Below are 357,544 nucleotides of genomic sequence, written 5' to 3'. Positions count from 1 at the left end.
CCCAGCGAACGCCTTCACCACCGACCGGGGCCGGCAGCTGCACCAGCGCGAGCCCGGTCGGTTCCGTCGCGACCGGCTCACCGCCGTCCGCGACGCGTACGCCGGGATGCTCGCGCGGCTCGGCTGAGGCGCTCACCCGTCGGCTACCTCGGCTCATCCTCGTAGTTGCGAGGGTCGGTGAAGGTTCCCGGCGGCATCATCTGCGCCGGAGGCAGGTCGCCCAGTTCCACAGGGGTCAACCGGCCGACGAGGTATCCCATCGATCGTGCCACGCCCTGGAGCTTTCGTTCCCGGGCAGCCGAGGCGGGGACGCCGGGAGGCCCCACCAGATCCATCTCGTGCACGAAGTAGACGCTCCCGTCACTGGACTGCGTCGATATGACCAGGAGTCCGCCGGACGGGTTGGCGATCACCAGCCAGCTCGGCGACAGCCAGGGATCCCGGTGTACCCGCTGCGCGTGCACCAGGTCGAACGGCGGGTACTCCGGATGTACCCCGAACAGGGGTCGCTCCGGCAACAGACTGAACGGCACGCCGGGGATGTGATGCTCCACCTCCGGCTGCGCTCCGTTGTTCCGGCGCAGCCAGTCGCGGTAGCTCGGCGGCAGCCGGACCCCGAGCGCAGCTTCCAGCGCCCGGAGCTGTCCCTCATCCAGTTGTCCGTACGGTCGCAGCCGGGCCGGCTTCCACAGCCGCCCGCTCGGCGGCTCCAGCACCTCGTCCTCGTCCACCCGACGGACGGTGACCTTCCACTCGTCCGCACTGGCCATGTCGAGATCCGCGAAGCGCCAGGTCTCCTCGCCCACCGGGAAGGTCTCACCCAGGCTTACCTCATGGTGCGAGGAGTCCTCGCTCCAGTGGGCCATCGTGATGATCTCGGCCCGCACCGGCGGCCCTGCGTCGACCCAGCGCACCGCGACGCGGGCCGACCCGACGTCCATCGTCGCGTTGTTCTGGACGGTGGCAAAATGAGTAAACGAGCGCACCAGCTCTCCCGGCTCCTTCAGGGACGATCAGGCGTCAGGCATGTCATACGGCGCCGGCCACGCGCGCTTGCTCAAAGCTGCCCGTTCTCGTAGTTGCGAGGGTCCGTGAACGTCCCGGGCGGGTGGATCTCCACGGGGGGAAGGTGGTCCAGTTCCATCGGGGTCAACCGGCCGATGAACTCGTACATCGACCACGCCACCGCCCGCAGCTTCCGCTCTCGGGCGGCTGCGGCGGCCGGGTCAGGTGGTCCGACCAGGTCGAGCTCACTCACGAAATAGACGCTCTCGTTGCCCAACTCCGCCGAGACAACCAGCAGGCCACTGGCCGTACTCGCGATAACCAGCCAGGCTCGCGACAGCCAGGGGTCGCGGTGTCGACGCTGGGCGTGCACCAGGTCGAACGGGGGGTACTCGGGGTGGACGCCGAACAGCGGACCCGTCGGAAACAGGACGATCGGCATCCCCGGGATGTGGTGCATCACCTCGGGTTGCGCACCATTGTTGCGGCTGAGCCAGTCGCGGTAGCCGCGCGGCAGCTGGGCCCCCAGCGCGACCTCCAAGGACTGGAGCTGGGTCTCGTCGAGCTGGCCGTAGGGGCGTAGCCGAGCCCGCTTCCACAGCCGCCCGGTCGGCGGCTCCATCACCTCGCCCTCGTCCACCCGACGGACGGTGACCTTCCAGTCGTGGGCGCTGGACATGTCGAGGTCAGCGAAGCGCCACACTTCCTCGCCCACCGGGAAGGTCTCACCGAGCGTAACCTCGTAGGCGAAGCTCTCGTCGCGCTGGAATGGCATGACGATGATTTCGGCACGCACCGGCGGCCCGACATCGACCCAGCGCACCCCAAAGCGGGCCGGCCCGACAGGCGTCGTCGTGTTGTTGCGGACGGCGGCCACATGAGTAAACGAGCGCACCAGCTCTCTCCCGGTTCCCTCAGGCACGATCAGGTGTCCAACATGTCGTACAACGTCGGCTCGGCGGGAAGCACCAAGCCGAGCACGTCGCGGGCGATTCGTTCGGCCTCCGCACGGTCGACAGGTGCCGGCGTCGCCTGCCCCGGCACCACGCCGCCGACCGTCCAGTGCAGCGAGCGTTCCGGGCCGCCGACCTCGTACACCATCAGGCCAGCCACGCTACCGTCCCCGGCGAGCAACGCAAAGTAGTTGATCACGTACCTTTCGTCATCGAGGCGGGTGCGACCAAGGGTGCGCGGTGGCGAGGTGGGCTTAGCCAGCGGGCCGGCCTGATCGATCAGCGGAGAGTGGGGGCTGGGAACGGCCAGCGGGCGTTCGACGATCTGCTCGGCGGACGATCGGGGCGACGGCATGAGTGGCTGGACGTTCGCTACGGGGCCGCCGTACGCCGAAGGCTGCGGCGGAGCGGCAGTCGGTGACTGCTCCAGGTGCGCGCACCAAGGCACCATCAGGTCCAGCATTGCCCGCACCGACATTGGCGACGGATGCTCCTTGTTCCAGGGGTTACGTAGCTGCACCTGGCCGTCCCGCACCGCGAGAATCTCGTAGACGTGCTCATCCTCAAGCCCATAGGGCAAGGTGGTCCGCCCGGGGTACCTATCCAACGACCACGTCGCGATGGTGATCGGGCTGCCGGCGGCGAGCAGGGCCGTCAGGTGTCGCTCGACCGCCGCCTCCCGTCCCGGCGCGGCATCGAGGAGCGTCTGCCGGGCCGGCAGGCCGGTGAGTTGGGTGAGCAGCTCGGCCTGCATCAGGGTGGTGCTGCCGACGTTCAGCCGCGCGTACCCCATGGGGGCGGCACGGTGCGGGTCGTCCTTGCTCTCCCACCCGCGCCACTCGCGCTGCCACTGCTCGTGCCGCTCCCTGGTCCAGGTTCGGTCGACCGCAGCGAGCGCCTTCTCCAGCACCGCCGCCCACCCGACGCCGACCTCCGACTGGTCGGCATACGCGGCCCACGAACTGCCGGCGTGCACCGGGACGTCAGGGCGCACGTTGATCCGGATGCGCCGCCCGGTCGCCGCCGCACCGTTGCCACGCAACGCAGTTTCGTGCAGTAGGACGTCCACCGTGCCGTCCGGTCTCGGCTGGAACAGCTGGGGAATGCTCTGCGGTCGATGCCCGGCGAGCGCCGCCATCGTGGCCAACATCCCGCAGTCACCCAATATGCCCTGCTGCACCTGCGTCCGTCCCGGCGGGCCGTCGAAGAGCGGTGCCGGCTGGCCCGTTGCCGGGAACAGCGAGCGACCGTACTCGATCGGATACTCGGAATCTGGGTCCGGCAGCGTCACCCGGTCGGCGGCCACGACTACCTCGCCGGGGGTAACCGTCGGGAGGACCTCGACCTCGGCGTCCGGCTCGGACGGCATCATCGCCCGCAGCGCCTCGGTCAGCGCCGTCGGCACCAGCCCCATCCGCCGCGCGTCCGACTGGTAGTGGAAGCTGTGCGTGGCGAGCACCGCCATGGCGGCGGGATTCGACCCGTACTCGACGTTGAAGGCCGCATAGGTCCGCGATCGGTCCTCGGTCAGCAACGCGTGCCGGCCAGCGGGGGTGGTCAGGTCGTACGCGGGTACGGACCTCTCCAGGTCGAACTCAGGGGCGCCTTCGAGGGTGTACGGACGCAGGTCGAAGCGGCCGGTCAGGTCGACGTAGATGCCCTCGGCGGCGATCCGGTCGGCCAGTTGTGGGTCGAGTCTGCGGACCTGGTCCAGCAGGCTCGGCGGCAGGCCGATGAGCTGCCCGGCGAGGGCGGGCATTCGGGGCAGGGAGGACTGGCTCTGCTCCCCGTGCACGGCCAGCTCGCGCAGCTTCGCGGCCAGCTCGGCTGCGGGCGGTGGTTGGAAGTCGGGAGCGAGCCGGCCTCGGTAGTCGATGGCACGGAACCGCTCGACCATCGTCTGGTTGGGGTTGAATGCCAGGGCGCCGGCAACCGCCTCCGGTGTGATCACCGGCAGACTCAGCTGCATCACGTGGGTCCACACGTCGGCAGGCAGGACGGCGAGGCGGGCGGCAGCGTCGGGCGTACCCCAGCGGAGGCCCAGCCGGTCGACAAGGATGTCGATCTCGGCTCGCAGGGCGAGCCGGGCGGTGGGGTCGGCCTGTGCGTACCAGGCGGCCATCAGGCGCAGCTCGGCTATCCGACCCCGGTCCCGGACCGACAGGCCGCCCGGGTCGATCGGTACCTCGGTGGCGCCCTGGTCGAAGAGCCCGGACTGAGCCTCACCGGTCTCGTGCCGGGCCAGGAGTTCGGCGGCCTCGTGTGCCACGGCACGGTCGACCGCAGCGTCCGAGGCACGGTCGGAGACGGTGAGGGTGAAGGTGCCGTCCAGGTTGCGGATGGTCTGGGCCACCACGCCGCTGGCGAGCGCGGCGGCAGTGACCCGGACGCGCAGTGGCTCCAGGCCGGGCGCGCGTACCTCGAACACGTCGGGGCCGACCGCCACGACCTGGTCCGCGCCGACCGGCTCCGCCAGGGTGGGCAGCACCGTCCGGGCCCGGTCCATCACGGCCGGGGCGTCGGCGGCAGGGCGGCCCTGGCCGTGAAACTCCGAGCCGGGCAAGGCAGCAACTGTGCTGCGGGCCGGCTCGACGTGGGCGTACCAGGGGCTCATCAGGTCGAGGAAGGCGCGCAGTGGCATCGGCGCCGGGTGGCGGGAGTTCCACGGGTTGCGTAGCTGCACCTCGCCGTTCGCCACCGACACGATCTCGTACGCGTGCCCCGCGACCAGTCCGTACGGTGGCTTGCCGCCCGGCTGGGCAGCGTACGCGTCGGCCGGCCGGCTGCCGGTGATCAAAGGGCTGCCGGCGGCCAACAGGGCTGCCAGTCGCGCTTCGGCGTCGGCCTCCCGGCCCGGGGTCGGGTTGAGTTCGCTTACGCCGGTCGGTAGGCCGGTGAGCTGGCTGAGCAGCTCCGCCTGGGCCAGGCGGCTGCTGCCGTTGTCGAGCCGGGCGTAGCCGAGCGGGGCGGCCTGCGTGGCGTCCACGCCCGGCCGGGCCGTCCACTGCTGCTGCCACTGGTCGTGGCGCTGCTGGGTCCAGGTGCGGTCGATCGCCGCGATCGCCTTCTCCAGCAGCGACGCCCAGGACGCCCCGACGGTGGACTGGTCGGCGTACGCGCTGTGGCCGTTCGAGTTCGGGTGCAACGGCACGTCAGGGAAGACCGTCACCCGCAGCTGCCGACCGGTCGGCGTGATCACGCGATCTGGTCCGCTGGTCTCGTGCAGCACCACGTCGACCGAGCCGTCCGGGTTCGGGTGGAACATCTGCGCGATGGTGTCCGGCAGTTGACCGGCGACCGAGCCGATCACGGCGACCATTCCGCAGTCACCGAGTGCGCCCTGTTGGACGTCTTCCCGCTTCGGTGGCCCGTCGAACAGTGGTGGCGGTTGCCCGGTACGGGCGTCCAACGCCGGCCCGTAGACCGGACCCGGTTGGTTCGTCGACTCCGGTGGCAGGCTCACCCGGTCGGCCGCAACCCGGACCTCTCCGGACGGCTGCTGCGTCGCGGAGTTCTCCACGATCCCGGCGGTGGTGGTCGGTGCCGGGGTGATGCTGCGCAGTGCCTCGGTCAGGACGTCCGGCACCAGCCCCATCCACCTGGCGGTGCCCTGGTAGTGGAAGTCGTGTCCGGCGAGCAGCGCCGCCGCCTGGTCACCACGGAGTCCGCGCAGCGCGGCCCGGGCCCGCTGCCGGTCCTCGTGCAGTTGGGCGCGCCGCCCGGCTTCGGTGGTCAGGTCGAACGCCGGGCGTGCGGCGCCGAGGTCGACGGCGGGCACGCTCGGCACCATGTACGGGCGCAGGTCGTAGCGGCCGGTGAGGTCTACGTAGATGCCCTCGGTGGCGAGCCGGTCGGCGAGTTGCGGATCCACCGCGCGGATCCGGCCGAGCTGTGCCTGTGGGATGCCGACGATCTGCCCGGCGAACGCCGACATCCGTGGCATGCCGGATTGTGCGTGTTCGGCCTCGGTCGCCAGTTCCCGAAGCCGGGCATCCAGGTCAGCCTGGGGCGGCACCTGGAAGTCCGGCGCCAGCCGGGCCCGGTAGTCGAACATCCGGATTCGCTCGACATCGGTGAGGGTGGCGGCACCCGCCAGCACCCTGGAGACCGCGTCGGGCGTGATCGACGGCACGCTGAGCTGCATCAGGTGCGCCAGCACGTCACGTGGGATGAGTGCCCACCGCGACCGGACGTCCGGGTCACCGACACGTAGGCCGAGGTGGCCGGCGAGGGCGTCGATCTCGGCGCGCACGGCCGGTCGGGCGGCCGGGTCGGCGGCGGCGTACGTGGCGGCGAGCAGCCGGATCTCCGCCATCCGCCCCTGGTCGTGTGCGGTAAGTCCAGCCGGATCGATCGGGCCCTGCACGTTGCCCGGATCCAGCGGGCCGACAAGCGCCCGACCGGACTCGTGCAGCGCCGTCAGCTCGGCCACCTCGTGCGCGAGCGCCCGGGCCACCACCGGGTCGGCGGCCCGGTCGGACACGGTGACGGTGAAGGCGCCGTCCGGGTCGCGGTGCGACCGGGCCACCAGGCCGTCGCTCAACGGGCCACTTGTCAGCCGTACGGTCAACGGGTGTTGCCCGGCGGCACGGATCTCGAAGAGATCCGGTCCGACCGCTACCACCGCGTCCACCTGGGCGTACTGCGCCACCTGTGGCAACGCGGACCGGGCAAGATCCAGCACCGCCGTCGGGTCGGCCACCGGTCTGCCCAGACCGTGGAAGGTGGAGCCCGGAACGGCACCGGCAGTTATCGAGTCAGCCGTCGATACGCTGGCGTCATGGCCACGCCCGCCCACCTCTACGCCGCTATCCTCGCCGACCCCGACGACCTCGACCTGCGGCGACGCTACGCCGACGCCATCGCGGCCACCGACCCCGAGCGCGCCGAGCTGATCCGTCTCTACCTGGCCAAGGCTTACGGCACGCGGGAATCGATGTTCCTGCACCGGCGCATCCGCCCCCGGCTCGCCGAGCCGGTCACCCACCTGCTCAAGGCGTGGCAGTTGCGCAACGGCCTGGTCGAGTCGGTCACCATGGCCGCCCGCACCTTCGTCGACCACGGCGAGGAGGTCTGGGCGAGCCATCCCGTCCGCCACCTGGTCCTGGTCGAGGCCGCCGGACTCATGACGGAGGTCGCCCAGGTCGCCTGCCTCAACCGCCTGGTCGCCCTCGACCTGCGGGGAAACCCGATCGGCGACGAAGGGCTCACCGCGCTCGTCGACTCCCCGCACCTGGGCCGGCTGCGCTGGCTGGGCCTGGCCCGCTGCGGCATCGGCCCGGCCGGAGCCGAGGCCCTTGCCGCCACCCACAACCTGCCCGCGCTGCGTTACGTCGACATGCGACGCAACCTCGTTGAGGTCACCGCTCAAGGCTACGGGGAGCACATCGACGGATCGCCCGTCTGGGTCGAGATGCCCCCGCTGGGGCAGGAACTGATCGAGCGGTACGGCCCGCTGCCGTGGCTCGACATCCAGTGGGGCTGGGCGCTGCTCGGCGTCGTCCCCTGGGACCAGGTCTGACGGCGAGTCCAACGGTGCAGAGCTGCCGTCCTCGGGCGACGGGGTGGGCGAGACGCCGCGGTTGGCCTCGGCGATCCGTTGGGCATGGAAGCGGATGCTCGGTGGAATGCCCCGCGAGTCGTCCGGTAGTGCTACGGCCTGAAGCCTGACCGCCTCCCCCACGCTTTCGTCGACCTCGGCCAGGAGAGCGCCGGCCACAGCGGCACCGCCGAGGACTCTGAGATGGCCATTGCCGTCTCGCAGGCCCAGCACGTCGGGAACGGGATTGTCCACATCGAGGGAAGGACCCTCAAGCGCTGCCAGCTCCACCTCGGACAACAGAGTGTGCACGCCGCCGGGAAGTCGGGGCTCCTGCCCGATCGAGAGCACCACCCGGTCGTAGACCTGCTCGGTGCCGTCGCTGAACCTGACGACGAACGCTCCGTCGACGGTGTGCCGGATACCGACGACGCTGCGCAGCGACATGTCCGACACGCGGGCCCGGGCCGCCTCTGAGTACGCACCGAGGCCGGGCAGGTTGTTGCGTCGGTTGTCGCCGCCGCTGAAGCTGAGGTCCAGTTGCGCTCGGGCGTCCGCCACGGGATCACCCGTCACCCGATCGGCCGGTAGCGGCCTGGCCTGGGCCGACCAGTCGATACGCCCCGCCGTGGAGGCCGCAGCCTGCTCGATGTCCCACGCGCCGGACGGCCCCGCGCCGTAGACCAGCACCCGGTCGCCCGGCTGGTAGGTGTCGGCCAGGTTCTGCCCACCGAAGTCGACAGCCGGTGCGGCCGGGCGGGGGTCGGTGAACGAGCCATCCGGGGCGAGGCCGAGCCGGGCGGCGACCTCCTCGGGCAGCGTCCGTGGATCGACCGGAACGCCTGCCCGATCCTGGACCTGCCCGGTCAGGATGTCGACGGCGTGGCCGGAGGCCGGGTCGACGACCAGCGGATCCGTCGGCCGACCACCCAGATCGGTGAGTAGCGGCAGGTCCGAGGCACCCGTACCGGTGCCACCGAGGACGGCCCGTACGGTCGGGGGGAGTCCGTCCGGGTCGACGACCGCACCGGCGGGGTCGTGGAACACCGGCGTCTCCCCGGACCGGTCCACGCGGTAGCCGGTGGTCGGATCGACGTACTGACCGTCGGTGTTGGTCGGTGCGCTCGGCACTCGGGAGGGACCGGGACCTGTCGCGATGTCGAGCGACGCGGTGAAGACCTCCCGCCCGCCGATGGTCACCCGGAAGTTCGCGCCGGCGGGCCAGCCGGTGCCGTCAGCTGGGCGGGGCGTGACCGAGGTGGCCAGCCCCTGGTAGGTGGGCATGCCGCTGAGCGCCCGGGCCGCGCCCACCGCGTCGGCGAATACGTCGGAGGGGGTGAACTGGGTGCCCGCTTCGGCGAGGTCGGACGGTTGGAACGGCAGCCCGGGAAGTTCCAGCTCCGAGGGGACCTGCCCCATCAGCAGCGTCTGTCGCTCCGCCCACGGATCGTGCCCCTGCGAGACGCAGAGCACCGGCGGGAGGCCGGTGCCGGGGTCGGCGGGGGCTCCCAAGGTGACGAAGTCGGCGACGGCGGCCCACCCTCCGCCGATCACCAGCCGACCGAAGACGTGATCGGGTGCCGCGTCCAGCGCGGCGTCCACCCTGGCGGTAAGCGCGAGGTCGGCCTCGTTGCGTAGGGCGGTGGCCTGCTGGGCCCAGGCCCGGGCTTCGGCGCGGACTGCCGACTGCGTGGCCCGCAGCTCCGCGACGAGCTGTTGCCCGTCACTCTGCGCGAGACCGATCAGGCTGTCGATCTCCGGGGCATGGGTGCCGAGGTGGTCCCGGATCAGATCCAGACGTGCCTGGGCGGCCTTGGACCCGACCGCCGGCACGTTGTCACCGTGTCCGTGCACGGGGTGGACTGGCTCCTGCTCCAGCAGTCCGGAGGAGACGAGCAGACTCAACGCCTCGGCTCGCAGTTGACCGGCTCGGGCCGGATCGGACGTGGCGGCGCTGTCGGTGAGCACCACCCGCAGTTCGGCGAGGCGGCCCACGTCCCGTGCGGTGAGGGTCCGGGTTCCGCTGCCCTCCGGACGAGCGCCCTCGGCGAGCGCCGTGGTGGCGTCGATGCGCAGCCCCGCGGACCGATCCTGAGCGACGGTGTCCACCTCGGCCAGAGTCGCGGCGACCGCGCGCCGGACGTGGTCCGGGTGCGCCCCGGTCGACACCTGCACCACCGCACCGTCGGGGTGGTACTGAACGGTGGCGACGGGGACGAGCGGCACATCGGGTACCGGGGTGGCCAGTTCGATGCGTACCCGGTAAGGGCCGTCGAGCGTGTCCAGGGTGACAGTGCCGGTGGCCGGGTCGACGTGAGCGCGGACGGGCAGTGCCCCGCCGTCCACCGCAGCCTGGATGGCCTCACCGGTCCGCACGGGATCGGCGTCGAGCAGCGCGCCGCCGAAGGTCGTGCCGACGGCGGCCCGCCGGAGATCAGGTCCGCCGTCGTCGGTCGTGGAGCCGGCATCCCGTCCCGGAGGGTCACCGGGGCCGGTGGGGTCGATGGCCCCGGTCGGTTCGTCCGACGGCGTCGAGCCGTCGACCCAGGTCAGGCCGTCGGATTCACCTCGGGCCACACCTGCCGGCCCTTGATCCTGCCCTCGCGTCGCGCCTGCGCGTACTCCTCCATCACCCGACGCGGCGGCAGGCTGGTGTGTGCTGTGACCACTCCCGACCGGTCGATGATGTAGCTCCCCTGGCCCACGTGCGTCCCCGAGGCCCGCTCCTGCTCCGAGAGTCTCTCCCGGGCCAGCCAGCCGAACTCGAACTCCCGAAGCACTATCGGATTCCCGGTCCGCAGCAGTCGGCTGATCAGTGTCAGCGCCTCGTCCTCGGTCAACTCGCCCCTCTCCGTCAGGCACCATCATCGCCCAGAGGGCGTGGGTTTCCCGCACATCGGCGGCCGGCATCTCCGCCGACGTCGTCCCGGTCTGCGGATCCCACCACACCGGCGCGTCGGCACCCGCCGGAAAGACGATCACGAAGGCGTGCGAGCCGTCGACCTCGGGTTGACCGGTCTCGTCGAGGACCATGTTCCCGGCCGCGTCGAGGAACAGCCAGTCGGCCACCACCAGCGCCGACGCCCCCGGGCCGGCGTCCGCGACCTGCCGGTAAAGGTCGGCGTACTGGGTGGCCACCGCGTCGGTGCGGGCGGACAGCTCCGTCGGCAGGTTGCCGGTACCGCCGAGCCACTGCCCGCCGAGCCAGGCTTCGGCACGCTCCAGCCCACCCCGCTCGCCGGTGACGCGGTCGATCGAGCCGTCGTCGAACCGGTCCGCCCAGCGCGGTACGGACACCTGCGGGTCGCCGTGGAAGCTGGCAAGTGCCGCCAGAGCCGAGTCGAGGCAGTTGTTGGCGCGGCCGGGCTGCTCCGGGCCGCCGTCGTTGACGAGCTGCCCGTACGGGTGGGTCGACGGATCCGCGAAGACCGCGTACCCCTGCGGGGTGGCAAGGCTTGCCGCGAGATCGTCCTGGAAGCGGGGGTCCTCCAGTGGTGCCAGCTCACCCGGGCCGAACCGTCGGCTCTCCGGCAACGACGGGACGGGGGTGGCGGTCACCGCGCCGTCCGTCGATACGCTGCCGTCATGGCCACGCCCGCCGACCTCTACGCCGCCATCCTCGCCGACCCCGACGACCTCGGCCTGCGGCGACGCTACGCCGACGCCATCGAGGCCACCGACCCCGAGCACGCCGAGCTGATCCGCCTCGACCTCGACGGTGGGAGTACCCCACGACGTCTGCTGCTCCGGCGGAAGGTCGGACCGCGGCTCGCCCGTCCGGTCGAGCAGCTGGTCGACGACTGGCGGCTGCGCCGCGGTTTCGTCGAATCGTTCACCATGCGCGCCGACGCCTTCCTCGACCACGGGACCGAGGTCTGGCGTGCCGTTCCCGTCCGGCACCTGGTGCTGACCGACGTCGGCGGACACACCGCCGACATCGCCGCGTCGCCCCTGCTGGGCCACCTGGTCGGACTGGACCTGGGCGGAAACCCCATCGGTGACGTCGGCGTGCGGCACCTCGCTGGTTCCGGTTGTCTGGGCCGGTTGCGCTGGCTCGGTCTGTCCCGTTGCGACATCGGTGCCGACGGGGCCGAGGCGCTGGCCGCCAGCCGCAACCTCCCCCGCCTGCGCTACGTCCAGTTCGACCGCAACCGGGTCGAGATCCTGCCGTACGGCATCGGCCAGGACATCGACGGCCGACCGATCGCTGTCGAGGTGCCCGCTCTCGGGCAGCGTCTCCTGGACCGGTACGGACCGCTGCCCTGGCTCGACGTCCACTGGGCCTGGGAGGGCCCCCCGAGATACCACGACGTCTGAGGTGTCCGGCCCGGACGGGGTACGGGGTACGGTCGGGCCGTCACCTGGTGCGGCCGGCGGCGCCGGTCGGTTGGCCTCGGCGATCCGTTGAGCATGGAACCGGATGCTGGGCGCGATACCCCGGGAGTCGTCAGGTAGCGCGCTGGCCTGGGCTGCCAGGAGGGCACGTACCTCCGACGGGGTGGACGTCTCGGCGACCACACCCGGGGCGACACTGGCCGCACCGAGGACGCGGAGCCGCCCCGAGGCGTCCTGAAGGCCCAGCACGTCGGTTTCCGCGTCCGGAACGGCCACCGGTCCGTCCAACGGTTCCAGACCGAGCCCGGAGACCAGGTTGGCGACACCCCCGGGGAACTCGGCCGCCTGGCCGATCGAGAGCACAACCCGGTCGTACGTCTGTCGACTGCCGTCGGTGAACTCCACCAGGAAGCCACCCTCGACGGTGTGCCGGAGGCTGACGATCTCCCGCAGCGAGCGTTCGACCTGGCCCTGCACCGTGTCGGAGTAGGCACCGACATCGGGAAGCGTGTTCCGCCGGTTGTAGCCGCCGCCGAAGCTGTGCCGCAGGCGCGCCTCGGCGTCCTGGTCCGGGTCACCGGTGAGCTGGTCGGGCGGCGGGTTCATCTCGCGGGCCGACCAGTCGACGCTCGCGGCGGGCGACGCCACGGCCTGCTCGATGTCCCACGCACCGGATGCGCCGGCGCCGAAGACGAGCACCCGGTCGCCGGGGCGGTAGGCGTCGGCGAGGTTCTGCCCACCGAAGTCGACGGGCGGCGCGGACGGCCGGGGGTCACGGAAGGAGCCGTCCGGATCGAAGCCCAGCCGGGCTCCCACCTCGACCGGCACGGCACCGACGTCGACAGGCGTGCCGGCGGGGTCGAGAACCTGGCCGGTCGTGACGTCCACGGCGTACCCGGACGTCGGGTCGACCACAAGCGGATCGGTGGGTCGCCCGGCCAGATCCGCGAGCAGCGGCAGATCACCCCGGCTGGTGCCGGGGCCGCCGAGCACCGCTCGTACGGCCGGCGGCACGCTCTCCGGTGCGATCGGGTTGCCGTCCGGGTCCTGGAACCGGGTTACGGTGCCGGAGCGGTCGACCCGGTAGCCGGTGGTCGGGTCGACGTAGGCGCCGGTGGTGTCGGCCGGGACGCTCGGCACCCGCGACGGTCCCGGCCCGCTGGCGATGTCGACGGAGGTGGTGTAGAAGTCCCGACCGTTGACTGTCACTCGGAAGTTGGCGCCGTCGGGCCAGCCCGTGGCATCGGCCGGTCGGGGAGTGATCGAGGTCGCCGTGCCCTGATAGGTCGGCATGCCGGAGAGCGCCCGCGCCGCGCCCACCGCGTCGGCGAAGACGTCGGAGGGGGTGAACTGGGTGCCCTCCTCGGCCAGGTCGCCCGGTTGGAACGGCAGGCCGGGGATCTCCAGCTCCGACGGGACCTGCCCCATCAGCAGCGCCTGGCGTTCCGCCCACGGGTCGTGTCCCTGCGAGACGCAGAGCACCGGCGGCAGGCCGTGGCCGGCGTCCGGCGCGGCTCCCATGGTGACGAAGTCGGCGGTCGCGGCCCAGCCGCCACCGATGACGAGTCGGTCGAAGACGTGGTCCGGCGCCACGCCCAGGGTCGCGTCCACCCTGGCGGTCAGCGCGAGATCGGCCTGGTCACGCAGTTCCGTGGCCTGCTGTGCCCAGGCGCGGGCCTCAGCGCGGACAGCCGACTGGGCCGCGCGGATGTCTGCCACGAGCTGCTGGCCGTCGCTCTGCGCGAGCCCGATCAGGCTTTCCACCTCGGCGGCGAGGGGGCCCAGGTGATCGTGGATCAGGTCGAGACGGGCGCGGGCCGCTTCGGGCCCGACCACCGGCGTGTTGCTGCCGAGCCCGTGCACGATGTGCGCCGGCTCCTGTTCCAGGAGACCGGAGGCGACGAGCAGGCTGAGTGCTTCGGCGCGTAGTTGGCCGGCGATCCCCGGATCGGTGGCGGTGGAACTGTCGGCGAGCACCACCCGCAGCTCGGCCAGGTGGCCGATGTCACGCGCGGTCAACACGCGGGTGCCGTCGCCCTCCGGCCGGGCACCCTCGGCGAGGGCGGTGGTGGCGTCGAATCGCAGCCCCTCGGCCCGCTGCTGGGCGACGGTGTCCACTTCGGCGAGCGCCGCCGCGACCGCCCGCCGGACGTGGTCCGGGTGGGCGCTCGTCGACACCTGTACGACGGCCCCGTCGGGGGTGTGGTGGATGGTGGCCACCGGCACGACCGAGGCGCCCGCCGGCGCCGGGATCAACTCGACGCGTACCGGGTAGGGGCCGTCGATGGTGGTCAGGGTGACCGTGGCGGTGGCCGGGTCGGCGCTCGCCCCGTCGGGTAGTGGCCCTGCGGTCAGCGCCGCCTCGACGGCGATCGAGGTACGCCCGGGGTCGGCGTCGAGCAGCGCGCCGCCGAATGTCGTACCGGCTGCCGCCTGCCGCAGGTCGGGGCCGTCGGGGTCGGTCGAGGGCCCGGAGTCGCCCGGCGGCGGGCCGTCGCCGCCTGAGGGCCCGGCCGTGCCGACCGGCGGCGTCAGGCCGTCGGTTCCTCCGTCGGCCAGACCTGCCGACCCATCATCCGGCCCTCCCGGCGGGCCTGCGTGTACTCCGTGATCAGCAGCGGTACCGGCAGACTCATCTGCGCTGTGATCACTCCCGTCTGGTCGATGATGTAGCTCCCGTGGCCCAGTTGCCTGCCCTCCGCCCGTTCCTGCGGTGACAGCTGCTCCTTCGCCAGCCAGCCGAACTCGAACGGGTGCAGCTCCACCTCGTTCGCCGTGCCCAGCAGGCGTCTGATCAGCGTCAGCGCCTCGTCCTCCGTCATCCGACACCCTTTCCGCAGTGGTCTCCATCGACCACAGCGCATACGTCTGCGACAGGTACGCGGCTGGGGGCTGCGGCCACGTCGTCCCTCGTTGCGGATCCCACCAGACCGGTCCGTCGGCACCCTCGGGATACACCACGACGAAAGCGTGCGAGTCCTGAACCTGTACGTGCCCATTGTCGAGGACGAGTTCACCGGTGCGGGGATCCGTCCTGACCCATTCGGCCACAACGAGGGCAGCCGAACCCGGACCGGCCTCCGCGACACGCTGATGAAGCTGCGCGTACTGCTCGGCGACGGCCGCCGCGTGCTCGGCCGGTGTCGTGGGCAGCCCCTCCGACCCACCGGACCAGTCGACTCCGAGCCACTCCTCGGCTCGGTCGAGCCCACTCGCCTCGCCGGTAACAGTCTCGATCGAGCCGTCCGGACGGACGTCCGGCCAGCGGGGGAAGGACACCCTGGGGTCACCGAAGAAGCTGGACAGCGCCGAGAGCGAGGAGTCCAGACAGTTGTTGGCGCGCCCCGGCTGGTCCGGTCCACCGTCGTTGACCAGCTGCCCGTACGGATGGGTGGCGGGGTCGGCGAACAGCAGATACCCGTCCGGTGTACGCAGGCTCTGCTCGACGTCCCACTGGTGTCCCGGGTCCTCCAGCGGTGCCAGCTCGCCCGGCCCGAGCCGGCGGGTCTGCGCCAGCCCGTGGTCCGTGTCGAGCGGCACCGACGAGACAGGCCCGCCGGGAAGCTCGGTGGTCAGACCGCCGAGCGGCAGATCTCCGTCAGCTCGTCCTCCGTCGGCAACGGCACCGTCGTGAAGTGCGCCACCTGGCGCTCGGCCGTCGCCCGGTCGACCTGCTGAATCTCGTGGCGCTCCGGATTCGCCCACAGGATCGCCGCCGCCACGTCCGGACGGAACGTCCACGCCTGCTTCGGTCGGTCCCAGATCACCGCCTGGGTCGGCCCGGTGCTGTCCGCCTCCGCGATCAGGTTCACCGGCGGGCCGTCCGGATCCTCCGGTCTCCGGAGGAGGAAGTAGCCGAACGTCAGCGCTGCCATGCACGCCCCCCATCAGGTCAGGGTCCAGACCCGGCAGGTCGGACATGGCCAATCCTCGCGCGGCGAGCACGTCGGCGAACGTCAGGCCCTGCTGCCCGAGCCAGTCGAGGTACGACTCCCGGATGCTCGCTTGCCGCGGCGAAGCCATCCACTTCGCGAAGCTGGTGTCCTTGGGCGTGTCGAACCGGGCGCTGTCCATGCCCCCCGGCATGCTCGCCGCGATGCCGTTGGACTTGTTGACCGCCAGGATGTCGAGGAACGCGTGTACGCGGGCGGCCGGCGACTGCGCCGGGTCGCGCATCACCTCGTACTGGTCGTGGGTCTGCTTGCCGACGTGGTAGCTGGTGTCGGTCGGGAACTGCAGCTCGAAGGTACGCCCCGACGGTGCCGTCAGCGTGCAGTTCAGACCGAAGAACCGGTTCCCGGGGTGCCAGAAGTTCTTCAGGTCGGTGACCTGGTAGCCCTGGGCCTCCAACGAGGCGAGAAGAGCGTCCACCGCCGGCCCGTACGCCTCGGACTCCGGTCCCCGCACCGAGAACCGCACCACGTCGTTGACGGTGTCCAGCGCGGAGCCGACGTCGTACCCGAGGGGTTCCAGCTCGGTGCGGTACTTGCGGGCCAGGGACTCGGCACCCTTGACCCGGTGCTGCTCGCCGAGGGTGCTGAGCGCGTCGGCGCCGGTCAGTCCGAGCTGCGCGTTCACCTCGGCGTTGACGCTCTGCAGGTCGGCCAGGATCTGGTCGGCCTCCGCCGCCGCCTCGGTCAGGACGTCGAGCAGGGTGGCCCGGTCGGTGTCCGGCAGTCCGTCCAGGTAGGGACTCCCGACAGGGTCGCTGTCCGGTGCGGCGTCAGCGTCGCTCAGTCCGTCGGATCCGGGGCCGGCCAGACCTGCCGGCCGGTGATCCGGCCCTCCCGGCGGGCCGCCGCGTACCGTTTCATGATCAACGGTGGTGGCAGGCTGGGATGTACGGTCACCACTCCCGTCTGGTCGATGATGAAGACCCCCTGGCCCAGTTGCCGGCCCTGCGTCCGCTGCTGCGGGGAGAGCGTCTCCTGGGCTGCCCAGCCGAACTCGAACGGGAACACCGCCACCGGGTTGTCCGTCCCCAGCAGCCTGGTCATCAGTTGCCGGGCTTCCTCCCTGCTCATCGGCATGGGCGGGCTGCACCTCCATCGACCACAGGTTGTGCGTCAGTCCAACATAGTCGCCGGGCAGCGGATCGGTGGTGGTGCTGCCGAACTGCGGATCCCACCACACCGGCCCGTCCGCGCCTTCCGGAAAGACGAGCAGGAAGACGTGCTCACCGGCGGGCTGCGTGTTGCCCTCGGCGTCGAGCAGCGGGTCCCCGGTGTTCTCGTCGAACTGGATCCAGTCGACGGCGATGACCGCTGCCGCGCCCGGGCCCGCGTCGAGAACCCGCTGGTACAGCTGCTCATACTGGTCGGCGAGTGCGGCCGAACGCTCGGCGGGCGTACCCGGTAGAGCGTCGTTGTCGCCGGTCCACTCGCCGCCGATCCAAGCCTCGATCCGGCCGAAGCCGTTCAGCTCGCCGAGCGTCGTGTCGACCGTCCCGTCGTCGAGCCGGTCCGGCCAACGGGGGTGCGAGACCTGCGGGCCGCCGTAGAAGCTGGCCAGCGCCGCGAGGATGGTGTCGACACAGTTGTTGGCCCGGCCAGGCTGATCCGGCCCACCGTCGTTGATCAGCTGACCGTACGGATGAGTCGAGGGGTCGGCGTGGACCTCGTACCCCTCCGGGGTTCGCAGGCTGTCCTCGACATCGTCCTGGTACTGCGGATCCTCAAGTGGCGCCAACTGCTCCGGCCCGAACTGGCGCGTGTCCGGCATCGGCCAGCCCTGCATGTCCGGCCAGACGGCCGGCTCGGGATTCCCCTCTACCTCCGGATCCGGCGCGCCCTCAAGGCCCGGGTCGGGAACGTCCTCAGGATTCGGGCTGTCCGGCGTCACACCCGAGTCAGGCGGGACGGTCGGCGTCCCGTCGGAACTGTTCGGATCGGCCGGCGGTCCCTCTGGGTTGTTCGGGCCGGCGGGTGTCCCGTCGGGACTTGTCGGACCGCCCGGCGTACGGTCCGGGTTGTTCGGGTCGGCGGCTGCGCCGGGTCGGCCGATCGGGGAATCGTTCTGGTCCCGGCCTCCCGCCGGCACGTCGGCGGTCGAGGCCGGCGGGACCGGAGCCGGCGTGCTGGCCTCGGGCTGCGCCTGGCTGACCGGATCACCCTCGGCATCCAGCACGATCGCCCAGACATCCCCCACCTGGTCGGCGTAGAGCGGGTCACCATCGGAGATGCTCCTACGCTGGCCGTCCACCCAGATGACAGTGCCGTCGTGGTTCACCGCATTCCACGTGTGCGCCCGACCACTACCGTCCGGAGAACTTCCGATGATGATTGCCGCAGCACCGGGCCCAGCCGCTCGGAGAGCTTCAGCGACCGTGTCCAAGGCGATAGCACCGCTACCCTGATGGCCGAAGCTGGACCGCAACGCCTGCTCCTGCCGGGCCGTGCTGCCCCGCTCCACTTCGGCTGACGGGACCGTAGGTGCCGCTACCTCGGGACGGCCGTACCAGGCCGACAGGACGGAGAGCCCAACATCGGCGCAGTTCGTGTTGCGTCCCGGGACGGTCGGCCCACCATCGTTTAGCCGCCCGACCCATGAGCCGTCACGCGGATCCGGATGAACCGCTGGTCGTCCTGTGGCCGGGTCCCGAGGTATGGCCGCATCGAGCGCATCCTGGTCGGCTTGGTCCGGCGGCACCAGACCCTCCGGCTGCCCGTACGGTCGGCCGTCGCTCAGCGGGGGCCCATTGCCCACCACACCGGGTACGGGCGGCTGGTAGACAGTGACGTCACGATCCGGGTCGGTAATCGGGTCGATGTTGAAATCTGGCAGGACATGCGCGCACGATCGGCAAGGCGGCCGGTATCGCCCAAGCTCATACGTGACGCCGCCAGACCGAGCAGTGGCGATCTGATGCGTCACAATTTTGGCGCCTTGCAAAGAGTCCAGAGCGTACTGCTCGAAGTTGCCCGGCTCCCCAGCGTTTCGCCATTGCTGTTCAAGTAGGTAGAGCTGGTCGGAGAGTAGGGCAACTTCGGCGCATTTGCCATGTCCGCCGCCCTTACGCGTACCAAGCTTCGCCGCAGCACGGTCAAGCGCCGCCTGCACGAGCGGATGCACTGCCGGTTGGGTGGACGGATTGGTGCTCTTGTCGGCGGTCATGCTGGTGTGGGTCGTGATGCTGCCGTCAGGCATCAGCAGCGCACCGGCCATGCCGGGCTGCTTGCCCTTGGATATCGTGCCTGCCTTCACCTCTCGTCGGACAGTCTCGGCAAGCGTCCGTGACGCCTCGATCAGCGCACGCTCGGCTTCGGGACCGTTCGGATCACCGTCGACCGAGGTCGGAGCCAGCTGCCAGCTGTGGGTACCGCGGCCGGTCGGCCCCTCGGAACGTTTGAGGGTCTGCGGGTCGACCGGGCCGGTCGCGGTCGCGGGGCCGGGGTTTGTCGGCCCGCTCTGCAGGGTGCCGCTGCTGGTCGGCACCGGGATCACCACCGGACCGTCGGTGCTCTGCTGCGCCTGGTCGGTCCGCTCAGGGTTAGGGTCCGCAGCCGTGTCCGTGCCGGCGGGGGGAGTGACCTCGACAGGGGGCGTCGTCGACTCGATGCCCGCCGTCTGTGTCGGCACCGTCGGAGCGGACGGCTCGGCTGGCACCGGCGTCGTGTCCGGCCGAGTGCTGGACGGAGTCGGTTGGGCCGGGGTCTGCTGGGCCGGTGTTGTCGGCTGCTGGGTGGGCCCGACCTGCTGGGTGGGTCCGGCCGGCTGAGCCGGGTTGGTCGTGTTCGGACCAGCGGCTGGTGCGAGGGAGATCGAGCCGGCCGTGTTGGCCGCTGTCGGATTGACCGCCGGTCCGACCGGTGTGCCGCGGCCGGGCGTCGGTTGCGTGGCGGTGTTGCCGGAGGGCTGCTGCGTGCCCGTGGTCGGTGTACTGCTCGTGGTCGGCGTCGAGGCGCTTGGAGTGTTCGCCACCTGCGGGCCGGTCGTGACAGGTGTGCCGCTGGTGGGCGCAGGGTTCGTCGTGGCGGTCGGGCCCGTGGACGCGGGGGTGCCGGGAGGTGTCCCTACCGTCGGAGCGGCGGGCGCCGCCGTTACCGGGGCTGTGGCAGGCGTACCGGGCAGCACGGCAGGTGGTGCGTCCGCGTTGACGGAAGGACTTGCCGCGTCGACCGGCCCGGCGTCGGTGACGGCAGGCACCGGGCTGTCGGTCACCGTTGCACCGGACCGGGTAGAGCCGTCGCTGGGCGGCGTGGCGGTCACGTCCGACGGTGCGCCCGTGACCAGCCCACCGTCGGCCCGAACCGTCGCTGCGCTCGTCGTCCGGTCGCTGACGCTGGTGTCGGTGCCGAGGTCCGTGCTGGTCCGGTCGGTGCCAGATTCGGTGACCGACGCACTTCGGCCTTCCGGGCCGCCTGTTCGGTCGTTTGTGGGGGTGCCGCCATCGCCGACGACCGGGGTGCCGTCCGGCGTCGTGGCCGCCACGTCGCCGGGCGCTCCCACCGGGATCCCGGTGGAGTCGTCGACCCGCGACGGGTCGCCGACCGGCGCCGTGTCCCCGGTCGGCGCACCGCCATCCACCGCGAGTGCACCGGAGACATCGTTCGTCGGCGCCGCCGAACCGTCCGCCGACGGAGGCGCGAGGCTGATCGAGCCCGCTCCGCTGTCGGGGACCGTGCCGGTGCCGTTCTGGCTCGCGCCGCCGCCTGTGTCGGTCGTCCCGGCACCGGAGGTAACGCCCGCGCCGTTGGAAGTCCCGGCACTGTCCGAGCCGGAGCCGCCGACGCTCGTCCCGGAGTTACTCCCGGTGGGGACCGAACCGCCGTCCGATGCCGATCCCGTGCCGCCACCGGTCGCGCCGGCACCCGACGTGGAGCCACCGCCAGTCGAGCCGGCACCGGCGCCGTTGGCACCTCCGCCGAGGTCACCCAGGCCACCGACGCCGTTTGCGTCTCCGGCACCGGCGCCGGGATCTGCCCCGCCGACAGGGCCGGCATTCGGCGCGACGCCGAGCCCCATCCCGCCGAGGAGCGCGTTCGTGCCGCGCGCCATCAGGTTGCCGGTGGCACCACCGGCGAGGGTCGCACCGGTACGGCCGGCACCGCTGGCGAAACCGCCCAGGAACGCATCCGCACCGGGCATGGCCCACTGCCCGTTGATCGTGCCGTTGGCGAGCACGCTGGCGGCCGGCGAGACGACGGCGTTCTGGGCACCGGAGGCGAGACTCGTACTGCTCCAGCGGACCAGGCCACTGCCCCGGAAGGAAAGCTGTGACGGACTGAAGGAGAACGGCATCCGGGGTGCCACCCGCCGACCAGCCCAGCTCATGCCGGTGCCGAGCACCGCGCCATAGGCGCCGCCCACACCGGCGGTGAGGGTGCGGTTGCCGTCCCACTGACGCCGCTCGCCGCTGTGCATCTGGTACGCCTGAGCACCCACATCGATGATCAGCTCTTCGCCGATCTCCTCCACCAACTCGCGGCCGAGTCGGTTGAGGCCCTGCCGGAAGCCCTGGCTGGTGACCGCCTGGCCGATCCGGGTGCCGGCCAGACGCAGAGCGGCCCGCATTCCCGCCCGGGTCAGCAGTTGTCGACCCATCTGAGCGATCAACCGCCGGAAGGCGATCGTCACTGCCTGTCGACCGCCAGCCAGGATGCCCGGGATGGCACCCGCCGACACCCCACCCAGCCAGGCCATCAGCAGCGCGACGAAAACCGCGATGACGGTGATGATGACCGCGATCAGCACTGTCAGCTTCGCGTACTCGATCTCCAGAGCCGCCTGGTCGCAGCCGGCGGCGTACGCGGCCGAAATCTCCTGAATCAGCGGCAGACCGGTGTTCGGGTCCACCCCGATCTGGTTCCACAGCCCGCCGAACGCCTCGCCGGCACCGCCGCCCCAGCTCTGCAGGATCTTCATGACCGCCGGATCGGCCTGGCCGAGCGTCTCGCTTACCGTGTCGGCCAACGCCTGCCACGCGTCGGCCAACTCCCGCATCCGGTCCTCGTCGCCGCTGGGCCACGCCTCACCGGCACTCACCCAGCAAATGGCGTCCCAGACCCACGCGTACTCGCCCAGCGAGTTCCTGGGATTGGGTACCGCCACCCCGATAGCCCCTCTGTCCGATGTCGACCCGTAGCGGGTGAGCTGCTACTTGTCGTCGCCGCCGAACAGCGTCTTGACCATGTCGTCGGTGTCGACGGTGCCCTCGACCGCCCCCTTGACGGTGGGCCCCAGCACCTCGACCAGTGGCACGAGATCCGCGGCGAGGTCGAGGACCCGCTGCGCCGGCTGATCGTCGCCGCCGAGATAGTTCTTGTTGAACTCGTTGCCCGGCTCGTCGTCACCCCAGGGCCGGTCGCCGTTCAGCGTCCCGATCGTCGCGGCGAGGTTCTGCCAGGTCATGGCGAGCCGAGCGCCGGCCGCACCGAGCTCGTTGGCGCCCTCCAGGGCAGCGTCAGGCTTGACGAATGTTTCGCGCAGCTCGCTCATCGTCTCTCCTCCCCGGGCAGTTCGCTGTCCAGCTGACGGAAGATGCCGTCGAGATCGTGGTCGATGTAGGCCTGGAACTGACTGTCCGGTACGAACGGTCGAACCAGCTTCTCGACCTCCGCCATGGCCTGTTCGGTCGCCCGCCGGATCGTCTCGGTGACGGTGGCGGAGAGCTCCTTGGAGTTGGGCCGACGGTAGATCCGCGGGTCGAACTCGACCTTCGTCACCTGACCACGGGGACCGACAGTCACGGTGACCAGGCCGTCTTCGGAGGTGACAGTGGCCTTCACCGTCTTGAGCTGCTGCTGCAGGTCACCGACGCCGGAGCGCATCCGCTCGAACTGCGCCATCAGCTCGTCGGCACGGGCGCGAAGCGCCTGTACGTCCATGGCGTGTTCCTCCCCGCGCAGGTCTGATCCGCCGCCCACGCCCGGGCGTGACAGCTCGACCATACTGAATGGGCACGACATCGGCGTGCCCGGTCTGGCGGCCACCCGCGGCTAGGATGCAGCGGGACCGGTTGACGGGAGGCGTGCAGACATGTTCCGGGACCGTCCTGTGACGACGTTCGCGCTGGTGGGGACACTCCTGGCCACTGCGTTGACGATTCCCGTCGCGAGCCAGGCGGCTGCCGCACCGGCGATTTGCGATAATCCGAGCGATCCGGGAGAGGTCAACACCGAGACGCCCTGGCATCAGCGGTGGCTCGCCCCGCAGCGAGTGTGGCCGTTCAGCACCGGCGCGGGAGTGCGGGTGGCGGTCGTCGACTCCGGCACCGACAGCAGCCACCCCCAGCTGACCGGTCGGGTGACAAGCGGCTTCGACGCCCTGCGCGGCGCGCCCGGGGGCGACGTGGACTGCGTGTCCCACGGCACCGCCGTGGCCAGCATCATCGCCGCCGGCCGACAGGACGGGGTGGGGTTCCACGGCCTGGCACCGGACGTCACGATCATGCCGATCCGGGTCAGTGAACGCAACGCCAACGATGGCCCGGGCGCCGGCGGTGACACCGTCACCGGGGCCGTCTTCGCGGAGGCGATCAGGCACGCGGTCGACGACGGCGCCGATGTGATCAACTTGTCGGTGACGCTCTACCAGCCGGACCGGGACGTCGAGCAGGCCGTCCGCTACGCGCTGGAGAAGGACGTCGTGGTGGTGGCCGCCGCCGGCAACAAGCATCAGGACGGTGCCCGCCCCGATCCGTTGCCCTACCCCGCGGCCTACGACGGCGTGATCGGCGTGGGCGCCATCGACCAGTACGGTGCCCGGATCCGGCAGTCGCAGATCGGGCCGTACGTGGACATCAGTGCCCCGGGCGGTGCGGTGGTGGCCGCTACCCGGCTGTTCGGACACGGAGCCTACGACGGCACCAGTTTCGCCGCCCCGATGGTGAGTGCGACAGCCGCACTTGTCCGCGCGGCGGAGCCCAACCTGTCGGCCCGGGAGGTCACCCGACGAATACTGGCCACCGCCGATCCGGCCCGGGGCGACGCCGCGCGCGGCTACGGCAGCGGGGTGGTGAACCCGTACCGGGCGGTCACCGAACGGCTGACCACCGGGGCACCGGTGGCCCAACCTCCGCTGCCCGACGTGCCGTACGACGCAGCGGCGCAGGCGCGCGCGGAGCGCTGGGCGCTGTTCGGTCGGCTGGCCCTCTGGATCGGCATCGGGCTTGCCGCGATGGCGGTCGGAGTCGCGGTGCTGGCCACGTTGCTGCCACGCGGTCGCCGCACACGGTGGCAGCCCACCCGCCCGCCGGCGCCACCGCCGACCGATCCCGAGATCGACGAACCCGAGGAGATCTTCTTCCGGGTACCGAACTCGATGCCGCGCGGGTGACAGCGGCGTAGGCGGAACCCGTCGGACGGTGACCGCTGCTTGCGGCACAGACGACGATGGCCCGGCGCGGGCCGGGCCATCGGTGCTGCGGGTCTACGTTTCAGCCGCCGAACTTCGCGCGGTTCGCCGCCTCGCGGGCCTGCATCTTCCCGGCCGACTCGCGCAGCGCCTTCTCGATCCGACCAAGCAGGTCACGAAGGTCGTTGGCGGCCGACTCCCACTCAGTCTGCCGCTGGAAGTACGCCTCTTTGGCGTCACCATCCCAGGTGGCCAGCAGCGGTGCGATGCCGGACTTGAGCCCGTCCAGTTCTCCAGTCATGTTCCGGACCGCACCGTTGCAGCTGTCGGCCGCGGCGTTCAGCCCGGCGAAGTTGTACCGAATCTCCGTCATGAGTCTTCTCCCCCGTCAGAGCTTCAGCGCCGCGGTGATCTGGCCGGCGGTGGCACCCGCGCCATCCATGTCGGCCCGGATCTCCTCGTCACTGACGTCGTAGTCCTTACCGGCAGACCCGACCGCCTCGGCGATCGCCCGCAGCGCGACGTTGAGTCGGGCCATGTCCTGGTCGAACCGCTCACGCACCTGCTGGAAGGAACCGGCACCAGCGCCCTTCCACTGGTCGTACAGCGGCGCGAGCTGGTCCATCAGCGAGTTGAGGTTGCCGGTGAGCCGATCGGCGACGGCATCGACGTCACCTTCGGTCTTCAGCATCAAGCCGGTGTCGGTGTTCATCGACATGGCGGAAGTCACCCCCGTCCTCAATTGATCGCCCCGATTCAGCGAGGCGCCCTGTCAGTCGGTGCTCGCGCACCATCGTCGTACGAACGGTAACGGGTCGTGTCCAGCCCGCGCTAGACCGCTACCCGTCCCGCATTTCCATTGTGGCTGGTCAGGTCACTCCGGGTCGAGCGCGAGTTTCGCCGTCGTCGGATCGAGTACCGGGCCCGCAGGCAGCCGAACCACCAGGCTGGCGGGCAGCCGAACCGGTTGCACACCCGGGTAACCGAGGATTGCGGGTACGCCCTCGGAGGCCAGCGGATAACGGTGGCCAAGGTCGGTGACCAGGTTGAGGGTGCCCGTCTCCTGGTCGGGGGAGGAGACCGCGGCGACCAGGACGCCGTAGCCCGGCTCGATGACGACCCGATCGGCAAGCGGGATGCCGTCACCTGTCTGCTCACCGGTGCGTACCGGTTCACGCACCGGTTGGACCTGGGCGTCGAGCAGCAGCGTCGGCTCGTCCGCGCCCGGTTGGTAGGCCGCGCAGATCGCCGGCTGGTCGCCGGTCAGCCGGGCGATCTCCGGCCGCTGCTCCGGCGCACGATGGCGTCCCTGGGCCGGCGGCGCCGCCTTCGGCGCGGCGGCAGCGGCACCGGCGGCCAGTTCGATCGGGTAGGGCCTCGCCTCTCCCGGGTACGCCAACTGCGTCTCCCCGTCGGCCATCACCACGTCCGCCTGGAGCGGGGTGAGCGGCACCAGCCTCGACCGTTCGGCGAGGTAGTACTGACGGCTGCCGCCCTGGCTCTCCACCACGAAAACCTGACCGACGCGGGCGTCCGGCAACGCGGTCGAAGGTGTCCCCCGGTCGACCACCCGCCGGGGCGCGATCGGCTCTCCGGCGGGCAGCGCGTTGAGCCACGCCCCACCGACCTCCACCACCGGCTCGGCGCTCATGGTGAGGCCCTCCAGCACGATCTTCTCGCTGCGGATCTCGTACCGATGGTCGTGCCAGACCAGGTGCAACCGTTCCGTCTTGCGGTCGCGGACCAGCAGCGCGCTGTCACCCGGCTCACGCCCGCCACCGGGTGCCCGGCCGACGGTGAGCACGGTGGTGGCGACGATGCCGCCGGCCGCGTTCCGGGCCGGCTGGGTGCAGAGCGTCCAAGGCCCGTCCAGGATTCGACCGGCCGGGGGCAGCGCGTCCGGGGCGAACGGAATGCCGATCCGTGGCCCACGCGGGGTGCCGACAAGCGAATTCCGGGAGACCGAGATGGTTGGTGCCGCCGTTTCCATGGCCAGCAGGGCGGAGGCGTAGTTGAGCACCGGGTGCAGCCGACCCTCCCGGTACAGGTAGCGGGTGCCGGTCTCCTTCTCGAGGATGACCGCACCGCCCTCCTTCCACTTGGTCGCGCCGCCGGGACGCAACAGGCCGTAGACCCCCACCGCGGCCAGACAGAGCACGCCCACCATGACGCTGGCGAAGCCGGCGCCACCCAGCCGGCGGAACGGCGCAGCCTCTGGATCGGGCTCGCGCGCCACAAGCGCGGAAGTCATCCGCTGGACGAAGAACTGGTATGACTGGACCTGGTCCCGCCGCGACGGCATGGCACCCCTCCCCTGGCGTACGCCGGCACGGTCACGAACTCCGGACCGCGGTGCCTACCATAGGCACGGCGTCGAGCCGCCCGGTGCCCGCATCCGGCGTCGGCCGGCGGGACCGACGACGGCAGCCCGAGGAGTCCTTCGATGATCAGTCGCGACGAGGCCCTGGCCATCGCCCGCGAATGGGCCAGCGCGGGCAAGCCGGGGCCCGCTCCCGAAGTGGACCTGTACGAGTTCGACCTCGGCTACGTCGTCTGGCGCGTGCTGCCGGAAACAGCCGTCGTCGACGGTGTACCTGTGCCGCCACCGTCGACGGGATATCCCCTAGCGGTCATCGACCGCGAAACCGGTGGCGTTTCCCAGTGGACCGCATTGTCCGCACCCACGGCGGCCGAGGAGTACGCGCTCTATCGCGCAGCCGAGGGACGCTTCCCTCCTGATGTGCGATACGTATTGGACCGGGCAGGCTGGTTTCCCGGCCGAGACGTGACTTCCGCAGTGAACCACTGGATGGTCCGCTTCGCCGACGAACTAGCCGGTCTGGAGTGTCCATCAGTCGTCCGGGCAGCACTGATCGAGTTCGGCGGCCTGGAACTGCCGCAGATCGATATACCCGGTGCGCCAGACGGCTTCACCAGCTATTTCTTTCCTACCTTGGGCGGCATCGTCACGGACAAAGCGCGTGCATTCGCCGAGGAGTTCGACAACCCGGTCTACCCGATCGGCAACAACGAGGACGGGCCGTCCGAACTGGTCGCCGACGCGCAGGGGCGGGTGTTCATGCTGCACTGGGCCGACGACTTCTTCGTCGGTCCGGACATCGACTCCGCCATCGTCAACCTGATCAGAGGTAACGAGATGTCCGAGGCCAGCGACCGCGACTGGTGAACGGCCCCACCCCCGGCAGCCGCCCGTGGCCGCCTTTCGCTGAGAGGGCCGTCCCAGGAGTCCTTCGATGATCAGCCGCGACGAGGCCCTGGCGATCGCCAGCGAATGGGCCGACGAGCGCCGGACCACATTCGACGTGACCCTGTTCGAATTCGACCTCGGTTACGTCGCCTGTCTGGTCGAACCGGTCGCCGCCGCGACCAATGGTCCGCACCTGCCGCCCCCGTCCACCGGGTATCCCCGAGCCGTCATCGACCGAGAGAGCGGCGAGGTTTCCCAGTGGCCCTCGCTGCCGTGGCAGACCATCGCCGAGCGGTACGCGCAGCGCCGGGCCGCCGAGGGGCGATTTCCGCCCGACGTGCGGTACGTGCTGGAGCAAGCCGGCTGGTTCCCTGGTCGTGATGCCACCGCGGCAGTCGATCATTGGATGGTCCGCTTCGCCGACGAACTGGCCGGGCTCGAATGCTCACCCGTCGCACGCGCCGCACTTGTGGAATTCGGCGGCCTACGGCTGCCTCAGTTCGGTCGGAGCGGCCGTCCGGGCGGCGGCTTCACGAGCTTCATCCACCCCACTCGTGGTGGGGTGGTCACGGACGCGGCCCGGGACTTCGCCGAGGAGTTCGACAACGCGGTGTACCCGCTCGGCAACAACGAGGACGGGCCGTCCGAGTTGGTCGTTGACGCGCAGGGGCGGGTGTTCATGCTGCACTGGGCCGACGACTTCTTCGTCGGTCCGGACATCGACTCCGCCATCGTCAACCTGATCAGAGGTAACGAGATGTCCGAGGCCAGCGACCGCGACTGGTGAGGCAGCCCCCTCAGCCGTTGATGGCGCGCATGAAGGCGTACAGGCCGAGCACGCTGCACGCCACAGGCACCACGGCCAACTGAAGCAGGATGTCGAACATGTCGCCGAGCCGGGCCAGTCGGGGAGACGGGGCGCGCCGGCTGTAGGCGAGCCCGGCTGCGGCCGACAACCCGGCCGCGACCAGGGCAACCGGCAACACGGCCAGCACCCGGGCACCGGTCGACGCGTCGGCCGCACCGACCAGGGGCAGCAGACCCAGGCCCACCAGACCGACGGCGAGCATCGGTACCCGGTGCCGGACCGTTGAGACCAGTCGGGCGCGCAGCAGATAGCCGAGCGAGATGATGCCGGCGAGCAGCAGCGCGGAGAGCGTGCCGGTCGCGGTGAGGACGATCAGGCCGGCGATGGTGACGACGAACGCCCCGAAGATCATGCCGGTGAAGACCTCGTCGGCTCGGGCGGTGGCCTGGTAGATCACTTCCCGCTTCGGCTGCGGTTCGTCGCGTAGCAGGTCCGCGGCGGTACGCGGCAACGCCGGCATCGGCATCTTTCCGAGCCGTACGGAGAGCAGCGGCATCGCCGGCAGCAGCAGCACCACGGCACCGACCACTATCGCACTGCCCTGTGCGGCGTCCATGGAGCCGAGGGCGATCAACCCGCCGACCATGCCCCAGAAACCGACGAAGACCGCCGCCACGAAGACCCTCGTCGCATCGCCCACGCCGAGCAGCCCGAGCAGCCCGGACAGCAGCAGCACCGCCGAGCCGAGCAGGACGTGCGGGGCGCCCAGCGCCCAGACCGACTCGCCCGTGCCGATCACCAGCACGCCGCCGACGAAGGCGTAGGGCAGACCCGCAGCGGCGACGACCGCGCCGGCGAGTGAGTCGGCCATCGCCCGGGACAGCACGATCCCGCAGACCAGCAACAGACCGGCCGCGCCGAGGGCCACCGCGCCGCCGAGCCAGCCGGGCTGATCGGATGTCACGATCACGACAAGGCCGAGCAGCAGCAGCACGCCGGCCACGATCAGGCCGGTCAGCCGGGTCGCGAACGGGCTCCAGGCCACCCCGCGTCGCCGGGCACCGTCGGCGACGGCCTCCATCAGGTCGTCGTACGCCAGTTCCGGCCATTCGGTACGTCGCGGCACCAGGTGCAGCGTCTCACCGTCGCGGACGTTCTGCGCGGCGAGCGTACGGGTCAGATCGATAGCGCTGCCGTCGCTGCGCCGCAACATCCAGCCACCGTGGCTGGTGCCGTCCGACGGTTCCTCGTCGGCCTGCCGCAGCACGGCGGGTAGCAGCCCGACGAGCGGCAGGTGCTCGGGCAGGGCGAGGTCCAACCGTCGGTTGGGAGCGACGACGGCGATGCGCGCGAGTCCGGTTCCGGCCTGGGTGACCACTGACGACCCCTCGGTACGAGGAGCGGGCCGGCGGGCCCGCGGCTGTCCTGACGGGCAAAGGCTACCTACCATGTGCCGGTGGCGCGGGGGGCGGTTCACCGCGGCGCACCAGACCCAGGAGAGACGACGGAGGTCTGTCACGTGAGCACGGTGGTCGTCAAGCGACCCGCCCGCCAGCCGGAGCCGGAGTATCCCTCCGGCGAAGTGCTGCTGGACGCGCCGCCCGAGGTGCCCGCACCGAGCGGTAAGGCGTGGGGGCAGATGCTGATGCTGCTGCCGATGCTCGCCGGCTCGTTCGCGATGGCCCTGATGTTCGCCGGTCGGGGCGGGTCGACCCTCGGCTACGTCACGGGTGGCCTCTTCGGACTCTCGGCCATCGGGATGCTCGGGTCCCAGCTGGCCAACAACTCGGGCGGGCCGGGCAAGCAGGAGATGTTGCAGAAGCGCCGCGAGTACATGACGCATCTGTCCCGTCAGCGGCGCCGCGTACTCAAGACGATCCGTAAGCAGCGGGAGGCGGCGTTCTACCGGCACCCGGACCCGGACGTCCTCTGGTCTCTCCCGCTCGGTCCCCGGCTGTGGGAGCGCCGGCGCGGCGATGTGGATTTCGCCACCGTACGCATCGGCCTCGGGCCGCAGGAGCTGGCGACTCCACTGGTGCCGCCACCGGCCACGTCGCTGGAGAAGCTGGAGCCGATGTGCGCGCTCGCGCTGCGCCGGTTCCTCACCACCTACGGTGAGGTGCCGGACCTGCCGGTGACCATGGCCCTGAACGGATTCGCCCGGGTGCATCTGCGCGGCGACACCGACGCCGCCCGGGGCATGGTCCGATCGGTGCTCGCCCAAGCGACAGCGTTCCACGCGCCCGACGACATGCTCGTCGCGATCTGCGCGGCGCCGGACCGGCGGGCCGACTGGGAGTGGACGAAGTGGCTGCCGCACGCCCTGCACCCGTCGCGCACCGACGCGCTCGGCCAGTTGCGTCTGGTGGCACCCTCGGTCACCGGCCTGGAGGCGATGCTCGACGACGTGCTGGCCAGTCGGCCCCGGTTCAACGCCAGTGGCGGTACGCCCCAGGTCGCCGGTCCGCACGTGCTTGTGGTGATCGACGGCGGCGACACCGCCGGTTCGGACCACCTGATGACCGAGGGCGGGGTCGAGGGCGTCACCCTGCTCGACCTGTCCACTCCAGCGCCGCGCCTGCTGGATCGGGCGCGCCTGGTGCTTGAGGTGACGGCGGAACGTCGGCTGCACAGCATCACCGTGGATGGTCAGGCCGAGATCGGCCGCGCCGACGACTGCCGGGTGGCCGAGCTTGAGGCGTTGGCCATGCAGCTGGCCCCGCTGCGGCTTTCCGCCGCCTCCCGGGGCAGCGGTGACACTCCGCTGACCACCGAGCTGGGCCTGGCCGAGTTGCTCGACATCGGCGATCCGTACGAGTTCGACGTGGACCGGGCCTGGCAGCCACGCCCCAACCGCGACAAGTTGCGGGTGCCGATCGGGGTGGGTGCCGACGGCGGGCCGGTGGAGCTGGACCTCAAGGAGTCGGCGCAGGACGGGATGGGTCCGCACGGGCTGCTCATCGGCGCTACCGGCTCCGGCAAGTCCGAGCTGCTGCGCACCCTGGTCCTGGCGTTGGCGGCCACACACTCCTCGGAGAGCCTCAACTTCGTGCTCGTCGACTTCAAGGGTGGTGCCACCTTCACGCGGCTGGACGGCCTGCCGCACACCAGCGCGGTGATCACCAACCTGGCCGACGAACTGCCCCTGGTCGACCGGATGACCGATTCCATAAACGGCGAGCTGGTCCGTCGGCAGGAACTGCTTCGCGCGGCCGGCAACTACGCCTCCCAGCGTGACTACGAGAAGGCGCGGGCGGCGGGCGCACCGCTGTCTCCGCTGCCGAGCCTGCTCATCATCTGTGACGAGTTCTCCGAGCTGCTGACCGCGAAGCCCGACTTCATCGACATGTTCGTGCAGATCGGCCGGGTCGGCCGCTCCCTCGGCGTGCACCTGCTGCTGGCGAGCCAGCGATTGGAGGAGGGCCGGCTGCGGGGACTCGACACCCACCTGTCGTACCGGATCGGTCTGCGGACCTTCTCCGCGATGGAGTCCCGAGTGGTGCTGGGGGCCACCGACGCGTACGAGCTGCCCCGGTCACCTGGCCACGGGTACCTGCGGTTCGGCACCGAGCCGCTGATCCGGTTCAAGGCCGCGTACGTCTCCGGCGTCTATCGGAGCAAGACCGCGGCGGCGGTGGCGGCCGGCGACGGCGAGGACCGGGTCCGCGAGTACACCACCAGCTACGTCGCGCCGCCGGTGAGCCGTGCGCCGAAGGAGGAGATCGCACCGGAGCCGACCGACGGGGTGGGCGAGAGTGTGCTCGACATCCTGGTCGGCCGACTCGCCGGCCGGGGCAAGCCCGCGCATCAGGTGTGGCTTCCCCCGCTGGCCGAGCCGCCGACGTTGGATCAGCTGCTGCCACCGATGACCGCCGATCCCGCCCGGGGCATCACCGTCGCGCACGCCGGCCTGCTCGGCGAGTTGCAGGTCGCGGTCGGCATCGTCGACAAGCCTTTCGACCAGCGACGCGACGTGCTCTGGTTCGACCTGGCCGGGTCGGCCGGCCACGCGGTGATCGTCGGCGGCCCGCAGAGTGGCAAGAGCACGCTGCTCCGGACTGTCGTCACCGCCCTGGCGCTGACCCACACCCCGCGCGAGGCCCAGGTCTACTGCCTCGACCTGGGCAGCAGTGCGCTGTCGTCGCTGCGCGACCTGCCCCACGTCGGGTCGGTGGCGACCCGCCTGGACGCCGGCCTGGTCCGGCGTACCGTCGCCGAACTGCAACTGCTGATGGGCGAGCGGGAGCGGCGGTTCGCCGAGCGTGGCGTGGACTCGATGGCCGAGTACCGGCGGGCCCGGCGGCACGGTCAGCACGACGACGACCCGTTCGGCGACGTATTCCTGATCATCGACGGCTGGGCCACCTTGCGGGCGGAGTTCGAGGACCTGGAACCGACGATCAACGACATCGCCAACCGTGGGCTGTCCTTCGGCATCCATCTGATCGTGACCGCGAGTCGCTGGATGGACCTGCGGCCGGCGGTCCGGGACGTCTTCGGCACCCGGCTGGAGTTGCGGCTGGCCGATGCCAGTGACTCCAACCTGGACCGGCGGGCGGCGATGAACGTCCCGGAGAAGTCACCGGGTCGGGGAATCACCCCGGACGGGCAGCAGTTCCTCGCAGCGCTACCGCGAGCGGACGGCGCGCAGGAGGCGGAGAGCCTGTCCGAGGGGGCGCGGAAGCTGGTCACCGAGCTGGCCGCCGCCTGGCAGGGGCCGGGAGCGCCGCCGATCCGGCTGCTGCCGCCGGTGGTGCCGTACGGCAGTCTGCCGAGCACCGGCCGGCCCGGGATCCCCATCGGTATCGCCGAGGTGGATCTCCAACCGGTGCAGGTGGACTTCGCCGCCGACCCGCACTTCATGCTGTTCGGCGACGGTGAGTCGGGTAAGAGCACCTTCCTGCGTGCGCTGGCGCAGACAATCGTGGACCGCAACGAACTGACCGAGGCGCGGCTGGTTCTCGTCGATTACCGGCGTAGCCTGCTCGGGGACATCGACACGCCGCACCTGATCGGGTACGGCTCGACCGCGCAGGTCACCGAGGGCATCATCTCCGAGGTGGCCGCGGTGATGCGTGACCGGCTGCCACCGCCGGACATCAACGCCGAACGGTTGCGGGCCCGCGACTGGTGGAAGGGTCCCGACCTGTATGTCCTTGTCGACGACTACGACCTGGTGGCGGGTGCCGGCAGCAACCCGCTGACGCCGCTGCTGGAGTTCCTGCCCCAGGCTCGGGACATCGGCCTGCACGTGGTCATCGCCAGGCGTACCGGTGGTGCCAGCCGGGCGCTCTACGAGCCGGTGCTGATGCGGCTTCGGGAGATCAGCACGCCGGGCATCGTGATGTCCGGCAACCGGGACGAGGGGGTGCTGCTCGGCACCGTCCGGCCGGGACCGCTGCCACCGGGCCGGGGTTGGCTGGTGTCCCGGCGGGGCGGTACCCGGTTGGTGCAGTTGGTGCACCTTCCGCCGCGCTCCTGAGCCCGGTACGGGGTTGCCCGATCAGGCTACTGTCGGCCAGAGTGGACTTACGGTGCGCGGCTGCAAAACCCCCCGACATGTCGGAGGAGGAAGCAGCCGCGCCGGCATCGTGTGAGCGAACGGGGGAGGGAACATGGGCGACGAGTGGCTCGTCGACGAACAGATCGACGTCGACATCCAGCAGCTGAAGGATTTCGCGCTGGCCATCCAGAAGGAAATGGAGCAGAACTTCCAGCCCAGTTTTGACAATGGCCTCCGGCCCATGCTGACCGTGCAAGCGCCGTTCGGCGGCGGCGGGATGAAAGAGGCCGCGTTCTTCCGAGGGCGGCACGACGAGAGCCGGATGGCCGTTTCCCAGCTGATGGGCGATGTGATGAAGGGTCTCGTCGCCCTCAGCACGGCCGCCATGTCGATCTCGGCGGAGTACCTCACCGGGGACGCGCTTGCCGAGGCCACCAACGCTGACGTTTACAACGCATTCTCCGCGGTGGACGGCCAGGAGACGCTCAGCGGTCTCTGGCAGCAGGGCGAGGGGGATCCCACGGGCAGCATCCCCGAGGAGGCCGTCAACCCGACGCCCCTGTCGCCCTACGAGGGCATGGACTCCTGCCCCACCGGCGACCAGCGCGAGGAAGCCCCGCAGTGGGCTGAGCGAGAGGTCGTCGGGGAGGGGTCCGGTGCATACGTGATTCAGGGCGATTCGGAGCAGATGCACGGTGATCACCTCGCGCTGGACCAGACGAGCATGCGGTGATGGTCGGCTCGGGCGCGGAAGCTGAGGAGCGGGGATGAGCGACTACTACGGCTGGCAGCCGCCCAGCTACCACATGTACTCCGGAGTGTCGGATGACTATGCGGCCGAGCGGGCTGCCCAGTCCACGCCGTACGAGCCCACGGTCTGGGGCGACGTCACCATCGAGCAGATGTGGGAGTACGTCCGCAAGGAGAGCGACGAGCGCACCACGGCGCTGGCCGACATGTGGCGGCGGGCGGCCAGCCTGCTACAGACCACCCGGGACAATCTCCAACGCCACGCCGAGGCTCTCAACGCAAAGTGGAGTTCACCGGCCGCCCGGGTCTTCATGTCCCGGGTGGGCGCGACGCTGCACTCGCTCGACGAGTGGAGGGACGTGGCCAGCAACAACGCCACCGGCCTCGACCAACTCGCCAGCAAGATCGGGACTGCTCAGCAGAGCATGAAGGAGCTCTGGCAGGAGTACCAGGCAGAGCAACGACGGCAGCAGAGAATTTACGACGAGGACAAGGCCGAAATCACCCTTGGCGACATACTCGGCGACAAACACAAGTCGCACGAGGAGGTTCAGCAGGAGTTCCACCAGCGCGCCAGGGACATCGCCAAGCCGCTGGCCGATCTTTACATCGACGTCTACATCTCCAACATCTCCCGGGGTGGGAAGTTCAAGGGCCCGACGGACGCGGTCATCAACAACCCGGGGATGCCCGGCGGGCCGGGAGCGCGACCGGCGGCACCCGGTACGCCCGGGCCGGCGCCGAATCGTCCCGGCATGCCCAACCGCCCCGATCTGCCAGCTCGGCCCGGCGGGGGCGACGCGCCGACCGGGGCGACGCCACCACCGCCACCCAATCTTCCGGAGGGCGTCGGTCTGGCCGGCGGCGCGGCAGCGCCGGTCGCCCCACCGCCGACCGCGCCGCCGGTGACCACCGCACCCACCGCCCCGGTGACGCCCGGCCCGGTGGTGCCGCCGGTGGCCCCGCCTGGGCCGCGACCGGGCAACCCCGGCCTGTCCGCACCGAATTCAGCGCGACCGAACGCACCACGGACCACCCTGCCGGGTGCGGGCGGTCCCGGCGCGCCCGGTGGTCGTGGGCCGGGCCCCAACCGGCCCACCCTGCCCGGTGCCGGCGGTCCGGGCAGCGGGTCCGGGGCACCGGGAGGTGGCCGGCGGGGTACCGCGCCGAACCGCCCGACCCTGCCCGGCAACACCGGCAGCGGCGCCCCCGGCGGTGGCCGGGGCCGGCCGGGTCTGGGCAGCCGTCCAGGTGCTGCGACCACCCCGCCGCCGTCGAGCCCACGTCTGCCCGGCTCCACCGCCCGCCCCGGTCAGCGCGGTGCCGCCCCCGGGCGTCCCGCCGCACCGCCGCCGAGCCTCGGCGGTCAGCGCGGTGCCGCGCCGGGCACGCCGCCCAAGGCCGGTTCCCCGCTGAGCGGCAAGCCCACGCCCGGCAAACCGGCGGCGGGCAAGCCGGTGACCGGCGGGAGCACCGCCGGCGCCCGGCCCGATCTGAGCGGACGCGCCGGGGCGGGCACCGGCCGACCCGCGCCGACCACCGGGCCGGCTCCCTCGCTGGGTGGCCGACGCGGTGGGCCGACCACCCCGGCTCCGCGTAAGGGTGCGCCGCGCGACGGCGACCAGGAGACCTGGGAGTACGGCGACGGCGACGACGAGCTCTGGGTCACCGAATCGTCAGCCGTGGGTGTCGTGGAGGCTCCGACGGAGCACCGGCCCCGGGAGCAGGGCAAGGCCCTCGGTCAGGGCTGACGCGGTACGGGTCGGTCACCCGGTCATGGGTGGCCGGCCCGTACCATGCAGTGACCGTCCAACCTGGCCGTCCCGGCTATGGCCCGACAGAGGAAGGTAGACGGGCATGCGTGTCCTCGCCCGACCGGCAGCCATCTTGGCGATCGCCGCCGCGAGTGTTCTGGCGACCGTGGGGCTGCCTGCGGCACCCGCCCTGGCCGATTCCACCAGGGACAAATTGTGGCACCTGAAGGCTCTGGAGATACCTGAGGTGCACAAGATCACTCAGGGTGAGGGTGTCGTGGTGGCGGTGATCGACACCGGGGTGGACGCGAAGCACCAGGACCTCAAGGACAACGTCCTGCCCGGGGTCGACTTCTACGACGACGATGCCAAGGGCCGGGTCGACCGAGTGGGCCACGGCACCGCCGTCGCTTCGTTGATCGCCGGTCACGGACACGGGCCGGGCAAGCGCGACGGCGTGCTCGGCATCGCCCCGAAGGCCAAGGTCCTCCCGGTGACCATCAAGAGCGAGCGGAGCCCGCTGATCCAGCCGACCGCCATCGCCGCGGGGATCAACTGGGCCGTCGACCACGGGGCCGACATCATAAACGTCTCGCTGTCCAGCAGCTTCAACGACGAGCTGAACCGGGCCGTGGAACGGGCCTACCAGCGAAACGTGGTAGTCGTCGCGTCCGTCGGCAATCGTAAGGATTCGATAATTGGCAACCCGGCCTCACACCGGAGCGCCATGGCTGTCAACGGCACCGCCCGCAACGGCAGGATCAGCAAGGAGGCCGCCCTGCCGGCCGAACAGGTCGACATCGCCGCGCCGGGCGAGGAGATCACTCATGCCATCCCCGGCAACAGCTACGAAACCGGGCTCGGCAGCAGCCTCAGCACGGCCCTCGTCTCCGGCGCGCTGGCGTTGGTGAGGGCCGAGTATCCGGACCTGAACGGCTACGAGATGTTCCAGCGCGTGTTGGAGACCACTCGTGATGAGGGCGAGCCGGGCCACGACCTGCACTACGGGTGGGGCGCACTCGACATCCGGCAGGCCTTGACAGGTGAACCGGATGGCCGGGGCACCCGCTCCAACGCCACTGCGCCGGGCGCCGGTGGTGTGCCGCAGCGGGTCGACCCTCGCGAACGCGAGGACGGCATCCTGGTCTTCGTGTGGGCGGTGATCATCGCCGTGCTCCTGCTCATCGTCGGCGGGATCGTGGGCACCGTCATGCTGCTGCGGGGCCGTGCACGCAAACGCCAGGCGGAGTCGACCGACGAGGATCTACCGGACGAGATGTCGGCAGTTCCCGGATCTGGCGCGTCGGCGGCAGGAGGCCCGACGACGTCGGCCGGCAGCACCGGTCAGCCCGCAGACAGAACCGACGACGCGGTCTGGCAACGCCCGCCCGGCTGAGCCGACCGTCCCGAGGAGGCATCCATGTCGTCAGCCGCGCCAGCCGGCCAGTCGCCCAACCTCGGCCCGGCCCCGGGTACGTCTCCCAGCGAGCCCACGCCGACGCCACGCCGCCGCCCTGTCGTCGTCACCATCGCCGCCCTGCTGATGGTCCCCTCGATCGTCGTCTGGCTGATCGCCGGGATCGCCTTCTTCCGGGCGATGCTGCGGGCCGAAGGCGACGGGCTGGGCAAGTTCCTGGTGGTGGGCATCGGTGCGGGCATACTGGCGATCGCGTTGCTGGTGGTGCTGCTCGCCTCCCTCGGGATCCTCATGGCCTGGACCGGCGACAACCCGGCGGGGCTGAGCGTGCCGGCCGGGTTCACCTTCGGGCTCTTCGTCGTCGTCATCGTCACGCTGCTGGCGCAGGGCAAGCTCAGTTACCACCCGACGATGGTCACGCCGCTGGTCGTGGGTGGCCTCGCCGGTGTCTCGCTCGGTCTGATCAAGAGCCCGCCAGCGCGGGCCTGGTTCGCCGGCCGGAATCGCTGAACCGACCGACGACGCGCGGCGTGATGACCACCGGGGCGGCCTCGGGAGTTCTGTGACCAGGGCCGCTGCCGCTCGCCGTCACCCGGCTGGTTCAGGCCGGGGACCAGCGGCGGCCGGCTGCGTCGAAGCGGGCCAGCAGTTCGTCGCGCCCGTCGGCGTGCAGGCAGTGCAGCTCGGTCCCGTCAGGTACGACAAGCGACTCCATCCGTGGCTGCCCGCGCCCCCACTCCTCGGGTGTCGCCTCGCCGGGAGGCCAGCGCAGCACAGCCACCCACTCGTCGGACTCCTCGAAGGGTGAGCCCTCGCCGAGCAGCCCCAACCGTCGGTACAGCCGGGTCGGTGTGTCGCGTCCCGGTCCGTGCCAGGCGTGCACCAGCCCGGCTGCCCGGTCGTACCCGTCGTCCAGGTAGGACGTCAGATAGCGGTGCGGGATGACAAGCTGCAGGAGCAGCGGCGCGGTGGGGTCGGGCCCGTCGTCGGCGGATTCCGGTGCCGGACGGGGCACCGGTACGCCCACCGTCGACGGGTCGGCGTACCTGGCCGTGTCGCGGCGCAGCTGCTCCTGCTCGGCCGCCTCGTTGATCACGTGTCGCAGCTCGCCGAGCCAGTCCCGCAACGTCAGCAGCGCCTCGCCGGGAAGCGCCGCCGCCAGCGGCGTCTCCGGGTTGAGCAAGAGCTGCCAGGAGAGGTCCGGCCAGTGGTCGGTGAGCTGAAGACTGCTGACCACCACCAGGTCACGATCGCCGAGCGCCTGTCGCAGGCGGGCTTCCGAGCTGAACACGGGCAGGCTGGCCCGGCCCTGTTCGTCGGGAAAGGTCCACCACGGAAACTCCGGATCGGACAGGTCACGCGTCGCCGAACCCGCCGGATCCACCGGCAGCACCAGCTGGGCCCGGAGCAGGGCGGACATCAGGGCGTTCGGGTCCTGCCGCCGGACCGCCTCGCGGAGCGGCCGCTCGGCCTCCACCACGGGCGCGGTCAGGGCGCGAAGCTCGTCGGCAGTCAATCGGATGCCGATCGGCAGGCCGGCGTTGATCGCCAACAGCCATTCGTCGTCGGGCCACTCGACGGCGATGTCGACAAGACCCGACACCTGGTAACTCACCGATCGGCCGGGCATCCCGGCGGCGATGGCCGTCGGTGAGGTGTACCCGAGCACGTGGGTCACGCCCTCGTGCTGGGCGGTCGGCCACGCCATCGTCTCCCGTCCGGCCGCCGCAGCCGGTGACACGGGCAGCAGCAGCGGACCGGCGACCAGCTCGGTGAGGAATCCTTCCCGGTCGTCGGCCTCGACGGCGGCCAGCAGCGCCTGCTCGGCGGCCGTGGTCGGCTGCCAGCCGGTCACCAGGTGCCGTCCGCGCGTACCCGGGCCGGTCGACGACCCAGCACCAGCGTGGTGAGTGCCTCGTCGAGATCGGCGCCGAGGAACCAGTCACCTGTGTGGTCCAGCACGAACACCCGGCCATGCTCGTCGAGAGCCAGAATGCCGGTGCCGTCGCCCTCCTCGCCCAGCGGGCTCAGCGGCGCGCCGATCGCCTCGGCCAGCTCGGCGAGGGTCTCCACCGAGTGCCGTACCAGGAACGGATCGAGGTGGAAGTCGCTCGGTACGACCTGTTCGCCCTCGCCCTGCGGGCTCACCCGCAGCCCACCGAACTCGGCGTACGCCTCGATCGCCCGGGCGGTGACGGTGTGCTGACGACCGCCGGGCGTGGCGTGCGCGGCGATCCGCAGTCCCCACTCACGGCCCCGGCCCTCGTCGACGCGGTCGGGCGACCACCCGGCGGCGGTGAGGGTCTGCGCCACCAGGGGCGGAAAGCGTTCGCTCATGCCAGCGCCTCCACACCGAACCAGTCGAGCAGGGCGGCGCAGGAGCGGCAGGGCGGCTGAACCTCGCCGTGGCGCGGGTCACCCTCCTCGCGTACCCGGGTCACCCGGATCTTCGCCCCCCAGAGCAGGGCACGGGACCGGGCGGCGTCCAGCGGCGGCCCCCCGGCCTCGGCGGCGTAGAGCCGGTCGGAGATCAGCACCGCCTCGGCGCACCAGCCGGCGTAGCGCTCCCGCTGCTCGGCGGGGAGCCCGTGCAGGAAGCGCCGCACCACCGGATGCAGGTCGGGCGCCAGATCGCCACGTACCGAGGTGTGCGTGTGGACGGTGCCGTCGGTCAGCAGGGCACCGGCCGCCAGCGGCAGCATCCGTGGCTGCGCCATCCGTCCTCCCGCACGTCGAAAGGGGACCATCGGCGAGGGTTTCGCCCGCCCCGCACGCGAGCCTAACCGTCGTCGTCGGTCCGACGGGTGGTGCGTCGGGGTACCACTGGCATCGAGGGGCTCACACCACCTCGACCGCCTGGGATATCGTCGGTCCAGCCCTCTCTTCGCCGTCCAGAGCCGGAGCCATGACGCGCACCCTTCTCGTCTCCCCGGATCAGCCCGGCGCCTACCCGTCCATCGGGGAGGCGCTGGCGGTGGCCAGCGACGACACGGTCGTCTCGGTCAGCCCCGGCACCTACCACGAGGCCCTTTTCGTCAACGACCGTGGTGTCAGCGTGGTCGCGGCGCAGGGCCCGGGCACGGTCACCATCGACGCCTCCTCCGGGACGTACCCGACGGTGTCCTGCAACTCGGGTCGGCTGGAGTTGCGCGACCTGACCCTCAAGGCGGGTGACGCCCCGGTCGTGGTGGCGGACCGGGCGAAGCTCACCATGACCGGCTGCGAGCTGAGCGCCGGCTTCGGCGCGGCGATCCAGGTGGCCGGCCGCTCGGAGTTCACGCTGAGCCGCTGCCGGGTGACCGGCGGGCGCTACGGCCTGGTGGTGGAGGACTCCGACGGCAGCGTCGAGGGCTGCGAGTTCACCGACCTCAGCGAGGACGGCATCATCGTTCGGATCGGCGCGGCCCCGACCATCCGCACCAGCACGGTGACCCGCTGCGGCAACCGTGGCATCTACGTCTACCAGTACGGTCGGCCCGTCATCGAGACCTGCGACATCTCCCAGACCGGGCAGGCCGGCGTGGCGGTGGTCCACCAGAGCGCTCCGGTGCTGCGTCGCTGCCGGATCCGTGACACCCGCGGCCCGGCGGTCTCCTTCGCCCGTGGCTGCCGAGGCACCGTCGAGGAGTGCACCACGGAGAACACCGGCCAGCCCGCGATCGAGATCGCCGAGGGGGCCGAGCCGACAGTCGTCGAGGGCGCCGTCAACCGGAAGGCCGCCTTCGGCGCCGACGCCGCCCGTGCCACCACCGGTCAGGACGCTGCCCGGGTGGAGAAGCTGCTGGCCGAGCTGGCGGCGATGGTCGGCCTGGAGTCGGTGAAGGAGGAGGTCCGCGCCCTCATCGACGAGATCCAGGTCAACGAGTGGCGACGCAGCGCCGGGCTGCCCGTCGGCGCGGTCAGCCACCACCTGATCTTCGCGGGTGCCCCCGGTACCGGTAAGACCACTGTGGCGCGCATCTACGGTGACCTGCTGGCGGCGCTTGGCGCACTACCCGGTGGGGCTTTCCGCGAGGTCTCCCGACGTGACCTGGTCGGCCAGTACATCGGCCATACCGCCGAGAAGACCGCTGCGGCGTTCGAGCTGGCGCGGGGCGGCGTGCTCTTCATCGACGAGGCGTACACGCTGTCCCGGTCGTCGGGCACCGGCGGCGACTTCGGCCAGGAGGCCATCGACACGCTTGTCAAGTTGATGGAGGACCACCGCGACGAGATCGCGGTGATCGCGGCCGGTTACACCGGCGAGATGCTGCAGTTCCTCGATGCCAACCCCGGTCTGGCCTCCCGCTTCGCCAAGACTGTGGAGTTCGGTAACTACTCCCCGGAGCAGTTGGTCGTCATCGTGGAGCGGATGGCCGGCGGCGACGAGTACCTGCTCGCCGACGGCGTCTCCGAGGTGCTCCGCGAGCACTTCGGTGCCATCGAGCGGGACCAGAACTTCGGCAACGCCCGCGAGGCACGCAAGCTCTTCGAGGGCGTCCGCAAGGCGCAGGCGCAGCGGTTGCGGCAGTCCGGCCAACGCCCGAGCCTCGACGAGTTGCGGACCGTGGCCGTGGCCGACGTCCGCGCCGCGATCGGGCGATGACGATGCCGCGCCGGTCAGGGAGGGACGTGCGGTGACGCATCCGGGTGCGGCCCAGCCGGGCGAGCCGGGTTGGCAGCATCACCCGGGGGCGGCGGCACCGCCGCCGCAGCAGCGCGGGGCGCAGCCCCAGCAGCAGGGTGCGACACCGGCGCCGACCCTCGGCGGGGCCGGCCCGGGCCACACCTGGGCGACACAGCGCGGGCAGGGGCGGGCAACCGTCGGCACCGCGTACACCAGTCAGGCCGCCGCGGCGTCCGCCACCGTCGCCGCGCCCGCCGCCCGGGTGCCGCAGAGCCGCGTCGTACCGCAGGCCACGGCCGCACCGGCAGGACAGCCCGTCGCCGAGGTCGCGGCTGCCGACGCTGTTCCGGTAGTACGCCCACACCGGCGGCAGCCCCGCGTCGGTGGGATCCACCTGGCCCAGCTTCTGGCCTGGCAGGCCGGCGCGGCGGCGGTGCTGGCGGCCAGCCCGCACGGCATGCCGCTGACCGTCGCCGTGGCCGCCGTCATTGTGCTGCTGCTCTCCCCCACTGTGGTGCGCCACCGGGGCCGGTGGCTGCACCAGTGGCTGGCCGTGTGGTGGTCGTACCGGGGGCGGAGCCGACAGCTGGTCGATGCCGGGTCCGACGGCCCCTGGCAGCTGCTGAGCCACCTGGAGCGCACCGTCGAGTTGGATCAGGTCGAGATCGACGACCAGCCGGCCGTGCTGCTGACCCACCGGGGCGGGCTCAGCGCCGTGCTGGAGGTCGATCCGACCGAGGGCGCGCTGCTCATGGGCGCGCCGCAGGCCCTGCCGTCGCCTGTGGCGTTGCTGCCGGCCGCCGACCCGAAGACACCAGTGGTGACGGTCCAGGTGCTGATCCAGGTGACCCCGGCTCCACGCGCCCGCGCGGCGGCGGTCGACCGGGCGTACCGCGAACTGACGAACGGTGGTGTCCCGGCCAGCCGGCAGGCGTGGGTGGTGCTCCACGCTCCGCGTACCCCTGATTTCCACGCCGACCGCGACCTGCGGCCGGCACTCACCGCGGCGATCCGCCGGACCCGGCGGCAGCTCCGGCAGGAACGGGCGACGGCCCGCCTGCTCAATCGCGACGAGGTGCTCGCCGCGGTCGCCCAGCTGACCCATCTCACGGGCGGCGTGGTGGGCACGGACCGGCCGCTGGCCCGGGAAGGCTGGCGCAACGTGTCGGTGCAGGGTGTCCCGCAGAGCTGTCATCGACTGCTCGCCTGGCCCAGTCGGGCCTGGGAGCTGGACCCGCTGCTGCGCGGGCTGCCGGCTGCGGCCGGTGTGGTGTCCATTTCGGTGGCTCGGGAGAGTGGTCGACCGGGTGACGACGACGCCCTGGTGGAGGTGGCGTTCCGGCTCATCGGTGCCGACCCGGCCGCGTTGGCCGCCGCTGATCGGGCCCTCGACCAGGCGATCCGCGAACACGGTGGCCGCCTGCAGAGACTCGACGGTGAGCACGCCCACGGCGTGGCCGCCACCCTGCCGTTGGGAGGCTTCCTGCGGTGAACAGCGTCTCCTTTCCCGGTAGCCGGATGGGGCTGCACGTGGCAGACGGTGCCGCGGTCGCCGGTCTACGACTTGTCGCCGGTGGCGGCGGGCTGGTCGTCGGCCGCAACCGTCAGCAGGAGCCGGTGGGGTTGCGGGTGTTCCGGGCCGAGCCGACCCGGCTGATGCTGACCGGCGGCGTACGCGCGGCTGAACTGCTCGCCTTCCGGTCCCTGGCGTTGGGCGCCCGGCTGTTCATTCAGACCGCCCGGGAGCAGGAGTGGGACGCCTTCCTGAGGCGCTGCGTGATCGGTCGGGAGATTGTCTCGTTCCTGCCGCCAGGTGTCGCTCCGCCGGTGCCGGCCACGCCTACCGAACCGCAGCTCGTGGTGATCGATACCGGCCCGGTGACCGGGCCGGACACCAATCTCAGTGCACCCTGGCGGGCCACCCTGGTGGTCCGCGACGATCTGGCCGGGTGGGATGTCGAGGTCCTGGTACGCAGCGACATCGTGGTGCTCCAGCGGCTCACCGAGGCCGAGGCGGCCACCGCCGCGAACGCCCTCGGGCTGGCCAGCGTGCAGAGCTGGTTCACCCAGCTGCACCCGGAGATGGTCGGTCTGATCACCAAGGGCCGGGTGCAGTGGGTGATGCTCAGCATGACCGGCACCGAGCGTCAGCTGATCGGCCCGGTCGCCCGGGGCGGCTGAGCGAGGACCGGCATCACGGTCTTTCCCGCATTGGTACACCCGGCGGCTCCCCCCTGGACACCGGTGCCGCTTATCCTCCGACGGTCTACTCCCTTCGGAGGCCGCATACATGCAGCGCACAAGAAGTACACGACTACTCACAATCCCGGGCGTACTGGTCACCGCCACCACGCTCATCCTCTCCAGTGGCACCACCGCCTTCGCGGACCCGGCGACGACGCCGTTCATCAGTGAGATCCACTACGACAACGTCGGCACGGACACCGGTGAGGCGATCGAGATCGAGGCCCCGGTCGGCTTCGACCTGACCGGCTGGCAGATCGTCCTCCACAACGGTGCCAACGGCTCGGCGTACGGCACCAGGACGTTGAGTGGTGCGGTGCCGGCCGCCGGCGTGGTCGTCGAGTCGTACCCGACCGACGGCATTCAGAACGGGGCACCCGACGGCGTCGCGCTCGTCGCCCCCGGCGGCGAGGTCGCCGAGTTCCTGACCTACGAGGGCACCTTCACCGCCGTGGGCGGGGCGGTGAACGGTCGGACCGGCGTCGACATCGGTGTGCAGGAGACGGCGTCCACCCCGGCGGGCCACTCGCTCCAGAAGATCGAGGGCAGCTGGCAGGCGGCGGCCCCGAACACCTTCGGGGTACGCAACACCGCGTCGGACCCGGACCCGGACCCTGATCCGACCGGCTGCACCGTCACCGTCGACCACACCATCGCCGAGGTGCAGGGCGGTGGTGCCGCCACGCCTGTCGCCGGTAGCCGGGTGACAGTGGAGGGCATCGTCACCGCCGACCACCGCACCGGTGGTTACAACGGGGTGTACGTGCAGACGGCCGGCAGTGGTGCGGAGCGCTCGGTGGCCGCCGGAACCGCCTCGGACGGCATCTTCGTGTACCTCACCACGAACACCGCCAACCATCCGGCTGTCGCGATCGGCGACCGGGTACGGGTCAGCGGTACGGCCAGCGAGTTCAACGGTCTCACCCAGCTGACCATCGCGGCCCGGACCGACGTCCAGGTCTGCGCCCAGGGCGCACCGCTGCCGGCACCGGTCCCGGTCGAGTTCCCGCTGGACGAGGCGGCTCGCGAGTCGGTCGAGTCGATGCTCGTGGCACCGGTCGGCGCGTACGCCGTCGCCGAGGTGTACAACACCAACAGGTACGGCGAGGTGGCGCTCGCCGCCGGTGACCAGCCGGCCCGGACGCCCACCGACGTGGCCCGGCCGGGCTCGGCCACCGCGCAGGCGCTGGCTGCCGAGAACAAGCTGCGTCGCCTGCTGGTGGATGACGGCCGGACGACGAACCTGGCCACCGCCGGGTTGCTGCCGCCGTACGTCTCGCCGACCAGCCCGCTGCGGGTCGGCGACTCGGTGGAGGCGTTCGGCCCGTCGGTGCTCTCGTACGGCTTCAACGAGTGGCGCCTGCAGCCGACCCGCCCGGTCGACGCGGACACCCCACCGGCCGACCGGACCACGTTCAAGACCACGAACCCGCGTACCGCCGGCCCCGTCGACGTCGGTGGCGACCTGCGGGTGGCCAGCTTCAACGTGCTCAACTACTTCGTTCACTTCGGTGGCGACGCCCGGGGTGCCGCCGACGAGGCGGCGCTGGCCAAGCAGGAGGCGAAGATCGTCTCGGCGATCAGTGCGCTGAACGCCGACGTGGTGGCGCTGGAGGAGATCGAGAACTCGGTCCGGTTCGACACCGAGGACCCGCAGCAGGCACTCAAGCGTCTGGTCGCCGCCCTGAACAGCAAGGACGGCGCGGGCACCTGGGACTACGTCCGTACTCCGGCCGACCTGCCCGGCGCGGCCGAGCAGGACGTCATCACCACGGCGATCATCTTCAAGCCGGCCAAGGCGCAGTCGAAGGGCCCGTCGCGGTCGGTGAACGACGAGACGGTGTGGTTCAACGCCCGCGAGCCCATCGCGCAGACGTTCACCGCCGGCTCGGTGGACTTCATCGTGGTGGCCAACCACTTCAAGTCCAAGAGCGGTGCCGGCACCGGCGACAACGCCGACGCCGGGGACGGCCAGGGCGGGTGGAACGGCGACCGGGTCCGGCAGGCCACCGCGCTGGCCAACTTCGTGGACCAGGTCAAGGCGGCCAGCGGCACCGACAACGTGCTTCTGCTGGGTGACTTCAACGCGTACACCCAGGAGGACCCGATGCAGGTCCTCTACGGCAGGGACTACCGCAACCTCAACGACACCGGGAAGACCAGTTACGTCTTCAACGGCGAGTCCGGCTCGCTCGACCACGCGCTCGCCTCGCCGTCGCTGGCGTCGCGGGTCACCGGGGTCGACGTGTGGCAGATCAACGCGGTCGAGTCGTACGCCTTCCAGTACGACGGCCTGGCCGCGTTCTTCGCGCCGGATCCGTACCGGGCCAGCGACCACAACCCGCTGGTGGTGGGCATCGACACCGGGTCCGCATCCGGTCCGGTGGACCTCCAACTGCTGAGCATCAACGACTTCCACGGCCGGCTGGAGTCACCGGCCACCGTGGGTGGTCAGCCGGTCGGCGGTGCTGCCCAGCTCGCCGGGCTTGTGGGTCAACTGCGGGCGGAGAACCCGAACACCGCGTTCGTCTCCGCCGGTGACAACATCGGCGCCTCCACCTTCATCTCGGCGATCGACGATGACAACCCGACGATCGACGCGTTGAACCAGATGGGTCTGACCACCTCGGCGGTGGGCAACCACGAGTTCGACAAGGGCATGGCGGACCTGACCGGCCGGGTGACCGAGCGAGCCGACTTCCCGCACCTGGGCGCGAACGTGTATCGGGGTAACGAGCGGGCACTGCCGGCGTACTCGGTGCACAACATCGGCGGCGTCCAGGTCGGCTTCGTCGGCGTGGTCACCGAGCAGACCGGCTCGCTTGTCAACCCGGACGGCATCGCCGGGATCACCTTCCGGGAGCCGGTCACCGAGGCCGACGCCGTGGCACGCCAGCTCAAGGACGGCGACCCGGCCAACGGCGAGGCCGATCTGGTGGTGCTGCTGGCGCACGAGGGTGCCGCGACGGAGAACATCGACTCACCCGAGGCGTTGGCGAACGACCCCGTCTTCGGCAAGTTCACCCGGGCCGACGCCAGCATCGACGTCATCTTCAGCGGGCACACCCACCAGCCGTACGCCTTCGAGGTGCCGATTCCCGGCACCGACAAGCTGCGGCCGATCGTCCAGGCCGAGGACTACGGCAAGCGCCTGGGCAAGGTCACGCTCACCTTCGACCCGGAGTCGGGGTCGGTGACCTCCGCCGACGCGTCCCTGGTGGATGTCGTCGGCGCTCCCCAGGACCCGGCGGTGGCGGAGATCGTGGCCGCGGCGAAGGTCCGGGCGCAGGAGTTGGGCCAGCGCAAGCTCGGTGAGATCACCGCCGACATCCGGCGGGCGTACACCGACGGCAACGAGGATCGGGGTAAGGAGTCGGCGCTTGGCAACTTCATCGCCGACGTGCAGCTCGCCGGCACCCGTGACGCCGGTCGGGGCGGGGCGCAGATCGCGTTCATGAACCCGGGTGGTCTGCGGGCCGACCTGCTGTACGGGGACGACGGCACGGTGACCTACGCCGAGGCCTTCGCCGTCCAGCCGTTCGCCAACGACGTGGTCACCAAGACCTACACCGGCGCGGAGATCAAGCAGGTGCTGGAGCAGCAGTGGCAGCCGGCGGGCGCGTCCCGCCCGGTGCTGTGGCTCGGCGTGTCGGAGGGCTTCAGCTACACCTACGACCCGCAGGCCGCCCAGGGCTCACGGATCACCTCGATGCGGTTGAACGGCACGCCTGTCGATCCGACGGGTAGCTACCGGGTCACGGTGAACTCGTTCCTCGCCGCCGGTGGGGACAACTTCACGGCGCTCGGTGGCGGCACCAACCCGGTGACCACCGGCGACAACGACCTCACCATGCTGGTGAGCTACTTCGCCGCCAACTCGCCGGTCACGGCGGACACCGAGCCGCGTTCGTCGATCGGTCAGGGCGGGCCGGAGTGCACCACCACGATCACCGGCAAGCACTCCCGGCCGCTGCTCGTGACCACCGGCCTGACCTGCGTGGACAACGCCACGATCGCCGGTCCGGTGTCGATCGCCGCAGGGGCGTCCCTGCGGGTGACCGGCGGCACCATCAACGGCCCGGTCTCCGCCACCCGGCCGGTGCTGTTCGAGTTGTCGGGTACGAAGGTCTCCGGTCCGGTCACGGTGGCCGGCGCCACCGGCGACCTGAAGATCAGCAAGGCTCGGATCAACGGGCCGGTGACGCTTGTCGCCAACCTCGGTGGGGTGCGGGTCGACGAGGTCACCGTCAGCGGCCCGGTGAGTGTGACAGGCAACTCCGGCAGCCAGCCGGTGGTCGTCGCCGCGAACACCGTCAGCGGGCCACTGGCCTGCTCGGGCAACACGCCGGCCCCGGTGAACGAGGGTCGGTCGAACACGGTGCGGGGCCCGGCGTCGGGTCAGTGCGCGCGCCTGTGACAGGCAGTTGACAACGCCGGTCCGCGGTCGGAGCAGTCCGACCGCGGACCGGCCACCTGCCGATCCAGCCGTCCCACCCGACTGGGCGATAGATACCCCCAGGGGTATAGTCGGAGACGGGTACCCGATCGGGAGGGCATCTCCGCACCGCGACCGGGTAAGCCATCCGCTGGAGACGAGCTATCGAGGAGCTGGGCATGACAGTGCAGGTGTCGGTCATCACGACGTCGTCCCTCGGCGACCGCAGCTACCTGGTCTCCGACGGCCGGGTGGCGGTCGTGGTGGACCCGCAGCGGGACGTCGACCGGGTGCTGTACCTCGCCGGTGCGGCCGGTGTGCGGATCACCCACGTGGCCGAGACGCACCTGCACAACGACTACGTCTCCGGCGGACTGGAGCTGGCCCGGCTGACCGGAGCGCGTCACCTGGTCGCCGCCGACGACGAGGTCGATTTCGACCGCGTACCGGTCCGCGACGGCGACGTCATCGAGGTGTCGGAGGCGCTGCGGCTGCGGGCCGCGGCCACCCCGGGCCACACCTTCCACCACCTGTCGTACGTGGTCGACGAGGCTGTCGAGGGTGGCTGGACGCCGGTGGGGGTCTGCACCGGAGGGTCGCTGCTGTTCGGCACCACCGGCCGCACCGACCTCCTCGGTGCGGAGCACGCGCACGAGCTTGCCCGCCGGCAGCACACCTCGGCGAAGCGGCTCGCGGACCTGCTGCCCGACGGGGCACAGGTGTGGCCGACCCACGGTTTCGGCAGCTTCTGCTCGGCCAGCCAGGCCGACGCCCCGGACTCGACGATCGGCCGGGAGAAGCAGGTCAACCCGGTGTTCCGGTTGGCAGCTACCGAGTTCGTCACCGAGACCCTGGCCGGCCTGGACGCCTACCCGGCGTACTACGCGCACATGGGGGTGGCCAACACCGCCGGCCCGGCGCCGGTGGACCTCACCCCGGTGGCGCGCGCCGACGCCCGGCAACTGCGGGACCGCATCGCCGCCGGGGAGTGGGTGGTCGACCTGCGGCATCGCAAGGCGTACGCCGTCTCCCACCTGGCCGGCACGGTGAGCCTCGGTCTCGACGGACCGATGGCGACCTGGCTCGGCTGGCTGATCGACTGGGGCACCCCGGTCACGCTGCTGGCCGAGACGCCCGAGCAGGTCGCCGACGCCCAGCGCGAGCTGGTCCGGATCGGCATCGACAGGCCCGCCGCCCAGGCGACAGGCGCTCCCCGGCAGTGGGCGGACGAACCCACCGAGCTGCGGGAGCTGCTCGTCGCGGACTTCCCGGCGCTGGCCGCCGCGCAGGCCGGGAACCCGCCGGCCGGGCTGCCCGCACCGCAGGTGGTCCTCGACGTGCGGCTGGGCAACGAGTGGCGGAACGGCCATGTCGACGGTGCGGTGCACGTGCCGCTGCCCGAGCTGCCCGGCCAGCTGGGCGACATCCCGGCCGGCACGGTCTGGGTGCACTGCGGGTCCGGCTACCGGGCCGCCCTCGCCGCTTCCCTGCTGGCCAAGGCCGGGCGCGACGTGGTGCTCGTCAACGACCTCTTCGACCACGCCGACCCGGCCGGCGTACGCCTGAACCGCACCGCCTGACCGCACGTCGGCGGGGGTCACCCCGGCGGCCGTGAGCAGCCGGCCGGCCTCGGGGTCGTCGGTCAGCAGCCACCGGTACGGGACCAGGTTGCGGGCGAGGAAGTCCCGTACCGTGAACGACTCGGCCGACCAGCGGTGCCCGACCACCCGGATCTCGCTGGCTCCGGCGGCCGGGCTGGCCGCCCACGCCTCCAGCAGCGAGTCGACCACCGGGTAGAGCTTCTCCTCCGGCGGGTGCCAGGGTTTGAGCAGGTAGTGATCGAGGTCGACCAGATTGATCGCGTCGATCGCCGCACCGGTGTCCGCGTACGCGGTCAGCAGCACCCGGCGGGCGGCGGGCGATCAGGACGGGCCACCGAGGGCTGCCGGGACGGCCCGGAAGACGACAGCCACGCTGAACGACACCCCGTCGACCTGGTACGCGTAGCAGCCCGGGCCGCTGACCGTCGTGGTGGCCGGCAGGTCGCTGTCCGGTTGGCTCAGCACGGCGTAATGCCCGTCGTCGCGTGGTTCACCGGTGTAGGAGAACTTCACGGTCGCGCTGCCCGGCGCACCGATCCGGGCCGCCCGTACCAGCACCGGCCCGGTGTAGCCGGAGCCGATCCACCGGACCTTCTTCGTGTACGTGCCGTCCTGTTCCCGGTCCTCGTCACGCAGTTGCAGGGCACCGTCGACGAAGTAGTCGGCCACCGGGTACAACGGGCCGGGGCCGAGCACCCGGGACGCCTGGTCGGTGTCGGGCCAGGGCCGGGGCTCGGTGACCGGGCAGGCGTCGCCGGGCCCTGCGCTGGGCAGCCGGAGCGGCGGTGCCGTCCAACCCGCGGACGGGGCCGGTGGTACCGGCGAGACCGAGGCGCCGGCCGGCGGCGACACCGGGGCGGCGTCCGGCGACGCGCCGTCACAGGCCGCCACGCTCGACGCGAGCAGCACGACGGCGCTCATCCGGGCCCACCGCATCATCTCCGCAGTATCAACCGCCTTCGTCGTTCGCGCAGCCCCGGTACGGCCCGACGCTGCGGTTGTCCGGTTGCCGCCTCCGGTCACCGGCCCAGAAGATCGACTACCCGCGTCGCGCCCGCTCCAGCAGTGCCCGGCGCTCGGCCTCACCGTGCACCCGGTCCGCCGCGGCACGGAACAGCGCCGCCGCACGGTCGCGGTCGCCGTGTCGGGCGACGAGATCCGCCTCGACCGCCAGGGTCAACGGATAGCTGTCCAGCCCACCACCGGCGCGGGCCTCGGCGAGCAGGGCGAGCCCGGCCGTCGGCCCGTACGCGTACCCGTGCGCGACGGCCCGGTTCAGTGCGACCACCGGGGTCGGCTGCACCTGGGCGAGCTGGTCGTAGCAGTCGGCGATCCGTCGCCAGTCGGTCCGCTCGGGACTGGGCGCGGTGGCGTGGCATGCCGCGATCCGGGCCTGCCACGCGTACGGGCCGGACTGGGTCAGCCCACCGAGCAGGCGGTCGGCCTCGGCGATGGCCACGTGGTCCCAGCGGGACCGGTCCTGTCGATCGAGCGGAACCAGGTTGCCGTCGGTGTCCCGTCGGGCGGCCCGGCGGGAGTGCTGCAACAGGCACAGCGCCAGCAACGCCTTCGCCTCCGGCTGCTCCGGCATGAGTCGGACCAGCAGCCGGGCCAACCGGATAGCCTCCTCGGCGAAGGCCGGTTCGCCGTCCGCGTCGTATCCCTGGGTGAACAGCAGGTACAACACGCCCAGCACCCCGGGCAGCCGCTCGGTCAGAGCGTCGCCACGGGGTACCCGGTAGGGGATGCCCGCCTCGGCGATCCTCGCTTTGGCCCGGGTCAGCCGCCGGGTCATGGTGGACTCGCTGACCAGAAAAGCCCGGGCGATGTCGGCGGTCGGCACCGCGCAGATCGTCCGGAGCGTCAACGCGATCCGCGCCTGCGGCGCGAGCGCCGGGTGGCAGCAGGTGAAGATGAGCCGCAGCCGGTCGTCCACCACCTCCTCGTCCGGTACCGGATCCTCGGTGGCGGCGGTCAGCGCCAGCACCGCCAGGTCACGCAGCTTGCGCCGCTCGACCGACGCCCGACGCACCACGTCGAGCAGCCGGTTACGGGCGACCGCCATCAACCAGCCCGCCGGGTTGGTCGGCACCCCGTCGACCGGCCAGCGGTCCAGCGCCCGGGCCAGCGCCTCCTGTGTGCAGTCCTCGGCCAGCGTCCAGTCACCGGTGATCCGGATCAGGGCAGCCACGATCCGCGGGTACGCCTCGACGGCGGTGGCCGCGACGGCTTGCGCCGCCGCGGCCCGTCCGACCGCCGTGCCCCCGTTCTCAGCATGTCGCCGCGCCGCAGCGCCGGCTTCGCCCAGCGCCGGCGACACCACGTTCTCGGCGGCCGGATCCGTCACTGCTCGAGTTCGGCGAACGGACGAAGTTCGATCCGCCCGGCCCACGCCATCGGATGCGCCCGGGCGGCCTCGATGGCCTCGTCGAGATCGACGCACTCCAGCAGGTCGAAGCCGACGATCATCTCCTTGACCTCGGCGAACGGCCCGTCGGAGACCAGCAACTGGCCGTTGCGGACCCGTACCGTGGTGGCGGCCGACGCCGGTGCCAGCTGGGCACCCTGGAGGCGGCGGCCGGACGCGTCGTTCTCCGCCACCCACACCTCGACGTCGGGGTGGTTGCTCGGCTCCGGGTCCGGCTCGGTGTCGGTGCAGACAAGCATCAGGTACTTCACGTCAGTGCCTTTCCGTTGATTCGTCAGGATCTGTGGTTCCACCGACATGACGAACGGCGGACCCGGCATCCGGACAACCGAAGGGTGTCATCTTTCGCGCGGATCCGCGGTCGGGCAGGTCCGCCGGAGCGGTGGCAGGAACGGCCGCCGCACCTTTCATCTGCTGGGTCGACGCGCACGGCGGGCCAGCGTGTCGCCGTGCGCGATCAGGATCAGCAGTCCGGTGATGCGCCGCGAGCACTAACCTCGGGGCGATGCAGCACACCCCCGACGGACGGGCCACCCTCACCACTGCCGAACGCGCGATCGATGCCCGCTTCCGCGCACGGCTGACCCGGCTGCCGCGGCACGGGCCGGCCGGTTGGCTCACCGAATTCGTGGTCTTCGGGCTCAAGCAGGCATGGGCGTGTGTGTTCGGCGCCGCCATGCTGGCGATCCTCTGCGCGGCGCACCTCTGGTACCCGGACGACGCCGCGCTCGCTCGCAACGATGCCCTCACCGTCGCCGCCGTCGCCATTCAGATCGCCATGGTGGCCGGGCGTCTGGAGACCCTGCGCGAACTACGGGTGATCGTCCTGTTCCACCTCGTCGGCACGGTGATGGAACTGTTCAAGACCCACATCGGCTCGTGGACCTACGAGCCCGACGGAGTGCTCCGCCTCGGCGGGGTGCCGCTGTTCAGTGGCTTCATGTACGCGGCGGTCGGCTCCTACCTGGTCCGGGTGAACCGGCTCTTCGACCTGCGCTTCACGCGGTATCCACGGCGCCTGTTGACGGCCCTGGTGGCGACTGCGATCTATCTCAACTTCTTCACCAACCACTACCTGCCGGACGTGCGGTGGCCGCTCATCGCGGTTGTCGCGCTCGTGTTCGGCCGCTGCGTCATGCATTTCCGCATATTCCGGGCGCGGTGGCGGATGCCGCTGCTGCTGGCCTTCGTCCTCGTCGCCTTCTTCATCTGGCTCGCGGAGAACATAGCCACCTGGTCGAACGCGTGGCTCTACCCGAGCCAGGTGGACGGTTGGCATCCGGTCTCGCTGACGAAGCTGGCGTCGTGGTTCCTCTTGATGATCATTTCGGTGGTGCTCGTCACCTGGATCTCACCGCCACAGCCGCCCGATGACGACCGGCAGCCGCCCCGTGGCACCGATGCGACGGTCCCCGGCACGGTGCCGGTCGGCCAGCGGGAGCGGCGCCAACCAGCGCTCGACCAGCTCAGCCCTGGCGGCTCTTCCACTGCGGGTTGAGCCGGTTCACCACGACCACCCGGCCGCGTCGGCGCACCACTGTCGAACCCGGCTTCCGCTTCAGCGATCGGAGCGAACTACGTACCTTCATGTCCGTTACTCCTCGACTCGGGCCGTACGTCGTACGCAGGAGAGAACGTGGACCGCCGGGGCGGGATTCCCCGCCCGGGTCACCGGCCGGCCGGAGCCGTCGGTTCGACCGCCAGCAGGGCGGCGAGTTGCCGCAGCACCTGGGGTCGGGCCCGGTAGTAGACCCAGGTTCCGCGTCGTTCGGAGTCGACCAGACCCGCCTCGCGCAGCGTCCGCAGGTGGTGCGAGATCGTCGGCCCGGTCAGGTCGAAGGCTGGAGTCAGGTCACAGACACACACCTCACCGCCCTCGGCGGAGGCGATCATCGACATCAACTGCAGCCGAACGGGATCGCCGAGCGCCTTGAACGCGGGCGCCAGCGCGGCGGCCGCCTCACCGGGCACCCGCTGCTGGGCCAGAGGTGGGCAGCACGGCGCGGCGGTGAAGTCGAGGGAAAGTGGTGCCGCCTGCTTCGACATGCCCCTAGGTTGACATCTGTCTAAGCAGCGTGCAACTCTCTGTTTCGAAGAGAATCGAGACAGCCCCGGTACGCCGCGCTGTTTCGACAACCATCAAATGCAAGGAGTATGTGATGAGCGACCTGGACCAGCTACCCGTCGCCGTCATCGGTGCCGGGCCGGTCGGCCTAGCCGCCGCCGCCCACCTGCACGAGCGTGCGCTCCCGTACACCGTCCTGGAGGCGGGCGACGGTGCCGGCGCCGCCGTACGGCAGTGGGCCCACGTGCGCGTCTTCTCACCCTGGCGGTACAACATCGATCCGGCCGCCCGCCGCCTGCTCGACGAGGCCGGCTGGGTGGCACCCGACCCGGACGCCCTGCCGACCGGCGCCGAACTGGTTGAACACTATCTACAGCCCCTCGCGGACCTGCCGCAGCTCAAGCCACAGCTGCGCTACGGCGCCCGGGTCGCGGCGATCAGCCGACTCGGCTACGACAGGCTGCGCACGACCGGTCGGGAATCCGCCCCCTTCCTGCTCCGCCTCACCGACGGCCGGGAGATCCTCGCCCGAGCCGTCATCGACGCCTCCGGTACCTGGGACACCCCGAACGTGCTCGGCGCCTCCGGCCTGCCCGCGCAGGGCGAAACCGACGCCGCCGCCCACCTGGAGCACGCGCTGCCCGACGTCCTCGGCACCGACCGGGTCCGTTTCGCCGGTCGGCACACTCTGGTCGTCGGCGCCGGGCACTCCGCCGCCAACACCCTGCTCTCGCTCGCCGAACTCGCCGCCACCGCACCCGGCACCGAGGTCACCTGGGCCATCCGCGCGCTGTCGCCGACGCGTACCTACGGCGGCGGCGACGCGGACGCGCTACCCGCTCGCGGCGCGCTCGGCTCCCGGCTGCGCACGCACGTCGACGCCGGCCGCATCCGCCTGCTGACCGGTTTCTCCGTCCACGCGATCACCCCCGCCGACGGCCGGGTCGCGGTGATCGTCCGAGGCGGTGACGGCAGCCAGGAGCAGGTCACTGTTGATCGGATCGTCGCTGCCACCGGCTTCCGGCCGGACCACACGATCGCCGCCGAGCTGCGCCTGGATCTCGATCCGATCATGGGTGCCACCCGCGCTCTCGCTCCGCTGATCGACCCCAACGAGCACTCCTGCGGCACCGTTCCGCCGCACGGCGTCGATGAGCTCGCCCACCCGGAAACCGGCTACTACGCCGTCGGCATGAAGAGCTACGGGCGCGCGCCCACCTTCCTCATGGCCACCGGCTACGAACAGACCCGATCCGTGGTCGCCGCCCTCGCCGGCGACTGGCAGGCCGCCCGCGACGTACAGCTCGAACTGCCCGAGACGGGGGTCTGCAACAGCAACCCGGTCGACTCGGTCACCGGTGACGACTGCTGCGGCCCAGCCCCCGCCGCCACCGGCAAGGGCCTCGCCACTGGCATCAGCGGCGGTCTGCTCAGCGCACCGCTGCACCTGGTCGGCACCGACGCGCCGGCTACCGACCGGACCGGCGGCTGTTGCGGCGGCTGACGGCGGCCGACGAGCCGAGCGCCGCACGGACGATGTGCAGGGCCTGCTCCGCTGAGGGAAGGCCGGACTCGCTCACCACCCGGCCGTCCACGATGATTGCCGCGTACCCGGTACCCCGGACCAGGTCGCGCAGCAGGGCCCGCCAGGGCCGCCGGTGCCGGCGACCGTCGCGCACGATCGCCGGCAGCAGGAACAGCGTGTTACGTGGGTCGACGATCTCCACCGCGACCTCGGCGGGCAGACCGGCGCGTACCACCTGGTAGACCTCGCCCAACGGGCGCTTGTCGGCCCGTTGCCGAGCCAGCGCGGGATCCTCGTGCCGGCCCTCGACGCAGATGCCGAGCGCGCCGGTGCAGCAGCCGGAGCCGGCCCCGGCGGCGTCCCACGGTCGGATCAGCAGGACCCGGTGCCGGGCCATCAGCGACGATCGTCGGTGGCGCCGGCACCGGCTGCCGGCTCGGCGCCGACGGGCTGCTGCGACGTGTCGCCCGGCTCGGATTCGCTGGCACCGCTGCTGTCCGGTCCCGGCCCGGAGTCCGCTGCTGACTCGACGGACTGGCCACTGGCCCTACGCAGCGCGAGCACCGCCTCCACGATCAGCCAGAGCGCGAGGACGAAGATGATGGCGTCCAGCGGTGCCAGCACCCACTCGTCGGCCGCCACGAACTCGCGCAGCTGCACGATCAGCGCCCAGGTCGTCATCACCAGCAGGAAGACCAGCGGCACGACGACCGCGACCGGGTTACGCCGACGGCGCAGCACCCAGACCGCGATGACAGCCAGGGCGAGGCCGGCGGTGAGCTGGTTGGTGGTGCCGAAGAGTCGCCACAGCACCCCGAAGGTGTAGCCGGCGTCCCCGCCACCCGGCAGCAGGGCGAGCGTCAGCGGTGCGGCGATCGCCAGCAGCCCGGCCAGGGTCAGGTGACGGGACAGCCGCCGCCAGCCGACCAGCTCGGCGATCTCCTGCACGATGTAGCGCTGCAACCGGACGCCGGTGTCCATGGTGGTGGCCGCGAACGAGATCACCACCACCGCCGCGAAGACGGTTGCGAGCTGGAACTCGATGCCGAGGTTCGTGGCGAAGCTGGCGATGCCGTTGACGAAGTTGCGGGTGGCGCCGCCGGACGCCTCGGCGTAGCTGGCGTACAGCCCCTCCCACTCGGCGCGCGTGGCGGCCACCCCGGCGGTGACCGCGATGATCGACCCGAGGGCGAGGCTGCCCTCGCCGATCGCTCCGGCGTAGCCGACATACCGGGCGTCGGTCTCCTTGTCGAGCTGTTTGGAGGTGGTGCCGGAGGCCACCAGTGAGTGGAACCCGGAGATCGCCCCGCAGGCGACGGTGATGAACAGGAACGGGAAGATGCTCGGTGAGCCGGCCGGTACGTCGTTGAACATCGGTGCCACGATCCGGTCCATCCCGACCAGCACCCCGGCGAAGATGACAGCGATGGCGATGAACAGCTGGTGCGAGTTGATGTAGTCACGCGGCTGCAACAGCAACCACACCGGCAGTCGCGAGGCGATGAACGCGTAGACGAAGAGGATGATCACCCACAGGTCGCGGGTCCGTTCGAAGCCCAGCGCGTCGGCCAACCCGGTGATCTCGATCGGGTAGAGGTTGCCCACCCAGATCAGGAAGTAGAGCGCAGCCACGCCGATGAGCGACGGCACCAGCGCCGCGCTGCGGGTGCGGTAGATGTACTGACCGATCGCGATGGCGAGCGGAATCTCCACGAAGATCGGGATGACCGCGCCCGGGTACGCCACGAGCAGGTTGCCGATCACCACGGCGAAGACCGCGTTCACGAGCGTGAGCAGGAAGAAGATGATCAGCAGGAAGAGCGTCCGGGCCCGTTTGCTGATCACGTCCGCGGCGAGGGTGCCGATGTTGCGCGCCCGGTGCCGCACCGAGACCGCGAGCGCCCCGAAGTCGTGTACGCCGGCCGCGAAGATGGTGCCGAACACCACCCACGCCAATGCCGGTCCCCACCCCCAGAAAACCGCGATCGCCGGGCCGACGATCGGGGCTGCTCCGGCGATCGAGGTGAAGTGGTGGCCGAAGAGCACATGTTTGTTGGTGGGGACGAAGTCGACTCCGTCGGAGAACCGGTGCGCCGGGGTGATGTAGGCGGGGTCCAACCCGTACACCCGGTCGGCGAGGTAACGCGAGTAGTACCGGTAGCCGAGGGCGAACATCGCCATGACCGCGATGACGACGACGATGGCGGGCATACGGCTGCCTCCTTGCGGCCCACCTGGGCGGGCGCTCGCGTGCAGATCCCGAAACCTGCCGGTAATGTAACGGGGATCACATTCCAAGGTCAACCGAACGGCTCGGATCACATGGACGTGGGTACGGATGTTCGCCGCGCGATCCAGGCTGCCACCGTCGGCGAGTTGGCCTGGCTCGACCGGGACGGCCGGCCTCAGGCCCGGCCGGTAACTCCGCTGCTGCTCGGCGACCGACCCGCTGTCGCGTTCCCGTACGCCGAGGTCGGTCTGGCGCGCGGGCTGGCCACCGCTCCGGTCGCGGCACTTGTCGTCTCCGACGACCGGCTCGCCGGGCGTGGCTGGCGGCCGGTCGCGGTGGCCGGGCAGCCCCGGCTGACCGAGGATCGCGACGGCGCGCTGTTCACGGAGCGGTTGCTGGATCAGGAACTGCGCAAGTACCCACCGGCACGGGCGCTCATCGACTCACCACTGCTACGCCGGGAGCACTGGTGGTATCTGCCCCGCCTGATCGTGGCGCTTGAGGTCGTTTCGGCGACCGAAGTCGGTGCCCGCGTCGGCGGTGCCGGCGAGGTGCTGGCGGTCGTCCGAGACGATCAGCATCTGTACGTGGACTCGGTGACACGGCGCGACCACGAGGGGGCCGAGCCGGTCCGGGTGCGGAGCCTCACCGGACGGCTGCCGGCCAACGGGCCCGCGGTGCTGCTGGGGCACGACTTCTCCGCCCCTGACCTCGAACGGTGGACCCCGTGGACGACCCGGGGCGAGCTGACCGACGGGGTCCTGGCCGTGACGGCGGCACCTGGCCGTACCGCCCTCGCGCCGCCGCTCGGGTTGTGGCGACGGCTGACCCGTCAGCGACGGCTCGCCCGGGCCTGCCAGGACGCGCTCAGCCAGAACATGTAGTCGTTGTCGACCGCGACGGGGTGGGTGCGCTGATGATCATGGCACCAGCGGGACGGCGGCGGCGCCGACGATGGCGCGGTGACCGTCATTCTGTACGTACCCGATCACCATGGCGCGGCGCCTATCGAGATCCACCGGAACCGCAAGCTCGACCTGGCCGAGATCCCCGTCGATCCTCCCCGACGCGAAGGCGCGGACCACGGCGTCCTGGCGCAGCCGCCGCCCGGCGTTCTCCCCTCGGGGGACGTCGTTCTCCAGACCGCGCTCCACGACCGCCATGTTGATCGTTCCGAGCGCCGGCACCCGCTCGACCTGGTATTCCACCGCGAGCCGGCGCGTCTCGTCGCCGTCCGTTTCGGCCACCGACAGGGTCAGTGGTGTGATCGCCGCCGTTGCCAGAGCGGACTCGATCGCCGCGGACGCCTGCCCGCGGTCGGAGCCGACGAAGTCGGTCGTACCGTTGACGATCATTTGCGGGGTGTACAGGCCGCCGGACCCGAAGGCCCGGGCGTAGTCCTCCTGGCGCCGGGTGTGCGCCCCGTCGGCGTACGGGTCGGCCCATCCGAGGTGATCCCAGTAGTCGACGTGGAAGCCCAGCGCGTACACGGGTCGGCCCCGTTCCCGAGCGCTCTGGTCGATCTCGGACAGCACCTCCTCGGCGGGAGGACAACTGTTGCATCCCTGGGAGGTGAACATCTCCACGACGGCGAAGCCGCCGTCGGTCCGGTCGCTGCTCGATCTGCTGGGCGAGGTGTCCGTCACGGCCAATCCTCCTCGGCGGTCCGGCTGACGGTGACCGCCTTCCCGTTACGTCCGCGACCACGCCCGGCCGGTCGAGACAGAGCGGCAGGCGATCTCCTGATCATGCTTCGCCGGTGACAACCGGTTGGCGACCCGCTGCGATCCTCGCGCCGCCTGCACCGTAAGTCCGTATCCGCACCTCAATCGGCACGGGCCAGGCACCCGCCCCGACCCCTTCCGGAAAAGATTCACATGGGTGGATACGATGAGTACCATCGCGGTTGGGAGCCGCCAAGCCGTGGCAGACAGCGCAGTCACCTGCCTGCCTTTCTTGAGATCGTCATGTCGATCGACGCATTCCTCCCGGGATTGGGCACCCCGCGAGTGACACCGGCGTCGGCGGATCAACTGGAGCAGCAATGAAACTCGCACGAACAGCACGGCGCCTGGGACTCGGCGCGGCCTCCGTGCTCGTCGCCGCGTTCACCATGGTCGTGGTCAATCAGCCTGGCCCGGCCTCGGCCCACGGGTCGGTCACGAACCCGCCGTCGCGCAACTACGGCTGCTGGGAGCGCTGGGGCGGCGACCACCTCAACCCCGCCATGGCCCAGAGCGACCCGATGTGCTGGCAGGCCTTCCAGGCCAATCCGAACACCATGTGGAACTGGAACGGCCTGTTCCGCGAGAACGTCGGCGGCAACCACCAGGCCGTCATTCCGGACGGGCAGCTGTGCAGCGGCGGCCGCACCCAGGGCGGGCTGTATGCCTCGCTCGACACGGTCGGCGCCTGGACCGCCAAGCCGATGCCCAACAACTTCACCCTGACGCTCACCGACGGTGCCCGGCACGGTGCCGACTACATGCTCATCTACATCACCAAGCAGGGCTTCGACCCGACCACGCAGCCCCTCACCTGGAACAGCCTGGAGCTGGTGCTCCGCACCGGCGCGTACCCCACCACCGGGCTCTACGAGGCTCAGGTCAACGCGGGCAACCGCACCGGGCGACACGTCGTCTACACGATCTGGCAGGCATCCCACCTGGACCAGCCGTACTACATCTGCAGCGACGTGACTTTCGGCGGGGGCAGCAACCCGCCGCCGACCACGCCGCCGCCCACCACCCCGCCGCCCACCACCCCGCCGCCCACCACGCCCCCGCCCACCACGCCCCCGCCGACCACCCCGCCGCCGGCCGGTAACGGTGCCTGCACCGCCACCTACCGCAAGACCAGCGAGTGGCCCGGTGGCTTCGGCGGCGAGGTCACCGTCCGCGCCGGCAACACCGCCATCTCCGGTTGGACGGTGAGCTGGACCTGGCCCAACGGCCAGAGCATCACCAACTCCTGGAACGCGACGGTCACGTCCAGCGGGTCCTCGGTCACCGCCTCGAACGTCGGCCACAACGGCTCCCTGAGCGCCAACAGCAGCGCCACCTTCGGATTCAACGGCTCCTGGAACGGCACCAACGGCACACCGACACTCTCCTGCACCTCCCGGTAACAGCCGTCAAGCGGGGGGTGGCGCGCCTACCAGCGCCACCCCCGGCACTTCGCCCTCGGTACCCGTCCCGGTTGGTCTGTTCCGCCGGACGGGGGACCTGCCGCTTCCTTCCCCAATCCGTCCTCGCCGGGAACATCAGCCACGTACCGTCGAGGCAGGCCGGCCGTCCCACGACGCTTGATGGGCGGGGACGGAGGACCAGTCGACCCTGCCGTCGCGGACGACTGCGCGCCGCGACACGAGGACGAGGCATGACATCGGAACCTGATGTGCGGCATCAGCGGTGAGGTGAGGTTCGACGGCACCACGCCGGACGTCGACGCGGTGCTCCGGATGACCGAAGCGATGCGGTCCCGGGGCCCGGACGGCGAGGGCCTGTGGAGCGATGGCTGGGTGACCCTCGGGCACCGCCGACTGACAGTCATCGACCTGTCCGACGCGGGCGGCCAGCCCATGGTGCGAGAGGATCTCGGCCTCGCGCTGGTCTTCAACGGCTGCGTCTACAACTACCCGCAGTTGCGCGAGGAACTGCTCGACGCCGGGCACACCTTCCACTCCACAAGCGACACCGAGGTGATCCTGGTGGCGTACGCCCAGTGGGGTGAGGACTTCGTCGACCACCTGGTCGGCATGTTCGCCGTGGGCCTGGTCGACCGCATCCGACGTCGGCTCGTGCTGGCCCGGGACCGACTCGGCGTCAAGCCCCTCTACCTCGCCGAGACGCCGGGCCGGCTGCGGTTCGCCTCGACGCTTCCGGCGCTGCTCAAGGCGGGCGACGTGGACACCAGCGTCGACCCGGTGGCGCTGCACCACTACCTGTCGTGGCACTCGATAGTGCCCGCACCCCGCACCATCCTGCGCGGTGTCCGGAAGCTACCGCCGGCGACCGTGCGGGTCGTCGAGGCCGACGGGCACAGCCGGGAACGGGTCTACTGGCGGCCCGGCTACGCCCGGCATCCCGACCACGCCGGCTGGGACGACCGGGACTGGCGGGCCGCGATCGGTGACGCCCTGCGTACCGCCGTACGACGACGGCTCGTCGCCGATGTGCCGGTAGGTGTGCTGCTCTCCGGCGGGCTGGACTCAAGTCTGATCGTGGCACTGCTCGCCGAGGCCGGGCAGCAGCACCTGCGTACCTTCAGCATCGGCTTCGACAGCCGGCACGGCGAGGCCGGCGACGAGTTCCACTACTCGGACCTGGTCGCCCGTGCGTACGACACCGACCATCTCCGCATCCAGCTCTCCAACGACGACCTGGTGCCCGCCGTCCGCAAGACGATCGAGGCCATGACCGAGCCGATGGGCAGCCATGACGTGGTCGCCTTCCACCTGCTCTCCGAGCAGGTCGCGGCACATGTCAAGGTGGCGCAGTCCGGGCAGGGCGCCGACGAGGTGTTCGCCGGGTACGGCTATCACCAGCCCCTGACCCAGGTGCCCCGTGCCGACGCCGCGCGGACCTTCACCGCCGCCTTCTTCGACCGGGACCACGCCGAGCTGATCCGGGTGGTGAGTCCGGCGTACGCCGTCGACGTCGATGCCAGCCGGGATCTGGTCCTCGCGGAGCTGAACGCGCCGGGTGCGGACACCGCCCTCGACGCGGTGCTGCGCCTGGACACCCACCTGATGCTCCCGGACGATCCGGTCAAGCGGGTGGACAGCATGAGCATGGCCTGGGGGCTTGAGGTCCGTACCCCCTTCCTCGACCAGGATCTGGTCGCCCTCGCGGCGGCCTGCCCGCCGCAGCACAAGGTCGCCAATGGCGGCAAGGGTGTGCTCAAGGAGGTCGCCCGCGAGGTACTCCCCGCCGAGGTGATCGACCGGCCGAAGGGCTACTTTCCAGTGCCCGCGCTGCGCCACGTCGACGGCCCGGTTCGCGACCTCGTCGAGGCGGCGCTGCGGACGCCGGCCGCCCGGGAGCGCGGACTGTTCCGGCAGGCGTACGTGGAAGAGCTGCTCGCCGACCCGGAACAGGCGCAGGCCACCGCGGGCAGCAACAAGTTGTGGCAGCTGGGCCTGCTCGAACTCTGGCTCCAGACCCACGACATCCGCTGAGGTGCTGGCCGCCGGCTCAGCCTGCGGTGGTCTCGGCGGCGAGGTGGTCGAGGACCGCGCGCACGTCGCCACCGGTGCGCGCGATGACCCGCCGCTGCCGGGTCGCACCGGTGCCGTCTCGGCGCAGCCGGGCCAACTGCTGCTGGACGTACGGCAGGTCCCCGTGCCGGATCAGCGCAGAGGTCACCGTGGTGAACAACTCCTCCACGAGGTCCCACGCCGGACGCGCACCGCCACTGCGCAGATCGATCAGCCGGCCGTCCAGCCCCTCGTGAGCAGCTCGCCAGTGGGCCGCCGCGAGCAGACAACTACGCAGGCGGGGTGCCGGAACGCCGGCACGCACCTGGTCGACCAGAGTGGCGACCAGGGCTCGCACCAGGGCCGCGACCAGCACCGTGTCGTCCACCCCCGGGCAGACGTCCCCGACCCGGACCTCAACCGTGGGATAGCTGGCGGACGGTCGGGCATACCAGTAGACCATCGCCGCGTCGAGCATGATGCCCGCGTCGACAAGTTCAGCCACCGTCGCGGCGTAGTCGCTGAACGAGGCGAAGTACGGGGTGGGCCCGATGCTCGGCCAGCGCTCCAGCTGCATGGAACGCCAGCTCGCGTGGCCGGTGTCGACCCCGTCGTGCAGCGGCGAGTTGGCGGTGAGCGCCTGCACCACCGGCAACCACGGCCGCAGGTGGTTGCAGACCTGCACCGCCAGTTCCCGGTCCGGCAGGCCAACGTGCACGTGGCAGCCGCATACGGCCGGATCGTGCGCGACCGGACCGAACCGGCGGGACATGGCGTGGTAGCGAGGTTCGTCCGGCACCGTCCGGTGCGACTCGTTGACCGGAGTGGCGCCCACCGCGACCAGCCGCGCTCCCACCGACCGCGCTGCTTCCGCGGCGGCACGCCGCAGCGTGGTCAGGTGCGTCCGCAGATCGGTCAGGTCGGCACAGACGGGGGTGACCATCTCCACCATGCTGTGCCGGAACTCCTGCCGGCTCTGCGCGCGGGCCGTCCCGTGCAGCGCTGTCAGCACCCGGTCAGCGACCGGCAGGCTCTCTCCCGTTTCCGGGTCCAGCAGCAGGAACTCCTCTTCCACCCCGATGGTCAGCCGCGTTGGCGCGGCCACCGCACTCACGGACGGCGCGGTGGACGGGTGGTTCGTCATCGTCGGCGTCCCCTCCTGCCGGCGACGGTCACCGCCGCCACGTTGCGGGACTTCCCGGCAGTGGCTCCGGCAAACGGCACCCACTGACTGACCGGGCGGGCCCGGAAGTACCGGGCCCGCCCGTTCCAGCTCCAGCCGGTCCGATCGCGAGGTGTGCCATCGCTCATCCGCTTCGGCGAGCGCCCTCAATCGCGAACGTCGGGCATTTCGAGCCGGATCTGTGTCGTGTCGTCAGCGTTGCAGGGTGAGTACTCCCGGGCGGTAGGGCAGCAGGCCGTAGTCGCCACCGGAGTTGGGGGAGCGTCCCTGGTAGAGCAGTTGCAGGTTGCAGGGGTCCACGGTCATGGTCTGGTCGGCGTTGGACCGGATCAACTCGCCGTGGCTGATGTCGTTGGTCCAGGTCGCGCCGCTGTTGGCCTTACCCGCGAACGGGTTGCTCTCGCTGGCCGCCTGCGGGGTCCACGACCCGCCCAGGCTGGTCGCGGTGAACGACCGGAAGTAACGACCCTGCGAACCGATCGCCTCGACCAGCATCAGGTACCGCTGCTGACCCTGAAGCTTGTACACCTGCACACCCTCGAACAGGTTGTTCGTGGTGTCAGTCATGATCGTCGTGTAGTTCGACCCGAAGCTGCCCGGGAAGTTCCCGATCGGCATGCTCGCCCGGTAGATCCGACCGTTGTCACCAGCGAAGAACAGGTACATGTTCTGGTCATCACCGATCAACGCCTGATCGATCGGACCAGTACCCGAATTCGAGATCGACCCCGTGAACAACGTCTGATGCGCCGACCAGCTGTTCACATTCGCCGGGTTCGTCGACGTCCGGTACGAGAACGCCGGACCACCCCACTGGTACGCCAACACCCACACGTTACGCGGAGCGAAGTAGAACAACGACGGCGCGACAGCCGAGAACGGCATCTGGTTCTGACTGGCCGAACCCATCTGGTTCCAGTTCGAGAACAACCCGAAGTTCATCGAACCCCACGACGTACCCGTGTCATGCGTGGTCGCGTAAACCAGATGCTGACCGTTGTACGGCGCGTGCGTGAAGTCCTTCAACGACACCCAACCGGACCTCGGCTGCGCCAACGCGCCCGTCGACGACCACCGGTACGACGACGGCAGATTGCAGGTGCCCGACGGCGGCGGCGTGGTAGGCGGCGGGTTCGTGCCGCCGTCGACGCGAACCAGCTGCCACTGCTGGTTGGCACCGTTCCAGTCGTCGTACTGCACGATGTTGCCGCCGTCGGCGGTCGAGGCGCCCTGCACCTCCATCACCTTGTTGCTGTTCCGGTTGATCAACCGGACGTAGCCGCCGTCGGAGTCGGCCAGCCGGAACTGCTGGTTCGTCCCGTTGTGGTCGGTCCACTGCACGATGCTGGCACCGTTGGCGGTGGAGAAGTTGTAGACGTCCAGCACCTTGTTGGACAGCCGCGACTTCAGCCGGTAGTAGCCGCCGCCAGAGTCCACGAACTGCCACTGCTGCTGGTTACCGTTGTTCCGCGACCACTGGGTGATCCGCGCACCGTCGTTCGTGGCCAGGTTGTACACGTCCAGGGCCTTGCCGCTGTTGCGGTTGACGAGCACATACCACGCGTTCGTGTCGACAGTCGCCGCAGCGGCGGGTGACGACACCGCCACCGCTGCGGCACTACCGGCCACCACCGCCGTCACACCGGCAGCGGCGACCCGCAGCAACCACCTACGCTGCCGCGTGGGCGGCGCAGGAGATGGAGACCTACCAAAGGCAGACATGTTCCTCCTTCAATGACCGAGAGCCGACCGGCGCACCCGAGGGTGGGCGCGCCATCAAGCGTCCGTGTCGCCTGGTGTTAGCGCTAACATGGATGTCCGCATGTCCCCGCACACGCCTGGTCCACCGGCCCGACGAAGCAGGCTTGCCCGGTAAGCCGTAGGCATCGCCGTCCTTGACCATCGACTGTGGGCGATAACATGCCGTTCGTCAAGTCGAAACTTTCCGGAATCATGGGCCCGCGACGTACCCGAATTATCAGACACGTGCCTGGTCGTCGCGTTCATCCGACCACCCTCAGCAACCACCCAGCGCACCCAGCGCTGCGAACCCTGTGGCGGCGCGCTGGACGGCAGATGATGGCGCTAACATCGATGGTTGCACATGACCGGCGCCGCGTTGCGGCTCGCCGAGCCGGCCGAGCCTGACCGTCGGCGAACCGTGCTGGGGCTGGCGGCACCCGCCGGGCACGTTCTACGAAGCCCGGCCCAGCACCTTCCCCAGCAGACCCGACAGCTGACGCTGCTCCTGATCGGTAAGCAGCCCGATCCGCTCGGACGGGAACTCGAAGGCCCGCCGGACGGCACGTTGCACGTCACGCCCCGCCGGCGTCACCGACACGCGCTTTATCCGCCTGTCGTCCGGGTCGGACACCCGGGCCACCAGGCCGCGGGCTTCCAGCCGGGTAACGAGCTGGGTGACGTTCGAGGCGTCGCACAGCAGCTCAACGGCGAGTTCTCCCATCGAACGGCTGCCTCCGGAGAGATGTTCGAGCAGACACGCCTGTGCGGCGCTGAGCCCGGCGACCTGCGCCGCCCGGTCGTAGGCCGCGTCGTAGGCGAATACGAGATCCCACACCTGCCGGGCAAGGGTGTCCGCCACCTCGGTCATGGCCCGAGATTAGTTGACTCGCTCAGATAACGCTGCTTTAGTGGAGTCGATGAACTTTAGCCACTCAACCAAAGGGAGCGACCGGACGTGACGAATCGGAGTTCGACGGGGGCCGACCCGACCCGCGTGCTGGTGACCGGGGTCCGTGGAAAGACCGGGCTGGCGCTGGCCAGACTGCTGGTCGAGCGGCCGAGCATCGACGTGCTCGGCGGCAGTAGCAACCCGGACTCGGTCGACATCGGCGGCGTACGGCCGATCGCCTTCTCGTGGGACGACCCAGCCGGATGGTCGGCGGCGACCGACGGCGTGGACGCGATGTACATCGTCCGACCGGATCGCGCGGACGCGCCGGACCTCATCGGCGCACTACTCACCGAGACGCCCTCCCGGACCCGGATCGTCCTGTTGTCCGAGCAGGACGCCGACTACATGGGAGCCGACGGATGGGCGCCGCGCGCTGAGCGCGCGGTACGCGACAGCGGGCACGCCTGGACGATCCTGCGGCCCAGCTGGTTCATGCAGGTGTTCACCGACCCGCGCTTCTACCGCGATCAGATCGCCCAGGGGGAGCTGCCGTTCTCCAGCGGTGGCGCGAGGCTGGCCTGGATCGACGCCCGGGACATCGCTGCGGTCGCCGAGCGGGCGTTGCTGGACGAGGGGCACGCCGGCCAGGTGTACGAGCTGACCGGCCCGGAGGCGCTCTCCCTGCCGCAGACCGTCGAGCTGCTCTCCGCCGCGGCAGGGCACACCGTGACCCTCCGGGAAATGACGATCGACGAGGTCGTCGACGGGACCACCGGCTTCGAACGGGAGCTCTTCGCGCTTACCTTCGAGCGCGTACGGGCGGGCAGTTTCGCGGCGGTCACCGACTCCGTCGAGCGGGTGACCGGACGGCCGGCACGGACACTGCGGGCCTTCCTGTCCGACGCCGAGTCGCCGTTCGGGCGGGCGGGCTGACGTCGACAGAGCCTTGGGTCGGCACCTGGCTGAGCCGTACCCGAAGTTCTCGGCGGCAAACGTCGAGCGGCGAAGCTCCGCCTACCGTCACGGTCACGGGCAGAGACCGTCATCGGTTCGTCGTGTTGTCCGCCTTGGCCGACGGGTAGGGCAGTCGTAGCAGACGAGTCCCCTGAAGGAGTCAGCCATGAGCCATCCCTGGTTCTTCCCCCACGACCTGCCGCCGCTGTTCTACGCCGAGCCCACCAACGAAGACACCCGACTGGCCTGTCAGCTGCTCACGACGATGCAGCAGGATCCGCGACTGCGTCACGAACGCATCTGCATCGAGGTGCAGAACCGGGTGGTGGTGCTCGACGGCACGGTGAGCACGGCCGAGGTGAGCGCCGAGGCGCACGCCCTCGCCTGGCGCACACCGGGCGTGCACGACGTCAGCAGCCGGCTCCGCCACCTGGGCGGATGAACCTGAATCGCAGCGACGTGGCCGGATGGGCTCCCGTTCTTTTGCGGATCCCGTGTCCGGGTATGTCGTCACGATGGTGCTGAACAATCCGGCCGACCTGGCACGCCTGCTCGTGGTCGCGGCGATCATCTATCCGGCACTGGTGGTGATCCTGCGGGTTTCCGGCAAGCGGACGTTGTCCAAGCTGAACGCCTTCGACTTCGTGGTCACGGTCGCGCTGGGCTCGACGCTCGCGACGATCCTGCTGTCGCGGGACGTATCGCTGGTGGAGGGAATCCTCGCCCTGATCCTGCTGGTGGCCTTGCAGTACGCAGTCGCACTGCTCGCCGTACGCTGGCCACCGTCGCAGAAGGTGCTCAAGGCCCGGCCCACCATGCTGCTCCGGGACGGGCAGCTACGAACTGAGACGTTGCGGTCCACCCGGGTGGCGGAGAGCGAGATCCGCCAGGCCGCCCGCAGCCAGGGCGCGGGCGACCTCCACGACCTTGCCGCCGTCATCTTGGAGACGGACGGCAGCCTGAGCATCATCACCCGCGGGCAGCTCGGTGACGGCAGCACCCTCGTCGACGTACGCGACGAGGGACGGTAGCCGGCCGGTCACCCTGGTTGCGCCGCACAGCCGGCGTCAGCCCTCGATCGGCGGGCGGTCCATGTTGAGGTGGAAGGCGCGCTCCTCGGCCTCCTGGCGGGCCGCGATGAAGTCGCGCTGCCAGTCTTCGGCACCGTCCGGGATGCGGGCCACCACGTGCTCGCCGTGCACCCGCCCGTCCGCGTCGGTCAGGGTGACCCCGACGACTGTGTGCCCACGTCCCGGTATGGCGTAGTGGCGCACCGCCCAGCGGGCGGACGCCTGCGCGGCATGGCGTCGGCGTCGGGCACCGCCGGTCAGGACCACGGACACCAGTAGGACGGCGGCCAGCACGACGATGGAGATGGCCAGGAACGCGATGATCCGCACCCGCCCGAGGCTACCTCGCCAGGTGCAGGCGCTGCCGCTTACAACAGGTCATCAGCCCATCCCGGGCGGACCCGCTTCAGCTCCGGCCCGGAAGAACCTTCCGGGCCGGAGCCGAAGCTGTGCCTGACGCCGTGGATCAGACGATGTTGATGTCGCTGCACCACATGTAGGTCTGGTCCATGTGCGACGCCTTCCAGATCACGAAGAGAACGTGCTGGCCGCTACGCCCGGACGGAATCGAGACGTTGAACGAGATGTTCTGCGTCGGCGCGTAGCGCCCGGTCTGCAGGATCTGGTCGATGTTGCCCCAACCGACGCGCTGTGAGTTCGGATTGAACCCTTGCCGGGTGACGTAGACCCGGAAGAAGTCAGCGCCGTGGCTGGCCTGGTCGTAGAACCGGAGCGTGAAGTTGCGGCTGACGTTCGTCGCCTTCCAGGCCCCCGGCTGGTTCACGGTGTCGTTCCTGGAGAGGGCGTTGCTGCAGAGCTGTCCGTCGGGCGTACGGGCCTGGAACTGACCACCGAGGCCGTCGCGCAGCTGGCTCATCCAGTTCCACATCGTGTCGGGGTTGGCCTGGAACGCCCGGTAGCACATCGGGTCCTGCGTCTGCATCGCCGGATCCATGTGCCGGTGGCCCCAGTTCTGCCAACACTGGTAGGCGCGGGTCGCCGGGTTGATCACGGTGCCGTGGGCCTGGGCGGCACCCGTCCAGGGCAGCATCGCCGCCACCACGGCGAGGGACAGGACCAGTACCCGGACGGCTGGCCGGGATCGCCGGCCGGACTGGTGGGGATGGTGTGAACGCACGGTACGTCCTCCATTTCTGAGGCGCTCACCGGGACGGGTTTGGGAGCGCTTCCAGCGAGTATCACACCATTCGGACAAGATATCAATGATCGTCTATTGATATCCGTTGTTCAGATTCGCCGGAGTCACCATCTTGATCAGCACGTCACGCCGCCCCTCGAATGTCCAGGAACGGCGGTATTCATTGATCGACAATTGGCGTGACCGCCGGAACGGTTCATGCCCAGGCGACGGCCGGGACGCCGGTCAGCGGGCCAGGACCTGATCGGGGCTGCGCTGGGTCGCGTCGCGAACCTCGCCGACGAGCTTCTCCACCACGTCCTCCAGGGCGGCCAGACCGAGGAGTTGGCCTGTCGAGTCGACGATCGTGGCGAGGTGGGCGCCGCGGTGCTGCATGACGGTCAGGGCGTCGCGCAGCGGCCGTGCCGCGTCCAGGGTGGCGAGCGGACGGATCAGTGCCGGGTCGAGCGGCTCGTGGTGCTGTTCCGCTGGCAGTCCCAGGATGTCCTTCACATGGACGTACCCGGTGAGCTCGCCCTGCGGGTCGGTGAGCGGAAACCGGGAGAATCCGGTTGCCGCGCACTGACGTTCGAGCTCTGCCACCGTGGTGTCCTGCGGCAGGGTGACAAGTGATGCCAGCGGAAGCGCCACGGTGGCGGCGGCCTGGTCGTTGAAGGCCAACGCACCGGTCAGCAGATCGTGCTCGTGCTGGTCGATGAGCCCTTCCTGCCGGGACTGGGCGATGAAACCGCTGATCTCCTCATTTGTGAAGCTGGAGGCGACCTCGTCTCTCGGGGTGACCCGGAGCAGCCGCAGCACCGCGTTGGCGATCCGGTTGAGCAACCAGATCAGCGGGCGGAGAACGGTGACGATGCCGTAGAGCACCGGTCCCAGGACCAGCGCGGAGCGTTCCGGACCGGCGAGGGCGATGTTCTTGGGCACCATCTCACCGAGCACCATGTGCAGAAACACGACGACGGCCAGGGCGATGGTGAACGCGATGGGGTGCAGCAGCGCCTCGGGCACGCCAGCGGCGGCGAAGGGCCGCTCCAGCAGGTGCGCCACAGCGGGTTCACCTATCGCACCGAGACCGAGCGAGCAGACGGTGATACCGAGTTGCGCGCCGGCCATCATCAGCGAGACGTTCTCCATCGCTCGCAGCGTCACGCGGGCGACGGACGAGCCGGCCGCCGCGCGGGGCTCGATCTGCGTACGGCGGGCGGAGATCAGGGCGAACTCCGCCCCGACGAAGAAGGCGTTGCCGGCCAGCAGCACCACGGCCAGCAGGATCGCGGTGACGTCACTCATGACCGGGTTTCCTCGCTGAGCTGGTGGTCGGCGTGGAGGCGCAGGGTGAGTCGGTCGACCCGGCGGCCGTCGAGCCGGATGACCGCGAGTTCCGCCTGGGCAGAGGTGGGCAGGCCATCGGCATCGGGATGGTTCCGGTCGGCGACGGACACCGTGATGGTGTCGCCGACCTGCGGGAAGCGGCCGAGACGCTCGGTTACCAACCCGCTGAGGGTGTCGGTGTCCCGCGCCTCCGGAAGGTCGAGGCCGATCAGTCGGGACGCCTCGTCAGGGCGCAGCAGACCGGAGAGCGTCCAGGTGCCGTCAGCGGCCCGGTGGTGGCGGCGGTGGGGTCCGTCCTGCTCGTCCGTGATCTCACCGACGATCTCCTCGACGAGATCCTCCAGGGTGACCACGCCAGCGGTTCCGCCGTACTCGTCGACGACGGCCGCCACCTGCAACCCGTGCCCGCGTAGTACCGCCAGCAGCGGGTCGAGCGGCACGGTCTCGGGCACCTCGGGAAGGTCCACCATGATCGCCCGGACCGGACGGGTGGTCCGCTCGGCGGTAGGCACCGCCAGGGCGTGCTTGAAGTGCACCACGCCGACGACGTCGTCCACGCCGGCACCGGTGACCGGGAATCGGGCGTGGCCGCTTTCTGCGGCGAGGGTCAACACCGTTCCGGCGGGCGCGTCGGCGGGGACGAACTGGACCCGATTACGCGGGGTCATGACGTCGGCCGCGGTGCGCCCGCCGAAGTCGATCGAGCGCGCCACGAGTTCCGCCGTACGTGCGTCGAGCGTGCCCTCCCGGCCGGACCGAGTGACAAGCGAGGCGAGTTCCTGCGGAGAACGCGCCGAGGCCAGTTCCTCGGTGGGCTCGATGCCCATCAGGCGCAGAATCCGATTCGCCGTGCCGTTGAGAAAGCGGATCAGCGGCCCGGCGGCGGTGGTGAAGCCACGCTGTGCTCCCGCCACGGCGCGTCCGACGCGCAACGGCTCGGCGATCGCCCAGTTCTTCGGTACGAGCTCACCGAAGACCATCTGGAAGCCGGTCGCCAGCGCCAGCGCCAGGATCACCGACAGGGCGGCGACCGCCGAGTCGGACAGTCCGGTCATTCCGAGCGGGCCACGCAGCAGCGTGGCCAGCGACGGTTCGGCCAGGAAGCCGACCACCAGGCTGGTGACGGTGATGCCCAACTGAGCCCCGGACAGTTGGGTGGACAAGGTCCGCAGTCCCTTGAGCAGTCCAGCGGCCTTGCGGTCGCCAGCCTGCGCCCCGCGCTCGACCGTTGCCCGGTCGACCGTGACGAAGGCGAACTCGGCGGCCACGAACAGCGCGTTCGCCGCGATCAGCAGGACCGCGACGGCCAGCAGCAGCCACTCCGTCACCGGCGGACCCTCTCTCGATCCTCGGGCTGCTCAGTACTGGGAGGTTCACCGTCGCTGGACATGCCGGCCAGCGTAGGCAGGCATGCTGGGACGTTGCTGTGTGCCCGCGCCGTGCCGATCTGACCACCGCGATTGACAGGAGTGCCGGGCTCGATCCCGGTGGCGCGGAGTGCCGTCGCGGGCCGGTCGGGTCGAGTGCCGAGGCGCGGGCCGCAGCCCCCTGCGGGGCCGTGACCAGGAGCAGCCGATCCCGTAACACCGCCGCAACACCCTTGACACCCAAAGGTGAGCCCGGCCACACTACGCGCATGCTAATTCGATTTAGCTGACCAGCACCGCAAATGCCCCACCGCGCCGGACCGGCGGCAGTCGGCCGCGCCCGCGGCAACCCGGCCGGAGGTGACGTCGAAAGCCATTCGGTGGCCAATGTCCGAAAAGACCGTAGATCCCCACGAGGCCGCAGAGACCATAGAGGAGTAGTCCCAGATGAGGAAAGCGACCGGACGACGCCGGCTCAGCCGCGCGATCTCGTTACTCGCGATCATGTCACTCGGCGCGGGCGCCAGCGCCACCATCTCCGCACCGGCCGCCAGCGCGGGCAAGCGCCCGATTGCGGAAGGCGCGACCGTCAAGCCGGATCGCGGTTCACCGACCGGATACACGGTCACGTTCGTCTACCGCAACCCCAACGCGACCCAGGTCCGCCTCGCCGGAGACCTGACTCTGCTCGACGTCGCGACAGGTAACACCCGGTACCAGCCGGAGGAGTGGCAGCCGGGGCGCTACCACGCCGGAGGTACCGAGTTCCTCCGGGACATGACAAAGGACTCGAAGGGGAACTGGTCGGTCTCGCTGCCGCTGCACGCCGGGGGGATCAGCTACTGGTACCGGGTCTGGGACCCGACGCAGGGCTGGGAGAACAAGCGGATCTGGGATCCCGCCTCGACGAACCCTCGCCCCCCGGGCGAATCGTCGTTCCGGGTACGGAACAACGATGTCCTCGATGCGGTGTACGTGCCGTACGCCAAGAAGCAGAACGACCCGGTGTTGAAGGGGCGAGCGGAGTACGAACTCCCGATCGCGGACCGCAAGAAGCGGGGCACCGTCAACTACATCCCCTACACCACGATTCTCGGTGACAGCGGCCACTACCTCGGTGTCTACCTGCCGGCCAACTACAACCCGAAGCGGGCCGAGCCGTACAAGGTGGCGTACCTCGCCCACGGCATCTTCGGTGACGAGACCGACTTCATGGTCCCGGCGAACGTCCCCAACATCCTGGACAACATGACGGCCAAGGGCGAGATCGAGCCCACCGTGGTGGTCACCATGGGGAACCACTTCACCGGCACCAGTCTCGGCTTCGGTTCCTACAACCAGACGAACGCCGCCAACAACCTGGTCCAGACGATCCTTCCGCTCATCGAGGAGAAGTACAACGTCTCGACCGAGCGGGAAGGTCGCGCCTACGCCGGGTTCTCCTACGGCGGCATGACGGGCGCCCACGTCATCAGGGGCTACCCGACCACGTTCGCCTACTACGGTCACTTCTCCGGTAACCCGTCCCTGTCCGCTCAGGACTACGACAACGTCGCCGCCGCAGTCGGGGACGACGGCCTCTTCGTGTTCCTCGGCAACGGTGTCTTCGAAGGCAACCTCAACGCCCAGAACGCCATCGCGGACAACTTCCGGGCTCGGGGCTACGCCGCCAGGACGACCCAGGTCCCCGGCGCGCACGACGGCATGACGGCGAGCCAGCTGTTCACGATCTTCGCCCGCGACCACCTCTGGTCGGAGGTCGACACCGTGGGCACGGCGCGGACAGTGGTCAAGGCGAAGGCCACGCCGGCGTCGATCGCCAGTGGTGGCACCTTCAAGCTGCACGTCGACGTGCGGGCACAGACCCGGCACAAGAAGGCGCCGAAGGTGACGGGCGACATCACCGTCACCTTCGGTGGCGCCACCCAGGTGGTGCCGCTGGCCGGCGGCAAGGCCGTGGTGAAGCTGCCGACCACCGGGTTGTCGGCAGGTGTGTACCCGGTCCACGTCGCCTACTCCGGTGACCGGAACTACGCGCCCGCCGCTGGGGTCCACCAGCAGCTACGGGTCCGGTAACACGCGAGATGGTGGGCCGGCGACCTCCGTCGTCGGCCCACCACGGGTGACCCGCGTCGGGACGGATCGACTCAGGGGCGTAGCCACCACGGGCTGGTGTACGCCACTCCGAAGTCGTTGCACGGATGACCGGCCGGGCCGGGGGTGCCGTTGGTCAGGGACGGGTCGGAGATCCGGAGCACCACCCAGTCGCCGTCGGCGACGTTGAGCGGCACCGTGAAGTCGGTGACCCGACCGTTCACCGTGTCGATGACGTCGACGACTGTCGGCACTGACGTTCCGGGGCGCAGGACCTGGATCCGCAGCGGCTTGCCGTCCCAGACCGGACCACGGTCGAGGTCCAGCAGGAACCGTACGTCGCCGGAGGTCACGTTCAGCACGCCGCCCATGCGTACGCCGTTGGCCGTCGCGTCCACCCGTAGCCCTGAGACACGGGTGGCGAAGGAGCGACGAGCCGCCATCGCCTCGAACACCGCCGCCCGGGTGTTCTCGGTGACCCACAGCCCGCTGCGGCCCTTGCCCTCGTGGAAGCCCCAGGTGGTGCCGTGCTCGTCGGTGACGCCGGTGAGGCCCGGCCGCCAGCCGGCGTTGAGGCAGGCCACCAACGGCGAGGTCAGCCCGGACGACAAGCCCTCGAACAGGTAGTCGTCGGTGCGGTTGAACATCTCCAACCCGACCAGTTGGTTACGGGCCGAGGCGCTGAACGAGAAGTTGTTGAACCGGCCCATCTCCCGGCCGGGATGGTTGAAGCTGGCCAGACCGCCGGGCCGCCCGGTGAGCCAGTTGTACAGGCTCCCGGGGCTGCCGGCGCGCAGCAGGTCGGCGAAGTCGGAGGTGTTCCACACGTTGATGTGCCCCTGCAACGGGTGCGACCACTCGAACCCACGGATCGCGGTGAACTGACCCGGATCGTTCGCGGCATTGGCGAGGTCGCCGGTGGTCCGCCACTCGGACGAGCTGAGCCCCTCGATGGCGAAGAGCGTGGCGTGGTCGGTGAGCGCGGCGACGTCCAGACCTGCCTCACGCATCGAGGCGAACGCGGCCTCGGGGCTGCCGTCACCATCCGAGGCGACCGTGTGGTTGTGCATGTCGGCGTGGACCAGCATCGTGCCCTGGCTGACCAGGGAGGTCCGGGCGGCACCGGCGGTCGCGGTCGGGGCGCTGGCCGTCGTGGTGTGGGACGCTCGGGCCGAGGTCGGCAGCGCGGCCAGCATCAACGCGCCGCCGGCGCCGGCCAGCAGCCCCCGTCGGCCCAGTGTCGGCGCGACGTTTACCTGACCGTACGGCACCTCGTCGTCGGATCGGTGGTCGTGGTGACAGTGGTGGGGGTGATGTCCACTCATAGTCAAACATGAACATGTCTCTACCTGGCGATGCCACAAAGCTGGGTCATCGGTCAGGCGAACACCTGCCGTACAGCGATACCCCGGCTGACCGGGAGCGGCTGGCTCGCTACCGGGACGAAGTCGCCCCGAGCATCGTCGGACGGTGACTGATCTGGTTCGAGATGGCACACCTGGCAGCGCGGGGGCAGCGTGCGGGCAGTCTGGCAGCCGGGAGCCCGGCACCGGCTGGTGCCGGACCCCCGATCAAGCGGTGGACGGGACCTGATCAGGTCGCGGTGCAGGTCACCGTCGGAGCCGTGTTGCTGCCGTTCCAGTTGCCGAGGAAGCCGAAGGTGGCGCTGGCGCCCGCGGCGAGGGAGCCGTTGAAGGAGACGTTCGTGGCCGTCACCGCCGAGCCACTGGCGTTGATCGTCGCGTTCCACGACTGGGTGATCGTCTGACCGTTGGCGAAGGTCCAGGTCACCCGCCAGCCCCTGATCGCGGCGGAGCCGGCGGTGACCCGTACCTCACCCTGGAAGCCGCCCTGCCACTGGCCGACCACGCTGTATGTCGCCGTACAGCCGCCAGTGCTCGGCGGCGGGGTCGTCGGGTTCGGCGGCGGCGTGGTCGGGTTCGGCGGCGGGGTGGTGGGCGGTGGGGTGGTCGGCGGCGGCCAGCCCGGGCCGCCGGGCGGCCAGCCGACCAGGCCGCCCCGGTACTGCCCGGCGACGACGGTCATCAGTCGGGTGGCACCCGCGATGCTGCCGCCGGTGGTGGCCATCCCGCCGATGGTCGTGCCGGTTAGGCTGCCACCCAGGTAGACCTCGTAGGTCTGCCCGTGCTGGATCCGGTTGGAGGAGAAGACCACCTCCCGGAAGTTCTTCGGGGCGCGGTAGGAGGCGAGCACCTGGCCGCCGGAGACCAGGTGGAGCAGGGTGCCGGCCGGCTGGCTGCTGGACAGTTGCGGGGCGACCCAACCCTGGCCCGAGGTCGGTGGCAGGCTCAGCACCGCCATCGAGGTCGATCCCGCCCCGAGCACGGTGCCGCCGTTGAAGTAGACAGGCCCGTTCGAGTCGAGCGCGCCCTCGCCGGGGCTGCCGGTGCTCGGCCCGCTGACCACGACCGTGCCGGCAGCGAAGGTCACCGAGCCGTTGGAGTCGATGCCGTCGATGCTGGAGTTGACGAGGGTGGTCCCGCCGGTGAACCGGACGAACGCGTTGGGTGCCACGTCGAAGTCGCCGTACCCGTCCTCGACGGCGTTTATCGCGTCATCGCGGGCGGTGACGTTGACGGTGCCGCCGCTGATGGTGACCTGCCGGCTCTCGATCGCCTCGAAGGAGTTGGTCACGGTGACGGTGCCGCCGGAGATGGCCACGGTGTTCTCACCCTTGATGGCGTCGTCACCCGCGTTCACCCGTACGGTGCCATTCGTGATGGCCAGCCGGCCCCGGTCGGCCTCGGTGTCGTCGGACTTGATGCCGTCGCCGCCGGCGGTGACGTCGAGGCTTCCTCCGGTGATGTCGAGGAAGTCCTTGCCCCGGACACCATCGTCGACCGCGTTCACGGTGATCGTGCCGGACTCGATGACCAGGCCGTCCTTGCTGGTGATGCCGTCGTACGCGTTGCCCTGCACGGTCAACCCGCCGGTTCCGTTGATCCGCAGGTCGGCCTTGCTGAACAGGGCGGCGTTCGGCTCGTCGGTGCTCGGGTCCGGGTAGACGTATCTGGTCGCGTCGGAGAGCCGGCTGGTGGTGCCGGCGGCCAGCGTGATCACGACCTGATCGGCGTCGGAGACCTGCAACGGCGCGTTGCTGGAGTTCGTGATGGTGGCGCCGTTGAGGATCAGATTCACGTCACCCGAGGCGGCTGTGTCGACGTTGAGGTAGCCGTCGTTGAGGGTGCCGCTGATCTCGTAGGTACCCGGAGCGGTGATCGTCACGGCTCGCCCGGCGACTGTGACGTCGGCGCTGGGGCTGGTGGCACTGGCACCGGTGAGAGTGATGGGGACTGTCGCCTGCGCGGTGGCCGGTGCGCCCAGCGGGCCGGCGATCAGTGCGACCGCGAGCCCGACGGGGAGAATGGCTCTCAGCGGGATGCGTTTCATGGCTCTGTCCTGACTTGGATCGATGGGACGGGATCCACGCGTTCGCCACTATAGATGAATGTCGATGGCATTCGGGTCGATCGCCCACACTGTGGCCATGGCTCCGGTAACGACCGCAAACGCCAGCGGCCGATGACCCAGAAGAATGGCCATCGGCTCGATGACGTCGGGCCGCAACCCCGAGGCGTCTACTGATCCAGGTGCGACAGCGTGATCAGCGGTTTCGCTTCGCGGCCCGCTTGCGGGGCGGCGTCAGCAGATCGGCGATCGCCGCGATGGCGGACGGCACCAGGCGGTAGTACGCCCACACGCCACGCTTGTCCCGCTCCAGCAGGCCGGCCTCGGTCAGGATCCGAAGGTGATGACTCACGGTCGGCTGAGAAAGCCCGAGCGGTGCCGTGAGGTCACTCACGGACGCCTCCCCGTCCGGAGACGACTGGATCAGACTGAGCAGTCGCAGCCGGGCCGGGTCGGCGAACGCCTTCAGCACGCCCGCGAGGCGCTCGGCATCGGCAGGCTTGATCGGTTCGCCGGCCAGAGGCGAAATGGCGGGCGTCTTGGTCTCCACAGTTCCCACATCCTGCATCGTTGCAGCATCAACACGGATCGGCGGTGAAACGAGGGCTGTATCACCGTGAGTTGTGCAGGAATCCTCCCCCTGGCCAGGTCGGAGGCGATGATCCGCGCGGCGGAGGGTACGCGGACGGACCGCGACCGGAGCCGGGCTCACACCGTGACGACGACCTTGGCGCGGGCATGCTCGGTCTCCACGTACCGGATCGCCTCGGGCACCTCGCTCAGCCGGTAGGTCCGGTCGATCACCGGCGTCAGCCGGCCGGACTCGGCCAGTTCCCGCAGTGTGGCCAGGTGCCCACGACCCGCCGTCGCCGACGGCGCGAGGATGCGGTGTCTGACGAAACGCGCCACGACCGGTCCCCGGACCAGCAGGCTCATCGGCCCGAAGAGACTGCCCCCGGTGAACACCCCTCCTCCGGAGAGCACGAGTGACCCGTCCGGAGTGAGGATCCGCCGGAGGCTGGTCAACGAACGGTTGCCGACCAGGTCGAGCACCACCTGGTAGCGGCGACCGGCACTTACCGCGTCGGTGCGGGTGAAGTCCTCCCTGGTGTAGTCGACGACGTGATCCGCGCCGAGTGACCTGACCAGGTCGACGTTGCGGGTCCGGCACACCGCTGTCACCTGCGCGCCGTACGCCTTGGCCAACTGCACGGCGAAGGTGCCCACCCCGCCGGACGCCCCGTTGATCAGGACGTGCTGACCGGCCTGGAGTCCGGCGGCGTCACACAGGCAGACCAGGGCGGTGGTGGCGGCCAGTGGGATCGCCGCCGCCTGCTCGAAGCTCAGGTTCGCCGGTTTCACCTCGACCAGGTTCTCGGCCACGGACAGGTACTCGGCGAACGCGCCACCGGCCGGGCCGGCCTCGCCGTACACCTCGTCGCCCGGCCGGAACCGGGTCACCGCGCGGCCGACCGCCTCGACCCGGCCGGCGAAGTCCTGCCCCCGGACCATCGCGGTGGGCCGGCGGAGCCCGAACGACAGCCGGGCCAGGTACGGGTCGCCGCGCATGGCGTGCCAGTCGTACGCGTTGACCGAGCTCGCCAGCACCCGGACCAGCACCTCGTCGTCGCCAGGTGTGGGGGTGTCGATCTCACTCAACCGCAGTACGTCGGGGGAGCCGTACCGGTGCTGCACGATCGCCTTCATCAGAATCTCCTCGCCGTCACGTGTCTGATGCTCTGCGACAGAGCCTGTCGGCACGGACCGGGCGACGCGTCGCCGTGGCGGCGGCACCGCCGCTACTCCCCGCGCGGCAGCGGGACGACATGTCTACTCCGCCGGGAGTACGCCGGGACGCCTCCCTCGGGGCTGCCGCTGTCGACTCCGATCCGCCTACAGTGCGGGCATGAGCGGGTCGAGCCCTGTTACCGGACCGGCATCGCCCGGCGGGTCGGTGCCGTCGCGGCGCGGGCCCGGCCTGGCGGTGCTCACCGCGCTGGTGCAGCCGGCCGGAACCGCGATCGTCGCCGGTTGGCAGCACGCAAGCGTGGGAATCATCGGGTACGCGCTGCTCGTGTTCAGTGGGCTGGCGTTGGCCGACCGGTACCGGTCGCCGAGGCGGAACTTCCTGATCGTGGTCGCCGCGACCCTGGCGTACCACCTGCTGGACCGGCCGTTCGGGGTGACGTTGCTGGCGCCGATGATCGGCGCGGCGGCGGTCCTGACCGCCGGGCACCGGTGGCTGGTGGCAGCGGTGACCGCCGGGTCGTCCGCCATCTGGGTGCTGGGCAGCGGTGCCACCCTGCGCCAGGCACTTGCGGCGTTGGCGCTGATCGCCGGTGCCAGCCTGGTCACCGAGTTCGGCATCCTGGTCGCCGCCAGGGTGCACGACGGCATCGCGGAGCAGCGTCGGCTGTCCGAGGAACGGCAGCGCCGCCGGGCCAGCGAGCAGCGGTTGCTGATCGCCGCCGAGCTGCATGACGTGCTCGGTCATCACCTGTCGCTGATCAACGTGCGGGCCGGTGTCGGTCTGCACCTGATGGACCGCGACCCGGAGCAGGCGCGGGCAGCGCTCGACGCGATCGCGCAGTCCAGCGCGGAGGCGCTGCGCGAGGTTCAGACGGTGCTCAACACGCTCTACCCGACCGGCGAGGCCGCCCCGCGCGCCCCCCCGCCGGGGCTGGACCGACTCGCCGAGCTGACCGAGGCCGCCGCACTGCCGACCCGGACCGTGATCGACGGTACCGCCCGGCCGCTGCCGGCCGCCGTGGACCGGGCCGCGTACCGGATCGTGCAGGAGGCGTTGACGAACGTCCGCCGGCACGCCGGGACGGGTGCCGCCGCCACCGTCACCATCGGGTACCGGCCGGCGGCGTTGGTGGTCGAGGTCCACGACGACGGTGGCGGTGTGCGGCATTCGGGGCCGGCTCCCGCGGGGAACGGCATCACGGGGATGCGGGAGCGGGCTGCCGCGTTGGGCGGCGCGCTGACCGCCGGCCCGGTGCCTGACGGCAGTGGCGGCTGGCGGGTTCGCGCCACCCTGCCGCTGGGGAGCGACCAGACGCGGGAGGCGACATCGTGATCCGGGTACTGCTCGTCGACGATCAGGTGCTGGTCCGGGCCGGCTTCCGCGCGCTGCTGGACGCGGAACCGGACATCACGGTGGTCGGCGAGGCCGGCGACGGCGCGCAGGCGGTCCGGCTGGCTCGACAGACCGTTCCGGACGTGATCCTGATGGACATCCGGATGCCCGGCATGGACGGGTTGGCCGCCACCCGGCAGATCGCCGCCGACCCGGAACTGTCCGGGGTGCGGATCGTCGTGCTCACCACGTTCGAGTTGGACGAGTACGTCGGTGCCGCCTTGCGTGCCGGTGCCGCCGGGTTCCTGGTGAAGAACACCCAGCCGGCCGAGCTGATCCAGGGAGTACGGGTGGTGGCCGCCGGGGACGGGCTGCTGTCGCCGAGTGTGACCCGGCGGGTGATCGAGCAGTTCGCCGCCGGTACCGCAACACCGGCCGCACCTCGGCGGTTGGCCGAGCTGACCGAACGGGAACGGGAGGTGGTGGCCCTGGTCGGCACCGGACTGTCAAACGACGAGATCGCCGCGCGCCTGGTGGTCAGTCCGGCCACGGCCAAGACGCACGTGTCCCGGGCGATGGTCAAGCTCCGGGCTCGGGACCGCGCCCAGCTTGTGGTGTTCGCGTACGAGGCGGGACTGGTCCGCCCCGGCTGGCTGCCCTGAGTTCGAAACCTCGATCATCAGACCGACACCCGACACTGTGGAGCGTTGTGGGCCCTCCCCCGTTCATCGAGGATTTCTCGCATGAGCATCGGCCGTCGCCCCACATCGCTGCGCGACACGGGCTCGCGCCCCGGCGACGAGTCGGCGAGTCGGGAGGAGAGCGCCGACTCCGACGCTGCCGCCCCTCGCGTACCCGGGCTGTCCGACCGTCTGACCCGGCGCTTCGTCGAGACCTGGCAGGGCTGGATCGACGCCCGGGCCATGGCCACGCTGCCCGGCCTCGACCGCGCCCTCCGGTTCGTCGCCGTGCTGCTGTTCGCCCATCGCGCCAGCTACCTGCTGCCCGCCGCGTCGAGCCTGGGATCCACAGGCGCCACCCACTACCGCAGTCCGGTGCTCAACCTGACGATGGTGACGGTGGTGGTGGCTTGGAACGCCATCCTGGCGGTCGCGGTCTGGCGACGCGGCTGGTTCACCATCCGGCACGTCGTCATCGACATCGTCGTGACCTGTGTGCTGCTGTTCGTGGCGAACGCCAACCTACGCGACGGCTTCGAGCTGAGCGCCGCCAACTGGATGGCGAAGTTCGCGCTCGGCACCGCGGCGCTGGCCGGTGCGGTGTTGAGCGTGTCCCGGCTGTTCCTCGCGTTGGCGGTACTTGTGCTGTCGGCCGTCGCCGCGATCGCGCTGCGCACCGGAGGGCTGCCACCGCTGGAGTCCGGGTTCCTCAACCACGTCAACTCCAGCCTGTGGTTCGCCCTGCTGCTGCATTTCATGCGCCGCTATCTCGCCGCCCAGGCGGACGCGGTGGACGCGGCGACCTCCCGGCGGATCGCCGCCGAGACCGCGGCCGCTGCCGGCCAGGCCCGGTTCGCCGAACGGCTCCGGCAGTTCCGCCACCTGCATGACACGGTGCTGGCCACCCTCACCGCGATCTCCCGTGGCGGCCTCGACCATCGCACCGAGGCGGTGCGGGCCCGGTGTGGCCGCGACGCCGACTACGTGCGGCGGCTGATCGCCGAGGAACGTCCGGAGCAGACCACCTCGCTCGGCACCCGGCTGACCGAGACGGCGGAGGCGGCGGACGCGCTCGGCCTGCGGGTGCACCTGCTCATCGGCGAGGTGCCGGACGAGATTCCCGACCGGGTCCTGGACGGGATCGGCGACGCGACCCGGGAGGCCCTGAACAACGTGGCGCGGCACGCCGGGACCGAGCGGGCCTGGGTGTCCACGGACTGGACCGACCGGACGCTCACCGTACGGATCGTCGACCGGGGGCTGGGATTCACCCCCGACCGGGCCACCTCCGGTTCCGGGCTGCGCCGATCGATCAAGCAGCGGATGCGCGAGGCCGGTGGCTCGGCTCAGGTCTTCTCCGATCCCGGCGAGGGCACCTGCGTCGAGCTGGTGTGGCACGACCAGTGACCGGCTACCGGATCAGGTCGTCCTCCCGGGCACGGTTGGCCAGGTCGAGCTTCGTGTAGGTGGGTCGGCCCGCTTCGCCGTACTTGGCCTTCACCCGGTCCAGGTAACGCCGGGCGGTGGCCGGCTGGATGCCGACCCGCCGCGCCGCGGCGGTGAGTGTCATGCCGGAGGCGTACGCCACCAGCACGGCCTGTTCCTGCGGTGACAGTTTCGGCCGGTCCGGCCGGGAATCGTGCGACCAGGCGTACGCCAGCTCCGGCGAATGGGCGACCCGGCCGTGCGCGACGTCGCGGACCGCCGCGGCGAGGGTGGCCAGGTCGTTGTCCTTCGTCAGGTAGCCGAGCGCGCCCGCCCGCAGCACGTCGACGCCGTGGGTCACGTACGGGACCGCGCTCACGACAAGCACCTGCCGGTTGCGGACGGCCAGCCGGCGCACGTTGTCGGCCGGCTCGGTGCGGTCCGCGAGCAGCAGGTCCAGCACGACCACGTCGGACGGAGCCGGTTCGGACGCGAGGAACTCGTCGACGGTACCGGCGGTGCAGACCAGCCGCAGGTCGGGGGCCTCGGCCAGCCACGCCCTGATGCCGTCCAGCAGCATCCGGTCGTCGTCGATCACGGAAACCGAGATCTCGGGACGCACGTGCGTCACCGTCTCCCGGTGCGACTGTCCTGTCAAGACGTCAATTTTGCCCTCTGGAAGCGCGCAGACACTCTGAGCAACCCTCTGCGCGTGGTCGGGGCGTCTCACGGGAGTGGCCCGTTGCCCGGCCGCGACACGCGAAAGGAGGGCCCACATGCTCAAGTGGGAGAAGCCCAGCATCCGTAAGGCCGACTTCGCGGCGCAGCTCGGCTGCGCCTGCGCCTGTGGGGCGTTGGCCGGAGCGGGCTCCGGGCACGCCAACTAACAACAGCCGACACCAGTGGCGAGGGCCACGGCTGCCGTGGCCCTCGCTCGGAACGCGGAAGGGGGATCTTGTCATGCAGCTGTCGGGGATGTGGTCAGCGCTGGTCGTCCCGGACGACCTTGTCTACTTTCAGTGCCGGGACCGCTATCTCGTGGAGAACCCCGGCATCGCCGCATGGGCGGTCGTCGGCGACGGAGAAATGGACGTGCTCCGAGCGCTCGCGTCCGGCTCAGCGCCCCCGGCCGACCCGGCCGCCACCGAGCGGGCACTGGCCACGCTGGTCCTCAACTGGCTTGTCTATCTCCCGGGGCAGCAACCCCGGGTGCGGTCGGCCGAGCCAGCGCTGCGGATGGTCTATTACGCGATCACCGACGGGTGCAACCTGCGGTGTCCGTACTGCTACGCCTCATCCACCCGCAAGCTGCCGGGCGAGCTTGAGCCAGCCGAGTCGCTCGACCTGGTCGACCAGATCGCCGACATGGGCGCTGAGCTGCTCATCCTGACCGGCGGCGAGCCGATGTTGCGGCGGGACTTCTTCGCCGTGGCCGACCACGCCCGGTCGCGAGGGCTGCGGGTCAACTGCATCACCAACGGCACCCGCATCCCGGACGAGAAGACCGCCCGCCGGATGGCCGACACCTTTCGCAAGATCACGGTGAGCCTGGACGGCGGTGTCGCCGAGGTCCACGAGCGGACCCGGGGCAAGGGCACCTTCGCCCGTACCGCGAACGCCCTCGCGCTGCTCAACGCCGCAGGGGTCAGACCCGACATCAACCACGTCGTGTCGCCGGAGAACATCCACGCCCTGGACCAGCTCATGGCGTTCCTGGACGGCATCGAGTTCGGCAACGTGCGGCTGATGAACCACACAGGCATCGGCCGCGGTGCCGAGGACGGGGTGCACTTCGCCTGGGAGCACCACCGCGAGGTGCAACGGTTCACCTGGACCAACCCGGTGGCGCAGAAGATCCTCACCGAGGGCCCCAAGGCGGTGAAGCCGTGTTCGATCCGGGGCAACTGTGGGCTCGGCGGCACCGAGATATACATCAACTCGCTTGGCGACGTGTACCCGTGCAAGCTGGTCACCGGCCCGCTGCACAAGGCCGGCAACGTACGTGCACAGCGTCTGGCCGACATCTTCGACACCCCGGCGCTGGCGCAGCTACGTGCCGGCACCGTGTTCGAGGGTGACAACCTCGCTGACTGCCGGCGTTGCTACATCCGGGCCGCTTGCGGCGGTGGTTGTCGCGCGTACCACGCTGCGGAATCCGGGTCGATCACCCGCAACAGCCGGCACCACTGCCGGATCCTCCGACACTCGATGATCACCAATATCTGGCGCTCGAACGGCTTCTCCGGCACCGACCTGCTGGAGAACGAGGCAAGCATGACGGTTCCCCGGCTGATCCGGGACGACACGGTGCACCCGGTGTACGACGACTGGCGTACCGACAACGACCCTGCCGACGTGGTCCACCGCCGGACCCTGCCGGTGCTCACCAAGCAGACGGGGGCGGCGTCATGCTCAGCGTGAATCCGGACGTGGTCTGGGTGGACAACGACGACGAGGTGCGGCTCTACCACCCCGGCACCGGGGAGTTCCAGACCTTGAACGCGACAGCGGCGCGGATCTGGCGCAAGATCGCCATCCGGGCCACGATCGACGACGTGGTGCGTGACCTGGCCGTCGAGTTCGAGGCGCAGGACGACCAGGACCGACGGCTGATCGACCGCGACGTCCGGCAGTTCGTCGCCGAGTTGAGCGAACTGGGCATGCTCGACGGCGGCCTGACCGCGGAGCCGGGCCGATGACGGCGGCTGTCGCCGGGTTCGCCGACCTGATCGCACACACCGTCTCCGCTGGCCGGCCGGCTCGCATCCCGGTGACCGGGTCGAGCATGTGGCCGGCCATCCAGCCCGGCTCCGTGGTGACTGTCGAACCGGCCGCCTGGTCCCGGATCCGGCCCGGCGACGTGGTCGCGTACCGGCATGAGGACACGGTGATCGTGCACCGGGTGATCGAGATGCGCGGCGACCAGCTGATCACGGCTGGCGACAACAAGCCGCTGTTCGACCCACCGGTGGCCGCGACGGCGCTGCTCGGCCGGGTCACCGGCATCCCCGATCCGGTGCCACCGGCCGTGCCCGCACCGGCAGCCGCCGCCGAGGCGACCGTGTGGGTGGTCGGCGACCGGGCCCCGACCGCGCCACCGGGCGTACGCCTGCGCCAGGTCGCGCCGACCGAACTCGCCGCCGCGTTGCGCTCGGTCACCGGCACGGTCGCCGGGTTGTCCGCCGCCGCCGTACGACCGCTCTCCGCCCTCCGTACCGTCCCGTCCGGCCAGCTGACCGTGGTGATCGGAATCCGGTTCGGCCATGCTGGCGTCAGCCGCACCGGGTACGACCCCGGCGGCCTGCCACTGCTCCCGCCCGAAGCGGTCCACCTGCACGTACGCGCCGGCAACCCGTTGTCCGAGGTGGGCCCGGAGGACGCGGTCCGGGCCGTCGCCGAGACGCTCGGCCAGCGCGAGGGGGCGGTCCGGTGAACGAGGACGCAGTTACCGCGACCGCCCTGACCAAGACCTACCCGGGCGCTTCGGCGCCGGCCGTCGATCAGATGACCTTCAGCGTGCCGGCCGGGCAGTCCATCGGGCTGCTCGGCCCGAACGGTGCCGGCAAGACCACCCTGCTGAAGCTCATCTGCGGTGTCTCACCGCCCACCTCCGGTCAACTGCTCGTGCACGGCATCGCCCCCGGTGGCGTGGCCAAGCGGGACCTCGCAGTGGTCCACCAGTCCGGCCCGTTCGACATGATGCTCACAGTGCGGGACAACCTGCGGATCGCCGCCGCGTTCCGGGGGCTGAGCTGGCGCCGGATACGCTCCCGCGCCGACGCGTTGCTCGACGAGTTCGATCTCGCCGGTAAGAGCGACGACCTGGTCTTCACGCTCTCCGGTGGCCAGCGACGCCGGCTCCAGGTGGTACGCGCGCTGCTGCGGGTGCCGAAGCTGCTGCTGTTGGACGAGCCATCCGCCGGGCTCGACGTCGAGGGCCGGCGCCGGGTCTGGGACATGCTCGACGAGTTGCGCCGGACGCATGGCCTGACGTTGGTGTGGACCAGCCACCAGATGGACGAGTTGGAGCGCAACTGCGAGCGGATCCTGGTCGTGCAGCACGGCAGGATCCTGCGCGACGGCACCTCTGAGCAGCTCAAGGACGAAGCGGGTCAGGTCACGGCCGAGCTGCGTACCGGCTCCCCGGACGACTGGGCGGCGGTGGCCGAGTGCGCCCGGCTCGCCGGACTGACGCCCGAGTACCGCGGCGAGATGTTCGTGCTCACCGGGGACGACCTGCGCCGTCGGCTGCCCACGCTCATCGCCGCGCTCACCGAGCGCCAGGTGGCCATCGAGAGCGTGGCGTTGACCAGTTCCTCGCTTGAGGACGCGTTCCTGGCCCTGACCCGCGCGGAGGTGTCGACCCGATGACCACGACCACTGGGCCGGGCGCGCCCACCTGGCACGGCACCGGGCTGACCGCGACCCTGCGCCGCGAGTTCCTGCTGCTCACCCGCAACCGCACGAACCTCCTGCTGGCGATCGTGCCGACGGCTGTCTACATCACGCTCTTCGCCACCTCCCTGACCGACCTGATCGGTACCGTCACCTACCGGGGACAGCAGATCGGCTACGCCGACTTCGCCGTCCCGGCGCTGATGTTCTCCTCCCTGCTCGCCGCCGCCACCACCTCCGGCACCGCCCTTTTTCAGGAGCGGATGAGCGGCATGTCGCTGGAACTGTGGTCCTATCCGCTGACCCGCGGCCAGTACGTGCTCGGCAAACTGGTCGCCGGGTCGGCGCTTGTGCTCGCGCAGACGCTGTCCGCGCTCGCGGTGACGGCGCTGCTGTTCCAGGGACGCTGGGCGGCCGACAGGTGGGCGGCACTGCTGTGCGGGGCGCTTGTCGCGGCGTGCGCCTTCAACGGGATGTACCTGCTGCTGGCCACCCTGGTGCAGGACTTCCAGCGGTTCACCGTTCTGATCAACGTGCTCGCGCCGGTGCTGCTGTTCGCCAGTCCGTCGTTCTACCCGATCGATGCGATGGGTACGCCCCAACGCTGGCTGGCCGCGATCAATCCGGTGACGTACGGGGTGACCGCGCTACGCGAGGCTCTGCTGCACGGGTTCTCGTCCGCGCTGCCGTATCTGCTCCTGCTCGCGGTGGCCGCCCTGGTCTCGATCGCCCTCGTCGGCAGGTCGCTGGCCCGGCAGGCCCGCGGTCTCTGACCGGGAGTCGTCGTGGACATTCTCGACGGGCCGGTGCTCCTGCACCGGCCCGTCGAGTGACGTGGTTCGACGACGCTCAGCTACCCGCGCAGCTGACTGTGGCGCCGCTGCCGTTCCCGGTGCCCTGGAATCCGAAACTTGTGGCCTGCCCGGCGGCCAGTCGCCCGTTGTAGCTCTGGTTCGCGACGGTGATGGTGCCGCTGGTGCCGCTGTTCACCCCGTTCCACATCGAGCTGACCGATGCTCCGCTCGGCAGGTTGAGGGTCACCCGCCAGCCGGTGAGTGCCGTGCCTCCCGCCGTGACGTTGACACTCGCGACGAAGCCACCGTTCCACTGGTCCTGCACCGAGTAGGCCGCCGTGCAGGTGGGAGTCCCACTGCCGGGCGGCGTCGTGGGCGGAGTGCTGGGAGGCGTGGTGGGCGGTGGGGTGGTGGGCGGTGGGGTGGTGGGCGGTGGGGTGGTGGGCGGCGGGTCGCCACCGAGCGTCAGGTTCTTCTGCTGGACGCTCCACTGACTGCGGCACAGGCCACAGTCGGGACCGACGAAGGTGGCTCCGGCGGTGGTGTCGCCCTTCAGGCGCCACTTGAGGTAGAGCACCGCCACGCGACCGAACTCGCCACCGTTGGGCTGGTCGTAGGTGCCGCCGTGCCCGACGTTCAGGTTGCCCATGAACGCGGGCAGCCCGGCCGGCAACTTGCCCCAGTCGTCGACGGCGTTGGGGTACGCGATGTCGCTGGGACCGCCGATGAAGTAGGCGATCGGCTTGGTCAGTCTCCTGAGCTGGTAATCGTCGGCATCATTCAACAAACCACTGCTGAAGATGCCGGTCGTGGTGACGCGTGGGTCATTGGAGACGGCGTAGGCCTCCAGCCCTCCGCAGGAGAACCCCGCGACGGCGATCCTGGTCGTGTCGAGCTTGCCGTAGTATTTACTGCCCTGTCGGGCGTTCTCCGCGACCGCCCAGTCGATGGACTGGGTGAGCATCTGGGAGTTGGTCGAGCCGGATCCGTTCGGTGCCCCGTTGGCGATGGCGAGGAAGCCGTGGGAGGCGATCTCGCGAAGGAAGTTGCCCTGCGACAGGCCGTTGGCCGAGCAACCGCCGTTGCCCCAGACGAGGATGGGAAGACGCTCGGCGGGGAGTGTCTGCGGCCGGAAGATGGTGTGGTTGGCCAGGCTGGCCGAGGTCTCGTAGTCGGCCGGGTAAGGGCCGGAACCACCGATCGCGGCTCCGGCCGGGCTCGCGCCGAGCGCCACGATCGCGGCGGTGACCGGGACGACGGCGGCCACCAGGCCCGCGCAGACCTTCGATCTCCTACTCATGCACCCTCCAACGGATGTCGGGACGGAACTCCCCTCGGTGGCGGTGGTGGCTGTTCACTCACGCCCGACGGCGGTGGTCAGCGCTGGCCACGGCTCAGGTCGGTGCGGGCGCGTGGACCGCCCGGCCGCGGTCCCAACAGACGATCCAGGGGAGCTGTATGCAGTTACTATCACTCCCGTAACGAAAAGTGTCAATGTATTGGCAGCCCCACGGACCTCGCCCACGGTCAGTCCACGACGGTTGGCCCGGCGTGCTTCCCGCCTGTCGGCTCCGGCCGCGCGGGATCGTCAGAAGCCTGGAAGTGAGTGATCCACGACGCGGCGTCCGGCCAGTACGGCGTCGCCACCTGGATCAGACGCGACTGCGCGAGCGCACCGAGCGTAGAGTGGATCTCCAGGAAGGTGTCTCTGGCCTGCTGCCGAGGCCAGGGCTGCGGCAGCAGATGGTGGGGCAGATCCGGGTCGATGTCCGGGAACTTGCGCCAGGAGTCCATGGCGGAGGTTCGCGCGACGAGCGCGTTGGCCGCGTCCACCTCGCCGGCACGGGCGGCCACCCGCAGTTCCGCGTACTGCTCGACGAAGGCCGAGTAGGCCGAGGCGAGAGCGGTCAGGTCGTACGCGGACGCCGGGCCGTGCGGCCCCGGCTCCTCGTCGAAGCGGACGTGCATGACCGACCACCGCGCACCCTCGACCTGGTGCAGCAGCTCACTCAGCGCCTCCCGCACCGGGGTGGCGTCGGATCCCGGCCGGATCCACACGCTGTCGTACAGGCCCGCGAACTTGAGGGCGCTCAACGACCTGCGTACCGCATGACGGGAGGCGTGCCCGGAGCCTGGGATGGAGAAGGAGGCCATCACCCATTCGCCGGTCCACTCCGGCGGATGGGCACCGAAGTTCAGGAAGTACTGCATCCGGGAGCGGTGCTTGGCGATCGCCTGGGCGGTGAGGTGGTAGACGGGTGGCCGCCCGTTGCCTCGCGTCGCGATCAGTCCGCGCTTGACCAGCCGGGACAACGCGGCGCGAGCACTGGACTCGCTGACCCCGAACTCGCGCAGGATCGCGATGACAGCCGTCGACGGCAGGTCGGCGTCCGACGAGTCGAGGTACTCGCCGAGCAGGGTCGTCAACAGATGTTGCGGACTGGAACCGATCTGGGCCCGGGGAATTCGGACATCGTCGGCGGGTTCCTGAGCACTCACCTCATCAGACTGCATCACCACCTGGGGTCGTCGGACGACGCCTTCGGGCAGGTCGCGCCGAACGGGACGGTGCCGAGTGCCGACGGACCGGAACGGCTACGCGCCCTGGCCCTGGTTCTGCATCAGTCCGCCGTCCATGAAGTACGTCGACCCGGTGACGTAGTCGGCGTCGTCGCTGGCCAGGAAGACGGCGAGCTTGGCGATCTCCTCCGGGTGGGCGGCCCGCTTCCACGGGATCGACTGCACCTGCTCCTCCAGGAACTTCGGGTCGTCGATCGCCTGCTGGTTGAACGGGGTGAGCACCATGCCGGGGCCGATGTTGTTCACGTTCATGTGCATCGGCGCGACCTCCAGGGCGATGCTCTTGGCCAACTCGAGCATGCCGCCCTTGCTGGCGTCATAGTCGGCGCCACCGGCCCGGGCCACCTCCTGGTGGATCGAGGTGATGTTGATTATCTTGCCGTGTCCGCCCTGGTCGCGGCGGTGCCGGATGAACCGCCGACAGCAGAAGAACATCCCGTACAGGTTGGTCCGGATCGACCGGTCCCAGGTCTCGGTGTCCAGGTCGGCAACCGGGATGCCGGAGGCGTCCACGCCCGCGTCGTTCATCAGGATGTCCAGCCTGTCGAACTCCGCCAGAGCCTCGTCGAACATCGCCTCGACCTGATGCTCGACGCTGATGTCGCCCTGCACCACGACGGCCCGCCGACCAGCCTTCTCGATCTCGGCCTTCGTGTGGTTCGCGCCCGCGTGATCGTGCAGGTAGTGCACCACGACGTCGGCGCCCTCGCGGCCGAACTCGATCGCGGTGGCCTGGCCGATTCCCGAGTCCGAGCCGGTGATCAAGGCGGTCCTGCCCGCCAGTCGTCCGGTCATCGGGGCTCCCTTCATCGCTGCCGCGTCGCCGCTTACCCGCCTACCCCGGTCCTAACCGAACGGGATCGGACCGCGTAAGCGGGGGCACGCAGTCGGGCGGGCGGGCACCCGCCCCAGCCTCCGGCCGCAGTCTCGCCCTACCGTCCGACCCCGGCCTCCACCTGGTCGATGACCCAGGCGGCGTTGATGAGGCCGATGTGGGACAGCGCCTGGGGGAAGTTCCCGATCTGGCTGCCGTCTCGGCGGTCGATCTCCTCCGACAGCAGGCCGAGATCGTTCGCCCGGGCGGTCACGCTGTCGAAGATCCGCCGGGCCGCATCGATCTGCCCGGCCAGGGCCAGCGCCGACGCCAACCAGTACGAGCAGGCGATGAAGGCGCCCTCGTCCCCCGCTCCCGTCCAGCGCTGCACGAGGCCGTCCCGGGTCAGGTCGCGTTCGATGGCTCGCACGGTGCCGAGGACCCGCTCGTCGTCGCCGGGCAGGAACCCGAGAATCGGCATGCCGAGCACGCTGGCATCCAGATGGTCGGAGCCGAACGCGCCGGTGAACGCCCCGCTCGACGTGTGCCAACCCTCGGTGAGGATCGCCGCGCGTACCTCGTCCCTGGCCTTCGACCATCGCGGGACCGCTGCCTCGGCGTCGATCGCCCCGGCCAGCTTGACGGCCCGGTCCAGGGCCACCCAGCACATCATCTTCGAGGTCAGGTAGTGCCGCTCGCCCTCGCGTCCTTCCCAGATGCCCGCATCCGGCTGCCGCCACGTGTCGGCCGCCCGGTCGGCAAGTGACCGAAGCAGCGCTGCGGCAGCGGGCGACAGGTCCGCCATCTGATCCCGCAACACCCACGCGCATTCCAGCACCTCGCCGAGGACGTCGAGCTGCTTCTGCTGCCAGGCGTCGTTACCGACCCGCACCGGCCGGCTGCCGCGGTGGCCCGCCAGCTGCTCCAGGGTGTGCTCGGTCAGGTCACGCTCACCGGCTGCGCCGAACATGATCGGCACGTGGTCGGCCCCGCTCACCGACCCCACCGACGCGGCCATCCAGTCGAAGAACCTGCGCGCCTCGTCGGGACAGGCGGCGACCCACAGCGCCTTGAGGGTGAAGCTGCCGTCACGCAACCAGGCGAACCGGTAGTCCCAGTTCGCCGCGCCGCCGACCTCCTCCGGCAGCGAGGTGGTGGCCGCAGCGACCACCGCGCCGGTCGGCTGGTACGTCAGCGCCTGCAACACCAGGGCGCTACGCCGCACCTGCTCCCGGTAGGGCCCCTGATAGCCCTGGTGGATGTCATCCCACGACCGCCAGGCAGCGATGGTGTCGCGGAGTGCGACATGCCCGTCCAGCGGCACGATCTGCTGGTCAGTGGCGCGGCGGTGGTGCAGCGCGAGCATCGCGCTGTCGCCCTCGGCGAGGGTGAATCGTCCGGTCACCAGTGAACCGTCGATGGCCAGGTCACGATCGCTTGTCAGCACCAGCCGGTCGCTGCCGCCGGATACCTCGATCCCCAGTGGCGTCTCGGCGATCGAGGGGGTTGTCAGCCCGTACTCCGGCCGCGCCGCGAACTCGATCGTCACTTCCACCGTGCCGGCCACGGTCTCGATCTGGCGCAACAGGACGTGCGGGGACGTGTAGCCGATCCCGTGACCGCGTTCGCCGGTGCCGAGCGCGAGGGCGTCCGTCAGGCGCAGCACGCCGTCCGGGGTGTGAAACTCCGTACGGAGCACCATCGTGCCGTCGAGGTACTGACGGACTGTCGTGTACGGCCCGAGCGGCCGAATCGACCAGTGGCCACCTGTGGCACCGAGCAGCCTCGCGAACACACTCGGCGCATCGAATCTGGGCGGGCACCACCAGTCCACGGACCCGTCAAGGGAGACCAGTGCGGCACCCTGACAGTCACCGAGCAGCGCGTAGTCGCTGATCACAGCCACGGCTCGCGGGTACCCGCGGTGGTGACCGCTACGCTCTCGCGGCGTAACGCGGCTCAACCCGGGCAATGATCAGTGAGCCATTTTCATCGTGAGTAGCGGGCGTCTTCGGCGGCTTGGAGCACGAGGATGGCCTGGACGATCGGGGTGGCTCGGCGGGGGCAGCAGCGGAGCTTCGTCAGGATTTTCCAGGTCTTGAGGGTGGCCACGGCGCGTTCGCCGAGGGCTCGGATCTTGGCGTGGTGCCGGTTCACGGACTTCTGCCGGCGGGACAGGCGGGTGCGGCGGCGTTTGAACGGGGTCCAGATGGTGCCGCGGGCGCCTTGATAGCCCTTGTCCGCGAAGGTCAGCACGTTCGCGCTGGTCAGCGCGTCGATCAGGCCGTGGGTGCGGCCGGCGGTCAGGTCGTGCACCGAGCCGGGCAGCGCGGCCGAGGCCCAGACCAGCCGCCCGGCCGCATCGGCGAGGACCTGCACGTTCACGCCGTGGCGCTTGTGCTTGCCCGAGTAGTAGGGCCGCTGGTCGGCGACTCGGTCGATCGGGATCAGCGTGCCGTCGAGGATCGCGTACGCCAACCGGGCAGCCCGGCGCATGACCGCGGTGAGGTCGTCGGCGCAGCCGGCGAGCAGGTCGACGGCCTCGCGCAGGTAGCGCCACACGGTGGTCACCGACACGGCGAAGCCGGCCGCGAGGCGGGTGAGGGTGTCACCGTTGCGCAGGTGGGCCAGGGCCATCAACGCCTGCTGCTGCGCGGGCAGCCTCCGCCAACGACCGCCAAGCACGCGGCGCCGGTCGCGGATCAGCTCGGTCAGGCGGGTCAGGCTGCGCGTGGACAGCGGGATGCTGGCAGGATAGGTCAGCAACGAAGCTCCCGTACTGGGCGGTCGTTCTTGGTCGACTGCTGTCCTACCGGGAGCTTCGTCCTATCTGGAGCAACGACACGCCGCTGCGTACCTGCTCAGGCCCCTCTGATCACGATGAAAATGGCTCAGTGACGCTGCTCCAGGCGCTCACCCGCGGTCGACGTGGACCGGCGCGCCGAAGCGGGGCCTACCGCGAACGGGTGGCGAAGCGCCCGCATCGCTTCCTCGCTTCCGTCGACACTCGTGCCCGAACCCCTGGGCTCGTCGGGGGTGGGTGCGGCGAGAAACAACGCCGAACCGTCATTGCCGTTCGATGCCATGCGAATCCTTCTGAGGAGAAGCGCCTGTGCGGCGCGGGAATGAACCGCTGGGCACCGTCGTGAATTCCGACGTCCGTTACCAGCCCGGCTGCGGTTTCCCAATCGCGGACGACTGCCCGCTGACACCGACAGTACCCGCCCTGCGGTCCGTCCCGCTCGCACCGGAGCCAAAACGATATCCGGCCGCCCGGCACAGGGACCGCTCTGCGGTGCCCCGGTCAGCGGCGATCGAGTGCCGACTGGAGGCGTTGGATGAGCGTCTTGCGGCCCTTCCCGGCCCGCTCCTCGCGTAGCGCCGCCCTGAGCTGACCGGTGTCGAGGTCGCGGACGTGGCGGGCCGCCTCGGCGACCGGCAGATCCGTGAGCGACACGGCCGCTGCGGCGTTCCGGCGTGCGCGCTTGGCCGGGCCGGTGTTGGCGACGTACTGTCTGCCGGATTTCGACGCCCTCCGCTTCTTGGCGTCGGTAGCTTGCCGCTGCTCCGCGGAAAGCTGCTTCCATGCCTGGTCCGGCAGGTATCGGTCGGTTTCGCCGTCGTGTCGCGCCCGGGTGGTGCCCTGCCTGGTCCGCCACTTCTGGTCGCCCCACTGCTGCAGGGACTTCTGGCGGTCGTCCTTCGGGCCCTGGTAGCCGCCGCCGCGCTTCTGGTACTCCTTGGTGAGCAGCTGCGACTTCCGGGCCGACCACTGACCCGGTCGACCACCCCGGTCGGATGACTTGATCTCTTCCTTGAGCTGTTCCCGCAGCTCGGGCTTCGTGTACCGCGCCATGTCCAGGGGTTACCCGCGGTCACGCCCGCTACTCACCGGCACCGGGCGGGCTCGGCGGCCGGCTACCAGCACGTCCGAACGGAACTGCCGCCCCGCCACGGCAGGGCACTGGTACAGATCAATGTTCTCCACTACGATCGGCCATCGATACGTCACAATGGGTTGCTCATCCGCCTGTTTCGCGGGTGATTCGGTCTGCTCTGGGGGTCGACCAATGCCAGACGTCGCCGGGGTCGCGCGGTCGTACCCGTTCAGCCCGCCTGATCGGCTCAACCTCGACCCCCTCTACGCCGAGCTGCGGCGTGTCGAGCCGCTCACCCGGGTACGGCTGCCGTTCGGCGAGGAGGCGTGGCTGGCCACCCGGTACGCCGACGTCCGGACCGTCCTGGGTGACGCGAGGTTCAGTCGGGCCGCCAGCGTCGGCCGGGACGAGCCGCGGCTCACCCCGAGGCAGATCGAGGGCGGCATCCTGTCCATGGACCCGCCGGAGCACACCCGGCTGCGGCGGCTGGTCGCCAAGGCGTTCACCGCCCGCCGGGTCGAGCAGCTCCGGCCGCGCACCCGGCAGATCGCCGACGAGCTGATCGACGCCATGGTGGCGGCCGGGCCTCCGGCCGACCTGGTCGAGCACTTCGCCACCCCGCTGCCGATCCAGGTGATATGCGAGCTGCTCGGGGTGCCCTTCGCCGACCGACACCTGTTCCACGTCTGGTCGGAGGCGATCGTCTCGACCACTTCGCTGTCACCCGAGCAGATCCAGAAGTACCTCGACAATCTGTACGGGTACATCGGCGAACTCGTCCAGCAGCGGCGCCGGGAGCCCACCGACGACCTGATCTGCGCGATGGTGCAGGCGCGCGACGAGCACCGGGACCGGTTCACCGAGCAGGAGGTCGTGCAGCTCGCCGCCGGGCTGCTCGCCGCCGGCCACGAAACCACAGTCACCCAGTTGCCCAACTTCGCGTACGTCCTGCTCACCCACCCGGACCAGTTGGCCTGGCTACGGGCCGAGCCGGCCCGGGTGCCGACCGCGATCGAGGAACTGATGCGGTACGTCCCGCTCGGGGTCGCGTCCGCGTTCGCCAGGTACGCCACCGAGGACATCGAGGTCGGTGGGGTGCTGGTGCGGGCCGGTGAACCAGTGATCGGCTCGCTCTCCTCGGCGAACCGGGACGAGAGCGTCTTCGCCGACCCCGATCGACTCGATCTCGGCCGCGAGACCAATCCGCACATCGGCTTCGGTCACGGTGTGCACCACTGCCTGGGTGCCCAGCTCGCCCGGATGGAGCTGCAGGTCGGGATCGGCACCCTGATCACCCGGTTGCCCGAGCTGCGGATCGCCGTACCCGAGCCGGAGCTCACCTGGAAGAGCGGGATGATCGTCCGAGGTCTGGCCCGGATGCCGGTGGCCTGGTGAGCACCGGCTGGCGCGTCGAGGTCGACGCCCGGCGCTGCATCGGCTCCGGGGGATGCGTCGGCATGGCACCGGGCCACTTCCGGATGGAGTCGGGCCTGGCCATTCCGATCGGGGCGGTCGTCGAGCCGACCGACGCGGTGATCGACGCCGCGGAGTCGTGCCCGGTCGAAGCGATCACCGTACGCGGCGACGACGACACCCTGATCGCCCCGGCCTGACGCGACAGCGTCGAACTCGTTACCGGTCGGCCGCCAGCAGCCTCGACAGTCCACAGATCTCGCCGGGTGAGGAGCTGGCCCGGGTCCGGGCTGATCTGCCACCTGGCCAGGCACGCCCGACCTCTGGGCCGAACGCCGCCCGAAAAAGTACCGGACGTTGCCTGAAACTACCGGTTGAAAACCCTCGATACTTCTGCCAGCCTAAAGTCATCGATCGATGTGATCGCTAACATGACGACCGAGTCCTGGGAGGCGCCTCACGCGACCATCAGGCCGTACCACCTGACAGGTGACACATCCAGCACCTTGAGCCCAACACCGCCACCACCACCCCGAGGGCGACCGGGCCAATCCCTTACCTGCTGATCAGGTGACCAGAGCCAACTCACCTCCGGGCGGACGCCCGCCATGGGCGCTGGCCGGGTCGGCGACTCGACATCGAGGGTCGCCACCATCCGAGCGCGGCCTCCCACCTGAATCAGCGACCGAGATACTCACACCGCCCAAGTGAAGGATCAGCATGATCTCCCGAACCCGTCCCAGGCGTCGACTTCGAACACTCTCTGCCTCCGGAACCGCAGCGATAGTTGCGGTCCTCGTCGTGTCGCTGCTGCCCAGTCTCGCGCAGGCGGCCGAAACCACCCTCGCTGCCGCCGCGAACCAGTCCGGCCGGTACTTCGGTGCTGCGGTGGCGGCCAACAAGCTCTCCGATTCCACCTACGTCGGCATCCTGAACCGCGAGTTCAACTCGGTCACGGCCGAGAACGAGATGAAGATCGACGCGCTCGAGCCGCAGCAGGGGCGGTTCACCTACACGAACGCGGACCGGATCGTCAACCACGCGCTGTCCCGGGGCTGGAAGGTCCGGGGTCACACCCTGGCCTGGCACTCGCAGCAGCCGGAGTGGATGCGGAACATGTCGGGCACCGCGTTGCGCAACGCGATGCTCAACCACGTCACCCAGGTCGCCACCTACTACCGCGGCAAGATCGACTCGTGGGACGTGGTGAACGAGGCCTTCGACGACGGCAACAGCGGCGCGCGGCGGGACTCGAACCTGCAGCGCACCGGTAACGACTGGATCGAGGCCGCGTTCCGGGCCGCCCGCGCCGCCGACCCGGGCGCCAAGCTCTGCTACAACGACTACAACACCGACAACTGGACCTGGGCCAAGACCCAGGCCGTCTACCGGATGGTGCAGGACTTCAAGCAGCGCGGCGTGCCGATCGACTGCGTCGGCTTCCAGTCGCACTTCAACGCCCAGTCGGCGTACAACAGCAACTACCGCACCACGCTGTCCAGCTTCGCCGCTCTCGGGGTGGACGTGCAGATCACCGAGCTGGACATCGAGGGCTCCGGCACCACGCAGGCCAACACCTACCGCAACGTGGTCAACGACTGCCTCGCCGTGCCCCGCTGCAACGGCATCACCGTGTGGGGCATCCGGGACAGCGACTCGTGGCGCTCGTACGGCACCCCGCTGCTGTTCGACAACAACGGCAACAAGAAGCAGGCGTACACGGCCACCCTCGACGCGCTGAACAGCGCCGGCCCGGGGCCGACGCCGACGCCGACCACGCCGGGGCCCACCCCCACCACGCCGGGGCCCACCCCCACCGCTCCGCCCGGCTCGGCGAGTGAGATCGTCGGTACCCAGTCCAACCGCTGCATCGACGTACCGAACGCCTCCCGTGACAACGGCGTCCGGGTCCAGCTCTACGACTGCAACAAGCAGACAAACCAGGCCTGGACCTACACCGCGAACAAGCAGCTACAGGTGTACGGCAACATGTGTCTGGACGCCGCCGGTTCCGGCAACGGCGCCGCCGTCCAGATCTACAGCTGCCACAGCCAGACCAACCAGCAGTGGAACGTCAACTCCAACGGCACCATCAGTGGCGTCCAGTCCGGACGGTGCCTGGACGTGTGGAGCACCAGCAACGGCGCTCAGGTCCAGCTCTACGACTGCCACGGACAGACCAACCAGCAGTTCCGGCTCGTCTCCCTCGGCGGGTCCAACCCGACTCCGACTCCGACGCCGACGGCCACTCCGACGCCCACGCCCACCGGTGGTACGTGCAACCTGCCGTCGTCGTACCGGTGGTCGTCCACCGGAGCGTTGGCGCAGCCGAGGTCCGGTTGGGTGTCGTTGAAGGACTTCACGCACGCGCCGTACAACGGTCAGCACCTGGTTTACGCCACCACGCACGACACCGGCACGACCTGGGGTTCGATGAACTTCGGTCTGTTCTCCAACTGGAACCAGATGGGTTCGGCAAGCCAGAACCAGATGCCGTTCGCCGCTGTCGCGCCGTCACTGTTCTACTTCGCCCCCCGCAACCTGTGGGTGCTCGCCTACCAGTGGGGCGGCCCGGCGTTCTCGTACCGGACCTCGACGGACCCGACGAATGTGAACAGTTGGTCCGCGCACCAGACGCTGTTCACCGGAAGCATCTCCAACTCCAACACCGGCCCCATCGATCAGGCGTTGATCGGTGATGACCAGAACATGTACCTGTTCTTCGCTGGTGACAACGGTCGGATCTACCGGGCGAGCATGCCGATCGGGAACTTCCCGGGCAGCTTCGGGTCGAACTACACGACGATCATGACTGACACCACGAACAACCTGTTCGAGGGTGTGCAGGTGTACAAGCTTCAGGGTCAGCAGCGGTACCTGATGCTGGTCGAGGCGATCGGTTCGCAGGGTCGTTACTTCCGGTCGTTCACCGCGACCAGCCTGGGCGGGTCGTGGACCCCGCAGGCGGCCAGCGAGAGCAACCCGTTCGCGGGTAAGGCCAACAGCGGCGCGACCTGGACCAACGACATCAGCCACGGCGAGTTGATCCGGTCCAACGCCGACCAGACGATGACCGTGGACCCCTGCAACCTGCAACTGCTCTACCAGGGACGCTCCCCCAACTCCGGTGGCGACTACGGCCTGCTGCCCTACCGCCCGGGAGTACTCACCCTGCAACGCTGACGGCGTTCAGGTCCGGCGCGGGCACAGCCGGAGCGGGCGGGCTCGGCACCAACCGAGCCCGCCCACCCCTCACCCACCCCACCACCAGGAGGTACCGACAGTGCGACCACCCGTACACCACCCCCCGCCGTCCGGGGTAACCCCCGCTGGCCGAGTCTCCCCCGCGTTCGGGGAAGGCTGTTCAAACTCGCCACGGCCGGGATCGCAGCCGCCGTCGGGATGTTCACCATGACGGTGACGGCCGGGTCGGCGTCGGCCGCCGACAACCCGTACCAGCGCGGTCCGGACCCCACCCGGACCAGCGTCACGGCCGTGAACGGCCCCTTCGCCAACACCTCGGTGAGCGTCCCGACCGGGTACGGCTTCAACGGCGGCAGGATCTACTACCCGACCGACACCAGCCAGGGCACCTTCGGGGCCATCGCCATCTCGCCGGGTTACACCGCGTTGTTCTCCGCGGAACTGGCCTGGATGGGCCCGTGGCTGGCATCGCACGGCTTCGTCGTGATCGGTATCGAGACGAACAGCCGTAACGACTTCGACACGGCCCGAGGCACCCAGTTGCTCGCCGCGCTGGACTACCTGACCCAGCAGAGCCCGGTACGCGACCGGGTCGACTCCAGCCGCTTGGCCGTCTCCGGTCACTCCATGGGCGGCGGTGGTGCGCTGAGCGCCGCCATGCGACGCGCGTCGTTGAAGGCAGTTGTCGGCATCACGCCGTACTCGCCGTCGTCGAACCTGGCCAACGACCGGGTACCCACGATGATCATCTCTGGGCAGGCGGACACGGTGGTGACCCCGTCCTACGCCCTCGGCCTGTACAACAGCATCCCGGCCACGACAGAGAGCGTCTACCTCGAGGTAGCCGGCGGGGACCACGGCTTCATGGTCGGGCGGTCCAACCCGGTGCTGGTCCGGACCATGCTGCCGTTCCTGAAGATGTTCATCGACAACGACACCCGGTACAGCCAGTTCCTCTGCCCGCTGCTGGACAACAGCGGCGTGGTCACCTACCGCAGCACGTGCCCGTTGCTGCCGACGGACCCGACCACTCCGCCGACCGGCACGCCGACACCGACGCCCACCACGCCGGCGCCGACCACGCCGCCGCCGACCACGCCACCCGGATCCGCAAGCGAAATCAGAGGCACCCAGTCCAACCGGTGCATCGACGTACCCAACGCCTCCCGCAACAACGGCACCCGGGTCCAGCTCTACGACTGCAACAGGCAAACCAACCAGGCCTGGACCTACACCGCGAACAGACAACTACAGGTGTACGGCAACATGTGCCTCGACGCCGCCGGCTCCGGCAACGGCGCCGCCGTCCAGATCTACAGCTGCCACAACCAGACCAACCAGCAATGGAACATCAACTCCAACGGCACCATCAGCGGCGTCCAGTCCGGACGGTGCCTCGACGTGTGGAGCACCAGCAACGGCGCCCAGATCCAGCTCTACGACTGCCACGGACAGACCAACCAGCAATTCCGACTCACACCCCTCGCATAACGCACTAGACCGGAAAACGGGCGGGCTCGACACCACCGAGCCCGCCCGCACCGTCCTGCCCGGCGTCGACGGACAACGGGCGGCCGGACGTCCCCGGTGGGCGGCGAACCGGCTACCGGCAGGTGCGTGCGGCGCTCGTTGGGCAGGCCCTCCATTGCGCTGAACATTAGGCACCTGATTGACGGTCGTCAGCAAAATGTATAGCGTTTCCATCAACCACCATCGATGGAGGCGCCATGAGACGAACCAGGGCAGCACTGGCTGGCGTGGCCAGCTTTCTGCTCCTCACAGTGGGTTTTGTCGCCCTATCTCCGCCTGCGTCCGCCGCGTCGTTGGTCGAGGTGACCAACTTCGGCAACAACCCGGGCGGCATGCGGATGCACATCTACGTACCGGACAACCGGCCGGCCAATCCGGCGATCGTGGTCGCCATGCACGGCTGCGGCGGATCAGGTCCGGGCTTCTACTCGGGCAGCGAGTTCGCCTCGCTGTCGAACCAGTACGGGTTCATCGTGATCTACCCGAGCGCGATGCAGGAGGCCGGATTCGGCAGGTGCTTCGACACCTGGTCGGACGCCTCCAAGCGCCGTGGTGGTGGCAGCGACCCAGTCTCCATCGAGTCGATGGTGAACTACGCCCGTACGCAGCACGGCGGTGACATCAACCGGGTCTACGCCACCGGCAGTTCGTCCGGCGGCATGATGACCCAGCACATGCTCGCGGTCTACCCCGATCTGTTCAAGGCGGGTGCGTCCTTCATGGGCGTGCCGTTCAACTGCTTCGCCAACGCGGCCGCCTACCCACCCGGCGGTTCGTGCACGAACGGCTCGATGAACCGGACCCCGCAGCAGTGGGGCGACCTGGTCCGGGCCGCGTACCCCGGCTACACCGGCCCTCGCCCGCCGATCCAGCTGTGGCACGGCACCAACGACACCCTCGTGCCCTACTCCCTGCTGCAGGAGTCGGTCGAGCAGTGGACGAACGTGCACGGGCTGAGCCAGACCCCGACGTCCACCGACACCCCGCAGCCCAACTGGAACCGCCGCCGCTTCGGCACCCAGGTCGAGGCTTACGCCATCCAGGGCGCCGGCCACAGCCTGCCGTCGAGCGGTATGGCGCGGGTCGCCATCCAGTTCTTCGGCTTGGATGGGTCGACCCCGCCCACCACCACCCCGCCGACCGGCACGCCCACCCCCACGCCCACCACGCCACCGCCGACCACGCCGCCGCCGACCACGCCACCCGGATCCGCAAGCGAAATCAGAGGCACCCAGTCCAACCGGTGCATCGACGTACCCAACGCCTCCCGCAACAACGGCACCCGGGTCCAGCTCTACGACTGCAACAGGCAAACCAACCAGGCCTGGACCTACACCGCGAACAGACAACTACAGGTGTACGGCAACATGTGCCTCGACGCCGCCGGCTCCGGCAACGGCGCCGCCGTCCAGATCTACAGCTGCCACGGACAGACCAACCAGCAATGGAACATCAACTCCAACGGCACCATCAGCGGCGTCCAGTCCGGACGGTGCCTCGACGTGTGGAGCACCAGCAACGGCGCCCAGATCCAGCTCTACGACTGCCACGGACAGACCAACCAGCAATTCCGACTCACACCCCTCGCATAACGCACTAGACCGGAAAACGGGCGGGCTCGACACCACCGAGCCCGCCCGCACCGTCCTGCCCGGCGTCGACGGACAGCGGACGGCCGGGGCACCGGATCTGCAGACCGGACGGCCCCGGCGCAAGGCCGAGTGACAAAGCCGTCACCCATTGCGAGATCGCCTTCACAACTTGCACACTGAGGCTGGATTAAGTCCTGGAAGTTGCGCGCTCGACAACTTCGGAGGCAAGTCACAGGGAGGGGTCCACGATGGGGGCACCGAAGGCAGCGGCACCCGGCAAACCCGTGAGTGTGCCCGCCTGGAAGGCGTTGCCGAGCTTCTTCCGCGACGCGCACCAGTCCCTGGTGGACGCTGGTGAGGCAGCCGGTGGCGAGGTCGTACGGCTCGGGCTCGGGGTTTCCAGCCCGTACCTGGTGACCCATCCCGATCACGTACGGCAGGTGTTGCAGGACCGGGCTGCCAACTACCCCCGGGGCGATGACACAGCGCTCTGGCGCTCGGTCCGCAAACTCGTCGGCGACGGGATCCTCGCCGAAGGCGACACCTGGCTGGCCTCCCGCAAGACCCTGGCCCCGCTGTTCCGGCGGGGCCGCATCGACGCGCTCGTCGACACCATGGCGACGGCCATCGACGAGGCGACCGATCGGCTGGACACGGCCGCGGCAGCGGGCAGCGTCGTCGACATCGGCACGGAACTGTCCCGCCTCGTCTGCGCCGCCATCATGCGGGTGTTCTTCGACTCCCGGGTCTCGGTCGACGACGCGCTGCGCATCATGGCGGCGCAGGAGGACATCGTCACCTCCATGGCACCACGTCTGCTGGCCCCCTTCGCGCCGTGGTGGATTCCGATGCCCGGCGACCGCCGCTTCCACCGCTCCGTGCAGACGATCGACGGCATCCTGCTGCCGGTCCTCCGCGCCGCGGTGCGTCAGCCCGGTGACGGGGACGACGTGTTGTCGACTCTGGCGCGCGCGCAACGCGACGGCCAGCCGCTCACCGAACGGCAGATGCGCGACGACCTGGTGTCGATGGTGGCCGTCACCACGGAGACGAGCTATGTCGTGTTGACGTGGCTCTGGCCGGTCCTCGCCAACCACACCGACGTCGCAGATCGGCTCTACGCAGAGATCGATGAGGTTGTCGGGGCCGGGCCGGTGCGAGCGGAGCACCTGCGTCAGCTCACCTACACCCAGATGGTGCTCAACGAACTCCTACGTCTGTATCCTGCGGGCTGGATCGTCCCTCGGCGCGCACTGGCCCCCGACGTGCTCGGAGGAGTACGGATAGACCGGGGCGCGACGGTCATCCTCTCCCCGTACGCCACTCAGCGGATGAAGGCGTTCTGGGGTCCGACCGCCGAGTCCTTCGACCCGGAGCGCTTCGCCCCGGGCCGCGCTGCGGCGGAGTCCGGCCACCGTCAGGCGTACTACCCGTTCGGGCTCGGCATGCACAGATGTCTCGGCGAACATCTGTTCAACGTGGAGGCGCTGTTGATTGTGGCGACCTTGATCAGTAGGTTCCGCTTCACACTCACCGACCCCACTGTGCCCGCGCCGCGGGTCGCCGCGTCACTGCGCCCACGGCGTCGAGTCGAGCTGACCCCGTCCCGTCGCGACCACTCCGTTGCCGGTAGGAGCCACTGATGCACCCAGACACCCTGGCCGCCACGCTTGAGCAGACTGCGGAACAGGGACGGATCTGTGCTGTGGCGGCGAGAGGGCAGCGCGACCTGCAGGACCGGGTGGCCGCCTATCCCGCGCTGTTTCCCGACCCGCCCGTCGATGCGACGATGCTGAGCGCCCTGGCCCTGTCGACAGCGTTCATCGCCCCCTGGTGCAGCGCCGCCGAACTTCGCACCGCGAACCGCACCTCGCTGTGGGTGACTGCTGAGGATTGGCGAATCGACTCGGAGATCGACTCTCTGGAGGAAGCGGCAGCCACTGTCACCACCTGCCTCGCGGTGGCGGCGGGCGCCACACCAGCCGACGACGACCAGCTTGGGCAGTTCCTGGCGGACATCCGCGACGACCTGGCAGCTACGCCCCTCTACCCACGGCTGGGCCACCTGTGGCGCGACGAGTTGCGTCGCATGCTCGACGCCGAGCTACAGGAGTGGCAGTGGAGAGCAGCCCGGAGCACGAGCCACGCCGACCTGCCGTCCGTCAGTGACTATCTGGCCAACGCCGCCGGTTACGGCGCCACCTGGGTCAACATCTCCCATTGGATCGCCACCGGCGCGGTGGAGACCGAGGAGCACCTGGCCACACTGGCCACGGCCAGCTACGAGGTGGAGAAGGTGCTGCGGCTGGTCAACGACCTGGCCAGCTACAGCCGCGACGTCAAGGCCGGCGATCTGAACATCCTGATGTTGGGCGTCGACGAGAGCGAGGTACGTCAGCAGGCAGTCGACCTTGCCGACAGGTGCCAGAAGCTGCTCGACCCGCTGGCTGAGGTCAGCCCGCAACAGGTGATGTACCTGCGGCGTGTGCTCGGTTTCACGGCAGGCTTCTATCACGGCACTGACTTCTGGGGACCCCGGTGACAACTGTCGACGCACAGCGACGACCGCAGCCGTTCGGCCACGGTTCCCGGCACCCCGACAACGCGTCAGCAGGCCGCTGACCTCCCGATCCGAATGCGTTTACCTGGCTGGCGGTGCGGGCTCACAGCACTGGACTCGTAACACGCGATCCCTTGTGGACGTAACCCTTAGTCACGGTCTTGAGTCAATAGTCAGATAACTGCTAGCGTGCGTCGGTCTGCCTACACCGGCGGCTTGGTCGGCATGCCTCTGCCGACAAGTTCCTCTGCTCGGCATCGGACGGTTCAATGCGGTCTCGCAGCGCCAATCTGCGCACCAAGGTCATCGCGCTCCTCGCCTCGCTCGTCGCTCTCTGGGCATTCGCCGCCTGGGTCACCCTCCGAGACGGCGTGAACCTCCTTGGCGTCCAGGCGATCGACAGCCAGATCGTCTCACCCAGCGAGCCGCTGCTGCTGGACCTCCAAGTCGAGCGACGCCTGGCTGTCGAATACCTCGGCGGCCCCAGTGCCGACCGGAAGAACGCACTCGACGCCGCCCGTCAGGCTGTCGACGAGAACGCCACGGCCTTCAAATCGACGGCACGCAGCTGGCTGGCCCGTCTGGCGGCAGGTAGCGAGGCCGAACAACGAGTCGACGACGCAATTGCCGAACTTGATCAACTGGCCGCCGCCCGGACATCAATTGACGCCCGTTCGATCGACCGGTCAAGCACCATCAAGACCTACAGCACGCTCGTCGAGTCGCTGTTCGCGATCTACGATGTCGTCGGCACGCTCGACGACACCGAGATTCAGCAGGACACCCGGAACCTGATCGAGCTGTACCGTCTCCGCGAGATCATTTCGCAGGAGGACGCCCTGCTCACCGGGGCGCTCGCCACCACGCGGATCACCGCCGGGGAACAGTTCCGGTTCACCGAGCTCGTCATTTCGCAACGCTTCGTCGCGGACCGCACCCAGCTCAACGATTCCGACCAGGCCGCCTTCAACCAGGTCGTCAACGGTGAGGCGTTCCGGAGCCTGCGTCAGCTCGAGGATCGCGTGATCAATGCCAGCGGATCGACCCGTCCGGCCGTCACCCTCGAAGAGTGGAACGAAGTCACCGACGCCGCGCTGGCCCATCTCCAGGAGATGGTTCTCGGCAGCGGCGACAATCTGGTGCAGCGTGCCGTACCTGTCGCGGTCGGGGTGATCGTCCGGCTGGTCCTGGCCGCCGGCCTGGGCCTGCTCGCGGTCATCGCGTCGATCATCGTCTCCATCACCACCGCCCGCGCACTCGTGGCGCAACTACAGCGGCTCCGTGACGCGGCCCACCAACTCGCCGACGAACGGCTTCCCGCAGTGGTCGAGCGCCTCCAGCGCGGCGAGAAGGTGGACGTCGCCGCCGAGGCGCCACCTCTCGACTTCGGCTCCGACGAAATCGGGCAGGTCGGCCAGGCGTTCAACGCCGTCCAGGAGACGGCGGTCCGTACCGCCGTCGAGCAGGCGGAGCTACGCCGCAACGTACGCGACGTGTTCCTGAACCTGGCCCGGCGCACCCAGGCCCTCGTCCACCGCCAGGTGACCCTCCTCGATGAGATGGAGCGCCGGCAGGAGGACGCCGACGAGCTCGAAGACCTCTTCCGCGTCGACCACCTCGCCACCCGTATGCGGCGCAACGCCGAGAACCTCATTGTTCTCTCCGGCGCGACACCCGGCCGAGGCTGGCGCCGCAACGTGCCGATGGTGGACGTTGCCCGCGCCGCGGTGCAGGAGGTGGAGGACTACACACGGGTCAAGGTGATGCCATTCGGGTCCGTCGCACTCGCCGGCCGGGCCGCCGGTGACATCATCCACCTGCTCGCCGAACTGATCGAGAACGCCCTGACCTTCTCGCCGAAGAGCACCCCTGTCGAGGTACGCGGGCAACTCGTGGCCAACGGCTTCGCCATCGAGATCGAGGACAGAGGTCTCGGCCTGGCCGAGGACGATATCGCCGCCGCCAACGCGGACCTGGCCACCGCCGCCGAGTTCAACCTCGCCGATGCCAAGAAACTGGGACTGTTCGTGGTCAGCCGCCTGGCCGCCAAGCATCACATCGCCGTGCGGTTGAAGCCGTCACCGTACGGTGGAACGACGGCCGTCGTACTCATTCCCAAGGACCTGGTCACGACCGCCGACCCGATCGGCGCCACGCCCGCACCCACTGCGGGCGGGTCCAGGGAGACGGTTGCCGCCGGCGACACCCAGCGCGTCACCACCGCGCGGCAGTCCTCCGTCGCCGTGGCCGAGCCCGCCCCGGTGCATGGCGAGACCATGGAACTGCCGGCGGTGCGTCCGCTGCGCGCCGCCGCTGACGCCGCCGCCACCGTCACCGACGGACCGGCCAAGAGCGCGCCCAGTGCCCGGCAGCGGCCCGGACCTGCCGCCGAACACACCGAGCACACTGAGCACGGGCTGCCCATGAGAGTCCGCCAGGCCAACATCGCGCGACAACTGCGGGACTCGTCCCCCGGCCAGACACAGGCACCGGACGACGACGAGGCGGGGCGATCCCCCGACGACATTCGCAGGATGATGGCCTCCTACCAATCCGGCACCCGCCGCGGGCGCGATGACGCCGCACGTCTCGTCGATGTCGACGATGAAGGGCAGCCCAACGCCGCCGACAACACGTCCGCGGCCGAAAACGACCGGTAAGAAAGAGGAACGGGCAAGTGCAGCAGAATTCCACGGGCGATCTGGCCTGGCTGCTCGACGACCTGGTCGGGCGTGTGAAGCAGGCTGAGCATGCCATCGTGCTCTCCGCTGACGGGCTGCTCATGGCTTCCTCCGCCCAACTCAGCCGAGACGACGCGGAACATCTGGCCGCTATGGCGTCGGGCATCCAGAGCCTCGCGAAGGGCGCCAGCAAGCGGTTCGGTGGTGGGCCTGTTCAACAGACCATCATCGAGATGAAGTCGTCGTTCCTTTTCGTCACCGCAGCCGGAAGCAACGCATGCCTGGCCGTCCTCGCGGCAGAAGACACCGACGTCGGACTTGTCGCTTACGAAATGGCGATGGTCGTTGCGCGAGCCGGTAAGTTCCTCGCCTCACCGACCCGGCCGAGCCAGCACACCAACAACTAGGGGCCGCCATGACGATGCCCGACGAAGAACCGGTCTGGTTAGACGACGCCGCCGGGCCGGTGGTCCGGCCATACGCTGTTACCGGCGGGCGGGCCAAACCAGCCAACAGCTTCAATGTGGTCGCTCTGATCCTGTCGACCCGATCGGCCCCGCCGTCCGAGGTGGGGATAGCACCGGAGCAGGCCAAGATCATTCACCTCTGCCAACGTCCGCTTGCACTGGCAGAAGTGGCCGCGCATCTCAGCCTGCCTCTCGGCACCGTCCGAGTGCTCCTGGACGGACTGATCGCTCAGGGATTCGTCCAGGTCAACGACCCTCGCCAAGCCGCCACCCTTCCCGACGACAGCGTATTTGAGGCGCTCATCAATGGACTACGTCAACTCTGAGCGGACGGGCCATGCGACCCTTCCCACCGCCATCAAAATACTCATCGCGGGTGGCTTCGGCGTAGGCAAGACCACCCTCGTGGGATCCGTCAGCGAGACCAAGCCCCTCCGGACCGAAGAGGTCCTCTCCGAGCAGGGCGTGGGTGTCGACGACATCTCCGGCGTCGAGGCCAAGTCGACAACGACCGTGGCGATGGACTTCGGCCGGATCACCATCAGCGAGGAACTGGTTCTCTATCTGTTCGGTACCCCGGGCCAGGACCGCTTCTGGTTCGTCTGGGACGAACTCACTATCGGCGCCCTGGGTGCCGTGGTCCTGGCGGACACCCGGCGGCTTGCCGACTGCTTTCCATCCGTCGACTACTTCGAGCGCGCGCGGCTGCCGTTCATCGTGGCCGTCAACTGCTTCGAGAATGCCCGCCGATACAGCCTCGACGAAGTGCGGCTGGCCCTGGACCTCGACCCCGATGTGCCCGTGATGTTGTGCGACGCGCGGCAGCGGCAGTCGTCCAAGGACGTCCTCGTAGCGCTGATCGAGCACGTGAAGAGGCAAGGGCTGGCCCGCAGACCTGAGCCGGTCGGGCATTGAGCGGCATACCCCTGCCGACAGCCGGGCGGCACGTTACCGCGAAGGCCCGGATGTCCGATAGTGACGAGTACCGGCAGGATTGGCACGGGACGCCTCCACAGGTGGCACGGAATATCAACATCTCCCACGCCACGCGAGGCAGACTTTGACCGACGGGCGACGCCGAGGCTCGAGCGAGAATTCGCCGAGACGGGGGTCGACGGGGTCTCGCAGGCGCCGGATCAATGTGGCTGCAATCGCACGCCGGCGCGTGGCCCGTCACAAACGGTCCCCGCCCCGGGGCGCACCACCTGGGACGGGGACCGTGACAACGAGCGCCACCGACAAGCACACCAGGTCAGCCGCGGTGCTGCCCCTTCGGGGAATGCAGGGCGATGCCGCGACCGTCAGCAGCGCGTGGCCCGCGCTGCTGGGCTCCGCTGATGTCGGAGATCGATTTGCTTGATCCGAATCTGTCTCCGTGGCATCGGCGGTCGGCTGCGAAACCGCATGAGCGGCTCCCTTTGCCGCCGTCCGGCGATGTGACGCCTACCCTGGCGCGGGTCGCCCGTCCGTCGCTGTGGGCACCCTTCGAGAAGACCTCGTCTGACCGCGAACGCGTCCGCGCTCCGCGCTCCGCCAGTGGGCAGCGATGCGGCCCTGGGACAGGGGCGCCGGTACGGGTCCACCCGTACCGGCCAGTCGCGCCCCGTGCCTGCGCTTCGCCATCTTGCTCAGCACCCCGCGCAGTACCGGGGGTGTCCGACGCACTAGCATTGCTGCGGTCTGCGGCGGCTGAAACGAGGCGAGATGCGTTGGCTCCGGCAGTTGCTGGGTAGCAAGCGGGTCCAGCTCGATCCGGGACGGCAGCAGGCACTGCTGCGGGATGTCCGGCACCGGTACGGCGTCAACTCGCCGGTCCGGTTTCCGGAACAGGTCGAGGCGATCACCCGGCTGCTGAACGACGACGACGGCCTGGCGGTGGCGGCCCGAATAATGAGCGAGGCCGCCGACGAGGCTCACGCGGACCTGCACGCCCAAGCCCACGACGTGTACCGACACACGGGCCGGCGACTCCTGGTGCACCGCCGGAACTACCGGCCGCTGTGGAAGGAAGCCGGACCGGCACTGCGGTGGCCCCTGTTCGCGCTGCCGAGCGGCCTGCACCCGTACGTGCAGGTGACCGCCGCAGTCGCAGTGGTCGGCAGCCGCGCGCCCCGCCTCGGTAAGGTGACCGACCCGGACCTGCTTTTGGCCCACGTGTTCGAGGTGCTCGACCTCACCATCAATGGCTGGGAGTACGGCCAGGTACGGGTGGACACCGACGCCGCGGCCCTGGCCGATCGACTGATCTCGACCGCCGGGCAGGTTCTCGCGGCCATCGACGACCCGCCCCGGCTGCCGCCTCCGGTCCGCGAGGTGATGCGCCGCAACAACACCCTCGCCGTCCACGATCCAACCGGCCCGCACGTGGTCGGCGGAATCAACCCGGGCGCACGGATGCGGGAGAGCCTGCTGGTCTGACGCTTCGGCGTCGGAGCACAGCGGGCCATCGCTGAGCCTCTTGCGCGTCCGACCAACTCGGACCCAACCATTTGATCCGGAGATAAACGGACATCTGCTTGAATACGCGGAGCTGCCGGACTAGCACGGATGAGGTTTTCGGCACCTTGCCGGGTCGCTTTACTGATATTCACGGGCACCAGTCCGGAATGATTCAACGCCGCTGATGCGGGGTAAGGATCCACGCGCGCCGGTCGGCCCAAGCGACTGGTCGGTGCGACAACCGGGTATTGGTATGAGTTTGGACATTACGGCCGCGTTGCGCCGATGGTTATCGATCCTGATATGAAAGGTCCGGACGTACGGCCGCGGTAGGGGGACCGCAGCGGAGGAGGCAACAGCATGGCGCAGGCCACCCGGCGATCCAGCGCATCGCCGATCGGGCTACGGGTTCTCGTCACTCTCGGCCCGGAGGTGCTGCGTAAGGGGCTGGAGGCGCTCCTCGGCGAACTGCACGCGGTCACCGGTGTCCGGGCGGCGTCGACGGTGGGTGAGGCGATGGTGCTGCTCCGGCGGTACCGACCCGACCTGCTGATCCTGATTGTCGAGGATGATGCCCCGGTCGACCGGTTGGTGACCGCCGCCCGAGGCATCGGCGTTCCGACCCTGGCAGTGCTGAGCCGGGCCGGTGACGCACTCCGCGATCGGACGGTACCGCTGGCGGCCGACGGCTTCATCCTGGCCGGGGAACTCGATCGGCGCTCGCTGAATGACGCCCTGGCCGAGCTGTGGCGAGGTGAGATGCCGATGCCGCTCGCTCTCGGCCGGGTCGCGCTCTCGGCGTTACGCGAGGACCAGCGCCCCGCCGAAACTCCAGCGCTGACCCCCCGGGAAGGCGAGACGCTGAAGCTGCTGGCCCGAGGGCTGAGCAACCGTCAGATAGCCGCGTCGATGGGGATCACCGAGCACGGGGCGAAGCGGCATGTCTGCCGAATTCTGGCGAAGTTGAACTGCACCAACCGAACGGAGGCGGTTACCGCGGCCTATCATCTGGGTCTGCTGCCCGCCAGGCATTGACTCACCGCACGCCGCTCTCCTCCGGGATGCTTTTCTCCCTCGCCGTCCAGCCGGGTAGCGGTGCCGTCAGCTTCAGCCGCATCTCGTCGTATTCGGCATCGGGGTCTGAACCGAGCACGATGGCGCCGCCGGCACCGACCTGAAGGATTCCCCGGTGCAGCACCGCGGTCCGGATGACGATGTTGAGATCCACCCCGCCGGTCAGGCCAAAGAATCCCAGCGCTCCGGAGTAGACACCCCGCGCCCGATCCTCGATCTCACCGAGCAGCCGCATGGTTCGCGGCTTCGGCGCTCCGGTCATCGAGCCGCCGGGAAAACATGCCTGGACGATCCGGGTCGGCGCAACCGAGCGGCGGCTGCGGCCGCGCACCGTGGAGACCAGCTGATGCACCGTCGCGTACGACTCCACCACCATGAACGAGGGCACATGGACACTGCCGATCTCGCAGACCTGCCCGAGGTCGTTCCGGAGCAGGTCGACGATCATCAGATTCTCCGCCCGGGTCTTCGGCGAGTCGCGCAGTTCGACCCGCAGGGCGTGGTCCTGCTCGGGGTCGGCGGCCCGAGGGGCGGTTCCCTTGATCGGCTTGGCCTCGACCACTCCGGTCCGGTCGATCTTCAAGAAGCGTTCCGGCGAGGAGCAGAGGATCTGCGTCTCCCCGAGGCGGAGATAGGCGGCGTACGGCGCGGGGTTGTGACGGCGCTGCCGCAGGTAGAGCTCGATACCGCACCCGTCGTACGGGGCCCGGAGTTCGTTGGTCAGGCAGATCTCGTAGCTCTCCCCGGCTCGCAGCAGTTCCAGGCAGGTTCGGATGTTCGCCAGGTAGCTCTCGCGGCCCCGGGACAGCCAGCGCTCCGCGTCGTACGTCCTTTCCGGACCCGTTCGTCCACCGGTCGGTCGGGCCGACTCCGGCCCCTCAGGCCGGCTGGCCCGGCTACTGCTGTCGACGACCGCGTGGCCGACGGGTCCGGTGCGCAGCAGGGCGACGGTGCTGTCCAGCCAGCCGTCCGCAGCCGCGATCTGGGCGTCGGTGGCGCGGCAGAGTGCCAGCAGCCACGTCTCACCGGTCTGGTGGTCCAGGGCCACCATCCGGGTCGCGGCCATCCAGACCGCGTCCGGGGTCTCGGCGACGTGTCGGTTCGGTGCGCCGCAGTCGGCCTTCACCTCGTAACCGAAGTAGCCGACGTAGCCGCTCGGCAGGTCGAACGGAAACTCCCCGCTGTCCGCGAGCCGGCGCTCGTCGAGACGCCGCTGCAACACCGTGAAGATGTCCCCCGACTCGACGCCGATCCGGCGGCCGGTCGGGTCCAGCACCTCGACCGTGCCGCTGGCGCTGACGTACCGGAGCACCTCCCCGTCCGGTCCGCCCGGGTACCCCAGAAACGAGAACCGGGACAGGCCGGGTACAACCCGGCTGCTGTCCAGCCAGAAGGCGTACGGCCGATCGCCGACGACCCGCTGGAATATCCACTCGGGGTCGACCGTTTCGACCTGCTCTGGCGACGCGGTCGGCAGGGTGGCAGCGCCGGGCATCCGTCGGTGGCGCAGCAGCCAACCGCCGGCCTGACCTTCAGTGTCGCTCGATGTCGGGCCTTGGTCGGCGGCGTCACCGACCGCCCGCGAACCGTTTGTCGTCTCTCTGCCCACCAGCCGGCGGAAGTTCAGCAGCAGCCGGCTACCGTGTTCGGTGCTCACCGACTCCGGATGAAACTGCACCCCGAACCAGGGGTGGAAGCGGTGCCGCAGCCCCATCACCACCCCGTCCTCGGCCCAGGCGTCCGCGACCAGGTCGGCCGGTAGGGGTTCGGTAACGCAGAGCGAGTGGTAGCGGACCGCCACGAAATTCTGCGGCAGGCCGGTGAAGAGCCCGCCGTCATGCCGTATCCGGCTCAGGTGGCCGTGCCGCGGTCGAGGCGCCGGCCCGACGGCGGCTCCGCAGAGGTGGCCCAGGGCCTGGTGGCCGAGGCATACGCCGAGCACCGGTCGACCGCTGTGGCGGATGACGTCGAGACAGCGGCCGATGTCCCCGGGCACCTGTGGCCGGCCCGGACCGGGCGAGATGATCACCGCGTCGAACTGCCGCGCGAATTCCGCAGTCAACCGCGGGCTGTCGTTCCGCAGCACCTGCGGCTCGACGCCGTAGGTCTGGGCGATCAGCTGATACAGGTTGAAGGTGTACGAGTCATAGTTGTCGATCAGCAGGGTGTGCACGTCACGCCACCCCTGCCCGCCCGGCGGTGTTCGCTTCCCATCCGTCGGTGTCGGGTCCGGCGCCGGCCCGCTCCCGCGCGGCTTCTCGGGCGTTGCCCTGCTCCCGGGGGTTGCCCTGCTCCCGCAGGGCGAAGCGGCGGAGTTTCCCCGTCGGCGTCCGGGGCAGGGCGGCGAGGCGGGTGACACCCCGGGGAACCTTGAACGGCGCCACCCGGCCATCCAGCCAGCGAGCGAGGTCGGCCACGGTGGGGGCGGCGGCGCCGGGCACCGGCACGACGAAGGCGTGCAGCCGGGTGGCGCCGGTCTCGTCCGGTCGAGCGGCCACCGCGGCCTCGGCGACCGTCGGGTGTTCCTCGATAAGGTGCTCCACCGGCTGCGGTGCCAGCGTGATCCCGCCGACCATCTCCAGGTCGTCCACCCGGCCGTGCAGGGTGTACGTTCCGTCGTGGTGCCGTACCGCCAGATCCCGGGTCCGCAGCCAGCCGTCCACCACGGTGCGGGCGGTCTCCTCCGGACGGTGCAGGTACTCGGTCATGATCGTCTTCCCGGCGACCCAGAGTTCCCCCTCGACCTCGTCGGGTACCGCCACCCCGTCGCTGTCGAGCAGCCGGAGGATATAGCCCGGGACCGGGCGTCCGACCGTCCCGATCCGGCTCTCCTCCACTGTGTTCGCGCAGAAGGCGTGCCCGGCCTCGGTGGAGCCGACCTGGTCGAGCAGCGGAACGCCGAGCAGTTCCTCGGCCCGTGCCGCAAGCTCCGGTCGCAGCACCTCACCCGCGGAGACCGCAGCTCGGAGACGGCTGAAGGCGGATCGGTCACCGGCCGCTACCAGCTGGGCGTACGACGTGGGTACCCCGTAGAGCAGGGTGACCTGGTGCTCGGTAGCGAGGTCCGCGACCGCCGTAGGGGTCGGTCGCTCCGGCAGCAACACCGCCGACGATCCGGAGAAGAGTGGGAAGACGAAGGCGTTACCGAAGCCGTAGGCGAAGTGCAGCTTGGAGATCGAGAGGGTCACGTCGTCGGCGCTGCTGCGGAGCACGCCGAGCCCGACATGCCGGTAGTACGCCTCCGGGTCGGCGTGCCGATGAACAGCTCCCTTCGGGACACCAGTGGTACCGGAGGTGTACTGCACGTACAGGGGATCGGTTCCGGCCACCTCGACCGCCGGGAGGCGACTCGCCCGGCCGGCCCGGTGGAGCAGTTGGGCCGGGGAGAGCGTACGGACGGCGAACCGGTCCGCCAGCGCCTCGGGGCAGAGCACGAGACCCGGAGCGCAGTCGGTGACGAGCGCCGTGTGTTCCGGCGCGGCCAGCGTCGGGTTGACAGGTACGGCGATAGCCCCGGCCCGGGCCACAGCCAGGAACGAGACCACCCAGGCGGCGCCGTCGGGCAGTGCCAGGAGCACCCGGTCGCCCGGACCGACCCCTTCGGCCGCCAGTACCCGCGCGGCCCGGCCGGCCAGATCGTGGATCGCTCCGTGTGACCAGGTCCGGCCCGGTTCGTGGACGGCCGGGCGCTGCGCCCAGCCGTGTTCCGCGCAGCGCCGTTCCAGGGTGGCCGCGAGATTCATGGCGAAAGCCCTTCTACTGCTGGCATGCACGGAAGTGCCGGGAATTCCGGCGGGCGCGAAGGCGCCGAGGAAAAATGAATTCGATCTCGACCGTAGGTTGCCCCGGCGGTGGCCGGCAAGTGTCTGATACGACACCTCGGGCAGCTCAGATAATTTTTATCCGTCACCGGATGTGGGCTCTCGAAGAATGTGATATTCGCTGGCGACGCTCCTGTTAGGAGCGGTGTCGGGCACGGTGGCGAGGCAGGCGACGCCCGGAAGTTAGGTGATCCTAGGTACCCGTTCGGGCACCTCGCGGGGTAGCAGACAGGTGTTTCCGTGCCCCTTGTCGAGTTGAATGGACACGAATACCGTGGCACCGTGAGCCGGGTGTCGCACAGATACCGCGAGGTCAATTTCAGCGAATACGCAATCGAGCTGCACGGTGTGCATTACGACGCACGGGAGATCGAAGCTTCGGTGCGTGAGTGTGTTGCCGCCGCCGGCAACGTTTGCGCCCTCCAGCCCGAGTACGGCGGGGAGCTGACGCTGATCCTGGAAACCGCTGACGCCGGCGGTCCGGAGCTGGCACGCCAGGTCATGGGCGCCGTGGTGGACCGCCATGGACTGGCGCCGGGCACCGTCTGCCTGGTCCCCGATGGGGAGTTGGACGATTCAGGCTGGCCGGACGGCACGAGCGGCGGCGCCGACCCGTGGCGGCACGAGGTGCTGCGGCGGCTCCGGGCCGGTGAGCTCACTGTGGAGTACCGACACGAGGCCCGATCCGGGGGCGACCGTTCCGCTTCGCGCATCACCGGCGAGCCGCCGGCAGCCGCCGCGACGGAGGTCGGTCCTGGCCTGACCGCCGAGGTGATGCGCAGCGACGTGGCTCGTGTGCTGGGGGTGGAACCGACCGACATCGACCCGGACGTCGACCTGGTCGAGCTCGGCCTCGACTCGCTGCGCACGATGCAGCTGGTGAACCAGTGGCGGCGGAGCGGCACTGATCTGACCTTCACGGAGTTGGCCGAGAAGCCGGTGCTCAACCGGTGGTGGCAACTGCTCACGGCCGCCGAGGCCGGAGCCGGAACCGGAGCGACCGAGCCAGCGGACGGTGACCAGATCGACGAGACCGAGCCGTTCCCGTTGACCCCGGTGCAGCACGCCTACTGGATCGGCCGCCGGGACGACCAGGTCCTGGGCGGGGTCGGCTGCCACTTCTACGTCGAGTTCGACGGCGGCGGAACCGCCGGTACCGCACCGGTCGACCCGGATCGGCTGGCGGAAGCGGTCCGTGCCCTGCTGCGCCGGCACGACCTGCTGCGGGCCCGGTTCCTCGATGACGGCACCCAACAGATCCAGCCCGAACCGGCCTGGCTCGGTCTGGTGGTGCACGACCTGCGTACCGCCGGTGCGGCCGAGGTCGACGCGGAGCTGGCCGCGGAGCGGGACCGGCTGGCGCACCGGCGGCTGGCGGTCGAGCTGGGCGAGGTGTTCGACCTGCGCATCAGCCTGCTGCCCGGCGGACGCCACCGGCTGCATCTGAACTTCGATCTGCTCGTCGCCGATGTCCTGAGTATCCAGATCATCCTGGCGGACCTGACCCGCCTCTACCTGAAGGGCGCGCAGGCGGACCTGCCGCCGCTGCCGTACGGCTTCCCGACGTACCTGGCGCAACAGGAGAGTCGTCGTCGGCAGGCCCGAGGGCGGGACCGGGAGTACTGGCGGGAGCGGCTGCCCGACCTGCCGGACGGTCCGCAGCTACCGCTCGCCGTCGAGCCGGCGCTCGTCGAGACGACCCGGTTCCAGCGTCGCGACCACCTGCTGGATAGGGCCGCGCGGGGACGGCTGGAGCAGTTGGCCCGGCAGCACGGAGTCACTTTGCCGATGGTGCTCGCCACCGCCTACGCCGAGGTGCTCGGGGCCTGGAGCGCCGAGCAGCGGTTCCTCCTCAATCTGCCGCTCTTCGACCGGGAGGTCGTCGACCCCCATGTGGCGTGGATCGTCGCCGACTTCACCAATCTGCTCCCGATAGCTGTCGACCTCCGCGTGGCCAGCTCGTTCCGGCAGCGGGTGCGCGGGCTGCAGGAGCAGCTCCGAGCCGGGATCGGGCACAGCGCGTACACCGGGGTCGAGGTACTCCGGGACCTCACCCGCACCCGGTCGGACGACCGCTTGCCGGCGCCGGTGGTCTTCACCAGCGCGATCGGTATGGGCGATCTGGTGGGCGAGGAGGTCCAGCAGACCTTCGGCCGGCTCGGATGGATGCTGTCCCAGACTCCGCAGGCCTGGCTCGACCACCAGGTGACCGAGCGCGACGGTGGCCTGTCCCTGGTGTGGGACGCCGTGGCGGAGCTCTTCCCACCCGGCGTACTTGACGACATGTTCGCCGGCTACCTGCGGCTGCTGGACTGGCTGGCCCGGGGCGAGTGGGACGAACCGTCCCCCGCGCTCCTCCCGGCGGCGCAGTCCGCCGTGCGCGACACGGCGAACGCCACCGGGGGGAGGGAGCCCGACCGCCCGATCCACGCCGACTTCTTCGACCGGGCGGCGGCCGATCCGGGCCGGACCGCGCTGATCGCGGCGGATCACGTGGTCAGCTACGGCGACCTGGCCGACCGCGCGCTGCGGATCGCCGCTGCCCTGCGGGACCGGGGCATCGGGCGAGGCGACGTGGTGGGGGTGACCCTGCCGAAGAGTCCGGAGCAGATCGCGGCGGTGTTCGGGGTGCTGGCCGCCGGGGCGGCGTACCTGCCGGCCGGACCGGAGCAGCCGCCGGCCCGCCGGGCACGGATGCTACGGCGAGCTGCGGTACGGGTGGTGCTCACCGATGGCGACGTCGCCGGCTGGCCGGACGAGGTCGAGCCGGTGCCGGTCGCGACGACGGCGGCCCGGGAGCCCCTCGCCGGTTGCGTCCCGGTGCCGGTGACCGACCCGGCGTATGTGATCTTCACCTCCGGCTCGACCGGGGAGCCCAAGGGGGTGGAGATCGCCCACAGCGCGGCGCGAAACACCATCGACGATGTCAACGAGCGGTTCGGCGTGGATCGGAACGACCGGGTGCTCGCCGTCTCGGCACTCGACTTCGACCTGTCGGTGTACGACATCTTCGGACTGCTCTCGGTCGGCGGGGCGCTGGTGCTGGTGGAGGAGGATGAGCGGCGGGACGCGTACCGCTGGGTCGAGCTCTGCCGCACCCACCGGGTGACCGTCTGGAACACCGTCCCCGCGCTGCTGGACATGCTGCTGCTCGCCGCCAGCGCCCCCGACCGGCCGGCTCGGACGTTGCCGGAGCTACGCCTGGTGCTCGTCTCGGGCGACTGGATCGGCCTCGACCTGCCGGGACGCGCCGTCACCGTGACCGGTGGCTGCCGGTTCGTCGCCCTCGGCGGTGCCACCGAGGCGGCGATCTGGTCGAACCAGATCGAGGTGGCCGAGGTGCCGGCCCACTGGCCGAGCGTTCCCTACGGCCGTCCGCTGCGGAACCAGCGGTACCGGGTCGTCGATGAGCAGGGTCGGGACCGCCCCGACTGGGTTCCCGGTGAGCTGTGGATCGGTGGCCTGGGGGTCGCCACCGGCTACCGGGGTGACCCGGAGGCGACCGAGCGCTCCTTCGTGACCGTCGCTGGCACCCGCTGGTACCGCACCGGTGACCTGGGCCGGTACTGGCCCGACGGCACCCTGGAGTTCCTCGGCCGAACCGACCACCAGGTGAAGATTCGTGGCCACCGGATCGAGCTGGGCGAGGTGGAGGCCGCGCTGCTGGCCCACCCGGCGGTCGCAACCGCCGTGGTGCTGGCGGTCGGCCAGCCGACCCGCCTGGCCGCGACGATCGTCCCACGGCCGGAGGCGTCGGATTGCGGCACGGGCGAGGACGAGCTGCTCGCCTTCCTCCGCGAACGGCTCCCCGCCCACTCGGTCCCGGCCAGCGTCACCAGCGTCGCCGAACTGCCGCTGACCAGCAATGGAAAGGTGGACCGCCGGGCTCTCGCGGGCCGGGTCGGGGAGTCCGCCGTACCGGTACCGGCGGAGCCGCCGCGGGGCGGAATCGAGAAGGCGGTGGCCGGGGTCTGGGCGGAACTGCTCGGTACGGCCGCCGTGGGCCGGTGGGACAACTTCTTCTCACTCGGTGGGGACAGCCTGCTCGCCACCCGGATGATCTCCAGGTTGAACGCTGCGGGCTTCACCGGCGCCGAACTCGGCCGGCTCTTCCACACCGCCGAGTTGGCCAGCTTCGCCGCCGACCTTCGGCACGGCGACCCGGAGCGGCCGACGCCGACGTTGCGGCCCGATCCGGAGCACCGGTACGACCCTTTCCCCCCGACCGACGTGCAGCGGGCCTACTGGATCGGTCGGACGGACACCTTCGCGTTGGGTGGTGTCGGCTGCCACTTCTACACCGAGTACGACGGCGCAGGGATCGACCTGGAGCGGCTCACCGACGCCTGGAACCGGGTCATCGAGCGGCACGACATGCTCCGGGCGGTCTTCCTGCCCAGCGGCGAGCAGCGGGTTCTCTCCAGCGTGCCGCGATTCGAGATCCCGGTCGTCGAGGTCGGGCCCGACGACGCCGAGGAGGTGCTCGCACGGCAGCGTGACGCGATATCGCACCAGGTCCTCGACGTCGGCCGCTGGCCGCTGTTCGACGTCCGGGCGGTGCGCTACGGCGACCGGACCCGGCTCGCGGTGAGCATCGACAGCATCCTCATCGACGCCCTCAGCGCGATGATCCTGATGCGCGAGGTGGACACCTGTTACCGCCGGCCCGACGCGGAACTGCCCCCGGTAGGCGTCTCGTTCCGGGACTATCTGCTCAGCGCGGGACCGGACGAGACCAGCCGGGCCGAGTCCGAATCGTACTGGTCGCGCCGGGTCGACGACCTGCCCGACGGGCCGGCCCTGCCGCTGACCCGGGACCCCGCCACCGTCCAGCGACCCCGCTTCCTCCGGCGGGAGCAGCAACTGCCGGCGCCGCAGTGGCGCCGGCTGAAGGAGCTGGCGCAGCGGTACGGGCTTACCGGCTCGACCCTCCTGGCCACCGCCTTCGCCGAGGTGCTCGGCGCCTGGAGCGCCCGGAAAGACCTCACCGTCAATGTGACTCTCTTCGACCGTCGGGACGTGCACCCGGACATCGATGCCGTCCTTGGTGACTTCACCTCGTTGCTGCTCGTTGGTTACCAGCCCGAACCGGGCGAGAGCTGGCTCGACGCCGCCCGCCGGATGCAGCGGAGGATGGGCGAGGATCTGGCGCACAGCGACGTCTCGGCGGTGTGGGTGATGCGGGAGCTGGCCCGGCGCCGGGGCGCCCTCGACGTCAGCATGCCGGTGGTCTTCACCAGCACGCTCGGGGTCACCGACGATGTCGTGGTCGAGCCCTCCTTCGCGGAACGGGTCTGGGGGATCTCGCAGACGCCGCAGGTCTGGCTGGACCACCAGGTGGTGGAGCGGGCCGGCGGTCTGCTGCTGGTCTGGGACGCCGTCGAGGAGCTGTTCCCGGTGGGCGTACTGGACGCGATGTTCTCGGCGTACATGCGGCTGCTGGACTGGCTCGCCGAGGGGGGCTGGGAGGAGCCGGTGCCGGCGCTGCTTCCCCCCGAGCAGCGGATCGTCCGGGCCGACGTGAACGCAACAGCTGGACCGACACCCGACGGACTGTTGCACACCGGGTTCTTCCGGCGGGCCGCCGAGACCCCGGAACGGGTTGCGGTGCTCGGCCCTGGCGGTGAGCTCACCTACGGTGAGTTGGCCGGCCAGGCGCTGCGGGTGGCCGGTGCGCTGCTCGGGCGCGGCATCCGCCCCGGTGACCTGGTCGGGATCACGCTGCCCAAGGGACCGGAGCAGGTGGTCGCGGTCCTCGGAGTGCTGGCCGCCGGAGCAGCGTACGTGCCCTGCGGGGTGGAGCAGCCGCCACTGCGCCGGGATCGGATGTTCGCCAACGCCGGTGTGCGCCTGGTCCTCACCGACACCGCTCCCCGGGACTGGCCGGAGACGGTACGGGCGGTGCCGCTCACCGATGCGGTCCGGGCCACCGCGGCGGCCGAGCCGGTACCGCTGGACCCGGGCTCCCTGGCATATGTGATCTTCACCTCCGGCTCGACCGGCGAGCCGAAGGGTGTCGAGCTCACCCACTCCGCAGCCGGTAACACCGTCAACGACGTCAATGAGCGGTTCGGGGTACGGGAGACGGATCGGGTCCTCGCCGTCTCGGCGCTCGACTTCGACCTGTCGGTCTACGACATATTCGGGCCGCTCGCCGCCGGTGGTGCCGTGGTGCTCCCTGCCGAACACGAGCGGCGGGAACCCCAGGCGTGGCTGCGACTGTGCCGCGAACACCAGGTGACCCTGTGGAACAGCGTCCCGGCGTTGCTGGACATGCTGCTGGTGGCGCTGTCCGGCGACGCACCGGCCCCCGGGCTGCGGCTGGTCCTGGTCTCCGGCGACTGGGTGGGGGTGGACCTGCCGGACCGGGTGGCGGCGGCGTTCGACAGCTGCCGGTTCGTGGCGCTCGGCGGCGCCACCGAGGCCGCCATCTGGTCCAACGCCGTCGAGGTGACCGAGGTGCCGGAGTCATGGACCGCCGTCCCGTACGGCCTGCCGCTGCGGAACCAGCGATACCGGGTGGTGGACCACCGGGGCCGGGACTGCCCCGACTGGGTCGCCGGAGAGCTGTGGATCGGGGGCGTCGGAGTGGCCGCCGGGTACCGCAACGACCCGGAGCGCACCCGGGAGCGGTTCGTCGACTACGCCGGGGAGCGCTGGTACCGCACCGGGGATCTGGGTCGCTACTGGCCCGACGGCACGCTTGAGTTCCTCGGTCGGACCGACCAGCAGGTGAAAGTCCGTGGGCACCGGATCGAGCTGGGCGAGGTGACCGCGGCGCTGGCCGCCTACCCCGCACTGAGCGCGGCCACCGCCGTCGCGGTCGGCCGGCCGCCCCGGCTGGTCGCCTTCGGCGTACCCGAAGCCGGCTGCGGCGACGAGGACCTTGCCGGACTGGAGGAGTTCGTCGCCGCACGGCTGCCGAGCTACGCGGTGCCGGGCGTCTGCCTCCTCCTGGACGAACTGCCGCTGACGGCGAACGGCAAGGTCGACCGGTCCGCCCTGGAGAAGCTGGCCGAGGAGGACGGTGCCCCGGTCGATCCCGGCGAGCCGCCTCGGGGCCCGGTCGAGGAGGCGGTCGCGGCGATCTGGGCCCGGCTGCTGGACCTGCCCGGCGTGGGCCGGGAGGAGAACTTCATCGCCCTCGGCGGGGACAGCCAACTCGCCGCGCGGCTCGCCACGGCGCTGCGGGAGCGGTTCGGGGTGGACATCTCGTTGCGGCAGATCTTCGCCGCTCCCACCGTTGCCGGGACGGCACGGCTGATCGACGGTTTTGAGGAAGGCGCGCTATGACCCGCTCGATGACCACGACGCCCGCCGAGTTGGTCGCCGACCTGCGCGATCTCGGCATGCAGCTCTGGGCGGACGACGGCCAGCTCCGGTTCCGGGCGCCCAAGGGGGTGCTCACCCCGGAGCGTCGGGAACTGCTCACCGCCAACCGGGAGGCGGTGCTGGCGTTTCTGGACGCGGAGACCATCACCGTGACGTCCGATCCGGAGCACCAACACGATCCGTTTCCGCTCACCGACGTGCAGTTGGCGTACCTGCTCGGCCGACGGGACGCCTTCGACTACGGCGACGTGCCCTGCCAGGTCTACGCGGAGATCGAATATCCGTCGCTGGATTCAGCGCGGCTGGAGGAGGCGTGGAACCTGCTGGTACGCCGACACGGCATGCTGCGCGCCGGCTTCGACCTCGACGGGCACCAGCAGGTACGGCCGGAGGTGCCCAGGTACCGGATCGCGCTGACCGACCTGCGGGGGGCCGCTGCGGAGGAGGTGCGCTCCGCCCTGCGCGCCACCCGGGACGAGTTGGACCACCGGGCGTACGACCCGCAGCAGTGGCCACTTTTCGAGCTGCGACTGACCCGCACCGACGAGGGGACCATCCTGCACGTCTCGGTGGACTTCCTGATCGCCGACTACCTGAGCATCCAGGTGCTCCTCGACGAGCTGCACCAGGCGTACGACGGAGCGGAGCTGCCGGAGCTGGAGATCACTTTCCGGGACTACCTGCTCGCCGAGCGCGGCAACCGGGAGGGGAGCCGGTACGAGCGTGACCGGGCCTACTGGTTGGACCGCCTGCCCCAGCTACCGGGGGCACCGGAGCTGCCGGTCCGCCAGGACGGCGACGCCGATCACGCCCGCCGCCCGGAGCAGCGGACACCACGGCGCGGCCAGCCGGGCCGGTTCCGGCGGCTGGCCACCACCGTTCCCGCGCAGCGCTGGACGGCGCTCCAGCGGGCGGCCCGGGAGCAGCGGCTCACGCCCTCGACCGCGGTCCTCGCGGCGGTGGCCGAGGTGATCGGCCGGTGGAGCAGCAATCCCCGGTTCTGTCTCAACCTGACCCTGCTCAACCGGGAACCGGTGCATCCGCAGATCGGGCGGTTGGTCGGTGACTTCACCACGGTCAGCCTCCTGGCGGTGGAGACCATGCCGGAGCTCGACTTCGCCGAGCGGGCCCGTGCGGTGCAGGACCGGCTCTGGGCGGACATGGATCACCGTCAGTTCAGCGGCGTGTCGGTGATGCGGGAGCTGGCCCGCGAACGCGGCCGGTCGGCGGCGCTGATGCCTGTCGTCTTCACCAGCACCCTCGGGCTGGGCGAGGAGTCCGAGCCGGAGCCCGCCGCCGGATTGGGCGGCACGGTCGGCTACGGCCGCAGCCAGACACCCCAGGTCTGGATCGACGCACAGGCCCTTGTCGAGCGGGGTGCGCTGATCGTCCGCTGGGACGTCCGGGAGGGGATCTTCCCCGATGGCCTGGTCGACGACATGTTCGGCGAGCTTTCCGCGCTGCTGCACCGGCTCGCCACCGAACCGGACGCCTGGCAGCTGCCGTCCCCGATCGACCTGCCGTCCGCGCAGCACCGGGCCCGGGTCGCCGCCAACGACACCGCCGGACCACTACCCGACGGGCTGCTGACCGACGACGTGGTCGCGGCCGCCCTGCGGTACCCGGACCGGGTCGCCGTGACCGGGCCCGGCGGCGACATGACCTACCGGGAGCTACTGGGCCGGGCATCGGGAGTGGCCGCCGCGCTTCGGTCCGACGGCTGCCAGCCGGGGGAGATCGTGGCCTTGGCGATGGAGAAGGGCTGGGAGCAGGTGGTGGGGGTGCTCGGCGTGCTGCTCGCCGGCGCCGCCTATCTGCCGTTGGATGCCGCCCAGCCGCCGGCCCGACGGGACCGGATCCTCGCTGACGCCGGAGTTCGCCGGGTGCTGGGTCAGTCCTGGTCGCCGAAGGCACCGCCTGCGGGCACCCTCTTCGTCGACACCCTGGCCGTCCCCGATGACACCAGCCCGGCTGACGTCCCGAATCCCGGCCGCCACCCGGACGACCTGGCCTACGTGATCTACACCTCGGGTTCCACCGGCGCGCCGAAGGGCGTGATGATCTCGCACCGTGCGGCGTTGAACACGATCCAGGATGTCAACCGCCGCTTCGAGGTGACCGCCGACGACCGGGTGCTCGCCCTCGCCGGGCTCGGCTTCGACCTTTCGGTGTACGACCTGTTCGGGCTCCTCGGCCTCGGCGGACAGCTGGTGCTGCCGGCGGCCGACCGCCGAGGCGACCCGGCACACTGGGCGGAGCTGCTCGCCGCACACCGGGTGACCGTCTGGAACTCGGTGCCCGCGCAGTTGCAGCTACTCGCCGACTACCTGGCTGTGGAGCCCCGGGCGGATCTCGACGCGTTGCGGCTCGCCCTGCTCAGCGGGGACTGGATTCCGGTCGGCCTCCCCGACCGGGTCCGGGAGCTGCTACCCGGACTGCGCCTGGTCAGCCTGGGCGGCGCGACCGAGGCGGCGATCTGGTCGATCTTCCATCCGATCGGCGAGGTGGATCCGGACTGGCCGAGCATCCCGTACGGCCGGCCGCTGACCAACCAGAGCTTCCATGTCCTGGACCGTTGGCAGCGGCCCAGCCCCGACCACGTACCGGGCGAGCTGCACATCGGCGGGGCCGGGCTGGCCCTGGGCTACCTCGGCGACCCGGAGCGGACCGCCGAGCGGTTCGTCGACCATCCGCAGCACGGCCGGCTCTACCGTACCGGGGATGTCGGTGCCTACCACCCCGACGGGACGCTGGAGTTCCTCGGTCGAGCGGACCGCCAGGTCAAGATCCGGGGGCACCGGATCGAGTTGGCTGAGGTGGAGGCGGCGCTGGCCACCGCTGACGGGGTCGCGGCGGCGCACGTGCTGGTGGACGGTGCGGATGCGATGCGTCGACGGCTCGTCGCCTTCGTGCAGACCGCAGCCGGAGTCGTGGACCGTCCCGACGACGAACGGCACCGCCTGCTCGCCGCCGCCGCCACCGCCGGTGAGGCGACCACAGCCACTGTGGACGCGGCCGAGCTGGCCGAATTCATGCGGCGGCTGGACCGGGCCGGTCTGCTCGGCATGCTGCGTGCGCTCACGGAGCAGGGCCTCTTCCGCTCGCCGGAGGAGACGCATGACACGGCGGAGATTCTCGACCGTTCCGAGACCGCTCCCCGGCATCACCGGCTGGTCCGGCGCTGGCTCAACGCGCTGGTCCGGGCCGGGTTGCTGACCGAGCAGGACGGCCGGTACGCCGCTTGCCGTCGGATCGGCGCGGACGATCTGATGGACGCCTGGGCGGCCGTGGACGAGCTGCAACGGGAGGACCAGTACCCGGCGAAGCTGATCGACTACTTCCGTACCAGCACCGAGTCGCTGCCGCGACTGCTGCGCGACGAGCTGGACCCACTGCCGCTGCTCTTCCCCGAAGGACGGCTGGACATCTCCTACGCCGCCTACCGGGACAACGTGATCAGCCGATACGTGAACCACGCGGTCGTGGGTCTGCTCCGCGAGCTGGCCGACCGGCCGGAGACGCTGCGGGTGCTCGAGGTCGGCGCGGGCGTCGGCGGCACCAGCACCGTGCTGATCCCAGCCCTCGCCGACGCCGATGTGGACTACCACTTCACCGACGTGTCCCAGTTCTTCCTCACCGAGGCGCAGCAGCGCTTCGGTGACCGGGCGTCGTACGGGCTGCTGGACATCAACATCGACCCGAGGGCGCAGGGTTATCTGCCGAACAGCTTCGACGTCGTGCTCTGCGCAAACGTTCTGCACAACTCGCGGGATGCGGCGCTGGTCCTGGGTCGGCTCCGTGAGCTGCTCGCTCCCGGTGGCTGGTTGGTCTTCATCGAGACCACCCGGGAGAACGTGCAGATCATGACGTCGATGGAGTTCATGATGCCGGAGAAGGATCCGGCCAAGTGGGACTACGACGACCTGCGGCGCGGCCGGGACCAGACCTTCCTGGATGTGGCGCAGTGGCGGGGACTGCTCACCGACGCCGGCGCGGACGTACTGCTCGACCTGCCCGGTGCTGGCGACGTGACCGAACCGCTCGGCCAGCACGTCTTCGCCGCCCGGTTCAAGGCGGACCGGGCTGACGTTCGCCCGGTCGACCTGCTGCGCCACTGCGCCCAGCGGGTACCCGAATACATGCTCCCGGCCCAGGTGCAGGTCGTCGACGCACTGCCGCTGACCGGCAACGGCAAGGTCGACCAGGCGGCGCTGGCCGGCTGGATCGTCCGGGAGGGCGACACCGCCCAGCCGGTGGACGCCGCCCCTGCCGACGAGTTGGAACAGCGGATCGCCGCCGTCTGGGCGGACCTGCTCCAGGTGCCCCGGGTCGGCCGGGAGCAGGACTTCTATCAACTGGGCGGTGACTCATTGCTGACCGCGCGGCTGGCCGGCCGGCTCCGGGAGGAGGTCCCCGAGGCGGAAGGAGTTCCTTACGACACCCTGCTCCGGGTGGTCCTCAACCGGCCCACGGTGGCCGCGCTCGCCGAGCACCTGCGGGCCGGGCAACATCCGGTCGACGATCCGAGCACCCCGGCGGAACGGCGCTCTCCCCTGCTGCCGCTGGTCGACGGCGCCGGCGACGCGATGCGGGTACTGGTGCACGACGGGGTCGGAACACTTGCCGCGTACCGGAGCCTGGTGCCCATGCTGCACGGCGCCGGCCCGGTGGTCGGCCTGGCGGTGACCGGCGACGACAAGTATCAGGGCGAGGACCCGGTCGGGTTGATCGAGCGCCGGGCCAGCGACTACACCCGCCGGCTGCTCGAAACCGGCGCCGTCCGGTTCCACGTCGTCGGCTACTGCATGGGCGGCCTGCTCGCCCTGGAGATCGCTCGGCAGCTCACCGAGTCCGGCGCCACGGTGGCCAGCCTCACCATCATCAGCAGCTACAGCCTGCCGCACACGATCGAAGACGAGTTGGTGCTGGAGTACGTCTTCGCCCGACTGCTCGACCTGGACACCGAGGCGTTGGGCTACCCGGATGACGAGGCGACCGCCCGCGCCTTCCAGGAGGTTCTGGCGCGTACGCCCGGTCGGGTGCCGAGCGGGGCGCTGGACGGGCTGATCGATCACCCGGCATTGACCGGGGCCGCGGCGAAATTCGCGGCGCTGCGCCAGACGCCTCAGCCGAGCCGGCTGGCCGCCGTGGAGAAGCTGGTGGCCGGTCAGTCCGCGGACGCGGCCGGCCCGGTGGAGCTGGGCGGTCTCTACGACCTCTACCGGCACAGCATGCGCGCGGTGACCCGGCACGAGGCCACGCCGTACGCCGGGGATATCACGTTCCTGCGGGAGCGGGACGAGACCGGATTCCTGCCCTGGCTGCGGCGGGACATGACCGACTACTGGCGGGAGGTCTGCCTGGGCGACCTCTCCGTGGTGGATGTCCCCGGCGACCACTTCTCCTGCCTGCGGCCACCGCACGTTCGGCGGGTCGCCGACGTACTGGCCGAGGTGCACCGGGGGGCGCGGTGACGATCCCGGTGGTCGGGGTGCTCGGCTGCTACGGGGCGGTCGGGTCGGCGGTGGTCGAGCTGCTGGCGTCGGCGGACGTCCGGCTGCGGCTCGGCGGCCGGCGCCCCGGGCCGCTGGCCGAGGTCGCCCGGGCAGCCGGCGTACCTCGGGAGGCCACCGCACTCGTGGACGCCGCCGACAGGTACCGCCTCGCCGAGTTCGCCGCCGGGTGTGCCGTCGTCGTCGACTGCACCGGTCCGGCGTACCGGGCGGAGGCCAGCGTGGTGCGGGCGACAGTGGCCGCTGGGGCCGACTACGTCGGGGCGGCCGGCGAGCACCGGTACGCCGACCTGCCTGCCGACCGCCGGGTCGTGGTCGGCGCGGGAATGACGCCAGGGTTGACCTTCGTGCTGCCCCGGGCGCTTGCCGCTGCGGGGTTCGACCGGCTCGACCGGCTGACCGCGCACACCGGCGGGCGGGACCGGTTCACTCCCGGCGCCGCACGCGACTACGTGGCCGGGATGGTCGAGGGGCCCGGTCGGTCGCTGGCCGCGTGGCTCGGCGGTCGCCGGGTGCCGGGCGCCTTGACCCCACTGGACCGGGTCGAGCTGCCGTACTTCCCGGGACGGGTCACCGCACATCCGTTCCTCAGCACCGAGGCCGAGCGGCTGGCGGCCACGATCGGGCTCGCCGAGGTGCGTTGGTACCACGTCTTCGACGGGGAGCAGGCGCTGCGGGCACTGAGCACCGTGGATCCCGCAGCGATGGAGCCGGCGGCTGACCGGCTGGTGCGGGCGGCCGAACTGGAGACCTTCGGCAGGTCGACATACCAGCTCATCGTCCTGCAACTCGACGGTGCCGCGCAGGGCCGCCCGGTGACCCGGACCCTGGTGCTGCGGGCGACGGACAGCTACCGGTTGACCGCGGAGGCGGCGGTGCTCGCCGCCCGGGCGGTGCTCGCCGGTCAGGTGCCACCGGGTTCGCACCACGCGGGCGAGGTGCTGGATCCGGTCCGGGTGATGGAGCGGTTGGCGGTCGCGCCGAGCGTCCGCCAGCTGGAGTTGGTCGAACAGCCGGCGGCGGTCGAGGAGGGTGCGCTGTGACCGGGAACGTGGTGGTCTGCGGGACCGGCTTCGGCCGGGTGTATCTGCGCGCCCTGGAACGGGCCGAGCCGTCGCTGCGGTTGGCCGGTGTGCTGGCCCGTGGCAGCACCCGCTCGGTGGCCTGCGCCCAGCGGGCCGGAGTACCGCTCTACACCGATGTGGACGATCTCCCCTCGGAGATCGACCTCGCGGTGGTCGCGGTCTACGCCGGGGTGAACGGCGGTGCCGGCACCGAACTCGCACAGCGGCTGATGGGGCGCGGCATCCATGTCCTCCAGGAAGGGCCGCTGCATCAGGACGAGCTGACCGGCGCACTGCGTACCGCCCGGCGGGCCGGGGTGATGTACCAGGTCAGTACCCACTACGTGGCGGTGGAGCCGGTCCGGCGGTTCATCGCCGTGACCCGGGCGCTCGCCGCCCAGCAGCCGTTGCTCCATCTGGACGCGACCTGTGGGCTCCAGGTCTTCTATCACCTGTTCGACATCCTCCGGCTGACGCTGGGCGGGCTTCGTCCGTGGTCGTTCGCGGAGACCGTGCCGTCAGCCGGCGGCTTCGCCACCCTGGTCGGGGAGGTGCACGGGGTGCCGGTGACGCTCCGGGTGCAGAACCAGTTGCACCTGACGGACCCGGACAACCACGCCCACCTGCTGCACCGGATCACTGTCGGTGCCTCGGGCGGGAGCCTGACCCTCGTGAACACCCACGGCCCGCTCATCTGGAGCCCTCGTCCGCACTTTCCGGAACAGGGCAAGGCCGGTAGCCGGCTGGACGAGAGTCCGGGTGACCACCTGGACTACCCCAGTGCCAGCCCACTGGGACCGGCCGAGGCGCCCAGCTACCGGAGCATCGTGGGTGAGCTGTGGCCGGCGGCTGCCGGCCGGGCGTTGGCCGGGTTGCACCGCGCGGCCCGGGAGGGCGCCGACCCCCTCACCGCCGGGCAGTCCCAACTCGCCGTCGCCGGAGTCTGGCGGGACGCGAGCCGCCGTCTCGGCCCACCGGAGTCGCTCGACGGGCCGGCACCCCGACCGCTGTCCGTGCAGGAGGTCGAAGTCCCGTGATGATCACGAGCGGCCAACGCTGGCTGCGCCGACTCACCACTGCGGACGCACCCGGCGGGCGACCGCGGGTACGACTGGTGGCGCTTCCGCATGCCGGCGGGGCCGCGAGCTTTTACCATAGATGGGCACGGCTGCTGCCGAGGGATGTGGAGCTCATGGCGGTCCAATACCCGGGCCGGCAGGATCGCGCCGACGAGCCGTGCGCGGTGACCATGCCGGAGCTGGCCGACCCGATCGCGGCTGCCCTTGCGTCGATGGCCGGGCCGACAATGGCCGTCTTCGGCCACAGCATGGGGGCGGCGGTCGCGGTGGAGGTCACGCGCCGGTTGGAGGAGCGAATCGGGCGGCCCCTGCTGCGGCTCTTCGTGTCCGGCCGCCCCGCTCCCCACCGGCAACGTCCGACCGCCGTCCACGAGGGCGGCGACGAGGCGCTCCTGGCGGACCTGCGCCGGCTTGGCGGGACCGACGAGTCGCTGCTCGCCGAGCCGGGGCTGCGGGAGATGGTGCTGCCGAGTCTGCGCGCCGACTACCGGCTGATCGAGCGGTACCGGCCCTCCCCGGCGGCTCCGCTGCGGACCGCGATCACCGCGCTCTGCGGCGACCGGGATCCGGAGGTGAGCCCCGACGAGGCGGCTGCCTGGCGGGAGCAGACAAGCGGTGACTTCCGCTCGCAGGTGCTCGACGGTGATCACTTCTACGTCACGGCTCGGCCGGTCGCGGCGGTCCGGGCGGTCCTGGCGGACGTACGGCCGCAGTTTCCGCTGGCGGCGGCGTGGCCGTCGACGCCGTGACCGACCAGATCAAACGGGTTTTAGGTTTCACCGCTGTCTTTCGGTGAAATAGATGAGGAAACACGATAGAAGGGATGAATCATGACAACGATCAGCCAGAACCTGGAGAAGGAACTGTTCGCCCTGGAGCAGGAGGGATGGCAGGCGATCTCGGCGGCGAACGGCGACTTCTATCGCCAGCTGGTCACCGCGCAGACCCTCGTGGTGGAGCACGACGGAGTCTCGACTGGTGACGACCTGGTCGCGGAGATCGATGGGAACACCTCCCCGTTCACCGGTTTCACCCTCGACGAGCAGCGGATCGTGCCGGTGAGTGACGACACGGCCGTGATCACCTACCGGGCGATCGCCGAGGTGAGCGGCCGGGGCACGTTCCGGCTCTACATGTCCAGCCTCTGGCAGCGCCAGGCGGACGGCTGGAAGCTGCTGTTCCACCAGCAGACGCCGATGTCCAACCAGGAGAGCTGAGACCGACAAGGGTGCCGGCCCCCGCGCTGGTCGGTGGCCCCCGGAGAGGACGAAGCGGTGACACAACCCGGCATCGAGGTCGAACATCTCCGCAAGGAGTTCGGCGACAAGGTTGCCGTGGCGGACATCTCCTTCACGGTGGCCAGCGGAACCCTGCTCGGCCTGCTCGGCTCGAACGGAGCCGGCAAGACCACCATCATCAACTGCCTCACCACCCTGGTACGGCCGGACGGCGGCCGGGCCGCCGTCGCCGGCCACGACGTCGTGACACAGCCCCAGCAGGTCCGGGCGTCGATCGCCCTGACCGGCCAGTTCGCCGCCCTCGACGAGGTGCTGACCGGGCGGGAGAACCTCGTTCTGTTCGGTCGCCTGCTCCGGCTGGGCCGCACCAGGGCCCGGCAGCGAGCTGGTGAGCTTCTCGACCGGTTTCGCCTCACCGAGGCAGCCGACAAGCCGGTCAAGAGCTACTCCGGTGGGATGCGCCGCCGCCTCGACCTGGCCGCCAGTCTGGTGGTCGAGCGGCCGGTGCTCTTCCTCGACGAGCCCACCACCGGGCTCGACCCGCGCAGCCGGGAGGAGCTGTGGCAGCTCATCCGCCAGCTCCGCGACGGCGGCAGCACAGTCCTGCTGACCAGTCAGTACCTCGAAGAGGTCGACCGCCTGGCCGATCGGGTGGTGGTGCTGGACAGCGGACGGGTGATCGCCGAGGGAACCACCGACGAACTGAAGGAGCGGGTCGGCGGCCAGGTGTGCGAGATCGAGGTACCCGCCGCCCGCAAGGAGGCCGCCGCCGCCGCGCTCCGTTCCGGGATGGGCGAGGTCGCCGAGCGGGACGGCGCGCTCGTCGTGCCGGCGCCTCGTGCCCGGATACTCGCCGACGTGGTCCGGCTGCTGGAGGAGGCGGGTATCGAGGCCGAGAACGTCGCCCTGCGCAAACCCACTATGGACGAGGTCTTCTTCGCCTTCACCTCTGACGGGACACAGCGGCCGAGCACGGAGAGGTCCCAGGTATGACGGCGGCGACGGGTACCGAGCGTGGCATCGGCAACCTGGTCATCCAGGGCTCCGCACTCGCCGGCCGGAACCTGCGGCAGCGGGCAAACGTCGAGATGCTCGTCATGTTCGGGGTGTTCCCGGTGATCTTCGTCTTCGGGTTCCTGCTGCTCTTCGGTCGGCTCTTCTCCGAGCGCGGGCTGGACTACGCCCAGTTCCTGCCGCCAGCAATCGTGGCGCAGTGGATGTTCACGGTGGCGAACACGTCGGGGGCCGCCTCCGCCGCCGATCGGGCCTCGGGAATGCTCACCCGCTGCCTGTCGATGCCGGTCAACCGGGCGGCGGTGGTGGTCGGACGGCTCGCCTCGGACGCGATCTGGGCGGTGCTCGCGGTGGTGGTCATCAGTGCCACCGGGTACGTCGCGGGGTTCCGGTTCCACGGTGGCGCCCTGGCCGTACTCGGCTTCGCGCTGCTCGCGGTGGCGTTCGCGTTGACCTTGACAGCGGCGACGACCGCGGTCGGCCTCTCCTCGACCGATCCGGAGGCGGTGGCGGCGACGCTGAACCTGCCGTACCTGGCCCTGATCATGCTCTCCACCGCGTTCGTGCCGGCCGACGCCTTCCCCGGTTGGCTGGAGCCGGTGATCCGGTTCTCCCCGGTTTCGGTGGTCATCGAGGCCCTGCGGTCGCTCGCCTCGGCGACGCCGTCCTGGGGGCAGGTCTGGCCGGCGGTCGCCTGGCTGGCCGGGTTGCTGGTGATCTTCTCGTGGGCCGCCACGCGAGCATTCAGGAGAGCTCGATGAGTGTCGGGTACGAAGCGTCGGTCCTGGCCGGTCGGAACCTCCGCCGGTTCCTGCGCAGCCCACGGCTGCTCGGCGACGCCGTCGCCTTCCCGCTGGTCCTGCTGGTGTTGCTGCTGGTGATGTTCGGCGAGGTGGTCGGTGGGGTGACCGACGAGCCGTACGTAGCCCGGCTGGCCCCGGGGATCGTGTTGTTCAGCGTCGCCTACAGCTGCGTGGGTACGGCCGTCGGATTCCAGGCCGATGTGCACGGCGGGTTCCAGGGACGACTGCGAACCATGCCGATCGCCCGGATGTCCCCACTGCTCGGCCGGATAGCCAGCGACGTGGTCAAGTTCGTGCTTGTCACTGTGGTGACTGTGGCGGTGGGCTACCTCGTCGGGTTCCGGTTCGAGCAGGGCGTCCCGGCGGCGATCGGTTTCCTGTTGGTGGTGCTGCTGTTCGCGCTGATCTTTCTCTGGTTGGCCCTGGTGGTCGCCCTGACCGCCCGTAGCGCCGAGACGGCGGCCAGCTCCCTGAACGCGCCGGTCACGTTGCTCTTGCTGGTCTCCACCTGTCTGGTGCCGCTGTCGGCGTTTCCAGGGTGGGCCCAGCCGGTGATCCGGGCCAACCCGTTGAGCTGCGCGCACGCCGCGCTGGTCGGCCTCTCCTCAGGAGGGCCCGTCCTGGTGCCGGTGCTGCAGACCCTGGCCTGGGTACTCGGTGCCACGCTGCTGCTGGGTCCGTTGGCGCTGCGGCTCAGCCGGCGATGACCACCGACCGGGCTGAACCACCCGCGCGAACGGGTGGCTCGGCGCCGGCGGTCTCACGAGCGGAGCAGCTCGATCAGCTCGTACCGCAGCTCGCCGTCCGGGTACTCGCCGACGGCACACCGGCGGGTCACCGGCTGCCAGCCGTGTCCGGCGGCGATCCGGCCGAGCATCGCCGGATCGCCCAGGCCAGCGAAGCCGAGCAGGACCCGCCCGCCGGGTGCCAGGTGCCGCCCGACGGTACCCAGAAACGCCGCGTGGGCCGCGTACCCCGGGTCGAAGAAGGCCCGGTCCAGCAGGTCGTCCGACGACTCCCCCGGGGCGGTACCGACGAAGTTGGAGTTCCAGAAGATGAGGTCGAAGCGTTCGTCCCCGGTCAGCGGCTCGAACATGTCGCCGCACCGCGCGGTCACCCGGTCGGCGACGCCGTGTCGCTCGGCATTGCGCCGGGTGTTCTCCACGGCAACGGCACTGATGTCGAGCGCGGTGACCGTCGCGCAGCCGCGCTGCGCGGCGATGACGGAGAGATAGCCGGTACCGCAGCCCATCTCACAGAACGATCCGCCGACGGGGTAGGCGAGCCACTCGGCGTACAGGGCCGCCGACGGGGTCAGGTGTGGCGCGTAGACCCCGGGAAGGAGATCCCATTGCTGCCCCAGCAGCTGGAAGGTTCGGGGCTCGACGATGTCCTGATGCCGGTCCCGCAAGCGCAGAACCAGGTCTCGATTCCGGGAATCCACAGATCTGCCCCCTTCTCTGTACCGGGAGCATAAACACAGGAGGACGGTACGTTGCGAGTCGAACGGCGAGTACCCAGGCAACAGGCGGAGAATCCGTACCCGATCGGAACCGACCCGCTACGACGGTTCCAGGACTGGCGCGCGGAGTGGATCGCCCGACGCCCCGCCGACCCGGCAGCCGCGGTGCTGGCCACGGTCGGCCCGGATGGCCGCCCCACCGCGCGGTACATCGACCTGGCCTACGTCGACACCGGTTTCGTCTTCTTCACCGGATACCGCAGCCGCAAGGCGACCGATCTCGCCGTCTCCCCGTACGCCGAACTCTGTTTCGGCTGGTTGGAGACATCCCGGCAGGTCCGGGTCAACGGCCCGGTGGCGCGGCTGGACCCGCTGGCCAGCGACGAATACTACAGCCGGCTCCCCCGGCCGGTGCAGCTCCTGGCCTGGTCGACCGACCAGCGCTCGGTGCTCGAGGAGCCGCTGACCGAGCGGATCGCGGCCACCGAGCGGCGCTTCGCGGGACAGGAGATTCCCCGGCCTACGCAGTGGGGTGGGCTACGGCTGCTACCGGAGCTGATGGAATTCTGGCAGGGCGACCCCGCCGGTGCGCCGGAGCGGCTGCGGTACCGGCGCACCGAAGACGGCTGGACCGGCGAACGGATCGCGCCGTGACCAGGTCGGTGGTCGAGCCGGAGGCGCTACAACAGCCGGAGTGGCCGGAACCGGCCCTGGTGGCAGGGGTCCGGGAGATACTTGCCAGCCGGACCGGCCTGGTCTCCGAAGCGGAGTGCGCCGTGCTCACCGGACTGCTCGACCGGGCAGCCCGGGGTGAGGCGATGGTGTTGCAGGCCGGCGACTGCGCGGAGCGGTTCACCGAGGCCGCCCCGGCGCCGATAGCCGCCCGGCTGACCCAGCTGACCGGCCTCGCCGCGCGGCTGCACCGGGGCTCCGGGCTGCCGGTGGTACCGGTAGGGCGGATCGCCGGTCAGTACGCGAAGCCGCGTTCGTCGGCGTGGGAACGGCTGCCCGACGGTACGGTGCTCCCCGCGTACCGGGGGGACCTGGTGAACCGACCGGAGGCGGACCTCGTTGCCCGCACCCCGGATCCGAACCGGATGCTGACCGGGTACGACTGCGCCGCCCTCGTCCTGCGTCAGCTCCGGCGACAATCCCGGCCCGGCCTGGAGTGGCCCGGGCCAGGCGGCGCCGCGCGCCAGCTGTCCGCTCCGATCTTCACCTCGCACGAGGCACTGCTGCGCGACTACGAAACCGCACTGGAACGGCCCGGAACGGCCGGTCGGTACGCCTCCTCCGGGCATCTGCTGTGGATCGGTGACCGGACCAGGGCATCGCACGGCTGGCACGTGCGCTGGGCGGCGGCGCTGAGCAACCCGATCGGAGTCAAGATCGGACCATCCATCACCGCCACCGAGGCGGTCCGGCTGAGCCGGGTGCTCAACCCGCAGGGCCGGCCCGGCAAGGTGTCGTTCATCGTCCGGCTCGGTTCGCAGCGAATCCGGCGCATCCTGCCGGAGCTGGCGCTCGCGATCCGCCGGCACGGGACGCCCGTGGTGTGGCTGTGCGACCCGATGCACGGCAACACGTACCGGCTGCGTTCCGGCGCGAAGACCCGGCCGGTGGAGGCGATCCACGACGAGGCGACCGCCTTCGTCCAGACCCTCGCCGCCCACCGGCTGCACCCGGCCGGGCTGCACCTGGAGGTGACTCCGGAAGACGTGACCGAGTGCGTCGCCGCCCCGGCGGACACGCCGGTCTCCCCGGCGCGGATCGCGCAGCCCCGGTACACCAGCGCCTGTGACCCGCGGCTCAACCGGGAACAAGCGGACGAACTCGTGGCCCATTTCGCGGGCCTGACCCGACGGAGGTGAACCAGCTATGAGCAGACGACAGCAGGGCGGCACGGACGTCAAGACGTTCGGTGGCTTTCCGGCCGAGGCGTTCCGCTTCTATCAGGGCCTGGAGAAGCACAACACCCGCGACCACTGGCACCGGCACAAGGAAACGTACGACTCGTGCGTCCGCGAGCCGATGGAGGCGCTCGCCGCCGAGCTCGGGGAGAAGTACGGAGCGGTGAAGGTGTGGCGACCGCAGCGGGACGTCCGGTTCGCGAAGGACAAGTCGCCGTACAAGACGTACCAGGGGTTGACCGCCGGCTCGGCCGACAGCGTCGGCTACTACCTTCAGCTCGACGCCGAAGGGCTGCGCCTGGGCGGCGGCTACCACGGCCTCTCCTCCGAACAGGTCGAGCGCTACCGCTCGGCGGTCGACGACGCTCGCTCCGGTGCCGCGTTACAGCGGATCGTCGACGAACTCACCGCCGACGGCTGGCAGCTGATCGGGGAACGGCTCAAGACCAGACCGCGCGGCTGCCCGGCGGATCATCCCCGGGTGGAGCTGCTGCGGTACCGATCGCTGGCCGCCGACCAGGTGCACCGGGTGCCGGACGGGATCGACGGCGCGGCGACGGTACGCCTCGTCCGGGACGGCTGGGACGCGCTCGCTCCGCTTGTCGACTGGCTGAACCGGCACGTCTCCACCACCGGAGGGAGCTGAACATGCTGGCAGGGTGTGTGCCTTGGCCTCCGGATCTCGCCCGACGGTACACCGAGCGGGGCTACTGGCGCCCCGAGCCGCTCGACGCGCGGATCCGGGCCCTGGCCAGGGCCGACGCCGACCGGATCGCCCTGGTCGAGCCGGATCGCCGGATGACCTATGGGGAACTGGACCGGCGTGCCGACCGGCTGGCCGCGGGCCTGCGTAGGGTCGGCCTGTCCGCTGGGGACCGGGTCGTGATCCAGCTTCCCAACGTGATCGAGTTCGTGACGCTGTGCCACGCCCTGTTCCGGCTGGGCGCACTTCCGGTTTTCGCGCTGCCCGCCCATCGGAAGAGCGAACTCGCCCACCTCTGCGCCATGAGCGAGGCGACCGCACTGGTGATCCCGGACAAGTACCTCGGCTTCGACCACCGCGAACTGGCCCGACAGGTTACCGGGCCGGAGCACATATTTGTGGTGGGTGATCCGGCAGAGTTCGTGGCCCTCGACGCGATCGACGCGGAGCCCGAGCCGCTGCCCGCCCCGGACCCGGCGGAGGTGGCGCTTTTCCTGCTCTCCGGCGGAACGACCGGGCTGCCGAAGCTGATTCCCCGCACTCACCAGGATTACGGCTACAACCTACGGATCAGCGCCGAGAACGCCGGCCTGACCGCTGCCGACAGCTATCTGGCGGTGCTGCCGGTCGGGCACAACTATGCGCTGGCCTGCCCGGGTGTTCTCGGTACCCTGCACGTCGGCGGTCGGGTGGTGCTCGCTCCGACGCCGAGCATCGAGGATGCTTTCCCCCTGATCGAGCGGGAGCGGGTGACGGTGACCGCACTGGTCCCGCCGTTGGCCCTGCTGTGGATGGAGATGGCCGGGATCGCCGGGTCGGATCTGTCCAGCCTGCGGCTGGTCCAGGTAGGCGGCGCGAAGTTCGGTGCCGACGCCGCCCGCCGGTTCGGCCCGGCCCTCGGTTGCGCGGTGCAGCAGTCGTTCGGGATGGCCGAAGGGCTGCTCTGCCAGACCGCCCGAGACGATCCGCCAGAGACCGTGGCCACCACCCAGGGTCGGCCGCTCTCCCCCGACGACGAGATCCTGGTGGTCGACGCCAGCGGCGCTCCGGTGTCTGACGGTGAGGTAGGAGAGTTGCTCACCCGAGGGCCGTACACCCTGCGCGGCTACTACCGGGCGGAAGGGCACAATGCCACAGCCTTCACCCCGGACGGGTTCTTCCGCACGGGCGACCTGGTCCGGCTGCTGCCCGGCGGGCACCTGGTGGTGGAGGGTCGAGTGAAGGACCAGATCAACCGGGGTGGGGACAAGGTGGCCGCCGACGAGTTGGAGGACCATCTGTCAGCCCACCCGGCCGTGCGGGAGTGCGCAGTGGTCGCCATGCCGGACCCGCTGATCGGCGAGCGGACCTGCGCCTTCGTGGTGCCACGACCACGGGGTACCACGCCGCCGCGGCTGGCCGAGATGGTGGCGTTCCTGCGGGATCGTGGGCTGGCGGCGTACAAGCTGCCGGACCGGTTGGAACTCGTCGAGTCGTTTCCGCGTACCGCGGTGGGCAAGGTGGACAAGGGTCGGCTGCGGGAACGGATCCGCGAACTCACCGCCGCCGAGCGCGGCTCCACCAGCATGGAGCGCGGCCGATGATCGTGGTAGGCGCCGGTCCGACCGGTCTCACGGCCGCCCTGGCGCTGCGGTCGGCGGGCCTGCCGGCCACGGTGCTGGAGGCGGAGCCGGTGGACCGTATCCGACCGGGCAGCCGGGCTCTGTTCCTGCACGGTCGAACGTTGCGGCTACTCGCCGGGCTCAGCCCGGAACTCGCCGAGGAGATAGCCCACCGGGCCGTGGTCTGGCCGACCCGCGAGACGTACTACCGAGGACGATTGGTCTACTCCCGCAGCTATCCGTCGCACCCACGCGGGCTGCCTCCCTTCGCCAGCCTGCGCCAGGTGGAGACGGAACGCCTGCTCCTGGCGGCCTGTGCACGGGCCGGGGTCCGGTTCGAGTGGGGCACCGCGGTCACCACGGTCACGACCGGGCCGGAGGCGGTCACGCTGGAGACCGGAGACGGTCGGCGCTGGAGCAGCGGGTACGTCGTCGCCGCCGACGGTGCCCGCTCGGCCGTCCGCCGGTCGCTCGGGGTGGAGCTGCACGGTCCCCGGCCGAGCGGCTTCCACGTCGTCGTGGACCTGGCCGAGGATCCGAAGCGGCCGATGCCACCGCGCCGGACCTTTCACTACGAACATCCGGCCGTGGACGGGCGTACCGTGCTCCAGGTTCCCTTCGCCGGCGGCTGGCAGGTCGACCTCCAGTGCCGCGACACCGACGCCCCGGAGACCTTCGACAGTGTCGAGGCCGCGCGGCGCTGGCTGCCGGAGGTGCTACCGGAGCGGTACCGCGATCGGATCCTGTGGGTCGCCCGATACCACTTCCACCAGGTGGTGGCGGACCGGCTCACCGACGAGCACCATCGGGTGCTGCTCGCGGGGGAGGCGGCGCACCTGTTCCCGCCGTTCGGTGCGCGCGGGATGAACAGCGGGATGGCCGACGCCGTCGCCGCGGCGCAGGCGATCGCGGCGGCGGGCGCCGATCCGACGGCGGTGCCCAGGTACGCCGCACGGCGGCACGCGGCGGCACGCTACAACCGGGACGCCGCCGGGACCGCGCTACGCCACCTGCGGCCAGGGCGGGTGATGCGAATCCGGCAGCGTTGCTGCGCCACGCTGGCGCCGGTGGTCCCGGCGCTCGGCCGGTGGCTGGAGACCGCGCCCTACGGACCCCGTCAGGGCCCGTCCATCGAGAGCAAGTACTGACCGCGCGGCGTCGGCTACTGCGTCCGGGCACGGCCAGCTGGATGTGACGCCGCATTGCGAGCGATTCGCGGCAGATCCGCGTGCTATCCGGCACGTGTGGAAAGGTCTTCACCGCTGATCACGGTGCAGCCGAACATCTCGCCGAGGACGTCCCGCTGGTGCTCAGTCAGCGGATTCGCGAACACCACCACCCGAACCTGCCTCGCCCGGCACGCGTCGGCGACTTCGCGGGCCTTGCCCGCGCTCACCAACGTCCGCCGCGAGAACAGGGCAGCCATCTTGTCCGCGCCGCCGTGCGAGACACCTCGCCGCTGAACGAGCCGGCCCACGACCCGCGCACCGTACGCCTCCACCACAGCGGCCAAGAGGTCCAGTTTGGTGTCCATCTCGGTGTCCTTCGCCGAGAACAGGCCCACGAGTAACACCTCGGCCCCCGGCAGCACTCGCCGGCCACTGGTCATTCCGGCCATGCCCTTGATCTGAAGTCGGGTTGAGGTTCTACCGTCATCCTCAAATTGTTCACTACCGAGGTAGATCACGTGATCACACAACAGTTGTCCGACGCCGAACTCGCCGGCCAGCCCGCCGCCTACTGGACCGGGAGTCGCCTACGAGTCGCTCATCGCCTTCACCCGCGCCCGACATGTCGAACACGGCTTCACTCAGCCTCAGTTCTGGCTGCTGCGCAACCTCTCCAAGAATGACCTTCTACCGGATGGCGGCGGGCTGACCGTACCTGAACTCCAGCAAGCAATGAGCTCGTACCTCAGGGCCGAAGACGACCTGGACGCTGAAGCGCGGGCTCTGCTGGAGCGCGGGTGGCTGACCCGCGACGAAGATGGACGACTGCGGATCACCGAGGCAGGCGAAGAGGCTCGCGTCAGAATTAAGCGACACGCTCCGGCGATCCGAGCCCAAATCCACAAGGGCATCGATGATGCCGACTACGTCACGACCCTCAAAGTACTCCGGCAGCTGATCCGGAACACCGGTGGCTCGATATAGAGAAGCAGGCTGATGCGAATCCAATTCGACTGAGCCGCCTCGCATCCTGTGACGCGACGACGCGAAATCGTCGGCCGGAGGCACGTATCGACCGCCCGGTCCAGGCGCAGGACCTGCGCATCAGCGGTCCCGGCCCGCCAGTTCGAGCACGGGTACCCGGGAGACGCGGAACGCGGGCCACGCTGCAGCGACGACGCCGGCTGCGACCGCGACGACGAGCGTCGCTGCGAGGCGGGACCACGGTACGACGACGGATGGGATCTCCGTGCCACCGGTGACGTCGATCAGCGCCCAGCCGAAGCCGACTGCGACGGCGATGCCGATCGATGCTGCCACGAACGACAGGAGTGCCACCTCGAGCCGCACGATTCGACGCAGCTCTCGGCGAGTCGCGCCGACCGCTCGCAGCAGCCCGAGCTCTCCAGAGCGTTCATTGATCGCGAGCGCCGTGGTGTTGGCGACTCCGAGGAGCGCGATGAAGCTCGCGAGGAGGAGCATCCCGTCGATGAAGTTCCGGAACGCGGCGATTTCGCTCCCGCTGTTGGCGACGTGTTCTGCCCGGGTCTCGAAGAACGACCCGGGCGTGGCTCGGACCAGCGCCCTCACGTCTTCCTCGGCGTCCGCGACCGCACCGTCGGCGAGGTCGACGAACAACAGAGCGTCGAGCAGACGACCGACCGAGGCGTCGAGTGTCGCACGGTCGACGAAGTACAAGGGGGCTTCGAAACCGCCGGTACTCCTCGCGACCACGGCAACGATCGGCGCCTCGAGTGTCGAGCGTTCGAACTCGATCGCGAGGGTGCCGCCGAGCAGCGTGGGGTCGTCGCCGACCACGGCCACGCCCCCATAGCTCAGGTCGGCGAGGTCGCCGGCGATCGGGTCGAGGTCGAACGTGGTAGGCAGTGCCGTCGGGTCGATGCCCCCGATCGCCTCGGCTTTGCCTGCGACGATCCCTTCGGCGATCGACAGCGCGGCGACTTCGTCGACGTCGGGCAGCGCCGCGATCCGGCCGCGCAGGGTGGGGTCGATCGTCGGGAAGTCGGCGGTCGCCGACGTGACCACCAGGTCCGCCTGCAGTCCTTCACGAACGTCCGTCCCGACCGCGCTCGTCAGTGAGCTCGCGAAGATCGCGAACATCGTCACCATCGCGGTGCCGAGCATGAGCGCGAGCGCCGTGGACGCCGATCGGCGGGGGCTCGCAGACAGGTTGCCCGCCGCGATCGAGCCGCACACGCCGGCGGCGCGACGGGCCACCTGAGCGCTCCCACGCGCTGCGGCGGTCACGATCGCCGGGCCGCACAGCACGAGCGCCGGGACGATGGCAACGACCAGCACGGCCCACGTCGCGCTCGACCGCACCACAGCCACAGCTCCTCCAGCGATCGCTACCGCGGCGAGCACGAGCCCGCTCGCAGTTCGCGCCGGGCTCACGACCCGGGGTTCCGCCGCGCTCTCGCGCAGCGCCTCGATCGGCGGTGTCGCCGCCGCGCGGCGAGCCGGGATCCATGCCGCTAGGACCGTTGCGCTGACACCGATTGCCGCGGCGACCGCGATCGAGGTCGTGCTCACGATCGACGGCCCGGTGAGCAACGTGATCCCGGCGAGTCCGACGAGCCACCGCAGCGCGCCCACTCCCGCGACCCCGCACACGAGGCCGGCGAGCGTGGCGATCGTCCCGACGAGCGCCGCCTCGATCACCACTCCGCCGAGCAGTTGGCGTCGTTCCGCGCCGATCGCACGCAGCAGCCCCGACTCCCGCCGGCGGCGGGCGACGGTGAGCGCGAACGTGTTGAAGATGATCGTCACACCGATCAACACCGCGACCACGGCGAAGGCCAGGAGAAACACGGTCAGGAACTGCAGCGGTGACGTCGCGGCGTCCTGCATCGTCCGGATGTGGTCGGGCCCGTCGATGACCTCGGCATCAGTCAGCGCCGACAATCGGCCGAGCACCTCGGCGCGGTCAGCGCCCTCCGCGACGCCGACGAGCACCTCCGTCGGCGCCGCAGTGTCGAGCCAGGCGGACACCGCTTTGTCGGGCAACAGCACCGTTCGCTGCAGCGGTGCCGCGTCCGCCGACGCGAACGTCGCGACACCGGTGACGGTCGCGTCGTACATCCCCGTCGTGGTCAGGACCTGTACGACGTCACCCGGAGCCAAGCCTGCGTCACCGGCGAGCGATCGGTCGATCACGATCTCGCCGACCTCGGTCGGTGGTCGCCCGCTCGCGAGCCGGAACGGATTCAGCGCCGGATCGGCGACCCAGTTGCGACCGACGTCGCTCGCCGTGCCGGTTCCGACTGACGATCCGTCAACGACCAGCTTCGCGAAGCCGACCCATTGCGAGGCGGCCCCGTCGACGCCATCGACCGTAGCCACGCGCTCGGTGATGTCGGGATCCAGTGATCGCCGAACCGACCTTTCCGGATCTCCCGGCCCTCCGCCGGGCTCGCCGAGGACGACGCCCTGCACCACGGCGTCCGTCCCGGCCAACGCTTCGGCGATGTCATCGGCCGCTCGGCCACGCATCGAGTCGGACAGCACCAGCGTCGCGGCGAGGAACGCCACCGACAGCATGATCGCCGTGCCCGTCAGCATGAACCGACCCCGACTCGCGAGCACGCTTCGAGCCGCACTGCGCATCATCTGGCTCATCGCCCCAGGCCCTTCATCACGTCGATCACCGAGTCGGCCGACGGGTGATCCACCACGTCGTGCACTCGGCCGTCGACGACGAACACGACGTGGTCCGCCCAGGCAGCGGCGTTGGGATCGTGCGTGACCATCACGATCGACTGGTGATGCAGATCGACTGCTGATCGCAGGAATCCGAGGATCTCCTGTCCGGACCGGGTGTCGAGGTTGCCGGTGGGCTCGTCGGCGAAAACCACCTGCGGTCGGGCGACCAGCGCCCGGGCGACGGCGACTCGCTGTTGCTGGCCACCCGAGAGCTCCGTCGGCCGATGATGCATGCGATCGCCGAGGCGCAGCAGCGACACGACCTGATCGAGCGCTGCGACACTCGGCCGGCGCCCCGACAACGTCATCGGCAGGCAGATGTTCTCCTCGGCCGTGAGCGTCGCCACGAGATTGAATGCCTGGAACACGAACCCGATCCGTTCTCGGCGCAGCCTGGTCAACTCGCGGTCGTTGAGGGTCGACAGATCGGTGTTGCCGACGAATGCACGGCCCGACGTCAGTTGATCCAGCCCGGCGGCGCAGTGCATCATCGTCGACTTTCCCGAACCCGACGGGCCCATCACAGCCGTGAACTTCCCCGCCGGGAACGCGATGGTGACGTCGTCGAGCGCGACGACGGCCGACCGGCCGGAGCCGTATCGCTTGACGGCGCCGACGAGCATGGCCGCCGCGTCATCAGCGTCGGCTGACAGCGCGCTCCCGGACTGCCGATCGACGACCGTGGTACCTGGACGTGAGGACACGAGACCTCCAATGAGTGGTTGATCAGGATTTGTCAGGGATTCCGGTGAATGGCTGGTCAGCGTTCACCCGGTGCTCCATGAAATCGGTGGTACTTCACCGCTCTGTCGCCGTTGCCCCGGCCTGGATCGGTGTGCACACCGGCCCGGCGGCACCAGCAGATGTCACATGAAGCGGGGTTGCCTCACCGCTCGATGTCCAGATCGGGCGAGCGATCTGGAGCGGAAGCGGGCGCATGCTGTCCCTGTGCACTTTCATACCGAGCGAACCTGAGACGACTGTTAAAGCGGCACCTCAGGCCGGGTAGCCGAGCCAGGTGCCCAGCGCACCCACCAGGAGGTCCTGCCCGGTAGGCACACGCACCGCACGTCACTGGTTCTAACCGTCGTCTCAGGTTCGCTCGGTATCACGGTAGGCATCGCCGGGCGACGCGGATCTCGGCTCGTCGGCATGGCCGAACGCGCCGCGCTCTACGGCGGCACGGTCAGCGCCGGCCCCGCACCGGACGGCGGCTGGACCGCCCACGCCCCCCTGAAAGGCAGCCATATTCGTGATCACTGTGCTCGTGGTGGAGACCCAGCCGCTGCAGCGCTTCGCGTTTCGCATGCTGCTGGAGAGCACCCCCGACACCGAGATCGTCGGCGAGGCCGAGAACAGCGCCGAGGCCGTTCGACGGACTACCGAGCTGCATCCCGATGTGGTCCTGATGAACATCCACATGCCGGACGTCAACGGGATCGAGGCCACCCGGCGCATCGTCGCCGCCGGCGGACGTTCGCGAATCCTGGTGCTGACGTTCGACGTGGACCGGTACGCGCTCGCCGCGCTGCGGGCCGGGGCGAGCGGTTTCCTGCTCAAGGACACCCGCCCGGAGGAGCTGCTCGCCGGCATCCGGGCCGTGGCCGCCGGGGACACGGTGATCGCGCCGGCGCTGACTCGGCGGCTGCTCGACGCGTTCGCCGACCAACTCGACGATGACCTCTGCGGGCCCGCGCGGCAGGATCCCCGGCTGGACTCCCTGACCGACCGCGAACACGAGATCTTCGTCGCCATCGGCCACGGCCTCACCAACGGCGAGATCGCGCAACGGTTCACGCTGTCGGAGTCGACGGTGAAGACCCACGTCGGACGGGTCCTCGCCAAGATCGGCGCACGGGACCGGATCCAGGCCGTCACCCTCGCCTACGACCTGAGACTCACCCGGCCGATTTAGCGCTTCATCTCGCGCGTCCGTCGGGAGCGCGGCCGTAGTTCCCAGCCGCGCCGCTCCGGGCCGATCCGCTCCGCGTGATCGACAGCTCCGCTGCCGGATCAGCCTGCAGCCGCCCACGTCACCGTCCGTCCGACCGCCACGACGCCGTACGGGTGTTAGTTCAGTGCGGACGTGTGTGAGCTCAGAGCTGTTTTTCGGCTCGTTGACATCAGTGACCTCACACACGTTCGACGCTTCGTCAGGACTTGCGGGGGGAGACCGTCATGATGCCAATGCACATCTCGTCGCCGGTGCCGTCGCCCCACACCACGTAGCGCGGCGGCAACTTCTTCAGCTGCGGCACCTGTTTGCGCAGCCCCACGTCGTGCGTACACGTCACCCGCAGCGTGTCCCCCGACCGACCTCCACCGGCGACGGCAGCTTCACCATCCGCTGGTTGTCGAAGTCGAACTGCGGCACGTCCAGCAGGACCTTGGCGTCCGGCGTGCCCGGGTTGAGTTCGACCTTCAAGGACCGCCCGAGCATGTGCATGTGACCGAAACCGGCGAACACCGTCACCGGCTCCTCCACCTTGTGGTCGCAGGACTGGGTGTCACCGGGCTTCGGCACGCCGCCCTCGTTGCACTCCTCCGCCTGACGGTCCGCGAATTCACCGACCTCCGGCCCGAACCGCTTCGTCACGTCCGCGATCGAAGCCGCCCGGTCACAGAGCGGACCCGACTCGTCGGTGGCGCAGGGCAGGTCGATCGGCGCGTCGAGCGACCACGTCTCGAGTTCCCGGGTCTGCGGCGTGCCGTCCGTCAGCCGCAGCCGAACCGCCGAGCGGTCCGACCCGCCTGGCTTGCCGTCGGTCGCGAGCAGGTTGTAGTGCATCTGGAGGATGAGCAGGCTGCCCGGCTCCAGCTTGAAGCCGGCGTCCTGGTCGAGCAGCGTCTCCGTGGCGCCCGGCGCCCAGGTGTCCACCCACGCCGCGCCCGGGTCGGCACCCTCGTCGTCGCCCTCCACGTCGGCGCCGGCCACGCCGGTCCCGCCGAAACACTGCCAGCCGAGGCCGGGAGTCTTCGCGTCCTGCTCGCGCACCGCGGCAGCGCCTCCCGGCGGCACCGCGTACACGATGCCGTGGTGAGCGATGGCGACGTTGTCCGGCATGACCTGGGTCCCGGTCAGGAACGCCGCCTTGGTCAGGCCCGGATCGAGCATCTGGCACCGGTACTCGTCCACGCCGCCCTCCGGCGGCGCGGGTGTGTAGGCCTCGGGCATCTTCAGGTCGACGAACCGCTCGCCTGCGCGCAGCGGCTGCGGAGGAGCCGACGACCCGCCCGCGTGCGCGCTGTGCGAGCCGGTCTCAGCGGGCGCCGCACTGTTGTCGGCGTCCGACCCGCAGGCGACGGCAGCGAACGCCGTCGCCAGCGCCATGGTGGCCGCCCCAGACCTCCGCAGTGGACTGTCAAGCTTCGTCATAGCCTGAAAGCTAGGCCCGATTCCGCTCCGTCTCGTCGTACTGCGGTCGTCATTCTCGGCAGAGAGGCGGTACCAGGGTGCCACTTCACCTTCACCGCCAGCACGTCTATTAATCGTCGTCTCAGATTCGCTCGGTACGAAGTCGGCATTGGATAAGCGATGCAGCTCGTACCTGGAGACCATTGATGGCAGTCGACGCGGTGCCATCCCGGGAAGCGCCGCCCGGTCGGCTGGCCGGCCGGTGGGTGCCGGTGCTGGTCGTCGCGATCGGGTTCGGGTTCGGGCTGCTGGTGCTCCTCGTCCGGTTGCACCTGGAGCCGGTGACGAACGTCGACCGCGGTGTCGCCCGGGAGCTCAACCAGGTCGTGTCCCCCCGGCCGTACCTGGTGAACGCGCTCAACGGAGCAACCCGGCTGGGCGGGCGGCCGGTCATGCTCTGGCTGGTCGGCGTCGCCGCGCTGCTGCTGCTGGTGCGCCGGCGGGTCCGCCTCGCCGTCTACCTGCTGGCCACCACCGCCGGCGCGCTGCTGCTCGACCCGTCGGTGAAATCGCTGGTCGGCCGGGTGCGCCCGGTGGTCGAGGCACCGGTGGTGATCGCGCCCGGCAACAGCTTCCCGAGCGGGCACGCGCTCGGGTCGACGGTGGTCTACGGCGCGCTGCTGCTCGTGTTCCTGCCCGCGGTGCGCTACCGGAAGCTGTTCACGACGGCCGTCGCGCTGCTCGTGGTCGCGATCGGGGTGACCCGGATCGCGCTCGGCGTGCACTACCTGACCGACGTGCTGGCCGGCTGGCTGCTCGGCGCGTTGTGGCTGAGCGTCACGGCGTACGCGTTCCGGCTGTGGCGGCGCGAGGCGGGGCACCCGGTGACGCCGCTCGACGGCGGCCTGGATCCGGAGGCCGCCGAGGCGATCAAATCGGCGCCGGACTCCAGCCGCCCGATCCCGTACCGCTGGGTCAAGGCCACCGAGATCCTGACCGGCTGGGTTTTCACGTTCGGCATCCTGTACGTCGTCGGCCACCTGTTGACGAACCACACCGAGGGCACCTGGCTGGGACGCTTCGACGACGGCGTGGTCCGGTGGCTGCAGACGTTGCGCACGCCCACCCTGGACCACGTGAGTTGGGTGTGGAGCAAGGCCGGCGACACCCGCGCCATCCTGGCCATCTCGCTGGCGTTCTGCCCGAGCGCGTTGGCCGTGTGGCGGCAGTGGCGACCGGTGGTGTTCGTGGTGCTCACCATGGTCGGCGAGCTCACCCTGTTCCTGTGCACCGCGGCCAGCGTCCAGCGGGACCGCCCGCCGGTGCCGCAGCTCGACAGCCCGATGCCCATATCGTCGTTCCCGTCGGGGCACATCGCCGCGACGATGTGCATCTGGGTGGCGATCGCGGTCCTGATCATGGACCGAGTGAGCAGCCGGTGGCGCTGGTTCGCCGTGGTGCTCGCGGTGGTCATGCCGGCCGGTGTCGCGCTTTCCCGGATGTACCGCGGCATGCACCACCCGACCGACCTGCTCGGCGCCGCGCTCCTGACCGCGCTCTGGGTCGGCCTGCTGTGGTGGGTGCTACGGCCGAACGTGCGGGCGGCGCCGGCCGAGGTGCGTACGTGACGCTGCGCTTCGTCACTGGACCTTCAAGACCGGCGGGATCGACCGCGGCCACGTGGACCGCACGGGTCAACACCGTCACCGCACGCACGGACCGGGTGGACGTCGACAGGTTGCTCATCCGGCCCGACGGCTGCGTCGCCTGGGCCTTGTCTGTCGGGCAGGACCTCGACGGCCCCCACGCTGGTGCGTGCGCTGGGCACCTGGTCCGGCCACCCGGCCTGAGCGCCGCATTAACGGTCGCCTCAGGTTCGCTCGGTTCAGTAGGCCTCAGACAAGCGACGTAACCCGCATGTAGGGGGCTAGTGATGGCAGTCAACGCAGCGCCGCCCGGGGAAACGCCGGCCGGCCGGTTGGCATGCCGATGGCTGCCGTGGTCGGTGATCGGACCCTTCACCACGGAGCTGCATCGGTCGGCCCCGCAGAGGGACGACCGGTGCGGAACCTTCGGCCGAGGTTTCTCGGCATGGATCTGACCCAGGCCGTGCTCGAGCACCCCTACCTGGTGCTCGGTCTCTTCGTGCTCATCGAGGGGCCGGCCGCGACGATCACCGCTGGCACCCTGGTCGGTGCCGGCGCTGCGGCGTTCTGGCCGATCTGGGTGATCGTCGCGCTGGCCGAGGTGGTGGGCGACAGCCTGCTCTACCTCGTCGGCCGGTCGGCCCGGCGGCCCTGGGTGGCGGCCCTGCTGAGCAGGCTCAAGGCGACGGCGCTGCTCGACCGGCTGACCGGGATGCCACTGCCTCGGCTGGTGATCACCGCCAAGCTCATCGACGTCGTCGCCCTCCCGGCGTTCGTGTCGGCGGGGCTCGCCGGACTCCCGTACCGCAGATTCGCCGCCTGGGTGGGTGCCACCGCCGCCGTACGCGGCCTGGTGCTGATCGGTCTCGGCGCTCTGCTCGGCAGCCAGCTGTCCGGCCTGCTCGCACTGCCCGGCGGGATCTTCCTGCTCACTGCGGTCGTCGCCGTGCCGGTCGCTGTCTTCCACCTCGTCATGAAGCGATACCACCGACGAAAGGTAGTTGTCCCATGCGCATCCTCATCGGTGCCGACACCTACGCCCCTCACGTCAACGGGGCGTCCTACTTCGCCCAGCGCCTTGCCGTGGCACTGACCGCCCGGCACGAAGTGCACGTGGTCGCGCCGTCGACGGACACCCGCAACCATGCCGGCATGTCCAGCGGCGGCGTCGTCGAGCACCGCCTGCGTTCCTTGCCGGTGCCGGGCCACTCCCGTTTCCGGTTCTGCCCGCCACTGGGGCTGCGCGCGGCAGCGCGCCGGATCCTCGACGAGGTCCAGCCCGACGTGGTGCACGTGCAGAGCCACTTCCCGCTGTGCCGGGCGCTGGTCGACGCGGCGCGCGAGCGCGACCTGTTCGTCATCGCCACCAACCACTTCATGCCCGAGAACCTGATTCACTACCTGCCCATCGGCGACGCTGGCCGGACGAGGGCGCACGCGTGGGCATGGCGCGACGCCGCCCGGGTGTTCGCCAAGGCAGACATCGTCACGGCCCCGACCCCGTACGCCGCCGCGCTCGCCGTCGTCTCCGGTGTGTCCGAGCCGGTCCTGCCCATCTCGTGCGGCATCGACCTCGCCCGCTTCCGCGAGCAGGCGCCCGCGGCCGAGTTCCGATGGGCCTACAGCCTCGCGCACAAGCCCACCATCACGTACGTGGGCCGGCTCGACACCGAGAAGAACCTCGACGTCGTGATGCGGGCATTCGCGCTGGTGCGGCGCTCCCTCGACGCCCAGTTGCTCCTGGTCGGCACCGGGTCCGAGGACCGGACGCTGCGGTCGCTCGCCGGGGAACTGGACGTCGCCGAGCACGTTACGTTCACCGGCTTCATCCCTGACGAGGACCTTCCCTCCGCATACGCGGCGTCGACGGTCTTCGTCAACGCGGGCACCGCCGAGCTGCAGAGCCTGGTCACGCTCGAGGCGATGGCCAGCGGAAGGCCCGTGATCGGCGCCGATGCCGCCGCCCTGCCCCACCTCGTACGGGACGCGGAGACCGGCTACCTGTTCCCGCCCGGCGACGTTGTCGTGCTCGCCGAGCGACTGCTCACCGTGCTCTGCGACCCGAAGCACGCGGAAGAGCTGGGGCACCGGGCTCGTGCCGTGGCCGAGCAGCACGACCAGACCCGCACGGTGTCCGCGTTCGAGCAGCTCTACCGGATCCGGCCGGCCCGTGAGGCGCCCGCGCCCGCCGAGGTCGCCGCATGACAGCGACGATCGCCCGGGCGAGCACCTCCCGCTGGTACCGCAACGTGCAGCTGAGCCTGGGCCTGGGCACGGCGGCCGGAGCGGGCCTGCTGCTGGTCGGCGACGTCGACCCGGTGGACCAGATGGTCAGCGAATCGATCCGGACCGTGCCGGGCGCCGTCCTACTGGCCCTGGCGGCGTGCGGGCTCGCGGCAGCCGGCGCATGGCTCCTGGCCGGCGCCCGGCGCGTGCTGCCACCGGCCTGGCCCCTCACCGTGCTGCTCTCGGTGTGGTGCGTGTCCCTGCTCGCGGTGGTGGTGTTCCCCACGAACCTGCCGGGGACCGAACCGGGCGTCGCCGCCGGGCTGCATCGCATCGGCGCGGCGCTGATGGCGGCGCTGCCACCGCTCTTCGCCCTGCTCATCGCCAAGCATGCCGGGCGCGGGGCCGACCCGGTCCGGGTCCGCTGGCTACGCGCGGCCGGGTGGTCCGCGTTCGCCGCGTGCGTCGCGTTCGCAGCGATGAACGGGCCGGCGGTGCTGCTCGGCCAGGGCCTTCTCCCGTTCGCGGGCCTGGCCGAACGGGTTCTGCTCGCGCTCGTGCTCGCCGTGGTCGGGCTCTGCGCGTGGGTGCTCGAAGGAGAGGAGCGGTCCCGATGGACCTGACGGCCATGATCGAGAACACCATGACCTCTCCGGTCATCTATCTGGCGATCCTCGCGCTGGCGATCCTCGACGCGTTCCTGCCGTTCCTGCCGTCGGAGTCGGTCGTCATCGCGGCGGCGGTCTTCGCCGTGTCGGGCATCCCGTCGCTGCCGCTGATCATCGTGCTCGCCGCGCTGGGCGCCTTCGTCGGTGATCACATCGGCTACCTCATCGGGCGCTTGTTGCGCGAGCGCCGTCCGGGCGGCCGCCTGATCCGCGCCGCCGACAGGATCGCCCCGCACCTGCACCGCCGGGGCGGCGCCCTGATCATCGCGGGCCGGTTCGTCCCCGGCGGCCGCACCGCGATCGTGACCGCCAGCGGCGCCACCGGCTACCCGCTTGCCCGCTTCACCCCGTTCACCGCCATCGCCGCCGTCACCTGGGCCGGCTATTCCGGCCTGATCGGCTACCTCGGCGGCGCCGCCTTCGAATCCAACTCGATGCTGGGCCTGGCGGTCGGCCTCGGTCTCGCCCTGTCCATCACCGCGCTCGGCGAACTGGTCCGCTACGTGTTGCGCCGCCGCCGAGCGGCGACCGCGCCGGATGACCGCGCTCAGGGTCCGCATCCGCACGCTGACGTGGGGGTGTTGACGTTGTCAAAGACCAGCACGATCGGCACGTTCAGCCGCTGATGGGCTTGGTCCAGGAACGCGATGTAGTCGTCCTCGCTGAAACCGCCACGCTCCCCGCTGCGGTACAGCCGGGTGCGCCACATCAGCCGCCCACCATCCCGGTCTGAGGCAGACGAGCCCGGCGATCGTCTACCTGCTCGTCAAGGGCTTCGGCATCATGGTCAACGACCAGAACTCGCGCCGCTGACGATCCTGGTATTCGACGTCGGCACGGACTACGCGCTGTCGCTCATCGCCCGGTACCGCGAGACACTGCACCACCACGAGAACGTCCGGGTCGCGGTGGTCCACGCGCTACGCGGCGCGGCGCCGACCATCGTCGCGTCCGCGGCCACCGTGATCGCCGGCCTGCTCTGCCAGCTCGTCGCCGACCTGAACAGCACCAGCGGATTGGGCCCGATCGGTGCAGCCGGCATCCAGTGCGCGCTGGTGGCCATGCTGGAACTGTTCCCAGCGGTGCTCGGGGTGCTCGCAGGCGGATCTGGCCGGCCGTCCTGCTTCAGCACAGCCGTGGAGGAGAAGCCGGGGCGGAGATCGTGCGTCTCGGCACCACAGTCCTGCCCGACAGCGAGCGCCGCGGGGCCATGCCGGGGCCGCCGTCCCTTGTCCTACGCCGCCGGGATGGGGCGGGTCAGCGCACCGCGCTGTCCTCCCCGGCCGCGCGGCCCGCGATCGAGGCGGGTGGAGTCGCCGCCGGAAGGTCGACCCGGAGCAGCGCGCCACCGCGTGCGGAGCGGGCGACGGTCGCCCGGCCGCCGTGGGCGTCGACGACCCGCTGCACGATCGACAGCCCGAGACCGGATCCTGGCAACGCCCGGGCGCTGTCGGCACGGTAGAACCGGTCGAACACCCGCGGTACGTCGGCGGCGTCGATGCCCGGCCCGGCGTCGTCGACCTCGAGCACCGCCGACGCGCCCTCGGCACGGAGCCGGACCTGGACCGGCTGGTCCGCGGGCGACCACTTGCCGGCGTTGTCGATGAGGTTGAGCACCGCCCGCTGAAGCGCAGCGGGACGGCCGCTCACCCACACGGAGGTGAGGTCGAGCGCGATCTCGATGTCGGGTACGCGGGAACGCGCCCGGGTCGCGGCGGTCACCACCACGTCGGCGAGGTCGAGCAGCTCGGTGTTTTCGTCGCTGACGTCACCGCGGGCCAGTTCGGTCAGCTCGGCGGCAAGGGTGCTCAACTCGGCCACCTGGGCGCCGAGATCGTTGAGCAGCCGGCTCCGGCTCTCCGCCGGCAGTGCGCTGTCCAGCGTGCCGCGCCGATCGAGCCGGATCAGCAGCTCGACGTTGAGGCGCAGGCTGGTGAGCGGGGTCTTGAGCTCGTGGGCGGCGTCCTCGGCGAGCAGCCGCTGGGCCTGCCGGGAGTCCCGGAGCGCGGCGAGCATGTCGTTGATCGACTGGATCAGCCGCCGGATCTCGCCACCGCCTTCATCCGGGATGTGGGCGTCGAGATCCCGGGTGTGCGCGACACGTTCCGCGGCGGCGGTCAGCCGGTCGATCGGTGCCAGCCCGGTCCGCGCCACGGTCCGCCCGACAAGGGCACCACCGACCACGCAGAGCAGCCCGATCAGCAGCATCCCGAACCCGAACTGGTTGACCGGGCTGTCGTCGACGACGCGGGCCACCTGGACCGCGCCGTCGCCCGCCCGGAGCGTGTAGATGACGTAGCCGTCCTCGTCGCTGTCGTTCGACTCCATCAGGTCGGCCAAGCCGCCCTGCGCCACGCGCCCGGCGTGCTCGCTGACCGGGGGCAGCGCGGGTTGGCCGACCGGCGTCCGGGTCGAGCCGTCGGGCAGGATGACCCGCACCAGCGGACCGGATCCGGGATACGGCGGTAGCGGAACCTGCGCCAGACCGGCGCGCTCCGCAGTCGCCGCCAGAACGCGGGAGTCGGCGCGCAACTGATTCTCAGCGGTGTCCCGCAGCTGCCAGTCCAGCAGCTCACTGGATACCTGGAAGGCCATGAACACGCTGACGGCGATGGCCGTCGCCGCGATCACCGTCAGCCTGGCCCGCAGGGACTGCCGGCGCCACCATCGGGTCAGCCAGCCCGGTTCCCGACCGGCAGGCCGGCTCACGGAGGAGTCTCCCGCAACGTGTATCCGAGGCCGCGCAGTGTGTAGATCAATCGTGGCTCGCCCTCGGCCTCCAACTTGCGGCGCAGGTAGCTCACATACACCTGAAGGTTGTTGGCGGTGGCGCTCATGTCGAAGCCCCAGATCGCCTCGAACAGCGCGTCGCGGGTCAACACCCGGGTCGCGTTGCGCACGAGGACCTCCAGGAGCGAGAACTCGGTCCGGGTCAGGCGCAGCGGCCGCCCGCCACGCCACGCCTCGAACCTGTCGGGATCGAGCCGGACATCGGCGAACGACAGGACCTGCGACTCGCCGTCGTCCGGCGTGCGCCGGCGCAGCAGGGCCCGCACCCGGGCCAGCAACTCCTCGGTGGCGAACGGCTTGGGCAGGTAGTCGTCGGCGCCCGCGTCCAGCCCTGCGACCCGGTCGGAGACCTGGTCACGGGCGGTCAGCATCAGCACCGGCAGATCCCGACCCGCCGCCCGCAACCGCCGGCAGGTCTCCAACCCGCCGAGGCGGGGCATCATCACGTCGAGGATCAGCAGATCCAGCGTGTCACCGCCGGCCCCACCGACCTCGTCGAGCACGGCGAGACCGTTGGCGACGGTGCTGGTGTCGTAACCCTCGACCTGGAGCACCCGCTCCAGCGACTCACGGATGGCCGCGTCATCATCCGCGATCATGATCCGCACGCCGAACCGCCCCCTTCCAGTCGATGCCTTGCTGCTCATTGTCCCCGACCAAGCTGAGACCAGGATTAGCGCTTCATAGTCACCCGCCGTGAGGAGATCATGTTCCGTAGGTTCAGTGATCCCAGGCTCCGCCTTCATGCCGAATGACGATTGACCAGAACTTCGACAGCCGGACCTCAATCCGTCTGGGCCGGAATTCGGCTTTGCGATCGCCTGCGGCTAGCTAGTACTCCAGCCACACCTGATGAAGTTCGAGTCTTCGCTGGTAGTGGTCTTATCGACGGCCAGCTCTGGCTTGCCTCGTCAGCGATAGCGTCGCTCGAATGCTGACCCCGCCCTGCTTTGTTGAACAGACCGTCACCCCGAAAGAACACCTCAGGCCGAGGACGGTGCCGCCGGGGTGAGCGGCTGATCGGCAGGCGGGCACAGGGGTGCTTCCGCCGGCAACATCGTGCGGGCATACCAGGCCGGTCATTTGATCTACAGTTCTCAATCATGCAGAAGCCTCGCGCCGGACTGCTCGGTGCCCTCCTCGCGCTCACTGTGCTGCTGCCGATGACGGCCGCCCAAGCGGCCGCGCCGCCCGGTACCAACCTCCAGCTCCTGACCTGGAACATCTGTGGTTCCCAGCGGGCGAACTGGGGGTGCAGCAGTTTCGGGACCTGGGCGGACAAGAACGCCGTGATCCAGGCACAGATCCAGGACAACTACGTTCAGGCCATGCTTCTTCAGGAGATCTGCGAGAACGATCTCGCAAGCCTGATGACGACGCTTGGCTCGGGCTGGACCCGCAGCTTCGCTCCGTACCAATGGGCCAGTAAGGGCGTGTTGACAAATAACCGGTGCGGCGAGGACAACAGCCCACGCGGGGACCGCATCGGCACCGCCATTGTGATCAAGGCGGGCTCGTCGAACGCCCAGACCATCGCGACGACCCAGCCGTGGGACGGCCAGCAGCGACCTTTCCACTGCGCGACCGCCACCTACTTCAACGACATCCGGCTCTGCAACGTGCACCTGTCTCCGTCGGGCAGCGACACCCGTGACAGCAGCTGGGAGTACTCCGACGACCAGCTCGGGGAGATCAAGACAGTGGTCGACGGCTACCGCAACGTGGCGTTCGGGGGCGACTTCAACATCCTTCCGCCAGACCACGTCTACCCCGTGAACGACGAGAACAACCCGGACCGCGGCTGGATCTGGGACGCCAAAGATGGCAATCCGTACCCGAGGTACCGCGAGTGCGACCAGACGAACCCGGCGGGCGGTGGCCGCCCAACGAACACCCGGGGAGAGAAAATCGACTACGTGTTCAGCAGCCGACCGTGGCGCTGGTGCGCGGTCACCCCCACCGCCTTTTCCGACCACTACCCGCTCGTCTACAGCATGCAGATCGCCTGATCGAACGGCACGGACTACGACGAACCGAGATCGACCTCACCCAACGCCGACTCTGCACAGAGGAGTTGCTGTCCCCGAGTAGCTCGGGCACGCCTCGGCGTCGGCGCGTGCGATCGGCTCGCCGGCGAGGGGCGAGATAGCAGGTGTCACGGTCTTCACGGTTCCCACGTCTTGCATCGTTGCAGGAAAGCATCGATCGGCTGGTGAACGAGGGCAGGATCACCGTGAGTTCGTGTGGGAGTCCACCGTCTCTGCCGTATCGGCATGATGATCTGCGGATCGAGGGAGGTGCTGAGCGTGCCCGGGTCGTGTGACGTGGTGGTCGTCGGGGGTGGGCAGGCGGGGCTGGCGGCGGGCTACTACCTGCGTCGCGCGGGTCTGGATTACGTCATCCTCGACGCCCAGTCGCAGCCGGGTGGCGCGTGGCGGCACGGTTGGGAGTCGTTGCGGTTGTTCTCTCCGGCGGAGTACAGCCCGCTGCCGGGGTGGGGGATGCCGCGGCAGACCGGTGAGGAGTTTCCGACCGCCGGGCACGTCTGCACTACACGTCGCCGGAGGAGTTCCGGGGTCAGCGGGTCGTGGTCGTCGGTGGAGGCAACTCGGCGGCGCAGATCCTGGCGGAGGTGTCCCGGGTCACCGAGGCCACCTGGGTCACGGCACGCCCGGCACGGTTCATGCCGGACGACATCGATGGTCGGGTGTTGTTCGGGGTGGCGACCCGAAAGGCCGCTGGTGGTGCCGGTGGTGGTGTGAGCGACCTTGGCGACATCGTGATGGTGCCCAGCGTCCGCGACGCACGGGATCGTGGCGTTCTGCACGCCCGTCCGATGTTCGTGCGGCTGACCGAACGCGGCGTGCGGTGGGCCGACGGCACCGAGCAGGGCTGCGACGCTGTGATCTGGTGTACGGGTTTCAGGGCAAATCTCGCCCACCTCGCGCCACTGCTGCGCGGATGGCCGCAGGGTGAGGTGGCCACCGAGGGCACCCGGTCGGTGGACGAGCCTCGCCTCTACCTGCTCGGCTACGGCGATTGGACGGGGCCGGCGTCAGCCACGCTGGTGGGTGCCGGCCGGACAGCGAAAGCGACGGTCGCTGACATCGCCTCCCGGCTGGACGGGCAGCCGTAGGCCCGATACTCGGGGCGGGTTGACCCGACCGCGGGCGGTGCCGGTCAGGGGAGGACGGCGACGAACACGCCGGTGACGTTCAGGACCCGGGTCTGGCCAGGTGGACGTCCCGTAGTCGCGCTCCGGCGACGGCGCCGTCATGACCGAGAATCTCCTTGACCCACGCTTTCCACGCGACCCGACCACGGCGATGTCCTGGTCCCGGAAGAAGAATCCGTCGCAGGTGGCGCAGGAGGAGACGCCGCGGCCGAGGAGTTCCTGCTTGCCGGGGACGCCGAGGGACCGCCAGGCGGATCCGGTGGCGAGGATGACCGCCCGCGCCTGGTGAGGCTGCCCGCCGACCCAGACGGTCTTGGTGGGGGTGGTGAGGTCGGCTCGGGTGACGTCGTCGGTGAGGAACTGGGCGCCGAAGCTGTCGGCCTGCTTGCGGAGGTTGTCCATCAGGTCAGGACCGGTGATGCCGTCGGGGAAGCCGGGGAAGCTTTCGTGGGGCGTCAGCAGCAGGTGGCCAGGTACGACTGCAGGTCCGCCAACGCGGCGAGGGCGCCGTCGCGGTCGGCCCGGTAGTACACCGTCTTGCCGTCGCGTCGCGAGGTGACCACTCCGCCACGTCGCAGCAGGGTCAACTGCTGCGACGCGGTGGCCTGGCTGATGCCGACCCGCTCGGCCACCTCGCCCACGGACATCTCGGCGCCGCGGGCGAACAGCATCATGATCCGCTGCCGGGTGGGGCTGCCGAGAGCCTTGAGAAACTCCTGCGTCTGCGGCGTAAGGCCCGGGACGGCGCCGTGCAGCCCGGTTGGCTGGTCGTCGGCGGTCTGGTTCATGGGCACACCTTCCCCCTCCAGCATCATATTGTCATTCAACAAAATGACGTTATGATCGTGACGTGACTGCTCAAGTTGATCCGGTGATCATCATCGGCGGCGGCCAGGCCGGCCTCGCCGCCGCCCGTGCCACCCTCGCCGTCGGCCTGCGTCCGGTTGTCCTGCACGCGGACACCGAGCCGGTCGGTTCCTGGGCGGGCTACTACGACAGCTTGACCCTGTTCTCACCCGCCCGCTACAGCGCCCTGCCCGGACTGGCCTTCGACGGGAACCCCGACCACCACCCCCACCGCGACGAGGTCGTCGCCTACCTGCGCCGCTACGCGGCAACTCTGGACGCCGAGATCCGCACCGGCGTGCGCGTCACCGAGGTACACCCGCACGCTGGCGACGGGTATCTCATCCGCACCGATGCTGGTGACGAGATCGCCGCAGCCGGTGTCGTCGCCGCCAGCGGGTCCTTCGGCAACCCGTACCTGCCCGACCTGCCCGGCCGCAGCGACTTCACCGGAGGCCTGCTGCATGTCGCCGACTACCGCCGGCCGGAACCATACGCGGGCAAGCGGGTCATCGTCGTCGGGGCCGGCAACTCCGCGGTGCAGGTCGCCTACGAACTCGCGGAGCACGCGCACGTCACCCTCGCCACCCTCGAACCCGTCCGGTTCCTGCCGCAGCGCATCGGCGGGCGGGACCTGCACCACTGGCTGCGCGTCACCGGCGCGGACCGCCTCCCCCGGCGGATCCTCACCCACCTGATCCGGCACGCCGCCGTGCTCGACACCGGCGTCTACCGCAAGGCCATCACCTCCGGACAACTCGCCCGCCGGGACATGTTCACTACCTTCACCCCCGACGGCGTCGTCTGGAGCGACGGCACGACAGATGCGGTGGATGCGGTCATCTTCGCCACCGGCTACCGCCCGGACCTGGGCTACCTGGAACCCCTCGGCACCGTCGCGCAAGGCACGCCCCGACAGGTGGGCGGACTCTCCACCACCCATCGGGGGCTGGCCTACGTGGGGCTGGAGTTCCAGCGATCCTTCGCCTCGAACACGCTGCGCGGCGTCAGCCGCGACGCCACCCACGTGATGCGTGCTCTCGCCGCGCACCTGTCCGGGCGGCGCAGGCTGCCACGCTCGGCGAGGGTTCCGACGTCCGCGCGCAGTGGCACGGCTGGCGCACCACGCTGACCACTGCACGGCGAGCGTCGCGCACGGCGTCGGGTGGTGTTAGGACTCGGCTGGCTCGACGGTGAGCAGGGCCGCCAACTGGCGCAGGATCCCCGGACGCGCCCGGTAGTAGACCCACGTCCCCCGCCGGTCGGCGTCCACCAGGCCCGCCTCGCGCAGCGTCTTCAGGTGGTGCGAGATCGTCGGCCCGGTCAGGTCGAACGCCGGCGTCAGGTCACACACGCACGCTTCCCCACCCTCGGCGGAAGCGATCATCGACATCAGCTGCAGCCGCACCGGATCTCCGAGGGCCTTGAACGCCGACGCGAGGACCGCGGCCGTCTCCGCCGGCACCCGGCGCTGCGCCAGCGGCGGGCAGCAGGGTGCGTCGGCGTTCAGGTCGATCACGGTGAGCGGCGCGGCTTGCTTCGACATGCCTCTAGGTTGACATCTCTCTAATCAGCGTGCAAGTCTCTGATTAGACAGACGTCAAGACAGACGTCGTCGGGAAGGAGTTGTCATGTTCGGCAAGGCTCGGCGGTCATCGGCAGCCCCGGCGGGAGTTCTGTTCTGCGACTCCTGCGCCGAGGTGTCCACCGCCGCCCAGCGCGCGCAGCGCCGCTACGAACGCGCCCGCACCACCATCTACGCCCTGATCAGCCTGCGATAACCGGAAGGGACATCCCCGATGAGCGAGAACACCCAGACCACCGGCGACTCGGCCGCCGCCCTCGCGGCCACCGGATCCGGCTCCTGCTGCGCAAGCCCCACCCGAGCGGTCGAGTCGGCCCTCCCGCCCGTCGTTGAGACGGCGACCGCCGGCCCCTGCTGCGGCACGGCGGAGGCCGCTCGGACCGCCGACTCCTGCTGCGACGCAGAGGCCAAGGCCGAGGCCATCAACGCAGGACGGAAGTGCTGCCGATGACCTCTGCCGCGCCGGCAGATTTGCTCGGCCAGCTCTGCCACCGCCCGCCTCGCCGCGACGACATCCGTTAGACTTTCATCGTCGATCGGCGATAAACGATAGAAGGAGTGGGTGGTGGACGAACTACTCGACCGGGCGACCGCGCGGACGTACGCCTCGTGGTTCCGGGCACTGGCCGACCCGACGCGGGTGCAGATCGTCGAGTACCTCGCCCGGCACAACCGGCCGATGAGCGTCGGTGAGATCGTCGCCGCCGTGGGGCTGGCCCAGTCCACCGTCTCCCAACACCTGAAGATCCTGACCGAGGTGCGGTTCGTGCTCGTCGAGCCGGTCGGCACCGCACGCCACTACCGCATCAACGATGCCTGCGTCGACTGCTTCCCGTCCGCCGCCGACGTGGTCATGGGCCGCCCGGCCCCGACCCCGAACGGAGCCTGCTGATGGCCGACATCACCGTTCGCCCGATGACGGTGGATGACGCCGGCCGGGTCCTGGCCATCTACCAGGCCGGTCTCGACACCGGCGACGCCAGCTTCGAGACCGTCGCCCCGACCTGGGCGGCGTTCGACGCCGGCAAGCTGGCCGACCACCGCTTCGTGGCCGTCGACGCAGACGAGTCCGTGCTTGGCTGGGTCGCCGTGTCACCGGCGTCGGCCCGCGCGGTCTACGCCGGCGTCGTCGAGCACTCCGTCTACATCGACCCCGTCGCCCACGGGCGTGTAGCCGGCCGGCTACTCCTCGATGCCCTGATCGCGTCGACCGAGGCTGCCGGCATCTGGACCATCCAGTCCGGCGTCTTCCCCGAGAACACGGCCAGCCTCACCCTGCACCAGCACGCCGGGTTCCGGATCATCGGCACCCGCGAACGCGTCGGCCGCCACCACGGCCGATGGCGGGACGTCATCCTGCTCGAGCGTCGCAGCCCGGCCATTACCTGACGACCTGCCGCTGCCGTTGCCGGCGACCCTCTACGCCCTGCTGATTCGATGAACCTCAACATAAGGAGTTCTTGATGAGCGCCCTGGACCAGCTGCCCGTCGCTGTCATCGGCGCGGGCCCGGTCGGCCTCGCCGCGGCCGCGCACCTGCACGAGCGCGGGCTGCCCTTCACCGTCCTCGAAGCCGGCGACACCGCCGGTGCCGCCGTGCGGCAGTGGGGTCACGTCCGCGTGTTCTCCCCGTGGCGGTACAACATCGACCCGGCCGCCCGCCATCTGCTCGACGACGCCGACTGGATCGCCCCCGACCTCGAGGCCCTGCCCACGGGCGCGGAACTGGTCGCCGACTACCTGCAGCCCCTCGCCCAGCTGCCCCAGGTCAAGCCGCACCTGCGCTACGAGGCCCGGGTGGAGGCGATCAGCAGACTCGGGTTCGACAGGCTCCGCACCGGCGGCCGCGAGCAGGCCCCCTTCCTGGTCCGCCTCACCACCGGCGAGGAGATCCTGGCCCGCGCCGTGATCGACGCCTCCGGCACCTGGGGCACCCCAAACGTCCTCGGCGCGTCCGGCCTGCCCGCCCGCGGCGAGCTGGACGCCGCCGCGTACCTGGAGCACGCGCTGCCGGACGTGCTCGGCGCGGACCGGGACCGGTTCGCCGGCCGGCACACCCTCGTCGTCGGTGCCGGGCATTCCGCCGCCAACACCCTGCTCTCCCTGGCCGACCTCGCCGCGCAGGAACCGGGCACGGGGGTGACCTGGGCCATCCGCTCGGCTGCCCCGGCCCGCACCTACGGCGGCGGCGACGCCGACGCCCTGCCCGCCCGCGGGGCGCTAGGCTCACGCCTGCGCGAGCACGTCGACGCCGGCCGGATCCGGCTGCTCACCGGCTGCTCCGTCCACGCCCTCACGCCGACAGGTGGCCGGGTCGCTGTCGCCGTCCGCCGCGCCGACGGCGGCGACGAGCAGATCGTCGTGGACTGGATCGTCGCCGCCACCGGCTTCCGTCCCGACCACTCCATCGCCGCCGAGCTGCGTCTGGACCTCGACCCGGTCATGGGCGCCACCCGCGCCCTCGCCCCGCTGATCGACCCGAACGAGCACTCCTGCGGCACCGTCCCTCCGCACGGCGTCGACGAGCTCGCCCACCCGGAGACCGGCTACTACGCCGTCGGCATGAAGAGCTACGGCCGCGCCCCGACGTTCCTCATGGCCACCGGCTACGAGCAGGTACGCTCCGTCGTCGCCGCTCTCGCCGGCGACTGGCAGGCCGCCCGCGACGTCCAGCTCGACCTGCCCGAGACCGGCGTCTGCAACAGCAACCCCGCCGAGTCCACCGGCACCGACAGCTGCTGCGGCCCCACCCCGCAGCCAGCCGGTAAGGGGCTCGCCACCGGTATCTCCGGTGGGCTGCTCGCCGCGCCGCTCAACCTCATCAGCCTCGACACCTCGGCAAGCGGCCAGACCGGCGGCTGCTGCGCCAGCTGATGACCACCACCACGATGGCGCCCGCCGACCCGACAGTCGGCGGGCGCCACGGGTGGCGAATCGTCGCCGCCCTCGCCATCACCTCGACCGTCGGCTACGGCACCCTCTACTACGCCTATGCCGTCCTACTCAGCCCCATGGCAACCAGCCTGGACACCTCCACCACCGCCGTCACCGGCGCGCTCACCGCCAGCGTCCTCGCCGGCGCGCTGATGGCCATCCCCGTCGGCAGATGGCTCGACCGGCACGGCGGACGCGCCCTCATGACCGCAGGCTCCATCACCGCCACCGCCCTCCTGGTCGCCTGGTCCCAGGTCCAGACCGTCGGGCAGCTGTACGCCGTCATGATCGGCATCGGGATCACCGGCGCCATGGTCCTCTACGAACCAGCCTTCGCCGTCATCGTCACCTGGTTCACCCCCGACCGACGCCCCACCGCCCTGCTCGCGGTCACCGTCGTCGCCGGGTTCGCCAGCACCATCTTCATGCCCCTCACCGGCCTCCTGGCCGCACACCTCGGCTGGCGCGGCGCGCTTCTCACCCTCGCAACCATCCACGGCGTCGTGACCGTGCCCCTGCACGCCCTCACCATCCGCAAACCGCCGCACGCCACCGCGCCCACCCCCGCGCCACGAACCGACCACACCTCGCGACGGGCAGCCGCCCGCGCCGCGATGCGCGACCCCCGATTCTGGATCCTCGCCGCCACGCTCATCGCCCACGGCGCCGCCACCAGCACCATCGGCGTCCACCTCGTCAGTTACCTCACCAACCGCGGCCACCCCGCCACCTTCGCCGCCACCGCCGCCGGCCTCCTCGGCGTCCTGTCCGTCACCGGACGACTCGTCCTCACCGCCGCCCGACGCCGGCTCCCGGTCACCACCATCGTCGCCGCAGTGTTCGCCATCCAGGCGGTCGCCGTCCTCGCCATGCCCCTCGCCGCCGGAACCCGCGTCGGAGCCATCGTCACCGTCACCGGCTTCGGGCTCGGCTTCGGCATCGCCAGCCTCGCCACCCCAGCGCTGCTCACCGACCGCTACGGCACCGCCGCGTACGCCACCATCGCCGGACGACTCGCCGCCCCCGTCACCGTCGCCAAGGCCACCGCGCCTCTCGGCGCCGCCGCCGTTCTGCACATCGACGGCGGATACACCCTCCTGCTCGGCGCCGTCGCCACCTGCTGCGTCCTCGCCGCCACCGGCATGCTGACCCGCCCAACGCCCCCGAAGCAGTACCCCCGCAGCCGCTGACCAGCTGAACACGCGGCACCCGCACAACCTGCAGGCAGCCGTAGCGGCAGCCGACAACCCCAGCGCATCCTGCCTCCACCACCGCAGGAGGTGCGATCGGCATGACGACGTCAGGTCTGATCTTCAAACGGTGCGGATGCCGGGACGCCACCCGGCGGCGACTCACTCTCGGAGGCGGACCCACCTCCCAGGCCAGGCGCCGGCGAGCCGCCCGAAGGATCCGCCAGCACTGTCGTCGCCACCGTGCCACTGGACGGCGGCCCGCCCACGGCTGGAACGACGCCGCCGGACCGAGCGGGACACGAGGGATGCTCGTCGCACACGCACCATCCGAGCAACCAACCGACCACAAGGGACGAACAAAGTAAGGGGCCTGACTGCCGTTCCGGCAGGTCAGACCAATTATGATCTTGCGCGCCCGAAGGGACTCGAACCCCTAACCTTCTGATCCGTAGTGCAAAGCCACCAGCACATACCTCTACGACCAACACTCGACCCAACTCGTACGATCGTAAGCCCGACCGTCCGCCCCGATCCGGTTGCGTTCATACAGGTCTACGCGGTGGCGACGCCAGCAATTCGCGCTCCTCGATGGCAAGGTGGGTGCCGCGTCTCCGGTCTGGTCCGCGCGGGTAGCGGTCCGTCCGCGTCAGTTCCCCGACGCCCGAGCAGCCACCGAGCAACCACGATCGCCACAGCTCGCGATCCGGGCACCATATCGACCGGGCACCTCTTGTTGCCCGCGGCAAGCTAAGTGATCAGGAGCCACCCGTTGACCGTCACGACAGGCCACAACGCGTGACGACGCCGCGCGGGGCGTTCATGCCAGAGGGGATCCGGCGACCGGGTCGAGCAGCAGTTCCTCGACCTTGATGATGTCGCTGACGTCGAAGCCGTGCATGTCCGCCGCCAGTTCGGGGCTCGCCAGGTAAGCGGTGGTGAATTCAGCGGGGTCGGTGCCCTCTCGGAACGAGAGTAGGGCGATCAAGCGGGGCGCGCCGGCCTGGCGATCGGTCCAGAAGCCGTGCACGGTGACGCCGAACCTGGGCATGCTGGTGAGATGCCGCGGCCAGTGCACAGTGGCGTACTGCTGGAGCGCTTCTGTCGTGCGCAGGGTGTAGATCCTGATCTGAAACATGATCGGGTTCCGTTCGGGGTGTGGGGTCAGTTGGGGATACACATGCCAGGGTCAATAAAGCCACGCCATCAGCCGGACCGCCTTGATGGTGCGGCCGGGCTATTGCGGAGATTTGTCGTATACTCGGTGCCGCAGTAGAGCTACGCCCCTGCGGCGGCCGCCTTGGCGGCCTCGATTGCCGAGTTGAAGTCGGGGGTGGCCCCGATTTGAGCGAGCAGCACATTCGCTGCGTTGTAACAGTCGAACCTTTCGATTTTTCCGTCACGGAGATGCCAGAGATCCGCTGTCGGCACGTCGATTCGGTTGCCCGTCGGCGGAATTTCGCCGACGGGGGTAGGGAAACCACCGAGATGCGTTCCCTGAATTCTGAGTTTGACGGCAACGACATCACCGAGCGCATGCACTTCGAGTAGCTCACGGTGGACGTCGGGAAAAACGCTGGCGAAGCCAGTCAGCGCCTGAGGAATCTCGTCCCCGCGGAAGGTTAGCGAATTCGGCACGTCGTTGAACGTCCCGTTCTCGGTGAACAAGGCGCGAAAACCGTCTCCATCGAGGACGTTACCTTCCGACAGGCGGTATGCCTCGCGAACAACCTCTTCGTTACTTTTCACTTCTGCTCTTCCTTGATGCTTGGTGTCCACGCCCCATAAGTGGCTGTCGTGCGGCCAGGAGTCAAGTGACGACGCCGTCGCCCAGGCCGACGACGCCTCCGTCGTGGTTTCAGTGATGCGCGCCCAGTCAAGCTAGCAGGTTTTTGACCGTATGGTCAATAACGTAAGCTCGCTCACATGCCTCGTCCCCGCAAGTTCCTCGAGAGCGATGTCGTCAGCAGCGCTAGTGAGGTGTTCGCCGTGCACGGTCTTGCCGCTGCGACACTGGACGACCTTGTACGGGCGACCGGCTTGGGGAAGCAGAGCTTGTACAACGCGTTCGGCGGGAAGCGGGAATTGTTTTTCCGGGCACTCTCCGAGGATCGGGACGAGGCGACGCGCGCCGTCTCGGAAGCGCTCGGACACGATGACGCTTCGCCGCTGGAACGCATTCGGGGTCACATGCTCACGATGGCGATCGAGTTCAGTAGCAGTGATCGTCGGGTCTCGCTCACCACGCGTGCGCTGGTCGAATCGACCGGCGCGGAGGATCCGCTTTCGACGGCCGCGAAGGACGGCATCGAACAGCTCGCCGGCGTCTATGCTCAATGCCTGGAACATGCGCGGGAGAGCGGGGATATACCGGAGGACGCGAACGTGCAATCGCTGGCCGTCTACTTCGTCGCCGTCACTCGGGGGATGGAGTTGCTCGGCCGCGCCGGTGTCGGCCGCGCCGTTCTCACCGCGGTCGCACTCGACGCGCTTCGCGTGCTTCACGGTCAGCGGACGGACGAGGCCGATCATCGCCCGCCGGTGCGGGAATGACTGCCATCTGGCCGCTGCCAAGGCGAACTCGGGACGATTGCCTGACCGAGATCGAGGAAAGCCGTCACCATCCGGCGGCGGCTTCCCGACGCGAACCCCGCTGCCTACCTGTCAACCTCGCCAGGTCGCTGAGCAACCTGCAGGACAGGTAAGCAACGAACTCCCGTCCTGGGCGTCGTTCTTGGTCGACTGCTGTCCTACCGGGAGCTCCGGCCTATCTGGAGTAACGATACTCCGCCGCGTACCTGTTCACGCCTCCCTTAAGTCAGCCCTTGCTGTAAGGCGGGCCTGGCGGAGCAGATACTCCCGTTCCGGAATGCTCGCGGTTTGCCCGGCGGCAGCATGGTATTGGGCTACGGCGGCTTCCCGATCACCGGCTTGCTGCAGCAGATGGGCCCGCACTGCGGCCAGACGGTGGTTGCCCGTCATCCGGGGGTCGGAGTCGAGCGCGTCCAGCAGGGTCAGGCCCGCGTGCGGCCCGTGGACCATGGCGGTGGCGACGGCGCGGTTGAGCGTCACGACGGAGTTGTCGTCGAGGCGTTGGAGCATCTCGTACAGGTCGAGGATATGCGGCCAGTCGATGTCTTCGACACGAGCGGCCTGGTTATGCGCCGCGGCGATCGCCGCTTGGATCTGGTACGGGCCGGGTTGGCGGTGTGCGAGTGCTGCGGTGAGCAGGGTGACGCCTTCGTGGATGGCGCGGCGGTCCCAGTGGCTGCGGTCCTGCTCGGCCAAGGGCACGAGTTCACCGCCGGGCCCGGTGCGCGCCGCCCGGCGGGCGTCGGTGAGCAGGAGCAGTGCGAGCAGGCCGGTGACCTCGGCGTCGTCGGGTTGGACCCGGTACAGCATGCGTGCCAGCCGGATCGCCTCAGTGGCCAGGTCGGTGCGCTGCAGGGTGGCGCCGGAGGATGCTGTGTGTCCTTCGTTGAAGATCAGGTAGAGCACGTGGAGGACCGCGCGCAGCCGGGCGTCGTGGTCGTCACGGGTGGGGCGTTCGAATCTGGCACCGGCGTCCTTTATGCGCTGCTTCGCACGGCTGATCCGCTGTGCCAGCGTCGCCTCCGGCACGAGCAGCGCGTGGGCGATCTCCGCTGTGGTGAGACCGCCCACGGCGCGGAGGGTCAGAGCGATCTGTGAGGCCGCCGTCAGCGCGGGATGGCAGCACAAGACGAGCAGTGTCAGGGTCTCGTCGGACGCTGTGTCGCCGGTGTCGGCCGCCGGAGCCAGCCGATCGGCGGGTGGCACCTGCGCTGCGAGTGTCGCCTCGCGCCGTTGGCGGGCCTCCTCGCTGCGCAGGTGATCGATCAGGCGCCGGGACGCGACCCGGATCAACCAGGCCCGTGGGTTGTCCGGTACCCCGTCCGTCGGCCACTGCGTCGTCGCGGCTAGCAGTGCCTCCTGGGTGGCGTCCTCCGCCTCGTCGAAGTGCCCGTAGCGACGCGTTACCGCGGCCACGACCTGTGGCGCAAGGACGCGCATCAGATCGGCTGTCATCCGTGCACGAGCCGTAGTTCGACGCGCGCGGAGACGCAGTCGGCGAAGCGGGCCGCCAACTCGACGGCGCGATCATGGGTGGCCACGTCGATGATGCCGAACCCGGCGAGGAACTCCTTGGTTTCGGCGTAGGGCCCGTCGGAGAGCACAGGCATGCCGTCCCGGACGTCGACCGTCTGGGCGTGTGCCGGCTCGGACAGCCCGAAGGCGGCGACCAGTTCGCCGGTGGCCGCCAGCTCCTTGTGCAACGCCTGCATCGCGTCGAAGTGGGCGGCGATCTCCTCGGGGGACATCGCGTTCGGACCGGTGCCGGCCAGCGCCTCCCACGCCGATGGGCCGCCGTAGGTCATCACCATGTACTTCACGGTCACCTCCACCGCCGCTGACCTGCACATTGATACCAGATCGCAGAGACCGTAAAAGATCTCGAAGAAAATTTCGAGTGGCGTGTAGAGGACGGAAGGCCGGCTCCGACGTTCCGAGCACAACAGCGACGATCCAAGAAGGAGGGCCCTCATGACCGCCACCGTCACCCCCCACGCCACCCCTCGTTCCGCCGACCGCCCGACCGTACTGCGCCGCACCGGATCGATCGCCCGATGGATCCTGCAGGGGGTGGTCGCCGTGCAGGTCACCTCGGGTGGAGTGCTCAAACTCATTGGCGACGCGACCATGGTCGATCTGTTCACCGACATCGGTATCGGGCAGTGGCTGCGCTACCTGGTCGGCGTGTGTGAAGTGGCCGGCGCCATCGGCCTGCTGGTTCCCCGGCTCGCTGCGATGGCCGCCCTCGGCCTCACCGGACTGATGGCCGGTGCCGTGGTCACCAACCTGCTGATCGGCATCAACCCCGCCATACCAGCCGCGTTCCTGGTCATCGCGGCCGCGATCGCCTACAGCCGCCGCGCCCGGCTGCCCCGGCCCTTCACCATCACCCGTTGACATCTCTTCCGACTCCGCGAAAGGGAGCCCAGCCATGATCGACGAGATCTTCGACAGCGCTCTGTCCGCCACCAGCCCGCATCCGACCTTGAAGACCCTGGACGTTCTGGTCGGCACCTGGGACGTGGCCGGCCCCGGACACGACGGCACCGTCACCTACCAGTGGATGCCGGGCGGTCACTTCCTGGTCCAGCACGTGAACCTGACCCAAGACGGCCGCACCACCACCGGCGTCGAGTACATCGGGTACCACGCCGACAGCGGCACACTGAAGTCGCACTACTTCGGCAGCACCGGCGACCTCCTGGAGTACGTGTACGAGGTGAACGACAGGGAGCTGACCATCTGGTTCGGCGAGCCCGGACCGCCAGCGCGGTACCGCGCCACGTTCGACACGGAAGGCATCAGCGCCTCCGGAGCGTGGGCTTGGCCGGGCGGCGGCTACGAGTCCACGATGACCCGCGTCCGTTCCTGAACCGAGCAAGCCGCAGTGGCTCGACACCTGCTAGGTGTCGAGCCACTGCCGCTTCGGCCGTTCGTTGGCCGGGACACCGCCACCGCGATCGGCGCGGCGAGCCTGTCTCTGGCGGTGCCGCTGCCCCACGGCACGCGCTACCTCCGGCCCTCGACGAGAGTCACCACCCAGCCCCCGAATTGGCCGCCGCCCCGCCGGTGGGTGGACCGTCGGAAGGCACAGGTGGCTAGCGCCGGTCGATGGGCCCGTACCGGCAGGTCGGTCGATGTCGGTGAACACGTGACTCCATCGAAAGGGCACGGTCATGACGGCCTCAGGTGTGATCTTCAAACGGTGCGGCTGCCGCGACGACCAGCGGCGGCGATTGGAGCAGTCCTGCCCCCGACTGGGCGAACGGGGCCACGGCACCTGGTATTTCCGTCGCAGCAGGGTCGGTTGAGGTGGTACCCGGCCTGGTCTACCGCTACTGGCGTGACAACCTCGCTGCGGGAGAACGACTGGCTCCGCACGTGCGGCCGACGGAGCCATCGTAGGTCCGCACCTTGCCGGAGCCGCGGCTGCTATGACAGCGACACCCATCGCGGCGGAGAGCGCGCACGATCCGCGGCACGACCGATCAGCGGGCGCCGGCCGCGCCCCATCAGCGGCAGGTCCGGATGGCCCACCGGTGAGCGCAGTACCTCCGAGGTGCCTGTGCGGAGCCGATGGTCGCTGTCATAGCCTGCAGCAATGGCTGAGGGGCCGGCTCGGTTTGGTGGACGCAGCGATGTCGTCCTGGCGGTGGTCTTGGATTGTGCCGACCTGGATCGCTCGGGGACCTTCTGGTGCGAGGCGCTCGGATACGTGGCTGAGCCGCTCTCGCCAGGGCGCTACCGGCGGCTGCTACCCGCCGACGGGAACGGCGTTGAGCTGCTGTTGCAGCGAGTGCCCGAACCAAAGACGCACAAGAACAGGATGCACCTGGATCTACGCGTACCCGACCTTGAGACGGAGGTGGCCAGACTGGTGTCTCTGGGAGCGCGGTGCATCACGGACAGTCCCATCGAAGAAGACGGCTGGGCCTGGCACATCCTCGCCGACCGCGACGGCAACGAATTCTGTGTGCTACGACCACCCACGACACCTACCAACCACTGATCCGCACCACGCGCCGGGTTCCACCGCCAGCATTCGCCTCCACCCCGATCTGGGCCGCGCGCCGGACACCCGTTGCAAGCCTCTCCGCTTGCTTCCACGCGGAGATCCGGATAACAGCCGGTAAGGCTGACAGCTGCGCGCTGATCAGTATTAGGGGCGGGTACGGATGGAGCGCAGCAGAACGCCGTGCCCCGCACGTGACTGGCGTTGCGGCTGGAGCGGCTCGCATCCCTTCCTGCCGCACTACCGACGCCGTTCACCACCACGATGCCGACAACCGCGTGCACCTCTACGGCGGCACGATCGGCCCGACCGGAGGCAGACGTGATCACTTGAACCCGGTCAGCGGCATGGTTGCAAACCACAGCCCCAGATGTAACCTACAGGTGTCAATAAGACTGATGAAGGTTACTTCCAGAGGCGCAAAGGTTACTTGAAGCCATGGAGGTTACCCACGAAGGAGTTGCCATGGCATCAGCCTCGCTGACCCCTGTCCGCACCCGCCGGCTGTTCGATGTGGCGCTGTTCGTCTGGGGCGCCGCAGCCGCCGTGAACCTGACCGCCGCGGGCTCGAATGACGCCCGTCAGGCGGCCGGTTGGCTGGGCTGGCTTGAACTGGTCTACCTGTACTCGTTCCTGCTGGCCGTGCCGGCTCTCGCGGTGGCTGGGTGGGCAAAGGTTCGACTCAAGCGCCTCGGTGCAGTGGTAGAGGACGAGCGCACCGCCGATACCCACCTGCGGTCGATGGCGGCCGCACTGGTGGGTGTCCTCGCCCTGCAGCTGCCGTTCCTCTTCGAGGCGGACACGCCGTCGGTGGCCCAGGCCAAGTTCACTGTCGCGGCGGCGCTGGTGACGTACGGCGCGGCGCGGCTGTGGTTCAACCGGGAGGCGTGATGGTCGCCGCCCATCCGCTGCGCAACCGCATCAAGGTGGAACGCGCCCGCCACGACCTCACCCAGGAGCAGCTCGCCGACCTGGTCGGGGTCACCCGCAAGACCATCAACACTGTTGAAACCGGCAAGTTCATCCCGTCGACCGTGCTCGCACTCAAACTTGCCCGCGCCCTGCACACCCGGGTCGAGGAGCTGTTCTACCTGACAGACGAGGAGTGACCATGAATCTGCGCACCTGCGTCGCGGCGGCGACCGCCCTGAGCACCCTGGCGCTGAGCCCGGCCGCCGCCCACGCTGCGGTACACCCGGGTACCGGTCCGGCCGACCGCTCCGGTCCGGTGTGGGGCGACTGCCCGTCCGAGCTGAACCCGCACACCCGCCAGAAGTGCGCCGACATCCAGGTACCGCTGGATTACCGGCAACCGCGCGGCCCGCAGATCACGGTCAAGATGTCTCGTATCACAGCCGCGAATCCGGCCCGGCGGCTCGGCACCCTGGTCTTCCTGCCAGGCGGCCCAGGCAACGGCGGGCTGCACTGGCCGACCGACTACTACGGCGACGACCAGCCGCCCGAGCTACGCGACCGCTATGACCTGGTCGGGTTTGACGCCCGGGGCATCCGCTACAGCACCCCCATCACCTGCGGACTCGGGCAGCACGACCGGGGTCCCCGCTATCCGGCACCGGACGGGTCGATCGACGCGATGGTGGCCTACTCCCGCCGCACCGCCGAGGCGTGCATCCGCCACAGTGGCCCGGTCATCCGGCACGTGACCACCGCCAACACCGCCCGCGACCTGGACCGCATCCGGACCGCCCTCGGTGAACGGCGGATCTCGCTGTACGGACTGTCGTACGGCACCTACCTGGGTGCCGCGTACGCCGCCATGTTCTCTGACCGCACCGACCGGGTCGTGCTCGACAGCGCGATCGACCCGCGCCGGGCCTGGTACGACTTCTTGCGGCTAGGCGGACAGGGGCTGGCCGACCGGCTGCCCGACCTCACCGCCTGGATCGCCGCCCGGCACGACCTCTACGGGATGGGCCGGACACCGCAGGAGGTGCACCGGCGGTACCGGTCAATCACGGCCAGGCTCGACGCGCACCCGATCGATGACTTTGACGGTAACCGGTTGCGGCGGTACACCCTCGATGTGCTCAAGGAGCCGGCCGATCGCATGTTCCCGGCCATCGCCGACCTCTGGGCGACATTGGCGGCCTATCCAGCCGCACCGACGGCAGACACGTCAACTAGCCCTGAAAAGCACCGGATGGCGGTCGACGCGTCACCGGCCACGCCGGTCGACAACAACATCGCTGTCGAGTATGCCGTCACATGCGGCGACGCCGCATGGCCCCGCAACGTGCGGTTCTACCAGGCCGCGGTGCGCAAGGACCGTCAGCGTTTCCCGGACGACGCGGGCCGCTCAGCGAACATCACTCCGTGCGCGTTCTGGCCGGCACCGTTGCAGAATCCGGTGCACGTCCACGACCGCGGCCCGCGCAACGTCCTCGTGGTGCAGAACCGCCGCGACCCCGCCACGCCATGGGCCAGCGGCCTCGGGATGCGCCGAGCGTTTGGCAAGCGGGCCGCCCTGATCACCGCCGACTTCGGCGGACACGGCGCGATCGGATACCAGGAATGCGCCACGATGGTCGCACTCAACTATCTGGTCATCGATACCCGGCAGCTACCACACGATCAGACCTGCCCGGCCTGATACTGCAACCGCCTACTGCCGTTGCAGAATTGAGCACTGTATGGGTCCGCAGGAGGCGGCCCTCGCGGACGATGACGCGGATGTGAAGCAACATCCGCTCGTCGGCCATGAGCGTGCGCGGTCAATCGCCGCTATGAGCTGCCGGCAATGCGGACGACGTTTGCGGGCAGGCGGCTGGCCGACGCGGTGCCGCGCCGGCTGGCTGGCCCGGGAGCGTCGGCCCCGACCGGTCCTTACGGTCGGCCGCGCCGTGTCGCGTACCGCACGTCACCGCATGCGGGGGCCTCGATCAGCAACCGGCTCGCCGTGACGCGGGTCGGCTCCGGCTGCCCGTGCCACAGTTCAAGCATTCTCGATCGGATGCCTCGTCCTCACCACACCACCAGATCAGCCGCGCCGCAATCAGATGCGCGGACACATGATCGTCACCATCAACCACCCGCCCCAGCCGGCCGTGCCACCCCACCCACGCCACGGCACCGACCCAGCTCAGCACCGACCGCGACACCCCGCAGCAACCCTCACCACTAAGATCCACACGACCGACTACAGTGGACACTCGTCCACGATCGGCCGACGGACACCTCAGCCATGATCCAGACGGGGCGGCACGCACACGCACCGGCCTACACCCACGCGCACGGACCACCCCTCAGACGGCACACAGACATCGGAGCACCAAGCTCCCATATGATGGAAGATCACGGCACATGCCGGGAAAGAGTCAAGGCCGCAACCGGCATTTTAGCTGGTCACGGCCTTGATCGTGCGGCGCGCCCGAAGGGACTCGAACCCCTAACCTTCTGATCCGTAGTCAGATGCTCTATCCGTTGAGCTACGGGCGCTGGTGCTCGGCCAGTCTACACACCCGGCCTTCGCGCGGAGACTCCGGGATTCGAACCCGGGAGGGGCTTTAAGACCCCAACCGCATTAGCAGTGCGGCGCCATAGACCAGACTAGGCGAAGTCTCCCAGGTGGCCCGCAGACCACCGCGCCCGAGGATACAGGCCGCGCCCGGCCGGGAGCAAAGCGACTACCGGAACGAGCCGCAGCCAGGGTCCGGGACGTCTCCCGCTGTGCGTTGCTGTGATCAGGACTACGCTCCATCGACATGCAGGAGCAGCCGCCCAGCGAGCAGAACCGCCGTGAGCCTGCTGAGGGAGCCCGTCGACGCTCCCCGGAGGCGACCTTCACGCCGCCTCCAGCGCCGACACCGCCACCTTCCGAGGAGCAGGAGGACGCCGCCGGGGCCCGCCCTCGGCGAGCGAAGGCGGCGCCGAGCGTGCTCTTCCAGCCGCCACCGGTGCCAGAGCAACCGCTGCCGCGCCCGTCCGGGCCGGCCGTGTCCGGGCCTCCGGCCACACCGGTGCCGCCCTTCAGCACCGGAACTGAGGTCGCTGGCCGAAGCGAGCACACCACGTCGCCGGCAGCCGGGAAGATCGAAGGCGCGACACCGGTGCCTGCGGCGCGCCGTCATGGTCACACCGGGAAGTTGGCGGCAGCGGCGGACGCCGCTGGTTCGGACGCCACTCCGGCCGCCGCCCGAACCCCCCGCAGGAAGGCGGCTGCGAGCAGGACGGTGCCGGCGGTGACCGGACCTGCCGACGCCCGGGCCGGAGCTGCCGGTTCCGGTGCCGACGTCCCGACGACCGACTCCGGCGTCGTCGACACCCCCGAGGTTGACCCGGGAAGTACCGGCAGCGCGACGATCGCCCGGACAGACGGCGTCCGACCCGCCGAAACCGGGACGACGGAGGCCGATACGGACGCCGCGCAGGTGGACGGCGGGACGGCCGACAGCGCAGCGGCCGGCGACGGGACGGCCCCGGCACGGAAGGCGGCCAAGGCGACGTCAGCGCGGAGAAGGGTTCGGGCGAGCGACGAGCAGGCACCCGAGCCGGCCAGCGTCGAGAAGGCGAAGAAGGCCAGGCGGCGAGCGGTGTCCGACGCGGCTACCGCCCCGGACGCGGCTGCTCCGGCGGAGACCGCTACCGGGCAGGCGGCGACCGCTACCGGGACGGCACCTGCCAAGGCGACCCGGAAGGCCACGAAAAAGGCTGCCCGCAAGACGACCACCAGCCACATAACCACTGGCGACGCAGCCACGAGCGGCATCACCACGAGCGACGCGGTCACCAGCGACACGACCACGAGCACGGCGGCCGGGAACGTGGTGGCGGTGAGCGGAGCCACCAGTGGAGCGGCCACGAGCGCGGCGGGCGAATCTGAGTCCGGGGCGTCGGACAGTGCCGACGTGGTGCCGGGGGCCGGGGGCGTACCGCTCGACGTCGGCACCGGACGCGACATCTCGGGGCGTACGCCGGAATTGGAATTGCGGCTCGTCGCGCGGGTGCTCGACCACCCGGGCTTCGCTCCGGAGCTGCTGGCCCTGACCGCTGTGGAGGTCCTCGGGCCCGGTGCGGCCCGGTGGGTCCGGCGGCTGCGGGAGTTGTACCCGGGAGCGGATGCGGACGGGCTGGCCCGGCTGGCCACGCGGCGCTTCGTCCGGCAGGCCGGGGTCGGTGGGGCAGGCGCCGCGATGACCGGGGTCTTCGCGCCGGTGGTCGAGCTGGCGGCGGTGCTCTGGTCGCAGGCGAACCTGGTGCTGCACCTGGCGGCGGCGTACGGCCATGATCCGGCACATCCGGATCGGGCGGCAGAGTTGCTGACGTTGACCCAGGTGCACCCGGACGTCGCTAGCGCCGGATCGGCGGTGGCGGCGGCGCGGGCGGCTCAGGGGCCGGCAGAGGAGCCCGGGCTGCGGGCGATGGAGGCGGCCTGGCGACTGGCGGCCCCGCTCGCCGCGCAGGCGGGTGGCTGGCTGGCCCTGCGGCTGGCGTCCCGGCTGCTGCCGGGAATGGCGGCGTTGACCGCGGCGGCCGGCAATTCGGCGGGCGCCGAGCGCCTGGCTGCCCGGGCCACCGCCCGCTACCGCCCCCAGCGGCTGTCCCGAGCCGGTTGACCAAGAGGTTCGCGTCACGACACGCCCACGGGGGCAGACGCGAACTTCTTGATCACCCCGGACGGGCGACGGGCGGGTGAGGGGTCAGAGCCAGGTGAACCAGTCGCGGGGGAGCAGGGCGTAGCCGAGGAAGGCGACGATGTCGAGCAGGGCGTGTGCCACGATCAGCGGCATCACCCGGCGGGTACGCAGGTAGAAGAGGCTGAACACCACCCCCATCACCGCGTTGCCGATGAACGCGCCGAACCCCTGGTAGAGGTGGTACGAGGCACGTAGCAGCGCGCTCGTGGCGATGATCGCGCCGACCCGCCACTGGAGCTGACGTAGTCGGGTCATCAGGTAGCCGACCACGATCACCTCCTCCAGGATGCTGTTCTGGAACGCGGCGAGGATCAGCACCGGAACCGTCCACCACAGGTCGGGCAGCGCGGCCGGCACCAGGGTGGCGTTGATACCGAGCTGGGCCGCCGCCCAGAACAGCGCCAGGCCGGGAAGTCCGATGAGCGCCGCCAGTCCGGCGCCCCGGGCCAGGTCGGACCCGGGTCGGCCGACATCAAGGCCGAGGGTCCGCACCGGGTCGCCGGGGTTCCGCGCCAGCAGGTGTACGGCGAGCAGCACCGGCAGCAGCGCGAAGACGATGCCGAGCAGCTGGTACGTCAGGTCCAGGTAGGGACGGGCCGACGCGGAGGTGTTCAGCGCTGCGGTCTGCCGTGACAGGCCGCCCTCCGCCGTCAACTTCGCGATGATCGACACGACGGCGTAGACGGCCGACTGGCCGAGGGAGAGGCCGAGTACCAGCATCGTCTCGGTGCCGAGCGTCCGGCGGGACACCGGGCGGGTGAGCTCAACGGTCACCGGACCACTCTGCCCGACCGGACGCCCTCTGGTGGCATCCGCCCTGCGGCGAGCAGCCCTCACGATGCGATCGCACATTCTGTGCGACCTTCATGCACGCTCCGTGGAGATTCTGTCTGGGCCCGATCCGCCGTCAGAAGAAGGAGCGCCCCCGGTGGACAACTTCGCGCGGCTGCTGAAGGAGAGCTGGACCCTGGTCGAGGAGGACCGGGTCCGGCTGAGCGGTCACTTCTACGCCCGGCTCTTCCTCCTCGACCCCGAGCTGCGCAAGCTCTTCCCGGTGCAGATGACCGGCCAGGGTGACCGGCTGCTCGAAGCGATAATCGCGGCGATCCACACGGTGGACGACCCGGAGGGCTTCGACGAGTTCCTCCGTGCGCTCGGCCGGGACCACCGCAAGTACCACGTCGAGGCGGCCCACTACGACACGATGGGCGTGGCGCTGCTGGACGCGTTGCGCAGCATCGCCGGCGACGGGTGGAACCTGGAGTACGACCAGGCGTGGCGGGACGCGTACGCGGCAATCGCCGAGAAGATGCTCGGCGGGGCGGCGGCGGACGACGACCCGCCGTTCTGGCACGCCGAGGTGCTGACCCACAAGCGGTACGGCCCCGACACGGCAGTCCTCACCTGTCAGGCGTTGCAGCATCCGCTGACCTGGCAGGCGGGTCAGTACGTGAGCGTGGAGGTGCCGCGCCATCACCCCCGGGTGTGGCGGACGTACTCGATCGCCAACGCGCCGAACGAGGACAACGTGCTGGAGTTCCACGTCCGTACGCCGGCCGACGCCGCCGGTTGGGTCTCCGGCGCGTTGGTCCGCCGGACCGGGCCGGGCGACCTGCTGCGGGTGGCCGCGCCGATGGGTTCGATGACCGTCGACCGCTCGTCCGAGCGGGACATTCTCTGCGTCGCCGGTGGCGTCGGGCTGGCCCCGATCAAGGCGCTCGTCGAGGAGTTGGCCGGTTACAACCGGGCCCGCTGGGTGCACGTCTTCTACGGTGCCCGGACCGAGGCGGACCTGTACGGTCTGGACCGGCTGCGGGAGCTGGTCGCCGCCCATCCGTGGCTTTCGGTGACGCCGGCATGCAGCGACGATCCGGACTTCGACGGCGAGCAGGGCGACATCTCCGACGTGGTGGCCCGGTACGGGCCGTGGACGACGCACGACTGCTTCGTCTCCGGGTCGGCACCGATGGTGCGTTCCACCCTCCGGGTGCTCGCCGCGGACAACGTACCGCCCCAGCGGACCCGCTACGACACGTTCGGCAACCTGTAGAACTTTCCTCCCCCCGAACCGGGGCGCGTGCCCCTGCCCCCTGGGGCACGCGCCCCGGTCCCCCGATCGGGCGGACCGCCACCGCCCCGCGCCACCTCGCCCGTCCGGCCGTCGTTCCCACCCGGACGGGCGGGGTCGCGCCCGGTCGGTGGCGCCTCACCATCGGGGTCAGTAGCGCCAGGGGTGGCCGGACTCGCGGTACTCCTCGATCGGCACCAGCGGCACGCCTGGTGCCATCCGGTCGACGTAGAGCCGGCCGTCCAGGTGGTCGATCTCGTGCGCGACCAGCCTGGCCATGCCGAACTCGAAGGACGTGATGATCCGTCCGCCGTCGAACTGCGCGTGTTCCACGTCGAGTCGCAGCGGTCGCGGAACCAGTCCGCGATGATCGAAGAAGGAGAGGCACCCCTCGTACTGTTCGTCGGTGTGGGGTGCCGCGTCGACCACCCGGGGATTGAGCAGCACGACCGGCTCGGCTGTGCGGTCCGGCGGGCGGACCACCGCCACGGCCCGGTCAAGGTCGAGCTGTGGGGCGGCGATGCCCACCCCCTTGGTGAAGGGGTGCAGTTCGTCCAACCGGGCCAGCGCGGCGAGCAGCCGGTCGACGATCTCCCGGGCTACCGGTTCCTCGCGCGGCAGGTCGAACGGGCGGGCCGGCTGCCGCAGCAGGTCGGCACCGCGCTGAACGATGCCGAGCCCGCGCATCCGGTCGGAGGGTCGGACGCGCCCGCCGTCCACGTCAGGTTCCGGTTGCGCCCGGAACCGCCACTGCAACCGGTACCTGGCGTTCAGCGGAGGCTCGTCGGTCGCCCAGTCGAAGATCGCCCGGTCGCCCTCGTCGCTGCGGGTCACCGCCGTCCGCAGCGGGCCCTCCTCCGCCGAGAGCGAGGTTTCCGCGCCCCAGACCTGCGGGTCCAGCGCCGCCGGCAGATCCAGGCGTACGGCGAGGTGCCGGGTCGGTACGCGGACCGCGCGCTGGAACCACGGCCCCCACTTGTCCTGACCCACGGTGTACCCGTACTCGATCGTGGCACGGCGACCGGGGTAGAGCGGGAAGCGTCGTTCGCCGTTCTCGAAGAGCAGCCAGATCTCCTTGAACGCGTCCCGGTCGTGCTTCGCTCGCCAGTGCATGGTCTCCCGCTCGCCGGACTCCTCGCGGCAGGCGACAAGTTGCAGCTCGGCGAAGCTGAGCGGGTGTTCCCGGTGGTGCCGGTTGGAGCGGCCCGGGTCGCTGGGGTAGCGGTCCACGGCGACGCGGATCAGGTAACGGGTGACCGGCTCGACACCGGCGTTGTACAGCTCGCGGCGAATGACGCAGCGGTAGGCGTCGTCGCTGTGGGTGAGGGTGGCCGTCTCGCGTTCGACGATCAGGCCGGTGCCGGGGGGCATCCACTGGCCGGGCAGGCCGGATTCCCGGTGGGTACGGTCGCCGCGGGCGTGGCGAAGGTCGTCGTACTCCCGGAAGCGCTGCCAGATCGCGCCGCTGGCCTCCAGGACGGCCTCGGCGCGGCGGGCGAAGTCCTCGGTCGGTCGGTGGCGGCGTCCCTCGACGTGACTGACGTACGAGGGGTCGAATCCCATCAGGGTGGCTAGCTGTTTCTTGGACAGCCCCCGCTCCGTCCGATGCCGTGCGAGTTCGGCGGCGAAGGAGTCGGCAGCCCGATCGAGCGGTGAGGTCGTCATCAGCTTCCTCGTGGCCGGGAGTACCAAGTTTCACGTTGAGTCGCCGGCCGCACACACATCTGGCACCTAGTCGACAAGAACCTTGACTGATGAGCGGTTCCTACCGATACTGCGCGGAGTCCTCCAGCCAACACGGTGCGTGTTCTTCATCCGACACGTGACCTGCGCCGCTCCATTCACCCCACCGTCGGGTTCCCCTGCGCCCGAAAGTGTGGTTAGGCTAGCCTTAGTACGACGATGAACGCTTCGGATCGGGTGGGCTGGATGACGCGGGGGTGGATCAGGTGACAGCGGTGCTGCCCCTCCAGGACCCGGCCACCGCGCCCCTGGCCCCGGTCACCGCGACCCTGCGGGCCATGTTCGGCACCGACGACCTTCCCGGGCTGGCCCCGGGCCTGCTCGTCGTCGACGAGGCCGGGTGGGTTCCGGCGACCACGCTCACCGGCGCACGCCTGCCGGAGCTGCTCGACTCGGCCGTCCGACTCTGGGGTGGCACCCCGCACGCCTCCGCCGCGCTCGCCTGGAAGGCGTACAGCTACTGGGCGGCGCTGCCGGTGGTGCTCGGCTGGGCCGCCGCCCGGCGGGTGCCCCTGCTGGACCACACCTCGGCGCTCATCCACTTCGCCGACCAGCGTGCTCTGGTCACCGTGGGGCTGCGCGAGTCGATCCCGGTAGCGGTGCTGCCCAGCGATCCGCTGGCCCTCTCCGGGCTGCCTCAGGTCCAGGTGGTGGCCGACGAGCAGGAGCTGCTCGCCACGCTGCGCGCCTCGTTGCTTGACGCCCACCTGTCGCCACTGATCGCCGCGATCCAGGGCGAGGTGCGCATCGGCGCCCGTACCCTGCTCGGTTCGGTGGCCTCCGGCGTCGCCCACGCGCTGCTGCGCGCCGCCGACGGATTGCCCGGTTCCACGGTCGAGGCGATCGACACGCTGCTCGACGCACTCAACCTGGCCGACCTGGTGGAGTTGGTACCGGGGCCGAACGGTGAGCCGACCGTGCAGCGCCGCACCTGCTGCCTGGCCTTCACCCTGCCCCAACCTAAGGTCTGCCAGGGCTGCTGCATCCGCAGCTGAACCGCCCCGCCGCTCAACCGGTCAGCGGGCGCACGTCCCAGATCCAGACGCCGCCGACGTACCCGGGTTCGATGCCGGTCAGCTCCGTCATTCCGGTTCGCAGCGCGTCGGCGTGCTCGTGTGGGCCGAGGATCACCACGCCGGCCCGCCAGTACCGCAGGTCCTGCACCGCCTCCCGGCGGGCCTGCTCGGTGACCGGCGGCACCTCGCCGGTGCGTCGAATGGTGCCGAAGAAGCTGCTGGTGGGCCGCGGTGGTGCGGAGAACAGGGCGACCCGGTCCCGGCCCGGTCGGGTGTCCGGGCCGAGGAAGTAGCCACGGGCGATCGGCATCTCCTGCCGGGTGTGGGCGGACCAGCGCAGTGGTTCGGCGTACTCGGTGTCGGGCAGCGGCAGGGTCACCACGCTGCGCCCGCCGGCCAGGTAGGGGCGCCAGGCGCCGGAGGTGACGAACTCGGGTGTCGGTTCGAGCCGTTTCGTCGGCAGCGGTGTGGGCAGTACCGGCACCAGCGCCATGGCCAGCCCGGTCACCGTGGCGAAGCGGATCTGCGACCGCCGCTCCGGGTAGCGGGACGCCAGGTCGCGGACCGCCGCCGCGCCGTACGCCAGGAGCAGCCCGATGATCGGCGTGATGGCCAACGCCCAGCGGGTCGGCACCACCGAGTGCAGGACCGGCAGGTCCTCCAGCAGCGCCCATGGCCCGGGGATGCCGGTCCCGCGCCGGTCGAAGCGGATCTCCCGGCCCAGCGAGAGCACCGCGAAGAGCAGACCGAGCACGGCCAGGCCGATCACCACGGCGTTGCGTCGCAGCCACCACACGAGTGCCGCCACGAGGATCACCAGCGGCCAACCGAAGAAGGCGTTCTCCTCGGTCGGGTTCTTGGCCAGCCCGGTGGCGCTGCGGGCGTCACCGGCCACCGACTCGCGGGAGTAGGCGAAGAAGGAGGCCAGATCCGTGGAGTAGCCCCGGATCAGCCAGGGCAGCCCGTGGTAGGCGCCGGGGCCGAAGAACTGCACGTAGAGCGGGTAGGCCAGCAGCACGACGGAGACCACGGCGGCCACCCCGAGCCCGCTGACGAACGGCCGGATCCGGGCCCGCAGCTCGGGCCGACCGGACGCCATCGCGACGATCACCACGCCGAGGCCGATCGCGGTCATCAGCAGGATCTCCAGGTTCAGAAACGCCTGCCAGACGATCACGAGGGCGAGCAACAGGCCGTTGCGCAGCCAACGCCCGGGTTCGGCGAGCCGCAGGGTACGCCAGATGATCAACGGCACCACGTACTGCGACACGATGTTCGGATGGGCGTTGGCGTGGGAGACCATGGCTGGCGCGTACGCGCAGAACGTGGCGCCCAGCCAGGCCGGGCCACGTGCGCCGGGTAGCACCGCCCGGGAGAGCAGGAAGTACCAGGCGGTGGCGGTGGCGATCATGCCAAGGGTGAGGAAGAGCAGGAACGCGGCCCGGGTGCCGAACAGCAGGGTTATCGGTGTCATCGGCAATGAGACGGACAGAACCGACGTGTTCGCCATCAGATTGACCGATTCCGGCACATTCATCCGGTCCGACGAGAACGGATAGGCGAATTCGGTGACGACCCGGGCGCCGTGCGCCATCATCCATTCGAACTGGGCCATATCGGTTGGATTGTCGCGAATGCCGTCATGCGGATTCAGCCACATTCGCCCGGTGACCCAGAAGCCGAGTGCGGCGAAGCTCGCCACGGCCACGACGTCATTTCGCCACCGCGAGCCGGTTCCACCACGCCCGCGCACCGTCCGGCCCGCAGCCTTTCCCGCCTCGGACTGCGCGCCAGGTCCGTCCGAATCGGGAGTAGTCATAACAATTCAGAGCGTAGTCGGGCTAAGCGGCCAGCGTGCAGGGTTCAAGGCACTCGCGTAGTATCGGCAGGGTTCGCTGGCCACACCGATCGTGCACCTACCCCCGACCGTTAATCGGCCATCGCGGGCCCCGATATCCCCGCCGTCCGGGCGGATGGTTCACTCAGTCGGTCCCGGCACGGGTCGAGTCGCATCGTGAGGAATCGACGCATGGCAGAAATCACTGGGGATCAGCGCGTGCAGTCCGAGGTCCTGGAGGGCCTCGCCACGGCGGTCAACCACCGGCGCTGGTTCGTTGAGCTGGCCGTGCCCTACCTGGGTGACAACCCCATCGAGATCGGTAGCGGCCTCGGCGACTACGCCCTGGAGTGGAGCGAGAACTTCCCCCGGTTCACCGCCACCGAGGCGGATCCGGACCGCCTGGTCGCGCTCAAGGAGCGCCTCGCTGACCGGCCCTCCATCGAGGTGCGCCAGATGCTGCTGCCCAACTCGGAGCAGGGCGACTACAGCGCCGCGGTCTCGTACAACGTGCTTGAGCACATCGAGGACCACGTCGGAGCGCTGCGCAGCATGGGCCAGCTGGTCCGGCCCGGCGGCGCCGTGGTCATCATCGTGCCGGCGTTCCAGTTCGCGATGAGCCCGGCGGACATCGCCACCGGCCACGTGCGGCGTTACACGAAGAAGACCCTGGCCGACGCGATGACCGAGGCGGGCCTGCGGGTGGAGAAGATCCACTACGCGAACGCGCTCGGCCTGATCGGCTACTTCATGGCCACCAAGGTCTTCCGCCTGATGCCCAAGGAAGGCCCGATGGTCAAGGTCTACGACACCCTGGTCCTCCCCGCCACCAAGGCCGCCGAGCAGTTGGTCCGACCCCCCTTCGGCCAGTCCGTCTTCGCCGTAGCCCGCACCCCCGCCTAACCCACCCTGGCCCTCACCGCTGCCCCGTTGATCATGAGGTTGGCGGCACTCTTGGAGATCGAGTCCGCCGCCAACCTCATGATCAACCGAGGATGGCGGCGGGTCAGCCGGCGATCTGGTAGGTGGGACGGGTGGTGGCTCGGGCCAGGGTGTGGAAGGCGAGATTGAAGCCGACGTAGGCGGGAGTCGCCTCGGGCGTGACGTCGAGACGCTCGACGTCGAGGGCGTGCACCGCGAAGACGTACCGGTGCGGACGGTCACCGGCCGGCGGCGCGGCACCGCCGAAACCGTGCTCTCCGTAGTCGTTGCGCACGGTGAACCCGCCCTTCAGCTCCTCTTCGCTCGCGCCGCGCGGCAGCTCTGTCACGTCGGCGGGCAGGTTGACAAGCACCCAGTGCCAGAAACCACTGCCGGTCGGTGCGTCCGGGTCGAAACAGGTGACCACGAAGCTCTTGGTCTCCGCCGGGAAGCCCGACCAGGCCAGGTGCGGCGAGACGTTGTCACCACCGGTGCTGCCGTGCGCGTGGGCCGCATCCATCGGCTCACCGTTCTGTACATCGTCACTGGTCAGCGTGAAGGAGGCGACGGTCGGCAGCAGCTCGTACGGGTCCGGGGCGATGGGACGTTCCAGGGTCATCGACACAGGTCCTTCCGGTGGAAGCGGTGTTGTGCGCCCCTTTTCTTACCCTGTGACGCGCTGACATTCGACAGAACCGGCCCGAAGTCCGCCGTAACCGAGCGACCCTCACGGCGGTTGTCACCCTGCAACAGCTAGCGAAGGAGTCTCTTGGCCGGAGTCTGGCGTGACTTCATCACCGCCGTCATCGATGCCGTACGTCGACGTGACGAGGCGGCCCTCAGCGACGAACGCCGCCGGGCAGTGGACCGGCTCGCCGACGAGAAGATCCGCGAGGAGAAGGAGAAGCGCCCGCCGGAGAGCACCTGAGGCGGACGATCGGGTCTACGGGTGTGTGTCCGTGGGCGCGATGATCTCGTCGAGACGGTCCAGGGCGGCCAGCAGGTCGTCGACCTTGGCCCGGGTGATGCTGTCCGGTCGGTAGAGGCGCTGGCCCGACGGGCTGCGCCGGGCGATCAGCAGCCCCTGCTCCTCGTAGTAGCGCACGGCGCGTACCGAGACGCCGGCGCCCCGCGCCACCTCACCGATCCGGATCAACCGCTCGGTGGCGGTATCCGTGGTGGTCATGGTGATCCCTCTCACTCCGGCCCTGACAACCAAACGCGGCGCTCGACGGTGTCGAAACCGGCTCCGCCGAAGTCCTCGCCGACAAGTGGAGCCGGGACATCAAGTCCCGGCTACCGCTAGGCCGGAGGAGTTCAACGCCGCGATGGACCGTGCTCTGGCGGCGCTGACGGCGACCTGAGCCGGTCTCGACAAGCACCAGATCCACCGCTGGGATCGAGCGGAGGGTGTGGGATTCGAACCCACGAAGACATCGCTGCCTTACCGGTTTTCAAGACCAGCGCCATCGGCCACTAGGCGAACCCTCCTGGGCCACGCACCGCGCGGCCGTGCCTAGTCTGCCACGGCGGGTACATCGCTGAGCGGCCGAGCTACCCGGTGCGCCGTGACCACTGACGCTGCGTGCTGGACCGGGGTGCGGACGTGGAGCCGGCCCGGGATCGGGTAAGACTGGGCCATGCGAGCGATCACCATTGTCGAGCCGGGCGGACCTGAGGTGCTGACCTGGAGTGAGGTGCCGGACCCGCAGCCGGGTCCGGGTGAGGTGGTCGTGGACGTACGGGCCACCGCGGTCAATCGGGCCGACCTGTTGCAGCGGCAGGGGCACTACCCGCCGCCGCCGGGCGCGCCCGCGTACCCCGGGTTGGAATGTTCGGGGGTGGTCAGCGCGACAGGTGCCGAGGTGGCCGGCGTGCGGGTGGGTGACCAGGTCTGCGCGTTGCTGGCCGGCGGTGGGTACGCCGAACGGGTGGCCGTCCCCGCCGGGCAGCTGTTGCCGGTGCCGGCCGGCGTCGATCTGGTCGACGCCGCCGCGTTGCCGGAGGTGGCGTGCACGGTCTGGTCGAACGTGGTGCGGGTGGCCCGCCTGGCGGCGGGAGAGACGCTGCTGGTGCACGGCGGTGGCAGCGGGATCGGCACGTTCGCGATCCAGCTCGGGGCGGCGCTCGGCGCGACAGTGGTGGCGACCGCTCGGGGCAGCAAGCACGACCGGCTGCGGGAGCTGGGTGCCGACCTGCTTGTCGACTACCGGGAGCAGGACTTCGTCGAGGAGGTCCGCCGGGTCACCGACGGCCGGGGCGCGGATGTGGTGCTGGACATCATGGGCGCGTCCTACCTGGGTCGTAACGTCGCCGCCCTGGCCGCCGACGGACGGCTGGTGGTGATCGGCATGCAGGGCGGCCGTAAGGGTGAGTTGGATCTGGGTGCGCTGCTGGCCAAGCGCGGCACGGTCGCGGCCACCGCGTTGCGCTCCCGGCCGCTGGAGCAGAAGGCCGCGATCGTGCGCGGGGTACGCGAGCAGGTCTGGCCGCTTGTCGAGGCGGGGCGGGTACGTCCGGTGATCGACAAGCGGCTGCCGATCACCGCTGCGGCGCAGGCGCACCGGCTCGTCGAGTCGAACGAGCACGTCGGCAAGGTGCTGCTCACCGTCGGCTGAGCGTGCCGTGCCCGCCACCGGCAGCCGGGCAGCCGGGCAGCCGGGCAGCCGGGCAGCCGGGCAGCCGGGCAGCCGGGCAGGCTAGCCGGGGAGCACCAGGCGGGCTCCGGGGCCCTCGCCGGCCAGGTTGTCCTCCGGGTTGTAGAGGGTGCAGCGGCGCAGCGAGAGGCAACCGCAGCCGATGCAGGCGTCCAGGTCGTCGCGGAGCCGGCTCATCAGCCGGATCTTCTCGTCCAGCCGGGCCCGCCAGGCGGTGGAGAGCTCGGCCCAGTCCTCGGCGGTGGGGGTGCGGGCGGCGGGCAGTGAGTCGAGCGCGGCCCGGATCTCCTCAAGCGAGATGCCTACCTGTTGGGCGATCCGGATGAACGCCACCCGGCGCAGCTCACCACGGTGGTAGCGGCGCTGGTTGCCGCTGGTGCGCTCGGCCCGGATGAGCCCCAGCCGCTCGTAGTAACGCAGGGCTGACTGCGCCACCCCACTGCGGGCGGAGAGTTGGCCGATCGTCAGAGCTTCCTGCATCACGTCGCCCTTGAGTTGAACCTCGCTTCAACTTGCAGGCTATCCGTATGACCACACTCGCCACCACGACCCGCGTCGCCGACGCCGCCGCACCGCTCGACGGGCGCCAGCCGATCGCCCCGCTGCTGGAGCGGGTACGCGCCGGCCGGCAGTTCAGTCCGAACGTCCTGTCGACAGTCGACGTGCTCCAGGTGCTCTACGACCGGGTGCTACGGATCACCCCCGCGACCGTCGACGACCCGGACCGCGACCGGTTTCTGCTCTCCAAGGGGCACGCGGTGGCCGGCTACTACGCGCTGCTCGCCGCGAAGGGCTTCATCCCGCCCGACTGGCTGGACGACCAGGGCGGGCCGGCGAACCGGCTCGGTGATCATCCGGACCGCACCCTGATCCCCGGCGTGGAGATCGGCTCGGGCTCGCTCGGGCACGGCCTGGGTCTGGGTGTCGGCACCGCGCTCGGGTTGCGGGCCCAGGGCCTGCTCGACCCCCGGGTGTACGTGCTGCTCGGCGACGCCGAACTGGACGAGGGCTCGAACCATGAGGCGATCGCGTACGCCGGAGCGGTAGGTCTGGCCAACCTGACCGCGATCGTGGTGGACAACTTCTCCGCCACCCACGGCTGGCCGGGTGGCCTGGCCACCCGGTTCACCGCCAACGGGTGGACCGCCGCGACAGTCGACGGGCGGGACCACGACGCCCTGCACACGGCGCTTACCGGGCACCACGGGCACCGGCCGCACCTCGTGGTCGCGGTCATCGAGGAGGGGAAGTGACCATGCGGGACAGGTTCGTGGAGACCACCACCGCGCTGCTGGCCGAGGACCCACGTACCGCACTGGTACTCGCCGACATCTCCGCCGCCGCGTTCGCCCCGGCGGCCCGACGCCACCCGGACCGGGTGCTCAACGTCGGTATCCGGGAGCAGTTGATGCTGGGCGTGGCCGGCGGGCTGGCGTTGACCGGGCTGCGGCCGATCGTGCACAGCTATGCGCCGTTCCTGGTCGAGCGGGCGTACGAGCAGATCAAGCTGGACCTCGACCACCAGGACGCGAGTGCGGTCCTGGTGAGCGTGGGTGCTTCCTACGACCGGGCGGCGGCGGGCCGCACCCATCTCAGCCCGGCCGATGTCTCGATCATCGACACGCTGCACGGGTGGACGGTGCACGCTCCGGGTCACCCCGACGAGGTACCGGCGTTGCTGCGTGCGGCGGTCGCCGCCGAGGAGTCCGCGTACCTGCGGCTGTCGACGCTGCGCAACGCGCGACCGTACGGCGGCGACGGCGCGCTCGTGGTGGTGCGGGACGCGGGACCGGGCGCGGCGCTGCTGGTCGCGGTCGGACCCACGTTGGACGCGGCCCTCGCCGCGACCTCGGACCTGCCGGTCACCGTCGCGTACACCCACCGGCCCCGCCCGTTCGACGTCGCCGGCCTGCGGGCGCTCGTCGACACCGAGGTGATCCTGGTCGAGCCGTATCTGGTCGGCACCTCGACCCGGGTGGTCTCGGCGGCGTTGACCGACCGGCCGCACCGGCTGTTGGCCCTCGGAGTGGCGCGGGAGGAGTTGCGGCGCTACGGCTCGGCCGAGGACCACACCCGTTGGCACGGGTTGGACGCGAGCGGTCTGCGCCGCTCGATCACCGGCTTCCTGTCACCGGCGCTGGTCTGAACGCTGTCCCGGTTCACGGCATGTCGCGGTCTCAGGCCGCCGTGCGCCCCGACATGCCGCAACCGGCGCGGGGCCGCAGGGCGCTGACGCGCAACCGGCGCGGGCGTTCGCGCATGGCGGGCGCCGGGCGGTCAGCGGGGCGCTGCGTCGCGGTTGCGGCGGGTGCGTTCGCGGCCGAGGATCCAGAGCGCCTCGACGCCGTCCCGCCAGGTGATCTTCTTGCCTTCCTCGCGGCCCCGGGCCCGGTAGCTGATCGGCACCTCGTACGGCCGGATGCGGCGACGCAGCAGCTTGCCGGTCACCTCGGCCTCCATGCCGAAGCCACGGGACCGGACGTCCAACGAGCGGTAGAGCGCGACAGGCATCAGCTTGAAGCAGGTCTCCAGGTCTCCGATGTAGGAGTTGAACAGCACGTTCGCCGCCATGGTGACGCCCTTGTTGCCCATCACGTACCAGAAGCTGTAGGCGCTGTGGCTGCCGAAGGTGCGGTTGCCGTAGACCACTGTCGCCCGACCGTCCAGCACCGGGGCCAGCAGCTTGGGGATGTCCTGTGGGTCGTACTCCAGGTCGGCGTCGAGGATGACCATGTACTCGCCGTCGGCGTTTGCCACCGCCGTCCGGATGGCCGCGCCCTTGCCGGCGTTGCGCTGGTGCGTGATGACCCGCAGGCGGGCGTCGTCGGCGCGGCCGAGGACCTCCCCGGTGCCGTCGCGGCTGCCGTCGTCGACCACCACGAGTTCGATCTCGCACGGGTACTCGACCGCCAGCGCCTGCTTGAGGGCATCCGCGATGCGTTCTTCCTCGTTGTAGACCGGCATGAGGATCGACAGCTTCACGGGAATCTCCACGAGGGCGGACAATGTGTCGGCCATAGCCTAGCCCGGCAGCTCAGCCAGGTGGTGACGACCACCGACGGTGATCCATCGTCGGCCATCCAGGCTGATGGTGTTTACTTCCGGCCATGTCGGTCGCCGGCTTCCCGTTCGTCCTGGTTCCCGTCGCCGCGCTCGCTCTGCTCAGCGTGGCGTTACGACCACGCATGGTGGACGCCGTGGCGCCACGGCGACTCGCGCTGGTCCGGGCGACAGTGGCCGCCGGTGCCTTCGCGGTGACGACAGTCGAGGTGCTGGGCGCGCTGCGGCTGCTCACCGCACCCGCCTTCGGCCTGGCCTGGCTGCTCTTCCTCGCCGTGGCGGCGCTGGCTGTGGCGTGGCGTCGGCGGGTCGACACCCGGATCCGCGAGCATGACGCGACCGGGCGCCGGGGCACCTTGGCGGTCGGTGGTCCCCCACAGTCGCTGACCCGCCCCGCCCGCGCCGACGCGCCGGAACCGGCGGCGGGTGTCCCCGGTGAAGCGTCGGGGAGAGCGGCCACCGCGACGGTCACCGTGGGGCCGGACCGTCCGGCGGCACCTTCCGCTTCGGACACCACGCCGGGCACCCCCGCGGCCGGCGGCTGGCGCAGCGTCGCAGGCGATTTCTGGCGTACGGCGAGTCGGGGCGAGCGGCTGCTCGCCGGTACGGTCGCCGGGCTGCTCCTGGTCGAGCTGCTGATCGCCCTGCTGGCCGCGCCGAACAACTTCGACTCGCAGACGTACCACCTGCCCAAGGTGGAACGCTGGGTGGCGCAGGGTGACCTGACGTTCTGGGCGACCGCGATCCACCGGCAGGTCACGATTCCGCCGGGTGCCGAGTACCTGCTGCTGCACCTGCGGCTGTTCACCGGGGGCGACGCGTTGCACCACCTGGTCCAGTGGGCCGCCGGGGTGGTGTGCCTGCTCGCGGCCGCCCGGGTGACCGCGCAACTCGGCGGTGGCCGGCGGGCCCAGTTGCTCACCGTGTTCGTACTGGCCACCACCCCGATGGTGACCCTGCAGGCGACAAGCACCCAGACCGACCTGGTCTGCGCCGCCTGGGTGCTCTGCGCCGGCACCCTCGCGCTGGACGGGTTACGCCGACGGGCGCACCTGGGTGACCTGCTCGCCCTCGGTGCGGCCACCGGGTTGACCGCCGTCACCAAGACCAGCGGGCTGCTCGCGGTCGGTCCGCTGCTGGTGCTGTGGGGACTGGGCCAGCTCCGCCTGGCGTACGTCGACCGGGCGGCCACGAATCGTCGGGCCCCGGGCGCCGGGATCGCTCGTACGGTCGGCGCGTCGGTCCTGATCCTGCTGGTCGCCGCCGCGGTGGTCGGCCCCTTCCTGGGCCGGGTGTACGCCGAGTTCGGCCACCCGCTCGGACCGGAGCGGCTGCGCGAGTCGGTGCCGATGGAACGGCACGACCCACCGTCGGTGCTGGTGAACGCGCTCCGGATCGGGCACACCGCGCTTGACACTCCGCTGGCGCCGCTGCGTGAGGTGTCCGCCGAGGCGATCATCGGGCTGGCCGGGCTGATCGGGGTCGATCCGCAGGACCGCGCGATCACGTTCGGGCGGGAGATCTTCCCGGTCGCCTCCTGGTATCCGGACGAGGACCGGGTGGCCTTCCCGCTGGCCGGTGTGCTGGCGCTTGTCGGTGCGGTGGCGGCGCTGCGTCGCCCGGCCCGGATCAGTCCGGGCGCGGCGGGAGCGCTGCGCGCGTACGCCCTGGTGGTGGTCGTAGCCGTGGTGCTGCACACCGCGATGATCAAGTGGCAGCCGTGGGGAAACCGTCTGATCCTCTACGCCCTGGCGGCTTCGGTGCCGCTGGCCGGGCTCTGGCTCGACGCCTTCTTCCGCCGCTCGGGTCGGATCGCGGGCAGCGGCGGCGAACAGCGGAACGGTCCGGCGAGTACCGACGGCAGGCGACCCGTCGCCGCCGGGCTCGCGGTGACGGTGCTGGCCACCTGTGCGCTGGCCGGGGTGTTGTCGGTGTCGTACGGCTTTCCGCGCCGGCTGGTCGGCGCGGGTTCGGTCTTCACCACCTCCGACTGGGAGAGCCGCTTCATCCGGCGTCCGCAGTGGGCGGAGGAGTACCGCTGGGCGGCCGACGCGGTCCGGGCCGCGGACGCGCGCCGGATCGGGCTGTCCCAGCGCAACGACGACTGGGAGTACCCCTGGTGGTTGCTGCTCCGCGACGCGGACGGTACGCCACCTGACCTGCTGGCGCTCCAGTCGGTGCTTGACGATCGGCCGCCGGCCGACCCGGCCTCGGTCGACGCGATCCTCTGTGTCGGCAGCCGGAAAATCTGCGCCGACCTGCTGCCGTCCGGTTGGCGGCTGGAGTTCCGCAGCTACGTCGGATACGCCCTGCCCGAGCAGCGGTGACCTTGCCGCGGCTGCCCGTCGCCTGGTCCAGCCGGAAAAGGGGTCATTGGCCCGGTTCAGCTCAGCACGCAAGTATTCCGAGACGTATTCACATACCTGCATCACACGCGTTACCGTCCGGTAACTCGATCGACGTCCCGCGATCGAGCCGGAAGGAGTGCGTCGATGTCTGGTACCCACACCAGGCGTGAACGGACGCCTCGACGGCGCCTTGCCGAGGTCGCCGTCCTCGCCACCGCTCTCGTCCTGCCGATGCTGGCCACGGCCCCACCCGCCGCCGCGGCCGACCGTCCCGCCGTCCAGCCGCTCCCCGCCCACCTCGAAACCATCCGCGCCGCCGAGGCCACCGCGCTCTACGGCGCCCCCGGTATCCGCCCGCTCGACCAGCGCCGCAGCGCCTTGATCACCATGGGCGACAGCCAGATCTCCGGCGAGGGGGTGGGCAACTACGTGCCCGGCACCCACCAGCCGGGCAACTGGTGCGACCGCTCGTACGACCAGGCGGTCTTCCGTACCGGTATCGCCGCCGACGAGCGCTACAACATCGCCTGCTCGGGCGCCACCCCGTGGAACCTGATCGCCGGCGGCCCCACCCAGCACAACGAGTTGAACCAGGGTGACCACCTTGCGATCAAGGCACGCAACACGCACATCAAGCTGATCTGGGTGGTGGCCGGGGCCAACGGTGACGGCACGATCCAGTTCGGCCCGGTCGCCACCGACTGCGCACTGCGCCGGGTGCTCTTCCAGGGCCCCTGCTGGCCCACCTACACCGACCAGTGGACGGTGCGCACCGACGGCAGCCGCCGGGCCGTCGAGGAGGCCCTCACCGACATCCGCCGCACGATGACAAACGCCGGCTACCTCAACTCCGACTACGAGCTGGTGTTCATGTCGTACTCCAGCCCGGCCAGCCCGGACGTGGAGGACAACCCGAACTTCCCGGGCTGGTACGCCGGCGGCTGCCTGCTGTACCTCGCCGACGCCGCGTTCGCCCGGAACAAGGCGGTGCCGCTGTTCGAGTCGGCGCTGCGGGCGGCGGCGGCCAACACCGGCACCCGCTACCTCGACGCCAGCCGCCTCTTCCACGGCCACGAGGTGTGCACCGACAACACCTCGGTACGCGGGCTCTACATCGAGTTGGGAGTGTGGGACGAGAACGCGGCCCGGCAGTCGTTCCATCCGAACTACCGGGGGCACGGCATGTTCGCCCAGTGCATCACCCAGTTCTACGCCTCCGGCCAGCAGCGGGGCACCTGCGTCGACCCGGCCAGCACCGGAAACGGCCAGCTCTACTCCGGGCTCATGGAGTTCCGGCAGCTACGCAACGCCGCCACCGGCACCTGCGTGGACGGCAAGGGGTACGACTCGCGCAACGGTACGGTTCAGCAGTCGTACCGCTGTCACGGCGGACGTAACCAGGGCTTCTGGTACGACCCGGCCCGGCAGTCGCTGCACTCCGAGCTCTCCCACGACCGCTGTCTGGACGTCGCAGGTGGTTCGCTGAGCTCGGGCACCGCGGTCAACATCTACAACTGCCACGGTGGCGCCAACCAGAAGTTCACCATCTCCGGCAACCAGCTCCGCGCCGCCGGTAACACGAACCTCTGCCTGGCCTTCGACAACCCGCTGCTCGGTACGCCCCGACTGCGGCTGGCCTCCTGTTCCAGCAGTTCCCGGCAGCAGTGGTCGTTCGAGTCGCGGTCGTTCGCCCAGCCCGTCGGCTACGGACGGGACGACTTCATCGGCTCCCGGGTCTACTGACCCAGGGGACGGCTGGGGCCCGCCGTACCCGGACGCGACGATCGATGTTGATCACCGCATCGCGCCCGGCGGGCCCACTGTCACTTCTGGTTGAACGGAACGACGATCAGGCGGGCCTGCGCCTGCTCGCCGTTCAGGGCACCGGCCACGCCCAGCTTGGTGCCGACCTTGATGTCCGTGGACGCGATCGACTTGCGCCGTTCGACCACCCGCAGGTCGTCGGTGAAGGTCCAGGTCCGGGTGAAGCCGTCGGTCGACTTGACCGTGATCTTGTCATCGGCGAGGGCTGTCACCTCGCCGCGCTGCACCGCGACGGTCTTCGTACCGCCGTCCCTGGTCTTGACCACCACCTCGCCGTGCAACGTGTTCTGGCGCAGCAGCACCCGGGCCGCCTTACGCTTCCGCCACTCCTCGGCCCGCTCCTGGCGCTTGGTGCCGGCGCTCGGGGTCGCCTCCGCCGGCGTGGCCACTGTCGCGTCGGGATCCAGCTCGGCCGGGTCGAGACCGAGCGCGGCAAGTGCCTGGCCCTCCGCACCCATCGCGGCGACCACTTCGACGGCGCTCTCCCGCGTCGCGTCCCGCTCGGCCCGGCCCACTCCGCAGCCGGCGGCGGCGAACGCCACAGTCACCAGCAGCGCGCCGGTGGCGATGAAGGATCCCTTGCGTGCCATACCTCGTCCTCTCGTCGGTGCTGGTCTGCCGGATCTCGTCGTACCGCGTCACGGCCGGCGTGGATCCGTGCCCCGAGCCTGGACCAGCCGGATGAGCCGACCGTCAGGTCGAGGTACGGGTCAGGTAAGGATTCCCGGTAGCCGGATGGTGAACGCGGCCCCGCCCTCCGGAGCGTGCCCGGCGGTTATCTCACCGCCGAGCCGGCGGACCAGACCGGCCGCGAGCGCGAGCCCGAGCCCACTGCCGACCTTGCGCAGCCCCCGGTAGCGCTGGTGCAGCGCGCCGCGCTCGAAGGCCACGGTCAGGTCGTCGTCGGTCAATCCCGGCCCACCGTCGCGGACCTCGACCACCCCGCCGGTGGTCGGGTCGGTGCCGGCCGGCCGAACCGCCAGCACCACAGGTGCCCCCGGCGGCACCACCCGCAACGCGTTCTCCAGGAGGCCGTCGAGCACCTGCCGGATCCTCCCCGGGTCGGTGTACGCCGGCACCGGCCGCCCCGGCAGCTCGGTGGAGAACGTCACCCCAACCGAGGAGCACCTGTCTGCCCAGGTCCGGCCGGCGTCGGCGGCCAACGCGGCAAGGTCCACCGGCACCGGTTCGAGCGGAAAGTCGACGGCCTCCAGGCGGGCCAGGGCGAGCAGGTCGGCGACCAGCCGGTCCAGGTGCTGCGCCTCGGCGAGCATGGTCCGACCGGTCTCGGCCGCTGCCGACGGTTCGACCACCCCGTCGGCAAGCGCCTCGGCGTAGCCGCGGATCGCTGTCAACGGAGTACGCAGTTCGTGCGAGACGGAGAGCAGGAACTCCCGCTGTCGTCCCTCGCTCGTGGCCAGCGCGGCAGCCAGCCCGTTCAGCGCGTACGCCAGGTCGGCCACCTCGGCCGGCGACTCGACAGGCACCCGGACGGTGCGGTCGCCAGCCCGCAGCCGGGCCGCGACGAGGGCCGCCCGGCGGATCGGTCGGGCCAGCCGGCGGGCGAGCAGCAGGCCCGCGACCGCGCCCGCGGCGAGCCCCGCGAGCAACGGCAGCCAGAGGCCGCGCAGCACCTGACGCCACACTCCGGCACCGAGCGGCCGGGTAAGCACCACGCCGTCGCCGCCGGGCAGTGCCCGACCCTCGACCAACGCCCGTTTCCCGTCGACCAACCGCCGGCCGGAGACGTTCCGGCCGTTGGACACCCGGTTCACCACCTGGGGAGGTAACCCGGCACGGTCGACATCGCCGCCCGAGATCAGGTAGATGGTGGTGCCCTGGTTGCCGAGTTGCCGGATCAACCGCTCGCCGGCCAGTTCACGGACCCGGCCGGGCCGCGCCCGCAGCAGCTCGGCGGCGAGCTGCGCCTGCGCGGCGAGCGCCTGCCGGTCCCGCCGCTCGGCGGCCCGGACCGCCACCGGCACCGCGACCACTGCGGTGACAAGCACCGACACCAGCGCCACCGCGCAGGTCACAAGCACCGCACGAGCGGTGAGCGTACGGCCCGGACGGTCAGCCATCGGCGGCGTACCCGACGCCTCGATGGGTCCGGATCACGCTGGCCGCGCCGAGCTTCGCCCGGACCTGCGCCACGTGCACGTCGACGGTACGGGTGCCGGCGTGCGCCGCGTATCCCCAGACGGCGGCCAGCAACTCCTCCCGCGAGAAGACCCGACCAGGCCGGCTCATCAGGTGGGCCAGCAGGTCGAACTCGGTGGAGGTGAGCTGCACCTGGGCGCCGTCGGCGGTGACCGACCTGCGGTCCGGGTCGACCGTGACCCGGCCGAGCACGACGGGCTGCCCAGCTCCGACCGGTGGGCCGGCGGCACGGCGCAACACCGCCCGCAGCCGGGCCACGAGTTCGCGAGGGCTGAACGGCTTGGTGACGTAGTCGTCGGCCCCCAATTCCAGGCCGACCACGCGGTCCACCTCGTCGTCGCGCGCGGTGAGGAAGATGACAGGCGTCCAGTCACCTGCCTCGCGCAACCGGCGGCAGATCTCGGTGCCGGGCAGCCCTGGCAGGGCGATGTCGAGTACGCAGGCCACGGGGCGCAACCGGCGGGCCGCCGCGAGACCGGCGCTGCCGTCCCGTTCGACGTGGACGCCGAAACCGTCCCGGCTGAGGTAGAGCCGGACCAGGTCGGCGATGCTCGGTTCGTCCTCCACCACGAGGACCAGCCCGCGTTGCGGGTTCTCGGTGGTCACTGGGCCATGATTGCCGATCGACGGGACCCGGCAGCGTCAGGCTGTGTTCGGATTCGGTAAGAAGACCCGGTCAGCGGGCCACGACGGGCCGGAAGGCGACAGGTCGGGCGGCGGGCGCTTCGGCGACGGTGGCCACGATCCGTGGCTGTGCGCTGCGTACCCGGGTGCGGAAGGCGTGATTGAGCAACGCGTCCAGCTGCCACACCTGCTTCGGCTGCTGGGTGCGGATCAGGAAGCGCTCCCGGATGCCGTCGATCGCGGTGGCGGCCAGTTCCACGCAGTGCAGTCGCGGGTCGGGGCTCCAGGTGACGTGGCTCAGCTCGCGCAGCTCCGTGTTGAGGTGCAGGCGGAGCCGGTGCAACACCCGGGTCTGCCGGGTGACCACGAGCCGCCGATGGGTGAGCAGCAGCAGATACTCCCCGTCGACCGGCCGGTCGGGCCGGCTGCACCGGGTGACCAGGATGGTGGCGTCGCCGGAGCCCACGCAGCGACGGAACACCGGCATGTGCCGGCTGGCGGTCTGCACCGCCAGGCCGGCCTCGGCGGCGGCCGGAAGGAACGTTCGGGAGAAGACGTCCATGCCCTGCCCAACGACCCTGCTCGCACCGTGACATGCCCACGAACATGCTTTCTGCAATTTCCACCCCCGCCCACCGCCCCTCCGGCTGGGGTGGGGGTGGGTTAGAGGAGTTCCAGGATTGTGGTGTTGGCCATGCCGCCGCCTTCGCACATGGTCTGGAGGCCGTAGCGGATGTTGTTGTCGCGCATGTGGGCGAGCATGGTGGTCATGATCCGGGCACCGGAGCCGCCGAGTGGATGGCCGAGGGCGATCGCTCCGCCGCGCGGATTGAGCCGCTCCGGGTCCGCCTCGGTCTCCGCCAACCAGGCCAGCGGTACCGGGGCGAACGCCTCGTTCACCTCGTACACCCCGATCTCCTCGATGCCCAGCCCCGCGCGGCGCAGCGCCTTCGCGGTCGCCGGGATCGGCGCGGTGAGCATGGCGACCGGGTCGTCGGCCGCCACCACGGCGGTGTGGATACGGGCCAGCGGACGCAGCCCGTGCCGGCTGGCCCACTCGCTCGTGGTGACCGCGAGTGCGGCGGCACCGTCGGAGATCTGCGAGGCCGAACCGGCGGTGACCACACCGTCGGGGCGGAACGGAGTGGGCAGCTCGCTCAGCTTCTCCAGCGAGGTGTCCCGCCGGATGCCCTCGTCCAGCGCGAACTTGCCGCCGTCGGCGAGCGCCACCGGGGCGAGTTCCGCCTCGAACGCGCCCGCGTCCTGCGCGGCGGCGGCCTTCTCGTGGCTGGCCAGCGCGAACTCGTCGAGCTGAGCGCGGGACAGGCGCCACCGCTGGGCGATCAGCTCCGCCCCGACGCCCTGGTTGAAGGGGAGCGGGGAGTCCTCGGCGACTCCCTCGACCCCCCGGTAGCGGGCCAGGATCTGCTCGCTGAACGGCATTCCACCGGCCACACTGGAGCCCATCGGCACCCGGGTCATCGACTCCACGCCCCCCGCGACGACCAGGTCCGCCTGCCCGGAGAGCACGGTGGCCGCGGCGAAGTGCAGGGCCTGCTGGCTGGACCCGCACTGCCGGTCCAGCGTGGTGCCGGGCACCGACTCGGGCCAGCCGGCGGCCAGTACGGCGTTCCGGGCGACGTTCCACGACTGCTCGCCGACCTGGGAGACGCAGCCCCAGATCACGTCGTCCACCTGGGCCGGATCGATTCCGGTGCGTTCGGCGAGGGCGCGCAGCACGTGCGCGGACAGATCCACCGGGTGCACCGTGGCCAGGCTGCCCTTGCGCCGCCCGACCGGGGTGCGCACCGCGCCGACGATAACCGCGTCACTCATGTCTACTCCCCGGTAACTTGGGCTGCTCCCGATCCTACGCCCACCCGGGCCGACCGCCCCGCCCCCGCCTCGTCGGCACTTCCGGGTGGCTGCCACTACGCGGCGGCGCTGGCATGCTGGAGCGGTGGCGTACGACACGATCGCACAGCAGTGGCGGGTGCCCCCGGCCCTCCCGGTGCTCAAACTGGCTGCGGCAGCGGCCCTGCTCGCCCTGGGGATTCTGCTCGCCGAGGGCGACCCGCTCCGGCCGGTGCTCGGCGGGTTGGCCGCGGCGATCCTCACCGCGTGGGCCCTGCGGGACCTGGTCGCACCGGTCCGGCTGGCGGTGGACGCGACAGGCATCACCGTGCCGGCCGGGCTGCTGAGCCGACGGCACCTGCCCTGGCCGGCGGTGCAGACCATCGAGGTGCAACGCCGGTCCGGGCGCGGGCTCGCCGGGCCGACGCTGGAGATCGACGCGGGCGAGTCACTGCACCTGTTCAGCCGGCTCGATCTCGGTGCCGATCCGGCCGAGGTCGCCGACGCGTTGTACGCCGCCCGGGCGGGGAAGCCCGACGGCACCAGCTGATCCCCGCCCGACACCAGTTGATCCCCGCCCGACCCGGGTGACGTGACCGCCCGTCAAGCGTGGCAGGTGTCGACGGCGGTCAGCCCAGCAGCGCGGCGGTCCGGACCAGGGCCATCCCGAGCAGCACCACCACGATGATCGCGCCACCGCCGAACTGCACGAGTGTCCGGCGCGAGCGCGGCGCGTAGGCCAGCACCAGGGCCATCAACGCGCCGAACACCAGGCCACCGAGGTGACCGGCGATCGAGATCTGCGGCACGGTGAAGGTGAAGATCAGGTTGATCACCAGGATGGGCAGGATGGCCGAGGTGTCCCGCCCCAGCCGTCGCATGATCACGAAGATCGCCGCGAAGAGGCCGAAGATGGCGGTCGACGCTCCCGCCGACATCTGGTTGGGCGCGCTGAACACGTAGACCGCGACGTTGCCGCCGAAGCCGGCGATGAAGTAGAGCGCGGCGAAACGCAGCGGCCCGAGCACCGCCTCCAGCGAGCGGCCGAGCACCCACAGCGCCCACATGTTCAGCAGCAGGTGCACCACGCCGTAGTGCAGGAACATCGCGGTGATCAGGCGGTACCACTGGCCCTCGGCGACACCGCCGACGGTGCCGTCGAGGAACATCGCCCGACCCAGCACCGCACCCCACTCGGTCAACGGGGTGCTGCCGCCCATCAGCCCGCCGAAACCGTTGCCGCCGGCCGCCGCGTCCCCGCCCCGGTCGGAGGCGATCGAGACCAGCATCACCAGCAGGTTGAGGGCGATCAGGGTCTTGGTCACGTAGCCGTGTCGGCCGACGACACCGCCACCGAAGGCGGTACGCGCCGGCCGTACGCTGCGGCGGCCCTCCGACACGCACTCCGGGCACTGGAATCCGACCGAGGCTTCGTTCATGCAGTCCGGGCAGATCGACCTGTCGCACCGGGTGCAGCGGACGTACGTCTCCCGTCCGGGGTGGCGGTAGCAGGCCGGCGTGGTCGGCGGGGACTCGCTCATCGCTGGCCCCAGATGCCCGAGCGCTCAGTCATGCGAGCAAAGGTACCCCGAGCCACCACTCAGGCGGGTCGAGGCGTGCCCCGGCCGGTGATCGGTCCGGACACGACATCGGTGTCCGGACCGATCACCAACGGTGGCGGTTGTCGCCTGGCCCCGCCGCCGTCCGCGTGACGCCGGTCCCGGGCGCCAGGTCAGGCGGAACGCTCGATCTCGACGCGCTCGATGACGACGTCCTGCAGCGGCCGGTCGCTGGGGCCGGTCGGCGTGTTCGCGATCGCCTCGACGATCTTCGCGGACTGCTCGTCGGCCACCTGACCGAAGATGGTGTGCCGGTTGTTCAGGTGCGGCGTCGGCGAGACGGTGATGAAGAACTGCGAGCCGTTGGTGCCGGGCCCGGCGTTCGCCATCGCCAGCAGGTACGGCCGGTCGAAGCGCAGCTCGGGGTGGAACTCGTCGGCGAAGGTGTAGCCCGGTCCGCCCCGGCCGGTCCCGGTCGGGTCGCCCATCTGGACCATGAAGCCGCTGATCACCCGGTGCGAGATGGTGCCGTCGTAGTACGGGCCGTTGCCCGGCTGGCCGGTGCGCGGGTCGGTGTACTCACGGGTGCCCTCGGCCAACTCGACGAAGTTGCGGACGGTCTTCGGGGCGTGGTTGCCGAAGAGCTCCAGCCGGATCGGGCCGGCATTGGTGTGCAGGGTGGCGTAGACAGCCTCGGCCACGGGTACTCCTCACTCGTTGGTCAGTTCCATGCGGATCCTCCCATGTGCCCGATCTCGACATGCGGAGGCATCCGAAGGTGGAGGATGAGACAGAGCAACTCCCAGGAGGTGGGACCGTGTTTGGAACTTGGCGGCGAAAGACCCAGGCGCAACTGGCCCGGGCCGAACTGAACCGCAGCATCGGTCACCTGAGGCAGGCCGCCACGCACGCCGCGAGGGGAGCCGGCGACACGGTCGGCCCACGATTCCAGGCAGCCCGCGGCGCTGTGGCACCGACCGCCGTCGTTGTCCGGGACCGGGCATCGAGCGGCCTCGCGACGACGGCCGCAGCTCTCGCGCCGCTCGCGCTGGCCGTCCGTCATGCGCAGTCCGACGCGGCCGATCGGGCCGCCAAGGGGAAGAAGGCCGCAGTTGCCAAGCAGGCCGCGGTCAGTAGGAAGGCGAAGAAGATGAAGGCGAAGAAGAAGTCCCGCCGGAGCGGGACCATGGTGGGCCTGCTGGCCGCCGGCGTGGTGGCCGGACTGGCCGGTGCGATGGCCCTGCGGCGGCACCGCGAGCAGCAGGAGTGGGCCGAGTACGACGCGGGTGCCGCGCTTGAGCCGATGCACGAGGAGGTGGAGACCATCGAGGTGCGTACGTCCGGCCCGGCCGGCGCCGGCAAGGTCTCGACCGGAGCGGGCAGCTCGGCGGTGGCCGGTGGCGACAGCGCCTCCACCACCCCCACCGCGACCGCGCCGTCCACGGTCACCCCCACCGGCAAGGTCCCCTCGGTCGCCGAGGGTGCCCGCACCACCACCGGCCGCCCCGCCGACGACCTCAGCAAGGCCACCAACAACAAGTCCAACACCCGCGCCTGACGGCCCCAGCCCTTCCGTCCCCCACCCCCGCTGAGGTTGATCATGAAGTTGTTGCCGCGACACGCCGGTGAGCGCGGCAACAACTTCATGGTCGACGCAGACACCCCCGGCGGACGGTTCAGCGGGGGGCGGGTGTGGGTCAGAGCCAGTCGTTGCGGCGGAACCAGCGGTAGAGGGCCAGGGACGTGGCGAGCATCAGGGCCAGCACCCCTGGATAGCCGTAGGTCCACTTCAGCTCCGGCATGAAATCGAAGTTCATGCCGTACACGCCGGCTATCGCCGTCCACACCGCGGCGATGGCAGCCCACGCGGCGATCTTGCGCATGTCGTTGTTCTGGTCGACGGTCACCTGCGCCAGCCGCGCCTGGAGGATCGAGTTCAGCAGGTCGTCGTAGGAGTTCACCTGCTCGACGGTGCGGCTGAGGTGGTCCTGCACGTCCCGGAAGTAGCGGCGTACCTCCTTGGGCACGTCCCGGTTCATCTGGGTGGTCAGCGACAGCAGCGGGCGCTGCAGCGGCATCACGGCGCGCTTGAACTCGACGAGTTCCCGCTTCATCTGGTAGATCCGCTGGATCCGGCCGCTGGTCTGGCGGTCGAACACCTCCGTCTCCAGCACGTCCATGTCGTCCTCGAGCTGGTCGGCGACCTCCAGGTAGAGATCGACGACCCGGTCGGTGATCGCGTACGCGACGGCCCAGGGGCCGTTGAGCAGCAGTTCCCGCCGAGCTTCCAACTCCTCGCGTACGGGTGTCAGCCGGCAGGCGTCGCCGTGCCGGACACTGATCACGAACTGCGGACCGATGAAGAGCATCACCTGCCCGGTCTCCACCACCTCCGAGTTCTCCGTCAGCTCGGTGTGCTCGCAGTACCGGGCGGTGCGCAGCACCAGGAAGCTGACCTCGCCGAAACGTTCCAGCTTCGGACGCTGCTCGGCCTTCACCGCGTCCTCGACCGCCAACTCGTGCAGCCCGTAGGTGGTGGCGATAGCGGTCATCTCGGCGAGCTCCGGCTCGTGCAGGCCGAGCCACACGAAACCTGACTCGACGCCGCGGGCCGCAGCCAGCGCGTCGGCGTAGTCCCAGTCGCCGGCCTGCCGCTGACCGTCGAGGTAGAGCGCGCAGTCGACCACCGAGCTGCGGCGCTCGTCGGCCGGTGTCCGCCCGGGCTGCGATCCGTCCGGGCTGAGTCGACGCGTCACGGCCCGCATGGGCGACCAGTTCCGGGGGCGCAGGGTACGGCCGCCGTTGGCGCTCGCGGTCCGGTCACCTTCGGTGGCCGGACGCTGCGTCCGCTCCGTCATCACGCCCTCCCCCGCCGGCTGCGGCTTGCAGGTTACGCCGCCGCAGCGATCATGGCCGGGCGGCAGGGGTGGCGCCGGACGGACCGGACCGCATCGGGGGGGTGAAGGGGCGATCCGGCCCGCCCGGCGCCGTGGGGGCGGGGGGTTGTGCTGGCCGCGTCACTCAAGCGCGTGGTCGGCCGGGCCGCACCGGTACCGAAATCGTGACGGCCGCCCCGACTTCCGGTACGCGTGGTGAGTGACGCTCGCAGCATTGTGGGCCCCTGGTCGCTCCAGCGGGAGACCTGGGCCGGCCGGTATCGCCGTTCTGTCGGAAAGCCGACAGAATTTCAGCCCCGCACCGCAGTCATCGCCTCGGCCAGCCGGCGAACGCCCTCGTCGATCCGATCCGCGGTCACCGCCGAGAAGGCCAACCGCAACGCGTGCCGACCACCGTCGACCACGAAATCGCTGCCCTTGACCACCGCGACGCCGCGCTCCGCCGCCGCCGGGGCGAGCCGGTCGACCTCGACGTCCGTCGGCAACTCGACCCAGAGGAAGTAGCCGCCGTCCGGCTCCACGAACCGGGCCTCCGGAATGTGCCGGCGCAGCGACTCGGCGAGCACCGTGGCGCGCTCGCCGAGGGCCGCCCGGACCGTCTCGATCGAACGCCCGATGTCCCCCGACACACAGAACTGGTGCACGATGGCCTGCGACACCATCCCGGGAGAGATGTAGAGGCTCGTCGCCCGCTTCGCGATGTCGCCGATCAGGTCCGCCGGGCCGACCAGGTATCCCACCCGGACCCCGGGGCATACGGTCTTGGTGAAGCTGGAGGCGTGCACCACCACGTCGCGGGTGTCCATCGACAGCATCGACGGCAGCGCCTCGCCCCGGAACCTGATGTCCGCGTACGGGTCGTCCTCGAAGATCGTGAAACCGAACTCCGCGGCCAGGTCGAGCAGCTCGCGACGCTTCTCCAGGGACAGCGTCACACCGGCCGGATTCTGGTAGTTCGGGATGACGTGGGCCAGCCGGGGGCGCACCCCGGACTCCAGCAGCTTGCGCAGCTCGGCAGTGTCCAGACCGTCCGGTTGGATGGTGACGCCGTGCAGCTCACTGCCCATGTTCCGCAGGTTGAGCAGGGTCCGGTCGTAGGTGGGACGCTCCACCACCACCGAGTCACCGGGACGGACCAGGTGATCGAAGAGAAAGGCGTCGGCCTGCAACGAGCCATTGGTGACCAGTACCTGCTCCGCCTCGACGCCGTGCTTCTCGGCGATCCACCGGCGGAGCGGGACGTAACCGACGGAGGTGCCGTACGCGGTCACCCCGGCGGGATCGGCGTCGAAGGCGCGGACGGCGGCGGCCTTGAGCCCCTCGACATCGACGATGTCCAACGAGGGGGCGCCACGGGCGAAGGAGATCAGCTGCTCGGCGGTCATGGCTGTTCAGCGTACGGGCGGTGGTGTGCCGTACGCGGACGGCACGGCGATGTCCGCATCCTGAGCCACCGGGTCGGGTGAACGGGCCCTCCGATGGCCGGCCCGCTCGCACCGGCTGTGCGACAGCTCAGGCCGGGCGACGGGATCAACGGGTCCGCGCCACGTCCCACGCCTCCCCGGTGTGGGCACGATCGGGCCGCGCTGGCAGCGGGGCATCACCCGCTGGCCAGCCCGCCCGACCCGACGTGGTCAGCCGGTGCCGACCATCCGGTTGGCCGCCCACACCCGCATGATGTCGCGTACGGAGATGACGCCGGCGACCTCACGACCATCGAGCACCACGAGGTGCCGGAAGCCGCCCCGGGCCATCGCCGCCGCCGCTTCCTCGATCGTCCACTCCGGTCCCGCGTAGACGACGTCCCAGGTCAGGTGGGCCCCGGTCCGTTCGACATCGCAGTCAAGACCAGCTCCTATCGCGTTGAGCACGTCGCGCTCGGTCATGATCCCGATGCCCTCGGAATCCGGGTCGATCACCACCGCCGACCCGATGCCGCGTTCCGACATCATCCGCGCCGCCTGGCGGAGCGTGTGCTCCGGACCGACCACGAGGATCTCACTGGACATGGCTTCCCGAACCTGCATGACACATCACCCCTTTGGGACGGCTGCACCCGGTTACCCGCAATGGTGAGCCCCGTAGGTTTCCAGGACAAGACCGGACATCGTCGCGGCGGGACGGTCGCGGCTACTGTTCTTGGCGTGTCCACCGAGCCGCTGCGCTGCGCGGGAGCGCTGATCGTCGCCCCCGACGGACGCCTGTTCTTCCAACGCCGCTCGCCGCACCGGCGGCTCTTCCCCAACTGTTGGGACATCGTCGGCGGACACCTCGAACCGGGCGAGTCGGTGACCGAGGCGCTGCACCGGGAGGTCACCGAGGAGACCGGCTGGCGGGTGTCCGAGGTGCTCGCAGAGGTCGGTGAGTACCAGTACGTCGGCGACGACGGGCTGGCCCGGATCGAGAGCGACTGGCTGGTCCGGGTCGACGGAGACCTGGCGGCACCCGTGCTGGAGGAGGGCAAGCACACCGAGTACCGCTGGCTCGGCCCCGACGACCTCGACCTGCTCGACGAGCACCGTGACGTCAACGACGGGCTGGTCCGGCACCTCGCCGAGCGGGCCTTCGCCGTGCTGCGGTCCATCGGTTCGTGAGCGACACGGTCGGCCTTTCTCCGCACCGGTACGCGGCGTTGGTGGCACCCGCCGTGGACCGGGTCTTCATCGCGGCCATGCAGGCCGGTCGGCACGGCGGCGGAGCCGAGCTGAGCCAGCGGTACGGCGGGCCGCCGGCCACCGGCTTCCTGGTGGAACTGCGCACCCGGCTGGCCGCAGCCGGTGGCACTGTCGACGGCACGGGGTTCGCCGCGCTGACCCGCTACCGCGACCCGGTCGCCTGCCGGCGCAGTCTTGACCGGCATGTCGCGTACGGCATGATCCACCGCCAGCCGGACGGCGGGCTGACCGCCACCGAGCGGGGCACGGCGTTCCTCGCCGAGCTGTACCAGGTGCACGCCGAGGTGACCGAGGAGCTGTGGGCCGGCCACCACGACCGGGTACGGCGACTGGTGCAGGTCGCCGGCCGGCTGCTGGCCGTCGCGCACGGTGGCCGGGCGTTCCACGCGGTGGCGCCCCCGTACGAGCCGGACGGCACCCCACCCGGTGTGCTGCTGCTCAACCGGCTCGGCGCCCTGCGGTACCACCGTGCCGACGCGCACGCCGACGCCTGGCAGGCCGCCGGGCACACCGCGACGAGCATCGTGGCACTGCCCGACGGGCCGCAGCGCCAGGCCATCGAGCTGGAGACCGACCGCCGAGCGGCCGGGCCGTACGCCGTGCTGACCGCCGAGGAGCGGCTGACGATGCTCGCCGACCTGGCGGCGCTGCCCGGCTGACCGATGCTCCCGCCGGCTGCTGGCCGACTGACCGGGCGCAGCGCTGTCCCGGGCGGCGCTATCCTCCTTCGGTGAACGCCGCGAGAACAGAAACTGATGTCGGCATGGTCGGAATGGTGCTGGCAGCTGGCGCCGGCCGCCGGTTGCGCCCGTACACCGACACGCTGCCCAAGGCGCTGGTGCCGGTGGATGGCGAGATCACCATCCTCGACATCGCGCTGCGCAACCTGGCCGAGGTGGGGCTCACCGAGGTCGTGGTGGTGGTCGGCTACGCGGCGGAGGCGGTCCGGGAACGGCAGGCCGACCTGGAGCGCCGGTACGGCGTCACGATCACCCTGGTCCCCAACGACAAGGCCGAGGAGTGGAACAACGCGTACTCCCTCTGGTTGGCGCGTGACTGGTTCTCCCGGGGCGTCCTGCTTGTCAACGGGGACACTGTGCACCCGGTGAGCATCGAGAAGACCCTGCTGGCCGAGCGGGGGCCCGGCGTGCTGCTGGCGATCGACACCCTCAAGCCGCTGGCCGAGGAGGAGATGAAGACCACCTTCGACGCCGCCGGCCAGCTGACCCGGATCACCAAGCTGATGGACCCGGGCGAGGCGTACGGCGAGTACATCGGGGCCACTCTCATCGAGCCTCAGGTGGCCGACGCGCTCGCCGACGCCCTGGAGGCGACCTGGCGACGCGACCCGAACCTGTACTACGAGGACGGGTACCAGGAGTTCGCCGACCGGGGCGGCGAGGTCCGGGCCGCGCCGATCGGTGACGTGGCATGGGTCGAGGTCGACAACCACGCCGACCTGACCCGGGCCCGGGAGATCGCGTGCCGCTACTAGCCCGTACCGTCGCGACGCCGCTGTCGATCGAGGTCCGCCGGGGCGCGGTGGCCGACCTCGGCACGCTGCTGGCCGACCGCCGGATCTCCAGCGGCGGCGACGTCGCGGTGGTGGTCGGCCCCGGTCAGGGCGAGAAGATCGTTGAGCTGTGTCGGCCGTCGCTCGGGTCGGCCGACGTGTTCACCGTCGCCGGCGGCAGTGTCGACTCCGCCAACGAGCTCGGCGACCAGTTGCGCCGCCGCAACTACGACGCGGTCGTCGGGATCGGCGGCGGCAAGACGATCGACACCGCCAAGTACGCCGCCACCCGCTACGGCATCCCGATGGTCACCGTGGCGACAAGCCTCGCCAACGACGGGATCGCATCTCCGGTGGCGTCGCTGACCCACGAGGGCGGCAAAGGCTCGTACGGGGTGCACATCCCGATCGCCGTACTTGTCGATCTCGACTTCGTGGAGAACGGACCGGACCGGCAGACCCAGGCCGGCATCGGCGACGCGGTGAGCAACCTCAGCGCCTGCGCCGACTGGCAGCTGGCCCACGAGGTTCGTGGCGAGCCGATCGACGGCCTGGCCGTGACGCTGGCCCGCACCGGGGCGGAGGCGTTGGTCAACCATCCCGGAAAGATCACCGACGACGGGTTCCTGACCACCCTCGCCGAGGCGCTGATCCTGGGCGGCATCTCGATGTCGATCTGTGGTTCCAGCCGGCCGGCGAGCGGCGGTGACCACGAGATCTCGCACGCCATCGACCGCCTCTTCCCCGGCACCGCCTCGCACGGGGAGCAGGTCGGGCTGGGCGCGCTGTTCTGCACCTTCGTCCGGGGCGACCTGGAACGCTTCGGCCAGCTCGCCCGCTGCCTGCACCGGCACGGGCTGTCCACCCGACCGGCCGACCTCGGGCTCACCGACGAGCAGTTCGTCGAGGCGGTGGCCTTCGCCCCGCACACCCGGCCCGACCGTTACACGATCCTCGAACACCTGGCGCTGTCCGCCGATGACCTTCGTACCCGGCTGGGAGACTACGTTGACGCCCTCCGTGAGCACCTTGGCTGAGCCGTCCCACCCCACGGTCGCCGACTTCCACCGGGTGAACCGGGGCGGTGGCCTGTTCAGCGAATCGGTCAGCCAGTGGATCGGCGCGGTCTTCGCGCTCGTCGCCCAGCGTCTCGGGCTCCGGCCGACCGCGCTTACCATCACCAACCTGCTGCTCGGGTTGGCCACCTCGGTCACCGTGGTGGCACTCGCCGGCCCGGTCGCCGCCGGGGACGTGCCGGCAGCGGTGGTCGGGCTTGTCGCGCTCGTCGGCTGGCAGATCGCGTACGCCCTGGACTGCGCCGACGGTCAGCTGGCCCGGGTGACCGGGCAGGGCAGCGCGGCCGGTGCCCGGGTCGACGTGCTCTGTGACGTGGCCGCCCAGATCGCCCTGGTCGCTGCCCTGTCCGCCACCGCCGTGGCGCAGCAGCCGGAGACGCCGACCTGGTTGGTGGCGGCGTTCGCCGGCACCTGGATGGTCAACCTGGTCACCTCGGTCATGCAGTCCGGTCCGAACGCCGCCAGCATGGTCACCTCCACCAGTCTGCCGGTACGCCTGGTCAAGCTGGTCCGCGACTACGGCGCGGTCATCTTCGTGGCCGCCCTGGTCCTGGCCCTGGCCCCAGCCCTCACCCTCTGGGTGATGCTCGCCTTCACCGCAGTCAACGGCGGCTTCCTCCTGGCCAGCATCGCCTTCTCCGCCCGCGCCTCCCTCCACTGAGCCGTTGTCGATCTTGGACGAATTCCGCCCCTCAGGGGGCCACTTCGGTCCAAGGTCTATCCACGGCCCGGGTGGGTGGGATAGCTCCGTTTCGGCGGAACGGGTCGATTAAGAGCGGGTGAGGGAGGCGTACACGTCGAGGAGGCGCTTGGTGACCACGTCGGGGTGGAAGGTGCGCTCGTAGCGCGAGCGAGCCGAGGCGGACAGGGCTGCGGCACCGGCCGCGGCCATCGGCAGCGCGGCGGCCAGCGCGGCCGGCTCCGGGGGCACCACCCAACCGGCCTCACCGACCACGATCCCGGCCGGCAGTGCGCCCGCTTCGGCACCCTCGGCCCGGCCACCCGAACTCGTCAGGGCACCGGGGATCGCCGGGTCGCCAGGGCTGGCTGGGGCAGGTGCCGAGGCGACGGCGGCCGGGCCGGTGCCGGCGGGCTCCCGGGGAGTGTCCGCGCCAACCAGGTACGGGATGCCGCCGAGCGCGGTGCCGAGCACCGGCCGCCCACTGGCCAGCGCCTCGATGATCACCGTTGGTAGCACGTCGTGCCAGGTGGAGGTCGCCAGCACCACGGCGGTCGCGGCCAGAGCCGCGCGGACGCCCGCCCGGTCCAGCGCACCGAGGTACGTCACGTCGGCGCGCTCCGCAGCGACTGATTCGACGAGTGGACGCAACTCGCCGTCACCGGCGATCCGCAGCGGCCCGAGCACGCCGTCGGGGTGTCGCCGCCAAGCCTCCACGAGCAGGTCGAGGCCCTTCTCGGGAGAGAGCCGGCCGAGGAACAGGAAACCCTGGCCGAGCGGAGCGGGCGTGCCCGGGTCCGGAATGCCGTTCGGTTTCACCACGATCCGCGAATCAGGGATGCCGTAGTCGCGCAGGTGATCGGCGACCGCGCTGGTCAGCGCGATGAACCTGTCCACCGACTTCCAGGTGCCCCGGTGCACGGCCAGCGTGGTGGCCATCAGCGCGCTCTGCGCCCGCGACCCCCGGTAGCAGCGGTGCACCACCGCCGGCACGCCCAGGGCCCGACCCCGGCAGTCCTGGCAGATCATGCCGTCCCGGAAGTACAGCCCCGAGGAGCAGACCTGTCGGTAGTTGTGCACCGTCTGCACCACCGGTACCCCGTGTCGGTGCGCGGTCCGTACCACCCAGGGCGACAGCAGTGGGTACGGGTTGTGCAGGTGCAGCACGTCCGGTCGGTGCTCGACGAGCAGCCGGCCCAGCTCCTGCTGGGCGCGGGGCGCGTAGATCGGGGAGATCGGGAGCAGCGCCTTCGCCGTCTTCGGCATCGACGGGATCTCGTCGGAGCTGCGCAGGAACGGCAGCACCTCCACCCCGGCGGCGGCGAGCTGGGCGATCTCCGCGTCGACGATGGTGTTCTCACCGGAGGGCTGAGCTTCCCGGTACCGGTTGTGCGCCACCACGATTCTCACGGGAAAGAAGGCTACCGTTGGACGATGCCCGAACTACCGGAGGTGGAGGCGCTCGCCGGTTACCTGCGACAGCGCGCGGTGGGCCGGCGTGTCGACCGTTTGGAGGTCGCCGCGATAAGCGCCCTGAAGACATACGACCCGGCACCGACAGTGGTCGCGGGTCGGGCGGTGACCGACGCCCGGCGGTACGGCAAGTTCCTCGACGTGGTCTTCGACGGCGGCCTGCACCTGGTGGTCCACCTCGCCCGCGCCGGCTGGCTGCACTACCGGGAGGCGTTCGCCTCGACCGTTCCGTTACGGCCGGGCAAGGGACCGATAGCGCTCCGGGTACGCCTCGACGACGGCTCCGGCTTCGACCTGACCGAGGCAGGCACGCAGAAGAAACTCGCCGCCTACCTGGTGACGGACCCGCAGGCGGTGCCCGGGGTGGCCAAGCTCGGGCCGGACGCGCTCTCGGCCGACCTCGCCACCTTCGCCGGTGCTCTGCGTGGCCGCCGGGGTCAGGTCAAGGGGGTGCTCACCGACCAGGCGGTGCTCGGCGGGGTCGGCAACGCGTACTCCGACGAGATCCTGCACGCCGCGAAGCTCTCGCCGTTCGCGTTGACCGACCGGCTGACCGACGACCAGATGGCGACCCTGCACGCGGCGACCCGCCGGGTGCTCGGTGACGCGGTGACCCGGTCGCTCGGGCAGCGGGCCGCGGAGTTGAAGGGCGAGAAGCGCTCCGGGCTCAAGGTGCACGCGCGCACCGGGCTGCCCTGTCCGGTCTGCGGCGACACCGTCCGGGAGGTCTCGTTCGCCGACTCCAGCCTCCAGTACTGCCCCACCTGCCAGACCGGCGGAAAGCCCCTTGCTGACCGACGGTTGTCCCGACTTGTACGGTGAGTAACACCACTCGCTGATTACGGAGCGGAATCGGACGCGCGGTGCGCAACCGCCGGTCCGGCGCTCTACCCGGGCCGTCATCCATCGGTATAGTGGCCCGGTCCCCGGCCTCCGAATGGCATGGGGCCGGCCAGATCCCAGGCGGTAGGTGGCCGCCGCGCAATGTCCCTCGGGTCGGCGACGGAACGGAACTCGCGTGGGAAACTGGAACGGTGGGCGACCCGGGCGGTCACGGCGAGTGAACGCGACGGGTCATGCGGGAGGACATGGGTGAGGTGACGGCTAGCCTCCAGCGCCCGGTGACCAACGAAGGCCGGAGCAGACTCGTGCGGCACGTCGACAGCTTCGAGATCCAGCCGCCGAACCCGTCGTCGCCGAACGGCGTACCCCGATCGGCGTGGGCCCGGGCCCGACGGCGGGTGTCACGCTGGCACCGGCCCTACACGGCGATCCTGCTGCTGCTCGACTTCGCCGCCGCGGCCTTCGCCAGCTACACCGCGATCCGCACCTTTGACCAGGCCACCGCGGGTTTCCACCAGGCCCAGAACGACCCGACCTGGTTCTACACCGTCGCGTTCCTGCTGCTGCCGCTCAGCTGGCTGGTCATCCTCTGGTTCAACGGCGCCTACGACCGCCGCTGTCTCGGGCTCGGGCCGGACGAGTTCAAGCGGGTGATCCGGGCCGGGGTGACCGTCTGCGCGGCGTTGTCGTTCCTCGCCTTCGCCACCAAGACCGACCTGTCCCGGTTCACCGTCGGCACGGCGCTGCTGCTGGCGCTGCTGCTGATCCTGCTGGGCCGGATCCTGGCCCGCTTCGTGCTGCACACCGTCCGGCGCAACATCCAGCAGGCGGCGCACCGGATGGTGCTTGTCGGCACCCTGCCGGAGTGCCTGGAGGTGTACACGGCGGTCACCCGCACCCCGGCCGCCGGGCTCGTCCCGGTGGCCATCCACATCACCGACGGCTACGCGGCGGCCAAGGGCGTGCAGACCCCGGTGCCCGTGTACGCGGGCCGCGACGTGCTGGCCCTGGTGCGCGAGGTGGGCGCGGACACCATCGCGGTCTGCGGCTCGGCCAGCGCCGAGCCCGGCGAGCTGCGCCGGCTGGCCTGGCAGCTGGAGGGCTCCGGCGTCGACCTGGTGGTGGCCCCGCAGCTGACCGACATCGCCGGTCCCCGGGTGCACATCCGTCCGATCGAGGGCCTGCCGCTGCTGCACGTCGAGGAGCCCACGCTGTCCGGGCCGGCGCTGCTGGCCAAGAGCATGATGGACCGGGTCGCCGCCGGGCTCGGGCTGCTCGCGCTGATCCCGGTCTTCGTCGCGATCGCCGTCGCGATCCGGATCTCCGACCCGGGCCCGGTGTTCTTCCGGCAACCCCGGGTGGGGCACGAGGGGCGCACGTTCCGGGTGTGGAAGTTCCGGACCATGTACGTCGACGCGGAGGACCGGCTGGCCAGTCTGGTCGACCAGAACGAGACCGACGGCATGCTGTTCAAGATGAAGCAGGATCCCCGGGTCTTCCCGGTGGGCCGCTTCCTGCGTGCCTCGTCGCTTGACGAGCTGCCGCAGCTGATAAACGTGCTCAAGGGTGAGATGTCGCTTGTCGGGCCGCGTCCGCTGCCGGCCGACGACGGCGACTTCCTGGGTGATGTGCGACGCCGGCTGCTGGTCCGTCCCGGTATGACCGGGTTGTGGCAGGTGTCGGGACGCTCCGACCTCTCCTGGGACGAGGCCGTCCGGCTGGACCTGTACTACGTCGACAACTGGTCGCTCGCATACGACCTGAGCATCCTGTGGCGCACCGTGGGCGTGGTGGTGGCCCGCAAGGGCGCGTACTGACCAGCGCCCACCCCTTTCCCGCAGCGGCCCCAACCAGCAGGATCATCGACGTGGGTGGCAACATCTCCGCCGTGATCGGCGTTTTCTCCCTGGTCAGTGTGCTGGCCGGGGCGCTGTACGCGGTCGGCCGGCTGCGTGGGCGGCGCGGCATCGCCACGCCCGGGCAGCGGGCCACCTACGAGGTGCTGCACACCGCCGGGCTGGCGGCCGAGCCGCTGCGGGCCGGCCTGAACCCGGCCGGCGCGGCGAAGGCCGCCCGCCACCTGCGCACCCTGGTCGGCGCGGAAGGGCTGGCCCTGACCGACACCGACGACCTGCTGGCGCTGGACGGACGCGGCGCGCACCACCGGGAGCAGTTGCGGTCCGCTGCCCGTCGGGTGATCGCGTCGGAGCGGTCCACCGTCCTGGGTGAGGCGGAGCTGACCTGCGACCGGATCGACTGCCCGGTCCGGGGCGCGGTGGTGGCCCCGCTCGGTGGGGCGTCCGGCCGGATCGCGGGTGCGCTTGTCGCCGTCACCGACGGCGCACCGGCACCCGGTCTGGTCCAGGCCACCCTGGAGACCGCCCACTGGGCCGGCAGCCAGGTGGCGCTGGCGGAGCTGGACTCGTCCCGGGAACGGTTGGCCCGGGCCGAGGTGCGCGCGCTGCGCGCCCAGATCAGCCCGCACTTCATCTACAACGCGCTCACCGCCATCGGCTCCTTCGTCCGGACCGACCCCGAGCGAGCCCGGGAGCTGATCCTGGAGTTCGCCGAGTTCACCAGGTACTCGTTCCGGGCGCACGGCGAGTTCACCACGTTGGCGGAGGAGCTGCGCTCGATCGACCGCTACCTGACCATCGAGCGGGCCCGGTTCGGCGACCGGCTCCAGGTACGGCTTCAGATCGCCCCCGAGGTGCTGCCGGTGACCCTGCCGTTCCTGTGCCTCCAACCTCTTGTCGAGAACGCGGTACGCCACGGGTTGTCGCGCAAGCCGGGCACGGGCATGGTGAGCATCGAGGCCCGGGATGCGGGCGCGGAATGCCACATAACGGTGGAGGACGACGGAGTGGGGATGGATCCGGCCACGCTTACCGCGGGAATCGCCGAGCTGGCCGGGTCGACCGGTGACCCGGGCGACGACCCGGGCCAGCACGTCGGGCTGTCGAACGTCGACGAGCGCCTGCGGTCGGTCTTCGGCGACGGCTTCGGCCTGGTCGTCGAGACAGGTGTCGGCTCGGGTACGAAGGTGAGCATGCGGGTGCCGAAGTTCCACCCCGGCGTACGGGCGGGCTCGTGACCGGCGCCGGCCCGGCTCCCGGCACCGGCTTCCTGCGGGTGCTGGCTGTCGACGACGAACCACCGGCGCTCGACGAGCTGGCGTACCACCTGCGGGCCGACCCACGGGTGGCCCGGCTGCACACGGCCGGCGACGCCACCGAGGCGTTGCGGGTGCTCCGCGACGACGACGTGGACGTGGTCTTCCTGGACATCCGGATGCCCGGCCTGGACGGCATGGAGCTGGCCCGGGTGCTGCGCCGCTTCGCCCGGCCGCCGGCGATCGTCTTCGTGACCGCGTACGACGACGGGGCGGCGGACGCCTTCGACATGGGCGCCACCGACTACGTGCGCAAGCCGGTACGCGCGGAGCGGCTGGCCGAGGCGCTGCGTCGGGTGGTCGGCTCGCGGGTGGTGCCCACCCATCCCGCCGCGCTGTCCCGGGCCGAGGAGGATCCCACCATCCCGGTGGAGCTGGCCGGCACCACCCGGATGCTGCCCCGGTCCGCGGTGCGGTGGGTCGAGGCACAGGGCGACTACGCCCGGCTGCACACCGCCGACGGGTCGCACCTGGTGCGGGTGTCGCTGGCGACGCTCGCCGAGCGCTGGGCCGACGCCGGGTTCGTCCGGATCCACCGCTCGTACCTGGTGCAGCTGCGGCTGATCGCCGAACTCCGTTTGGTCAACTCCGGCTACGTGGTGGTCATCGACGGCACGGAGCTGCCGGTGAGCCGTCGACACACCCGGGAGCTGAAGGACAAGCTGGTCCGGGCCGCCAAGCAGGAGTGGAGCCGCTGACCCGGCGGCGTTGTCCACCGGGTTGTCCACAGCTCCGACCCGTTGTCCACATGTTGTCCACAGCCCTCTTGACATTCCCGTCCGGCGGACGAGACTGCCGGGATGGCCGCCGAGGATGCACTGCCAGCACCCCGCCGACCCGATCCGGCCGGGGCCTCCGACGGGCCCGTCGGTTCCGGACCTCCCGCGCGTACCCGGGTGGTGTTGGCCGAGGTGTCCCGTCGGCCGCACTGGCCCGCCGGTACCCACACCGAACTCACCCAGCAGACCCGGGTCGGCGAGGCACTGGTCCGCGGTCTGGTCCGCGCTCAGCTGGCGCTGGCCCTGCAACTGTCGGCGGTGGTGATGGTCGGGCTGGGCGGGCTGCCCTGGCTGTTCGCCATCGCCCCCTCGGTCGGCCGGATGACGGTGCTCGGCGTCAACCTGCCGTGGCTGCTGCTCGGGGTGCTCTCCTTCCCGTTCCTGGTCGCCGTGGGCTGGACGTACGTCCGGCTGGCCGAGCGCAACGAGCAGGACTTCACCGACCTGGTCCAGCGGCCGGAGCGCTGACGTGGGCAACGATTTCGTCGTACCGGCGATCGTGGCGGTCACCCTGGTCACCGTCGCCATCGGCTTCTACGGGCTGCGGCTGGCCCGCACCACCTCCGACTTCCTGGTCGCCTCCCGGGTGGTCAGCCCCACCTGGAACGCTGCCGCGATCGGCGGCGAGTACCTCTCGGCGGCGAGCTTCCTCGGCGTCGCCGGGCTGATCCTCAAGTACGGCGTGGACGTGCTCTGGTATCCGGTCGGGTTCGCCGCCGGCTATCTGGCGCTGCTGCTGTTCGTGGCCGCGCCGCTGCGCCGCTCCGGCGCGTTCACCCTGCCCGACTTCTGCGAGCTGCGACTCGGCTCCCGCCGGCTACGGACACTTGCCACCATTTTCGTGATCTTCATTGGCTGGCTCTACCTGGTGCCGCAGCTCCAGGGCGCTGGCCTGACGCTGGCCACCCTGGCCGGTTCCCCGTACCCGGTCGGCGCACTTGTGGTGGCCGCCGTCGTGACCGCGAACGTGGCGCTGGGTGGGATGCGGGCGGTCACCTTCGTGCAGGCGTTCCAGTACTGGCTCAAGCTGACCGCGCTGGCCGTACCGGCGATCTTCCTCGCCCTGCAGTGGCAGGCCGACGGGCGACCGGCGGTGACCCCGCCGGACGGCTCCACGTTCCGGACCGCGACCACCGTCGTGGTCGAACAGCGTGCGGTGCTCACCCTCGCCGACGGCCAGACCGTCGAGGTACGCCCCGGCGACGAGCTGAGCTTCGCCGAGGGGGAACCGGTACCGGAGGTCTCCGGCGTGGCGAACGGGGCCACCGACTGGCTGCTGCCCAGCGCCGCGGGTTCCGACGACCGAGGGCTGTTCGGCACGTACTCGCTGATCCTGGCCACCTTCCTGGGCACCATGGGGTTGCCGCACGTCCTGGTGCGCTTCTACACCAACCCCGACGGAGCCTCGGCCCGCCGGACCACCCTCGTGGTGCTGGCCCTGGTCGGGGTCTTCTACCTGTTACCCACGATCTACGGCGTGCTGGGCCGGATCTACACACCGCAGCTGCTGGTCACCGGGCAGACCGACGCGGTGGTGGTGCTGCTGCCGGAGGCGGCGCTCGGTGCCGGCACCATCGGCCGTCTGCTGGCCGCGCTGGTCGCCGCCGGGGCGTTCGCGGCGTTCCTGTCCACCTCGTCCGGGCTGCTCACAAGCGTCGCCGGGGTGATCTCCACAGACGTGCTCGGTCGGGGCTCGGTGCGCGGCTTCCGGCTGGCCACGGTGATCGCCGGGGTGGTGCCGACGGTCCTCGCTCTCAACGTCTCCGGGCTGGACGTCTCGCAGGTGGTGGGGCTGGCGTTCGCGGTCGCCGCCTCCAGCTTCTGTCCGCTGCTGGTGCTCGGCATCTGGTGGCGGGGCCTGACCGACGCGGGCGCCGCCGCAGGCATCCTGGTCGGCGGCGGCGCCGCCGTGACGTCGGTCCTGATCACCGTCCTCGGCCCGGGCCTGACCGGCTGGCCGGCCACCCTCATCGCCCAGCCGGCCGCCTGGACGGTGCCGCTGGCCTTCACCGTGATGATCGCGGTCTCCCTGGCCACCCGGCGTCGCGCTCCGGCCGACATCGGCCGCACCATGCTCCGCCTGCACGCCCCCGACGCCCTCCGCTCATGAGGAGGGGATCCCGGGTCGACGCTTCCGGTGCCGACTCAACTCCGGGTCCGACTCGGGGATGACCTGTGGATCCTCCTCCGGTCGGGCGGCGGGCTGGTCGGAACCGGATACGGTCGGGCGCATGACTGGTGAGCATCCGGCACTGGCGCTACGCGGCCTGGCCAAGAGCTTCGACGGCAAGGTCGCGGTTGCTGGCGTGGATCTCGACGTCCCGGCCGGCTCCTTCTACGGGCTGCTCGGCCCGAACGGCGCCGGCAAGACCACCACCCTGTCGATGGCGGTGGGGCTGCTGCGGCCTGACGCCGGCGGCGCCTGGGTACTCGGCCAGGACGTGTGGGCCGACCCGGTCACCGCGAAGCAGTTGCTCGGCGTCCTGCCGGACGGGGTACGCCTGTTCGACAGGCTCAGCGGGGGCGAGCTGCTGGCGTACCACGGGCTGCTGCGCGGCATGGACCCGGCAGTGGTCGACAAGCGGGCGGCGGAGCTGTTAGACGTGCTGGCCCTCGCCGACGCCGGCCGCACCATGGTGGTGGACTACTCCGCCGGCATGAAGAAAAAGATCGGTCTGGCCTGTGCGCTGCTGCACGGGCCCCGGCTGCTCGTGCTTGACGAACCGTTCGAGGCGGTCGACCCGGTCTCGGCGGCGCTGATCCGGGACATTCTCCAGCGGTACGTGGCCGGCGGCGGCACCGTGGTCTTCTCCAGCCACGTCATGGAGGTGGTGCAACGGCTCTGCTCGCACGTGGCGATCCTCGCCGGGGGCACCATCAAGCGGGTCGGCACGTTGGAGCAGGTACGCGGTGACCGCTCCCTGGAAGACGTCTTCGTCGAGGTGGTCGGCGGACGTACCGCCACGGGTGAGGAGCTGGCGTGGCTGTCCCGGTGACCGCACCGGCCAAGCAGGCGCGGCCGGTGTCGGCGCGTCACTTCGTCCGGCTCAAGCTGCGGGTGATGGGCAACAACTTCCGTGGTCAGGGCTGGCGGGTGGCGCTGTTCCTGGTCGGCTCGCTGATCGGGCTCTGGTTCGCGGTCGGCGCCTTCTTCGGCCTGGCCGCCCCCGGGCTGGTCGGCGACGACAGGTACGCCCTGCTGATCGCCGCGTTCGCCGGCGGGCTGACGGTGCTCGGTTGGCTGCTGCTGCCCCTGGTCTTCTTCGGCGTCGACGAGACCCTCGACCCGGCCCGGTTCGCGCTGCTGCCGCTGTCCCGACGCACCCTGGTGACCGGGCTGTTCGCGGCGGCGCTGGTGAGCGTGCCCACGGTCGCCGTGCTGCTGGCGCTCTCCGGCCTGGTGGTCACCGCAGGCGTCTTCGGCGGTTGGTCGGCCGCCCTGGTCAGCGCCGTCGGGGTGGTCTGCGGGCTGCTCCTCTGCGTCGCCGCTGCCCGAGCGGTGACCAGCGCATTCGCCTCCATGCTGCGCTCCCGCCGGGTACGCGACCTGGCCGCCGTCCTGCTCGCGGTGCTCGCCGCGTCGCTCGGCCCGTTGCAGCTCGCCGGCGTGGCCGCGATCCAGGACACCGACTGGGACCGGCTCACCGGCCTGGCGACGGTGATCGGCTGGACCCCCTTCGGCGCCCCCTGGACGGCGGGTATCGACGTGGCACAGGGCCGGGCCTGGGCCGCACCCGTGAAGCTGCTGATCACCGTGGCGACGATCGTCGCGCTGCTGGCCTGGTGGTCGCGCTCGCTGGAGTCGGCGATGGTGGGCGCGGCGAGCGCCGGACCCACCCGGGCAAAGCCCGGCGTCACCGGCGGCGTGGTGGCCCAGCTCTTTCCCCGGGCCGCGGGCCGGCTGCGTCGGGACCGGTTCGGTGCCCTGGTCGCCCGGGAGGCACGCTACTGGTGGCGGGACGCCCGTCGACGCGCCAATCTGATCACCATCGCGGTGGTCGGTCTCTTCGTGCCGGTGATGGTCAACTTCGGTGGGCAGGGCTTCACCGTCGACAGCGAGCAGGGCTTCAGCCCCGCCGGGAACTCCTCACCGGTGCTGGTCAGCCTCTCGATGCTCTTCGTCGGGCTGCTCGCCGCGGTGACCCTGGCCAACCAGTTCGGCTTCGACGGCAGCGCGTACGCGGCAAACGTGGTGGCCGGCGTGCCGGGGCGGCTTGAGCTGCGCGCCCGGATCACCGCGTTCTCGCTCTACGTGCTGCCGATGCTGGCCGTGGTCGCCGTGGTGATCGCGATCGTGATCGGCGAGCCGACGTGGATCGGGTTCATGGCGGGTGCCCTGGTCGCCACCTACGGTGCCGGGCTGGCGGTCAACTCGTTCGTCTCGGTGCTGGGCGCGTACTCGCTGCCGGAGACGAGCAACCCGTTCGCGATGAACAGCGGCGCCGGAGTGGTGAAGGGGATGCTGACCCTGCTGGCCATGGTGGCCACCGGCGCGCTCGCCGCACCGATGGTGCTCGCCGCGGCACTGCTCGGCGACGCCTGGCTCTGGCTGGGTCTGCCGCTGGGCGTGGCGTACGGCGTCGGCGCGGCACTGCTCGGCGCGTACCTGGCCGGCGACGTGCTGGACCGCCGCCAACCCGAACTCCTCGCCCTGGTCACCCCTCGTCGCTGACGGCGGTACGCCGGGCGCGCCCACTCTCCGACGGCGCACCGCGTCGAGGTTGCCGTGCCGTGCTACCACGTGAAGGCACAACCGCGACCTGGTGGTGATCGCGTGGACGACACACAACCTCGACCTCGACCCCGGACGGCCGCCGCGCCCGGACCCGAACCGGATCCGATCGACTTCACCGGCGGGGCCGACAGCCAGGGACTGTTCCTGGATGACGAGTTCGTCCCCTGGCACGACGCCGACCTGCCCTCCGCCAGCGAGCCACTGGTCGACGAGGAGTTCGCCGGCCCTCCCGATCGGATCCCCTGGTGGATCAGCCGCGGCGAGCAGATCGCCGGGACCGCCCTGGAGAACCAGCAGACCCTGCGGGAGCGGTCCAGGCGGCTCGGCGGGCCGGCGGGTTACGACACTTTCTGGGGCTTCGTGGACACCGAACCGGTGTCGGTGCTGCCCACGGTCCGGACCGCGATCCTGCTCCGGCAGGCCGCCGCCGCCCAGCCACTCGACGGACCACGCCCACGTCCGCTCATGGTCGGCATCGTCGTGGCCGCCGCAGCCGCGTTCGGCATCGTCGGTGGCCCCTCCGTCGCCGGGCTGGTGGCCGCCGCCACGAGCATGATCGTCGGGGTCATCTTCGCCACGCTCGTCCTGCATTTCGCCGTTGCCTCCCGCACCGCCGCCCTCGGCGCCGCTGTCCCGACCGTGGCGTGTGTCGCGGTGTCGACCGCGCCCGCGGTGCACGGGACGCGGTGGTACGACCTCCTGGTGGGAGTCGCGTTCGCCGGTGCCGGTCTGGTCGCCGCCGCACTGTGGCCGTACGCGCGGGCCTGGCGCGCCGAGAGACTCCGGTGGAACGAACCCGACCTGGCTCTGGTCGCCGCTCTGCTGGAGTTCGGCGAGCGGGTCGAGGCGGAACCCACGCCACCTGACCGACGCCGCGTGGTGGCGGAACTCGACCGAGCCGCGGAGCGGTTCGAGCTGGCGTGGCCGCGCGTCAACCGGACCGGAATCGACATCACCGACCGACAGTTGCGCGTTTGGGCTGGCCGGATCCGCGCGGAGACGCGGGAGCTACAGCGCCTGTGCGCGTCCGGCACGCCGCAGACGGTCGCCCTGCTCATGTGTACCTACGAGCTGATCCAGGCGATCGTCAACCGTTACCCGCTCACCAGCCACGAGGAGGGGTGGATCCTCCATGGCAGCTGGCGCCGACCGCCGACGTCTGTGCTCGGCCGGCTGTGGGCGCGCAGCAGACAGTCCGCTCGGTACGTACGCCAGTGCCTGCTCGCCGGCCTCATCGCGATCGCCGCGCTGCTGCTGCTGGCGGCCACGGTGTGGCCCGCGGTGCCGGCCTTCATCGGTACGCACGTCTCCCCTGGCCTCGGCTCGGCACTGAACTTCGACCCGACCGTGCGGCTGTTCGTCGCGGGGATCAGCCTGTCGTTGTTCCCCCTCGCCGGGCGCGCCTTCACCCGCCGACGCTGACCAGGTGAGCTGATGGGCTCCGGCCCGCGAATCGGACCGGGGGGGTCAGAATGTTTCACGTGAATCATGAGCCGGGTGCCCAGATCCACCACACCGACCCGTTCGCCGCGCCGGCCGAGCAACGTTCGCCGGTACGCCGGCTGCGGGGTCGGCTCGCCGCGCCGGTGACCCTCTGGACGGCGCCCGGCCCGGCCGGGCTGACCGTGTCGTCGACAATCGTCGCCGAAGGCGATCCGGGGCGCCTGCTCGGACTCGTCGACGCCGAGTCGGACCTGTGGGCGGCGGTCGAGGAGGCCGGCCGCTTCGCCATGACGCCGCTGGGCCCACCACACCGGCAGCTCGCCGACCGGTTCGCCGGCCTGTTCCCGTCGCCGGGGGGCCTCTTCGCCACTGGTGCGTGGCTCGACACGCCCTACGGTCCGGTCCCGGACGACGCCGGCGGCTGGGCCGGCTGCCGGCTCGACGGTGCCCGGGACTACGGCTGGGGCCTGCTCGTCGAGGCGACGATCGAGCGGGTGGAACTGGCCGGCGAAGTCGAGCCGCTGCTGCACCACCGGGGGCGTTACCGGGAGTTGGCGTGACCCGTCGCGACGAATCAACCTCGCACTCCTTATAGGCTGACCGGTCATGAAGGTTGAGCAGCGCTTCGGTCCCGGTCACCGCGTCCTGGTCACCGGTGGTGCCGGTTTCGTTCCGTCGCACCTGGTGGATTCGCTTGTCGGACGCGGCTGCACTGTCATCGCCCTCGACAACTTCGTCACCGGGTCCAAGGAGAACGTCGCGCACCTGCTCGACACGCCGAACTTCACAGTGGTGGAGGCGGACATCTCCGACGGGCTGCCGGCCCACCCCGCGCTCGCGGAGCGGTTCGACGCGATCCTGCACATGGCCTCACCCGCCAGCCCCACCGACTTCGAGAAGCTGCCGGTGGAGATCCTGCGGGTCGGCTCGGTGGCCACCCTGCACCTGCTGGAGCGGGCCGCCGCCGACGGCGCCCGGTTCCTGATGGCCTCCACCTCCGAGGCGTACGGCGACCCGAAGGAGCACCCGCAGCGGGAGACCTACTGGGGCAACGTCAACCCGATCGGCATCCGTAGCGTCTACGACGAAGCCAAGCGCTTCTCGGAGGCCGCGACGATGGCGTACCGCCGCAGTCGGGGCGTGGACACCGCGATCGTGCGCATCTTCAACACGTACGGGCCGAGGATGCGCCCGGACGACGGGCGGGCCATCCCGACCTTCATCTCCCAGGCGCTGCGTGGTGAGCCGATCACCGTGCACGGCACCGGCAACCAGACCCGCTCCATCTGTTATGTCGCCGACCTGGTCCGGGGCATCCTGCTGCTGCTGGACTCCACCGAGAGCGGGCCGGTGAACTGCGGCACCGAGCACGAGATGAGCATGCGGGAGCTGGCCGAGACGATCGTGTCGCTCTGCGGCAGCCGCTCCGAGGTGACATACGTCACGCGCAGTGCCGACGACCCGGAGATGCGCCGACCGGATCTCACCCTCGCCCGGGAAGCGCTCGGCTACGAGCCGACGGTAGCCCCCGAAGAGGGGCTCCGGCGCACCATCGAGCACTTCCGCCAGCGGCTCGGCTAGGCCCTGCCGCCGCTGCCTAGGGGCATGAGTGGCTCGCGCTGCGTACATTGAATTGCATGTCAGCGACCATTCCCGCCGCGCTGCCGGCGCTCCGTCTGCACCGTGGCGCCGGCCGGGCGGCGGTGCCGGGACGCGGGGGCCGGGCCGGCGAGCCGGCCGACACCCGGTGGTACCCGGCGTACGACGACGAGCCGAACCCGGCGGGCGGACCGGGCGGACCGCGTGGACCGGTGGGTCCAGGTGGGTCCGGCGTCGGCCCACCGCCGCGACGGCGGCGTCCGCACTGGCGCCGCATCGCGCTGGTGGCGGGTGTGGCCGTGCTGGTGCTGGCGCTGGTCGGCGGCCTCGGTGCCTGGTTCTACGCCCGCAGCCTCGACAACAACATGGCCCGCACCGACCCGTTCTCGGAGATCACCGGCGGGCGGCCGGCCAAGGCGGTGAACGGCGCGCTGAACATCCTGCTGGTCGGCACCGACTCGCGGGATCCGGACGCGCCGATGGACCAGGCCGGCGAATGGCGGGCCGACACGATCATCGTCATGCACATCCCCGCCGACCACAAGCAGGCGTACCTCGTCTCCATCCCCCGGGATCTGTACGTGCCGATTCCGGAGAGCGCCGGCGCCGGGTGTGAGACGGGCCAACGTCGCAAGATCAACGCTGCGTTCGCCTTCGGTGGGCTGCCACTTGCGGTACGCACTGTCGAGTGCTTCACCGACGTGCACATCGATCACGTGATGGCTATCGACTTCGCGGGGTTCAAGCAGGTCACCGACGCCCTCGGCGGGGTTGACCTGAAGGTGGAGCGGACCATCACCTCGATCCACAAGCCGTACCGGAAGTTCACAAAGGGCACCAACCACATGAACGGCTCCGAGGCGCTGGACTGGATCCGGCAACGCAAGCAGTTCCCGGACGGTGACTTCGCCCGGATGCGCCACCAGCAGGATTTCCTGCGAGCGCTGATGGACAAGGCGGCGAGCACGGGCACGCTCACCAACCCGAAGAAGCTCAACGCCTTCCTCAGGTCGGTCACCGACGCGGTCACCGTCGACCAGGGCTTCTCGCTCACCGACATGGCCGTGCAGTTCCGCAACCTGCGAGGCGAGAATCTGACCTTCGTCACCAGCCCGCACCTGGGCAGCCAGACCATCAACGGGGAGTCGGTGGTGGTCTCCGACCGGGAGAAGGCGCTGACCATGTACCGGGCGATGAGCGCGGACACGATGGCCGACTGGATGCAGGCGAACAAACCGTCGACCACAGGTAACGGCTGATCACGGCCAAAGCGGCAGGGAACGGCCGATCGTCTACTTTGTTCTGGACGATCGGCCATTTCAGCAGGATGACGTGGCAGAGAACGTGAACCGGACACCATACGAACTCGCCACCACGGGAATGCGAACGTAAAGTGTTCCCGCCCCCTTCTGCGAACACGAGCTGGAGCACGCATGCCGGTTCACAGCCCCTCCCTGCTTGAGCCGCCGCGCGCGTCCGCCACCCCGCCCACCCAAGGGGACGGCCGTTCCGGCACGTCCGGCACGAAGCGCACCCGGCGTAAGGACCCACTCTGGGCCCGACTCACCGTGGTCTTCGGTGCCGCGCTGATGATGACGAGCGGGGTGGCGATCGTCGGCAGCAAGGCGGTGATCAGCCAGGCCACCGGCAGCATCTCCCAGCGCAACCTGCTCGGCGACGCCGGTAAGACCTCCGCGGAGGGTGGGGCCGATCTCAAGGGCCCGATCGACATGCTGCTGCTGGGAGTCGACGCCCGGGAGCGGTGGGCGGCCGACGACGTACGCGCGGACAGCATCATCGTGCTGCACATTCCGGCCACCCACGACCAGGCGTACCTGATCTCGATCCCGCGGGACACCGAGGCGCGGATCCCGGCGTTCGAGAAGACCGGTTACCCGGGCGGTGTCGGCAAGATCAACGGAGCTTTCCAGGCCGGCGCCCAGAACGGCGGCGGATGGGAGGGTGGTGCCCAGTTGATGGCGCAGACCATCAAGGGCATGACCGGGGTCAGCTTCGACGGTGCGGCAATCATCAACTTCGGCGGCTTCAAGAACGTCATCGACTCCCTGGGCTCGGTGCGCATCTGCCCGAAGCAGGACGTCCAGTCGATCCACATGTCGTACGTCGATGGTGAGCCGATGTGGAACGCGGACGCCAAGAAGACCGGCAAGCCGCGTACCCCGGTGGTGCACAAGAAGGGCTGCCAGGAGATGGAGGGCTGGGCGGCCCTGGACTTCTCCCGTCAGCGGTACGGCCTCAAGAACAGTGACTACGACCGCCAGCAGAACCAGCAGCAGCTGATCAAGGCGATGGCCAAGAAGGCCACCCAGAACGGCAGCCTGACCAACCCGGTGAAGCTGAACGAGCTGATCAAGGCGGCCGGTAAGGCGTTCATCCTGGACACCGGTGGCGTCCCGGTGGAGGATTTCGTCTTCACCATGCGCGGGGTGACCGGGAACGAACTGATCATGCTGAAGACCAACGGCGGCACGTACAACGCCAAGGGCAACGGCACCGAGGCGCTCAGCGAGCAGACCCTCGACATGTTCCAGGCGGTCCGGAAGGACAAGCTCGCCGAGTTCGTCTTCTACAACCCCGAGGTGATCTCCTCCCGGAAGTGACCGGCAGCGGTCGCGGTAACCGAAACCGCCATCACGCTCCGTGCAACTTTCGTAACCTGATGTGAGTCGTATTCATGTCAGGTTCACGGGAGGGACGTCACGGCCAGGACGCGGCGTACGGGCGGAAAGCGGGCACCGGGCGGGAGCACCCGGAGACCGCGATGGCCGCGCGTACTGCTCGGCATCGGACTGACGGCGATCCTGCTGGCCACGCTCGCCGTGGTCGGCCTCCGGGTGCTCACCGACAGGTACGAACGCACGATGACCCGGGCGGAACTGCTCGACCCGAGCGCCCGGGTCGACCGCACCGACCTGGACGGCCCGCTCAACTACCTGCTCGTCGGCTCGGACCGGCGGCCCGGTGACGCCGGCACCGAGCAGCGCACCGACACCATCCTGATCGTGCACGTGCCGCCCGGGCTGCGCGAGGGCTACCTGGTCTCGGTGCCACGCGACCTGCTGGTGACCATCCCGCCGGGCGGCGGCTACCCGGGCGGCGAAGACAAGATCAATACGGCGTACGAGTACGGTGGCGGCGGCCAGGCCGGCGCGCACCTGCTCTCGGCCACCCTGGCCCGGCTCACCGGCATCCGCTTCGACGGCGCCGCCCTCGTCGACTTCGCCGGCCTCCGGAACGTGATCGACCTGCTCGGCGGCGTCGACATGTGCGTACGCACCGAGGTGCGGTCGATCCACACCGACCGGGTCTTCCATCCCGGCTGCCAGCGGATGGACGGCGCACAGGCACTCGACTACGTGCGCCAGCGCTACGACCTGCCCGGCGGCGACTACGACCGGCAGACCCACCAGCAGCAGTTGCTGGGGGCCATGCTGGCGCAGGCGGGTGAGACCCGGCTGCGCACCGACCCGGTACGGCTGCACCGGCTGATCGGAGCCGTCGGCGACTCGCTGACCGTCGACACCAACGGAGTGCCGGTGGAGGAACTGCTGCTCGCGCTGCACGGCCTGGCCACCGACGGGCTGCGGGGCGTGCAGGTGCCGTCCTACCCCCAGATGATCGACCAGGTGTCCTACGTCCGGCTCGACACCGAAAGTGACGGGTTGTTCGCGGCGGTGCGCGGCAGCCGGATGCCGGACTGGGCCGGTGCCCATCCGCGCTGGGTGACCCGGCTCTGAGACCTGCCGGCAGCCGTCCCGGCGGGAGGTCTCGGGCAGCCGCGCGACGAGGTTCTAGGCTTGGTACCCGTGTTCGGACCTCAGATACCCACCGTGACCGTTTCCGAGATCAACGACGAGACGTACCTGCTCGACGTCCGAGAGGACGACGAGTGGGCCGCCGGTCACGCCCCCGGCGCCCACCACCTGCCGATGATGGAGCTACCGGCCCGCCTGACCGAGGTGCCGATGGACCGGGACGTGGCAGTGATCTGCCGCTCCGGCGGTCGCTCCGCTCAGGTGGTCCAGTACCTCCTGCGTAACGGTTGGGAGCAGGTGAGCAATGTCGCCGGCGGGATGGGCGACTGGGCGGCGGCCGGTCGACAGGTGATCGGCTCGGACGGGCAGCCCGGCCGGGTCCTGTAGGCGAGCGGTGGACGGCCCCCTCGTATTCGCCCACCGTGGCGCCTCGTACGACCTTCCGGAGCACACCCTCGCCGCCTACCTGCGCGCCCTCGACGAGGGCGCCGACGGGCTGGAGTGCGACGTGCGGCTGACCCGCGACGGGCATCTCGTCTGCGTACACGACCGGCGGCTGGACCGGACAAGCAACGGCCGCGGCCTGGTCAGCGCCCGTACGCTCGCCGAGTTGGAGCAGTTGGACTTCGGTTCCTGGCACCCGGGGGGTGTGCCGGCCAACGGCGACGAGGTGCTCGACGACTCGCACACCCGGCTGCTCACCCTCGAACGGCTGCTGGCGGCCGTGCTCGCCGCCGGTCGCTCCGTCCGGCTGCTGGTGGAGACCAAACATCCGTCCCGCTACGGCGGCAACGTGGAGCGCCGACTGGTCGCCCTGCTGCGCCGGTACGGCCTGGCTGAGCCCGGCCCGGACACCCCCGTACAGGTCACCGTGATGTCCTTCTCCCCGCTCGCGGTACGGCGGATCCGGATGCTGGCCCCCGCGCTGCCGACCGTGCTCCTGCTGGAGGTGCTGCCACGCTGGCTGCCCACGGGCCGGCTACCCTTCGGCGCCGGCATCGCCGGGCCGGGGATCGCACTTGTCCGCGCCCGTCCCGCCCTGGTGCCGGCGCTGCGGGCGGCCGGCAACCAGGTCTACGTGTGGACCGTGAACGAGCCGGCCGACCTCGACCTCGTGCTGGCGGCGGGGGTGGACGGGGTGATCACCGACCGCCCGGCCCATACGCTGGCCCGGTTGCACAGGTAGGACGAATGGTCACCGTCGGTGTCGACGTTGCGGGTCGGGGACTTCGAGGCGGCCCTGGGCCACTCGGGGGTGCCCGGAAACGCCGACGGCAGGCACACTCGGGTCATGCCGGACCGCACCGACTACTCGGCTCTCATCGCCGGGCACACCGCCGTCATCGAGATGATCAACTCCGGTGACGCGGGTCTGCCGGTCCTGACCCAGTTGCTCCGGGTGGCCCAGCCCGCGCTCGGGGCCGCCGGGATGGCATTCGTGGAGTTCGCACCCAGCGGCGGCCGGGTGATCGCCGCCACCGGGGCCGCCGAGTGGACCGTGGGCCGGCCGCTGCCCGCGAACGATCCGGTCACCATCTGCCTGCTCGCCGGTCCCCGGGTGCAGTGCGTACGCACCGACCGGTTCACCAACCCGCTCGCCAGCGAGCTGGCCCAGCGCGGCCTGGGTCGGATGGTCGTCTCCCGGGCCGAGATCGGTGGCCACACCGTCGGCAGCCTGCACGCCCTCTACCCCGCAGAGGACGAGGAGCCCGGTGCCGAGCAGCGCGGCGTGATCGGGTACCTCGGCTCCTGCATCGCCCACATGTACGGCGACCAGAGCGGCCTGCCGGTGCACGGCGACGGTCCGGTGGTCGCGGCGCTCGCCGACGGGCTGGCCGTGGTCGACCGGGACGCCCACGTACGGCTCTGGAATCCGGCCGCCGCGCAGGTGACCGGTCGGTCCACCGAAGAGGCGATAAACCAGCCGCTGCCCTTTCCACTCCCGCCGTCCGGGCAGGTCCTCGACCATCGCCTGCCGAGCGGGCGCTGGCTGCGGATCACCTCGGGTGAGCTGCCCGGACCCGGCGCCCTGCGGGTGGTCACCTTCCGGGACACCACCGACCAGCAGCGGCACGACCACGAACGGGACCTCTTCGTCGCGGTCACCAGTCACGAACTGCGTACCCCGGTGACGGTCATCAAGGGCTACGCGGACACCCTCACCGACCACTGGGAGTCGCTCAGCGAGCCCGACCGGCGGCAGGCGGCTCGGGTGATCGGCCAGCGGGCCAACGAGCTGGCCCGGCTGCTCGACCGGCTGCTCTCCTCCGCGGCCGAGGCATGGCCGGGCGACGGGCCCCCGGCCGCCTTCGACCTCACCGCGACGCTGCGGGTCGCGATCGACGACCTGCCCACGGACCTGCGTCGGCGAACCAGCCTCCAGGTGCCGGCCGAGTTGCCCCGGGCGATCGGGCATCGGCAGAGCCTGGCCACCGTGCTCACCGAACTCGTCACCAACGCCGGCAAGTACTCACCACCCGATTCGCCGATCGACGTCGCCGCCGGCGCCGACGGCCAGACCGTCTGCTTCCGGGTCAGTGACCGGGGCATCGGCGTACGCCCGGAGCACGTGGAACGGGCCTTCGACCGGTTCTGGCAGGGTGACTCCGGTGATCGGCGTCGCTATCCCGGTACCGGTCTCGGCCTCTATCTCGTCCGCCGGATCGTTGAACAACAGAATGGGTGGGTATCCCTTCGACCGAGAAGCGGTGGGGGTACGGTCGCAGAGGTGCGGCTGCCCCGCAGGTGACAGTGGGGGTCACGGGGCGAAAGAGGGGCAGAGGTGGCGACGACAGCTGTCGAACGGTCGTGGTGCGTGGTGGTGCCGCACCATGCCAGTGGGGCGCGGATCGCCCGGCACCGGCTCGCCGCCGAGCTCGGCGGGGCCGTCTCGCCGGCGATGCTGGCGGATCTGGTGGCGGTCCTGGCCGAGCTGGTCGGTAACGCGGTCCGGCACGCCGACCCGCTGCCGGGCGGCGTGGTCCGGGTCGCCTGGCGGCTGCGGTACACGCCCGGAGGGCCACAGCTCCGGCTGCGGGTGACCGACGGCGGTGCCGCGTGCAGCCCGCAGATCCGGCCACCCGACCTGGACGCGGCCGACGGCCGTGGCCTGCACATCGTCTCCGGCCTGGCAACCAGCTGGGGGGTGGAGCGCGACGGCCTCGGGCAGAGCGTCTGGGCCGACTTCGACCCGGCCGGTGACCGGCCGGCGCTGGTGCCGGCCGGCTGAACCACTCGGTCCACCGGCTGACGCGGCAAGGGCGGGTCCGGCCCCCACCGGCCGCCGGAGCACTCTAGGCTGTGTCGCCGTGAGCAAGCGTCGAAAGAACCAGCGAGCCGCCACTCCCTCCGGCAAGCGGGAGCGTATCCGGGACGTCTTCGTACCCCGGCCCTTCGAAGGGCTTGTCGACGAGCCCGAGTGGATCGCCCTGCGGGAGCTGGTGCCAGCCGCCTCCGCGCCGCTGCGGCTCACCCCGGCACTCGTCGACGAGTACGGCGACCGGCCGGTCTCCCTGGCCACCGTGCTGCCGATGGCCGCTCCCGCGATGAGCCGGGACGACGGCCACATCTTCATCGGGCTCCAACGTCACCTTCAGTCCGGTGACGTCTCTCGCGACCTGGCCGAGTCGCTGCTCTGCGCACTGCGTACCGAACCCGGCGCCCAGGTCGCGGTGCCGCCGCTGCCCGGCCCCGGTCCCCGGTTGCAGGACATCCTGGTCGACGGCCCGTTGGAGATCAGCCTGCACGAGGGCTTCGAGTTCTGGCTGTCCCCGGAAGCCGCCGAGGACCCGACCGTGCGGGCCTCCCTGGAGCGGGCCAACGCGGCGATCTACCCGACCGTGCGGCTGACTGCCGCGCGGGCCGCGTACTGGTGCCAGGTGACGGGGAAGGCGCACGTCCGCTGGGTGCTGCCCGAGGCCGAGGAGACCGCCCTGGACGCGCTGGCCCGGCTCGGCGCGGCCGGCTCGCTGACCCTCGGCGAGGAAACCAAGTTCGCCGGCATGTTCCGCGCCCACGGGCGGCTGGTCCCGGTCTGGGACCTGCCTCAGCAGACCCCGGCCGACGACTGGGAGCAGCAGGTCGCCGACTTCGCCAAGCGGTACGCCGACGCCCTGGCCGAGACCGGCCCCCTCGACGCCGCCGCTCGCCGGGCCCGGCAGGGACTGCTGGGCCGCCAGCTCACCCTGCGCTGATCCACGCCGGTCAGGCGGACCGGCTCAGCTCCCGCTCCCGCAGCAGCGGGCAGGACATGCAGCGGGGCCCGCCCCGCCCCGAGCCCAGCTCCGAGCCGGCGATCGGGATGAGTTCGATCCCGGCCCGCTCCAACTGGGCGTTCGTCTCGACGTTGCGCTCGTAGCCGACGCAGAGGCGGGGCGCGAGCGCCAGGGTGTTGTTGCCGTCGTCCCACTGTTCCCGCTCGGCGGTCACCGGGTCGAGCCCGGTGTCGATCACCCGTAGCCGGTCCAGGTCCATCGCGTCGGCGGCGGCGCGCAGGAACGGTGCCGGCCCGTCGACCCGCGGAGCCTCGCCGTCGGTACCGGCGATGACGGTGTACGCCGACAGCGTGCTGGCCACGTTCGGATACATCAGCACCGCGTCGACGTCGACCATCGTGCAGATCGTGTCCAGGTGCATCGTCGCCCGTTCCTGGGCGATCGGTACGACGAGAATGGTGTGCGCCAGACCGGCCGCGAAGACCCGGCGGGCGAGCCGCTCGGCACCGGCGGGTGTCGTCCGCTCGCCGACACCGACGGCCAGCACCCCGGGTGCCAGCAGCAGTACGTCGCCACCTTCCAGCGGCTCCAGGCCCGGTCGGTAGACGAACTCGGTGCCGGCGAACCGGGGATGGTGACGGTAGATCGCGTCGGTGAGGGTGGTCTCCCGCCGCCGGGCCGGCATCGCCAGACTCGTCACCCCGACCCGGTCACCGATCCACAGTGACGAGTCGCGGGTGAACAACAGGTTGGGCAGCGGGTCGATGATGAAGTCGTGTCTGTCCATCAGGGTGTAGACGAGCCCACCCCGGCGGTCCCGACCGAGCCGCAGCTCCTCGTGGGCCAGGCCGGCCACGAGGACGCCGGCCAACGCGGCCGGATCGAGGTACGCCAGGTGCGCGGCGACCCGGGCCCGCAGGGTGTCGCCGAGCCGGGGCGAGTTGAGCACCTCGTCGGTCAGCTCCGTCCGGGCGTCCGACACGGCAAGCGTCTCGGTCAGCAGGTCGGTCAGGTAGAGCACCTCGACACCGCGTTCGCGCAGCGCCGCCGCGAAGGCGTCGTGCTCCTCCTGGGCCCGGCCCACCCACGGGATGGCGTCGAAGAGCAGCGAGTCGTTGTTGCGGGGGGTGAGCCGGGCGAGTTCCGGCCCCGGGCGGTGCAACAGGACGGTGCCGAGCCGGCCGACCTCACTGTCCACGTAGTGGCTCACCCTCGCAGCGTAGGGCAGGGTTTGGCGGTATCCGGTAAAACAACCGTGGGTGAATATGGCATTCATCCACAGTCATTCCGGCGCTCCGGCTTGCCGACCACCGGGACTGGCAACGTAGGGTAGTGAGAACGTAACTTCGAGGGACCTTTTGCCGGAGGTCGCGATGACTGTCTTCCCCGCTCGTCGAGCCGTACCGTCCGCCCGGGCGCTGCCGCCAGCGGCGGTACCACACCCTCGGGTCGAGTCGCCCGGGGTGGTCGCGACACCTCGCCCATCCCCGTTGGAGTGGGCCCGCCGTCGCCGGGCGGAGCGGGGCGCACGGCGGCTGGAGGCGGCAGGTGCCCGCGCACTCGGTCAGCTCGACCATCTCGGGCCGGCGTGGCACGTCATCGACTGGCCCCGCACCGACGCGGCTGACGTCCTGCTCGACGACCACGCGGACAACCGGGCCGGCTTCCTGGCCATCGGTCCGAGCGGGCTCTTCGCCGTCACCATCGCCGACCACGGCCGCGCCCGCGTCCTGGTCGCCGGTGACGTGGTGCAGATCAACGGCAAGCGCCCGCCGTACGTGGCCGAAGCCCGCCGCGACGCCCGGCGCGCGAGCAAGGCACTTACCGCGGCCGTCGGCCACCCGATCCCGGTGACTCCGGTGCTCACCTTCGTCGGCTCGGGGGTCATCAGCGTCTACGGCCTGCCCAAGGACTGCCTCATGGCCACCCATCGGGAGCTCGACCGGCTGCTCGTGGCCGGTGGCAACCGGATCAGCCCGGCCACCGCGGAAAAGTTGTCAAGGGTCGCGCAGCACCCCGGCACCTGGGGAAACGGTAGCTACCCGCCGGCCGCCGACTACCGGTGGTACGAGGACGGCCGAATGGCCGCTGACAAGCCGGCCGGCCGCCGGTAACGTCAGCGGCGACGCCACGCGGCCGGGCACGGCTCAGCTCCCGCCGGCCCGCGCCGTCGCCGACCGGGCACCTATCAACACCGACGGCACCGTACGCCCAACACGGTCGGCGGTCGCTGCCGCGACCGGCTAGCGTGGACGTACCGTCGGTGTGCATAGGAGGCTCGGTGGCCCACGTCGAACTCTCGCTCTCGGAAGTGTTCGCGCCCTCCGGGGGGACACCGACTGAGCCTGGGTGCGACAACATCGGCCGCTGGTCGGCCACGGTTTCCAGCGCCCACGAGCCGTGCCTGCTGATCGACGCCGAGACCCGGGTGCTGGCGGTCTCCACCGCCGGGTGTGAACTGCTGCAACTCGGCGCGCCGGAGGACGTGATAGGTCTGCCGCTGCTCGACGGTGGGCTGCGACTCCTGGACTTCACCGCTTACCGGGGCGAGCTGGCCGAGCCCGAGATCGACAAGATCCCGCCGCTGCTGGCGCTCACCTCCGGGCGGCTGGCCCGTGGTCTGCTCCGGATCGAGGCGGCCACGGATGACGCGCCCGACGCGACAGTGGACGCCATCTCCACGCCCGTGCTCGCCGACGGCGCGGTGGCCGGCTCCCTCACCTTCTTCTCCGAGGTCTGACTTCCTCCTACCATTGGCTCGGCCACCTGCCACCCGCGAGTCACCCGCCCCGAGGACCACCCGTGCCGTCCACCTCGCCGTCCCACGCCGACCGCCCCACCGCTGGCTCCTGGTCCGGTGTCGACGTCACCTGCCGGCGCTACGGCTGGCTGGTGGGTGTTGCCGTGCTGACCGCGCTGCTGACAGTCGGGTGCGGCGCGCCCCCGGAGGCGCGCGACAGCGGCGGCCTGCCGACCCGGGCGGCCACCACGGCACCGAGCAGCCCGGCCAGCTCCGCCACACCGTCGTTCGGCGCACTTCCAGGTGTCGGTCCGACCCTGCCGTCAGCCGACCCGGGGCTGGTCGCGGTGGCCTGCACCGGCGAGCCGTCGGCGAAACAGATCATCGAGCTGGTGCGTGGTCGTCGTGGACTGCTGCCCGGCAACGCCCGGGTCAGCGTCCGCAACGGCCCGTTGTGTGCCGCCGACTGGCAGCTGACCACCCTCGACGTGGCCGGGTACGAGCCGCTCCAGGTGGTGACCCGGGACCGGGCCGGAACCCTGAGCATGGTGACCGCCGGGACGGACGTGTGCACGGCCGAGGTGCGGGTCGCCAGTCCCCCCGGCATCCAGACGCTGGCCTGTGGCAGTGACGGCGGCGGCGTCCCGGTGCCGGTACCCACCCCGTCGCCCGTGGTGCCGACACCTTCGCCGTCGGGCTCATCGCCAACTCCGGGTGCGTAGGCTGGGCGCATGCCGGGAACGCCGCCGACCCGTTTCGTCTACCTCGGGCCCGAGGGCACCTTCGCTGAGCAGGCACTGCGTACGGTGCCCGCCGCCGAGCGGGGCAGCCGTACGCCGGCCCGCAGCGTCGGTGAGGCGTTGGAGGCCGTCCGCGCCGGGGAGGCCGACGCCGCTCTGGTGCCATTGGAGAACTCGATCGGCGGCGCGGTCGGGGTGACCCTCGACGAGCTGGCCGAGGGGGAACCGCTTGTCATCACCCGGGAAGTGATCCTTCCGGTGGAGTTCGTGCTCGGGGCACGCGCGGGCACCCCGCTGCCGTCGATCCGCAGCATCGCCGCACACCCGCAGGCGTCCACCCAGTGCCGGGGTTGGTTGCGGGCACACCTGCCCGACGCGGTCGTGGTGGACGTGCTGTCCAACGGCGCGGCGGCGGCCGGCGCGGCCAACGGTGAGTACGACGCGGCGATCTGCGCCCCGATCGGTGCGGCCCGGCACCGGCTCGCCGTGCTGGCCGACAAGATCGCCGATCATCCCGACGCGGTGACCCGCTTCGCCCTGTTGTCGCGGCCAGGCCCGCCTCCGCCGCCCACCGGCGACGACGTGACGTCGCTCGCCGTCTACATCGCGCACGACCGGGTGGGTGCGCTGCTGTCCGTGCTCATGGAACTGGCGGTGCGGGGAGTCAACCTGACCCGGATCGAGTCCCGACCGACGGGCGAGGCGCTCGGCCGCTACGTGTTCTTCCTCGACTGCACCGGTCACGTCGCCGACGTGCGGCTCGGCGAGGCGTTGCAGGGGCTGCGCCGGGTCTGCGCCGACGTGCGCTTCCTCGGCTCGTACCCCCGGCACCGGTGGGACGGGCCGACCAGGGAACGGCCGGTGGCCGCCCCGGCGGGCCTCTCCGACGCCGACTACACCGACGCCGCCGCCTGGCTCACCCGCCTGCGCGCGGGCGAGCTGACCTGAGCGGGCCGGCGCGGCTGCGCCGGCCCCCGGCGCGCGACCTACCGGAACAGGCCGCCGAGCACGCCGCCCTGGTCCTGCTGCCCGCTGCCCATGATCGGTGGTTCCTCGGAGGGCTGCACGACGACGAAACCGTGGCCGGCGAAGCTCATCGTGTACGCCTCACCTGTGGTGCGGCCCAGCAGCGTGCCGAGCCCGATCTGGTCGGCCCGGTGGTAGCCGGTCTGTAGGCTCGCCGACCAGCAGACGGCAGCCTGCGGGTCGACGTAGGTGGGCGCGTCCACGTTGAGCACGACCGGGGTGCCCCGGGTGGTGACGGCGATCCTGCCGTGCCCGGTGAAGACGCAGTTGAACAGGCCGGTGGAGGCCATGCCCGCCCCGCCGACCATCTTGATGTCGTAGCGCAGGGCGCTGTCGAAGGCCAGCACGCTGGAGCCGTTTATGGACAGGGCGTCGCCCGGCTCCAGGTCGATGAGGTGCACGTCCTTGGCGAAGTCGGCGAGAAACACGTCACCGTGCCCGGTGAGTTTCATCAGCGGTACGCCCTCGCCGGTGAGCTTCTGCTTGAGGAAGTTGCCCAGTCCACCGGAGCCCAGCGCCTGGAACTGCACCTGGCCCTGGTACGCGACCATCGAACCGACCCGGGCCATCGCCTCGCCGGCGAGTTCGATCTTCAACATCTTGGCGTTCTGCAACCGCATGCCGGGCTGCGCCGACTCACGCTCCAGATTCTCCGCCGAGAACAGCTCACTGCGCATGGGTTCCTCCCGTACTCGCCGTACCTGGCCGAGACGGTAGGGCCAGCCCGCAACCGGGCCCGCTGACAACCTGGCGGCGGAGGCCCTCAGCCCCAGCCCAGTTCGTGCAGGCGCGCGTCGTCGATGCCGAAGTGGTGGGCGATCTCGTGCACCACCGTCACCGCCACCTCGTCGACGACGTCCTCCTCGCTGTGACAGATGCGCAGGATGGGGTTGCGGTAGATGAGGATGCGGTCCGGCAGCACACCCGCGTAGTCCCAGCCCCGGTCGGTCAACGCGTGTCCCTCGTAGAGCCCGAGCAGATCCTCACCCGGCGGCGGATCGTCCTCGACCAGAATCACCACGTTGCTCATCAGCGCCAGCAGCTCCTCCGGAACCTCGTCCAGCGCCTCCCCCACGAGTTCCTCGAACCGCTCCCGCCCCATCTCCACCGCCACACCCCCATTCTTCCCCACCCCACCCGCGATCTTGCACTTCCGGTCGCCGCGAACCAGGACAGAAGCCGCGTAACGGAGACCGAAAGTGCAAGATCGGCGTGAGGTTGGGGTGGGTCAGGAGGTGAGGCGGGCGGTGAGGGTGATTTCGGCGCCGGGGGAGAGCAGGCGGGAGATCGGGCAGTTCTGCTTGGCGGTCTCGGCAAGCTTGGCGAACTGCGCCTCGTCGATGCCGGGCACCTCACCGACGGTGTCCAGCTCGATCCGGGTCACGGTCATCCCGGCGTCGGTCTTGTCGAGGTGCACCTTCGCGGTGGTCTCGACCGAGGTGGGCGTCGTGCCGGCGTCGGCGAGCGCCTTGGAGAAGGCCATCGAGAAGCAGCCGGCGTGCGCGGCACCGATCAACTCCTCAGGGTTGGTGCCCTCACCCTCCTCGAAGCGCGACTTGAAGGAGTAGTTCCCCTGGAGCCCGCCCTTGCCGGTGCGGATGGTGCCGGACCCCTCGGTCAGGTTGCCCTGCCAGAGTGCGGAAGCGGTACGGATAGGCATGCACCTGACGCTAGTCCACCGGAAGCCGGCAGGCGACCGACCGCCCCGGCGCCGTGCTGTTCCTCGGCGTCACCAGCCGGCTGTGTCATGATGCGACCGGACCCCGCGGCGCGGCGGACGCACGGCGTCCCGGCCACCAGCCGGCCACCAGGAGAGGGTGAGTGATGACCCACGACCTCCCCATTCCCCGTCAGGACGACCGCTCCGACGGCGCCAGCGTCATCGAGTGGGGTACGGAGGACGAGTCACCTGCGGCGGGCCGGTTCCGTCGGTCTCTCGGCGGTCTCGGTCGGGACCATCGGGTGCCGGTGCTGCTGGCCGGCCTCGGTGCAGTGGCGGCCCTGGCCTCGCTGCTGGGCGAGTGGTCGACGATCACCATTCCCAACGGCGGACCGGAGCCGGAGACCCCGCTCCAGGTGACCAGCGGAGTCGCCGACATCGGGCTGGGCCCCGCGTACCTGGTCGGGCTCCTCGCGCTCGGTGTCGCGGTGGCGCTCGCGCTACGCGGCACGGACTCGGTCCGGGCGAATGCCCGGGTCGCCGGCCTGGCGCTGGTCGCCGGCGTGCTCGCGCTCCTCGCGACGACAGCCGTGTCCCTCGACGACACGATGCGGCGGAGCATGTTCTACAACACGGAGTTGACCTTCGTCGTCGAGTACGAGCGTGGGCTGATCGTCGCCTTCGTCGCCGTCGGGCTGTTCGCCGCCGCGCTCGCCCGGACCTCGCCCGGAGCGGCCGAGGCACGACAGGTGTCGGATGGGCCGCGACGGCGCAGCCGACGACCGTCGGAGGAGGCGGAGCCGGAGGGGGACCGCCCGCCCGTGGAGATCACCGTCACGCCGACGGTGCCCTTCGCCCGGGAGGCACCGCCCGACTGATCCGCCGGCCCTGAGGTCACCTCCGGTGCGTCGCCCGTTGGCACCCGATTCGCCTGGAAGCCATGGTTGCGACCGGTTCTGCGAGGTACGGTTGCTGCCCGCCGTCACCCGGGTCACCGCTCGACAAGGTGAACGGCTGGTCGCGACGGCGGCGGGCGAAGGAGGAACGATGAACCGCCCGGGCCTGCCCAAGCTGATCGCCACCGACCTCGACGGGACACTCGTCCGCAGCGACGACACCGTGTCGGCCTTCACCCACGAGGTTCTCGACCGGGTACGCGCCGCCGGTATCCCGGTGGTCGGCGCCACCGGGCGCGGTCCCCGGCTGACCGAGCTGACCCGCAACGACATCCGCGCCGCCGACTTCCTGGTCCTGGCCGGTGGCGGCCGGGTGGTCGACCAGAGCGACCCCGAGGGGCCTGTGGTGCTGCGGGACGAGCGTCTCTCCAGCGGGGTACTCGCCGTCCTGCTGGCCGAACTGGAGGCCGCGGTCGGGCCACTGACGGTCATGGTCGAGGCGTCGGACGAACACGACGCCCCACTCTGGGGCGACTACCACCCCGAGTGGCCCTACCAGGACGCTTTCGAGGTACGTAGCCGCGCCGAGTGCCTCGCCGGTGACGTGATCAAGGCGTTCGCACGTACCGCCGATCACCACGTGGACGAGCTGCTGGCCGCCGCCCGGGAGATCGTCCCGCCGCACCTGGCCACCCTCACCCAGGCGGGTCTGGGCTTCATCGAGATCTGCCCGCCCGGGGTGGACAAGGCCTCCGGGCTCAGCGTGATCGCGCAGACCCTCGGTGTGGACCCGGCCGACGTGCTGGTCTTCGGTGACATGCCGAACGACCTGCCGATGTTCCAGTGGGCCGGTTGGGGGCGGGTGGCCGTGGCCAACGCCCACCCGAGTCTGCGCGCGGTCGCCGACGAGGTCACTCTGCGCAACGACGACGACGGGGTGGCTGTCTATCTCGACCGGCTACTGTCCCGGTGATGGATTCCACGCCGCACCTGGTCGCCAGCGACATCGACGGGACGCTGCTGCGCGACGACCGCACCCTGAGCGCCCGGACCGCCGCCGTGCTCGCCCGGATCTCCGCCCAGGGCACGCCTGTGGTGCTTGTCACCGGCCGACCGATCCGCTGGCTCCGGCTGGTGTACGAACAGCTGGCCGAGCCGCTGCCGGCGGTCTGCGCGAACGGCGCGGTGGTCTACGACCCGACCACCGACGAGGTGCTGCGGGCCGACCCGCTCGCCCCGGAGCTGCTCGCTGAGGTGGTCCGACGCCTGCGGGCCGAGATTCCTGATGTGAGCCTGGCTGTGGAGATCGTCGACGGCCGGCAGATGCGCCACGAGACGCACTACCCGTTGCGCTGGGACGCCGACGAGGCGGCGATCCGGGCCGTGGAGACCGCCGAGGAACTGCTGTCGGCACCAGCGGTCAAGCTGCTGGCGCGCGCCGGTGAGCAGGATCCGGACCGGTTCACCCGACTGGTCGCCGCCGCCCTCACCGGGCTCGCGGAGGCCACCCACTCCTCACACTCCGGGCTGGTGGAGATCTCCGCGGCGGGGGTGACGAAGGCCGCCGGCCTGGCCTGGTACTGCCACCGCATCGGCGTCGCCGCGCCGGACGTGCTCGCCTTCGGCGACATGCCCAACGATTTGCCGATGCTCACCTGGGCGGGACGGGCAGTGGCGGTCGCGAACGCCCATCCGGAGGTGTTGGCGATCGCCGACGAGGTGGCCCCGGCGAACTCGTCCGACGGGGTAGCCGCCTACCTGGAGAAGGTTTTCGGGGCGGAATGAGCCCGTCCGGAGGCGGCGCGACGAGCGCGCCGCACCCCGGACCGGGTGATCAGAGGTACTGACCGGTGCTGTGTCCTTCGCCACTCGGCTGCCCCATGCCGGGCATCCCCGGCAGCACCGCGCCGGCTGGTCCGCTGGGCAGCGCCTGCCGGCCGGAGCGCATCTGCTCCAACTGCACCCGGGCCGCCATCTGTTGCGCGACCAGGGCCGCCTGGATGCCGTGGAACAGCCCCTCCAGCCAGCCGACCAGTTGGGCGTGCGCGATCCGCAACTCGCCCTCGCTCGGTGCCTGGTCCTCGGAGAACGGCAGCGAGATCCGCTCCAGTTCCTCCCGCAGTTCGGGAGCGAGCCCCTCCTTCAGCTCGACGATCGACCGCTGGTGGATCTCCCGCATCCGGTGCCGGCTGGCGTCGTCCAGGGGAGCCGCCTTGACCTCTTCCAGCAGCTGTTTGATCATGCTGCCGATCCGCATCACCTTGGCCGGCTGCTCGACCAGGCGCGATGGATCCTCACCAGGTCCGTCGTCGGTCTGCACGGTGCCGACGGGGCGGCCGTCCGGCCCGACCACCACCACGGTTCCGGAGTGCCCGGCACCGTCCCGGCCGGGCTCGTCGTTCTCTCCAGCGGAGCGCGCTTCGGTCATGCCCTCCATCTTTACCCAGCGGTACCGGTAAGCGCCCGCCGGCCCGCTGGTCCGGCACTCCCCAGGCCGATGCCCACCCCCCGGAGGTCGGTGAACCGCGCTACCGTCGCCGGATGCCCTCGGATCCCCGGGCGGTGCTGACCCGCCCCGCGCCCGAACCGGACGCGACAGTCGCCTACGGCGAACACCCGGACCAGATCGCCGATCTGCGCCGTCCGGCCGGCTCCGGGACACCCCGGCCGCTGGTGGTCGTGGTGCACGGAGGTTTCTGGCGGGCGGAGTACGACAGGCGGCACACCGGGCCGCTGGCGAGCGCGCTGGCCGCCCTGGGGTACCCGGTCGCCCAGCTGGAGTACCGGCGTACCGGGCAGCCGGGTGGTGGTTGGCCGGGCACCCTGACCGATGTGCTGGCCGGGGTCTCCGCGCTGCCCGGGTTGGCCGAGGCCGCCCTGCCGGGGCAGGTCACCTCGGCGCCGCCGGTGCTGGTCGGCCACTCGGCCGGCGGGCACCTCGCGCTGTACGCGGCGGCCCACGCACCCGGCGCCGTCGCCGGGGTGCTGGCCCTCGCACCGGTCGCCGACCTGGCCGAGGCGTACCGGCTGGATCTGGACGCCGGGGCCGTGGCCGCGCTGCTCGGTGGTGGACCGGCCGACGTCCCGGAGCGGTACGCGGCCACGGATCCACGGTCGCTGGTCCCGCTGCGACCACGGACGGTAGTGATGCACGGCACGCTGGATCAGCAGGTCCCCATCGACATCTCTCGAAATTATGTGGCCGTCGCCCGCGCCGCAGGTGCCGAAATCCGCCTTGTTGAGCTGCCAGAATGCGAGCATTTCGGGCTTATCGCGCCGGGATCGTCGGCGTGGCCGGAGGTAACCAGCGCGTTGCGGTCTCTGCACGAAGATCATTAGCCATTGACGCAGCGTCGCCGAGCAGGTAGAACGCCGGAGGGGCGGATGCGCCCGGCAACACATTCGAAGGGAACCCGGTGTCGCAGATGAACCGCAGGCGGGCACTCCAGCTGCTGGCCGCGCTCGGTACGGGCGGACTCGTCGCCGCGTGCGGCTCCGACGCCGAGCCGGAGGTCACCAGCACAGAGAGTCCGATCAAGATCGGGCTCATCGCGCCACAGTCGGGTGCGAGCAAGACCATCGGCGACGAGCTCACAAACGGCTTCGAGCTGTACCTGGACCTCAACGAGCGGCGCCTCGGCGGCCACCCGGTCGACCTGATCACGGCCGACGAGGGTGACAACGTCAAGTCCGGTCAGGCCGCCGTCGAGGGACTGCTCAAGCAGGGCGTGCTCGCCCTGACCGGGGTGGCCAGCTCGTCGGTCATGTTCGGCATCAAGGACATCGTGGAACAGGCCCGGGTTCCCTTGATCGGCTCCAACGCCTCCCCCGCGAGCCTGCAGAGCGTCGTCTACATCTGGCGTACGTCGTACGTGCTCGACGAGGCGGGCCGGGCGCTCGGTCGCTACCTGAAGGACGAACTCGCCCCCACCGACAAGATCGCGACGATCCTGCCGGAAGGGGTCGTCGGTGTCGAGGATGTGCTGCGGGGCTTCCGCGAGGAGTTCGGCGAGGCCGACCCGCGCATCGCCAGCCAGGTGGTCTGGACCTCCGGCAGCAGCAGCCCCGGCAGGACCGCCTACGTCTCGGACATCAACCGCGCGCTCGCCGGCAACCCGGCTGTCGTCTTCTGCTTCTACTCCGGCGCGGCGGCCGTGGAGTTCATCATGCAACTGCGCGACGCCGGGTTCCGGGGCCGGATCTACGCCCCCGGTTTCCTCACCGAAGGTTCGGTGCTGGAGGACATCCGACCGGCGACCGACGCACTGGGCATCCGCACCGCGCTGAACTACTCCGCCGACCTCAACAACGCGGCCAACCGCCGCTTCGCCTCGGCGTACCGCAAGAAGCACAACACCTCACCGACCACGTACGCGATGGCCTCGTACGACGCGGCAAAGGTGCTCGACCAGGCGATCCGGCTCGCCGGCTCGGCCCCCACCGCGCAGCAGGTAAACCTCGCCCTGGGCCGGATCGGGCAGATCGACAGCCCACGCGGCGCCTGGCAGTTCAACCAGCCGCGTACGCCCCAGCAGAAGTGGTACCTGCGCGAGGTGCAGCGCGACGGTCAGGTGGTGTCGAACGTGCTTGTCAACGAGTTGGCCACGCTCGGCTGAGTCGAGCAGCGAGGCCGGCCCCGGGTCGGGGCCGGCCCGGCGCCGGGACCGGCCCCGTCGCTCGGCGGGTCTCAGTACCGCAGTTCGGCGATGCAGCACTTCACGCTGCCACCGCCCTTCTTCAGCTCGGCAAGTTCCACAGGCACCGGGGTGTAGCCGGCCGCCTTGAGCCGACCGGCGAGCCGGGTGGCCTCGCTGTTGAGCACCACGTTGGCGCCGTCGCTCACCAGGTTCAGCCCGAAGGCGAGGGCGTCCTCGTCGTCCGCCAGCACCGCGTCCGGGAAAAGTTGGTTGAGCACCCGCTGGCTGGCGGCGGAGAAGGCGCCGGGGTAGTAGACGACGTTGCCGTCGTCGATCGAGGCGAGCGCCACGTCCAGGTGGTAGAAGCGGGGGTCGACAAGCCGCAGTGAGACCACCGGCCGGCCGAGCGCCTCCTGCGCCTCGGCGTGCGCCGGCAACTCTGTCCGGAAGCCGTACCCGGCCAGGACCAGCCCGCCGTGCGCCTCCGGCAGGTACGCGAAGTCACCCTCGCCCTCGTTCGTCTCGTTCGGCGCGATGAACCGCCAGCCCTGCGACTCGTAGAAGGCCCGGTGCGTGGCCGCCTCCGCGGCCCGCTGCTCGTGCTTGAACTGCGCACCGTAGACCGTGCCGTCGACCATGAACGCACCGTTGGCCGCGTAGACCATGTCGGGCAGGCCGGGTTCGGGCACCAGCAGATGCACCTCGTGGCCGAGGCCGACCAGGGTCTCCCGTAGCCGGTCCCACTGCTTGACCGCCAGCTCCGTGTCGACCGGGGCGGTCACGTCCATCCACGGGTTGATCGCGTACTCGACCGCGAAGTGCTCGGGGGAGCACATGAGGTATGTCCGCTTTCGCGGCACTCGCTGCTGGTTCACGGTGACCAAGGGTAGGTACGGTAGAACTTTGGTAACAGCCGCAAACATTGCTTCCCAGAGGCGGAACATTGCAGATCGACGCCGTTGACCAGCGAATCATTGCGCTGCTCGTTGCCGACGCCCGGGCGTCGTACGCCGACATCGGCACCCGGGTGTCGCTCTCCGCTCCGGCGGTGAAGCGGCGGGTCGATCGACTGCGGTCCGCCGGGGTGATCCGGGGATTCACGGCCATCGTGGACCCGGCCTCGGTCGGCTGGACCACCGAGGCCTTCGTGGAGCTGTTCTGCGCCGGCCGGACCACCCCGGCCCAGATCAGCGCCGCCGTGCGCCGCCATCCCGAGGTGGTCGGTGCGTACACCGTCTCCGGCGAGGCCGACGCGTTGGTGCACCTGCGGGCCGCCGACATCGCGCACCTGGAAGAGGCGCTGGAGCGGCTGCGGGCCGAGTCGTTCGTGACCTCCAGCCGCAGCACCATCGTGCTCTCCCGGCTGGTCGAGTCCCCGGGCGTGGGCCCCTCCACCGGCTGAACCCGGAACCATTCCCCCGAGGGTGGAACCGGACCCGGAGCCACCGCGTCGAACCGGCCATGAAACGGGGCACCAAGGTCGCAACGACCGGCGGCTCGCTTGTCGCGCTCGCGCTACTCGCCGGCAGCATGGCCGTGTCGCAATCTCCGCCGGCCGGGCCCGGCACCACCGAAGCACCGATGGTGCCGGTCGGCCTGGTCTCCTTCGACTCCTGTGCCGACGCTCTGGCGGAGCTGCGCGCGGCGGCCACCGCATCGGTCGGCCCGTACGGTTTCGCCGGGGACGCGGTGCTCTTCGGCGACCGGATGGCGGCAGCCGGTGGCGCGGAGTCGATGGCCCGCACCTTCGCCGGAGCGCCGGGCGACGCCGGCGGCCGGGACACCGGCGCCGGTCACTCGACAACGAACAACCACGAGGCCGGCGCGGACGAACCCGACCTGGTCAAGACCGACGGCCGACGGATCGTCACGGTCACCGGCGGCGTGCTGCGGGTGGTCGATCCGGTGAGCCGGCGCGTCACCGGGCGACTCGATCTGGCCGGTGACCGGGAGGAGTTGCGCTGGCAGGAACACCGCCTGCTGCTGCTCGGCGACCGCGCGCTGGTGCTCAGCGAGGACCCGCCGCGCCCAGCCGACGCACTCCGCTCGATCAGGCCCCCCGGCGCGACCCGCCTGCTGCTTGTCGACCTGGCCGGCCGCCCCCTGGTGCTCGGCACGTACCGGATCGAGGGCAGCACCGTCGACGCCCGGTTGACAGGTGACACGGTCCGGGTGGCGGTCCGCGCGTCGGCCCGGCTGGAGTTCCCGCTGGCGTCCGAGGGCAGCGACCAGGTCCGGACCGAACGGAACCGCAAGGTGATCGCCCGGGCCGGTGTCGAGGCGTGGCTACCGGAGTACGAGTGGACCGCCGGCCCGGAACGGCACACCGGGCGGGTCGGCTGCGACCGGCTCAGCCGGCCCGACCGGATGACCGGCTCGTCCACCCTCACCGTGCTCAGCTTCGACCTCACCGCCGACCGGCTCGGCGACGGCGACCCGGTAGCGGTGGCCGCCGACGCCGACACCGTCTACGGCACGGCGACCAGCCTCTACCTGGCAGGGCAGCGTCCGGTGCCGATCACCGGCAGCAAACCCCGCTGGCGGCCGTCGTCGGCCGAGCAGATCACCGACATCTACCAGTTCGACACCGCCGCGCCGGGTCGTCCCCGCTTCCTGGCCGCCGGCTCGGTGCCCGGCTGGCTGATCAACCAGTACGCGCTCTCCGAGTGGGCCGGGCACCTGCGGGTGGCCACCACCACAGGCGACACCTGGGCTGAGGGCAGGGCCTCCGAGTCGGCGGTTCGGGTACTACGTCGCGACGACGGGTCGCTGGTGCCGGTCGGCATGGTCGGCGGCCTCGGGCGGGGCGAACGCATCTACTCGGTGCGCTACCTCGGACCGGTCGCCTACGTCGTCACCTTCCGGCAGACCGATCCGCTCTACGCCCTCGATCTCGCCGATCCGACCGCGCCCGCGGTCACCGGCGAGCTGAAGATCACCGGCTATTCCGCGTACCTGCATCCGCTGCCCGATCAACGCCTGCTGGGCGTGGGTCAGGAGGCCGACAGTCAGGGACGTACCGAGGGCGTACAGGTCTCACTCTTCGACGTCCGCGACCCCGGCCGGCCGGCCCGGCTGGACCAGTGGCACCTGCCCGGCGGGTGGACCCAGGCCGAGCACGACCCGCACGCCTTCCTGTACCGCCCGGACACCGGCCTGGTGGCGTTGCCGGTCGACGCCGGTGTCCGGCTGTTGCGCGTCAGCGACGACGCCATACGTGAGATCGGCGAGGTGACCCACCCGGTCGGGAACGACAGCGGCCGACGGCAGTGGGGTCCATCGGTGCGCCGGTCACTCGTGGTGGGCGATGTGCTCTGGACGGTCTCCGAGGCGGGCCTGCGCGCCACCGATCCCGACTCGGCCCGGAGCCTGGCCTGGATCGCGGCTACCTGAACCTTCCTCCCTGCGGGTGGGGCCCGGTTTCTCGGGGTTTCCGGGCCCCACCCGCCTTGACCTCAACCACGCTTCAAGTGATCGACTCGGCGGGAAGCGGCGGCGAGGGGAGACGTGCGGGCAGTGTGGATCCACGAGTTCGGCGGTCCGGAGAAGCTGGTGCCGGGTACCGCGCCTGATCCCGTACCCGCGCCGGGGCAGGTGCTTGTCGACGTGATGCTGGCGAACATCACATTCGTGGAGACCCAGTTCCGGGCGACCGGCTTCGGCCCGTCGGGCGTGACACTGCCGGTGATCCCGGGCAACGGTGTCGGCGGCCTGATCAGCACGGTCGGTCCGGACGTCGACCCGGGGCTGGTCGGCCGACGGGTGGTCAGCAGCACCGGTGGCTCCGGTGCGTACGCCGAGCGGGTCGTCGTGGACGCGACGCTGCCGGTGGCGGTGCCGGACGGGTTGCCGCTCGACCAGGCGGTGGCCCTGCTCGCCGACGGGCGTACGGCATTGATGCTGGCCGAGGCGGCCGATCTCCGGCCCGGCGACCGGGTGCTGGTCGAGGCAGCCGCCGGCGGGGTGGGCAGCCTGCTCGTCCAACTCGCGGCACGCGCCGGTGCGCAGGTGGTCGGACTGGCCGGCGGTACGCGCAAGGTAGCTCAGCTACCGTCCATGGGCGTCGAGGTCGCCGTGGACTACCGGCAGCCGGACTGGGTCAGGCGGGTACGGTCGGCAGTCGGCGCGGTCGACGTGGTCTTCGACGGGGTCGGGGGCGCGATCGGGCGCGACGCGTTCGAGCTGCTCGACCGGGGCGGTCGGATGCTCAGCTTCGGGCTGTCCAGCGGCGAGTGGGCCGGAATCGACGCGGAGTCAGCCGCCGAGCGGGGCGTGACAGTGGTCCGGCCGACGCCGACGCCCGCCCAACTGCGGGCGTACACCGAGCGGGCGTTGGCGGAAGGGGCAGCCGGTGGGCTGCGCGCGGTGATCGGCCAGCGGTTCCCGTTGGCTCAGGCGGCCGAGGCGCACGCGGCCATCGAGGCCCGATCGACTGTCGGCAAGACCCTGCTCGACGTGCGCTGACCCGGTCAGAGGTACATGCCGGTGCGGTGCTCGCCGCGGACCGGCTTGTCTCCCTCACCGAAGAACCGCTTACCGCCGAACTCGCCGTGCAGGCGGTCGTCCAACTCGTCCGCCAGCCCCGTCATCACCTGCACGGCCAGCATCAGGTGGGTCGGCTGGAAGTTGCGGCCGAAGACCGGGATCGACGCCCACACGGTGTCGTCGGCGCAGTAGAGGCGCCCGATAGGCATCCGGTTTGTCAACTCGGAGAGCTTGACGTACAGCCGCTCGGTCGGCTCGACCTCGGTCAGCACCGGCGAGAAGACGTCGACAAGCGGCGGATTGTCCCGTACCCGGACGAAGACCATCGCCGAGCCGGCGCGGATGTTGATGTCGCCGTCGGAGTCGACCTGGAGCCGGTCCGTGTCGGACTTGAGCATTGTCGAGACGACCGTGCGGACCCGCTCGGCCAAGTCCAGCACCTCGGTGTCGGCACCGGCCTCGTCGGTGGCGGCCAGCGCCTTCTCCAACTCGGTGCCGATCTCCCGGGCCAGGTTGGTCTCGCTGCGGGCAGTCCCCAGCGCCTCGCCGGGGATCGGCTCGCCCTTGCCGTCCTCGATCGCGTAGACGAGGAAGGCCGGATGCGGGGCACCGTAGATGTCGCGCATGGTGCGGGAGAGCAGTGCGGCGAGCCGGGGGGCCTCGTCGGCGGCGGAATCAAACCCGAACTGGTCCCCCGAGCCGTCCACCACACCCGGCGGTGACCAGCCCAGCGCGACCATGTCGGCGACCGCCGCGCGATCCAGCCGGTAGCCCGGCGGCAGGGTGGCGTTGCCCACCGCCCGGGCGGCGAACCGGCCGTCGGTCCGCACCTCGACATAGACGGAGTAGACGGCGTCATCGGTGCCGGAGGCGGTCGGGTCGAGGGTCAACGCGACCTCCGCGCCCGGCGGCAACGCGGACAGCCGCTCCGCCAGCGCCCGGGCGAACTCCCGCCACGCCTGGGTCACCTTTGCCCGCAGGTCGGCCGTGCTCGGCTCGTCGAGCAGGATCGACTCGTGGTGCACCGGCGTGCCGGGCGGTGCCGAGGGGTGGTCAGCCGTCATGATCGCCTCCGTCCGTTCCGGTCACCCTACCCAGCCGGCTGCCGGGACGGATCAGCGCGGACCGTGATCGGACAACGGCCGTCAGTCGGCCCCGCCGTCCGGTCCGGCCGGGTCCGAACGAGGCTGCCGGTCGCCACCCAGCTCCACCGGCCAGGTGCCGGCCAGCTCGGAGAGCCGGGCCGCCGCCACGGCCGGATCCGCGCCTCGGCCGACGGCCAGACCCAGCAGGTACGCGGTGACCGGCGCACCGGGCCGCAGCACCTGGTGGGCCACATCCCGGGCCAGGTCGAGCACGGTTGGCACCGGCACCTGAGCTGGGTCGAGATCCAGTTCCGCGCAGGCGGCCGTGACCCAGTCGTCCATCACCGTCATCGCGTCCACTCCTCCGCCCGGCGTAGGTCACGCTCAGTGTCGCAGTCGAACCAGGGCTCCGGGCCGTCACCGTGCCACGTCACGTCACGCACGGTCAGGCCGGCGACCAGCTCACGCAGCGGCGCACCGGCGACGTCACCGCCGCGCCGAACGCCGAGGTGATTCAGAGCGGCCCGCAGTGCGGCCGGCCGCCACACCCCGCACAGGGTCTGCCGCCGCCCCGACCGGTCCACGTAACAGACTCCGTCGAGGCGGTGCAGATGGTCCAGCAGCTCACCGACGGCTGACCGGGTCAGCAGGGGCAGGTCGGCGGCGAGCAGGGCGACGGCGGGTACGTCGGTGTCGAGCAGGGCCAGCCCGGCCGCGACGGCGGCCACCGGTCCCCCGCCCGGCGGCACCTCCCGGGTCAGTCGTACTCCGACGATCGCCGGTCCGGGGCCGACCAGGATTCGAGGCGACGCGTCGGCCACTGCGGCCAGCACCCGCTCACGCATCGGCACCCCGCCTACCGGCAACACCGGCTTGTCCCGCCCGCCCATCCGGCGTCCCGCACCACCGGAGAGCACCACCGCCGCGTACGCCGTCATCTGCGCCACGTTAGCCGCCCGCACCACCCCGACAACCACAGCGGCGGGCAAGCATGTGGTGGTTGGGTCCTGTCGAGCTGAGCGCACAGACGGATCGCACCTCGAACGCTCGGCTGGTGGGGCGATTCCGGCGACGCGGGGCAGGATGGAGGACGTGGGACGGGCTTCGGAGCGGCGTGGCGTGGTGCGGGTGGACCTGGATGCGGCGGAGGCCGGCCGGCGCCGGGTCCGGCGGCCTGACACGCTCGCCGCCGAGGAGCCGTTGGAGATCCGGGTCGGCCCCGCCGGATCCGGGCGACGTCCGCCGCTTACCGTCACCATGCGTACCCCCGGAGCCGACCTCGACCTGGCCATCGGTTTCCTCGTCACCGAGGGGCTGATCCGCTCGGCGGACGACGTGTCCACGGCGCAGTTGTGTGCCGGGACGGAGACTCCGAACACCTACAACGTGGTCGATGTGACCCTCGCTCCCGGAGTGCCGGATCCGGTCACCGACGCGACCCGGCACTTCCACACCACAAGCGCCTGCGGGGTGTGCGGCAAGGCGAGCATCGACGCGGTGCGTACCCGGTCGCTCTTCGACGTCAGCGACGATCCGCTCAGCGTGCCCGCGGAGCTGTTGGCCGAGCTGCCGCAGCGGCTACGCGCCGGGCAGCGGGGCTTCGACCGCACCGGCGGACTGCACGCCGCGGGCCTGTTCGCCGCGGACGGCGAACTGGTGGTGCTGCGCGAGGACGTGGGTCGACACAACGCGGTCGACAAGGTGGTGGGCTGGGCGGTACGCGAACACCGGCTGCCGCTGGCCGGGCACGTGCTGCTCGTGTCGGGTCGGGCGAGCTTCGAGCTGACCCAGAAGGCGTGGATGGCGGGTGTGCCGCTGCTGGCCGCGGTTTCCGCGCCGAGCACCCTCGCGGTCGACGTGGCCACCGAGGCCGGGCTGACCCTTGTCGGGTTCCTCCGGGGACGGACGATGAACGTCTACACCGGCGGGCACCGGGTCACCAGCTGAGATCGCCCCCGAACTCACACGTCAGCGGCGGGCCAGCAGCTCGAACAGTTCCAGCCGGGCCGCCGCGTCGCGGGCGAGCAGAAAGCCGGCGATGCCCAGAACCCAGCCGAGCATGCTGCCCGAGGAGCGGACGATCCATGCGTTGAGCCGGGCGAGCACCGGCTCGACCCAATTCGGCCAGGCCATCCGCCCGCCGAGCAACAGCATCGCCGGCAACACCATGACCAGGCAGTAGCCGACGAGCAGCGCCATGCTCGTGGACACGGCCAGGCCGGAGGTGGTGAGCAGGCCCAACGCGCCGAGGTAGGGCAGCATCGTCGCCACCTCGGCCAGCGCGGCGAACAGCGCCAACCCCACCAGCCAACGCGACGACGAGTCACCGGCGGTCACCCGGTCCCGCCAGCGCAACACCCGACCCGTGCCGGCACCACGCTTGCCGTCGTAACGGAAGCTCAGCACGAACAGAGCGACCCCGAGCGCCAGTTGACCCCAGAGCACCGGACGGTTGTCCAGCGCACCACCCAACAACTCGGCCAGGCCACTGCCGCCGAAGTACAGCAGCAACCCGACAACGAAGTAGAAGCCGGCGATAGTGCCGAGGTAGGTCATCACCCGCCGGACACTCACCGGCCCGGGGGCGAGCAGCAGCCACACCGGGATGAACAGCGTCCCGATGCTGGTGCTGTCCACAAGCGCCAGCCCGGCCAGGGACAGCAGCAGGGCAAGACTCATGCCGTACCAGTGGCAAGCTCGGACATACGGCGATTATCCCGTAGCGGCATGCTGGCCGTGCCCCCGGCCGGTCACCCTCACCGCCGCACCGGCCCGGGCGGGTGACGCCGGCATCGGAGCGGAGGCCATCGTCACCTGCCGACTGGGCAGGCTGGGAGAACGGGCATCAGGGACGCCGTCGCGCCCGCCGCCTCGCCCGACGGCGCGCTCTCGGCAGACCGGTGGCCGGCCAGCCGTCCAGCCGGGACGGGGGCACCCCCCGACGGAGCAGATCGTCCAGCAGCAGGGCGAGCGAGTAGTCCGGATGCTCAGCCAGCACCCGTTCCAGGGCCACCGCCGCCAACGCGCCCTGCCCGTCCCGCCACGCGGCGAACGCGAGCAGCGAGCCCGGCGCGGCGATCAGCTCCGGCTCGGCCCGACGCAACACCTCGGCCCAGAACGCGACGTCCTCGTCCCGGCCGTCGGTGCGCTCCCAGGCGTGGTCGCGCACCGGAAGGTGGGTCAGGAGCAGGCAGAGCCAGGCCAGTTCGTCGTCGGTCAGCCGCTCGCCGTCGCGGTGCCGCCGCACCGTGGCTCGCAGTGCCGCCGTGCCGGCCGCCCGTAGCGCCCGAGCGCCGAGCAGGTCGGTGACGGGTGCGGCCGCCAGCAGGTCGGTGAGCCGCTGCTCGGCCCGCTCGACCGCCTGCCGCATCGCCTCCCCGCCGACCGGAGCCACCCGCGCGGCGAGGGCCGCCCGGTCGGGCAGGGCCACCTGGCCGGCGAAGACCGCCGCCGCCGGCACCGCGCTGGCCTCCGGGTCGTAGCGGGTGCCCTCCGGCGGGCAGCACTCCGGCTCGTCGCAGAGGTAGGACCACCACCGCCCGTCGGTGACCCGCAACGCGTCGAGCACGGCCAGCCCCGCCTCGGCCAGCGCGGCCCGGACCGCGTCCACCGCCGGGGTCACCCTGGCGGCCGGACCGTAGCCGATCACCGTCGCCGCGTCGGCGCCCTGCCGGGCGGTCACCGCCGCGATGTGCCGGCCTGGCTCATAGGGGTCGGCGTCGCCGGGCAGGTCGCCGCGCGCGGCGAAGACGATCCGCTTACCGGACAGCGCCACCACCACGATGCTGTCGGCAGGATGGAAGCCGAGCAGGTACGGCACGGCGGCGATGAGGTCTGCGGGAGAGCGTACGGACAGTCGGGGCAGGTCTGTCGAGTTCATGCAGGCAGCCTGCGAGCCGTCGGGTGCGACCCGCTGCCCCTGTGGACGACACGCGGGTTATCCACAGTTACAGAGCGTAGTTCCGCAGCTTACGGCCGATCGGCGACCGTCCCGGAGCCGGTGAACGGTCCGGTAGCGATACCTTGCGGGGATGGATCTGGCGTACCTGCGGGCGCACCCCGAGCAGTTGCCCACCTTCCTGACCCATCAGCGGATCAGGGAGACGCCGGTCCCGGGTGGCGACATCTGTGCGGCTTCCCGGCTGACCCTCGACGACGGTCACTCGGTGTTCGCAAAGACCTGGCCGGAGCACACGGGACGGGCGGTGCCGGAGGGGTTCTTCACCACCGAGGCGGCCGGGCTGCGCTGGCTACGGGAGGCCGGTGCCGTGGCCGTACCGGAGGTGCTTGTCGCGTTGCCGGAACTGCTGGCGTTGGAGTGGGTCGAGCCGGGCGAGCCGAGTCGCGAGGCGGCCGACCGTTTCGGGCGGGAGTTGGCCGAGCTGCACCGGGCGGGTGCGTCGGCGTTCGGCGCACGGTGGCCGGGGTTCATCGGTGCGCTGCCGGCGGACAACACCCCGGATGACGGCCCGTGGACGGACTGGTTCGCCCGGGCAAGGTTGCTGCCCTACCTGCGCCTGTCGGTCGACGGTGGTGCCCTCACCAGCGTCGACGCCATCCTGGTCGAGCAGGTCATCGACCGGATCGGCGAGTTCGGTGGCGACGAGCCGCCCGCCCGCGTCCACGGCGACCTCTGGCCGGGCAACCTGCTCTGGGGCGGTGACGACCGGGTCTGGCTTGTCGACCCGGCGGCGCACGGTGGGCACCGGGAGACCGACCTGGCCCAGTTGGCGCTCTTCGGTGGCCCTCCGCACCAGGATCGGATCATGGCGGCGTACCAGGAGAGCTGGCCGCTCGCCGACGGATGGCGGGAGCGGGTGCCGCTGCACCAACTGCACCTGCTGCTCGTGCACACCGCGCTCTTCGGCGCCGCATACCGCGATTTGGTAACCAGGAGTGCCCGGGACGCCCTGAACGGGACCTACCGCGCTACCGTCGAGCGGTGAGCCTGCCTCCGCCTACCGGCCTCGTCGACCGGTACGGCCGCGTCGCCCGGGACCTGCGGGTGTCCCTGACCGACAAGTGCAACCTGCGCTGCACCTACTGCATGCCCGCTGAGGGCCTGCCCTGGCTGGCCGGGCCGCAACTGCTCTCCGACGACGAGGTGGTCCGGCTGATCCGGGTCGCGGTGGGCCGACTCGGGGTCGACGAGGTGCGGTTCACCGGCGGTGAACCGCTCATCCGTCCCGGCCTGGTCGGCATCGTCGAAGCCGTCGCGGCTCTCGACCCGCGTCCCCGGATCTCGCTCACCACCAACGGCATCGGTCTGGACCGGCTCGCCCCCGCGCTCCGCGCCGCCGGCCTCGACCGGGTGAACGTCTCCCTCGACACGCTGGACCGGGAACGCTTCACCCGGCTCACCCGCCGGGACCGGTTGGCCGACGTGCTGGCCGGCCTGGCCGGCGCGGCAGCCGCCGGGCTCACCCCGGTGAAGATCAACGCTGTGCTGATGCGCGGCGTCAACGACGACGAGGCACCGGCGCTGCTGCGGTTCGCCCTCGACCACGGCTACGAGCTGCGGTTCATCGAGCAGATGCCGCTGGACGCACAGCACGGCTGGGACCGTGCGGCCATGGTCACCGCCGACGAGATCCTGGCCGAGTTGCGGGCCGCGTACGCCCTCAGCCCGGACCCGACTGAACGCGGCACCGCCCCCGCCGAGACCTGGCTTGTCGACGGCGGCCCGGCCCGGGTCGGCGTCATCGGCACTGTGACAAGACCGTTCTGCGGTGACTGCGACCGGACCCGGCTCACCGCCGACGGGCAGATTCGCAACTGCCTGTTCGCCGCCGAGGAGTCGGACCTGCGCGGCGCGTTGCGGGCCGGAGCCGACGACGAGGAGCTTGCCCGCCGCTGGCGGGCCGCGACGTTGAGCAAGCGGGCCGGGCACGGCATCGACGATCCGTCCTTCCTGCAACCGACCCGGCCGATGTCGGCCATCGGAGGCTGACAATGACGAACGTCACCGTCCGCTACTTCGCTGGCGCTCGGGCTGCGGCCGGTCGCGCCGAGGAGGTCACCCCGGCGGGCCGTTCACTTGACCAGTTGCTGGCCGAGCTGGCCGAGCGGCACGGCGGGCGGTTGGTGTCGGTACTGGCGGTGTCGAGTTTTCTGATCGACGGCGTGACCTGTCATGATCGGCAGAAGCCGCTGCCGGCTGGGGCGACGATCGACGTCCTGCCTCCCTTCGCCGGCGGCTGAGGGGGATCCACACGTGTTCGCGGTACTCGGTTTCGTCGCCACCCTGGCCGTGATCACCGGGTTGATCCACCTCTACCTGTGGAAACGCCTGGTTAAGGACACCACAGTCGCCGGAGGCTGGCGGCGGGCCGGCACGGTCACCGCAGTGGTGCTGGCCCTGTTGGTGCCGGCCACAATGATCGGCACGCGGGCCGGCATGTACTGGCTCGCCTGGCCGGGCTACCTGTGGCTCGCGCTGATGTTCTACCTGCTGGTGCTGCTCGTCGTGCTGGAAGTCCCGATGCTTGTGACGCGGCTGGTGCTGCGTCGCCGATCGGCCCTGGCCGCCCCGGAGCCGGTACTGGTCGGCCCGGGCGGGTCCGGCGCGTCGACCGAGCGGGCGACCGGTACTGACGAGTCGACCGAGCCACCCCAGCCGGCCGGCGACATTCCGGCGGCTCCGCCGGCCGCCGGTGCAGTCGGCCCCGACCACGATCCGGGCCGGCGCCTGCTGCTCGCTCGTGGTGCCGCGATCTTCGCCGGGCTCACCGCCACCGGCCTGGTCGGCTACGGCGTACGCACCGCGATGGGTCCGCCCCGGCTGGATCGGGTGCAGATCCCGTTGGCCAAGCTGCCCCGCCGCATGGACGGTCTGCGTATCGCCACCGTCTCCGACATCCACATCGGCCCGCTGACCGGCCGGGCGCACACCGAGCGGGTCGTGGCCGCCATCAACCGGCTGGACGCCGACCTCGTCGCCGTGGTCGGCGACCTGGTCGACGGCACGGTCGCCGAGTTGGGCGACGACGCGGCACCGCTGCGCGGCCTGCGCTCGCGGTACGGCAGCTACTTCGTCACCGGCAACCACGAGTACTACTCCGGCGTGGAGGAGTGGGTGGCCGAGGTCGACCGGCTCGGGTTGCGGGTGCTCCAGAATCAACGGCTGGAGATCGCCACTCCCGGTGGAGTCATCGACCTAGCCGGCGTCAACGACGTCTCCGCCGTCGGCAGCGGCGTCTCCGCTCCGCCGGACTACGACGCCGCGCTCGGCGACCGGGACCCGTCCCGGCCGGTGGTGCTGCTGGCCCACCAGCCGGTGGCCGCGCTGGAGGCGGCGAGGTACGGGGTCGACCTGCAACTGTCCGGCCACACCCACGGCGGCCAGATCGTCCCGTTCAACCTGCTGGTCCGGCTCGAACAGCCGGTCGTCTCCGGGCTCGGTGAGGTGGACGGGACGAAGGTCTACGTGACGAACGGCGCCGGCTTCTGGGGGCCGCCGGTGCGGGTCGGCGCGGAACCTCAGGTAACCCTCGTGGAACTCCGCTCGGCATAGCGCAGCTCACCTCCGTGCGTGGCGCCGAGCGGGAGCGCGGCCGGTCGTGGCAGGATGCGGCGTGCCCCCGTTCAGCGTCGTACCCCCCGGTGGCCTTCCGCCCTTCGTCGCGGACCTGCACATCCACTCGAAGTACTCGCGGGCCTGTAGCCGCGATCTGACCCTGCCGAACCTCGGCTGGTGGGCGCGTCGCAAGGGCATCGCCGTGCTCGGCACCGGCGACTTCACCCATCCCGCCTGGTACGACCACCTGCGGGAGACACTGCACCCCGCCGAGCCGGGCCTGTACCGGCTGTCACCGGAGGCGGAGCGGGACATCGCCCGGCGGCTGCCGCCCCGGCTGGCCAGCGAGGCGGAGAACGATCCGGTCCGGTTCATGCTGAGCGTGGAGATCTCCACGATCTACAAGCGGGACGACCGGACGCGCAAGGTCCACCACCTGATCTACCTGCCGGACCTGGACGCGGTGGGCCGGTTCAACGCCGCCCTCGGCCGGATCGGCAACCTCGGCTCGGACGGCCGCCCCATTCTCGGCCTGGACTCGCGCGATCTCCTGGAGATCACGCTGGAAGCGAGCGGCGACGGGTACCTCGTACCGGCGCACATCTGGACCCCGTGGTTCTCGGCCCTCGGCTCGAAGTCCGGCTTCGACGCGATCGCCGACTGCTACGCCGACCTGGCCGACCACATCTTCGCGGTGGAGACCGGGCTCTCCTCGGACCCCGAGATGAACTGGCGGGTGGGCAGCCTGGACCGCTACCGGCTGGTCTCCAACTCCGACGCGCACTCGCCACCCGCGCTCGCCCGCGAGGCCACGGTCTTCGCCTCGGCCCGGGACTACTTCGGCATCCGGGAGGCGCTGCGTACCGGTGACGGGCTGGCCGGGACCATCGAGTTCTTCCCGGAGGAGGGGAAGTACCACGCCGACGGCCACCGGCTGTGCGGGGTGAACTGGGCTCCGGAGCGCACCCGGGCGGCCGGCGGACGCTGCCCGGAGTGCGGCAAGCCGTTGACGGTGGGGGTGCTCAGCCGGGTCGAGGATCTGGCCGACCGGCCCGAGGGGTACCGGCCGCAGCACGCTCCCGAGGTCACCCACCTGATCCAGCTCGCCGAGATTCTCGGCGAGCTCAACAAGGTCGGTCCGCGCTCCAAGCGGGTCGAGGGGAAGCTCACCGAACTGGTCGCCGCGCTCGGCCCCGAGTTGGAGATCCTGACCCGGGTACCGCTTGACGAGATCGGCCGGGTCGGCGGCGAGTTGCTCGCCGAGGGCATCGGCCGGCTCCGTCGCGGCGAGGTCCGCCGGGTGCCGGGCTACGACGGCGAATACGGCGTGATCACCCTGTTCGACCCGACCGAACTGGGTGGGGCGGGAGTCTCCGCCGGTCAGGAGACGCTGTTCGACGTACCGGTGCCCGCTCAGCGACGCGCGCCGGAGGCTGCGGCGAAGGCGGAGGCCGGGGCGAAGCGCTCGTCGGCGAAGCCCGAGCCGAAGCGCAAGCCGGCGGCCCCGGCACCGCCGATCGCGCCGGCACCCTCTCCGCACGAGCCCTTCGAACCGATGCTCGCCGGCATGGAGGAGGTCGGCACCGGCCTGCTCGACCGGCTCGACGCGATGCAGCGGGTGGCCGCCTCGGCGCCGGGTGGCCCGCTGTTGATCGTCGCCGGTCCGGGCACCGGCAAGACGCGGACCCTGACCCACCGCATCGCGTACCTCTGCGCCGAGCTGAACGTCTTTCCTGAGCAGTGTCTGGCCATCACGTTCACCCGGCGGGCCGCGGAGGAACTGCGTCACCGCCTCGACGGACTGCTCGGTCCGGTCGCCGAGGATGTCACCGTCGGCACCTTCCACTCCCTCGGGTTGACAATTCTGCGCGAGAACGCCGAGGCCGCCGGGCTGACCGAGGGCTTCCGGATCGCCGACGACACGGAGCGGACGACCACGCGAGCCGATGCCGGGGACGACCCGGCCCGCTACACCGCGCTGCTGCGCAAGCAGGGTCTGGTGGACCTGGACGAGCTGCTCACTCTGCCGGTGGCGTTGCTGCGGGAGGACCGCAAACTTGTCGACAGGTACCGGCAGCGGTGGCGGTGGATCTTCGTGGACGAGTACCAGGACGTCGACGCGGTGCAGTACGAGTTGCTGCGCCTGCTCAGTCCGGCCGACGGGAACCTGTGCGCGATCGGCGACCCGGACCAGGCGATCTACTCGTTCCGGGGCGCCGACGTCGGATACTTCCTGCGCTTCTCCCAGGACTTCACCGACGCCCGGCTGGTCCGGCTCAACCGCAACTACCGGTCCTCCGCGCCGATCCTGGCCGCTGCGGTGCAGGCCATCGCGCCGTCGTCGCTGGTGCGGGGTCGCCGGTTGGATCCGGCCCGGCTCGACCCGGAGGCGGCGCTTGTCGGCCGGTACGCCGCGGCCTCCGTCGCCGACGAGGCCGACTTCGTGGTACGCACAGTCGACGAGCTGGTCGGCGGCCTGTCCCACAGGTCGCTGGACTCCGGCCGGATCGACGGTCGGTCGACAGCGCTGTCCTTCTCGGACATCGCCGTGCTGTACCGCACCGACTCGCAGGCCGCGCCGATAGTGGACGCCCTGGCCCGGGCCAACATCCCGGTGCAGAAACGCTCGCACGACCGGCTGCGGGACCGTCCCGGGGTGGCCGCCATCGCCCGCGAGCTGCGGCACGCCCCCGGTGTCGAGGGTGCCCTGCCCGCGCGGGTACGCCTCGCCGGCCAGGTGCTCGCCGACCGGTTCGCCACGCCGACCCTGGACGGTTCCGGCGGGGTACGCCCGGAGGATGTCCGGACCGCCGTCGACCTGTTGACGCCACTGGCCCGTCGCTGCGGTGACGACCTGGAGACGTTCCTGTCGCAGCTCGCCACCGGCGCTGAGGTCGACGCGCTCGACCCGCGTGCCGAGGCGGTCACCCTGTTGACCCTGCACGCCGCGAAAGGGCTGGAGTTTCCGGTGGTCTTCCTGGTCGGTGTCGAGGACGGCCTGCTGCCGCTGCGCTGGCCGGGCACCGCGCCCGACGAGGCGGCAGTGGCCGAGGAGCGGCGGCTCTTCTTCGTCGGGTTGACCCGCGCCCAGGACCGGCTCTACGTCAGCCACGCCGCCCGCCGGTTCCGGCACGGCTCGGAGCGGGACTGCCGTCCGTCGCCGTTCCTCGACGTGGTGGACCCTGGCCTGTTCGAACGCCTCGGCGACAGCGAGGGCCCCCGGCGACCCAAGGACCGTCAGCTCCGCCTCATCTGACGGTCGACCGGGAGGTACGGTCTGCACGACGGACCTGTTCACCGGTAACCACTGTGGGTCACATCGGTGCCCGCTACCCTTCCGGCAGGCGCGAGGTCAACGGTTCCACCCGAAGGCTCAGGAGGGTGTGCATGGCGAACTACGGACCACCGGGTTCAGGCTCGCAGCCGTGGCACGAGCCGCAGCCCGGTGAGCAGCCGTGGCAGTCGCAGCCCGGTGAGCAGCCGTGGCACGAGTCGCAGGCCGGTCAGTGGCACGGTCACGGTCAGCCGCCCGAGGCGCAGCCGCCGCACGATCCGCGCTGGAGTTACGAGTCCGGCCACCCCTATGGTGACCCGTCCCGCGGTCACACCTCCTGGCCGGCCCACGGGCCCGGCCAGGAGTACGGGCCCGGCCAGGAGTACGGGTCCGGGCGGGGCTACCGAGGCGGCGAGTCGTACGACCCTGGGGGCCAGGGCGGCGGTCGGTACGACACGACCGGGCCGGGACACGTCCCGCAGACACCGGATTCCTGGCCGCAGCACACCGAGCAGCACGCCACCGAGACCGGGTACGCAGGGACGCCCACGCCGCCACCGGAGCGCCGACGCGGACGGATGCTCGTCGTCCTGACCGCCGCGCTGGTGCTGGTGCTGGGCGGTGCGACCGCGTTCTACCTGGCCGGGCGGGACGATGAGACACCGACCCCGGTGTCCGCGCCGACAAACGAGGCGGCTCCCGCACCTGACGCACAGGACGAGGAGGCCCCGTCGGACGATCCGGCCCCGGCATCGTCCGCCGATCCTCGCTTCGTGCAGGTTGGGCAGTGCGTACGCAACGACGCCACGGCTGGTGACAAGCCCAAGTTGCTGCTCAGTGAGTGTGAGCCACGGTCGTACGAGGTGCTGCGGCGCTTCGACGGCAAGACCAGCGGCGAGCGTGATGCCGAGGAGAAGTGTGCTGCGGTGGACGGCTACACCAACTGGTACTTCTACGACAGCGAGCTGGACTCCCTGGACTTCGTGCTCTGCCTGAAGCAGCGCGGCTGACTACCGATTACCAAAACTAGTGCTGTCTAGCCTCCAAGCTAGACAGCACTAGTTTTTGGTCGAGGGCAACACGCCGGTACCACCGTCTATCCATCTCTAGCCTCTCCTCTAGACAGCCCGATACTCTGCGATGCGTGGATCCGGTCCGCAACCCGTACGCGCCGGGCGCCGGCCAGCGTCCGCCCGAGCTTGCCGGGCGGGGGCGGGAACTGGACGTCTTCGACATCGTGTTGGAACGCATCGCGCGGGGTCGACCGGAGCGCAGCCTGATGCTCACCGGCCTGCGCGGCGTCGGCAAAACCGTCCTGCTGAACACGCTGCGCTCCCAGGCGATCAACAGGCTCTGGGGCAGCGGCAAGATCGAGGCGCGGCCGGACCAGTCGCTACGCCGACCCATCGCGGCAGCGCTGCACATGGCCGTTCGGGAGTTGGCACCGAGGCACCGGGCGCCGGAGCGGATCGACGCCTTCCTCGGGGTACTCAAAGCCTTCGCCCAACGGGGTGCTCCGACCGGACGCGGCGGGGCCGCCCCGAAGCTGCGTGACCGTTGGCAACCCGGCATCGACGTGCCGGCGGCCAGTGGGCGGGCCGACTCCGGCGACATCGAGATCGACCTGGTGGAACTGCTCACCGATGCCGCCTCGGTCGCCAGCGACGTCGGCACCGGCGTCGCCATCTTCATCGACGAGATGCAGGACCTCGGGCCGGAGGATGTCTCCGCGCTCTGCGCCGCCTGTCACGAGCTTTCCCAGCTCGGCGCGCCGCTGATCGTGGTCGGCGCCGGCCTGCCACATCTGCCGGCGGTGCTGAGCGCGGCCAAGTCCTACTCCGAGCGGCTCTTCCGCTACCAGCGCATCGACCGTCTCGACCGGATCGCCGCCGACCACGCGCTCTGCGCGCCGGCCGAGCGGGAGGACGTCGAGTACGAGGCGAAAGCCCTCGACCTGCTCTACGAGAAGTCCGGCGGCTATCCGTACTTCGTGCAGGCGTACGGGAAAGCCACCTGGGACCACGCCCCCAGGTCACCGATCACCCCGGCCGACGTACGCGTCGCCGCACCGGAGGCCGAGGCGGAGTTGGCTGTCGGCTTCTTCGGTTCTCGCTTCGAGCGGGCCACTCCCGCCGAGCGGGAGTACATGCGGGCGATGGCGACGCTGTCGCTTGTCGAAGGGGAGACCGACGGCGGCGGCCGGGACGACATGGATGCGGCGGTGCCGACCGCCGAGATCGCCCGAGCGCTCGGCCGTAAGCCCGCCAGCCTCTCGCCCGCACGGGATGCGTTGATCAAGAAGGGCCTGATCTACTCCGGCGAACGCGGCACCGTCGCCTTCACCGTCCCGCACTTCGGCCGCTACCTGCGCACCCAACCCGCCTGACGCAGCCCGTCAGCCGCCCGAACTGTGGCAGCGCAGCAACCCGGGCCCCGGCGTGTCGGACACCTGCACTGCCACAGATCCGACCGACGACACGGGCTTGGCGGCAGGGATGGGTTCAGGCGAGTCGGGCGCGGACAGCGGGAAGCCCTCGGCCGCCCGGCCGAGGGCTTCCGGTGAGGTGCGTCAGACGGTCGGGCGGCCGGTCTTCGCCGCCTCGACGAAGCCGCGCCACGCCGCCATCTGGAAGCTGAGCGTCCCGCCGTCACGGTCCTTCGTGTCCCGGACCAGGACGACGCCGGGAAGGTTGTCGGCGACCTCGACACAGTCACCGCCGTTGTTGCCGCTCTTGCTGCTCTTGCGCCACTGCGCGCCGGTCATGTCCATGCTGCTGCCGCTTCCCTGAGGAGTGCCAGGGACTGCGCCCGTGACAGCGCCTCACCACGGATGCGTTCCCACCTGCGGGCCAGGGTAGCAACTTCCGCAGGCTGATCGATGATCTTCGCCTCCGCCTGGCTGTCGGCGTGACCGAGCACGCTGCCGTCGTCCAGCTCGGCGAGGGTGAAGGGCCCGCCCAGACCGGGGTACATCCCCACCGACGCGGGCACGACGTGGATCGAAGTGGCCCCGGCGTGTACCTGCTGACCCGGGATGCCTCTCCGCAGTTCCACGCGCCGATCCTGGTCCGCGTGATCCGCGAGCTGACCGATCGGCACCCGCCGCACGGTTGGACGTGGCTCGACGTCTACCAGCTCGACCGGCACGGAGACGCGACCGAGAAGCGCCAGTTGTTCGTGTTGCCGACGGGGATCCGCCCGGTGCACCTCCCACCGGTCCCGTACGCCGCCCGACGGAGCGGGCAACCCCACTAGATCTCGGACTGTTCGCGTTCGTCGTCAACGGGAACTGTCCACGTTTCCAGAGCGGCCACCACCTGGGGCGGTCAGACCTTGGACCAGGGCGGCGGGAAGACCACCTCGCCCCGCGGCGGTGGTGGCTCCCCGCTTGTCGCCGGCGGCAGGACCAGCGCCTGCCAGGGCTCGCCAAGGCCGGACCAGGGGCTGGTCAGGCCTAACTGGTCCGCTCGGCTGAAGCCGAAGCGCCGGTAGTAGGCGGGGTCGCCGAGCACCACCACCAGCCGCTCGCCGAGTTCCGTCGCCGCCTCCAGCGCGGCCTGCACCACCGAGGCGCCGAGCCCGATGCGCTGCCGGTGCGGCGCCACCGCCACCGGGCCCATCGCCAGTGCCGGCGTGCTCGTCGCACCCGAGTTGACGTGCACCCGGGTGAGCAGGGCGCAGCCGACGATCTCACCGCCGTACTCGGCCACCATCGCCAACTCCGGCAGCCACGCGTCGCTGCCGCGCAGTTCGTCCACGAGGCGTACCTCCGGCGGTACCGCCACGTCGGGTCGGGCGAAGGCCGCGGCCAGCACCCGGCGGATCGCGCCGGTGTCAGCCGGGTCCTCGGGTCGCAGCCGCAGCGTCGTCACGCGGCGTAGGGTACACCCGACAGCACGTCCATCCGGGACGGTCGGGCAACCTGGGCGCGGCGTCGCCGAGCACCCGATCGATCGACATCCCCCGTTGCGGGGCGTACCAACGCCCCGGACAGGGTATGACTGTTCCATGACGCCCGTACGATCCCTCGCCCGCGCCATGTTGAGCGGCATCTTCGTGGTCAGTGGCGCCCGTAACTTCGCCAACCCCGGCCGCCTGGTGCCCACCGCCAAACCAATCACCGATCGGGTGACTCCGCTGCTGGAGCGAGCGGATCCGCGGATCCCCACGGACACTGAAACCCTGATCCGGGCCAACTCGGCAGTGCAGTTCGGTGCCGGCCTGATGCTGGCCACCGGACGTTTCACCCGGCCGGCGGCGCTGGTGCTGGCCGGCACACTGATCCCGGTGACCCTGGCCGGGCACCCCTTCTGGCGCAACGACGACCCGGTCGCCAAGAACAACAACCAGGTGCACTTCCTGAAGAACCTCGGTCTCTTCGGTGGGTTGTTGCTCGCTGCGGCCGACACGGAGGGTAAGCCAGGGCTACGCTGGCGGGCCGGTCACCGGATCGGCCACTCCCGACGGTCGGTGCGCCGCGCCGTCCGGACCGCACGCCGGGAGGCCCGGATCGCCATGCGGTCCGCCTCCACCGCTCGGCGACTCCCCGGCTGACCTGCGCTTCGTCCATCCCCACCCCGGCTAAAACCGCGAATCACCTGAACCGCCCGGTAGGCGTTAACGCGGTGGAAATGTCAAAAGAATGTGTGGGATCGGACACGGTCGCATAACGCGGGAGGCACTGACGTGAGGCGCCGTTCTAGGCTCCGTACTGGACCTGGACGGGTAGGACGACCTTGGTACGGGGGTGGCCACGCCATGCCGACGATCGTCGGTAGAGGGCTGGACCGCCTCGCCACAGTCCGTCGCGTAACGCGTGGGATCGATCGTAGGACAGTCGTACGGGCGGGCATCGTCGCCGCCGTCGCCTACGCCGCATGGCTTGCCATCGGCGCGTTCGGGCGTCCGTACAACTTCTTCGACATGAAGATCTACCACGGCGCGGTGGTCTGGTGGGCGAGCGGTCACGAGCTGTACGAGTTCGTCGCGCCCGACACAACCCTGGGTTTCACCTACCCACCCTTCGCCGGGCTGGCCATGCTGCCGATGGCGCACCTACCGGTCACCCTGGCCGGGCTGGTCAACGCCGCGGTCAGCATCGCCGCACTGGCCGTGGTGCTGGCCGCGCTGCTGCGCCCGATCGTCGACCGGTTGGGCTGGCCACTGTGGTACACGGTGGCCATCGCCACGCCGCTCGCCGCCGCCATCGAACCCACCCGGGAAACCCTCGGCTACGGGCAGGTCAACCTGCTGCTGTTCGCGCTGATCCTGGCCGACCTGATCGCCCTGCGCTGGCGGTCACGCCGGGGCACCCATCAGGCCGAGGACGACGGCCCGCTGCTGCGGTTCATCTACGGCGGCGCCTGGGCCGGCGTGGGCATCGGCCTGGCCACCGCCGTCAAGCTGACCCCGGCCCTGTTCATCTTCTATCTGATGATCACTCGACAGTGGCGGGTCGCCGGTACGGCCATCGGCACCGCCGTCGCAGTGACCATCGGCAGCTTCGGCATCGTCGGCGCGGAGTCCCGCGACTACTTCGGCAGCGTGTTGTGGCAGACCGAGCGGGTGGGCGCCGCCGACATGACGCCGAACCAGTCGCTGGCCGGCCTGCTGGCCCGGCTCTACGACTCGATCGAGACCCCCGGCCTGCTCTGGCTCGCCTTCTCCGTGCTGGTGCTGGCGCTCGGCCTGTCCCGGGCGTCGAACGCCCACTCCGACGGCGACGAGCTGACCGCCTTCACGCTCGTCGGCCTGACCGCCAACGTGATCAGCCCGATCTCCTGGACGCACCACCTCGTCTGGGTGATCCCGGCGATCATCATCCTGGCCGACGCCGCGATCCGGCGGCATGACGCCAGCCGGGGACCTGTGGCGCGCTCCGCGTCAGGGTCGTACGGCGGGCCGCCGGCAGTGTCCACCCTCCGGCCGCCGATCTGGTACCCGACGTTGACCGGGTTCCGCCACGGCATCGCCGCCATCGGGCTCTACCTGCTCTTCCTGATCTCTCCCATCTGGCCGTACGAACACCAGTTGCCGGAGGTCTCCCACTACGAGGACGGGCTGTTCGGCGTGTTGATGGAGAACTCCCTGGCGCTGGCGCTGATCGTGCTGGTCGCCGCGCTGCCCTGGCGGCCCGGCGCGGAACCCGCCTTCCACACCGACCGGGCGGCCCGCGCCTCGATGCTGTACGGACGGCGGTAGGCCCCCCGATCCGGCCACCGGTCAGGGGCAGTTCACCCATTCCTCGGTGCCGTCGGCGAAGACCTGCCGCTTCCAGATCGGCAGCCGGGCTTTCGCCTCGTCCACCAGACGTGCGCAGGCAGCGAACGCGGCGGCCCGGTGGGCGGTGCTGACCGCCGCTGCCAGAGCCACGTCGCCGATGGCCAGTGGGCCGACCCGGTGCGACACCGCCACGGCGTACACGTCCGGGTCGGCGGCGATCTCGTCGGCGACCTCCTGGAGCACCTTGCCGGCGTTCGGGTGGCCTTCGTACTCCAGGCTGGTCACCGACCGTCCGTGGTCGTGGTCGCGGACCACCCCGGCGAACGACACCACCGCACCGGCCCGACGGTCGGCGACCGCCGCCTCGTGGGCGGCGAGATCCAGCGGCTGGTCGGTGACGGTGCTGACGACTGTCACCATGCCCGCTCCCCAGGTAGCAGCGGCAACGGCACGATCGGCACCCGGTCACCCACCGAGCCGGTGCTGCCCGGGCTGATCACGGCGAACCCGTCAGCGTTGGCGAGCCCCCGCAACATGGCCGAACCGACGTGCCGGACCGGATGGGCCGTTCCGGCGACCCGGTCGAGTCGGACCAGTGCCAGGTGAGTGTGGTCGCCACGGCCGGGGACGGGCTCGGCGAGGACGGCGTGCGGCAGCACCGGCAACGGCCGACCGGCGAGCCCGGCCAGCAGCGGGGCGACAAGCGACACCATCGCGATGACTGCGGACTGCGGATTACCGGGCAGCCCGGCGACGAACCGGACCTGCCCGTCGTCACCGACCAGCCGGGCCAGCAGCATCGGGAAGCCGGGACGCACCGCGACCGTGTTGACCACGTAGTCGGCGTCCAACGCCGCAAGCGCCGGGTGCAGGTGGTCGACCGGGCCGTGCATGGTGCCGCCCGTGGTGCAGACCAGGTCGGCGTCGGCCAGGGCGGCACGCAGCGCGGCCAGGTGGGCGGGCAGCGTGTCGGCGACCGGGCCGACCACCGCGTCCGTGTCCATCCGGCAGCCGTATCGGCGCAGCCAGCCCGGCACCGCCGGACCCAGCGCGTCACGGACCCGCCCGGCACCCGGCGGACCCGCCGTGAGGAGTTCGTCGCCGAAGACCAGCAGCGCGGCCCGGGGCTGTCGGCGGACCCGCAGGGTGTCGTGACCGCACGAGGCGGCCAGGCCGATGACCCCCGGGTCGATAGGCGTCCCGGCCGGCAGCAGTTCCTCACCGGCGGCGGCTTCCTCGCCGGGCTGTCGCCACTCCGGCGTGGCCCGCGGCACACCGTCGACAAACCCCTCAGGGGTACGTCTCGACTCCTCCACCCGCAGCACCGCCGAGGCACCCGCCGGCACCATCGCCCCGGTGGCGATCTCGACAGTCGTCCCGTCCTCGGTCAACGGGGCGGCCTCACCGCCCGCGAGAACCCGCCCGACGACCTGCCACGGGCCGGCGCCCCGCACCGCCCAGCCGTCCACACTCGACGTCGGAAACGCCGGCAGGTCCGTCCTTGGGGTGAGCGGTTCGGCGAGGGTGTGCCCGTCGGTCTCGGCGACTGGACGCTCGACGGCGGGCAGCGCGGCGGCCAGGCCGGCCGCGTACACCCGGGAGCGCGTCTGCGCCCAGTCGGCCGGCGGTGACGCGGAGACCTCGTCGGTGGAGGCGGTTTCCGTTCTCACCGGCCGAGCCTAACCGGCCGCCGGGTGGTCGCCACCGCGCAACTGGTCGACGGCGTGGGCCAGAATCGGCCCCAGCACGGCGAGGCCGTCCCGCGCCCCACCGGTCGAGCCGGGCAGGTTGACCACGAGCGTACGACCGGCCACCCCGGCCACCCCGCGGGAGAGCACGGCGGTGGGCACCTTGTCGCGACTGTGCGCGCGGATCGCCTCGGCGATGCCGGGTACCTCGTAGTCGAGCAGCGCCCGGCTCACGTCAGGCGTGCGATCGGTGGGGGTGACCCCGGTGCCGCCGCTGGTCAGCACCACGTCGACGCCGTCCGCCACGGCTGCCCGGATCGCCTGACCGACCGGCTCTCCGTCCGGTACGACCACCGGTTCGTCGACCAGGCAGCCCAACTCGCGCAGGCCGGCGACGAGCAGCGGGCCGCTGGTGTCGGCGTAGACACCGGCGGCGGCCCGGTTGGAGGCCACCACCACCCGGGCGCGGATCACTGCCGATCCTCCGGGCGTTCCCACAGACCGGTCTTGCCGCCTTCTTTCCGGAGGACCCGGACCGCGTCGACGCTGGCCGCCGGATCAACGGCCTTGACCATGTCGACAAGAGCGAGTCCGGCGACCGCGACCGCGGTCAGGGCCTCCATCTCCACCCCGGTGCGGTCGGCGGTGCGGGCGGTCGCGGTGATCTCGACCGTGTCGGCGGTGAGCGTCAGGTCGACAGTGACGCCGTGCAGGGCGATCGGATGGCACAGCGGGATCAGGTCGGGGGTGCGTTTGGCGCCCATGATGCCGGCCAACCGGCCGACCGCCAGGGCATCGCCCTTCGGCAGACCCTCCCCCCGGAGCAGGTCGATCACCTCGCGGGTGGTCTGCAGCCGGCCGGCGGCCGTCGCCGCACGACCGGTGACCTGTTTGGCGGAGACATCGACCATGCGCGCCGCGCCGGCGGTGTCGACATGGGTGAGCTGGGCGGGTTCGGTCACGGTCGCGAGCCTATCGCTGCGGTGTGACGGGACGGTTCCGTAGCTCGGAAGGAGCGACGCGGGGACGCCGCTCCTTCCTCACCAGCCTGCCTCGGGTTGCTGGGGTTTACCCGGCGGCAGGGGTCGCGACGAGATCCGACAACTGTCGGATCTCCCCCCGTCGGCGAACGCTCCGGAGGCTAGCGACCCCGGCGATAAGAAATCGATAAGGACGAAGGCCCAGGTAACGGCCCTCAACGAGTCGACGTGCTCTGCTTGAGTGCGGCGAGACGGCGCTCGATCTCGAACCGCTCCGGTGCGCCGGTAGGCACGATAAGCGTCAGCGCTCGTTCCAGATGCCGGCGCGCCTCGGTCGGGTCCGTGCTCAGCAGGTGCTCGGCCAAACCGGCCAGCGCCCGGGCCTGCTCGTAGCGGTTGTCGATCCGAACCGCCACATCAAGTGCTCGCTTGTGTGCCCGCAGGGCGCCATCAGTGTCGCCACAGGCGGCCAAGGTCAGGCCGAACTCATTCAACGCGGTGCTCTCCGCCTGCCGCTCGGCCGAGTGCCCGGTGAGTTCCAGCGCCAGTTCGTGCTGCCGCCGGGCCTCCGCAAGCAGACCCAGGCCGCGATACGCCGCGCCCATCACGTTGCGCGCATCGGCCTCTCCGTATCGATGACCCGTCTCGGAGTAGAGGATCATCGCAGACCGCAGCAACCGCAGCGCTTGAGCGTGCTCACCCTTACGGGTCCGAACTGCGGCGATGTGGCTCAATGCGTTGGCGATCTGGTAGCGGTCACCTTCCACCCGCGCCCGGTGCAGATGAAGGCGATGAAACCGCAGCGCCTCCTCATAGCGCCCCAACCAGGTGAGGGCGATACCGACGTTCGGCAGATGTGTCCGAATCTGGCCTGTCAGCCGTATCGGAGCTTCGCGCAGTGCTGACATGGCGAGATCGGCGGACTTCTGAAAATCACCCCCCATGTAATGGACCACGCTCAGGTTTCCCCGGATCCGGGCGCTGTCTCCGCGGCGGCCTGCCGCTTCAGCCTCCACCAGGGCGGTTTCCAGACACTGAACCGCCGGGTGATAGAAACCGGTCTTGGTCAGCGCCGAGGCGAGATAGTTGTTCATGATGCCGACTGCCCGACTATCCCCCACTTGCGCTGCGGCGGCTAGCCCCAATTCGTGCGTACGCTGAATATCTTCGAAGTAGCCGCGCACGTAGTAGAAGCGCCACAGCACGCGCGCCATCTTCCAGGTGTAGTCATGCAACGAGTTTTTCGCGGCCAGTTCGATGAACAGGTTCAGGTTGCCCCGCTCCCGTTCGACCCAATTCACGTCGACCGTCTCGGATCCAGGTAGGAGATCGGGTCGCTCCGGCACCACGTCGCCGATGTCACCGTGCAGGTCGATGAACCTGTTCAATGACGTCGTGGCGGCGATTGACAGTTGCATGACCTGATCGAGCAGCCCGGCGAGCGCTACTCTCCGCACCTCATCCGAATCTGTCTCCACACACTTCTGGCCAGAATACTGTCGAACCAGGTCGTGCATTCGATAACGACCACTATCTGATTCTTCCAATAGGTGACGGCCGACCAGATCATCGAGGATGTAGCCAGCTTTCGCGTACGACAACCCAGACATTGCCGCGACCATGCTGATGCAGTAGTGCCCGGTATGGAGACCCAGCAAGCGAAAAACCCGTTTACTCACCTGGTTCAACGGCTCGTAGGAGGCGGCGAAGGCCGTGGCGACGCTACGCTCATCCGTGCCGAAGCTGGCCAACCCTGACTCGTTAGCGGCAAGACGAGCAGCCAGGTCAACCAGCCGACGGTTGCGCCGGTGAGCCAGCCGCGACCCGACCAGCCGGATTGCCAGCGGCAGGTAACCACAGTTACGGACGATCTCTGCGGCGGATGCGGGGTCAGCATGTACCCGCTCTTCGCCAGCGCCGATCGCCAGCAGGCGGACAGCCTCTTCTGGCGACAGCACGGACAGGGATTCGGGAGGCCCGACATCCAGGTCGAGCAGTCGCCGACGGGAAGTCACCAGGATGACCGACGACGCGGTGACCGGCAACAGCGGAGCAACCTGGTCACTGTCCGCCGCATTGTCGAGAACGACTACCGCCCGGCGAGCGGACAGTTCCCTGCGCCACAGGCCTCGTCGTTCATCAACGTCCACAGGAATTCGGGGGGCCGGCACACCCAGCTGGCGGAGAAGCACCACGAGGGCGGTGGCCGAATCCACCATGTTGCCCTCATCGTGACCGCGCAGGTCGATGAAGAGTTGGCCATCCGGGTGGGAAGTCGCCAGGCGTCTGGCGACATGCACGGCGAGGGTCGTCTTGCCGCTGCCCGCCATCCCGTCGATCAGGTGAACGACGGGTGCCGGGCCTGCTGCGGCTCGGCCCCGGCCGATCATCCGCTCGACGAGGGCCTCCCGGCCAACAAAATGAGGTACAGGTCTGGGTAACCAGTCCCAGTCCGTCCCATCGATGTCAGGTCTCGTGGAGGGGGAGGCCGATACCGCAGCCGCTCGGCGCCCGAGTACTTCCTGATGCAGCCGCCGAAGATCGGACCCTGGCTCGACGCCGAGTTCGGTCTGCATGACTCGGGCCGCGGATTGAAACACCGAGATCGCGCCGGCTACGTCGCCGCGTCGATGCAGCGCCCTCATCAGCAGCAGCAGCGCCGGCTCACGGATCGGGTGGGCCGCAACCGTTCGCCACAGCAGCGGTAGGGCCTCCTCGACGCGGTCCGCCGCGAGGTGGAGGTCCGCGAGAAACTCCACGGCGAGGAGGTGCTGTTCCTGGGCGGCCGCCACGTGAGCAGCCAGCGAAGCACCGAGAGGTACACCCAGCAGGGGTGGCCCGGACCAGAGGGGCATCACTCCGCTCAGCAACGACCGCGCGGCCTCCAGATCGTCGCGGAGGTTGAGCTGACGGGCTCGCTCAACCCGGTCGAGGAAGTGGAACAAATCAACGCCGTCGGTGGCGACCTCCAATCGGTACCCGCCGCGCTGACGTACCAGCACCCCTTGGCCGGCATCATGCGACTCGAAGGTACGTCGCAGGTTGGCGGCGTAGGTCCGAACGTTCGGTACAGCCGAACGCGGTGGGTCGTCGGGCCAGATCTCGTCGATCAGCTCCTCTATAGCAACCGTCCGTCTCGGGCTCATCACCAGCTTGGCCAGAACGGTTCGCTGCTTCGGCGTACCAAGGTCCACTGAGCCTTTTCCAACCTGATCTTGCAGGTCAGCACCCCCGCCGGCTGATGGGAGCTAGGTGGCCGCCGGTGCCCGGTCCGCGCGACGGCACCATGCCGGCGGGGGTCGTGTTGCCGACTAGACCGGATCGGCGGTCCTCACGGACGGCCGCGGCGTTACCGGTGTGGGGATCGGATGGGGTTGCGGTGCGATCGACGGCGATCAGGTCGCCGTCCGGGTGTTGGTAGAGACGGAGCATCGTGTCCTCCTTGGACATGACAAAACGGCGGTCACCCGAGTGGGTGACCGCCTACGCGGATCGGGGTTGACGCCCGCGCCCGCCGATACGGCGGCTGCGGGACAGGTGATGAGTGCTGGCTCTGAGGCGTGTCAACGGCGCCGACAGGAGGGTGGGCGCGATGCCGTCGCGGGACGGGTCAGATCAGCCAGGCAAGAGAGAAGTGAACCGCCCCGGATCTTGTAGAGACTCCACAGAACCCGGGGCGGTTCAAAGGAAGAGCCCTCAGAGCGTGTTTGAGAAGGTCTGTTGTGGACGGTGTGGCGGCGTGACATCTGTTGCCGGGGCGGGCAGGGTGGCGCGGTGTCTGCGCGCCGTGGCTACCCCTCCGACCTGACGGACGCCCAGTGGGCGCTGATCGAGCCACTGTTGCCGGAGCCGAACACGGACGGCCGCAGGGAGAAGCACCCGCGGCGGGAGATCGTCAACGCGATCCTGTACGTGGTGCGTTCGGGGTGCCCGTGGCGGTACCTGCCGGCGGATCTTCCGCCGTGGCAGACGGTGTACTGGTACTTCACCCGGTGGGAAGAAGCCGGCGTCACGGACAAGCTCCTGGCCACGCTGCGGATCAAGGCGCGGGTGCAGCAGGGCCGTCAGTCGCAGCCGTCGGCGGGGATCATCGACTCCCAGAGCGTGAAGGGAGCCGACACCGTCGGCCGGGACACCCGAGGCTACGACGCGGGCAAGAAGATCAACGGCCGTAAGCGATTCATCATCACCGACACCCTCGGCCTGCTGGTCACCGTCACCGTGCTCGCCGCGAGCTGGCAGGACCGCGACGGCGCCAAGACCGCCCTGCTCCACGCCTGCATGCTCACCCCGATCCGGCACGTCTACGCCGACCAGGGCTTCACCGGACGGCTGGTCGACTGGACCCGCGACACCCTACGCACGACGCTGGAGATCGTCCGCAAACCCGCCGACCAACGCGGCTTCGCCGTCCACCCCCGCCGCTGGGTCGCCGAACGCACCCTGGCATGGCTCACCGCCTGCCGTCGACTGGCCCGCGACTACGAACGCCACCCGACTGTCTCCGAAGCCCTCATCCGCTGGGCCGCCATCGCCGGCATGACCCGCCGCATCACCCGCGGCCAACCCGCCCGCCGGCAACCCCGCCGCACCTTCAACCGGACCTGATCAACCCATCTCAAACACGCACTCAGGCTACCGGCGGCAGCAGTGCCAGGGCCCGGCTGTCAGTTCCGACCGTCTGGCAGAACCCTTAGAGCGTGTTTGAGAAGGTCTGTTGTGGACGGTGTGGCGGCGTGACATCTGTTGCCGGGGCGGGCAGGGTGGCGCGGTGTCTGCGCGCCGTGGCTACCCCTCCGACCTGACGGACGCCCAGTGGGCGCTGATCGAGCCACTGTTGCCGGAGCCGAACACGGACGGCCGCAGGGAGAAGCACCCGCGGCGGGAGATCGTCAACGCGATCCTGTACGTGGTGCGTTCGGGGTGCCCGTGGCGGTACCTGCCGGCGGATCTTCCGCCGTGGCAGACGGTGTACTGGTACTTCACCCGGTGGGAAGAAGCCGGCGTCACGGACAAGCTCCTGGCCACGCTGCGGATCAAGGCGCGGGTGCAGCAGGGCCGTCAGTCGCAGCCGTCGGCGGGGATCATCGACTCCCAGAGCGTGAAGGGAGCCGACACCGTCGGCCGGGACACCCGAGGCTACGACGCGGGCAAGAAGATCAACGGCCGTAAGCGATTCATCATCACCGACACCCTCGGCCTGCTGGTCACCGTCACCGTGCTCGCCGCGAGCTGGCAGGACCGCGACGGCGCCAAGACCGCCCTGCTCCACGCCTGCATGCTCACCCCGATCCGGCACGTCTACGCCGACCAGGGCTTCACCGGACGGCTGGTCGACTGGACCCGCGACACCCTACGCACGACGCTGGAGATCGTCCGCAAACCCGCCGACCAACGCGGCTTCGCCGTCCACCCCCGCCGCTGGGTCGCCGAACGCACCCTGGCATGGCTCACCGCCTGCCGTCGACTGGCCCGCGACTACGAACGCCACCCGACTGTCTCCGAAGCCCTCATCCGCTGGGCCGCCATCGCCGGCATGACCCGCCGCATCACCCGCGGCCAACCCGCCCGCCGGCAACCCCGCCGCACCTTCAACCGGACCTGATCAACCCATCTCAAACACGCACTTACAGCCCTACTGATGCTGACAGTCTTCACACAAGGGCGATTCGGCGAAGGCGTCGATGGCAGCCGTGACGGCAGGGACTTCAGCGACAGGACTATTCGACAGCACGGACCTGACCCAGATCTGCGGCATCAATCTCTAGGCTTTCGCCATGCCTGAGCAAAGCACGATCGATCTCGACGAGTGCGATGATGCGCAGCCTGGCGGCACCGCCACCCGAGGTGGCTCTCCTGCCCAACCCCAGACTGTTTCCCGTCTCGTCGCTGTCCTCGCAGTTGGGGTCGTGCTGGGTGGTGTCGGCGTCAACGGGCTACGAGACGCTCGCGAACGGCAGCAGCGGGACTCGATCGTGCAGCTCGTAGTCATGCCCGCGACGAATGACGGTGCGCACATGGAATCGGAGGGTCTCGCCCAGATGAACGGGAAGCTTGCGGTGATCAACACTGGCCCTGCGCCGATCACCGTGTTGTCAGCCCAAGCGCAGAGACAAGATGTCGTGGTCCGCAGCAGCGGCGAGTCCTGGCTAGTTCGCTCGGGAGGTACAGTGTCCGTCGATGTGGAGGCGCTCTTCGGCTGTTCGTTGTCCGCGTTCGGGCCTCAGCCGCTGTCGATGCAGTTAACAGTCGAGACAGTTGGTGGGAAGGTCAGGAAGGCCAGCTATCCGATCGTCTTGACCGGAAGCGTCTGGCATCGGGACATCTCTATGCTGTGCTCCGCCGCGAGCGAGTACAGCCCTCCCTGATGCACATACCGCTGGCCGACCCTGCCGTGGGGTGCACGACCAACACGCAGGGCCGGGTTGGCATCATCGTGCTCCCACACTGAGCCCTTTCATCCTGCGTAGCGGTCGACTTCGACGTGGTGCAGGACGAGGATGGCCTGCACGATCGCGGTGGCTCGGCGCGGGCAGCAGCGCACCTTGGCCAGGATCTTCCAGGTCTTGAGCGTGGCGATCGCGCGTTCACCGCGGGCGCGGATCTTCGCTTGCGCCCGGTTGATCGCCTTCTGCCGGCGTGACAGTTCCGGCCGGAAGCGGCGCCGCTTGAACGGGGTACGCACGCTGCCGTGGGCGCCTTGATAGCCCTTATCGGCGAAAGTCATGACGTCGGCGCTGGTCAGCGCGTCGATGATCCTGTGGGTGCGGGCGGCGGTCAGATCATGCGTCGAGCCGGGCAGCGCGGCCGAGGCCCAGACGAGACGCCCGGCCGCGTCCGCGATGACCTGGACGTTCACGCCGTGACGTTTGTGCTTTCCGGAGTAGTACGACTTCTGGTCGGCGACCCGGTCGATCGGGATCAGCGTGCCGTCCAGGATCGCGTAGGCCAGTTGCCGGATGCGCCGCATGGCGGTGTCCAGGTCCTCGGCGGCTGCGCTGAGCAAGGCGATCGCTTCTTGAACATAGCGCCAGGCGGTCGCGACGCCGATCTCGAAGCCGGCGGCGAGGCAGGTGTAGGTGTCGCCGTTGCGCAGGTGGGCCAGGGCCAGTAGTGCTTGGCGGCCCGGGGTCAGTCGCCTCCACCGGGATTTGCGCCGCTGGCGGTGGCCGCGGATGCGGTCGGCGAGGTGGTTGAGGGTCCGGCTGGACAACGGGATGGTGGCAGGGTAGGACAGCATGGCGAGGCTCCCGGTCGGGGCATCGGGTTTTGGTCGATTTGCTGTCCTACCTGGAGCCTCGCCCTCATCGATCAGCACCCCCTGCCGACCCGGGCTGACCTGCCAGATCAGGTTGGAAAAGGCTCACTTCAGACGAACCAAACGAGACCCGAAAGCCGCCAAGCACCTCAATCTTCACTTCTCGCACCCTTTGTGAGGCGGGCATTCGCGTGAGCGCACCCTAACAATGCGCACCGGACCGGGTGAACCGCAACGAACGCTCGGGCACGGCGACGGCGACACCGGCAATCTGCGAGTATCGTCACTTCTGGATTGGCTTTGCCTACTCGCACCGGCCAAGGTGAATCATCAAATTGCGTCCGGTCAGATACTGCGCGGCAGCGGTCGATGGCATGCTCTCCGGCGGTTGCTGGGTTCCGGCCTCGGTCAAGCGTCGGGCGACGTCAAACTGCTCCGGCACCCCCATCCGCCGGAAAATCGCCAACGCCCGTGCCCAGTGCCGACGCGCCTCAGCCTGATCAACAGACCACATGTGCTCAGCCAACCCAGCCAGGGCTCGCCCCTGTTCATAGGGATGAGCTATCCGGGTGGCCACCCGCAACGCCTCGCGGTGCAGCTCGATCAACTTCGCTGTCGCCACCGAACCGGCGAGGGTCAGCGCAAGATCGTTGATAGCGGCCGCCTCGACATGAGGTTCGCCGGCATCGGCTGCCATTTTCCGGGCAACCTCATGCTCAAGCACCGCCTCCGCAACGCGTCCGAGTCCACGTAGGGCTACTCCGAGGTCGTTCCGGACCTCAGGCTCTGCGTAACGGTGTCCGGTGCGTTGCCGCATGGCGAGCGCCGTCCGCAGCGCTCGTGCGGCCACGTCGTACTGCCCCATGCGACACTTCACCGCACCGATGTGACCGAGCGCGTTGAGAATATGGAACTGGCTACCAAGTTGGCGTCCGAGGTACAGGTGAAGGCGGTGCACGCGCAGGGCCTCGTCGTATCTCCCGAGCAGCGCCATCGCGAGACCGAGGTTCGGCAGATGGGTGGCGGTCTCATGCGTCTCCGAAGCAATTCCTTCTCGCATTCGCTCCAGCGCCACAGCAACCGCCTTCTCAGGCTCGCCGAGAAGCCAATAAATTGCCACCAGGTTTGCCTGGTAGCGGGCAAGGTTAGATCGGTCACCGCAGCGCTCGCAGATCTCGACAGCCTTCTCCACGTGAGTTAAAGCGCCCGGATAGTTACCGGTTCGCAAATAGGCGGAGGCAAGATAGTTGTGCATGACGGCCACGGCCCCCTCGTCGCCGATCTTCTCTGCCGCCGCAAGCCCTTGAAGGCTGGTCAGAACGATATCCTCGTAGCACCCTCGAGTGTACAGAAACCGCCACAGCACCCGCGCCAACTGCCATGATTCCTGGTTAAAACCCCACTCCTGAGCCCTACCGACCAGCAACACCAGATTGGCCTGTTCGGTCTCCATCCATTTCTCGGCAGGTTCGTTCCTCATCTGAACCAGGTCGGGTCGGCGCGGAGAGCCGAGAACGACGTGGATACGAATGCGGCTTCCTTCAAGGTTTTCGGCCACAAGAAAGGACAAGTGCAGCATCAGATCGAGCAGGCCAGCAAACGCCTCTCCTCGCGCAGCCGCCTGGTCCACACGAGTCGAAAGATCGTGAGCGTAGTGTCGGATGAGGTCGTGCATCCGATAACGGCCCACCGTCAACTCTTCGATCAGATGGGAGTCTTGAAGGGCGTCGAGCCGGTCGGCGGTGTCGTCGAGTGACAGGCCGGACAGCGCGCTGGCGGCCAGCAGGCCGAACTCGTTTCCCGGATGCACGCTGAGCAGTCGGAACAGTCGCTGCGCGGGCTCGTTCAGCAGGGCGTACGAGGCGGCGAAGGCACCGGCCACGCTCCGGTCCCCGGAGGTCAGGTGATCCAGCCGGCGTGCCTTGCTCGTCAGCAGCTTTGCCAGATCCGCCACCCGCCAGTTCGGACGATGCGCGAGCCGAGAACCGGCAAGCCGGATCGCCAACGGCAGGTGACCACAACTCTCCACCACCGCTGCTGCCGCCTCGGGCTCCGCTGCCACCCGCTCCACACCCGCAGTGGACGCCAGTAGGGCGACACCCTCCGCCGGCTCCAGCAGGGGCAGGGACACCGGCGGATTGACATCCAAGCCGTTGATCCGCCGGCGCGAGGTCACGATCACCAGGTTTCCCGGTGCCGTGGGGAGCAACGGTCCGACCTGCGCGGTGTCGGCCGCATTGTCCAAAATGATGATCACCTTGCGCCCCGCCAGTTCGCGACGCCACAGGTCGAGTCGCTCGCCGAAGTCCGGCGGTATGTGGCTGGACGGTGTGCCGAGTTGCCGCAGTAGGGTCGCCGTCGCCGCCGACGAGTTCAGCTTTTCCGCAGGGTCGTGACCTTTGAGATCGATGAACAACTGGGCGTCAGGAAATCGGTCCGCGAGTCGGTTGGCCACGTGTACGGCAAGCGTTGTCTTGCCGCTGCCGGCCATGCCGTCAATGAGGTGTACCGCGCAGGTGCGCTCTCCGGCTCGCAAGGTCGTGGACAACAGGTGCTCAACGGCGTCCGCACGGCCCACGAAGTCCGGGACCGTCCTCGGGAGGTGGAAGAGCAGCCGTTGCACCTGGCCAACGGAGGTGGCCGGCGCGTTCTCCAGCGCTTCGGTTGCTGCGGCGGGCCGGGGCTTCCCCTCGTGCCGGACGATACGACCGTACAAGCGTTGCAGTTCCGCCCCGGGCTCGACGTTCAGCTGCTCACGCAGGGTTCGACGAGCTGCGGTGTACGCCGCGACGGCACCCGCGGAGTCGCCCCCGAGGTGGAGAGCCTGCATGAGCAACAGGTGAGCCGGCTCGCGCAGTGGATGCCTGATCAGCAGTTCCCGTAGCACCGGCAGGGCCTCGTCATAGCGCCCGAGCCGGATCTGCAGGTCGCCGTACAGCTCGGTGGCCAGCAGTCGATCCTCGGTCGCGGCAGCCACCTGAGCGGAGAGCTGCGGTCCGAGGGCGATCCCGGTGAGCATCGGCCCACGCCAGCGGGCCAGCGCTCGGGACAGGAGTCGCACCGCCTCCCGCTCGTCACCGCCGAGGAGTCGCCGCGCCTCGGTCACCTCCGCTCGAAAGGCACAGAGATCCACGCTCTCGCAGTCGACATCGAGTCGGTAACCGTCCCGGGCGCGGATCAGCACCTCCCGACCCGGGAGCATCGCTTCAAGACCGCGTCGCAAGTTAGCCGCATAAGTACGGACATTCGGTATTGCCGAGGGAGGCGGATCTTCGAACCACAGTTCATCGACGAGCTGTTCAACCGACACCAGCTGCCCCGCGTTGCACGCGAGCATGGCCAGGACGGTCTGCTGCTTGGGGGTTCCAGGTGGTAACGCCTGTGAGCCGAGGCGCACCGCGAGACCGCCAAGAACCTGAATCTGCACCCGACCCCTCTGACCGCATTCAAAAGATCACTGTATGCAGCTTAGCGCCGCCGGCACCCGGTACGTTGCACTCGGTCGCGGCAAGCTCAACCGAAGCGACGATGAACTGAATAGCGACGGTGGCCACACTTGATTGACCGACATTCCGGCCGTAGCAGGAGCGAAACTCGACCGCTATTGAACAATCAGTCAAGAGGGTAAGACGGACCGTGATATGACATCTCCATATTGGCCTATTATGCGCATTAGGACATGAATCGTCGCTAATGCCCGCAAGCCCCCCTAGGGTCTGGCAGCAAGGTGAAGTCAGATTCAGCTGGGGGTCGAGATGAACTCGCACGAATGGAACTGAGCCTCCTGTCCGACCAGGAGCAGCCGGAGTACGCTTGCGGAGCGCAACGCCCCGGTGACGAATGGGGATGACGCTTGGCTCGGCAGGCCCGACAGACTGGGACCGATCAGCGGCTGATGCTGCTCGTCGGTCTCGTCGTCGTTCTGGCCGGCCTCGCCGGTGCGGTCTCCGTCGCCCACCTGCCCAGCTACGGCGCCATCACGGCGACCACCACCTGGGCCACCCTGATCTCACTTGTTGCGGTCGGTTTCGTCGTCAAGGTCAGGATTCGCATCCGCTCCACCAACCACGACATCGCCTGGACCGAGACGGCCATCGTGATCGGGCTCGCGGTGGCACCCGCCTCGGTGGTCATCCTCGCCACCGGGTTCGGCATCGCGATCGCCACCATCCTCACCGGCAGCTCGCCGATCAAGAGGGCATTCGGCATCGGCAAGAACATGCTCGTGGCCACCGTCGCTGGCCTGGTACTCCAGGTGTTCGAGTGGCCCGCCGCCAGCTCAGGTCTCGCTGACACGGCGCTGCCCCTGGCTGTCGCCTATCTCGCTGCGGTGCTGCTCGACGAACTCGTCACCCTGCCCGTCATCTCGATGGCGACCGGCACCTCGTTGCGCACCTTGTTCCGCGAGGACTGGGGTCTCCGCATCAGTGCGGCCGTGGCCCGCCTCGTCGTCATCATCAGCACGGTGCTGCTCATCAACATCGACGTCCGGCTGCTCCTCGCGGTGCCTCCGTTGATGCTCAGCCTGCATCTGCTCTACTCGGCGCGGATCCGCAGCCGCACCGAGCAGCAGGTGTGGCAGCGGCTCGCCCAGACCACCGACGCGCTCAACGTGGTCGAGCTGGACGAGGTCCTGACCACCGCTGTCACCCGGGCCTCCGAACTCTTCTCCGCCGACGAGGTGGAGGTCGAGCTGCGCGACGACGACCGGGTGGTACGCGGCGGCGCCGAAGGAGTCACCTACGACGGGACGGCCGACGAGCCCACCACCGTCCAGGGCGCGGTGGTGGCCGCCCGTCTGGAAGGGCACGACAAGACCGTCGACGTGGGCATGCTGCGGCTGCGATTCCGGGGACCGGTGAAACTCTCCGAGCGGGAGCACTACACGCTGTACACCTTCGCCTCGGCCCTGTGCACCGCGATCCGTAACGCCCAGGCGTACGCCGAACTCGGCCGGGTGGCCCAGGCCCACGCGCACGACGCGACGCACGACGCGCTCACCGGCCTACCGAACCGGCGCCATCTGCTCGACGCGGGCAACGACCACCTGCAGCAACGGCACGCGGACGGGGTGAGCGCCCTCGTCCTGATCGACCTGAACCATTTCAAGGAGGTCAACGACACCCTCGGCCACACCGCCGGTGACCAGATGCTCGCGGCCGTCGCCGAACGTCTGCGGGCCGCCGCCCACGCCGAGGACCTGGTCGCCCGGCTCGGCGGCGACGAGTTCGCCGTACTCATGCGTGCCCTGCCCGCCCCCGCGGTCGCCGCCCACCGGGCCGAAACGCTGCTGGCGGCCCTGCACGAACCCTTCGACATCGAGGGCATGCGAATCAACGTGGAGGCCAGCGGCGGCATCGCCGCCGCCCCCGCCACCGGCGGCATGGTCGAACTGCTGCGCCGCGCGGACGTCGCCATGTACCAGGCGAAGCGGACCGGACAACGCGTCGCCACCTACGCGTCCGCCCGGGACACCGCCGACCTGGGTCGCCTCACCCTCGGCGGTGACCTGCCCCGGGCCGTCGCCGACCACGAGTTCACAGTCAACTTCCAGCCGATCGTCGACCTCGGCACCGGAGAGGTCATCGCCGCCGAGGCGCTGGCCCGGTGGCGTCACCCCACCCACGGCATGATCGACCCACTGCGCTTCCTGGAGACGGTCGAACGCTCGGGACTACTCCCGGCCTTCGCCGACGCCATCCTCGATCAGGCCCTGATCGCCGCGGGCACCTGGCGAGACGCCGGTTTCGACGTACCCGTGGCGGTGAACGTCTCCCCCCGCAGCCTGCTCGACGCCCGGTTCCCCGGTTCGGTGCTGGCCCGCCTGCGCGCCCATGACCTGCCACCGGACCGGCTGATCCTGGAACTGACCGAGACCCTCACCCTCAGTCAGCTCGACGTCGTCGACCAGGTACTCACCCGGCTGCGCGACGCTGGCGTCCGGCTCGCACTTGACGACTTCGGCACCGGCTACTCCTCGCTCTCGCTGCTCTCCCGGATCCCGGTACACCAACTGAAGATCGACCGGAGCTTCGTCACCGCCATGGAATCCTCCACCGAGGCCGCCGCGATCATCCGCTCCACCCTTGATCTCGGTCGCAGCCTCGATCTCGCCGTGGTGGCCGAGGGCGTGGAGCGGGAGGCGCAACGGCACGCCCTCTGGGAGCTGGGCTGCACCGCCGGCCAGGGACATCTCTTCGCCCGCCCACTGCCCGCCGGTACGCTGCTCGCCGCCCTCCAGCGCGGCACCGGCGACCGGAGCGGTTGCCTGGCTGTCGCCCTGCACGACGCAGGTGCGGTGGTTCGGCTACCGCAGGGACGCCGACAGGGTGGCCGGGGCCGCCACCAGCCGGCCTGACACACTTGCCCGGGTGAGCACCACCACCCCGACCCGCCGCCGTCCCGGGTGGTGGCACCGGATCGACACCGCCGCCGGGGGTCTCGCTCTCGACCTCGGCCTCTACGCCGTATCCGCCGCCTTCGCCGTGGTCACCGCGGCCACCTCCACCCTTCTGCCGCACCGCGCCTGGGGTGGCATCGCCGCACTCGGCTACCTCGCCGCGGCCGTCGTGGCGCTCGGTCAACTCCTGCTCCGGCGGCACCGGCCCGGCTCGACGCTTGTCGGACCGCCCGCACGCTGGCTGGTCACCGCCCTCACCTGGAGCACCGTCGCCCTGCTGCCAGTCGTCGTACAGAGCAGGCAGCGTGCGGCGGGGCGTACCGACCGGGCTCAGGAAGAGGTGCTGGTCGTCGAGGAGTCCGGTCGGCGGCTGGTGGAGACCGGCACGCCCTACCTGGGACCCGACGCCATCGCCGCGCTGCCGCCCGGCGAGCAGTTGCTCGGCTACACGCCGTACCAACCGGGGATGGCCCTGTTCGGGCTGCCTCGGGCGGCCACCGACGCGTGGTGGAGCGACGCCCGGGTGTGGTTCGCCGTCGGCACCGCCCTCGTCCTCCTGCTCGCCGTCCGCGTCCTGCGCCGGCCCATGGGTACGGCCGCCGCGCTCGGGCACGACGCCGCCCTGCTCCGCAGGATCCAGGCCGCCACCGTCCTACCCGTCTGCGCGCTGACCCTCGCCACCGGTGGCGACGACCTACCCGTGCTCGCGCTCTGCCTGCTGGCCCTCGCGTTCGCCGCCACCGCACGACCCGGCTGGGCCGGCGTCGCCGTCGGGCTCGCCGGTGCGCTCAAACTCTTCGCCTGGCCGGTCGCCGCGGTCCTGGTCATCTGGGGTATTTCCCGGCGGGTCGGCCTGCGGGTCGCCGCCGGTGCGCTCGGTCTCCCCGCCGTCGCGTTGCTGCCCACCCTGTTGGTGGACCGGGACGCCCTGGTGGAGAACGTGCTGCGGTTCCCCCTCGGGCACGGTCTGGTCTCCAGCCCGGCACAGTCACCGTTCCCCGGTCACCTGATCGCCGAGGCGCTGCCGGCGGGCCGGGCGGTGGCAGCGGCCCTGCTGGTCGCCGCGGCGGTGGCGATCGCCGTCCGGCTCGCCCGCCGTCCGCCCCGCACCGCCCGCTCGGCGGCGCTCGTCTGCGGGTACGGGCTGCTCGTGGCGATCCTGTTGATGCCCACCACCCGGTTCGGCTATCTGCTCTATCCGGTGGCGTTCCTCGTCTGGGCAGCCGCACTCGACGTTCCCGGGATCCGGCAACCGGCGGGCGAAGAGGGCCCACAGGGCGTAGACCTGAGAACATGACCACCTACCGCGACCGCACCGAGGCGGGCCGGGTGCTCGCCGACCGACTCACCGCCCTGATCGGCGAACCGGACGTCGTCGTGCTGGGCCTGGTACGCGGCGGCGTGCCGGTGGCCCAGGTCGTCGCCGAACGCCTCGGCGCACCACTTGATGTACTCGTGGTCCGCAAGCTCGGCATGCCGTGGGCGCCCGAGGTCGCCTTCGGCGCACTCGGTCCGGCTGGCGTACGCGTGCTCAACGACGTGGTGGCCAGGCAGCTCGACCCCAACGACATCGCCGACGTGCAGCGCCGGGAGCAGGCGGAACTGGAGCGGCGGGAACGGCTCTACCGGGCCGGTCGGGCACCGCTGGACCTGACCGGCCGCACCGCGGTCATCGTCGACGACGGGCTGGCCACCGGTGCCACCGCCCGGGCCGCCGTGCAGGTGGCTCGTCATCTCGGCGCCCGTCGGGTGGTGGCCGCCGTCCCGGTCGGCGCCCAGGAGGCGTACGAGATGCTCGCCGACGAAGCTGACCAGGTGATCTGCGCCCAGCGGCCGGAAGCCTTCACCGCCGTCGGGGCGTACTACGACGACTTCCACGAGGTTTCTGACGACGAGGTGACGGAGGCGCTGACCGCTACCGCGTGAGTCGACCAGGTACCGTCGGGTGATGAGCCTGACCTGTCCCAAGTGTCACGGAGAAATGCGTCAGTACGAGCGCAGTGGCGTCGTCATCGACCAGTGCGGCGAATGCCGGGGGATCTTCCTCGACCGCGGCGAGCTGGAGAAGCTGTTCGAGGCGGAGGCCAACTGGAGCGCGCAGCAGGCCCCCGCCGCGCCGCAGCCGGCCCAGCACGCCCCCCAGCCGGGCGGCTACCAGCCCCCGCCCCCACCGCCCGCGCCGCACCAGCCCGGTTACGGCGCGGTGCCGCCGCCCCCGCCCCCACAGCACGGCTACCCGGCCCCGGCTCCCGCCTACGGCCACAGTCAGCAGCACTACGGCTACCACGGGCACTACCGCCGGAAGAAGCGCAAGAGCTTCCTCGACGACATGTTCGGCTGAGCCGTTCAGCCCCGGAGGCCGGTCCGGCCGAATGGCCGGACCGGTCACCGGTGCCTCAGCCCGGTCAGCCCACCGCCTGAGTCCGTCGCTGCCCGGCTGACACCGGTTCCGGTCGCGCCCCGCACCGCCCGACAGGTCGCTGAGCGTGCCGGCGGACACCGGCTGTGGGACGCTGCCGGCATGGGGTCGCGAGCTTCGCACATCGCACTGGCCAACGCGTACGACGGCATCAGCACGGTGGTGGCCGACCTGGACGACAGCGATCTTCAGCGACCGACCCGATGTCGGGGATGGCTGGTCGCTGACCTCCTCTTTCACGTGCTCTGCGACGCTCAGCGGGCACTCGTCGCGCTGGCCAGCCCCGCCGAACCACCCGCCACCGTCGACTCAGTCAGCTACTGGCACTCGTTTCCGGGCGGTGACGGGAACGTCCGGCACGCCTGGTGGGCCCGCCGCTCCGCTGCCGCGTTCGACCGCCCGTCCGGGGTGGTCCGGCTCTGGGCCGACACCGCGCCGGCCGCCGTACGCGCCGCCGGCAACGCGGATCCGGCCGGTTTCGTCACCACCCAGGGGCACGTGCTGCGGGTGGCCGACCTGTTGGACACCCTCACCACCGAAGCCGTTATTCACCACCTTGACCTGGTGCTGGATCTACCGGACGCGCCCCTACCCGGACCGGCCGCGACCCGGGTCTCGGTGGCCACCGTGGACGCCCTGCTCGGCGGCGTCGTTACCCGACCGGACGGCTGGAACGACCACGACTACCTGCTCAAGGCGGCCGGGCGGCTGCCGCTCACCGAACCGGAGCGAGGCGAACTCGGTGCATTGGCCGCCCGCTTCCCGGTGCTCGGCTGAGCCTGTGAGCCTCGGCTGTGCCCGTCGGACCCGGTCGGGCCAGGTCAGACGATCGCCATGTCGACGAAGCGCGACAGGTGCAGTTGGGCGGCGACGGTCACCGTGTCAGTCGGGCCATTTCTGTGTTTAGCGATTATGAAATCCGCCTCCCCGGCGCGGGGTGACTCCTTGTCGTAGTAATCGTCGCGATGCAGAAGTATGACAACGTCCGCATCTTGTTCAATAGACCCAGACTCACGCAAGTCGGACAACTGAGGGCGCTTGTCGGTGCGCTGTTCCGGACCACGGTTCAGCTGGCTGACCGCGATGACCGGGCACTCGACCTCCTTGGCCAGCAGCTTCAGGCCACGCGACAGGTCCGCGACCTCCTGCTGCCGGCTCTCGGTACGCTTCGGCGAGGTCATCAGCTGGAGATAGTCGACAACGATCAACTTGAGGTCATGCCGCTGCTTGAGCCGACGAGCCTTGGCCCGGATCTCCATCAGGTTCATGCTCGGCGTGTCGTCCACGAACAGCGGTGCCTCGCTGATCTCACCCATGCATCGGGCGAGCTTGGTCCAGTCGTCATCGGACAGTTGCCCGCTTCGCAGCACGTGTAGTGGCACTCGGGCCTCGGCCGAGAGCAGCCGCATGACGATCTCGACCTTGCTCATTTCCAGTGAGAAGATCGCCGCCGCCTGGTTGGCACGAATCGCAGCGTTACGCGCGAAGTCCATGCTCGCGGTGCTGTTGTGCGTGGGAATCATCGACCGGCCAGCCAGGTACAGGTGGTCTTCGTTGTCGACGGTTACGCAGCGAACCGGAACACTCGACACGGGGCGAACATCAACGATGAAACGACTGCCGGTCCGCACGTTGGTGCTGCTACGTCTCCGATCCCGGTGCACCGCGCGCTTCCGCGACAGGCCGAACACCTCGTCGGTCGTCGTGAAGTTGAGGGTGAACGCCACGGACGACTCGGACGTTCGCCCCTGAACAGCTTTTCGGATCACTGAACAGCGATAGCCCAAGCTGACAACCAGCTCGTACACGTCATCTGCCAGCCTCGGGGAGGTTGTCGTGAACTGCACGTTGCCCGTAGCGCCAACAGTGCCGTCGGTGTCCAGCAGTCCCGCAAGTAGCGAGCGGCGCTGCTGCTCGCTGGCGCGAAGGTACTGGCAGGGGATGTGCTTGTCGTTCAACACAGCGACCGACCGAAGCACCTCTACGAGCGAACGCGGCTGACCGTGACAAAGTGGGCAGTCGCTGCGACCCACACACCCGCAGCTGCGGTTGAGCAGAATCGAGTACAGCAATGGCGTAGCCGTCGACTGCTTGGTGCGGTAGCCATCCTGCTCGATTAACCGCAGAATCTCCGGGTCGGCACTCGTTATCCGGCTTCCCGCGCTGTGCCCGTCCCCCAACCACGCACCCAGGGTGTAGGGCGCGACAGGAAGCAGTCGTTCCGGCAACTGGAGGGGCTTGCTGTTCTCGACGGCGTGGTTCAGTCGGCGATCGGCCGTCGGTGTTCTGAGCGTGGCCCGCACCTGCTCAGTGGTCACTACCTCGGACTGCCGGGCAGCCACTACGACGGCATCCCAAGCCTCAACCCGTTCCAGGAGTGCGCTGTACAGGTCGCGCGCAGAGTAGACACGGGGAACGGGGCCGGCTACCCCTGTCCGGTGTCCGAGGTGGGTAACCGTTCTGGCTACTCGGTACACCGTGTCACGGAACCCCCCGACGGCCTTGACCGCATCGGCTGCGGTGACCAGATCGTCGGAATTCGAACCAGCCGCAAGGTGACGCAGGTCAGTCGCGGCTTTCGGTGACCAGTTGAAGGTACGGGAGGCTCCGGCGACACCCCGCCGCATTGCCCTGGTCGTCGTCTTCCACAGGTGCTCGGCATCAGCGACGATGGTCGACCCATCGGAGAACTCGACTTCATAGCAGGGCCGGTCATAGCGTGTTTCAAAGGCGTGGGTGACGGTCGTGGCCTTACCGTCAGCGCCGAGAAGCTGATCGCCTACCCGCACCTCACCCATGGTGGTCCAGCCGGTTGGGGTCGGCAGTGGTGTGTCGAGTGCCAGTGCCTTTCCCAGGCCAGGTCGCCCCGCCACAATGATCAACTGGCCGGGGTGCAGCCCGTTGAGCAGGCGGTCCAGGTCGGTGAAGCCGGTCGGCACGCCGGTCATCACGCCGCCCTGGGCGCCGACCGCCTCGATCTCGTCGAGTGTCGGTTGCAGCATGTCGGCCAGGACCGCGAAGTCCTCGCTGACCCGGCGCTCGGTCACGTCGTAGACGGCCTGCTGAGCCAGGTCGACGATGTCGTCCACGTCCCGGCTGCCGCCGTTCGCGGTGCCGTAACCGAGCTGGACGATCCGCGTGCCGGCCTCGACCAGACGCCGGAGCACCGCGCGTTCGCTGACGATGCGGGCGTAGTAGGCGGCGTTCGCGGCGGTCGGCACGCTCGCGATCAGCGTGTGCAGGTAGGGAGCGCCACCCACGCGGGCCAGATCGCCGGAATCGGCGAGTGCCGCAGCGACGGTGATGGCGTCGGCCGGCTCACCCCTGCCGTAGATCTCCAGAATGGTGTCGAAGACGGTGGCGTGGATCGGCCGGTAGAAGTCGTTGGTCTTGAGGATCTCGACGACGTCGGCGATGGCGTCCTTGGAGAGCAGCATGCCGCCCAGGACGCACTGCTCCGCAGCCACGTCCTGCGGTGGCGTCTTGTCGAAGTGACCGTCGCGTGGCATGTCGGCGGGCTGCTGCCCGCCGCTCTGGAACGACTCCGTCCGCCTGTCGTCGGTGACCGACACCGGGCCCCCCTCCACTGCGTCGGATCGGTTCCAGGCTTACCGCCCGGGTGCGACAACGTCGACCGGCCGTTTCGATCGGGGGCCATCGCGGCGGCAGGTCGGTGGCAACCATACGGACTCCGAGGTCAGCCGCTCAACCGTGCCGGTGGACGAGCCTCGGGACAACCTGTGGACGCAGGTGCACAACCGTGTGCGCAGCGTGTGCACAGGGTGTGGATAACGGATGGGGAATTCTCGGCGGCAAGCCTCTGACCTGCATGAACTCTTTTCCCCAGCCTGTGGAGAGAATTTCCGGGTAGGGCTTTGTCCTGAACCTCCCGTAAGATCGGTGGCCTACGGCTACACCTGGACAGCGGATTGCACTTTCGGTTGAGAAGGGTCACGCTCCGGCCGTGAGTTACCGGGACTGGGCACGCGGGGAGGACGGTCCGCGCGAGCGGCGACCGACCGCTTCGTGGGCCGAGCCCGTCGAGGATTCACGGGCCGGGCGTTACGACTCGGCGGTGGAGCGTTATCGCACTCCGAGTCGTCGGCGCGCGATCGAGCGCGGGCAGGACGAGCCGGCCGAGCCCTATCTGCCGCGCTGGGCACTGGAGTCGGGTGTCAGCAGCGTCGACGGTGGCGGTCGGCACGCCGCGCCGGACGAGGATGACGATGACGACCGGCCGCGTTACGGAGACGGCGGCGGGCGTTCGTCGAGGGCTGCCCGGAGCCGGCGCTCCGATGAGGCGGACTGGCGTGCGGCGTCGCCCCGCGCCATCGCCCCGTCCCCAGCAGTGGCACCGCAGTCCGACCACACCCGCGAGTGGACTTTCGACCGTCCACAGGAGGAGGGGTACGTCGGCAGCCGCCGGGCCGAGGAGGACGATCCGGTCTCGGGTGTGGCGCCGCAGAGCCGACCGCGTCGAGCGCAGTCTCGCCAACGCCAGGTGACCTGGTCCGGCTTGGCAGAGGACGACCAGCAGAAGCCCGACTCCGAGCCGGCCGCCGACCCCACCCCTCGACGTCGGCGCCGGGCGGCGGAGCCGGCACCGGGCCCGGCCGTGGATCCGTGGGAGCGGGCGGCTGAGCCGGCGCCGCGACAACAGGCGGTGGATCCGTGGGACGCCTCTGGTCTGCACGCCTGGCAGCAACCCGCGGGTCTGGACCGTCGTGCCGAGTCCGGTCCGGCCGACCCCTGGGACGCCGACAGTACGAGCCAGTGGCTTCAGTCACCCGCGACGGACCAGTGGGTGGAGCCGGACAGCACGGGCCAGTGGGACCGCGATCCCGAGCTGGACCGGCGGGAGCGGCAGTGGGATCGCAACCGGTGGGACGGCTACTCCGAGCCGGACCGCTGGGATCGGACGGCGCGACCCCGCTCGGGCGGCCCACCCGGCGCGCAGCAGGGGTCGTGGAGCGCCCGACCTGAGCCGGAGCCGGAGCCACCTCAGGAGACCTTCTGGCCGGGCACCAGACTGGCTGGCGACGATCCGCGTTGGGTGGATGCTTCCGCGTCGGCGCCCCGGTCGCCGGTGGTGGGCTACACGGCACCGCGTCCGCGCCCGGCACCAAGGCGTCGTGCGGCGGCGGTCCCGCAGGCGCGGCCGGTCGGCATCGCGGCGGTACGACGGCGCATCGAGTCGGTGGGCAACGCGAATTGGCACCGTCGACTGGAAGACGACCTGCTCGACCCCGACCCGGGCGGCCCCTGGCTGCCCCTGCTCTACACTGCGGCCTGTTACGTGCTGCCGGCGGTCGTGGTCTTCGTCTGGCTGCTGACCCTGGACGGGACGCCACCTGTGGGGTGCGTGACCGACATCAGTGGCGGTGGCTGTGAGTCGCCTCGGGCGCGCGCGTTCGGGGCGATGGTGGGCGGGATGCCACGGTTCGGTCTGGCACTGGCCAGCAGCCTGGCGATCGCGACGCTGCTGCGCCGGGTGGGTACGACCTGGCGCCCGACCACCGTGGCGCTCGCCGCCGCCGTGGTCGGTGGCGGCCTCTCCACGGTGATGATCAGCGCGGTGACCGGCCAGCCCATCGGTTGATCCGATCAGCTCACGAGACAGCGAACAGGGCCCGCACCGGTAGACGGTGCGGGCCCTGTGTCGTTCGTCAGCCGGGGACTCAGCCCTGCACGACGTTGAGGTTGAACGAGGCGGCCACCTCGGGGTGCAGCTTGATCCGCACGGGGTGCGACCCGATCGACTTGATGTGGCCGGTGACCTCCAGCCGCCGCCGGTCGAGAGCCGGGCCGCCGGCCGCCTTGACGGCGTCGACGATCTCGGCCGGGGTGACCGAGCCGAAGAGCCGGCCACCTTCGCCGGCACGGGCCTTGAGGGTCACCTTGAGTGCCTCGAGCTGTGCCTTCACCTCGTTGGCCTGGTCCAGGTCGCGGATCTCGCGGGCCGAACGAGCCCGCTTGATGAGCGTGACCTGCTTCTCCGCGCCCTTGGTCCAGGCGATCGCGAAGCCCTGCGGGAGCAGGTAGTTACGGCCGTAGCCGTTCTTGACCTCCACGATGTCGCCCGGGGCACCGAGCCCGGACACCTCCTGAGTCAGGATGATCTTCATATCGGTGCCTTTCTCAGCGGGCCGTCGCGGTGTACGGCAGGAGCGCCATCTCACGGGCGTTCTTGACCGCACGGGCGATCTGCCGCTGCTGCTGCGAGGTGACGCCGGTCACCCGCCGAGCGCGGATCTTGCCGCGGTCGGAGATGAACTTGCGCAGCAGCGCGGTGTCCTTGTAATCGATGTAGGTGATCCCGTCCTTGTCGAGCGGGTTCACCTTCTTCTTCGGCTTGCGCAGTGCCGCAGCCTTCGCCATTGCTCTTGCTCCTGGTTTACGATCACGGGCGCTCGGCGCCATTAGAACGGAGGCTCCTCGTCGAAGTTGCCGCCACCCGAACGGGAGGGGGCCGGTGCGGCCGAAGCCCAGGGGTCGTCGAAGTTGCCTCCGCCGCCCTGGCCACCACCGCCACCACTACCGAAGCCGCCGCCACCGCCGCCGGACCGGGACATCTTCTGCACCTTCGCCGTGGCGTAGCGCAGTGACGGGCCGATCTCGTCGACCTCCAGCTCGATGACGGTGCGCTTCTCACCCTCGCGGGTCTCGTACGACCGCTGACGCAGCCGACCCGAGACGATCACGCGGGCACCGCGCTGAAGCGACTCCGCCACGTGCTCCGCGGCCTGCCGCCAGACGGTGCACGAAAGGAACAGCGGCTCGCCGTCCTTCCACTCGCCGGATGCCTTGTCCATGAACCGGGGCGTCGAGGCGACCCGGAACTTGGCGACCGCGGCACCGGAGGGGGTGAACCGCAACTCGGGGTCATCGGTCAGGTTGCCGATGACCGTGATGGTGGTGTCTCCTGCCATGACCAACTCCTCGCGCGCTCATCCGTTCGCCGTACAGGTTCTCAGAACCCTCTGACAGCGACGGTGAGGCTGATCCGGGTAGGGGCCGGGGTGGGTTTGCTAGCGCATCTCCGGCCGGATGACCTTCGTACGCAGCACGGACTCGTTGAGCCGCAGCTGGCGGTCCAGTTCGGCCACCGCCTCCGGCGTCGCTTGGAGGTCGACGACGGCGTAGATGCCCTCGGCCTTCTTGTTGATCTCGTAGGCGAGGCGACGACGGCCCCACACATCGGTCTTCTCCACCGAGCCACCCGCGGTCCTGATCACGTTCAGGTACGTGTCGAGCGACGGGGCGACGGTGCGCTCCTCGAGGCTGGGGTCGAGGATCACCATGATCTCGTAATGACGCAAGACGTGCTCACCTCCTGTGGGCTATGCGGCCACGGTCCTTCCGTGGCAGGAGGTCGTGCGTCGTGGCCCGCTCTGCACCAGGGGAACCCGGCCGGGGACGGACAACCGGACCAGGATACCCGGCCCGGACGATCACCATCACCGAGGTGACGGTGCACAGCGAACCGGGGGCCCGGCCGACGTCGCTGTCGGCACGGACCCCCGGCCACGGGGCCGCGGGGCGCCTGGTCCGCATTCCTTGGGTGGGACCTGGGGAGGAACGACCACACCGATGAGGTTGGACCGGAGACGCCCCGCGGAGCTTTATCACGTTGTTACCTGACGTTATCGCGGAAGCTGGTGCTTCACGGGGCAAATCCCGGAATTACCGACAAATTCCTTGTCAGTTCCGGCCGCGTCGCCTTGACCGGAGGATCCATTGGCATCAACGACTACCGTCGGCGACGGTGACGCGACCAGGTAGCGGGCGTCGCCCCGGCCGTCGGGGACGGGACGTAGGCTCGCCTGCATGCGTATCGGAGCCCACGTCGATCCGACCGACCCGCTGGCGGAGGCGACCGCCCGAGCGGCAGACGCCGTGCAGTTCTTCCTCTCCGACCCCCAAGGTTGGAAGACTCCGCAGCCGCGTGCCGATGCGGAAACGCTGAGCAGCGCCGACGTCGACGTCTACGTGCACGCGCCGTACGTCATAAATGTCGCCACCGGCAACAACCGCATCCGGATCCCCAGCCGCAAGCTGCTGCTCGCGCACGCCAAAGCGGCCACCGCGATCGGCGCGAAGGGCCTGGTGGTCCACGGCGGGCACGTCAACGCCGGTGACAACCCGGCAACCGGCTTCGACAACTGGCGCAAGGCATTGTCGTACGCGGCCGAGTCCGGCGGCTTCGGGCTGCCCATTCTGATCGAGAACACCGCCGGCGGTGAGAACGCCTGCGCGCGACGGCTCGATGCGCTCGCCCGGCTCTGGGACGCGGTCGGCGACCACGAGGTCGGTTTCTGCCTGGACACCTGCCACGCCCACGCAGGCGGGGAGGAACTGCTCGGCCTGGTCGATCGGGTGAAGGCGATCACCGGCCGGATCGACCTGGTGCACGCCAACAACTCCAAGGACGCGTTCGGGTCGGGTCGCGATCGGCACGACAACCTGCCGGGCGGCACCATCGACCCCGACCTCGTGGTCGCGGTGATCCGCGCGGCGGGGGCACCTGTGATCGTCGAGACGCCCGGAGGAGCCGAGGGGCAGGGCGGCGACATCGCCTACCTGCGCGGACAGCTCGACGGGGAGACCGGGGCACGATGACCACGGATCAGTCCGCCCCCGGCGGCCGCAGGCCGACCTCACGCGACGGTCGAGCCACCGACGGGTCGGCGCTCGCCGGCACCGCCCCGGAGCGCCCGGGCGACGCTGCCGACGAGGTCCGGGCGAACGCCGTGGACAAGGCTGACCCGGGCGTGGCCACCACGAACGGTCCGGCCGACGCGGTTCGCCCGGCGCAGAAGCGCACCGGCACCGACCCTGCTCCGGGAAAGCCCGCAGGCACAGCGACGGACACCGCCGCGGCGACGACCGCTGCCCGCAAGGACGAGAACGGCAGGACCACCGCGGGCAGCGATGCCGCGGGCAGGGACGAGGCCGCTGGCCGCGCGGTCGCCGACAAGACCGCCGCCGACAAGGACGCTTCCGCCGGCACAGCCGCCGACAGCAGCAGGGCCGACGACCCGACCAAGGCCCACCACGAGGGCAAACTTGGCGACAGGGCCGCTGACAAGACCAAGGTCGCCGACAAGGACGCGGGCGGGGAGAAGGACGAGCCCGCCGACGAGAACAGCTCCTCCGGGCGGGCCGGCGGCGACAGGTCCGGCGAGGACGGCAGCGGCAAGCCGGACGGCGCCGGCCCGGCGGAGGATGGCAGCAAGCCGGATCGATGGTCCGCCTTCGGGCCCGCGCCCGAGCCGGTCCCGTCCTGGTACGGGCGTCTGGGCCGGTGGTTCGGCCGGCTCCTGATCCACGAGTGGACGTTGGCCGCCGTCGGGTCACTGGCGCTGGCCGTGCTGATGACCTGGCCGACACTGCGTTACCCGGCACACACGCTGCCGCAGGACTACTGGGATCCGAGCCTCCAGGCCTGGCAGATGGCCTGGTCCGGGCACATCCTGCTGACCGAGCCGGCCCAACTGTGGCATGCCAACGCGTTCTTTCCCGAGCGGTGGAGCTTCGCCTTCTCCGACACCCTGCTCGGGTACGCGCCAGCCGGAATGATCGGCAGCGGCCCCGAGGCCGCCCTTGTTCGCTACAACATCATGTTCGTGCTGGCGCACGCCCTCGCCACCTTCGGCGCGTACGTGCTGGCCCGGCAGCTCGGCGCGAGCCGGATCGGATCCGCGGTGGCCGGTGTCACCTACACCTACGCGCCGTGGCTGCTTGCCCAGGCCGGTCACCTGCACGTGGTCTCCAACGGCGGCATTCCGCTGGCGCTGGCCATGCTGGCCCGAGGGCACGGCTGGTCGCTCCGGCACGGCTACCGACCCGAGCGTCGGCACGAGGGCTGGGTGTACGCCGGCTGGCTGGTGGCCGCCTGGCAGCTGAGCCTCGGGTTCGGTATCGGTCTGCCGTTCGCGTACCTGCTCGCCGGCATCGTGCTGGTGGCCGCGGTCATCTGGTACGCGAAACGGATCTTCTGGCGGCTCAAGCGTCCCTTCGGCCAGCGGTTGTTCGTCGCCGACCTGATCGGCGGGCTGATCTTCGCCGGGGTGGGCGTCCTGATGGCCATCCCGTACTTCACCGTCGCGCAGCTGCACCCGAACGCGGAGCGGACGATCGACGACATCGCCGTCTTCTCGCCACCCGCGACCGGTTTCGTCACCGCCCCGGCCGAGTCCCGTCTCTGGGGCGGCCTGCACGAGGGCGCCCGCTCGCTGTTGCCGTGGCATCCGGAGATGACGCTGCTGCCCGGCTTCGTGCTGTACGCGCTGGCCCTCGGTGGCCTGTTCTTCTCCGTCTGGAAGGTCCGCCAACGGCTCCTGCTGTTCGCCGGGGTGCTTGTCGCGATGGCCCTGTCGATGGGCACCGAGCTGTTCGGTGGTCGCTTCACCTACGTACCGCTCTTCGACCATCTGCCCGGCTGGAGTGGCATCCGGACACCAGGCCGGTTGATGTTGTGGGCCACGTTGCTGCTCGGGCTGCTCGCGGCCGGGGCGGTCAGCGCGTACGCCGAGCGGGTCCGGGAGATCTCCGCCGAACGGATTCCGTCCTGGCCGAGCCCCTGGCTGCGCCTGGCCACCCTGGTGCCGCTGCTGCTCGTCATCGCCGAGGGCACAAACACCACACCCCATCCGGTGGTGCCGACGCAGCCGGCGGCGATGCGTTCGGTCGACGGTCCGCTGCTCGTCCTGCCCAGCGGGCAGAACCATGACCAGCCGGTGATGCTCTGGTCGACCACCCGGTTCCAGGACATCGTCAACGGCGGCAGCGGTTTCACCCCACGCCAACTCAACGACGTACGCCGGGTCGCCATGACCTTCCCCGACCAGACGAGCGTCGACTACCTGCGCACGCTGGGCGTGCACAACGTCCTGGTGCTGCGCAACAAGATCGCCGGCACCCCGTGGGAGGTGAGCGTCGACGCGCCTGTCGACGGGCTCGGCATCACCCGTGAGGAGATCGACGACGTCGTCGTCTTCCGCCTCTGAGCGTGCCGGTTGTGGTCACGTCGTGGTGGCTACGGGCGTCGGGGTCTGCTCGATCGTCGAACGGCGGTTTCGCCATCGGTCCAGCCAGGGAGCGTCAGGGGTGCCGTCGAGCAGGCCGCCGTCCGGGTCGTCGGCGTAGGTGCGGCGTACCGCGTCCTGCTCCGGGTTCATGATCTCGCGTACGACCAGGACGACGAGGGCCACCACGGCGGCCAGGCGCAGGCTCGCGGCGAGCACGAAGACGCCCTCCGGAAAGACAGGTGTGCCGGTCGACGCGCCGAGCAGCTGGCCGTAGAAGGCGATGAAGTAGCAGACCTCGGCGACCTGCCAGACGAGGAACGCCCCCCACTTGGGCCGGGCGAGCACCACGAGCGGCAGCAGCCAGAGTACGAACTGCTGCGACCAGACCTTGCTGAAGATCAGGAAGGCGGCAACCACCAGGAAGGCGAGTTGGGCGAGCCGGGGCCGCCGCGGCGCCAGCAACCCCAGCACGCCGATACCGAGGCAGGCCAGTCCGAACAGGGCGTACGACAGGTGGTTCAGCGTGGGAATGTTTCCGTCGAGCCACTGGAACGGCCCGACACTTGCCGGGTCGCCGAACTTCCCGTCCAGGTAGCGGCCGATGTACCAGAAGGTGCCCCAGTCGATGGGCCGTGTGGTGTTCAGCTCGAAGAACCGGTTCCAGTTGTCCCGGTACGGGATCGCCACCGGCAGGTTCACAAGCACCACGGTCACCGCGGCGGTGACGATGGACAGCAGCGCGGCCCGGATCCGGTTGGCACGTAACGCGAGCACCAGGATCGGCCCGAGAATGAACAGCGGCCACATCTTCGCCGCGCCACCGAGCCCGAGCAGCACTCCGGAGAGCGCGACAAGCAGCGTCCCCTTCGGGCCCGGCCCGGAGCGCGCCCAGGCCAACAGGCCGAGCGCGGCGAGTCCGATGGCGAGGAAGTCCCAGTTGACGGTGGCGGTGAGCAGCAGCGCGGGAGCGAGCGCGAAGAGCGCGGCGTCCCACGGCCGCCTGCGGCGTAGCGCCAGGATCACCGCCACGGTGACCACCGCCAGCGCGCCGAGCACGAGGGCGTTGAGATTGTAGAACCACTGGCCCTGGTTCATGTCCGGGTTGTCGACGCCGGCCGAGTGGACCGGCAACCCGAGCGCCCCCATGAAGTACCCGGTGAGCACCGGGTACTCCACCGGGTGATCCCGGTAGGGCACAGCTCCCTCGTTGAGCCGCTCGGCGTAGTAGAGCGCGAGGACGTCGGTGTAGCAGAAGCGGGTGTACTGCTCGTTGTTCACCCACGCGCCGTCCTGGCAGGGTGACTTCTGCACCCAGTGCAGGGCCAGCGTGAGGCAGGTCAGCGCCAGGACGATCCGCACCGCCGTCCAGAACCGACGCTCCGCGCCGACCGGCCGGTCCCGGGCGACCGCGTGGTCACCGAGTGGACCGCCGATCAGACCGGAAAGTCCCCGGACGAAGCCGTCGGAGCGGGACGGGTGATCGGGGGCACCCGATCCATCGATGCCTGGCGTCGACTTCGTGCTCATGACCGTGCATCCTGCCGCATCCGGCGACCGCGTTGAAGCGGAAACCACATCGAATCCCCGAGGCACTGTCGCCTGTGTTGTGGGCACTCCGGCCACCGAGGCACCGGCGGTCGACGACTGCGGTCTTCGGTCGGCGCTCGCGGTATGCGGCATGTCGCGGTATCCCTGGCACCGGAAGCCCCGACATGCCGCATCTGACGAGCCGGCGGGCGGCCGTGACCAGGTACGGAAGCTCAGAGCACGAGGAACAGGACCGCCGGGGTGATGAGCAGCGCGGCAAGTGCGACGCGGACCGCTCGGGACAACCCAGGAAGACAGGCCAGCGCGACGGCCGTATAGCAGGCTCCCCAGGCCAAGGCGCAGATCGCGACCGGTGTCGCGTCCGACGAGCCGGCGGCCTTCTGGTAGAGGCCCGCGACGTAGGCTCCGGCAGCCAGCCCCGCGATCGTCACCGTTGGCGCCACCCAGGCCGGACCGGTGAGCGCCAGTACCACCCAGCTCACCACCAACAGCACCGGAAGACCTACCAGCCAGGCGAGGAAGGTCAGAGCGATTATGTCCTCGGCCGGTCGATCGGACTCGGTGAGTGCCCGCCAGGTCGCCCCGATCACGGTGCCGATCACCGCGCCGAGCAGCGCTGCGATCGTGACCCGCCAGAACAGGGAGGCAGGCAGTCTGTTGTCGACACGTTGCGGACCCCGCGTCGACGCGCGCGGGGACTCGGATGGTCCCGGCGGCGACTCGACCACGTGATTTCTCCTTCCGGACGGCCGGCGTCCCCGCCGCGTGGGCGGGGACGCCGGTTGGCGCGACGGATGCCGGTCAGGAGTCCGTGGCCGCGCCCCATCTCAAACCGAAGATGCCTCTCCCGGGACAGCAGTAGCGGGCGGCCAGAGAAAGGTTCTCCGGCCGCCCGCAACGTCAGTGGGAGCTAGGTCCTAGTCCCGGGTCGGCGTTCTTGTCGGTAGTAGGCCGCCGCCTTCGCCGCCCGGGCCTTGCTCACCTCCGGGTGGGCCGCCCGGATTGTTGCCGCCGTTGTTGTCACCGCCGGGACCACCGTTGTTCCCGCCATTGTTTCCGCCGTTGAGCTGGCAGAGGAGGTCGAGCGGGTTGCAGTTTTGCTGGTTACCGGCACCAGGCGGGGGCGGGGGCGGGGCGGGCTCGTCGCCGTTGCCGGCGTCCTGATCGCCAACCCCGGTGACGTCGGGCAGGTTGGACGGGTCGTAGCCCTTCAGGGCATCGTCCATGTACCGCTTCCACAGCGCGGCCGGGATGGTGCTACCACCGACGTTGTCGCCGTTCTTGTCCACGATCGCCGGCTTCCTCGGGTCGCGGCTGCCGATCCAGACGGCGGTGGCCAGGTTCTCGTCGTAGCCGACCATCCAGGCGTGGGCGTTCTTGTCGGTGTTGTTGTGCTCCCAGGTTCCGGTCTTACCGGCAGCCTGCCGGTTCACCAGGCTGGCGTTGCTCTTACCCGGGATCTCCTTGAGCACCGCTGTCACCTCGTCGGCGACCTCCGGCCGGATCACCTGCTGCGGCTTGAGCTTCTCGCCGGTGCCGGGCACCTTGTCCCACTTGCCGGTGGCCTTGTTCTGCTTCTCCACCGTCCGGACGAAGTGCGCCTTGTTGTACTTGCCCTTGTTGGCGAGGGTGGCCAGGCCGGTGGCGTGGTCCAGCACGGTGACCGGGTACTGGCCGTAGCCGATCACCCGGTCGAACTTGCTCGGCGCGAGCTTCTCGGGCTTCTCCTTGGTCAGGTCGTACGCCTTCTGCTTGTCGTCCCACATGGTGCGGATGCCGGCCCGGCGGGCCATGTCAAGGACCTTGTCCGGGCCGATGTCCTCGGTCACGTGGAAGAACGGCACGTTGTACGACTGGACTGTCGACTCCTGCAAGGTGCACCACTTGGCGCAACTGGCGTTCCGGCCCGCATTCTGGATTTTGTTGGCGTAGTCGTCGGGCGTGAACGGGGTGGCGTCCCAGTGCGACTTCACCGAGATGCCGGCATCGATCGCCGCGGCCAGGGTGTAGACCTTGAACGACGAGCCTGGCGGGTGGCCGCCGACGAGATTGCCGTTCTGGTCGGTGTTGAGGCCGGCGTAGTCGAAGTCGGCGCCGCTGTCACCGCCGTAGTAGGCGAGCACCCGGCCGGTCTTCGGGTCGACGGAGACCACCGCCGCCATCAGATTCTTGGGGTTCCCCTTGATCACCGAGCCCTTGCGGTCCGGCTGGGCCGCCGCCTCCAACGCCTTCTGCATCTTCGGGTCGATGGTGGTGGTGATCCGGTAACCACCTTCACGCAACTCGTCGACGCAGCTGGGCTTGCCCTCGGCGCCGTAGTTGGAGCAGAGTCCCCACTGCTCCATCTCCTGCCGGACGTAGTTGATGACGTTGCCGCCCGGAGTGGCGACCCCGAAGCCGTTGTTCTTCTTCGGCTTCTCGACCTTCGGGTACTCGGTCGGCCGCTCCGGCTTGCCCGGGACGTTCAGCCAACCCTCCTCGACCATCCCGTTGATGACGTACTCCCACCGGGACTTCGCGTCGACCTCGTTGGTAGCCGGGTCGAAGCCCTTGTGGGTGGCGCTGGCGACGGGCTGCTTGATCAGCGCGGCGAGCACCGCCCCCTGGGCAGCGTTGAGCTTCTTGGTGGTGGTGTTGAAGTACGTCTGGGCCGCCGCCTCGATGCCGTACGCACCGCGACCGAAGTAGATCACGTTGAGGTAGTTCTCCATGATCTGCTTCTTGGTGAAGTTGTCGTTCAGCTTCGAGGCGAGGATCGCCTCCTTCACCTTGCGCGCGTAACTGTCGTCCTGGAGGTTCTCGTAGGCGTTACGGGCGTACTGCTGGGTGATGGTCGAGGCACCCTGCTTGTCGCCGCCCGAGAGGTTGTTCCAGGCGGCCCGGGCGATGCCCTTGTAGTCGACGCCCGAGTGCCGGTAGAAGTTGCGGTCCTCGGCGGCGGCGACGGCGTCCTGCACGTGTTGCGGGATGCTGTCGATGGTGACGAAGGTGCGGTTCTCGTTGCCGAGCCTGGCCACCACCGTCTTGCCGTCCTTGGCGTAGACCGTGGTGGACAGCGGCAGCGGGATCTCCTTGGGCAGCACCACGTTCGTCGAGTAGTAGGTGAACCCGACCACGCCGATGCCGGCCAGCATGATGAACACCGCGAAGCCGGCGATCAACATGTTCATCCGCTTGCGCTTGCGGGCGCGGGCCACCGCACCCGGGTCGCGGCCACCGCGACCGGGCCCGGTCGGTCCACCTGGCCCACCTGGCCCACCGGGACCGCCCGGCCCGCCGGGGCCACCGACGCTCGCCCGGGCCACCGCGGCCCGACCGCCGACGGACGCCGAACCGACGCTCGCCCGACCGGCCGACGCCGCGCCCACAGCGGCAGCACCGACCGAGGCACGACCCGGCCCTGCCGGCGACACCGGCACCGAAGCCCGACCGGCGCGACCCGGCGCGGGCGAGACCGGCACCGAGGCCCGACCGGGACCAGCCGGCGAGACGGGCACCGAGGCACGGCCGGGGACGGCCCGGCCGACCGGTGCCGCGCCGGTGGACCCGCCACGCGGCGGAACACTCGCCGAGCCACCGACCGAGGCCCGTCCGCCCACCGAGGCACGGGCCGACGGACCGGAGGCCTCCGGACCGGTTGACCAGTTGACTCCGCGCGGTTCACCACCCGGGCGGCGGTACGCGTCGTCCGCCTGCCCCGGTTCGTCCTGGCCCGGAATCCAGGCCCGGCCGCGCGAGGAGCTGGGATCGCCGTACGAGTTCATTCCTCACACCCTGCCGTCGCGGTGGGGCGCGTTCGCACCGCCACCGGTTTGCCGTGAGTTGTGACACCTGCGAGCACGGCACGGGGGTGCCATGGTCGCGGCGCCAGATCCGTATCAATCGGACCATTCAGACCTGCAAGCCGTCGGTCACCCCAGCCGCGTCGCACGCGACCGGGGCCGGCCGATCGAGCTCGAATCACCGTTGCGCCTCTCGCCTTCGCCGAACACCCGTTCCGTCGGCGGTCATGCCGCTCGCCTCACCATGCTCCGGGTCGCCGTCGGCGACGCCGGTCAGACCGTCCCGCCCGAGCAGGTACTGCTCGACGAGATGGTTCCAGTCACAGCCGAGGCACACCTCCACCACGAAGACCTGGAACTCACGCAGCGTCATCGCCAACATGGTCAGCTCAGCCACATTACGGGCTTGGCCGGCAGACTGCTTGAGTTCGTCCCCGTAAATGTAGTGGACGAGCGTCAGGTTCTCGCTCCGGCAGATCGGGCACCGCTCGTCGGTGGACTCGCCGTGGAACCGAGCGGCGTTCTTCAGGTAGGGCGACGCGTCGCACAGGTCATAGGTGCCTACGCGGCCGGCGAGGAGCTCACGCAGCGCCGCTCGCTTTCGAAGCGAGTAGTCGACGACCTGGCGCTGCGTACGCATGCGGGAAAGGGTACGCGGTCTCTTCTGACGAGGCGACCACCGTGACGATCCGTGACCGTAGGACATCAGAACGGGGGTTTGCCCAGACAGGAACGAGACGCTACGGTGCGATGTATCGGTCCGATACATCGTGGCGGTTAGCGCTCCACGCTCAGGGTAAAGGAAGGATGGCCGGTGCTCGAACTCGCCATCCTCGGCCTGCTGCAGGAGGCCTCGATGCACGGCTACGAGCTGCGCAAGGAGCTCACCGCCAAGCTCGGGGCGATCCGCGCCGCCATCAGTTACGGCTCGCTCTATCCGACCCTGCGCCGGCTGCAGGCGGCGGGATGGATCACCGAGGCCGACGAGACACCCGCCACCGCCGAGGAGGTTCCCGCGCTGACCAGCCGACGAGGTCGGGTGGTCTACGAAATCACCGCGGAAGGAAAAGAGCGCTTCGCCCAGCTCATCGCACAGACCGGGCCGGAGACCTACGGCGACACCGGCTTCGGTGTGCACTTCGCGTTCTTTGCCCGAACCGACCGGGCGACCCGACTTCGAATCCTGGAAGGTCGCCGCCGCACGATCGAGGAACGTCGCGAAGGGCTTCGCGACATGCTGGGCCGGGCGGCCGAGCGCCTCGACGCGTACACCCTGGAGCTGCAGCGCCACGGCCTGGAGGCCTGTGAGCGTGAGGTCCGCTGGCTGGAGGAGCTCATCGCCAACGAGCGCTCCGGCCGTGCCCCGACGGTCCCGAACGACGGGACGGCCGGCGGCCCACGAGAAGACAACAGCCCGCCTCCGCCTGGTGAGACCAGGACAGAGCGGCCGTGACAGAGAAGAAGGAGGCACACGCGATGGGCTCCGTCCGCGTCGCCATCGTCGGTGTGGGTAACTGCGCCTCGTCCCTGGTACAGGGCGTCGAGTACTACCGGAATGCCGACCCCAACGACCGCGTCCCGGGTCTCATGCACGTCACCTTCGGCGACTACCACGTTTCTGACGTGCAGTTCGTCGCGGCGTTCGATGTCGACGCCAAGAAGGTGGGCATGGACCTCGCGGAGGCGATCGTCGCCAGCGAGAACAACACCATCAAGCTCTGCGACGTGCCGCCGACCGGCGTCACCGTGCAGCGCGGCCCGACCTTCGACGGCCTCGGCCAGTACTACCGCGAGATCGTCGAGGAGTCGGACGCCACGCCCGTCGACGTGGCCAAGGCGCTGCGCGACGCGCAGGTCGACGTGGTCGTCTCGTACCTGCCGGTGGGCTCTGAGCAGGCCGACAAGTTCTACGCCCAGGCCGCGATCGACGCCGGCTGCGCGTTCGTCAACGCCCTGCCGGTCTTCATCGCCTCCGACCCGGAGTGGGCGCAGAAGTTCACCGACGCCGGCCTGCCGATCGTCGGTGACGACATCAAGAGCCAGGTCGGCGCCACCATCGTGCACCGCGCCCTCGCGAAGCTCTTCGAGGACCGGGGGGTCGAGCTGCTGCGTACGTACCAGCTCAACTTCGGCGGCAACATGGACTTCATGAACATGCTGGAGCGCAACCGCCTGGTCTCGAAGAAGATCTCGAAGACCCAGTCGGTGACCTCCCAGGTGCCGCACGAGATGGCCAAGAGCGACGTGCACATCGGCCCGTCCGACCACGTGCCGTGGCTGGACGACCGCAAGTGGGCGTACATCCGCCTGGAGGGCCGCTCGTTCGGTGACACGCCGCTCAACGCCGAGCTGAAGCTTGAGGTGTGGGACTCGCCGAATTCGGCGGGTGTCATCATCGACGCCGTCCGGGCCGCGAAGATCGCCCTGGACCGGAAGATCGGCGGCCCGATCCTGTCGGCCTCGTCGTACTTCATGAAGTCCCCGCCGGTGCAGTACGCCGACCACGACGCGCACGCCGCCGTCGAGGCGTTCATCGCCGGCGAGATCGAGCGCTGACGCGCTGACCACAAGCAGCACCGGCGAGGGCCGGGTCCGTGCGGACCCGGCCCTCGCCGTCTTCGCGCCGGCCCGCCGCACCCGGTACGGCGGGATGTCGCGATGTGCGGCATGTCATGCCCAACCGCCGGTCTGACAGCCCGACCTGACGCACGTCGTGACCGACTGATCAGGACCAGGCGCGTTGCAGCGCCACCCGGGCCTCCAACTCCAGAAGTTTGACCTTGCGGTCCAGGCCGCCACCGAAGCCGACGAGCTTTCCGCCGGCCCCGATGATGCGGTGACACGGCACGATTACCGGAATCGGGTTGCGGTTGCAGGCCACGCCGACCGCCCGGGCCGCTCCGGGATCACCGACCCGCCGGGCGACCTCACCGTAGGTCAGTGTCTCGCCGTACGGGATGCGGGTCATCTCCCGCCACACCGCCCGCTCGAAGTCGGAGCCGTGCGGCACTGTCACCGGCACGCCGAAGTCGGTCAGTTCACCAGCGAAGTACGCCCGCAGTTCCGCCACCGCCCGCCGGGAGGTCGCGTCGGTCGGCTCGGTGGTCCCGTTGGCGACCGGGCCGAAGTGCGTCCCGCAGACGCTGTCCCCGTCGGTGGCCACGGAGAACTCCCCGATCGGCGAGTCGAGCACGGTCCAACGCATCTCACCATTGTCCACCTGAGCAGGGGCCGCAACGGCGAGCGCCCGCCCGAGCGTCCCGAATGTCCGGGACGCTCCGGCGGGCGCCGCCCGTGCCGCGACGGATCAGGCGGTGGAGACGGTGAATCTCTCGCCGTTGCCCAACCCCAGACCGGGGGACGACCAATTGATCGTCTTGTTCGAGATCAGCTGGCTGGTGCCGGACGACCCGGCGGAGACCGCCTGACCGTCGCTGGCCCTGAGGAAGATCGTTCCGTCGATGTTGTAGTTGGCGAAGTCGAATGTCTCCCAGAGACCCCGCGAGGTGCTGCTGGCGACCAGCGGCTTGGTGCCCTTGCTCGCCGCGGTCACGTACCTGCCGTTGGCGTGGGCCCGGAGACCGAAGAAGCCGTCACCACCGTTGATGACGTCGAACCTTGCCGCCTTGGTGACGGTCGTGCTGCTGGGGACCAGCGGTTTGGTGCTGCTCGCGGCCACGACGTACTTGCCGCTGACCTTCGACCGGAGGCTGACAATCGGCGGCGCCGCGTCGATTGTGAACTTCTCGTTGGTCCCGATGGAGGTCTTGCTCGCCATCATCGACGAGCTGCCGGATGTCGATGCCGTGACGTACTTGCCATTGATCTTGGACTTGAGGCTGACCGTGCCGTCGGTGTGGTTGACGATTGTGTACTTGGCCGACGTGACGATCGTCTTGTGACTCGCGATCAGCGGCTTGGTGCCGTTGCTCGGCGCCACCACGTACCGCCCGGTGGCCCTGGAGCGCAGCGCAACCAGGCCACTACCCGCGTCGACGAAGTCGAACCGCTGTGCCGTGCCCATGCTCGTCCCGTTGTTCACCAGCGGCTTGGTGGTGCTGGCGGCGGTGACGAACTTGCCGTTGGAGCGGGCCTTGAAGCCGTGCGAGTAGCGGGTCGGCGTGATCGAGCCGACGGTCAGCAGCCGGTCGATCGAACCCTTCGTGTCGTACACCCCGCCGGCGAGGCCGGTGGTGACGATCCGGTCCCGGACCTGTTTCGGCGTCCAGCCCGGATTGGTGCTCAGCAGCAGCGCCGCGGCGCCTGCCACGTGCGGAGCGGCCATCGAGGTGCCACTGAACACCGTGCTGCTGGTGTTGCTGTTGTGCCGCGCCGAGACGATGCTCGCGCCCGGCGCGAAGATGTCCAGGCAACTGCCGTAGTTCGAGAACCACGCCCGCATGTTGATCCGGTCCGTCGCGCCCACGGTGATCGCCCCCGGCACCCGGGCCGGAGACGCCTTACAGGCGTCCATCCAGCTGTTACCGGCCGCGATCGAGTAGGTGACTCCGGACGCGATGGACCGGTTCACCGCCTCGTCTAGGGATGGGACGGCGACGACGTCACCGAGGCTCATGTTGGCCACGGCCGGCTTCTGGGCGTGCTCGGTCACCCAGTCGACACCGGCGATGACCTGTTCGGTGGTGCCGAAACCGTCGCAGTCGAGCACCCGTACGCCCACGAGCTTCACACCCTTGGCCACGCCGTACTTCGTGCCGCCGACGGTCCCGGCGACGTGCGTACCGTGGCCGTTGCAGTCCTGTGCGACCGCGTCGGAGTCGATGGCGTCGTAACCGTGACTCGCCCGACCGCCGAAGTCCTGGTGGGCGATGTTGATTCCGGTGTCCAGGATGTACGCGGTGACCGAACTGCCGGTGTTGGGGTACTTGTAGCTGCCGTTCAACTTCGGCGAGGCCTGATCGATGCGGTCGAGGCCCCAGGACGGCGGGCTGCTCTGCGTGCCGCTGTTGGCCGACAGCCGCCGAACCTGCTCCACGTAGGCCACATCGGGGTGGCTGGCCAACTTGTCCGCCTGCCGCTGGCTCATGGCGGCCGAGTAACCGTTGAGAGCGTGGCCGAACACGCGGCGGACCGTGCCACCGTTCGCGCCGGTGAGCGCCGAGGCGGCGGCCCGGACAGACCTGTTGGTCGCCCCCCGGTCCTTGAGGACGACGATGTAGCGGTCCGGCACGACGCCGACGCCCTTGCTGCCGAGCACCTCGGCGCGGGGCTGGTCGGCCGGAGCGGCCATCGCGGCACCGCCGGTCACGACGGTGAGAATGGACGAAGCGGTGGCAAGGGCGAGCCCCGCCGCCGCCGAGCGGCGCAGCGCGCCACGGCGATTCACTGGATGTGCCCCCGTCAGTCGTCGACCAGGCCCGGTGGGCGGTCGGACGGATACTGGATAGTCCCGCCTCCAACTGCGAAGCAGCGGGCTGATGGACGTAGCAACATCATGGACGAACCTCGCTGGCACCGCGTCCACCGTTCGGTCGAAACGTGAGCGTTTCGACGTACGGCCGTCACCGTGGGACGGACCACGGTGGACCTCGACACGGCCGGGCTTGAACGGCGCGATCGATTCGCGTAGCTGGTCAGTCGCGGATGCCCTCGTCGCGGGCCCAGCGCAACAGCTCCGCCTCGGCCGCGTCGCGATCCAACGGTCCACGTTCCAGCCGCAGGTCCTTCAGGTACTTCCAGGCCCGTCCCACCACCGGACCGGGTGGTACACCCAGCAGCTCCATGATCGCGTTGCCGTCGAGGTCGGGCCGGACCCGGGCCAGGTCCTCCTCGGCGGCGATCCGGACGATCCGGTCCTCCAGCGCGTCGTAGTCCGCCGCCAGCTGGGCCGCCTTGCGCCGGTTGCGGGTGGTGCAGTCCGACCGGGTCAGCTTGTGCAGCCGGGGCAACAGGTCGCCGGCGTCGGTGACGTACCGGCGCACCGCCGAGTCGGTCCACTCGCCCCGGCCGTACCCGTAGAAGCGGAGGTGCAGCGCGACAAGCGCGGTGACCTTCGCGGTGACGTCCTTCGGGTAGCGCAGCGCCTTCATCCGCATCTTGGTCAGCCGCGCACCGACCACCTCGTGGTGGTGGAAGCTGACCCGCCCGTCCGGGCCGATCGCCTTCGTCGCCGGCTTACCCACGTCGTGCATCAGCGCGGCCATCCGGAGGATGAAGTCCGCTCCGTCCTCCTCGTACGAGACGGCGTTGCGGACCACCGTGAGGGTGTGCTCGTAGACGTCCTTGTGCTGGGCGTGCTCGTCGATCTCCAGCTTGAGCCCGGTCAACTCGGGCAGGAAACGCTCGGCCAGCCCGGTGTCGACGAGCAACCGCAGGCCGGAGATCGGGTCCGCGCCGCAGAGCAGCTTTGTGAACTCGTCGCGGATCCGTTCCGCGGTGATCCGGTCCAGGTCGGTCGCCATGCTCGTCATAGCCGCCCGCACGTCCGGGTGGACCGCGAAGCGCAACTGCGCCGCGAAACGGGCGGCCCGCAGCATCCGCAGCGGGTCGTCACCGAACGACTCGGCGGGCGTGCCCGGGGTACGCACGATCTTCGCGGCCAGGTCGGCCAGGCCGCCGTACGGGTCGGTGAACCGGTGCTCGGGAACGCTCACCGCCATCGCGTTGACTGTGAAGTCGCGCCGTCGCAAATCCTCGACGAGGCTGGTGCCGTAGGCGACCACCGGGTTGCGGCTGACCTGGTCGTACGACTCGGCCCGGAAGGTGGTGATCTCCAGGCGCAGACCGCCCCGCTGGCAGCCGATGGTGCCGAATTCGCGGCCGGTCTCCCAGATCGCCTCCGCCCAGCCCCGCACGATGTCGAGCGTCTGGTCGGGGTGCGCGTCGGTGCAGAAGTCGAGGTCCTCGCCGAGCCGGCCGAGCAGGGCGTCGCGTACCGAACCGCCCACGAGGTGCAGTTCGTGGCCGGCGGCGGCGAACCGGCGGCCCAGCTCGTCGGCCACCGGGGAGACCCGGAGCAGTTCGGCGACGGCGTTGCGCTGCGCGGCGGTGAGATCGCGGCGGTCGGTGGCGTGGGATGCGGCGGCTTCGGACATCGGATCCGCAGCCTATCGGTCCTGAGCCGCATCTCCTCCGCCGGGCGCGGGTAACGGACGGGGGTTGACTAAGGTCTGTGGCGTGTGGGCCGGTGCCGGCTCCGGCTTACCCCTTGGAGGCAACAGATGAGCGGCGGGCTCTACCGCAGCGCGAACGCCCAGCAGGGCGGCGCGGCCGGCGGCCGGCCCGGTGACGGTGCCACGTTCATCTCCGCGGAGCCGTTGAACCAGCCGGCGGCCGAGGCGGTCGCGCCGCCCCAGGAGCAGGTGGCGGAGAGCAGCGTCGCCGCCAACAGCGCGATCATGGCGATCGGCAGCCTGGTCAGCCGGGGTACGGGTTTCCTCCGCAACCTCATGATCGGCGCGGCGCTCGGCAACCTGATCGGCAACGTCTTCACCACCGCCATGTTCCTGCCGCAGCAGGTGTACGAGTTCCTGCTCGGCGGCATCCTGACGAGCGTGCTCATCCCGGTGCTGGTCCGCCGGAGCAAGCTGGACTCGGACCGGGGCCAGGCGTACGCGCAGCGGCTGTTGACCCTGGCGGTCGTCGCCCTCGCCGCGACCGTGCTCATCGCGGTGATCGCGGCACCGGTACTGACAAGTCTTTACGCCAGCGGCAAGGACGACGACTACACCGGCCTGGTCACCAAGCTGTCGTACCTGATGCTGCCGATGCTCTTCTTCACCGGCATCAGCGCGCTGATCGCGGCCATCCTGAACACCCGGGGCCACTTCGCGGCACCGATGTGGGCGCCCATCCTGAACAATCTGGTCGCCATCGCCACCTTCGGCACGTACATCTTCGTCTTCGGCGCCCAGGCCCGGCAGCCCGGTGACGTGGGGCTGAACCAGGTCCTGCTGATCGGTGGGGGCACGCTGCTCGGGGTGGCGGTGCAGGCCGCCGGTCTGCTGCCGGCGCTGCGCAAGGTCGGCTTCCGGTGGAAGCTGCGGTTCGACTTCCGGCAACTCGGGCTGCGCGAGCTGGCTCGACTCGGCGGCTGGATGTTCTGCTACGTGGCGGTCAACCAGCTCGGCCTCTTCGTGGTGGTCAACCTGCTCACCCGGGCGGCGGGCGAGGAGAACGCCGGCCTGCTGATCTACAACAACGTCTTCCTGCTGCTGATGATGGCGCACGGCATCATCGCCGTCTCGATCATCACGGCGCTGATGCCCCGGATGAGCGCGGCTGCGGCCGACGGCCGTTTCCGCGACTTCACAAGCGACCTGAGCCGGGGTACGCGGACCGTCAGCGCCGTGCTCGCCCCGATCGCGGTCTGCTACGCCGTACTTGCCACCCCGATCTCGGTGGTGGTCTTCCGCTACGGAGCCTTCACCGCGGACAACGCAGTGGCCACGTCGACGGTGCTGCTGGTCGCCGCGATCGGATTGGTCCCGTTCGCGATCAGTCAGCTCTTCACCTTCGCCTTCTACGCGCTGCCGGACACCCGGATGCCGGCGCTGATCAACATTCCGGTGGTGGCGCTGCGGGTCGGGGTGCAGATCGCGCTCTTCCTGATCTTCTCGCCGAGCTTCGCGGGCGCCGGGATGATGATCGGCAATACCGTCTCCTACCTGGCCGCCGCCATCGCCTCGGCCTGGCTGCTCCGCCCCCGGGTGGGTCAGATCGGGCTGGGCGCGATCCTGCGCACCCTCGGCCGGGTGACCGTCGCGGCGGTCGGTGCCGCGCTTGTCGGCCTGCTGGTGGTCGTCCTGCTGCCCGGCGGCGACACGCCGACCTGGTTGGAGGCGATGGTGCAGCTGGTGGTCGGTGGTGCGGTGATCGGCGGTACCTACCTCGGCCTGGCGACCGTGCTGCGGATCTCCGAGATCACCGAGGTGGTCGGGATGGTCCGTCGCCGGCTCGGCCGCTGAACCCGGCTCGATCGAGGTGCACCCAGAGTGACCACGGATCACCAGGCTGGGGATGCTCCTGTGGATAACTCCGCGCGCCGCCGCTCAGCCACCGCTTCGGCCTGTGGATAACCAACCGGACGGCCGAGTATGCCCGGCCGTTTGACGGGGAATCGGGCGCTGCCGAACCTGCCGATGCGACCGGTTCCGCCCCAGCCGGAGCCGGTTGTGGTCAACCTCTAGATTGGCTGGTACACGTACCAGCAACGGGGCCGACAACGGTGGTAACGGGACGAGTCCACCGACTGCTGACGCCACCGTCACCGGACGGCGGGAACATGACATGTCGGGGATCGGGTCATCCCGGGTAAGGTCGCACTCGACGGGTACGGCAGACACCGGCGCGCGGCACCGTGCTGCGACCGGCCGGCCGGTACCACACGAAGGCGGAGCGGGAAGCAGATGCCCAGCAGCGCGGGTCCATCGATCGACACGATCACCGAGGGAGGACGGGTGACCCAGGTCGGCGAGGGTCAGGACGCGGACGAGACCACTCCGCCGGTCATGACCTTCGGTGCTCCGACGGCCGGTGAGATCCTCGCCGAACGTTACGAACTGGTCGAGCACATAAACAACGACAGCGCGGGCCGTCTGGTCTGGCGCGGGGTCGACGTCGTGCTGCGCCGGCCCGTCGCGGTCGTCATGCGCTACCCGGGCGGCGAGTCCGCCACCGAGATGCTTCAGGCTGCGGTCGCCGCCAGCCGGGTCGTCCACCCCAACCTGGTAGGCGTGTACGACGCCATCGACGAGGCCGAGCGGGCCTACGTGGTGCGCGAGTGGGTCGACGGTCAGTCCCTGCGGGACCTGGTCGCGGGCGGGCCGCTCGATGCCGCTCGTGCGACCGCCGTCGGTAACTCCGTCGCCAGCGCCCTGGCCGCCGTGCACGCCACCGGCATGGTGCACGGCAACGTGCACCCCGGCACGGTGATGATCAGTGATGACGGCCGGGTGGTGCTCGCGGACGCCCGCACCGACGGCGACGACAGCCAGGAGAGCGACGTCCGGGCCGTCGGCGGCATCCTCTACTTCGCGATGACCGGTTACTGGCCGCACGCCGAGGCGCCGCTGCGCGGTGCCACCGCCGGGCACGGTCGAGCGGCCATCCCAGACGCGGTACGCGACGCCAACGGGTCGGTCGCGGCGCCACGTCAGGTCCGGGCCGGTGTGCCGGCCTACCTGGACGACCTAACAATGGATCTGCTCGACGCCGAGATCGCCCCACCCCCGTCGGACGTCCTGACCGCGGAGTTGGCCCGACTCGACGTGCCCGACGACGACTACCTCGACAACAGCGGGCCGCTGCGGTTCGCCGGCGAGACCGGCGAGGAGCCGTCACCGCTGGCCGCGGCCGGCGGGCGCAAGGTCGCCCTGGGGATCGCCGGGCTGCTGACGGTGGCCCTGATCGGGCTGCTCATCGGGATCAGCACCCTCGGCGACGACAACGACGATCCGCAGACGAACCCGGTCGCGGCGCCGACGTCGAGCGCGCCGGTGGACGAGGAGCCGGCAGCGCCCGCGGTTCGGAATCTCAAGATCAGCAACGCTCGGATCATCGACCCGGACAGCAACAACCGGAGCGAGGTACGCGACGCCGAGAAGGTCTTCGACGGCGACCAGGACGAGGGCTGGTCCACGGAGACCTACAACCGCAGCAACTTCGGCAACCTCAAGCGGGGCATGGGCGTCTGGATCGACCTCGGCGCCGAGCGGACCGTCAAGTCCGTGCAGGTCAACCTCTCCGACCGGGGCGCCTCAGCGGAGCTGCTCACCGGCACTGTCGACGCCCCGTCGTCCAGCTCAGGTGACGATCAGGTCCTCACGGCGTACCTGAAGAACAAGATCGGGCAGCCGTTCGAGGCACACGACGGCACCACGATGACCTTCGACGGCTTCGACGCCGACAAGAAGTACCGCTACCTGCTGTTCTGGATCACCGAGCTGCCGCCGAACGGCGGCGGCTTCAAGGTCGGTGTCCAGGAGATCACGGTCCAGGGGTCATGAGAAACCAGCACGGCGGCAGCCGCCGGGTCGGGTGATGGAGGTACGCGACGCCGGCCGCAACCAGATGGGCGCCGCCTCCGTGAACGACACGGTAAGCGACCTCGATCTGCTGCGTGCCCACGTCGCCGGCGATCGGGACGCCTTCGGCGAGCTGTTCCGCCGGCACCGGGACCGGCTCTGGGCGGTCGCCCTGCGTACGCTCGGCGACCGTGAGGAGGCCGCGGACGCCCTCCAGGACGCGCTGCTGTCCGCCCATCGCGCGGCAGGCCGGTTCCGCGGCGACTCGGCGGTCACCACCTGGCTGCACCGGATCGTGGTCAACGCCTGCCTCGACCGGATCCGCCGCCGCCAGGCCCACCCGACGGTGCCGTTGCCCGACGGGCAGCACGGCCCCGACGACGGTCCCGCCACCGGCGGCGTGGAGCCCGCCGCCCCGGTACGCGACCACGACACCGCGATGGTCGTCCGGGACGCCCTGGCCGCGTTGCCGCTGGAGCAGCGGGCCGCACTCGTCCTGGTGGACGTGCAGGGCTATCCGGTCGCCGAGGTCGCGCGGATCCTCGGAGTCGCCGAGGGAACTGTCAAGAGTCGCTGCGCCCGGGGTCGTGCCCGGCTCGCGGTCATGCTCGGCCACCTCAGACCCGGTAACGGGCCGACGGCCGGGTCCAGTCCGAACGTGCCGGAGGTCACCGGCGGGAACCCGGAAGCCCCCTCGGGCGTCCGATCGGGGTCGGGGCGGTCCCGGCCGGCCGCCAGACAGCAGGAGGAAGCGTGAGCACCGGGGAGTTCAGCGAGGTCGACCACGACCTGCTCGCCGACTACCTCGGCGGCGCGCTGGACGGCACCGCCGAGCACGCTGAGATCACCCGGTTGGTCGCGCAGGACCCGGCCTGGTCCCACGCCCACGCCCGGCTGGCCCCGGCCGTAGACAACGTCCGGGCCGAGCTGGCCGGGTGGGGTGAGCCGACGCTCGAGCTGCCGCCGGAGATCACGGACCGGATCAGCGCCGCCCTCGCCGCCGCAGCACCGCTCGCCGTACCCACGGTCGAGGTCGCGCCGGTCTCGTCGGCTACCGAGGACCCGGAGGCCGCGAGGTCGGCCCCCCAGGACCCGGTGGCCGACGATGATCCGGCAGCCGACGAGGCAGGCACCGACGCCGGGTCGGAGTCGACAGGCGGAAAAGCGGCAGTCGTACCGGCCCAGCCGCTGGGCGGTCCCCGGCGTCCGGGCGGGCCGCTCCGGCCGGGACAGGACCGTACCGCGTCGTCGCGGCCCGGTCGGCGACGTCGCCGCTGGGCCCGGGTGGCCGGACCGGTCGCGCTCGCCGCCGCCGCAGTGGTCGGGTTGGGCGCGCTCCAACTGTCCCAGTCGAACCAGGGCGGCGAGCGGGCCACCGACACCGCCCTGAGCGATCGGGCCGCCAGTCCCGCGATGCCACACGCGTACCCGCAGGACTCGGCGGGGCGGGCCGCCACCACAACGGCACCCGAACGTGCCTCCGCCGCGGCCGGCGCGCCGTACCGGGTCGTCGACACCCCGCAGCGCAGCGACACCGACTACACGCCGGAGGCGCTGGCCCGCATGACACCGAGCATCAGGCAGTTCTCCAGCAGTGGTGACCCTGAGGTCGGCACGCAGAACGAGGAGCGCCTGCCCGCCCCGGGAGATCTGACCCGGCTCGGCGACCAGACGGCGTTGAGCGCCTGCCTCGCGGAGATCAGCGCGGAGCACAGCGCAGGGCCACTGGTCTTCGACGTCATCGACTACGCCCGTTTCCAGGGGCTCCCCGCGTTGGTCCTCCAGTTCACCGATGCCGCCGGCACGAGCTGGGCGTGGGTCAGCGGTCCGGAGTGTGGTGTACCCGGGTCCGGCTCGGACGCCCGCTACCGTACGCGGGTAGGGTGATTCCCGCGGTCGCCGGACGTTTGACCGTCCACGTGACCTGACCCACCGAGTGACCGGCTCGGGAATTCCCGCTTCGTACGATGACGTTCTGCACATCAGTTGCCGCCGCGTCGGCACTCGGATCGGCATCGGCCCGTACGCCGGTGACGACAGTCAACACGATTGGGAGACGGCAGTGGACGAGGTCCGCAACCTGGTCATCATCGGCTCCGGGCCGGCCGGTTACACGGCGGCGGTCTACGCGGCACGTGCCAACCTCAAGCCTCTGGTGATCGAGGGCGTGCAGTCCGGCGGTGCGCTGATGACCACCACCGAGGTGGAGAATTTCCCCGGTTTCGCGGACGGCATCCTCGGCCCCGAGCTGATGGACAACATGCGTAAGCAGGCCGAGCGGTTCGGCGCGGAGTTCCTGACCGACGACGTCACCCGGGTCGAGTTGACCGACACCGGTCACCCCGGTGCGGTAAGCACCGTCTGGGTCGGCGAGACCGCGTACCGCGCCCGGGCCGTGATCCTGTCCACGGGTTCCGCCTGGCGGCCCCTCGGCGTACCCGGTGAGCAGGAGTACCTCGGTCACGGCGTCTCCTCCTGCGCCACCTGTGACGGCTTCTTCTTCCGCAACCAGCACATCGTGGTCGTCGGTGGTGGTGACTCGGCGATGGAGGAGGCCAGCTTCCTCACCCGCTTCGCCGACTCGGTGACGATCCTCCACCGCCGGGACTCGTTCCGGGCAAGCAAGATCATGGCTGAGCGGGCGTTGGGCAACGACAAGATCAAGGTCGAGTGGAACACCGTGGTCGAGGAGGTGCTCGGCGCGGACGGCAAGGTCTCCGGCGTACGGGTGCGCAACGTCCACACCGGCGAGGCCAAGGTGCTCGACGTCACAGGCGTGTTCGTGGCGATCGGCCACGACCCGCGCAGCGAACTGTTCCGTGGCCAGGTGGAAATGGACGACGAGGGGTACGTGAAGGTGCAGGCCCCCAGCACCCGGACCAGCATTCCCGGTGTCTTCGCCGCCGGTGACCTGGTCGACCACACGTACCGACAGGCGATCACCGCGGCCGGGACCGGCTGCGCGGCCGCCCTGGACGCGGAACGTTTCATCGCAACGCTGCCCAAGGACTGACGAGACACATCTGAGGAGGAGGGGTCAACAGTGGGAACAACCAAGTCGGTCACCGACGCGAGCTTCGCCGCAGACGTGCTGAAGTCCGACAAGCCGGTCCTGGTGGATTTCTGGGCCGAGTGGTGCGGGCCGTGCCGCAAGGTCTCGCCGCTGCTGGAGGAGATCGCCGGCGAGATGGGCGACCAGGTCAGCATCGTCAAACTCAACATCGACGAGAACCCGGAGACCGCTCGGGCCTACCGCGTGATGTCGGTGCCGACCCTCACCGTGTTCAAGAACGGTGAGCCGGTGCAGTCGATCGCCGGGGCCAAGCCCAAGGGCGAACTGGTCAAGCTGATCGAATCGGCGCTCTGACCCCAGCAACGACGTCAACGTCGACCCCGGGCCACTCCACTGGCCCGGGGTCGACGCGTTTTTCGCCGCCCACCACCCCTGCGGATCGCTCAGCGCATAACCTCGAACCGGGGCCGCCGGACGCCGGTGAGCACCTGGTCCCCGCAGACGGCAGCCACCCGTCGTCGGCGGGGCCCGGCAGCCACCACCGTGCAGAGGGGGTCGTGCGTGCGTCCGATCCGTCCCGGTGACCGGGGACCCGCAGTGACCGAGATCCGTGCGGTGTTGACCGGCCTCGACCTGCTGTCGAAGGCAACCGGCCCGCACAGCGACGAGTTCGATCCGGCGACCGAGCGGGCGGTCCGGGCTTTCCAGCAGTCGCGAGGGCTCAGCGTCGACGGCCGGGTCGGCGCCGAGACCTGGCGGGCGCTCGACGCCGCCCGCTGGCGGCTGGGTGCCCGCACCCTCTACCACGCGGTGCCGGTTCCGCTCACCGGCGAGGATGTCCGTTCGTTGCAGGAACGGCTGTTGGAAATGGGGTACGACACCGGCCGCGCCGACGCCATCTACGGCATCCGCACGTCCCGGGCGGTGGCGCAGTTCCAGCGTGAGGTGGGACTGGTCCCGGACGGCACCTGCGGCCCGCACACCATGGGCGCCCTGCGTCGCCTGGGCCGCAAGGTGGTCGGCGGACGGCCGCAGTGGTTGCGCGAGTCCGACGCCATCCGACAGTCCGGCCCCACCCTGGTCGGGCGGACCGTGGTGATCGACCCGGGCCACGGCGGGACGGATCCGGGCGTGGTGGTGGCGGACGGCCCGCTGCGCTGGGTCGAGGCGGATCTGATGCACGATCTGGCCAGCCGGCTGGAGGGCCGTCTCGCCGCGTCCGGTGTGCGGGTGCAGCTCACCCGAGGACCGTCACCGGAGACCTGTCTGCCGGACATCGACCGGGCGCAACTGGCCAACTCACTCGGCGCGGACGTGTTCATCTCGCTGCACACCGACGGCCACGCCAACCCGCTGGCCGAGGGCGTCGCCACGTACCACTACGGCACTGACAACGGAGTGACCTCGGCGACCGGTGAACGGCTGGCCGGGCTGGTCCAGCGGGAGATCGTCGCACGTACCGGGCTGCGGGACTGCCGCACCCACGCCAAGGCATGGGACCTGCTGCGGATCACCCGGATGCCTGCGGTACGCGTCGAGGTCGGCTACCTCACCTCGCCCACCGACCGCGAACGGCTCATCGCTCCCCGGTTCCGGGACACGCTTGTCGAGGCGATGGTGGCCGCGGTGCAGCGGATGTACCTGCCGATCGAACAGGACGTCCCCACCGGCTCGATCGACGTCAGCCAACTGCGGGCGGCTGTCGCCGCTGGCACGGTGGTGGACTGAGCGGACCGGCGTCGGCGTCCAGCGGTCAACCGGCCATGGCGTCAGGTCGCGGCCGGCCGGACGCTGTCAGCCGGCCGTGGAGCGTGTCGCGGGCGTCGGTCGGACCGGACGCAGCAGCGACTCGGGACTCATCGAGCCCAGCAGCTTCTCCAGCGCGTACTCGACGTCGGACTTCCAGCTCAACGCCGTCCGGAGTTCCAGCCGCAGTCGCGGAAAGCGCGGATGCGGACGAACCGTCTTGAAGCCCACCGAGAGGAAGAAATCGGCAGGTGCCACGCACGCCCCGCCCGGATCGGCGGAATCGCCGAACTTCGCGTCGCCGAACGCCTCGATCGCCTTGATCCCGCGCTTGGTCAGATCGCGGGCCACCCCCTGCACCAGCATCCGGCCGAGGCCACCGCCGGAGAACGCGGGTACCACGTTCGCGGTCATCAGCAGCGCCGCGTCGGCGGAGACCGGGGAGGTCGGAAAGGCCATCGAGCGAGGAACGTAGGCCGGCGGGGCGTACATGACGAAGCCGGCCGGCATGCCGTCCACGTAGATCAGCTTGCCGCAGGAACCCCATTCGAGGAGTGTCTGCGAGACCCACGCCTCCTTCTCCAACCCAGGATCGCCTGCGGCGCAGGCACGGTCCGCGGAAACCGGATCAAGCTCCCAGTAGACGCACTGCCGGCAGGGACGGGGCAGGTCCTCCAGGGTGTCCAGGGTCAGGCTGACCAGACGTCGCGACATTGGCGCTTCCCCACACTAGGCTCGGAGGTGGGACCGGCCCGGACGGCACCGCCGCCGCAGCGGCCCGGACGGCACCGCCGTGTTCCTGCCCCCGACGAGCGATCGTACGCCGCCGATCGCCGACAGGGGAGACTAAGCGTGAACGTCCACCTCAGGGGCGTGGGCCGCCGGTCCGGCATGTGGACGCCCGAATAATCGAGGGAGCGTCGGACGACGTACGGCGGCTAGGATCGACACTCGGCGCGCCGTACCGCCATGGTCGCCGTTGTCCGGGGTATCCGGGACCGGAGCCGTCCGAGCAGCCATCGGGGTGATGTGATGACCGGCACGACACTCGACGACTACACCGACAGGTACGCCCGCCGGGTCCGGGGGATGACCGCGTCGGAGATCCGGGCCCTGTTCGCGGTGGCCAGCCGACCGGAGGTCGTCTCACTCGCCGGAGGCGCCCCCTACATCGCCGCGCTGCCGCTGGACGCCGTCGGGGAGATGCTCGGCCGGCTCGGCGCCGAACATGGCAGCACCACCCTGCAGTACGGCATCGGTCAGGGCACCCTGGAGCTGCGCGAGCGGATCTGTGAGGTGATGGCCCTCTCCGGCATCGACGCCGCCTGCGGCGCCTCGCCGGAGGACGTGGTGGTGACAGTGGGTGGGCAGCAGGCGCTCGACCTGGTGGCCCGCCTCTTCCTGGACCCGGGTGACGTGGTGCTCGCCGAGGGGCCGACCTACGTCGGCGCACTCGGGGTGTTCCAGGCCGCCCAGGCACAGGTCGTACACGTGCCGATGGACGACGACGGTCTGATCCCGGCCGCGCTGGAGCTCGCCATCGCGGAGCAGGCCCGGGCCGGACGTCGGGTCAAGTTCCTCTACACCATCCCCACCTTCCAGAATCCGACAGGCGTGACGCTCACCGAGCAGCGGCGCGAGCAGGTCCTCGACATCTGTGAGCGCGCCGGGCTGCTGGTGGTCGAGGACGACCCGTACGGCCAGTTGGGCTTCGAGAGCGAGGCGCCCGCGCCACTGCGGGCGCGGCGCCGGGACGGCGTCTTCTACCTCAGCACGTTCTCCAAGACGTTCGCCCCTGGGCTGCGGGTCGGCTGGATCCTCGCGCCGCACGCGGTACGCGACAAGCTGGTGATCGCCAGCGAGGCACAGATCCTCTGCCCCAGCGCGTACGCGCAGGCCGCCGTCAGCACGTACCTCGGCACGATGCCCTGGCGCGAGCAGCTCAAGGTCTACCGGGAGGTCTATCGGGAGCGGCGGGACGCGATGCTCGCCGCACTGGATGACCTGATGCCGACCGGCACCCGCTGGACCGTGCCCGGCGGCGGGCTGTTCGTCTGGGCCACGCTGCCCGACGGGCTGGACTCGAAGGCGATGATGCCCCGTGCCATCGCGGCGCGGGTCGCCTACGTGCCCGGCACCGGCTTCTACGCCGACGGCAGCGGCAACTCTCACATGCGGCTCAACTTCTCGTTCCCGTCCCCGGAGCGGATCCGCGAGGGCATCCGTCGGTTGGCCAGTGTGATGGAGCAGGACATCGCCATGCGCCGGGTGTTCGGCGCGGTCAGCGGGTCCGACGCCCGGCAACGCCGGGCCGGCTGGGATGCACCCGGACCAGACTTGGCATGATGCCCGGCATGGGTGTCACCGCTGCCGAAGAACCCGCCGTGTCGGGCCCCGAGACCACCGATCTCCACGTACTCGTCCTCGCCGGTGGCCTGTCGTACGAGCGTGACGTGTCGCTGCGCTCGGGCCGCCGGGTACTCGACGCGCTGCGCGCCGTCGGAATGCAGGCCGAGCTGCGCGACGCCGACGTCGCCCTGCTGCCGGCGCTGACCGCGGACCCACCGGACGCCGTGGTGATCGCCCTGCACGGCGCCACCGGCGAGGACGGCTCGCTGCGCGGCGTCCTGGACCTCTGCGGTGTCCCGTACGTCGGATGCGACGCTCGGGCTTCCCGCCTCGCCTGGGACAAGCCGTCGGCGAAGGCCGTGCTGCGGGAGGCCGGCATCGCCACCCCGGACTGGGTCGCGCTGCCGCACGACCGGTTCAGCGAACTCGGCGCGGTGGCCGTGCTGGATCGCATCGTCGACCGGTTGGGGCTGCCGCTCATGGTGAAGCCCGCCCAGGGCGGTTCCGGCCTGGGCGCCGCCGTGGTTCGGGACGCGGCGTCGCTGCCGGCTGCCATGGTCGGTTGTTTCGCGTACGACTCGACGGCGCTCGTCGAGCGGTACGTTCCCGGCATGGACGTGGCCGTCTCCGTGGTCGACCTGGGCGACGGCCCGCAGGCGCTCCCGGCCGTGGAGATCGTGCCTCGCAACGGGGTGTACGACTACGCGGCCCGTTACACCGCCGGCCGGACCACCTGGCACAGCCCGGCCCGTCTGGAGCCCTCAGTCGCCGAATCGGTGGCACAGGTCGCCCTGGCCGCCCACACCGCCCTCGGCCTGCGCGACCTCAGCCGGGTCGATCTGATCGTCGACTCGGCCGGTCAGCCGCACGTGCTTGAGGTGAACGTCTCGCCGGGCATGACCGAGACGTCGCTGCTGCCGCTCGCCGTACAGGCCGCCGGTCTCGACTTCGGCCGCATGATCGGCAACCTGGTCGCCCGCGCCGCCGCCCGCTGACATCCCACCCGGGCACAACGTCCGGCGGAAACCGCCTGAGATCCTGCCTTCCCGGGCGGACAACGGGCAGCATCGCGAGCGATCATCGGCCGCTTCCGGCTACCGGCTACCGGCGGCGGATCTGGTCACGGTCAGCCCTGGTCCACCAGTCGACGTGTGCCAGGGCGTGTCGTGGTGCCGCAGGCCGGTTGCTGCCAACTGCTGGGGCTCAGCCCACCGACGGCGTGGTACGGCCCGTCTCCGGGGTCCCCGCTCGCGCCTGCTCCGCCGCTGCCGCCTCCCCCTTCGGCGCATGTTCGGTGGCCCGGCCACTTCCGGTCGCCTCGGCGTTCCCGGCTACCTCGACGGTCCCGGCGCCTCCGGTTGCTTCGGCAGTCTCGGCGGTTCCGGCCGTTGCCGGGGGTTCGGCGGTCCCGGCCGGCGAACCACTGCCGTCGGCCTCGGCCTGCGGGCCCGTTGAGCCGGGGATCGGCCGGCTCGTCGACTCAGACGGAGCTTGCTCGGCCGCGTCCACTGCGGTCTGTCGCTGCGGTGCCGCCAAGGTCGTCTGCTCAGGTGCCGAGTCGCTCGTCGACTCCGGATCCCTACCGTCCGACGATTTCAGGGTTGTTCCGTCTGACGACTCGGGGCCCACACCTACACCTGGGGCGTCAGGCGGTTCCGCTGTCTCGCCGATGGCGTCCAGGAGCGACCCGCCTTCTGCCGGCTTCACCTCAGCCGGTGCGGCCGCCTGCGCAGCCAGGCTGGACGGCGCCTGCCACTGAATTCGGGGCGGCTCAGCAAGCGGTCGCCCGCCAAACTCGGCCAGCCAGGCCGCAACAAGGGCGAGGTTCTCCCGCCACTGCTCCTCGGAGATCGGCGGCAGAATCGAGTCCCAGAGCGACAGGAAGGTCCCACGGAGCTGGAGCCGACCGTACGGCCGAGCGAGGAACCACATGTGGAGATGAGCGGACCCGTCGCCCCACCGGTTGACGTGCACTCGGGCCACCCCGTCCAGCGACCGGATAGCCCGTTCGAGGCGTACCGTCATCACGCCCAGCTCGGCGGCGAGCAGGTTCGGCAGGTCGCCAAGATCGAGGTGCGACCGTGACTCCAGGATGAGGACCATGGGCAGGCCGGTCGGGCGATCCATTGCCCGGACGCGCCACCGTTCACCGACCCAGATGTAAGCCTCGTCGGGCGCCAGGCAGGCGGTGCATTCTCGGTGAGCCTCCCCCTTGCGGGGCGGCTCGACTGCGACCGGATCGGCGAGGGGCTTGACCCGGAGGTCACCCTCGAAGGGGAAGGACGGCCACTGGGTGAAGTCCGGAATTGAGGGAGGGGTGTCTTGCACGACGCTGACCCTAACCGAGTCCTGGACCGCTGTCCCTACCCGAATCGGGTTCAGCTCTCCGGAAGGTTCGAATGGCGGGACGACGCGCCCCGGGGAGTTCTCCCCAGAGTTATCCACAGGCTGGCGGGTTGCTGGATTCGTCCCACCATCCCGGCTCGACAAGGGTTTTCAGCCAATGTTTCACGTGAAACACCGCGAGCCTGTGGACAACCGGTGTGGATAACATCAGCGGCCGGATACGACACCGCGTGACCCTGCCGTGGGCCGTACACCCAACCCGCGCGCCGCTCGGTTTCACGTGAAACGAGGGCTGCTCCCGCCCCCGTCGGCGCCGTCGGCGCGATCAAGACAGGTCACCTCTTGCCGCCCTCGCCGAGCGCCCAAGTGACTGAGGGCGCGGAAGGGACCGTTCGAGGCGCGGTCCCAAAAGAACTCCTCGGTCACCAATCGGTGGAGCCGGGCAAGGGAGCAACTACCACCGTCAGCCGGGTGGTTGGACCCGTCACCGCTGCCCTCCGGCGCGGGGACCGGAACCAAGTCCGCCCGCCGCCCCTGAAGGAACTCCGCCCGGCGCGCCTGGTCCGCTGCCAGATCCGATCGAGCGCCGCCGCCGTACTGCGCGTCCCTGGTTCTGCTGACCTCCCTCGGCCTGCCCCATCAGGCCGAGACCCCTACCGGGGGCCGGTGCGGGAAACCTCGGTCACGTCGCGTTTCACGTGAAACACCACACCTGCGCAGCCGCGTTGTTGCCGTGATCGGTCAGCGCCCATCGCACCCGATCGCGTGCGGGCCTGTCCGTGGCACCCGCCCCACGGCGCCTGCCTCAGGGAAACCGTTGGCGAATCAAGGCGGCCCGCTGTTAGTTTCTCGGAGGCCGTGCGAGAGACCGAGGAGGTGGTACCCGTGAACGTTTCGACATGGGTGCTCCCCTCTGGGGTCACGGTCGGGCGATAGGTCGTCCGGGAGCGCCACTTCACGAGCACTCCCGAAAGGCACGACCATGCGATTCACTACTGAGCAGCGCCTCGATGACGGCGTCCTCGAACGCGAGTTCACCCTCGGCGAGATCCCCGGCATCCTGTGGACGCCCGCAACCGCATCGGCACCAGTCCCGCTGATCCTGCTCGGCCACCCCCCGCTCGGACTGCGCACGATGTACCCCCGTCTGGCGGCGCGGGCCCGCCACGCCACGGCGGAGGGCTTCGCCACGGCCACCATCGAGCTTCCCGGAAGCGGTGACCGGCCCCGTTGGGCCGCCGCCGAGCAGGCCCGCGCCGACCTGCGCCGGGCCATGGAGACCGGCGAGCCGGTCAGCGCCGAGATCATCGACGCCCTCGTTCTCCCGCTCGTCGAAAGCGCGGTCCCGGAATCGCAGGCCGCCCTGGACGCCCTTCTGGCGCTGCCCGAGATCGGCGGACCGGTTGGGTATTCGGGGGGACTGATCTCCATCGGCATCCGGCTTGCGGTGGTCGAGCCCCGCATCGTGGCCGCCGGCTTCTTCGCCGGAAGCTTCGTGCCGCGCGCCATGTTCGAGCAGGCCCGACAGGTCACCATCCCGCTGCATGTCCTGCTGCAGTGGGATGACGAAGGGAACGACCGGCAGGCGGCCCTGGACCTGTTCGACGCCTTCGGCTCCAAGGAGAAAACACTGCACGCCAACATGGGCGGACACACCGGCGTCCCCCAGTTCGCAGGGGAGGACGCGGCCAGGTTCTTCGCTCGGCACCTGCGCTAGTGCGGGGTCCAGAGACGTTCACCGGGCCGCGCCGGGGCCGGCCGACGACCGGCGACGTTCCTGGACACCGCACTAGTCGCGGCAGCTCGATTCCGGCGACCGGCCGCGATTCGCCGCCGGACCCGGGGCCGGCCCCGGGTTGCGGTATGTCGTGCCGTAGCGATGGCCGGACAGGCCGACGCACCGCAACCCGTGCGGACCCTGGCTCAGGAACGCCCCGAGGAGCCGTCCGAACCTGGGGCCTGTCTCGGGCTGACCGCGACCGTCCGCTCGCGGGCGACGGAGCGCCTCAGGCCGTCGGAGGGTGGAGTGCCTCAGGCTCCCGCGGACGGGCCGCTGGGCCCTGCCGTGCCGATCTGCTGCGAGTTCACCAGATGACAAGGGCCGCCCCGCCACAATGGACGAGACGGCCCGGTCGGTTCTGTAGCTCAGTCTCCCGGCTCTTCGGGCTCTACTCCGATGATGCCGACAATCCGCTCCAGGTCGTCGACGGTCGCGAACTCGATAGTGATCTTGCCCTTGCTCCGCCCGATGTCGACCTTCACGCGAGTGTCGAACCGGTCCGAGAGGCGGTCGGCCAGATCGGTGAGCGCCGGCGCGTGCGGCTTGGGTCGGCGCTTCGCCGACTCCTTCTTGCCCGGTCCGTCGCTGAGCGCGAGTGCGACGATCTCCTCGGTCGCCCGCACCGACAGGCCCTCGGCGACGATCCGCAACGCCAACTGCTCCTGCGTTTCCGCATCCTCAAGGCTCAGCAGTGCCCGGGCGTGGCCGGCGGAGAGCACACCGGCAGCCACGCGTCGCTGCACCGGCGCCGGCAGGTTCATCAGCCGGATGGTGTTCGAGATCTGCGGTCGGCTGCGACCGATGCGCCTGGCGAGTTCCTCGTGGGTGGCCCCGAACTCCTCCAGCAGTTGCTGATAGGCGGCGGCCTCTTCCAGCGGGTTGAGGTTCGCCCGGTGGATGTTCTCCAGCAGCGCGTCTCGCAGCATGGCGTCGTCTCGGGTGTCCCGTACGATCGCCGGGATGTTCTCCCGGCCCACCGCCTGCGCGGCTCGCCACCGGCGCTCACCCATGACGAGTTCGAACTTCTCGCCATCGAGCTGTCGCACCACGATCGGCTGAAGAAAGCCGACCTCCTGGATGGAGGTCTTCAGTTCCTCCAGGGCCTCCTCGTCGAATACCTGGCGAGGCTGCTTGGGGTTGGGCACGATCGAGTCGACCGGGATCTCCGCGAAGCGTGCACCGGGCACCGGGCTCAGCGTCGACTCAGGCTCGATCGTCTGGGTCGACACCGGCATGGCGGCAGGTGCCGCGACGGTCGGCGATCTGCTCGCCCCCGTCGTGGGCGCGCCGACGCCAGCGCCGGCGTCCGGCGCTGGCCCGGTCGGAATGAGCGCCCCCAGGCCCCGTCCCAGACCGCCCCGTGGACGGTTCTTCATGCCACGCCTCCCAGCGCCTCGTCCCCACTACGCATTCCGGCTCACCGGCTCCTTGACGCCCCGCTCGGCTATCTCCTGCGCGGCCTCGAAGTAGCTCGTGGCACCCCGAGAACCGGGATCGTAGGTCATCACCGACTGGCCGTAGCTGGGTGCCTCGGAGACCCGCACGTTACGCGGGATCACCGCCTGGAGCACCTTGTCCCCGAAGTGGTTCCGGACGTCCTGCTCGACCGCGTCGGCGAGCCGGGTACGGCGGTCGTACATGGTGAGCAGGATCGTGGAGACCTCCAGCCGCGGGTTGAGGTGCTGACGAACCAGATTGATGTTGTTGATCAGCTGGTTGAGCCCTTCGAGCGCGTAGTACTCGCACTGGATGGGAATGAGCACCTCCTGCGCGGCCACCAGGGCGTTGACTGTCAACAGGCCGAGCGACGGCGGGCAGTCGATGAAGACGTAGTCGAAGTGCCCCGGGTAGGCGGTGATGGCCCGGTCCAGCCGCGACTCGCGGGCCACCACGGACACCAACTCGATCTCGGCGCCGGCGAGGTCGATGGTGGCGGGGACGCACCAGAGGTTCGGGATGCCCTCGACCGCCTGGGTCACGTCCTCCAACGGAACACTGTTGATCAGACAGTCGTAGACGTCCGGCACGCCTGTGTGGTGCGGCACGTTCAGGCCGGTCGAGGCGTTCCCCTGCGGGTCGAGGTCGACCACGAGTACCCGGTTGCCGTGCAGGGCCAGCGCCACCGCGAGGTTCACCGTGGTCGTGGTCTTACCCACGCCGCCCTTCTGGTTCGCGACGCACATGACCCGGGTCCGGTCCGGCCGAGGCATGGTCACCTCGCCACTGGGATTCAGGATCTGCACGGCGCGCATCGCCTCCATAGCCAACGGTGGGTCATCCTCTTCGCGCGTCGGGGTTTCACGTGAAACGTACGCGGCCTCGGTTACGGCTGACGCATACGACGCGGCCGCAGGCGCGGGCGTGTCGGAAGCCGGTCGAGGATCCGGCACCGTCCCGGAGGTCGGGGGGTGCGCCGCCGCCGCTTCGAGCCGAGCGGAGGCGGAGGGGTTCCGGCGGATCGGAATCACCCGCGCGTCGGGTGACGCGTTGGCCGGACGGCCACTCGCATCCGCGCCATCGCGCCCCTCTCCGGTCGCCGACCACGGGACACCCGACGTCGGCGCGTTCCGGCCAGGTTCCGGTGGGCTCTGCGGCACCTCGGAGGGCCGCCAGTTCGGATATTCGGTTTCACGTGAAACAGGGTCACCAGCTGACCCGGTCACGCGCGAATCGTCGTACCTGCCGTCGTCATGCACCTGTCATCCCTGCCCGCTTCGGATGGTCGGTCCGCACCCGTCCAACCGGGCCACTCGCGCTCTCTCCGCAGAGGTACCGCCCGGCGGGAGCGGTCGGGCCCCGGAGGGAGATCCATCGCCGCCCGCTCCACACTATCGACGCGCGGCCAGCCTACGGCGCATGGGCGCGGCCGGTCCACGTCGGGTTCGTAACCTGCCGGTCGCGGCGCGCACGGACCACGGCTCCACACCGCCACGGGCGCGCGGAATGGCGCGGCGTACGGACCGGTTCAGCCGCGCGAGCGACAAGAGAAGCAGCAGCCGGATCGACAGCCCTACCGCCGCCGTGACCGTGACTTCCTGGACGACGTGCGACGCGCCGGCCCGACGGCACGCTCCCGGATGATCTCGACCACGGTGGTCGGCGGGTCCACGATCCCCTCGCCGCACCGGTGCAGCACCGGCCGACCACCGCCGAGTCGGTGCACCGCCTCGGCATGCTCGGCGATCTCCTCCGCCGCCGACGCACCCTTCAACGCGAGGAGTCGACCACCGGTCCCGGTAAGCGGCAGGCACCAGCCCGCCAGCCGGTCCAGCGGTGCCACCGCGCGGGCGGTGACCACGTCGCCGGGAACCGCCTCCGACTCCGCCGCCGCTTCCTCGGCTCTACCACGGAACACCCGTACGGAGTCGGTGAGCCCGAGTTCCGTCACCGCCTCCTCGAGGAAGACGGTACGGCGGGCCAGTGGTTCGATGAGCGTCACCGCCAGGTCGGGTCGGGCGATGGCGAGCACCAGGCCGGGCAGCCCGGCACCCGATCCGACGTCCAGTACGGACGCGCCCGACGGGATCAACTCGGCCACCGTCGCGCAGTTCAGCAGATGGCGATCCCAGATCCGGGGTGCCTCGCGTGGACCGATGAGTCCTCGTACCACTCCGTCGGTGACGAGCAGTTCGGCGTAGGCAGCCGCGACATTGAGGCGTTCACCGAAGAGCCGGCGAGCCGCCTCGGCCAGTTCGGGCGGCAGCACCGCAACGGAGGGCTGAGGCGCAACAGCCGGCGGCCCGGGCGGCGTACCACCCGGGCCGGACGCGGCAACGCCTCTGGCGTCGTCTTGAGTCACCCGTCAGTCCGCGGGACGGACGACGATGCGCCGGCTGGGCTCGACGCCCTCGGACTCGCTCTCCACCCCGTCGATCGCGTTGACGACGTCGTGGACGCACTTGCGCTCGAAGGCGGACATCGGCTCCAGCCGCACCGCTTCACCGTGCTCCTTGACCTTCTCGACGGCGTTACGGGCAACCGCCGCCAGTTCCTTACGCCGGTTGGCCCGGTACCCGCCCACGTCGAGCAGCAGCCGGCTCGGCGAACCGGTCTGCCGGAACACCGCGAGCCGGGCCAGTTCCTGAAGTGCTTCCAGGGTGGCACCGCGCTGGCCGACGAGGTTCTGCAGGCGACCGCCGACGACCTCGACCACCGGCCGGCCACCCGACACCAGCTCGTCGATGTCTCCGTCGTAGTCGAGGATGTCGAGCAGACCCTCCACGTAGTCGGCCGCGATCTCGCTCTGCCGGAACAGGTCGCTCTCGCCGGCAGCCTTGCTCGGTGCCTCGCCGTCGGTCTCCTCCGGCTCATCCACGACGGGAGCCGCCGTGGTCGGCTCCTCGTCGTCCAGGTGCTGTTCGGCGCGGGGGATGCTGGTGTCGGTCACGGTGTCATCTCCGTACTCGCTCGGCCGGACCTCGGGTCCGCTGGTTTCCCGCGGCCGGCGGGACGTCGCCGGTGCCCACGGGCACGTCTGTAGGGCAGTCTCGCCCGTCCGCCACCGCACGCGGGGCGCTTCGCGCTCCGGCGCCGGCCTGACGGCGGCCGCACGGCGCGCAACGGGCCGCCGCCGGTCTCCCGGCGGCGGCCCGGACGATTCAGCCCTGCCGCTTGGCGGGGCGGCCCTTCTTCGGGTTGGCCGGCTTGGCACCCGGCTTCGGACCGGCGATCTTCGGCGCGGCCGGAGGCGGCGGTACGGCAGCCGGCTTGCTCCGGCCGAAGAGCCCGCCAGTCTTCGCCGGCTGTGCCCCGTTACGGCCGGAGGTGCCCGGCTTTGCGCTGGTGGCGGTCACCGGCGGCGGGAACTTGCGCAGTACCCACTGCTGCTGCCCGAGGGTGAAGAGGTTGTTGGTGACCCAGTAGATGATCACACCGATCGGGAAGATGGCACCGGAGACCAGCAGCGACAGCGGGATGCCGTAGAGCATCAGACGCTGGATCATGCGCTGCTGCGGGTCTTCCGCCCAGCCCGTCTTGAGGATCATCTGACGGCTGGTGAGGTACGTGGTGCCCATCATCACCAGCACCAGCACACCGGCCATGATCTTCACGACGGTGCCGTTGGCGCCGAGCTGCGCCAGCTCCGCCGCGGTCGAGCCGAACTTGCTGGCGATCGGGGCGGTGAACAGGGTCGCGTCGGAGGCGCTGTTGAACTGGTCGACGGTCCAGCCGTAGATGTCCTTGTTGTTCTTCGCCGGGTCCGGGTTGAGGCGGCGCAGGACGTGGAAGAGGCCGAGGAAGACCGGGATCTGGAGGAACATCGGAAGGCAGCCCATGAGCGGGTTGGCCTTTTCCTTCCGGTAGAGCTCCATCATCTCCTTCTGGAGCGTCTCCCGGTCACCCTTGTGCTTCTCCTGGAGGGCCTTCACCTGCGGCTGGAGCGCCTGCATCGCCCGCTGCGACTTGATCTGCTTGACGAAGACCGGGAACAGGATGACCCGGACCGTGACCACCAGGAAGACGATGGCCAGGATCCACGCCCAGTTGGTGCCGAGGACCGCGGAGTCCGGAATGCCGATGGCGTCCCAGGCCGAATGCCAGGCCAGCAGGATCCACGAGATCGCGTAGTAGATCCAGTCGAGACTCAATTCTCAGGCTCCAGTCACGTCGGCAGGTCGGCGGCCGCCCGGCTCCGGAACCGGGTCGTATCCACCAGGATGGAATGGGTGGCAGCGCGACAGTCGCCGGACCGTCAGACCGGCTCCCCGGAGCGCGCCATGCCGGGCCACCGCCTCCAGGGCGTAGGCACTGCACGACGGGTAGAACCGACAGCGGGCCGGCAACGCCGGACTTATCCACCGACGGTACGCGATGATGGGCAGGGTCAGCACCCGGGCACCCGGGGTAGCCGGACGGGACGGTGTCTGCTCGGCGCTCATCGGGGCCGCCGACCCCGGCCGGACCGGGCGGCGGCGAGCGCCGCATCCAGGTCGGTGCCGAGCCGCTGATAGGTGGCGTCAGCCGCGGCCGGCAGGGCGCGTACGACGAGGGTGCTTCCGGCCGGCAGGTCGACGAGGCGCTCCCGGGTCAGGTGCCGCAACCGACGGCGGACCCGGTTCCGCACCACCGCCGGCCCGACCGCCTTGGAAACCACGAAGCCGGCGCGGGACAGCTGCGGGGAGTGTGCCTCCGCGCTGTCCCGCGCCGGCTTCGGCGCTGTGTTGTCGGACCCGGCTGTGCCCGGCACGGTCAGATGGACGACCAGTGCGCCGCGACCGGCTCGACGGCCACCGCGAACCGCTGCGGCGAAGTCGCTGCTGCGCCGCAGTCGGTGGTCGGCCGCGAGCACGAGCCACGTCCTCCGGAGCGGACCTGACCGGCCTCAGGCCGACAGGCGGGCGCGGCCCTTGGCGCGACGGGTCGAGATGATGGCGCGACCGGCCCGGGTGCGCATGCGCAGCCGGAAGCCGTGGGTCTTCGCGCGCCGGCGGTTGTTCGGCTGATAGGTGCGCTTGCTCACGTCAGGCTCTCCGTTGTCGGACGCCCCGGACGAGTGGATCGCCGGGTCGTGGTGGTCCGGGCCGCCGCTGCGGTGGCCCCGATCAGTGCTACCCGGCGGTGCGTGACCCCGCGTTGTGCGGTGCGCGACCGTGGGCAGCGAGCACCCATCACCCTAGCAGAGGGCGTGAGAGCAGCCCCTCCAGCCTAGGTCGGGGCGCAATCAGCGTCAAACCCGGCTACTCCGGCGGTGAGCTGCGGCGGAAGGCGACCGAAGCGGTGGTTTTCACGGATGCCGACAGGAGCGAGGTGCGTCGGCGGTTGAAGACGCGCGGACAACGCTGTTACCGTGCCCGATTGCGGTCAGCGTCGGAGTTTCGCCGATGTCGCCGGCAGGCAAGACCGGACACGGTAGTGAATCGTTCGGCACGGTGAACCCCGCTTCAGTGCCCAGCCACGGCAGGGGGCAGGTCCGACCCGCGCCCGGCGGGCGGCCACAATCGGTCGGTACACAGGCTGTGGATAACTTGTGGAGAACGACCGGGTGCGGCGATGGGGTGGGTGGCGTCAACTCGCCCGCCGGTACGGGGCCACCGGGAGACGGCGGCGTCCGGGAGCAGAGGCGAGGGGGTGGCACGACGGTGGCCGGTACGACCGACCTTGCCGCGGTGTGGACGGCGACGACCGACGAACTCGCCGACGAGATCATTTCCGCGCAGCAGCGGGCGTACCTGCGGCTGACCCGACTGCGGGCGATAGTCGAGGACACCGTCCTGCTCTCCGTGCCGGACGCCTTCACCCGGGACGTGATCGAGTCCCGACTGCGCCCGGCCATCACCGAGGCGCTCACCCGCCGGCTGGGCCGACCGATACAGGTCGCCGTCACCGTCCGGGTACCCGAGGACGGGCGGACCACCGGCACCGTCTACCGCAGCACTCCCGAGTCGGATTCCGTCGACCACGGTTCCGGTGAGGCCGACGGCCGGTCGACAGGTCCCGCGCCCGGATCCGAGGGCGGGCGGCAGCTCCCGCTGATTCCCGAGCAGCCGCACCCGGGTCGCTTCGACCGACCCCCACCGCCGGACGCATCGCCCGTCCAGGACGGCGCCCGTACCGGTCCCGGTGCCCCCGACGGTCAGGACACCCTCTTCGGCGCCGGGTTCGGCGAGCCTGTCCGGCCGGCGGAGAGCGCTGCGGGGCGGGCGCAGGAGCGGTTGGGCTTCACCGAACAGGCCAGGCATCTGGACCGACCGACCACCGACTCGCGCGGCTTCGCGCCCCGCTACGGCGACGAGCCCGGCGTCTCACCCCGCGATCGGCACGTGATCCGGGCGATGCCGACAGACGGGGGCACCGACAGTGGTCCCGGCCGCAGCGGGCCGGACCAGCGACCGGTCGGCCGGGACGATCGGCGGCTGCCGACCGGCGCGGACAGCGGCGGCAACCGGCTCAACCCGAAGTACATGTTCGAGACGTTCGTCATCGGCTCGTCCAACCGTTTCGCGCACGCCGCGTCGGTGGCGGTGGCCGAGTCCCCGGCGAAGGCGTACAACCCGCTGTTCATCTACGGCAGCTCCGGGCTGGGCAAGACCCACCTGCTGCACGCCATCGGCCACTACGCCACGACATTGGGTAACGCCCGCTCGGTCCGGTACGTCTCGACCGAGGAGTTCACGAACGACTTCATCAACTCGCTCCGGGACGACAAGACGAGCGCATTCCAGCGCCGCTACCGCGACGTCGACATCCTGCTGATCGACGACATCCAGTTCCTGGAGAACCGCGAGCGGACCCAGGAGGAGTTCTTCCACACCTTCAACACGCTGCACAACGCCAACAAGCAGATCGTGATCACCTCCGACCGTTCGCCGAAACAGCTGGCGACCCTGGAGGACCGGCTGCGGACCCGCTTCGAGTGGGGCCTGCTCGCCGACATCCAGCCGCCGGACCTGGAGACCCGGATCGCGATCCTGCAGAAGAAGGCAGCGCAGGAGCGCCTGTACGCCCCGCCGGACGTGCTGGAGTTCATCGCCTCCCGGGTCTCGAACTCGATCCGGGAACTGGAGGGGGCGCTGATCCGGGTCACCGCGTTCGCCAGCCTGACCCGGTCGAACGTGGAGCTGTCGCTGGCCGAGGAGGTGCTGCGGGACTTCATCCCGGACGGCGCCGGGCCGGAGATCACCGCCGACCAGATCATGGTCTCCACCGCCGACTACTTCGGGGTGAGCCTGGAGGACCTGCGCGGGCACTCCCGGTCGCGGGTGCTGGTGAACGCCCGCCAGGTCGCCATGTACCTGTGTCGCGAGCTGACCGACCTGTCGCTGCCCCGGATCGGCCAGGCGTTCGGCGGCCGCGACCACACCACGGTGATGCACGCCGACCGCAAGATCCGCCAGCAGATGGCCGAACGGCGCTCGCTCTACAACCAGATCGCCGAACTGACCAACCGGATCAAGCAGAACACCTGAGGAGTACGCCCACCGCCCGGTCACGGCGAGGGTCCGACCGGTCACGGTCGGGCCCTTTTTCACGCCCGTCTGGTTGACCCTCAACGAGGTATAGGCCACACCATCGAAGGCGTGTCCACACCGCCTGCCGTTCGTTGTCCACAGCTCGTTGTCCACCGACGGTGGATGAACACGTCCCGTCAACACCCGGTTACCCACAGGCTGTGGAGAAACCCTGGGGACAACCCTGTGGACCCCTGTGGACACCTGGGGACAACCACAGCCGCTGTCCACCGATCGCCGACCGCCTGTGGGGAAGCTGTTGAAGGTTCTGGGGATGACGGCCGGCGAGACGCCATCGACGATCCACAGGTCTGGGGAGAAAGTCGGTGGATTACCGGTGGACAACCGGTGGACGACGGTGGACAACCGTGTGCACGGGGACCGCCTGTGGACCGCCGACCGGGTTCACCCCCCGCTCATCCACAACGAACCCACCTGTGCATAACCTGCCTGACCTGCCCATACTCAAGTTCTCCACAGTTTGCACAGGTGCGATGAAGACGATGAGTTATCTCTTCTAAAAGAATCAAAAACCAATCATCACCGTTGGACTTCCTGTGGATCGTTGGACAGCTGCCGGACAGACCCGTCAGCAGCGACACGATGCACGGGGTCGGGCACACAGCCGATACGCTCGCGCCCTAAGGTGCGAGGGGTACCCGCACGCCAGGCGGGTCGGTGGGCAGCGTCCGGCATGAGAGAGTTGACGACGTCGACGTCGACGCGGAGGCAGTTATGAAATTCCGAGTGGAGCGCGACGCGCTCGCCGAAGCCGTGGCCTGGACCGCCAAGAGCCTGCCCAACCGGCCGTCCGTACCGGTGCTGGCCGGGGTGCTGCTCCGGGTCACCGACGGCAGCCTGCAGGTCTCCGGCTTCGACTACGAGGTCAGCAGCCAGGTCACCGTGGAGGTGCAGGGCGACGCCGACGGCGCCGCGCTGGTCTCCGGGCGGCTGCTGGCCGAGATCACCAAGGCGCTGCCGGCAAAGCCCGTCGACATCGCCGCCGTCGGCGCGCACCTCGAACTGGTCTGTGGCAGCGCCCGGTTCACCCTGCCCACCATGCCGGTGGAGGACTACCCCACGCTGCCCGAGATGCCGGCCAGCGCCGGCACTGTCGACGCCGCCGCGTTCGCCGCAGCGGTGGCACAGGTGGCCGTCGCCGCCAGCCGGGACGAGACGCTGCCGATGATGACCGGCGTACGCGTCGAACTCTCCGGCGGCAACCTGGCCATGCTCGCCACCGACAGGTACCGGCTGGCCCTGCGCGAGATGGAGTGGAACCCGGACGACCCGGAGATCAGCCTCAACGCGCTGGTCCCCGCCCGGACGCTCAACGACACAGCCAAGACCCTCGGCCCCCTCGGCGGCCAGGTCGTCCTGGCCCTGTCCCAGGGCGCCGCCGGCGAAGGCATGATCGGTTTCTCCGGTGGCACCCGCCGCACCACCAGCCGACTGCTCGACGGCGCCAACTACCCGCCGGTCCGATCGCTCTTCCCGGCCAGCCACAACGCCGAGGCCCGGGTAGCGGTCAGCACCCTCATCGAGGTGGTCAAGCGGGTCGCCCTCGTCGCCGAGCGCGCCACCCCCGTGCTGCTCAGCTTCAGCGCCGACGGGCTGGTGGTGGAGGCCGGTGGCACCGAGGAGGCCCGGGCCAGCGAGGCCATGGAGGCCAGCTTCACCGGTGAGCCACTGACCATCGGGTTCAACCCGCAGTACCTCATCGACGGCCTGTCCAACCTCGGAACCCAGTTCGCCGTACTGCACTTCGTCGACGCCTTCAAGCCTGCGGTGATTTCTCCCGCCGGCGAGGATGGCGAGCTCATCGGTGGGTACCGGTACCTCATCATGCCGATCCGCGTGTCCCGCTGACCCGGCAGCGCACGTACCGCACCCACGAAAGGTCACCAGAGATGCAGCTCGGCCTGGTAGGACTCGGCCGGATGGGCGGCAACATGCGCGAACGGCTGCGCACCGCCGGTCACGAGGTGGTCGGTCTGGACCACAACCTGGAGCGCAGCGACGTCGCCAGCATGGCTGAACTGGCCGAGAAGCTGGACGCCCCACGGGCGGTGTGGGTGATGGTGCCCGCCGCCGTCACCGACGCCACAATCGACGAGGTCGCCGCCGTGCTCGGCGACGGCGACCTGATCATCGACGGCGGCAACTCACGGTTCAGCGAGGACGCCCCCCGCGCCGAACGGCTGCACGAACGCGGCATCGGCTACGTCGACGTCGGGGTCTCCGGCGGGGTCTGGGGCCGGCAGAACGGGTACGGCCTGATGGTCGGCGGCGCCCAGGAACACGTCGACCGACTCATGCCGATCTTCGACGCGCTCAAGCCCGAAGGCGAGTACGGCTTCGTGCACGCCGGGCCCGTCGGCGCCGGGCACTACGCCAAGATGGTGCACAACGGCATCGAGTACGGCCTGATGCACGCCTACGCCGAGGGCTACGAGCTGATGACCGCCTCCGAACTGGTGACGAACGTGCCCGGCGTGTTCAAGTCCTGGCGCGAGGGCACAGTGGTCCGCTCCTGGCTGCTGGACCTGCTCGACCGGGCCCTCGACGAGGACCCCGAGCTGACCCAGCTCAGCGACTACACCGAGGACACCGGCGAGGGGCGCTGGACGGTGGACGAGGCGGTCCGCCTCGCCGTGCCACTCAACGTCATCACCGCCTCGCTGTTCGCCAGGTTCGCCTCCCGGCAGGACGACTCCCCGGCGCTCAAGGCCGTCTCCGCGCTGCGCCAGCAGTTCGGCGGACACGCCGTACGCAAGCCCTGACCGGCACCGCGACCCCGTGTACGTCCGCCGGCTCGAACTTGTCGACTTCCGCTCCTACGAGCGGATCGGCATCGACCTCGAACCCGGCCCGAACGTCCTGATCGGCGCCAACGGCGTCGGCAAGACCAACCTGGTCGAGGCGCTTGGCTACGTCGCGACCCTCGACTCCCACCGGGTCGCCACCGACGCCCCGCTGGTACGGATGGGCGCCACCGCCGCGGTCATCCGCTGCGCCGTGGTGCACGACGGCCGCGAGCTCCTGGTGGAACTGGAGATCGTCCCGGGCAAGGCCAACCGGGCGCGCCTCGGCCGCTCCCCGGCCCGCCGGGCCCGGGACGTGCTGGGCGCGCTGCGGCTGGTGCTCTTCGCCCCGGAGGACCTCGAACTGGTCCGGGGCGACCCGGCCGAACGCCGTCGCTACCTCGACGACCTGCTGGTGCTGCGCCAACCCCGCTACGCCGGGGTACGCGCCGACTACGAGCGGGTGGTCAAACAACGCAACGCGCTGCTGCGCACCGCGTACCTCGCCCGCAAGACCGGCGGATCGCGGGGCAGCGACCTGTCCACCCTCGCCGTCTGGGACACCCACCTGGCCCGGCACGGTGCCGAACTGCTCGCCGGGCGGCTGGAACTCGTTGCCGCCCTGGCCCCGCACGTCACCAAGGCGTACGACGCGGTGGCCGCCGGCCGGGGCGCGGCGGGAATCGCGTACCGGCCGTCGGTGGACCTGACCGAGCCCACCACCGACCGCGAAGCCCTCGCCACGGTGCTCACCACCGCGCTTGAGGAGTCCCGCTCCGCCGAGATCGAACGGGGCACCACCCTGGTCGGTCCACACCGCGACGACCTCACCCTCACCCTCGGCCCGCTACCGGCCAAGGGCTACGCCAGCCACGGCGAATCCTGGTCCTACGCGCTCGCGCTCCGGCTGGCCGGCTACGACCTGCTGCGCGACGACGGCCTCGAACCGGTGCTGGTACTCGACGACGTCTTCGCCGAACTGGACGCCGGTCGACGCGACCGGCTCGCCGAACTGGTGAGCGGCGCCAGCCAGCTCCTGGTGACCTGCGCGGTCGCCGACGACGTGCCGGCCGCGCTGCGCGGCACCCGGTACGAGGTGACGGAGGGGACGGTGCGTCGTGCCGACTGACCCACAGCCACCGGACAGTACGCCCCAGCGGCAGCCGCGTGGCTCGGCTGCGGGACGCGGTGCGCGTACCGCCAGGAAGGGTGGCACCGGCGACGGCGGCCGAACCGACAAGCCCGCCGACCGCCCGGCGGAGCCGCCAGCCGCCGCGCCCACGGCGGAGGCCGGCGACACCGCGCCGGCGACCGGCGACGGCGAGGGCGTCTCCGGCCCGCAGCTGGCACGTGCGGTCCTGGACGCGGCGAAGGCGCGGCGGGAGACCGCCGGCCGGCCCCGCCGCACCGCGACCGGGGGTGGCGACGGCGAGCGCCGGCTGCGCGGCTACTCCGGGCCCGGCCCGGACCCCCGTGACCCGCAGCCGCTCGGCGCGGTGCTCAACCGGCTGGTGAAGGCCCGTGGTTGGCAACAACCGGCCGCCGAGGCCACCGTCTTCGGCGCCTGGGAACGGGTGGTCGGCTCGGAGGTCGCCCAGCACAGCCGCCCGGTGAAGCTGGAGAACGGTGAACTGACAGTCGAGGCCCGCTCCACGGCCTGGGCGACGCAGCTACGCCTGCTCGCCGCTTCGCTGTTGCAGCAGATCGCCCGCGAGGTCGGCCACAACGTGGTCCGCAAACTGCACATCCACGGCCCGGCCGCCCCGTCGTGGTCACGCGGGCCACGCCGGGTACGCGGCCGGGGCCCCCGCGACACCTACGGCTGACCGCCGGGGCCGCGTCCGGGAACCGTGGCTACGTCTGGGCCGCTCGGCGGGGGGCCGCCGACTCGGCGTAGATGGCGAAGCCGTTGTCGGCGCAACGCCTGTAGAAGGCGGCCAGCACGCTCAGCTCCGCGCAGGTGAAGGTCCACTGCGGCGCAGCACCACTGTCGTCGAGCAGCGCGTCGAGCCGGCTGTCCAGCCAACGTAGCTGCTGCTCCGCCAGGCGGCCGTCGGCCAGCAGCGAACGCAGCACCGTACCCACCGACTCGAAGGTGACCGCCTCACCGTGCGGCCGGTGCGCGGCGACGAACCGTTCGATGCCGCCCGCGATCCAACCGCACCCGTCCGGGTCGATCACCGGGTCCTCGTCCTCGGCGGCGGCGTCTGTGGCGTAGAGCACACCATCGAGTCCGAGGATCAGATCCACCACTTCCGTGTACGCGGTGGCCCGGACCGAGCCTGTCTTCGCGATCAGCTCGGCGAGCGCGGCGGTCGGTGCCGAGATCCCCGGCACGTCGACGATATCGCCGAAGTCGACGAACTCGGCCGGTGCGACCGGGTCGTAGAAGCGGCCGGTCCGCGGCCACTGAACCGCGACGTTGTCCAGCCCCATCTGGTGTCACCTCTCAAGGCACGGGCGAGTGGATCGGGTCGATCGTCCGGTTCCAACGTTGAAAGATCAAGGGCGCTACGGCAACCCGAGAGTCACGGATCGCCCGTCCCGGGTCGTACCGGACGGTACCGCCCACCTCTCACCGGCTGAGTCGGGAGCGTCGTCACGCGGCAGATTCGTTGATCATGCCGTGGCGTGTAGGGGGAGTCGCAGACAGCGCGATTCGGCCCGCTACGGAGATCTGAGCCGCTGCGAAGGGGTGCCGAGTGGTGGTTCTATCGCCCGCGCACAGTAAGATTGGCGTGAGACGAAGACCCGGTGCGGAGTGACGGGTCACGGGCCCGGTGCGGGCCCGCGATCATCCGTCCGACTCGGGTCGAGCCGATCGCGATCCGCGGGCGACCGCGGCGACCGGCGCGTTCGACCCGTATCCCGGAATTGTCCCCGGAGCCGGTCCGCGTGCCGACGTCGCGCCTGTCCGCCGAACCCGCGTTCGACGTGCCCCACGGCGCGCCGGGCGCGAGAAAGTGGCCGAGGGTGGCAGCGCAGGAAAATCAGCAGTACGGCGCCGAGTCGATCACCGTCCTCGAAGGGCTGGAGGCGGTCCGCAAGCGGCCCGGCATGTACATCGGGTCCACCGGCGAACGCGGCCTGCACCACCTCGTGTGGGAGGTCGTCGACAACGCGGTGGACGAGGCGCTGGCCGGCCACTGCGACACCATCGACGTGGTGCTGCTCGCCGACGGCGGCGTCCGGGTCACCGACAACGGCCGCGGCTTCCCGGTCGACCTGCACCCCAAGCTCAAGAAGCCGGGCGTCGAGGTGGCCCTGACCGTCCTGCACGCGGGCGGCAAGTTCGACGGCAAGGCGTACGCGGTCTCCGGCGGCCTGCACGGCGTCGGCGTCAGCGTGGTCAACGCCCTCTCCACCAAGATGGCTGTGGAGATCCACAAGAGCGGCTTCGTCTGGCGGCAGGAGTACCACCACTCCAAGCCGACCGAGCTGCTCAAGGGCGAGACCACCGACCGGACCGGCTCCGCGGTCTCCTTCTGGCCCGACCCGGACGTCTTCGAGACCACCGACTTCGACTTCCAGACCATCTACCGCCGGCTCCAGGAGATGGCCTTCCTCACCCGTGGCCTCACCATCCACCTGCTGGACGAGCGGGTCGCGGAGGGCGAGGAAGGCAAGCTACGCGAGGTCACCTTCAAGTACGACGGCGGCATCGCCGACTTCGTCCGGCATCTCAACGCCTCGAAGAGCCCGATGCACAAGACGGTGATCGAGTTCGGTGCCGAGGAAGAAGGCATGTCGCTCGAGATCGCCATGCAGTGGAACGAGTCGTACGGCGAGTCGGTCTACACCTTCGCCAACAACATCAACACCCACGAGGGCGGCACCCACGAGGAGGGCTTCCGGGCCGCGTTGACAAGCGTCGTCAACCGCTACGGCACGGACAAGAAGCTGCTCAAGGGTGACGAGAAGCTCTCCGGTGAGGACATCCGCGAGGGCCTGGCCGCGATCATCTCGGTCAAGCTGACGAACCCGCAGTTCGAGGGGCAGACCAAAACCAAGCTGGGCAACACGCCGGTGAAGAGCTTCGTCCAGCGGGTCTGCAACGACCGGCTTGTCGACTGGCTGGACCGCAACCCCGCCGAGGCGAAGATCATCATCACCAAGGCGTCCCAGGCGGCCCGCGCCCGGATCGCCGCCCAGCAGGCCCGCAAGCTGGCCCGGCGCAAGTCGCTGCTGGAATCCGGCTCGATGCCGGGCAAGCTGGCCGACTGCCAGTCCACCGACCCACGCGAGTCCGAGGTGTTCATCGTCGAGGGCGACTCGGCCGGTGGCTCGGCCAAGCAGGGCCGTGACCCGCGTACCCAGGCGATCCTGCCGATTCGCGGCAAGATCCTCAACGTGGAGAAGGCCCGGATCGACCGGGTGCTGAAGAACAACGAGGTCCAGGCGCTGATCACCGCGCTGGGCACCGGCATCCACGACGACTTCGACATGGAGAAGCTGCGGTACCACAAGGTGGTGCTGATGGCCGACGCCGACGTCGACGGCCAGCACATCCAGACCCTGCTGCTCACCCTGCTGTTCCGCTTCATGCGTCCGCTTGTCGAGCTGGGGCACGTCTACCTGGCCGCCCCGCCGCTCTACAAGATCAAGTGGAACAAGAAGGGCGACGACGCGCAGTACGCGTACTCCGACCGGGAACGCGACGGGCTGATCGCGCTGCGCCAGCAGAAGAAGCCGAACGCCAAGCCCGACGACATCCAGCGGTTCAAGGGTCTCGGCGAGATGAACTACCCGGAGCTGTGGGAGACCACGATGAACCCGGCCACCCGTACGCTGCGCCAGGTGACCCTGGACGACGCGGCAACCGCCGACGAGCTGTTCAGCGTGTTGATGGGTGAGGACGTGGAGGCGCGCCGCTCGTTCATCCAGCGCAACGCCAAGGACGTCAGGTTCCTCGACATCTGACGGACCTGGCAGCCGGACCGGATCTCCACCCCCGGCCCGGCTGCCGGTCCACAGAGTTATCCACAACTTGGCCGGTATCCACAGCCGTTATCCACAGCACAAAAGCGACACTAAGTCTGATAAGGGTTAACAGTGACCGATTCCCCCGAGTCCACACCTAACGAGCCCGAGGTCCCCGAGGCGCTGGCCGCCGTCGTCTCGCACGACCGGATCGAGCCCGTCGGGCTCGAGGTGGAGATGCAGCGCTCCTACCTCGACTACGCGATGAGCGTCATCGTCGGGCGGGCGCTGCCGGACGTCCGGGACGGGCTCAAGCCGGTCCACCGCAAGATCCTGTACGCCATGTTCGACTCCGGCTACCGCCCGGACCGCGGCTACGTGAAGTGCTCCCGGGTCGTCGGCGACGTGATGGGCCAGTTCCACCCGCACGGCGACTCGGCCATCTACGACGCCCTGGTCCGGATGGCCCAGCCCTGGTCGCTGCGCTACCCCCTGGTCGACGGCAACGGCAACTTCGGTTCGCCAGGTAATGATCCGGCCGCGGCCATGAGATATTGTCTGTCCGCTGATGTCCGTGTTCGTACCGCAATGGGAAGCGTGCGGATCGGTGACGTGGTGCCGGGCGCGGCGGCGAGCAGCGAGGCCGACATCGAGCTCAAGGTCCGCGACCGCAACGGCGACCTGGTCCACGCCTCGAAGTTCTTCCACTCCGGTGAGCACCCGACGCTGCGGCTGCGCACCCGCGAGGGGTACGAGCTGACCGGTACCCACAACCACCCGGTGCTCTGCCTGGTGGACGTGGCAGGCGTGCCGACCCTGCTCTGGAAGCTGCTCGCCGAGATCTCGCCGGGTGACCGGGTGGTGCTCCAGCGCAGCGTGCCGGACGAGATCGGCTACCCGATGCTGGAGCACGTCGAGGCCGCCGTCCTCGCGGGCGCTTTCGTCAGCGAGGGCTGGGTCTCCGAGAGCCGCGCTGGCTTCAACAACACCGATCGTGAGTTCTTCGTCCGGGTGCTCGCTGCCTACGACCTGGCGGTCGGTGGGCCCCGCTACGTCAGCGAGCGGACGATCGCCTCCGGTAGCACGCTGCACGAGTTGGACGTCCAAGACCTCACCGCACTGCGGGTCAGCGTTCTCGGCGAGATGATCGGCGCGCGGAGCGCCGGCAAGTTCGTGCCGGAGTTCGTCTGGCAGGGGCCGGCTGCCATCAAGCGAGCATTCCTCCAGGCGATCTTCGAGGGCGACGGCTCCTCCTCGCTGCTGCCGCGCAATACCATCCAGATCAGCTACTCCACCCGCAGCGAGCGACTCGCCCGCGAGGTTCAGCAACTGCTGCTGGAGTTCGGCGTCATCAGCAAGCAGTGCCGGTACGACAACGGCGAGATCGAGGTCGTCGTCACCAACCGCCGCGACGCACGGATCTTCGCCGCCCAGGTCGGCTTCCTCGGCCGTAAGCAGGCCAAGCTGGAGGCGGAGCTGGCCTCGGTGCCAGCGAGCAGCACCGCGCTCTCCAGCGACCACGTGCCGCTGGTCGGCGACTTCATCCGCGAGCACGGCGCGAGTCGCTGGACCGAGCGGGACTGGCTGCGCCGGCACAACGTGGACCGGGTCGAGCGGTGGGAGCGGGACCGCGACGAGATCGCCGCCCGGATCACCAACACCGAGGTGCTCGACGTGGTCGAGCCGCTCGTCGACGGGCGTTTCTACTACGCCGAGGTGGCCGAGGTCGCGGACGCGGGCGTGCAGCCGGTCTACAGCATCCGGGTCGACACCGACGACCACTCGTTCGTCTCCGACGGGTTCGTCAGCCACAACACCGAGTGCAAGCTCGACCCGCTGGCGATGGAGATGCTGCGGGACATCGACGAGGACACCGTCGACCTGCAGGACAACTACGACGGCCGGGCCAAGGAGCCCACGATTCTGCCGTCGCGGATCCCGAACCTGCTGATCAACGGATCCGAGGGCATCGCGGTCGGCATGGCCACCAAGATCCCGCCGCACAACCTGCGGGAGATCGGCGCGGCGGTGCAGTGGTGCCTGGAGCACCCGGAGGCCGACGAGGCCACCACCCTGGAAGCGCTGCTGGAGATCGTCAAGGGCCCGGACTTCCCCACCCACGGTCTGATCGTCGGCCAGTCCGCCATCCAGGACGCGTACCGCACGGGCCGTGGCTCGATCCGGATGCGTGCCGTGGTCGAGGTGGAGGAGGACAAGCGGGGTCGCCCGGCGCTCGTGGTCAGCGAGCTGCCGTACCAGGTGAACCCGGACAACCTGGCCGAGCGGATCGCGGAGCTGATCAAGGAGGGCAAGCTCGGCGGGATCGCGGACATCCGCGACGAGTCCTCCGGGCGTACCGGCATGCGGATCGTGCTGGTGCTCAAGCGCGACGCGGTCGCGAAGGTGGTGCTGAACAACCTCTACAAGCACACCCAGCTTCAGGAGACCTTCGGCGCGAACATGCTGGCGCTCGTCGACGGGGTGCCGCGCACGCTGAACCTGGCGCAGTTCATCCGCTACTACGTCGAGCACCAGATCGAGGTGATCCGGCGGCGGACGGCGTTCCGGCTGCGTAAGGCGGAGGAGCGGGCGCACATCCTGCGCGGTCTGTCCAAGGCGCTGGACGCGCTCGACGAGGTGATCGCCCTGATCCGGCGTTCGCCGACGGTGGAGGACGCCCGGCAGGGTCTGATCCGGCTGCTGGAGATCGACGAGATTCAGGCCACCGCGATCCTGGACATGCAGCTGCGCCGGCTCGCCGCGCTGGAACGGCAGCGGATCCTCGACGACCTGGCCAAGCTGGAAGTGGAGATCGCCGACCTCAAGGACATCCTGGCCAAGCCGGAGCGGCAGCGTCGGATCGTCTCGGAGGAGCTGGGGGAGATCGTCGCCAAGTGGGGCGACGAGCGACGTACGAAGATCGTCCCGTTCGACGGCGAGGTCTCGATGGAAGACCTCATCGCGCGGGAGGACGTGGTCGTCACGATCACCCGGACCGGGTACGCCAAGCGGACCAAGGTTGACCTCTACCGTTCCCAGCGGCGGGGTGGCAAGGGCGTCAGTGGCGCCACGCTGCGGCAGGACGACATCGTCAGCCACTTCTTCGTCTGCTCGACGCACGACTGGATGCTGTTCTTCACGAACAAGGGTCGGGTGTACCGGGCCAAGGCGTACGAGCTTCCGGAGGCCAGTAGGGTGGCCAAGGGCCAACACGTGGCCAACCTGCTCGCCTTCCAACCGGATGAGCAGATCGCACAGATCATCGAGATCCCGAATTACCAGGTGGCTCCCTACCTGGTCCTGGCGACGAAGAACGGCCTGGTGAAGAAGACGCGGCTTGAGGAGTTCGACTCCAACCGGTCCGGCGGCATCATCGCGATCAACCTGCGCGATGAGGACGAGCTGGTCGGTGCTGCGCTCGCCGGCCCCACCGATGACCTGCTGCTGGTCTCCAAGAACGCCCAGGCGATCCGGTTCAACGCCACGGACGAGGCGCTGCGCCCGATGGGTCGGGCCACCTCCGGTGTGATCGGCATGCGCTTCAGCGAGGAAGATGAGCTGTTGGCCATGGAGGTCGTCCGGGAAGGTTTGGACGTCCTGGTGGCCACGAACGGCGGGTACGCGAAACGTACCCCGATCGAGGAATACCCGGTGCAGGGCCGGGGAGGTAAGGGTGTGCTGACTGCGAAGATCACCGAGCGACGCGGTGGTCTGGTCGGCGCTGTCGTGATCGACCCGGACGATGAGCTGTTCGCTATCACCAGCAACGGTGGCGTCATCCGGACTCCGGTGAAGCCTGTACGCCGTACGCGTGACCGGAACACAATGGGGGTCAAGCTGATGGACCTTCCGGACGGCGTGACTATCGTGGCGATTGCTCGCAATGCCGACGAGCCTGACGAACAGGACTAGTTGAATGACGGAGACACAGGCGAAGTCGGGGAACGCGGGGACCTCGGCCAACCCGGTCGACGAGGAAGCCGCGAAGAGCGGCACGCCATCGACCGGCCGCGCGGCCGTGGGCCGGGCCACCGTCCCCGCCGACGCGCCTGCCCCGAAATTCACCCGGGCTCCCGGTATGGCCCCACCGCCCGACAAGCCGACGGACGAGTCGGAGGGCGACGCCGCCGAGACGAAGGTGACAGAGGCCGGCAGCACCACGGACGTCCCGACGACCTCCGTCGATAAGCCGTCGCCGTCACCGTCGACGGCTGCCGCTGCGGGCAAGCCTTTCGCGGGTACCACGGGGGTTCTGCCGCCGACGAGCACCGGGGTCCTGCCGACGGCCAGCACCGGCACGACGGGCACCCAGCCCCGGGTGACCGGGGCCGGTCCGAAGCCGGACACCACCCGGCCACTCGGCCTCGGCCGTCCGGCCAGCGGCGGTGGTCTGCCTCCGGGGGTCAGCACGGCGGTGGGTGCGGCGCGGGTCGGTGAGGCGGTACGCGCCGCGCGTACCTCGGTCAGCTCGGCTGCCTCGCGCGGGCCGCGTCGGGCTCGACTGAACCTCAAGCGGATCGACCCGTGGTCGGTGATGAAGTTCGCCTTCGCGGTGTCGGTGGTGCTGTTCATCGTCATCGTCGTGGCGACCTCGGTGCTGTACCTGGCCCTGGACGCGATGGGCGTGTTCGCCAGCGTGAACGACAGCCTCGGTGACCTGGTCAACGCGGGCGGTGGGCAGAGCACTGAAGGTTTCCAGATCACCGCACGCGGTGTGATCTTCAGTTCGGCGTTGATCGGCCTGGTCAACGTGGTGCTGTTCACCGCGCTGGCCACCCTCGGTGCGTTCGTCTACAACGTCTGCGCCGACCTGGTGGGCGGCATCGAGCTGACCCTCGCCGAGCGGGACTGACACGATCTCCGACGCCGGTCCGCGCCGCCCTCACCGGTGGCGCGGGCCGGCGTTTCCGTACCCGCCGCCGCGCCGGCCGCGGGACGCCGCCCAGCCGACCTCGCCGACGGCCAGGTCCCGCGCGGGATACCGCATATCGGCGTCTTCACCGGCTCGATTCGCGCAGGATGCGGCATCCAGCGGCAGGGTCCGTCGGGGATGGTGGCGGGCCGGGTAACCCGGTGTACCCGCCCCTGGTACTCGGGTAGGTTCAGGGTGCGACGGGGGTGGCTGGCAGGCCTGGCCCCGATTTGGGAGCCGCTGGGCGGATGGGTTAACCTTGCTCGTCGCTACGCGGGGCTATAGCTCAGTCGGTTAGAGCGCAGAGCTGATAACTCTGAGGTCGCTGGTTCGATTCCAGCTAGCCCCACCGCACATGGTCCGACGGCACGTCGAGCGTAAGGGGCAGCCCCGATGTTCAAGAAGCTGTTGATCCTGGTCGGTGTCGTCGGCGTGGCCGCGGTGGTAGCCAAGAAGGTCAAGGAAGCCAACGACGAGCGCGCTCTCTGGCACGAGGCGACCACCTCGCCGGACCTGCGCTGACGACGTTCGTCGCCGACCTGCGGCGGTAGCGCCGCGAAGGGGCCCTAGCTCAACTGGCAGAGCACTGCCTTTGCAAGGCAGGGGTTAGGGGTTCGAGTCCCCTGGGCTCCACCTAGTACCGCACGTGCTCCGGGCACCCTCCTGCACCGGGCTGCGGGATTCGAATGGCGCGCATTCTGTGGAAGTGGCTTCCGCAGCGCGCGATATCGGCTGCGATGGGAGGGTGGCTAGCGGCCGGCGGCGTCTGGATCGGGGATTTGGGCCCGAGTTGCTGCGTGGCCCGGAGAGCAGCCAGCAGGCCACGTACGTGGAGCTGTTCTTCGACCTGGTGATGGTGTTCGCGCTCAACCGGTTGGTGGTCCACGTGGCGTCGGGCCTCGAGGATCCGGGTCTGGAAGGTTCCGACATCGCCAGGCGATGGACCGCGATAGGGCAGATGCTGCTGCTGTTCGCGCCGCTCATCTGGACTTGGATGATCACCGCCTACGTCACCGCGCGGTTCGATCCGCGAGTTCCGCAGACACAGTGGGTGGTCCTGGGTACGGCGTTCACGCTGCTGGTCATGGGCGCGAGCGTGCCGTACGCCTTCAAAGGTGCCGGCCTTGCCTTCGCGCTGGCGTTCGCCGTCAGTCACGTCGGGCGCGTGCTGGTCACCGGCTGTTTCGTCCGTGGACATCCGCTCGCTCGGATGCTCCTCCGGCCGCTGCTCTGGTCCGTTCCGGTGGCACTGCTGTGGACCGTCGGAGCGTTGAACTCCGGGTCGGCGCGGGTAACGTTTTGGATCTTGGCCGTGGTGGTCGACTATTGCGCTACACGGTTGGGCTGGCCGTTACCCCGCCTGGGGCGTGGGAAGGAGTCGGCGTGGGCGCTGTCGCCCCACCACCTCGCTGACCGCTTTCAGCAGTTGATCCTGATCGCCCTCGGCGAGACGATCCTCGCGGCGGGCATCAGCTACGCCAGCGGGCCGCGCCCACCGGGCGGCTACGAGAGCATCGGGCTGGTTGTGGCATTCGTCCTCGCGGTGCTGCTGTGGCGGATCTACTTCCAACGGGCGGGGCAGGTACTGGGGGAGGCCGTCGCCAGTGCCCGCGACCCGGCCGCTCTGGGCCGCTTCATCGGCTCCGCCCACGTGGTGATGATCCTCGGAATCGTGTTCGTCGCGGTCGGGCACGAACTGATTCAGCTGCACCCGACGGGACGCACCTATCCCGCCTGGCTTGTCATGATCATCGGTGGTCCTGTCTGCTACCTGCTCGGTAGGGCGGCTCTTGAACGGGCGGTCTTCGACCGCGTCTCTCCGCGCCGTTGGGTGGGAATCGCAGTGCTCCTCGCCACCGGGGTGCCGCTACTGGCCGTCCCGTCATTGGTTGCCGGAATCACCGCCGCAGTCGTCCTGCTGGGTGTCGCTCTTCTCGACACCTGCGGTCTGCTGGCCGTCCGCCCGAGGTGCCGCACCCTGCCGACACGAGGACGAACATGTTCTGGTGGGTTCGACGCGGTCAAAGCTAGTTGACCCCCCGGGGCTGCCCGGTCCTCGCCGGTAGGCACAGTGCGACGGTCGAACGATCGACGTCCCCGGGGTGACACACGGCAGGTGGTCGTCGGCAAGCTAGCGTCGAGGGTGTGAGTATCGGATCTCCCCGTGTCCTGCCTGCCGACGGTGACCTCGGCGAGGCGGCTGCCGTGCTGCGTACGGGTGGGTTGGTGGCCTTTCCGACGGAGACCGTCTACGGGCTTGGCGCGAACGCGTTGGACGCGCGGGCGGCGGCCCGGATCTTCGAGGCGAAGCAGCGGCCGAGCTTCGATCCGCTGATCACCCATCTTGCCGACGCGGCGGATCTGGAACCGCTTGTGGGCGCGGTGTCGCCGGCCGTGGCGGCGTTGGCGGCCCGGTTCTGGCCGGGGCCGCTGACCCTTATCGTGGACCGCCCGGACGAGATCCCGCCGATCGTCACTTCCGGGCTCGACAGCATGGCGGTGCGGGTGCCGGACCACGAGCACGCTCGCCGGTTGATCGCCGCTGCCGGGGTCCCGGTGGCGGCGCCGAGCGCGAACCGGTTCGGCCAGCTCAGTCCCACCCGTGCGGAGCACGTGGTGCGCGGGCTGGGTGCGGCCGTGGACGTGGTGCTCGACGGTGGGCCGAGCCGGTGCGGGATCGAGTCGACGATCGTGGACGCCCGGGGCGACCATCCGGTGGTGTTGCGGCTCGGTGCGTTGCCGGTCGAGGAGTTGGAGAAGGTCACCGGGCCGGTGACGGTGCGGCCGGGCAGCTCAGGGCAGCCGGTCGCGCCGGGCACGTTGGCCGCACACTACGCGCCGCGTACGCCGTTGCGGCTGGTGTCCGGCGCGGAGCCGGCGGGTGCGGGTCGTGGGTATCTGGCGTTCCGGGACCGGCCGGCGGGTGACTGGGCGGCGGTGGAGGTGCTCTCCGTCTCCGGTGATCTGACCGAGGCGGCGGCCCGCCTCTTCGACGCGCTGCATCGACTGGACGCCGTCGGGGTGGCCGAGATAGTCGCGGAGCCGGTACCTGACACCGGTCTGGGGCGGGCCGTCAACGACCGGCTGCGCCGCGCCGCCGCCACCTGGGATCACACCACCTGACGCCGGACGGGCCGCTGCGGCAGCAACGGCTACGCACGGTGTGCAGGGTCGCGTGGTCGGGCTGAGCCTGGGCCGGCCGAGCCGGCGCCGGCCGGCTCGTCGTCAGCCCCCTGTCCAGCGCCGGCCTGTCCACGGCTGGCCTGCTCACCGTCGGTGTGTTCGCCTTCGACCGGTTCGCCTTCGACCGGTTCGTCGTCGGTCTGTGGGAAGCGTGCGACGAGTTGGGTGAGGGCGCCGTTGGCGAGGGTGGCGCCGAGTGCGGATCCGGTGGCGATGGTCCAGCCGACCGGTCCCAGCGGGGTGCAGCCGAAGAACTGACTCAGCCCGGGGGTCTGCACGACCACGGCGAGTACGCCGAAGGACGCGGCGGTGGCGGCGAGCACGGTCGGGCTGGTGCCACCGGCCAGCACGGTCTGGCCGAGTTGCGTACCGACCAGGGAGACCAGGGCGACGGTGCCGGCGCGTCGCCGGGTGCCGGTGTAGCGGGCCAGCACCCAGCCGGTGGTCGCACCGAGGGTGGTGGCGGCGGCGCGCAGGCCGATCTCGCGGGTCATGGTCTGGCCGAGTGAGCTGTCCGGGCCCTCGCGGAGCAGCCCGTCGGCGTGGTCACCGCCGGGTGGCCGTACGGCGATGGCCAGCGCGGGTGCCATGTCGGTGAGCAGGTTGACAAGCAGCAGTTGGCGTCCGTTGAGCGCGGCCCGGCCGGTGGCGGCGGCGGTCAGCACGCTGAACGCGATCTCGCCGAGGTTGCCGCCGACGAGGATGCTCAGCGCGTGGCGGACCGAGGACCACATCGCCCGACCTTCGACGAGGGTGGCGATTATGGTTTCCAGCCGGTCGTCGGTGACCACCAGGTCGGCTGCGGCGCGGGCCGCCGGGGTGCCCCGTTGGCCGAGGGCGATGCCGACGTCGGCCAGCCGGATGGCGGGGGCGTCGTTGGCGCCGTCGCCGGTCATCGCGACGGTACGCCCGCATTTCTGGAGTGCCTGAATGATGCGAACCTTGTGGGCGGGCGTGCAGCGGGCCACCACGTCGGTGCCGGCCAGTCGTTCGGCGAGGGCGTTGTCGTCGAGTTTGTCGAGTTCGGTGGCGGTGACCACCCGCTGGGCGTCTCCGTCGCTGATGGTGGCGGCGATCGCCTCGGCGGTTGCCGGGTGATCCCCCGTGATCATGATGGTGTGCACACCGGCCTGGCGGATCCGACGGACGGCGGGCGCGGCGCTGGCGCGTACCCCGTCGGCGATGGCCAGGAAGCCGGTGAAGACCAGGCCGCGTACGCCGTCGTCGGTGATGTCCGGGTCGGCGACCGTGCACTCGGCGACGGCGAGGATCCGGTGCCCCGCGCCGGCCCGCTCGCCGAGCAGCCGGTGCAGTTCGGCCCGGCCCGCGTCGTCGAGCGGCTCGTCCCGGCCGCCGATGCGTTGGGCGGCGCATCGGGGCAGCACCGCCTCTGGCGCGCCCTTCACGCTGAGCAGCAACCCACCGCCGGTCTCGCCGACGCTTGCGTGGTACCCGCGCGACGGTTCGAACGGCAGACCACCGGCGGCCCGCCAACCGGGCGCCCCGTCGTCTTCGGCGACACCGGCGGCGCGGGCTCCCCGCAGTACCGCCCGGTCGGTCTGCATGGAGAGTTCCTCGGGGTCGTCGGCGGCGGGGGTGGCCCGCAACGCCGCCGCCAGGGTGCGTCGCAACCGGTCGTCGAGCTGTTCGAGCGGGGCGTACGAGTCGGCGTCACCCACTCCGGCCAGCATCAGGTGCCCCTCGGTGAGGGTGCCGGTCTTGTCGAAGCAGAGCACGTCGACCCGGCCCAGTGCCTCGATGGTGCGCGGGTTGCGGACCAGCGCGCCATGCTCGGCGAGCCGTCGGGCGGCGGCCAACTGGGCGGCGCTGACCAGGAACGGCAGCCCCTCGGGCACCGAGGCGACGGCCAGGTTCGCGGCGGTCGCGGCGGTCTGGGCCAGCGGTACGCCCCGCAGCAGCCCGGCGCCGGCCACCGCGATCGCCGACCCGGCGGCCACCGGGATCGCGGCGCGGGTCAGTTTGCCCAGACGGGCCTCGACTCCGCTGACCGGTGGTGCCTGCCCGGCCAGGGCGAGACTGCGTCCGGCCTCGGTGTCGGTGCCGGTGGCCACGACCACGGCGTCGCCCCGGCCGGCGGCGATGCTGGTTCCCTCGTAGACCATGGAGGAGCGTTCGGCCACGGCGGCGGCGACCACCGGCTGGTCGGTCTTGGTGACCGGCAGCGACTCGCCGGTCAGGGAGGATTCGTCGGCCTCCAACCCGACGGAGGTCAGCACCCGGCAGTCGGCGGGTACGGCGTCGCCGGATTCGAGCACGATCACGTCGCCGGGCACGAGGTCGTCGGCGGGTACCACCCGTTCGACGCCGTCGCGGCGGACCCGGGCGGTCACCGCCGAGCGGGACAGCAACTGGGCGAGCGACTTCTCGGTGTTGCGCTGGTGTACCGCTCCTACCAGCGCGGACGCTCCGACGACCCCGCCGACCAGGGCGGCGTCGACTAGCGAACCGAAGCTTGCGGAAAGCACCGCCCCGGCGGCGAGCACCGGGGTGAGCGGGTTGGCGAGTTCGTCGACGAAGGCGCGGAGCAGCCCACCGGGGCCGGCTGCCTCACCTGGCCGGTTGGCCTGGCGTCGCTGGGCCTCGGTCTCGGTCAGTCCGTCGCGGTCCGTGCCGAGCTGGTCGAAGACCGTGGGCACCGGCATCAGATGCCAGGCGGTGATCGCTGGCGCGGGTGCGGCGTTCCCCTCGGTCAGCCGACCGGCCCGCCAGACGCCGTGGGCGAAGGCCAGCGCCGCCGCACCGTTCACCGAGGCGAGCGTACGGCCGGGCAGCCGGGCCGGGTCGGCGGTGAAGGCACCGAGTGCGCCGAGGCCGGTGCCGGCCAGTCCGATGCGTAGGTTCTGCGCGGTCATCCGCCGAGCCACCCCGGCCGCTTCGATGATCAGGGCGACGACCCGCAGGTCGGTTCCGACCAGCAGGTGTGCCCCCCACGGTGGGGAATCGTCCGGGTCGGCGAGGCCCAGTCCGCAGTCCGCCGCGGCGAGCGCGGACCGGTCGCCGGAGACCAGCATCACCACAGCGCCTTCCCGTTGCAGGGTGCGTACCGACTCGGTGAGGTGGTCGCCGCCGGGTACCAGTGCGTCGGCGGGGGCGTGCCGGTCCGGGTCGCCGCCGGCCACGACGAGTCGCAGGCCGGCCTGCCGGGCGACGGCCGGCAGGGCTTCGACGCCGGGTGCCGGCTCCGGTTCGACCCGCAGCACGGCCGTGAGCGCGTCCGCCTGGGCCAGACCGAGCAGGGTGCCGCCGCGTTCGCGGAGCCGCCGGCTGTCGTCGGTGTCGCCGGGGTCCCGCACGTCGAGGCGGTCAAGTGGGCCGAGCCGCCAACCGTCGAGGTGGCGTACGTCGTCAGGTGCGGTCGGTTCGAAGAGGGTGAACGCCTGGGCGGCCACCCGGGCCGTGTCGACGCCCGGCAGCGGGGCCAGGTCGGACAGGACACCCCGGTCGGAGCCGAGGATCCGGGCGTCGAGCACCAGCGTGTCGATGCGGTCGAGTTCGCGGAGCACGCTGCGGTCCATCGCGATGACGCCGCGGCGGGCCAGGATCCGGCCGAGTTGGGCCGCGTACCCCTCGCGTCCGCTGCCCGGCGCCTTGGGCAGCGCGGACAGGCCGAGGGCGGCGGCCCGTTTCGGGCCGACCACGGGCGTCGCCGCGGCGAAGGCGGCAGCGCCGCCGGCGAGCATCCGGTCGATGTACCGCTCGACGGAGCCGTCAGGTTTCGGGCAGGGCCGGTCGTTGGCGGGGGTACGGGCGACGGCGCGATCCGGTTCGCCGGTGAGCCGGGGTTCGGCCTTCTCCCAGGCTCGTAGCTGGGCCAGCCCTTCTCCCCACTGCACGATCCGCTGTGCGCCGTCGAGCACTATCCCCGTCCAGCCGCCGGTGAGGCCCTGCACCACCGCCTCGGCGAGTGGGAAGAGAAGCTCGGCGCGGGGGTCGCGGCGCAGTCCCAGACCGGCGAGGGCGTGCAGTTTCGGGTGCAGGTCGATGGCGCTGAGCAGTCCGGAGACCTCACCGGGGACCGGCGTGACGGGCAGGATCCGGGTGGCCGCGGAGATGGTCAGGCCGAGCGCGTCGGAGGCGAGCGCGCCGAGGGTACGTGGGGTGCGCGGTCCTTCCTCGGGTGGGTGCGGCGGCGGGATCTCCGGATCGGGTTCGTGTGGGCAGGTGCGTTCGACCCGGGCGATGGTGGCGACCAGTTCGCGGACCTTGGGGCCCGGTGTGTCGACGGCGACCACCACCCGGCCGGAGGGGGCGTTGACCCGAGCCCAGTTGACTCCCGGCATTCTTTCCAGCGCCGTCTCGACCTGGCGGGCGAGGGTGTCGCCGCCGTCCTGGCAGACGCCGTGGACCTCGATGTGGTGCCGGCCGGGGCGGGACCACACCCGCCGGCTGGTCAGCCCGGCCGCTCGGGCGAGCCGGGTCGCGGCGGCACCGACGCTGCGGGAGGCGGCTTCCACCACCGGAGGTACTCCGACGGCGTCAAACCGCATGTTGCCTCCCTACCGTTCGTGCCCGGCGGCCTGGCTTCCCGGCCGGACGTCCCTTATGCCCCCGGAGCTGGGGAAAGTTTCCCGCTCGGGTGGGCATGGACGGTGACGGTGGAGGAATTCGGGGTGGGCGACATCGGTACGGGGGGAGGCGAGATGAGTGCGCTGACACGACAGCTCAGTGGGACCCGGGAGTCGTTGCAGATGTTCACCCGCCGGGTGAATGTGCCGTGGCTGGGGGAGGTGGCGGTGCCGCCGCCGGACAAGCTCACGTACTACGCCGGTATCGGGGTGCTGACCGTGCTCCAGGTGATCGAGTGGCCGCTGGCGCTGGTGATCACGGCCGGGCATCTGCTGGCCGACCAGCACCTGTCCGGCCTGGCCAAGGGGCTGGGTGAGGCGTTGGAGTCCGCCTGAGGTAAGCCGCGTCACCCTTGACTTGAAGATGGGTTGAGGTCCGAGGCTTGCCCCATGCTGATCGCCCCGTCTCCGGTACGCGCCGAGTCGCTGTTCGCCCCTCGGCTGCGGGCGATGACTGTGGGCAGCGTGGCGCTTGTCTCGTTGCTGGCGTTCGAGGCGTTGGCGGTCGGCACCGCCATGCCCACCGTCGCCCGTGCGCTTGACGGCCTGGCGTTGTACGGGATCGCGTTCGGTGGCCCCTTCGCGGCCGGCGTGGTGGCGATGGTGCTCTCCGGCATCTGGTGTGACGCCCGGGGGCCGCGGGCGTCGATGTGGTCCGGTCTCGCCGGGTTCGTCGCCGGGTTGTTGCTGGCCGGGGCCGCCACCACCATGGCAACGCTTGTGGTGGGTCGGATCGTGCAGGGCTTCGGCTCGGGTCTGCTGTCGGTGGCGCTGTACGTGATCGTCGGGCAGGCGTACCCGGAGCGGCTGCACCGTCGGATCTTCGCCGCGTTCGCTGCGGCCTGGGTGGTGCCGTCGCTTGTCGGGCCGGTGGTGGCGGGGTTGGTCGTGGAGCACGTCGGTTGGCGGTGGGTGTTCCTGGCGGTGCCGGCGGTGGCGGTGCCGGCGGGGCTGCTGATCCATCCGGGGTTGCGGTCGATAGGGGCGGTCGGTGCCAGCCGCTGGTCGGTCGGGGCGTTGGCACGGATCGGTTGGGCCGGTGGGGCGGGGGTGAGCGCCGCACTGCTGCACATCGGGGGTCAGCAGCGCGGAGTCGCCGCCGTGACGCTTGTCGGGCTGGCCCTGGTCGGCCTGCTGATCTGCGTTCCGCGACTGCTGCCGGCGGGGTTTCTGCGGGCTGCGCGCGGCCTGCCGACAGTGGTCGGGCTGCGCGGGTTGGCTTCGGCCGCGTTCGTGGGTGCCGAGGTGGTGATCCCGTTGATGCTGTCGCGTGAGCGGGGGTTCACGCCCACGGCGGCGGGGCTGGTGCTGACCACCGGGGCGCTCTCCTGGTCGCTCGGCTCCTGGGTGCAGGGGCGGATCAGTTCGCCCCGGTCCCGGGGCACGTTGCCGAGGGCGGGCCTCAGCTGCATCACCGTCGGTACCGCTGTGGTGGGGGTTTGGGTGTTCCCGGCAGTGCCGGTATGGGTGGGCGTGGTCGGCTGGGCGGTCGCCGGGCTCGGCATGGGCCTGCTCTATCCGTCGCTGTCGGCGCTCACCCTGGAGTTGTCGGCCGCCGGCGAGCAGGGGCGTAACAGCTCGTCCCTGCAACTGTGCGACTCGTTGGCGGCGGCGACGGTGCTGGCGCTCACCGGGGCGGTACTCGCCGCCGGGGTGGCACCGGGGCGTTTCGACTACGGGGTCACCCTCGCCGTCGCGGCCGGCCTGGCGCTGGTCGGGGCCCTGCTCGCCGGTCGGGTCGTACCCACGTCAGGTACCGCTTCGGCCTGACCGGGCCCGGGTGCCGCCGAGCAGCGCCGGGTGGCGGATGGATCGCCGAAGCGGCAGTGCGCGGTCGGGGCAGCCGGCAGGATGAGCTGGCGATGACCTTCCTGACGCTGCTGCCGCTGGCCGTGGTGATGGTCGCCGGCACCCAACTGGTGGCGGCGGTCTTCTTCGCCTCGTCCGACCGGCCACGGGCCGCCTCGCTCGGCTATCTGGCCGGCGCGGCGCTCGTCGTCCTCGGTGGTACGACAGTTGCCTGGCTGGCGGTCCACCTATTCAAGATCAATTTCTCCGGCGCGGGGCGAGGCACCGTCGAACGGTGGCTCGACTGGTTCGTCCTGGCGTTGCTGACGGTACTGGCGGTGGTGGTGTTCCTGCGCCGGCACTCGGGACCGCCACGGTGGATGGGCCAGCTCCAGCACGCCAGCCCCGGGTACGCGCTGAAGGTGGGCCTGCTGCTGTTCCTGGGGATGCCCTCCGACGATTTGACCATGGCCACCGTCGGGGCCAGCGCCGCCCGACACGACCTGCCGTGGTGGCATCTGCTGCCCTTCGTGCTGCTCACCCTGCTCCTGCTCGCCCTTCCCCTGCTGGCGTTGCTGCTGCTCGGTCGTCGGGCGGCAGTGGTGCTGCCGCGCATCCGGGACTGGGCGGACAACCACTCCTGGCTGGTCAGTGAGGCGGTCATCGCGCTCTTCGTGGTGATCACGGTGCTCGACCTGGCGAAGTGAATCCGCTCACAGCCGGTCACGCCGTAGCCGGCTCGTTCCGTCGAGCGGACAGGCGACGAGGGAGGTTGACATGCGCGTACTTGTCACCGGCGCGGGTGGCACGCTGGGCCGGGAGGTGCTGCCCCGGCTGGTCGACGCGGGGTTCGAGGTGCGGGCCACCAGCCGCCGGCCGCGTACCGGATCGGGGGTCCGGTGGGTGGTGGCGGACCTGGCCACCGGCGAGGGGCTCGCCTCGGCGGTGACCGACGTGGACGCGGTGCTGCACCTGGCGTCCTCGCCGACCCGGCGGACCCACCAGATCGACGTGCTCGGCACCCGCCGCCTGGTCGCCGCCGCCGCAGCCGCCGGAGTGACGCACCTGGTGTACGTCTCGATCGTCGGCGTGGACCGGGTGCCCTACTCCTACTACCGGCACAAGCTCGCCGCCGAGCAGGTCATCGCCAACGGCGACGTGCCGTGGACGGTGTTGCGGGCCACCCAGTTCTTCCCGTTCATCGACGAGCTGCTGCGCCTGTCCAGCAAGCTCGGCCCGGTCGTCGGTGACCGGGCCGTGCTGGCCCAGCCGGTCGACGCCGGCGAGGTGGCGGACAAGCTGATCGAGCTGCTCCAGGCCGGAGCACGCGACGGCATCGTCGAGTACGGCGGCCCCGAGGTGCAGCGCTTCGACGCGGCGGTGCGGGCCTGGCGGCAGGCGCGCGGATCCCGCCGTCCACTGCT

291 protein-coding genes, 5 tRNA genes and 9 pseudogenes (2 of these 305 running past the window's edge) are annotated in these 357,544 nt (G+C 70.3%); 183 read left to right on the top strand and 122 right to left on the bottom strand.

All coding sequences use genetic code 11. From position 1 onward, the window contains the following. Positions 1-127 carry the end of a hypothetical protein gene (locus CLT74_RS23275; RefSeq protein WP_099848829.1) on the top strand. The gene continues 416 nt to the left of window position 1, outside the view, so 127 of the gene's 543 nt are visible here — the last part of the coding sequence; its start codon lies beyond the left edge, outside the window; its stop codon occupies positions 125-127. A 16-nt stretch (positions 128-143) separates the two neighbouring features. Here CLT74_RS23275 and CLT74_RS23270 read toward each other — a convergent pair whose 3' ends face one another. The 3 genes and pseudogenes from CLT74_RS23270 to CLT74_RS31535 all read right to left on the bottom strand — a co-directional run. Further along, positions 144-941, bottom strand: a complete 798-nt coding sequence (locus CLT74_RS23270; protein ID WP_099848827.1) for an SMI1/KNR4 family protein — start codon at positions 939-941, stop codon at positions 144-146. A gap of 116 nt (positions 942-1,057) precedes the next feature. Next, positions 1,058-1,882 carry a DUF6406 domain-containing protein gene (locus CLT74_RS23265; RefSeq protein ID WP_486582755.1) on the bottom strand — a complete coding sequence of 275 codons (825 nt, stop codon included), beginning with the start codon at positions 1,880-1,882 and terminating at the stop codon, positions 1,058-1,060. Positions 1,883-1,929: 47 nt separating this feature from the next. Then, a pseudogene (locus CLT74_RS31535) lies at positions 1,930-5,325 on the bottom strand (C2 family cysteine protease); the annotation flags it as partial. A gap of 1,413 nt (positions 5,326-6,738) precedes the next feature. Between CLT74_RS31535 and CLT74_RS31530 the strand changes: the two are divergent. After that, entirely contained in the window at positions 6,739-7,479 is a 741-nt protein-coding gene (locus CLT74_RS31530) for a hypothetical protein (RefSeq protein WP_099852698.1), read from the top strand. A gap of 2,952 nt (positions 7,480-10,431) precedes the next feature. Here CLT74_RS31530 and CLT74_RS31525 read toward each other — a convergent pair. From CLT74_RS31525 to CLT74_RS23210, 3 genes and pseudogenes are all read right to left on the bottom strand, one after another. Further along, positions 10,432-21,882, bottom strand: a pseudogene (locus tag CLT74_RS31525) (toxin glutamine deamidase domain-containing protein); the annotation flags it as partial. 45 nt (positions 21,883-21,927) lie between these two features. After that, entirely contained in the window at positions 21,928-22,269 is a 342-nt protein-coding gene (locus tag CLT74_RS23215) for a hypothetical protein (protein WP_099848825.1), read from the bottom strand. Next, complete coding sequence (locus CLT74_RS23210) at positions 22,266-22,658, bottom strand: YbaB/EbfC family nucleoid-associated protein (protein ID WP_099852692.1); 393 nt, start codon at positions 22,656-22,658, stop codon at positions 22,266-22,268. The genes CLT74_RS23215 and CLT74_RS23210 overlap by 4 nt, the downstream gene beginning before the upstream one ends. Positions 22,659-22,809: 151 nt before the next feature. Between CLT74_RS23210 and mycP the strand changes: the two genes are divergently transcribed. After that, positions 22,810-24,108: a type VII secretion-associated serine protease mycosin gene (mycP, locus tag CLT74_RS23205; protein WP_099848823.1), complete on the top strand. Its 1,299-nt coding sequence runs from the start codon at positions 22,810-22,812 to the stop codon at positions 24,106-24,108. Positions 24,109-24,208: 100 nt separating this feature from the next. Here mycP and CLT74_RS23200 read toward each other — a convergent pair whose 3' ends face one another. From CLT74_RS23200 to eccB, 3 genes are all read right to left on the bottom strand, one after another. After that, the gene (locus CLT74_RS23200) at positions 24,209-24,499 is read right to left on the bottom strand and encodes a WXG100 family type VII secretion target (RefSeq protein WP_099848821.1); all 291 of its coding nucleotides are present in this window, start codon (positions 24,497-24,499) and stop codon (positions 24,209-24,211) included. Between the two features lie 15 nt (positions 24,500-24,514). After that, a complete protein-coding gene (locus tag CLT74_RS23195; protein ID WP_093411131.1) occupies positions 24,515-24,844 on the bottom strand; it encodes a WXG100 family type VII secretion target in 330 nt (109 codons plus the stop codon). A 156-nt stretch (positions 24,845-25,000) separates the two neighbouring features. Then, a complete protein-coding gene (gene eccB / locus CLT74_RS23190; RefSeq protein WP_099848819.1) occupies positions 25,001-26,428 on the bottom strand; it encodes a type VII secretion protein EccB in 1,428 nt (475 codons plus the stop codon). 141 nt (positions 26,429-26,569) lie between these two features. On the opposite strand from eccB, the gene CLT74_RS23185 reads away from it, so the two are divergent. Further along, a complete protein-coding gene (locus CLT74_RS23185) occupies positions 26,570-27,313 on the top strand; it encodes an SUKH-3 domain-containing protein (protein WP_099848817.1) in 744 nt (247 codons plus the stop codon). A gap of 67 nt (positions 27,314-27,380) precedes the next feature. Continuing rightward, positions 27,381-28,121, top strand: a complete 741-nt coding sequence (locus CLT74_RS23180; protein ID WP_099848815.1) for an SUKH-3 domain-containing protein — start codon at positions 27,381-27,383, stop codon at positions 28,119-28,121. A gap of 10 nt (positions 28,122-28,131) precedes the next feature. Here CLT74_RS23180 and eccD read toward each other — a convergent pair whose 3' ends face one another. Further along, entirely contained in the window at positions 28,132-29,520 is a 1,389-nt protein-coding gene (gene eccD, locus CLT74_RS23175; RefSeq protein WP_099848813.1) for a type VII secretion integral membrane protein EccD, read from the bottom strand. Between the two features lie 141 nt (positions 29,521-29,661). Between eccD and eccCa the strand changes: the two genes are divergently transcribed. From eccCa to CLT74_RS23150, 5 genes are all read left to right on the top strand, one after another. Further along, the gene (gene eccCa, locus CLT74_RS23170) at positions 29,662-33,624 is read left to right on the top strand and encodes a type VII secretion protein EccCa (RefSeq protein ID WP_099848812.1); all 3,963 of its coding nucleotides are present in this window, start codon (positions 29,662-29,664) and stop codon (positions 33,622-33,624) included. Positions 33,625-33,757: 133 nt separating this feature from the next. After that, positions 33,758-34,378, top strand: coding sequence for a hypothetical protein (locus CLT74_RS23165; RefSeq protein ID WP_099848810.1), 621 nt, complete (start codon positions 33,758-33,760; stop codon positions 34,376-34,378). 34 nt (positions 34,379-34,412) lie between these two features. Beyond that, positions 34,413-36,146 carry a hypothetical protein gene (locus CLT74_RS23160; RefSeq protein WP_099848808.1) on the top strand — a complete coding sequence of 578 codons (1,734 nt, stop codon included), beginning with the start codon at positions 34,413-34,415 and terminating at the stop codon, positions 36,144-36,146. Positions 36,147-36,252: 106 nt separating this feature from the next. Beyond that, positions 36,253-37,545, top strand: coding sequence for a S8 family serine peptidase (locus CLT74_RS23155; protein WP_099848806.1), 1,293 nt, complete (start codon positions 36,253-36,255; stop codon positions 37,543-37,545). 24 nt (positions 37,546-37,569) lie between these two features. Then, positions 37,570-38,076, top strand: a complete 507-nt coding sequence (locus CLT74_RS23150; RefSeq protein WP_099848804.1) for a hypothetical protein — start codon at positions 37,570-37,572, stop codon at positions 38,074-38,076. Positions 38,077-38,167: 91 nt separating this feature from the next. Here CLT74_RS23150 and CLT74_RS23145 read toward each other — a convergent pair whose 3' ends face one another. From CLT74_RS23145 to CLT74_RS23135, 3 genes are read right to left on the bottom strand one after another with little or no spacing between them, the layout of a single operon-like run. Then, on the bottom strand, positions 38,168-39,424 hold the full coding sequence (locus CLT74_RS23145; RefSeq protein WP_099848802.1) for an SseB family protein: 1,257 nt from the start codon (positions 39,422-39,424) through the stop codon (positions 38,168-38,170). Beyond that, positions 39,418-39,903: an SUKH-3 domain-containing protein gene (locus CLT74_RS23140; RefSeq protein ID WP_099848800.1), complete on the bottom strand. Its 486-nt coding sequence runs from the start codon at positions 39,901-39,903 to the stop codon at positions 39,418-39,420. The genes CLT74_RS23145 and CLT74_RS23140 overlap by 7 nt, the downstream gene beginning before the upstream one ends. Further along, entirely contained in the window at positions 39,900-40,268 is a 369-nt protein-coding gene (locus tag CLT74_RS23135; RefSeq protein ID WP_486582754.1) for a YwqJ-related putative deaminase, read from the bottom strand. The genes CLT74_RS23140 and CLT74_RS23135 overlap by 4 nt, the downstream gene beginning before the upstream one ends. A gap of 203 nt (positions 40,269-40,471) precedes the next feature. On the opposite strand from CLT74_RS23135, the gene CLT74_RS23130 reads away from it, so the two are divergent. From CLT74_RS23130 to CLT74_RS23110, 5 genes are all read left to right on the top strand, one after another. Next, positions 40,472-42,151, top strand: a complete 1,680-nt coding sequence (locus tag CLT74_RS23130) for a right-handed parallel beta-helix repeat-containing protein (RefSeq protein ID WP_099848796.1) — start codon at positions 40,472-40,474, stop codon at positions 42,149-42,151. 31 nt (positions 42,152-42,182) lie between these two features. After that, a complete protein-coding gene (eccE, locus tag CLT74_RS23125) occupies positions 42,183-43,664 on the top strand; it encodes a type VII secretion protein EccE (RefSeq protein ID WP_099848794.1) in 1,482 nt (493 codons plus the stop codon). Then, positions 43,661-44,353 (top strand): hypothetical protein, encoded by a 693-nt coding sequence (locus CLT74_RS23120; protein ID WP_143697200.1) that lies wholly within the window; start codon positions 43,661-43,663, stop codon positions 44,351-44,353. Before eccE ends, CLT74_RS23120 begins: the two co-directional genes overlap by 4 nt. Positions 44,354-44,462: 109 nt before the next feature. Next, the gene (locus tag CLT74_RS23115) at positions 44,463-48,833 is read left to right on the top strand and encodes an ExeM/NucH family extracellular endonuclease (protein WP_486582546.1); all 4,371 of its coding nucleotides are present in this window, start codon (positions 44,463-44,465) and stop codon (positions 48,831-48,833) included. A gap of 197 nt (positions 48,834-49,030) precedes the next feature. After that, positions 49,031-50,431: an MBL fold metallo-hydrolase gene (locus tag CLT74_RS23110; RefSeq protein WP_099848789.1), complete on the top strand. Its 1,401-nt coding sequence runs from the start codon at positions 49,031-49,033 to the stop codon at positions 50,429-50,431. A gap of 342 nt (positions 50,432-50,773) precedes the next feature. Here the strand turns inward: CLT74_RS23110 and CLT74_RS23100 are convergent, their stop codons facing one another. The 3 genes from CLT74_RS23100 to CLT74_RS23090 form a co-directional block, all read right to left on the bottom strand. Beyond that, entirely contained in the window at positions 50,774-51,373 is a 600-nt protein-coding gene (locus tag CLT74_RS23100; RefSeq protein ID WP_143697199.1) for a hypothetical protein, read from the bottom strand. Between the two features lie 118 nt (positions 51,374-51,491). After that, positions 51,492-52,799, bottom strand: a complete 1,308-nt coding sequence (locus CLT74_RS23095; RefSeq protein ID WP_486582545.1) for an RNA polymerase sigma factor — start codon at positions 52,797-52,799, stop codon at positions 51,492-51,494. Beyond that, on the bottom strand, positions 52,796-53,131 hold the full coding sequence (locus CLT74_RS23090; RefSeq protein ID WP_099852684.1) for a YciI family protein: 336 nt from the start codon (positions 53,129-53,131) through the stop codon (positions 52,796-52,798). Before CLT74_RS23090 ends, CLT74_RS23095 begins: the two co-directional genes overlap by 4 nt. Before the next feature lie 254 nt (positions 53,132-53,385). On the opposite strand from CLT74_RS23090, the gene CLT74_RS23085 reads away from it, so the two are divergent. Further along, positions 53,386-54,378: a DUF817 domain-containing protein gene (locus CLT74_RS23085; RefSeq protein ID WP_099848785.1), complete on the top strand. Its 993-nt coding sequence runs from the start codon at positions 53,386-53,388 to the stop codon at positions 54,376-54,378. On the opposite strand, the gene CLT74_RS23080 is transcribed toward CLT74_RS23085, so the two are convergent. Continuing rightward, positions 54,347-54,469 (bottom strand): 50S ribosomal protein L36, encoded by a 123-nt coding sequence (locus tag CLT74_RS23080; protein WP_099848783.1) that lies wholly within the window; start codon positions 54,467-54,469, stop codon positions 54,347-54,349. The two genes, CLT74_RS23085 and CLT74_RS23080, sit on opposite strands and share 32 nt — an antisense overlap. A gap of 79 nt (positions 54,470-54,548) precedes the next feature. Beyond that, entirely contained in the window at positions 54,549-54,926 is a 378-nt protein-coding gene (locus tag CLT74_RS23075) for a metalloregulator ArsR/SmtB family transcription factor (RefSeq protein WP_099848781.1), read from the bottom strand. Positions 54,927-55,039: 113 nt separating this feature from the next. Here CLT74_RS23075 and CLT74_RS23070 point away from each other — a divergent pair, with 113 nt between their 5' ends. Further along, positions 55,040-56,449, top strand: a complete 1,410-nt coding sequence (locus tag CLT74_RS23070; protein ID WP_099848779.1) for an NAD(P)-binding domain-containing protein — start codon at positions 55,040-55,042, stop codon at positions 56,447-56,449. Here CLT74_RS23070 and CLT74_RS23065 read toward each other — a convergent pair. Continuing rightward, a complete protein-coding gene (locus CLT74_RS23065; RefSeq protein WP_099848777.1) occupies positions 56,415-56,867 on the bottom strand; it encodes a hypothetical protein in 453 nt (150 codons plus the stop codon). The genes CLT74_RS23070 and CLT74_RS23065 overlap by 35 nt on opposite strands. After that, complete coding sequence (locus tag CLT74_RS23060; RefSeq protein WP_099848775.1) at positions 56,867-58,681, bottom strand: carbon starvation CstA family protein; 1,815 nt, start codon at positions 58,679-58,681, stop codon at positions 56,867-56,869. The genes CLT74_RS23065 and CLT74_RS23060 overlap by 1 nt, the downstream gene beginning before the upstream one ends. Before the next feature lie 111 nt (positions 58,682-58,792). Between CLT74_RS23060 and CLT74_RS23055 the strand changes: the two genes are divergently transcribed. Then, on the top strand, positions 58,793-59,584 hold the full coding sequence (locus CLT74_RS23055) for a hypothetical protein (RefSeq protein WP_099848773.1): 792 nt from the start codon (positions 58,793-58,795) through the stop codon (positions 59,582-59,584). Between the two features lie 36 nt (positions 59,585-59,620). Here the strand turns inward: CLT74_RS23055 and CLT74_RS23050 are convergent, their stop codons facing one another. Continuing rightward, positions 59,621-60,346 (bottom strand): DUF1223 domain-containing protein, encoded by a 726-nt coding sequence (locus tag CLT74_RS23050; protein WP_099848771.1) that lies wholly within the window; start codon positions 60,344-60,346, stop codon positions 59,621-59,623. A gap of 398 nt (positions 60,347-60,744) precedes the next feature. Between CLT74_RS23050 and CLT74_RS23045 the strand changes: the two genes are divergently transcribed. Both CLT74_RS23045 and CLT74_RS23040 read left to right on the top strand, forming a co-directional pair. Then, positions 60,745-61,827, top strand: coding sequence for a lytic polysaccharide monooxygenase (locus tag CLT74_RS23045; protein ID WP_099848769.1), 1,083 nt, complete (start codon positions 60,745-60,747; stop codon positions 61,825-61,827). A gap of 267 nt (positions 61,828-62,094) precedes the next feature. Then, positions 62,095-63,879, top strand: coding sequence for an N-acetylglutaminylglutamine amidotransferase (locus CLT74_RS23040; protein WP_099848767.1), 1,785 nt, complete (start codon positions 62,095-62,097; stop codon positions 63,877-63,879). 16 nt (positions 63,880-63,895) lie between these two features. Here CLT74_RS23040 and CLT74_RS23035 read toward each other — a convergent pair whose 3' ends face one another. The 3 genes from CLT74_RS23035 to CLT74_RS23025 form a co-directional block, all read right to left on the bottom strand. Continuing rightward, on the bottom strand, positions 63,896-65,041 hold the full coding sequence (locus tag CLT74_RS23035; RefSeq protein ID WP_099848765.1) for a glutamate--cysteine ligase: 1,146 nt from the start codon (positions 65,039-65,041) through the stop codon (positions 63,896-63,898). 231 nt (positions 65,042-65,272) lie between these two features. Then, on the bottom strand, positions 65,273-66,802 hold the full coding sequence (locus CLT74_RS23030; RefSeq protein ID WP_099848763.1) for a non-reducing end alpha-L-arabinofuranosidase family hydrolase: 1,530 nt from the start codon (positions 66,800-66,802) through the stop codon (positions 65,273-65,275). 472 nt (positions 66,803-67,274) lie between these two features. Beyond that, positions 67,275-67,691, bottom strand: coding sequence for a MarR family transcriptional regulator (locus tag CLT74_RS23025; RefSeq protein ID WP_099848761.1), 417 nt, complete (start codon positions 67,689-67,691; stop codon positions 67,275-67,277). Positions 67,692-67,778: 87 nt separating this feature from the next. On the opposite strand from CLT74_RS23025, the gene CLT74_RS23020 reads away from it, so the two are divergent. The 3 genes from CLT74_RS23020 to CLT74_RS23010 all read left to right on the top strand — a co-directional run bounded on the left by CLT74_RS23020 (position 67,779) and on the right by CLT74_RS23010 (position 69,700). After that, on the top strand, positions 67,779-68,648 hold the full coding sequence (locus CLT74_RS23020; RefSeq protein ID WP_099848759.1) for an NmrA family NAD(P)-binding protein: 870 nt from the start codon (positions 67,779-67,781) through the stop codon (positions 68,646-68,648). A 187-nt stretch (positions 68,649-68,835) separates the two neighbouring features. Beyond that, a complete protein-coding gene (locus tag CLT74_RS23015) occupies positions 68,836-69,111 on the top strand; it encodes a BON domain-containing protein (protein ID WP_099848757.1) in 276 nt (91 codons plus the stop codon). A 52-nt stretch (positions 69,112-69,163) separates the two neighbouring features. Beyond that, a complete protein-coding gene (locus tag CLT74_RS23010) occupies positions 69,164-69,700 on the top strand; it encodes a DUF421 domain-containing protein (RefSeq protein WP_486582541.1) in 537 nt (178 codons plus the stop codon). Between the two features lie 36 nt (positions 69,701-69,736). Here CLT74_RS23010 and CLT74_RS23005 read toward each other — a convergent pair whose 3' ends face one another. The 4 genes from CLT74_RS23005 to CLT74_RS22990 form a co-directional block, all read right to left on the bottom strand. Further along, a complete protein-coding gene (locus CLT74_RS23005; RefSeq protein ID WP_099848752.1) occupies positions 69,737-70,069 on the bottom strand; it encodes a hypothetical protein in 333 nt (110 codons plus the stop codon). A gap of 136 nt (positions 70,070-70,205) precedes the next feature. Continuing rightward, complete coding sequence (locus CLT74_RS23000; RefSeq protein ID WP_486582540.1) at positions 70,206-70,877, bottom strand: lytic polysaccharide monooxygenase; 672 nt, start codon at positions 70,875-70,877, stop codon at positions 70,206-70,208. A 246-nt stretch (positions 70,878-71,123) separates the two neighbouring features. Continuing rightward, positions 71,124-72,185 carry a hemolysin family protein gene (locus tag CLT74_RS22995; RefSeq protein WP_099848751.1) on the bottom strand — a complete coding sequence of 354 codons (1,062 nt, stop codon included), beginning with the start codon at positions 72,183-72,185 and terminating at the stop codon, positions 71,124-71,126. Next, on the bottom strand, positions 72,182-73,555 hold the full coding sequence (locus CLT74_RS22990; protein WP_099848749.1) for a hemolysin family protein: 1,374 nt from the start codon (positions 73,553-73,555) through the stop codon (positions 72,182-72,184). Before CLT74_RS22990 ends, CLT74_RS22995 begins: the two co-directional genes overlap by 4 nt. Before the next feature lie 486 nt (positions 73,556-74,041). On the opposite strand from CLT74_RS22990, the gene CLT74_RS22985 reads away from it, so the two are divergent. Beyond that, complete coding sequence (locus CLT74_RS22985; RefSeq protein ID WP_099848747.1) at positions 74,042-75,670, top strand: alpha/beta hydrolase-fold protein; 1,629 nt, start codon at positions 74,042-74,044, stop codon at positions 75,668-75,670. A gap of 71 nt (positions 75,671-75,741) precedes the next feature. Here CLT74_RS22985 and CLT74_RS22980 read toward each other — a convergent pair whose 3' ends face one another. From CLT74_RS22980 to CLT74_RS22965, 4 genes are all read right to left on the bottom strand, one after another. Beyond that, the gene (locus CLT74_RS22980) at positions 75,742-77,013 is read right to left on the bottom strand and encodes a CehA/McbA family metallohydrolase (protein ID WP_486582538.1); all 1,272 of its coding nucleotides are present in this window, start codon (positions 77,011-77,013) and stop codon (positions 75,742-75,744) included. 268 nt (positions 77,014-77,281) lie between these two features. Next, complete coding sequence (locus CLT74_RS22975; RefSeq protein ID WP_099848743.1) at positions 77,282-79,099, bottom strand: carbohydrate-binding domain-containing protein; 1,818 nt, start codon at positions 79,097-79,099, stop codon at positions 77,282-77,284. A gap of 214 nt (positions 79,100-79,313) precedes the next feature. Beyond that, positions 79,314-79,685 (bottom strand): ArsR/SmtB family transcription factor, encoded by a 372-nt coding sequence (locus CLT74_RS22970; protein ID WP_099848741.1) that lies wholly within the window; start codon positions 79,683-79,685, stop codon positions 79,314-79,316. A 140-nt stretch (positions 79,686-79,825) separates the two neighbouring features. Continuing rightward, positions 79,826-80,824, bottom strand: a complete 999-nt coding sequence (locus tag CLT74_RS22965) for an NAD(P)-dependent alcohol dehydrogenase (protein WP_099848739.1) — start codon at positions 80,822-80,824, stop codon at positions 79,826-79,828. Between the two features lie 199 nt (positions 80,825-81,023). Here CLT74_RS22965 and CLT74_RS22960 point away from each other — a divergent pair, with 199 nt between their 5' ends. The 3 genes from CLT74_RS22960 to CLT74_RS22950 all read left to right on the top strand — a co-directional run bounded on the left by CLT74_RS22960 (position 81,024) and on the right by CLT74_RS22950 (position 84,286). Then, complete coding sequence (locus CLT74_RS22960; protein ID WP_099848737.1) at positions 81,024-82,199, top strand: histidine kinase; 1,176 nt, start codon at positions 81,024-81,026, stop codon at positions 82,197-82,199. Beyond that, complete coding sequence (locus CLT74_RS22955) at positions 82,196-82,861, top strand: response regulator transcription factor (RefSeq protein ID WP_099848735.1); 666 nt, start codon at positions 82,196-82,198, stop codon at positions 82,859-82,861. The genes CLT74_RS22960 and CLT74_RS22955 overlap by 4 nt, the downstream gene beginning before the upstream one ends. 81 nt (positions 82,862-82,942) lie before the next feature. Continuing rightward, complete coding sequence (locus CLT74_RS22950) at positions 82,943-84,286, top strand: ATP-binding protein (RefSeq protein WP_099848733.1); 1,344 nt, start codon at positions 82,943-82,945, stop codon at positions 84,284-84,286. Positions 84,287-84,290: 4 nt separating this feature from the next. Here the strand turns inward: CLT74_RS22950 and CLT74_RS22945 are convergent, their stop codons facing one another. After that, positions 84,291-84,962, bottom strand: a complete 672-nt coding sequence (locus CLT74_RS22945) for a response regulator (protein ID WP_486582537.1) — start codon at positions 84,960-84,962, stop codon at positions 84,291-84,293. Between the two features lie 118 nt (positions 84,963-85,080). Here CLT74_RS22945 and stsA point away from each other — a divergent pair, with 118 nt between their 5' ends. The 6 genes from stsA to CLT74_RS22920 all read left to right on the top strand — a co-directional run bounded on the left by stsA (position 85,081) and on the right by CLT74_RS22920 (position 89,472). After that, the gene (stsA, locus tag CLT74_RS31520; protein WP_336245214.1) at positions 85,081-85,191 is read left to right on the top strand and encodes a StsA family sactipeptide RiPP; all 111 of its coding nucleotides are present in this window, start codon (positions 85,081-85,083) and stop codon (positions 85,189-85,191) included. A 73-nt stretch (positions 85,192-85,264) separates the two neighbouring features. Further along, the gene (gene stsB / locus CLT74_RS22940; RefSeq protein WP_099848731.1) at positions 85,265-86,725 is read left to right on the top strand and encodes a StsB family radical SAM/SPASM domain sactipeptide maturase; all 1,461 of its coding nucleotides are present in this window, start codon (positions 85,265-85,267) and stop codon (positions 86,723-86,725) included. Further along, positions 86,713-87,003 (top strand): PqqD family protein, encoded by a 291-nt coding sequence (locus tag CLT74_RS22935; protein ID WP_099848729.1) that lies wholly within the window; start codon positions 86,713-86,715, stop codon positions 87,001-87,003. Before stsB ends, CLT74_RS22935 begins: the two co-directional genes overlap by 13 nt. Further along, positions 87,000-87,737, top strand: a complete 738-nt coding sequence (locus CLT74_RS22930; protein WP_099848728.1) for a signal peptidase I — start codon at positions 87,000-87,002, stop codon at positions 87,735-87,737. Before CLT74_RS22935 ends, CLT74_RS22930 begins: the two co-directional genes overlap by 4 nt. Then, the gene (locus CLT74_RS22925; RefSeq protein ID WP_099848726.1) at positions 87,734-88,675 is read left to right on the top strand and encodes an ABC transporter ATP-binding protein; all 942 of its coding nucleotides are present in this window, start codon (positions 87,734-87,736) and stop codon (positions 88,673-88,675) included. Before CLT74_RS22930 ends, CLT74_RS22925 begins: the two co-directional genes overlap by 4 nt. Next, complete coding sequence (locus CLT74_RS22920; protein WP_099848724.1) at positions 88,672-89,472, top strand: ABC transporter permease; 801 nt, start codon at positions 88,672-88,674, stop codon at positions 89,470-89,472. Before CLT74_RS22925 ends, CLT74_RS22920 begins: the two co-directional genes overlap by 4 nt. A 76-nt stretch (positions 89,473-89,548) precedes the next feature. On the opposite strand, the gene CLT74_RS22915 is transcribed toward CLT74_RS22920, so the two are convergent. The 6 genes from CLT74_RS22915 to CLT74_RS22890 form a co-directional block, all read right to left on the bottom strand. Next, positions 89,549-90,793 carry a cellulose binding domain-containing protein gene (locus CLT74_RS22915; protein ID WP_099848722.1) on the bottom strand — a complete coding sequence of 415 codons (1,245 nt, stop codon included), beginning with the start codon at positions 90,791-90,793 and terminating at the stop codon, positions 89,549-89,551. A gap of 227 nt (positions 90,794-91,020) precedes the next feature. Beyond that, positions 91,021-91,992, bottom strand: coding sequence for a PaaX family transcriptional regulator C-terminal domain-containing protein (locus tag CLT74_RS22910; protein WP_099852672.1), 972 nt, complete (start codon positions 91,990-91,992; stop codon positions 91,021-91,023). Positions 91,993-92,088: 96 nt separating this feature from the next. After that, positions 92,089-92,868 (bottom strand): SDR family oxidoreductase, encoded by a 780-nt coding sequence (locus CLT74_RS22905; protein WP_099848721.1) that lies wholly within the window; start codon positions 92,866-92,868, stop codon positions 92,089-92,091. A gap of 137 nt (positions 92,869-93,005) precedes the next feature. Then, a complete protein-coding gene (locus CLT74_RS22900; protein WP_099848719.1) occupies positions 93,006-94,793 on the bottom strand; it encodes a glycoside hydrolase family 15 protein in 1,788 nt (595 codons plus the stop codon). Positions 94,794-94,876: 83 nt separating this feature from the next. After that, positions 94,877-95,653: a transposase family protein gene (locus CLT74_RS22895; protein WP_099845186.1), complete on the bottom strand. Its 777-nt coding sequence runs from the start codon at positions 95,651-95,653 to the stop codon at positions 94,877-94,879. 538 nt (positions 95,654-96,191) lie between these two features. Further along, the gene (locus tag CLT74_RS22890) at positions 96,192-96,743 is read right to left on the bottom strand and encodes a hypothetical protein (RefSeq protein ID WP_099848717.1); all 552 of its coding nucleotides are present in this window, start codon (positions 96,741-96,743) and stop codon (positions 96,192-96,194) included. 214 nt (positions 96,744-96,957) lie between these two features. Between CLT74_RS22890 and CLT74_RS22885 the strand changes: the two genes are divergently transcribed. From CLT74_RS22885 to CLT74_RS22825, 13 genes and pseudogenes are all read left to right on the top strand, one after another. Next, entirely contained in the window at positions 96,958-98,160 is a 1,203-nt protein-coding gene (locus CLT74_RS22885; protein WP_099848715.1) for a cytochrome P450, read from the top strand. Then, entirely contained in the window at positions 98,157-98,378 is a 222-nt protein-coding gene (locus CLT74_RS22880) for a ferredoxin (RefSeq protein WP_099848713.1), read from the top strand. The genes CLT74_RS22885 and CLT74_RS22880 overlap by 4 nt, the downstream gene beginning before the upstream one ends. Positions 98,379-98,898: 520 nt before the next feature. After that, positions 98,899-101,361: a non-reducing end alpha-L-arabinofuranosidase family hydrolase gene (locus CLT74_RS22875; RefSeq protein ID WP_486582536.1), complete on the top strand. Its 2,463-nt coding sequence runs from the start codon at positions 98,899-98,901 to the stop codon at positions 101,359-101,361. A gap of 228 nt (positions 101,362-101,589) precedes the next feature. Further along, positions 101,590-102,873: a poly(ethylene terephthalate) hydrolase family protein gene (locus CLT74_RS22870; protein ID WP_486582535.1), complete on the top strand. Its 1,284-nt coding sequence runs from the start codon at positions 101,590-101,592 to the stop codon at positions 102,871-102,873. Between the two features lie 236 nt (positions 102,874-103,109). Beyond that, positions 103,110-104,504, top strand: coding sequence for an extracellular catalytic domain type 1 short-chain-length polyhydroxyalkanoate depolymerase (locus tag CLT74_RS22865; RefSeq protein WP_099848709.1), 1,395 nt, complete (start codon positions 103,110-103,112; stop codon positions 104,502-104,504). A 290-nt stretch (positions 104,505-104,794) separates the two neighbouring features. After that, a pseudogene (locus CLT74_RS22860) lies at positions 104,795-106,178 on the top strand (cytochrome P450). After that, positions 106,147-107,046 (top strand): terpene synthase family protein, encoded by a 900-nt coding sequence (locus tag CLT74_RS22855; protein WP_099848703.1) that lies wholly within the window; start codon positions 106,147-106,149, stop codon positions 107,044-107,046. The pseudogene CLT74_RS22860 and the gene CLT74_RS22855 overlap by 32 nt, the downstream one beginning before the upstream one ends. 287 nt (positions 107,047-107,333) lie before the next feature. Beyond that, positions 107,334-109,724 carry a nitrate- and nitrite sensing domain-containing protein gene (locus CLT74_RS22850; protein WP_099848701.1) on the top strand — a complete coding sequence of 797 codons (2,391 nt, stop codon included), beginning with the start codon at positions 107,334-107,336 and terminating at the stop codon, positions 109,722-109,724. 17 nt (positions 109,725-109,741) lie between these two features. Continuing rightward, complete coding sequence (locus tag CLT74_RS22845; protein WP_093410703.1) at positions 109,742-110,152, top strand: roadblock/LC7 domain-containing protein; 411 nt, start codon at positions 109,742-109,744, stop codon at positions 110,150-110,152. 8 nt (positions 110,153-110,160) lie between these two features. Next, positions 110,161-110,538, top strand: a complete 378-nt coding sequence (locus CLT74_RS22840) for a DUF742 domain-containing protein (RefSeq protein ID WP_099848699.1) — start codon at positions 110,161-110,163, stop codon at positions 110,536-110,538. Continuing rightward, entirely contained in the window at positions 110,519-111,127 is a 609-nt protein-coding gene (locus CLT74_RS22835; RefSeq protein ID WP_099848697.1) for an ATP/GTP-binding protein, read from the top strand. Before CLT74_RS22840 ends, CLT74_RS22835 begins: the two co-directional genes overlap by 20 nt. 789 nt (positions 111,128-111,916) lie before the next feature. Continuing rightward, positions 111,917-112,630 (top strand): hypothetical protein, encoded by a 714-nt coding sequence (locus CLT74_RS22830; protein WP_099848695.1) that lies wholly within the window; start codon positions 111,917-111,919, stop codon positions 112,628-112,630. 381 nt (positions 112,631-113,011) lie between these two features. Further along, the gene (locus tag CLT74_RS22825; protein WP_099848693.1) at positions 113,012-113,686 is read left to right on the top strand and encodes a response regulator transcription factor; all 675 of its coding nucleotides are present in this window, start codon (positions 113,012-113,014) and stop codon (positions 113,684-113,686) included. Between the two features lies 1 nt (position 113,687). On the opposite strand, the gene CLT74_RS22820 is transcribed toward CLT74_RS22825, so the two are convergent. Both CLT74_RS22820 and CLT74_RS22815 read right to left on the bottom strand, forming a co-directional pair. Next, positions 113,688-115,898 carry a chorismate-binding protein gene (locus CLT74_RS22820; RefSeq protein WP_099848691.1) on the bottom strand — a complete coding sequence of 737 codons (2,211 nt, stop codon included), beginning with the start codon at positions 115,896-115,898 and terminating at the stop codon, positions 113,688-113,690. Between the two features lies 1 nt (position 115,899). Further along, on the bottom strand, positions 115,900-117,468 hold the full coding sequence (locus tag CLT74_RS22815) for an AMP-binding protein (RefSeq protein WP_099848689.1): 1,569 nt from the start codon (positions 117,466-117,468) through the stop codon (positions 115,900-115,902). A gap of 369 nt (positions 117,469-117,837) precedes the next feature. Here CLT74_RS22815 and CLT74_RS22810 point away from each other — a divergent pair, with 369 nt between their 5' ends. The 9 genes from CLT74_RS22810 to CLT74_RS22770 all read left to right on the top strand — a co-directional run bounded on the left by CLT74_RS22810 (position 117,838) and on the right by CLT74_RS22770 (position 136,296). Further along, entirely contained in the window at positions 117,838-124,839 is a 7,002-nt protein-coding gene (locus CLT74_RS22810; RefSeq protein WP_486582534.1) for an amino acid adenylation domain-containing protein, read from the top strand. A gap of 8 nt (positions 124,840-124,847) precedes the next feature. Then, entirely contained in the window at positions 124,848-130,352 is a 5,505-nt protein-coding gene (locus tag CLT74_RS22805) for a non-ribosomal peptide synthetase (RefSeq protein ID WP_099852661.1), read from the top strand. Next, positions 130,349-131,434, top strand: coding sequence for a saccharopine dehydrogenase NADP-binding domain-containing protein (locus CLT74_RS22800; RefSeq protein WP_158240289.1), 1,086 nt, complete (start codon positions 130,349-130,351; stop codon positions 131,432-131,434). The genes CLT74_RS22805 and CLT74_RS22800 overlap by 4 nt, the downstream gene beginning before the upstream one ends. Continuing rightward, the gene (locus CLT74_RS22795) at positions 131,431-132,492 is read left to right on the top strand and encodes a Gfo/Idh/MocA family oxidoreductase (RefSeq protein ID WP_099848685.1); all 1,062 of its coding nucleotides are present in this window, start codon (positions 131,431-131,433) and stop codon (positions 132,490-132,492) included. Before CLT74_RS22800 ends, CLT74_RS22795 begins: the two co-directional genes overlap by 4 nt. Then, the gene (locus CLT74_RS22790; RefSeq protein ID WP_099848683.1) at positions 132,492-133,283 is read left to right on the top strand and encodes an alpha/beta fold hydrolase; all 792 of its coding nucleotides are present in this window, start codon (positions 132,492-132,494) and stop codon (positions 133,281-133,283) included. Before CLT74_RS22795 ends, CLT74_RS22790 begins: the two co-directional genes overlap by 1 nt. An 81-nt stretch (positions 133,284-133,364) precedes the next feature. After that, on the top strand, positions 133,365-133,751 hold the full coding sequence (locus CLT74_RS22785; RefSeq protein WP_099848681.1) for a nuclear transport factor 2 family protein: 387 nt from the start codon (positions 133,365-133,367) through the stop codon (positions 133,749-133,751). 57 nt (positions 133,752-133,808) lie between these two features. After that, the gene (locus CLT74_RS22780; protein WP_099852658.1) at positions 133,809-134,765 is read left to right on the top strand and encodes an ATP-binding cassette domain-containing protein; all 957 of its coding nucleotides are present in this window, start codon (positions 133,809-133,811) and stop codon (positions 134,763-134,765) included. Then, positions 134,762-135,547 carry an ABC transporter permease gene (locus CLT74_RS22775; protein ID WP_099848679.1) on the top strand — a complete coding sequence of 262 codons (786 nt, stop codon included), beginning with the start codon at positions 134,762-134,764 and terminating at the stop codon, positions 135,545-135,547. Before CLT74_RS22780 ends, CLT74_RS22775 begins: the two co-directional genes overlap by 4 nt. Next, positions 135,544-136,296 (top strand): ABC transporter permease, encoded by a 753-nt coding sequence (locus CLT74_RS22770; RefSeq protein ID WP_099852654.1) that lies wholly within the window; start codon positions 135,544-135,546, stop codon positions 136,294-136,296. Before CLT74_RS22775 ends, CLT74_RS22770 begins: the two co-directional genes overlap by 4 nt. 53 nt (positions 136,297-136,349) lie before the next feature. Here CLT74_RS22770 and CLT74_RS22765 read toward each other — a convergent pair whose 3' ends face one another. After that, positions 136,350-137,000, bottom strand: a complete 651-nt coding sequence (locus tag CLT74_RS22765) for a methyltransferase domain-containing protein (protein ID WP_199172243.1) — start codon at positions 136,998-137,000, stop codon at positions 136,350-136,352. Between the two features lie 84 nt (positions 137,001-137,084). Here CLT74_RS22765 and CLT74_RS22760 point away from each other — a divergent pair, with 84 nt between their 5' ends. The 5 genes from CLT74_RS22760 to CLT74_RS22740 are packed head-to-tail and all read left to right on the top strand — an operon-like array spanning position 137,085 to position 142,413. After that, positions 137,085-137,705: a pyridoxal 5'-phosphate synthase gene (locus tag CLT74_RS22760; protein WP_099848675.1), complete on the top strand. Its 621-nt coding sequence runs from the start codon at positions 137,085-137,087 to the stop codon at positions 137,703-137,705. Next, positions 137,702-138,922: a 3-deoxy-7-phosphoheptulonate synthase gene (locus CLT74_RS22755; protein WP_486582533.1), complete on the top strand. Its 1,221-nt coding sequence runs from the start codon at positions 137,702-137,704 to the stop codon at positions 138,920-138,922. Before CLT74_RS22760 ends, CLT74_RS22755 begins: the two co-directional genes overlap by 4 nt. 7 nt (positions 138,923-138,929) lie before the next feature. Next, positions 138,930-139,607 carry a DUF2461 domain-containing protein gene (locus CLT74_RS22750; protein ID WP_099848673.1) on the top strand — a complete coding sequence of 226 codons (678 nt, stop codon included), beginning with the start codon at positions 138,930-138,932 and terminating at the stop codon, positions 139,605-139,607. Positions 139,608-139,609: 2 nt separating this feature from the next. Continuing rightward, positions 139,610-141,247: an AMP-binding protein gene (locus CLT74_RS22745; protein ID WP_099848671.1), complete on the top strand. Its 1,638-nt coding sequence runs from the start codon at positions 139,610-139,612 to the stop codon at positions 141,245-141,247. After that, positions 141,244-142,413, top strand: coding sequence for an FAD-dependent oxidoreductase (locus CLT74_RS22740; RefSeq protein WP_099848669.1), 1,170 nt, complete (start codon positions 141,244-141,246; stop codon positions 142,411-142,413). Before CLT74_RS22745 ends, CLT74_RS22740 begins: the two co-directional genes overlap by 4 nt. Before the next feature lie 83 nt (positions 142,414-142,496). On the opposite strand, the gene CLT74_RS22735 is transcribed toward CLT74_RS22740, so the two are convergent. From CLT74_RS22735 to CLT74_RS22720, 3 genes are all read right to left on the bottom strand, one after another. Next, positions 142,497-142,829: an HflX-like GTP-binding protein gene (locus CLT74_RS22735; RefSeq protein ID WP_199172242.1), complete on the bottom strand. Its 333-nt coding sequence runs from the start codon at positions 142,827-142,829 to the stop codon at positions 142,497-142,499. A gap of 709 nt (positions 142,830-143,538) precedes the next feature. Beyond that, positions 143,539-146,073 (bottom strand): FtsX-like permease family protein, encoded by a 2,535-nt coding sequence (locus CLT74_RS22725; protein ID WP_099848667.1) that lies wholly within the window; start codon positions 146,071-146,073, stop codon positions 143,539-143,541. Next, a complete protein-coding gene (locus tag CLT74_RS22720; RefSeq protein WP_099848665.1) occupies positions 146,070-146,780 on the bottom strand; it encodes an ABC transporter ATP-binding protein in 711 nt (236 codons plus the stop codon). Before CLT74_RS22720 ends, CLT74_RS22725 begins: the two co-directional genes overlap by 4 nt. Before the next feature lie 629 nt (positions 146,781-147,409). Between CLT74_RS22720 and CLT74_RS22715 the strand changes: the two genes are divergently transcribed. Then, positions 147,410-148,072 carry a response regulator transcription factor gene (locus CLT74_RS22715; RefSeq protein WP_099848663.1) on the top strand — a complete coding sequence of 221 codons (663 nt, stop codon included), beginning with the start codon at positions 147,410-147,412 and terminating at the stop codon, positions 148,070-148,072. Positions 148,073-148,310: 238 nt separating this feature from the next. Here the strand turns inward: CLT74_RS22715 and CLT74_RS31515 are convergent, their stop codons facing one another. Continuing rightward, a complete protein-coding gene (locus CLT74_RS31515; RefSeq protein ID WP_486582531.1) occupies positions 148,311-148,451 on the bottom strand; it encodes a hypothetical protein in 141 nt (46 codons plus the stop codon). Further along, positions 148,448-149,533, bottom strand: a complete 1,086-nt coding sequence (locus CLT74_RS22710) for a monooxygenase (RefSeq protein ID WP_486582529.1) — start codon at positions 149,531-149,533, stop codon at positions 148,448-148,450. The genes CLT74_RS31515 and CLT74_RS22710 overlap by 4 nt, the downstream gene beginning before the upstream one ends. A 185-nt stretch (positions 149,534-149,718) precedes the next feature. Here CLT74_RS22710 and CLT74_RS22705 point away from each other — a divergent pair, with 185 nt between their 5' ends. The 7 genes and pseudogenes from CLT74_RS22705 to CLT74_RS22680 all read left to right on the top strand — a co-directional run. Next, positions 149,719-151,140 carry a phosphatase PAP2 family protein gene (locus CLT74_RS22705; RefSeq protein WP_099848661.1) on the top strand — a complete coding sequence of 474 codons (1,422 nt, stop codon included), beginning with the start codon at positions 149,719-149,721 and terminating at the stop codon, positions 151,138-151,140. After that, on the top strand, positions 151,086-151,424 hold the full coding sequence (locus CLT74_RS31510) for an aromatic-ring hydroxylase C-terminal domain-containing protein (protein ID WP_486582528.1): 339 nt from the start codon (positions 151,086-151,088) through the stop codon (positions 151,422-151,424). The genes CLT74_RS22705 and CLT74_RS31510 overlap by 55 nt, the downstream gene beginning before the upstream one ends. 179 nt (positions 151,425-151,603) lie before the next feature. Further along, positions 151,604-152,251 (top strand): VTT domain-containing protein, encoded by a 648-nt coding sequence (locus CLT74_RS22700; RefSeq protein WP_099848659.1) that lies wholly within the window; start codon positions 151,604-151,606, stop codon positions 152,249-152,251. Next, positions 152,167-153,363 (top strand): glycosyltransferase, encoded by a 1,197-nt coding sequence (locus tag CLT74_RS22695; protein ID WP_099848657.1) that lies wholly within the window; start codon positions 152,167-152,169, stop codon positions 153,361-153,363. Before CLT74_RS22700 ends, CLT74_RS22695 begins: the two co-directional genes overlap by 85 nt. Then, positions 153,360-154,007 (top strand): DUF998 domain-containing protein, encoded by a 648-nt coding sequence (locus CLT74_RS22690; protein ID WP_099848655.1) that lies wholly within the window; start codon positions 153,360-153,362, stop codon positions 154,005-154,007. Before CLT74_RS22695 ends, CLT74_RS22690 begins: the two co-directional genes overlap by 4 nt. Then, the gene (locus tag CLT74_RS22685) at positions 153,998-154,678 is read left to right on the top strand and encodes a DedA family protein (RefSeq protein WP_099848653.1); all 681 of its coding nucleotides are present in this window, start codon (positions 153,998-154,000) and stop codon (positions 154,676-154,678) included. Before CLT74_RS22690 ends, CLT74_RS22685 begins: the two co-directional genes overlap by 10 nt. Positions 154,679-154,750: 72 nt before the next feature. Further along, positions 154,751-155,089: pseudogene (locus tag CLT74_RS22680) on the top strand (MMPL family transporter); the annotation flags it as partial. Positions 155,090-155,309: 220 nt separating this feature from the next. Here CLT74_RS22680 and CLT74_RS22675 read toward each other — a convergent pair. Beyond that, positions 155,310-156,761: a sensor histidine kinase gene (locus CLT74_RS22675; protein WP_099848651.1), complete on the bottom strand. Its 1,452-nt coding sequence runs from the start codon at positions 156,759-156,761 to the stop codon at positions 155,310-155,312. Further along, on the bottom strand, positions 156,758-157,441 hold the full coding sequence (locus tag CLT74_RS22670; protein WP_486582526.1) for a response regulator transcription factor: 684 nt from the start codon (positions 157,439-157,441) through the stop codon (positions 156,758-156,760). The genes CLT74_RS22675 and CLT74_RS22670 overlap by 4 nt, the downstream gene beginning before the upstream one ends. A gap of 504 nt (positions 157,442-157,945) precedes the next feature. On the opposite strand from CLT74_RS22670, the gene CLT74_RS22665 reads away from it, so the two are divergent. The 3 genes and pseudogenes from CLT74_RS22665 (at position 157,946) to CLT74_RS30890 (ending at position 159,978) form a co-directional block, all read left to right on the top strand. Next, positions 157,946-158,851 (top strand): endonuclease/exonuclease/phosphatase family protein, encoded by a 906-nt coding sequence (locus CLT74_RS22665; RefSeq protein ID WP_099848647.1) that lies wholly within the window; start codon positions 157,946-157,948, stop codon positions 158,849-158,851. 264 nt (positions 158,852-159,115) lie between these two features. After that, positions 159,116-159,229, top strand: a pseudogene (locus tag CLT74_RS31505) (hypothetical protein); the annotation flags it as partial. 200 nt (positions 159,230-159,429) lie between these two features. Continuing rightward, complete coding sequence (locus CLT74_RS30890) at positions 159,430-159,978, top strand: hypothetical protein (protein WP_486582524.1); 549 nt, start codon at positions 159,430-159,432, stop codon at positions 159,976-159,978. A 53-nt stretch (positions 159,979-160,031) separates the two neighbouring features. On the opposite strand, the pseudogene CLT74_RS22650 reads toward CLT74_RS30890, so the two are convergent. Together CLT74_RS22650 and CLT74_RS22645 are read right to left on the bottom strand one after the other, a co-directional pair. Beyond that, positions 160,032-160,473, bottom strand: a pseudogene (locus CLT74_RS22650) (NAD(P)/FAD-dependent oxidoreductase); the annotation flags it as partial. Beyond that, the gene (locus CLT74_RS22645) at positions 160,473-160,805 is read right to left on the bottom strand and encodes a metalloregulator ArsR/SmtB family transcription factor (protein WP_099848645.1); all 333 of its coding nucleotides are present in this window, start codon (positions 160,803-160,805) and stop codon (positions 160,473-160,475) included. The pseudogene CLT74_RS22650 and the gene CLT74_RS22645, both read right to left, overlap by 1 nt. 62 nt (positions 160,806-160,867) lie before the next feature. Between CLT74_RS22645 and CLT74_RS22640 the strand changes: the two genes are divergently transcribed. After that, on the top strand, positions 160,868-161,995 hold the full coding sequence (locus tag CLT74_RS22640; RefSeq protein ID WP_099848643.1) for a flavin-containing monooxygenase: 1,128 nt from the start codon (positions 160,868-160,870) through the stop codon (positions 161,993-161,995). A gap of 39 nt (positions 161,996-162,034) precedes the next feature. On the opposite strand, the gene CLT74_RS22635 is transcribed toward CLT74_RS22640, so the two are convergent. Continuing rightward, on the bottom strand, positions 162,035-162,409 hold the full coding sequence (locus CLT74_RS22635) for a metalloregulator ArsR/SmtB family transcription factor (protein WP_099848641.1): 375 nt from the start codon (positions 162,407-162,409) through the stop codon (positions 162,035-162,037). Positions 162,410-162,494: 85 nt separating this feature from the next. On the opposite strand from CLT74_RS22635, the gene CLT74_RS30525 reads away from it, so the two are divergent. The 5 genes from CLT74_RS30525 (at position 162,495) to CLT74_RS22610 (ending at position 166,571) form a co-directional block, all read left to right on the top strand. Next, positions 162,495-162,644: a hypothetical protein gene (locus CLT74_RS30525; protein ID WP_158240288.1), complete on the top strand. Its 150-nt coding sequence runs from the start codon at positions 162,495-162,497 to the stop codon at positions 162,642-162,644. 369 nt (positions 162,645-163,013) lie between these two features. Further along, positions 163,014-163,340 (top strand): metalloregulator ArsR/SmtB family transcription factor, encoded by a 327-nt coding sequence (locus tag CLT74_RS22625; RefSeq protein ID WP_099852645.1) that lies wholly within the window; start codon positions 163,014-163,016, stop codon positions 163,338-163,340. Then, complete coding sequence (locus tag CLT74_RS22620) at positions 163,340-163,837, top strand: GNAT family N-acetyltransferase (RefSeq protein WP_099848637.1); 498 nt, start codon at positions 163,340-163,342, stop codon at positions 163,835-163,837. The genes CLT74_RS22625 and CLT74_RS22620 overlap by 1 nt, the downstream gene beginning before the upstream one ends. A 74-nt stretch (positions 163,838-163,911) precedes the next feature. Further along, positions 163,912-165,321 (top strand): FAD-dependent oxidoreductase, encoded by a 1,410-nt coding sequence (locus CLT74_RS22615; RefSeq protein WP_099848635.1) that lies wholly within the window; start codon positions 163,912-163,914, stop codon positions 165,319-165,321. Then, entirely contained in the window at positions 165,321-166,571 is a 1,251-nt protein-coding gene (locus CLT74_RS22610) for an MFS transporter (RefSeq protein WP_099848633.1), read from the top strand. Before CLT74_RS22615 ends, CLT74_RS22610 begins: the two co-directional genes overlap by 1 nt. Positions 166,572-167,391: 820 nt before the next feature. Here CLT74_RS22610 and CLT74_RS22605 read toward each other — a convergent pair. Together CLT74_RS22605 and CLT74_RS22600 are read right to left on the bottom strand one after the other, a co-directional pair. Next, positions 167,392-167,709 (bottom strand): NIPSNAP family protein, encoded by a 318-nt coding sequence (locus tag CLT74_RS22605; RefSeq protein ID WP_099852641.1) that lies wholly within the window; start codon positions 167,707-167,709, stop codon positions 167,392-167,394. A gap of 140 nt (positions 167,710-167,849) precedes the next feature. Continuing rightward, complete coding sequence (locus tag CLT74_RS22600; RefSeq protein ID WP_486582520.1) at positions 167,850-168,350, bottom strand: ester cyclase; 501 nt, start codon at positions 168,348-168,350, stop codon at positions 167,850-167,852. 147 nt (positions 168,351-168,497) lie between these two features. Here CLT74_RS22600 and CLT74_RS22595 point away from each other — a divergent pair, with 147 nt between their 5' ends. Further along, entirely contained in the window at positions 168,498-169,124 is a 627-nt protein-coding gene (locus CLT74_RS22595; protein ID WP_099848629.1) for a TetR/AcrR family transcriptional regulator, read from the top strand. Positions 169,125-169,373: 249 nt separating this feature from the next. On the opposite strand, the gene CLT74_RS22590 is transcribed toward CLT74_RS22595, so the two are convergent. Continuing rightward, entirely contained in the window at positions 169,374-170,618 is a 1,245-nt protein-coding gene (locus CLT74_RS22590) for a sigma-70 family RNA polymerase sigma factor (protein ID WP_099848627.1), read from the bottom strand. After that, positions 170,615-170,974, bottom strand: coding sequence for a YciI family protein (locus CLT74_RS30520; protein ID WP_486582753.1), 360 nt, complete (start codon positions 170,972-170,974; stop codon positions 170,615-170,617). Before CLT74_RS30520 ends, CLT74_RS22590 begins: the two co-directional genes overlap by 4 nt. A gap of 160 nt (positions 170,975-171,134) precedes the next feature. On the opposite strand from CLT74_RS30520, the gene CLT74_RS22580 reads away from it, so the two are divergent. From CLT74_RS22580 to CLT74_RS22555, 6 genes are all read left to right on the top strand, one after another. Further along, positions 171,135-171,560, top strand: coding sequence for a DoxX family protein (locus tag CLT74_RS22580; RefSeq protein WP_099848625.1), 426 nt, complete (start codon positions 171,135-171,137; stop codon positions 171,558-171,560). A gap of 34 nt (positions 171,561-171,594) precedes the next feature. Continuing rightward, positions 171,595-172,035, top strand: coding sequence for a DUF1579 family protein (locus tag CLT74_RS22575; RefSeq protein ID WP_099848623.1), 441 nt, complete (start codon positions 171,595-171,597; stop codon positions 172,033-172,035). A gap of 729 nt (positions 172,036-172,764) precedes the next feature. After that, positions 172,765-173,172, top strand: coding sequence for a VOC family protein (locus CLT74_RS22570; RefSeq protein ID WP_099848621.1), 408 nt, complete (start codon positions 172,765-172,767; stop codon positions 173,170-173,172). Between the two features lie 468 nt (positions 173,173-173,640). Next, positions 173,641-174,066 carry a hypothetical protein gene (locus CLT74_RS22565; protein WP_099848619.1) on the top strand — a complete coding sequence of 142 codons (426 nt, stop codon included), beginning with the start codon at positions 173,641-173,643 and terminating at the stop codon, positions 174,064-174,066. Next, positions 174,066-174,284 (top strand): helix-turn-helix transcriptional regulator, encoded by a 219-nt coding sequence (locus CLT74_RS22560; protein WP_099852632.1) that lies wholly within the window; start codon positions 174,066-174,068, stop codon positions 174,282-174,284. The genes CLT74_RS22565 and CLT74_RS22560 overlap by 1 nt, the downstream gene beginning before the upstream one ends. A gap of 2 nt (positions 174,285-174,286) precedes the next feature. Continuing rightward, the gene (locus CLT74_RS22555; RefSeq protein WP_099848617.1) at positions 174,287-175,786 is read left to right on the top strand and encodes an alpha/beta fold hydrolase; all 1,500 of its coding nucleotides are present in this window, start codon (positions 174,287-174,289) and stop codon (positions 175,784-175,786) included. 772 nt (positions 175,787-176,558) lie between these two features. Here CLT74_RS22555 and CLT74_RS22550 read toward each other — a convergent pair. After that, a tRNA-Arg gene (locus CLT74_RS22550) sits at positions 176,559-176,631 on the bottom strand. 35 nt (positions 176,632-176,666) lie between these two features. Continuing rightward, positions 176,667-176,757: transfer RNA gene (locus CLT74_RS22545), tRNA-Ser, on the bottom strand. A gap of 617 nt (positions 176,758-177,374) precedes the next feature. Here CLT74_RS22545 and CLT74_RS31500 point away from each other — a divergent pair. Beyond that, positions 177,375-178,748, top strand: a complete 1,374-nt coding sequence (locus CLT74_RS31500) for a hypothetical protein (protein ID WP_486582516.1) — start codon at positions 177,375-177,377, stop codon at positions 178,746-178,748. A gap of 84 nt (positions 178,749-178,832) precedes the next feature. Here CLT74_RS31500 and CLT74_RS22530 read toward each other — a convergent pair whose 3' ends face one another. Further along, complete coding sequence (locus CLT74_RS22530; protein WP_099848612.1) at positions 178,833-179,603, bottom strand: CPBP family intramembrane glutamic endopeptidase; 771 nt, start codon at positions 179,601-179,603, stop codon at positions 178,833-178,835. A gap of 154 nt (positions 179,604-179,757) precedes the next feature. Here CLT74_RS22530 and CLT74_RS22525 point away from each other — a divergent pair, with 154 nt between their 5' ends. Further along, complete coding sequence (locus tag CLT74_RS22525; protein ID WP_099848610.1) at positions 179,758-180,879, top strand: globin domain-containing protein; 1,122 nt, start codon at positions 179,758-179,760, stop codon at positions 180,877-180,879. A 168-nt stretch (positions 180,880-181,047) separates the two neighbouring features. Here the strand turns inward: CLT74_RS22525 and CLT74_RS22520 are convergent, their stop codons facing one another. Next, on the bottom strand, positions 181,048-182,562 hold the full coding sequence (locus CLT74_RS22520) for a peptide deformylase (protein WP_099848608.1): 1,515 nt from the start codon (positions 182,560-182,562) through the stop codon (positions 181,048-181,050). Positions 182,563-182,918: 356 nt separating this feature from the next. Between CLT74_RS22520 and CLT74_RS22515 the strand changes: the two genes are divergently transcribed. Next, complete coding sequence (locus tag CLT74_RS22515; RefSeq protein WP_486582752.1) at positions 182,919-183,635, top strand: IucA/IucC family C-terminal-domain containing protein; 717 nt, start codon at positions 182,919-182,921, stop codon at positions 183,633-183,635. A 13-nt stretch (positions 183,636-183,648) separates the two neighbouring features. Here CLT74_RS22515 and CLT74_RS22510 read toward each other — a convergent pair whose 3' ends face one another. Next, on the bottom strand, positions 183,649-185,475 hold the full coding sequence (locus CLT74_RS22510; RefSeq protein WP_099848606.1) for a hypothetical protein: 1,827 nt from the start codon (positions 185,473-185,475) through the stop codon (positions 183,649-183,651). Between the two features lie 210 nt (positions 185,476-185,685). Between CLT74_RS22510 and CLT74_RS22505 the strand changes: the two genes are divergently transcribed. Then, the gene (locus CLT74_RS22505) at positions 185,686-186,396 is read left to right on the top strand and encodes a class I SAM-dependent methyltransferase (RefSeq protein WP_099848604.1); all 711 of its coding nucleotides are present in this window, start codon (positions 185,686-185,688) and stop codon (positions 186,394-186,396) included. A 103-nt stretch (positions 186,397-186,499) separates the two neighbouring features. Here the strand turns inward: CLT74_RS22505 and CLT74_RS22500 are convergent, their stop codons facing one another. After that, positions 186,500-187,033 (bottom strand): YbhB/YbcL family Raf kinase inhibitor-like protein, encoded by a 534-nt coding sequence (locus CLT74_RS22500; protein WP_099848602.1) that lies wholly within the window; start codon positions 187,031-187,033, stop codon positions 186,500-186,502. A gap of 150 nt (positions 187,034-187,183) precedes the next feature. Here CLT74_RS22500 and CLT74_RS30515 point away from each other — a divergent pair, with 150 nt between their 5' ends. Then, complete coding sequence (locus CLT74_RS30515; protein ID WP_158240286.1) at positions 187,184-187,342, top strand: hypothetical protein; 159 nt, start codon at positions 187,184-187,186, stop codon at positions 187,340-187,342. A gap of 15 nt (positions 187,343-187,357) precedes the next feature. Here CLT74_RS30515 and CLT74_RS22495 read toward each other — a convergent pair whose 3' ends face one another. Further along, positions 187,358-187,600 (bottom strand): MerR family DNA-binding transcriptional regulator, encoded by a 243-nt coding sequence (locus CLT74_RS22495; protein ID WP_099848600.1) that lies wholly within the window; start codon positions 187,598-187,600, stop codon positions 187,358-187,360. A 218-nt stretch (positions 187,601-187,818) separates the two neighbouring features. Continuing rightward, positions 187,819-187,905, bottom strand: a tRNA-Ser gene (locus tag CLT74_RS22485). A 149-nt stretch (positions 187,906-188,054) separates the two neighbouring features. Between CLT74_RS22485 and CLT74_RS22480 the strand changes: the two genes are divergently transcribed. Then, the gene (locus CLT74_RS22480) at positions 188,055-189,032 is read left to right on the top strand and encodes an NAD(P)H-quinone oxidoreductase (protein WP_099848598.1); all 978 of its coding nucleotides are present in this window, start codon (positions 188,055-188,057) and stop codon (positions 189,030-189,032) included. An 81-nt stretch (positions 189,033-189,113) separates the two neighbouring features. Here CLT74_RS22480 and soxR read toward each other — a convergent pair whose 3' ends face one another. After that, on the bottom strand, positions 189,114-189,551 hold the full coding sequence (soxR, locus tag CLT74_RS22475) for a redox-sensitive transcriptional activator SoxR (RefSeq protein ID WP_099848596.1): 438 nt from the start codon (positions 189,549-189,551) through the stop codon (positions 189,114-189,116). Between the two features lie 47 nt (positions 189,552-189,598). Between soxR and CLT74_RS22470 the strand changes: the two genes are divergently transcribed. Together CLT74_RS22470 and CLT74_RS22465 are read left to right on the top strand one after the other, a co-directional pair. Then, on the top strand, positions 189,599-190,324 hold the full coding sequence (locus tag CLT74_RS22470) for a hypothetical protein (protein WP_099848594.1): 726 nt from the start codon (positions 189,599-189,601) through the stop codon (positions 190,322-190,324). A gap of 2 nt (positions 190,325-190,326) precedes the next feature. Then, positions 190,327-191,217: a hypothetical protein gene (locus tag CLT74_RS22465; protein ID WP_099848592.1), complete on the top strand. Its 891-nt coding sequence runs from the start codon at positions 190,327-190,329 to the stop codon at positions 191,215-191,217. A gap of 131 nt (positions 191,218-191,348) precedes the next feature. Here CLT74_RS22465 and CLT74_RS22460 read toward each other — a convergent pair whose 3' ends face one another. Further along, positions 191,349-192,053, bottom strand: coding sequence for a glycosyltransferase family 2 protein (locus CLT74_RS22460; protein ID WP_099852623.1), 705 nt, complete (start codon positions 192,051-192,053; stop codon positions 191,349-191,351). A 125-nt stretch (positions 192,054-192,178) separates the two neighbouring features. Here CLT74_RS22460 and CLT74_RS22455 point away from each other — a divergent pair, with 125 nt between their 5' ends. Both CLT74_RS22455 and CLT74_RS22450 read left to right on the top strand, forming a co-directional pair. Continuing rightward, positions 192,179-194,458: a DUF2142 domain-containing protein gene (locus CLT74_RS22455; RefSeq protein ID WP_099848590.1), complete on the top strand. Its 2,280-nt coding sequence runs from the start codon at positions 192,179-192,181 to the stop codon at positions 194,456-194,458. Between the two features lie 165 nt (positions 194,459-194,623). Continuing rightward, a complete protein-coding gene (locus tag CLT74_RS22450; RefSeq protein ID WP_099848588.1) occupies positions 194,624-196,222 on the top strand; it encodes a ricin-type beta-trefoil lectin domain protein in 1,599 nt (532 codons plus the stop codon). An 80-nt stretch (positions 196,223-196,302) separates the two neighbouring features. Here the strand turns inward: CLT74_RS22450 and CLT74_RS22445 are convergent, their stop codons facing one another. The 5 genes and pseudogenes from CLT74_RS22445 to CLT74_RS22425 all read right to left on the bottom strand — a co-directional run bounded on the left by CLT74_RS22445 (position 196,303) and on the right by CLT74_RS22425 (position 200,923). Beyond that, positions 196,303-196,893: a hypothetical protein gene (locus tag CLT74_RS22445; protein ID WP_099848586.1), complete on the bottom strand. Its 591-nt coding sequence runs from the start codon at positions 196,891-196,893 to the stop codon at positions 196,303-196,305. 103 nt (positions 196,894-196,996) lie between these two features. After that, positions 196,997-198,384 (bottom strand): annotated as a pseudogene (locus CLT74_RS22440) (sensor histidine kinase). Further along, the gene (locus CLT74_RS22435; RefSeq protein WP_099848584.1) at positions 198,377-199,069 is read right to left on the bottom strand and encodes a response regulator transcription factor; all 693 of its coding nucleotides are present in this window, start codon (positions 199,067-199,069) and stop codon (positions 198,377-198,379) included. The pseudogene CLT74_RS22440 and the gene CLT74_RS22435 overlap by 8 nt, the downstream one beginning before the upstream one ends. Positions 199,070-199,139: 70 nt before the next feature. Then, positions 199,140-199,649: a hypothetical protein gene (locus CLT74_RS22430; protein WP_099848582.1), complete on the bottom strand. Its 510-nt coding sequence runs from the start codon at positions 199,647-199,649 to the stop codon at positions 199,140-199,142. A gap of 101 nt (positions 199,650-199,750) precedes the next feature. Beyond that, positions 199,751-200,923 carry an acetyl-CoA C-acyltransferase gene (locus tag CLT74_RS22425; protein WP_099848580.1) on the bottom strand — a complete coding sequence of 391 codons (1,173 nt, stop codon included), beginning with the start codon at positions 200,921-200,923 and terminating at the stop codon, positions 199,751-199,753. Positions 200,924-201,047: 124 nt separating this feature from the next. Between CLT74_RS22425 and CLT74_RS22420 the strand changes: the two genes are divergently transcribed. Further along, complete coding sequence (locus tag CLT74_RS22420) at positions 201,048-201,491, top strand: PH domain-containing protein (RefSeq protein WP_099848578.1); 444 nt, start codon at positions 201,048-201,050, stop codon at positions 201,489-201,491. 79 nt (positions 201,492-201,570) lie between these two features. Here the strand turns inward: CLT74_RS22420 and CLT74_RS22415 are convergent, their stop codons facing one another. Continuing rightward, positions 201,571-202,482, bottom strand: coding sequence for a rhomboid family intramembrane serine protease (locus tag CLT74_RS22415; RefSeq protein WP_099848576.1), 912 nt, complete (start codon positions 202,480-202,482; stop codon positions 201,571-201,573). A gap of 191 nt (positions 202,483-202,673) precedes the next feature. Next, a complete protein-coding gene (locus tag CLT74_RS22410) occupies positions 202,674-203,201 on the bottom strand; it encodes a peptidylprolyl isomerase (protein ID WP_099848574.1) in 528 nt (175 codons plus the stop codon). A 59-nt stretch (positions 203,202-203,260) separates the two neighbouring features. Between CLT74_RS22410 and CLT74_RS22405 the strand changes: the two genes are divergently transcribed. Further along, positions 203,261-204,058 carry a hypothetical protein gene (locus CLT74_RS22405; RefSeq protein WP_099852618.1) on the top strand — a complete coding sequence of 266 codons (798 nt, stop codon included), beginning with the start codon at positions 203,261-203,263 and terminating at the stop codon, positions 204,056-204,058. 139 nt (positions 204,059-204,197) lie between these two features. Here the strand turns inward: CLT74_RS22405 and corA are convergent, their stop codons facing one another. From corA to CLT74_RS22390, 3 genes are all read right to left on the bottom strand, one after another. Next, the gene (gene corA / locus CLT74_RS22400) at positions 204,198-205,358 is read right to left on the bottom strand and encodes a magnesium/cobalt transporter CorA (protein WP_099848572.1); all 1,161 of its coding nucleotides are present in this window, start codon (positions 205,356-205,358) and stop codon (positions 204,198-204,200) included. Between the two features lie 329 nt (positions 205,359-205,687). Next, entirely contained in the window at positions 205,688-206,782 is a 1,095-nt protein-coding gene (locus CLT74_RS22395; RefSeq protein WP_099848570.1) for an aminotransferase-like domain-containing protein, read from the bottom strand. Positions 206,783-207,031: 249 nt separating this feature from the next. Next, complete coding sequence (locus tag CLT74_RS22390) at positions 207,032-207,424, bottom strand: CBS domain-containing protein (RefSeq protein ID WP_099848568.1); 393 nt, start codon at positions 207,422-207,424, stop codon at positions 207,032-207,034. 117 nt (positions 207,425-207,541) lie between these two features. On the opposite strand from CLT74_RS22390, the gene CLT74_RS22385 reads away from it, so the two are divergent. From CLT74_RS22385 to CLT74_RS22365, 5 genes are all read left to right on the top strand, one after another. Continuing rightward, a complete protein-coding gene (locus tag CLT74_RS22385) occupies positions 207,542-207,991 on the top strand; it encodes an NUDIX domain-containing protein (protein WP_199172239.1) in 450 nt (149 codons plus the stop codon). Beyond that, positions 207,988-208,731, top strand: a complete 744-nt coding sequence (locus CLT74_RS22380; protein ID WP_099848564.1) for a hypothetical protein — start codon at positions 207,988-207,990, stop codon at positions 208,729-208,731. Before CLT74_RS22385 ends, CLT74_RS22380 begins: the two co-directional genes overlap by 4 nt. 104 nt (positions 208,732-208,835) lie before the next feature. After that, positions 208,836-209,567 (top strand): phosphocholine cytidylyltransferase family protein, encoded by a 732-nt coding sequence (locus CLT74_RS22375; protein ID WP_099848562.1) that lies wholly within the window; start codon positions 208,836-208,838, stop codon positions 209,565-209,567. Further along, a complete protein-coding gene (locus tag CLT74_RS22370; protein WP_099848560.1) occupies positions 209,555-210,622 on the top strand; it encodes an iron-containing alcohol dehydrogenase family protein in 1,068 nt (355 codons plus the stop codon). The genes CLT74_RS22375 and CLT74_RS22370 overlap by 13 nt, the downstream gene beginning before the upstream one ends. Continuing rightward, complete coding sequence (locus CLT74_RS22365; RefSeq protein ID WP_199172238.1) at positions 210,606-211,322, top strand: CDP-alcohol phosphatidyltransferase family protein; 717 nt, start codon at positions 210,606-210,608, stop codon at positions 211,320-211,322. Before CLT74_RS22370 ends, CLT74_RS22365 begins: the two co-directional genes overlap by 17 nt. A 108-nt stretch (positions 211,323-211,430) precedes the next feature. On the opposite strand, the gene CLT74_RS22360 is transcribed toward CLT74_RS22365, so the two are convergent. Next, positions 211,431-212,750, bottom strand: coding sequence for a glycosyltransferase family 4 protein (locus tag CLT74_RS22360; RefSeq protein WP_099848556.1), 1,320 nt, complete (start codon positions 212,748-212,750; stop codon positions 211,431-211,433). Between the two features lie 24 nt (positions 212,751-212,774). Between CLT74_RS22360 and CLT74_RS22355 the strand changes: the two genes are divergently transcribed. The 19 genes and pseudogenes from CLT74_RS22355 to CLT74_RS22265 all read left to right on the top strand — a co-directional run bounded on the left by CLT74_RS22355 (position 212,775) and on the right by CLT74_RS22265 (position 233,353). Further along, a complete protein-coding gene (locus CLT74_RS22355; RefSeq protein ID WP_099848554.1) occupies positions 212,775-213,635 on the top strand; it encodes a DNA-formamidopyrimidine glycosylase family protein in 861 nt (286 codons plus the stop codon). Positions 213,636-213,901: 266 nt separating this feature from the next. Further along, the gene (locus tag CLT74_RS22350) at positions 213,902-215,473 is read left to right on the top strand and encodes a sugar transferase (protein ID WP_099852614.1); all 1,572 of its coding nucleotides are present in this window, start codon (positions 213,902-213,904) and stop codon (positions 215,471-215,473) included. A gap of 50 nt (positions 215,474-215,523) precedes the next feature. Further along, a complete protein-coding gene (locus tag CLT74_RS22345; protein ID WP_099848552.1) occupies positions 215,524-216,750 on the top strand; it encodes a histidine kinase in 1,227 nt (408 codons plus the stop codon). Continuing rightward, the gene (locus tag CLT74_RS22340; RefSeq protein ID WP_099848550.1) at positions 216,747-217,526 is read left to right on the top strand and encodes a LytR/AlgR family response regulator transcription factor; all 780 of its coding nucleotides are present in this window, start codon (positions 216,747-216,749) and stop codon (positions 217,524-217,526) included. Before CLT74_RS22345 ends, CLT74_RS22340 begins: the two co-directional genes overlap by 4 nt. Before the next feature lie 102 nt (positions 217,527-217,628). Next, positions 217,629-218,075: a DUF485 domain-containing protein gene (locus tag CLT74_RS22335; protein ID WP_239093831.1), complete on the top strand. Its 447-nt coding sequence runs from the start codon at positions 217,629-217,631 to the stop codon at positions 218,073-218,075. 1 nt (position 218,076) lies between these two features. After that, a complete protein-coding gene (locus CLT74_RS22330; RefSeq protein ID WP_099848548.1) occupies positions 218,077-219,717 on the top strand; it encodes a sodium/solute symporter in 1,641 nt (546 codons plus the stop codon). 121 nt (positions 219,718-219,838) lie between these two features. Continuing rightward, positions 219,839-220,603 carry an ABC transporter ATP-binding protein gene (locus CLT74_RS22325; RefSeq protein ID WP_099848546.1) on the top strand — a complete coding sequence of 255 codons (765 nt, stop codon included), beginning with the start codon at positions 219,839-219,841 and terminating at the stop codon, positions 220,601-220,603. After that, positions 220,588-222,279: an ABC transporter permease gene (locus tag CLT74_RS22320; RefSeq protein WP_099848544.1), complete on the top strand. Its 1,692-nt coding sequence runs from the start codon at positions 220,588-220,590 to the stop codon at positions 222,277-222,279. The genes CLT74_RS22325 and CLT74_RS22320 overlap by 16 nt, the downstream gene beginning before the upstream one ends. A 102-nt stretch (positions 222,280-222,381) precedes the next feature. Next, positions 222,382-223,764, top strand: a complete 1,383-nt coding sequence (locus CLT74_RS22315; RefSeq protein WP_099848542.1) for a hypothetical protein — start codon at positions 222,382-222,384, stop codon at positions 223,762-223,764. Between the two features lie 8 nt (positions 223,765-223,772). Continuing rightward, positions 223,773-224,345: pseudogene (locus CLT74_RS22310) on the top strand (flavin reductase family protein); the annotation flags it as partial. A gap of 46 nt (positions 224,346-224,391) precedes the next feature. Next, positions 224,392-225,366 carry an NAD-dependent epimerase/dehydratase family protein gene (locus CLT74_RS22305; protein ID WP_099848538.1) on the top strand — a complete coding sequence of 325 codons (975 nt, stop codon included), beginning with the start codon at positions 224,392-224,394 and terminating at the stop codon, positions 225,364-225,366. A gap of 56 nt (positions 225,367-225,422) precedes the next feature. Then, entirely contained in the window at positions 225,423-226,643 is a 1,221-nt protein-coding gene (locus tag CLT74_RS22300; protein ID WP_099848536.1) for an LCP family protein, read from the top strand. Between the two features lie 174 nt (positions 226,644-226,817). Then, the gene (locus tag CLT74_RS22295) at positions 226,818-228,005 is read left to right on the top strand and encodes an LCP family protein (protein WP_486582509.1); all 1,188 of its coding nucleotides are present in this window, start codon (positions 226,818-226,820) and stop codon (positions 228,003-228,005) included. A gap of 219 nt (positions 228,006-228,224) precedes the next feature. After that, the gene (locus CLT74_RS22290) at positions 228,225-229,142 is read left to right on the top strand and encodes an LCP family protein (RefSeq protein ID WP_486582508.1); all 918 of its coding nucleotides are present in this window, start codon (positions 228,225-228,227) and stop codon (positions 229,140-229,142) included. 69 nt (positions 229,143-229,211) lie between these two features. Next, positions 229,212-229,547: a rhodanese-like domain-containing protein gene (locus tag CLT74_RS22285; protein WP_099848531.1), complete on the top strand. Its 336-nt coding sequence runs from the start codon at positions 229,212-229,214 to the stop codon at positions 229,545-229,547. A 7-nt stretch (positions 229,548-229,554) separates the two neighbouring features. Beyond that, positions 229,555-230,346, top strand: a complete 792-nt coding sequence (locus CLT74_RS22280) for a glycerophosphodiester phosphodiesterase family protein (protein ID WP_099848529.1) — start codon at positions 229,555-229,557, stop codon at positions 230,344-230,346. A 105-nt stretch (positions 230,347-230,451) separates the two neighbouring features. After that, positions 230,452-231,909, top strand: a complete 1,458-nt coding sequence (locus CLT74_RS22275) for a PAS domain-containing sensor histidine kinase (RefSeq protein ID WP_099852602.1) — start codon at positions 230,452-230,454, stop codon at positions 231,907-231,909. A gap of 66 nt (positions 231,910-231,975) precedes the next feature. Further along, entirely contained in the window at positions 231,976-232,389 is a 414-nt protein-coding gene (locus tag CLT74_RS22270) for an ATP-binding protein (RefSeq protein WP_199172413.1), read from the top strand. 79 nt (positions 232,390-232,468) lie between these two features. Then, complete coding sequence (locus CLT74_RS22265; protein ID WP_099848525.1) at positions 232,469-233,353, top strand: DUF5926 family protein; 885 nt, start codon at positions 232,469-232,471, stop codon at positions 233,351-233,353. Positions 233,354-233,363: 10 nt separating this feature from the next. Here CLT74_RS22265 and CLT74_RS22260 read toward each other — a convergent pair whose 3' ends face one another. Further along, positions 233,364-234,584, bottom strand: a complete 1,221-nt coding sequence (locus tag CLT74_RS22260; protein ID WP_099848523.1) for an arginine deiminase — start codon at positions 234,582-234,584, stop codon at positions 233,364-233,366. A gap of 163 nt (positions 234,585-234,747) precedes the next feature. Here CLT74_RS22260 and CLT74_RS22255 point away from each other — a divergent pair, with 163 nt between their 5' ends. The 4 genes from CLT74_RS22255 to pheA all read left to right on the top strand — a co-directional run bounded on the left by CLT74_RS22255 (position 234,748) and on the right by pheA (position 237,802). Next, positions 234,748-235,488 (top strand): hypothetical protein, encoded by a 741-nt coding sequence (locus CLT74_RS22255; RefSeq protein WP_099848521.1) that lies wholly within the window; start codon positions 234,748-234,750, stop codon positions 235,486-235,488. A gap of 167 nt (positions 235,489-235,655) precedes the next feature. Beyond that, positions 235,656-236,114, top strand: a complete 459-nt coding sequence (locus tag CLT74_RS22250) for a PAS domain-containing protein (protein WP_099848519.1) — start codon at positions 235,656-235,658, stop codon at positions 236,112-236,114. A gap of 62 nt (positions 236,115-236,176) precedes the next feature. Beyond that, positions 236,177-236,836, top strand: coding sequence for a hypothetical protein (locus CLT74_RS22245; RefSeq protein ID WP_486582505.1), 660 nt, complete (start codon positions 236,177-236,179; stop codon positions 236,834-236,836). 9 nt (positions 236,837-236,845) lie between these two features. Continuing rightward, the gene (gene pheA / locus CLT74_RS22240; protein ID WP_099848517.1) at positions 236,846-237,802 is read left to right on the top strand and encodes a prephenate dehydratase; all 957 of its coding nucleotides are present in this window, start codon (positions 236,846-236,848) and stop codon (positions 237,800-237,802) included. Between the two features lie 38 nt (positions 237,803-237,840). On the opposite strand, the gene CLT74_RS22235 is transcribed toward pheA, so the two are convergent. From CLT74_RS22235 to CLT74_RS22225, 3 genes are all read right to left on the bottom strand, one after another. Continuing rightward, a complete protein-coding gene (locus tag CLT74_RS22235; RefSeq protein ID WP_099848515.1) occupies positions 237,841-238,557 on the bottom strand; it encodes an AIM24 family protein in 717 nt (238 codons plus the stop codon). Positions 238,558-238,643: 86 nt separating this feature from the next. Further along, a complete protein-coding gene (locus CLT74_RS22230; protein ID WP_199172412.1) occupies positions 238,644-238,988 on the bottom strand; it encodes a metallopeptidase family protein in 345 nt (114 codons plus the stop codon). A gap of 120 nt (positions 238,989-239,108) precedes the next feature. Then, positions 239,109-239,540, bottom strand: a complete 432-nt coding sequence (locus tag CLT74_RS22225) for an OsmC family protein (protein ID WP_099848513.1) — start codon at positions 239,538-239,540, stop codon at positions 239,109-239,111. Between the two features lie 164 nt (positions 239,541-239,704). Here CLT74_RS22225 and CLT74_RS22220 point away from each other — a divergent pair, with 164 nt between their 5' ends. The 3 genes from CLT74_RS22220 (at position 239,705) to CLT74_RS22210 (ending at position 242,221) form a co-directional block, all read left to right on the top strand. Next, the gene (locus CLT74_RS22220) at positions 239,705-240,418 is read left to right on the top strand and encodes a hypothetical protein (RefSeq protein ID WP_099852596.1); all 714 of its coding nucleotides are present in this window, start codon (positions 239,705-239,707) and stop codon (positions 240,416-240,418) included. Between the two features lie 169 nt (positions 240,419-240,587). Continuing rightward, complete coding sequence (locus tag CLT74_RS22215; RefSeq protein WP_099848511.1) at positions 240,588-241,409, top strand: HAD family hydrolase; 822 nt, start codon at positions 240,588-240,590, stop codon at positions 241,407-241,409. Next, entirely contained in the window at positions 241,409-242,221 is an 813-nt protein-coding gene (locus CLT74_RS22210) for an HAD family hydrolase (RefSeq protein WP_099848509.1), read from the top strand. The genes CLT74_RS22215 and CLT74_RS22210 overlap by 1 nt, the downstream gene beginning before the upstream one ends. A 49-nt stretch (positions 242,222-242,270) precedes the next feature. Here CLT74_RS22210 and CLT74_RS22205 read toward each other — a convergent pair whose 3' ends face one another. Then, complete coding sequence (locus CLT74_RS22205) at positions 242,271-242,873, bottom strand: bacterial proteasome activator family protein (protein ID WP_099848507.1); 603 nt, start codon at positions 242,871-242,873, stop codon at positions 242,271-242,273. Positions 242,874-242,977: 104 nt separating this feature from the next. Between CLT74_RS22205 and CLT74_RS22200 the strand changes: the two genes are divergently transcribed. Beyond that, positions 242,978-243,775 carry a prolyl oligopeptidase family serine peptidase gene (locus CLT74_RS22200; RefSeq protein ID WP_099848505.1) on the top strand — a complete coding sequence of 266 codons (798 nt, stop codon included), beginning with the start codon at positions 242,978-242,980 and terminating at the stop codon, positions 243,773-243,775. Between the two features lie 77 nt (positions 243,776-243,852). Then, the gene (locus tag CLT74_RS22195; protein WP_099848503.1) at positions 243,853-245,052 is read left to right on the top strand and encodes an ABC transporter substrate-binding protein; all 1,200 of its coding nucleotides are present in this window, start codon (positions 243,853-243,855) and stop codon (positions 245,050-245,052) included. Between the two features lie 71 nt (positions 245,053-245,123). On the opposite strand, the gene ddaH is transcribed toward CLT74_RS22195, so the two are convergent. Continuing rightward, complete coding sequence (gene ddaH / locus CLT74_RS22190) at positions 245,124-245,957, bottom strand: dimethylargininase (protein WP_199172237.1); 834 nt, start codon at positions 245,955-245,957, stop codon at positions 245,124-245,126. Between the two features lie 59 nt (positions 245,958-246,016). Between ddaH and CLT74_RS22185 the strand changes: the two genes are divergently transcribed. From CLT74_RS22185 to CLT74_RS22175, 3 genes are all read left to right on the top strand, one after another. Beyond that, a complete protein-coding gene (locus CLT74_RS22185; RefSeq protein WP_099848499.1) occupies positions 246,017-246,475 on the top strand; it encodes an Lrp/AsnC family transcriptional regulator in 459 nt (152 codons plus the stop codon). Positions 246,476-246,534: 59 nt separating this feature from the next. Beyond that, the gene (locus CLT74_RS22180) at positions 246,535-248,466 is read left to right on the top strand and encodes a beta-propeller domain-containing protein (protein ID WP_099848497.1); all 1,932 of its coding nucleotides are present in this window, start codon (positions 246,535-246,537) and stop codon (positions 248,464-248,466) included. Between the two features lie 114 nt (positions 248,467-248,580). Beyond that, a complete protein-coding gene (locus tag CLT74_RS22175) occupies positions 248,581-249,537 on the top strand; it encodes a zinc-binding dehydrogenase (protein WP_099848495.1) in 957 nt (318 codons plus the stop codon). 5 nt (positions 249,538-249,542) lie between these two features. Here the strand turns inward: CLT74_RS22175 and CLT74_RS22170 are convergent, their stop codons facing one another. The 3 genes from CLT74_RS22170 to mobA form a co-directional block, all read right to left on the bottom strand. Continuing rightward, positions 249,543-250,622 (bottom strand): T3SS (YopN, CesT) and YbjN peptide-binding chaperone 1, encoded by a 1,080-nt coding sequence (locus tag CLT74_RS22170; protein WP_099848493.1) that lies wholly within the window; start codon positions 250,620-250,622, stop codon positions 249,543-249,545. An 81-nt stretch (positions 250,623-250,703) separates the two neighbouring features. Further along, positions 250,704-250,994: a DUF6457 domain-containing protein gene (locus CLT74_RS22165; RefSeq protein WP_099852593.1), complete on the bottom strand. Its 291-nt coding sequence runs from the start codon at positions 250,992-250,994 to the stop codon at positions 250,704-250,706. Further along, complete coding sequence (gene mobA / locus CLT74_RS22160) at positions 250,991-251,581, bottom strand: NTP transferase domain-containing protein (RefSeq protein WP_099852591.1); 591 nt, start codon at positions 251,579-251,581, stop codon at positions 250,991-250,993. The genes CLT74_RS22165 and mobA overlap by 4 nt, the downstream gene beginning before the upstream one ends. Positions 251,582-251,735: 154 nt before the next feature. On the opposite strand from mobA, the gene fdhD reads away from it, so the two are divergent. Further along, complete coding sequence (gene fdhD, locus CLT74_RS22155; protein ID WP_099852588.1) at positions 251,736-252,590, top strand: formate dehydrogenase accessory sulfurtransferase FdhD; 855 nt, start codon at positions 251,736-251,738, stop codon at positions 252,588-252,590. A gap of 21 nt (positions 252,591-252,611) precedes the next feature. Here fdhD and CLT74_RS22150 read toward each other — a convergent pair whose 3' ends face one another. After that, positions 252,612-253,322, bottom strand: a complete 711-nt coding sequence (locus CLT74_RS22150; protein ID WP_099848491.1) for a GAP family protein — start codon at positions 253,320-253,322, stop codon at positions 252,612-252,614. Between the two features lie 166 nt (positions 253,323-253,488). Continuing rightward, positions 253,489-254,523: a DUF4192 domain-containing protein gene (locus CLT74_RS22145; RefSeq protein WP_099848489.1), complete on the bottom strand. Its 1,035-nt coding sequence runs from the start codon at positions 254,521-254,523 to the stop codon at positions 253,489-253,491. A gap of 151 nt (positions 254,524-254,674) precedes the next feature. Here CLT74_RS22145 and CLT74_RS22140 point away from each other — a divergent pair, with 151 nt between their 5' ends. The 7 genes from CLT74_RS22140 (at position 254,675) to CLT74_RS22110 (ending at position 263,819) form a co-directional block, all read left to right on the top strand. Beyond that, a complete protein-coding gene (locus tag CLT74_RS22140; RefSeq protein WP_486582498.1) occupies positions 254,675-255,589 on the top strand; it encodes a fructosamine kinase family protein in 915 nt (304 codons plus the stop codon). Further along, positions 255,586-256,593, top strand: a complete 1,008-nt coding sequence (gene moaA, locus CLT74_RS22135; protein WP_486582496.1) for a GTP 3',8-cyclase MoaA — start codon at positions 255,586-255,588, stop codon at positions 256,591-256,593. Before CLT74_RS22140 ends, moaA begins: the two co-directional genes overlap by 4 nt. Before the next feature lie 2 nt (positions 256,594-256,595). Further along, the gene (locus CLT74_RS22130) at positions 256,596-256,844 is read left to right on the top strand and encodes a MoaD/ThiS family protein (RefSeq protein ID WP_099848485.1); all 249 of its coding nucleotides are present in this window, start codon (positions 256,596-256,598) and stop codon (positions 256,842-256,844) included. Positions 256,845-256,857: 13 nt separating this feature from the next. Next, positions 256,858-258,156 (top strand): metallophosphoesterase, encoded by a 1,299-nt coding sequence (locus CLT74_RS22125; protein WP_099848483.1) that lies wholly within the window; start codon positions 256,858-256,860, stop codon positions 258,154-258,156. A gap of 61 nt (positions 258,157-258,217) precedes the next feature. After that, positions 258,218-261,415, top strand: coding sequence for a UvrD-helicase domain-containing protein (locus CLT74_RS22120; RefSeq protein ID WP_099848481.1), 3,198 nt, complete (start codon positions 258,218-258,220; stop codon positions 261,413-261,415). Between the two features lie 131 nt (positions 261,416-261,546). After that, complete coding sequence (locus tag CLT74_RS22115) at positions 261,547-262,443, top strand: LppU/SCO3897 family protein (RefSeq protein ID WP_099848479.1); 897 nt, start codon at positions 261,547-261,549, stop codon at positions 262,441-262,443. A 134-nt stretch (positions 262,444-262,577) separates the two neighbouring features. Then, positions 262,578-263,819, top strand: a complete 1,242-nt coding sequence (locus CLT74_RS22110) for an ATP-binding protein (RefSeq protein ID WP_099848477.1) — start codon at positions 262,578-262,580, stop codon at positions 263,817-263,819. Between the two features lie 183 nt (positions 263,820-264,002). On the opposite strand, the gene CLT74_RS22105 is transcribed toward CLT74_RS22110, so the two are convergent. Both CLT74_RS22105 and CLT74_RS22100 read right to left on the bottom strand, forming a co-directional pair. Continuing rightward, positions 264,003-264,197, bottom strand: a complete 195-nt coding sequence (locus CLT74_RS22105) for a DUF397 domain-containing protein (RefSeq protein WP_099848475.1) — start codon at positions 264,195-264,197, stop codon at positions 264,003-264,005. Then, positions 264,194-264,430: pseudogene (locus CLT74_RS22100) on the bottom strand (Scr1 family TA system antitoxin-like transcriptional regulator); the annotation flags it as partial. The gene CLT74_RS22105 and the pseudogene CLT74_RS22100, both read right to left, overlap by 4 nt. Here CLT74_RS22100 and CLT74_RS22095 point away from each other — a divergent pair. Continuing rightward, positions 264,428-264,688 (top strand): hypothetical protein, encoded by a 261-nt coding sequence (locus CLT74_RS22095; protein ID WP_099852586.1) that lies wholly within the window; start codon positions 264,428-264,430, stop codon positions 264,686-264,688. The pseudogene CLT74_RS22100 and the gene CLT74_RS22095 sit on opposite strands and share 3 nt — an antisense overlap. A gap of 71 nt (positions 264,689-264,759) precedes the next feature. On the opposite strand, the gene CLT74_RS22090 is transcribed toward CLT74_RS22095, so the two are convergent. Further along, entirely contained in the window at positions 264,760-265,305 is a 546-nt protein-coding gene (locus CLT74_RS22090; protein ID WP_099848473.1) for a GNAT family N-acetyltransferase, read from the bottom strand. Between the two features lie 136 nt (positions 265,306-265,441). On the opposite strand from CLT74_RS22090, the gene CLT74_RS22085 reads away from it, so the two are divergent. Next, on the top strand, positions 265,442-265,987 hold the full coding sequence (locus tag CLT74_RS22085) for a DoxX family protein (protein ID WP_099848471.1): 546 nt from the start codon (positions 265,442-265,444) through the stop codon (positions 265,985-265,987). A gap of 204 nt (positions 265,988-266,191) precedes the next feature. Further along, complete coding sequence (locus CLT74_RS22080) at positions 266,192-267,634, top strand: glycosyltransferase 87 family protein (protein WP_099848470.1); 1,443 nt, start codon at positions 266,192-266,194, stop codon at positions 267,632-267,634. A 21-nt stretch (positions 267,635-267,655) separates the two neighbouring features. Here the strand turns inward: CLT74_RS22080 and CLT74_RS22075 are convergent, their stop codons facing one another. The 5 genes from CLT74_RS22075 to CLT74_RS22055 form a co-directional block, all read right to left on the bottom strand. Continuing rightward, complete coding sequence (locus CLT74_RS22075) at positions 267,656-268,075, bottom strand: molybdopterin synthase catalytic subunit (protein WP_099848468.1); 420 nt, start codon at positions 268,073-268,075, stop codon at positions 267,656-267,658. Continuing rightward, positions 268,069-269,325 carry a molybdopterin molybdotransferase MoeA gene (locus CLT74_RS22070; RefSeq protein ID WP_099848466.1) on the bottom strand — a complete coding sequence of 419 codons (1,257 nt, stop codon included), beginning with the start codon at positions 269,323-269,325 and terminating at the stop codon, positions 268,069-268,071. The genes CLT74_RS22075 and CLT74_RS22070 overlap by 7 nt, the downstream gene beginning before the upstream one ends. A 9-nt stretch (positions 269,326-269,334) precedes the next feature. Beyond that, the gene (locus CLT74_RS22065) at positions 269,335-269,817 is read right to left on the bottom strand and encodes a MogA/MoaB family molybdenum cofactor biosynthesis protein (RefSeq protein WP_099848464.1); all 483 of its coding nucleotides are present in this window, start codon (positions 269,815-269,817) and stop codon (positions 269,335-269,337) included. After that, positions 269,814-270,305 carry a cyclic pyranopterin monophosphate synthase MoaC gene (gene moaC / locus CLT74_RS22060; protein WP_099848462.1) on the bottom strand — a complete coding sequence of 164 codons (492 nt, stop codon included), beginning with the start codon at positions 270,303-270,305 and terminating at the stop codon, positions 269,814-269,816. Before moaC ends, CLT74_RS22065 begins: the two co-directional genes overlap by 4 nt. Positions 270,306-270,538: 233 nt before the next feature. Further along, positions 270,539-273,517: a BTAD domain-containing putative transcriptional regulator gene (locus tag CLT74_RS22055; RefSeq protein ID WP_099848460.1), complete on the bottom strand. Its 2,979-nt coding sequence runs from the start codon at positions 273,515-273,517 to the stop codon at positions 270,539-270,541. Positions 273,518-274,097: 580 nt separating this feature from the next. Between CLT74_RS22055 and CLT74_RS22045 the strand changes: the two genes are divergently transcribed. The 3 genes from CLT74_RS22045 (at position 274,098) to CLT74_RS22035 (ending at position 276,691) form a co-directional block, all read left to right on the top strand. Then, complete coding sequence (locus CLT74_RS22045) at positions 274,098-274,931, top strand: IS5 family transposase (protein ID WP_099845014.1); 834 nt, start codon at positions 274,098-274,100, stop codon at positions 274,929-274,931. Between the two features lie 163 nt (positions 274,932-275,094). Then, the gene (locus tag CLT74_RS22040) at positions 275,095-275,928 is read left to right on the top strand and encodes an IS5 family transposase (RefSeq protein ID WP_099845014.1); all 834 of its coding nucleotides are present in this window, start codon (positions 275,095-275,097) and stop codon (positions 275,926-275,928) included. A gap of 172 nt (positions 275,929-276,100) precedes the next feature. Further along, positions 276,101-276,691 (top strand): hypothetical protein, encoded by a 591-nt coding sequence (locus tag CLT74_RS22035; RefSeq protein ID WP_143697013.1) that lies wholly within the window; start codon positions 276,101-276,103, stop codon positions 276,689-276,691. Between the two features lie 89 nt (positions 276,692-276,780). On the opposite strand, the gene CLT74_RS22030 is transcribed toward CLT74_RS22035, so the two are convergent. Together CLT74_RS22030 and CLT74_RS22025 are read right to left on the bottom strand one after the other, a co-directional pair. Further along, entirely contained in the window at positions 276,781-277,563 is a 783-nt protein-coding gene (locus tag CLT74_RS22030; RefSeq protein ID WP_099845012.1) for a transposase family protein, read from the bottom strand. 322 nt (positions 277,564-277,885) lie between these two features. Beyond that, positions 277,886-281,008, bottom strand: coding sequence for a BTAD domain-containing putative transcriptional regulator (locus CLT74_RS22025; RefSeq protein WP_099848458.1), 3,123 nt, complete (start codon positions 281,006-281,008; stop codon positions 277,886-277,888). A 468-nt stretch (positions 281,009-281,476) separates the two neighbouring features. On the opposite strand from CLT74_RS22025, the gene CLT74_RS22015 reads away from it, so the two are divergent. The 5 genes from CLT74_RS22015 (at position 281,477) to CLT74_RS21995 (ending at position 287,177) form a co-directional block, all read left to right on the top strand. Next, positions 281,477-283,939, top strand: a complete 2,463-nt coding sequence (locus CLT74_RS22015; RefSeq protein ID WP_099848454.1) for a bifunctional diguanylate cyclase/phosphodiesterase — start codon at positions 281,477-281,479, stop codon at positions 283,937-283,939. Between the two features lie 13 nt (positions 283,940-283,952). Beyond that, positions 283,953-285,278, top strand: coding sequence for a glycosyltransferase 87 family protein (locus CLT74_RS22010; protein ID WP_099852584.1), 1,326 nt, complete (start codon positions 283,953-283,955; stop codon positions 285,276-285,278). Continuing rightward, positions 285,275-285,907 (top strand): phosphoribosyltransferase, encoded by a 633-nt coding sequence (locus CLT74_RS22005; protein WP_099848452.1) that lies wholly within the window; start codon positions 285,275-285,277, stop codon positions 285,905-285,907. Before CLT74_RS22010 ends, CLT74_RS22005 begins: the two co-directional genes overlap by 4 nt. A gap of 19 nt (positions 285,908-285,926) precedes the next feature. Then, on the top strand, positions 285,927-286,322 hold the full coding sequence (locus CLT74_RS22000; RefSeq protein ID WP_099848450.1) for a TFIIB-type zinc ribbon-containing protein: 396 nt from the start codon (positions 285,927-285,929) through the stop codon (positions 286,320-286,322). Positions 286,323-286,502: 180 nt separating this feature from the next. Further along, on the top strand, positions 286,503-287,177 hold the full coding sequence (locus CLT74_RS21995; protein ID WP_099848449.1) for a maleylpyruvate isomerase N-terminal domain-containing protein: 675 nt from the start codon (positions 286,503-286,505) through the stop codon (positions 287,175-287,177). A 44-nt stretch (positions 287,178-287,221) separates the two neighbouring features. Here CLT74_RS21995 and dnaB read toward each other — a convergent pair whose 3' ends face one another. Continuing rightward, positions 287,222-289,987 carry a replicative DNA helicase gene (gene dnaB, locus CLT74_RS21990; RefSeq protein ID WP_486582492.1) on the bottom strand — a complete coding sequence of 922 codons (2,766 nt, stop codon included), beginning with the start codon at positions 289,985-289,987 and terminating at the stop codon, positions 287,222-287,224. A gap of 377 nt (positions 289,988-290,364) precedes the next feature. On the opposite strand from dnaB, the gene CLT74_RS21985 reads away from it, so the two are divergent. Further along, positions 290,365-291,999: a hypothetical protein gene (locus CLT74_RS21985; protein ID WP_099848445.1), complete on the top strand. Its 1,635-nt coding sequence runs from the start codon at positions 290,365-290,367 to the stop codon at positions 291,997-291,999. A gap of 79 nt (positions 292,000-292,078) precedes the next feature. On the opposite strand, the gene rplI is transcribed toward CLT74_RS21985, so the two are convergent. The 4 genes from rplI to rpsF form a co-directional block, all read right to left on the bottom strand. After that, positions 292,079-292,525, bottom strand: a complete 447-nt coding sequence (gene rplI / locus CLT74_RS21980) for a 50S ribosomal protein L9 (protein WP_099848443.1) — start codon at positions 292,523-292,525, stop codon at positions 292,079-292,081. A gap of 13 nt (positions 292,526-292,538) precedes the next feature. Next, the gene (gene rpsR, locus CLT74_RS21975) at positions 292,539-292,778 is read right to left on the bottom strand and encodes a 30S ribosomal protein S18 (RefSeq protein ID WP_007073789.1); all 240 of its coding nucleotides are present in this window, start codon (positions 292,776-292,778) and stop codon (positions 292,539-292,541) included. 41 nt (positions 292,779-292,819) lie between these two features. Beyond that, a complete protein-coding gene (locus CLT74_RS21970) occupies positions 292,820-293,329 on the bottom strand; it encodes a single-stranded DNA-binding protein (protein WP_093409371.1) in 510 nt (169 codons plus the stop codon). A 99-nt stretch (positions 293,330-293,428) separates the two neighbouring features. Next, positions 293,429-293,719, bottom strand: coding sequence for a 30S ribosomal protein S6 (gene rpsF, locus CLT74_RS21965; RefSeq protein WP_013736576.1), 291 nt, complete (start codon positions 293,717-293,719; stop codon positions 293,429-293,431). Between the two features lie 508 nt (positions 293,720-294,227). On the opposite strand from rpsF, the gene CLT74_RS21960 reads away from it, so the two are divergent. Together CLT74_RS21960 and CLT74_RS21955 are read left to right on the top strand one after the other, a co-directional pair. Next, on the top strand, positions 294,228-295,019 hold the full coding sequence (locus CLT74_RS21960) for a deoxyribonuclease IV (RefSeq protein WP_099848441.1): 792 nt from the start codon (positions 294,228-294,230) through the stop codon (positions 295,017-295,019). Then, a complete protein-coding gene (locus tag CLT74_RS21955; protein ID WP_486582489.1) occupies positions 295,016-297,409 on the top strand; it encodes a hypothetical protein in 2,394 nt (797 codons plus the stop codon). Before CLT74_RS21960 ends, CLT74_RS21955 begins: the two co-directional genes overlap by 4 nt. Before the next feature lie 15 nt (positions 297,410-297,424). On the opposite strand, the gene CLT74_RS21950 is transcribed toward CLT74_RS21955, so the two are convergent. From CLT74_RS21950 to CLT74_RS21935, 4 genes are all read right to left on the bottom strand, one after another. Beyond that, positions 297,425-298,957, bottom strand: a complete 1,533-nt coding sequence (locus CLT74_RS21950; RefSeq protein ID WP_099848439.1) for a glycosyltransferase 87 family protein — start codon at positions 298,955-298,957, stop codon at positions 297,425-297,427. A gap of 233 nt (positions 298,958-299,190) precedes the next feature. Continuing rightward, positions 299,191-299,706 carry a hypothetical protein gene (locus CLT74_RS21945; protein ID WP_099848437.1) on the bottom strand — a complete coding sequence of 172 codons (516 nt, stop codon included), beginning with the start codon at positions 299,704-299,706 and terminating at the stop codon, positions 299,191-299,193. Positions 299,707-299,895: 189 nt separating this feature from the next. Then, entirely contained in the window at positions 299,896-302,742 is a 2,847-nt protein-coding gene (locus tag CLT74_RS21940; RefSeq protein WP_099848435.1) for a transglycosylase domain-containing protein, read from the bottom strand. 196 nt (positions 302,743-302,938) lie between these two features. Beyond that, positions 302,939-303,400 (bottom strand): DUF5318 domain-containing protein, encoded by a 462-nt coding sequence (locus tag CLT74_RS21935; protein WP_099848433.1) that lies wholly within the window; start codon positions 303,398-303,400, stop codon positions 302,939-302,941. Positions 303,401-303,574: 174 nt separating this feature from the next. On the opposite strand from CLT74_RS21935, the gene CLT74_RS21930 reads away from it, so the two are divergent. Both CLT74_RS21930 and CLT74_RS21925 read left to right on the top strand, forming a co-directional pair. Then, the gene (locus CLT74_RS21930; protein ID WP_099848431.1) at positions 303,575-304,213 is read left to right on the top strand and encodes a PadR family transcriptional regulator; all 639 of its coding nucleotides are present in this window, start codon (positions 303,575-303,577) and stop codon (positions 304,211-304,213) included. 23 nt (positions 304,214-304,236) lie between these two features. Then, positions 304,237-305,316 carry an inositol-3-phosphate synthase gene (locus CLT74_RS21925; RefSeq protein WP_099848429.1) on the top strand — a complete coding sequence of 360 codons (1,080 nt, stop codon included), beginning with the start codon at positions 304,237-304,239 and terminating at the stop codon, positions 305,314-305,316. A gap of 169 nt (positions 305,317-305,485) precedes the next feature. Here CLT74_RS21925 and CLT74_RS21920 read toward each other — a convergent pair whose 3' ends face one another. From CLT74_RS21920 to CLT74_RS21910, 3 genes are all read right to left on the bottom strand, one after another. Beyond that, positions 305,486-305,965: a methylated-DNA--[protein]-cysteine S-methyltransferase gene (locus CLT74_RS21920; RefSeq protein ID WP_099852579.1), complete on the bottom strand. Its 480-nt coding sequence runs from the start codon at positions 305,963-305,965 to the stop codon at positions 305,486-305,488. 102 nt (positions 305,966-306,067) lie between these two features. Then, positions 306,068-308,107 carry a S8 family serine peptidase gene (locus CLT74_RS21915; RefSeq protein ID WP_099848427.1) on the bottom strand — a complete coding sequence of 680 codons (2,040 nt, stop codon included), beginning with the start codon at positions 308,105-308,107 and terminating at the stop codon, positions 306,068-306,070. 247 nt (positions 308,108-308,354) lie between these two features. Further along, a complete protein-coding gene (locus CLT74_RS21910) occupies positions 308,355-309,815 on the bottom strand; it encodes a CCA tRNA nucleotidyltransferase (protein ID WP_099848425.1) in 1,461 nt (486 codons plus the stop codon). 126 nt (positions 309,816-309,941) lie between these two features. On the opposite strand from CLT74_RS21910, the gene murJ reads away from it, so the two are divergent. The 7 genes from murJ (at position 309,942) to CLT74_RS21875 (ending at position 318,486) form a co-directional block, all read left to right on the top strand. Then, positions 309,942-311,687: a murein biosynthesis integral membrane protein MurJ gene (gene murJ / locus CLT74_RS21905; protein ID WP_099848423.1), complete on the top strand. Its 1,746-nt coding sequence runs from the start codon at positions 309,942-309,944 to the stop codon at positions 311,685-311,687. A 441-nt stretch (positions 311,688-312,128) separates the two neighbouring features. Continuing rightward, entirely contained in the window at positions 312,129-313,727 is a 1,599-nt protein-coding gene (locus CLT74_RS21900; protein ID WP_099848421.1) for a protein kinase family protein, read from the top strand. A 34-nt stretch (positions 313,728-313,761) separates the two neighbouring features. After that, on the top strand, positions 313,762-314,502 hold the full coding sequence (sigM, locus tag CLT74_RS21895; protein ID WP_486582485.1) for an ECF RNA polymerase sigma factor SigM: 741 nt from the start codon (positions 313,762-313,764) through the stop codon (positions 314,500-314,502). Beyond that, positions 314,499-315,632 (top strand): hypothetical protein, encoded by a 1,134-nt coding sequence (locus tag CLT74_RS21890; RefSeq protein ID WP_099848419.1) that lies wholly within the window; start codon positions 314,499-314,501, stop codon positions 315,630-315,632. Before sigM ends, CLT74_RS21890 begins: the two co-directional genes overlap by 4 nt. A gap of 175 nt (positions 315,633-315,807) precedes the next feature. Beyond that, positions 315,808-316,758: a thioredoxin-disulfide reductase gene (trxB, locus tag CLT74_RS21885; protein WP_099852573.1), complete on the top strand. Its 951-nt coding sequence runs from the start codon at positions 315,808-315,810 to the stop codon at positions 316,756-316,758. Between the two features lie 30 nt (positions 316,759-316,788). Then, on the top strand, positions 316,789-317,112 hold the full coding sequence (gene trxA, locus CLT74_RS21880; protein WP_099848417.1) for a thioredoxin: 324 nt from the start codon (positions 316,789-316,791) through the stop codon (positions 317,110-317,112). Between the two features lie 207 nt (positions 317,113-317,319). After that, a complete protein-coding gene (locus tag CLT74_RS21875) occupies positions 317,320-318,486 on the top strand; it encodes an N-acetylmuramoyl-L-alanine amidase (protein ID WP_099848415.1) in 1,167 nt (388 codons plus the stop codon). A 66-nt stretch (positions 318,487-318,552) separates the two neighbouring features. On the opposite strand, the gene CLT74_RS21870 is transcribed toward CLT74_RS21875, so the two are convergent. Continuing rightward, entirely contained in the window at positions 318,553-319,218 is a 666-nt protein-coding gene (locus CLT74_RS21870; RefSeq protein ID WP_099848413.1) for a GNAT family N-acetyltransferase, read from the bottom strand. Between the two features lie 318 nt (positions 319,219-319,536). Here CLT74_RS21870 and CLT74_RS21865 point away from each other — a divergent pair, with 318 nt between their 5' ends. Continuing rightward, positions 319,537-320,850 carry an aminotransferase-like domain-containing protein gene (locus CLT74_RS21865; protein WP_099852571.1) on the top strand — a complete coding sequence of 438 codons (1,314 nt, stop codon included), beginning with the start codon at positions 319,537-319,539 and terminating at the stop codon, positions 320,848-320,850. Between the two features lie 8 nt (positions 320,851-320,858). After that, positions 320,859-321,848: a D-alanine--D-alanine ligase gene (locus tag CLT74_RS21860; RefSeq protein WP_099852567.1), complete on the top strand. Its 990-nt coding sequence runs from the start codon at positions 320,859-320,861 to the stop codon at positions 321,846-321,848. 208 nt (positions 321,849-322,056) lie between these two features. Here the strand turns inward: CLT74_RS21860 and CLT74_RS21855 are convergent, their stop codons facing one another. After that, a complete protein-coding gene (locus CLT74_RS21855; protein ID WP_486582751.1) occupies positions 322,057-323,160 on the bottom strand; it encodes a hypothetical protein in 1,104 nt (367 codons plus the stop codon). Between the two features lie 1,021 nt (positions 323,161-324,181). Here CLT74_RS21855 and CLT74_RS21850 point away from each other — a divergent pair. After that, positions 324,182-324,916: an alpha/beta hydrolase gene (locus tag CLT74_RS21850; RefSeq protein ID WP_099848411.1), complete on the top strand. Its 735-nt coding sequence runs from the start codon at positions 324,182-324,184 to the stop codon at positions 324,914-324,916. A 428-nt stretch (positions 324,917-325,344) separates the two neighbouring features. Here the strand turns inward: CLT74_RS21850 and CLT74_RS21845 are convergent, their stop codons facing one another. From CLT74_RS21845 to rpmH, 8 genes are all read right to left on the bottom strand, one after another. Next, a complete protein-coding gene (locus tag CLT74_RS21845) occupies positions 325,345-326,355 on the bottom strand; it encodes a ParB/RepB/Spo0J family partition protein (RefSeq protein ID WP_099848409.1) in 1,011 nt (336 codons plus the stop codon). Positions 326,356-326,382: 27 nt separating this feature from the next. Further along, on the bottom strand, positions 326,383-327,675 hold the full coding sequence (locus CLT74_RS31495) for a ParA family protein (protein WP_099848407.1): 1,293 nt from the start codon (positions 327,673-327,675) through the stop codon (positions 326,383-326,385). A 314-nt stretch (positions 327,676-327,989) separates the two neighbouring features. Continuing rightward, positions 327,990-328,685, bottom strand: a complete 696-nt coding sequence (gene rsmG, locus CLT74_RS21835) for a 16S rRNA (guanine(527)-N(7))-methyltransferase RsmG (protein ID WP_486582480.1) — start codon at positions 328,683-328,685, stop codon at positions 327,990-327,992. 96 nt (positions 328,686-328,781) lie between these two features. Then, positions 328,782-329,366, bottom strand: coding sequence for a R3H domain-containing nucleic acid-binding protein (locus tag CLT74_RS21830; protein ID WP_099848403.1), 585 nt, complete (start codon positions 329,364-329,366; stop codon positions 328,782-328,784). A 211-nt stretch (positions 329,367-329,577) separates the two neighbouring features. Beyond that, positions 329,578-330,567: a membrane protein insertase YidC gene (yidC, locus tag CLT74_RS21825; protein ID WP_099848401.1), complete on the bottom strand. Its 990-nt coding sequence runs from the start codon at positions 330,565-330,567 to the stop codon at positions 329,578-329,580. A 3-nt stretch (positions 330,568-330,570) separates the two neighbouring features. Continuing rightward, positions 330,571-330,858 (bottom strand): membrane protein insertion efficiency factor YidD, encoded by a 288-nt coding sequence (gene yidD / locus CLT74_RS21820; RefSeq protein WP_099848400.1) that lies wholly within the window; start codon positions 330,856-330,858, stop codon positions 330,571-330,573. Then, positions 330,855-331,268 carry a ribonuclease P protein component gene (rnpA, locus tag CLT74_RS21815; RefSeq protein WP_099848397.1) on the bottom strand — a complete coding sequence of 138 codons (414 nt, stop codon included), beginning with the start codon at positions 331,266-331,268 and terminating at the stop codon, positions 330,855-330,857. Before rnpA ends, yidD begins: the two co-directional genes overlap by 4 nt. Positions 331,269-331,301: 33 nt before the next feature. After that, entirely contained in the window at positions 331,302-331,439 is a 138-nt protein-coding gene (gene rpmH / locus CLT74_RS21810; RefSeq protein WP_013736606.1) for a 50S ribosomal protein L34, read from the bottom strand. 361 nt (positions 331,440-331,800) lie between these two features. Here rpmH and dnaA point away from each other — a divergent pair, with 361 nt between their 5' ends. The 5 genes from dnaA (at position 331,801) to CLT74_RS21785 (ending at position 338,557) form a co-directional block, all read left to right on the top strand. Next, on the top strand, positions 331,801-333,885 hold the full coding sequence (gene dnaA / locus CLT74_RS21805) for a chromosomal replication initiator protein DnaA (protein ID WP_486582478.1): 2,085 nt from the start codon (positions 331,801-331,803) through the stop codon (positions 333,883-333,885). 777 nt (positions 333,886-334,662) lie between these two features. After that, positions 334,663-335,796 (top strand): DNA polymerase III subunit beta, encoded by a 1,134-nt coding sequence (gene dnaN, locus CLT74_RS21800; RefSeq protein ID WP_099848394.1) that lies wholly within the window; start codon positions 334,663-334,665, stop codon positions 335,794-335,796. Positions 335,797-335,837: 41 nt separating this feature from the next. Continuing rightward, positions 335,838-336,710, top strand: coding sequence for a phosphogluconate dehydrogenase (NAD(+)-dependent, decarboxylating) (gene gnd / locus CLT74_RS21795; RefSeq protein ID WP_099848392.1), 873 nt, complete (start codon positions 335,838-335,840; stop codon positions 336,708-336,710). A 16-nt stretch (positions 336,711-336,726) separates the two neighbouring features. Further along, on the top strand, positions 336,727-337,860 hold the full coding sequence (gene recF, locus CLT74_RS21790) for a DNA replication/repair protein RecF (protein WP_099848390.1): 1,134 nt from the start codon (positions 336,727-336,729) through the stop codon (positions 337,858-337,860). Further along, on the top strand, positions 337,850-338,557 hold the full coding sequence (locus tag CLT74_RS21785; RefSeq protein ID WP_486582476.1) for a DciA family protein: 708 nt from the start codon (positions 337,850-337,852) through the stop codon (positions 338,555-338,557). The genes recF and CLT74_RS21785 overlap by 11 nt, the downstream gene beginning before the upstream one ends. A 28-nt stretch (positions 338,558-338,585) precedes the next feature. Here the strand turns inward: CLT74_RS21785 and CLT74_RS21780 are convergent, their stop codons facing one another. Further along, positions 338,586-339,167: a hypothetical protein gene (locus CLT74_RS21780; RefSeq protein ID WP_099848388.1), complete on the bottom strand. Its 582-nt coding sequence runs from the start codon at positions 339,165-339,167 to the stop codon at positions 338,586-338,588. 537 nt (positions 339,168-339,704) lie between these two features. Between CLT74_RS21780 and gyrB the strand changes: the two genes are divergently transcribed. From gyrB to CLT74_RS21745, 8 genes are all read left to right on the top strand, one after another. Then, entirely contained in the window at positions 339,705-341,651 is a 1,947-nt protein-coding gene (gyrB, locus tag CLT74_RS21775) for a DNA topoisomerase (ATP-hydrolyzing) subunit B (RefSeq protein WP_099852562.1), read from the top strand. Positions 341,652-341,783: 132 nt separating this feature from the next. Beyond that, complete coding sequence (gyrA, locus tag CLT74_RS21770) at positions 341,784-345,563, top strand: intein-containing DNA gyrase subunit A (RefSeq protein WP_099848386.1); 3,780 nt, start codon at positions 341,784-341,786, stop codon at positions 345,561-345,563. Positions 345,564-345,567: 4 nt separating this feature from the next. Continuing rightward, positions 345,568-346,503, top strand: a complete 936-nt coding sequence (locus CLT74_RS21765) for a DUF3566 domain-containing protein (RefSeq protein WP_099848384.1) — start codon at positions 345,568-345,570, stop codon at positions 346,501-346,503. A gap of 335 nt (positions 346,504-346,838) precedes the next feature. Beyond that, a tRNA-Ile gene (locus tag CLT74_RS21760) sits at positions 346,839-346,912 on the top strand. A 44-nt stretch (positions 346,913-346,956) separates the two neighbouring features. After that, positions 346,957-347,085: a DLW-39 family protein gene (locus CLT74_RS31490; RefSeq protein WP_210936323.1), complete on the top strand. Its 129-nt coding sequence runs from the start codon at positions 346,957-346,959 to the stop codon at positions 347,083-347,085. 38 nt (positions 347,086-347,123) lie between these two features. After that, a tRNA-Ala gene (locus tag CLT74_RS21755) sits at positions 347,124-347,196 on the top strand. 196 nt (positions 347,197-347,392) lie between these two features. Next, the gene (locus tag CLT74_RS21750; RefSeq protein ID WP_143697196.1) at positions 347,393-348,598 is read left to right on the top strand and encodes a low temperature requirement protein A; all 1,206 of its coding nucleotides are present in this window, start codon (positions 347,393-347,395) and stop codon (positions 348,596-348,598) included. Positions 348,599-348,732: 134 nt separating this feature from the next. Next, positions 348,733-349,686 (top strand): L-threonylcarbamoyladenylate synthase, encoded by a 954-nt coding sequence (locus CLT74_RS21745; protein ID WP_099852560.1) that lies wholly within the window; start codon positions 348,733-348,735, stop codon positions 349,684-349,686. A 29-nt stretch (positions 349,687-349,715) separates the two neighbouring features. Here CLT74_RS21745 and CLT74_RS21740 read toward each other — a convergent pair whose 3' ends face one another. Beyond that, positions 349,716-354,254, bottom strand: coding sequence for a cation-translocating P-type ATPase (locus tag CLT74_RS21740; protein WP_099848381.1), 4,539 nt, complete (start codon positions 354,252-354,254; stop codon positions 349,716-349,718). Between the two features lie 153 nt (positions 354,255-354,407). On the opposite strand from CLT74_RS21740, the gene CLT74_RS21735 reads away from it, so the two are divergent. The 4 genes from CLT74_RS21735 to CLT74_RS21720 form a co-directional block, all read left to right on the top strand. Next, on the top strand, positions 354,408-354,668 hold the full coding sequence (locus CLT74_RS21735; RefSeq protein ID WP_099852556.1) for a hypothetical protein: 261 nt from the start codon (positions 354,408-354,410) through the stop codon (positions 354,666-354,668). A 54-nt stretch (positions 354,669-354,722) separates the two neighbouring features. Continuing rightward, entirely contained in the window at positions 354,723-356,102 is a 1,380-nt protein-coding gene (locus tag CLT74_RS21730) for an MFS transporter (RefSeq protein ID WP_099848379.1), read from the top strand. Positions 356,103-356,194: 92 nt separating this feature from the next. Beyond that, the gene (locus tag CLT74_RS21725) at positions 356,195-356,827 is read left to right on the top strand and encodes a GAP family protein (RefSeq protein WP_099852552.1); all 633 of its coding nucleotides are present in this window, start codon (positions 356,195-356,197) and stop codon (positions 356,825-356,827) included. Positions 356,828-356,897: 70 nt separating this feature from the next. Beyond that, positions 356,898-357,544, top strand: partial view of an NAD(P)H-binding protein gene (locus CLT74_RS21720; protein ID WP_099848377.1) — the 5' portion only. Its footprint extends 133 nt past the window's final position; the window shows 647 of its 780 coding nt (coding positions 1-647); it begins with the start codon at positions 356,898-356,900; its stop codon lies off the right edge, out of view.

It is taken from the genome of Verrucosispora sp. CNZ293 (genome assembly GCF_002754655.1).
Note: the sequence above shows the minus strand (reverse complement) of the source record. Positions and strands in the feature narration are given on the sequence as shown.

Bases quoted from the DNA above. Each gene is read 5' to 3' on its own strand.
- CLT74_RS23270 (WP_099848827.1), bottom strand. From the start codon at position 941: ATGGACGTCGGGTCGGCCCGCGTCGCGGTGCGCTGGGTCGACGCAGGG.
- CLT74_RS31530 (WP_099852698.1), top strand. From the start codon at position 6,739: ATGGCCACGCCCGCCCACCTCTACGCCGCTATCCTCGCCGACCCCGAC.
- CLT74_RS23215 (WP_099848825.1), bottom strand. From the start codon at position 22,269: ATGAGCGAGCTGCGCGAAACATTCGTCAAGCCTGACGCTGCCCTGGAG.
- CLT74_RS23210 (WP_099852692.1), bottom strand. From the start codon at position 22,658: ATGGACGTACAGGCGCTTCGCGCCCGTGCCGACGAGCTGATGGCGCAG.
- mycP (WP_099848823.1), top strand. From the start codon at position 22,810: ATGTTCCGGGACCGTCCTGTGACGACGTTCGCGCTGGTGGGGACACTC.
- CLT74_RS23200 (WP_099848821.1), bottom strand. From the start codon at position 24,499: ATGACGGAGATTCGGTACAACTTCGCCGGGCTGAACGCCGCGGCCGAC.
- CLT74_RS23195 (WP_093411131.1), bottom strand. From the start codon at position 24,844: ATGTCGATGAACACCGACACCGGCTTGATGCTGAAGACCGAAGGTGAC.
- eccB (WP_099848819.1), bottom strand. From the start codon at position 26,428: ATGCCGTCGCGGCGGGACCAGGTCCAGTCATACCAGTTCTTCGTCCAG.
- CLT74_RS23185 (WP_099848817.1), top strand. From the start codon at position 26,570: ATGATCAGTCGCGACGAGGCCCTGGCCATCGCCCGCGAATGGGCCAGC.
- CLT74_RS23180 (WP_099848815.1), top strand. From the start codon at position 27,381: ATGATCAGCCGCGACGAGGCCCTGGCGATCGCCAGCGAATGGGCCGAC.
- CLT74_RS23165 (WP_099848810.1), top strand. From the start codon at position 33,758: ATGGGCGACGAGTGGCTCGTCGACGAACAGATCGACGTCGACATCCAG.
- CLT74_RS23160 (WP_099848808.1), top strand. From the start codon at position 34,413: ATGAGCGACTACTACGGCTGGCAGCCGCCCAGCTACCACATGTACTCC.
- CLT74_RS23155 (WP_099848806.1), top strand. From the start codon at position 36,253: ATGCGTGTCCTCGCCCGACCGGCAGCCATCTTGGCGATCGCCGCCGCG.
- CLT74_RS23150 (WP_099848804.1), top strand. From the start codon at position 37,570: ATGTCGTCAGCCGCGCCAGCCGGCCAGTCGCCCAACCTCGGCCCGGCC.
- CLT74_RS23140 (WP_099848800.1), bottom strand. From the start codon at position 39,903: ATGAGCGAACGCTTTCCGCCCCTGGTGGCGCAGACCCTCACCGCCGCC.
- CLT74_RS23135 (WP_486582754.1), bottom strand. From the start codon at position 40,268: ATGCTGCCGCTGGCGGCCGGTGCCCTGCTGACCGACGGCACCGTCCAC.
- CLT74_RS23130 (WP_099848796.1), top strand. From the start codon at position 40,472: ATGACGCGCACCCTTCTCGTCTCCCCGGATCAGCCCGGCGCCTACCCG.
- CLT74_RS23115 (WP_486582546.1), top strand. From the start codon at position 44,463: ATGCAGCGCACAAGAAGTACACGACTACTCACAATCCCGGGCGTACTG.
- CLT74_RS23110 (WP_099848789.1), top strand. From the start codon at position 49,031: ATGACAGTGCAGGTGTCGGTCATCACGACGTCGTCCCTCGGCGACCGC.
- CLT74_RS23100 (WP_143697199.1), bottom strand. From the start codon at position 51,373: ATGAGCGCCGTCGTGCTGCTCGCGTCGAGCGTGGCGGCCTGTGACGGC.
- CLT74_RS23085 (WP_099848785.1), top strand. From the start codon at position 53,386: ATGCAGCACACCCCCGACGGACGGGCCACCCTCACCACTGCCGAACGC.
- CLT74_RS23080 (WP_099848783.1), bottom strand. From the start codon at position 54,469: ATGAAGGTACGTAGTTCGCTCCGATCGCTGAAGCGGAAGCCGGGTTCG.
- CLT74_RS23075 (WP_099848781.1), bottom strand. From the start codon at position 54,926: ATGTCGAAGCAGGCGGCACCACTTTCCCTCGACTTCACCGCCGCGCCG.
- CLT74_RS23070 (WP_099848779.1), top strand. From the start codon at position 55,040: ATGAGCGACCTGGACCAGCTACCCGTCGCCGTCATCGGTGCCGGGCCG.
- CLT74_RS23065 (WP_099848777.1), bottom strand. From the start codon at position 56,867: ATGGCCCGGCACCGGGTCCTGCTGATCCGACCGTGGGACGCCGCCGGG.
- CLT74_RS23060 (WP_099848775.1), bottom strand. From the start codon at position 58,681: ATGCCCGCCATCGTCGTCGTCATCGCGGTCATGGCGATGTTCGCCCTC.
- CLT74_RS23055 (WP_099848773.1), top strand. From the start codon at position 58,793: ATGGACGTGGGTACGGATGTTCGCCGCGCGATCCAGGCTGCCACCGTC.
- CLT74_RS23045 (WP_099848769.1), top strand. From the start codon at position 60,745: ATGAAACTCGCACGAACAGCACGGCGCCTGGGACTCGGCGCGGCCTCC.
- CLT74_RS23040 (WP_099848767.1), top strand. From the start codon at position 62,095: ATGTGCGGCATCAGCGGTGAGGTGAGGTTCGACGGCACCACGCCGGAC.
- CLT74_RS23035 (WP_099848765.1), bottom strand. From the start codon at position 65,041: ATGACGAACCACCCGTCCACCGCGCCGTCCGTGAGTGCGGTGGCCGCG.
- CLT74_RS23030 (WP_099848763.1), bottom strand. From the start codon at position 66,802: ATGTCTGCCTTTGGTAGGTCTCCATCTCCTGCGCCGCCCACGCGGCAG.
- CLT74_RS23025 (WP_099848761.1), bottom strand. From the start codon at position 67,691: ATGACCGAGGTGGCGGACACCCTTGCCCGGCAGGTGTGGGATCTCGTA.
- CLT74_RS23015 (WP_099848757.1), top strand. From the start codon at position 68,836: ATGAGCCATCCCTGGTTCTTCCCCCACGACCTGCCGCCGCTGTTCTAC.
- CLT74_RS22995 (WP_099848751.1), bottom strand. From the start codon at position 72,185: ATGAGTGACGTCACCGCGATCCTGCTGGCCGTGGTGCTGCTGGCCGGC.
- CLT74_RS22985 (WP_099848747.1), top strand. From the start codon at position 74,042: ATGAGGAAAGCGACCGGACGACGCCGGCTCAGCCGCGCGATCTCGTTA.
- CLT74_RS22980 (WP_486582538.1), bottom strand. From the start codon at position 77,013: ATGAGTGGACATCACCCCCACCACTGTCACCACGACCACCGATCCGAC.
- CLT74_RS22975 (WP_099848743.1), bottom strand. From the start codon at position 79,099: ATGAAACGCATCCCGCTGAGAGCCATTCTCCCCGTCGGGCTCGCGGTC.
- CLT74_RS22970 (WP_099848741.1), bottom strand. From the start codon at position 79,685: ATGCAGGATGTGGGAACTGTGGAGACCAAGACGCCCGCCATTTCGCCT.
- CLT74_RS22965 (WP_099848739.1), bottom strand. From the start codon at position 80,824: ATGAAGGCGATCGTGCAGCACCGGTACGGCTCCCCCGACGTACTGCGG.
- CLT74_RS22960 (WP_099848737.1), top strand. From the start codon at position 81,024: ATGAGCGGGTCGAGCCCTGTTACCGGACCGGCATCGCCCGGCGGGTCG.
- CLT74_RS22950 (WP_099848733.1), top strand. From the start codon at position 82,943: ATGAGCATCGGCCGTCGCCCCACATCGCTGCGCGACACGGGCTCGCGC.
- stsA (WP_336245214.1), top strand. From the start codon at position 85,081: ATGCTCAAGTGGGAGAAGCCCAGCATCCGTAAGGCCGACTTCGCGGCG.
- stsB (WP_099848731.1), top strand. From the start codon at position 85,265: ATGCAGCTGTCGGGGATGTGGTCAGCGCTGGTCGTCCCGGACGACCTT.
- CLT74_RS22935 (WP_099848729.1), top strand. From the start codon at position 86,713: ATGCTCAGCGTGAATCCGGACGTGGTCTGGGTGGACAACGACGACGAG.
- CLT74_RS22930 (WP_099848728.1), top strand. From the start codon at position 87,000: ATGACGGCGGCTGTCGCCGGGTTCGCCGACCTGATCGCACACACCGTC.
- CLT74_RS22920 (WP_099848724.1), top strand. From the start codon at position 88,672: ATGACCACGACCACTGGGCCGGGCGCGCCCACCTGGCACGGCACCGGG.
- CLT74_RS22915 (WP_099848722.1), bottom strand. From the start codon at position 90,793: ATGAGTAGGAGATCGAAGGTCTGCGCGGGCCTGGTGGCCGCCGTCGTC.
- CLT74_RS22905 (WP_099848721.1), bottom strand. From the start codon at position 92,868: ATGACCGGACGACTGGCGGGCAGGACCGCCTTGATCACCGGCTCGGAC.
- CLT74_RS22890 (WP_099848717.1), bottom strand. From the start codon at position 96,743: ATGGCGCGGTACACGAAGCCCGAGCTGCGGGAACAGCTCAAGGAAGAG.
- CLT74_RS22885 (WP_099848715.1), top strand. From the start codon at position 96,958: ATGCCAGACGTCGCCGGGGTCGCGCGGTCGTACCCGTTCAGCCCGCCT.
- CLT74_RS22875 (WP_486582536.1), top strand. From the start codon at position 98,899: ATGATCTCCCGAACCCGTCCCAGGCGTCGACTTCGAACACTCTCTGCC.
- CLT74_RS22870 (WP_486582535.1), top strand. From the start codon at position 101,590: ATGACGGTGACGGCCGGGTCGGCGTCGGCCGCCGACAACCCGTACCAG.
- CLT74_RS22865 (WP_099848709.1), top strand. From the start codon at position 103,110: ATGAGACGAACCAGGGCAGCACTGGCTGGCGTGGCCAGCTTTCTGCTC.
- CLT74_RS22855 (WP_099848703.1), top strand. From the start codon at position 106,147: ATGCACCCAGACACCCTGGCCGCCACGCTTGAGCAGACTGCGGAACAG.
- CLT74_RS22850 (WP_099848701.1), top strand. From the start codon at position 107,334: ATGCGGTCTCGCAGCGCCAATCTGCGCACCAAGGTCATCGCGCTCCTC.
- CLT74_RS22840 (WP_099848699.1), top strand. From the start codon at position 110,161: ATGACGATGCCCGACGAAGAACCGGTCTGGTTAGACGACGCCGCCGGG.
- CLT74_RS22835 (WP_099848697.1), top strand. From the start codon at position 110,519: ATGGACTACGTCAACTCTGAGCGGACGGGCCATGCGACCCTTCCCACC.
- CLT74_RS22830 (WP_099848695.1), top strand. From the start codon at position 111,917: ATGCGTTGGCTCCGGCAGTTGCTGGGTAGCAAGCGGGTCCAGCTCGAT.
- CLT74_RS22825 (WP_099848693.1), top strand. From the start codon at position 113,012: ATGGCGCAGGCCACCCGGCGATCCAGCGCATCGCCGATCGGGCTACGG.
- CLT74_RS22815 (WP_099848689.1), bottom strand. From the start codon at position 117,468: ATGAATCTCGCGGCCACCCTGGAACGGCGCTGCGCGGAACACGGCTGG.
- CLT74_RS22805 (WP_099852661.1), top strand. From the start codon at position 124,848: ATGACCACGACGCCCGCCGAGTTGGTCGCCGACCTGCGCGATCTCGGC.
- CLT74_RS22790 (WP_099848683.1), top strand. From the start codon at position 132,492: ATGATCACGAGCGGCCAACGCTGGCTGCGCCGACTCACCACTGCGGAC.
- CLT74_RS22785 (WP_099848681.1), top strand. From the start codon at position 133,365: ATGACAACGATCAGCCAGAACCTGGAGAAGGAACTGTTCGCCCTGGAG.
- CLT74_RS22775 (WP_099848679.1), top strand. From the start codon at position 134,762: ATGACGGCGGCGACGGGTACCGAGCGTGGCATCGGCAACCTGGTCATC.
- CLT74_RS22770 (WP_099852654.1), top strand. From the start codon at position 135,544: ATGAGTGTCGGGTACGAAGCGTCGGTCCTGGCCGGTCGGAACCTCCGC.
- CLT74_RS22750 (WP_099848673.1), top strand. From the start codon at position 138,930: ATGAGCAGACGACAGCAGGGCGGCACGGACGTCAAGACGTTCGGTGGC.
- CLT74_RS22745 (WP_099848671.1), top strand. From the start codon at position 139,610: ATGCTGGCAGGGTGTGTGCCTTGGCCTCCGGATCTCGCCCGACGGTAC.
- CLT74_RS22740 (WP_099848669.1), top strand. From the start codon at position 141,244: ATGATCGTGGTAGGCGCCGGTCCGACCGGTCTCACGGCCGCCCTGGCG.
- CLT74_RS22725 (WP_099848667.1), bottom strand. From the start codon at position 146,073: ATGAGCCAGATGATGCGCAGTGCGGCTCGAAGCGTGCTCGCGAGTCGG.
- CLT74_RS22720 (WP_099848665.1), bottom strand. From the start codon at position 146,780: ATGCTCGTCGGCGCCGTCAAGCGATACGGCTCCGGCCGGTCGGCCGTC.
- CLT74_RS22710 (WP_486582529.1), bottom strand. From the start codon at position 149,533: ATGACGAAGCTTGACAGTCCACTGCGGAGGTCTGGGGCGGCCACCATG.
- CLT74_RS22705 (WP_099848661.1), top strand. From the start codon at position 149,719: ATGGCAGTCGACGCGGTGCCATCCCGGGAAGCGCCGCCCGGTCGGCTG.
- CLT74_RS22700 (WP_099848659.1), top strand. From the start codon at position 151,604: ATGGATCTGACCCAGGCCGTGCTCGAGCACCCCTACCTGGTGCTCGGT.
- CLT74_RS22695 (WP_099848657.1), top strand. From the start codon at position 152,167: ATGCGCATCCTCATCGGTGCCGACACCTACGCCCCTCACGTCAACGGG.
- CLT74_RS22690 (WP_099848655.1), top strand. From the start codon at position 153,360: ATGACAGCGACGATCGCCCGGGCGAGCACCTCCCGCTGGTACCGCAAC.
- CLT74_RS22685 (WP_099848653.1), top strand. From the start codon at position 153,998: ATGGACCTGACGGCCATGATCGAGAACACCATGACCTCTCCGGTCATC.
- CLT74_RS22670 (WP_486582526.1), bottom strand. From the start codon at position 157,441: ATGATCGCGGATGATGACGCGGCCATCCGTGAGTCGCTGGAGCGGGTG.
- CLT74_RS22665 (WP_099848647.1), top strand. From the start codon at position 157,946: ATGCAGAAGCCTCGCGCCGGACTGCTCGGTGCCCTCCTCGCGCTCACT.
- CLT74_RS22645 (WP_099848645.1), bottom strand. From the start codon at position 160,805: ATGAACCAGACCGCCGACGACCAGCCAACCGGGCTGCACGGCGCCGTC.
- CLT74_RS22635 (WP_099848641.1), bottom strand. From the start codon at position 162,409: ATGTCGAAGCAAGCCGCGCCGCTCACCGTGATCGACCTGAACGCCGAC.
- CLT74_RS30525 (WP_158240288.1), top strand. From the start codon at position 162,495: ATGTTCGGCAAGGCTCGGCGGTCATCGGCAGCCCCGGCGGGAGTTCTG.
- CLT74_RS22620 (WP_099848637.1), top strand. From the start codon at position 163,340: ATGGCCGACATCACCGTTCGCCCGATGACGGTGGATGACGCCGGCCGG.
- CLT74_RS22615 (WP_099848635.1), top strand. From the start codon at position 163,912: ATGAGCGCCCTGGACCAGCTGCCCGTCGCTGTCATCGGCGCGGGCCCG.
- CLT74_RS22610 (WP_099848633.1), top strand. From the start codon at position 165,321: ATGACCACCACCACGATGGCGCCCGCCGACCCGACAGTCGGCGGGCGC.
- CLT74_RS22605 (WP_099852641.1), bottom strand. From the start codon at position 167,709: ATGTTTCAGATCAGGATCTACACCCTGCGCACGACAGAAGCGCTCCAG.
- CLT74_RS22595 (WP_099848629.1), top strand. From the start codon at position 168,498: ATGCCTCGTCCCCGCAAGTTCCTCGAGAGCGATGTCGTCAGCAGCGCT.
- CLT74_RS22590 (WP_099848627.1), bottom strand. From the start codon at position 170,618: ATGACAGCCGATCTGATGCGCGTCCTTGCGCCACAGGTCGTGGCCGCG.
- CLT74_RS30520 (WP_486582753.1), bottom strand. From the start codon at position 170,974: ATGGTGATGACCTACGGCGGCCCATCGGCGTGGGAGGCGCTGGCCGGC.
- CLT74_RS22580 (WP_099848625.1), top strand. From the start codon at position 171,135: ATGACCGCCACCGTCACCCCCCACGCCACCCCTCGTTCCGCCGACCGC.
- CLT74_RS22575 (WP_099848623.1), top strand. From the start codon at position 171,595: ATGATCGACGAGATCTTCGACAGCGCTCTGTCCGCCACCAGCCCGCAT.
- CLT74_RS22570 (WP_099848621.1), top strand. From the start codon at position 172,765: ATGGCTGAGGGGCCGGCTCGGTTTGGTGGACGCAGCGATGTCGTCCTG.
- CLT74_RS22565 (WP_099848619.1), top strand. From the start codon at position 173,641: ATGGCATCAGCCTCGCTGACCCCTGTCCGCACCCGCCGGCTGTTCGAT.
- CLT74_RS22560 (WP_099852632.1), top strand. From the start codon at position 174,066: ATGGTCGCCGCCCATCCGCTGCGCAACCGCATCAAGGTGGAACGCGCC.
- CLT74_RS22555 (WP_099848617.1), top strand. From the start codon at position 174,287: ATGAATCTGCGCACCTGCGTCGCGGCGGCGACCGCCCTGAGCACCCTG.
- CLT74_RS22520 (WP_099848608.1), bottom strand. From the start codon at position 182,562: ATGACGACCTCACCGCTCGATCGGGCTGCCGACTCCTTCGCCGCCGAA.
- CLT74_RS22515 (WP_486582752.1), top strand. From the start codon at position 182,919: ATGTTCGGCACCGACGACCTTCCCGGGCTGGCCCCGGGCCTGCTCGTC.
- CLT74_RS22510 (WP_099848606.1), bottom strand. From the start codon at position 185,475: ATGACTACTCCCGATTCGGACGGACCTGGCGCGCAGTCCGAGGCGGGA.
- CLT74_RS22505 (WP_099848604.1), top strand. From the start codon at position 185,686: ATGGCAGAAATCACTGGGGATCAGCGCGTGCAGTCCGAGGTCCTGGAG.
- CLT74_RS22500 (WP_099848602.1), bottom strand. From the start codon at position 187,033: ATGACCCTGGAACGTCCCATCGCCCCGGACCCGTACGAGCTGCTGCCG.
- CLT74_RS22495 (WP_099848600.1), bottom strand. From the start codon at position 187,600: ATGACCACCACGGATACCGCCACCGAGCGGTTGATCCGGATCGGTGAG.
- CLT74_RS22480 (WP_099848598.1), top strand. From the start codon at position 188,055: ATGCGAGCGATCACCATTGTCGAGCCGGGCGGACCTGAGGTGCTGACC.
- soxR (WP_099848596.1), bottom strand. From the start codon at position 189,551: ATGCAGGAAGCTCTGACGATCGGCCAACTCTCCGCCCGCAGTGGGGTG.
- CLT74_RS22470 (WP_099848594.1), top strand. From the start codon at position 189,599: ATGACCACACTCGCCACCACGACCCGCGTCGCCGACGCCGCCGCACCG.
- CLT74_RS22465 (WP_099848592.1), top strand. From the start codon at position 190,327: ATGCGGGACAGGTTCGTGGAGACCACCACCGCGCTGCTGGCCGAGGAC.
- CLT74_RS22455 (WP_099848590.1), top strand. From the start codon at position 192,179: ATGTCGGTCGCCGGCTTCCCGTTCGTCCTGGTTCCCGTCGCCGCGCTC.
- CLT74_RS22450 (WP_099848588.1), top strand. From the start codon at position 194,624: ATGTCTGGTACCCACACCAGGCGTGAACGGACGCCTCGACGGCGCCTT.
- CLT74_RS22445 (WP_099848586.1), bottom strand. From the start codon at position 196,893: ATGGCACGCAAGGGATCCTTCATCGCCACCGGCGCGCTGCTGGTGACT.
- CLT74_RS22430 (WP_099848582.1), bottom strand. From the start codon at position 199,649: ATGGACGTCTTCTCCCGAACGTTCCTTCCGGCCGCCGCCGAGGCCGGC.
- CLT74_RS22425 (WP_099848580.1), bottom strand. From the start codon at position 200,923: ATGAGTGACGCGGTTATCGTCGGCGCGGTGCGCACCCCGGTCGGGCGG.
- CLT74_RS22415 (WP_099848576.1), bottom strand. From the start codon at position 202,482: ATGAGCGAGTCCCCGCCGACCACGCCGGCCTGCTACCGCCACCCCGGA.
- CLT74_RS22405 (WP_099852618.1), top strand. From the start codon at position 203,261: ATGCGGAGGCATCCGAAGGTGGAGGATGAGACAGAGCAACTCCCAGGA.
- corA (WP_099848572.1), bottom strand. From the start codon at position 205,358: ATGACGGAGCGGACGCAGCGTCCGGCCACCGAAGGTGACCGGACCGCG.
- CLT74_RS22395 (WP_099848570.1), bottom strand. From the start codon at position 206,782: ATGACCGCCGAGCAGCTGATCTCCTTCGCCCGTGGCGCCCCCTCGTTG.
- CLT74_RS22390 (WP_099848568.1), bottom strand. From the start codon at position 207,424: ATGCAGGTTCGGGAAGCCATGTCCAGTGAGATCCTCGTGGTCGGTCCG.
- CLT74_RS22375 (WP_099848562.1), top strand. From the start codon at position 208,836: ATGGTCGGAATGGTGCTGGCAGCTGGCGCCGGCCGCCGGTTGCGCCCG.
- CLT74_RS22355 (WP_099848554.1), top strand. From the start codon at position 212,775: ATGCCCGAACTACCGGAGGTGGAGGCGCTCGCCGGTTACCTGCGACAG.
- CLT74_RS22350 (WP_099852614.1), top strand. From the start codon at position 213,902: ATGGGTGAGGTGACGGCTAGCCTCCAGCGCCCGGTGACCAACGAAGGC.
- CLT74_RS22335 (WP_239093831.1), top strand. From the start codon at position 217,629: ATGGCCGCCGAGGATGCACTGCCAGCACCCCGCCGACCCGATCCGGCC.
- CLT74_RS22325 (WP_099848546.1), top strand. From the start codon at position 219,839: ATGACTGGTGAGCATCCGGCACTGGCGCTACGCGGCCTGGCCAAGAGC.
- CLT74_RS22305 (WP_099848538.1), top strand. From the start codon at position 224,392: ATGAAGGTTGAGCAGCGCTTCGGTCCCGGTCACCGCGTCCTGGTCACC.
- CLT74_RS22300 (WP_099848536.1), top strand. From the start codon at position 225,423: ATGTCAGCGACCATTCCCGCCGCGCTGCCGGCGCTCCGTCTGCACCGT.
- CLT74_RS22295 (WP_486582509.1), top strand. From the start codon at position 226,818: ATGCCGGTTCACAGCCCCTCCCTGCTTGAGCCGCCGCGCGCGTCCGCC.
- CLT74_RS22275 (WP_099852602.1), top strand. From the start codon at position 230,452: ATGCCGGACCGCACCGACTACTCGGCTCTCATCGCCGGGCACACCGCC.
- CLT74_RS22255 (WP_099848521.1), top strand. From the start codon at position 234,748: ATGACTGTCTTCCCCGCTCGTCGAGCCGTACCGTCCGCCCGGGCGCTG.
- pheA (WP_099848517.1), top strand. From the start codon at position 236,846: ATGCCGGGAACGCCGCCGACCCGTTTCGTCTACCTCGGGCCCGAGGGC.
- CLT74_RS22235 (WP_099848515.1), bottom strand. From the start codon at position 238,557: ATGCGCAGTGAGCTGTTCTCGGCGGAGAATCTGGAGCGTGAGTCGGCG.
- CLT74_RS22225 (WP_099848513.1), bottom strand. From the start codon at position 239,540: ATGCCTATCCGTACCGCTTCCGCACTCTGGCAGGGCAACCTGACCGAG.
- CLT74_RS22220 (WP_099852596.1), top strand. From the start codon at position 239,705: ATGACCCACGACCTCCCCATTCCCCGTCAGGACGACCGCTCCGACGGC.
- CLT74_RS22215 (WP_099848511.1), top strand. From the start codon at position 240,588: ATGAACCGCCCGGGCCTGCCCAAGCTGATCGCCACCGACCTCGACGGG.
- CLT74_RS22210 (WP_099848509.1), top strand. From the start codon at position 241,409: ATGGATTCCACGCCGCACCTGGTCGCCAGCGACATCGACGGGACGCTG.
- CLT74_RS22205 (WP_099848507.1), bottom strand. From the start codon at position 242,873: ATGGAGGGCATGACCGAAGCGCGCTCCGCTGGAGAGAACGACGAGCCC.
- CLT74_RS22200 (WP_099848505.1), top strand. From the start codon at position 242,978: ATGCCCTCGGATCCCCGGGCGGTGCTGACCCGCCCCGCGCCCGAACCG.
- CLT74_RS22180 (WP_099848497.1), top strand. From the start codon at position 246,535: ATGAAACGGGGCACCAAGGTCGCAACGACCGGCGGCTCGCTTGTCGCG.
- CLT74_RS22170 (WP_099848493.1), bottom strand. From the start codon at position 250,622: ATGACGGCTGACCACCCCTCGGCACCGCCCGGCACGCCGGTGCACCAC.
- CLT74_RS22165 (WP_099852593.1), bottom strand. From the start codon at position 250,994: ATGACGGTGATGGACGACTGGGTCACGGCCGCCTGCGCGGAACTGGAT.
- mobA (WP_099852591.1), bottom strand. From the start codon at position 251,581: ATGACGGCGTACGCGGCGGTGGTGCTCTCCGGTGGTGCGGGACGCCGG.
- CLT74_RS22150 (WP_099848491.1), bottom strand. From the start codon at position 253,322: ATGAGTCTTGCCCTGCTGCTGTCCCTGGCCGGGCTGGCGCTTGTGGAC.
- CLT74_RS22145 (WP_099848489.1), bottom strand. From the start codon at position 254,523: ATGAACTCGACAGACCTGCCCCGACTGTCCGTACGCTCTCCCGCAGAC.
- CLT74_RS22140 (WP_486582498.1), top strand. From the start codon at position 254,675: ATGGATCTGGCGTACCTGCGGGCGCACCCCGAGCAGTTGCCCACCTTC.
- CLT74_RS22130 (WP_099848485.1), top strand. From the start codon at position 256,596: ATGACGAACGTCACCGTCCGCTACTTCGCTGGCGCTCGGGCTGCGGCC.
- CLT74_RS22115 (WP_099848479.1), top strand. From the start codon at position 261,547: ATGGCGAACTACGGACCACCGGGTTCAGGCTCGCAGCCGTGGCACGAG.
- CLT74_RS22105 (WP_099848475.1), bottom strand. From the start codon at position 264,197: ATGACCGGCGCGCAGTGGCGCAAGAGCAGCAAGAGCGGCAACAACGGC.
- CLT74_RS22085 (WP_099848471.1), top strand. From the start codon at position 265,442: ATGACGCCCGTACGATCCCTCGCCCGCGCCATGTTGAGCGGCATCTTC.
- CLT74_RS22080 (WP_099848470.1), top strand. From the start codon at position 266,192: ATGCCGACGATCGTCGGTAGAGGGCTGGACCGCCTCGCCACAGTCCGT.
- CLT74_RS22075 (WP_099848468.1), bottom strand. From the start codon at position 268,075: ATGGTGACAGTCGTCAGCACCGTCACCGACCAGCCGCTGGATCTCGCC.
- CLT74_RS22035 (WP_143697013.1), top strand. From the start codon at position 276,101: ATGCCTGAGCAAAGCACGATCGATCTCGACGAGTGCGATGATGCGCAG.
- CLT74_RS22030 (WP_099845012.1), bottom strand. From the start codon at position 277,563: ATGCTGTCCTACCCTGCCACCATCCCGTTGTCCAGCCGGACCCTCAAC.
- CLT74_RS22015 (WP_099848454.1), top strand. From the start codon at position 281,477: ATGCTGCTCGTCGGTCTCGTCGTCGTTCTGGCCGGCCTCGCCGGTGCG.
- CLT74_RS22005 (WP_099848452.1), top strand. From the start codon at position 285,275: ATGACCACCTACCGCGACCGCACCGAGGCGGGCCGGGTGCTCGCCGAC.
- CLT74_RS21995 (WP_099848449.1), top strand. From the start codon at position 286,503: ATGGGGTCGCGAGCTTCGCACATCGCACTGGCCAACGCGTACGACGGC.
- rplI (WP_099848443.1), bottom strand. From the start codon at position 292,525: ATGAAGATCATCCTGACTCAGGAGGTGTCCGGGCTCGGTGCCCCGGGC.
- rpsR (WP_007073789.1), bottom strand. From the start codon at position 292,778: ATGGCGAAGGCTGCGGCACTGCGCAAGCCGAAGAAGAAGGTGAACCCG.
- CLT74_RS21970 (WP_093409371.1), bottom strand. From the start codon at position 293,329: ATGGCAGGAGACACCACCATCACGGTCATCGGCAACCTGACCGATGAC.
- CLT74_RS21960 (WP_099848441.1), top strand. From the start codon at position 294,228: ATGCGTATCGGAGCCCACGTCGATCCGACCGACCCGCTGGCGGAGGCG.
- CLT74_RS21955 (WP_486582489.1), top strand. From the start codon at position 295,016: ATGACCACGGATCAGTCCGCCCCCGGCGGCCGCAGGCCGACCTCACGC.
- CLT74_RS21950 (WP_099848439.1), bottom strand. From the start codon at position 298,957: ATGAGCACGAAGTCGACGCCAGGCATCGATGGATCGGGTGCCCCCGAT.
- CLT74_RS21940 (WP_099848435.1), bottom strand. From the start codon at position 302,742: ATGAACTCGTACGGCGATCCCAGCTCCTCGCGCGGCCGGGCCTGGATT.
- CLT74_RS21935 (WP_099848433.1), bottom strand. From the start codon at position 303,400: ATGCGTACGCAGCGCCAGGTCGTCGACTACTCGCTTCGAAAGCGAGCG.
- CLT74_RS21925 (WP_099848429.1), top strand. From the start codon at position 304,237: ATGGGCTCCGTCCGCGTCGCCATCGTCGGTGTGGGTAACTGCGCCTCG.
- CLT74_RS21920 (WP_099852579.1), bottom strand. From the start codon at position 305,965: ATGCGTTGGACCGTGCTCGACTCGCCGATCGGGGAGTTCTCCGTGGCC.
- CLT74_RS21910 (WP_099848425.1), bottom strand. From the start codon at position 309,815: ATGTCCGAAGCCGCCGCATCCCACGCCACCGACCGCCGCGATCTCACC.
- murJ (WP_099848423.1), top strand. From the start codon at position 309,942: ATGAGCGGCGGGCTCTACCGCAGCGCGAACGCCCAGCAGGGCGGCGCG.
- CLT74_RS21900 (WP_099848421.1), top strand. From the start codon at position 312,129: ATGCCCAGCAGCGCGGGTCCATCGATCGACACGATCACCGAGGGAGGA.
- sigM (WP_486582485.1), top strand. From the start codon at position 313,762: ATGGAGGTACGCGACGCCGGCCGCAACCAGATGGGCGCCGCCTCCGTG.
- CLT74_RS21870 (WP_099848413.1), bottom strand. From the start codon at position 319,218: ATGTCGCGACGTCTGGTCAGCCTGACCCTGGACACCCTGGAGGACCTG.
- CLT74_RS21865 (WP_099852571.1), top strand. From the start codon at position 319,537: ATGACCGGCACGACACTCGACGACTACACCGACAGGTACGCCCGCCGG.
- CLT74_RS21860 (WP_099852567.1), top strand. From the start codon at position 320,859: ATGGGTGTCACCGCTGCCGAAGAACCCGCCGTGTCGGGCCCCGAGACC.
- CLT74_RS21850 (WP_099848411.1), top strand. From the start codon at position 324,182: ATGCGATTCACTACTGAGCAGCGCCTCGATGACGGCGTCCTCGAACGC.
- CLT74_RS21845 (WP_099848409.1), bottom strand. From the start codon at position 326,355: ATGAAGAACCGTCCACGGGGCGGTCTGGGACGGGGCCTGGGGGCGCTC.
- yidD (WP_099848400.1), bottom strand. From the start codon at position 330,858: ATGAGCGCCGAGCAGACACCGTCCCGTCCGGCTACCCCGGGTGCCCGG.
- dnaA (WP_486582478.1), top strand. From the start codon at position 331,801: ATGTCGCCGGCAGGCAAGACCGGACACGGTAGTGAATCGTTCGGCACG.
- dnaN (WP_099848394.1), top strand. From the start codon at position 334,663: ATGAAATTCCGAGTGGAGCGCGACGCGCTCGCCGAAGCCGTGGCCTGG.
- gnd (WP_099848392.1), top strand. From the start codon at position 335,838: ATGCAGCTCGGCCTGGTAGGACTCGGCCGGATGGGCGGCAACATGCGC.
- CLT74_RS21780 (WP_099848388.1), bottom strand. From the start codon at position 339,167: ATGGGGCTGGACAACGTCGCGGTTCAGTGGCCGCGGACCGGCCGCTTC.
- CLT74_RS21765 (WP_099848384.1), top strand. From the start codon at position 345,568: ATGACGGAGACACAGGCGAAGTCGGGGAACGCGGGGACCTCGGCCAAC.
- CLT74_RS31490 (WP_210936323.1), top strand. From the start codon at position 346,957: ATGTTCAAGAAGCTGTTGATCCTGGTCGGTGTCGTCGGCGTGGCCGCG.
- CLT74_RS21740 (WP_099848381.1), bottom strand. From the start codon at position 354,254: ATGCGGTTTGACGCCGTCGGAGTACCTCCGGTGGTGGAAGCCGCCTCC.
- CLT74_RS21735 (WP_099852556.1), top strand. From the start codon at position 354,408: ATGAGTGCGCTGACACGACAGCTCAGTGGGACCCGGGAGTCGTTGCAG.
- CLT74_RS21730 (WP_099848379.1), top strand. From the start codon at position 354,723: ATGCTGATCGCCCCGTCTCCGGTACGCGCCGAGTCGCTGTTCGCCCCT.
- CLT74_RS21725 (WP_099852552.1), top strand. From the start codon at position 356,195: ATGACCTTCCTGACGCTGCTGCCGCTGGCCGTGGTGATGGTCGCCGGC.